A 457,298-nucleotide genomic window follows, 5' to 3' on the forward strand; every position below is an offset into this window, starting at 1 on the left:
CACGCTGCAGTTCCCCTGATGGCAACGCTGGAAGAGTTCAAGGCAATGCGTGATGCGGTGCCGATGAGTGTGCAAGGGGAGCTATTCAAGCTGATGACTGCAGACCCTGATGCCTCGATCCAGCGCATGGTGGAGATCGCAGCAGAGAAAGGAATGACGGTGACCTCAGAAGAGGTGCGTGGCTTCCTCAGGCAGATGGATGAGGACGATGAGTTTGATGATTTCGAGCTGGATGCGGTTGCCCTTGCTGCCATTGCTGGTGGTGCCTCGTTTAAGGAACCTGGTTGCTGAGCCATGGGGTCGTTGCCCTGGCATGCGACCCATGCGCAAGTGGCTCTTTGGTGGCTCATCGATGACCGTTTGAGTCGTTGAAGCCGATCGTGACTATCAAAAAGCTGTAGCTCCACGCACTCTCATGTCAGAAGAGAAGGAAAGTATCAACGAAAACATTTCTGATGAGGAACTGGAAAGTGCCACTGGTGGTAGTAACAGAGGTGACCTCAAGCGAGAAGTGCAGGAAAGAAATAGGGCATGAGAACGAAGGTTTAGATTAAGAAGGAATTCAAGAGATGATTAAGAAGGGCCTTTTGCTACGGTTTCAGCAACCCTCCAAGCACCGCCATGGAAGACCCTAAGAACATCAAGGACGACATTTCCGATGAAGAAATGGAAAACGCGACGGGTGGAAGTGGCGAGACAAATCGAGAGCGTCGTCGAAGAGAAAGGATGGATAGAAGGCCAACAACTGAACCCGGGGAGTTCAAAAGGCGTAAGGCGTTTTAGGAATTCTCCTATCAACCTTATGGAAGACCCTAAGAACACCAAAGACGAAAAGAAACTGGAGGAGTCACCAGAACTCAAGGAAGAGACAACTGAGGCAGAGCAGGTGAAGGAAAAGTTGTCAGATGGCGACCTTGAAGGTCTGAATGGTGGTGTCAATTTCAGATATTTTAAAACTTCTTACAATGATATAATTGAGGCTGTAGAAACTTCGGAGTAATTCTCATGTCAGAAGAGCAACTAAAAGCGTTCCTGGAAAAGGTTCAAGGCGACACCAGTCTTCAGGAAAAGCTCAATGCAGCAAACACACCTGAAGCTGCTATTGCAATCGCTAAAGAAGCTGGGTTCGCAATCACCGCAGAAGATATTCAATCAATGCAATCGACAACGGCAGAAGTGTCAGATGAAGAGCTAGAAGATGCAGCTGGCGGTAATCGGCGACGAGGGAGCTGGAGGTGCAAGAGGTAACGATAGGAGCGTGAGGGTGTAATGCAATGAGCTGGTGAGGATCCTTTAGTTAATGGATCCTAAAGCGCTCCCAAAGCCCCTGCATTGACAGGGGTTTTTTATTGCTTCAATCGTCTGACTAACCCCATCAATCAGCCTTCAATACCTGGCATAGATAAGGGCAGTTGAGTCAAAGTAGATAAAACGCGTTCGCTAAAATTAGGGTGTCAATTAGGGACATTGCAGCCCGTAAATCATGACACCAAATCAGATTCAACTATTGAATCATGCTTGCAAGATGGCAGGCGTTGATTCAAGCAAGATCAGTCCATCAAATCCGTTTGAGAAGTCAGGAATGACAGCGGGTTTGTTGCAGGCGGCGATTGCTGAACTTGATCCCGCACAGGCAGCACGCACAGCGTGGCGATCAGGTATTTCATTTGTCTTCGAAGAATTCAGGGCACATGCGTCGTGCCTGGTATTCAGTGGCCTTGCTCAATGCACGACCGTTAATAATGCATTCATTCCACCGCCACCAGTGGCGACGTGGATCTGACGCATTGCATTGTTTGCTTTTTTGCGATTGCCTGTCTCTTCCATGGTCATGCACCAAGCGGCAGCAGCACCGATCGAGTCAGTGGCTTGAGCTGGTGCAGCGATCAAGGTGAGGGCTGCGAGTGCGGTGATGAATTTCATTGCTCAATCCCTCAGCTTGTTGACGATGGCTTCTTCTAACTGTGCGCCGATGTGAAAGTGCTGCGAATCCCAGTCAGCCGCGGCATAGCTGATGCCAAGGGTCCCCATGGCTGCATCCAGTGCATCCATGGCAACGTCAGCGAAATACTGCTCATGCCCTGTTAAAGGCGTGTCTGATTCAGGGTGAAAGGTGTGCATGGCTCAATACCCCAGCGAACGAGCGGCTTCTGTTTGGTTGTCAATGCATTAGCGAACCATTTCGTAGTCAGTGCCCCATTTGCGTTCACAGCGCTCACGGATGTTCTGGCTAACGCTTGATGAGTTAATGCGAATCACGCTGCCTGAAGGCTGCTCAGGCAAAGGTGCAATCCCCCAGTTCATGCCTGCGTGTTCGCACACTTTTCGTCCGTCTTTGTTTGCTGGTTCGTTAAGGCTCGCTGTGAGATCGTTCAGCCGAACAAGTACATTGCGCTGCTGTTGCGTGCCTGTGACTTCGCGAAACTCAGTGTGCCCACTGGTGATTCGGTAAATCACGTAGTCCCGATAGTTTGTGCAAGCAGTTGCAAAATCTCTGGACTTAACAGCTTCTGTGGCTTGTTTAACTAAAGAAAGCATCTTGTCGTTTTGAGCGTCGGTGAAGGCTTGAGCTGGTGCAGCGATCAAGGTGAGAGCTGCGATTGCAGGAATGAATTTCATTAGTTGTTTGCCAACACATGCACCATCACTGAAAAGGTGGTGAAGGCGCATCCCTCATCCGAGTGATTGTTCTGGGGGCTTTATCCCCCCATCTGGTTAGAGGCTCACTCCCCAGTTCCAGCCCATCATCCGATCCGCCTCCTCTTCGCTCAGTAATTGCACCAGGAAGTCACGCGTCAGCACATCCACCACGTTCAGCCCCAGCTCATCAAGACCCATGTCAAGCAGCGTCCTGATACCGTTCGGGTCATTGGCTCGCAATGCAAGCAGCAGTTCCGTTAGCAGCGTGACAGTCGTCAGTGTTTCCAGCGTCATCGTTTCGATGCAACTGCTGTGAGTGTTCCCCGCTGGCTCCGATTTACGGAATCTCGGCTCTGTCAATGCAAGCCGCGAACTCGTTCCAGCAGCCCTTGTGGGCTGGGGGTCGATCGACTGGATCGATCTTTACGACCAGAAAAAGGTCGGCACACTGATCTGGTGACGCACATCCTGCCGAGGGCTCCAGGGCAATGAAAAACCCCGCACTTGGCGGGGCGTGATTGTTAGGACTTGTTTTATCGGGGGTTGCATCAGGAACCACACGTCCCGCCCTGCTTTTCCTTAACCAGGTCTTGTATGGCTTTCAGTTCATAAGGTGAACATCAGGCTCCCCGAAAAGTCGATCACATTCCAGGCTCAGCCCAAAAATTGTCGTTTGTGTTGGCCTGCACCAGCCCCGCAATCGCACTCAGGTCGCCATTGTTTTCAGCGACCCAAACACCGTTGTCGTCGTAGCCGAGGGTCGTACCGTTCTGAGCCGCAAAAGAAAACAGGATTTCGTCACCAGCTTTTGCAACAACATGGCTAGCAGTGCCACTTGAATCAATCACTTCGAAACCAACACCATTCGCAAGAACAGCTTCTTTGATTTCGCCTCCAAATTTGATGCGATCAAACTGATCCTTCATATCAGTGACATGCTGAAAAGCAGTCCGCTGTCCAGTCCCATCAAAGCTTTGATTGAGCTTGAAGATGTCGATACCGTCACCTCCCTTCAAGAGATCTGATCCATAACCGGCGTCTAGGAAGTCATTGCCAGTTCCTCCAAACAGTCGGTCATTGCCAAATCCACCCGTCAACACATCATCGCCGCTACAGCCGTAAAGGACATCATCACCAAAACCGCCTGCCAGGTTGTCATTATCAACGATCCATTGATCAAAAGCCTGTGAAAAGTCTGTGAAAGAATAAATATCATCGACGTAGGCTTGTGCATTACTTGCATAAGCGTTATTGCCGTAAATCACATTGTTCCGCGAATCACCTACGACGCGATCATTTCCGTAACCAGCGGTTGTAATCGTGGCGCCCAGACCAGCATCTACATGACCGAACTGACCTGAATGTATGGCTGCATCAGAAGTGAATATAAGATCATCTCCATCAGTTCCGAATTGCCACCAATCGCCCAAGATCTTAATTGCACTCTCGATATTTTTGATTGAATCAAAATCTTTTACGTCGACAACTTTATTCAGTTTGCCCTCATGCTTAGGAAAAAATTTCTGGAATTGATCGAAATCGAATTTGGACATTGGTTTGAAGTGGTGTGTGGTTTGTGTCTTCGGGGTGTCCCCCTCCGATGCACACACCATCTCTGGAATCAGCGTTTGACTCGATGATCCGCCTCACCCCGGACTGTGATCTTGCTCACAGCTCTGTATTCGCCTGCACTTCCAACACTGTTCAGGTCGTTTTCCAGGCGCTTCGTTCCTCCATTTGGCGCATCTGCTTCTGCCGTCGCCAGACTTGAAAAGCCCTAAATGATTGGTTGATGCAGCCCACTTCAAAGGACACACGACGGGCACTGCTTCAACTGCTGTCAGTTACGGGAGGCACTGCTTTGGGGTCGCTTGATGGGGAACTTACTGCTGGACAACAGATTGATCTCTGTATTGAACGCACAAAGGTTGAAGCTTCTGAAGGTGCTGCCCTAGTTGATGCCTGTGCACCACATGGGAGAGCAATGCTGACCCAGGCACAGAAACGTCTTGGGAACCTTCAGGCGTTGAAGGTTTTGGAGGCCATACCATCGGGAAGCTTTGGGTTGCTCTGGCGATTGGTCAGATCTGCTTGAGCAGCAGATCACAAAACTGCTGCCAATGAGATGCCACTCCGCATCGGAGGATCCTCCAGCACCAGCGTCAAGGGGCGAGGCTGAGCGGGCGCCCGACGATCACGCCGATGGGGGCATCGGCTTTCCTCTTGAACTCACGCCATAGGCAACGGTGTGGGATGCATTCGCCGATCAGGCGGATTGCATGAATCCCACCAGTGACTTCATCACTCAATTAGAAGAGACACCACGGTTGCGCAGCGCCGCATCACTCCGATCGCTGAGCCGTATACGCGAGGCATTGGAGGCAATGCCAGAGCAGTCAGCACTGGATGAGCCGGTGTGCATCTCGCTGCAGGATGCGCTTGTGGTGATGTCTCAGCTGATGGCGAGGTTGCGGTGATGGCAACCAAGCGTCGTCGACGCCCCTTGCCACCGAAGGCAAGGGCACAGGCTGAAACGGAAATCCTCGAACAGGGTCGTTGGAGTGGGTTAAAAGAGCAACAGGAGTTGGAGGCGCGCAACCATTCAGAACGAGAGAATTGTGACGCCCGACGCCGCTGCCGTGAGTTTCTGGAGGGAGGCTGGGGGTCGATCGACTGGATTGATCTTTACGACCAGAAATAGGTCGGCACACTGATCTGGTGCGCAACACCCTTGATGTGGGCTGATCACCTGTCGATTGCACGTTGCTGCGCCTGCATGGCTGAGCTCGATCTGAGCACTGCTATCTCAACGATGGGCGCAGGCCTCCATCTGCTCCAGCGGGATCTGATCCTGGAGTCCGTACGGACGGAGTTAGAGCAAAAACGATTTGCCAAAGCATCTTTGCTCTACTCGGGATGTCCCACTGGTTGAAAACCTAATGGAGCCAAGGAGACTCGAACTCCTGACCCCCTGCATGCCATGCAGGTGCTCTACCAGCTGAGCTATGGCCCCATGAACGCGGTTGAAGCATTTGGCTTCGCCGTCGTCATGTGGAAGCTTACAACGACGCTGTCCCATGGGCCCAGCAATCACATCTGCCGCCAAACGGCAGCCAGCTTGCCCTGCACCTGCACCTGATCAGCAGGCAGCTCAATCGGCTCATAAGCGGGGTTGGCGGCCTCCAAACGAACAGTCACACCATCACAGTGAAAATGCTTCAAGGTGGTGCCGCTCCCCGGGACCAGAGCACTCACAATTGTTCCCTGACGGAGGCGCCCGGCATCTGTCACCGGCTCCATCAACACCACATCCCCATCCGCGATGTGAGCATCCACCATGGAATCCCCATTCACGGTAAGGGCAAAGAGCCCGCGGGTTTCGAGCACCGGTCCAAGGTCAAGACGCTCTTGAACATCGTCAAAAGCCTCAACAAGTCCACCTGCGGCAACGGCCCCAAGCACGGGGATCCCTGACGTGATGCCGCCAAGAAGCTGAAGGGTGCGGGCCTGACCTTCCTGCCAAGTGATCCAGCCCTTCTGCTGAAGGTGACGCAAACGACTTTGCACCGGCGCAGGGGAACGAAGCCCCATGGCCTGCATCATCTGGCGAATGGAGGGGCTGTGGTGATGACTGCCGATGTAATCAGCAAGCCAGTCGTAAAGCTCTTGCTGAGCAGTCGTGAGGGGCTCGGGAGATCCAGAAGGCACCGGCAATGCATTTGTTCTTCAATACATATGTACCGATGTTTCTTCGCGATGGCAAGAGCCCAGCCCGCTCAGGGAACGTCACAAATCCAAGCCACCTTCAAGGCAGTGTCATCGCGACCGACGTAATCCAGCCACTGGTTGTCACTCGAGCGGCGCTGGAGCCTCTGCTGATTACATAGAGCCCGCATGGTCAGCTCCCGCACCTGCCAGTCTTCAGAGCCATTTCGGCGAAGCAACAAAGCGGCTTCGAACTCCACACCCGCAGTGGTACGGGTGCGATCACTGAGATATTCACCAGCCATCACCGCTGGGGTTTCCAGAGCTTCCATGAACTGCCAAGGACGATCCGTCATCGCTCCAGAGGCTTGAAGCTGCTGGCGGGTCTGCGACCAGAGGGCGGGTTCCGGACCTGGAGACCAGCCTTCAGCTGCGGCAGGAAGGGCGGCGAAACAACCGGCCAACGCCAACACAGTGGAGCGGACCGCTGCGCTCATTCTTCTGTCTCCGCTTGCGGGTTAGCGGAACGTTGCTTGATCAGCTCCGCCAGCATTTTTAACTTGGCATTTTCAGATTCTGATGCTCGGGTTGCCATCCAAGAGCTGGCCACTTTCATTTGACCCAGCTGTTGTAACAATGACAGGGCCGTCTCCCTGAGCGTTTCGATGTCGTCGCATTCACGGATGAAGCGCGACAATTTCTCCGCTTCAAATGATTGCTCCAGTCTTCGCTGGAGTGGATCAAGACTCATGATTTTGACTCCCACTCGAGCATGGGGTCAGGGTCTCCATTGCAGATGGCCCGAGCACGCACATAAAACGCACTCTCGGTATCGCCAGCAGCTTCAAGAGAGTCGAGCACTCTCTGCCAGTTGTCACGTTCCTGCTGGTCCATTCATCCATAACCGTTGGGGAAGACCTTAGAGGCGTTCCAAAAAGGTCAGCGTCTGATCGGCCACCAACCGCCATTGCGCATCAGCCGTAATCACATGACCGCTGTTCTCAAGCCAGTGAAGGTCAACACGCCTAGAACCCGTACGACGCTTGAGCCATTCCACCCCCCGCTCCGTGATCACGCGATCCTTGCGGCTGGCTACCACCAGCAGCGGTTGCTGCAATTCCGCCAGCTGACGTCGCGTCGCCCCGATCAATCCCAGCACACGCACGCTGCAACGACTGGGCCAGCGCCCATAGGTCCAGATGCGCTCAGCGGTCTCTGGATCCACAAAGTCTTCGGCCGGACGCGCCACCGAAGAAAACACCCGTGCCAACAGTGGCGCGATCAACGCTCGCGGATCGCCACTGATGATCGGAGGCGAATAAGCCATCACCGCTTCAACCTCAGGATGGCGCAGGCCTGCCTGTAGGGCCAGGATGGAGCCCAACGAAAGGCCAGCAACCACCACCCTTTGGCCCTGATTGCGCAGACGAAGCACCAGAGCATCAATCTGCTCCAACCATTGGCGGGGTTCGATCTCCATCAAGTCTTCAAGCCGGGTGCCATGGCCGGCCAACAAGGGCGCTTCCACCCCAAACCCCCCAGCATTCAGCGCTCGAGCGAGCAAGCGCAGTTCAGCAGGCGACCCAGTGAATCCGTGCAACAAAACCACGGTCACTGGACCTCCTGACAAAGCGAAAGGATCCGGAGAAGCGGGGCTCTTCACGACTGAGGGGTCGGGCCTGAGCTCAAAACAGCAGATGCATCCCGACCGCTCAAGACTCAGTTGTTGAGGATGTGGTTGTCATAGCGAAGAACAACGTGCCATTCCCATCGAACAGATTGGCATTGCGAAAGGGAGGCATGGCTCACCAAACGTTGGCGATCGGCAACAGCGCAATGGCCAAACCCGCTTCTGCAGACGTCGACAGTGCCAACAACAACGCAGCCATGAGGGCTCTCCATCGCATGACTGGCCTCAGAAGTTCTGTAATTCTTCGAGGCCGCGAGCTGTTGTGCCGTTGTTGATCAGCTCGCATCCAACTGAGTTCAAGGATTGACTCGAGCACAAGAATTCATCAGTATTGGCATCAAAAGAAAGGTCGCGATGAAGCGTATTTTCCTGTTGTGCTCACTCATCGCCTTGGGATCAAGTCCTGCACTGGCACGCCCATGGTTGTATCTCTCATCGTTTTCCCACGGCGGCACTGGTGAAGCATGCCTAAGGGATGCACGCATCGCTCTTGCAGACTTTGGATTCACACGTGATGTGGAGACAAGCCGCTTTGACAGCCAGGAAGGTGGACATGTTGAAGCTCTGCTCTCCAATGCCCCAGTGCGAGCCAAGATCGAATGTGATCCAAAGCTTGGCGTCACCAGTCTTGCTGTGACAGGTCTGAATAACGACCTCACCTATGACAAATATTCCGATCTTTTCGATGCTGAATGGTGATCGCAGGCATCCACCGACGCCTTCGACGCGAATCACAATCGCGACGACGATCGATACGTTCGCATTTCCACTGACAAGCTCTTGATCAACACAACGTTTCGGATCGGCCCTTGCCAGGCTTCTGAGTCCGGCCTGATCTCAAGTTTGTTTTTAGTGCGTACGAATGCTTAAGGCAGCGCTTTGGTAGTAGCTGCCACATCACACATGCGGTGACCCAAGCCAGACCAAAGATCTTGGCTGTTGGAACCGATGGACTCGTTAACTGCCTTTGCTGCAATCGGCTTCGCCGCCGTGTCCTGGGATGGGCACTTCACCAAAGCGGGAACGCGAGCGTTCAGACATGCACTCGACTACCGCGAGCCGTTCTGCCAAATGCCTGATGCAGAGATGATCGGGTTGCTCGATGAACTCCTGGAACTGCGTCGGGAGGTGGGCTCCCACGACATGATGTTGCGCGCAGCGCAATGCCTGACCCCTGCGCAACGGATGACGGCCTACGCCATGGCCTCTGAAATCATGCGATCCGATGGGCCGTTCCAACGCCAGGAGCGTGCCTTTCTCGATCACCTGGCGTTGATGCTGGAAATCTCAGGCTTTGAAGCACAGCGCATTGATGCAGTGTTTGAGATCTTTCATGCCCGGCTCACCTTGAGCAGCAGGCTGACCATGCCGGTTCTCGATGAAACCATGGAGCTGGGCGTGGAGACACAACCGGATCCGTCGGTCGTGCACTGAACGACCTGACAGAACCAACATTCACTCAAACCAAACTCACCACTACCAACATCCAATTGACAATCCGCTGGAGCGGACGTGGCATTCAGTGCCATCCAAGGCAAAGTGCAAAGGCTTTGGGTATTTGCGCAGGTCATGTATCCCGATGATGAAATTGTTCCTGTTGTCTTAGTCGCGGTGAGCGTGGTGGTGGTGCTGGTGATCCTGGCGTTCAACGACCCTGGCACCTTCGAATGCGTGGGTGCTTGCGGGTGAGGCCTCTGAATGTTGCTTGCCGGGCTCGCCGTGGTCGTGATCACCTCCTGTTACGACGGCGACACCTGTCGAACCAGCACTGGAGAGCGGATCCGTCTGGCATGCATCGACACACCAGAACTGAATGGATCACGGGCCAAACCACACCAAGCCAAAGCAGCACGCAACTACCTGCGCCAACTCGTGGTGGGACGCGGCGTTGCCATCAAGCGGATCACAACCGACCGCTATGGCCGCAGCGTGGCTGAACTGTTCGTGAATGGGACCAACGTGCAGCAACAGCTGGTGAGCGCACGCCATGCAGTGGTTCTCAAGCAGTATGCCCATCAGTGCCCCTGGGCTCTCAAAGCCTGTGAGCAAGATCACAGCTGCCGATGATTGAGGTCATCCCCTGCTTCTCGTGAGTGGATTGCTACAAGCAAGGTGACCAACGCGGCATTGGCCCATGCCAGAAGAGCAGCTCAAAGCATTCCTCGAGGCCGTCAAGGCTGATACGAGCCTTCAAGAGAAACTCAAAAGCTCAGACAATGCGGACGCTGTCGTTGTAATTGCCAAGGAGTCAGGATTCAGCGTCTCCACGGACGATTTCAGCAAAGCGCAGTCAGCGCTGACAGACGAGGAACTTGAAAATCTCGCTGGTGGGATCTGGTCGTCCTGCATTTGTTACGACACCGCGTGAGCGAAGTTCCCAGCACCAAGCCAGGAACTACAAACCACCGAGCAAAGCAGCGAGCAAAGCCTGCTGGGCATGCAGCCGGTTCTCGGCTTGATCGAAGATGCGGCTGGCAGGCCCTTCCATCACACCTGCACTGATCTCTTCGCCGCGGTGGGCCGGAAGGCAGTGGAGAACGATGGCCCGTGAATCGGCTTCTGCCAACAGCTCTTCATTGAGGCAGAACCCCTGGAACGCCCGTTCCCGTTCGGCCTGCTCCTGCTCCTGGCCCATCGAGGCCCAGACATCGGTGTAGAGAGCCTGAGCACCGCGTGCAGCCTCCGCTGGATCACTGGTGACCGTGATCTGTGCACCGCCAACCGCCAGGGAGCGAGCTTGCTCGAGCACACCTGGTAACGGCTCGAACCCTTCCGGACAGCCAATGCGCACATTCACACCGAGCAAAGCGCCACAGAGCATCAGCGAATGGGCCACGTTGTTGCCATCACCCACATAGGTGAGCGTCTGACCTCGCAAATCTCCGAAGGCTTCCCGCATGGTGAGGAAGTCCGCCAGGGCCTGGCAGGGATGCTCAAGGTCGGTGAGGGCATTGATCACCGGAATCGTGGCCCAGTACGCGTAATCCGCCAGCTCCTGCTGAGCGAAGGTGCGAACGGCGAGCACGTCACAAAAACGGCTGAGAACCCGGGCGGTGTCTTCCAATGGCTCACCGCGTCCCAGCTGGGTGACTTGGGGGTTGAGATCCACGGTCTGGCCGCCCAGCCTGGCCATCGCCACCTGGAAACTTACCCGCGTGCGGGTGGAGGCCTTGGTGAAGATCAGGCCAAGCACCCTATTGCCTAAATCGATGCGTCGATCACCCGACTTGAGCTGACCTGCCAGCTCCAACAGCGCAGCGGTCTGCCCAGCAGAGGCATCCGCTGAGGACAGAAAGTCGCGACCGCTCAGAGTGGAGAGGTCGGCAGCAACGCTGGTGGTGGCGGACGCCATAACCGGACTTCAAAGGAGTGTTATCGGAGACAGACAGCGAATTCGTCAAGCCTCAAGCCGCAACGGCTTCAGGCAAAACGCTGGCATTGAGCATGTCCTTGAGCTCATCACCCTCGATCACCTCTTTCTCGAGGATCTTCTGAGCGATGGTTTCCAGCAGGGCCATGTTTTGGCGAAGGATTGCTAGGGCCTGCTCGTGAGCGTTGTCAACGAGCGCGCGAACCTCCTTGTCGATGGCCTGGGCCGTGGCATCACTCACGGTACGCCGAGGGTTGTTGCCACCACCCAGGAACTGGCCACCACCCTGCTTGTCGTAGGCGAGGGGTCCCAGGGTGTCGCTCATGCCGTAAGTGCCCACCATCTGCTCGGCGATGTCGGTGGCGCGCTGCAAGTCGTTGGAAGCCCCGGTTGTGATCTTGCCGAACACAATCTCCTCCGCAGATCGACCTCCCAGCAACGTGGCGATCTGACCCTGCAGGTCTTCACGTGAATTGAGGAAGCGCTCTTCCGTGGGCAATTGGAGGGTGTAGCCGAGGGCACTCATGCCTCGGGGCACGATCGAAATCTTGGCCACCTTGCTGCCTCCGGGCATCAAGTGACCCACGATGGCGTGTCCCACCTCGTGATAAGCCACCACCTTTTTCTCGTCGTCCTGCAACACGCGGCTCTTCTTCTCAAGACCCGCAACCACACGTTCAATCGCTTCGCCGAGGTCTTCCTGCTCCACTTTGGTGCGCTTGGCACGGGCGGCGAGCAGTGCCGCCTCATTCACCAGATTGGCCAGATCGGCACCGGCAAAACCACTGGTGGCCTGGGCGATGCGATCAAGATCCACTCCTTCGGCGAGCTTCACCTTTTTGGCATAAATCCCGAGGATGGTTTTACGGCCCGACAGGTCCGGGCGGTCCACCAACACTTGACGGTCAAAACGGCCGGGGCGCAGTAGTGCTGCATCCAGCACTTCAGGCTGGTTGGTGGCCGCCAGCACGATCACAGGCTTGTCTTTGGAGGCGAAGCCGTCCATCTCGGTGAGCAGCTGATTCAGCGTCTGCTCACGCTCATCGTTACCACCGACCACACCCATCGAACCCGAACGGCTCTTGCCGATCGCATCGAGTTCGTCGATGAAGATGATGCAAGGCGCATTTTTCTTGGCTTGCTCGAACAGATCTCGCACCCGAGCAGCACCGGCACCCACGAACAGCTCGACGAATTCCGAGCCGCTGATGATGAAGAAGGGAACACCCGCTTCGCCTGCCACCGCTTTGGAGAGAAGGGTCTTACCTGTGCCAGGAGGGCCTACCAGCAACACACCTTTGGGAATACGCGCACCAATTTCGGTATAACGCTCTGACGACTTAAGGAAGTCGACGATCTCGGTGAGTTCGTCTTTGGCCTCGTCGACACCAGCCACATCGGCAAAGGTGACCCGCGACTGCTCATCGGGCACGTACACCTTGGCTTTGCTCTTGGTGAAATTCAGAGCGCCCTGAGCGCCCCCGGCACCCATGGAACGCCGCGCAAAGAATTGCAGCACCAGGATGAAGATCAGGGGCGGCACCACCCAGCTGAGGATGGTCGTGAAGATGTTGGGCTTCTTGGGAGGAGCCGCAGCGAACTCAACGCCTTTGGTCTCCAGGCGCTGCGGCAGATCCATGTCGAAGATCGGCGTGGTGGCCAACACCGAAGGAGCCCCTTCTTCTGGATCTGACAGCTCGTAGCGGATCTGATCCTGGGTGATGTAAGCGCGCTTCACAGCGCCATCGTTCACCTGATCGATGAACAGGGAGTAGGGCACCCGTGGCACCTGCTGCATGCCCTGATTGGGAAGGAAACTGCTGAGCAGCAGCAGCACACCGAAGCCGATCAACACCAGGTTGATAATCCCAAAGCGGCGATTGGGGCGGTTGTCGTCCTCGCGGATCGGCATAAATCACGTCCAGTCCTTCGCTCAGGCTAAGGCGGAGATTCGTGTCTCGGCTGCCACGCGATGGCGGAGAACCGAACGGAGCTGCCGCAACACAAAGCTCGCCAGAGCACGCAAAGCCCGCCATCCTCAGCTCGATGGGAGCAGACGCAATGCGATCGGATCAGCGACAGCAGCCAGGAAGCCACAAGCTCTACGCCTGGCTGCTGTCGCTGTGCTTGCTGGTGATGATCAGCTTTGCGTTCCCGAAAATCACCTGGTTGGGCGGTTTGGGCTACGCGCTGATCGCCCTGCTACTCACCCAGCTGGTCATGATTCGCAAACGGGTGATCACCCTGCACGACCGCCTGTATCAAGGGCTGGGTGTCTTAGCCCTCGTAACTCAACTGTTGTGGCTGTTCACCCCTTTGCGTTGGCACAACAGCGGCATTCCCCTAGTGGTGAGCTGGAGTGTGCTGGTGGGTTGGAGCGTGGTGCGTCTGGTGCAACGCCTGGCCAGGGAAACCAAGGTGACGGCAAGCGTGCTGATGGGAGCAGCTGCGGGGTATCTGTTGCTGGGTCTCACCGCTGGGCTGGTGATGATGGGCCTGGAGACCATCCAGCCAGGGAGTTTTGAGCCGATCGAACTGGCCGCTACCGCCTACGCCGTTGATGCCAGCGTGCTGACGTCTGTGGCAGTGTTCTCTCAGCTCAATTACTTCGCCTTTATCTGTCTCACCACAGTGGGGTTTGGCGACATCGAGCCAATGCTGCCCATGGCCCGGATGCTGTCGGTCAGCACCGGCATTGCAGGTCCGATCTACCTGGCCGTGGTGATGGGAGTGCTGATCGGTCGTTACGCCGCAACGGTGGAACGCCAAGAGGACGATCCCACCCGCAGGGATCTGAGCCGTTGAGACAGATCAAGTCAGCTGGGCTCGCATTAGCAGATCATCACCCAGCCGCATGACGTCTTGATCACGCAGCTGTAGCACTTGATCCATGGCAGTAAAACCAAAGTCGGCCAGTGGCGTCCGCGCCAGTTCACCGCCAAGCAGCTTGGGTGCGATCACCGCCTCGATTTCCTGCACACAACCCTGCTGGATGGCAGCGGCCGCCAGACCCGGACCACACTCCCAGAGCACGCGGTTGCAGCCGCGCTTGGACAAGGCTGTCAGCAACAGCTCCGGTTCCGAGGCATCGAGCGCCTCCATCGCCACCCCTTGCGCCTGCACCACAGCACGCAAGTCGGCGGACAGAGCAGACTCGGCCTGAATCGGATAGCCCAGCAGGGTGCTGGCCAGCTGCTGATCCCAGATCTGAGCGCCAGCAGGCAAATCAAGACTGCGGCTAAACACCACACGCAACGGTTCGGGGGATCGCCGCCCCCGACTGGTGAGCAACGGGTCATCAGCGCGAACAGTGCCACCGCCAACAATCACCGCGTCGCACTGGGCCCGCATGCCATGCACCCAGGAGCGAGCCGACGGTCCGCTGATCCACTGACTCTCACCATTGGGAAGCGCGGTGCGGCCATCCAGGCTCATGGCCCACTTGAGCACCCCCCAGGGCCGGCCCGTGCGCACCCGATGGAGAAAGGCGCGGTTTTGATGGGCGGCTTCAGCGGCCAGCACGCCGCTGATCACCTCCAATCCTGCATCCCGCAACCGCTGCAATCCACCGCCGGCAACGCGGGGGTCAGGGTCGGTGAGCGCCACCACCACCCGTCGCACTCCAGCCGCGAGGATTGCTTCGGTGCAAGGGGGCGTGCGGCCCTGGTGGCAGCAGGGCTCCAGGGTGACGATGATTGTGCCGCCACGGGCGGCGTCACCGGCCTGGTCTAGGGCAACAGGCTCAGCGTGGGGCTCACCGGCACGGGCATGGAATCCCTCACCGACCAGGCGTCCTTCGGCGTCAAGCACCACCGCACCCACCAGGGGATTAGGACTGGTGTGGCCTTCAGCGAGGGAGGCGAGCTGGAGCGCTCGGCGCATCCAGGCCAGCCAGTTTTGATGCGAGCCGCCGACGGACTCCATCAGCTCAGGGGCTGGGTCTGAACGTCACGCCACTCCGCCACCACATAGGGAGGAACGGGCATCTCGTTGAACACCCCCGGCATGAACAGGCGCAGCGGACGGTTGTTGCTCAGATCATTGAGCAGAGGATCAAGCGCAAACTCCGCCGCCGCCTCACGGCCATCAGTGGCTAATACCGGATTATCGAGGGTGATGTCGTCGAGCTGCCACTCCTTCACACCAGCTTGCACAAGCAGCGGCGCGGGGTGTTCCAAGCGCAGCTTGCCCGGGTAGCCCACGATGCGCAGAACCACGGGATTGCCGGGCTTGCCAGTGCGGTAGGCCACCGCCTGCCAGCTCTGGTAATCGAGATCGCGCAGGCTCTCGAGGCTGCGCAGCATCGGTGCCCCGTTTTCATCCTGGTGCTCGTGCACCTGCGCGCTCACCGCCATCGGCGTTAGTAGCAACAGCGTTACGGCAACCAGCAGCATGCCAAGCAAACGACGCAACGCGAGCATGAATCAAGCGCAAACAGTGTTCCCATGATCGAGCATCAGCCCCTGAAAGCGGGGTCCCTGCTGGACGCACGTCTCGAGGCGTGCGGCACGGCCCTACGCGAGGTGGACGACATGACACCGCCCGGGGAGCAGGACGCGGAGCTGAGCTTCGGGCCCGGGAGGCTGCGTTACTACGTGATGCGCATCCCGCGACGGCCGCTGAAGGTGACAGCGATGACACGCCATGTGAACGCCACCCAATGCCTGAGTTCCGCGGAAGGTCGCCCCTTCTGGCTGCTGCTGGCTCCACCCGACACTGAAGGGCCTGTGCTCGATGCATCCAAGGCCTGGCTGCTGCGCATTGAAGCCGGGGAAGGCATCAAATTGCATCTGGGCACCTGGCATGCGGGGCCTCTGTTTGACGCCGACTCCGCCTCTTTTTTCAATCTGGAACTGAGCGACACCAATCAGAACGATCACGAAACCCTGAAGCTCAGTCGCAGCATCAACCTTGAACTGAAGAGGCGTTAGAACGTTGAGCTAACACCTGAAGACAACGTTGCTCTTGAATTCTTGCTGCGAGGACCAACTGAGATTGTCTCAGCCGGACTCTCTCGTTGGCAAGAACCACCCGCAGACCCAATGCAGCGTTAAAGGTCAAAATCATCAAATGCTTCAAAAAGCTCCTTTTCATTGCCTCTCTGACCAATGAACATTGGGCCAACACTTGGCGCAATCAACCACTGAGCGAGTTCAATGAATGCGCTTTTTAATCTGAGAAATCAAAAGCCGAAAACCATAAAAAAAGTGAAGGAAGGAATCAGCATTGGGTCATTTCGTTTCCACATCACAACTAAGCATTGAGCGTTGCTTGAAATCCTCGGCAATTCCTTGATCTGCCTCAAAAAAACATCTGAGCCAGCACCATATGAGTCTCCACAATTGACCTCCAGACCACAACAGTTGCTCCAAAGAAAAGCTTTCCAGACATTCTCAACCAATCAGGTCATCAAGCGCACTGACTTCTTTCGGCGCCTGGTATGACCGCCCAATCGGTGTGCGTCGCCCAGAGACCCCAGATCGCCATCGCCCGCAGGTAGTGGCAAGCCCGGAAGGTGTTCACCGCCGTGATTGCCTCCGGCGTGCGGAATTGCAAACCACCGCTATATACCTGCTCCACCACAGCTGAGCAGATCGCTTCAGCGGTTTGGCCTTCGCCCATCAGGCGGTAGTAGCTAGCGATGCCGAAGTTGATGCCTGTCCACACCTCCAAGGGATGGGTGCCATTGGGATCCAAAGGTGTGCCATCGCGGCGCAACCCATTGGCGACACCAAGCTTGCCGCCATCAAAGGCTTCAAAGCAGGCTTCCTTCACGGCTTTAAGCGTGCTGCGGCTGTTGGCTTCACTCACCACCGGCTCCAGCCCCAGCAGGCGGGCATAGAAGTCCCCGCACAGCTGATCGGCCATCACCACTGGCGTGCCACTTTCAGCATCGATGTCGTAGTACTCGCCGTTCCACAGCAACGTGTCGAAATTGCTGCGCGATTGCTCCAGCCAACCGCTGAATTGCCGCTGTTCAGCCGAGGTGTCGAGCCCGGTTTTGAGCTGCAGCGTCTGCCCGATCGCTAAGGCCGCTTCCAACGCGGCGATCCACAACGCACCGCAGTAAGCACTCACTCCCTTTAATGGCCAGTCATCAAAGGTCTGATCCGGCGCACCGCCGTTATCGGGCAGGCCGTCATCGTTCACATCGAAGGTTTTGAGGTAACGCAAGGCCTCCACTGCGGAGGGCCAACACTCCGAGAGGAAACGCAGGTCTTGCCCACTGGGCGAGAGCTTGTAGGTGCGCCACACCTGAAGCACGTAATCGCTGCCCAGATCTTTCCAGAGATTGCAATCCTGATAAGCCGTGTAATTGGTGGCATCCCAGGGCACTTCATTGGGAGCGCCCAGATCATGAGGCGTAGCGCCCTTCACCTTGCGGTCCGCTTCCACCCGGCCCTTTCCCTGGGTGAAATACCAGCCGATCGGACGCTGCGTGGCATCGGCAGCGGGAATCGCACGGGCAAAGCTGCGCAGCACGGCCTTGTCGAGCTCTGGCCACAGCTGCAGCAGGGCCAGGGAGCCATACAGGCGCACATCTAAACTTTCATACCAGGCGTAGTCGAGGCACTCGAGCACGCCGAAACGGCCGTGGGGATCCTCAGGCGACGCCGCACTCCACAGGCTGCCGCCGCTGCATAAGTCGTAGAGCTCGTTGAACAGCGCCATACGCAACGGCTCCGGCAGCTCCGTGCGCTGCAGCACCGGCTGCTGCCAAGCTTCGATCTGCTCACGCCACCTCTTCCAATCGCGCAGGGCTTCAGCGGCAATCGCCGCGGCCTGATCACCGCCGGTGCCGAAGAAATCGGTATAGCGGCGCAGGGCCTGACTGCCGGTGGCAAAAGCCGTCACCGGCAGATCCCAGCTGATCACGACAGGGATCTCGATGCTCTGGCCCGGCTCGAGATGGCATTGCACTGTCAGCGCCGCACTGAGCGGATCATCGGCCCCACTCCGCCGATCGTTGTTGCTCTCTGGAATCGAGCCATCGGCGCTGAAGCTGCTCCAGAGCTCACTGCCATCGCCGGCGGGATTCCAACGGCTGCAGCGCTGAATGGTCATGCCTGGCTGATCGTTGGTGGCAATGCACCACTGGCCTTCACCCTCAGCGACAGGATTGGAGACAGGACCCTCCAAGACGACACCTTTGAGGTTGCCATCGTCAATCCAGCGGTTGCGTTGCCCGTTGGTTTTGCCAATCGCCGGGGCGTAGTTGTGCTCTGGGCTGCCGTCGTCACGGAAGTGCACCTCGGCGGAGGAATCGGTGTTGGTGAACCAGCCGGTGGTGTTGCGCCAGCTGAGCAGCAGCGACAGATCCAGGGGCTTGGTGGTGGGGTTGCGCAGGGTCCACACGAACACCGCTACCGGATAGCTGGTGCGCTGGTAATCGCCCGGCAGAATCGGACTGAAGGCCTCGCAACGCACCTCGGCGTCATACACGCCCTCATAGTTCGTCCAGCTCAGCGGATAACGGGCGGCATAAGTGCCGGTGCTCTGCTCCGACGTACTGGCGGGATACCAGTCCCAGGCCTGGAGTGGTTCACCGCTCTTAGGGCGTGAGGCATCCCCATCAGGCTTCACCGCCAAGGCATGGGCGCGCTTGCTGCTGCCGTTGCTCTCAAACAGAGCAAACTGACAGTCGGGCAACACCCCGAACCAGTGCTCGCCGCCATCCAAGTGCCAGAGGTTGACGTTGCCATCCGGCGCCCGACCGATGCAGCCTGCTCCGAAGCCCCCCAAGGGCATGCCGTGATTGGGGCCATCGTCGAGATTGCTGGCATAGCGCACCGTATAGGGCTGCTCCCAGCCCAATCCGAAGGGCTGGCTCCAGCTGGCCTGCGGGGGCTGCCACGCCGTTGTCTTGCCTTGACGACCGAGCAAAGACGTCAGAGCGGAGAAACCGAGCGGAGCCATGCCCAAGGCCGAAAGTCGCCCCACACTGGCAGACCTGGCGGGACTGGCCAGGGGCCGTCTACCAGCCGTTCAGCAGACCCCCGCAGTCATCTGGATGCCACCCATCCAGCTCACACCTCATGCAAGCCGCCAGCTTCGCTGTCGAGCAATGCATCGAGGGTGACGGCGGTGCGCACCATCGCCTGATAGCGGTGCAGCACGCGCCGATTCCGATCCAGCCAGCGCGCAGCGTCAGCGGGGCCTTCATTGGAGGCTGCACCGGTCAAACCGACGGGGCCCTCGGCATCCATCAACTCCAGATCGTCCTCCCGGGCGATCAAGGCCAGCAACAGCTCATGCAGCCGTTGACGGCGCACCGCCGATGACTCAGTCCCAGGCATTGCCGCATTTGTTGCGTACGTAATCTTCCCGCAGCTCACGGAAATCGCGCGACTGTCGCGACAGCTGAGCGCTAGCAGCATCTGCTTGTTCCCGGTTCTCGCCCGTTTCCTGCGATGCCGCAATGAACATCCGATTGCGGGCCATCGAGGCGCCGATGGAGTTCATCATTCGTGTGATCAGGCTGCAGTCCTCGAAAGCCTCCACTGAGGGCGAGGCCCCCACCAACAGCAGCAACACAGCGAGGCAAGAGCGAACCACAGCAGCCATCCGGAGTGCAGCGTCAACGTACTGCCCGTGCTGGCCACTAAATCCATTCAGGCAGAGATGCGGTCAAAACGCGCATTGATGGGCATGGTGACGCAATGGAGCCACAGCACTTTGGCTTTCGCAGCCGAGGCCACTTCGCCAAGGCCAATCAACAGCTGTTCGCTGAAAGCCCCAGTACGACGCTGAGCCAAGCCTTGAGCCAACGCGCTCTGCGACAAAAGCGCACGCAACACAGGCCCGATTGATGTCGACCTTGATTTCGGTGGCCCTCTTTCTTGTCATGGTGGCGTTGGGGCTGCATCCACCGGCCATGCCGTTCGGTCGGATGAAGCACAGACCCGCTTGGCTGCTTCAGGTGTTGCTCACCACCTGTTTTGGCATCCCCGTTGCAGCCCTGCTGTTGCTGCGCTCACCGCTCGGCCAGGGCCTCTCGCCTGCCATGGCGACGGCCTTGATGGTGATGGCAATTTGCCCCAGTGCTCCGCTGATTAGCTTGAAAAGTCGCCAGGTGATTGGGAATCCGGCGTTGGCCACCAGGCTTCAGTTGTGCTCATCGTGCGCCGCAATCCTCAGCGTGCCGATCTGGATCCACCAGCTGCCGATCGACGCAGCCGAGACCGTCTGGAGCATCTCCGCCAAAGACGTAGCCGCCCAGGTCTTCAGCGCTCAAGTAGTTCCGTTGCTGGTGGGGATGAGCTTGCGCCAATGGTGCAGCGATTGGGCCGAACGCTGGAATCCCATCGTGCAGAAAACCGCTTCCACCCTGCTGCTGTTGCTGTTAGCCGTGGTGTTGATTGCAGCGTTGCCCAAGGTGTCGCTGACACTCATTGCCGACCTGCGCGGAGCCTTTCTGATGCTGCTGCTCACGTTGATTGCTCTACTCCTTGGCTTTGCAGTCGCCGGCATAGACCGAGCGGAACGAAGCACGATTCCGCTCGTGATGGCCATGCGCAATCCAGGGTTAGCGCTGCTCTTGGTGCAACGGATGGCACCAGAAGCAAGCGAACTCAAGGCGGCCATAGTGGGCTACGTCTTAATGACGGCGATCGGCATGACTCCCTTCCTCCACTGGCGCAAGCGCCTGGCCGGTCCAGTCCATGACGTCAGCCAGTGAAAGCCAACCAACAAAAAGGGGATGACTCCATCCTGGAGTCATCCCGCTGGAGGGAGTCAATCACTCCGAGCCATCACTGCTGAGCGACATCGGTGGCTTTGGGATAAATCTGAATTGTCACCTTGTCGATCTGACCGCCATAGGCGCTGTAACGGCGAGGGCCAATGGTTCTCACCGTGACCGCCGAGCCACGATCAAGGCCAACATCAGCACCTTCATCAATGGAGAAACGCGAAGCAATCGTGTTCTCCATACGGCCTTCAGCGACCACCTCACCATTCAATTTCAGCCGAACGTCAGCGCCCTTGCCGACGCCACCGCCGTCGTAGTCGAGCTCAAAGCGAATCTCGGATTTGCCAGCAGGCAACGGCTGGTTGCTGGTGAATGTGAACAGCTCTCCCATGTAGTTGTAAGTGTAGGAGGGCTTGTTGTTTTCAACATAAAGCGACCAACCACCAAATCGACCGCCCTGAGAGAAGATCACACCATCTTCTTCGCCCCCTTTCACATCCACATAGGCCGTCACACTGTTCGAGACGTTCTTTACATTGATGATCGAATCTTCGACCATATTCCAGGCGTAGGGATACAAATCCATGGACGTCCGATCCCCCAGCAGGGTCGGTCGACCAGCGACGGATGGCACCAGCCGCTCAAGCAAACGATCATCCAGGGGCAACACCTGATTTTCAATCGCCTCTTCCATGAACTTCGCCTTCATGGCCTCCAAGCGATCGGGATATTGAGCCGCTAAATCGTTGGAGAGGCTGAAATCAACTGTGGTGTCATACAGCTGCCAACCATCATCGGCCTCGACCGTATTCATTCGGTTGGGTGCTTCCCATGGGTACATCACCGTGGTGCGCGCCATCCAACCGTCGTGATAGATGCCGCGGTTGCCAATGATCTCGAAATACTGCGTGCTGTGCCGTTCTTCAGCGCCTGGGTTATCGAATGTGTAAATCAGGCTGGTTCCCTGCATGGGAATCTGCGGGATGCCATTGATCATGGTGGGCATCGGTAGATTGGCCGCCTCAAGAATCGTGGGGGCCACATCATTCACATGCGAGAACTGTGAACGAATACCGCCACCTTGCCTGATGCGCTCAGGCCAGTGAATCACTGTTCCATTGCGTGTTCCACCGAAATCACCGGCCACCTGTTTGGAGAGAGCAAACGGTGAATTGAAGGCGATCGCCCAGCCGAGGTGATACATGGGATAGGTGGTCGGCCCACCCCATTCATCCAACTTTGCCTCCTGTTCATCCGGCGTTTCTTCAACACCATTGAGGTAATGATTCCAATTCCAATGGCCGCTCATGTCGCCCTCAACACTGGCACCGTTGTCACCTGTGACATAAATCACCAAGGTGTTATCCAGCTCACCGAGATCATCGATGGCTTGGATTAATCGACCTGCTTGGTGATCGGAGTGCTCGGTAAAGGCTGCAAACACTTCTGCCTGACGGGCATAGATTCGCTGTTGCTGCGGCGTCAGACTGTCCCATTTGGGAACACTCGCGGGCGCTTGCGCCATCTGAGTGCCCGGAGGAACAACTCCTGCCTTGATCTGGTTCTCAAGATTACGTGCCCGCAGAACATCCCAGCCCTCATCAAACTTACCTCGGTATTTAGCAATCCATTCTTGACCCACATGGTGCGGAGAATGGGCACCGGCTGAGGAGTAATAGATGAAAAAGGGCTTATCTGGCTTGATGGCCTTTTGTTGACGAACCCAGCCGATCGCCTGATCGGTCATGTCTTCAGTGAAGTGATACCGATCTTTCTGCGGTGCATCCACAACGGTGACACCATCATGGATTGTGGGCTCCCACATGTTGTCTTCCGCACCCACGAATCCGTAGAACTTCTCGAATCCCTGGCGCGTTGGCCAACGGGTCTGAGGGCCAGCAGCCGTGGTTTCACGACCCGGGGTTTCGTGCCACTTGCCAAAGGCCGCTGTGTTGTAGCCGTTGAGTCTGAGGATTTCCGCAACCGGCACGGCGTAATCCGGCACAACGGTGGAATTGCCCGCATAACCAGTGGCAATCTCTGGAATTGAACCGGTGTTGACCTTGTGATGATTCCGTCCGGACTTCAACGCTGCTCGCGTGGGCGCACAAAGAGCCGTAGTGTGGAAACGGTTGTAGCGCAGGCCATTCTGGGCGAGCTTTTCAGCGGTAGGCATGTTCACCACCCCGCCAAAAGCGGATGGTGCTGCATAGCCGACGTCATCGAGAAGAATGATCACCACGTTGGGAGCACCAGCGGGTGCCGTTACCTCCCACTGCGGGGGCATCGGCACCTCGGAGGGGAGCACCTTGGTGACCTTTTCAGGCCTTGGCTCTGCAATGGGAAGTGTCGTCCGGTCAAATTCACGTGCCTGGGCTTGACCTTGCGTCATGTCGACGATCGACACACTGGTCGCCAGCAACAAGCCACCACCCACGACCATCCGGCGGAGCAGGTGAGACGTTTTGATCAGACTCGACATGGCAGACGTTGGAGAGGCAACGAGGCCTTGGAACTTCTCCTTGCATAGCCATGGGTTGACGTTAATGGAGTGAACATCAACAAATAACGCACCATTCGGATCAGCACCAATAGTTCTTGTCGATCAATCACACACCAGCACCACAAAGAAGCCGTGTCCACGATCCACGCAACGGGGAGTGTTCATACATCAAGATTTCTCATCTGTGCCTCTGCTCGCTCGAAGAGCTAGGGCGGTTTGTGTTGGCCTAGTGGCGTGGACTGCCTCAGACCTCCAACTTGCGCTGAACGTATTGACGATGGTTTGATCAACGACAACCGCAATCACACTGAATCCGATACACAGCGAAATCCCATGTGGCAGGTGGCGGTGTCCGTCGTCTGTCCCATCAGTGCAGCTGGTCGGAAGCGGTGGCAGTAGTTGTCCGCACACAGGAATGACCCGCCCTTGATAATCCGTCGTTCCTGTTCACCTTTGGGAACCGGGAACAGCGTCGACGTCCATTCCCAGACGTTTCCACACATGTCGACCAAGCCGTAGCCATTGGCAGGGAAACTGCCGACAGGCGAGGTCCATAACCAGCCATCGATCTGCTCATTCCTCCAAGGGAATGGCCCTTGCCAGACATTGGCCATCCACTGGCCATCTGGTGTCATTTCAGAACCCCAGGCGTAGTCTTGCTCCACCAAACCACCACGGGCTGCCACTTCCCATTCATCAGCCATTGGCAGACGTTTCCCCGCCCACTCGGCATAGGCCACAGCATCCTCATAGGCAAGATGCACCACCGGATGCTCCATGCGGTCGTCGATGCTGGTGGACGGTCCCTGGGGATGACGCCAATCCGCTCCTTCCACCAAGGCCCACCACGACAATGGCTGGCTGCGATCCACGTTGGCCGGCGGTGGAATGAACACCGCCGACTCAGGGCATTGCTCTTCGGGGGGCAGGTTGGGATACAACACAGGATCAGGTGGCTTTTCAGACACCGTCAAGTAGCCGGTGTCTGAAACGAAGCGGGCGAATTCGGCATTGGTGACCGGTGCCACATCGATCGCAAACGCCTCCACATGAATGGTGCGCACAGGCGATTCTTCGGGATAGAACGACTCCGAACCGACGCGATAGTCGCCAGCAGGAATCACCACCATCGGAGCACGTTGATCACTCATAGCCGACCCAGGATGAAGCAGAGATGATGATCGAAAAACGTCGACCGCATTGACCGGTTCAAGGGTTGAACGCCATCAAACAGCGAGTTAATGCAATCAGCGAAGCAGCATCAGCTGCCCGTGGGGAACAGGAACTGAACCTGTGCGCGGAAAGTCCAATCGCCGATGAGCGTCTGACCCAGCACTTCAGGTTTCACAGCGTTGTAATAGGCACTAAGAGACGCATTAACGGGCTGCGTCCCCAACTTGAACACACGACCCACACCGAGGCCAATCGGAACCGTCCAGCCCTTGCTGTCTTCTGAGGTCCAGTCCGCCGTAATGATCGGGGAACTGGTGAGATACCAACCCTTGGGCAGGTTGTAGTTGAGGAATGGCTGAATCAACATCTTGTTGACATCACGCTTGCCTTCACCGGCAAACGACCAGATGTTGTTAATCAGACCTCCCGCAACGATCGGGCCCTTGGTGTAAACCAGAACACCGGCGGGGCCGGCACTCCAACGTTGGGAACTTAGGCGGCTATCGGTTGCGGTTGGCATCACCAGGGTGGGGCCAACACCCACGGTGAAATTGCCCTTCAAAGTGGGCACGAAGAACACCGAGGGATTGATATCACCAATCGCCTGAATCGAGGTTCCACGTGCCCAAGGCTGGGAGATGAAGGGAACGATCGTGCGAGTTACTAAGGTGAGGCCATCATTCACCTTGAAGGGGACCACCGGCTGAACGTTCACCACGTTCTGGGTTTGATTCGCCTTGAAGTTGGTGGAGATTGGTGGATCGTTTGGATTCGGCGACGGAAGGGTGACGTTCGGTGCCCATTGGGTGTTAGGCGTCGAATTCCACTGAATCGGAACACTGATCAGGCTGGCTATCGGATTCTGGGCCGCCTGCGCCAGAGAATCGTTCTCCTGCGCAGGGGATTCGTCAGGGGCAGCGGCGACGGGTGGATTGCCTGTGCCTGAAGGCTGCTCAACATCCGGGGCCTGAGCCAGCTTTAGCTCAGCAAGCTCCAGGGGAGTGAAATCAAAATCAGCCGGGTTGGCGACCAGAGTTTGGGGTTGGCCCTGCGCTGCGACTGAGGTGGGAACCAACAGGGCAGCAAGACCGAAAAGCCAGGAGACGTTGCGAGTCATGCGCAGACGGAACAGCATCAATCAAGCTTCAGCAATGGGCGTTGTCTAAAGGTTGATTTACCAGGGACCAATGCTTGCCGCAACAATTCCGTACGGTCGGGACAAGCTTGAAAAGCAGAGATTCCCTGCCGCCCCTACGGTTCGCGCAATGGATTGATGAGTGCGATGCGAGCGCTGTCTCTGGCTCTTCTGGCATCCCTGAGCACCTTGAGTTTGGGGGTTTCTGCCAAGCCCCTCGAAACCCTCACTGCTGGCGAGACGAGTGCCGCAGTCTTCACGACTCCGCTGGTGCTCAGCCAAGCCGAAGACCTTGCGCCTGAGGTGGCACCAAGAGAAGACGAAGACGATTCCTGGCGGGTGTATCTCGATCTCTATGCCTTTTTAGTGCCCACCACCTTCTCGACCACAGAAATCAACGGCAACCAATCCAAGGCGGCGCTGTCTCTCTCCGATGTGATCGACACCCTCGATGAGGCACTCACCCTCAAAGCACAGGTGGAATATGGCCGCTTTGGCTTCATGGCCGGTGTGTATCACGGCAGCCTGTCCGACAGCCAATCGGCATCCTTCTACACGGAAACCAACAACCCTTTGCGGAATCAGCTCGGCGTCCCTGGCTATCTGCGCGAGCGCACCGTGCGTGTCAAAGGTGATCTGGATCTTGACGTCGACGCCAACCAAACGGTCGTCGATCTCGCCTTCCGCTACCGGGGGGGAGCCATCCAGAAACCACGCATGGAGAAAGGCAGCAGCAGCTTCTTTGGCCTGGTCGGAGCCCGCATCATCGATGCCAACATCCACACCAGCTGGACACTGGACAGCGAAGCCTCACTCACTGTTGAAGGACGACGCGTCAGCAAGGAGTACACCCGTGAGCTGCAGAAATCTTCAGACGAAAGCTACGGCAACACCTGGGTTCAACCCCTGATCGGTGTGTTTGGCACCTACGCCATTAGTGAAGACTGGCAAGCCTTTGCTTACCTTGATGTAGGTGGATTTGGACTGAGCGGAGAGCAAGATTTGAGTGGAACCGCCCAGGCAGGCATTGCCTATGCCCTGGGGAACTCAGCTCAAGTCTCCCTCTCCTACAAATATTTCGGTCTTGATTACGCCGGAGGAGGTGGCAACGCTTACAGCGTGGATCAAAGCGGCGTGAACCTAGGCCTGCGCTGGCTGTTTGACTAATTCCACCGTCTCATCCATTCGGGAGTCTCTGGGAATGGCTCCTTTATGAAACCGCGCCAGCCCTGGGCATAGCGTCTGTGAAGAGCCATGCCTGCAACGCTCAAATTTGTTCAATCGCTCCCAACGTCCAGGTGCGGTCAAACCACTCCTGGCCTGGGCCATACAGACGGAAGATGCCAAACCAACCCTTGCCAGGGACTGTTTTCACCCAATTGGTCTCCAAGCCATCCGGCGCTTCCGGTCCAAAATAGAGCGTGACGCTGCCATCGGCGTTCTCGACCATGTCGGTGTTGCGCTTGTTGTTCTTGCTGGGGTAGGGCATTGCCTCGCTCTGCAGCATCGAGCGAGTTTGTGGGTCGTAAACTACAAACGACCAAAACCGTTCAGCCGGAGGATTCGCGGGGATGGTGAGTTTGTAGCTGTTGCCGCCGTCGAGATAGGCACCGCTGCTGTCTCTGGAAACGAAGGCGTATTGCGAACCGACGCCCGGAAGTTCCAGAGCCATTGCCGGGGTATTCACCGTGGCGAGATAGAAGAACAGCGTGCGTCCATCCATATCGCGTCCACCATTGCCACCATTCACGAGATATTCGTGACTTCCCCCAGGGAATCCGGTCTGCCAGTAACCAGCCTTGTCCGGATAGATATAGGCCTTGGGGTCCTGGGGAGCAAACAGGATCGAACGTGCGGTGGCGTTGCCAATGGCAACCGCTTCGGTGAGCAAGGCCTTCTGCGCAGGCGATGGAGCAAAAGGCTTGCCTTTCTGAATGCCAATGGCCGAGGCCATCCCCAGCAATTCAGGTGAGAACACCTCTGACGGTTCACGCTGAATCACATCATCCAGCTCCTCGTAAAACTTGAAGTCGTTGGCATGAATGGTGTTCACATTCAAACCGGTGAGGTTCTTGAACGTATTGGGGGCGGGATTCATCCGCTGGGCATACGGATAGATCTTCAGATCGTTCTGAAATGCATTTTTGGCCGTCTCCGTGCTGCCTTCAGCATCCAAGAAACCACGCAGAATCACCCAGTTGATCAGACTCGGCGTGTTAGCCACGTAATAATCATCGGCATCAGCAGGAGCCGACTGACCAGGCCCAAGGATCAGATACTTGCCGCCACGGCCCTTGTCTGGACCGGGACCGCCCATGTCGATCACGAAGCGGAAAAAGGCATCATTCACCGTGCCCGGGCCCGTTCCGGCGGGCACTTCAACCACCATCGGGCCGTCGCTTAGGTCAATGAAGGCGGAGGCGTACACCGTGTCGGTGTTGCCTGTAAGCCAAAGAGAGTCTGAACTCATGAGATCTTCAAACACACCGATATCACGGTTCGTCTGAAGGCCATAGCCATCACGATGGCCCACATGCAGCATCTCAAGCGAAGCTGCAGGCATGAAGTTCAGAAAGGTCTGCACACCGCGGCCCAAGTCCACCTGAAGGCGGGCCTTGCGCATGGTTTCATCGTCCGGGAAACCATCGAAATAATTGAACGTGCCGATTCGGGTGGTCACCGAATCCGGCGTCAACACATCCACAGGGATTGGTGTGTTGTAGCCCTTGGGCACGACATCAGCAGCTTGGAGCGCAGAACCACTGCATGCCAAAAACAAGGCGGAAAGGACAGTGGAAGGGAGGTGCTTGAAACGAGTCATGGTTGAGGTTGGAAAGTGAAATCGATCGATTTAAATCTCAACCGAGAGGCTGAATATCATTGAGCTGCCAGGTCTTATCGAACCACGGCTGCAGAGGGCCATAAAGCCGGAAAACAGCGAACCAACCCTTACCAGGAACAGTCTGAATCCAGTTCGATTCCTTGCCTTCTGGCGCTGTTGGGCCGAAATACAAATCAATGGTGCCGTCTGCATTCACGACCATGTCTTGGTTGCGCATGCTGTTCTTACTCGGAAGCGGCTGATCGGTCTGTAGCTCAGAACGGGTCTGAGGGTCATAGACCACCATCGACCAGAAATCCTTGGCGGGGACGTCAGCATCAACCGTGAATTTGTAGGTCTTGCTGCCATCGAGATAGGCACCCGTGGCATCCGTGGCCACCACCCCGTATTGAGAACCAACGCCCACCATCTTCAACACCATGGCCGGCGTATTAACGGTGTAGCCCCAAAAGAAATTGTTGCGAGCATCGAGATTCCGACCACCCTTACCGCCATCAATCAGCCATTCATGGCTCCCACCACCAAATGGCGTAAACCATTGCTTCCCCTCATAAAAATAGACATCGGGATTGCGTGGCTTGCCCATATCAGCACGCACATACGCAACACCAACCTGCACTGCCTCCTCCAGCACAGCGCGATCCTGCGCACTGGGTGCAAATGGCTTTCCTTTTTCCAGACCAATCGCGGAAGCTAAACCCCTTAATTCAGGATCGAGCAGGCTGATCGGCTCTCTCTGAATCACCACATCAAGCTCTTCATAGAAATGGAAATTATTGGCATGCACTGTATTAAAAATCGCTTCTCCTCCCTGGATAAAGATCATTTCCGGAGGGTTGTCTTTGCGCGAGAGAGGGTAGAGCCTGAGGCCCTCTTGATAGTTCGAAACAGCCTTGTCAGGCTTCCCCTCATCATCAAGGAAAGCTCTCAAAATCAACCAGTTGGAGTAACTGGGAGAGCGAAACACAAAGTAGCCATCGGTATTCGCCGGCTCCGCATCATCCGGGCCCAGAATCAAATAGTTGCCACCCTTGCCCCGGTCTGGACCCGGTGCACCGGTATCCGCAACGAAACGGAAAAAAGCATCGTTGATGGTGCCAGGGCCTAAACCTGCTGGGATTTCGATCACCATCGGCCCTGTCTCCTTCAAATTGAAAAAGGCGGAGCCATACACCGTGTCAGTGTTGCCAGTTAAAAAAAGCGGATTTGACGTAAGCGGCGCCATCAACATCACTTTGTTGTAGGCATCCACCCCCATCTCAGCATGGCCTGCACGAAGCATTTCAATGCTGGCAGCAGGCATCAATGTGAGAAAGGTTTCATAAGCACGGATGAACTTGAGATTGTCAAAACTAGTGTCAACCGTGGCAGCATCGGGCATGCCATCGAAAAAACGGAAGGTGCCCACGCTGGTGTTCACCTGGTCAGGCGTAAACAGCTCTTCAGGGATCGGCGTGGTGTAGCCCTCAGGCACCTGCGCCTTCACGCCATGGCTGGATGCACCAACAGTGGCCAATGCCAATGCAGACAGGAGCAAGGCTGAGGAACGCCTGCGCCATTGGCGGGAAACACCTGACATACCCAAGTCATCGACAATTCTGTTCATTCTTTTTCTAGCCACAAGGCAAGAAATGAAAAACAAAATCAATCAAAAACTGCCCGATTGGGAGCAAGCATACAAAAGGCATTCAATAACGGAACGAAAGCTTCTTTACGTCGGCATAAAAACAATGATCCGGAGATTCGATAGGTCTATCTGGCAACTTGCATGACAAGGCCTCAGCACCTGTCAGCCAGAAGGCATCCTTCCTTCAGGTCCATGCAAAAGCCCGGGTGTGATTCCAGGCTTTCCAAGTATCGGAGTTCAAGTCCGACCTGATCTGAAGCTCGGGCCAGCCCCATGAACCGTCAAGATCATTGGGTGTCAGGGTGTCGATCCGCTGCGTGGCATTTCAACCCTGTTCAATCTCAATTGTGGTGTCTTCACTGCTATTTCCGCCCAGGCTGATCACCACATCACCATCAGGGTTGGTTTTGGCGAAGGTGCTGGAGAGGTTGTCGTTCTTGCTTACAGCAAAACCTTTCTTGTCTCAGACGGTGACCGACCAAACCGCCACACGCCACAGCGACGCCAACACAGCAGAGACATGACGCAACGGACGACGTGGCGCAGTCATGGCTGAAACAAGCGTTTGCCGACGTCTTAGCCACAACGACCTCTACCGTCAGGCCTCCGTGGGGGCGATTATCGACACTTCCCACCACTGGGATTAGCCAATGCAGCACAGGCCTGGAATAAAACCAGGGCCTGGGTCGTCAGCCCAGCACAATGGCTTGATGATCGATGTGATCGGCACCGACGCTGGCGCCCCAGGCACGCTCCCGCCTGCGGCTCAGCGTTTGGTGCAGCAGGCCCAGCTAGTGGCTGCACCGAAGCGGGTGCTGCCGGCGTTGCAGCAGTGGCCGGGATGCCCCCCCAACCTGCGCTGGATGGCTAGCGACGATCCGATTGCTCTCAGCGACATCTTGCTGAAGCTGGAGCCGGGTCAACAGGCTGTGGTGCTGGCGAGTGGTGATCCGCTCTGGTTCGGGATTGGCAGGATCCTGATCGAACGCTTGGGGCGCGACAACCTGCGCTTTCATCCAGGGCCGAGTTCACTGCAGCTGGCCTTCGCACGCCTGGGCCGGCCCTGGCAGAACGCTGAGTGGATCAGCCTGCACGGACGCGACCCAGCACCCTTGGCGCGCCGGCTGCAGCAACGCCCCAACGCCTTAGCGGTGCTCACCGATCCCAGCCGCGGTGGTGTGGCCGACGTGCGCAGCATTTTGCACACCAGCGGCCTGGAGGCCAGCTACGCCCTTTGGCTCTGCGAGGCCCTCGGCCATGGGGATGAACGGGTGCAACAACTGGCTCCCACCGATGCGATCCCCAGCGATCTCAACCCCCTACACCTGGTGGTGCTGCTGGCAGAGCCCGCGGCAGACCCAATCCCAGATCAGCTACCCCTCTTCGGCATCGAAGACGGCATTTACCTCCAGCACGACGACCGTCCCGGCCTGATGACCAAGCGGGAGGTGCGCATCCAGCTGCTGGCCGAGCTCGACTTGCCTCCCACGGGTGTGCTGTGGGACCTGGGGGCCGGCACCGGCAGCGTTGGGCTGGAAGCCCTACGTCTGCAACCGCAGCTGCAACTCATGGCGGTGGAGCGTCGCAGCGGCGGCGGCAGACTGATCCACGCCAATGCCCGGCGCCTGGGAGTGGAGCCGGCGGCGGTGATCGAAGGCGATGTGCTCTCCGTTTTGGAGCAGCTGCCCGATCCCGATCGGGTGCTGCTGGGCGGCGGCGGCCGTCAACGCCAAGCGCTGTTGCAGGCGGTGATCGCGCGCATGAGGCCTGGCGGGGTGGTGGTAATTCCCATGGCCACCCTGGAAGCCGTGGGGGAACTGCGGCCACTGCTGAGCGAAGCCGGCTGGAGCGTGCGCATGCACCAACATCAGAGTTGGCGCGGGATGCCTCTGGCAGAAGGGACGCGGTTGTCGCCGATGAACCCGGTTCTGGTGCTGCAGGGCCGCAAGCTCCGGCACGGCCCTCCAGAATCGACGATCACGCACCGCTAATCCATGCCGCTTCAGAAAGACAAGCAGGTCTCGCCGATGCGCATGAAGATCACCCTGCTGATCGCGGGTTTTGGCCCGCTGCTCGCCGTCGGCCTGTTTCTGCAGTCCAAAGGCTTCTTCGGCTAGCCATACAACCACAGAAAGCACGCCGACGTGACGCCTAAAACACGTTATTGCGTTAACGACGTGCCAAAAGGTGCGATTTGAACAGCATCACCCACGCGAATACCCAGCCGTGCCGCCTCACCGGCGCCGATTTCGATCACACCGTCAACGAAGTCTGCACGGGCGTTCTGGTCGGCATCCGCCCAATACGACGGGCATGGGAGTCCAGGGCAGACCGGCACCTGTGCAGCGATGTCCAGCACCTTGCCGTCGCGCACAAACACCATGTCGAGCGGAGCAAGGGTGTTGTGCATCCAAAAGCGCAGTGGCTGGGAGGGCTTCACCGGAAACCACATGCCACGCAGGGGTGGCAGAGCCGGCCGTTGCATCATTCCCAGCTGCTGCTCCCAAGCCGTGTCGGCCACTTCCAGGGCAATGCACAGCGACGGGCGTTGATCCAGACACCACTGCGCTTCGATCGGCAGAGTCTGCGGTGGCAGGGTCTGAGGCGGCAGGTCCATCAGCGCGGTTCCAGCTTGGGGAACCCATCACTGAGGCAGTAGCCGCGGCCACGGATGGTATGAATCAGGCGGGCTTCTCCGGATTCCTCCAGTTTCTGGCGCAGATAGCGCACATACACCTCGATCACATTGCTGGAGGATCCCTGCTCGTCATTCCAGACCTCGCGCAGAATCCGATCGCGACTAACTACCGTGCCGCGTTGCTCCAACAACAGCAGCAGCAGGGAGTATTCACGCGCCGTCAAAGCAACCGGACGACTGCCCCGACGCACCTGTCGGGACGCCAGATCGACACTCAGGTTGCCGATCTGCATCATGGGGCGCCGCTGCTGACTCTGAGCCTGAATCGCCAGATGCAGGCGCAAGCGCTGGAGCAGATCACTGGGTCCAACTGAGGGGAACCAGAAGTCATCCGCCCCGCAGGCGAACACGTGCTCCCGAGCTGCCACGCTGTCGTCCTGCACGCCAATCAGGATCGGCAACGCCCCGAACCGGCGCCGCAGATCGCTGACCCTGTCCGCTTGATCATCGGCAAGAATCGCCGCGACCGGATGGGATGGGCCTTCCGCGGACACTCCACTGGCGGCGCCACTGCCCCAGTCGAGCGGTTGGTAACCGGAGGCCTTCAAGCGGTCCGCCAAGGCCACCGCCTGGCCGCCCACCAACAGCACCAAATCCCCGCCGGTGTGAGCAATCGCGTTGGCATCGATGCGCGTCATGGGCGATCCGGCTTGGCCACGTGGGGAAGCCCCCAGCCCAACTTGTTGCGCAACACCTGAAAGAACTCGTGATCGGTGAGCCGCACGAAACGCACGGGATGGTCACTGCGACGGATCAGCACTCGGTCTTCCGGCCACACATAACAACCTGCGCTGCCATCCACCACCATCATCAGACGCTCGGGCGTGGCCGGAAACACGGTGACCGGCTCAGCGTCACTGAACACCAGGGCCCGTGAAGCCAGCGAATGGGGGGCGATCGGCGTGAGCTGCAGCACCGGGCAATCCGGCGTGATCACCGGACCGCCGGCGCTGAGGGCATAGGCGGTCGAGCCGGTGGGCGTCGACAGGATCACACCATCGGCAGAGATATCCACCGGCGCATGACGTCCGATCGCGATCTCGAAATGGCACATGCTGGTGAGCGGTTCCCGATGCAGGGCCATCTCATTCAGTGATAACGCCTCCCAGCGACGCTGATCCCCTCGCATCACACTCACCACCAGATTGGCGCGCTCTTCAATCGTCCACTGCTGGGTGAGCACCTGCTTCAGCGCCCGGTCCAGGTCATCGAGGTAGGCCTCGGCAAGAAAGCCGAGATGACCGGTGTTGATCGTGAGAATCGGCACACCAACCGGCGCCGTCTGACGCGCAGCCGACAGCACCGTGCCATCGCCCCCCAGCACGATCGCCAGCACCATCGACTGATCAAATCCCTCGGGCACGCAAGCTGCATAACCAAGCATGCGCAGGTGCTGATCGGGATTGGCAAAGCCGACCATCCCACCCGAGCTACTGGCGCGCACAACTTCATGGCCACCACGCTCAAGTTGCGACTGAATCGCAGTGGCTGTTTCGACAGCCAATGGCTTGCCATCATTGACGATCAGTCCTACCCGGGGCACCGATCGCAGCCAGCAACAGCCCGATCAGTTTATGAGAACACTTCGTCTCTCGACCACAGACTAAGGATTTGTGATTCAGCGCCAGCAGGAACGCAGCAGTGACGCAAGAGGCGCCCACTGAGGGCGCACCTCCGCCGAAGTGTCGACAGCGAGCCTCGTCCCATGGTGCACCCATCCGCCCGTGATTTCGATCGAAGTGTCGACCAACTCGTCATTTCATGTCTATGAAAGAAAAAGCACCGTCCTCGAAGCAGCGACCTCCATGCAAGCCCTTAAAACCCTTGGACGCGCCCTCGCCCTGAGTGCATTGGCTGTCGGGGCAGCAACAGGATCTGTCGAAGCCCTAGGGCATTCAACATTGAAAGGGCAGATCTCCCTGAAAGGTCAGCCGGTGAGCGGCTCATCCATCACCCTCTGGCAAACCCAGGCCGGCCAATCCCCCAAACAACTGAGCACCCATCGCTCGACCAAAAGCGGTGCGTTCAGTGTCAAGGTTCGAGCCACGCCAGGGGTCGTCCACTACCTCGTGGCCCAGGGGGGCGAGATCGGCGGATCCAGCGCCGACCAGCTCACCATGCTCACGGTGCTCGGAGGAGATGAGAATCAGCAGGTGGCCATCAACGAGCTCACCACCGTTGGATCCGTTTGGCCCAATGCGCAGTTGCTTAAAGGCACAGCGTTGGAGGGGAGCCAAAGCGCTTTAACGATCGGTTCGAGCCAAGTTGAGAACCTGGTGGATCAGAGCACAGGTCGCTTTGGTGCAACGTTGCTGAAAAGCACCAACCTGCTGAATTCCGAAACCGCGGCTCGGATGAATGTGCTCTCAGATCTGGTTGCTTTGTGCGGGCAACCGCAGCAATCGCAAGGGTGCTATCAGCTGCTAGCACTGACGAATTCAGAGAACACGCTCTCGGCAATGACATCCATTGCCCGTCAACCCTGGAAGAACACCAGCGCGCTCTATGAGCTGTTCCAAAGCTCCTACCCGATCAACCAAGCCACGCAGCTGCGCACAACAGCTACGGCTCCCTATCTGCTGTTTCAACCCAAAAGCTTTTCCCTTTCCCTGGTTTTCGACGGTGGCGGCGCTTTAGCCCTCGGGAAGTTGATGTTTGACGGAAAAGGAAGCATGTGGAGTGGAACCAACTGGATGCCAGGCTCTCAATCCGGCGTGGTGAACAACATCGGCGGCGGCATGACCCACTTCGGCCCCGGTGGCACTCCCCTCTCACCCGCCATTAGCGGCTACAACGGCCAAGGCATCAACGGTGTGGGCTGGGGGACTGGAGTCTCAGACAAATACGCCTGGGTTGGTGCGTTCAACAATAGGGTCGGGGTGTTTGATCTCAAAAACGGCAACGCCCTCGGACCAGCCACCATTGACGGGGAAGTGGGTCAACTTCAAGGCGTCGCCACGGCGCGCAATGGCGACGTTTGGATCGCCGACAACACGGGTAACCACATGATTCAGTTCCCCGGTGGTGATTACACCCAAGGGAAGCGCCACATCATTGATGGACTGCAAGCCCCCTTCGGTGTCGCCGTTGACGCTCGGAACAGAGTCTGGGTGAGCAGCAGTTACAACAACAAACTCACCGTGTTTCCAGGGGACGCTCCTGATCAGGCCAAAACAATCGAAGTGAACCTTGGGGCGCGTGGTGTGGCTATTGACTCAACAGGGCACGTTTGGATTGCCCAACAATCCAATTCACCTCAAGGAGCACTTCCTCCAGGCGGAAAAATGCCACCCAATATCCCCGCCAACGCACCACAACCCAAAACCATCATGCAAGAGTTTGAGGCGGGTGCTGAGTTCTATCTCTACAACCCCAACCTCACTCAGGCTGGGATGGTTGGTTTGATTGCACCCGATCTAACAGTGGTGAAGCAAAACATCGCCAAGGGCACCGCGTATGTTCCCTGGGGAGTGACAATTGACGGCAACGACAATGTCTGGGTCGGTAATTTGTATGGTCAAAGCTTGATTCACATCTGCGGCATCAATCCCGCCAATTGCCCTGAAGGAAAAACCACTGGCGATGTGATTCACAACTACCAGAGTGGTGTCATTCAAATCACCACCGATGTGATCATTGATGATGCTGGAAACCTTTGGAGTGCCAACAACTGGTTCGATGGTGATGTTGTCATCAACCCCACCTACACAGGCCGCACCTCCACATTTGGAGGGGGTCAAGGATTCGTTGTGACCTATGGCGTCGCTGGACCGGTTCAAAACCCCCTGATCGGGCCTGTACGCAGGCCCAATTTTTAAAGGATTGATTAGCCAACAGGGCTCAACGGTCTGTTGGGCCTGAGGTGACCAATCCAGCGGATCACCAGAAGAAGCACGGTGAATCCAAGGAAGGGAGCATAAAAATCAGTGGGGCCCTGCTTGATGTGGCTCACATAGGTGAGAAAAAATTGAGCCCAGAGCCAATAGGAGCCGATGACGTGCAGTCGCTTCCAGTGCTTCATCCCCATCCACCGCTGGGCGGCATTGGATGACGTCAGTGCCATCAGGGCAACAAAGAAATAGCCGACCCCTCCTAGCAGCCACTTGCCAGCCGACTGCTCACTGAGAAAGGGATCAGGGAAGTCAAACGACATTGTCACGATCAACGCCAGGTGAATCGCATGGGAGGACGCGAAACTCAACCCAATCCAACGCCGGTTTTGAAGCATCCATCGACTGGCAGTCGATGGCCAGAGGCGATGCACACTCGAAGCCACAAAAGCCATCGAAAACAGTGCCAGGGAACTTCGGCCAGTGGCATCAATTCCTGCCTTCACTGAGGTTGCCGTCCAACCAGAAACACCGAAATGCAAACCAAGCCCGGCTCCGATGACGAGGGTGGCCAAGGCCGTCAGCCGCCATCCAAGACGTGCCATTGAGATTCACACAAAGGTCATTTCTAGGTGAATCGCTCAGTAATGCCAATGGACGTCAACAGCGAACCTGAGACGCATAAATGAGATCGAAACGAACGATGAACGCCGCTTAAAACTGCTCAAGAAAGCGCAAATCACTGGTGTAAAGGCGGCGGATGTCATCAATGCCATGGCGCACCATGCAGAACCGCTCCACACCCAGGCCGGCCGCAAAACCGCTGTAACGCTCGGTATCCAGACCCAGACCCTCCAGCACAGCAGGATCGACCATGCCACAGCCCATCACTTCCAGCCAGCGGCCACGCCATTGCACATCCACCTCTGCGGAAGGCTCGGTGAAGGGGAAATAGCTGGCACGGAACCGCACCGGCAGATCACCGAAGAAGGCCTTGAGAAAGGCCATCACCGTGCCGCGCAGGTGGCTGAAATCCAAACCCTCATCGATCGCGAGCACCTCCACCTGGTGAAACACAGGGGAATGGGTGGCATCCACCGCATCACGGCGATACACGCGGCCGGGAGCCACGATCCTTACCGGTGGTGCGTTGTTCTCAAGATGGCGGATCTGCACCGGTGAGGTGTGGGTGCGCAGCAGCAGGTTGTCTTTCAAATAAAAGGTGTCCTGCATGTCCCGGGCCGGATGGTCCGGTGGAATGTTCAGCGCGGTGAAATTGTGATGGTCGGTTTCCACCTCTGGGCCTTCCTCCACCTGATATCCCAGTCCGCAGAACAGATCAACGATCTCCTCTGTGGTGGAGATCAGGGGGTGACGGTGCCCCATCGGTGTTCCCTGGGCGGTCGCTGTGACATCCAGGGTTTCGGCAGCGATGCGCGCCTCCATGGCGGCCTGTTTCACCGCCTGCAAACGATCACCCAGCAATGACTGCACTTGGGTCTTGAGCACGTTCGCCCGCTGCCCCACCAAAGGCCGTTCATTGCCAGGCAACTTGCCCATCGCACCAAGCACACCGGAGAGCCGGCCCTTCTTGCCGAGCAAGCCGACACGCAACTGCTCAAGCGCCTCGGCATCCGCAGCTGCTGCAATGGCTTCGGCGGCCTCAGCTTCCAGCGCATCGAGCTGATCGGTGAGCTGCTGCAGGGTGATGGTGGCGCTCACGGCTTTGGGAAGACGGCAGCTGACTGTAAGCAGTGGTCACGACTAGGTTCGCCCCACAGGCTCTTGCAACCCCGATGGCCCCGCTGAGGATCCTGATCAGCAATGACGACGGCGTGTTTGCCGACGGCATCAAAGCCCTGGCCTTAGCCGCCGCCGGCCGTGGCCACCAAGTGACAGTGGTCTGTCCTGACAAAGAGCGCTCCGCCACTGGCCACGGGCTCACCCTGCAGCAACCGATCCGAGCCGAGCGCGCTGACCAGTTGTTTGGCAACGGCATCACCGCCTGGGCCTGCAGCGGCACACCAGCTGATTGTGTGAAGTTGGCACTGTTCGAACTTTTGGATGCACCACCAGACCTGGTGCTTTCGGGCATCAACCACGGTCCCAATCTCGGCACCGACGTGTTCTGTTCCGGCACCGTGGCTGCTGCCATGGAGGGCACGCTCGAGCAGCGGCCCGCCATGGCTGTGAGCAGCGCCTGCTTCAAGTGGCGCGATTTCGAGGGGGCCGCACAGATTGCTGTTGACGCCGCCGAATCAGCACTCCGGGAAGGCTGGCCAGAGAACCTCCTGCTCAATCTCAACCTGCCGCCCTGCAGGGCGGAGACCATGGGACCGATGCGCTGGACTCGTCTGTCGATCCGTCGTTACGACGAACAGTTCAGCCCACGCAAAGACCCCCAGGGACGCACGTATTACTGGCTCGCCGGTGAAGTGGTGGAAGATCTGGAATCAGGCGGCGACGGCCCCCGTGATTGGCCCACGGATGTGGCTCAGATCGAAGCGAACGCCCCGTCACTCACCCCCATCCAGCCAGAGCTGTTCTGGCGCGGCTCCCTGGGCAGCCTTCCGCAACTGGAATTAGGAGGTCAGCGAGTGCGGTAAATCCGCTGCAGCAACCACAGCGAGAACAACAAGCCGATCAGGTGCGCGAACAACACCTGGGTGTTGCTCAACACCGAAAGCATCTCCAGCGAGGTGATTGCCAGGTTTTCAGCCACTCCCTGGCCACCAATGGCAATGCCGGGGGTCTGCTGGGACGCTTGAACAAACAAGGCACCCGCGAGCGACTGATACCCCACTGCCGCGAACACCAAGCCGAGCAGATCGGCCAAGATTCCGCGCTTGATCAACCGACTGGCTTCGCCCCGGCTGGGACGCGCCCCACTGTCGAGTGCGCGACCTAGGCGCACGATCAGCCATCCCTGCCAGAGGCTGAACAGCAGCACCAAAAACGACAGGGTGGTGAGCGACAGGCCAGGGCTCAGGCCCACAGCCCGATCGGCATTGCGGGAGAGGCTGCCGCCGATGTTGTTGAACATCAGCACCCCGACCACCACCACGCCGAGGGCGGTCTGAATCCAGAAGCGGATCCAAGCGGTGCGGCGCAGGCCGAGGGCCAGCAACTGGAAGTCGAGCCGATCAGCCATGCGGGCGTGGAGGTCTGTCGTCCAAACTTGCCATCAACCACCGCACCGTGCACGGCCCGTTGATCCCTCTCTGCTCGCCACAGCAGGCCTGCAAGTCCACCGCCCTTGCTCTGGGCAGCTTCGATGGCCTGCATGCCGGACACCGGCGGGTGATCGATGCCGTGTGCCGCGAGCCGGCCGGCGGCATCCCCACCGTGGTGAGCTTCTGGCCTCACCCCCGAGAGGTGCTGCATGGGGAGCCAAGACTGCGCCTCGACCTGCCTGAGGAAAAACTGGATCTTCTGGCCCCCCTGGGCATCCAGCAACTGGTGCTGGTGCCCTTCAACCGGGAGCTGGCGCAGCTGAGTGCCAGCCGCTTCGTGGAGGAGATGCTGATCGGAACTCTGCAGGCACGTCACATCGCTGTGGGGGCCAACTTCCGCTTTGGCCGCGGTCGCGAAGGCGGAGCCGAAACATTGAAGGCGCTGGCGGAAGCCGCCGGCGTGCGTGTGACCGTCGTGCCGATCCTGGAGGATCCAGGTGGCCGTATGAGCAGCAGCCGGATTCGCCAGGCCCTCAGCGAGGGTGACCTGATCACTGCGCGCGAGCTGCTCCAGCGGGCCTATCAATTTCAGGGAACCGTCGTTCAGGGCCGAGGCCTTGGCCATCAGCTCGGCTGGCCCACCGCCAATCTTCAGGTGGATGGGCGCAAGTTTTTACCGGGACTGGGGGTGTACGCGGCCTGGGCCTGGGTGGATGGTGAAAACGCTGCATTGCCCGCCGTAATGAACCTCGGACCGCAACCCACCGTCGACCCCGACTCGCCCTCCGCCGTGGAGGTGCATCTGCTCGACACAAGGCGGGACCTAGAGGGGCGCACCCTCAGGGTGGAGCCCGTGGAACGGCTGCGGGGCCAGTGCCGCTTTTCTGGCCTGGAGGAACTCAGTGCGCAGATCAGTCGCGATGCCCAGCAGGCACGAGAGCGACTTCAGGAAACGGCGGGGTAAGCGTTGGACAACCCCCAAACGATGAAGACGCCGATGCTGCCAAGCAGGATGATTCCCCAGACCAGCACGTGCATCGTGCTTTCAGATCCACCGTTCTCCATCGCCGCCCCAGGCATGAGATTCTGCCCAGAGTGCCATGGAACCGATGCCTGTCGCCCCCAGCACTGAGCCACGTGTTGCAAGGCTGATCGACGCCAACCTGGACAGGGCCCGTGAGGGACTGCGGGTGATCGAGGACTGGTGCCGCTTCGGGCTGGACCGCGAGGACCTTGTGGTGCCCCTGAAAGATTGGCGCCAGCAGCTCGGATTGCTGCATGCGGATTTGTATCGGCAGGCACGCTCCACCGCCACCGACACCGCTGCTGGCCTCAGCCACCCAGCGCAGCAGACACGCACGGACAGCAGCCAAGTGGTGAAGGCCAATGCCAGTCGTGTGCAGGAAGCCCTACGGGTGATCGAGGAGTTTGCCCGCACCACTGACGCCCCCCTGGCCGCCACAGCAGCCACGGTGCGTTACGCCCTCTATGACCTTGAAGTGCGCATCCTTGAGGCCTGCGCTTACAACCATCGACGCCAGCAGTTGGAGAAGGCCAAGCTCTGCTTGATCACCGACCCGGGTCTTGATGGCAACAGCAGCGCGATGCTGAAGCGGGTGGAGGCGGCTTTGAACGCTGGCATCACCCTGGTGCAATACCGGAGAAAGCAGGGCGACGATCGGTTGCGACTGCAGGAGGCCAGGCAACTCGCTGAGTTGTGCCGCCGTCACCGAGCCCTGTTCATCGTCAACGACCGCATCGATCTTGCACTCCTGGTGAATGCCGATGGCGTGCATCTCGGCCAAGACGACCTGCCCCATGCAGAAGCGCGTGAGCTGCTGGGTAGCGACAAGCTGATTGGTCGCAGCACCCACCGGCTTGAGCATCTGATGAAGGCCCAAGACGACGGTGCTGACTACGTCGGAGTTGGGCCTGTGTTTGCCACCCGCACCAAAGCCGGCCGGACCCCTGCAGGACTCGATTGGGTGCGCAATGCCCATGCGGCCGCCACGGTGCCCTGGTTCGCCATCGGTGGCATTGACACCAGCACGATTGCCGAAGTTCGTGCGGCCGGCGCCTCCCGCGTTGCCGTAGTGAGCGCGATCATGGCGGCTGATGACCCTGTAGAGGCCAGCCAGCAGCTGCTCCACCAGCTCGCCTGAGCTGGCCCTTCACGGCTGCATACCCCTTTTCCTGCTCCATCCTCCCTCAGGTCCGACCCATGCAGCTCAAGGTGAATGGTGAACAGCGCAATCTCGATGCAGGCCTGACACGCCTCAACCAAGTGATCGAAGCCCTCGGCCATCACCCCAAGTTGGTGGTGGTGGAATTCAACGGGTTGATCCTCACGCCGGATCTCTGGGCGCAGCAGACTGTAAAGGATGGTGACAGCCTCGAGATCGTCACCATCGTGGGCGGGGGTTCCTAGAGTCTTTAAAGCTCTTCCCGCTGTTTTGGCCGATTCGCCGAACCGCTCGACCCGTCGTCTGCTGCGCCGTTGGCTTTCGGGCCTGATGGTGCCTGTGCTCCTGATTGGACTGCTGGTGCTGATGCCACAGCCCAGCGAAGCAGCACGGGGTGGCCGCATCGGAGGTGGCAGCTTCCGCGCTCCCTCGATGCCGCGAAGCGGCGGCTACGGAGGTGGTGGCATGGGCGGTGGCTACAGCCGCGGTTACGGCGGCGGCGGCTTCGGTTTCCCTTTCATCATTCCGATCTTTGGCCTCGGTGGCGGCGGCCTGCTGCCCTTCTTGTTGCTAATGGGCATCGTGGGGGTTCTGGTGAATGCGGCGCGGGGTGCAGGATCCGGGAGCCGCGTCGCCGTCGGTGGCTATGACAATCCACGCGAAATCTCCGGTGGTCCGGTCTCGCTGCTGCAGCTCCAGATGGGCCTTCTGGCCAGTGCCAAGGATTTGCAAACCGACCTGCGACAGCTGGCGGCCAGTGCTGACACCAGCAGCTCCTCTGGACTGCAACGGGTCCTGCAGGACACCACCTTGGCCTTACTGCGGCAACCCGACCTCTGGGTTTACGCCAATGTGGAATCAGGCAGCGTTCCGTTCAATGCAGCGGAATCCACCTTCAACCGTCTGTCGATGACCGAGCGCAGCAAGTTGCGCGAAGAACTCACAACCAATGTTGGTGGTGTTCGCTCATCCGCAGCGACACTGAGCAGTCGCGGCGATGCCGATGCCACCAACGAATTCATCGTGGTGACCGTGCTGGTGGCCAGCCGTCAGGCGGTGAACCTGAAAAAAGCCGACACCAGCGAACAACTGCGCGAATCACTGCGCATCCTCGGCTCAACCGCCTCCAGTGACCTCATGGCTCTGGAAGTGATCTGGCAACCCGATGGCTCAGGAGATGTGCTCAGCGCCGAAGAACTCGTCACGGCCTATCCAAACCTTCAACACCTTTGAATCTCCCTTCAGAAAGCCTTCGGATTCCAAGGAATTTCTTTGCATTCACGACTGCAATCTGTCGATACGTTGAATCCGTTTCGACAGATTGATTGTGATTGCCGCGGCTTCACCCCCTGATCCCCGTGTGATGCAGTGGCAGTCCAACGGGGAACTCGACCGTCGTGATCTATTTGATTTGCTGCGCATCCTTCAGACCGTGGAGCCGCCGATTCACAGCGATGAGCTGTCACGGCTAGGTGCCAAATGCAGTGTCAGCAGCTGATCCGGAGAACTGACCCGACACTCTGATCCGGAACCTCGACCGTCCCCCCTTGCTGCCTTCGTGGCGCTCCCCCATCCTGCAGAGATCGCACGGATTGCATGGCCGCTCGATCTCCGCACTGGGTGAATTCAACGGTGCTGATGGAAGCCCTGCAGCGCTATGAGCAGAACACCCTTCCCAGGTCCATGCGCCTGTGGGTGGAAGCAACGCTGGAGCTGGATCCCACCCAGCCGAGCCAAGCGATGATGCCGGGCCAGGCTCACCCTCCTGCTCACTGAGCGCGACTCGCCTCATCGCCACTGCCTTGTAACCCACGGCCCAGGAGGATGCGCAATGCGGCCATGGCAGCGCCATAGCCATTGTCGATATTGACCACACTCAGGCCTGGAGCGCAGCTGGCCAGCATCCCGTCGAGAGCGGCACGACCACCAGCGCTGACGCCATAGCCCACCGACACCGGCACACCAATCACAGGCTGCGGCACCAAGCCGGCAAGCACCGTGGGCAGGGCACCCTCCATGCCTGCGCAGGCGATCAGCACCGGCACCGCTTCGAGATCGGGCAACACCGCCAGCAAGCGATGCAAACCCGCCACGCCCACATCGAGGAAGGGCACGCTGCTGACGCCATGCACTCGCAACGCCAGCGCAGCCTCCTCCGCCACGCGGCGATCACTGGTGCCGCCACTGAGCACCGCCACCAACGGCTTGCCATCGCCTGGCGGCAGCTTGCCCAGGGTGAGGCAAGAGGCAGCCGCATGCACCTGAACCTCGGGGCAGCGGGCCTGCACGTCCGCAGCCTTCACGGGATCCACACGCGTCACAAACGCCAGTTCACCAGCGTGGTGCATGGTCTTGAGGATGGTCGCAATCTGAGCGGCAGTTTTGTGCTCACCCCAGACGGCCTCCACCATGCCGAGCCGCCGGCGGCGTTGCAGGTCCAATCGCGCCTCAAGTGCACTCACGCCGGCAGCAACTCGCCTTCAAACACCAAAGGGAACGGATTGCCCTCGGATTGACCGGTGGCCTCACGGGCCAGGCTTTCAAAGCGCTGCTGAACCGCTTCCACCTCCTCAACGGGGATCGCTTTCCAGGCATCCCGGCTGCTCCAACGGATCAGCAAGGTGCCTTCCTCGCTGTTGGGATCCCAAAGCAGATCCCGACCCAGGAACCCTGGCTGTTGCGCAAGCCAGGGTTCCCAGCTGCCGCGCTCGGCGTCCAGCCAGGCCTGACGGTCCTGACGCGGAACCTGAATGCGCAGATGCTCGATCACAGCGACATCAATATGACCATCCGAACTGGACAACGCTTCAGCGCGACGATCGCCAAGACCTGAAAGCAGAACCAACACCGCCAGGCAGCACCCAACCACCGTAGAGAGACCTCTGCGCAGACGCGTCATGGCTTGCTCAGCAGAACCACAGCGTGGCAGGAGATGCCCTCCTCCCGTCCTTCAGGTCCCAGGGTCTCGTTGGTGGTGGCTTTGACCCCCACCTGATCGGGCGCGAGTCCCATGCTCTCAGCGATGGCGGTACGCATGGCCTCGATGTGGGGCTTGAGTTTGGGGCGTTCTGCGATTACGACGCTATCCACATTCACCACCTCCCAGCCACGGTCTTTCACAAGAGCCATCACCTGCTTCAGCAGCACCAAACTGTCGGCCCCTTTCCACTGGGGATCAGTCGGGGGGAAGTATTTGCCGATATCTCCTAGGGACAGCGCTCCCAGTAAGGCATCCATGACGGCATGCACGAGCACATCGGCATCACTGTGGCCGTCCAGACCAAGACCGTCGGGATGCGACAGGCACTGACCACCCAGGATCAGCGGACGCCCCTGAACGAGGCGGTGGATGTCATAGCCATTGCCAATGCGGAGATTCATGCGCGCGCTCGTTCAGGTCGTGGCTCCGGGGTCATTCTCGGCATCGGTGCGTTGCTTCCAGCGCTCCAGCAAATCCGGTCGGCGTTCAGCCGTGCGCTGCTCCCGTTGCTGCTGGCGCCAGCGGGCGATGGCGCCATGGTCGCCACTGCGCAGCACATCCGGCACGGTCATCCCCCGGAACTCAGCCGGGCGCGTGTAGTGAGGATGCTCCAGCAGCCAATCGCTGTGGCTTTCCTCCACCAGCGATGCCGCGGTGCCGACCGTGCCCGGCAGCAGACGCACCACACCGTTGATGATCGTCATCGCTGGCAGCTCACCACCGGTGAGCACGAAATCCCCTAGCGACACCTCTTCATCCGCCAGAGAACGGATGCGTTCGTCGAAGCCTTCGTAGTGGCCGCATAGCAGGACCAACTGGTCATGGTTCGCTGCCCAGCGCTGCAGGTCGGACTGGCGCAGCGGTCGGCCCTGAGGCGTCATCAGCAACACACGCCGCTTCGGATGCACGGGAATCGATTCGAAGGCGGCAAACACCGGTTCGGGCTTGAGCACCATGCCGGCGCCACCGCCGTAGGGCTCATCGTCGACCTTGCGGTAGCGATCGGTGGCGTGATCGCGGGGATTGTGCAGATAAAGCTCGGCGCGACTGGCGGCAAAGGCCCGACCGATCACCCCCAGCTCCTGCAAGGGAGCGAACGCCTGCGGAGCGAGGCTCACCACATCCAGGCGATACGCGCTCACCAGATCAGGCCTGGGGTGCTGAGACACGCCGGATCTCGGAGCAGAAGCGCGCCTGCAGCGGTGTGCCATCGGCGGCCAGTGCTGTGGTGCTGCGCAACCGCAGGTTCGGCTTGATGAACCAGATGCGCTCCAGCACCTTCGCCTCTGCCTGGCCATCGCCAAGCTCCAGCTCGACACTGGCATCGGGCCGGAACTGCCAGCGGCCGTCGCGAGACCCCTCTCCAGACGTCACGGCCAGAGCACCGTCCGGGGTGAACTGCAGCGCACTGCTCGGTCCTTCAGCCGGCTGCACCGCCAGCACCGAAGCACCGTCCTGATCACGGAAGGTCACCGTTACCTCGCCGCGATCACTGGCATGCCAGTCGTCGTCGGACCCCTTGAAATCAAAGCGACTGCGCAGGCTCATCCAACGGCCTTCGCACAGCTGCAGAAAAGCCTTGAGATCGGCTGGAGGGAAAGCGGTTTCATCCATGGACCCATCCTCGCAGGACACGGCGCAAGACACCGCAGCCCTTCAGAGCCTCTCCTCGGCGTAACCGAGTTCGGCCAGCCGCTGCGGCTTACTGCGCCAATCAGGCACCACTTTCACGAACAGCTCGAGATAGACCGGTCCATCGATCAATGTTTGCATCTGCAATCGGGCGCCCTGGCCAATGGTTTTGAGCATGGCACCGCCCTTCCCGATCAGAATCCCCTTCTGGCTTTTGCGCTCCACCAGAACAGTGGCCAGCACCGCCGTGCGCGCCTTGTTCTTGCCTCGCGCCGGCATCTCCTCCACCCGATCAATGCTCACCGCCACGCTGTGGGGCACCTCCTCGCGGGTGTGCATCAGCACTTGCTCGCGGATCAGTTCCGCCATCAGCAGCCGTTCGGGCTGATCACTCACCATCTCGGCGGGGTAAAGCCGAGGCCCCTCGGGCATCAACGCACTGATAGCCGACACCAGTTCGGGGCAGCCGGCACCATCCAGCGCTGAGCAGTGATGCACGGGCCATTCAGTGTCCGCCAACAACGCGCGATACGCCGCATCCGCATCCGGCTTGCGATCCACAGGCACCAGATCCCATTTGTTCAGCACCACCTGCACTGGAAGACGCTGCTGCCGCAGCAAGTTGACGATGAAGGCATCACCACGTCCCGGTGGCTGATGCCCCTCCAGCAGCAGCAGCACCTGATCCACCTCGCCGATGGCGGCGCGCGCGCTCTGCACCAGACGTTCCCCCAGCAAATGATGCGGCTTATGGATCCCCGGGGTATCCACGAGGATCAACTGGGCTGTAGGGGTGGTGAGGATGGCGCGCAGACGATTGCGCGTGGTCTGCGCGACAGGGGAAGTGATCGCCACCTTGTCTCCCACCAACTGGTTCACCAGGGTGGATTTGCCGACATTGGGGCGGCCAATCAGAGCGATGAAACCGGAGCGGTGATTCTCCGGGAGTGGCGATGACTGCATGGGATCAGTCTGCGCCGTCAGGGCGCGGCAGGCCTGGCATCGGCTCATAGCCTTGGGGGAGACGTTCTGCGCTGCCATGGCGGATCAGCAACCCACCTTCCAGCAGGCCATGGAAATCACAGCGACCTGGCTGCAGCAGTGGGACCAAGAGGAGATCAGCGACGAGGTGCTGGCAGACCGGATCGGTGAATTGGTGGCCAGTCGGGATGGAGCCCGCGGCTTTTTTGTGGTGAGCCTGGCCGGAGACAGCGTGCTCATGGATCGCCTGCCGGAAGCCCTGGTGCTCAAACTGCGTGAAGCCGGAGATGGGGTGGTGGATCTGACCGCCCGGAACCTGGCGATGAGCGCCGCCATGGTGGTGCATCACCGCACCAACAGCGACGACGAGCAAGCAGCCAGCTCCGAACGGGTGAATCAGCGCTGCACGGAACTGCTGCGCCACCTGGATTCGCAACGGGTGAAAGATCGGCTGGAGGTGCTGCTGGAGGCCGCAAGACAGAATCAAGGCGACGATCTGGCCTTTCTCGAACGCTGGGGCTACGACGACCGGCAGAAACAGGCCATCGGCGATGCCGTCATTGCTGTAGCCGAAGCTTGAACCAGCAGACACTAGACCTGGTGTTTCGCTTCATGAAGCGTTGGCTTGCAACACTATTAGGCCAATCTGAAGTTGAGACACCTTCTATTTCAACGCGCTTAGTCTTCCCGCACGGCCGGGTGATGGGGATCAACCGGCATTCACGCAACCTTGGAACCTTTCCGAGGTTTTTTGATGTCAATCGCTCTGAAACGAAGGCAGCAAAAAGCCCCGATTTGGCCGGGGCTTTGTTGTGTTTCGTGCAACCCTGCTCGTGACATTCAGTCGCGGCGACCACCGCCATTGAGGGCAATGATCAGACGCAAAACGAAGATGAACAGATTGATAAATGTGAGATACATGCTGAGGGCACCAGCCAGGTATTGATCGTCCCGGTAGGTGCGAGGCATCGTGTAAAAGTCCACGAAGGCCATGCCCACAAACAGCACTGTTCCAAAACCGGAGATCAGCAGGTTGGTGGATTCGTAGAGGCCAGGGATGAAGAAACTTCCGATCGCGATGCCAACCATCGCGATCAGAAGGCCCACCAAGCCGATGCCCACAACAGCGCTGAGAGCCTGACCGACACTCTCGCTCATGCGACTTCCGAAGAATGACGCAATCACGAAGGTGACGCCCGTGGCCAATGCCGCGATGCCGACGGCACCAACACCGGCGTAGGGATTGGCGGGGTTGGCAGAACCCACCACCTGAATGGCATAGCTCACCAGGCCGCTCAGGGTGAAACCACTGATGAGGCTGTAGAGCGACAACAACGGCAAAGCTGTGCCGTTGTCGCCCTTCATGGCGATGTTCTGCGCCACAAAGAACAAAACAAAGTTGCCGATGGCTGCGATCAAGAAGAGGGGCATGTAGAGCGCACTCCCCGATGCCAAAAGGGCCATCCCACCAAGAGCACCTCCGGCGGTCAGCACCATGCCGCCTCCCACGTAGGGGAGGGCTTTCTTCACCACATTGGGCCCGACGAGGGCGCTGGATTGCGCCTCGCGAATGGCGTTTTGAAAATTGCTGCTGGCTGGCATGTCGCCCCAGATCACTGGAGTCATCCTGCCAGCTCTGGCCGGGTTGTGGTCTTCAGCCTGGTGCGGATCTCCCCATCGAACGGCGATGGGGCGCACCATCCCGACGTGGATGCGTTTTGTCTCGGCGCGCATAGGCCTCCACGACGCGCTGCACCAGGGGATGACGCACCACATCCGCGGCCGTCAAGCGGCAGACCGCCACACCTTCCACCCCATCCAGCACCTCAGAGGCCTCCACCAGACCGCTCAACTGACCGGACGGGAGATCCACCTGGGTGACATCACCGGTTACCACCATGCGCGAACGCTCCCCGAGCCGGGTCAGCACCATGCGCATCTGGGCCGGCGTGGTGTTCTGGGCTTCATCGAGGATCACAAAGGATTCAGCCAGGGTGCGGCCACGCATGTAAGCCAGTGGCGCCACCTCGATCACCCCCTTCTCCAGCAGAGCGGCGGTTTTTTCTGCCCCGAGTAGCAGATGCAGAGCGTCATAAAGGGGCCGCAGATAGGGATCCACTTTCTGCTGAAGGTCGCCTGGAAGAAATCCCAGGCGCTCCCCCGCTTCAACGGCAGGCCGAGTCAGCACCAAACGCTCCACCTTGCGCTCGGTCAACATGCGCACGGCCAGCACCGTGGCCAGAAAGGTTTTACCGGTTCCGGCCGGCCCGAGCGCGAAGGTGAGATCGTTGCGCTCCATCGCCTCGACGTAGGCCTTCTGACGGAGGGTGCGGGGTCGTAACAGATTGCCGCGCTGATTCTTAGCCAGCACCTGCTGGCCCATGGCTTCATGCTCACGGTCGCGGCCCGTGTCGAGCGCCTGGAGGGCCGATTGCAAATCAACCGGTGAAATCGACTCGCCTGCTTCCCAGAGCTTGCGCAACAGCTCCACAACGGCAGCCGTGCGTTCGAGCTGATTGGGCCTGCCGCTGATCTCTAGCTGAAGACCCCGCATCACCAGGGAGGTTCCGGTGAGAGCCTCCAGTTGACGCAGGGTCTGAGAGGAGGGACCGCCTGCGAGAGCGAGGGCAGCCTCCGTGTGGGGAAGATCAAAGGTGAAGCGACCGATGGAGGTGGCTTCGGACATGCTGTTGATCAGCCTTCAGCAGCGGCTTCGTCGGCGGCGGGCTCTGCAGCAGCAGCCTTGGCTTCTGCTTCAGCAGCGGCTTTGGCTTCTGCAGCTTCTTTGGCGGCCTGCTTGGCATCAGCCTCACGCTTGGCAGCCTGCTTGGCCTTGCCGACGGTCTCAGCAGGACGGATGGTCTTCTCGAGCAGACCACCCTTCTCGAGCAGAGTGCGCACCACATCGGTGGGCTGAGCACCTTGACTGAGTCGCTCACGCAGGGCCTCAGCATCCAGACGCGTCTCCTTCGTGCGGGGGTTGTAATACCCGAGCTCCTGCAGGGGACGACCGTCGCGGCGCGAGGTGCTGTTGCAGGCCACGAGACGGAAGCTGGCTTCCCGCTTCTTACCGAACCGCTTCAGGCGGAGCTTGATCATCGTGGCGCTGGCTGGTGATTGGAACAGTTCGGCGCAGCTGACAGTCGCGCCAAACAACCAACTTACCTTGCCGCCGGATCAGAGATCTCCGAAGCCTTTCTTCTTCTTGACCGGGCGCTGACGCCGGGGCGCTCCGCCGCCACGTCCGCCACGACCTGCAGGCATGCCTCCTGGCATCCCACCAGGCATTCCAGGCATGCCTCCCATGCCCGGCATTCCACCCATGCCAGGGAAACCGCCCATACCCGGCATCCCGCCCATTCCGGGCATCCCGCCTTTGGTCATCTGCTGCATGAAGCCTCGCATCTTCTGAAAGTCGGCGAGCACCTTGTCGACATCCGCGGGCTGGTGGCCACTGCCTCTGGCAATGCGACGACGACGGGAGGGCTCACTCGCCAGCAGATCAGGATTTTCGCGCTCCTGCTGGGTCATTGAACCGATCATCGCTTCGATCTTCTTGAGCTGCTGCTCGCCCTGCTTGAGCATGCCGTCATCAATCTTGTTCATGCCCGGGATCATTTTCATGAGACCGCCGAGCGAGCCCATGCGCTTGATCAAGCGCATCTGCTGCACAAAATCGGAGAAATCAAACGTCGCCTCCTGCAGCTTCTTCTGCATCTTCTCGACGTCAGCGAGCTCCACCTCCTTCTGGGCCTTTTCCACCAGCGTGAGCACATCGCCCATGCCGAGAATGCGGCTGGCCATGCGTTCCGGGTGGAAGGGCTGCAACGCCTCCACCTTCTCGCCGGTTCCGATGAACTTGATCGGCTGACCGCTCACCTTGCGGATCGAGAGTGCTGCACCCCCGCGGGAGTCGCCGTCCAACTTCGTCAGCACAGCTCCAGTGATGCCCACCTGGTCGTGGAAGGCCCGGGTTAGCTCAGCCGCCTCCTGGCCGATCATTGAATCCACCACCAGCAACACCTCATCGGGTTGCACAGCCGTGCGGATCCGCACCATCTCCTCCATCATCTCGGTATCGATCTGGAGGCGACCGGCGGTGTCGACCAGCAGCGTGTCGAACCCTTCTGCCTTGGCCTTGGCCAGACCAGCCGCCGCAATGTCTTCTGGCTTGGCTTCAGCCCCAAGACTGAAGACTTCCACATCGATTTGCTCACCGAGGGTTTTCAACTGCTCAATGGCAGCAGGCCGGTAAACGTCCGCACCCACCATCAGGGCACGACGGCCCTGATCCTTCAGATGCAGGCCCAGTTTGGCTGTCGCGGTGGTTTTACCGGCACCCTGGAGGCCAGCCATCAACACAACGGTGGGCGCTTCGGCGGCCTTGGCCAGAGGCGCATTGTTGCCACCCATGACCTCCACCAGCTGTTCATGCACCACCTGGATGAACTTCTGGTCGGGGCTGACACCACGCACCACTTCGGAGCCAACGGCCTTCTCCCGGACCTCAGCCACGAACTCCTTCACCACAGGGAGGCTCACATCGGCTTCAAGCAGCGCTCGTCGAACGTCCTTCAGCGCACCCTCAACGTTGGTGTCGCTGATCTTGTCCTCACCTTTCAGGCCCTTGACGGCGTCTTCAAAGCGGGCTGACAGCTCGTCGAACATCGTCAGGGGATCGGTTTCAGATCACCGATCGTAAAAGTGGCCGGGCCGAGCAGGCTGAATCCAGCCACTGGCCACGCTCGCGCTTCTCAGCCGGGCCTGAAATCGAGCAAAAGCCACCGGCCATTGTCACGCCCGAGGATGTAGGTGCGTTTGAGCGATTGCTGTTTGGTGCGTTTCACCACGGCACCCGCTGCATTCAAGGTTTCATCGCGGTACTCGACATCAGCCCGCAGCTCAATGCGCTTTGGACTGCGACTAACAACGCGCATGAAGGCGATCGTCGCCTCCACGTTCTGGGTAACACCTGCCGCCTGGTCGGCGGCACGCTGACGCTTCACCTGGGTGATCAAGCCAGCCCGGGCAATCGGTTGTAGTAGCTCCTGTGCCGAATCAGCACCACGAAGCACTGTGGATTTGCGGTCCAACCAAGTCTGCAATAAGGCTTCGAGCTCCGCTTCGGAGGGCGTCTCCACCCGCAGGGAAGGATCCCCGGCTTGTTCAGGCGCAGCCGTGATCACTGGCTCTGGCTGGACCAATTCCTCCTGTTTCACATCTGCAGGGCCGTCATCATCCGGGGATGGTGTCACGACCTCATCCGGCGAAACGCTCAGCTCAGCATCACGACGCAGACCCACGAGACTGAGGCCACCGATCACCAGCAGCAGGGCCACAAACGCGCCAGACCCGATCCAAACCGCACGACCCCCCGGCCGCGGCAGCTCAGGCATGGATGCCTTTGGCCGGGATGATCGCCGGAAGAAAGGCCATTGGAAGACCTTCGACGCCTTGGTGGTCTCACCACCACGATCGGCTTCTTGCCCATCGGAGCTCAGCGGCGCGGATGGATCCGACGAGGACAGGGGCAGAGTTCCATCGGGATCGAGCGAAAGCGGCAACCCATCCCCCAGCAACCAGTTCTTGTCGTTCGTCTTGGTTGGGTTCTGACGGGTCTGCTGGCGCTCTAGCCGCTCCACAAAGGCCTGCACATCGCGATCAGCGAACCAGGTCTCCAGGTCGACCGCCTCGGCATCCACATCCCGATATCCGGGGAGCACATCCCGTGCCAGCCAGGTGCGGCAGTACTCGCAGAGCGACGCCAGGGTGTCGCCAGGGTGGTCCTTCATCCAGGCCTGCAATTCAGGATCGGTGCTGGCGGCGAAATGTCGCTCCGCCTGCTCCACATCACCAAGCAAAAGATCGAGGCAGCCCAACAGCGGCTTGGTGTCAAGGCCTTCGAGCACCAGCTCTTGTAGACGCTGACGCGCGTCCTGGATGCGTTCCGGCTTGCGCTGGGTGAAACCTGCAGCGGCCAAAGCCATCGCAGCGAGGAAGGACGCATCCAAGGAGCCGGCCAGCTGCAGCCTGCCGTAAAGATCCACTTGCTCTTGAACGGTCAAAAACCGGCGGATCTGCTGAAAAAACAGCTCGAAGGCTCCCTGATCCATGCCTGCGGGGAGGTCCGCTATCGCCAGGCCGTCCAGACCACTGCCCTCCAGTCCTCCTCGGACGCGGATGAACTCCTCCAGCATCGCCAGACCATCACGGCGAGCGGATTGTTCAGCCAGATCACGACTGAGTAAATCCAGGATCCTGAAGGGGAGGAGCTGAGAGAGATCGGTCTCCAGCAGAAGCCGCTGATCCGGCAGCTTGCCCATGCGCTGTAGCAGCTGCTCGCCGTCCTGCAGCAGGTTTGCAGCGGCCTCATAACGGCGTTGCTCCTGATCTTGACGGGCGGCATCACGACAAGCCAGAGCCGCCAGCAGTGACAGATCCGATTCACGACCGCTTCCCAGCGCGGGTGCCTGAGGGGGTTGCAGGGCCTGTCGGGCGAGCTGGAACGCTTCGTGGGGAGCATTGGCCTCCCACAACAGGATCAAGCCAGCAACCTCCCGGTTGAACGCCAGCTCGAGCCCAGCCGTCTCCCCGGGGTGATCCTGGCCCAACTCCATGAGCGCCCTTTCATAGTCACTCCGCCGAACCGCATCGGTGAGCAGATCTGCGGATAGGCGTAGAAGCTCAGCGCGCTGACTCAGGGCTTCGTGGGTGAACCCCTGGTCTGGACAACGATCCAACCGCAGTTGAAGCGTTCGAAGCACAGCCTCTGGCTCCGCAGCCGGACTGACTCCCAACAGGCGGAAATGATCGATGGGAAGGTCCACCAGCAGCGCAGCTCTTGGCAGCAGACTGTAGGCAGTGTCAGGGGTTTTGCCCATTCATCCGCCATCGACCCTTAAAGTTGGAGGCCAAACAGGTGGTGCCATGGGTCAGGACATCGCAATGGGCACGGATGCACACAGCGCTGCAACAGCAGGACCATCGCTGCTTGGAGCGCATGCAGAACGGCTCTCGACCCTGGTCACCTCCCAGCGGGCCAGCGTGGATCGGGACACGGGCCTAGCGCTTTATCGCGACATGACTCTGGGTCGGCGTTTCGAAGACAAGTGCGCGGAGATGTACTACCGCGGCAAGATGTTTGGTTTCGTGCACCTCTACAACGGCCAAGAAGCCGTGAGCACCGGCGTGATTGGTGCGATGAAACGCCAACACGACTGGTTCTGCAGCACGTATCGCGACCACGTGCACGCCTTGAGCGCTGGCGTGCCCGCGCGCGAGGTGATGAGTGAGCTGTTCGGCAAGGCGACAGGTTGCAGCAAAGGCCGCGGCGGCTCCATGCATCTGTTTTCCAAGGAGCATCACCTCCTGGGTGGATACGCCTTCATTGGCGAAGGAATTCCCGTTGCCCTCGGCTCAGCCTTCACCAGCCGCTACAGGCGTGACGCCCTGGGCGACTCCACTAGCAATGCGGTCACTGCGGCCTTCTTCGGGGATGGAACCTGCAACAACGGTCAGTTCTTCGAGTGCTTGAACATGGCGCAGCTCTGGAAGCTGCCGATCATCTTCGTCGTGGAAAACAACAAGTGGGCCATCGGCATGGCCCACGACCGAGCCACCAGTGACCCGGAGATCTGGCGCAAGGCCGGTGCCTTTGGTATGGCGGGGGAAGAAGTCGACGGCATGGATGTGCTGGCGGTTCGCGCTGCGGCGCAACGGGCGATCGAACGCGCACGCGCCGGCGAAGGCCCCACTGTTCTGGAGTGCCTCACCTATCGCTTCCGCGGCCACTCCCTGGCTGATCCGGACGAACTGCGTGCGGAGGAGGAGAAGCAATTCTGGGCCAAGCGCGACCCGCTTAAGGCACTAGAGCGCGATCTCGTGGGTGCTGGCCTGGTCAGTGCTGACGATCTGCGGGCAATCGAGAAGGAGATCGATGCCGAGGTGCAGGACTGCGTGGACTTCGCCCTGAGTGCACCTGAGCCCGATGGTTCTGAACTCACCAACTACATCTGGGCCGAGGACTGAGCTCAGGCGCGCCGCTCAGCCTGGGCGGCTGAGCTTCAACCCTCCAATCAAAGTCCACATCAGAGCCCGTGCAAACGGGCCTGATCGGATGCCGCTCGGAACACCAGGGCATGACGCTTCACCAGAGGGGTCATGGCGTCGTAGCCGCCACCAATCACAGTGGCAATCGGGATGCCTCGTCTCAGACAAGCATCCAGCACCAGATGATCGCGCTGCAACAGGCCCATATCGGTCAGGCAGAGGCGACCCAGTCGATCCTCCTGATGAGGATCCACACCAGCGTTGTAGAGCACTAATTGGGGCTGCAACCTCTCCAAAAGCGCTGGGAGGCACTCACCCACACGGGAGAGATAGTCCTGATCGCCCACTCCATCCTGGAAAGGCAGATCCAGATCACTGAGCTGCTTGCGAGCTGGAAAATTGGATGCTGCATGGGCGGAAAACGTAAACACTCGCGTTTCGCCTTGAAAAATCAGCGCAGTGGCATCGCCCTGATGAACATCAAGGTCGACCACCAACACACGCTGCAATCCCTCTTGCTCCAGCAACACCCGTGCCGTGATGGCCAGGTCGTTGAAAATGCAGAACCCACTGCCAAAGTCAGGAAAGGCGTGATGGGTGCCACCGGCCAGATGGCAAGCCACACCATGCCGGAGAGCCAGACGGGCTGTGAGCAGGGTCCCACCGACAGCGAGCCAAGTGCGTTGCACCAACGGCGTTGTGGCAGGCAAACCGATGCGTCGCTGCGCCCGACGATCGAGCTGGTCGCGAGCAAAGGCCTGGTGATACCCACGTGGATGCACCAGTTCCAGCCAACGGCGGGGCACGGGCAACGGTCGGTGCATCTGCCCATCACTGGCCAGTCCCATATCGCGCAGACAACCCTCCAGCCGTCTGAACTTGGCCATCGGAAAACGATGGGTACTGGGAAGCGGTGCGCTGTAGGCCTCGTGATAGACGAGAGGGGGCTTCAATGATTCATGTCAGCCCCGATGAGTCTGGAGGATCAGAAGCTCGGAGCGACGCGACGGGTGAGATTCCGCAGCTTTCGCAGCGCCTTCAGCTCAACCTGACGCACACGCTCACGAGACACTTCCAGCAAACGGCCGATCTCCGCCAGGGTGTGTCGCTCATGGCCATTGAGACCAAATCGCAGGGTGAGCACGTGCTGCTCCTGTTCGCTGAGATGACTCATCCAGCGGCCCAGCTGCTCGTGATGGATCCGCTGCTCCACCTTGTCGAGGGGTTCTCCGAGCGAGGAGTCGGCGATCAGATCACCAAGGAAACTGCGACCTTCCTCACCATTCACAGGTGCATCCAGGCTGCTGGTGGTCAGCGCTTGGCGCAGCAGGGAGTCGAGTTCTTCAACCGGCATGTCCATCGCTTCAGCGATCTCAATGCGGCTCGGCATGGCGCCGAGTTTGTGAGCCAAATCCAGGCTGACTTTACGAATGGTCGTGAGGCGCTCGCTCAAATGAACCGGCAAGCGAATCGTGCGTGACTGGCACGCAATTGCGCGCGTCATGCTCTGGCGAATCCACCAGAAGGCGTAAGTCGAAAATTTGTAACCGCGCGTTGGATCGAATTTCTCCACCGCACGTTCCAACCCAAGCGATCCCTCTTGAATGAGATCAAGCAATTCAAGACCTTTGCCTTGATATTTCTTGGCAACGCTGACCACAAGCCTGAGATTGGCTTTCATCATGCGCTGCTTAGCCCGCAAACCGACGCGAATCATGCGTCGTTGTGGACCCGTGAAAGTATCGCTATCCGAGGCAATCGTTCCATCTTCCGTGAGCTGCATCAACTTTTGAACCTGGTTGCCGAGCTCAATCTCCTCAGCGGGAGTCAGCAGAGGAATCCGACCGATCGTGGCGAGATACCAACTGATCGGATCACTACTTCGCCGTCTTTGGGTTTCAGAAACCCCTGCTGCCGCTGAGACCATGGGGATAGATAACTAAGTGAAGCGACTTTCCTATGAATTTCCCTCTCAGCGATGTGTTTTCAGCAACCCTTCAGATTCATGCGTTGAAAACGACACAAAACCCCAGAAATCACAGCAAAAATCTTGAAACATGAACATTGCTCTCGTTTTCTGTCAAAAACGCATCATTTTTCTCGTCATCGCAGCCAAATGGGGAACCACAGTTCCAGCACTGCTGCCCTGATCACAACGCTTGGCTGACTGGGCATGCATCAGCGCCGATGCCGCCAGATCAGCGGCATGCACGGAACCAGCCGCCGCCAGACAGCGTGCCCCCCACCCCGCGGCATGCCCCGCTAGCAGGTCGCCGAAACCGGTGCGCGCCACCGCTGGGTCTGTATCGGTCAGCTGCCACACCTCACCGGATGGAGCCGCCACAACACTGTGCGCGCCCTTCAACAACACCACAGCCCCTGACCGCGCCGCGGCCGCGGCAGCCTGCTCCGGCAGCGTGTCCCCGTGGCAGTCGGGAAATAAGCGAGCAAATTCACCGCCATGGGGAGTAATCCAGGTCGGGCCAGAACGCTTCAACAACCAGCGCCACCCCTCGCTCGACCTCGCCAGCTGATTGAGGCCATCCGCATCGATCACCAGCAATCCCTTCAAACCCAAGAGCGGTTCTGCCCAGGGGTCCCACGGGGCCTCGATTCGACCCCAACCGGGTCCGATCAGCAGCGCATCCAACCGTGACCAATCCCGCGCCTCCATGGCGGCACCCCAGACCAAGGCTCCAGCAGCATCAGAGCGAAGCGACCCATCCAGCACCACTTCCGGAGCCAGCTGCCAGAGCTGCTCGGCCACCGCAGCTGGAACGCAGGCCTCCACACTGCCGATGCCACTGGCCATGGCACCCTGCAGCGCGAGCAGGGCGGCGCCGCGATACCGATCACTTCCGGCAACGAGCAACAGCCTTCCCCGCTGGTATTTCATGGCCGTCGGCGACTGCTCAGGCCTCGGGAGCGTCGTGAGGTCACTGGGCATCAGGCGCCGCATCACTGGTGCCGGCAGCGCCGCACAGAGCCGCTCTGGCACACCGGGATCGATGCGATGCAACCCACCCACAAAGTCCAGCGCTGAATCCTGAACGAGTCCACGCTTGATCAAACCGACGCACAGCGTGTCGGAAGCCCTGGCAGCCACTCCCTCCACGGGACATCCGAAGTCAGAGTGCAGTCCGGCAGGAACATCGAGGCTGATCAGCCGGCCCGGAGCCTGCCGGTGGCGGCGCTGGAGAAGATCAGCCAGATCCGATGGCAAGGGCCGCTTCTGCCCGAGACCAAACAGGGCATCGATCCAAAGGGCTGGATCCCCTGGTGCAGGCGGAGCCGTCAGCGGCGACACTCCGAGCCAGAGAAGGTGGCGCCAGTGCTCCTGTGTAAGCGATTGACGCAGCGGCAATGGTGCCCAGACACGCACGGCCACGCCGGCCTCCCGCAGCTTGCGGCCCAGCACCAATCCATCCCCACCGTTGTGACCGGGCCCGACCAGCACCAACACACCGTGTTGCAACCGTTCCGGTCGTTGCAGGCACCACTCAGCCATGCCCTGACCAACGCTTTCCATCAAAGCGGCCACCGGGAGACCACTGGCCAGCCATTGCTGCTCCAGCGTGAGCATCTGGTCAGCAGTGACCAGGAGATGGTCGGCATCGGCGGGTGGCCAGAGCACTACCAGGTCCCATGGGACCTCACTATGGAAAGAGAATCCCGTTCACGCCCGTAGCTCCATGACGGCCGCGTCATCCAGCATTGCTGCCACACCTGCCGGAGCACAGGCCTTGGAACGCCTGCAGGCCTGGCCGGGTGAGCATCGGGTGGCTGTGGGCTTGTCAGGCGGTGTGGACAGCTCCCTGACGGCCGCGTTGCTCGTGGAGGCCGGCTGGGACGTGGAAGGGGTCACGCTTTGGTTGATGAGCGGCAAAGGTGCCTGCTGTGCGGAAGGGCTGGTGGATGCCGCAGGCATTTGTGAACAGCTGGGGGTTCCCCATCACGTCGTCGATTCACGCGACACCTTCGTCCGCGAGATCGTGGATGGCCTGATCGAGGGCTACCAGGCCGGCATCACCCCTCTGCCCTGCTCCCGTTGCAATCGGGCGGTGAAGTTTGGCCCCATGCTCGATTGGGCACGCCAGGAACGGGGGCTGGAGCGCGTAGCCACCGGCCACTACGCCCGGATCCGGCTGGATGCCACGAGTGGGCGTTGGAAGCTGCTGCGTGGCCTCGACAGCCGCAAAGACCAGAGCTACTTCCTCTATGACCTCAACCAGGACGTGCTCTCCCGCGTCGTGTTTCCCCTCGGGGAACTCACCAAGCCCGACACCCGCCTCGAAGCGGGCCGCCATGGTCTCCGCACTGCTGAAAAACCTGAAAGCCAGGACCTTTGCCTCGCCGATCACCATGGCTCGATGCGGGCCTTCCTGGATGCCTACCTCCCGCCACGCCAGGGGGAGATTGTGCTTCAGGACGGCACCGTCGTCGGTGAACACGATGGGATCGAACACTTCACCATCGGTCAGCGCAAAGGACTCGGCGTGGCCTGGAGCGAGCCGCTGCATGTCATCCGTCTGGATGCAGCCATGAATCGGGTGATCGTGGCGCCCCGCTCCGAAGCCGGTCGCAACGGCTGTGAGGTGGGTGCCGTCAACTGGATCTCCATGGCACCCCCAGAGCCAGGCCAAAGTCTTGAAGTGCAGGTGCAGGTGCGCTACCGCAGCGCCCCTGTGATGGCACAACTCACCAGCATCGAGCCCTCCGATACCGATCGCGCTGGAGGCCGTCCCCATCGCTGCCGCCTCACCTTTACGGATGCGCAGTTCTCGATCACGCCTGGTCAGGCGGCGGTGTTTTACGACGGCGAAGCAGTGCTGGGGGGAGGCCTAATCCAGAGCTCGTTTTAAACAGCGCCAGCACAGCAGCCAGAAGCGCCCACCAGAGCGGCCATTCCCGCCAGCGCACGTACAACGTGACGCCGTCGGTGGGTTGCAACACAGCCTGAAGCTGACCAGGACGCATCGAGGCCAGGGAGTCGGTGACCTGGCCGTGCGTCGTGATCATGGCCGTGGGCCCTGTGTTGGCAACGGAGGCCACCGGTCGTGCGGTTTCCAGACTGCGCAAACCAGCCAGGGCCAGAAACTGACGCTGTAGGAGCTGTGGATAGGGATCCAGATTGGCCGCAGCCAGAATCCACTGCCCCCCATCCGCCACGGCACGGGCTAGGGCTGTGCCATTGCTGATCTCGTAGCAGATGGCCACCGCTGCAGGAGGACCGCCCCATGGCCACAACCGCGAAGCGGGCCCAGCTTCCAGCCCACCCACAGCCGAGAGACCACTGAGCCCAGGCCATGCGGGAACCCATTCCCCCAAAGGGACCAACCGGTGCTTGTCAATCGCCTTGGGCGGACCCGAACTCTGGGGGTCGAGCAGGAGGAGTGCGCTGCGTTGCTGACCGGCCACCCAACGAAAGCCTCCACTCATCACGGGCAGCGCGTTGCCCTCGAACCGACGCCGATCCAGGGGCAGCATCCCTTCCGGCGCCAGCAACAGCTCCGCCCCATCACGCTGCGCGCGAGCCTCGACCGCGCGCAAACGCCCAGGAAGCTCGGCCTGGCGACGATCACTAAATTTCTCCCGCGTGGGAATCGCCGGCTGCCAAAGGGCCAAGGAGATGACATCACCCGAGGGCTGCCCAGCAGCTCCGGCGTAGAAAGCCAACGCCCCGATGGCGTGCACCACCGTCAGAGCCAGCGCCACCAGGCTCCACCAGCGCCACGACAAGCCGGCGTGCGACCTGGACCACAGCCAGAGCTTCCAGAGCCCCCATCCCAGGATCAATTGCACCGTTGCCAGGCCGCCGGCACCCATCCAGCGGGAGAGTCCAGCCAGCCAGGGATCTCCAGGCAACACGCTGCCGCCCACACCAATCCAGAAGAGCGGTGCTCGGGCCAGCAGCGTTTCCATCAGCCCCCAGATCAGCGCTAGCACCAGGGCATGCGGGAGGGTGCCTGGGGATGGCAAGCAACGGCCGACAACACTCCAGGCCCCGGTCAGCACAGCAGCAGCCAGCGCGCAGATCAGCCACACCGCTATCGCCAAAGGGAGGCTGAGCAGACCCGGCACCCCCAGCCAAGTGAGGGGGTGGAGCGCCAGCAGCCAGCTGTGGCTGATGGCGATGGCCACTGCACCCCAGAGCGCTGCCGCCCACGGAGAACGCGCCGATGACCACAGCAGTGCCAAAGCAGGCAGCATCCACCAGGGCCCAGACCAGCAGAGACCGAGGCCCGCCAGCACACCCCCGGCAAGCCCCTGCAGCAGCAGGGATCGGTCATTGCCCATGGTCAGCCCCATTGGATCCCGTCATCCTGAACTGAGACTGAACCGCGATGCGCGATGGAGACCGCCAATCCCTTGCAACAGCTGCTGCTCCGCGGCCTGGGAACCACCACGCTGGTGGCTGATCGCTTGCGCGATGTCACCCAGGAGTGGGTGCGCAGCGGACGCCTGGATGCCACCCATGCCTCCGCCCTCGTGGATGACGTCTTAAAGGCACTGCGCGGCGAAACCCCTGAGTTGGAGCAGCAGATGGGGCGCAACCTGGAGCGCAACCGCGACAATCTTCTTCAGGATCTCGGGCTGGCCAGCCAAAAGGAACTCGACGAACTGCGTGGCCGAATTGACAGGCTGGAGCAGCAACTGCGACAACGGGAGCGTCAGGAATGAACCTGCCAGAATTGCGCTGAACGAACCGACCTTCAGTGCGCGACATCCTGATCAGTTCCGCCGTCTGCATTGCCTGTTTGCTGGTGGCCCTGGTGAGCCAGATCGTGGCTCCCTCCACCGTGGTGGCCGCTGTGCCTGCACCCGCCGCGCAATCAGCAGCGGTTCAGACCGCCGATCTGACCGCCAACTCCAGCCCGATGGAGCTGGATCCTGAAGAGACCAATCCCACCCTTTTCGCCATGGCTCCTGACTCCAACCAGGCTGACGCCTCCGCGCTCGGCGGCCCCATGAGTGCTGAAAAGTCGCAACTCACCGCCAGCGGCCTGCGCATCACTGACATCGAAGTTGGCGACGGCGCTGAAGCCACCGCCGGTCAAACCGTGGTGGTGCACTACCGCGGCACCCTCGAAGACGGCACCCAATTCGATGCCAGCTACGACCGTGGCAAGCCCTTCAGCTTTCCCCTGGGGGCAGGCCGCGTGATCAAAGGCTGGGACGAAGGTGTCCAGGGCATGAAAGTGGGAGGCAAGCGCAAGCTGGTGATTCCCCCAGACCTCGGTTACGGCGCACGCGGTGCTGGTGGTGTGATTCCTCCCAACGCCACCTTGATCTTTGACGTCGAGCTCCTAGACATCAAGTCTTGAGCGCCAGTTAGGCTGTAGCAACGGCAGTTGATGACCCACCCGAATGTTCCGCACGGCACTTTCAGCCTTCTTCCAAGCCCTGCCTGCAGAGGCAGTGCAGGCCCACTGCGACGGCCCTTGCGGCGTCTATGACCCGGCCTCCGCTCGCGTTGCAGCGGAAGCCGTTCTCTCCATGACCAAGAAACTCAAGGGCATGGAGGCTCCTGCAGCTGGTGATGCTGCTGCATTGGCGACCTACAACAACACCTTTTCGCGTTATGTCGCGATCAAGGAAGAGGAAGCCGCCAAGGCCAAGAAGGAGCTGATGATCCTCTGGACCGACTACTTCAAGCCTGATCACCTCGCCACCTTCCCTGATCTCCACGACACCTTCTGGAAAGCAGCCAAACTCTGCAGTGCCTGCAAGGTGAACATCGATCAGGCCAAAGCTGAGGAATTGATGACTGCCGTTGAGAAAGTCCACGGCATGTTTTGGCAGTCCAAAGGGCGCAACGACGCCTGGGTGACGGCATCCTGACCACACCGTTCAAGCTGGCCCCATCTCTCCCAGCAGCAGGTCCTAAGGATCTGCTGCTGTTTTTTTTGGGACGACGACGCCTGTTCGAAGTGCAGGGACCCTCGATGTTGCCAGCGCTGAACCCAGGGCAGCGACTGCTGGTGAAGCCGCATCGACTGGGTCAAGCGCTGCCCCAGACCGGATCGATCGTGGTCTGCAGGCATCCCACCAAGCCTGATCTCATCATCACCAAACGCCTGTCTGGATGCACCGATCAGCAGCTGGACTTGCGCGGTGATAATTCACAGGCCAGCACCGACAGCCGGCACTTCGGCCCTGTGCCCGTGGAAAGCCTGATCGGCGTAGCCACGGCGATCGTGACCTGATCAAGCGCTGCCATACGATCGCCTCGTAGTGGAGACGGTAATGGAACTGTCACCCGTCGCTCCAATCGGAGCGGCACTGATCACCTGCCTGATTGGCCTGGGGGGCTTTGCGATGCGCCAGAGCCTGCTGTCCAAACTGTTTTCGATCGATGTGGCTGCAACCGGGGTGATCACCCTGTTCATCGTGGTGGCCTCACGCACCGGGCTGGTGCCGCCGATTATCAGCCTTCAAAACGAGGTCTCACCCTTCATCGCCGATCCCTTCCCCCAGGGGGTGATTCTCACGGCGATCGTGATCGGGTTCTCGGTGGAAGCCCTGGCGCTGGTGCTGCTCCGCCACATGGCACGAGAGCATCCACTGCTGCGCGTTGATGACTTTGATCGTGAAGTCACAGGGCCATGACAGCAGCCAGCCTGATCCTGGGATGGCTGTTGCTTCCAGCCATCGCGGCCTTTCTGGCCGCACTGCTACCCAAGCTCGGGCGTGGGTTGTTGTTCGCGATGCCAGGCCTAAGCCTGTTGGTCGCCGCTTGTTATCTGGGGCCTCAGGCATCCCTGCTGCCACTCACCATCAGCGTGAATCCGGCCGTCACCCTGCAGCTCGACACACCGCAACTGCCCTTTGTGCTGCTGAATGCGCTGGTGCTGTTGGCGATCGCTTTGCAGGAAACCCAGCAACACAGCCGTCACCTGCGCGTGGTGTTGCTGCTGGTGCTGCATGGGGCCCTCAACTCGATTTATCTGGCAGCCGATCTGGTCAGCATCTATGTGGCAATTGAGCTGATCTCGATCGTCAGTTTCCTGCTGATGGTGGATCTCAAGCATCGAGCCAGCCTCTGGGTCGCGTTTCGCTATCTGCTGCTTGGCGATCTGGCGATGCAACTCTTCCTCTTGGGAGTTCTGATCGTCTACGCCACCTCGGGATCCTTTGCCATCAACGCTGCCGCGGGCGCTCCTGGTGTCGCCATCGTCTTGATGGTGGTGGGTTTACTGATCAAATCCGAAGCCTTCCTGCCGGGGTTTTGGCTGCCAAAAACCCATGCGGCCATTTCAGCCGATATGTCAGCGCTGCTCTCTGGAAGTGTGGTGACCGCTGGCATCGCCCCCCTCAGCCAATTAGGCCTCATCAACGCGCAGGCGGCGCAACTGATGCTGATTTTTGGCCTGTTGAGCGTGGTGATTGGCGGGGTCGGGGCCTTGGTGCAAGACGACATCAAACGCCTGCTGGCCTGGAGCACGGTGTCGCAGATGGGTTTCGCGCTTCTGGTTCCTACGGCGGCCGGCCTGTATGCCCTGGCCCATGGTCTCGGGAAAGCCGCGCTGTTTCTTGGGGTCGGGGGACTGCCGACGCGCTCGATTCGATCCCTGCAACAACAGAACATCCCAGGCCGAATCGGTTGGCCGATGCTGCTGGCAGGCCTATCCCTGATCGGCCTGCCGATCAGTCTTGGCTACGGCGCCAAAGAGGCCCTGGTCCAAGCATTGCCGCCACCGGTGGCCGCTGTGGTGGGCTGGCTCGGACTGATCACAGCTTTGGTTCTGGTGAAACTGCTGCCGGATCGCTGGTCAAGCCAACCAGCACTCGCGGAAACCCGATCCCGTGACATCCCTGCCATCCCAGTCACCGGCATCTGGGTGCTGTGCGGAACCTTGTACGTCCTCACTGCCGTGCTGAATCAACCCCTCGGATTGAGTGGAACACCGTTGCTGAAAACTGCCCTGGTGCTTGGTCTGGCAGTGATCGGTGAACGCATGGTGCGTCCATCACTGCGCGGCTGGAGGCCTCCGGACCTGGAACGTTTCAGAGCCATCGTGGTGGCCACAGGACTCACCTTGCTGCTGGCAACGGTGATCAGCAACACCTTTTCAATGGGAGCCGCCCTGCCATGAAACGATCCGCCAGCCCCCTTCAGATCGCCGCAATCCTGGCGGCCTGGCTGCTGCTCAGTTCCAGCCTGAGCGTTCTCAATGTGTTGATTGGCCTGGGCGTTGCCCTGCTGATGCCGCCGTTGAACCAGCGCAAAACCAATCGCAGCAACCTGATCGCCATGCTCCGGATGATTCCGACAACAACGGTTCAAGGCCTCAAAGAAGGTCTCTTACTCCCATTCCAAGGTTTGCAGAGCCGGCCCGAGGTTCAGGACGACCCATGGCCTCCATGGGCCGGGCGCGATCCACTGCTGAGATTTAGCTGGCTTGTGATGGTCTGCTTCACGCCCACAACACTCGTTCTGAAAACCACCCGCGAGTCCGTGCGAACCCATCTGGAGCAACTGCCATGACCGCCGCAGAGCTCGCCCTCGACCTCATGGAAGTGGCAGCACTGCTGGCCACGCTGGCCCTGATCCAGACGGGTTGCCGCATGTCGCGGATCGCCTGCTTGGGAAGTCTGTCGGTGCGACTGCCAGTGATTCTTCTTGTGCTGTCCGTACTGCGCGACGACTGGATGCTGGGCCTAGTCGCTGTGGTGACCTTGATCAGTGGCGATGCTGGCCTTGTGCTCTTAGCGCGTTGGGCAGGAGACGCACCATGAACGCCCTGCTCTCAACCCCTGTCTTGCCGAGCTTGGCATGGGGCCTGATTGGCCTTGGCATCCTGCTGTGGTTCTGGGGAACGCTGCCGCTGCTGCTGCGGCGATCGATCTTTTTTCGACTGCACGCGCTCACGGTCGCCGACACGATCGGATCGCTGTCGATCGTGAGCGGACTGCTGCTGCTCAGAAGTCGCGAATGGCCGTTGCTGCTGCTCAGCCTGATCAGCCTGGTGCTCTGGAACTCCACCTTCAGCATTGTGCTCAGCCGACTGGCGGCAGACCAAGCCACGGATCCGCAAACCGGCGTTCTGCATGAGGAGGCGATCCGATGACTCCGACCTATGTCCTGCCCCCTTTGCTGGGCATCCCCCTGATTGGTCTGGCACTGGTGCGCTGTGATGACCCCTGGAAAGCCTTGGTGCTGCGTAGCGCTCTCGGGGGCTTTGCTTCCCTGTTGTTCGCCACCTACGGCGCCGTCGATGTGGCACTCACCGAAGCTCTCGTTGGCACCTTGTTGTCCACCCTCCTGTATTCGGTGGCGATCAAACACACCACCACATTCCGACTTCTGCAGGATCCACAGGCGCCGATGCCGCTGGAGCAGAAGGAACAACTCAAACGCTTGCTCACAACGGTGGGGCTGCAACTCGAGCTGGTCGACACAGCACCTGCCAAGGACAAGGGAGATTTGCATGCCACCTGGATTGGCGACGCAAACGAGCACCCCAGCGTTCGGATGCGACACCGATCCCTGCTTGACGCACTCATGACCCAAGACCCCGCCACGGCGAAGGCCATGAATCTTGTTTTGGATCCTTCTCTGACAAGCCAATGACGCGCTTTTTCTTGCCCTTGCTGGCGCTGATGGGCTTCGTGATCACGCTGGTCAACGCCGGATGCGGGCTGGTCGAAGGGATGAACCAGGTGGTCCCCGGTCCACTGTCAGCAACAGCGCTGGTGGATCAATTCGGTGTGCCCAACGTGGTGACACCGATTGTTCTCGATCTGAGGCTTTACGACACGGTGGGGGAAGTGATCGTGTTCACGCTGGCCTCAATGGGTGTTCACCAGCTGCTTCACGACGAAGTCGCCAGTGAACAACTGAAACCCGCCGATGATGAAGCAGTGGTGATGTTGTTTCGCATCGCCACCGTTCTCAATACGTTGATCGCCGTTGAACTGGCTGTGCGAGGACACCTGAGTCCGGGTGGTGGATTTGCAGCAGGGGTGGCCGGCGGAACAGCTCTGGCGCTGGTGCTTCTCTTCGGTGGCTCCGCAGAGGCGATGCGGGCTTATCGATCCATGCGGGCCGAAGTGCTTGAAGAGAGCGCTGTGCTGCTGTTCATCGTGCTCAGCTTGCTCCTTCTGGAGGGCATCAATCTGCCGACCGGCGATTACGGAGCTGTGCTTAGTGGAGGGTTGCTCCCCATCCTCAACATCCTCGTCGGGATGAAGGTGACCCTGGGGTCCTGGGGAATGATTCAGCGCTTTTTAAGCACCAATCAACTCCATTAACCCTGAACCAACTGGCGCAAACCCGCCTCAACATCCGGCTGACGCATCAGCGCCTCCCCCACCAGCACCGCTCCGGACCCGGCTTGCTGCACCCGATCCAGATCAGGTCGCGCAAACAGACCTGACTCGCTGACCAGCAGGGCACCTTGCTGACGCAGTCGCTCACCAAAACGCTCCATCAACCGCTCGGTGGTGGCCAGATCCGTCTCAAAACTGGTGAGATCCCGATTGTTGATACCAATCAGGGGGAATTCTCCGATGGTCAGCACCCGCTCCAGCTCCTGCTCGTCGTGCACTTCCACCAGCACCGTGAGACCGAGCGTCTTGGCCACTTTGCGCAGGTAAGCCAGATCCTGATCCGAGAGGATCGCCGCAATCAGCAGTGCAGCATCGGCGCCGGCGGCGCGGGCCTGATACAGCTGATGAGGGCTCAGGATGAAGTCTTTGCAGAGCAGGGGCAGATCGACGGCCTCACGCACAGCAATCAGCACATCAAACCCACCCTGGAAAAAGGTCTTGTCGGTGAGCACGGAAAGGCAGCTGGCACCACCAGCGGCATAGGCACGCGCAATCGCCACTGGGTCAAAATCCTCGCGGATGACCCCTTTGCTGGGACTGGCCTTTTTCACCTCGGCAATCACCGCCGGCATCACCGGCGCCGCACGTAAGGCCCCAAGAAAATCCCGCGGTGCAGGCAGCTTTGCGACCCGGGCCTTCAGCTGCGCCAGCGGCATGCGCTGACGGGCTGTCTCGATTTCCCGGTCTTTTTCCCAGACGATCTTTTCGAGGATGTTGCGCGGTTCGCTGTCCTCATGCGGGATCGCGTATTCGAGATGAGCCACCTGAACCTTGGGGTTGGGTGGGCGACGACGAATCTCCATGGCTGGTAGCAACGCGAATTGAACTCAGGCAGCGGCGAGAAGCGCAGCTGCAGCCTGCTTGTAGGCCACTTCAACGACTTCGCTGAGGGTGGGATGGGTGTGAACCTCCGTAGCCAGCTGACGCACGCTCTGACGGCGGGCCACAGCGTTGGACACCTCCTGGATCAGATCAGCGGCATGCAGCCCATAGATGTGCGCTCCCAGCACCTCACCAGTGACCTTGTTGAACAGCAGCTTCATCAACCCTTCGCTCTCCAGCTCGGCCAGAGCCTTGGAGTTGGCCTTGAAGTAGCTGCGGACAACACCCAACTCGAAGCCCTGATCGGCCGCTTCCTGCTTGGCATCCGCTTCACTCAGACCGACCGAGCTGATCTCGGGGTGGGTGAAGGTCGCCGCAGGGATGCTGCGGTAGTCGATCTCCCGGTTGTGGCCAAGGATGTTGTCGATGGCAACGGTGCCCTGAGCAGCAGCGGTGTGGGCCAGCATCAACTTGCCAGTGACATCACCGACCGCCCAAAGATGGTCCACGGGCTGATCGTTGGCCAGCACACGCATCCGGTCGTCAATGGGCACGAAACCCCGGTTGGTTTCAACGCCAAATGCCTCAAGGTTGAGATCCTTGCTGCTGGGAACACGGCCCGTCGCCACCAGTACCGCATCCACCTCCAAGGTTTCCACAGGGTTGCGGGTCTCCATGTCGACCAACTCGATCTGGACAGGAGCGCCAGGCTTGATCGACTTGGCCAACACGCCGGAACGGGCATCGATATCCCGCCCATCGATCAGCTTGCGAGCCGCCAGCTTGGCAATGTCTGGATCGAAGGTGGGCATTACCCGATCCAGGGCCTCGATCATGGTCACCTCGCAACCCAACGCGGTGTACACATCCGCGAATTCCAGACCGATATAACCGCTGCCAATGATGGCGATCCAGCGCGGCAGCCACTCAAGATTCACCGCCTCATCACTGGTGAACACACTGCGACCGTCGGTTTCAATCCCAGGGGGCACAAAGGGATCAGATCCCGTTGCCAGAATCACATCACGGGCTGTGAGCACCCGATCCACTCCACTGACCTCACGGACACCCACCTGTTGAGGGCCCGCCAGCCGTCCCTTGCCGCGAATGATGGTGACACCGGCCCGTTCGAGGGTCTTGGTGAGGTTGCTGCGGATCGTGGCCACCAGATCATTGGCATGGTCCGCGATCTTCTGGCGCTCAAACCGGACCGGCGCTGCATGAATACCGAAACCGGACAGATGCTCAGCATCGGCAAGCTCACGAACCCGGCCGGACGCCGCCAGCAACGCTTTGGAGGGAACACAGCCGCGATTGACGCAGGTCCCGCCCATGTCTCGGGATTCGATGATCGCAACTTTCAGACCATGTTCAGCGGCGTGTTTGGCCGCATCGAAACCGCCGTAGCCGGCACCGATCACGATCACATCGAAGTCGAAACTGGCGTCGCTCACCCGGAGTGTTGCGTGGAAGCGGTCATTGTCGCCCGTCGACGTTCCAGAAGGAGAGGAACCGCTGCAGCTGCCACATTCAACGACTCCAACCGAGGGCTATGGGGCAGGGTCACACCATGGCTGCAACAGGCTTGGAGCAATGGATGCAGGCCTGATCCTTCATTGCCGAGCACCAACACCGTGGGTTGGCACCAATCCAGCTCCCAATAAGGGATGACAGAACAACCGGCTGCAGCATCGGGCACCAGGGTGCCCACTACCTGAAGGCCTCGCTTTCGGGCCTGACGGAGTTGCAAGGCGAGTTGTTCCACGCCGACATCGTGGGTGGGCCCGAAGCGTCGGAAGGGCACACGCAGCACAGCGCCGACCGCTGAACGCAGCACTTTCGGAGCAAGCGGGTCAGCACCCGCCGCCAGCCACACCTGCTCCACATCAGCCCCAAGGGCAGTGCGCAGCAAAGTGCCCAGATTGCCGGGGTCCTGAACACGATCAAGCGCCAACACAAACGATGGTGTTGACCCAGGCGTTGGCAACCGCTCGAGAGGGAGAAGACAGGCCACACCGTCCGGATTCACCGTGGACAAGGCCGCCTTCAGGGCAACGTCCGACATCGGTTGCACACGAATAAAACCCGACAGTCGCTGCAGAAAGGCCGTATGGGCGTCGAGCCAATCCGTCGTAGCGAACACCTGAACTGGCTCTGGGAGCTGGTCCTTCAGAGCCATCAGTTCTTGGAGTTGGTGGGTGCCTTCGAGCAACAGATGACCGTCCTGCTGTCGGCCAGACGGCGAAGACAGCATTCGCAGACGCCGGATCAACGGATTGCGACGACTGGAGATCAGATCAGCCGCCTGTTCCGCCAAGGGGCTCACCTCAAAAGCTGGCGTGTTTCCGCACTTTCAACCCTTCATGAAGGCTCAGCTCTTTGCCTTCAATATCCATGCCGTTCACAGCAGCGATCTCGCCTTTAATTCCTTCGGCTGCGAGATTCTCAACCAACTTTTTGATCACCTGATCTTCAACAGCCGACTGGTCGATGTTGTCGGGCGTGAGAAATTCCAGAAACTTTCCGACCTTGGAAGCCACCACCTCCGATGAGTTGGAGATCTTCAAAACAATCATGGCCGGTTGTCGGAGATTGACTCCAACAAGATAGTGCGGATGGGGAGACTTGAACTCCCACGACATTGCTGCCACTAGTACCTGAAACTAGCGCGTCTACCAATTCCGCCACATCCGCTGGCGTGCGTCGACCAAGCGACCTGTGAAACATACGACATCGCCACGCTGCTCTGGCTCCAGCCCAAAAGCCACTTTGAGGGCCGGCCGTCTAGACGGTCTCAGACCTTCTGGCCAAGATGGGCGTTCCTCCAGAAATCCCAAGGAATGACAGTCGCGGCTCCCGCGTCTCAAGACATTCTCAAGCCGCACCTTGAGATCGATGGAGGGCACCGACTAGAGGGTGAATTGCGCGTCAGTGGAGCCAAGAATTCCGCCTTGGTGCTGATGACAGCGGCTCTGCTCACCGATGAGCCCCTGACGCTGCACAACGTGCCGCCGCTCACTGACATCGATGGGATGGCGAAAATCCTGATGTCGATGGGCGTGGCCGTCGAGCGCAGCCATGAAACGGTGCGACTTCACGCCGCCACCCTGACCAGTGCAGAGCCGCCCTACGAGCTGGTGAACGGCCTCCGTGCCAGCTTCTTCGCCATCGGCTCCATCTTGGCTCGCTTAGGCCACGCCAAGGTCCCCCTGCCAGGTGGCTGCCGCATCGGAGCGCGTCCTGTGGTGGAGCACATCCGAGGCCTCAAGGCACTCGGAGCCATGGTGACCGTTGAACATGGGGTGGTCACGGCCGCTGTTCCCGGTAAGAGCCAACGCTTAAAAGGCAATTCGATTGTTCTGGACTGCCCGAGCGTCGGCGCCACCGAAACCATCCTGATGGCCGCCACGCTGGCCGATGGCACCAGCGTGATCGAAAACGCCGCGCAGGAGCCTGAGGTTCAAGACCTAGCCAATCTGCTCAACGCCATGGGCGCCTGCATCAGCGGCGCCGGCGGTCCGACGATCACGATCCAAGGTGTCGAACGCTTGCAGGGTTGCGACTACACGGTGATTCCTGACCGAATCGAGGCCGGAACATTTCTATTGGCAGCAGCCATCACCCGCTCCGCCCTGCGGGTCGCGCCGGTGATTCCCGACCATCTCAGCGCTGTGCTGCAGAAGCTGAAAGATTGCGGTTGCAAGCTGGAGTTCGACGGCGACGGCATCGTGATCACTCCTGGTGAAATCCAGGGCATTGACATCACTACACAACCCTTCCCTGGCTTCCCTACCGATCTCCAGGCACCGTTCATGGCTCTGCTGGCCACCGCGAAAGGCACCAGCGTGATCACCGAAAAGATCTACGAAAACCGCATGCAGCATGTGGCGGAACTCCAGCGCATGGGCGCAGCGATCCGCGTTCAAGGCAACAGCGCCGTGGTGGAGGGTGTGCCCTGCCTAAGCGGAGCACCGGTGAAAGGAACCGACTTGAGAGCCTCAGCGGCAATGGTGCTGGCGGGCCTTGTGGCTCAGGGCAAAACACAAGTGAGCGGCCTCAATCACCTGGATCGGGGCTATGCCGGAATCGAGGCCAAGCTCAAAGGAAGCGGCGCACGACTTGAGCGCTGCTAATGCTGAGCCGGAAGGGTCGTCAATCGGCAAAAAGACAGGGTTGAAGATCGCATGAGCACCCGCTCAGGTTGCATCAGGATGGATCGATGCATCGACGGTGAGTTCTGCAATCGAAGTGAAGGAATTCGGCGGGCAAATGCCACGGAAGACACACCACTTGGCGAACAATCCGTGCCGTGTTGATGACGGGCTGCCAGCGTGTAGCATCCATCCAAACCACGTGCAGGCGTGGCGGAATTGGTAGACGCAGCGCACTCAAAATGCGCCGGGGCAACTCTTGTCGGTTCAAGTCCGACCGCCTGTATTGAAGCCACCATGCAGAGCTTGACTGATCAAGCTGTCGCGTGAATTCCTCAGCGTCAGCACTGGCGTGATGCGCAACACCCTCCAACGGGGATGGTGGTCAAGCAACGTTCAGCCAACGTCGCCGATCGATGGCTTGCCTTCAAGATCGAATGATCGTCCCAGCCATTGGCGGCAAAGGGCAAGAAGACTCGCAACAGCATCCATCTCCCAGAAGCTCAGGTCGAATGCTGAACAAACGGCGACGAACCGCCATGGCGCGAATCAGGCACCTGCAAACGGGAGGATGGTGTCATCCGTCACGGCAATCCTGAAGCTTGCCATGGTTTGGTGATCGAGTTACGACCGTAAAAGCATCAAGCGTTAAGCATCAATGCGAAGCCTTCGGAAAACATTCGATCACAGGTTAGAAAGCCTATTCACCACCAAAGAGAGTTAATTATATGAAGTGGTTGCTTTCGATCCTTGGAATAGCAAATAAAAAAAAGAGGTCGACCGATCCAAAAATCGGAGATAATTCGTTTTTTGCGACCAAACAAACATCTGGAGCCCTGCGCTGCCAGTGGCAGCTCAGATCAGAAACGAGAGCAATGATCGACCGAGAGTTTGGCTCCACACTCTTTATCAGAATTCGGGACATCTCAGGGGATCAGTCCATCGCCTCCAAAACAATCGAGGTGCGATCCAATCAGACGGAAGCCTCGATTAACCTCCCAGCGGAAACCGGCAAGATCCTGGTGGACCTTGGCTATCGGTTCGGCGCTGACTTCATCTCCCTTGAGTACCAAATCCTGAATTTTGGTAAAAAAGTGATCCAGATGCCGCGCTACACCGACTGGTTCACTCAGGAATCACCCAACATCCATCAAGAGATGTACGACTTAGCGTCCGCAAGTCGGTCCTTGGGAGGATCGGAGATGGTGCAAAAAGAGGCCTAGTGCGAGCTCAATAATCCACAGACGCGTCTCAGACGAGGCGTCGGCGTTGTCCAAGATGCGCTAGGCAGCCTCAGCGCCAGACTCTTCGTACAACGCTTTCAACTGATCCAATTCAGACATCAAGTAACGGATTTCAAGCCAATCCGTTGAGAGATCGATATCTGTCTCGAGTCGCTCAATCTGACGCTTAAGAAGCTCGGACATGCCAGCGCAGGCAACTGTATTGGTGCCATGAAACCGCGCCGAAGCTGCAATGCAAGCAATTGGTGAATTCCTGACAAGTCGAGGTGAAGCCGCACCTACGAACCAAGCGATGGTTGGGTTTCAATTTCAAGGTTGGATGACTGATTTCAAGGCATCCGGGAGGGTGCTACGGGAGAATGGCACCACGTTCGTTCCCCTCTGGGACCAGCCCTTACAGATCCATGGTGGATGCCTCGCCAGTGACTCCGTCAGCCGCGGTGATGGGCACATACAACCGCTTCCCGATCGCCTTGCTCCGGGGCAAAGGATGCTGGGTCTGGGATGACCAGAGCCGGCGCCATCTGGATGCTGTCGCCGGGATCGCCACCTGCACCCTGGGCCACAGCAACCGTGCGATACGCAAAGCCCTGACGGGTCAGTTGAGCAAGCTTCAGCACGTCTCGAACTTGTACCAAATTCCGGAACAAGAACAACTGGCAGCCTGGCTAGTGAAGAACAGCTGCGCCGACAGCGTCTTCTTCTGCAATTCCGGTGCTGAAGCCAATGAGGCCGCCATCAAGCTGGCCCGCAAGCACGGCCATCAGAAGCGAGGCATCGAGCGTCCGGTGATTATCACCGCGGCCGCCAGCTTCCACGGACGCACACTCGCCGCCGTCAGCGCCACAGGCCAACCTCGCTATCACCAGGGCTTCGAGCCCATGGTCGAAGGGTTCGAGTTCTTCACCTACAACGACCTCACAGAGTTCGAACAGTTGCTCGAACGTCTTGAACAGAACGGTCCACGCGTGGCTGCCGTGCTGATCGAACCTCTGCAGGGTGAGGGCGGCGTGAACCCGGGTGATCCTGACGTGATGAAGGCGATCCGCCGACACTGTGATGCCCGCAACATTCTGTTGATCTTTGATGAGGTGCAGGTGGGCATGGGTCGCACCGGCACGCTTTGGGGCTATGAACAGCTCGGTGTGGTCCCTGACGCGCTGACGCTGGCCAAAGGCCTAGGAGGTGGCCATGCCGTGGGAGCGCTCATGGTGCGGAGCAACGCGGATGTGTTCGAACCCGGGGACCATGCGAGCACTTTCGGAGGCAACCCCTTCGCCTGTCGTGCGGGGCTGACAGTGGCCAGCGAAATCGCACGACGCAATCTGCTCAGGAATGTGCGCCAACGCGGCGATCAATTGCGAGCCGGTCTGAACCGACTGGTCGAGCGTTATCCAGATCAGCTGGCTGGTAGCCGTGGCTGGGGCCTTCTGCAGGGACTCGTGCTGAAAGACGACTGCGGCATCCAGGCCGTTGATGTGGTGAAAGCAGCGCTGGAAGAACAGTTGCTGTTGGTGCCCGCTGGTGCCCAGGTGGTTCGGATGGTGCCGGCCTTGGTGATCAGCTCCCGCGAAGTGCAGATCCTGCTCACCAGGCTGGAACGAGCCCTGGTCCGCGTGACCTGAGTGGAGCGATCGTCGTCATCCCATCCGCAGGACTTGAGTGACCTGCTGCCGCGATTTGATCTGCGGGGCATGGATCTGTCCCTGGAGCGGATGCAGTTGGCACTGAAACATCTGCAGAGCCCTGCAGGATCGATCCCCGCCGTTCAGGTGGTGGGCACCAATGGCAAAGGATCGATCGCCTGTTTGATCCATCACGGCCTAATGGCGGCGGGCCTTCGTTCCGGCCTGACCACCTCACCCCATCTCGTGAGCTGGTGCGAACGCATCCGGGTCGATGACGCTCTCATCAGGATTGAAACGCTGCGCAAGATCCTGGAATCACTGCAGCCTGTGGTCGAAGAGCATCGTCTGACGCCCTTCGAACAACTGATCTGCGCCGCCCTCGTGCATTTCGATCAACAACAGCCCGACTGGCTGGTGCTGGAGGCTGGGCTGGGCGGTCGACTGGATGCCACCACCGCCCACCCACAACGGCCCTTGATCGCCGTGGGCTCCATTGGTCTCGACCATCGCGAGCATCTCGGACCCACCCTGCAGGCCATCGCTGCCGAGAAAGCCGCGGCCATCGGTCCTGGAGCTCACGTGGTGAGTGGTCCGCAAGAGGCCGCTGTACAGGAGGTGCTCGAACAGCGGGTGAAGGCCATGGCGGGAACCCTGGACTGGGTGGACCCGCTGGATGACACCTGGACTTTGGGGCTGCCAGGCCTCTGGCAACAAGGCAACGCAGCTGTGGCCGCCGCTGCCCTGCAATGGATGGGGAGGGACTCAGGCGCGATCCCCGATGCGGCAATCCGTGAGGGATTGGCAGCGGCCCGATGGCCAGGGAGGCTGCAGTGGATGCGCTGGCAAGGACTGCGCGTGCGCGTGGATGGTGCCCACAACCCACCAGCGGCCGTGCAACTCGACCAGGAACGCCGCCGCTGGTCAGCCGACAGAACGCCACAGAACTGGATCCTGGCGATTCAGGCACACAAACAAGCCCCAGAGATGCTCAACCAGCTTCTGCATCCCGGTGATCAGGCTTGGATCGTGCCGGTACCCGGTCACACGAGCTGGAGTGCAGAGCAACTGAAAGCGCACTGTCCGCATCAGGCCGAGCAGTTGAAATCAGCGGTGAATGCAGCGGAGGCCCTGCGGCAGCTGCAGGCTGAAGGATGGCCGCCCACCGCTCCCGTGATCGCCGGATCTCTTTATTTGATCGGTCAGCTCATGGAAACCGGCTTGGTGCAGGCAGAGTGAAGGCCATGCCGCTCCTCCATGCCATGCACGCGCTGCTGAAGGCCCTCGCCGCATTCGCTCTGATGCTCTGGTTGATGCCGGTGTCGGCCATCGCCCTCGACACCTCGGCAGGGGTGGGGCTGCAAGATCGAGCCCTGTTCCAGGAACGGGTCGACTACACCCTAACCAACCAAAGCGACGTGGACTTCCACGGACAGCAGCTCACCAATACCTCCTTCGCCGGTGCCGTCGGCCGTGGGGCTGATTTCAGCGACACCAACCTTTCGGGCGCAATTTTTACCCAAGGGGCCTTTGCGGATGCCAATTTTCATGGCGCCGACCTCAGTGATGCCCTGATGGATCGTGCCGACTTCACCGGGACGGATCTGCGCGATGCCCTGCTGGTGGGCGTGATTGCCTCCGGCAGCAGCTTCGCCGGAGCGCAAGTGGAAGGAGCTGATTTCAGTGATGCCCTCCTGGACCGCGATGATCAACGCCGCCTCTGTCAGGAAGCCGAAGGTATCAACCCGGTGACTGGGGTGTTGACCCGCGACAGCCTCAACTGCTGAACCCGCCAAGCTTGCCTGGATTCAGCAATCCGGCCGGATCGAAACGGTGCTTCGTGGCCACCTGATCGCCATCGATCACTCCGAGGCCACCGCCCTCCACCGTGAGCTCATGGGGGTTGAAGATCAGCGCGCCTTGATCGCGGCATTGCTGGATCAGGCGCTCCAGCGCTTCTGCCCCTCGCCAACGCACCAGAGGAAGGGCCGCTAACCGCTGGGCCCCCTGCTGACGCACACCTTCCAGATGCCAAAGCAGATCGTCTCCCCAGGACTGTTTCAAGCTGTCCAAAAAGGCGAGCTCAGGCTGGGGCAACAGCATCTGCAAGTAGGTCCAGGCGGAATCCCGTTGCCGGAGATGCAAGGTGGTGTGGTTCCAGGTGAGCTCCTTCAAACCATTGCCGTGCCGATCGGCCTCGGAGCCCAGGTGGGTGACGACGGCTCCTGCTGCTGTCGCCAATCGGTGCACAGTGCTGACCGCATCAGGCGCCACAAGCAGCAACAAACGATCTTTCGCTGACACCGGCAGATCCCACTGGGGCAGCTGCTCCACCACCGCTGCCTCCAACACCGTGCACAGGTGCAGGTCAATAGCCGCTGCACAGCAACGGCGCGCCAGCTCCACGGCCGTGGACCAATCAGGGCAGTCGACCACCAGTTCCTGCCAAGCAATGCTCGGAGCAGTGGCCAACGTGAGAGCCGTCAGGATGCCGTTGGTGCCGTAGGCATGGTTGAGAGCTTCAGCTTCGGAGGCCTCGAGTTGAAGCACCCGGGGCTCCCGCTCCAGGGTCACCACCTCCAGCCCGAGCAAGTGCCCGGGATCGCGGAGAAATCCCCAGCGAACAGAACCAATGCCACCGGAGCCGCCAGCGATGAATCCACCGATCGTGGCGCTGCGCCAAGTGCTCGGCATCAACCGCAGCTGACGCCCCTGGGCCACAAGCTCGCGGTTCAGATCCTTCAGCAGACAACCGCACTCCACCGTGACGTCGCCTGTGACCGGGTCGATGGCACGCACGGACCGGAGATGGCTCATCAGCATCACCACACCGGCCTCGAGCGGAACACACTGGCCGTAATTGCCAGTGCCCGAACCACGCAGCGTGAGCGGCACGCCATGGCGCCGGCAGAGCCCCGCGACCTGCACCACCGCATCGACGCTGTCAGGGCGCACCACTACATCGGCCCGACAATCCGCCAATCGCTCCCGCAGCACCGGCGAATAGTCGTAGGCATCGCGGGAATAACGCTCCAGGTCATCCGGCTCAGTCAGCACGCTCAGACCAGAGATGGCGGTCAGCTCGCTTCGCATGGCATTGGTCAGCATCAGGCTCCCCCCTCACGCACGGTCGATTGAATCTGAAACCGGCTGATCTTCAACCCACTGTTGTTTAATCCACTGCTGTTTCACCCACTGTCCCTGAACCTACGGTCCCTGAACCCACTCTCCCCCAGCCAGCACACCCCGCGCGCTGGGAATGGCCAGCAATTCCGGCCAGCCCCCTTGCTGGAGATGGATCAGATCCGCTGGAGCACCGATGCGCAGCACGCCATCCCAAGCGAGTCCCATCAGCTGAGCCGCATCGGTCGTGAAGGGCTTCAAACCATGGTGATCCCAGGGAGCCAGCTGCGCGAGGGGCAGGCTCATGGCCATCAACGCCAACGGATCAAGCTGCCCACCGGGGAACCAGGGATCCTGAACGTTGTCGCCACCGACCGCCACACGCAAACCAGCAGTCTGCAGCTGTCGGATCGGTGCCAACGGTCGACGCAGAGGGGTGTTGTCGCCTTGGCGACCGAGCAGCCAGCCATTGGTGAGCGGCAGGGCGACCACCTGCAGCTGCTGACGCGCCATCCGATCGCTCAGATGCCGCAGAGGGCCATCACGCAGAAGCGCCAGGCTGCTGGCATGGCTACAGGTCACCGGGACCGACACCTCCATGCTTTCCATCACCCGCAGAAGCTGACGCATTCCTGCAGCCGGATGTGAGGAGGCCTCATCGATATGAAGATCGACAGGGCACCCAAGCTGATTCGCCAGCTCCAGCAGCCGTCGCAGGCCACGTCGTTCTTGTCGACCTCGACAAGGAGGCTGGATAAAACCACCGAGGGCACCACCGGCCGCAGCAACCGTGGCCGCCAGCTGCTCACCATCGCGGGTCGACCAATGCTCCACCGGCACAAGTGCCACGAGTTGCAGCTCCAGACGATCAAGCCATTGCTGGCGCAGGGCGGTGAGCGCCTCCCAACTGCAGGCAGCACCGGGCCCGACACTGTCGATATGGCTACGAATGGCTCTCAGACCATGACGCCACGCCAACTGAAGCGCACGCTCGCCGCGGGCCTGCACCTGTTGGAGGGTGCGCGTCTGATGCTCTCGGTAGTTGGCCGCTAAAGCCGCCGCAAACGTGCCGTCGGGGTTGGGATGGTCCTTCCAGGAAAAGGCTTTATCCAGGTGAGCATGGGGCTCCACCAGCCGCGGCAGCACCAGGCCCTCGGCTTCCGGCACAGGCTCGACCGCATCGATCACCCCTTCTCGCCAACGGATCGAGACGGGAATCAGGCCATCTGATCCCGCGGCTGTCGGCACATCAACGGAGTTCCCGAGGGCGGTCTCAAGAAGCAACCGGGGGCAGCGAGCCTTCAGTGCACCGGAGCGAGATGTCTGCAGCATTGAACTCATTCGCGATCGCCATCCTTGGAGTAGGCATTCAGCATCAGAAACTGACCGGCAATGCCCAGAGTGGTGACGCGATAGCTCGGAAGGCGCAGGCTGGGGAGAAGATCCTGACCGCCAACCTCAGTCACATAAACACTGGCCAGTCCGAGATTCCAACGTCGGGTGAATTGATCGGCCAGAGTTGCCAAGACTGTTTGTTGATCAGCGATCAGACGCGGACAATCACTGATCCAGAGCTGAAGCACCAAGGGCAGCACTTGCCTCTGGCAGATTTCTTCGGTGGCCAGGCTGACCAACTGACGGCCGGCAAAAGCGCTGTAGTCCGATCGGCTCGGGTTGGAGAGGGCAAGCGCAGCTCCACTTCCGGCCAGCAGCAGCGCTGATGCAACGAGAGTTGCGGAAGGCCAGCGCCTGCGAGGCGAAGACATGCGCTTGGCCAGTGAAGATGAATTGGTAGATTCTTACCGACGCGGCGGGCGTCGCCAAGTGGTTAAGGCAGCGGCTTGTGGCGCCGCTATTCGGGGGTTCGAATCCCCTCGCTCGCCCTTTCACCTCATCACCTTGGGGTCATGGGGTCATCAAGGCTTCCAGTAGATCATCCGCTCCATGACGGATCGGATCTCTGCAGACCAATCCGAGTTGATCACTGAGCTGTTGACTGAGGACAGTGGCCTCGGATTCGTCCAAACGCGCGGTGTTAAGGGCCAGCGCCCGCACTTTCGGTGGGGGTTCACCGCCGACTGGACGGCCGATCGCAGCCAAGGACTCACAGAGCGCAATCAGCTCCTGCAGCGGTGGCAAGGGAATCTGCGGGACCCGTTCGATGCGCGTCTGCTGCGCCCGATGCACCATCAACAAGGCCGTCGGCTGGCTGCCTCGAAGCAACGGCAGGGTGGCCGTGGAGCCTGGATGGCAGAGGGACCCTTGCCCTTCCACGAGCACCAGCCCGGTGTCAGGCAGCGTCGACGCGGCAGCCGTCACCGCAGCTTCAACCGCCCCAGCGGCGTAATCCACGCGCACCGCATCCAAAGGAACGCCCGTCCCACTGATCAGGATCCCAGCCTGACCGGTGCCGACAAAGGCTGAGGGCACGCCGGCGCGAAGCGCCGCCTCATGCACAGCCAAACAGGCACTCATCTTGCCGACGGCCATGTCCGAACCAACGGCCAGTACGCGCTTGCAGGGCAGATCGGCAGCGCGCGCTTGCGCCACCTGAAGAACCGCGGGTTCCCGGCGCAGATCCCAGATCCAACGTCCAGGCTGCACCGCTGCATGCAGCACTGGGTCATCGTCTAGCCGGGTGTGAAGACCACTCGCGAGGGACAAGCCGGCCTCAAGGGCGGCCAGCACATCCGCACGCATCGCCTCTGGAAGCACCCCACCGGAGGGAGCCAAACCCACCACCGCAACGCGGGGGCCATAGGGCAGCGCAGCAGCCAAGTCCGCCACCACTGGCACGGACCGGGCAATGCCGGTGACGTCTTGAAGCCGTTCGCCGGCATGGGCGGGGTCGATGACCGCCACAATCGGTCCCTGCCGGTACCGCAGCATCGCCAACCCCGTTTTGCCGGTGAGGCTGTCGAGTCCACCGTGCTGAAGCAACACCACGGGATCCTGCGCCTTCAGCATCCCCGTCCCTCGTGAAGATCAATGCCGAGCCCAGGGGCGGCGGGAACCCTGAGCCGATCCTCATCGAGCTGAAGGCCCAAGTAAGGATCATCAACGAGATTCAGATGGCTGTCGAGATCAGGCCAGCGAATGAACGGCAGCAACTGGGCCGCTGCTCCATTCAGCAGCGAACTGTCGGAATAACAGCCCACCATCAGATCGAGCTTGAGCCGCTGGGCCACGCGGGCCATCAGCAAGGCTTCCGACAAACCTCCTGTTTTCAGCAGCTTGAGATTGACTCCATCGACATGGGGCGCGAGGCGCAGCAAATCCTCAAGCGACCAACAGCTTTCATCGGCCACCAGCGGCATGGGGCAATGCGGTTGCAGGGCCGCAAAACCCGCGGCATCACGTTCAGGGTCCCGTTGGGCAGCCAACGGCTGCTCAAGCAGCACCACATCGGCACGCATCAGATCAGTGACCATGGCTTTCGCTTGATCCAACGTCCAACCACCGTTGGCATCGACCTGAAGCTCCACAGCCCCACCGGTTGACTGCCGTCGGCTCTCCAGCGACTGGGCAACAGCGACCAGCAGAGCGCGATCGTGATCCAGCCCATCTGGACTGCCGAGCTTCAACTTGATGCGGGTGGCAGGCACTTGGTCCCACCAGCGCTGGAGGCGCTGCAGCACCGCCTCAACCGGTGCCAGCCCCAACGTGACGCTGGTGGCGACGGCCACCGATCCATCCAGGGCACAGAGCCGCCAGATCGGTTGCTGCAACGACTTGCCCCACCAGTCCCAGAGGGCCAGATCCACCGCACAGCATGCAGGCGGCGACAAGCCGCGCAAGCAGGCATCAAAGCCATGGCGATCGCGAGGGTTGAGCGCATTGAGCCTGGGCAACAAGGCCTGAAGCTCCGCTTCGATGCCCGCCAGCTGGTAAGTGCGGTGGCCGGTGTCGAGGCCACCTGTTTCACCCCGACCGATGACGCCGTCATGGTCGAGGCGCAGCTCCAGTCGTTCAACCGCTGCGGTGGTGCCCCGGCTGATGGCCAAAGGGACCGCTTTGGTGAGCGGAAACCGACGCAGTCTCCAAGCCATGGCGGGCTTGCACCAATCCTCAAGCTGGCATGCGCATGATGCAACCAGCAAATCAGTTACGGAAGAGACAGACCAGCCGCTTTTCCAGCAGTGAGATCAATCAACTTCCTTTTAAGCATCCCCCACATCCATGGGAAACCGCGTGGTGAACTCCTCGGCAATTCAGCAAATCATGGAGGATGTTCATGCACGCTTCAGAGATCTTCGCGACGGTCGGCCAGCTGACTACATCCCTGAATTAGCCAAGGCCAATCCCGACGATTTCGGCATCGTCATCGCCACCACCGATGGTCGCCTTTACGAAGTAGGAGATACAGCGAAGGACTTCACGATTCAGTCGATCTCCAAACCATTTGCGTTTGGGCTAGCCCTGAAGCTCCTCTCCTCAGAACACATGCTCGCGAAGGTGGGAGTTGAGCCTTCGGGAGATGCCTTCAACGCCATCAGCCTTCATCCGGTCACGGGGATTCCCCGCAACCCGATGATTAATGCCGGCGCCATTGCCACCACTGCCCTGATCTGGGCCCACGATCCCGAACGAGCGGAATCGCTCCTACTGGATTTCCTCTCCGATATGGCTGGTAACCGCCTCTCTGTTGACGAAGACGTATTCCGCTCCGAGCGAGACACCGGACACCGCAACCGGGCAATCGGGTACCTGCTGCGCAACTCCGATGTGATCACATCTTCACCAGAGCAAGCGCTGGAGCTGTATTTCCGACAGTGTGCAGTGTCGGTGAGCTGCCGCGATCTTGCTGTTATGGCGGCCACTCTTGCCTGTCAAGGGCGAAATCCCATCACGAACGTGGTGGGTCTTGATGCCATGTGCAACACCGATGTCCTCGCGGTGATGGGCAGCTGCGGCATGTACGACTACACAGGCCAGTGGCTCTACAACGTGGGCATGCCTGCGAAGAGTGGTGTCGGCGGTGGCGTGATGGCCGTCGTGCCTGGGCGCCTTGGCATTGCTGTCTACTCACCGCCCCTGGATACCTACGGCAACTCCTGCCGAGGCATCGCTGTTTGTGAGGAGCTGTCGAAACGACTCGAACTGCACCTCTTTAACCAGCCCAATCGCGCTGGAACGGTCATTCGTTCCTCCACCAATGGCCAAAAGCGCTATTCGCGGCGCTGGAGAAGCAAAGTCGATTTAGATCTCCTGAAAGAGCACGGCGAGAAGATCAAGGTGCTTCAGGTTCAAGGGGTTCTTGACTTTGCAGCCGTAGAAGAACTGCTGGCCCACCTCGAAGGCAGCACGACGAATGAGTCGTTCGTCGTGCTCGACCTGGCCCAAGTGTTGGCGTTACCGAAAGTCAGTATCCGATTACTTCGCGATGCCCTCAGCAACCTGCAAAAGCAAGGCATTTATTGCCTGGCATGTCGAGGCGAACACCTCAAAAATTTCTGGCCAACGAAGGAAAGCGAAGCCGAGGGCTGGTTCGAAAGCCTCGATAGGGCACTGGAAACGGTCGAGAACCGCCTCCTAGAGCAGCTGCACTCCACACAGGGTGGCGAACGACTCCCCAACAACTCCATCACCTTGTTGGCAGACCTCGGCGAGCAAACCAGGTCTCGTTTGATGGAGCTCCTGGAGCGACGCCATTACAGCCGCAACGATCTGCTGTGCCGCAAAGGTGATGCAGGGTCGGAACTCTTTTTAGTGGAGACGGGCCTTATCAGTGCAGGAATCAACAGTTCGAAAGCAAGCAAACGGATCCGCTTCGCCACATTCAGCTCAGGTGTGTGCATCGGTGAAATTGCCTTTCTCAACAACCTGCCCCGCACCGCCGACCTCGTGGCTGATGAGGACAGCACCTGCCTTGTGCTCCACCGCGACACCTTCGAGCAACTTCAGCACGAGGAGCCGGAAGTTGCGATCGACATGCTCTTGGCCCTCCACCGCGACTTAGCACGCAAGGTGGATCGCGCCAATCAACAGCTCAGCCTTCTGGAGCAGCGATGACCTTGGGCGGGCCAATGTCCGAGACTGGCACCATGACAGTTTCATCGTTAACGAAACCACTGGCTGGAGCCGCATCATCTCCCTCCAACCGAGGCAGCTACTGGATCACCACCTTCGGCTGCCAGATGAACAAGGCGGATTCCGAGCGGATGGCGGGGATTCTGCAATCCATGGGCTACCGGGAGGCGAGCGCCGAACTGGATGCCGATCTGGTGCTGTACAACACCTGCACGATTCGCGACAACGCCGAGCAGAAGGTCTACAGCTATCTGGGCCGTCAAGCGCAACGCAAACGGACGAACCCGAATCTCACCCTGGTGGTGGCCGGCTGTGTGGCACAGCAAGAGGGCGAATCCCTCCTCAGGCGAGTGCCAGAGCTGGATCTGGTGATGGGGCCGCAGCATGCCAACCGACTGGAGACCCTGCTGGAACAGGTGGACAGCGGCCAGCAGGTGGTCGCCACCGAAGAGCACCACATCCTTGAAGACATCACCACCGCCCGGCGCGACAGCAGCATCTGCGGCTGGGTGAACGTGATTTACGGCTGCAACGAGCGCTGCACCTACTGCGTCGTGCCCTCGGTCCGAGGCAAGGAGCAGTCACGACTTCCAGAGGCCATCAAGCTGGAGATGGAAGGACTCGCGGCCCAGGGCTACAAGGAAATCACCTTGCTAGGGCAGAACATCGATGCCTACGGGCGAGATCTGCCGGGCATCACCCCGGAAGGACGCCGGCAGCACACGCTCACCGATCTGCTCCATCACGTGCATGACGTGGAGGGGCTTGAACGCATCCGTTTTGCCACGAGCCACCCGCGCTATTTCACCAATCGCTTGATTGATGCCTGCGCCGAGCTCCCGAAGTTGTGCGAGCACTTCCACATCCCCTTCCAGAGCGGCGACAACGACGTGCTGCAGGCCATGGCTCGGGGCTACACGGTGGAACGCTATCGACGGATCATCGATTACATCCGCGAACGGATGCCCGATGCAGCATTGAGCGCCGATGTGATCGTGGCCTTCCCAGGTGAAACCGACGCGCAATACCGACGCACCCTGGATCTGATCGAGGCGATTGGCTTCGATCAGGTGAACACGGCTGCGTACTCCCCTCGCCCCAACACACCAGCAGCGAACTGGAACAACCAACTACCGGAAGAGGTGAAGGTGGCTCGGCTGAAGGAGATCAACGCCCTGGTGGAGCAGTGCGCCCGCAAGGCGAATGCCCGCTACCAGGGCCGCACCGAGGAAGTGCTGGCGGAAGGCATCAACCCGAAGGACCCCACCCAGCTCATGGGACGGACCCGCACCAACCGACTCACCTTTTTCAGTGCAACCGGAGCTGACGGCCAGCGTTACCAGGCCGGTGATCTGGTGAACGTGCACATCGATGCCGTGCGCTCCTTCTCCCTCAGTGGCACTCCCATGCACAGCTGATACCTTTCAGGTTCGCTTGTTGAGTCAACGGCCAGACCATGCCGACTTCCCTTCTCCGCGTTGGCGTGGTGTTCGGAGGGGCATCCGGTGAACATGACGTGTCGATCCGATCGGCAACAACCGTGATCCGGGGCCTGTCCGACCCGATCCATCAAGAGCGGTTCAAGGTGATCCCCATCTACATCGACCGCGAGGGTCGTTGGTGGCCTGAATCCGTGGCCCAACAGGTGCTGGACCAAGGGCGAGCGCTTGCGGCCGAGGAACTCCCCGAACCACTTCCCGCTCCTGGGCTGCGCCAGATTCCTGTGGATGCCAACAGCATCGACGTCTGGTATCCGGTGTTGCATGGGCCCAACGGTGAAGACGGCACGGTGCAGGGCCTCTTCACCCTGATGCAACAGCCGTTTGTCGGATCCGGCGTTCTGGGTTCCGCCGTTGGCATGGACAAACTGGCTATGAAAGCCGCCTTTGCCGCGGCTGGAATTCCCCAGGTTCCTTACCTGGGACTGAATGCTTCCGAATTGCAGGATCCCGAGCTTTTAGAGCGGCTACTGAACCGCCTGGAGAACGACCTGGGCTACCCCTGCTTCGTAAAGCCCGCCAATCTCGGTTCATCCGTCGGCATCAGCAAAGTGCGCAACCGCGATGAACTGCTGGAAGGCCTGCATCAGGCTGCAAGGCTCGATCCCCGTGTGGTGGTCGAGCAAGGCGTGAATGCACGGGAGCTTGAATGTGCCGTGCTTGGCCGCAGCACGCTCAAATCATCGGTGGTGGGTGAAGTGCGCTTCGACTCCGACTGGTACGACTACGAGACGAAATACACCGAAGGGCTCAGCCACACGCTGATCCCAGCGCCACTGCCAGCCTCGGTGACGCAACACATTCAGGCCATGGCCATCCGTGCCTGCCGGGCGGTCCATGCCTACGGCCAAGCCCGGGTTGATGTGTTCTACAACGAAGAGGAGGGCCACATCTGGCTCAATGAGATCAACACCCTTCCTGGGTTCACCTCTCAGAGCATGTACCCCACGTTGTGGGAAGCCTCTGGCATTGGTTTGCCACAGCTGGTGGCGGAGCTGGTGGAGTCAGCGCGAGAATGAGCCGACCGCCGCTGGTGCCGCCGCAATGATGCATGGCTTGCTCTGGATCCCGCTGCTGCTGGCGTTCGTGATGCTGGCCGCTCTGGGCTGGCTGGAACGTCGGCGCCAGAACCTCTTCCGGGTGTGGAGCGACTCCGCAGAACTGGCCAAGCTCGACGGCTGTGGCGCCGCCAAACTCAAGGATGGGGAATTGTGCTGGAGCAGTTTCCACGCAGGCAGTTTCAAAGAGGAAGGGCGCTTCGTCATCAACAGCTTGGAGGTGGTGGAGCTGATGTCGCTCGCCTCCGGCGAAGCCCCACTGGCGGATGAATCCCAAGGGCAATGCCGACTGCGCTTGATCGGCGAAAACCAGCAGATGGATGTTCCTTTCTCCGATGCGGACCGGGCTCGAGGCTGGATGAATCAATTAATGATGAAGGCTCGCTGCGATCTGTGATGGCGCGAACCAAGCCAGGAACGCGTGAGCCCCGAAGCACAGGTCCTATGCCTCCTGGCGTGGAGCGTCGCCGCCGGCTTCGCCAGGAACGACGACGCGACCGGCTGATTCAGATCTGGAGGATCACGGTGTTCAGTGGCAGCGCTGCGGCACTGGCATGGCTATTGGTTGGTGCCGGCTGGAGTTTGCGATCACCGAAGCAGATCTCCGTTCAGGGGAGCGCCCGCTTGGGCACTGATGCGGTCGTCCAGGCCGCCGGTTTGCGCTTTCCACGCCCACTGATCACGCTCGAACCCGCACGGTTGGAACAGCGGCTGATGGCGGAACTCCCCGTTCAATCAGTCTCCGTGCAACGTCGCCTGCTGCCTCCGGGCCTTGACATTGCCCTTGAAGACCGGCGCCCAATTGCCGCCGCCAGCCGAACCGGCGCTCGCGGCAGGGAACAAGGCATGGTGGATCAAGAGGGCAACTGGATGCCGCTCACGGTGGCGCGCCAGGGGGAAGCGCCTGCCACGGCGGTTCGCGTCGAGGGTTGGATTCCGAGTCGACGCGCTGTCATCGCGTTTGTGCTGGAGCGTCAAGATCAGCTGGGAAGTCCCCTGCTGTTGATTCAGATCGCCCCCGATGGGGACATCAGCCTGCGCACCAAAGCGCTGGGCCTGATCAAGCTCGGTTCCAATCAACAGCTGCTGGACCGGCAGCTGAATACCATCGCTCTACTGTCCAGCAGCCTGCCGGACAACCTGCGCGGTCAGACCAGTAATGCCATTGATCTTTCGGATCCCTCGAAGCCGGAACTGCAACTGAAACCGGAACCCAAGGCAGCAGCGGAAGCGAAAACGAGCAAACCCTGACCCCCGGTTGCAGATTTCAGAATCAGCAACGAGTGTGTTTTGAACTCGGCGATTGTCATCCGCAGGGACATAATGCACACGCACCTGAATGGTTCAAAGCCGACGATGGAGATGGTGAGCGGTCAGATGTCCTCTTCTCCTGAATCAGCGGGGATCAGTCCCAGCCAGTCAGCCCGAATCGAGGTGATCGGTGTTGGCGGTGGTGGCAGCAATGCCGTGAACCGAATGATTCAGAGCGACCTGGAGGGCGTGGCCTACCGGGTGCTCAACACGGATGCTCAGGCTCTGTTGCAGTCATCAGCGCAGAACCGCGTCCAGCTCGGCCAGACCTTGACCCGCGGCCTGGGTGCCGGCGGCAATCCCAGCATCGGTCAGAAAGCTGCGGAAGAGTCCCGTGCTGATCTTCAACAGGCGCTCCAGGGCGCAGACCTGGTGTTTATCGCAGCCGGCATGGGTGGCGGCACCGGCACCGGAGCAGCACCAGTGGTGGCCGAAGTCGCCAAGGAAAGCGGTGCGCTCACCGTCGGCATCGTCACAAAGCCCTTTGGATTCGAAGGACGCCGGCGCATGCGTCAGGCCGATGAAGGCATTGCCCGACTGGCCGAGCACGTGGACACGCTGATCGTGATCCCCAACGATCGACTCCGCGATGCCATCGGCAGCGCCCCTCTGCAGGAAGCCTTCCGCAGCGCGGACGATGTCCTGCGGATGGGTGTGAAAGGCATCACCGACATCATCACCTGCCCTGGCCTGGTGAATGTTGACTTCGCCGATGTGCGCTCGGTGATGACCGAAGCCGGCACAGCCCTTCTCGGCATCGGTGTGGGATCAGGCCGCTCCCGTGCCATCGAAGCGGCTCAGACCGCAATCAACAGTCCCTTGCTGGAGGCAGCCCGCATCGATGGCGCCAAGGGATGTGTGATCAACATCAGCGGCGGCCGAGACATGACCCTCGAGGACATGACCACCGCCTCGGAAGTGATCTACGACGTGGTCGATCCTGAAGCCAACATCATTGTTGGCGCGGTGGTGGATGAGAGCCTCGAGGGTGAGATTCACGTAACGGTGATCGCCACCGGGTTCGAGAACGGTCAGCCCTATCGCACAGATCGCAGCGTCGCCCGTTCAGCGGCATCGTCGTTCGCCGCATCCGATTCGCAAGATTCCGGCGCTCGCATTCCCGAATTTCTGCGGCAGCGTCAGCAACGGAACGATGCCGATCCGATCAAGTGATCGCGACCCAAATCAAACGAATCAGGCTCTGAACCCACCACCCGTTGGGTCAAGACTTTGAATGTGGTGACCCGGAGTCCACGCCTGTCCTGAGCATCCCGTGTGGCTGCTGCCTTCCGGTTCTGACCAGGTTTGGGCGTCCGAACCGCATGGGTCCGAGTCGTTTGCAATGCTAGCAATGGACGTCCGCTGGTTTGAACACTCGGTTGCGCGCCTCCGACCTGATCCGGTTCAAGCAGACCGGGCAAACGATCACCATTCTCACGGCCTGGGATGCCCTGAGCTCATCCCTTGTGGAGGCGGCCGGCGCTGATGTGGTGTTGGTGGGCGACTCCCTCGCCATGGTCAGCCTTGGTCACAGCACCACACTGCCGGTCACGCTCGAGCAGATGCTGCTACACACGCAGGCGGTCTGCCGGGGCTTTCGGAAAGCACTGGCGGATCAACCGCTCGTGATCACCGATCTGCCGTTCCTGAGCTATCAGTGCGGTCTTGATCGCGCTGTTGCTGCTGCAGGCAGCCTGCTGAAGCAGTCCGACGCTGCCGGTGTGAAGGTGGAAGGTGCCGAACCGGAGACTGTGGCCGTCATCGAACGGTTGGTCCGCACCGGTATCCCCGTGATGGGCCATCTGGGCCTCACACCTCAGGCCGTTCACCGTTTGGGTTACAGGCGACAAGCCCAGGATCCCCGCAGCCAAGACCGCCTCCTCCAGCAAGCCATGGAACTGGAATCAGCCGGGTGCTTCGCCTTGGTGCTGGAACACGTCCCAACGGAGCTTGCCGGCCGCGTCAGGCGTCAACTGAGCATCCCCGTGATCGGCATTGGCGCGGGGCCGGATTGTGATGGCCAGGTCTGCGTGACAGCAGATCTTCTTGGTCTCACAGCCTCGCAACCCCCCTTCAGCCAGGCACGGATGGATGGTCGTGGCCTTGGCATCAACGCCCTGCGGAGCTGGCTGGAGGAACAGCGTCAACAGACACCTCCTCCCACCACGCCACCAGCTCCACCAGCACCGCATTGCTGACGGCCATGCCCAAAGGATCGGTCAGACGCCACCTCGATCCATGGCATTGCATCAAGCCGGCCTGCCGAAATGGCTCCCATCGCTGCTCCAGTGAGGGCAACCAACGACGACAGTCCGCTGCGCTCCAACCGCAGCAGCTTGCCTGGCGGATGAGATCGACACCTTCATGCCGCCTCAGGCCCACCAGCAAACGATCCTCCAGAGACAACGGTGAGGCCGTGGCCTGCACCAATGAGCGATCTGGGCCTTGAAGGCGCTGCTCTTGCAGCCAGTCCCCATAGGCCTCACGCGTACGAGGACGGGCCAAGTGTTCTCCCCAAGGAGCACTGGTGGCCCCCAGCCCAAAAGCCCACCAACCGGCGCCGCTCCAATACACCCGGTTGTGACGGGAGGCGTGACCAGGCAAAGCAAAATTGGAAATTTCGTAGCGGCAATAGCCAGCCCGTGACAGCCGCTCGCTGGTGGCAGCAATGCGATCCGCCGCACCATCCTCATCGGGCATCTGCAGATCGCCGCGCTGTTCCAGACGGGAAAACACCGTGCCGGGCTCCAAGCTGAGGTCGTAAATCGAAAGATGTGGAGCCTTCGACGCCAGTGCCTGGTCCAACTGATCCGCCCAAGCAACATCGGTCTGATCAGGCAGGTTGCGGATCAGATCAAGACTCCAGCTAACGAGACGACCCTGAACCACCGCTGCTTGCAACCAACCGCAAGCCTCCAGCAGATCCGCACGGCGATGGCGACGCCCCAAAGAGGCGAGGACTTCATCGTCAAAGCTCTGTCCACCCAGGCTCACCCGATTGACCCCCTGCTGGGCGAGAGCGTTGAGATCCAGCCGTTCAAAACTGGCGGGGTCCATTTCCAGACTGATCTCCGCTCCGTTCTGCAGCCCAAAGCGCTGACGCAGGGCTTGGAGCACCTGACCCACCTGGTCGGGTGTAAGCAGCGATGGTGTACCGCCCCCGATGTACACCGTGGCCAGGGGTGGTCCTGCAGGCGATAGATCGATCTCCTCAAGCAACTGGTCGAGGTACAGCGCGATCGAACGACTGCCGGGCCCTCCAGCAGCGTCGGCCTGATCACCCAGCGGAACCACGGCGAAGTCGCAGTAAAAGCAGCGCCGATGGCAGAAGGGGATGTGGATGTAGGCGCTTCGAGGCGCGGGTGCGGTCATCATCCCGAGCCAATAGAGAGAAGATGGTGCATGCTGCCTGCAAGTCGACTGAGCAGCGAGAACCGACGGCCATGGTTGAAGCGCTCATCATCATTTTGTTTCTGATTTCCGGTGCAGCCACCGGATGGATGGGCGTGCACCTGCTCCCGCAGGAACTTTTGGATGACGTCAATCCTCAAGAGGTGCGTTTGGGCTTGAGCGCTGCCGGCGCCGTGGTGGGTCTAATCGCGGGTCGGGTGTTCCGCGGACTGCGCCAGCAACTGATGAATCAGGTGCGGACCATGCCCACCGATTTGCTCGTCAGCAGGGCCGTGGGTTTGATTCTCGGCCTACTTGTCGCCAATCTGCTGCTGGCGCCCATCCTGCTGCTGCCCCTCGCCGGCGCCAGTTCTCTGGTCAAACCGCTGGCCGCCATTCTGAGCAATGTGTTTTTCGGCGTGCTGGGTTACAACCTCGCTGAGGTGCATGGCCGCACCTTGCTGCGTCTGTTCAACCCCACCTCAACCGAAGCTCTGCTGGTGGCGGATGGAGTGCTGACGCCTGCCACGGCCAAGATCCTCGACACGAGTGTGATCATCGATGGCCGCATTCGCGGAATGATCGGTTGTGGCCTGCTGGAAGGAAAGGTGATCGTGGCGGAAACGGTCATCGACGAGATGCAACAGCTGGCCGACTCCAACAACCTGGAAAAACGCGGCAAAGGCCGACGCGGACTCAAGCTGCTCAATGAGCTGCGAGAGGCCTACGACAAACGCCTAGTGATCAACACCACCCGTTACGACGGCGCCGGCACCGACGACCGTCTGCTTCAGCTCACAGAAGACACCGGCGGCACCCTGGTCACCGCAGATTTCAACCTGGCCCAGGTGGCTCGCGTCAAAAAGCTCAAGGTGATGAATCTGAGCGAACTGGTTATCGCCCTGAGGCCCGAGGTGCAACCCGGCGATGAGCTGAATCTCAAGATCGTCAGGGAAGGCAAGGAAGACCATCAGGGGGTGGCTTACCTCGAAGACGGCACGATGGTGGTGGTGGAAAACGCCCGCGAGGCCATCGGAGAACGTCGCTCGGTGATCATTACCGGCGCCCTTCAGAACCCCAGTGGCCGCATGGTGTTCGGCCGTCTCGACCAGGAGGGAACACCGGTCAGCTCCGCCAAGGGGACAGCCACGGGAAAAACCGCCCGTAAAACCAAGCGCAATGAACGTCCAACCTCAGGATCCCGCTAGGCTCCATCGACCCAAGGCGGTGCCCTCGGATGACCACATCAGCTCCCTACTACGGCGATTCATCGGTGATGCGGACCCCGCCGCCAGACCTGCCGTCTCTGTTGCTGAAAGAGCGAATTGTGTATCTCGGTCTGCCGTTGTTCTCTGATGACAACACCAAGCGTCAGGTCGGTTTGGATGTCACTGAGCTGATCATTGCTCAGTTGCTGTATCTGGAATTCGACAATCCGGAAAAACCGATTTACTTCTATATCAACTCCACAGGCACCAGCTGGTACACCGGCGATGCCATCGGCTTCGAGACCGAAGCGTTCGCCATCTGCGACACCCTCCGCTACATCAAACCCCCCATTCACACCATTTGCATCGGTCAGGCCATGGGCACCGCTGCTGTGATCCTCTCCGCTGGAACCAAAGGTCAGCGTGCTGCGCTGCCTCACGCCTCCATTGTGTTGCACCAACCGCGCAGTGGTGCCCAGGGCCAAGCCACGGACATTCAGATCCGCGCCAAAGAAGTGCTCCACAACAAGCGGGCCATGCTGGAAATCCTGTCCGCCAACACTGGACGGAGCGTTGAGGAACTCTCCAAGGACTCCGACCGGATGAGCTATCTCACCCCCGAGCAGGCCAAGGACTACGGCCTCATTGATCGCGTGCTCAGCAGCCGCAAAGAGCTGCCGGCTCCGGTGCCTGCCGCCTGATCCGACGCCACCCCTGTTTCAGCTTCTCCCCGACCCACAGCACTCACACCAACAGCCATGCCCATCGGAACCCCCAGCGTCCCCTACCGACTTCCTGGTAGCCAGATGGAGCGCTGGGTCGACATCTACACACGTCTTGGCGTCGAACGCATCCTGTTCCTCGGATCGGAGGTCAACGATGCGATCGCCAACAGCCTCGTGGCCCAGATGCTCTACCTCGATTCAGAGGACAGCAGCAAGCCGATCTATCTCTACATCAATTCCCCCGGGGGTTCGGTGACGGCTGGTCTGGCCATCTACGACACCATGCAGTACGTCAAAAGTGACGTGGTCACCATCTGTGTGGGATTGGCTGCGTCGATGGGTGCCTTCCTGCTCGCTGCAGGCACCAAAGGCAAGCGCTTGGCTCTGCCCCACAGCCGCATCATGATTCACCAACCCCTGGGTGGCACTGCGCAGCGCCAGGCGAGTGACATCGAAATCGAAGCGCGCGAAATTCTGCGGATGAAGGAAATGCTCAACCGTTCGATGGCGGAAATGAGCGGGCAGAGCTTCGACAAGATCGAGAAAGACACTGACCGTGACTACTTTCTCAGCAGCGAGGAAGCCAAAGACTATGGACTGATCGATCGTGTGATCTCCCATCCCAACGAAGCTTGATCGAACAGGCGCTTGCGTAAGCTCGGTCGTTACCCAGCTCCACGTTCATCGCCCGGATGGCTCAGCTTTTCTACGACTCCGACGCCGATCTCTCGCTGCTTAACGGCAAGACGGTTGCCATCGTCGGTTACGGCTCCCAGGGTCATGCCCATGCCTTGAACCTCAAGGACAGCGGCGTGAACGTGGTGGTCGGTCTTTATGACGGCAGCCGCTCTGCGGAGAAAGCCAAAGCCGACGGCTTGGAAGTGCTGAGCGTGGCCGATGCATCCGCCAAGGCCGACTGGATCATGGTGCTCCTGCCCGATGAATTCCAGAAGGACGTCTACGAGACGGAAATCGCTCCCCATCTCAGCGCTGGCAAGGTGCTGAGCTTCGCGCACGGCTTCAACATCCGCTTCGAGCTGATCAAGCCTCCCGCTGATGTGGACGTGGTGATGATCGCCCCCAAGGGCCCTGGCCACACCGTGCGCTGGGAATACCAAAACGGTCAGGGCGTCCCTGCCCTGTTCGCCATCGAGCAGGATGCCTCAGGCCATGCCCGTGGCCTTGCTATGGCCTACGCCAAGGGCATCGGCGGCACTCGCGCCGGCATTCTGGAAACCAACTTCAAGGAAGAGACCGAAACCGATCTCTTCGGTGAGCAGGCCGTGCTCTGCGGTGGTCTCTCCGAGCTGGTGAAGGCCGGTTTCGAGACGCTGGTGGAAGCGGGCTATCAGCCTGAGCTGGCCTATTTCGAGTGTCTGCATGAGGTGAAGCTGATCGTGGATCTGATGGTCAAAGGCGGCCTGAGCTCCATGCGCGATTCCATCTCCAACACCGCTGAATACGGCGACTACGTCAGTGGCCCCCGACTGATCACCGCCGAAACCAAGGCGGAGATGAAGCGGATTCTTGGCGACATCCAAGACGGCACCTTTGCCAAGAACTTCGTGGCCGAATGCGATGCTGGCAAGCCTGAAATGAACAAGATCCGTGAGCGCGACCGCGGTCACAAGATCGAAGAGGTGGGCAAGGGCCTGCGCTCGATGTTCAGCTGGCTGAAGGCCGCCTGAGCCTGAGTCAACCCAGCGAAGCTGGCGCAAGATGCGCCAGCTTCGCAACGACCAAGACCACTCGCGGGGATCAGCACGCGGCAAGGTGATCGATGAGTGATGCTTCGGTCAAGTCGACGATGAACGCCAGGTTGCCTGCACCAACGCTGCGGCTCCCCATCGCTGTGCTGCTGTTTCTGAACGGGGAGATGCCAGCAGTCGACGATGCTGCCCGAGTGGAGTGGATGACACCACTGGGCGGTGAGCGTACGCGCTGGCAGGTGCTCGGCCTGTCGGGGGCCTTGCCACTGGTGTGCGCAGGGTTCATCGCTCTGAGCATCACGAAGGGCCAACGGGCAACACAGGCATGAGCGTGCAAGCGTCAACACTGGCGGCAGCAGGCATTGTTCTTGCGGCGTTGCTGGATCGCGGCATTGGCGATCCAGCCGGCTGGTTGCATCCCGTGGTGGTGATGGGGTGGGGCATCAAACAGATGCGTCTACGGGCCGAGAGTTGGGCGACGGACAGCCCTCTCAAGCTGTCGATCGCCGGTGTCTTGATCACCGTCACGCTGGTGCTGACCAGCGGGTTCTGTGGTTGGCTCTTGGAACAAATTGTGCTGAGACCACTGCTGCTGGGAGAGAGTGACGGCGGCCATGGCTGGATCAACAGCCCCGCCAGCGTGTGCTGGGTTCTGGGACTGGCCAGTGCACTGGCCGGAAAAAGCCTGGAAGACGGAGTTCGCGTTGTGCTCTTAGCGCTTCCTGACGACCCCAGTGAGGAGCCTCTCGAGGCCCGTCAACGCCTGAGCTGGATCGTGGGACGTGACACCACGGAGCTCAACGTGAATGAGATCCTGCGCGCCACGGCGGAAACGGCGAGTGAAAATGCCGTGGATGGTCTATTCGCCCCCATGTTCTGGATGCTCGTGGGGGCTGGCTTCTGGTCAGCAGGACTGATCAACGCGCCGGGGCCGCTCGCTCTGGCCTGGGCGTTCAAAGCATCCAGCACGTTGGATTCCATGTTGGGGTATCGCAAGGGACGCCTGCGCTGGCTGGGCACCGCAGGTGCACGTCTGGACGATTGCCTCACATGGATCCCCTGCCGACTGGTGATGCTGACGCTGCCGCTGGTGAGTCAGCCCATCGGTCGGTGGGCCTCACTCGTCATGGCTGCAGAACACGATGGTCAACATGACCCTTCTCCCAATGCCGGGCGCTCCGAAGCGATCTACGCCCACTGCGCAGAAGTGCAACTCGGAGGGCGAAACCGATACGGAGCGCGCTGGGTCGACAAACCATTGCTCGGTGGTAACCACCAGAGCCCCACTAAAGACAATGTGGAAGCCATCCTCAATCTCACCAGGAGATTGGAAGTGCTTTGGCTGCTGATGGCCGTGGGATGCAATCTCTGGATTTAAGGAGCCGATGTCAGGCCGAGAGATCGGGGGACACCATGCTGATCAGTAAGCACCTCGATCCATTGGGAGGAGCAACACGCCAAACGTGCGCAGGATGATGGCCAGGTCGAGCAAAACTGAACGACCACGGGCATAGGCCAGATCCAAGCGAACACGTTTTGGGTAGCTGAGGTTGTTGCGTCCACTCACCTGCCACAAGCCAGTCAACCCCGGTCGAACTGACAACACCTCATCCATGTATTCGCCATAACGCTCGATCTCTTTGGCAACAATCGGGCGGGGACCAACCACACTCATCTCACCGCGCAAAACATTCAGAAACTGAGGAAGCTCATCCAGGCTGGAGCGCCGCAGGAAACGACCGATCGGGGTTATTCGTGGGTCATCGCGCAGCTTGAAATCACGCTCAAATTCCTCGCGCATGGAGGGAGATCGCTCGAGCACTTGGGCTAGAACAGCGTCAGCATCAGGGCGCATGGTGCGGAACTTGATGCAACCGAAGCGGCGGTAACCCCGTCCGACACGCTTTTGCACGTAAAAAACAGGACCCGGAGAGCTGAGCTTGACCAGACCAACGAGGAGAAGAAAAAGGGGGGAGCCAATCCCGAGAACAGCCAAAGAGAACAACACATCTCCGGTTCGCTTCAGGGAACGACCCAGGCGACTTTGACGGCGCACCAGCGAAACAGCCGGAAGACTCGAAGGAGGCGCCGAGATCAACTGAAGATGACGTCTGGATGCCTGACGCTTCAGCTTGCTACGAGACGTCGGAAGACCATTACGACGCAAGGAACTCACCAAAAAACCGTCGCTCCCGTCTCACACCAATCAACTGCAACGGCGTCCATCCGTCAGCGGAGAAGGGTCAGAAACCGCAACGGCACAGGCGAAAAGCCAACCAAGACCAAGATCCAACAAGGTCTCAAAACGCGACCGCATAATCAAGAAGTTTCTCAGGCCGTTGCCGTCAGGCGCCCGGATCACGAAGCTTGGCGCATGGCTACTACCAGCAACTCCCTGAACGGGCTCCTCGACGAATCCCTCGCAGAACCCCCCATCGGAGAAACCGATCATTTCCACTGGCATGCCACTCCTGTAGGGATTGCTGCGCTGTGGCAAGGAGACCACGCTCCACCGACACCACCCTTCAATGAAGCATTGACGGAAGGCCTCAAAGTTGGCCTTGACCTCAGCCGCGAAGAAAGAGAATTTCATCAAGTGACAAAAGGGTTGGTCCTTCTCTTTCATTCCTAATCAACAGGCAACCATTCCTAATAAGCGAACAACAAGACCAAACCTCTCATTTGATCAAAACGAAAACACAAATAAATTAATTGGAAGAAAAGAATCATGAAGGTCAATCAATCAAGTTGCCATGGGGTCACAGCAAGCGCTTTGATGAGCACTGAAAGTGACGATGAAACCACACAAACCCAACAACCACCGCGGTCAGCAGAGACAAAGAAATTAGGCTGATCAGTGGCAACAGACAGACGAGTGAACGAAAGACCGCACAATAGTTGAAAACAGAAATTCAAAACCTAAGGCACTGAAAAGAAGCCAATGAATCAATCAAACAGATAATAATCCAAGCAAAAAGGAAAACAAAGGCTGTCAGCTCGAAAAAACAACTCGTGAGATCACAGATAAAATATTAGAAAAAATAAACGTCTCAATGGCAGAGCCAACTATCGCCTAGAGCCAAAGGAATACCCCAATCGCTGAAGAAGCAAAAGGGGCAGGCGAAACGGAAAACAAATGAAAAGGTAAAATAAGTCTTAAGCCAAAATCAAACAAAGAAATCACTTCTAAAATAAAAAAAAGAGCAGTGATCATGACAAAATTCGTTAACCTACTTAATGCGAAAACAATTGGAAGTGGCAACAATCAAGCATGGTCGAGACATGCACTCTCGGAATACCTGAAAAGGATCACTCCTCTGGATCCAGGGTGGAAAGAGTTAGACGATCTGCTGAGAAATAATTTCCAAAACAGTGACTACCTCAATGTGCTTCCACAGCATCTAGAGAAGATTCCAATCAACAGCGGTTGGCTTGATTGGCAGGCTGCGAACGCACAATATGAGCAAGGTCAATACAGCCAAACCAATCAAAGCGGAACCTTTTTTTCTAGCTGGGGTCCCAAGTACAATGAGGTCAATATTGATTTATCAATTGCAGGCCACGACAAAATAACAATTGACGGGTTCGGCGAGATCAGAACGCGCGATGAATTTTCAAGAAGCATCTATGACAACGAGTTCTGGCTGTACAACGAACAAACTCCAGGGCCAGTCATCGTTGCAGATCCAGGTGACACCATTCGAGTCAAACTGAAGAATAACTTAGATGTAGAGGCCCAAACAAAACAATGGAATCCCCAAGCTGATCGAACAAATCTCCATTTGCATGGCTCACACGTATCACCCAAGGGAAAGGGTGATAACGTAATGATTGCCGTGGAAAATGGTGATAGCCAAGAGTATATCTACCAAATCCCAGAAAATCATCCAAGCGGTTTGCTCTGGATGCATCCACATCTGCATGGCACAACATCATTATCGTTAGCAGGTGGAGCTGCATTACCGGTCTTTATCCTGCCGGACGAAAAAGATACCAACAATTTAAAAGACTATGATCCAACAACATCAAATATTCATCTTCTAAGCCTTCAGTCATGGGCTGTTGAACAAAAAATTAATCCCAATGTACAACCAGGAGAAAACAATTGGGAAAACACGAAACAAATGCCACCAAGGTTGTTCAAGGAAAACGGTAAAAGCTTTTATAAGTATGGGTCGGCCCCATTCAATGGAAACAATTATCAGCCGTTAGCATACTTTACGGATAATGACTATTGGGCACCCGGTGGTGCCACTTATGCAGATTACGTAGCCGCCAAAACAACAGAAAATCTCATCCACACCGTGAATGGGCAATATAATCCCACGATCAATGCAAAAACAAATGAGTGGGTCACCTTTGGTTTCCTGAATTTCTCACTCAATTCAAGCCATGTGATTCAGCTTGTTCATGCCGACGAGGAGGGTAACTTAAGCTTAGAGTCTCCCAACCTATTGGGAATCGATTCTGATATTTCGCGTTGGGCATCAGAGTATGACACGTCTGTATCGACTCTCCCAGGACTAGCGCCAGGTGGAAGGATAACAATCCAGCATTCATTTGATAAGCCAGGAAGTTATTATTTTATTAGTAATGCAAGCAAAGAAGTTCTCGGAGATTTAGCTCCAAACGAAACAAATAGACCAAAGAATTCAAGCGAAACATATCTTGGATACAACGACGGATTTCAGATCACGCCATCCCAGGTGTTGGCAACAGTGGATGTCTCGAGTGCAGCCATCAAAGAATCAAAACAACCGAACGCCTGGGACTATCTCGATGAACAGAGAGATCACGCACTAGGCCTCAAAGAAGAAGCAGCATCAAAAGGCGTGAATCGAACACGAGAATTTGTTTGGAACACAAACGCGCTCGAAATCGAAACTGAAAAAGAACGCAAAACGATGATAGGTCCGGATGGCGAAACTTACATTGATCCTGGATACAATGATCCAGAAGACTGGGAAGGTGTATGGACAATTAATCAACAATATTGGACGCACAAAGCGACACAAAGTCCAACCATCACCATTGCAATGTTGGACACATTGGAGAGATGGTCACTGGTCAACAGTTCGAAATCCTCCAAGCGGGATACATTCCCCAAAGAGAACCCCAGAACCGAAATCCAAATAGGGCAATCACATCCATTTCACCTCCACCAAAATGAATTCATTGTCGAATCGATCAACGGCTTAAAGGTAGGGGCAACGCCCAATCAAAATGAGGTTGGAGATGCCTACGTCGGTGACTCATTGGTCGATGTCTATCAAATGGGGCCAGCCTATGCAAAAGGAAGTGCAACACCAGACAACCCATTTGGAACACCAATGATACTGGACGAGGACGGAAATTATATCGACGGCAATGGAACAAATTGGGGAAATAAAGTGAGGCCGTACGGACAAGCTCCAGAGGGCTACTTAACGAATTCAAAAACAGACATCTTAATTCGCTTCGAAGATTTTACAGGCTTATTTGTCGATCACTGTCATTTATTATTCCATGAGGATGGGGGAATGATGGTACCAGTATTGACCATCCTCAATACCAACGACAGCTGGATTACGAGTGATTCGGAAAATAATAATAGCATTCAAATATCGCTTGGTTCAAATAGGGAAAATATAGTCAACTTTCAACCAATTAGCGAAACACAATCAACAGGTGTGAATGTCGCTAGTGGTGATATCAATGCCTTGAACTTTGTGCCTGGACCAAAGGCAAAAACAGTTCACGTCAGCGATAATATCGAAGATATTGCTGTGATTGAAGCCACATCGTCCACGACAGGAGAATTCAAATTAAATGTCTTCGACGGTCAGAGTGCAAAAGATTTCTATGCAGCCAAGCTGTTGAACAATAACGTCAATGTTGATTCGATTCAAAAGCTCAAAGAATTGAAAATCATTGCAAAGAATCCTCGCAACGGACAAAATCTTAAATCCTCGATTGCAGTAGGCGATATCAACGGAGATGGTTATGACGAAATTGTTGTTGGCATCTCGGGCAATGGATACGAGCCAGAAATACGTGTTTATAGTGGCGAAACCTTTAAAGAACTATATTGCCTAACGCCGTTCGATGGTGCAAACAGTAATGGCATTGACATAGAAATTGGAGATCTCAACGGAGACAACTATGGGGATATTATTGTCAGCCAATTAGAGGGTGGTCAAGGACTAGTCGATGGTTTCGACGGCAAGAAATTAACAGACAACATCGCAACTGGCATCAGTCCAAAGATGTTATCTGAAATGAGCAAACTCTGGAAAGAGTCATTTAATCCACATGGGAAAACAGAGAATGGAATACGCATAGCGGTTGGCTATTCACTCCCGGACGAACAACCAACAGCTTCTGACTATAAGTTCACGGCAAATATGCACAATCAAACTTTTTTAGCAAATTTAACTACATTAGAAGTCAAATCCGATGCACAAACAACTTTTAAAAATTGGCTATATGACTCAAAGGAAGGTGCGCACGCTGGTCATGGTGTCGAGGACAAACAATCAGCGCACAACATGATGAATGATGAGATCACAGACTATTTTGAAAGTCAACAACCCCACGAAATAATCAGTAACGGTATATTCAACCTCAGTGGAAGTTATAATAATCTTGAATTTCATTATTTCGATATTAACTCGAGTCAAAGAGGGGAGGGTGGCCTTCTGTTGACGCAAGCAAATGGAGGTCATGCACTGCTCCATCTCAAAACTGCAGAGATGAATAGTTCGGACGATTTTGATTTCGACGCCTTTACCTGGTCAGGCAAAGTTGTAGATTTTTAACCTCAGTACTCGCTGGGGAACTAAAAAGGTTCGTCTGCTGAAAGCACTAAATAGAAAACCCATTGTCAATCACACAAAAAGTGGCCTCCATGCCGAGGGTTTTCATTTCTGATTTCATCTTTAAAGTGTCATCGTCGTTGGCAACGATGACAAGATTTTCAAGCTCTAACATTGAAAAAAATTCATCTAAAACATCTTTTACTGTTTCCAGATGAGCATGAAAGGCGTCAAAGTTGATATAACTTTCTCTCAAAAATAAATGTGAATCATTATAAGCTGCAGTAAACAGAAGTGTCCCAGTTTCATGATGACCGCGATTAATAATTTCATCAGTGAGTTGCTTGACCGATGACATCATCCCTTCCTTAACACGGAAAAGTGGGTAGACGCTGATAAAGGTATCGGCTCGTTTCATGAATCAAAATCAATTCAATCACACTATAGACACAACAGGTTCAGGAGAACATTCATGAGGATTTCAAAACCCCACAAAAATTTATTTAGCGATATGAACAAAACAATTCATCGGATGGCAACTGAGAAGCAAAAGCCGGTTATTCTAATCAGCAATCTGCAAGCCTTCATAGAAGCACACCCATGAAGACATTGATCGATTTAATTGAAAATAGTTTACCGATAAAATCCTTGAAAAGAAGTCATTTTTACTGGAGATAGTGCGCTGAGTGCGCTCGACAACTCATCACTTGGAAACCCGTAAGCAACAACCTTAACGGGGGTCAACAGTCCCATGAAATCCGATCCGAACATATCGCCGAAGGCCTTCATATGGAGAAGAGCCTGAGCGGAGTTGGAGTAACGCTCGTAGACATGAACTTCGTCGTGGGCAGGACTAACACTGAATTCAAAATTAGTGGTATCAGGCTCATTGGACTGAAAATACTCAGTCATTTTTGCGGCAAGTGCTGTAATTTCTGAGAATGAATCAGGCTTGCAAGAGCAGGTGATCGTCCAAGACACCCAAGTGTTGGAATCAGAAGAGATGAGAGTCATTTGAAAGAAGAATTTTGGTGATGAAATTAAAAAAACTAGTGACCGGCCCTGATGAGATCAACAAGTCTTTCAGCGATGGCATAGCAAGTGAGCATTGGATTGCGAGAAACATGGTCTGGAATGATGGAGCAATCAACAACTCGCAAAGAGGTGCATTCGTGCACTTTTAAGTATTGATCAACGACAGCATGATTATCCGTAGCAGGCCCCATTTTGCATGTGCCAACGGCATGCCATATTGTGGCAGATCGATCAGTAATGTATTGCTCAATAAACTTAGTATCATTAACCATATCATCGGTTAAAACGGCTATTCCATCAGAAATATCTTTGAGTGCACCTGTGGTGAGTAACTCATAACCGCGTCGCACACCATCAACCATCTTGCGCATATCTTCTGCATGTGAATTCAAGCGATGGTCAATACGGGGTTGCTGATTGGGATCAGACGATTGCAATGTGACACGACCACGCGACTCAGGACGATTAATCACAATTCCAGTGCCAAACATTAGGCCACGCGTTGGATCAGCACCAGGAAAGCGTTCGGCACCCAATTTGCCAAGACAATAGATTTGCATGTCATTGATATGGCTGCTGCCGGGCGCCGTGTAATGAATCACCATTTGAACATCGTCATCGGTCTCATTCACGATCCCAGGCTTTGGATACGAAGCAACAACGGCAAGCGAGTGATCAATCAGATTGCTACCAACCCCTTGGAGATTATTAACACAGTCAATCTTCAGCCGATCCAGATCATCAACAGGACCAACACCTGAGCGAAGGAGAATGGAAGGAGAATTAATCGTACCAGCACTCAAGATCACTTCACCGCCAAAAATACTTTCCACCGAATTATCTGCATGAATCACCTCAACGCCGATGGCTTGCTTACCAGAGAAAAGAACCTTATTGACCATCGTTCGATCCTTGATCGTCAGATTCGGTCGTGATTGAGCATCCAAAAGATAAGCAATCGAGCTCGACACACGCAGTGAACCATCACCAGCTCGATTCATGGGAATAGGTCCTACACCGTCATAACCATTTGGATGATTATGATCTGGAACCCAAGCATATCCGTCAGCCATCGCAGACTCTTTAAATGAAGCGACGACAGGAGAATATTGATCTGGCTTAAAGCGCTGGATGGGAATCTTACCGGAACTCCCATGATAAGAAGCATATCCAAAATCGATATCATTTTCGATTCGTTTATACATGGGTAGGATATCTTCCCAGTCCCAACCAGTGTTACCAGCTGCGGCCCAAGCTCTGAAATCTTGCGGAAGGCCCCGAAGAGAAATCACACCATTAACAGCAGAGCAGCCACCACTGACTTTCCCTCGCGCATAGGGAAAGTCGCGTCCGGGAGTAACCTGCGTGATGTAGTGCCAATCATGGGCATCAACAGACACTGCCCGAGAATCCAAAAGGTCGCGAGGAGTGTCTTCAATGGAGGTGAAATGGGGGCCGGCCTCCAGAAGCAATACCTTGATATTCTCATCTTCTGTTAACCGAGAGGCAATAACAGCCCCAGCGGTTCCAGCGCCAACAATTATATAGTCGAACGTCTTCATGAAAAAAGAAAGCTCTATATTTGCACTTTAGTCATATCCATATAGGCAGCAAACGAGAATTCAAGATTTTTTTATAATGGGTCAAAAGAAGCCAGTATCTGAGATTGGGGATCCACTCAAAGATGTCAGAACATCGTCTCTATATTGAGCAAAGGTAGAATCAGCTTCCTCCCAATTACTGACTGATCCAGATTCAAGTATAAGATTCGATAGTTCGTTAAATGATGATTCTTTGCCAACAAAACCTTGACCAAAATTACCATCGACTACGGCATTCGTCCCCCATTGAATTTGGGACCACTTGCTTGCAGCTGATAGCAAAGCGATTCGATAAGTATCAAGACCATTAGTCGATCGTAAAATAGCCATTGGCAAATCAGTTTTCAACAATCCATTCTTCACCGCAGAGTTCCAAGTGGATACCTCAACGGAAGTAGGTTTTCTGTCATACAGTGTTTTGAATACTTTTTTTGTAATTGATTTAGAAGACATGTCATCAAGACTGTCTCCATAAAAAGATTCAACCTGAACAGAATAGTCATCGAGTATTCGATCAACAAGTACACGAGAGGATAACTCTGATCCATCATTGCCCACTGATAGTGTGGCCAAATCGCTTGGTTTGATCATCGTATTGGTATAAGCTTGATAAGCCAAGAGCGTGAGATTGATGCGTTGTTGAGCGTCGACAACAGGATCAGACACCACTGACCCAAACAATGGATAATTCTGCGTCGGCTGAGTGATGCCAATTAAGTCGTCTACATTCACAAGGTTGATACCCTGAAGATTTAAATACAAATCTTGCGTACTATTCGCCATATTCATAGAGCTGGATGGATTACCAATAAAATATTCTCCATCAGATACACCTTGACTAATGACCAAATGATCTTCAATGATCAACGCACCGTTGGCAAGTGCACCTGCAAACGTAGGCGTTGCAGACGTCATACCTGATTCGATCGATTGATGATTCGTCAAGCTCAACATAAATGCACCCCCAACTTGATTGACACCCTCTAAAGAAGCTGACGACATCTGATGAGCACTATGGTCATCTTCAGAATGCATTGAAGCGCCAGCCATATCATCTTCTCCACTCATCTTGGCCTCGTCGGATTGAGTTGAACCTGTAGCAATGAAGTGTCCCGAATTAAGTTGAAAGGTGAGTACTTCACTTTGGCCTGATTTTGATTCAGCCGTAACAATGAGGTTTTCAATTGCGGATTGAGAATAACTATTGAAGCCTGAGCTGATGGAAAGTGACTTGAGATCGTCGAAACAGCATGTTGATGTGGGTGTATATTCAATATCCGACAAAATATCAGTATCGGGTAAATATCCACCTTCAAATTGACCAGTTTGGTTGAGTAGAGAAACTGATGCTCCGTCAAGAATGCGGATTCTCAGAACACTCTGATCAACGTAAGCGAACGCATAATCATCAAAATTATCTAAATTATAGTCTCCAACACCCACAGCAGTTGAAGCACTGGAAAGCTTGATAGAACTGGCATTAGAAACATTTTCCCAAGGGCAATAACTATAAAGATTTGTCCACTCGTAGCTATCATCTTTAGCTTGCCAGCCCACCAATTCCAGGTCAGAAAGTTTTACTTGGTAATCTTTATCTGGTGACTTGACAAATCCAGCAGTAACCAAATCTCGCTTGCCGTCACCAGTAAAGTCACTGTTAAAAGCCCAAGGAGACAACGTTGAATCCTCATAAGGTCTAAAGGAAGACAGCAAATTAGATCGTTGGCCATTCTTCAATGAAGATCCATCATAGATACGCACTTGGCCCGAAGAATTATCATCTCCGCTAAATGACAAGATAATATCCTGAACAAAATCATTAGAAATATCTCCTACCTGAGCTCGCTTGAGCTTATTCTTCAGTTCTAACTTTAAATCAAGAGTCACTTGATCAAGAGAATCAGCCTCACGTAAAACAAGACCCTTCTCATTCAAGCGAAATGATTCAGCAGGAATTATCCAGCTAGAATCAGTGTTCTCAATAATAGAAACAACTTGCATCATTCCAGCATCTTCATGCTCAAGCAAGTGACAATGATGAACGTAAGTGCCAAGAAAATCTTGGAATAACATTCTAATTATTGTCTCATTATAGCCCGTTGTATATAGATTATCCGATGAATCAGGATTCAGAGACTCTTCAATCGGAACAAATTCGCCGACAAGTGGATCGAGCTTATGGTGAACTCCTGCGCTATCAACAAAATTAAATCCTGACGAATTAAGCTGAGTGACGTCCTCTAAATTACGCTTATTAGGCAATTCATTATCACTTTGTTTCACTTGATAATCATTAACATGGATATGAAAGGGGTGAGATGTAAAGAAGCCACCATTCGGAGCACTCTTACCTCCCCAATTCCAATTGCGCAGCGACCACTCTTCCATTGTTCCAAGCTGAGCAATCACCAATGGCCCTTGAGGAAAAACATGGTCATTAATGAGGTCAGGGCTGACATAACCAAGCCAAGGATTATCAATAGACGTTTTAATGATTTCATTCTTATTGACAGCCAAACCAGTATTCGCACGCTCAGCAACTGCCTTTTGAGTGGGGATATCCCGTTGGTCTTCAGGTCCCACTAATTGCAAAATTTGCCAATTGAACTGGCGTTGACGTGTCGGCTTCCAATCTTTTTCAAATAAGTCAACGCTGGGAATCGCATCCGCTGAATAGTCTTCACTGCGCGTTTGTGGGGTTATCTTCTGAACATCAATTTGCTGGTTAGCCTCATTGATAAAGGCATCCAAAGCTGGAGTATTGATTAATGGAGAATCATCGTTAACTTGAAAAGTTGCTATCGCACCAGGTCCAGAATTCGGGTTAGAAAAATCCGTGTTTTCGGATGAAAGTTCGGCATATTTATCAGACTGCCAACGCAAGTTGTTGATATCAAACTTTTGACCGTTCTTTCCCTCAAAACTATAGGTACTGATTAATTCTGATTTGCCAGCCGGCAGATTTACGAGCAAATCAATTCTTTTCCCAGAGGGCAAAGAAATCAGATCCGATGCCTGTTCATATGAGATTGCTTGCTGAGCATTTTGAGCTTGTTGATAACCTAAGACACCCTTGGTCACAGGACGGATCTGAGGATAAGTATGTCCATCTTCACCATAAATGTAGAGTGGCAGCTGAACCCAAGAGCCGTCACTTTGCTGATGTCGTATTGCTAAATTCATATAGTAATTATTGTCTTGATTACTTAAACTAAATGACTGCCAACCTCCAGAATTCATATTAACTTCTGGTTGGTACTCACCATTGATCGTAAACATACTGGCCCGATTAGCAGCCAGTCCTTCTGTGCCAAGGATATTGCCATTCACTGCAGCGAGTTGATAGTCGCCTGATGTTTGATCGATGCCAACCTGCATCGTCTTGATCACACCTAAGTTTCTAGGTACGTCTTTAAACGCAGGGATTAAACTTAAGGGATCCCCAACCTGCATAAATCCTGAAAGACCGCCATACACTTGTGTATTAACAGCAGGGTGGAAATGGGGGTGATACCAGTAAGAACCCCTCCCATGATCTTCGGGGATATTAATGATTGTTGTCCAATCTTGACCCGTTGTATATCGACCAACCACATTATCTCCAAATCCAGTGGGCGTTACATGGCCACCATGCATATGAAAATTGGTGCTGTCCATGGCACCAGCCATCGAGCCACCATTCAACCCATACGAATTATTCTCAACCAAGGACGCCATTTGAGCTTGCATCCCAGTCAAGCCTGCAATATTGATGTTGTTATCGAATTCCAGTTCTAAAGTCTCACCAGGCTTAATCATTAAGACTGGGCCTGGATAAGATGTTCCCTTGCCCTTTAAACCATAGGTATAGAGCATTGATGGATACCAAAGAGGAGGTGTTTCCTCAGAGGCTCCGCTCAATACCGCCAGATTTTTGAGGAGTGAGTTACTATCAAAATCAGATAGAATCTTATCAATCTCTTTATCGTTACTCCATAGCTCTTCAGGATAATAATTTTCCTTCTTTAATACCTCTGTATAAAGCGTACTAGTTGTCGACGAGGTATCGGCCCAGAATCCAGTTGGATTGGCTGCTTGATCGTAACCAAATCCTTTGTATCCAATATATGTCAGTGCTTCTAGGAGCTCATTGTTGGTGTAAACACCCCATCCACCCGATGGGGGAGTGCTTGTTATCGATTTCAGATATTGATTGAAAATGCTATTTTCATCGTCCTTGTTCGTCAACTGAGGAATCAGCCAGTCTTTAACAAATTTGCTTACATTTTTAATACCAACCGGATCTGTCGTGATTTCAAGCGATGCCGCAAGAGAACCATTGGAGGTGCCATTATCACTGACATAAAATCCGTTACTATCCTGTCCCAGGGTAAACCCTGATGACAAAAGTACATTTGGCATCCCATCTTGGTCGACGGGATAAAGGGAGCCGATACGATACTGACTCACAACTGGAAATCACAGTGAATAACTCAACCGTAGCCAGCATGAATCTTTAATCACATGATTTAATCATGACTTAAGAAAATAACGAAGTTAGTTCAAAGGCTCTTTTCTTTGAGAACTAGAGACTTTGTTTCTTGAACGAGTACGCAGTGATTGACATGAGAACAAGATTGATCACAACCAGTGCAAGACCTACATAAAAAATCATTGGCACTGAGAAAGTTGATATGTATCCAGCTATGAATGTCATTGATACAAATCCAATGCTCAACAAAAAGCTGAATAAAGCCCATGCAGGTCGGACGACATGAGGACCAACAACTTCCGTGAGTCGAGCAACAATTAAGCCAATATATGCTCCGTTCCAAAAAGCAAAGAGAAAAGCTCCAAAATTAACAATCGATAAGACTGGTGTAAAAACGAATAGACAAGTTCCAAACGTTCCAATTGCAACAGACGTGAGAAGAACTGAGTCTGTTGGGATTTTCTTTGGCACTAATCCCGCGATGATCGCGCCTAAGGTATACCCAAATCCCACTAATGCAAATGAGTTGCTTGCAACTTCACTTGACACTTTAAAAACCGAAGTAACGTACAGTGGCTGGTACGTCAAAATTGAAACCTGAGAAGCTCCATAGAGAAGCGTTGTTAATGCAAAAATCTTTAAAGCGGGCGACCAATCGATTCCTCGCGAAACACTTTTACCATCATTCGTATTGCTCTGACTCGTTGGCGAAGGCGAATTGGTCGCTGCTTGATGTGAAAGTTTTTCGTCTCTCTCCTCAATCAATCCTCTTGAGATCAACATCCAAATTGGAATTGCAAAAAGGATGGAAAATAAGCCCGTAAAGTTCCAAGCTGCAACTGGGGAATTTTTGACAAAAAATGGGAGCAAAACTGAATCTAGAAGTGGTGCGATTCCTGCCCCTGCAAAAATGATCCCCATGGCTAACCGTTTTTGATCAGGATGCAACTTTCGAGTACCAAAGCCGGGCAAGCCTGTCACGAGGTGAGCGCAACCCCAGCCAGAAATTAAACGCCAAATCGTATTCCATCCCATCGAAGGAAATAGTGGTTCAATAAAAAATATTGCAACACAAACGATCAAAGCGATTCGAATCATCCTTAGGGACTGATCCTCTCTTTTGATTCTCGTCTGATGGACGCAACCAGCAAGATACCCGGCTAGATTTAATCCTACAAGTTGACCAATATTATCTGAATTGATCCATTTGGCTTCAACCATCATATTGCCCAGAACAGCTAATTCTGTTCTCTGTAGTCCAACTCCAATCGCGAGCGCAGACGAAGCTGCTATCACTCCTAAATAGTCGTAAGACGACTCTTTCATTTTAGTCAGATGAGCCATCTCAACAGAATCGATTCGACGATCAGGGGGATTGGTCGCGATTGAGAGGGAGCAATCGGGTTTGACTTGATTGCTCCATTTATCATTCACCTTATAAACTTATACAGATGAAAATAACTGTCAAACCAATTCTTGAAAGATTTAATCAATCTGTTGCGTTAGATCACACAGCCTGCCACAGGCCTGAGCAACAACAGGATACAGACATCCACAATGACAGCAATCCGAAGGCTTCGAATTGTATAAATTGCAGCGATTGATGAACGCCACAGAAGAGTCGTTGTGTTGGCACAAACAGCACTGACGCGATTGATGTCCATTCAGCCAAACATTTTAGATCAACACATTTGAGAATTGGAACAGCAATGATTACAACCATTCGGCACATTGTTCATCTCTCATTTCACAGTCAAACTCTGACCCAAACACATCAGAACGAAGAGGCAGACCGCTTCGCTTGAGATCTTCTTCAAAACAGTTGATCAAGGTAATGGAAACCTCCCTTGATCAGTTACTCAAAACGGAGAGGGTGGGATTCGAACCCACGAGGGTGTGACCCCTACACGATTTCGAGTCGTGCGCAATCAACCGGACTCTGCCACCTCTCCCTGCGCATTAAACGCATACTCATTGTAGATGCACGACCCCATCTGTTCCTGACGATGACACGTGAACGGGTCGCAAATCCAATCGACGCAAGACCTTTATCCGCTGCCCAACCCGCACCCTCAAGATGCGCCCCGTTGGATCTGCAAGGGCGAGGCTCAGGCCATCACTCTGCAGGCGCTGACCATGCACTAAGGGCAGTCGGCCCTGTTGTTCCGCCTGGAGAGTGTGAGTGATGGTGCTCCAACAGACACGTTGATCCGTCCCCACGGGATCCAGCACGGCCACCCAATCCAATCGCTGGTGCCCCATCCCCTGACTGAGTCGTTCCGCCTGATGGCAACTCAGGGCATCACCATGGGTCGCCACCAGCGCAGCCCTGCCGCGATGGCGCAGCAACAGCCACTGACGCCCCCACTGCTCCACATGGATCCAACGATCCTGCAATCGCTCACCCGCTTGTACGCCCACCACGATCAGAAACAACGGTGCCAAGCGCCAACGCCAACGCCGCAGGGCCGGCAACACCCAAGGCAGGCAGGCCGGGAGCAACAACATCAGCAACCATGGCGACATCCGGCCGACGAGCAGCTGGGCCCAGGGCCAGTGACGAATCCACAGCACCAACGCGATCAGGACTCCCGCCAGCTGCTGCACAGGCCAAATCAACACGGGCAGCAGCAGTGATGTGATCGATGCCGGCATGAGCAGCACCATCAGGGCCATCACCATCGATGCAAGCGTGAGTGGTGACAGCAGAGGTGCCGCCAGCAGATTGCTCAAAACGGCATAGAGAGGAATAGCTCCGAAATGGAACAACTGCAGCGGCAAAGTCCAAAGCAGTGCCGCCATCGGCACGGACAGGAGGGGTACCAGAGGCGCGATGGACGGCGGGCACCAGCCGCACAACTGCTGCTCAATGGGGCCAGCGGAGATCACCAGCCCGGCAGTGGCGGCGGCACTGAGTTGAAACCCGATCGAGCGTGCCCAGGGCGGATGCACCAGCAGCATCACCACCAGGGTGATCAGCAACACACCCAGGGGTCGGCTGCGATGGCCACCCTCTCGGATCAGCAACGCCGCAGCACCCATCAGCACCGCTCGCACCACCGAAGCTTGGGCACCGGCCAACGCCAGAAAGAAAACCATGGCTGCCACGCCAGCTCCCAATCGACACGCCACTGGCCAACGACGCGTGCAAACCACTGTGGTGCCCAGCAACACCGACAGGTGAAAGCCTGACGCCGCCAAGGCATGGGACAACCCAGCGACTCTGAACCCGTCACGCAAGCGCTCAGGCAGAGACACCTGAGCACTACCGAGAACCAGCGCCGCCAGCAAACTGCCTCGCTCTTCACCGGCGCTTTCAATGAACCAGAGGGCAATGCGCCGTCGCGCATCGGCTAAGGGAGTCGCGTCCTGATGCAACAACCGGATGGCATCGGTTCGCAAGCGACTCCAACAGCCCTGAGCGGCCAGTCGTTGAGAAACATCCGAGAGCAAGGGATGGGCAGATGGCTGCGGCCTGGTTAAGGGTCCGCGAACTTCGATCCAGGCCCCCTCCAGCAAAGGCTGTTCACAGTCTTCAAGTGTGAGTTCAGAGCGGCCATGACGGACCACGCCATCGATGCGGCTGACCTCCAGCAAGGCTCTGCAGCGTTGATCCCGAATAGGCGCATCAGCTCGAATGCGACCGATCAGCTGCACCACAGGCGCAGGACCATCCACGGGAATCAGCTGAGCCGGATCGCTGCTGTGAGGACGAGGCACCGAGGCCATCCCGCATCGGCTGCCGGCCAGACCGAGCACCAATGCGAAAGCCAACAGCTGCTGAGGCGTTCGCCGCCAGCGGCGCGCCCATCCGGCCAACCCCAACATCAGAAGGATGGCCAGCGCGATGCCCTGGGCCGGGAATCGCACCTGAGCCGCCCCCATGCAGGCGAGAAGTAACAGAAGGGCGCCAGAGACAGCCGGATTCATGCATCACCCACGCAAGGTGATGCCAGGGTTCCCCGTGGATCAGGCCACCGTCGCTGCTTCCCGCTTCAGCAGCGGGAATCCCAAGGCTTCCCGTTCCGCCAACCAAGCTTCCGCCACCTTGCGAGCCAGGTTGCGGATGCGACCAATGGTGGCCGTGCGCTCGGTCACCGAGATCACGCCTCGGGCCTCCAGCAGGTTGAAGGTGTGGCTGCACTTGAGGACGAAGTCCAACGCTGGTGCCGGCAGGTTCTTGTTGATGAGATCTGCCGCTTCCGCTTCATAAATGGCGAACAACTGTTTGAGACGCTCCGGATTGGAGGCCTCGAAATTGAAATGGCACTGACCCTTCTCAAAAGGCAGCCAGATGTCGCCATAACTGCGCTCAGCGTTCCAGCTGAGATCCCAGATGCTCTCGACATCTTGGAGGTACATCGCCAGGCGCTCAAGGCCGTAGGTGATCTCAATCGACACCGGCTTGCAGTCCAGACCACCGCACTGCTGGAAATAGGTGAACTGGGTGACCTCCATGCCATCCAGCCACACCTCCCAGCCCACACCCCAGGCGCCAAGCGTGGGGGACTCCCAGTTGTCTTCAACAAAACGGATGTCGTGATCCGCTGCCCGAATGCCTAAAGCCTCAAGAGAGGCGAGGTAGGTCTCCTGAATTCCATCGGGCGATGGCTTGATCAGCACCTGATATTGGAAATAGTGCTGCGCCCGGTTGGGGTTGTCGCCGTAACGACCATCCGTGGGACGACGACAGGGCTCTGGGTAGGCCACTGCCCAAGGTTCAGGACCAATGGCTCGCAACACCGTATGAGGGCTCATGGTTCCGGCCCCTTTCTCGGTGTCATAGGGCTGCAACAACAGGCACCCCTGTTCAGACCAGAAACGGTTGAGGGTGCTGATGATGTCCTGGAAATGCATCCGAGCGTTGGAGCCAATCTCCAGCATTCTCTCGTTCAGCCTCCCCCTTCAGCTCAAGGAGAGGCAACGGTGCAAGTGGGCAATAGCGTGGTGCCGGTGCGGGTGACTGCGGCCCGGCCCCATCGTTCCCAGCCAAAAGCTGCCATCCCCCTGAAACACCAGCACAGGCTTGCAGGCCCCCTTGCCATGGGTCTCCAACAAGGACATGCACAGCTTTTCAGCCACCTCGGCCCCTCTGGGGCGCGATCGCAGGCGACGCAAGACCGGATCCACCTGAGAGAAGGACACGAATGTGGCTTTCTGCGAGTCAGTCACCAGGATCATCCCGTCGAGCCACTGGACTTCGTCGAGCAGATCCTCAATGGAAGGCAGCAGAGACGGCAGCGGAAAGGCCAAGTGACTCCCCCTGTTTCTTAATCATTTCTTTCTAGTTCATCGGTCTCACTTGTCGCAAGCAAGACCACGTGAGCCACTAAACTCTCACGCCTTGACGATCAGCAGCCCCATCAGGCCACCAGCAACCGGCCGATGGCGTGCCTGCTGGAAGCCGGCCTGCAGGGCGAGAGCTTCCTGTTCCGATCCGTTGGGGAAGCGCGCAAGGCTGGCCTCCAGGTAGGCGTAATGCTCTTCCAGACCCGCGCGAGCCGCGACTGGCACCACCACGCGCCGCAGATAAGTGCGCTGAAATGCTGCAGCCGTCGACCCTGGCGGCAATCGGTTGAAATCCAACAGACCGGCTCGGCCATCGGCACGCAAGACCCGGCGCAACTCCTTCAGACCCGCAGCAGGATCGGACAGGTTGCGCAAGCCATAGGCCATCACCGCGCCGTCAGCACTGGCATCTGGCAGGTCAAGCGCCAGGGCATCACCCTGCCTCCACACAACAGGCAACCAGGGTTCCCGGGCAGAACGACCGGCGGCAACCGCAAGAGGTGCTGCTGCTGCATCCACACCGATCACCTCACCACCCGGCCGCAGACGCCGGCCCAGCGCCAAAGCCAGATCCCCCGTGCCACAACAAAGATCCAACCAGCGCTCTCCAGGCTGCGGAGACAACTGCAACACCATCTGGCGCTTCCACTGCCGATGCAATCCAAAACTCAACCAGTCATTGAGACGGTCGTATGTGGGCGCAGCGTCATTGAAGAGCTGTTCGACAGCCTCCGCATCACCAGGTTTCACAACGTCAAACCGTTGAGTGCCATCACCATCACCGTGGCCAGCCCCACAGCCGCTGAACACACCAAACAGCCCGCCAACATCAGCGAGAACTCGCGTTGATCCACCGCGGACTGCATGAGCTGAAGAGCCCATGCCACCAAAGCGATCACCACCAGCACCAACAGCACACCGAGAGGAAGTGTCCAGCTGGAGGGAATCAAAGGCTGCGCCGCAGGCAGCCCAACCTCCTCGAAAGTGGTTGACGCGACAAGCACCGTATAAACGAGGTCAGACTGCGTTATTCGCTACAGATTAAGGAGAAAGTTCAAGGTTCCAGCGGTCGCACGGTCAACCCGCGACGAAGCAGATCCGATTTGATTTGTTCCACGGTGAGCACGCCATCGTGAAGAAGGGAAGCCAACAGCGCTGCAGAAGCCTGACCACCCGCAGGACCCGGGTCAAGAGCTTGCGCAATGTGATCCAGACACCCTGCACCGCCAGATGCGATCACAGGCACAGGCACCGCCTGCGCCACCGCACGGGTGAGCGCCAAGTCGTATCCGGCTTGGGTGCCATCCCCATCCATCGACGTGAGCAGAATCTCCCCCGCCCCGAGATCAGCCGCACGGCGCGCCCACTCGACCACATCCAGACCGGTGTTCTCACGCCCACCTTTGACGTAGACATCCCACCCGCCCGCGTCGCGGCGACGTGCATCGATCGCCACCACAATGCATTGGCAGCCGAAGCGATCCGCGCCTTCCTGCACCAGCTCAGGACGTCGCACCGCTGACGAATTCAGACTGACTTTGTCGGCACCGGCACGTAGCAGCTCCGTGATGCCCTCAACCGATCCGATGCCGCCTCCGACCGTGAAGGGAATCGTGACCTGCTCCGATGTGCGTCGCACCAGGTCCACCAGGGTGGCCCGACCTTCATGGCTGGCGGCGATATCGAGAAACACCAACTCATCCGCACCAGCCTGGCTGTAGCGGCAGGCGAGTTCGACCGGGTCGCCTGCATCGCGAAGGCCGACAAAATTGACGCCCTTCACCACCCGTCCTTCGGCGACATCCAGGCAGGGGATTAGGCGGAGAGCGACCATAGCGTTTGAGATATGGCTGTTAGGGTGCAGCCTCTCTCCAAGCCTCGCAGGCCATGCTGGGAAGTCTGATCAAGCGGTTCACCGGATCGGAGCCTCTGCCGACCCCACAGCTCGACTCCATCGAGGTGGGCAGCAAGGTCCGCGTCACCCGCGTGCGTGACCGGATTCCCCAGGGCATGGTTGACCTGCTGAAGACTGATGCCTTCGGCACCGTGACCGAATTCCGCACAGTTGACGGCAAAGGGATCGGCGTCGTCGTCGAGCTCAGCGACGGCTCCAGCTCCTGGTTTTTCGAAGACGAAATCGTCGCAGCCTGAGGTTCGAATCTGTGAGTGACGCGCGTCAGCTGCTCGGCATGAAGGGTGCCAGCGGCACCACCAATCTTTGGAAGCTGCGCTTGCAGCTGATGAAACCGGTCACCTGGATTCCTCTGATCTGGGGCGTGGTGTGTGGAGCAGCGGCGAGTGGGCATTACGAATGGCGCCTCGACCACGTCTTGGCTGCGGTGGCCTGCATGGTGATGAGTGGTCCCCTGTTGGCCGGCTACACGCAAACCATCAACGACTATTACGACCGCGAGATCGACGCGATCAACGAGCCCTACCGACCAATTCCGTCCGGAGCGATTCCCCTCGGTCAGGTCAAATTGCAGATCTGGGCTCTGCTACTGGCTGGCCTAGCTGTGGCCTGGAGCCTTGATGTTTGGGCACAGCACACCACGCCGGTGCTGTTCTTGCTGGCTCTCGGCGGTTCGTTTGTGAGCTACATCTACTCAGCTCCGCCGCTCAAGCTCAAGCAGAACGGATGGCTGGGTAACTACGCCCTCGGAGCGAGCTACATCGCACTGCCCTGGTGGGCCGGACAAGCGTTGTTCGGTCAACTCACCTGGACGACAGCGATCCTCACGCTTGCTTACAGCTTGGCGGGTCTCGGCATCGCGGTTGTCAATGACTTCAAAAGCGTTGAGGGTGACCGTGAACTGGGCCTGCAGTCGCTTCCTGTTGCATTCGGAATTCAGCGCGCAAGCTGGATCAGCGCTGGAATGATCGACCTTTTTCAGCTGTTGATGGTTGCGGTGCTGATCGCCATCGGTCAGCATTTCGCTGCCGTTCTTCTCGTGCTGCTGATCGTGCCCCAGATCACCTTTCAGGACATCTGGCTGCTGCGTGATCCCGTGGCCTACGACGTGAAATACCAGGCCAGTGCACAACCTTTCCTGGTGCTCGGCATGCTCGTCACCGCATTGGCGGTTGGGCACAGCCCTCTCACACAAGGCATGTGAATCGAACCCGTCTTCACTGGTTGCTGATCGGCGGCTCTGCCGTCGTTATCGGCAGTGGTGTGGCCTTGGCGCAAGCGGCTGTGGTGCGAGCTGTGGATGCCACCTTGCCTGATGCCCGTGCCGTCAGCCGTTTCAGCCGACCCGGCACCATCACGCTGCTCGCCAGCAATGGCGCTGTGATCCAGAAGCTGGGACCGGCGACACGCGAAAAAATCGAACCCGGCCAGATGCCGCTGCTCGTGAAGCAAGCCTTCATCGCAGCGGAGGATCGTCGCTTTTATGACCATAACGGTGTTGATCTCTGGGGCATCGGGCGCGCCCTGGTGAGAAATGTCCGTCAGGGTGCCGTGCGTGAGGGCGCTAGCACGATCACCCAGCAGCTGGCCCGCACGGTGTTTCTCAGCCAAGACCGCACCCTCACCCGCAAGCTCAAGGAGGCGGCGCTGGCCTTCAAGCTCGAACGCCAGTTGAGCAAGGAGCAGATCCTCGAGCAATACCTCAACTACGTGTATCTCGGCTCAAGCGCTTACGGCCTGTCCGATGCCGCGTGGGTGTACTTCTCCAAGACCCCCGACCAACTCAACTTGCAGGAGGCCGCCCTGATCGCCGGTTTGCCTCCAGCTCCCTCGGTGTATTCACCCCTGGTCAACCCTGAATTAGCCCTTGAGCGGCGGGGAATCGTGCTCGATCGGATGCAACAGGCCGGTTTCATCACCAAGGACGAGAGAGATCAAGCCAAAAACAGCCCTCTCGATCTCAAACCGGCAATCCCCAAATACTTCAACAGTGCAGCCCCCTTCTTCACCAGTTGGGTGGCGCAACAGTTACCGCAGCTGCTGACACCCGAACAACTCGAGGTGGGTGGACTGAAAATCCGCACCAGTCTCAACCTCGATTGGCAGAAGAAAGCGCAGGAGGTCGTGCGCCAATACGCCCCGTTCAACACCGAAGGCGCGATCGTGTCGATCGAACCAGGCACCGGTCTGGTGCGGGTGATGGTGGGCGGAAAGAGCTTCAGCAGCAGTCAATTCAACCGTGCCACCCAAGCGCTGCGCTCTCCAGGTTCCACCTTCAAGCTCTTTCCTTATGCCGCTGCTATCGCGGCCGGCGTGAAGCCAGATGACACCTTCATGGATGCCCCCCGCTGCTGGTCGGGCTACTGCCCCAAGAATTTCGGCAACAAATACTTCGGCAAGATCTCATTGGCTGAAGCACTCAAGAATTCCTTGAACACAGTGGCGGTTCAGCTCCAAGACAAGGTGGGCTTCGACGCCATCATCGCCACGGCCAATCAGCTGGGAATCGGCAATCAGCGTCCCCTCGGCAAGTACTACCCGATGGCGATCGGGGCCTACGAGCAGACCGTTCTGGACATGACCACCGCCTATGCCGCGGTCGCCAATCGGGGCGTTTACATCAAACCGATGGCACTGGAGGAAATCCGCGGACCAGAAGGCAATGTGCTGTGGAGTCGACGCGTGGATGGAGAGAAAGGCCGTCGAGCCATAGACAGTGACGTCGCGGATGCCATGAATTGGATGCTGCAGCGCGTGGTGACAGGCGGAACAGGTGTTGCAGCACGGCTGGATGACCGCCCCGTGGCTGGCAAAACAGGCACCTCGGAAGGGGCGCGTGACCTCTGGTTCATCGGATCCATTCCGCAGCTCACCACGGCCGTTTGGTTCGGCTACGACAACAATGCCGAGACCAAAAGCACAAGCGGAGAAGCGGCCTGGGCCTGGAAACAATTCATGAATGAGGTGAAGGGCAGCTACGCCATTCAGAACTTCCCACCCAAACCAGTGCTCACCCGCAGCTTCGAAGACCGGCGCCGTCAAGGGAGCCAACGCGTCGCCGATGGCGAGCAGGATGGCGAGGAGACCGACACCGATCCCGATGTGTTCAGCAGCGGCGAGGAGCCGCCCGAGGGCACAACCCCCCCGCGTTACGTGGCTCCAGCTGGCGGGCCTCCGGTGGACGAATTCTTCAGGCCTCTGCCGGTGCAGTAATGACGGCAGCGTAAAAGCCATCACCGCCTGAGGGATCCGGCCAGCGTTGCTGCTCGGACTCGAGGCTGAGCTCAGGATGGCGCTGCAACCAGCCGTGAATCTGCCGGGTGTTTTCATCCGGGTGAATGGTGCAGGTGGCGTAAACAAAACGTCCACCGGGAGCGAGCAAGGGCAACAAGCCATCCAGCAACCCTGCTTGCAAGGGCAGCAACTCCGCCACCGATTCGGCCGTGACACGCCAGCGCGCATCGGGATGACGGGACAGCGTGCCCAATCCAGAACAGGGAGCATCCAGCAGGATGCGCTCGAACATGCCTTCCCATTGCGGGCGCTCCTTGAGGAGAGACGCAGCGTCCGCCGCGAGGGCGTGGATGCTGCTGCAACCAAGGCGAGCCGCATTGGCGGCCACCCGCTGCAGGCGACCAGGAGAGCGATCCACGGCCCAGATTTCACCGTGATCACCCATCAACTCAGCCAGGTGTGTGGCCTTACCACCTGGAGCAGCACAAGCGTCCAGCACCCGCTGCCCGGGCAGTGCAGCCAGAAGTGGTGCCACCCACTGCGCCGCCCGATCCTGAACACACCAGTGCCCCTTGTCGTAGCCAGGCCATTGACGCAGATCGCCGGAGGGCTGTAACACCCGCAGTCCATGGGAACAGCCTTCAATCGCCGCCGTAGCGATGCCGTTTGCGGCCAGCGAGGCAGACACCTGCTCAGGAGTGGAACGCAGACGATTGACCCGCAGATCGAGCGGAGGCACTTGATTGCAGGCCCGCGCCACCTGCTGCGCCTGCTCAGGGCCACACCACTGCAGCAGCTCTCGACTGAACCACCGGGGCAGTGATTGGTCTTGAGCTAGACGATCCGCTGGTGTCTCCGGCACCGGCAGGCCCGTACCAGCCTCATGGGCTCGCAGTGCTGCCCGAAGCAGCCCATTCACCACAGGCGCAAGGCGCGCCAGCTTGGTGGTCTTGGCCAATTCCACGCTGGTGTTCACCGCAGCGGCCGCTGGGATGCGCTCCATCCGCAGCAGCTGATACAGGCCGATGTGGAGCAACCAACGCAGCCGTGGGGGCTGCTTACGAGCCGGCACTTTGCCGAGCTTGTCAATCCAGGCATCCAGCCACTGACGCCAACGAATGGCGCCGTAGGCCAGTTCGGTGGCCAGACCGCGGTCCGCAGCACCAAGCGGACGATGCCGCAAGGCACGCTCGAGCGCCACATCGGCATAGGCCCCAGCGGCCACAGCCTCCAAAACGTCCCAAGCCAAACGCCTGGAGGCGAGGCCGGGAGCATCAGATCGAGACGGCGACTCACTCACGCGTCGGAGACGGCACAACCTCCAGACCTAGCGCCTCGGCAATTTGATCGGGATCTGGGGCCCACAGACATTGCTTCAGGGGCAAACGGCCGTCCTCATCCACAGGAATCCCTTCGGCCAACAACAGATCACGCTGCATCCAGTCAGATCCTTCCCGGCTCAGACTCATGGAGATGCGCCCTTGGGCATTCACCACACGCTGCCAGGGAATCGAAGAAGGCAAGCTGAGCCGACGCAAGGCCCAGCCCACCTGCCGCGCACAGCCGTAGGCGCCAATCCAGTCAGCCACTTGTCCATAGGTCGCCAATCGACCAGGAGGGATCAGTGCCACAGCTGCCAGCACGCGGCTGTCAAAAGTCGACGGTCGAGCCGGGACGTCAGCCGCCATCCACCTGACAACCGATCAGGGCACCGGCTGCACCACCCACGGGGACGCCGATCCACCGGCCATCGCCCCGGGAGAGTGCCGCACCCAGGCCAGCTCCCAGCAAGCCGCCGATCACGCTTCCCTCCAGACAGCTGTTGGTGTCTGCATTGGGAGTCACAAGCAACGTCTGTCGATTTCGACCGTAGCTCTGGTCGTAGTCATCCACCTGCATTGGTTGCACGTTGGCCCAGCGCGGCGTCGCGGTGGCAGGAAGGCCCGCTGTCACTGACAGTGCTGTCGCAAAGCTGGCGAAGACAATCCGTTTCATCAAGGCACCGTTCAACGTCCTCTCCATCTTTCTGAGGGAATCTGCCGCCAGGTGACTAAACCTCAACGCGCTTGCATCCACATGTGACCGATCGGAGATTGCATAGCCTCAGAGCAGAGTCTCGACGGATCCAATCGGCTGATGCCTCTGCTTCCCCGACGCTTTGAGCGGTTGCGCTCCGTGCTCAATCAACGGATGGCCGACCTCACTGTGCTGGTGGAACACGTGGAGAAGCCCCACAACCTTTCCGCGATCTTGCGCAGCTGTGATGCGGTCGGCGTTTTAGAAGCGCACGCCGTCAGCTTTAGTGGTCGCCCGCGCACGTTCAACAGCACTGCCCAGGGAAGCCAGCGCTGGGTGCCGCTGCATGACCATGCCGACATCGGCAGCGCCATCAGCCACCTCAAACAGCGAGGCTTTCGGTTATTCGGGACCAACCTGAGCGTGGATGCCCGCGACTATCGCGACTGCGATTTCACCGGCCCCTGCGCCTTCGTGCTCGGTGCCGAGAAATGGGGTCTGACCGAGGAGGCCACCGCTCTGATGGACCAGGCGGTGTACATCCCGATGCGTGGCATGGTGCAGTCGCTGAACGTCTCCGTGGCCACAGCCACCCTGCTGTTCGAAGCGCTGCGACAACGACAGGTGGCGGGTCTGGCCCCGCAGAACGGAGAAGGCATCCCCGCTGGTGATTACGACACGCTGCTGTTCGAATGGTGTTATCCCGAGGTGGCCATCTGGTGCCGCGAGCAGGGTCGCCCCTACCCCGCGTTGGGGGATGAGGGCGAGATTCTTGAAGAGCTGCCTCGCACCACCAAATTGCGCTGCTAAGCGAAACTGCCCTCAGAAGGGCATCAAGACATCCTTGCTGCCCTGGGTGCGCTCCATCACAGGGTGATTGCGTCGGGCTGCCGGAAGGCGGAGCGCAAACACCAAGGCCAGGATTTCCAGGGGCAAGCTGCGGCCGATGAACAGCACCACCAAACCAAGGGCAATCGCCAGCATCTGCTCCAGCAGACCGATCACGTCATCGGGATTGCTGCGGCCCGACATCCAAAGTGTCGACATCAGAAGCAGCAACACAACGGTGGCCCAGAACGGCATGGCCCAACTGATTCCTTTCCTTATTTTGCAGCGTCTCGGCCGGTGCTGCTAACCCAAGCTTCCAGACCCTCACCCAGGAACGACAGCCCCAGCACCAAAACGAACATCGCCAATCCGGGATAGAGGGCTGTCCACCAGATTCCGGTGGGCACGGCTGCCAGCGCCAGGTTGAGGTCACTGCCCCATTCCGGCACCGTTTCAGGCAATCCCAGACCAAGGAAACCGAGGCCTCCCAGCACCAGCACCGCATCGGCGGCATTGAGGGTGAGCAACACCGGAACCGAGGTGATCACATTGCGCAGCAGATAACGGCGCAAGATCCAAACCGGTCCAGCCCCAAGGGTGCGTGCTGCTTCAACGAACAACTCCGCTTTCACCTGGGCGGTCTGGTTGCGCACCACACGGAAGTACTGCGGGATATACACCACACACAGCGCTGCAGCCGCATTGGGGATGCCGCGGCCCAGCAAAAAAGCCAGCACCACCGACAGCAACAGCACCGGCAAGGTGTAAAGGGTGTCCATCAACAGCACCAGAACCCGGTCCACCACGCCGCCGAGATAGCCGCTCACCATCCCCAAGGGCACACCGATCACCAAGGCAAACGCCACCGCCAGCAGCACCACCTGCAGGGCGACGCCACTGCCCTGAAGCGTGCGCACACACACATCACGTCCGAGTCGATCGGTGCCGCACCAGTGCTGGGGCGATGGTGCGGCGTAGATGGGGTTGTCGAGGCCGGCATTGGGATCCGGCAGCCAACCGGCCGACAGCATGAGGGGGGTGATGACAGCCACGAGGACATAGATCGCCACGATCACCAAACCCCAGCGCGCCATGCGGGCCGAGAGGCTGGGACGGACAAGGCCAAGGGGTGACGAGGCGAAGCTCAAGAACGCAGCCAATCTGCTGCGCGCATTCTTGCCCGGCTTGGCATTCTTGATCAGGATTGGGCGATGAAGCAGTCCAGCCGGTGGCGCTCACGTTTGACGGGCTCCATGCTCGGCCAATTGCAGCTTGCGACTTATGCCGCCGTGCTGCTGGGGTTCACGGGTGCCACCACCACCGGGTTGTGGTTGAGCGAACGCAACCAAAAGCGACTGGGGGAGGCCGAATTGCTGGCAGCAGCGAATGCCCTAACGCGCTCGTGGTCATCCGAGGACCTGGGCGATGTCGCCACGATGCAGGCCATGCTCAAGCATCACTCCAGCCGGCGAACCCATCTCTGGCTGGAGCAATCCAGCGGCATGTTGATCACGCCGCCTCAGGGAGACACCCCCATCCCCGTGGAACTGTTGCCGGCCGCCATGGCCGCGAACCCACAGCGCCGCAGCGGCCAGGTGGACGTGATCACCGTGAATGGGCGCGAATACCTCACCCTGCTCACGCGGCACGTGACCGACGGGCCCTGGCTCTGGAGCAGCACCGAAATCACCAGTGTGGGCACGGCCCAGAGCGAATATCTGGCCTGGATGATCGTGATCTGGGGCGGATCCTTAGGGGCCTCCTTGCTGCTAGTGAGCGTTTTGGTGAAGCGGATCACGCGCCCCCTTCAGGAGCTCAGCGCTCGCAGTGCAGAGCTGACCGCCGATGCACTCAACCATGCTGGTCTGCCGGTTCCCAAGGGCCCTGCGGAACTCACCCAGCTCACCCTGACCTACAACGCGCTGACGCAACGACTGGCGCAGTCATGGAGCCAGCAACGCCAGTTCGTCAGTGCCGTAAGCCACGAATTGCAAACCCCACTGACCCTGGTGTCGGGCTCCATCAGGCGGGTGATACGCAAGGCGCCGAACCTGGAGCCACCACTGGCCCAACGGCTCCGGGATGCAGAGGACGAGACCCGCGGCATGCAGCAGCTGCTCAACGACCTACTGGATCTCTCCCGCAGTGATTCAGGACGCTTGCAGGTGAAACAGGAGCCGGTGGCCTTGCGGCCTTTGCTGGACACGGTGGTACGCGTCCAGGCCCAGACCCTGGATCGCACGATTCAACTCGAGCTACCGACTCACAACAACGATGCATCCGAGCCGTCGGAACGCGCCTTAGGGGATGAGGCTCGACTGCATCAGGTGCTGCTCAATCTGATTCAGAACGCGCACAAATATTCCCCACCCGAACTGCCCATCCAGTTGCGCCTGCTGAAGCACCACCACGCCGTCATTCTTGAGGTGGAAGACCTCGGCATCGGCATTCCGCACGAGGATCAAGCGCAGATCTTCGATCGCTTCCACCGCGGGTCGAACACGGCTGGCCAGACTGGAAGCGGCATCGGATTGTCCGTGGTGCAACTGCTGGTGAACGCCATGGGTGGAAGCATTTCAGTGACAAGCGAGCCAGGCATGGGCAGCTGCTTCCGGATCCAACTGCAGGAGGCACCGTGATTCCCTATCTGATCGTGGTGTCGCTGCTGGTGCCAGCGAACCTGTGGGCCGCGATCACACCTCACCTCCACAGTGATCTGAGCATGCGACTGCTGCATGGCATCAGCACTGCCGTGCTGTTGCCACCGCTCTGGAGCCTTTGGCGGCAACGTCAGCGCGTGCAGAAGCTACCGGCCGTGTTGCTGGCAAGCTTCGCGGTGGTGCTGGTGGTGGTGAACTGCCAAATCACGGTGAAGGGCATGGGCGTGCAATACGGCTGGGTCGACCACCTCTTCCTGGCCATGGCCTGCGTCGCCGTGCTGGGGTTTTACCTGCTCAGCGAGCCGGACTCACCGCAGCAGAGGGGGCAGCGCACTCCTTAAGAGCGAGCACGAACACAGCTCCACCGCCCTCCGCATCCTCCACACCCACACTGCCGCCCATCTGCTCGACCAGGGTCTTCACTACCGCCAGGCCGATGCCTGTGCCTGGGATGTCCGCTTTGTTGCGGCCACGCCGGAAGCGCTCAAACACCTGATCCCGCTCATCGCTGGGCACGCCAGGTCCATGATCGCGAACGCTCAGCAATACCACCGACTGCTGGCACCGACAGCCGATCTCAACTGGTGACTCGGGAGGGCTGTATTTGCAGGCGTTTTCCATGAGATTCACCAGACACTGCACCACCCGGTCGCGATCGGCGAGAGCGTGGATCGTGTCGGGATCGAGGTTTTCCGGAAGACAAAGCTTGAAGCGATGTTCGCCGGATCCTTCGCAGAGGGCGATGGCCTGGTGCACGGCATCGCCGATGCACAGCGGCTGCAAATCCATCTGCAGATGGCCCATCTCCGCGCGGGTCAGGGCCAGCAGGTCCGTCACTAGGCGCCCCAGCCGGCGACTTTCCTCTTCAACTATGGCGAGCTGGTGGCGCTGATCGTCGCTGAGATTGTCGGCTCGGCGCAACAGACGTCGGCTGTAACCGGCAATCAAGGTGATGGGATTGCGCAATTCATGGCTCACCGTGCTGGCGAATTGCTTCTGTCGATCGAACGATTCCGCCAGACGATCCAGCAGGTTGTTGAAGGCCATCGCCAAGGGCTGAAGCTCGTCCGGTTGCTGCTCAGGTTGGAAGCGCTGCTGCTGCAAAGAATTTGAACGCACCGATGCCAGCGATTCGCCGAAGCGCTTGAGCGGATCCAAGCCGCGCCGGATGCCGCCTCGGTTGATCAGGATCGACACCAACGAGGCCAACACCGCTGCCAGCAACAACAACCCGTTGAGTTGCCGTTGAAACGCGACCGCATCGCTCACATCGCGGAGCAGATGAAACCGCCACGGCGTACCGCCCCAGTTGATCTCCTCGCTGCTGAGCATGTAGCTGCGATCGTCATACTCAAACAGCTGAGGAGCCATGCTCTGGACTGATCGCGACTCAGCCTGGAGCAACAACCCTGGGCTCGACGCCAACCGATCGTTGTGACTGGACTGCGGCATCACCAGGCTGGTAGGAAAGCCATCGGGATGCCCCCAAAGCACCAGGTCGAACGAGGAGAAATCGCTGAGGATCCGTCTAAGCGCTTGAGAATCCTGTTGATCCTCACTGCTGCGCAGCAGTCGTTCTGCCCTGCGCATGGTCTGCAGTTGGCGTTGATAGCGCTGCTCTCGGAACAGTTGCAGATTCACCGCCAGCAGCAGGCCATACCCCAACAACAGCGCCATCACCCCGGTGCGCTCCAGTCGGCGTTGGATCGAACGCGTCGAGGTGATCGCCGCTGATCGGCGCCAAGGCATGAACCCAAAGGAGCAACGCTCCCTCAGTCCAGCGATCAAGCGCATGGTTGTCCTCCCCCATTCAGGGGATGCGCAGCCCCTATCCATTCCAGCTCAGGCCGCAAGGCGGCGACGCAAAATGCGGCTTCCCCCAGACGCTGCCGGCAGCTCCTGTTGGATCTCCAATTCCAGAACGGGAAGAAACGGGTGCTGGTGCACCTGGAAACCAACGCCGGAGTCTTGGGGAAGTGCATCCAGCAGAACTCGGTTCTGGAAGGCTCCCTGAAGAGTAGGCACGCCTTCGAGGCTGTAACCAGGGCCGCAGCGCATCAGCACCTGACCGCGCCAGATACGGTCGGGAGCCGGTCCAACGGCATAGACGATCACCCGATCGCCGCGGGCCTGAGGATCGTGAGCTTGGGTGGCAATGGCGAGCACGGGTCGTCGTCCCGCCATGGGGCAGGGCCACCGCATCGAAAGCGGCGGATCCACCATCCAGCCGTGGGCCAAGGCCAGTTCCGCGCGGATCAGCTCGAGGCTGCGTTGCTGCCGGCTCGTTTCGCGCAAGCGCTGGGCCATGGCCTGCCCAAAGCGCAGGTCTGCACCAATGAGCCGGAGCATCAGCGCAAAAAGCAGGCTGCCCAGGCTGAGGGCCAGCATCAGCTCCAGCAGGGTGAATCCCTTCGCCTGGTTCAGCGGCAATCGCCATCGCATCAGCTCAAGCCTCCTGCGGATCGGGCAGACAGCGCCGACTGCTGAGACGTTGCCCTTGCGCTGGCGGGCCTCCTTGGTAGCGGCCGAGCCTGCTCACCCCCAGGGGAAGACTCACCACCAAACAACGGCTGTGATCCAGGCGCCCGTGGCTGAGCACGGTGGTGCCGCCATCCAGCAGCAGTCCGTTGGCCGACACGCGCATGACGGCAGGCAAGTTGGTATGCAGCTGGATCGGTCCCTGGTGGAGGACCTCCTGCAACGCCACAGACACCCCAGGACAGGGGGGCAACTCGCCCGGCAACGCCTCCTGCTCTGGGGCATTCCAAGCATCACGATTCAACGCAATGCCGCAGGCCATCTGCTCCCGTCGCGCCACGGAGCGGGCCCGCTCCAGACCGAGCAACAGACGACGGGCAGCGGCATCCAGCTGCAAGCGATCATGGTCGCTTCCGCTGGTGACCAAGGGAAGCGACGCCATGAGACCCAACAAGGCCACCACGCAGATCAGCTCGAACAATGTGAAGCCGGCTTGAGAACGGGTCATGGCCGGCACAGTCCAAAGGCAGCAGGGCTGAGCAGCTGACGGCGCTGCATCAGCACGGACCCGTTGTCATCCACCAGCGCAAGCTCCTGCCAGAGGCCGCGCAATTGGCCATCCTGCGTCCATTGCCGTGTGATTCCCTCGGGCAAGGGCAACGCGGCATCGGCTGCGGCAGCAACGGCAACCGCATCCCACTGGCAGGGCGCCACTGCCGTCATGAGCTGCTTGGTGTTTGCCGCGTGTCGCGCGAGCCAGCGGTGACTAGCGAGTCGCACCATCTCCAGATCAGCCGCCTTGCGCTCCATCGATGCGGTGTCGTGCACCAACGCCGCCGCTTGGTTCCACACACCCAGTGCAGCTGTGCTGCTGATGCCAACCAGCACGGATGACACCATCACTTCCACCAAGCTCATGACGCACCCCCTGCTTGCGCGCGGCCTATCAGCTGGGGTTGCGACACGGCCACCACTGCAGGGCTGGCTGAATCCAACTGCAGGTAAAACCGGGCAGCGCGACCATCAGCCAGGCTCAGATCCAATTGACCGCGGTCGTGATCTGCACGCCAGGCCAGCAGCTGCCAACGCTGATCATTCACCCATCCCTGGCGCAGACGATCCGGATCGGCATGGACGCAATCACTGCCGGGCTGATGCCATTGATCGGAGGATTGCAACAGCAGGCAGGCCTCCGCAGCGCGGGCATCGGCGACAAAGGCCTGGGCCGCGGACTGAAGCTGATCCAGCGCCTGCAGCCTGCGCAGGCTGGCCTGATGGCGCCAATGGCCTTGCAGGGAGAGCGTGTGAATCGAGGCACTCCCGAGCAGCAACACCGCAGATGCCGTCATTGCCAGTGGCATCACGAAGCCACTGCGCCGTTGCAACACCAACCGCTCTTTTGATCGGGGGATCATCAACACCACAACGCGAAAACGCGACTGGCGGAAGCATTCCCCGCCAACCGCCCATAAGGTGCAAACAACCACGCGCAGGCCATGGCTGATGCTCCCGCGAGCCGGCTGCTGATCGTCGATGACGATCCCGAATTGCTGCAGCTGCTGCGCGACGAGCTCAGCGAAAGCGGGTGGGACTGCCATGTCGCCAACTGCGGTGGTGATGCGCTGCTGCAGCTCCGGCAAGAGCGCTTCGATCTGGTGGTGCTGGATTGGACCCTGCCCGATTTCGAAGGCATCGAGATCTGCCGGCGCCTGCGCAGCAGCGGCGACACCACCCCCGTGCTGATGCTCACGGCTCACGACGATGTGGATGAACGGGTACAGGCTTTGGACCTGGGGGTCGACGACTACCTCACCAAACCGTTCGAGCTGAAGGAATTGCAGGCCCGCGTGCGCGCGCAGTTGCGGCGCAATAGCTACAGCTCCAGCGAGCCGGCGACGGAAAGCCTCAGCCTGGGGGACCTGCGCATCGATCTGCTCTCACGGGAGGTGCGCCGAGGTGAGAAGCAGCTGAAGCTGTCGCAGCGGGAATTCGATCTGCTGGCCTATCTCGTGCAACACCACGATCAGGTGCAACCCCGGCAGACCATCCTGGAGAACGTGTGGGGAGCACCGTTCGTGGGCGATCCCAACACCTTGGATGTCTACATGGGCTATCTGCGCCGCAAGGTGGAGAGTTCTGGCCAGCCAACGCTGCTGCACACCATTCGCGGTGTGGGCTTCATGGCCCGGGTGGAGCCAACCTGAAGCGCAACTGCAGATCAGCACCACCGCCGGGAGCCTCGGCAATCACCAAAGCACCATCCATGGTCCGCATCCATGCATCCACCAAGGCCAGGCCAATCCCTGTGCCACGGGTGCCGGCGGCAGTGCTGCCGCGCCTGAACCGCTGCAGCACCAACGCCCGCTCGATTTCAGGAATACCGGGCCCTTGATCCAGCACATGCATCACGAGCTGATCGCCGTCGTGCTGCGCCTGCAGCTGAATCGATCCGGAGGCGTAGGCCAGTGCATTGCCGACCAGCTCCTGAAGGCATTGCTGTAGGCGATCGGCATCCGCCCACAACGCGGGCAATGGCGCCTGCGCCGGTTGGGGCAATTGGAGACGTCCAGGCGCAGATGTCGACAACGTTTCGTAGATCTGCAGCAACTGCGCTTCTGGATCCAGAGCACTGGCGTGCAACTGCACGCGCCCGGCATCGATCAGGGCCAGATCCCGCAACACCCGTAGCAGCCGGGTCATGCGCAGGGCTTCCGCGCTGACTCGATCAGCAGAGCGCTGAGCAGACTCCGGCAAGGAATGACGCTGCAGGCGCTGGGCATGGCCCGAGATCACCGTGATCGGAGTGCGCAGCTCATGGGCGACACCATCCACGAACGCACGCTCCCGCTTCCAGGCAGCGGCCAACCGTTGCTGCAGGTTGTTGAACGCGATGGCCATCGAGCGCAATTCCTCAGGCTGAGCTGAAGGATCAAGCAAGTGTTCTCCGAGGTTGTCGGCCTCCAGCCGCTGCAGCTGCTGATCCAACTGATCGAGAGGGACCACAAGGCCACGACGCAGCACGGGACGCAACAACAACGACGTAAACAGGATCGACACCCCCGCTGCCGCTACCAGCAGCAGCTGGGTGGTGCGCTCCTGCTCCAGTGATGCGGTTACGTTCTGACGCAGCTCCAGCCAACGTTGTTCACCGCTGGGCAACTGCACCGCCCGCCGGCTCACCAGCCATTGCTCTCCAGAGGAAGCAGGCTGAATGCGGGGCTGCTGGTCAGCGCCCTGGGCAAGCAGCGACACCTCCAGCCCAACCCCCTCAAAGGGCTCGGGGACGGGTTGACCAGCAGACGCCTGTTGAACGAGAACTTGAACCAAATCACGATGCTGCTGACGCCGTTGCAGATCCGAGAGCGCACCGTTGAGACCCAGCAACAGGGTGTAGCCGGCAATCACCGTGAGCACGGCCGTGGACTGAAGCCATCCTCTTAATGACCGCAACGGCTGGTGTGTCAACGGCTGAGACGAACCCTAAGAACCTTCTTAGGAAGCTTTAGCCGTTCATTCCTGTACGGACCATGAGAAAGGGAGATGGTGAATCTGTGAGCACCACAGGTGCCAAAACCATTCACTCAATCCACTGACCAGCCATGACCACTCTCAACAGCCGGCTCCAGCTGGCCATGCTCAACCGCAAGAAAGGACGCAATCTGCTCGAAAAAGGCTTCACCCTCGTGGAGCTGATGATCGTGATTGTGATTGTTGGAATTCTTTCATCAGTTGCGCTACCAAACTTCTTAAGTCAACAAGACAAGGCAAAGGCGACAGAGGGAACAACAACACTATCCTCGATCCTTAAAACAGCCTATGCAGATTATCAAGCTGATAATTCGGCCACAGATGCGTCAACAGCTGCCACAGTCGCAATAGCCGGAGCCAATAAAGTCAATTTTGACTACGCGCACTCCCCTGTAACAACAGGCGACACGATCAGAGTGTTAGCCACAGGCAAAGCTGGATTAGAAGACAAAGGCAATCTTGGTGGTTGCGTCAAACTTACCACAGGGGAAATAAAAATTAGCAAGTCTCTTGACACGGCTTTGACAGAAGCCAAAATTTCCTGCCCAGAAACACAAAATGGTGGCTGATTAGAAGCCAACAACAAAACCAATCCTGATCTTTCAAAACTAGTGTGGCCTAGACAGGCCACACTGATTTCCTGACATGAAATCCTCAACGATCAAGAAAAGCGGATTTAGCCTTACAGAGGTTCTTATCACTGTAAGCATCGTATCGATCTTATCCTCAATAGCACTACCCAACTACACGCGAAGCATCTGCAAATCAGACCAAGCAGAGGCAGTCAGCGAACTCACGATGCTGCAGACAGCTGCAATGAGTTATACGGATGAATATGGCACAACCCCAACCACCTGGGATCAAATCGGGACCATCATGCCCATCCAAACAATATCTGATAGTGGCACTAAAACCACAGCATCTGGAAGCCTAAATAGTACCCATATCTTGAGGAGCGAAAAATATGAACTCAGCGGGGAATCGAATACCAACATCACCACATTCAGTGTGAAGTCAATCGGAGGCTGCAGTAATTACGACGCCAAAGCCTGCGTAAATACGCAAACCGGACAATCCGACATCGCCAAAAAGGATGGCAACAATGCGATCCTTACGACCACTTGTGCCTAGGACATCAACAATGGCCAACCCACTCACATCCCATTCCCAAACAGAAAGAAGTTGCCTCAAACCTGGCAATAAAATAAAAACAGAAGAGCAGGGCATTGCTCTGGTGATGGCACTACTGATGGGAATGGTCCTTATGGGTGGAGCCAGTGCACTGATGATCAGAATGATTGGATCCAGAAAACTGAGCGCGTCAGAAAGCTACCAACAACTAGCGGAAGCAGCGGCTGTGAATGGCTTCAATCGAATCCTGGCAACACTCAACAGCCCCAAAAAAGATGATTACCGAGGCTATCTCTATCTCATCAACAATACCGAAGCTGATGACGGAAGTTTTGGCTGGGACACTCTTCCAGAGACAGAAGAGCCATGCGCAAGCAAACTCACTACAGTGCCGGACTGGCACAGCACAGAAATACCGCTCCAAGAGAATGGGACGACATTGCGAAATGATGGAAGTGGAAATCTACGTACGTACTATCGCTTAAGACGCTACGTCGGTCCAAGCCAAACAAGTTCAGCACAATTTGAGATTGAAGGGATTGTCAGGCGTGAGGGCTCACAAAAAGACTACGAAGCCCGATCACTTCTAAAACGATCGCTCTTCGTCAACTCGCGTGTACCGACCCATAAAGACTGGGCTGTTCTTGCAGGACGCGACCTTGAGCTTGATGGCTTAACCCGAATGGACTCTAATAGCGATGCTGCAGGAGGGTTAATCATCAATCTATTGACCGGCACAAGCAACTTTGACAACAGCAATCCCGACTCCTGCAATGCAAGCAATCTGCTCGCGCTAGCAGGGATACAAAGCACCGGCAGCGGCTTCACCGATCCTGACAGCGATGATCCCGCGCAAAACTCGTCACTAGCCAACTCAATTTGGCCTGTCAAAAACATCAATAGCAATGCATGGGATATTCCGAATCCTGAATACTTCAATGCAGACAACACCAATGACACAGTCCAATCAGGGACAGCAATTCGAATCTGGTCATTCAGCGACAATCTCAATGGAAATGCTCTAGACGGAAACTATGGCCTCCAATGTGATCAAGGCTTTAGCCCAGTCTGCAGTCGGCCAACGAGCAATGATCCAGACTCTCAGCATTCCATCCCTATTGAGACATCACAAATCGCAAGCACATTTCAGACCAAAATAGTTAACGGAACAGCCTGCGTCAACAAAAGAACCTGGGGGAAAAACGATCAATACAAAGCGGATGAAATCTATCAAAACCCAGACAAATGCGACTCAACCGAAGACAAGTGGAAAAGTCGAGTTGAGTGGCGCATCATCACAGGACAAGTGAATGAGCCAACTTACACAATTACCCTAAAAGATAGCGATCTATGCTCAACAGATAGCATCACTCTAGAAGGAGATGTTTGTCATATCTACATCGAACAAATCAATTTAGAGCGCAGCACCCTCCTGATTGAAAACAGCGAGCAAAGACCGGTCGTCATTCATTTAGAAACACCATCCGGAGCAGCAAGACGAGCCGACATTCAAGGCATCCAAAACTCTGAGTATCTCTACAACCTCAGCGGAACAAGCAAGCTATGCGGTGTCGATGCATTGTCTACCGACACAGGGAACACACAACGTGACTGCAACCTCCATGCTGAAAGGTTCATCCTTGTGTCAAGCGACGGGGATCCAACAGCTGAATGCTACGCAAACAACAAACCAGCAACACTTAGGTTCGGAAGCACAAATTTACCGGCAGCGATGATTGCCATGCCGAACGGCAATGTGGAGTTGAATGCAAACAACACAGCAACCAAAGCAGTCATCTGGGCCAATGCTATTTGCACTGGCAGCAATCAGACCTTAGAACTCAGCACAACGAGTTCTGATGGCTCACGTCCAATCATCAGCAAAGCACAAGAGCTATGGGAGTGGGCTGAAGAGAGAAGCTACGGGCGCACTGTTGCACGAGGAATTCGAGGGACAGGATTCGACACCTTTAGCCGCTGGTAAGTGGACCTCAAGCAAAACTCAAGCAATCACAGGAACCTCTCACTCAACACACCAGCTTCACTTCAAACAAAAACAATCAGAGATGCCAAACTAAGAATGAACAGAACTACGAGTACACATCTTTTAGTTTGACAATCACTTATACGAGAGTCATCTCGTGCTTACAAGCCCATCCCACAGAAAGCATAAGAGCAGACGGAGCACAGAAGCCTTTACTCTCGTAGAGGTCCTCATCGCCGGTGTTTTATTAACAGCCGTACTGATCGCAGTTGCACGCTTCTCGAGCCAGGCAATGGCTAGCAGCAACCATCAAAAAGATCGCCAAGCTATCGAAGCAAGCATCAATGACAATATTCAGTTGATTCAACAAGCAGACTCACAAATTACCGCAACACGACTAGCAAAAACGGATGATGGTTTTTTTGATGAAGTCAATCTAGAGCAAGCCTGTGGATCAGGAACAATATCAAGTAATGCCGCTACTTTTCTAATGAGTCAAATCAGCAACAGCGCAATCAGCGTTCCTGGGCCAGAACCAGGAATCAGACAAACAGACTACTCACTTCAACGTGAACTCAGCATTCTCGATCTCGGAACTAGTTACATGCTCAAAATCGTTTATAGCTTTGAAGCGCCAGAAGAAAATGTCAACACAGAGTATAGGTCCATTGAGATTAGCCCTAGCTTTGAGGCAAACTGCTACCAATGAGAACCCCCTTAGATACCAATAGAGATGGAGGTGCTCCCAGGAACGGGTTTACTCTTTTAGAGCTCTTGGTAGCCGTCATTATCCTCACAAGTGCAACGGCATGGGCATTACCTCGCCTCAATCACAAAATACAGCAAGGTCAAGTCGATACATACACCCAGAACCTAGAAACAGGCTTATTCAACTTGACGGCGAGGGTAAGACGCACCGCTAAATATTGCACACTCTTCAAATCAAATCCTGCAAAGAATGACTATACCGAGCCACAAAATGTAATTGAGATTGGCCAAATGAGTGCCAATAATCGGAATCAATTGATTGACTGCCCATGCCCTTCAGGGAGTAGCAATTGCGACACACAATTCCGCTTTTTACACAAAGAACAAACACGTGAGGCCAATCTCATCGCAGTTAAAGTTTCTGAAACAAATTATGGTTTATCTCCCCAAGGAACAAATCCAGAGGGCAGAGATTTAATCTTTCGAATCCGATCATTAAACTGGGGAAAAAATCAGCAAGTCTTCACCCGCTGCCTGATTATCTCAGGGAATGGGCATTTATTCAAAGGCACATGGGATTACAGCCACCAGGGACTAGGAGCTTCAGCATGCAAACGATTCTGCCCGGTAGATGGAAACTGCAATTCCGAATGAAATCGAAAGAACTCTCATTCTCTTCTCATACTCATAACAGCAATCACTCATTACAATTGGCTTTAATTCATACACAATAAGAGAACAGAGTTTTACGACGGAATGCCATGAATCGCCATTCCTTAATTCCGAGACCACATCTCCAAAAAGATCAAAGAAACAACTTGGGCTTCAGTATGACGGAAATGCTGGTCGCCGTTAGTGCAGGCGTGTTGATTATGGGAGCCGGTTCGATGGCTTTAAGATCAACGGGTGGTCTCATCAGCGATTCAAAGCAGCGTGCTGTGCTGAGGCAAAACACCAACAACGGCATGCGCTTGCTGCGGTCCGAAGTTGAGCGCAGCCTTCATTTGATCGTTAATAGCAACGCACAAAGCACACCAGAAGGTGATGCGTTCCATTTGGGGTCCAAACGCTATGAAGATCTTCTAAGTCACTGTCGGCAAAACGCACCACAATCACTATTCGTGCCAGCCTTTGGCATCAAAATGGCTTCAACTGAGCTGATTGAACCAGTGCTCTATGGTTTTAGCGTCAGTCCGATGAGCAGCGGGTACAGCCTGATGCGCTGTGGCGCACCAATGGATGATAACGGTGCTTATATTCAAAGCACGAGCACCGACAAAACCGATCGAAAGGAATTTCTTGGGGTTGTTATCGACAACATTGCACAGATGGACTGTGCGAAAACTACTGATGACAAAGGGAATACCATATTTCTAGATACAACCTGCGATGGGGCTGGCAATGATGATCTTGAGACAACAACGAGCCAAGTAGACATTCTCCAGGCGATGCAAAATAAAACCGGGGATGGACAAGGTCTTCTCTTCAGTACCAACACTGAAGGGGAAATTGTCACTCCAGAAGTCAGCTTCAGACAACCTGCACTGAGAATTCAAACTGACAGCACCTTAAAGCTTCTGAAATTCATCGACCCAAATCCGCAAGACCAGGGACGAACCTATAGCTATCTAGCTCTCGAGAATTCCGGCAAAACAACCACAACCCAACCTCTTTATCTTGCAGCCTATGCACGCGCCGATAAACGACTGGGGCAATATGGCTCAGATGAAGGGCTTCAAAACATCACAATCTTCCAAGACATCACCAGCGACCATATCCGATTCGTTCTGGATGGCTCAGGATCCATGAGTGCATGTATCATCTGGGATGACAAACAGAGCACAACAGGCAGCAGAAAATTTTGGAATGGCAATGGTTACATCTGGACCAATCAAGTTTGTAGTTTGACGAGGATGGAAACACTGATTGACGAACTTTATGCACTGGTCAGCGCTCTCAAAGATGACACCAAAATTGGCCTAGAAATGTTCAGCTCAAGCAGCGGAGAAAACCACAACAGGGAATGGTCATTATCAAGAAATAATCTCGCACGCCTCGGTGATAGTGGTGTCCGTGAGTCCGCTCAGCAATGGGTAATTAGCCTAGATGACGTGGAAAATGTGGGTAATTGGGGAGGCACCATTCCATGGCCTGCCTTGAAACGTGCTTTCGCTGATGAAGAGGCGGATACGGTTTACTTCCTCTCTGATGGAATCCCCAATTCCTTCAGCAACAATGGATTACCAAGCAACGTCAGTGGTTCTGATGAAGTTGTGAATTACTTCAGCTCGCTCAACACACGACGCGACGAAGACAACCATCCGAAACTAACCGTGAACACAATTGCACTAGGACTAACATCCGATTGGATGAAATCATTTTCAGAACAAAACAATGGCAAATACATGCAATATGACAGCGAAAGCTTGAGCGAAGTCGACAACTAAAGACGGAGGATCAACAACATTAAGGACTCTGATTCAACTTCAGCACCGCCATGAAGGCCTCCTGCGGCACATCCACCTTGCCCATGGCCTTCATGCGCTTCTTGCCCTTGGCCTGTTTCTTCAACAGTTTCTTCTTCCGGGAGATGTCACCGCCGTAGCACTTCGCCAACACGTCTTTGCGCATAGCACTGATGCTGGTGGAAGCAATGATGCGGCTGCCGATGGAAGCCTGCAAAGGAATCTTGAACTGCTGGCGGGGAATCAGCTCCTTGAGCTTTTCCACCAGGCCCTTACCCACGTTGTAGGCCTTGTCGCGGTGCACGATCGTGGTGAGGGGATCCGCCCGCTCGCCGTTGATCAACACATCCAGGCGCACCAGTTCGTTCTTGCGGTAACCAATCAGGTGGTATTCCATCGAGGCATAGCCCTGGGTGCGTGTCTTCATCTGATCGAAGAAGTCGGTCACCACTTCCGCCAGCGGTAATTCGTAAATCAGCGTCACCCGATCGGTAGTGATGTATTTCATGTCGACGTACTCACCGCGCCGCTCCTGGCAGAGCCCCATCAGCGCGCCGTTGTAGTCGTTCGGCGCATAGATCTCCATGCGCACGTAGGGCTCTTCGATCGATTCACGCTGCTGCGGATCCGGAAGCGTGGCCGGGTTGTCGATCATCACCTCCGAACCATCGACCATGTTCACCTTGTAGATCACCGACGGCGCGGTGACGATCAGATCCAGGTCGTATTCGCGTTCCAGCCGCTCCTGCACAATCTCCATGTGCAGCAGGCCGAGGAAGCCGCAGCGGAAGCCGAAACCCATGGCACTGCTGGTTTCAGGCTCGAACTGCAAGGCCGCATCTGAGAGCTGCAGCTTGTCGAGCGCTTCGCGCAGATCCGGGTACTGGTCGGCCTCTGTGGGAAACAGGCCGCAGAACACCATCGGCTTGGCCTCGGTGTAACCGGGCAACGGCTCATCGGCCGGGGCATTCACCAAGGTGATCGTGTCGCCCACACGCGCATCAGCCACTGCCTTGATCGACGCCGCCAGGTAGCCCACCTCACCAGCGTGCAGCTCATCCACCTTCCGCTGATCAGGCGCCATGATCCCGATCTCATCGAGTTCATAGGTTTTCTTGCTCGCCATCAACAGCACCTTGTCTTTGCAGTTGATGCTTCCGCTCATCACGCGGAAATACACAATCACGCCCCGATAGGGGTCGTAATAGGAATCAAAGATCAGCGCCTTGGTGGGCTCCTCCACCGTGTCGGCCGGTGGGGGCACCTTGTCGACCACGGCCTGCAAAATCTCAGGCACACCAAGGCCGGTCTTGGCCGAACAGGGAATGGCGTTGCTGCAATCCAGACCGATGATCGCCTCGATCTCCTCTTTGATGCGGTCAGGTTCCGCCCCGGGTAGATCAATCTTGTTGAGCACCGGAATGATCTCCAGATCGTTCTCCAGGGCCAGGTACACATTGGCCAAGGTCTGCGCCTCCACGCCCTGACTGGAATCCACCACCAGCAACGCGCCCTCACAGGCCTGGAGGCTGCGGCTCACCTCATAAGAAAAATCGACGTGCCCAGGGGTGTCGATCAAGTTGAGGGTGTAAGTCTCCCCATCAGCGGCGGTGTAGTTCATCCGCGCCGCCTGGAGCTTGATCGTGATGCCGCGCTCCCGCTCCAGATCCATGTTGTCCAGGAACTGGTCCTGCATGTCGCGGTTGGCCACCGTGCCGGTGTCTTGCAGGAGCCGGTCCGCCAGCGTCGACTTGCCGTGGTCGATGTGGGCGATGATGCAGAAATTGCGGATCCTTGAGACGGGAGCGTCGGTCATGCGATTGGCGGGATCCCGGCTCGGGCTAATCAATTCGTTGAGTCGATCCTAGGGAGCAACCCGCAGGTCCCACGGGCGAAGCCTGCAGCCGCTCATCAAGGCCTGAACAGACCACCACCAGCCTCTTCAATGATGTGAGGAAGACCCGTTCGTGATGCCCTCCCCCTGGCTGCTGCTGTTGCTAGCGATCAGTGCCGAAGTGGTGGGCACCTCCTGCCTGAAGCTCTCGGAGGGGTTCAGCCGACCAGGGCCAACCATTGTTGTGCTGGCGGCCTATGGCGTCTCGATGACCTTGATGTCGCGGGTGGTGCAGGTGCTGCCGATCGGCCTCACCTACGCCCTCTGGAGTGGGATCGGCATCGTGGCCATCGTGTTGATTGGGATGCTGGCCTACAACCAGATGCCCAGCCCAGCGCAATTGATCGGCATGGGGCTGATCACCGCCGGGGTGATGATCGTCAATCTGTCGGGTTCGATGAAGAACGGCTGAACCAGACCCCCCTTCCATGGGAGCCTCAGCAACAGTTTTGAGGTGACATCCCCATGCAGCGTTGGCGTCGTTGGCTGCTGATTGCGGTCGTGGTGGCTGGCCTCGCCGTGTTGTTCCACCTCATCCATGTGCATGGGTTGGAACCCATCCGCGCCCAGGTAGAGCAACTGGGGGTGTGGGCTCCGCTGGGGATCGTGGTGCTGCGCGGCATCAGCATCCTGTTGCCCGCCCTACCGAGCACGGCCTACTCGCTGCTGGCCGGAGCGTTGCTGGGTTTCCAGTCGGGCTTCATCACGATCGTGCTTTGCGACCTGATCTTCTGCCAGGCGGCATTCCTGCTCGCACAGGTGTACGGCCGGGGACCGGTGCGGCGCCTCGTGGGCGAGAAAGCGATGACGACCATCGAAAACTTCGGACGCAACCAGCTGGAGGGCAATCCCTTCCTGCTAACGGGAATGCTGATGACCGGGTTCTTTGATTTCGTGAGCTACGCCGCTGGCCTCAGCGGAACCCGCTGGCGTGGCTTTGCCCTCCCACTGCTGTTCAGCGTGCTGTTGAGCACGGCCCCGATCGTTGCCCTGGGCGCCAGCATCTTCCAGGACGGCCAGAAACTGCTGATCGGAGGCGTGCTGGGGGTGTTTGCCCTGGCCTTGGTGGCGGGCCTGGTCAAGCGTCGCACCCGCAACAATGCGAAATCAGGTGTTTAGCCCCAGCAGGGCATCGCTGCGCTGACGCGTGTTGACCAGCAATTGAGCGTCAGCGTTGAGGTCTTGTCCATAACTGGGGATCAGGGCGTTGAGGCGCTGCTGCCAGCCATCGCTGGCCAATTGAGAGGCAAAACAGCGTTCCAGCACCTCCAGCATGATTCGCACCGAGGTGCTGGCCCCCGGTGATGCCCCCAACAGGGCCGCCAACGAGCCATCGGCAGCCGTGACCACTTCAGTGCCCATCTGCAGCTTTCCGCCGTCTTGCGTGCGCTTGATGATCTGCACCCGCTGGCCGGCCACGGACAGGCTCCAATCCGCATCGCGGGCTTCCGGCAGGAAGGCACGCAAGGCCTCCATCCGGTCTGTCTCGCTCTGGCGCAGTTGGTTGATCAAATACTTCACCAGCGACAGGTTGTTGACCCCCACCTGCAGCATCGGCAGCAGGTTGGTGGCACGCACCGAGAGCGGCAGATCGAGCAGCGAACCGGTCTTCAGGAATTTGCTGCTGAATCCTGCGTACGGCCCAAACAGCAGCGAGCGCTGACCATCGATCCAGCGGGTGTCGAGATGGGGCACCGACATCGGCGGCGCACCCACCTTCGCTTTGCCATAAACCTTGGCGTGATGTCGGTCCACCAATGCCGATTTGCCACACACCAACCACTGACCACTCACCGGGAAACCGGCATAGTCAGCCGCCTCCGGGATGCCGCTGCTCTGCAGCAGCGGCAAGGCCCCACCGCCTGCACCGAGAAACACAAAGGGGGCTTGAACGGAGCGGCGACCGGAGGGACCTTTGAGCTCCACCTGCCAATCGCCGGAGGTCATCGCTGGGGTGCGCAGCCGATTCAGCCCCTGCACGCCGGTGCCGAAGCACACCTCCAGCGCACCAGCAGTCTGCAGGGGCTGCAACAACGCCCGGGTGAGCGAGCCGAAATCCAAATCAACTCCCCGTTCAATCCGCGTTGCCGCCAAAGGCTGATCGCGCCGGCGACCCTCCATCACCAGAGGCATCCAATCGGCGATTTCAGAGGCATCCACACTCCACTGCATGGCGGAGAAGGCAGGGAGCTGACTGAGCTGTTGATGCCGCTGCTGCAGGAAAGCCACATCGTCGTGCCCCCACACCAGGCTCAGATGCGGCACCTGGTGAAGAAAGCTGGCTGGGTCCAGCAGCCCCTTTGCGGCAAGCGATGCCCAAAACTCCAAGCTGCGCTCAAAAGCAGCATTGATGGAGAGCGCTTTAGCCGTGGCCACTGATCCGTCGGGCTGTTGCGGCGTGTAATTGAGTTCACAGTTGGCCGCATGACCGGTGCCGGCGTTGTTCACCGCTGCACTGCTTTCCAAGGCAGGGCCCTCGAGACGCTCCACCAGCAGCAGGCGCAGCCCTGGGTCGAGTGCATGCAGTAGCGACGCCAGGGTGGAACTCATGATTCCCGCGCCCACGAGCACAGCGTCGTAACGGTCCATGGCAGCGGCGGGTCCTAAGTCCTAAGGCTATGAATCCGCCAGGACGCACGGCTGCCTACGCTGAATTCAGATTCGAGTCCGTCATGAGCACCGAAACGATGCCTCTCACCAGCGAGAACGTGGAGAAGGTGCTCGATGAGCTGCGTCCATTCCTGATGGCCGATGGCGGCAATGTGGAGGTGGTGGAGATCGACGGTCCTGTGGTGAAAGTGCGCCTGCAGGGTGCCTGCGGCAGCTGCCCCAGCAGTACGATGACGCTGAAGATGGGCATCGAGCGCAAAATGCGTGAAGCGATCCCCGAAGTGAGTGAAGTGGTGCAGGTGCTTTGAGCCCTGGACCGACTCTTTGTCTATGGAAGCCTCAAAGCGGGAGGTGAAGCGCATCACCTGCTCGATGGCTGCACAAGAGAAGCCGACGGATTGCTGAGCCAGGCCAGGTTGATCGTCCAGAACGGTTACCCAATGCTCATCCCTGGCACTGGATCAGTGCATGGCCAGGTGTATCGGATCCCACCAGAGCGATGGCCGGGCTTGCACGCCTGGGAAGGAGTCCCCACCGACTACGCCTGTGGGCGCCGCCAGTTGGACGACGGTCGCTGGGTGTGGGTGTATCAGCAGCCCAATCATTAACGCCAGCGGTCAAGCGATCATGGGGACTGGATCGCACATCCAACTTTGAGAGACCTCTGCCCTGCCCTGGCAAACAAGACCTATTTCAATTACGGCGGTCAAGGTCCTCTACCGACACCTTCGCTCGACGCGATCACAACCAGCTGGACACGCATCCAGGAACTAGGACCCTTCACAGCAGAGATCTGGCCTTACATCAGCAAAGAGGTCAACAGCACGCGCGGCCAGCTCGCCCGAATCTGCGGGGTCCCGCCTCATCGACTTGCCCTCAGCGAAAACGTCACCACCGGATGCGTTTTGCCGCTCTGGGGATTGCCTCTCAAACAGGGTGATCAAATCCTGATCAGCGACTGTGAGCATCCAGGAGTGGTGAGCGCCTGCCATGAATTCGCCCGGCGTCTCCAACTCACGATCGCAACCCTGCCGGTGAAACATCTGCGCGGTGGTCGCGACGGGCAACAGCAAACCGATGAGGCCCTGCTCAGCGGCCTAGAGGAACACCTCAGCCCGAAGACTCGGCTGGTGGTGCTGTCTCATCTGCTCTGGAACACCGGGCAAGTGATGCCGATTCGAGCCGTGGCCGAACGACTGGAGCAACACCCTGCTCACCCCTACCTGCTGGTGGATGCCGCCCAGAGCGTGGGTCAAATTCCCGTGTCTAACGCCGCATCAGCCGCAGACATCTATGCCTTCACCGGTCACAAGTGGGCCTGCGGGCCTGAGGGTCTTGGCGGCTTGGCCCTGTCTGAGCGCATGCTGACCGAAGCCAACCCCACGATCATTGGCTGGCGCAGCCTTCAAGACGAGAGCCGCGCCATTGCCGGTGACCCGGATCCGTTCCATCACGACAGCCGCCGTTTTGAGGTGGCCACCAGCTGCGTTCCCCTGATGGCCGGGCTGCGCCGTTCCCTGGAGGTGCTCGATCAGGAGGGATCTGCTGAGGAGCGCCTGCAACGCATCACGTCGCTCAGCGCCACGCTCTGGAACGCGCTCGATGCCATCCCAGGGGTGACACCGGTCCTGGATGGACCACCGCCCGCTGGCCTGGTGAGCTTTCAGATCAGCCAGGGAGCAACTCAGATCGATCCCGCCGCGGTAGTGCAACGCCTCGGCGCAGATCAGCTGTGGATTCGCGATCTGGCGGATCCCTCCTGCTTACGCGCCTGCACGCACATCTGCACCACGGTCGAAGAGCTCGAACGTCTCACCAACGCAGTGAGCAAGGAAGCCACCCCCTGCTGATCAGCCCCAGCAGCGAAGGGCTTTTTCCGCCTCTTCTCGATCGTCAAAATGCACCTTTTCGGTGCCCAGGATCTGATAATCCTCGTGCCCCTTCCCGGCAATCAACACCAGATCGCCAGGTCCTGATGCCGCGATCGCCTGGGCAATCGCCACGGCGCGATCAACTTCCACCACGCGATCAGCATCCAACGGCAGACCCTGCACCACATCCATGAGGATCTGTTGCGGATCCTCTGTCCGAGGATTGTCCGAGGTCACCACCACTGCATCGGCCAACTCCGCTGCGATCGCTGCCATTTGAGGTCGTTTGCCCCGGTCGCGATCGCCTCCGCATCCGAACACACAGATCAAGCGTCGTTCGGCAAAGGGGCGGCAGGCCTCAAGAGCGCTGCGCAAGCCATCGGGCGTGTGGGCGTAATCCACCAGCACAGAGGGTCGTTGCTCGGCTGTGGGGGCTGCGGGCAACACGCGCTCCATACGACCTGGAACCCCGCGGAACTTGGGCAAGGCCTGGAGGAGCAGCGAGAGTGGCAACCCCTGCTGAAGCAGCGCGCCCAGGGCCTGCATCGCATTCATCAGGTTGAAACGTCCCACTAACGGGGAATGGAACCGCGCGTCTCCCTTGGGGGTGATCAACAAGCCCTGCACCCCCGCGGAGGTCATCTTCAGGTCGCGCATGAACAGATCAGCCTCCTGCTCAAGGCTGCAACGCCATGCGCGTTCGCCCAACCGTTCCGCCAGTCGATGTCCCCAGGGATCATCCACATTCACCACGGCAGCTGGACCTTCCCCCACCAGAAAGGGCTCCGCGAACAGACGCGCTTTGGCGTCGAAGTAGTCCTCCATCGACGCGTGATAGTCGAGGTGGTCCTGGGTGAGATTGGTGAACACCGCGCCGGCAAACCGGCATCCCGCCACCCGTCGCTGATCCAGGGCGTGGGAGCTCACCTCCATGGCCGCCACCTGAGTTCCTCCAGCGAGAGCTTCCGCCAACTGCGCCTGCAGCCGATCCGCTACTGCCGTGGTGTGAGTGGAGGTGATGCTGTGGCCAGGCCAGCGATTCACCAAGGTGCCGAAGAGTGCAGCGGGTCGACCGCACTCCGCACTCAGGTGCTCGATTAGGTGCGTTGTGGTGGTTTTGCCGTTGGTGCCGGTCACACCAATGAGATGCAACCGCGATGAGGGTTGTTGCCAGAACGCCGCGGCCAACTCACCAGCCCAATGAGCAACAGGGGCCGGAAGCACCAACACCGGATCCTCACTGGTGGGCGGATGGGATTCGGCGGCCTCGGCGCCGATCAACGCTGCCGCCGCACCGGCCTCCAATGCCTTGCGCCAGAACTGACCACCATCCACCCGCTCACCGGGAAGTCCCACAAACAGACAACCGGAACCGACACTGCGGGAATCGCAGGTGATGGCCTCAATCCCCGGGTTTGGGAAGCCTTCCGGCACCGGTAGAGCAGCCGTTTTGAGAAGGGAATGAAGCGTCTGCGTCACCAACAACCCCCTTGAATCCAGCTTTTCTAGTTCGATCCTGCGCTGGTGGGAGATAGCCGTTGCAACCAACCAAACAGTCCCTCTGCACTGAGCCGCGGCGAGACCCGCGGTAAAGGAACGTCCTGGAGGTGCAGAACTGGCACCTCCAGGTCGTAGCGAGCGCGTAGTTCAGGTTCGACGCCTGGGGCGTCAATGTCGATCACCGTGAGCTGGAGAGGAGGGCGTAACTGGCTGAGATCCAGCTGCCGCAGACGCTGCTCCAAGCCCTCACAGAGGCAGCAACCCTGGCGACTGAACAAGGTGAGCTGCAACGGATCAGTCGGGGACGGGGTCACAGCCGCAAGGGGTGAAGGGATGGCACCGGCTGATCCGGCGCAGGGTGAGCCAGCCACCACGCCATGGACCGTGTCGCTGAATCGCTTCCACTCCGTAGGCGCTGCACGTGGGAATGAACCGACAGCGGGGACCCAGCAACGGCGAGATCCAGCGGCGATAAAAGCCGATGAGCGCCAACATCAACTGCGCCAGCGCCTGGTTGAGGGATTGCGCCAAGGAGTGTGATTTGTCGCCGGATAGAGTGTTCGATTCGCACATGTGAAACCGCGATGTGGACCCTGCGTCCAGCATGACGGTTGAGCGGTGCGGATGCTCCAACACCTTCCTTACTTATGTCTCGTTACCGCGGCCCTCGCCTGAGGATCACGCGGCGCTTGGGAGACCTCCCCGGTCTCACCCGGAAGGCCGCCAAACGGTCCTATCCCCCCGGTCAGCACGGCCAAGCCCGTCGCAAGCGCTCTGAATATGCGATCCGTCTCGAAGAGAAGCAGAAGCTTCGCTTCAACTACGGCGTGTCTGAACGCCAACTCGTGCGCTACGTGAAGAAAGCGCGCGCCCAGGACGGTTCCACCGGAACCAACCTGCTCAAGCTGCTCGAGAACCGTCTCGACAACGTCTGCTTCCGTCTCGGTTTCGGGCCGACCGTGCCTGGCGCCCGCCAGCTGGTGAACCACGGACACGTCACCGTGAACGGCCGCGTGACTGACATCGCCAGCTACCAATGCAAGGCCGGTGATGTGATCGCGATCCGCGAACGCAAAGGCAGCAAGAAGCTGGCTGAGGGCAACCTCGAATTCCCCGGTTTGGCCAACGTGCCTCCGCACCTGGAGCTCGACAAGTCGAAGCTCAGCGCCAAGGTCGTGAGCAAGTGCGAACGCGAATGGGTCGCACTGGAAATCAACGAACTGCTGGTGGTGGAGTACTACTCCCGCAAGGTCTGACACCTGCCCTGCTCATTCGTGGTCATCGTCCCCGCCCGGCAACACCGCGGCGGGGATTTTTTTGGCACCTGCACTGATCAGCGCATTAACGGATGAGGTTGGCCTTGAAAAAACCCAGTCCAAGGCCAAAGCCTTTGGGTTTGTCTTCCAGAAACGTGATGGCCAGTTCAAAATCCATCAACCCCGCCTCCTCGATCAGCTGACGAGACAGCTGGCCCTCACGCTGTTCCAAGTAGCGGGCATGAATTTGCTCTTTGTTCTCACTCAGAAACGTGACGATCTCGCTGAGCACGTGATCCCGCCATTCATCTTTGTCAAGCTGCTGCAGAGCGCTCTCAGCCACGGCCGGAAGGTTTGGATCTGGACCGACGCTAGCGGCGGTCAGCAGGCCGTTTCCTAGCCTTGCCACTTGATCGCAGCCACGCCTTGCAGCGTCCAGCAAAAGCACCGGCCGACAGCACCCGAGCCATCCATCACGGCGAGAGCTTTGCAGAGGGCACGGGCACGGTGATGCCCCCGATCTACGCCACCTCCACCTTTGCCCACGGCAACTCCGAGGGTTTCGACTACACCCGCTCCGGCAACCCCAACTTCCGGATCCTGGAGGGTGTCCTGGCGTCTGTGGAGCACTGTGAACACGCCACGGTGTTCGGCTCCGGCGTGAGCGCGATTACCGCCATTGCCTCAGGACTGCGTCAGGGCGATCTGGTTCTGTGCGAAGAAAATCTCTACGGCTGCACCGTCCGTTTGTTCGAGCAGGTGTTCGCCAAGTTCGGCGTGCGCACGCAATGGGTGGACTTCACCGCGCCTTCTGCGGTTGATGCGATTGCTTCGAGCCAGCCAGCCATGGTCTGGTTGGAAAGCCCCACCAATCCCCTCCTGAAGGTGATTGATCTGAAGGCGGTGTGTGCCGCAGCCAAGGCCGCCAATGTTCCCGTTGTGGTGGACAACACCTTTGCCACAGCCCTCGTGCAACGACCGCTCGAACTGGGAGCCACCCTGTCACTCACCAGCACCACCAAATACATCAACGGCCATTCCGATGCCCTGGGTGGGGCGGTGTGCACGGACGATTCCAACTGGCACCAGAAGATGGTGTTCGCGCAGAAGGCCCTGGGCTTGCAGCCCTCACCCTTCGACTGCTGGTTGATCACCCGCGGCATCAAAACCCTGCCCCTGCGTCTGAAACAGCAGATGGCCAACGCGGCCACGCTGGCGGATCACCTGGCGAATCACCCCCGGGTGAGCTGGGTGCGTTACCCCCACCGTTCAGACCATCCCCAGCAGGACGTTGCTCTTCAGCAGATGCGCGGTGGGGGAGCCATAGTCACCATCGGCATCAATGCCAGCCGTGACCAGGCCTATGCGGTCTGCAAGGCACTGCGCTGGTTCACGATGGCTGAAAGCCTCGGTGGCGTGGAGAGCCTGATCTGCCATCCCGCCACCATGACCCACGCCGCCGTTGCCGCCGAGGTGAAGCAAAAACTGGGCATCAGCGATGGCCTGATCCGGCTGTCCGTGGGGTGTGAGGATGTTTTGGATTTGATCAACGATCTCGACCAGGCGTTGAACCAGCTGCGATGAGTGCTCGCGATTTACGGCGCGATCCCTGCTGGCAGGCCGGCGATTTGGGCCATCCGCTGCCCGATTCCCCACACGCCGTCTCGGTGGCCCTACCCACCTGGCGTGATGTGATCGCTTACGAGGAGAACGATCCGAACTGCCGCGGCGCCCTGCGAACGGTCTACCCACGCTTCGGTTTGCATCCACTGGTGGCCGCACTGGCCAGCCAAGCGCTGCAGCAGACCAACACATCCTTCCCCCAGGGTTCGAGCAGCTGGCCTTATCCCAACCGAGCTGCAGCAACCGCGGCTCAGATGCACTGCCGGCGGCAACGATCCAACGGAACTACGCATCTCGAAACCATCCATGGACTGACCTGCCTGGTCGCCGATGCCATTTGCACACCAGCAGCCAAAGCCTTCTGGCAGCACACAGGGCTCGGTGCTTCCTCAAGGCTTGCCGCTGTGGCCCTCGGACATGACACCGCTCCAGATCCCGAGGACGGTGCATCAGCACGGTGCAGCGTGGTTCGGCGTCTGGCCGCGATCTACGACTGTGAACCCGAGGCGATCAGCCTGCATCCCTCGGGAATGGCCGCCCTGCACCGGGCGCTTGAACTGGTGTGTGATGCCGACCCAACACGGCCGGTGCTGCAGATCGGGTTTCCTTACGTCGATGTGCTGAAACTTCCGCAGATGGTCTTCGCTGGAGCTGAGCTCCTGCTGGATGACCGTGCAGCCAGCGTGCAATCCGCGCTCGACTCCCTGCGACCTGCTGCAGTGGTGGTGGAAGTACCCAGCAATCCCCTGCTGCGCTGTATCGACCTTGCCGTCATCGCCAAGCTCGCGCATCAACGCAACATTCCTGTGATCGCCGACGACACCATTGGCTCCGGCCTGAATGTCGATGCCTTGCCGCACGTCGACCTGGTGTTTAGTTCCCTCACCAAAAGTTTTGCCGGTCGAGGTGATGTACTTGCAGGCAGCCTTGTCTTAAGCCCCCACTCCCGTTGGCACGCACAGCTCATCGACGCGGCACGACAACGCCCGCCCCTGGCCCCACTGGCCGACGGCGATGCCACGGTCTTGGAGCAAGGAAGCCGTGATGTCGCCGATCGCATCCCCCGTTTGAATGCCAACACCCTGTTGTTGGCTGCACGTCTCCGTCAGCACCCTGCTGTGGCGCGGGTGTTTCATCCTGCTGACTGTGAGAACTTTCGGCAGCTCCAACGACCGGGCGGAGGCCATGGTTGCTTGCTTTCCTTTGAACTGAAGGGCGGCAGCGAACAAGCCCAACGGGTGTATGACGCCCTCGCGGTTTGCAAAGGTCCCAGCCTTGGCACCGCTTTCACGCTGGTGTGCCCCTATGTGCTTCTTGCCCACTACAAGGAGCTGCCCTGGGCAGCCCGTTGTGGTGTGCCATCCCATCTCCTGAGAGTGTCGGTGGGTCTTGAGGAACCCGAGGAACTCTGGCGGCGCTTTCAACAAGCCCTGGATGCTTAGGACGCCTTGGGCATGGGCACCTTTAAGGGCGTATGACGGTCGCCACAGCGCGCCGTTCCCAGGAGCCATAGCAACACCAAAGAGGGGTTGATTTATCAGAGTTTGAACAAGGCCTTAAGAGACAAGCACGTCGTCGAGTGCTCTATCTACATTGCTGAAATTGGCTAGTTCCCGACTTCCCATGCCTCGCGTTTACGCCGATAACAGCCAGGCCATTGGCAACACCCCCCTGGTTCGCCTCAACCATGTCACCAAGGGCTGCAAAGCCACCGTTCTCGCCAAGGTCGAAGGTCGCAACCCTGCTTACAGCGTGAAGTGCCGGATCGGCGCAAACATGATCTGGGATGCCGAGAAGCGTGGCGAGCTCACCGAAGGCAAGGTGATTGTCGAGCCCACCTCCGGCAACACCGGCATTGCCCTGGCCTTCACCGCAGCAGCCCGCGGTTACAAACTCGTGCTCACCATGCCCGAGTCAATGTCGATCGAACGTCGCCGTGTGATGGCCGTTCTTGGTGCTGAAATCGTGCTCACCGAAGCGGCCAAGGGCATGCCCGGCGCGATTGCGAAGGCCAAGGAGATCGCTGCCACCGATCCTGGCAAGTACTTCATGCCTGGGCAGTTCGACAACCCGGCCAACCCCGAAATTCACGAGAAGACCACCGGTCCTGAGATCTGGAACGACTGCGATGGCGCCATCGACGTGCTCGTCGCTGGTGTTGGAACCGGTGGAACCATCACCGGTGTGTCGCGCTACATCAAGAATGAAGCCGGCAAGGCAATTGAATCCGTCGCCGTGGAACCCACCCACAGTCCGGTGATCACCCAGACCATGAACGGCGAGGAGGTGAAGCCTGGCCCCCACAAGATTCAGGGCATTGGCGCTGGCTTCATTCCCAAGAATCTTGACCTCTCCGTGGTCGACAAGGTGGAGCAGGTGACGAACGACGAATCCGTCGCGATGGCTCAGCGCCTGGCCAAAGAAGAAGGGCTTCTGGTGGGCATCTCCTGCGGTGCTGCAGCCGCAGCCGCCATTCGCCTGGCCCAACAGGACGCTTACGCCGGTAAGACCATCGTCGTGGTGCTGCCCGACCTGGCGGAGCGCTATCTCTCCTCGGTGATGTTTGCCGATGTGCCCACCGGCATCATCGAGCAGCCCGTCGCAGTCTGAGCCCCTCAGGTCTTTTCTGAACGCAATCCGAGCCCTGCTGCATAGCGGGGCTTTTTTGATGTCGACTTTCAGGCAGTAAACAGACTGGCAATCGCTGAAATTGCCGTTGTTGCGAAGAGAAATGCCAGCATCGCCTGCACCAGGACGACCTTCCGAATCTCGGTTGATTGCGCACCAACGTCGGTCATCCCAAAGGTCACCCCAATGGCATAGGCGACATACAGAAAATCAAACAAAACTGGACGCTTATCATCCGGAAAAGAAAACACTTTTGTGGCTGATTCAGAATTCTCTGCATCATCCCTATCAGCATTCACATGAAAGAAAATCTTGGCGTAATGCATGGCATAACCATGATGCAAGCAGATCCAAATCAGCAAGATCGAAACAAAATAAATAAAAATACGCAGATCCTCTGGCAGCACTGGCTGTTTGGAGCCCAGATCACTGACGCAAAGGCTCATCACACCCAGGCCAAGAAAATTGATCGCCACCGTGCTTTTAATCAAAAGACCGGGACGCAATCGTTCATGATCAAACAGTGCCTTGGTCTGCTCATAATCCATTGACCATGCAGTTTTAAAGAAGAGCACCACATCCACCACCAAGGCTGACAACATGCCGATGGACAGCGCTTCCTTACCCGTGAACGGGACATAGAACACCAACGTCAAAATCGTGCCGATAGTCAGGCTGCGACGCAATCGATAACGATTCAAAAAAATGTGGCGCTGTCGAGGAAGCATTAAGTGTGAACGTCTGATTGCGGTGGTGTCGCTTGGGGATCTGAACCGAAAGCACTGGAGCCACATCGAGCCTCAGGGAGCACCGCTTCTGGAGCAATCCACATCGCATCACCGTAGGAATAGAAGCGATAGGCCTCGTCAATGGCGACCTGATAGAGATCCAGCAGTCGTTGACGCCCGATCAATGCACTGACCAACAGCAGCAAAGAACTCTTGGGCAGATGGAAATTGGTTAACAACCCCTGCACCACCGCAAAGCGGAAACCAGGCTGAATCACCAAATCCACCGGCCCTTTCAAGGGTTGCAGCGTTCCTCCTGATGCTGCCGCAGCGCCTTCGAGGGCCCTCACGCTGGTGGTTCCCACGGCAATCACACGGCCTCCCCGACGGCGGCAGGCCTCCACCTGAGCCACCAGATCTGGAGTGACCTCCACCCACTCGCTGTGGAGGCTGAGGTCACGAAGATCCTCCGTTTCCACCGGGCGGAAGGTGCCCAGCCCCACATGCAGGGTGACGGTTGCCATCTGCACGCCCCGGTCCTTGATTGCCTGAAGCAACTCATCGCTGAGATGTAAACCGGCCGTAGGAGCCGCCACCGCACCCGGGCGAGAGGCGTAGCGCGTCTGGTAGCGCTCCTGGTCAGAGTCGTCATGACGGGTGATATAAGGCGGCAGCGGCACCTCGCCATAGCGCTCCAGCAGGCCCTCAATCGCGACCGCATCGGCATAACCCTGGGGGAACTGGATGATGCGACCACCACTGGATCCATCGGTGGCCAGAACCTGCAAGGGGATGGGCTCCTGCTCCAGGGCCTCGAGCCACACCTGGTCACCAGGCTTCAGCTTCTTGCCTGGTCGCGCCAGACAAAGCCAGCGCCCCTCACCCTGTGGTTCCAGCACCAGCAATTCCGCAAGACCACCCCCTGATCGGCGTACCCGAAGCCGTGCTCGCAGCACACGCGTGTCATTCACCACGAGCAGATCGCCGTCGTGAAGCTGCTCTTGCCAATCCCACACCTGTTGGTGCCGCGTCCGCTCGAGCGATGCCTCCAGTTCCGGCACGCACAACAACCTTGCGCCATGGCGAGGCTCCACTGGCGACTGTGCGATGCGCTCCTCAGGCAAGTGGTAGTCGTAGGAGCTGAGCTGGAGATCCCGAGGGTCAGCCACAGAGCGTGATCATGATCAGTCCATGCTGCCTGAGGGCCGAGAGCCGGCTTGGTGGCGACCGTTTGGCACGTAGTAGCGCACGATCGAGAACACGCGGCTTTGATCATCGGAGAGCGCCTCGAACAGGGCACGGGCCCGCTGATTGAGCAACGCAACATCGAGACGATCCCTCGGGATCGCCACCGGCATCACCACCGTGGTGGTGCGCTCAGGGTGTCGCCTCTCCTCCGCTGTCACAAAGTCACAGAACGGATCCAGCAGAGAGCTAAACGGGCTATCCAGCAGCACCAACTCAAGTGCACCGGTGTTGGTTCCCACGTAACGATCCCACAGCTGACTGAGAGATCCGGCGTCTTGATCGTTCTGCACCACCACCACTGCAGTGACCGAATCGGCAAAGGAACAGGCGTAACGCACCGCCTCGAAAGCGGGTCGCATCATGCTCGGAATCCAGACAATGGCGTGATGCCCGGTCGGTGGATCTCGGGGAACCACTTGCAGTGGAGCCGCCTCAGGATCGGGAGCCAACGCTGCGAAGATCTGGCGATAACGGAGGCGGATCACAGCCAATCCCCAAACCAACAGCGGGATGGCGATCACAACCGTCCAAGCCCCTTCATCAAACTTGCTCACCACGATCACCACCAACACCACAAAGGTGGTGATCGACCCGAGCGCATTCATGAACATGCGGCCGCGCCAGCCAGAGCCCCGTTGCGTTCGCCAGCGATTCACCAGACCCAGTTGCGAGAGGGTGAAGGCGGTGAACACCCCCAGGGCGTAGAGATTCACCGCCACGGTGGTCTCCCCACGGCAGATCACGATGATCAACGCCGTGATGCCCAGCAACACACCGATGCCGTTCTGGTACACCAGTCGGTCTCCCAGAAGATTCATCTGCACTGGCAGGCAGCGGTCCTCCGCGAGCATCGCCGCCAACCTGGGGAAGCCGGAGAACGCCGTGTTGGCGGCCAGCACCAGGATGAGGAGGGTGGTGATCTGCAAAGTCCAATACAGAACGCTGCCGTTGCCGAAAACGCGCTGTCCGATCTGGGCCAGCACGGTGATGTCGGGATTCGGCGCAATCCCGTACATGAACCCCATGCCGCTGACGGCAAAGACCATCGCCGACAGCAGGATGGCCATCACCAAGAGTGTCTTGCGTGCATTGACCGGCGCTGGCTCACGAAACACCTTCACACCATTGGCGATCGCTTCAATGCCCGTCATCGCCGAGCAACCGGAACTGAATGCCCGCAGGATCAGGAACAACCCGATCGGCTCCAAGGCCGCGGTCAACGGCGGTGGATCGGGATGCCAACCGTGATGAAAGGTCAGATCCTTGAGCCCCGCCACCGTCAGCAGCGCGATCATCAACACGAAGGCGTAAGTGGGAATCGCGAACACTCGCCCCGCTTCCTTCACCCCACGCAGATTGGCCCAACCCACCAGCACCAGCAGCACGAGGGCGATGGGCACCTCGTAGGGCAAAAGCGTGGGGTCAAGTGACGACAGCGCCTGGGTGCCCGCCATCAGGCTGACCGCTGCCGTCAACGTGTAGTCAATCAACAGCGCCGCAGCGGCCACCAGCCCGACATTGCGTCCGAGATTGTCGCGGGCCACCACATAGGAGCCGCCGCCATTGGGGTAAGCCGCAATCGCCTGCCGGTACGACAGCACAACGATCACAATTAAAACGATGATCGCGAGAGTGATGGGCAGCGACAGCTTCAAGGCTGCGCTTCCACCCAGAATCAAGATGCCGAGCGCCGCCTCCGTGGCATAGGCAACGGATGACAACGCATCCGACGACAAAATCGGCAGCGCCTGAATGTTGGGAAGTCGCTCATCCCCTGCACTGGAGCGCGGCAACGGACGCCCCAGCAGACGGGAGAACCATCGAACGGACACAGCAGCCATTGACCATTGCCGCCCCAAGAGTGGCAATGATTGACGAACTCAGCAGGTGCACGGGGCGGACCGATGAGCGCAAAGGCCGATCAGATCAAAGGGCCAGACTTTCAGGCCGAGTCTCAATCAGTTCAGCCAGATCCTTAAGGAAGGCCGCGCCGTCAGCGCCATAAATCACACGGTGGTCAGCGGTGAGGTTGACCTGCATTTGCCGCTTCACAGCGATTGATCCATCCTTGCCTGCCACGACTGTGGGGCGGGAGGCCGCCACGGCAAGAATCGCACCGGTGCCAGGCGGGAGGATGGCATCAAAGCGATCCACACCAAACATGCCCAGGTTGGAGAGGGTGAACGTGCCGGTGCTGTATTCCTCAGGCTGCAGTTGCTTGCTGCGTGAGCGGGTCACGAGATCTTTCCACTGACGGGACATTTCATAGAGGTCGGTGCGATCGGCCTGTCGAAGCACTGGCGTGATCAGACCACCGTCTTCCATGGCCACAGCGACAGCCACATTCACCTCAGCCGGGTAGGCCATGCCGGCAGCAGTGGTAGAGGCATTGACCTGAGGATGACGCGCCAGGGTGACGGCAACGGCCTTCGCCAGCAAAGCCGTCATGGTGACGCCCTTCGACTTCACCTGTTTGTAGAAGGCATCAAGCTTGTCGGTAGTGATGGTGTAGCCGACGCGGAAGCAGGGAACAGCAAGGCTGGCCTCCATGTTGCGGTTGACCGCTCCCTGGAGGGTGTTGAACGCAACCGTCTCACCAGGCCGACCGAAGCTGTTGCCGGCAGGAGCGCTCGGTGCGGGTGCTGAAGCAGCGACACCGGCCACAACGGCAGCCGCGGAGCCCTCACCCACACGAGGCACGCTCACAGGGCGACCAGCCGCACGCTCAACGTCCTCAGCCTGGATGCGACCATTCGGGCCACTACCGCGCAACGTCGACAGCTCAATGCCCATCTGGGAGGCCAGCTTCTTGGCCCGAGGGCTGGCGATCACACGTCCATTGGCAACAGGCGCAGCTACTGGTGCCGGTGCCGGGGGAACCGCGGGAGCTGGAGCAGGTGCCGGAGGAGCAGGGGTCACCGCTGGCGCAGAGGGAGTAGGAGCAGGGTCTGCAGCTGCTGGTGCTGGGGCTGGAGCAGCAGGGGCGGGAGCCGCAGCATCACCACCCGAAGATGACTTGGCCTGAGCTTCAGCAACCTCAGCCTCAGTTTCAACAATCAGCCCAATCGTTTCGCCCACTGGAGCGGTGCTTCCAGCAGGCATCAGCACGGCAGCCAAGTAGCCCTCGTTGAAGGACTCCACATCCATATCAGCCTTGTCGGATTCGACCACGAGCACCGACTCGCCGCGGCCGACCTTGTCGCCAGGCTTTTTGAGCCATTCGACGATCTTCCCCTCCGTCATCGTGGAGCTGAGGGCAGGCATGAAGATGTCGTGGGTCGCCAAAACCGTCTCCAGAGGGGCTATGTAGGGGCGATTTTACGGGCCGACAGGGCGGCCCTTCGCAGGGGTCAGCCCTGCTGGATCGACTCGATCACCCCGTCACGGACCACAACGGCCACCTGCATCTTGCTCACCAGGTTGTCGCCCACCTGAATGTCGCAGAAACTCTCCAGCTGGCCCTGCTCCACGATCTGTTCCATCTCCAGCTCACGCACTTGAGCCTGCTGCTGCAGAAGGTTGCGCTTCTGCTCCTCTAGTTCAGCCCGCTTGGCAGCCACCTGCTGCTGCACCTGCCCCACTTGCTCCTGAACGCGGGGGTCCAGAGGGTTCGCACTTTGACGGCGTACCTCATCCACCACCTGTTGACCCTCCTGTTCAAGCTGGGCCAGCTGCTGATCGGTGGTAGAGATGGCGCCACTGAGCTCACGTTCGGCTTCCTCCTTCCACGCAGGAGTCACCACCGCGCGAATCGTGATGGAGCGCTTGATCGACAAGGTGGTGCCGTCGGACATGAGGGCCTAGAAACAGCGCCAAGCGTCTCAGTCTCGCGGCAGATGGTCAAGCCAGCGCAGTCGGCACGGCATCAACGGCCGTAAAGGCTCTCGATCATGGGGCGATCGCGGTCCGTGATGCGATCGCGGCGCTGCTTGAGCGTCTGCGTCAGTAAGCCGTTCTCAATGGAAAACGGCTCAACGAGCGCCACACCGCACAGACGTTCATCCGCCCTCGACCCGACGCGGGCGCCAAGCAACCGATTGAGCTCCCCGCGCAGCAACCGCAGCAAAGCTGGATCCCCGGGGCGACCGCCGAGATCCGGGCCTGGATCGCAGCCCTGTTCCAAGGCCCAGGCTTGAAGTGACTCTTGCTTCGGGACGACCAAAGCCGCCAGCTGGCGCTCGTCTTGACCCACCAGCATCACCTGCTCCACCAATGGAGATGACACGAGCGCTTCCTCCAAGGGACCCGGCTCGAGGTTCTCGCCGCTGCTGAGCACGATGGTGTCCTTGGCTCGGCCGGTGAGCACCACGGAGCCATCAGGCAGAAGCATGCCCAGATCACCGGTGTCGAACCACCCATCGGCATCCAACACCTTGGCGGTGGCCTCCGGCTTGTCCAGGTAGCCCCCCATGACCTGAGGTCCACGCACCAGCACCACTCCGCGTTGCCGATACGCCAGCGGAGCTCGGGTCTCCGCATCAACAACGCGGAACTCCGTCTCCGGCATTGGCAATCCGGAACTGCCACGGATGTTGCGCCAGGGCCGGCGACAACTCACCACAGGACTGGTCTCGGTGAGGCCATAGCCCACGAGAAGTTCAATGCCCACCGCTTCAAAAAACGCATCCACGTGAGGAGCGATGGCACCACCACCATTGATCGGATACAGCAAGGCACCACCGCTGAGCTGTTGGCGCAACTTCGGCCAAATCAATTGGGATGCCAGGGCATGGGCCGGCCATCGCCGTGTTGCCTCCGCCAGGGCTCGCAAACGGTCGCGCTTGCGCAGCGGCTCGATCAACAAATCCAGGCTGCGGCGACGGGCCAGCCTGTAGGCCTTGCTGTTGGCCAAGGCCGACCGGAGCAGACGCTGACGTGCAGGTGGCAGGGTCTTCACCACATCTTCAAAGCCTGCTTGCACCGCCTCCCAAAGCCTGGGGACGGTGGCCATGATCACCGGCTTCACCCGCGGCAGATCCCTCTTCAGCTGCTTGATCGTGGTGTAGCTCTGCGAGCACCCGCAGGAAAAGAAGTAATACTCCGCACTGCGCTCGTAGGAGTGCCAGATCGGCAGCACACTCAACACCGGTGCTCCGGCATCCGGGCGGGTGACGGTGGCCAGACTGCGCATCTGGTGCAGAAGATTGGCGTGGGTGAGTGGCACCCCTTTGGGCCGACCGGTGGTGCCGCTGGTGTAGAGGATTGTGGCAATGGTGTGAACGGCGGAGGCTTGCTCGCGATTCGCCATGGGATCGGGGGGCTGATGCCCATCGGCACGGCTCAAAAAGGTGTCGAAATCCAGGGCCCCTGGGGGTGCCTCACCCTCCAACACCAAGACGAAGCGCAGTTGGGCTTGAAGATCTGCAGACAGCTGCAGACGCTCCAACAAATCACCGGTTTGCACCACCAGGGCCACGGCCTTGGAGTCTTCAAGGATGTAACGGAGCTCCTCCACCGGCGCGGCCGCCCCACGCACCGCATCCACCACACCGGCACGCATTAACCCCTGGTCAGCCACCAACCATCGGGGGCTGTTCTCGGCAAAGAGACCGACCACATCGCCAACCCTGAGCCCGAGCTGCTGGAAAGCCGCAGCAGCGCGTTCAATGCGTTCGGCCAGCTGTTGGTAATTGAATCGCTCGGGATGGGCCGCATGGGGCGCATCGACAGCCATCACCTCGCCATGCTGAGCTGCTAGCCAGGGCCAGACCTGATCGACACGCCCAAGGGCCTGCACGTGGGACTGACGGGCAAGTGCCTCCTGCTCACGGGGAGTGGGTTGCCAGGAAGCTTGAGCAGCGGTCACAGGAGCGGGGCGCGGTCGCCCAGGCCTATCACCTCGACGATGCATCGGCAATCGCCATCCCCTCACCGACCGACTGCCAGCGGAGCCCGAATCGCTGGGCAAGGGCATCCCGTAGCAAGGGGCGCACCTCCTCCAAGGACAATCCCGGGACCCAATCGCTGAGACGCCCGACCTTCCGTCCTGTCAAGCCGCACGGCACCACAGCCTCAAATCCGGCCAGATCACAGGTCACGTTCAAAGCCAGACCGTGCTGAGTGATCCAGCGCCGACAGCCGACCCCAATGGCCGCCACTTTGCGCTGATCCAGCCAAACCCCTGTGAGCCCATCGATCCGCTCACCTTGCAGATCAAGGGCTTGCATCACATCCAGCACCACCTGCTCGAGCTGACGCAAGTACCAATGCAGGTCGGGTTGATGACGACGGAGATCCAGCACGGGGTAAGCCACCAGCTGACCAGGGGCGTGATGGGTCACCTCGCCGCCACGATCAATGCGGTGGAGCGGTGCCGGAGGCTGAAGCGGATCAAAGCGGAGATGGGCTTCGCTGGCGCCACGTCCGAGCGTGTAGCAACTGGGGTGTTGCAGCAACCAGACGGCTTCGGCACCGCCGGCAGCAGCTGGCTCCGCCAGCAAGCCTTCCTGCCAACGCCGTTGCCGCTCCCAGGCTTGCTCGAAAGGAACGAGTTGCTGCGGCTGAAAAAGAAATGCCGAAGACCCACTTCCGGAATCAGGCGGCGTTACTAAGTTGCCGATAGGAGCAGGCACCGGAGGGATGCATGAAGCTGTTGATCCATGGTCGCAACTTGGATGTGACGCCCGCATTGCGGGATTACACCGAAACCAAGCTTGACCGGGCTATTCATCACTTCAACGATCTTGTCCAAGAAGCGGATGTTCACCTATCGGTGGCCCGCAACCCCAGAGTTCCGCAACAAACAGCCGAGGTCACGGTGTTCGCGAATGGAACCGTGATCCGAGCCCAGGAACGCAGCGAAAACCTTTACGCCAGCATTGATCTGGTGGCCAGCAAACTGGCCCGTCAGCTGCGTCGATTCAAGGACCGCACCAGCGATCACCATCACAGCCACGGCCATCGCGCCACGGAAACCCCGGCCACCGAGGCGGTTCTCAACGACAGTCCTGTAGAGGAATCGCTGCTGGATGGCAAAGAAGCACAGCTGCCGAACCCCGGCGTGCGGCGCAAATATTTCGCCATGCCGCCCATGAGTGTCGACGAGGCCCGCCATCAGCTCGACCTCATCGATCACGATTTTTATTTGTTCCGCGACCGTGCCAGTGATGAATTGCAAGTGATCTACCGACGCAATCACGGTGGATACGGCGTGATCCAAGCTCGCAACTGAACTTTTCGCGACGGTTCTTCCGTCTGTTTCCCCAGCGATGACCATGTCACCGCGGCGGCAGGACCTGCCAGACCTTCCCCCGCTGATCCACCAGGCTTTGCTCAACCCAATGCTCCAGGAGGAGGAGCTTCACACCCTCTGCGATGCCTCAAGGCAGCTTGGTTTCGGTGGCGTCTGCGTCAGCCTGAGCCACCTCCAGGCAGTGCGTCAGCGGCTCGGGGGACGCGGACCGGTACAACTGGCCGCCACAGTGGGGTTTCCATTCGGCGCTCTGCCGGCCGAACTGAAGCAAGCGCAGGCGGAGTGGGCCGCCGCCCATGGCGCTGACGCCCTGGATGTGACCCCCGATTGGTCCGCACTTGTGAATGGCCGGGCCAACACCTTCGCCGAGGAATTGGCTGCGATTGCCGCGCTGGATCTGCCCATGACGGTGGTTCTCGACGTCAATCAGCTCCAGGACGAACAGCTCGCTTTGGCGGCGGAAGCTGCCATGGATGCGGGCGCCGCGGCACTACAAGCCGGCAACGGCTTCGGGCCCGCTGTCACACCGGAACAGATCAAAACCCTGAGACAACACACGCGCGGACGCTGTGCCATCAAGGCCGCAGGTGGAATCCGGGAGCTCGAGCACGCACTGGATCTGGTGGAAGCCGGTGCAAGGGGCCTAGGCACCGGCCATGGTCCGTCGCTGGTGCAAGCCCTGCGCCAGCAGCGATGAGCGGCGACAGACGCCTGCAGGGCCTCGCCCTCAAAGTAGGGCCACTGGGTGAGCACGATCGGCTGCTGACACTTTTGAGCGACGAAGCCGGGGTGGTGAGATTGGCCGTGCCTGGCGCTCGCCGCCCCAAAAGCAGCCTTGCTGCAGCCGTTCCCCTCACCCTTTTGGATCTGCAGGTGGTGGGGCGCCGCGGCCTCCAACGCGTGCGGCAGCTGCAGGTGCGTCACAACTTCAGCGGCGTGGGGCAGCATCTGGAAACCCTGGCGGCCGCCCAAGCCCTAGCAGAGCTCTCGATCGCACTGGTGAGCGATGACGACCCCATTCAAGGCTTACTGGAGACGGTGCTGATTCACCTAGAGCGACTGGAGGCCCTGAGCCGCTCCCCACAACCCAACCCGGACCTCAGTTTGGCGATGCTGGTTCAAGCGGGCGTGCACCTGCTAGCGCTCGGCGGCTATGGCCTACCGCTTCAGATCTGCTGCCAGAGCGGTGCTGAGCTGATTCCGCCGATCGGTCAGTGGGAATGGCGCTGCAGCCTGCTGCCCGAGCAAGGCCTCGCGCTTGGGAGCCTTCCTGGCGCCAGGCTGCAGCTCAACCCCTCCGAACTGGCCCTGCTGCAACGGCTGCCCCGGCCGGATCTTCCCAGGCGCCCGAATGGAGAACTAATGGGACCACGTTCGGTTTGGCTCAAACTCCTGGCTCTGATCGACTGCTGGTGCCGGGTGCATCTACCCCGCCCCGTGCGCTCTCTGAAGATGGTGAGCGACTATTTGCCTGCGCCGTAAGCGATCATGACCCGGACATTGCAGGCACCGTGAGCGGATCTTCCCTGAACAGTCCGGAGCCCGCGCTCCCCACCGGTGGAAACCCGGAGGGTCCTCGGGGCCTGCAGACGGTGGTGCGCTTCGACGGCTTTCGCCGTCTCTGGATTGGCCAGATCTTTTCGCAACTGGCGGACAAGTTCTACATCGTTTTGATGGTGTACCTGATCGCCCAGTACTGGGTGACCAGCACACCGCAGGAAAATGGCGCCCTCGCGGAAATTGCATCAGCGATCCGCATGGACTTCGAGACCCGTGCGCAACGGATCACACTGCTGGCAACAGGGGTTTACGTCGCCAACACGATCCCAGCCATGGTGTTGGGTTCGGTCGCGGGAGTCTGGGTCGACCGATGGCCCAAACGGCGGGTGATGGTCGCTTCAAACGGATTACGCGCTCTGCTCGTGGTGTTGACCCCGTTTTTCTTGCTGCCAGGGCCCCATTGGCTCGGCCTCAGCTGGGGGTACTGGGCCCTGCTGGTCATGACCTTTCTGGAATCGGTGCTCACCCAGTTCTTCGCACCGGCAGAGCAGGCTGCCATTCCGCTGTTGGTGCCGAAGGAGCACCTCTTGGCAGCCAATTCGCTTTACCAAGCCACCAGCATGGGAGCCACGATTGTTGGCTTCGCTCTAGGAGATCCGATCCTGCGGGGACTGGACAGCCTCTTCCAAGGCATTGGCCTCAAGGGTGGTGAATTTCTGCTTCTGCCGTTTTGCTATGGCATTGCGGCCATCTCGCTGAGCACGATCCGGATGCGTGAACAGCCCCGAGCCCATCAAGGGGAATCGGTCTGGAAAGAAATCGTGGCGGGGCTTCAGGTCCTGCGTGAACGCGCCTCGGTGCGGACGGCCATGGTGCATTTGGTGCTGCTCTACAGCCTCCTGGCCGCGCTCTACGTCCTGGCCATCAGCTTGGCGTCCGCCATTCAGGGTCTTGGCCCCACCGGCTTCGGAAGCCTGCTAGCCATGAGCGGGCTCGGGATGGCCATCGGGGCCGTCGTGGTGGCACAGGTGGGCCATGGATTCAGCCGCCGCCGTCTGGCAGCCGCGGGACTGGGCGCGATCACTTGGAGCCTCGTGCTGCTTGGGCAACTGCGCGGCAATCTCACTTACACCCTCGGGCTCTGCACACTGCTCGGCATCGGTGCCGCTCTGGTGGCCATCCCCGCGCAAACCACGATCCAGGAGGACACGCCTGAATCACAGCGCGGCCGCGTGTTCGGGCTGCAGAACAATCTGATCAACATTGCCCTCAGCCTTCCTCTTGTGTTGGCAGGCGCTTTGGTGAGCAGTGTGGGGCTGCTGCCGGTGTTATGGATCCTGGCGGGCCTGGCGCTGGTGGCCGCCTTGATCGAGCGCCCCTGGCAGCGCTGCTAGCGTTTGCGGAGCCCGTCCCTCAGTGGCTTTGACGCATATTGCCTGGCTGGGCAAAAAAACTCCGTTCTGCGGCAATGTCACCTACGGGCTGAGCACAACGGAAGCCCTGAAGGCCCGTGGTCATCAGACCAGCTTCATTCATTTCGACAATCCAAAAGCCCCAGGCAGCAGTACCTCCCTCCTGGCCAACGATCCGGATGTAAGCCTGCCCTACCTCGTGAAATCGCAGGTTTATACGATCCCTTCTCCTGGAGCACAGCGCGAGCTACGGGATTCGCTTGATCGCCTCCAGCCAGATCTGGTGCATGCCAGCCTCACCCTCTCGCCGCTGGATTTCCGACTTCCCGAGCTCTGCCAGCAGCTGCAGGTTCCCTTGGTGGCCACCTTCCACCCTCCCTTCGATGCCGGCCTGCGCAACCTCACAGCAGGAACACAGCAGCTCACGTACCAGCTGTATGCCCCTGCTCTAGCCCGTTATGACCGGGTGATTGTGTTCTCTGAGCTGCAAGCCGATGTGCTTGCACGCCTGGGAGTCCGCGAGGATCGCCTGGCGGTGATCCCCAACGGAGTCGACATAGCTCAGTGGAGACCGGCCGATGCCATGCCCTCTGCGATTGGAAGTCAGCTGCAGAGGGTGCGCTCACGCCTCGGAACGGAGCGCGTTTTCCTCTACATGGGACGGATCTCCACTGAAAAGAACGTGGAAGCGCTGTTGCAGGCTTGGCGACTTGTGGACACGCCAGGCTGTCGTCTGGTCATCGTTGGCGATGGTCCGCTGCGCAGCACGTTGCAGAACAGCTACGGCCAGATGGACAACGTGCTGTGGTGGGGCTACGAGCCAGACCTCGCCACGCGCGTGGCACTGTTGCAATCCGCCGAAGTCTTCCTGCTGCCATCGTTAGTAGAAGGCTTATCGCTGGCATTGCTAGAGGCCATGGCCAGCGGATGCGCCTGCGTGGCCACGGATGCTGGGGCCGACGGTGAGGTGCTCGCCGGAGGAGCCGGCATTGTGATGAACACCCTGGGAGTCACCAGTCAGCTGCGCACGCTGCTCCCCGTGCTTCGGGATCAACCGGTGCTCACCCAAGCACTGGGGAGACAGGCGCGCCAGCGGGTCATGGAGCGCTACACGATGGCTCGCAACATCGATGCGCTTGAACGCCTCTACGGCGAACTCACACGCACCGCACCTCTAGCGGCTTAGCGCAGGGAGCTGCCATGTTCTGTGGCAGCCAGAACCGCTTCGATGAGCGCCGACCGCAGACCGGCTTGCTCCAACTTGCGCACGGCAGCCATGGTGGTGCCCCCCGGTGAGCCGACCATGTCTTTCAGCTGGGCGGGATGCAGCTTCTGTTGTTGCAGCAGTGCCGCCGTCCCGCCAAGAGTGCGCTGCGCCAGGTGATGCGCCTGGTCACGGGGAAGCCCCGCCGCTACGGCACCATCGGCAAGGGCTTCAGCGATCAAAGCCACGTAGGCAGGACCTGAGGAGGTCAGAGCCAAGAAGGCATCCAGCCTCGATTCCGGCAATTCCAACACCTCGCTGACCGGAGCAAAGACATCCCGCACCCACCGCTGTTGCTCGGGAGTCACACCCTGGCCCCAAGCCAGTCCACACAGACCCTCACCTACGAGGCAGGGAGTATTGGGAACCGCTCGAACACACACACGGCCTGGAAACGTGTGCTGCAGTCGTTCCAGAGTGATTCCCGCCAACACCGAAATCACCAGTGACGACGTCGAGTCCGCGGGTGGCAACACACCAGCGGCCACAGCGTCGAGTTGTTGGGGCTTGACCGCCAGCAACTGCACCGGAGCCATCCAGGCTTGCGCGGCCTGGGGGTCTGAAGCCGAAACCACCGTGAAGCCCGCTGGCAATTCAGTGCGCAGACGTTGCGCGCTGTCCTCACGCGCCACAACTCCAATGCAATCGGAGGCCGCAAAAATGCCACGCTCAACCAGCGGTCGCACCAAGGCCTGAGCCATTCGGCCCAGACCGATTACACCGACGGAAGCAGTCACCGAAGCAGACGCGCTGGTCAGAGGGCTGTGGCGTCAGACGCCGCCCAGGCCGGAGCCGGAGCAACGCTGGCGTCAGAAGACGCCTGTTCCACATCCTTGGTCACCACCGTGGGCGTGGTGCTCTCTTCCTGACTGGCATTGGTAACCGTGACACAGCTGGGGGCAAACAAGAAAATGCTTTCGCCAACTCGCTCCTGATGGCCATCGATGGCAAAAGTGCCACCAGCCACAAAATCCACGGCACGTTGAGCCTGATCAGGCTCCATCATCGTGAGATTGAGGATGACGGTCTTGCGCTCGCGCAGGGCCTGAATGGCACGGGGCATCTCGTCGAAGCTACGAGGCTCCATCAGTGACACTTCAGCAGCACTGGAGCTGATGCCTGGCATACCGATCACATTGGTGCCTGAAAAACTTTGATCCATCTCAAACGGATTGGATGCATCGAGTGGAGCCAGAGCACTGCTGTTCGCAGAGGTCATGCCCGACACAGCATCATCGTGCTCACCCGTGTCGTAATCGAGCTCGTCATAGTCGCCGTCCAGGTAATCATCCCCTGCAACGACCGCACGAAGGCGAGAAATCAGCGACACCGGAAATCTGCGGAACCTTGTCCCTGAATAGCGCTCCGCGGAGTTGTGAGCAAGCGTGTCCGCATGGATTGATGTCCATTCCGGACAGTGGACGTGATCCGCCGCTCTCAGGGCCCTCACTGGGGGCGAGCACCAAACAGCGCTGATCCAACCCGCACCCAGGTGGCACCGGCAGCTGCGGCCTCAGGCCAATCGCCGCTCATGCCCATCGAGCACTGCGGCAGATCCATGGCATTGGCGAGCTGTCGGCAATCCTGAAACAGACCGCGACGATCAGCTTCTGAGAACCCCAGCGGGGCCATGGTCATCAACCCGCAAGGATTGAGACCCTGCAACTGACGCAAGCCAGGCCAGGCCTGCTTCAGCTCGATGGGGTCCCAGCCCGTCTTGTCAGGATCAGGCCGAAGCTTGACCTGAAACAACACCGAAGGACGCCGGTTCTCCTCTAACGCAATGCGAGAGACACGCTGCGCGAGAGACAGCGAATCGATGGAATGAACCCAATCGAAGGCCTTCACCACCGGTCGCACCTTGTTGGCCTGCAACCGTCCGACGAAATGCCAGCGCAGACCCGCCAGATCCGACAGCTCCTGCTGCTTCGGCAGCGCCTCCTGAACACGGCTTTCTCCGAAGTCGGACTGGCCGCAACACGCCAGCTCACGCACCGCCGAGGCAGGCTGGCGCTTGCTGACAGCCAGCAAATGGACGCCATGGGGAAGCCTGTCGCGCAACTGCTCCCAGCGGCTCTGAAGCTCCGTCATCCGCGCTGCCCCACGTGCATGGCTCAGATGAAGGTCTGATCAAACAGCTGCTTCCAGCTCTCGTGCTCTTCCGGTGAATCCCGACGGCTCCGGGCCAAGTTCAGTTCAGCATGATGCCGAGCATCGAGATAAGGAATGACCTCAAACTGAGCCCCACGTGGCTGCAGTGTCACCAGGAAAAACATGCGCTGGGCGTACAACGTGGCGTAGACATCCCGTCCCTCGCCAGCTGGCGCCACTTTGTAAAGCATGCCAAAGGTGGGGTGATTGAGATAACCCTCAGCGCTCACAGATCCACGAATAGTGATTACAGGGCACCGTACCTGCCGCGCAGGACAAGCACCAAGACCAGGCCAACAGCAGCCAGCCCATTGAGAAGCCGTTGGGCACCGATCTGTGACGAGGGTTCGGGGCGAAAGGCTTCGGCGGGCAACCAAGTTCCACCGCGAGCCATCAAGGCTTCAGCCCCCTGTTCAGCTCGAAGCAGGATGTTGGCCAACAGACGTTCACCCACCGACAACACCAGTCCAAACGAGGCCTTAAAGCCAAGCCGGCGCAGATTGACGGCTCGACTGGCCAGGGAACGCAGCAGGTTTTGAAGCTCTTCCTGCACCAGGGGAAGAAAACGCAGCGCAAGCAACAATTGAAAACTGAGCCGATCCACGGGCACGCCGAGTTTGGCAAGCGGAGCCAGCCACCAGCTGAGCGCCCACATCAACTCCTCACTGGGCGTGGAGAGCAGCATCAGATTGACGCTGTGCACCACCGTCACGATCAGCGTGGCGCTGTTGAGGCCCAGTTCAGCCGAACGTCTGTCGACTACGAGCGGGCCTAGCTGGAACGAACCGAGCTGAAGAGGGCCGAGGCGCACCAACTCCCAGGAGGGCGATGTCAACAGGAGACCCGGGACCTCTTCAGTGGGGCGGAGGTTCAAGCTGGCGCCAGGCTCACCGGTGGGCAGCAGCATGGCGAGCAGACCGATGCCACAGCCCAAAAGAACAACGAGCAGCAGGGAGCGCCACCACAAACGTGGCGGTAAGCCACTGACCGCGGTGATGAGAACAAGCGCCAGCACAAGCGCCAACCGCCAAATCGGCCCCGCAAGCACGGGTGTGAGCAGAAACATCAGCACCCACGACAGCTTGAGGCGCGGGTCGAGCTGACGCAGCCACCCCGCGGCACCATCCACGTACTGCCCAATCGGGATCTGCCTCAGCCAATCCATTGCGATCAGCCCTATCGGTTCTGCTGCCTGGCGAGATCCCGTTCGGCATCACGCTGCTGCTTGCCCCGCCAGAACAACTTCAGCGGTGATCCATCAAAGCCAAGTCCCTCTCGAATCTGGCGCTCCACGTAGCGGCGATAGGTGTCACCAAACAACTTGGGATCATTCACAAACAGCGTGAAGCTCGGCGGACGACTGGCCACCTGCGTGCCGTAATACAAACGCCCTTGCCGGCCGCCACGGGTGGTAGGCGGACTTCTCCAACTCAGAGCTTCCTTCAGCACCTCATTGACCACAGAGGTGCTCACCCGACGGCGATGTTGCTCAACTGCGAGAGCAGCCAGAGCAAAGATGCTGTCCACCCGCTGCCCCGTCAGTGCCGACGTGAACAGCATCGGAGCCCAGTCGAGGAAGTAGAGCTTGGCGCGCAGCTCCTTTTCCATGGCGGTCATCGTGTGGCTGTCTTTCTCGACGGCATCCCATTTGTTCACAACCACCACACAGGCCCGGCCATCTTCCTCAATCCGGCCCGCCAGGCGCTGATCCTGCTCGGTGACGCCATCCAGCGCATCAATCACCAGAACACAGACATCACTGCGTTCAATCGCCTTGAAACTGCGGTTGATCCCGAAGAACTCAGGGCCGTAGTTGACACTGCGGCGACGACGGATTCCTGCCGTGTCCACCAGACGCCAAGGCCTGTTTTCCCGCACGATGCTGGTGTCAATCGTGTCGCGGGTCGTGCCGCGAATCGGACTGACAATGGCGCGCTGTTCACCGCAAATCGCATTGAGCAGGCTGGATTTCCCCACATTGGGCCGGCCGATGATGGCCATCTGGATGGGTTCTTCCTCATCACCCTCCTGATCCTTGGGAGGGAAGAACTTGAGCGCCTGGTCCAGCACCTCGGCCGTGCCAGCACCGTGGATGGCCGACACCGGATAGGGCTCGCCGAGACCAAGGCTCCAGAATTCAGCCGCCATGGCCAGACCCTGCTCGGCCGACTCGCACTTGTTGACAGCGAGCAGAATCGGACAGGGCTGGCCGCGCAGAAATTCAGCGATGGACTCGTCGGCAGCCGTCAGCCCCTGCTGCCCATCCACAATCACCAAGGCAACGCTGGCTTCCTCGAGAGCCAGAGCCGCCTGCTCTCGGATTTCCGGCAAAAACTCACTGTCATCGTCGAACACCAACCCACCGGTGTCCACAACCTTGAACTCGCGATCTCCCCAGTAACCGTCTTGATACGTGCGGTCACGGGTCACCCCTGGCTCATCGTGAACGATGGCTTCTCTGCTGCGGCAAAGGCGATTCACCAGCGTGGACTTGCCAACGTTGGGGCGCCCGATGATCGCGACGACGGGACGCGCCAAGTGGGTCTCAAGCGGGGACTGACTTGACAGTACAGAGGCGCCTGCGTGACAGCCCCTCACGATCTCTTGGCGCGAACGAATAGGAATTCTTTTGGGGCGAGACTCGTGAGACCAAAGCGAGACAGCTAAGTAGTGCAGTGCGGCCGCTGTCACAACATCATGCTTGAACTGATCGCCACTCTTGTGGTTGACCTCTCCGACCAGAAGTTGACCGTTTACGACGCCAATCAGGAGATCGTGCGGGTGATTCCCGTGAGCACCGGTAAGGCGTCAACGCCGACGCCCACAGGAGAAGCCCAGGTGCTCACCAAATACCGATCCGTGACCATGAGCGGTCGTGGATATGTGGCACCAGGCGTGCCCTATGCCATGTGCATCACCTCCAACGAAATGATCTGCATGCATGGAGCTCCCTGGCAGGAGGAGGCTGGTCAGGCCTTTGGCGTTCCTCGCAGCCGTGGATGCGTTCGCATGCCAACCCACCAGGCGCAATGGCTGTTCGAGAACACGCCCAAAGGCACCAAGGTGGTGATCCAAGCTTGAAGCCCACTTAGCCCACTAGTTAGCCCACTGGCGGGTCGCCAGGATGCCCCTGCACCGGATCGGCCGGCGCTTCCAACAGCGGCGGCAGCGCCCCCTCTTCAAGCAGCGGCTTCCCCTCAAGCGCCAAGGAAGCCAGCAACCAGTTGACCACCGTGGCCCGGCGGGTTCGGCGTGGATAGAGCTCACCGATGCGATAGCCCGTGAAGTGGAGCTGCTCCTTCAAAAGCTGCTTGTAGGGCTTCGGAATCGAACGCGTGAGACGCACGGAAGCCGGCCGCATGGCGATCACCTGAGGGGCCTCAGGGAAAGCTTCTCCCCAGTCGGAGGGTGTCTGCGGACCGGCTCGCCAGAGACCGTCGACGGCGCTGGAGGGGCGGTAGCCCAAACGCTCCCACACCAGCTGGGCGACAAACTGATCGCTCAAACGGTCCTCAAGAATCGCCATCAGCAGAGGCCGGGTCAGACTCCAGCTGGGAAACGTCATCAGCAGCATGCAGATCTGACCATGCTTCGGCGCTGAGGGCCCCCTGGCAACCCTCTAAGCAGCACCTTTACCGACCGCTTCATGTACGTGTTTGACACCACACTCGAGCCGGAGACGTCTTTGGTGGCAAACCAGGCCTACCAGCGGCTGGTCTTTCGGCTGCCTGAGGAAGTCATGACGGCAGTGAAGCGCGACCAGCGCCGCATGCTGAAACGGCTGTCGACTGGGAAGGCTGCGCCCCCTTGGCATGGCGACGGCAGGGTGTGCTTCATCTACAGCACGTCCACAAGCAGCAGCACTCCGGTGTTTGTGGACCGTCGCGACTCTCCCCTGGGAGACCAAGGGCTTCAACGGGTGCGGCCAGGCTGCAAGGTGCGACTGACCCTGCGTCAGGTCTGGCGTCGCCAGCAGAAGCCAGGCACCAAACTGCAGGTATTGAAAGCGCAGATCCTCCATCTGGACGCACCGCATCAGGGGGGACTTGCTAGCCCGCACAGCATCCAGGAGGTGAGCCTTGCGCTCCCCCTTGACCTCCTACAAGACGTTGAGCGACTGGCGCTCCACGAAGATTGGTCGACGCAGGCCTGGCTGCGCAATGCCATCGAAACGCAGGTGCACCGGACCCGCCACCAACTCGGCTTGGATGAATCCATGGCTTGATTCGCCAAAACTGGCCACTGGCCACTGGCCACTGGCGACAATGGCGTGATGGCATCCCCATTGATCACCAGGGAACTGAGACTGCATGGCAGCCGCGTTGAGCGCACCTTGCGCTGCCGCGTTCTGCAATCACCGCTTGCAGGCGTCAGCGATCGGATCTTCCGCTCCCTGGTGCGGCGTTGGTCGTCCGACGCCCTGTTATTCACCGAAATGGTGAATGCCACCAGCCTCGAACTCGGCCATGGCCGAGCCAAGGTGGAAGAACTCAGCGGAGAACTTGGACCAATCGGCGTCCAATTGTTCGACCACCGACCTGCAGCCATGGCAGATGCCGCTCGTCGGGCTGAAGACGCCGGCGCCTTTTTGGTGGACATCAACATGGGTTGCCCGGTGCGCAAGATTGCACGCAAAGGCGGTGGGAGCGGCCTGATCCGCGATCCTGAGCTGGCCTGCCAGATCGTCGACGCCGTGGCTGCCGCCGTTGGCGTGCCAGTGACCGTCAAAACTCGACTCGGCTGGTGCGGCGGAACGGAGCAGCCGTCAACGCAGGCTGATGCTGTGGCCTGGGGTCGCCGGCTCCAGGACGCCGGGGCTCAGCTCTTAACCCTGCATGGCCGCACCCGCGAACAACGCTTCAGCGGCAACGCGAACTGGGCCGCGATCGCGGCCGTCAAACAAAGCCTCCACATCCCCGTGATCGCTAATGGCGACGTCAATAGCCCAGACGACGCTTTGCGCTGCCTGAAGGTCACCGGTGCTGATGGCGTAATGGTGGGACGTGGAACGATGGGCGCCCCTTGGCTTGTGGGTCAAATCGATGCCGCACTGAATGGACGGCCCATCCCACCAACACCAGACCCACGGGAACGCCTGATGCTGGCGGCTGAACAATTGCAGGCCCTGGTGGAAGCACGAGGCGATCACGGCCTGCTGATCGCGCGAAAACACATGAGTTGGACATGCACTGGCTTCCCTGGTGCCTCGCAATTCCGCCAGCAACTGATGCGGGCCTCCACGCCAAATCTCGCCCTGGAGTTGTTGAAGCACCAGCAGGACCAGTTGGCGTCAGAGGCCAAGGCTGCCTAGCCCAGCAGAAGGTCACGGGTACCCGTAATCGCTTGGGTCGCCAGCAACAGTGCCACCAACACATTCAGGGACACATGCAATCGGCGCATCCACAGCCTGCTGGCGATCTCCCGCTGCACAGCAATCGTGAACAGGAGCAAAGCGAGAAGCGCGAGGCCACCCCAGGTGTGGGATTCCCAGATCGCTAGAGCCAGGAGAGACCGTTCCGCCATCAACAAAGGCTGCAGGCTGATCAGCAGCAGAAACAGCCAGCAGCTCCATGCGAACAGCAAACGGAACATCAAACGCCGCGTGCGAAGGAGCGCCACGAAAGCTGCGGCAGCAGCCGCAGCCTGCAGAGAAACCACAAGCCAGGTCGCCAAACCAGCGCCAGCACCCGCTAATCCATGACCCAAAGCAATGAGCACGGCCAACAGCAGAGCACCTGTGGCCCAGCGGCCATGATCCACATGCTCCACAGGAACCGTGGGAGCAATCGGATTGAGCTGCAACCGCCGCTCCCTGGCCAGGATCCCCAACCTGATCGTTGCTCCGATCACGGGATAGACAAACAGAATGATCAGCACTGGATGCACCAACGCCAACCATTGGCTCACGGCAAGCGATGGAAAGGCAGCAATCAAGGCAACACCTCAGGCCAGAGCTGACGGATCAGCAGAAGTGAGAAATAGGGTCTCGCATCGGGGGGCACTTGAGAGGCGGAAGCCACCCACTGATCAGACCAACCCACCCGTTGCGCGAACAGAGCCTGATCCAGCAGCCCCATCTCCGTCAGAGCCGCACACACCCAGGGCCAACGGTGGCCCACTTTGATCAACCCGAGCACAGTCGACGCATAGCGTGCGCTCTGCAGGAGTTTGCGAAAGTCCGAAGCCGTCTCCGGACATGGACGGATCAGCAGTCCTTCTTGCTGGAGTGCCAAGGGAAGATCGACCGCCACGCCTGCTGCTGCGGCAGCAGCAGCACAAACCGAAGGGATCCCAGGAATCAGCGCAAAGGAAAGGTCGGGATGACGCCGACGCAGAGCCAGCTGCACGTAACTACCCGTTGCAAAGAGGGACACATCCCCCTCACAGAGCAACACCACCCTGCGACCTGTCCTCACATGGCGGGCGAGTGCGTCGGCAGCCTCGTGCCAGGCGGAAATTCTCGGCTCTGCCTCCGCCACCATCGGGAACGCGAGGGGCAGAAGTAGTTGTTGCGGCTGCAACCACGGCAAAGCAATGGCCAATGCCATCCCCGACTCTCCTTCACGGGCCACAGGATGAGCCACCACGTCGGCCTGCTCCAAGGCCTTCACCGCAGCGACCGTAAGCAATTCTGGATCACCAGGACCAACTCCTACCAGCGTCAACCGATCAGGAGCAAACTTGGGTGCCAAGGACAACGGCGCGGGGGACGGATCAACCATCCAGCATGCTGAATGGGTTGGTCAGGGGCTGTTTCCACGGCCATTTGCAGCATGAGTGAGCTGACGCTGTTTTCGGATCGCTCCAGCGACGTGCTTCTGCACACCCAAGACAGAGCTCTGATCGAAAGGGAGCTCAAGCGACGCGGAATTGGCTTTGAACGCTGGCTAACACAGACGCGGCTTGACCAAAGCGCTGGCCAGGAGGAGATCCTGGCTGCCTACAAGCACGACATCCAACGAACCCAGGCGCGCGGGAACTATCCCACCGTTGATGCCATTCGCATCCAGCCGGACCATCCCGAACGAGCCACCCTGCGCCAGACATTCCTGAATGAACACACCCACAGCGAAGACGAAGTTCGCTTTTTCGTGGAGGGCCATGGCCTGTTCTGCCTTCACCTTGGGGACGAGGTGATCCAGGTGTTGTGCAAAGCCTCGGATTGGATCAGCGTTCCTGCAGGAACGCGTCACTGGTTTGATATGGGGCCGGAGCCGGAGTTCTGCGCCATTCGCTTTTTTTGCAATCCCAGCGGATGGGTGGCTGACTTCACAGGGGATTCCATTGCCAGCCGCTATCCCCTACTCACAACCCCCGCAAGCCCGCTGTAGCCGGTTGGTTGCAGTTGCACCGTCAAGCCGCGAGGAGCAGCCGGGAATCCACAGATGACTTGAAGGAAGCGGATTTGCCAGTTGCCACCTTCACCGACCCTTCATCAGCGAGCAACAAAGCTGCTTCAAGGTCGGCACAACGGCCAATGAGATCACGAAGGAGTGGATCGGCTTTGAGGCCATTCCACTGCTCGTCGGTGGTGCCATTCCGCAGAGCCTGCAGGGAGTCAGCAACAGCGGTCACAGGGTCAATCATTCGACACGCGACATCACTGGGCCAATCCTAGAAGCGGCCCAAACAACATTGCGCGCCTCGTCAGACCTCTTGCGATCCAAAGTCACGAAAGTCTGACCTTGATGCCTTGCGACGATCTCAACCAAACCTGACGCAACAAACAAGCTGGGCACTGATCAACTCCTTCAGATCGAAATCGCGAAAAGGCCGAAGCATCCCTCAAAAACAGACACCTCAACCCGGAGCGATACCGGCCAAGCAGCCAGTCCTCGCTCATTCAGAGTTCAGCCATACATTGCATTGTCGGGAATGGCGTGTGCAAACCATGCAATGTTCGCTGAAGCATGATCAGCGGGGTCCACGCTGAGTGGATCTACATACCAACGGAACACACGCGCCTGATCATCAAATGTTCGGTAAACAGGAATGAGGTTCTGAGCATCGTCAATCTCATCAAAAACGCGGAAATCCTCAGCAATGTATTCATACCGAAAACTTTGCGACCAAATAAATCGCTCCGTGGGGTCTGCCGTCCAGACCGTTTGGCCAGTGATCTGATCACGGAAACGCGATGTCGATACAGAATCGCTGAGGTCTGCAGTACTGAGGAACAAAGGATCAGGTTCTTCAGCGCCCGAACTCTCGCTTAGTAGCAGAGTCCACTCTTGAGGTACCGACGATAAGTATTGATTTCTGGTCGATGAAGCATCAAAGGAATACACAGGCAAACCCTGCTCTTCGGTCGCGATCTGACTGACAAGATCCGCATTCAAACTGGTGAACCACATTGATCCATCAGGCCCCTGTCCGATCCGGTGCATCACACGGTTACGGGAACCGATGTCAGGCAATGGGAAAACCGTTTGATCTCGGCGTCCTGATTCATCAACATCCAAGCGAACTAGGTCATTTTCTTGGTATTGGAACCAGACAGAATCCGGCTTCACACCCACTACACCGCCTGCACCTTTGGAAAGAGTCTGGGGATAAGCCGTGAAAGTTTCAGAGGCAGGATCGAAGCGGGCAATACCACCCAAGCTTTGCTGCGAACCAACCAATTCAGGGCTGTTATCGCCTTCAATTGTGACCCAGATAAAGCCTTCGGGTCCTTGATAAATATTGATCGGACGTGTGTTATCAGTCCCGAAACCTTCGATCTCGAAAAGGCTCAACTTATCGTTTAAATCAATCCTTCCAATCTGATTGGTCTGCAGGTTTACAAACCATGCGTTTCCCACCTGATCAAACTCGATGTTGATTGGAGCACTGGCTGCCGGCTTGATGGCGTCATGATTGAAATTGGGAGCGATGGCAGCTCGAGTCGGTAGTTCAAAACGACGATGTTCTCCCGTCGCAGGATCAACCCAACCCAGCACATCAGAGGTGCGGCCGGTGTACCAAAGTTTGCCTTGGGGATCGATGGCGAAACCGTGCGGTCCCACAACACCCTCTGTCTGAGGATTATCGAACGCAACGCTATAAGTCGTGATGATAGAACCATCACGTTTGCTGAGTTCAACGATTTGATCAAAATCCTCAAGAGTTACATACAAACGACCGTCTTCACTAAACCGGATTCCATGGGGGTAAGACCCTTTTGGAAGTTCAAAAAGCTCAACACGTCCATCAAGCGTGAGACGTCCAACACGGTCATGCATGCTCTGGGTGAAATACACCATCCCATCTGGGCCGGCATAGATTTCATGAGTGTTATAAACATCTTTATCAGAGTCCAGATGAACATTGTAATCAATAACATTACCCAGTTCACGCTCAACAACCGATGTAAAAAAGTCTTGAAAAGCTGCTTCTGACCACAATTCACCACGTCCAATCGGACGAGGCTGAGTCACATTATTAACACTTTGGACATCAAGCTGGGAATGGCCGCTACCACTCATTGAATCATTGCAGATTCTTTGATCCTAAAAGAATGCCTGGACGCATCAGGCATCGACACCAACGGAATGCATCCGCACATCATCGGGATGCACCAGTTCTCCACACAAGGCCTCAACTTCGGCCTGAGCCAACTGCTGCAAACGAGGCACGATCACATCTCTTGAATACCGTTGCTCGCAAAGAACCCAATACACACCGAAGTGACGAGCTTCACTTTGAAGCAAGCTGCCATAAAGAGTCCGTAACGCCTGGTCAGGACTGTGTTCTGCAAGCAGAGCCATGCGTTCATGACTGCGCGCTTCAATCAGGCCCGCAACGAGGAAAGAATCCAGCATCCGATCAGGCTCCCCCCGTCGCACCTGCTTAGCAAGATCCGCTCCGTAACCTGATGAGCGCAACGGCTCAAGGTAACGACCACGCGATTTGAGCAGATCCAACACCTGCTCAAAATGCGCAAGCTCTTCACGCGCCAGCGGGCTCAACACCTCACCGAGGCCAGGTTCACACAGATAGCGAAACATCAGCTGAACAGCTGAGCCAGCCGCTTTGCGCTCGCAATGGGCATGGTCGATGAGAACCTGCATCGGCTTAGCGATCGCCTGCTCCACCCAGAGACGACTAGTCGGAGCAGCAAGCCAACGAATGCTGCTTACGGTGGATGTAAGAGAGGCCTCTTTGAACTCAACAGGGGTTGTGGATGCAGCGATGGTCATGCTTCCACCTGACGCAGGTAATTCAGCAACCCATCAAGAGCGAGGTCGTAGCTGAAAGGCCCAAAGCCGCTCACCACACCAACCGCGCGATCAGCCAGATAGGACTGATGACGAAACGACTCACGCGCTTGGGTGTTACTCAGGTGGAGCTCCACATAAGGAATGGCCACGCCTAGCAAAGCGTCGCGTAACGCGATGGATGTGTGGGTGAAGGCACCGGCATTGATCAAGATGCCGTTGACCGTCCCCATCGCCTGGTGAACCCGCTCTACGAGGGCACCTTCAAAATTGCTCTGGTAAGAATCCAGTCGCACCCCAGCAGCAGCAGCACGCTCTTTGAGTTGTTGCTCGATCACATCCAGTGTCTGGTGACCGTAAAGGCCAGGCTCCCGCTGACCGAGCAAATTGAGATTGGGCCCATTGAGCAGCAGCAGTTGCATCGCCCGTGCCAGCGGTGTCACCCGATCGTATCCAGCAGGGTGGTCCTCGTTGACTGGTAAATTATCGCGGTGTGTCGGGTCGGTGCCCGAGTGGTTAATGGGGGCGGACTGTAAATCCGCTGGCTCTGCCTACGTTGGTTCAAATCCAACCCGGCCCATCCACACATGCCCTTGTAGCTCAGCGGTAGAGCACTCCCTTGGTAAGGGAGAGGTCTCGAGTTCAAGTCTCGACAAGGGCTTTCCCAACACCCAGGCACCGGGTGTTGATCCAAGTCGCAGGCCTGGATTGATTCCAAGTTGACAGCCAAGTGCAGGCCGCGGTGAATACAGCTCCGCACGCCGCAAGCGAATCAGAACCTTGCTCGCGGTTGTTCAAAACTCCAGACAGCCTCTCAGAAAATGGAGATGACGAAAACTGAACCAATCTGACGTCTGCAAAACGGAATCAATGACTCGCAAAGTTCATCAATCTGCCCATTTCCTGCAACAAGTACCGCTCAGATTAGACGTCAGTTTTGTCTTGATGACACCTTGGTTTCACTTTCACCCAGTGGCTGGGTGATTGGATCCAGCAAAAACCTTGGGATGCAGCATTCGCTGTATCGACTCAGGACCAACATCGTGAATGCCTAGTGTTGCCCACTGCATGAATCCCCCAGTCGAAGAGCGAAGCTCACGATCTTTTCCCTAGACCAATTGCCCATGCAATTGCTGGTCTTCCCAGACCATCCATTGCTGAAAAGCGTTGAGATCATGCTTGATCAGATTATGAAATACCCACTTGAGCACAGACCCCCCACGGTCTATCTAGGTGCGGAAAGCCTGCTAGTGCAGGCTGTCGATTTCTTCTCCGCTGCGACAGACAAAAAACAGACGGTGCCGGCAGGAAGCCGGCAGCAGGGGAACGCAGACACTGTGGATTGAGACACTGTGGATTGAGACACTGTGGATTGAGGCACTGTGGATTGAGACACCGTGCTGCAACACGATCAAGACAAACCAAAGTTCTTCCTTTAACGCTCAATCTGAATCTGAGCACTGGTGTTGTTCTGGTTACAAGATGAGAGCACCGCAACACAACAGTCCTTCGCGATCTCAGACCATATCTTGAACAGGGATTGAAAGTCTTCCAACTGATGCATCCTCAAATCCAGAGGATTGGATTAATAACCAACCGCCTTAGTACTGCAAGAGAGGAATAAACAACTTCAAGGGTGACTGGTTTCCAGGCAGAACAGACAACACCTGAGCAAACACTTCATTGTTCCTCACGCTCCTTTGCAGGACCTTCTCCCCCCAGCTAGCACGTGGGAAACAATTCCCGCATGGCTGCACCGCCACTCCTGCTGGCACTGGATCAAGGCACCAGTAGCTCCCGGGCCGCGCTCTACGACGACCGTGGGTGTCCGATCGCCAGTGCCACTGCTCCTCTAGCGATCCAATACCCCGCTGATGGCTGGGTGGAACAAGACCCCATGGCCATCTGGGAGAGCCAGCGTCTGGCGATGAGCCGTCTGGAGCAATCCCTGACTCCAGAACAACGCAGTGCTGTCGTCGCCTGCGGCATCACCAATCAACGCGAGACCACCATTCTTTGGCGCCGCAGCGATGGGCAGCCCTGCGGCCCAGCTCTGGTCTGGCAAGACGGCCGCACAGCTGATCTCTGCGAGCGATGGAAGCAGGAAGGTCTGGAAAAGGAGTGGAGAGTGCGTACGGGGCTTCTTCTGGATCCCTACTTCAGCGCCAGCAAAATCCACTGGTTGATCCAGAACGAGGGGGCAGCCCGCCGAGCTGCCAACCAAGAGGATCTCTGCTTTGGAACAGTGGAGAGCTGGCTGCTGTGGCATCTGAGCGGGGCCACTCGGCATTGCTCCGATATGAGCAACGCCAGCCGCACGCTGTTGATGGACCTCAAGCGCCGGGAATGGGTGGAACCGTTCTGCGCGCAGGCCCTGCTTCCGACCAGTGCCCTGCCGACACTGGTGCCTTGCCGAGGTGATTTCGGCGCAATCGCGCCAGGGCTGCCGTTCGCGGGCGTGCCCATCCGCGCGCTTCTGGGTGATCAACAGGCCGCCACTCTCGGGCAGTTATGCCTTGAGCCTGGCGAAGCCAAATGCACCTACGGCACCGGTGCCTTCCTGGTGGTGAACACGGGCAGAACGATCCGCCGCAGTGATGCGGGACTGCTCAGCACGCTGGGCTGGACGGATGAAGAGGGTGAACCGACGTATTGCCTTGAAGGCAGCTTGTTCAACGCAGGCACCGTTGTTCAGTGGCTGAGGGATGGGCTCGGCATCATCGAAACCGCCGATGAGATCAACCGGCTCGCCAATGGGGTGGAGAACTCGGGAGGCGTGATGCTCGTCCCGGCGTTCACCGGCTGGGGAACCCCCCATTGGGATCCAGGCGCCCGTGGGCTGCTGATCGGGTTAACCCGGGACAGCGGTCGTGCCCAGATTGCCCGTGCAGCACTCGACGGCATCGCCCTTTCGGTGGCTGGCCTGGTGCAGCTTGCAGAGCAGTCGATTGGCCACAGCCTGGGCGAGCTCGCGGTCGACGGTGGAGCAGCAGCCTCGAATCCCCTTTTGCAGGCGCAGGCCGACAGCACAGGTCTGCGCGTGCGACGTCCAGCCCACCTGGAAAGCACCGCGCGGGGAGTGGCATTGCTGGCAGGCGTGCAATCGGGAGTGATTGCCGATCTCAGTGATCTGGTCTCTGCGCAAGAGCAGCAGACCGAGAGCTTCAACCCCTCGATGGGAACGGAAGAACGACAAGCCTGGCTTAAGCGCTGGAACGATGCTGTCGCAAGGAGTCTTCACTGGCATGGATGACACCGCTTACGACCTTCTGATCATCGGTGGCGGAGCCAGCGGTGCTTGCGTCGCCTATGAAGCCGTCCGCCGCGGCCTGCGGGTTGCGCTGCTCGAAGCGAATGACTTCGCCAGTGGCACCAGCTCCCGTAGCACCAAATTGCTGCATGGCGGTGTCCGCTATCTCGAGCTGGCTTTCAAAACCGCTGACCGAGCGCAGCTGCGCCTTGTGAGGGAAGCCCTGCTGGAACGCGGACACTGGTTGCAGCAAGCTCCATTTCTGGCCCATCGCCTGGAGCTCGCGCTACCGACCGACTGCGTGATCGGGCAGCTCTACTACCGCCTTGGGCTCGGTCTCTATGACGCCCTGTCTGGCCAGGCAGGAATCGGCAACAGCAGACTGTTAACGAAGCAGCAGCTGCAGGTTGCCCTGCCCCAGCTTCGTGACGACATTCGCAGGGGAGTGGCCTACAGCGATGGACAATTCGACGATGCTCGCCTGAATCTGCTGCTGGCCCTGACCGCCGAGCAGGCCGGTGCTGTCGTGAGGAACCGCATGCCAGTGGTCGCACTGGAGAAAAAAAGCGACGGGCAGGTGTGTGGCGCCATCAGCGAAAACGCACGCGGGGAACGTCAGCGCTGGCGTGCACGCACGGTGGTCAATGCCACCGGACTGCATGCCGATGCGGTGCGACGCATGGCAGAGGGGGACTGCCGTGAACGCATGCTCACGAGCCGCGGTGTTCACATCGTGCTCAAGCAGAACCTCTGTCCTGAACGGATGGGACTGCTGCTGCCCTCCACCGATGACGGACGGGTTCTGTTCATGTTGCCGTTCTTCGGGGCCACGCTGGTGGGCACCACTGATACTGCCTGCCCTCAGGAGCAGGCGGCACAGCCGTCCGATCAGGAGCAGACCTACCTGATCGACTATGTGAAACGATGGTTCCCTGACATGGGTGACCCCGAGATCGGCAGCTGCTGGGCGGGCGGCCGACCGCTCCTCAAACCCGCCGATGCTGATCTGAACAGCAGCCGTGTCGTGCGGGAGCACGAGGTGGAGACCCTGCCGAGTGGATTGGTGAGTGTGATGGGCGGTAAATGGACCACCTGCCGTCCAATGGCAATCGACACGCTGGATGCCGTTGCCAAGCAACTGGACAGGCCCCTGCCACCTGCCAAAAGGCTGCCTTTATTGGGATCCGACGTCGATCCATCCAAGACCTCAGAACGACTGATACAACAACGTCAGCAACTGAGCGATCTGCTTCCTGACTCCCCCTGGCTTCAGAACCAGATCGAGCACCTGGAGGGCAATCACGGGCTGGCTGCAGCCGAGCTGGTGAACGGATGGACGGTCTCACAACGGGAACCACTGAGCGACGTGATTCCAATCTGTGAGGGAGAGCTTCGCCACGCCGTCAACGCAGAACATGCTCATAGCGTCACCGATCTGCTGGCACGACGGAATCGTCTGGCCATGGTGAACTGTGGCGAAGCGAACCGCCTCACACCAGCGGTGAGGGCGATTCTTGAAGAGTGCGGCAGGGATGAGAGCTCAGCGCTTGCTTTAGATGCTTGAAGGCTGGGCTGGCTGCGTTCAAAGGGGTTGCGGGGCGTGCTCGGCCTCCGGCACATCCTCCACTTCAATAACGTCTTCCACCTCACCAATCAGCCACCAGCTGTATCCATGGGCAGGCAGATACACAAACCACGCCTCTGATGCAGGCGGGTATTCACAGCCCCAGAGCACCTCACGGGTTCGCTCACCGCGCCAGCGGCTGAGGTCGAGCCGCAGAGAGGCCCCCGCCGCAGACAGGTTGGCAGCCACCAGCACCGTCATCCCGCCATCACAGCGCACATAGCTGATCACACTCGGATGGGTGCAGTGCAACAGTTCAAAGTCACCATGGCGAAGGGCAGGTAGCAGCCGCCGACAGGTGAGCATGCGCCGATGCCAGTTCAGCAGTGAGGCAGGGAACTGCTTCTGAACCTCCACATTCACCACGCGGTAGTCGTAGCCCGGAGAGGTGATCGGTGGGAGCACCAGCAGGGGATCGGGTGCTGTCGAGAACCCGCCGTTTCGTGCTGGAGTCCACGCCATGGGAGTGCGGTTGGGATCGCGATCTCGCAGTCCAGGCCAGTCCCCCATGCCCAACTCATCGCCGTAGTAGAGGCAAGGCATTCCGGGAAGGCTGTAGAGCAAAGCATGCAGAACCCGGTTGGAACCTGAATCGCCATTGAGGAGAGGGGCTAAACGACGATTAATGCCCCAGTTGAGCCAGTGCCCCTGACCTTGATGAAGACCAGCGCGAATGGTCTGAATCACCTGTTCGGGGACCAGGTGGCCATCGCCCAGCCAAAGCTCGTCGTGATTGCGCAATGGCAGAGCCCACCGGCATCCACGCACGGTCTGCTGCGCCTCTTTCAGACAGGAGCACAAGTCTTTGACTGCACCACTGGCAATGGCAGCGAACAAATGGGCGGTTAAGACGAAGTTGAACGCTCCATGCAGCTCATCTGACATCAGATAAGGAGCGATCTCATCCAGGGGCTGAATGGCTTCCCCGAGCAGGAGCACATCACGGCCATGGGAATTGACCCGTTCTCGCAAACGCTTCAGAAACGCGTGCGTTTCAGGCAAACCTTCACAGCGGGTGCCTTCGGCCTCAAAAAGAAACGGCACAGCATCCAGCCGAAAGCCGTCCACACCTCGCTCGATCCAAAAATCCACCACATCCAGCATCGCCTCCTGGACGAATGGGTTGTCGTAGTTCAGGTCGGGCTGATGACGCAAAAACCGGTGCAGGTAGTACTGGCCAGCCACCTCGTCCCACTCCCAGTTGGACGACTCGAAATGACGGAACAGCACCGGAGCATCCGCATAACGATGGGGGTCATCGCTCCAGACATAGATGTCTCGTTCAGGACTGCCCTTTGGAGCCCAACGAGCTCGCTGGAACCAGGGATGCAGGGTGCTGGTGTGGTTCATGACCAGGTCCATCACCACTTTGATGCCCTGCCCATGCGCTGCAGTCAGCACCCGATGAAACGCAGAGAGATCTCCGAGGTCGGGATGAATCGCCTTGAAATCGGTGATGTCATACCCACCGTCCTGCAACGGTGACGGATAGATGGGCGTCAGCCAGATCGCTTCGACGCCGAGCCAGCGCAGATAAGGGAGACGGTTGGCCAACCCCTGCAAGTCACCAATTCCGTCGCCATTGCCATCGGCATAGCTGCGCACAATCAACTGATAGATGACGGCTCCGTTCCACCACGGCAGCTTCTGACTCATCAAGCCGATCACTCTCTCTTCGTAGTAAGCGCAATCGGCTTTGGCGTCATCCCCCCCTTGGCAACGGTTGATGGGATGGAATTGCGAGCATGACGTTCAGTAAGCGCCTGTTTCTGACGTCATGGCTCAAGCCGGCACAGCCACCGCGTTCAGCGATACCGATCTGCAACGGATGCGCGAACCCGTCCTGCAAGGCGTCACGCATCCGGAACGCTGGCGGCGAGAGCAACTGCGGCGCCTACGAAATCTCGTCACCGAGCACGAGTCGGCGATTCTCGAGGCACTCCATCAAGACCTCGCCAAACCTCCCCTGGAAGCCATGGCCGAGGTGGTGGCCCTGCTTCAAGAGCTCAATCTTGCTGAACGGCGTTTGCGCTCTTGGATGCGACCACATCGCGTTCGCGTCCCGATCGTGCAAAAGCCTGGTCGCGCCGAACTGATCCGGGAGCCCCTGGGGTGTGTTCTGCTGATCGGCCCTTGGAACCTGCCATTCAGTCTCACCCTGTGGCCCCTCGTGAGTGCACTGGCGGCCGGGAACACCGCCGTGATCAAACCGTCAGAACATGCTCCGGCCACTGCAGAGCTGATTGAACGGGTGATCCCCATGCACTTTCCACAGGACGTGGTCACCGTGGTCAATGGAGATGGAGACGTGGCCGCGAACCTGGTGCGTCAGCGCTTTGATCACATTTTCTTCACCGGTGGCGGACGGATCGGCGCGAAGGTTTTGGAGGGCGCTGCCGCCAACCTCACACCAGTGACGTTGGAATTGGGAGGGAAAAACCCGGCGATCGTCCTCAACGATGCCGATCTCGACGTGACGGCGCGGCGGCTGGTGTGGGGCAAGGGTTTCAATGCTGGACAAGCCTGCATCGCGCCGGATCACCTGTTCGTTCAGGAAAGTGTGCGCGAACCCCTGCTGAATGCAATCGCTCGGGAGAGGCTCAGGCTCTATGGCGAACAACCGCTTGATTCAGAGGATTTGTGCTGCCTTATCCACGACAGGCACTACAGCAGGCTGGAAACGCTGTTGCGGGGTGCAGAAGCAGAAGGACGGGTGCTGCTGGGCGGCGAATTCGATCCTGAACGACGCCGAATCGCGCCCAGCCTGATCGCTGTGCACGACGACCATGACCCCTTGATGACCGATGAGCTGTTCGGCCCCCTTCTGCCCGTGCTCACCATCCCGAATCTGGATGCGGCCATCGAACACATCCAGAAACAAGACAAGCCCCTCGCCCTCTACCTGTTTGGCGGTGACACCAACCATCAGAAGCAGCTGCTGCGCCAAACCAGTTCAGGTGGAGTGTGTTTTAACGATGTGGTGATGCAGGCAGGTGTTCCTGATCTGCCATTCGGGGGGGTGGGCGCCAGCGGCATGGGTGCCCACCACGGCGAAGCTGGATTCCGCACCTTTTCCCATGAACGCTCCGTGCTGCGTCGCCCGTTCTGGCTCGATCTCCCCCAGCGCTATCCCCCGTACACGCTGAGCCCAGACACATTTCGTCGTCTGCTGAGCTGAGCATCCTGAGGCCATCGCCGGACAGAGACTGGCATCAAGCCAGAGGCACCTTATGGTTCGCCCAGCCACCGGAGACGCATGCGCCGCACCCTCCTCACCATCTTGACCGTGATGGCCCTTTCGCCCCTGGCAGGCCATGCGGCGTCTGTCACTGTCAAACCAGGTGAGACTCTGTCCGACATTGCGGCTCGCTACGGCGTCTCCATCAACAGCCTGATGCGCTTGAACGGACTGCGAGACCCGAATTTCGTGCAGGTCGGCCAGCGGCTGCAAATTCCCGGAGCGGTCAGTGCTGGCTCTGGCCGCCACACTGTGCGATCCGGCGACACCCTCAGCCAAATCGCTGTTCAGTATCGCGTCACGGAACGTCAGCTGATTGTGCTGAACGGCTTGGCGAGTGCCGATCACGTGGAAATCGGCCAAACCCTAAAACTGCCGAGCAATGCAGTGCTTCCACAACCCGCACCTCAGGCAACTGCGCGCGTTCAACCCGTCCCGATCAAGGCCAATCCCAACGCCACCTCCCACACGGTGGCGCGTGGTCAGACGCTCACGCAGATCGCCAAGGCTTACAACATCCCGATGGCGTCCTTGATCAGCATCAATGCCATTGCCAATCCGAATCAGGTGAAAGTGGGCACCCAATTGATGCTGCGCTCGAGCCAACCCGAGGTGGACACCACATCGGCCGCCGGAGATTCCGTGCCAGCCGCGCAAGCATCTGAGAGTTCACAGGACACGGTTTCCAACACGACATCTCAGAGCCAGCCTGACTCTGAGCCCCAGGCCAACCAACCTGTGGTGGAGGAGACGGTGACGACAGACACCGTGATCACAGAAACCATCGAGAAAGAACCGGTGGCGACCGCTGCTGCCAGCCAGACTGGAAGCACCAGCGCCCAGCCGAAGCAGGCCGCTTGGAGAACCTATGGCCCCCTCCAAGTCGACTGGGGCAACTGGCAGTCAATGGCTGGCAGCGAAGTGGCACCCACCCTCAATGGCGAGGGACAGTCCTTTTATGTTGCCGTGAATTGTTCAGCGAAAAAAATCAACGTTACGGGCGCCAACGGCATGTGGAAGAACTGGATCGCACCACAGACTGAGTTTGAACGCGCCCTTGTGAAGGATCGCTGCGCTGCCATCAAGAGCTGATCAGCACTCACGCTGCCCAATGCAAAGGCCAGGGCTGACGCAGAAAGCGTCGGCCACTGTCCTTGAGATACAGCCTCTGACTGCCGTCGTTGCTTTCGTGGATGAGTTCTTCCTGCACCAATCGTCGGGTTAACCAACCCCAGTGGGGTGCACGACCTTCCTCCAGGTTGAGACGCTCGCTCAAGCTGCGTGCATCCGTTCCGTGCTCTTGAGCGAGGCATTCGAGCACCGCTTTGGCTTCATCCGACCAATCCAAGCGTGGAGCCTGAGAAAGACATCGATCACAGCGGCCGCAGGGAGGCACCAACTCGCCAACTGACAGCAGAAGCGATTGCTCGCGGCAATACTCGCCTTCGGCCACAGCTTCCATGCGACGCAACTGCTGTTGCGCCAGTTCAATCCGCCGCGCTTCTTCAACGGCATCCGTCCCTGAGGTGCGCCTCAGAGCACTCTGCATCGCCCAGCCAAGGCTGGTGCGGTCCCGGGGTGAGAAAAGAACCAGGCAATGGGCTGGGAGGCCATCACGCCCGGCACGCCCGGATTCCTGCAGATAGCCCTCAGGAGTGCTGGGCAAATCAAGATGCAACACCAGGCCGACATCAGCTCGGTCCACACCCATCCCAAACGCCACGGTGGCCACCAAGACAGGGGCCTCGGCCTCGAGAAAATGCGCTAAGGCGCGATGTCTCACATCTGGCTCAAGACCAGCGTGGTAAGCGATGGCCTGAACACCACTGGCACAAAGGCGTTCCGTCCATTGCTCCACAGACCGTCGCGTGCGCGCATAAATCAGACAGGCGCCCCGAGCCTGCTGAAGGGCCTCCAGAACATCGGGCAACGGATCCTTTGCCCGACGACGCATGGCGTAGTGCAGATTCTCGCGGCGAGCGGAACCGACCTGAATCAGAGGACGCCTCAGATGCAGAAGGCGCAGGATGTCGGCCCTGACGCGAGGTGCGGCGGTGGCACTGAGAGCCACCATCGGCACCCCCGGGCACAAATCTCTGAGTTGACCCAGACGGCGATAGTCGGGCCTGAAGTCGTGCCCCCAGGCGCTGATGCAATGGGCTTCATCCACTGCAAAAGCAACCAACTGACCCGTTGCGGCGTGCTCCTGAAGGATGGATCGCGTCGCTTCTCCATGCAGTCGCTCGGGGGCGAGATACAGCAGTCGGAGATCACCATCGGAAAGCTGGCACAAGATCTCACGGCGGCGGTCGGGCTCGATGCCACCGTGGAGACACGCCGCCGCAATGTCACGACGATGCAGCTGCAGCACCTGGTCCTCCATCAGGGCGACCAAGGGCGAAATCACCACCACAAGCCCTGAGCGCACTAGGGCGGGCAATTGATAACAAAGAGATTTACCTCCGCCGGTCGGGAGCACTGCGAGACAGTCCTGGCCTCGCAACAAACACTCGACCACGGGACGCTGCCCAGGGCGGAAATCCTCCCAGCCGTAATAACGTTCCAACGCATCCAGCAGTAGATCCAAGACACACCACGGATGGCGTCCTCAGCTTACTGAGCACTAGATCTAGTGAATCGGTGGGGGATCCAGCTGGTCAGCCGATTCCTCCACCAACTGCAGCCGAACGCGCTTCCCTCCCGCCAGCTCACCCAGCGAAACGCGGAGCGTGGCTCCACTCAAGCTTTGCAGCGCAGAGAGAACATCCCGTAGATAAGGCGTGCTGCTGCCGCTCTCGACCCAAAGACGCTCTTGCAGGCCTCCCAATCGGCGCCAAGACGTATGCAGTTTGAGAACTGCCGATTCCAGAGCCTGGGCCTGACCGACGGCATCGGCGAGGAGGCCGAGGGCATCCAGACGCTGCGCTTCCTGCATGGCCTTTTCCAGATCGAGCTCACCCTGCTGGAAGGCACGCACCGCCTCACCGGATTCGGTCGCCTTGGTGATCCACCGCGCTGTGTGCGTCACATCTTTGATGCGATCAAGCTCCGGTTCATCGCGAAGCACCTTGCGCAGTTCGTCTTGCTGTGGCTCAGGCAATTTCGCCAGCTCACGGACCAGGGGCGCCACAACCTTCGGTGGAAGGAGATTCTCCTGGGTGCGCTGACGAATTTCCTCAGGAAGCAGGGGACTGGTGGCTGCGGTGAACTCATCCGTGAGACGTCGCACCTGTTTGCGGGTGATCTCCTGGCCCTCATTGGCTGCTTCCGTGATCATCAATTGCACTTCGGGAGCCGCCTGAGCAGTTTCCATGAAGGCCCGCTTGGAGAACTGATTAACGCTGCTCTCTTCCAACATGCCGTCACCCAACATGTCCTGGGCGGACTCCGCCAGCTGAATCAAGCCGTAGGCACGGGTCTTGCTGATCTCTCGCTCGCGCAACCACTGCAGGAACCCGGCACCACGACCCTCTCCGCCACGCTTTTCGCGATCGCGCACAGCCTTGAGGATGCGTCCGCGCCAGATTTCCGTTTGCAGATCGAACTTGTCACAGACCGCCCAGGCCTGTTCAAGCCGAGCCAGAAACTCCATGGTGCTGATGTCGTCCTGGTCTGGATCGGGAAGATCCAGCTCCAGCACAGGAGGCTCAGGTTGTGTGGGTAGCAAGGTCAGCAACGCACCGAAGGCTGGATGCTGCCATGGCACACCACAAGGTCTTCAATTGCTGGACGACATTGTGTGTCACTCAATCCCTGAAGGGGAGACACGGCGATACGCTCTGCATGCAGCCGAGTTCCAGCGCAGCGATGGCGATCTCCCGCGGTGACATGGTGCGCATCAAGCGCCCTGAGTCTTACTGGTTCAACGAAGTGGGCAAGGTGGCGTCCATTGACACCTCCGGAATCCGCTACCCCGTTGTGGTCCGTTTTGAACAGGTCAACTACAACGGCCTGCAGGGCACAGACGGTGGCATCAACACCAATAACTTTGCGATGTCCGAACTCGAGCCCGCTTGAGTCTTGCCGGAACTTCCGGAAGTTGAGACGGTTCGCCGGGGACTGGCGAGCCATCTCAACTCATTCGTGATTCAACAGGTTGAGATCCTCCGTGAACGGGCCGTGGCCAGCCCGGGAGGAGTGAACGCGTTTTGTAATGGCCTCCGAGGCCAAAGCGTCGGCGAATGGACGCGTCGAGGCAAGTATTTGATGGCCTCTCTCCATCAACAAGGGACGCATCGAACCAGCGGCGTCTGGGGGGTTCATCTCCGCATGACCGGCCAGTTCCAGTGGCATGACGAGCCCAGTGATCCCTGCAAACACACCCGTGCCCGTTTCTGGAACGAGCAAGGTCAGGAACTGCGTTTCGTCGACATGCGCAGCTTCGGCGAAATGTGGTGGGTGCCCAGTGGCACCCCCATCGACTCCGTGATCACTGGCCTGAAACGACTGGGTCCAGAACCATTCAGTGATGCCTTCAGCGCCAGCTACCTTCAACGCGAATTGAAAGGATCCACACGGTCCATCAAAGCGGCGCTCCTGGATCAATCCCTGGTGGCAGGCACTGGCAACATCTATGCCGACGAGAGCTTGTTCGTCGCCGGGATCGCACCACACACACCCGCTGGTCGTCTCAGTCGCCAACAACTGGAGAAACTCCGCGACAGCCTGGTTCATGTGCTGGAGATCAGCATTGGCGTGGGCGGAACCACCTTCAGCGACTTCCGTGATCTGGAAGGCGTCAATGGAAACTACGGAGGCCAAGCCGCTGTCTACCGTCGAACCGGCAAAGACTGCCTGACCTGCGGAACACCTATTGAACGGATGAAACTGGCGGGGCGCAGCACCCATTGGTGCCCAACATGTCAGAGCTAGGCAACGCATGCGATAGGACATGAATGGATTGCCAAGCCCTCGGTCAATGTCTGCTGATCACCAGGCGAGTGCACTGATCACCACCATGCGAGCCCTGCACCGGAGAGGCTGGTGCGACGGAACAGGCGGAAATTTCAGTGTTGTGACCGAGCGGGAACCGCTGCAGCTGCTGATGGCGCCCAGTGGCGTCGACAAAGGCGCTGTCACCGACAGTGATCTAATCGTTGTGAACGCCGCAGGGGACGTGGTGAACGGCAACGGACGCGCCAGTGCCGAAACGCTGTTGCATCTGCGCATTGTTGATCAATGCAATGCATGCGCCGTTCTCCATACCCATTCGATCAATGCCACATGGCTCTCCAGACGATTTCTAGATCAAGGATGTCTTGTGTTAGAGGGCTGGGAAATGTTGAAAGGACTGGAGGGAGTCAACACGCACGCCACCAGCATTGAGCTTCCCATCATCAACAATGATCAGGATCTAACAACCCTGAGTGAAACAGCAGGTCAACGGTTGGAGCAGGCACCTTATGGCTTGCTGGTTTCGGGTCACGGCCTCTATGCCTGGGGATCTGATCTTCAGCAGGCACGACGCCATACTGAAATCCTTGAGTTCCTACTGGAACTCGTATGGAGACAAACACTCGTCACCAACAACTCGTGATTCAAGTCATCCTGCTCGATATCGAAGGAACCACATGCCCAGTGGATTTCGTTGCAAAAACACTCTTTCCCTATGCACAAGCGCACTTAATGCAAACCCTTGAAAGGGGAACAAACGAGCCAAGAATTGCCAACATCATCCAAGAAGCCATCGACGAATGGCATCAAGATTTAGATCCAAGCTGTCAGCAGATGCTGAGTAAAGCGGATCAAGGGTTGCCGTCGAATGCACAACTTGCCGAATACCTTAATCATCTCATCAAATCAGACAGAAAATCTTCTGCCCTGAAAGAACTTCAGGGAATCATCTGGAAACAAGGCTATGAATCCAGCGAACTGAAAACACCCTTGTTCGATGATGTTCTGCCAAGCCTCGATGCATGGATTCAGAAGGGAATAACACTAACTGTCTATTCATCAGGCAGCGTCCAAGCACAGAAATTGCTCTACATGCACACAAAACAGGGAAATATTAGCGACCGATTTAGCCATTGGTTTGACACACGTACGGGTCAAAAATTAAAAGCCAAAAGCTATCGAAAGATCTGTCAAAGTCTCAACACAACAGAAAAGTCTGTGCTGTTCATCAGTGATCATCCCGGGGAGTGCGATGCAGCTCACTCCGCAGGACTACGCACCAACTTCTGCTATCGACCCGGCAACCCCCATCAGAACCCGGGCCAGCATCGTTTGATTCAAAGCTTCCGCGAGCTGATGCCATAACCCTGGCCTTCGATTCAGATCAACCCCCAGCAATGGGCACAAAAAAAGCCACCCCACAGCGGGATGGCTTTCTTTGGATCACGTCCGTGATCAGAATGTTTTACCTGGCATCGAGCTATTTTCTCAGGGGGCTACCCCCCAAATATCGTCGCCGCTGCTGCGTTTCACAACCGAGTTCGAGATGGATCGGAGTGGGACCACAGCGCCATGGACACCAGGATAGAAAACATTCCCAAGGTTGAACCCTGAGAACTGCATAGGTCATCACCCTCCACTTTCGCTTCAGATGATGGTCTCGATTGAATAAAACTTGCCTCAGACAAGAGCCAAATGAATGGTCAAGCCCTCGGTCTATTAGTACTCCTCCGCTGCATCCATTGCTGGACTTCCACGTAGAGCCTATCAACGGGTGTTCTTCCCGTGACCTTACTGGGTTACCCCATGGGAATACTCATCTTGAGGTGGGCTTCCCACTTAGATGCTTTCAGCGGTTATCCACTCCGCACATGGCTACCCAGCGTTTACCGTTGGCACGATAACTGGTACACCAGAGGTGCGTTCCTCCCGGTCCTCTCGTACTAGGGAGAAATCCTCTCAATATTCCTACGCATACACCGGATATGGACCGAACTGTCTCACGACGTTCTGAACCCAGCTCGCGTACCGCTTTAATGGGCGAACAGCCCAACCCTTGGGACCGACTTCAGCCCCAGGTTGCGATGAGCCGACATCGAGGTGCCAAACCTCCCCGTCGATGTGAACTCTTGGGGGAGATCAGCCTGTTATCCCTAGAGTAACTTTTATCCGTTGAGCGACGGCCCTTCCACTCAGAACCGTCGGATCACTAAAGCCGACTTTCGTCCCTGTTCGACTTGTAGGTCTCACAGTCAAGCTTCCTTCTGCTTTTGCACTCGTCGGCTGATTTCCAACCAGCCTGAGGAAACCTTTGCGCGCCTCCGTTACCTTTTAGGAGGCGACCGCCCCAGTCAAACTGCCCACCTGATACTGTCCGCTCCCCGGATAACGGGTGAACGTTAGAACCCTAGCTCTGAAAGAGTGGTATCTCACCATTGACTCCCTCGTACCCACAAGCACGAGATCAACGTCTCCCACCTATCCTGCGCATTCAGAGCCCGGGCACAATACCAAGCTACAGTAAAGCTTCATAGGGTCTTTCTGTCCGGGTGTATGTAGTCCGCATCTTCACAGACAATTCTATTTCGCCGAGCCTCTCTCCGAGACAGCGCCCTGATCGTTACGCCTTTCGTGCGGGTCGGAACTTACCCGACAAGGAATTTCGCTACCTTAGGACCGTTATAGTTACGGCCGCCGTTCACCGGGGCTTCAGTCGCCAGCTTCGCTTACGCTGACCGGCTTCCTTAACCTTCCGGCACTGGGCAGGCGTCAGCCCCCATACATCGTCTTGCGACTTAGCGGAGACCTGTGTTTTTGGTAAACAGTCGCCAGGGCCTCTTCACTGCGACCACCTTGCGGTGGCACCCCTTCTCCCGAAGTTACGGGGCCATTTTGCCGAGTTCCTTAGAGAGAGTTACCTCGCGCACCTCGGTATTCTCTACCACCCCACCTGTGTCGGTTTCGGGTACTGGCAGTTATGCCTTAACGGGTATAGAGCTTTTCTTGGAAGCTTGACATCACCAACTTCGCTGCCGTAGCAGCTCGTACTCACGCCTCAGCTCGGAACGTTTTCGCCGCTCCTCAACGCCTTGAACGCTTGAACCAGTAACCAACATCTGGCTTGGCTAGCCTTCTCCGTCCCTCTTCCCAAAACATAACCGGTACAGGAATGTTGACCTGTTATCCATCGACTACGCCTTTCGGCCTCGCCTTAGGTCCAGACTAACCCTCCGCGGACGAGCCTGCCGGAGGAACCCTTAGGGTTTCGGTGCATGGGATTCTCACCCATGTTTTCGCTACTCAAGCCGACATTCTCACTTCTATGCAGTCCACGCCCGCTCACGCTAACGCTTCGCCCCACATAGAACGCTCCCCTACCATAAATCCGCAGCTTCGGTACAACACTTAGCCCCGTTCATTTTCGGCGCAGGATCGCTCGACCAGTGAGCTATTACGCACTCCTTTGAGGATGGCTGCTTCTAGGCAAACCTCCTGGTTGTCTGGGCAATCCCACCTCCTTTATCACTTAGTGTTGATTTGGGGACCTTAGCTGGCGGTCTGGGCTGTTTCCCTCTCGACCATGGAGCTTATCCCCCACAGTCTGACTGCCTCGCTACACACAGGGTATTCAGAGTTCATCTCGATTTGGTACCGCTCTCGCAGCCCGCACCGAAATGGTGGCTTTACCCCCCTGCTGGAGCACGAGACGCTACGCCTCAACGTATTTCGGGGAGAACCAGCTAGCTCCGGGTTCGATTGGCATTTCACCCCTAACCACAGCTCATCCGCTGATTTTTCAACATCAGTCGGTTCGGACCTCCACTTGGTATCACCCAAGCTTCATCCTGGCCATGGTTAGATCACCCGGGTTCGGGTCTATAAACACTGACAAACGCCCTATTCAGACTCGCTTTCGCTATGGCTCCACCATTTCCGGTTTAACCCGCCAGTGCCTATAAGTCGCCGGCTCATTCTTCAACAGGCACACGGTCACCCTATGAGTAGGGCTCCCATTGCTTGTAAGCTCACGGTTTCATGTTCTATTTCACTCCCCTCCCGGGGTTCTTTTCACCTTTCCCTCGCGGTACTGTTTCGCTATCGGTCACACAGGAGTACTTAGCCTTACGAGGTGGTCCTCGCAGATTCACACGGAATTTCACGTGCTCCGTGCTACTCGGGATACAGCTAGGTCAGTTCAGTTTTCGTGTACGGGGCTTTCACCCTCTGTGGCGTGTCTTTCAAACACTTCCACTAACATTCCTTTTCCACATTGCTGTCCCACAACCCCGATAGTCGAAACTATCGGTTTAGGCTCTTCCCCGTTCGCTCGCCGCTACTTAGGGAGTCGTTTTTACTTTCCTTTCCTCCAGCTACTAAGATGTTTCAGTTCGCTGGGTTGGCTCGCACCAGCCTATGGATTCAGCTGGCCGTATTAAGGGTTGCCCCATTCGGAAATTCCCGGATCAAAGCGTGTTTCCAGCTCCCCGAGACTTATCGCAGGTAACCACGTCCTTCATCGCCTCTGTGTGCCAAGGTATCCACCGTGAGCCCTTTGTAGCTTGACCATATAATCTCCAACACGCTTGCCGTCGTTGAAACGGATTCTCACTGATTTATTACTAAATCAATAATCAAACTCCTGATTGCTCGACACAATCAGAAGAACGTGATGGAGTCTCGGCTCTTGCTCAAGAATTGACATCATTCATCAAAGAATGATGCATCCATGAGAGATGCTTTATTCTTTCCAGACTCACCTATGCAGTTGTCAAGGTTCTGCTAGACATCAAACTGATCGCTCAGTTCGAGCCCAGCATCTTATCAACCAAATTCAGAGCAAACACTCATCATTTGGAATGACAGGAAGCTGAGTTCATGCCAGCGGACACATCTAAATCACACACCTACGAGTTCACCTTCCACTGTTCAGAAGATGGAGATTAAGTTCGGTCAGTGGAGGTTAGGAGACTCGAACTCCTGACATCCTGCTTGCAAAGCAGGCGCTCTACCAACTGAGCTAAACCCCCAACACCGAATGGGCCATCCTGGACTTGAACCAGGGACCTCACCCTTATCAGGGGTGCGCTCTAACCACCTGAGCTAATGGCCCAGGAAGACTCAACCCTTGTGGGGTGTGACCTAGACAAAGTTTAGGAACTGAACATTTCCTTCAGTCTCTTGATGATTGCTCATCAATTACTGCTCTTAATGCTGAGGTACCGATCGACCTAAGGTGACAGGATTTCGGCCTAAGAATAAAAATACTCAGGCATCAAAATCATTGTGTTGTCTCCCTGTTAGGAGGTGATCCAGCCGCACCTTCCGGTACGGCTACCTTGTTACGACTTCACCCCAGTCATCAGCCCCACCTTCGACGTCCTCCTCCACAAGGGTTGGAGTAACGGCTTCGGGCGTGGCCAACTTCCATGGTGTGACGGGCGGTGTGTACAAGGCCCGGGAACGTATTCACCGCAGTATGCTGACCTGCGATTACTAGCGATTCCTCCTTCACGTAGGCGAGTTGCAGCCTACGATCTGAACTGAGCCACGGTTTATGAGATTTGCTTGTCCTCGCGAACTTGCTGCTCTTTGTCCGTAGCATTGTAGTACGTGTGTAGCCCAGGATGTAAGGGGCATGATGACTTGACGTCATCCACACCTTCCTCCGGTTTATCACCGGCGGTCTCTCTAGAGTGCCCAACTAAATGCTGGCAACTAAAGACGTGGGTTGCGCTCGTTGCGGGACTTAACCCAACATCTCACGACACGAGCTGACGACAGCCATGCACCACCTGTCACTGCGTTCCCGAAGGCACTCTCTCGTTTCCAAAAGATTCGCAGGATGTCAAACCCTGGTAAGGTTCTTCGCGTTGCATCGAATTAAACCACATACTCCACCGCTTGTGCGGGCCCCCGTCAATTCCTTTGAGTTTCACACTTGCGTGCGTACTCCCCAGGCGGAACACTTAACGCGTTGGCTACGACACCGAGGGGGTCGATTCCCCCGACACCTAGTGTTCATCGTTTACGGCCAGGACTACAGGGGTATCTAATCCCTTTCGCTCCCCTGGCTTTCGTCCATGAGCGTCAGTTATGGCCCAGCAGAGCGCCTTCGCCACTGGTGTTCTTCCCGATATCTACGCATTTCACCGCTACACCGGGAATTCCCTCTGCCCCTACCACACTCAAGCCCAACAGTTTCCACTGCCATGATGGAGTTAAGCTCCACGTTTTAACAGCAGACTTGAAGGGCCGCCTGCGGACGCTTTACGCCCAATAATTCCGGATAACGCTTGCCACTCCCGTATTACCGCGGCTGCTGGCACGGAATTAGCCGTGGCTTATTCCTCAAGTACCGTCAGATCTTCTTCCTTGAGAAAAGAGGTTTACAGCCCAGAGGCCTTCATCCCTCACGCGGCGTTGCTCCGTCAGGCTTTCGCCCATTGCGGAAAATTCCCCACTGCTGCCTCCCGTAGGAGTCTGGGCCGTGTCTCAGTCCCAGTGTGGCTGATCATCCTCTCAGACCAGCTACTGATCGATGCCTTGGTGAGCTCTTACCTCACCAACTAGCTAATCAGACGCGGGCTCATCCTCAGGCGAAATTCATTTCACCTCTCGGCATATGGGGTATTAGCGGCCGTTTCCAGCCGTTATCCCCCTCCTGAGGGCAGATTCCCACGCGTTACTCACCCGTCCGCCACTAACCCGAAGGTTCGTTCGACTTGCATGTGTTAAGCACGCCGCCAGCGTTCATCCTGAGCCAGGATCAAACTCTCCGTTGTAGATCATTTCCTCTTAGAAGCTTTCACTTCCTCAAAATGATTTGCGTCACCCATTGCTCAGTTTTCACTGGCAACAGTTGAGGCCTCCTTCCCGCTGACACAGAAAGGGTTCTTAAGAGTGCATCTCTAGATTTCTCTTTCAATGACTTTCCAGGATCTCAGATCCGGTTGTTGCTCCACATCGCGCACACCGACAACTTCAAAGCTCGTGAAAACTTTCAAGCTGCAAGCACGATGCTTCTCTGCAACGAATAATTGTTGACGGGACCTCACACCTTCATCGCTCATTCATCAAAACTGCAACACACATCTCGCGATGCATCTCGCAAACTTTGACGCGATGAAAGCGTCAGTTCCTAAACTTTTCGATTGTCCAGGTTCTGCCTTCGCGCCCCCTCTCAGGAGCGGTTGGCGGTGCGGCCTCCCGGCCGCTTGTAGAACTTACAACACCGTGGGATCGCTCCCTCTTGGCCTCGTAAGCACTTCTAAACACTACAAGCTCGCGCTCTTCACGTTCAGAAGCTGCGCTTCAGGCTTTGGCCTCCCGCGCAGTCCAAAACCATAACCCAACTGCTCCCCCACTCGCAACCCCCTCCCCTTTCTCAAGGGAGAAGCAGCGACTCTCCCCATGGCTTGAGGCGGTCCAACTCAGCCTGAGATGCCGCCACGAGCACCGGATAACTGACATTGGACAGGTCACGACCCGGCGTCAGTGCAGCGGGGTCTTCATCAAGCCAGAGAACAGGACAATGCAGTTCGCTGAGCACCAGCCACGCCGCAGCCAGATCCCAGATCTTGGGGGTCGCCTCTAGGGCGGCAACGGTTTGTCCCATGGCAACGCTGACCATGTTGAGACTGGCGACACCTAACAAACGGATCTTGGCGGGAAAAGGCTCTTGATGGCGGCGCTGCAACACACGAATCGCACGACTGCAGAGCGAAACGCAAGTGCTGCCCGAGAACTGGCGGGTCTCAACCGCAATCGGTTTTCCATTACGCCATGCTCCTCGGCCGCGAATCGCAACGATGCGCTGTCGCAACGAAGGAACCTCGAGAAATGCTTCCGTGGGTTGGCCATCCACGAAGCGAGCCACAGAGATCGCCCAGTAAGGAATGCCTGCAGCGAAGTTGGTCGTGCCATCCAGAGGATCAACCACCCAGAAAGCAGATGAAGACGGGCAGAGCTTCTCGCCCTCTTCACTCAGGGTGAATTCACCGGGGGCCAGCGCACCCAGGCCGTCCACCAACATCCTGTCGCTCCAACGGTCACAAGCCGTGATCAAGCTGCCGTCAGGCTTCACATCGGAAACAATGTGTCCAAAATCTTGACGCTGGCGATCCGCCACCCGGTCAAGCAGCTGATGGACTGCGAGCAATTGCTGGGGAGAAAGGAGGCTGGAAGTCAACGTCTCAGCTTTGCCTTAGACGCCGATTTGCGAGGCTTCGCAGCTCGGAAGAGAAGGCATCGGTTCAATCGGGACCTGCTCAACACCAAGGCCTTCAGGCTTCTCTGCAGGAAGATCGACGACTGGGCAAGCCTGAACTTGATCCAACCCAGTCCGACGCCGCAACTGAGCCATGCTTCCGTTGTAGTTGAGAACAGCATCGGCGTAGCGCACCTGCGCATTGGTGAGGTCGCGCTGGGTGTCCACGACTTCACGCTGCGTGGTCACACCAGCCTGGAAACGCAACCTGGCCAAGCGAAGAGACTCGGTCGCTGAAAGCACTTCCCGGGATGTGGTGCGGATGACTTGCTGGCTTGCGCGGAGTTCGTAGAAACTCTCCTCTACTTCGCGCCGAATCGTGTTGCGCTGGGTGGCGAAGTTAAAGCGGCTTTCTTCAGCACGAAGCTTGTTTTGGCGGTATTGAGCGCGTGCTCGACCACCGTCAAAAATATTCCAGCTTGCCGATAGACCAACCGCGTTGTCGAAACTCCAGCCATAGACCTGATCTTCTGGCGGGGTAACCACATTGGCTTCACCCTGGAAACGCTGAGTGGAGAAGTTGTTGAAAATGCTCAAAACGGGCTGCACTGCAGACAGCGACAAATTGGCGTTGCTGTTGTTGATGGAGATATCGAGGAGGAGCTGATCCAGCTCTTCGCGGAACGCATAAGCAGCAACGATGCTCTCCTGCAATGAGGGAATCCAAGTTCCCATCACCCTCGCTGGAGCAGCGGCTGTTGGCGTCACATCCTGAGGGAGATCAAGGATTGCCGAGAGGGATCGACGCAGTGAAGCTTGATCACCAATGGCATTGGTCAACAGCTGCTGATCACGGGCGAGCTGCGTAATGGCCTCCAAGACTTCCAGCTTGGTCGCCACACCCGCTTGATAGCGGGCTCGTGCATCCCGCAAACTCACGATGGAAGCTCGAACGGATTGCTGTCCGATCCGCACTTGCTCGTCTCGCCGCTGCAACGTGAAATAGTCAATTGCAACTCGGAGTCGCAGTTCACGCAGGGCGATCAGATAAGCCTCACGGCTGCGCTCATAGGTGTCTCGAGCGGCAGCAATCTCTGGAACGCGGCCGGGATCAATCAGATTCCAATTCAAGCGAGCGCCAAAATTGGCTGTCCAGCGCGATGTGGTAGTGCGGACGCCGGCAGGAACACCGGTCGGGGTGGTCTCGCCAGTAACGGGATTGACGTTTCGTGTGCGGCGTTGATCGAAGTTTTGCTGTTCACCACCCAGGTATTGGGGCAATCCGTTGGCACTGAGATCAAGCGTTGGGTACCAGCGGGCAAGCGCAGCCCTTAAACCTGATTTGGCTTGCTGAACTTGACTGGCGACCGCTTTAAGACCAGGGTTGTTGACTTCTGCTAGCCGCTCAACTTCAGCCAGAGTGAGGGGTCTGAGCTCACGAATACGCACCTGATCGGTTTGATCAGGCAAGGCAAGGCTTGGAGGTGCCTGAAGCGACTCCATGGATTGAGGCAACGTTGTTGCCGCAGGGGGCAACACAGAAGGGTCAGCCTGTGGGCGAGCGCCCTTCAAGTCGACAGCGGAGGGAAGCGTGGTCTGATCGATCAACGCCGATCCATCATCCGAAGCTGGTTCAGCATTGCTTTGGGCGCGGGCGACATCGGCAAAGCATGCGGGGAATACACCAGCGATCAGCAAAAGACCCGCAGCAGTCCGAAGCACAACAACACCTGAGCTTGGCGGAGCTTAGGTGGTTTCCGGCAGTTCACCGAGCACGGCAGCCACGATGTCAGCTGCTCCATGCACGATCCGAATCGGGACCGGCAACGCGGCCTGAACCTGCTCCAGCGTCATGTCATCGAGAAAAACAGGCTGCCCCTGCCGCAGCATCACGGAGGGAAGCAGAAGCTGGTCGCCAAGCGGCAGGTCCTTCAGGCCTTCAAGCAGGTCTTGGCCGGTCAGCAACCCGGTCACCACTTGATCTTGCCCCCAATACGGACTGGGAAGACCATGCAGATTCAAGGTCACACCATCAATGCCATTGAGGCGGTCGGTGACAGATTCCAGAGCTTGGTCCACCAGACGCCCGACCACCCAACTGCTGCGCAGAGGACTTCTAATGCTGTCGGGCAACGACGCTGTGGCGGCGTCCAAATCCTCTAGGAAGGCTCGGATCGTGCCCACGCCATTTTCCTGCTGAGGAAGATCCTCGTAGCTGTCGCGCGGAGGTAATGGCCGACCTGCAATCAGATACCACTCATCAGACAGCCAAGCGAAACGGCTGCCGAGCTGCTCCCGGAACTGCTGCTGCAGTGGTTCCACGGCATCAATCACCTGCTCAGCATCTTCAGGTGTCACAGCACGCAAGCCATCTCCTGGAGGCCGGAAACGGGTCAATCCAACGGGGACTACAGCTGCAGACAGCACAGCAGGCCATTCACCACCGGCAAAACGAGCCAGATCCGTCAACGACTGCAGCAAGGCCTTCCCGTCGTTCAGGCCCGGACAGACGACCACCTGGGCATGGATTTGGAGATCACGTTCACCAAACCACTCCAATTGCTGAAGCAGTCGGCCTGCGCGGGGATTCTCAAGAAGGGCGGAACGCAAGTCGGGGTCCGTGGCATGCACGGACACAAACAAAGGCGTTAGACGTTGCTGCTCAATCCTGCTCCAATCGGCCTCCGACAGGTTGGTGAGCGTGAGGTAAGACCCATAAAGGAAACTGAGTCGATAATCGTCATCTTTGAGATAGAGGCTGTTTCGATGCCCCGGAGGCTGCTGATCGATGAAGCAGAACGGACAGCGGTTGTTGCATTGCCGCAAACCATCGAACAACGCCTCAGTGAAGGCCAAACCGAGACCATCATCGGCATCTTTTTCGAATTCAACCCGATGCACTTCCCCTGAGCTGTCAAGGACCTCGAGTGTCAGCTCTTCCTCAACGATGAGATAGCGGTAATCGATGAGGTCTCGGGGTCGCACCCCGTTGATGCTGAGGAGCTGGTCACCGGGCTCGAATCCAAGCTCCTCACCAATCGAGCCAACCTCCACGGTGGCAACCACCGCTGGATCTGGATTGCGGGCAGATCCGCCGGGGTTGAGAGCCGTGACGGCAACCCCTGCGGAGGGTTCATTCCACACAGCGTCTCGGCAACTGCTCTCAGTTTGAGCCCGTAACCGACCACCAGGCCAGAAGAAGAACACCAAATAGCAGTCGATAGATCACAAAAATCCAGGTGCTATGGCGCTGGAGGTATTTCAGAAGCCAGTCGATGGCCAGCCATGACACAACCGCTGCAGAAAGGATGCCCACCATCAGTGGAAGAACACCGGCCAAGCTGAAATCCGCGAAGGCATCTTTCAACTCAACGACTCCCGCCAGCGAGATCGCAGGAATGCCCAGAAGGAACGAAAAGCGTGCCGCATCAGGACGCTTCCAGCTATCGAACAGTGAGGCCGTCAATGTGCTCCCCGAACGCGAAACACCGGGAATCAACGCGAGCGCCTGAGCCAGCCCCACCACGAGGCCATCACGCCCCTGAACCTGAACAAGACCCTTGCTTCGAGGACCGAGCTTTTCGGCTAGGGCCAAGAAGGCGGCCATGACGATCGACACGATGGCGATGGCCGGAACACTGCGCAACGGCGAGGTTTCATATCCCGGCCAACGGAGCTTGATGACCAATCCAGCGATCAAGATCGGCACGGTGCCGACAACCATCGCAATGCCGAGGCGGGCATCGGGCTCGCGCCACTGTCCGCGGCGCATCGCACCGCTGATGCCATGCAAGACCGACCGCAGGTCGCCACGGAAATAGCCAATCACTGCTGCGATGCTGCCCAGCTGGATCACGGCGGTGGCCGACACCCCTGGATCCCCCCAGCCGATGAGAACCGGCACAACTTTGAGATGGGCCGTGCTGCTGATCGGCAGAAACTCCGTGAGTCCCTGCACCACCCCGAGCACGAAGTTTCTCCAGATGGCCTCAAGCAGACCGGAATCCGACACCGCTGGGTTCCTGACTTCAAACGCTGGGACGCTATGCCCAACCCGTCACCGACGCCAGTGGCGGGGAACACTCCGACGTGATCGCCGCTCAGATCTTCTAAGGTTTCGACTCTTTCTTCACATCCGTACGGAGGCGAGTCGTTGTTCAGCGGGCTAATGCGCAACCAGAGCCTGGCTGAGCCGGTCCAAGCAACGTCACTCGGTTTCGCCGGGACTCCTTTCTGGGCCTCCTGCTTGGTGGTCCTCCCCGTGTTCGCTCAGGCACCTTGGGTTCGTTCCCAGCCCTTCACCGCTGCAATCTTCGGTTTCGTGCTGCTGACCGCAGGTTTGCTCAGTTCCTGGCTTGCGCCGTCGAAGAGGAAAGAACTTGGCGCGCTGCTCGTGGGCTTTAGTGGCAGCTGGCTGGCGGGGAGTCTGTTCTGGGGGTGGCTGTCCAGCCACCCCGTGCTGCATCTACCAGTGGAAGCCTTTGCATTGCCACTGGCCCTCACAGGTCTCAAGACACGCTGGCGGCTGGGCTGTGCGTTCTACCTCGCCTCCCTACTGGGAACAGGATTCACAGATCTGGCCATGGCCTTCACCAACGTGATGCCTCTCTGGCCACTGGTCGTCACGGCCACACCCTCTGAGGCGGGTTTGCTGCTTCAAGAAGCGGCAACACGTGTGATGCGGCCTGAATCTTTCCTGGTCATCACTGCCGCTGGGTTAGTGATCCTCCGTCTCGTGCGTGCCTGCCGAGTCCGAAGTTTGAAGCCATCACCCTCGTCAAGCAGTTGGGCCGTTGCAGCATCGGTGCTGGCGACGACCCTGCTGATTGACGGTCTCTTCCTCACCTTGTCCCTGTTATGGCCAGAACTCAGTGGACTGATCTGAAACGAACTGCAAAAACTGCAGCAATGAATCATGGCTGGGGCTGAGGGCACTTGTAAGGTTTGCAAGCCGGCCCTGTCGGCATCCATCCCGTTCCGATCTCAAAGACGGAGACTTCCATGAAGCGTCTGCTGTGCTGGCTCACCGGCATTGCTGTGATGGCAGGCCTGCTGATGAGCCTGGCCCTTCCCGCGAGTGTTCAGGCCGCAGAGATCCGCAATGTGGCCGACGACAAGATCGCTGAGCGCGGCGACAAGGTGGACCTCAACAATTCATCCGTTCGTCGTTTCCAGCAGTTTCCAGGCATGTACCCGACTCTCGCCGGCAAAATCGTGCTGGGTGGTCCCTACGAAACTGTCGAAGACGTGCTGTCCCTTGATTTGACAGACCGTCAGAAGGAGTTGTTTGAAAAGTATCGCGAGAACTTCACCGTCACAGCTCCTTCGATTGCCCTGAACGAAGGCTTCGACCGCATCAACGACGGCCAGTACCGCTGAGCGTTTTCTGAACAAGCCGATCTCCATCCATTGGATTGCGTTAAAACCGCCGGACTCCACGGCGGTTTTTTGATTCACCCATGACAGCGCGTCGCCAAGGAATGGAACCGATCCCCGCCGGTCCTTGGGATGTCGTTGTGGTCGGGGCCGGTGCCGCAGGCCTGATGACCTGTCTCGAGCTGCCTGATGGACTGCGAGTTCTGCTCGTCAATCGCAACACCAGCCGTCGATCTTCCAGCCTTTGGGCACAAGGGGGCATCGCCTCCGTCACACGACCTGACGACAGCAGCAGTAGCCACGCCGCGGACACCATGCATGCCGGCGCAGGACTCTGCGACGGGGATTCCGTTCGTCTGTTGGTGGATCAGGCACCGCAATGTGTGGATCGGCTCCTGCAATTAGGCATGGAGTTTGATCGCAACCGCGATGGCAGCCTCGCCACCACACTGGAGGCGGCCCACAGTCATCACCGAGTGCTGCATGTGCAAGATCGCACCGGACATGCACTTGTCGATGTGCTGCGAGAACGGGCCGAGCAACGTCCGGGTCTTCTGCATCGTCGTGGCGTACGGGTTAGCCAACTCTGGGTCGAACACGGGCGATGCTGCGGCGTTCAGGTGGTGGATGGTTCCAGGCTGCAGTGGATCCGCTCAAGAGCCGTGGTCCTGGCGACCGGTGGCGGAGGCCATCTCTACACCAACACCACCAATCCGGCTCAGGCGGCAGGCGAGGGTGTGGCACTGGCCTGGAGCGCTGGCGCAGCCATCGAGGATCTGGAGTTTGTGCAGTTCCATCCCACAGCTCTCAAACTCCCGGATGCGCCTTGCTTTTTGATCTCAGAAGCCGTTCGTGGGGAGGGAGCTCGCCTGGTGGATGCCTCAGGGCAGAGCCCTGTTGCAGATCTGCACGGAGCCGATCTGGCTCCACGCGATCAAGTCAGCCGCGCCCTGCTCAGGTGCATGCGGGAGCAACACACGGACCACATCGGACTGGACTGGTCAGGGATCCCCCGTGAACAGGCCGAGCGCCGATTCCCGACCATTCTCGAACGCTGTCGACAACACAACCTGAATCCCCTGGAGCAACCAATTCCCGTGGCACCAGCAGCCCACTACTGGATGGGGGGAGTCGCCACGGACCTGAGGGCCGCCACATCACTGCCGGGTCTCTATGCCGTTGGCGAAGTGGCCTGCACCGGTCTGCATGGTGCCAACCGACTGGCCAGTAACTCGCTGATGGAATGCCTCGTCTTTGCCCGACAGCTTGGCGAGATCGACCTTCCCCTAGCAAGCGAAACTGACCGAAGCCACTGGAATCCTTCTCAAGGTGGAAGTCAGATCACCGCGGACCGTGCCCGTAGCGAGGCCAGCATCGGTCACTTAATGCGAGAGATCGAACGGCTCAGCAAACAGTGCTGGGATGTGGCCGGCGTGGATCGTTCCGTCAATGGGATGCGGCGCCTGTTGCAAACCACCGATCAGGCGAGTTTGCAAATGCAACAAGAACAACTGCTGCAGCTGGTCAAGGCACAACCTCAGGACCAGCCGCTCCAACTGGAAGAACCAAGTCGCCAGGAACTCAATCTATTGCTGGATCTTCTGCATCGCCAACGCACCAGCATCCTGTTGCTCAAGGCCTGCCTGTTCCGAACCGAAAGCCGAGGGGGGCACTACCGCAGTGATGCTCCTGCCCCTCTTCCCCAGTGGCGCCGACACAGCCGTCAGGTGAGAGGGATGCCGATTCACACGCGCCAGGTCAGTGAATAACGCGGCGAAGCTTGAGGCTCAGAAATTGGTATCACCCTTGAATCCCGACAGCCTGGCCAGTGTCTTCAAGGGTTTCACACCAGAATCAAGCCTGCCGTTGATCTCCCAAGTGGGATAACCCTCAATATTTTTGCTTTCGCAAAGCGCTCGCTGGTTGTTCTGGCCGTCTGCAGCGCACTCAATGATGGTGAGTTTCTTGGCCGCTTCTTCACCGAAATCCTCCTTCTGCTCATGGCAGTGCGGACACCAATAAGCGCTGTACATCACCGCTCCGGTCGCTGTGAGGTGCTCAGCAAGCGCCACCTTGGCAGGGGTGCTTTCGGTGGTGACCAACGGCGGCGCACCAGGTCCGGTCAGTGCGGCATCGGGACGATCTGGATCCACAACTGACGACCAGATCAGGCTGCCGATGAGCACAGCCAGCGCCAGGAGAATGCCGCGGAACACCACCTGCCCGAAATCGTCCCAACCTCCACCGATCACCGCAAGAACCATCAGCAGCACCGACAGCGCCGCAGAGAGAGCGCAGAAGAAACAAAACGCCTGGATCTTGAAGACCATCAGCCCCACCAACACGAGGCTGAAGACGGCCATGCCGAGAGAGACGGTGAGCAGTCCCCACCAGGTGCGACGCGATAAATCCCCTCGGTTCTCCGCCAACCCTGGCAACAGAGGCACCAGCGCCATCACCACCACCGCCAGGTAAGCGACCAGCCCAACAAAAGACAGCGGAATGCTGAAGGTCTCGGTTTGGAGCAGCGTGCCCCAAGCACTGTTGAGCACCTTGTCGCACCCATCAGCCCCCAGCGGACAGGTGAGATCGCCGATCACCCCCCAGCGCTTCAGCGTGATCGACCCTGTGTCGATCACGCCGACGGTTGCCAGGACCGCCATGGCGATGCGCGCCCATTTGAAACCTTGATCCTGACGACGGCGGCTGGTGAGTCGGGTGGTGCCCATGTGCACTGCACTTTGCCTTCGAATTCTGGCAGGCGTCAGCGCGAGATTTATGTTGATTGATTGATCCGTCGTGCCCATGTCCCCGGACCAGCCCCCAGGCCGCGACGGAATTTGCACCAAGCCCACGGTGGCATTTGCCCATTTGGGCTGCGAGAAGAACCGTGTTGATACCGAGCACATGCTCGGCCTTCTATCGCAAGCCGGTTATGGCGTGAGCAGCGATGAAAGCGACGCCAATGTCGTGGTGGTCAACACTTGCAGCTTCATCCAGGACGCCCGCGAAGAATCGGTTCGCACGCTGGTCGGCCTGGCCGAGCAGGGCAAGGAACTGATCATTGCCGGGTGCCTGGCTCAGCATTTTCAAGAGGAGCTGCTCGACTCACTGCCCGAAGCCAAAGCGATTGTCGGCACCGGGGATTACCAACACATCGTGGAGGTGTTGCAGCGCGTCGAAGCAGGTGAACGGGTCAACCGAGTCAGCCAGACACCAACGTTTGTGGGCGATGAGAACCTGCCGCGGTACCGAACGACAGGAGAAGCGGTGGCTTATCTAAAAGTGGCCGAAGGCTGCGATTACCGCTGCGCGTTCTGCATCATTCCCCACCTGCGTGGCGATCAGCGATCGCGCACGATCGAGTCCATCGTGGCGGAAGCCCATCAACTGGCTGAGCAGGGGGTGCAAGAGCTGGTGCTAATCAGCCAGATCACCACCAATTACGGCCTCGACCTCTACGGACGACCACGGCTGGCAGATCTGCTACGAGCCCTGGGAGAGGTTGAGATCCCCTGGATACGCGTGCACTACGCCTACCCAACGGGCCTCACACCTGATGTAATCGCGGCGTATCGAGACGTGCCGAACGTGCTGCCCTATCTCGATTTGCCCCTTCAGCACAGCCACCCCCAGGTTCTGCGAGCGATGAATCGCCCCTGGCAGGCGGATGTGAATGAACGACTGATGGATCAGCTGCGGGAACAACTTCCCGATGCCGTGCTCCGGACCACTCTGATCGTGGGGTTCCCCGGTGAAACCGAAGAACAGTTCGAACATCTGGCGGGATTCCTGGAGCGCCAGCGCTTCGACCACGTGGGAGTGTTCACTTATTCCTTAGAGGAAGGAACTGCCGCGGCCACGCTTCCGAATCCGGTCCCAGCAGAGATTGCCATCGCCCGCAAGGATCGCTTGATGACCCTCCAGCAACCAATCTCTGCAGAAGCCAACAGCCGCTGGGTCGGACGCACCGTGGATGTGTTGATCGAACAGCACAACCCCAGCACCGGAGCCATGATCGGCCGATGCGCTCGCTTTGCTCCCGAGGTGGATGGCGAAGTGCAGGTGCAACCGCGGGCAGATGGTCTTCAAGCCGCACCGGGAACCATGGTCCCGGTGCGAATCACCGGCGCTGATATCTATGACCTAACCGGCGAGATCGTCGGTGCAACTGAAATGGTTGCTTCAGCCCGGACGACTTCGTGAGCGGATCTGGATCGCACAACGGTCAACGCATCCTCTTTTTGATCGCTTCTGGCATGAGCACCGCAGGATCCTTTGCGGGGCTCACTGCCAAAGGCTGGATCCTGATGGAACAAACGGCAGATCCGATGGTGCTGGCGCTGCATTTTGCTGCGCTGTCACTTCCCACGATGCTGGTGAGTGGGCCGGCAGGCGTTCGCACGGATCGCGTGGGATGTGAACGCGTGCTGATTCAGGCGCAATGGGCGCTGCTCGGGGCCGGTCTTCTGGCCGCTCTAGCGATCCCCATGCTGGAGGGTCAGACCCAGGTGCTGATGCTGTTAACCAGCACACTGCTGGCGGGCGTCGCGGGCGCTTACGAACTCACGGCCAGAAACAAATACTGCGCGCTGCTCGTTGATGACACCCGCCAGCTGGCGCCCTATCTGACGAGCTTCTCCGTGGTGTTCAACGTGGGCAAGCTGGTGGGACCCCTTCTAGGCGGCTGGTTGGTCACCCTCACGGGACCAGCTCAGGCACTCACACTGGATGCCGCCACGTATCTTTTGCCTATCGCCAGTGTGATCTGGCTGCTGAAACCACGGCTGGAGCTGGAGCAGCGGAGCACGCCCGGCAAGACAGCCTCCCTGAGTGTGGCCTGGCGAGATTGTGGAAGCACCCTGCGCAACGTGCTGACGTTCACAGCACTGATGTGCGTTGTGGGCTTTTTTCATCCTGGACTCGGACCCTTGATCGCGGCGCGAGAACTGGGAACCGCCCCGATGGACTTGGCCCTGTTCACCAGTGTTCTGGCGCTGGGGAGCATTGCGGGAGGGATTGTGCTGCAGCGAAACAGCCATCGCTTCTGCAGCAGACCCTCATTGACGCTGGCAGGCTTCGGTCTCATCACAGCTTTGGCACAGCTGGGCATGGCGCGCGGTGGCAGCACGATCTTCGTGCTGGCCATGACGTTGCTGATCGGAGCCGGCACCGCTGGGTTACTGAGCAGCAGCAACCTCATCACGCAGGTGGGTGCGCCTCAGATTTTGCGAGGAAGGATGGCTGGCTTAAGCCAGATTGCCTTCCTGGGTGGCGGCGGTTTGAGCGGTCTCATCGCAGCACAGCTGACAATCTCCCTCGGACTACCAACGACCTTTGCCATCACAGGATGGATCGGAGTTGTCTTGGCGTTGTGGGAAATCTGGCGTCGTGGCGGGACGATGCTGACCGAGGTCAGATCAGCTTGATGCCGCGCAACACAAAACTGATGACGGCAGCGGTGACAAGGCCGGCACCGACAAGACCCAGATAGATGACGACGCCCATGGCTGTCACAAATGGCTGCAACCATTAGATCAGAAACCGAAGCTCAGATAGCCAGATCCGCTTTAAGATTCCGCACAACGAAATCAAATGGGATCGGACGGTTCTCTCCCAAGGGTCGACCGCAGGCAACAGACACTCACCTCCACGCCACGGATCATGCGCACCCTTTTCATCTATCCCCTGTTCCCGAAAACCTTCTGGAGCTACGAAAAAATTCTGGAGCTGGTGAACCGCAAGGTTCTGCTTCCTCCTTTAGGTCTCGTCACTGTGGCGGCACTGCTTCCTCAGGAATGGGACATGAAGCTGGTCGACCGCAATGTCCGTGAGATCACCGAGGCCGAGTGGGATTGGGCGGAACTGGTGGTGATTTCCGGAATGATCGTTCAGAAGGACGACATGCAGGCGCAAATTGCTGAAGCCAAGCAGCGGGGCTTGCCGGTGGCCGTGGGTGGCCCTTACGCCAGTTCCACCCCTGATGCCCCTGAAATCGCCCAAGCCGACTTCAAAGTGCTGGACGAAGGCGAGATCACTCTTCCTCAATTCGTCGAAGCCATCCAGCGTGGTGACACCAGTGGACGCTTCAGCGCCGAAGGTGACAAACCCGATGTCACCGCAACCCCGATTCCACGCTTCGATTTGCTTGAACTGGATGCCTACGACTCAATGAGCGTGCAGTTTTCACGGGGCTGTCCTTTCAACTGCGAGTTCTGCGACATCATCGTTCTCTATGGACGCAAGCCACGCACCAAACATCCCGAACAGCTGATCGCCGAGCTGCAATACCTCCACGACCTGGGATGGAGACGCTCCATCTTTTTGGTGGACGACAACTTCATCGGCAACAAGCGCAACGCCAAGCTGCTGCTTCCGCAGATCAAAACCTGGCAAGAGGAGCGGGGTTACCCCTTCAGCTTCGCCACCGAGGCATCCGTCGACCTTGCTGACGACGATGAAATGATGCGGATGATGCACGAAGCACGCTTCGAAAGTGTGTTTCTTGGCATCGAAACACCGGATGAAGCCAGCCTGGAAACCTCACGCAAAATTCAAAACACCCGCAACCCACTGGATGCGGCGGTCGACCGGATCACCGCCAACGGTATCCGTGTGATGGCTGGATTCATCATCGGTTTCGACGGTGAAAAAGAGGGCGCAGGCCGTCGCATCGTCGAGTTCGTCACACGCACTGGCATCCCCGCCGCGATGATGGGAATGCTGCAAGCGCTTCCCAATACAGCGCTTTGGCATCGTCTTGAGAAAGAGGGCCGACTGATTCAAGACAAGGACGCCGCCAAAGGCGTTAATCAGACCAACCTGTTGAACTTCAAGCCGACGCGACCGATCCGCGACATTGCCAACGAATACGTGGAGGCGTTCTGTGAGCTCTATGAACCCAATGCCTACATGGATCGGGTGTATTCCTACTATTTGAAAATGGGAGCCCCGCGTTGGAAAGGGAGCGCATCCCTACCCACCTGGACCGACATCCGAGCTCTCTCCATCGTGGTGTGGCGCCAGGGAATGAAACGCAGCACCCGCAGCCGCTTCTGGCGCTACATGCTGAGCATGGCCCGGCGCAACCCGGCCATGCTTGAGCAATTCCTGGTGGTGCTGGCCCACAACGAGCATTTCCTCGAGTACCGCGCGATCGTTCAGCAAGAAATCCGCGAACAACTGGAATCCCTTCCGCCTGAGGAGCCCAGCGCACCCAGGGAATTGCAACCGGCCTGAGTTTCGCCTCAGTCCTGCACGTAGGGTTTGTCGTTGTTCAGGCAACCCTCGGCCTTCTGCAGCTCTCGCCCCAGATAAAGGGCATGGTCAAGGCGACTGAGGGGATGAGGCCCATCACCTTCGGTGAGAGCAATCCCGAGCTCCTTGGCCGTGCGGCCGCGAAAGCTGCGGCTGGCTTGTCTCGGGCCACCACCGCGGCAGGCCAGCACTTCACCAGTCTCCGGATCTGTCGCTCGACCTTTGTCGTCCACATCATTGCTGTAATGCTCGACCACCAGTTCAGCGGCATCAGCATCCACCTTGATCAGGAAATAACCGCAGGGATCGAGGTCGATAAAGCGTTGCGACAGCTGGTCGTCAAGCGATGAAGGGACGGTTTTCATCCAATCACCCTACAAATCGAAGTCTCAAATCCCCAACGCTGGGGGATCGGATCGGAAGGGGAGCTCAGCGTTGATCGCCTCGATCTCCTCCTGCATCAGGCCGTTGGCCCGAGGCAACCAGGAGCGAATGAGAGCCTCCATGCGTGGTTCGTACCAGCGATGCAGGCTGGTGTGGGGTCTGGCCACAAAACCACGGCGGCGTTTGTGGCTGCCACCGGCCCCAGGATCGAAGCTCATGAGCCCTTGCTGCAGAGCCCACTCGATGGGGGAGTAATAACAGACCTCGAAATGAAGACAGTCAATCTCCTCGTCGCTTCCCCAGTAGCGCCCCCAGAGATGTCGCGCATCCTGCACGCAGAGCGACATGGCTACGGGGTCAAAGGGGTCACCTCGATGGGCACTAAACAGCACGACATGGTGAGCGAGAGCAGGCTCGATCAATTGATCGAAAAACGAGGCCTGTAGATATTTGCTTCCCCAGACCCCCCAACGCGAACAATGCTGTTCGTAGAAACCATGCATGCGCGATAGCAAGGCCGGAGTGAGAGCCTCACCAGTAATGGGAGTCACGCTGAGCCCAGCCTTGTGCACAGCTTTGCGCTCTCGCTTGATGTTGCGCCGCTGATTGGCGTTAAAACCAGCGAGATAATCGCTGAAATCAGTCTGTCCATCAGCGGTCCATAGGCTCTGCTGGTTCACCCAAGCCGCACAGCCAGCCGCCTCAGCGAGTGGCTTCCAGGTGGGATCCACATAGAGAAAATTGCAACTGAGGATCTCGTTCCGGGCAGCAAACTCATCGATCAGGCGAAGCATCACGGCCGTGAGCTCCTGGGGATCCTCCTGTGGGTGGAGATGAAAGCGGTACCCCTGGATTGGACTGACAGGGCTCATGCCGATCAGCTTGGGGTAATAGCGAAGGCCAAGATCGCCAGCCAGACGCGCGAACGACTGATCAAAAACAAATTCGCCGTAACTGTGGCCCTTGAGATAGAGAGGGGCAAACGCAACAAGTTGCTCCTCTCTCCACACCGAAAGGTGGAGAGGCTGCCAGCCCTGATCCGGCGCCACACTTCCGGAATGTTCAAGCGCCGCTAGCCAGCTCCATCGGTAAAAGGGACTGACGTGTTCATCCAGCAAGTTGTCCACCTGCTGCCGCGGGATCTCACGGATGCTGCGATGCCAACGAGCCGTAAGCGATGCCATCCGGGGCCAGGGTCAACGACTCAGGCTCGACCCTAACCAGCAACTTTGAAACGAGCGGCGATGGCAAGGACCGAGCTATCAGACCAAGGATGTCGTCTTGGACGATTAACTCTGTCGTCATCGTCCTACTGGACGTCTTCCCATAGTGCTGCTCGTTGTGTTTGGGACACTCCACAGCACCAACCTGCGCACCCAGGCGGGAGTGCTGAAACCGTTTCTGCAGCTGCTGCAGCCCACCGTCGACAACCACTGACGGATCAATGCTGAAGCCTGGCGGCGCGGGCGATCGACAGGGAGTGAGCCTCTGAAACATGGGTGCGCCAGGCCGCGGAATAGCCCTACCGATCACTGGCCCATCCCGGTTTAGGAACGCGTCAACCGATTGCGGCGGTAGTGCACCAACACTTCGTTTGCACCCAGATCTCGAAGTTCATGCAGATGCCAGGCTCCTGCTTCCATCAAAGAATCTGGCAGCAAAGAGCCGTTGGCTGGCAGCCAGCTGAAGGGCCCTCCGAGCACACGGGGGCAAAGGGTCAACTGAAGTTCATCGACCACGTCCTGCGCCAAGAGGGATTGACACAGTTGGGACCCTCCCAGCAGCAGCAACTGGGTCCAGCCTTGGGCGCCCAAACGGTTCAAGGTGTCTTGCCAAGAGGGGGTCAAGCGATGGCCCGCCTGAAAACCGGGTGCGACCAGCCCCATGGGTGTCAGCAAATGCCGTTCAAAGGGTTGCTGAAAGAACGGCCACTCCAGAGGGAACTCTCCCGTGCGACTGACCACCACAGCCACCGGCTGAGGGCAACGGGTCGCCGTGATGCGTTGCTGCAGAAGATCGGTCGCACGGATCAAACAACTGCAGCGATGGGCACGCAAGGTGCCGGCACCGACCAAGACAGCATCACTCCAGGCCAGGGCCTCTTCCAAAACACGTCGATCGCCAGATCCGCCCAGCTGGGCCGCACCACCGGATGGTGGTGCTAGGCGCCCATCAAGACTGATCGCCAGCACGAGGCGAACGGTGATGGGCTCAGCTGGCAAGGTCCTGATCAGACCGGAGCCACCGCTTCAAGCGACGCTGGCGTCATCTCCAACAGCGGTGTTTCGGCGTACACCTCTGCTGCATTGTTGGGACTCTCCTGTAGACGGATCTTGTGCAGATGAGCACCGATGGCCTTGATGGGAGCCGACAGACGATCGGCGATGTGAAGAGCGATGTTCTCAGCGGTGGGGACGCACTCCTCAAAGAAAGGAACATCTTTATTCAAAAAGGTGTGATCGAAAGGCTCCACCACGAGGTCATCGACCAGACGCTGCAGCGCCGAAAGGTCGCAGACCATTCCGGTGCGAGGGTCAATAGCTCCACGGACTGTCACATCCACCAGGTAGTTGTGGCCATGACCGTGCGGGCGGGCACATTTGCCGTAGATGCGCTCGTTCTCTTCCTGGCTCAACTCCGGGCGCGCCAGTCGGTGAGCAGCTGCGAAATGGGTGCGGATGGTGAGAAAGGCGTCCATGGGATGTCCGAGGTAGTCGGCCCAGAGGCCCGGTTGTTCGTAAAGGCGTAGGGCCGTGATCGGCAGATGCGGACTCAACCGCGTCCAGATCTGACGGACCAGTGCTTCGGTGGTGGGAAGGCATCCATCTGGACGGGATACGTCGAACTCGGGCCATGCCTCGTTCAAGAAACGGAAGTCCAGTTGTCCAGTGACCTCATTGCGGATGGCGTGCTTGACCTCAGAGAGGTTGAGCACCATGCCGTCTTCATCGAGGCCTCCGGCCATGGACACGATCAATTCGTAGTTATGACCATGTCCTGGTGCCAGAGCACAGGGGCCGAACTGTGCAGCATTGTCGTCAGCGGAGAGTTCCGGCAGCCAATAACGGTGGCTGGCACTGAAGCAAGCCCGACGTGTGATGACACAACCGCGGCCACGGCCATGCCGTGCAGTCGACTTCGTTTCAGTCATGTGACGGTTCGGCCAGAAGGCATCCTAATGAGCTAACGGCGAATTCGAGTCATGGCCGAGATCATTCCAACCCTGCGACAACGCCTGGGGGGAAGAAGCCTTTATCTCGTGGGAATGATGGGAAGCGGGAAAAGCAGCACGGGCAGGCCCCTGGCGGAAAAGCTCGGATATGGCTTTGTGGACTCGGATTCGGTGATTGCGCAGCTGGCGGGTTGCTCCATTCCTGAGATCTTTCAGCGGGATGGGGAAGCGGGGTTCCGAAAACTGGAGACCCAGGTTCTGAGCGCCATCAGCGAACATCACTCTCTGGTGGTGGCAACGGGAGGCGGCGTGGTCACCCGCTCGGAAAACTGGGGGGTCATGCATCAAGGCATCGTGATCTGGCTTGATGTGGAACGCGAGCAACTGCTGAAGCGGCTTGAAGCTGACAGCACCCCACGACCACTGCTCCAAGAAGCCGATCCCGCTCAGGCTCTCGACAGGATTCTCAACGCGAGACGTCCGCAGTACGGCGAAGCCGATCTAACCGTGGTGATCGAGGAAGAAACACCGGACGTCGTGGCTGATGGCATCCTGCAGCTGCTGCCAAACCTGATCAAAGACCCGCCCAAACAACGGCCGGAATGAAGCTCAAGCGCTCGGCGGTTCCAGTCGGACCGCGTACCACTGCAGGGAAAAACCTGGCGAGACCTCCAGTTCACAGGCTGTGTCGAGAAGACGGGAGGCCGCCTGCTCCGGACTCGCGCACGCCTTCAGATCCGCTGGCCAAGGGTCCAGTCCGCGCAGACGCTGCGCCAGCCATGCCAGGGTGTCGACTGCACTGAGAAGCTGTTCCGGTTCTCCGGGCACCAGCACCACGTAGTGATCAAGCGATCGGATCAGAGGATCAGACATGGTGAAACCGCTGTTGGCACTGTTACTCACCATGGTGCTGCAGCTTGCGCACGTCGACTCCGCAGCCGCCGACGATCGCGACCAGGTGTTTCTGGAGCAACGATTCAGCGACTGGCCCGAATGGACTTTGCCGGCTCCGTTGCCGAGACCCCGTGGCCGCCAGGATCTGATCTATCCCAAGTGGTTTGACGGCACCTGGAAAGTGCGAAGCGAACAGCTCGATGACCGAGGTCATCCCCAAAGTGGAGATGATCCGCTGAGCCATCACGCCCGCTTCCGGCTCAACCAACGTGGTGATCTGGTGGGCGACCGGGTGTTCAATGCCCATTCCGTTGGTAAAGCACTGCTAGGCACTCAGTTGCTCAGCGTTGAACAGGATCCTGATCAGGTGAACCGTCAGCTGGCCCGGCTGAAGGGAGATCTGATGCTGGAGACGACCGTGATCGGTCGCAGAGAAAGCAACCCCAGAGAGAGTGCAGTCTTCTTCAGCGATGAGCTGGCACTGCAGGTGCTTCACGGCCCCGCAGCGCCTCGGATCAGCCGCATCGAAACGCTCACCCGCTACGAACGGTGTGGTGCTGCGATTTGCGCCGATCAACGCCAGGTCAGCCATGCGGGTCCAGGCCTTGAGAGCGATTCAACGCTTGAGGGGCGCAGCAGCCGATTTCAGCTCACCCTCACACCGTTGTCGCTGGATCCTGCTGGAGTAAGCGCTCCTCCAGCTGATCTCGCCAGTGGAACAACGACTGCAGTCTCGGGTGATCGCTGATCCCAGGAACGCCGCGGCCAGCCAGCGCAGAGCCTGCAGATGATGGGAAACGCAGAAGCGACAACTGCGCCGCCACCGACAGATCAGCGAGGCTCAAAGCATCGCCCACCAGTACTCCAGCGGCATCGATGGCATCAGCCATGGTGCAAAGGCTGCTGAGCATGGAGGCCCGCTGCTCCTGACCGAGCAAATCGCCAACACCACTTAGCCAACCACCGGGCAGCCCTGACATCACCTGACGAACAGGTGACGGCACATCGTCTGGAAGCAGCGCATCTCGAAGCAGTGGGTCATCCACTGCGGCCTGCAACAAGGCTGCACGAGCTGCTGCTGCCAGGGTCGTATCAGCCCAGTCCTCCATCAGTTCCACCTGGGCACGCAGACGGGGCTCATCAGGAATCAGAGCAGGCACTGGCTCAAGCGTCTCGAGATAACGGCAAATGGCACTGGAATCGGCCACCACGTGATCACCGTCCACCAACACAGGCACCTGACGTTGCCCCGACAACCTGAACACTGCGATCTGACCGATGCCGGGAGTGACCTCCACCTCTCTAAAACTGAGTCCTTTCGACTGCAGCGCCATCCGCACCTTCAGACAGAAAGCCGAATGACGGAACTGATGAAGCTCCAGCATGTCCACGCCGGGTCAAGAGCCGGCAGAGTAGCCATCAAGTCCTGCCTCTCGCCATCGCCATGCGCGATTTTTTCCTCAACGTGACGCGATACCCGCGCTATCTGATCACCTTTGGCCTCGGTGTCATCACTTCCGTCGCAGAGCCGCTGGCACGACGACGCAGCAATCCGATCACTGCCGTCGCTTTGATCGGGGCGCTGATCAGCGGCTTCCTCAGCGTGAGTTTCGTGCTGCGTGCCATGGTGTCTTCAGCACCACAACTCTGAAATGGCCCCCGGACGTCGGGTTGAACGCGTGGCCGCCCTGATCCGTCGGGAGACCAGCGAACTGCTGATTAACGGCATCCGGGACGAGCGGGTGCACCAGGGCATGGTGAGCATCACCAACGTGGAGGTGAGCGGCGACCTTCAGCACTGCAAGATCTTCGTCAGTGTTTTGGCTGATGGAGAAGCCCGCAGCCAAGTGATGGACGGACTTGAGGCCGCCAGTGGTTATTTGCGCGGCGAGCTTGGCCGTCGACTACAGATGCGTCGCGCCCCCGAAGTGGTGTTTCAACTCGACCGTGGTCTTGAAAAAGGCACCTCCGTGTTGAGCCTTCTCGGTGAACTGGAGCGTGAGAGACAGATCCGAGGAGAGATTCCCGTCGGCAGTGATGACAATTCCGGACAAACCGGAAATGAACACAGCTGAACGCCGCCGGGCTGTCGCCCAGCTGCTGGTGGTTCGAGCCAGTGGCCATGCGAGTGACAGGCAACGGCGCTACCCCCGCTGGGAACTCAACAACGCTGCCCTGCAAGAGCTGCTGGAAGCTGGTGTGGGGGGAGTGATCCTCCTGGGGGGAAGCGCCACGGATCTTCAGCAGCGTTGCCGAAGTTTGCGCCACTGGGCTGGTCACTCCGACCTGCTGCTGTGCGCCGATGTCGAGGAAGGCGTGGGCCAGCGGTTTGAAGGCGCTTCCTGGCTTGTGCCGCCCATGGCGCTGGGACGGCTGCAGACGAAAGAGCCCGACAAAGCCGTGGATTTGGCCGAACGCTATGGACGCATCACGGGAGAGCAGGCCAAACGCTGCGGGCTGAACTGGGTACTGGGCCCGGTCTGCGACGTCAACAGCAACCCGGCCAACCCTGTGATCAATGTGCGGGCCTGGGGGCAGAACGCACACGGGGTCGCCGATCTAGCGGAGGCGTTTCAACGGGGCCTGCGCAGCAGCGGGGTTCTGGGATGTGCAAAACATTTCCCCGGACACGGTGACACCGCACAGGACTCACATCTGGAGCTGCCGGTGATCTGCCACTCCCGCGAGCGCTTGAAACAGCTGGAGCTGATTCCCTTTCAACGACTGATCGCCGCTGAGGTCGCCTCCGTGATGACGGCCCATCTGCTGGTGCCGTCCTTGGATGACCAACAACCTGCCACGCTCTCCAAGCCAGTCCTGACCGATCTGTTGCGGCAGGACCTGGGCTTCCAGGGGCTTGTGGTGACCGATGCCTTAGTCATGGAAGCCATCAGCCGACATGTGGGACCTGGAGAAGCGGCGGTGCAGGCCTTTGAAGCAGGTTCCGATCTGATCCTGATGCCTGCGGATGCCCATGCGGCGATCGATGCCATCTGTGCCGCCCTCGACAGCGGAAGGATTCCCGAATCACGCCTGCACGAATCGATGCAGAGGCGTCAGGAGGCTCTCAAGAGCTGTTCAAAGCTGGAGCCTGGAACGCCTGGCCATGCAATCGAAACCGAAGCCGACCATGCCTTGGCAATGGAGTTGGTGGAACGCTCCCTGGAAACCCAAGGTCCTTCACTTTCACCCACAGCACAGCAGGCAGGCATGAACCTCATCCGGGTGGATGGCGTGCTGCCCTGCCCGGTGCTGCGGGCTGATTCAGCAGCGGTCACAGCGCCGGAGAGCCTTGGCTACGAAACTCGGATCTGCCACGACAAGGGACTGTCGCCATGGGCAGATCACGGTGATCCAAACGAACCCCTGGACCTGGTGGCACTGGGAGATGGAGTGGTCTTTCTGCAGTTGTTCCTGCGCGGCAATCCCTTCCGGGGCGCTCAGGAACGCAGCGAGCCTTGGGCGGAAGCCATTGAGCAACTCCTCCGGCATGAACGCCTGGCAGGACTGATCGTTTACGGGTGTCCCTACCGCTGGGATGCACTGCGAAGCCTTTTACCAGCGTCCACTCCCGCTGGTTATAGCCCCGGGCAAATGCCCGAAGCTCAGGAATGCCTGCTCACCAAGATGATGGGCACGACACCTGCACAGACTGGAATCAGGGACTTCACCGACTGAACGCCGCACGACGAGTCTGTGGCAGAACGACGGGAGGAATATCCCCTTAATCTCAGCGCCAGTGTTCAGGGCCGCCATGCTCAGCCTCTCGATGATCGTGCGCGATGAAGCGACGCGGATCGAGGCCTGCCTGCGCTCCGTGCAGGACTTTGTCGATGAGATGGTCGTCGTCGACACCGGGTCCACGGACGAGACGGTGGCATTGGCGCAAGCCTGCGGAGCCCGCGTGGAGCACCTGACATGGCCGGGTGACTTTGCACCCGCACGGAATGCAGCACTGGAACATGTGAAGGGGGATTGGGTGCTGGTGCTCGATGCCGACGAGCAGCTCCGCACAGAAGCGATTCCCAAGTTGAAAGCCCTGATGGCCCAGCCGGATGTGCTGGTGATCAATCTGCTCAGGCATGAGCTGGGTGCGGCGATGGCGCCTTACTCCAATGTGAGCCGCCTGTTCCGAAGACATCCCCGCATTCAATGGAGCAGGCCTTATCACTCCATGATCGATGAGAGCGTCGCAGCTCTGATGAGCGACGAGCCCCAGTGGCGCATTGCCAATTGCGCCGAACCGGCACTCCTCCATGACGGCTATCGCCCCGAGCTCCTCTCGGGCACCGACAAGGCTGAGCGTCTGCGTCAATCGATGGAACGGTGGCTGGAGGACCAACCCAGTGATCCCTATGCCTGCGCCAAACTCGGCGCCTTAGAAGTGAGTGAAGGGAATCGCGATCGAGGCATCACGCTGCTGCGCCAAGGCTTGAAGACGCTGCCAGGAGGCGAGGCCTTCATTGCCGAGCGCTATGAACTGCTCCTCAACCTGGGCATCGCCTTGGCAGCCGACGACCGCGATGCCGCCGTGGGCTGTTACCGAGAGGCTTTGGACTTGCCTTTGGACACGCGGCTCAGCCTTGGTGCCCGCTTGAATCTGGCAGCCCTGCTGATGCAGCAGAACGAACTGGAGGAAGCCATCCAGCTCACGACCACCGCCTGCCAGCGCGCTCCCGAAGTCGCACTGGCCTGGTACAACCTTGGCTTGATGGAACGGCATCGCGGCGATCTGTTGGCCGCGATCAAGGCCTACGAGCATTCGATCAACCTTGACCCTTCCCATGCTGAAAGCCATCAGAACCTGGCCGTGGCCCGTCTGATGGGTGGAGATATCGACGGTGCTCGATCCGGATTCAGTCAAGCCATTGCCATTCTGAATGCGCAGCAGCGCCAGCAGGAAGCTGCAGCCCTGAAGGCGCAGGTCAGTGGCCTGGTGAAACTGGACGACACTCCAGGCGCATGACTTCCGTGCAACAGCAGCCACTGCAGGGAAGCACGGTGGTGATCACCCGTGCCCAGGAGCAGCAAAGTGAGGGACGGCGGATGCTGGAGTCTCTTGGCGCCAGGGTTCTTGAGCTGCCAGCCCTAGAGATCGGACCTCCAGACACCTGGGCCCCCCTCGACGATGCACTCGCCGATCTGGAAAACTTTCACTGGATGATCCTGTCCAGCGCCAATGGCGTGGATGCAGTGGAAGCACGGCTCCAGATGACAGGTCGGTGTTTAGCCAGATGCCCTGAGAACCTCAAGATCGCAGCCGTAGGTCGCAAGACGGCCCAGCGCCTGGAAGACCTCGGCGTTCCTGCCGACTTCGTCCCACCCACGTTCGTAGCCGACAGCCTGATCGAGCATTTCCCCGTGTCGGGTTGGGGGCTGCGCATCCTCTTGCCAAGGGTTCAGAGCGGCGGGCGAACGCTGCTCGCGGAGGCCTTCGGCGAGGCCGGCTCAAGAGTGGTGGAAGTCGCGGCCTATGAATCGCGCTGCCCTGACACGATTCCAAGCGAGACACTCCAAGCCCTCGAAGCCAGGGAGGTGGATGCCATCAGTTTCAGCAGTGGGAAAACCGTAAACCACACCGTTGCTCTCCTGACCAAGGCCATCGGTGACCAACGGATGGCCTTGGTGTTTCAAAATCCTGCCGTGGTGTCAATCGGTCCCCAGACCAGCCAGCGCTGCATGGAGCTGCTGGGTCGTGTCGACGCAGAAGCCTCCCCCCATGACCTCGATGGGCTGGTCGAGGCGTGCGTTCAAGCCATACAGCGACGCTGAGCCTGACCCGAGACCATCACCTCGAGACATCCTCGGCGTAGATCAATGCCTTGAACACTCCAACCCGAGGGCAGAAGAGCTGCTGCATCCCCCGGGCAACGGCCACGCGGTCCAATACACACCGTCCCAGCACCCGAGGCTGTTTGAACCAGAGCGCGGAGCTCACCACCCACTTGCAACACGCCCTGAACCCTCACATCCGGTGCGGAGGTTGCATCAGCGTCAGTGGAACTCATGCTGGCTTGGCTCGATTCCAACACCCCTGCACGCGGCACCACAGGTGCAAAGGGATCCGATCGCCCTTCCGGCACGGATGCCAGAACCTGGTCCCGACTAGGAAGAGGGGTCAATCCTGATGCTGATTCCAAGCCAGGGGATACTTCAGGTGGCACGTCGGCTGCCACAACCGGAGCTGCAGCAGGGGACGGGGACTGGGAGAGATCAGGCGCAGTCGCACGACCACAAGCTGAAAGCCCCATTAGCACAAGGGGAAGGCAACGCTTCAACACGGGGAGTACCGGCGAACAGGGCACAGCAATTCAGGCGTGAGCGGCTCCGCCCTGTTCCACCAAGTCTCGGAAGCGATCAAGGTTGGCCTGCAGTTCTTTCGTCACAATCCCTCCAAGGATGGTCGGTTCCATCAACGGTGCCAAGACCCCTGGGAGCTCGTAGGTCACCGTGAGCTTCACCGCTGTGCGATCAGGTTGTTCGACATAGAAGCGGACCCCTCCTTTGGTCGGAAGGCCTCCAACCGATTCCCAATGAAGCTGCTGAGCTTCCACACGCTGTGTGATTCGCGCTTTCCAGTGAAAACGGAATCCCTGCGCCGCCAGGGTCCAATCTGTGAGGTCGGGATCATCGAGAGTTTTCACCGACTCAATCCAGCGCATCCATTTGGGCATGGCTTCCAGGTCGCTCCAGACCGCCCAGACCCGATCCACCGGTGCTTTGACCTCCGTGGTCACCGAATGTTCAAGCCAACGTCCCATCAGGCCACCGCCGCATTCGTGGCCAGCTGCACTGGTCGTTTGAGAATTTCCGCAGCTGCGAGATGTCCACTCATCGTGGCTCCTTCCATGGAGTCGATGTAATCCTGACGTGTGTAACTGCCCGCCAAGAAAAAGTTTCGAACCGGTGTGCGCTGCTCGGGTCGATAGGGCTCCATGCCCGGTGCCTCGCGGTAGAGCGATTGAGCCAGTTTCACCACATTGCTCCAGGTGAGAGTGAGATGACGGGCCGAGGGGAACAGCTCACGGACCTGACGGTCGGTATGGGCAACGATCTCGTCGACAGACTTGGGAATCCAGGGGTCCCCTGGTGTGAGGACACACTGCAGCAACGACCCCTCACCAGGCTTGCGGTAGTCCTCCGGACTGGCCAAGGCCAGATCGGCGAAGCAGCTGAAATCAGCGTCAGCGGTGTAAAGGAGGTTATTAAGCCCTGCGGGCTGATCCACATCCCGACGGCGGTGCTCCTGATCGTCTCCAAGTTCCGTCACCCAACCGTCATAGCGAAGTTGAACCGTTGCCACAGGAACAGCTTCCAGCTTGTGAATTGCCGCGAACTGAGGAAAACGCTTCCATTCCTCAGGAAGGAGTCTCTGAATGCCGGGAACATCACAAGCGGCGAGATAGGCATCCGCTTCAACACGGACATCACCATCAGGCGTCGTCAACTGAAGCGCCTTGACCTCGGGTTGGTCACCAGCACTGAACTCCACTTGCTTGACGCGGTGGCGAAGGTGGAGCTTTCCACCTCGCGCCTGGATGTAATCCAGGATCGGTCCAGTGAGCCAACGATGGGGGGACCCTTTGAGCAGGTTGAGTTTTGAAGCTTCGGTTTTGGCAGCAAACATCATGAAGATGGTCAGCATGCACCGGGCCGAGATCGCTTCGCAATCGATGAACCCGAGCGCGTAGGCAATCGGATTCCACATGCGCCGGATGCTTTCCATGCTGCCGCCATGGCCCACAAACCAATCCTGGAAACTGACGGAATCCAGAGCGCGGATCGTGCGCATCGCCCCTTCGTAGTCCACCAGGCCCCGAACAATGGGGCTCGTGCCCAGCGCCAGAGCATTGCGCAGTTTGTCGATCCAGGTGAGCTGAGGCGTGGTGAAGAAGGCCTTCAAGCCGTTAAACGGAGCACCGATCGGAAAACGGAAATCGAGCTCACGCAGATCACCGCCTTTGTTGCAAAACAGATGGGTGTGATTCTTGGGAAGAAGATTTTCGAAAGCGCCCACCTTGCGCATCAGAGCGAAGAGATTGGCGTAGTTAAAGAAAAACACGTGCAACCCCATCTCGATGTGATTGCCTTCGGGATCCACCCAACTGCCCACTTTTCCGCCCATGAACGGGCGGGCCTCGTAAAGGTTCACCTCATGGCCGGCATCCACCAAATCCACCGCAGCAGACAGGCCTGCCAGACCGGAACCAACAATCGCGACCCGCACTATCTGGCGTGCAACTCAACCGACTCTATGAAGAGACCTGTCAGCACTGCTTTAGGCGACAGGCCTGAGGCATTCATAAAATGGCAGTGGATCTCGTGCCAGAGCCTGCAATGTCCAGCTCCGAAGCCACCGCTGAAACCGCAGCAACTGCAGTGCCAGTGACGGCCCAATCCCACACCTCACGGGACGGCAAAGGCATCCTGATCACCGAACCAGCCATGCAGCAACTGGCCAAGTTGTGCGCGGATCAGGGAGAGAACAAGGTGCTTCGCGTAGGCGTGCGCTCCGGTGGCTGCAGCGGCATGAGCTACACGATGGATTTTGTGCCGGCATCCGAAACGCTTGAAGATGACGAGAGCTATGACTACGAGGCTCCTGATGGCGCCAGTTTCACGGTGATCTGCGATCCCAAGAGCCTGCTTTACATCTACGGGATGCAGCTCGACTTCAGCACAGCACTGATCGGTGGTGGTTTCAATTTCACCAATCCGAACGCAACGCAAACCTGTGGCTGCGGAAGCTCTTTCGCTGTCTGAGTGCGTCTCCGAACCCGCTAGGGCTTTTGTGGGAATCTGAAGGGATTGCTTGAAGGATCAACACTTCATGGAGTCCAGCCAGGAAAGTCTGTTTCAGCAGGCGATGAGCCGCTATCAGCAAGGTGCTCCGGCCCAGGATCTGTTGGCAGATTTTGAAGCGATCACCGCATCAGCACCGCGTCAATCGGCGGGATGGACTTGCCTGGCCTGGCTGCAGCTGCTCTGCGACCAATCCGATGCCGCTCTGCGATCAGCCAGGATGGCCGTGAAGCTCAATGGACAGGACCCTCAGGCCCGCATCAATCTCTGTTTGGCGATGCTGGAAACGAAGGCCAAGGGCGTGAGAGATCACATTGAAGTGGTTCAGCAGGTGCTGGCGCTGGCTCCCGATGTAGGTGCAGAACTGAAGGAATCCATCGACGACGGGCTCAAGCGGCGGCCTGAATGGCCGGCTCTTCTCAAAGTGAAGGCCTGGCTGGAGCTATGACGTGGGCAGGCTGCTGTTGCTGAGCAATGGTCATGGAGAGGATCTCTCCGGTGCCTTGCTGGGCCGCGCGCTACAGACTGAGGGACACGACGTTGAAGCACTTCCGCTGGTGGGGAAAGGCCAGCCCTACCGCGATGCAGGCATTGGCCTGATCGGGGGGACGCAGGAGTTCAGCACCGGCGGGCTTGGTTACACAAGCCTGCGAGGGCGCCTGACCGAATTGGTGCAAGGACAGGTGATCTATCTGCTCAGACGGCTGATCCGCCTGCTGCGCATTGCCAAGCGTTACGACCTAGTGGTGGTGATCGGTGATGTGATTCCAGTGATGGCGGCCTGGCTGAGCAGACGTCCTGTGGCCACTTACCTGGTGGCCTATTCCAGTCACTACGAAGGGCGCCTACGCCTGCCATGGCCTTGCAGTGACTGTCTGCGCAGTCCGCGTTTCAAAGCGATCTTCAGCCGAGACCAACTGAGTGCCGACGATCTCAGCATCCAATTGCAACGGCACGTCAATTTTCTCGGCAACCCTTTCATGGATCCTGTGCTGAGCGACGCCCAGCGGCTGCCACCGGCCCATCGCCGGCTAGGGCTATTGCCGGGCAGCCGCCGCCCGGAACTGGAACAGAACCTGCTGCTGTTGCTGCGGGTGATCGATCAGTTGCCGGAGGCTTGGCGCGACAACGGTGAGCTTCAGCTAGAGCTGGCGCTGGTGTCGTCTCTCCAAGATGTGGAGCTCTCTGCATTGGTCGCACAAGGCCAGTGGCATTTGGAGGCTGGGTCGGACAACAAACCTTCGGCCTTGCGTCGAGGCGGCTGCCGCATTTGGATCCGACGCGGCAACTTCGGCGCAGTACTGCATAGTTCCGACCTACTGCTTTGCATGGCCGGAACAGCCGCGGAACAGGCCGTGGGATTGGCACGACCCGTGCTGCAACTGGTGGGACAGGGCCCGCAGTTCACAGAAGGCTTTGCTGAAGCCCAACGACGCCTGCTGGGACCCACCGTGTTTTGTGCCCCTGGCGAGGCTGGTGATCCAGTCACGCTCGCACGCACAGCTCAGATGGTGTTGGACCTCGTCGAGCGAATCCACCAGGACGCCGATCTGAAATCCGTCTGTGACAGAGAGGCTGTGAACCGTCTCGGCCCAGCGGGTGGTGGGGGCAGGATGGCGGCGAGCATCTCCCGACTGCTGACGTTGCCCCGATGAGCGCCCCGACGCGTCAACCGATCTGGAAGATTTGGCTGGATCGCCTGCTGGTGGTCAATGTCTTTCTTGTGATGGGAGGCGCTGGCTGGTTTGGACTGGCCGTGGTGAGCAGCAGCCAGGGGCTAGAAGCACCGATGCGTCAGTTCATGCGGCTTTGGGAGCCGCTGTTCACCCCTGCCATTGGGGTCTTGATGGGCGCAGCTCTGGTCAACGGCGTCTGGAGCTGGTGGCAACGTCAAGTGCAACGGGCAAAGTCGGACAGCGGAAGCTGAAGCCCACTGACTCAAGACGGGTGGAGCTGACATGCTGCCCCTCAAGAACAACCTTGGCGCCGTCCCCGAGCAACAGCTGCAGCATTGGCCCAGGAACGGGCAGCAGACTGGGCCGACCAAGACAACGTCCCAGACTGCTGGCAAAGGTTGCCATGGAGACGGGTTGAGGCGCGACGGCGTTGAACGCCCCGGACCAAGAGTCCGATTCCAGTGCCGTCTGAATCATCGTGCAGAGATCACTGCGCTCGATCCAGCTCATCCACTGACGCCCCGAGCCGATCGGACCACCGAAACCGGCACGGAACACCGGAAGCATCTTGGCCAGTGCGCCACCGTCGGCCGACAGCACAATGCCGATGCGCAGCTGCACCAGACGCGTGGACGCTGGCTTAGCGGCGGCGGCCTGTTCCCAGCCTTGACAAAGCTGTGCCAAGAAATCGGCGCCGGCAGCACTGGCTTCATCGAAGCGAGCCTCTGCGCTTGTGCCGTAAAAACCCACAGCCGAGGCATTGACCAAAACCGAAGGTGGATGATCCAGCGTGGCCATGGCAGCAACCAGATAGCGAGTCGTGTCCAGGCGACTGCTTTCGAGCAACAAACGATGCTGGGCTGTCCAGCGCTGTTCCGCGATCGGTTCACCAGCCAGATTCACAACGCCATCACATAACTTCAGCGCCTCATGCAGGGGCGTGGATGGCTCCCAACTGGCCGCCGTTGCAGGGTCGAGTTGGATCCAATCGAGCTGCGCAGCCTGAGCTGACGCCAATCCCGCTGGTGATGGCCGGCGACTCACCACAGTGAGTTGATGGCCTGCCGCTTGAAGCTGAGGAACCAGACCACGGCCCACCAGACCGGTGCAACCAATCAGCAGGAGGCGCATGGGGGATGGCGTTAAAGACAGTTGACGTTAAGCAGCGAGCGTCGAATCGGGGGCCGCCGATGCACGTGATGCCGCCAACGAAGCATCGTCACGATGGGATGGACATCTCAGAAGCGTCGTCCGGCAGGGTGAGATTCAACTTGCGCGCTAATGGCACCAGCGCAAAGCCCTGAATGAACAGTCCGTAGAGAACCACGGCAAGTGCAATCGGAGGCATGGAGGCGCCCCAGCTCACCCCAGAGGACCAAGCCGTGATGGCCATGGCGATGGGCACTGCACCACGGAGGCCGGCCCAGCACACAAAGATTCGCTCCCCAGCGCTGAAAGGAGTCCGCCACAGGAAGAGATGCACCATCAGCAAGCGCACCAGCTGCATCACGAGGAACAACAACAACGCAAGCGCTGCTGAATGGACGACGTCCTGGGGGTTCACCACCAGGCCCATGCAGAGGAACAGAAGCAACTCAGCCATTTTCGCGTAGCTGGAATGGGCCTCGGCAAGACGATCTTGATCAAGATTCTTGCTGTTGCCGAGCACCAACCCAGCCACATAAGCAGCCAGCAAGGGGCTTCCGCCCAGCAGCGATGTGCCTCCACTGAGCACCATCAGCAACGCCAGGCTGACCACGGGCAACATCGCTGATTGGTTGAGCCCCATCCGTGTCCCCAGCAGCTGGACGGTCAAGCTGCCGCCGAAAAAACCGATCAGGATGCCGAGCAGGAACTGACGCACGAGGTCCGTCACAAGCGATCCAGCTTCCATGCCGGAACCACCGGCCAGGGCTAACGCAAGACCAGCCAAGACAACAGCCATTGGGTCGTTGAAGCCCGACTCACACTCGATCAGATCAATCAAGGGCTTGGGCAAGCGTCCCTGCAAAGGCCTCAGCAAGGCGAGGACCGCCGAGGCGTCAGTGCTCGCCACCATGGCTCCAACAAACAGACATTTCGGCAACAGTGCCGCCATCGACCTCTCGCCCTGGGCCAGGCCAAGCCCAAGGGCCACCAGCGTGATCAGCGCCGCGGTCATCAGCACGCCAATCGTGGCCAATCGACCCGCTGGTTTAATCACGCCACGCACGGATTGCCAATTGGTGGTGAGCCCGCCGAAGAACAGCACCAGCACGAGGGCCGCTTCCGTGATCTGCTGCGCTTGATCGAGATTCAGCAGGGTGATCTGCTTGGTGCCGACCACATCCACATGGTTGTCAATCAGCAAGCCGAGCAAGAGCACCATGAGGATGCCCGGCACACGAACCCGTGCCGCCAGATCATCGAGGAGCACCGCCACGAGCAGCAATCCCCCGAAAGCCACCAGATAGAGCGACAGGCCATTGTCCAAGTGGAGTGCAGTTGCGGTTTGAAAGGGTTCTAGCCTGTCGCAAATACAACGTCCTGTGATGGCCGAGACACCGTCGAGCCCTGCACCAGCTGCCAAGGCCAAACCGGCCCTAAAGAAGGGTGCTCTGGTGCGGGTGAACCAATCCGCCTATGCGGGCAGCCTCGAAGCAGGAGCCAGTGATCCCCAACCTCCTGCCTACATCTTGGAAGGGCCGGGTGAAGTGCTGGTTGTGAAAGGTGACTACGCCCAAGTGCGTTGGCGTCGCCCGGTTCCTGACGTTTGGCTGCGGATGGATCAGCTGGAACCGTTCTCCTGAGGGTTGAGAGCGTCTTCAACGCTGGACACGGCTGCCGGCACCGACTGAATCGCTTCAGGCAGTCTCCAGAGCGCTCCGCCAAGAACAGCCGACAACGATTCCAGGCTGTCGAGAATCGGTTCAGAACCGTGGCGCACCCTGGCCTGAGCCGCTGTTGAAGCAGCTAGCCAGGGGTTCCATCCCGCCAACAGCACAACACTGCGGTAAGCACTGGGCCATGGATTCTCGGGTAGTAAGGCTTCCAGTGCTTCAAATTGCCGAGCAGCCTCCTCAGGACGATTCCCAAGGACGGCGAGCAAAGCCAAATTCCAGCGTGCCTGAACATCGGATGAATTTTGCGCCAGGCGATCCATCGACTCCGCTTGCACCACTTGCCGATAGTTGAAATGGCCGTCAAGCATGTGCTCAGTGGCCACACTGCTGAACACGGGATCAAGACCTTGGGGCCCAGCTGCCATCCCTGATGCGAGCTCAGGGAAACGGTGTTCGAAACCGACCGGTGCAGGCGCACTCGCACGGCGACGCCACAACGAATAACTGCCACCTTCCGGCCGGGGAAACACCTCCACCTGCTGAAAGACCCCGCTGTCGCGGATGGCCTGATCAAAGGCTCGGGCAGCTTTGCGAACCGAACCTTGGTTGCCCTCCGCCAGTAACACCCAGGTGGCGTGACGCAAAGCCGGCTGAATGTGATCAGGACTGCCACCGAGCTGGCGGCCGACCAGCTGCCCGCCGTTGCGGCGACCGTAATAACTCACATTGTGTTGATTGAGGTCAGGCGTGCTGGGCACCACGATCAGGGTTGCCGGTTCGGCAGTGGGATCGGCTCCACCGGCCCGAGCAACGATGGCCTCGAGGGGTTGCGCGTTGGTGAGGCGAAGACGAGCGCTTTGGGTCAGCCAAGACGATGCCAGCACCGCCAAACCACCTGCGGCCAAGGCAACGCCAGGAAGCCAGTGCGACCGGGAAGGCCAGCGCTGACGGATCGACTCCCCCCACTGCCACCAACCACGCGTGAGCAAGAGCAGCAAGGACGGCAACAGCGGTGCGATGTAACGCGCATCCTTGTTGGGACTGAGGTTCGTGACCAGCCACCCCAACAGCAACGTTCCGATCAACCAGCACCAGGCATCACGGCAATCCGTTCCCAGGGTCACAGAGGAAGCCCCTCTGAGACGCTGCTTCCAAATCCACACCAGCACCCCAGCGATCCCTAAGCAGAGCACCACCCAACCGATCTGACCGGGCAGCACACGTAAGTACCACAACCAGCCCTCAAGACTGAACACAGCAGGATCTCCCTCACGGGCCGCTGACTCGATCACTGCGCGGTTGGTGCCGCCAAGAGTGGTAATCCAGTTGTGACGCAGCCATGGGAGCACAGCCAGCAGCACCAAGCCGAAACCAGCCATTGCCTGCAGTCGTCGGCCCTTGCCGATGCGCTGCGCCGTCAACAGACACCACCCCAGAGCGGGCAGAAGCACCAGCAGGGAGCTCTGTTTGACCAGAAGCGCTGCGGCCACAGCCGCGGCGGCCAACCCGGCTTGCCACCAGCGGCCACCACCCTGGGGAGCCCACCAGGCACCCAGCCGCCAAAGCGCCAGCGTGACCATGGCCATCAATGGCAGTTCAAGGACGTAATCGGTCCGCAACTCCAACAGCATCGGAGCCAGCACCACTGCCGAAACAGCCAGCAAGGCGAATGCCCTTGCCTTCCGCATCGGTCGCAGTAACTGGAGGGCCCAACCCGCTGTTGCGACGAGGAGCAACGCATTCCAGAGACTCAAACTCCAGGCGGCCTGCGAGGGTGAATCTCCCGCCAAGGCCATCACGGAGCCGTTCACCAGCGAGGCCAACGGCGGAATCTTCGGCGATAGATCCAGCAAAGCGTTCCAACCCTGCCAATCACCCCCTGCCAGAACACCCAAAGCACGACCATGATCCAGCGCGCTGTTGAGGTAGTCGGCCTGGTCCCAGGAGGGAAGAGCCGTGTGTTGACTCCACCAAAGCCGATCCGCCGCTGTCGCCATCAGCCAGAGCAGCAGCAGCCCTAAGCGAAACCCAACCAACCCCATCAGACGATCTCCAGGCGACGGCGTTCGTCTTGCAGCCGTTTGCGACGCTGCCGCGCTTCCCGCAGCATCTCCCGGCCATCGTGAAGGTAGTTGTCGACATACCCCATCGTGTACCGCTCAAGCTCCGCAATGGCGTCTTCCACCTGAGAGAGACAGTGATAGACGCTCAAACCGAAACCGTTCGCAGAGGGTGGTGTGGGAAGCGACTGAAAAAGCGTCTTGACTTTGTCGAGACGGATACGGCTCTGTTCGAGATAGTTGCAAAACGCTTCCATCAGCGCATCGTCATAGGGGTCAGCCGACAGGGCGCGGAGTTCCCCGGCAAACGGATTGATCACCTGACCGAGCAACCGGTCAATAGGGACATAGACCTTCTGAAGCCAGGTGGCCAGCTCCTGATCAGCACTGGCACCCTGTCCTGAAGCGCGTCGCGCCGCCTGACTGGCGCGCGCGTTGCGCGCCCCGCGGGCACGGGCTTCGTCACGGGCCACACCACTCTGCCGATCGAAAGCACGACGGCTCTGCGGATCTCCGAGCTGCTCCCAAGCAGCATTAAGAGCAAGGATGGTTTCCTCATCGCCACCCGCATCGGGATGGTGCTGTTTCACCAAGCGGCGATACGCTGCTTTCAACTCCTCCTGCGTGGCACTCGACGCCACCTGGAGCACGGCATAAGGGTCAGTAGATGGGTCGTGGCCCGCAGCGTTGAAGCTCAAAGCTGACCATCCCGCCGGGCCGGCAGGACCGAGGCAGCACTGAACATCGGTGTCGAGAGATAGCGCTCTCCAAAGCTGGCAAGAATCACCACGATGCGACGACCCTCCATCGAAGGTCGCTGGCCTAGACGCAGTGCGGCGGCCACAGCGGCACCACTGCTCACACCGGACAGCAATCCTTCTTCTCTGGCCAGACGACGACCAATGTCCATGGCTTGGTCATCGGAAATGGTCATCACCTCATCAATCAGATCAGGATCAAGCACGGGAGGAACAAATCCAGCCCCAATGCCCTGGATGCGATGGGGACCGGCGGATCCACCCGACAGAACCGGACTGGCTGCGGGCTCAACTGCAACAACCTGCAGATTCGGCTGACGCTCCCGCAGCACCCTTGCACAACCGGTGATGGTGCCACCGGTTCCAACACCGGCGACGAAGGCATCGAGAGAACCACCAGTGTCGCTCCAGATCTCTTCAGCGGTGGACTGCGCATGCACGGCTGGATTCGCCGGATTGTCGAACTGCTGCAGCAGATACGCACCTGGGATTTCGTTCACCAACTCACGGGCCAACGTGATGGCACCCTGCATGCCCTCACTGCCTGGGGTGAGCTGAAGCTCGGCGCCGTAGGCGCGAAGCATCGATCGCCGCTCCGTGCTCATCGTGTCGGGCATCGTGAGGATGAGCCGGTAACCACGGGCTGCAGCCACCATGGCTAACGCGATGCCCGTGTTGCCACTGGTGGGCTCCACCAACACGGTTTGCCCGGGTTCGATGGTGCCGTCACGCTCGGCAGCCTCCACCATGGCGCCAGCAATTCGATCCTTTACCGAGGCCGTCGGATTAAAGCTTTCGAGCTTCGCGAGAATCTCAGCCTTGCAATCAAAGGCCTGAGGCAGACGGTTCAGCCTCACCAGAGGGGTGCGTCCCACAAGCGCGGTGATGTCAGGAGCGATGGGCATGCGGGTCGGGTGACTGAGGCTCCTTGACATCCACTCATGATCGAGGCAACAGCTCACGGATCCAGGTGGAGATGTCAACAGCGATCTGAATCGTCAGCGTAAGCAATGACGACAGGCATGAAGCGAACGGCCTGATCCAGGAGGCCGTCCGCTCTTGAGCCCAAAGGCCAAAAAAAAGCCCCCTCGTTGAGGGGGCCGATCAAGCTGATCAGGAGGTGATCAGAACTTGAAGGTGGTCTTGATGAGACCGCCGAAGTTGGAGAAGGTGTTGTCGTTGTCGCCGACGGGCTCACCGTCAGGTCCGAGGCCACCGCCGCCAAGGCCAGCAGTTCCTTGTCCGAGAGGACGGCTCAGGTAGAAGAGCGCAGGAGTCACAGAGATGTTGTCGGTGACTTGGAACATGTACCACCATTCCCAGGCGTAGTTGCCATCGCCGATGAACTCGCTGCCTTCGTAGTCGGAGTCGAAGTCGACGCCGGTGATGAAGGTGGACTGGCCGACGGCCATACCAGCGGCATTGCCTTTCAGGAAGACATCAGACCACTGCAGACCCACGTACCAAGACTGGGAAGTGGCGCTGTCAGCGAAGGTGCTGGAGTCGTTATCGATGTTGGTGGTATTGATACCCCAACCGGTGCTGATGCTCGGGAACCAGCTGGCTGATTCAGGAGACCAGTAAGCACTCAGGCCGAAGGAATTGGTGACTCCAAGGCCAGCGAAAGAAACGGCTGCAGGAGTGCCGTTGCCGCTGTAGATGCCAATTCCGTTATCGCCGGAAGCGTAGTTGTACGCAGCAGCGATACCCCAGTTGTCATCGGTGTAAGCGATCTGCACGGTGCCGTTAGAGGCAGCGCAATCGGTACCGATACCACCACAGTTGTCGGTGAAGTCTTCGCCGATGAAGTCTTCGTCATCGCTGACGAACAGACCGGGATTGGGGTCGGAAACGAAGCCGTTAGCGCTGACGTAGTTAGCGCTGATGCTGAAACCATCTTTCGCCCAGCTCAGGCCACCACCTTGACCCAGGGCCAAGTTGTAGGCACCAGGTGCACCGGCGTAGGTGAAGAAGTCGAGAACGGTGTCAGCGGGGTATGCGCTGGGCCAAACAGCCAGCATGTCGTCCTGACGAACCAAGCCACCAACAGTTGCGGTGAAGTTCTCACCGATGGGGAACTGGTACCAGACGCGGTTGATGGTCACGCTGTTAGGACCGGAGGGCTCTTCGAAAGCCGTCTCCATGGTGGTCATGCCGTTGCCGAACACGGAAGAACCGAAGTTGCCGGCACGCAGCATGGTGCGCAGCAGGTCCTTACCCGTGAAGCTGGTGTCCAGGAACAGACGGGTGTCGTAGTTGAAGGTGGTGGCGCCCTGAGTGGCAGCGTAGAAATCGGCAGCGCCGTCCACGTTGCTGGACGCAGTGGAAGCACCGATCACGAAGGTGGTTTGACCCTTCAGCTTGGTGGTGGTGGAGAACTGAGTGGCTTCCAGTTCGCCCACGCGAGCTTCCAGACCGTCAACACGGCCCTTGAGAATTGCGAGCTCTTTCTCGAACTCCATCACAAGGCGCTTCACCTCGTCGGTCACTTCGGTGACGCGGTCGAGACAAGCGTTCAGGAGTGCGGCCGCTTCGAAGCGGGTCATCGCACGGTTACCGCGGTAGGAACCGTCGGGGTAGCCAGCGACGCAGCCGTAGCGCTCGATCAGGTTGCTCAGAGCCTGATAAGCCCAGTCCGTCGGGTAGACGTCAGAGAACTGATCGATGCTGGTGACCTGCTCGCCAGTAGAGGCGTAGTCGGCGACACCAGCAACATTGACTTCAGTTGCACCGACAGCGACAGGAGCCAGCAGGCCCAGGGCAGCAGGAGCAACCAGCAGTTGCTTGAAAAGTTTCATAGGAAAAAGGGTCCTCACACAGACCGACGCATAGCGTCAGCTGCACCCTGATTGGGCCCCGACCTCGAATCCATTGGTCGTGTGACACAAGCAACCCTGGCCTGTATCAAACGATACACTACAAAAAAGTTCAGCTCGATACCAAACTAACTCTATCGTCGAGCTCTGCACCAAGTGGCCGCGATCAAGCATAGATACAGAGGGCAGGCAAAGATGCTCCATCAAAACGATGCCCCCGGCCGAAGTACGGTCGGGGGCTCTCGCCGGGTCCGCTCTGGCGCGGAACCGATTGATCAGTCAGAAAATGGTGCCGTCAGCCGGCGTTCTCCGCGATCAGCAGACCCTGCATCAAAGAACTGGAACTCATGGACACCTCCTCCTGAAGGATTGTGAATGCCGGCAACGCCTTCGAAATCAACCTCACTCCGAAGAGTGAAGCCCGATCTCACGCCACTGCATCCCGTACAGACCAACCCTACCTAGATCCAACGGGACTGTGGACCCTCTGTACGCTCCGAGGCCATGGCCCACACGTTCCCCTGGCGCCTGCTGCTGATTCTTTGGGTCACAGCAGCACTGCTTTCCTGCATTGGCCTTGGCAACCTGCCGCTGAAAGATTTCGATGAAGCCACCGTCGCCCGTGTGGCGCTGGAGTTTCATCAGGGCACAGGCGAAGCCCCACTGCTTCCAGTTCTCTGGAATGAGCCGTATCTCAACAAGGCACCCGGCCTGCACCTGATCATCGCAACGCTGATCGGCATGACGAACTCACAGGGTCTTCCCTCGGAATGGGTGATCCGCATCGCGCCAGCTTTGCTTTCAAGCTTGATCGTGCCGCTGGGCGGATTGCTGCAGTGGCAGCTGCGCCCCGGCGATCGCGACAGCTGCCTTGGCACCAGCGCAATTTTGCTGTCACTCCTGCCGATCGCCCGCCATGGACGACTGGCGATGCTGGACGGCACCCAACTCACCGTGATGGCTGTGTTGTGGATCGGCTTGCTTCGCCTGCATCGGACACGCCATCCCGCGGGAATCAGCTTGTTGACTGGGCTTGCAGCCAGCGGAATGCTCCTGCTGAAGGCCCCATTGCTGTTACCGGCCGCTGCCGCCGGCCTGGCTGCCGTAGGGCTGGGCCAGGAATGGCGGCATTGGCGATTGACCACCGCAGCCCCAACCCTGCTGATCGGCGTCCTTCCCGGCATCGCTTGGCATCTTTGGCATGCCTGGCACCGGGGCGCCTCTGCGCTTTGGCTTTGGGGAGGCGATGGCGCCGGCCGTGTCCTGCTAGAAGCAGGTGAAGGGAGTGACCTCGGCTGGCGGGTGCCCTTGATCGAGCTCTTGGAGGGGGGATGGCCCTGGCTCCTGCTCTTCCCGATCGCCCTCTTTGGGGCCTGGCATGCACGCCAATCACGCTGGGGCTATTGGAGCCTGAGCACCCTGGCGGTTCTTGCTGCAGCAATCCTGCCACTACGCACCCAGTTGCCCTGGTACAGCCATCCCCTCTGGCTTCCATTCGCACTGCTGTGCGCACCACTACTGGCATGGATGGTCAACCGAATGCCCTGGCCATCAGGCGCAGTGCCGATGCGCAGGATCCTGGCTGTGATCCCAGCACTGTGGGCAGGCCTTGGAGGACTTCTCTTGATTGCGGGAGTGGCCAGCCTGACGCCGGCCGCTCAAGCCCTCATCGATTACCGGTCACCTGCTTTGGCAATTGGGGCTGGCTGGTGCACCGGCGGAATCTTGCTGATGCAGAACACACAGAACAGACGACAACTGGGTGCCTTGAGCTTGGTGATCGGCAACGTGACCGCTCTCGCGATCGTCTTTAACTCTCCTCTCTGGCTGTGGGAACTCAACGAAAGCTGGCCCGTCAGGCCCGTAGCCGGGATCACAGCGAGCACAAGCCTGTCTCCGATCCGCCTCAAGGGCTTCGATGAACGCCCAAGCCTGAACTGGTACGCCGAACAAAGGATTCGCCGCGAGCAATCGAACGACGGCAAAAACCTTCGACTCAGTGATCAGCCACAACCCAACTGCAAAATCCTTGCCAACACAGGCGACTGGACCTTGTCTGACTGCGATAACATGAGCATGAAGAACGAATAACGTGTCTTACAGCGCAACAGACCATGCCGATAAGAATCAAGGACTTTCAATTATCCTGCCCACATTTAATGAGTCAGGATCAATCAAGGGGGTCATTACCTCTCTCTTGAATCACACCAAGAGTCATGCTGTTGAACTCCTGATTGTCGACGACGATTCGGCTGATGGCACAGCAGACATCGTTCGAACGCTCGCCAGGCAGGATTCAAGAATTCGCATCATTCAACGGGTCGGCCGCTCAGGCCTTGCCAGCGCCATCAAAGAGGGGCTGATCGCAGCCGTTCATCCGATCGCCATCGTCATGGATAGCGATGGCCAGCACGAACCTTCATCTGTGCAGATGGCCTTCGAAGCGTTAAGCGCGAACAATGACCTGGTCGTGGGCAGTCGCTTTCTGGACCAGTCAGAAATCCGTGGACTGAGCAGCCGTCGCACCGATGGCTCAACCATGGCCAACCGCGTGGCACGGTGGAGTCTTCCCAAGAGCTATGCACACCTCACGGATTACATGAGTGGTTTCATCGCGCTCAAGGTTGAGCGCTGTCTTCCATTCATACGCAAGGTCGATGTCAATGGTTTCAAGTTTCTCTATGAATTACTGGCCATCAGCAAAGGTCAGCTTTCTATCGTTGAAATCCCCCTACATTTTCAGCCACGACTGTATGGAAGTTCAAAGCTTGACTATGCCGTGCTTTGGGACTTCGTGATCTCTTTAATCCACACATCGACGTTTCGGATTTTGCCGAGACGTGCTATCAGCTTTGGCCTCGTCGGCGCATCAGGCGTGGTGATTCAATTGCTGAGCACGTTCATCCTGATGACGATCGGGTTGAGTTTTCCGCAATCTCTTCCCCTTGCCGTCATCACGGCGGCAAGCTCCAATTATCTCATCAACAACATCCTTACCTTTGGAGATCGACGCCAGAAAGGGCGTCAACTGATTAAAGGTCTGTTGAAATTTTTGCTGGTTGCCTCACTGCCTTCTCTGGCCAATGTGGGCTTGGCAACAGGGTTTTACAACATGATTCAATCCCATGCTGTTCTGGCGCAGCTAGCGGGAATCATTGTGGTTTACATCTGGAATTACGCCGCGTCCTCCCGCTTTGTGTGGAACACACCCTGAATCGCGACCTGGATGACCTCGAGTGACGGGACACAGACCAGATCGAGCCAGGCACCAGCTGGCATCTGGGCGCCGGTGCTGCTGGGGGTGGTTCTGCGTTTGGTGCACATCTGGATGCCCGTGGTGGGCATCCACAGCTGGCGGCAAGCGGACACTGCTGCCATGGCCAGGCACTTTGCTGGATTTGACACGCCGATCTGGTTGCCACAGATCGATTGGGGAGGAGCGTCACCCGGGTACGTGGAATCGGAATTTCCGCTGTTCCCCTTCCTGACGGGTCAGATCTATCAACTGTTCGGGGTGCACGAATGGATTGGCCGTGGCCTCTCGGTGCTGTTCAGTGCGCTCACCATTTGGCTCGTAATCCGACTGGGTCGACGTTGGTTCAATCCAGCGGCCGGGTGGTGGGGTGGCATGGCTCTGGCGGTGGCCCCGCTCGGTGTTTACTACGGCCGCGCCTTTCAAGCGGAGGCTCTGCTGCTGTTCTGTGCAGCAGGAGCGTTGGAAGCCCACAGCCTCTGGGTGGAACGGCGGGCCCCGTGGGCACTCGCTTTGAGCTGGTTGTGCTTCACAGGAGCTGCCTTGATCAAAGTGATTCCCATGCTTTGGCTTGGCCTTCCCCTACTGCTTCTCCATCTCACCCCATCCCCTCAAGCGGCGGCAGAACCCCCTCAACAGACGCTGCAACGACTGCTGCGTTTGCTGCTTAATCCTTGGTTCTGGGTTTACACAACCACCGCTCTAGCGGTGACTTCAGCCTGGTATTTGCATGCCTACCAATTGGGCGAGAGCAGCGGTCTGACCTTTGGCTTTTGGGGAGAGGACAGCGATCGCAGCAACATTCAACTGGTGCTGAATGGGTCGAGCTGGTTAAACCTCGCCATCCGTGTCGGGCTTCGAGCACTGCTCGTGGTGGGGATTCCCTTCCTGATGATCGGCGCCATTCGCGGCTGGAGCGTTGGTGGTGGGCGCATCGCCCTCGGAGGTGGAATCGGACTTTTGTTGTGCACCGTGGCGACCATGCGATCCAGCACGGTGCATGAGTACTACCAGTTCCCGTTGTTGCTGTTCAGCTCGCCCCTTGTGGGACTGGGATGGCAAACCTGGCACTCCCATCAGCGTCGCTGGTTGGTCCGAACGTTGCTCTGCATCACCTTGCTCATCAGTGTGATGGTGCTGTCGCTCGACTACTGGGCGGTGGAAGCGAGGCAACGCAGGATCTGGATGCCGCTCGCTGAGACCATTCGACGCGAGCTCCCCGCAGACGCTCGCGTTGTGAGTGTCACCGGACCGGATCCAACTCTGCTCAACCTGGCACGTCGCCAAGGTTGGCTGATCGCCAGCCAAAAGCTCACCCCAGAGCGCATCCAGAAGTGGAGAGATGCCGGAGCCAGCCATCTGGCAGGCAGTTTCCTGTGGCAGGAGACCTACAGCCCACTGACTGACAAACAACGAGCCAGGCTGGAACAGCTGGCCGTTTCCAGCACAGCCCCTTGGATCGGCCCACAGAAGCAGACTTATTTGCTTCCGATCGAGGATCTACCAGGCGACTTCTGATCCCAGCGCCGTTCAGGATGATCAGGCAATCGTTCAGTTCAACGATGAACAGGAGCGAGGCTCAATTGCCATCTCAGCTGAGGCTGCAATCTCGGCAGACGCACGCTGCAAGACCACCGTGCCTGCACGACAGTGCACCAATCGGTAGTCCCCGGATTCAACAAGGCGCGTGAGCTTGCGCCGGATCAAGCGTTGCTGATTGCGCTCAAGCTCAAACACAGGCGCCAACGGCCCATAGTGACCAGGAAATGCCACCACCCAATCGACCGACTGAGGCTCATCGGAACGATCGAGATACTGGATGGACTTGGGGAAACGGATCAGCACCTCCCGCTGCGCCAGCGAAGGTAAAACAGGCGTATCAGCCGACACACTGGCCTGGTCAGGAATCAAGGCAACAGCTTCCCGCAGCGCAGCACGGCGTTCGAGCATCGCAGCTGGGGAGACATGAACCCAGGGTGAAAAGCTGTCGGGCACAAGCGCCGAGAGGCTGCGATGGGGATTCGCCAACAGGGTCAGAGTGAGACCGAGTCCCAGAGCACCCACCCAGCAGCGACGGATCCAACGCTTCGACCAGAGCGAGAGGTGGCGCTGCCACCACAGAACAGAACCTAGGTAGAGACCGGGCACCAGAGCCAGCACGTAGCGGAGCGTGACGGACAGTGCCGAGCGACCTTGCGACACCAGTGCAATCAGGAGGGGGGCCGCCACCAGCAAGGCTGAATCCACCGACAGCAATGGAATCAGCAGCAGAGGCAGACTGAGCGCCAAGAGGAAACCCAAAGTGGCAGCAGGGGGAGACACAATCGCCTGCAGCAGCGCCAGAGGATGCCGCAGCATGGCGAGCAGCACCGACAGGGTGCCTCCCGACACGTCATCCACGAGATGGCCGAACTTTTCCTGAAGAAAACGGTCGGACAGAGAGGAATCAACGGCCGGTTGGATCCAGCCGGTAACCAGTAGCACCCACAGAAAAGACGCTGCCATCAGACCGACTCCGCTCCAGCGTGCACCGGGCTGACGCACCAGGGCCCAAAGGCCCAACGAGAACAAGACAAGACCGCTGTCTTCCCGCACCAGCAGAAGCATCACGGCGACAAGCACCAGCTGACGCCGGCGCTGCTCCAAGAGTGCTTCCACCACAAGGAATCCGAGCAAAGGAAGCCAGATCAGATCATGAAAGTTTTCAAGAGCCGGGCCGATCACGGCACCACTGAGGTAGTAGGCAGCGGTCAGCCGGATCGCCAGTGACGCCGGGAGTCTCCGGACGGCAATCCTCCAAAGCACCAGGCCTGCGGCCGTCAACACGACCACCTGGACCAGGGGAAGCGCCCAGCTACCGATCAGAGCCACCAGTGGAGCGATGAGCAACGTGAGGAAATTGGCGTGTTGGCCGAGATGCAGATAAGCCACCGACGGCAGTTCACCGCCCACTTTCACAGCCGCAGACAAAACCGATGACAGGCTGCTTTCAAACGGACGCCCCTGAGCCGTTGACCAGAGTTCTTGCAGAAAGAGCGCCTGGTCATAGGTGGCACTGAGACTCTCCAGCCGCCAGATCTGAATCGCCAAACACACCAGAAAGAAACCTGCCGCCAGAGCCTTCACCCCTCCTGGCATCGGACCTTGTGATGGAACCGCAGATGCGGTGGATTCACTCATGCAAGCCTGACGTCCAATGGGAGCAGATTAAGGAGCCTCTGCCTCGCTCCCAGGTGCATGCCATTCAGCCGTTCCCAACAGAACCCGCGTGCGCAGAAGCAGAAGCAAGGCCGATCCATAAAGCACAAGCTCGCCCCACTCCTGATCACGGTTATGGAGCAGTTCAGAAAAGGATTGCGTCGCAACGCAGTAAGCAATCACGGCCACGAATAGAAACAGGGGCCAGCTGTACGAGGCTGGCAACAGAGCCAAAACAAGCGAGCGTTGCTCGGGAGACTGATGGCGAAGCAATCTCCGGGCGACCTGCGGAGCCAGCACCACAGTCAGCAACACAACCAGCATCGCCAAAAACGTGAAGCCATCCAGACGATCCTGAAACCAGCCGATGTTGTGCAGGGTTGTTTCCTGCTGAGCATTGATCGTTCGGATCGCTTCTGGGGTCTGCCAGCTAAAGATCACCTGCCCCCAGGCCAGTTCCTCCAGAAGCAACAGCCCCAGAAGAGCAACAAAGCCTCTGGCCAGCCAACCAGGGCGCGCATCATCGAGCCGGCGGAACAGGTCATCGCCAATCAGCCAGCTCACACGGATTGCCGCGACGAGGAGCAGCACTTGCCCCCACTCGACCAGACCACCTTCGCCGAAGACCAGGCGCTTATAAGCATCGAGGTCTGGGGAACTGAGCTTCAGCCCCATGATCAACAGCACCATCGCGACAACCAGAAGCCACACCGCGACTTGCCGTGCGCGATTCGCCCCAGGATCGTCATCGGCAAAAAGGCGAACCAACACGCCCGACGCGCGTCCCCAGACGCCGAAAGCAAGCAGCACCAGAGCAAGAACCCCCCAGCCTGAATCAGCTGCTGTGCCCCTGATGATCCACAACACCAGCTGAATGAAGGCCACAAGACCACACACACCGCCAATACCGAGAAGGCCGTTCAGGAACCAGCTCTTCAAACGGACTCCCCTGACGTAGCGAAGCGACACGCAATAGCTCTCACGATGAAGTGGAAGTTAAGCGCCGAAGCCAACAAAAAAGGGGCCCCAAGGGGCCCCAAATCGAGAGGATTCGTCCGATCAGAGGGCGTTGCCGCGGGGCAGAACCTCTTCAGGGAAGACGAAGTTTTCGTGCGGCTGGTCAGCCGGTGCCATCCAGGCACGCAGACCTTCATTCAGAAGGATGTTCTTGGTGTAGAAGGTCTCGAATTCGGGATCTTCTGCAGCGCGGATTTCCTGGGACACGAAGTCATAGGCGCGCAGGTTGAGAGCCAGACCGATGATGCCGATGGAGCTGGTCCACAGGCCCATCACAGGCACGAACAACATGAAGAAGTGCAGCCAGCGCTTGTTGGAGAAGGCGATCCCGAAGATCTGGCTCCAGAAGCGGTTGGCGGTGACCATGGAATAGGTCTCTTCTTCCTGGGTGGGCTCGAACGCCTTGAAGGTGTTGGCCTGCTCGCCATCCTCAAACAAGGTGTTTTCCACGGTGGCGCCGTGGATGGCGCAGAGCAGTGCACCGCCGAGAATGCCAGCGACGCCCATCATGTGGAAAGGATTCAGGGTCCAGTTGTGGAAGCCCTGAAGGAAGAGGAGGAAGCGGAAGATCGCGGCCACACCAAAGGAGGGTGCGAAGAACCAGCTGCTCTGGCCGAGGGGATACATCAGGAAGACACTCACGAACACCGCAATCGGACCGGAGAAGGCGATGGCGTTGTAAGGACGAATGCCGACCAGACGTGCGATTTCGAACTGACGCAGCATGAAGCCGATCAGAGCGAAGGCACCGTGCAGCGCCACGAAGGCCCAGAGGCCGCCGAGCTGACACCAGCGCACGAAATCGCCTTGGGCCTCAGGGCCCCAAAGCAGCAGGAGGCTGTGACCCATCGCATCAGCGGGGGTTGAAACAGCAGCAGTCAGGAAGTTGCAACCTTCCAGGTACGACGAGGCGATGCCGTGGGTGTACCAGGAGGTGACAAAGGTGGTGCCTGTCAGCCAGCCACCAATGGCCAGATAGGCCGTCGGGAAGAGAAGGATGCCGGACCAGCCGACAAAAACGAAGCGGTCGCGCTTGAGCCAGTCATCGAGGACGTCAAACCATCCCCGCTGTGGCGCGCGTCCTACAGCGATCGTCATGAGAAGAGCTTCATGAAGCTTTACGCGCCGAGCCTAGTTGGCGCCAGAGATTCTGTGGGCACCAGACGTGGAATTAAAGGCAGACATGAGTAGAAATGCTCACGACTTCAGGAGCAGCTTCCATCCGCGAAGATGGCGAGAGAAATAAGGATGCCTCTGTGTACGTGATTGAGCTGGCTCTTCGCATGAGCCCCATGCCGGTGTCCGTGCAACGCAAGGAAAGCGAGGCCGCTGAAGCCCTCTATCAGCAGGTGCGCACTGCACTTGAGCAGGGACAGCCTCGCCTGCTTGAACTCACCTGTGAAAAGGTTGAAGGCAAACGCCTCAGCGTGCTCACCAGCGATCTGCTGGCTGTTCAGATCTACGAAAAGACAGCCGCTACCGGTGGCACCAAACGTCCAGGGTTTTCATTCGAAGCCTGAATGCCTGTGCAACATGGAGCCGGGCAAGCGGGACTGCGGTTTGAGCGGGTCAGCTACAGCTGGCCCTGCGGCACCCGTGCGCTTGATCGCTGCAGCTTTCAGATTTCCGGTCCAGGCCTCTGGATGCTGGTGGGCAGCAATGGCAGCGGCAAAAGCACGTTATTTCGGATTTTGAGTGGTCTGATCAAGCCCCAATCGGGGCACATTGATTGCAAGCTTCGCCCGGCACTGGTGTTCCAGAACCCGGACCACCAACTTTTGCTTCCCAGTTGCGGCAGCGAAGTGCTGCTGAACTTGCCCCCTGGGCTCGATCAAACGATGCAGCGACGCAAGATCAAACATCTCTTGGAACAAGTGGGGATGGCGGGCATGGCATCACGCCCTATTCACACACTCAGCGGAGGACAAAAACAACGGCTTGCCATCGCTAGCGCCCTAGCCAGTGACGCCAACCTGCTGCTGCTTGACGAGCCCACTGCGCTGCTCGACCCCACCAGCCAGACCGCGATCCTCACCACCGTCCAACAGCTTTGCCACCGATCCAGCAATCCCTTAACAGCACTTTGGATCACCCATCGACTCGGCGAACTTGACCATGCCGACGGAGCCGCCCAAATGGAACGGGGTCGCATCGGTCACTGGCAGAACGGCCCGGCTCTGCGTCGCCGCCTTGAACCCCTTGCCGGACGGCAGGGCTGAGGGGTAAGTTCTTCCCGTTACATTCCTCGGTAGCTCAGCGGTAGAGCGGTCGACTGTTAATCGATTGGTCGCAGGTTCGAATCCCGCCCGGGGAGTTTCATGGTCAACAGGCCGCGTCTGAAGACCTCAGACGCGGTTTTTTATTTGTGAAATCAAATCCATCCATCGGGATGACGCCGACGCGCCAGACGCAGCACGCGTGCGCATTGGCTCAAAAAAGCCTCGAGCAATGGATTTTCTGTCACAAAGCCCCATGGAAAGCGAAGACTTTCTATAGAGGCCGACCTAAGCATCGATGGCCACAGAAGGCCAAATCGCTTTCAGCGCAAGGGATCAGCAGCGATTTCACCCACCCCTTCCCGATTACCCGATCAATGCAGGAGGTATGGAACCTTGAGAGAATCTGTCAAGCCATGACGCGGCCTAACCACGTCCACCACGTTCTCTTACCGGCAAGTCGATGAAGCCCTGCATTTTGCTAATCGAAGATGACAGGGACATGCGCGAGTTGGTGGGTGGTCACCTGGAGCACAGCGGCTTTGATGTGCAAAGCGCTGACGACGGCATCAAAGGGCAAGCATTAGCTCTTCAATACAGCCCCGACCTAATCCTGTTGGATCTAATGCTGCCCAAGGTCGACGGTCTCACGCTTTGTCAGCGCCTGAGACGCGACGACCGCACTGCCGCGATCCCGATCCTGATGCTGACGGCCCTGGGTGGCACCAAAGACAAAGTCAGCGGTTTCAATTCAGGCGCTGATGATTACCTCACCAAACCGTTCGATCTCGAAGAGCTCCAAGTTCGCATCAAAGCACTGCTTCGCCGCAGCGATCGGGCTCCGGTTGGCACCAGCGGCAACCACCACGAAATTCTCAGTTACGGCCCGCTCACGCTCGTTCCGGAGCGCTTTGAAGCCATTTGGTTTGACAAGCCGGTGAGGCTCACCCACCTGGAGTTTGAACTGCTGCACTGTCTGTTGCAGCGGCATGGCCAGACCGTGGCTCCTTCGCTGATTCTGAAAGAGGTCTGGGGCTATGAACCAGACGACGACATTGAAACGATCCGCGTGCACGTGCGTCACCTGCGCACCAAGCTCGAGCCTGATCCCCGCAAGCCCCGCTTCATCAAGACGGTGTACGGAGCTGGTTATTGCCTTGAGCTCCCAACAGGTGCTCAGCTTGAAGGTCTTCAAGACGTGCTAGCCCAGGCGCGCCAAGATCGGGACCAGAAAGATCAGGACAGTCGCGCCAGCGCTTGATCTCTCCGACGTTGTCAGGCCTGACTGAGATTGAGCAAGGCCACCTCCCAGGCAAGTCTGGGTTGAACAAAGGACAGCAGGTGTTGCCGAAGACGGTCAAGCCTGACGAGGAGCTCTTCCCGACCATGAGAGCGCCAAAGATGTTGCTGCCACCAGCCAATCAGCCACAGTTGCTGTTCGCCCTCCAGTTGATCGCTGAGGTCTCGGGCTAGCGCCATCGCCTCAACCGGCGTTAGCGGAAGGGTCTGAAGCCGTTGCTTGAGATCGTCGGGAATGGACCTCCAGATCCGCACATGTTCCAGAAGCGCCCCTGGAGAACCCGCAGCCAGGGCAATTAATTCAGGCTGACTGGAGGCCAGAGTCAAAGCCTGATCACCCTCGTTGTTGGGAAGACTGTCCAGCACCGAAGCCATGCAGGCTTCGGTGAGCCGGGTGAAACGGATCTGCTGACAACGCGAGCGAATGGTTGTGAGCAACCGTTCAGGCGCAGCGCTGAGCAGGATCAGCAGTCCATGACCCGGTTCCTCCAGCGTTTTCAACAAAGCATTGGCCGCACCTTCCGCCATGGCCTCCGGCTGCTCAAGGATCACCAAGCCTCGGGGGGATTCGAGGGGCTGCCGTGCCAGGAACTGACTCAACCCACGAATCTGCTCCAGCCGCACTTGCGGTGGTGTGCGACGACTCACGCCGGCCGCTTCCGCCTCTGATCGAGGGATCAGGCGTCCCTGATGGCTATAGGTGGGCTCCACCCACAACAAGTCAGGGTGGTTGCGTTCTTCCAAGCGGCGACGCTCGCGGGCGTCCGATCCGCCCCCACTCAGTAACCCCTCCAGGAAACGCTGTGCCGCAAGGCGGCGTCCGACCCCATCCGGACCACTGAACAGATAGGCCGGAGCGAGTCGCTGCTGATCCAAGGCAGCCTCAAGAAGCTGTTGTGCCAATGGCTGCCCCTGCAGATCTGCGAACAACCCCCGCATCAGATCCAACCTTGTGCCGCTTTGGCCTCAACCTGCGCTCGGATACTTCGCTGCACCTGCTCTGGCGTGCGATCAGCCGCCACTGCAGCCCAACCGCGTTCGCCGGCCAGGCTCCGGAAACCTTCAGCGACCCGGGCCAGAAATGCGGTTCCTTCCGCCTCAATCCGATCAGCCATCTGCTCCTGGCGACGACGAAGACTGACGGCAATGGGAAGGTCCAGCCAAAGGGTGAGATCCGGTATCACTCCGGCCGTCGCAATCCGTTCTAAATCGCGAATTGTGGACGCATCCAAACCACGACCATCGCCCTGATACGCCAGGGTTGAACCACTGAATCGGTCGCTGAGAACCCAGTCGCCCCTATCCAAAGCGGGCCGAATCAAGTGCTCCACATGCTGAGCGCGGTCAGCCGCGTACATCAGCAGTTCGGCAGTGGGCGAAGGCGCCGAATCTTGGGGGGGATGGAGCAACAACTCCCGCAAGGCCTTCCCCAGAGGGGTCCCCCCTGGTTCCCGGGTAAGAAGCAAGGTTGCTCCTGCAGGCATGAGGCCACTGCCGGGCAACCATTGCGAGAGCAGCTTCAGTTGCGTGGTTTTACCGCAACCATCAATGCCCTCAAGCACCAGAAAACGTCCGGCCATGGTTAACGCAGGCGAAGGCTCAGAGCATTCAGCACCACGGTCACAGAACTGAGGGCCATCAGCAACGCGGCCAGAGGTGGGGAGAGCAGCAGGTTGAAACCCGGTAGCAATACACCTGCCGCCACAGGGAGGGCGATGAGGTTGTAACCAAAGGCCCAGAAGAGGTTCTGACGGATCTTGGCCATGGTGCGGCGGGCCAGGGTCAAAGCCTCCGGCAGCGCTTCGAGACGATCTCCCAGCAACACCAGATCCGCTGTGTCTTGCGCGATCTGCGTGCCAGTTCCCACAGCGATGCCGAGATCAGCAGCAGCGAGAGCCGGGGCATCATTAATGCCATCGCCGACCATGCCCACGGCTTCCTTGGCTTTCCAGCGCTCGAGACGCTCGAGCTTCTGCGCCGGGAGCAACTGCCAGGCCAGTTCATCATCCGTGAAACCAAGGGCCTGGCCAACCTGCTCAACAGCACGACGACGGTCTCCACTCAACATGGCCAGCGAGAGACCCTGAGTGCGCAGACGTTGCAAAGCAACAACAGCATCCGGACGCAGGCCGTCATCAATGGCGACCAGACCCAGCGGCTCGTGATCCACAGCAACCGCCACCAACGTCTGACCACGCTTGAGGGCGGCCTGCACAACCAACTGCTGCGCAGACGACCAGGCCACGCCTTCGGCTTGCATCCATTCTGGAGAGCCGACCCTGACCTCGCCCTGAAGAGTGTCCAAGGTGCCCTGCATGCCAGCCCCAGGGAACGTTCGACTGGCCTGCACGGGAAGAAGCGGGATGTTGCGCCGCTGCGCTTCCTGCATCAAGGCATGAGCCAGGGGATGACGACTGGTCTGTTCCAGACTCGCTCCAAACTGAATGACTCGTGCCGCATCCTCCGTGGCCAATACGTCATCCACCAAGGGACGTCCCAGGGTGAGGGTGCCGGTTTTGTCAAACACCATGCGTTCGACAGAGGCGGCCTGCTCGATCACATCACCACCCCTGAACAACCAGCCCTGGCGAGCGGCCAGTCCCGAGGAGACGGTAATCACCGTGGGGGTGGCCAGACCCAGGGCACAGGGACAAGCCACCACAAGCACAGCGATCGCAAGCTGCAATCCCAGACCGAAAGGCGTCTGAGCGCCAGCCCCAAGCCCACCATGCAAGCCATGGCCTGAACCGTGGTCCATCATCACCACAGGCACCTCCAGCACCTGGGGCCAGAGACGACTTCCCAGCTGCCACCAAAACAGGAACGTCACCACCGCCAGACTGACCACGCCGTAGCAAAAGCGGCCCGCCACACGGTCCGCGAGGCCCTGGATCGGTGCTCGCCTTGCTTGGGCTTGCTCCACCAGAGCAATGATCCGAGCCAGAGCGGTATCGCTACCGACCCGCTGCACCTCCAGCTCCAAGGTGCCCTCGAGATTCAGGCACCCGGAACTGAGCTCGGTACCCGGCTCAGCATCCAGGGGGAGAGGTTCCCCAGTGAGGCTGGACAAATCGACCGCTGATCGCCCCTCACACACCACACCGTCGACCGGAATCCGATCGCCTGCCAAGAGCTGAATGCGTTCACCAGGGCGCAACAAAGACACGGGCACCTCACGCACAGTGGCATCCGCCATTAGCAAACGTGCCGTGTTGGGCTGCAGCGCTGCGAGCTCCTGCAGGGCCCGGCCGGTGCGCCTGCGCGCACGCTCTTCCAGGAAGCGCCCCAACAGAACGAAACCCAGCAGCATCACGGGTTCATTGAAGAAACAGGGCCAGCCCACTCGCGGCCAGATGAGCGCGACGATGCTGGCCAAATAAGCGCTGCCGACACCAAGGCTCACCAGGGTGTCCATGCTCGGAACACCGCTACGGAGGGCCTTCCATCCACCGCTCAAAATCGGACGCCCAGGGCCGAACAACGCCACGGTCGCCAGTCCGGCATGAAACGGAAGACTGCCAATCAACGGCAGCGACAGTGTCCCTCCCTCGGCCAAATGGCCAAGACCGGAGAGAAGCAGCAGCACCAAGGCCACCATCAGCTGACGCCACTGACGCCACCACCCCCAGGCCTGTTCCGGCGTATCGGTCTGACCAACGACACCGCTCGGGCGCAATTTGGCGGGAAAACCCCTGTTTTGGAGCGCTTCCAGAACACCCTCGAGAGACTGAGGTGACTCCGGAGGGGGTTCACCCTCCAGGCGAAGCCATGCGCTGCGAGTGACCAGATTGACGCTGGCATCCGCCACTCCAGGCTGATCCAGCAAAGTGCGTTCCACCGCGCGCACACAGCCACCACATTTCATCCCGTCGATGTCGAGAAGCACCGCGTGGGAAGGGGCGGATGAAGCAGATGAGTGGGGTGCGGAAGCAGACACATCAACGGTTCACACCACACCACGCTAAGCAGTGCCCATTGGGTTCAGGATGGGGACAACCGTCCGGCTCTCCGTGCCCCGCAGCAATCGCAACGACAACTTCATCGACAAAAGCTTCACGGTGATGGCCGATCTGATCGTGAAGCTGCTGCCGATCAACCCCAGAGCCAAAGAGGCTTATGTGTATTACCGCGATGGCTTATCCGCCCAAAACGATGGTGACTACGCCGAAGCCCTTGAAAACTACGAAGAAAGCCTGAAGCTCGAGGAGAACCCGATCGACCGTGGTGAAACCCTCAAAAACATGGCGATCATCTACATGAGCAATGGCGAAGAAGATCGAGCAATCGAGACTTATCTCAAGGCTCTCGAAGAGAATCCGAAGCAGCCGTCATGCCTCAAAAACATGGGGCTCATCTACGAAAAACGTGGTCGGATGGCTGAAGAGGAGGGCCGACGCGATGAGGCCGACGGCTGGCTCGACAAGGCCGCCGAGGCATGGACTCAGGCTGTGCGTCTGAATCCCGGTGGTTACCTGGACATCGAAAACTGGCTCAAGTCCAGTGGTCGCAGCAATGTTGACGTGTATTTCTGACGCGTTCAGAGGCTGTCGTCATCAGGTCCGACCCCAAGCCCCAGCACAAGAGCTTCGGTGATCGAACCAGCCTCGAGCAGCGCAAGATCAAGCCTTGCGGCCACCGGAGCGAGACCGCTGCCCCGCGGCACCACAGCACGACGAAAACCCAGTCGCACAGCCTCTTGCAAACGCAGCTCCAGCTGCCCGACCGGTCGGAGCTGTCCGCCCAAGCCCAGTTCACCAAGGAGCACAGTGCCGGCTGGAAGCGTGAGGTCGCGATAGCTGGCGACTACAGCCGCGGCCACGCCGAGATCCGCAGCAGGCTCTTCCACATCCAACCCTCCAGCCACTGCCAGATAACAGTCAAAACGCGACAGCGGCAGACCCATGTGCTTTTCCAGCACCGCCAAGATCTGATGGAGTCGATTCACAGCAATGCCCGTGGCCGTGCGACGCGGACTGGCATAGCTGGTGGTGCTGACCAGTGCTTGCAAATCCACCACCAGTGGGCGCGTGCCTTCGCAAGCCACGATCGTGGCCACGCCGCTGGCCCGCTCGCCGCTGAGAAACAGCTCACTGGGATTGCCAACCTCCGCCAGCCCCTGGCCCCGCATCTCGAACACGCCCAATTCGTGGGTGGCGCCAAAGCGATTCTTCACTGCGCGAAGCAGGCGATGACTGGCGAATCGATCGCCTTCGAAGGTCAACACCGCATCCACCAGGTGTTCCAACACTTTCGGGCCAGCCAGAACGCCTTCTTTGGTGACATGGCCAACCAGCAAGAGAGCCGTGTTCTGACGCTTGGCCAGACGCTGTAGAGCAGCGGCACATTCCCGGACCTGAGCCACAGACCCTGGAGCACTCGAAAGATCGGCGTCATGAAGCGCCTGGATGCTGTCGATCACTGCCACATCGGGCTGCAGTGCTTCCAGTTCCTCAAGAACCAACTCCAGATCGGTCTCCGCCAGAAGCTGGAGGTCACTGCGTTCCGCCGTCAGGCGTTGCCAGCGCAGCTTCACCTGCTGAGCTGACTCCTCGGCACTCACGTACAGAACAGAGCGGTCGCGGGCCATAGACGACGCACTCTGTAAAAGCAGCGTGCTTTTGCCGATGCCAGGGTCTCCCCCCACCAGCACCAAGGACCCAGGCACGAGTCCTCCGCCAAGCACGCGATCAAGCTCGTCATAGCCACTGGGAAGCCGCTGCAGAGGTTGATCCCCAAGCGAGGCCATCGCCGTGGAGCGGCGAGGCTTCGGAGCGACTGCAGGATCAGCGGCTGCCCGCCGCCGCCGACCATCATCTTTTGGTGCTGTCTGTTCAACGAGCGAATTCCAACTTCCGCAGCTGTTGCATCGCCCAAAGAACTGGCGCGTCTGGGCACCGCAGCTCTGGCAGACGTAGAGAGTGACAGATCGGGGCACGTCGAATAATGAAGAAAGTTGGCTGAGCGTGAACGAATGAACCTGTCAATCACCTATTTGTGATCACGAGTAACGCTTTTTGCCGGCGCCATGACGGCCTCAGCACCTTCCAAAGAAACCATTCTCGTGGTGGATGACGAGGCCAGCATCCGCAGGATCCTCGAGACCCGCCTCTCGATGATCGGCTACAACGTGGTCACCGCCAGCGACGGGACGGAAGCTCTCGAGAAATTTCCAAACTGCAACCCTGACCTCGTCGTCCTCGACGTGATGATGCCGAAACTGGATGGCTATGGGGTCTGCCAGGAACTACGCAAGGAATCAGACGTCCCGATCGTGATGCTCACGGCCCTTGGTGACGTGGCTGACCGCATCACAGGCCTGGAACTTGGCGCCGATGACTACGTGATCAAACCCTTCAGCCCCAAGGAGTTGGAGGCCAGGATCCGCTGCGTTCTCCGCCGCGTGGAAAAAGAGCAGGCGGCAGGGATCCCTAACTCAGGTGTCATCCAGGTGTCGGACCTGCGCATCGACACCAACAAACGTCAGGTCTTCCGCAACGACGAACGCATTCGCCTGACCGGAATGGAGTTCAGCCTCCTCGAGCTGCTGGTCAGCCGTTCAGGAGAACCCTTCAGCCGTGGAGAAATCCTCAAGGAAGTTTGGGGCTACACCCCCGAGCGTCATGTAGACACCCGCGTGGTGGATGTTCATATTTCCCGGCTTCGTTCCAAACTGGAAGATGACCCGGCCAACCCCGAGCTGATTCTCACGGCTCGCGGCACCGGCTACCTGTTCCAGCGCATCGTCGATTCCGTTGCCTCCGAAGGACCCTGACCACTCCCCGGACGTTGCGCCGAGGATCAAAGCCCGCCGATCAAAAGCGGTTCGGCGCCTGGTGATTTGGTACCGGCGCAATGCTGCCGTGACCAGTCTGGTGGACACGGCCACAACCTCGGCAAGCGCCGCAGGCAACGTTGCCGGTTCCGTGACCTCCATGGCCGGCACGGTTGTGAACAGTGCTGGGAATATGGCGGGATCCGTGCTGCAGCCAGTAATGGATCCCTTGCGACGTTTGCAAGGCGGGGTTCCTGGCTTCGAGGAGCCCATTAACGACGACGACCGCGTTTGGGTGGCCGTCGATGGCATGGGCGGCGACCATGCTCCAGGACCGATTCTGGAGGGATGCCTACAGGCGATTGAACGCCTGGCGGTGAAGATCCGTTTTGTGGGCGAGACCGATCGGGTGCTCGAAGCAGCTGCGGCAACGGGCTTATCGCAAGCACTCAACACCGTCATTGATGCCGGTCATCTTGAGCTGATCACCAGCGGGCCATCTGTCCAGATGCATGAGGAGGCCACGGTGGTGCGCCGCAAACGCGACGCGAGCATCAACGTGGCTATGGACCTCGTCAAACGCGGCGAAGCCCAGGCGGTGTATTCGGCTGGAAACTCCGGTGCCGTGATGGCCTCAGCGATCTTCCGTCTCGGTCGTCTGGCCGGGATTGACCGGCCGGCCATTGGAGCCCTCTTCCCCACCAAGGATCCTGGACAGCCGGTGCTGGTGCTCGATGTAGGCGCCAACATGGATTGCAAACCCTCCTATCTGCACCAATTCGCTCTGCTGGGAAACATCTACAGCCGTGATGTGTTGCAGGTCAGCCAGCCCCGAATCGGCCTTCTCAACATTGGAGAAGAGGAATGCAAAGGCAATGATCTTGCTGTTCGCACCCATGCGCTCCTCCGCGACGAATCACGCTTCCACTTCGCGGGAAATTGTGAAGGCAGGGATGTGCTGTCGGGCGAGTTCGACGTGGTGGTTTGCGATGGTTTCACGGGCAACGTCCTGCTCAAATTTCTGGAATCAGTCGGCAGTGTCTTGCTGGGGGTCTTGAGGGCCGAATTGCCGCGTGGACGCCGAGGCAAGGTGGGTTCCGCGTTTCTGCGTAGCAACCTGAAGCGCATCAAGAAACGATTGGACCACGCCGAACATGGCGGTGCACTTCTGCTTGGCGTCAATGGCATCTGCGTGATCGGCCACGGCAGCAGCAAAGCCCTCTCGGTGGTGAGCGCTCTACGCCTGGCCCACTCCGCTGCCAGTCACGGCGTCATGGACGATCTCGCTCAGCTGGGAGCGCAAGTGGTCTCGAAGGCCTGAGCGTCGCCACCAATCCAAAGATTGCGCTGCAGGACTGTGATTGACTGACGCCACCGCTTGGATCTTCTCTTGGCTGGAGCATCACCGCACTCCCGTGGCGTCGCCCTAATCGGCTGCGGTAGCGCTCAGGCTGAACAGGTGATCAGCAACGACCAGCTGGGTCTGCGTGTGGAGACCAGTGATGAATGGATCCGGACCCGAACAGGAATCGGCAGTCGGCGGGTCAGCAGCCCACAGGAAAGCCTCACCGACTTGGCGACCAAGGCGGGGAATTCGGCCCTGGAGATGGCCGGCTGGTCGGCAGACACCCTTGACCTGGTGCTGCTCGCCACCTCCACCCCCGACGATCTCTTCGGCTCTGCACCTCGCGTCCAAGCCGCCCTCGGTGCCAGCCATGCCGTCGCTTTTGATCTGACAGCGGCCTGCAGTGGCTTTCTGTTCGCACTGGTCACTGCGTCCCAGTACCTGCGCACCGGTGCCATGCGCAGGGTTCTGGTGATTGGAGCCGACCAGTTGAGTCGATTTGTCGACTGGGACGACCGGCGCAGCTGTGTACTGTTCGGCGATGGTGCAGGGGCCCTGGCCCTAGAAGCCAGCGACGGCGATGGGCTCCATGGCTTCCTGCTGCACAGCGATGGCACCCGTGGAGGCGTGCTCAATCTCCCCGCTCTTGACACTGCGGCTCCGCTGGCTGGCCAAGCGAAGCACCGCCAGGGTGGCTATCGGCCGATTGCAATGAACGGCCAAGAGGTCTACAAATTCGCTGTTCGCGAAGTCCCCGCCATCCTGCAGTCGCTACTGGACCAATGCGATATCGGCCCTAACGAGATCGACTGGCTGCTGCTGCACCAGGCCAACCAACGCATTCTGGATGCCGTGGCCGATCGCTTCTCGATTCCCCACGAGAAGGTGCTCAGCAACCTGGCCCATTACGGCAACACATCGGCAGCCACGATTCCTTTAGTGCTCGATGAAGCTGTGCGCGACGGACGCATCCGCCGGGGCCACCTGCTGGCCAGCAGTGGATTCGGCGCAGGGTTGAGTTGGGGAGCAGCGCTGTTGCGGTGGCAGGGTCCCGCGTAGGCTCCCGGAACCATTGCGGCGGAGTGCATGTCGATAGCCTGGGTGTTTCCTGGTCAGGGGTCTCAGAAAATCGGCATGGCCGATTCGATCCTGAGCCTTCCCGGGGCCGAAGAGCGCTTCGATCTGGCATCCCAGCGTCTGGGAAGGGATCTCCTCGCCATCTGCAAAGGAGAAGCCGGTGAGAGCGTTACACCTGCGGATCTAAACGACACCCGCAACACCCAGCCAGCGTTGTTTGTCGTCGAATCCCTGATCGTCGATGAGCTACTGCGCCAGGGCCGTGAGCCCTCTTTGGTGGCAGGTCACAGTTTGGGCGAACTGGTGGCGCTGTATGCCGCGGGCGTTTTCGATGCCGCCACGGGCTTAGAGCTGATGCAGCGCCGCTCCGAACTCATGTCCACTGCAGGTGGAGGTGCCATGACGGCGGTCATCGGATTTGACCGCGATCAACTGAATGCGCTTGTAGCCGACACAGCGGATGTGGTGATTGCCAACGACAACAGCGAAGCCCAGGTGGTTCTATCCGGCAGTCCTGAGGCTGTCGGCAGTGTCAGCGAGGCACTCACCTGCAAACGGGCCATCCCCCTTGCGGTGTCAGGCGCCTTCCACTCACCCTTCATGGCTGATGCGGCTGAGGCCTTCTCAGCGCATCTCGACACGCTCACGTTTGCCGATGCGCGCATGCCGGTGCTGAGCAACACCGACCCCACGCCCAGCAGCGATGGCAGCGAACTCAAACAACGACTGCGCCAGCAGATGACCACCGGTGTGCGCTGGAGAGAAACGATGGAAGCCCTTGCAGCCGCAGGTGTCGACACCCTGGTGGAGATTGGCCCAGGCAACGTGCTCAGTGGCCTCGCAAAGCGTTCAATGCGCGGCGTCACCAGCCATCAGCTGGCCAATGCCGGCGATCTCGGCCTTTGAGCGTGCGCACTTCCAAGATCACGACCGCCAACACGGCTGCCCTCGAGGGGCTGCCAGCGCCGTCTCCAAGTGTTGTCTACCGGCTGGTGAGCGCCTTGCTGGTGTTTCCCCTCTTCCGTTTGGTGTTCCGGGGAAGGACCACTGGCAACACGCGCGTGCCAATGCACGGTCCGCTCGTGGTGGTGGCGAACCATGGCTCCCACCTAGACCCACCCTTGCTGGGTCATGGCCTCGGACGACCAGTGGCCTTCATGGCCAAGGCCGAACTGTTTCGGATTCCATTATTGGGTCGACTGATCCGGGCCTGTGGTGCTTACCCCGTCAACCGAGGGGCAAGCGATCGCGAGGCGATCCGCACCGCGACCGCCAAGCTGCAGGAAGACTGGGCGATTGGCGTGTTTCTTGACGGCACACGTCAGCCCGATGGCCGGGTCAACAACCCCATGCCAGGCGCGGCTCTGCTGGCGGCGCGGTCCGGCGCACCTCTCCTGCCCGTTGCCATCTTGAACAGCCATCGTGCCCTCGGTAGCGGGCAAACCCTTCCTCGGCTGGTGCCGCTGTTTCTGCGCATCGGGGAACCCGTGCCGCCTCCTGCGAGCCGACGTAAACCCGACCTCGAAGCCACCACACGCGAACTGCAGCGTCGCATCAACGCGATGCTCGATCAGGGTTCCGTAAACACCTGAGGCCAGTGAAGGCGCGCCCAAGGTTTGAGATCTTTGCCAGTTGCGACCCAAGCCACCGCTCGTAAACCATCGCCAACGCGCTTGCCCAGGCCTTCTTCGCGACAGTGGTCCGCACAGCTCACAGGGATCCCGGTCAAACGGATCCCACGGCTCCCGGCGACGATGCCACCGACGGTCATGGCACGAGGCAGGTGATCTGCACTGGTCACCAGCAGCAGATGACGGACACCCTCACGGTGAAGTTCGTCGACGAGCGACGTGAAATTGCCGAGGGTGTCCTGCGCGCGGTAATCGAGACGAACACGGTCTGGCTCAAGTCCAGCATCCTGCATCAACCACTGGGCGTACTCGGGATTGGTCCCACCGCTCACCACCAGTGGGAGGTTCATGCGGCGGGCAAGATTCAAGCCAACGCGCTCTCGATCGGCATCACCTCCTAACACCAGGATGCGCTGGGGCTCATGGTTGGTTAGCGCAGCCTCCAGGAAAGGGCGCAACGGACCTGCCACGCCTGCAGCCAGTAGAAAAGCCGAGCACAACAACAACGAGCGGCCGCCCAGAGCCATCAAACCGTGCCCACTGGGGACGTGGGATAGATCGGGAGCACTGGATCCCAGGGACCGGCACGCTGCGCGTCATGGAAAAAACGGCAACAGCGCAGTAGCTGCAACACATCAGCCGGTACATCCACCGTCATGGATACAGCAGGAGAAGGCTGCTCATCAGGACCGAGCAATCGCGGCACCTCAAGTTCATCTGCCATCCCATCAACGATGCGATAGCGGCCTGCCACCTGCCCCCGCCGGGGCAACGTCTGAATGATAGAGAATGGACTGCTTCGCTCAGACTCTGGCAGCACTCGGCACAGTCGCGGGGCCATCAACGCAAAGCTGCTGATGCCATGCAGTGGAACATTGAGTTGCTGGGCCAAGGTCCGCGCCAGCACCACGGTCAGACGGGTGCCTGTGAAACCTCCGGGTCCGGTAGCGACAGCCAATCTGGTGATTTGCGACCACTGATGCGTTGGCAGCAGGTCCTGAACAGAGCACACCAGTTCATTGGTGAGGGCGCGCCCCAAGGAGCGGCATTGCACCTGGGCATGATCGATGGACAAACGCGCATCCACAAGAGCCATCCCGAGAGTTTCCGTGGAGCTGTGCAGGGCTAGCAACCACTCGCTCATCGCGGCAACTCCTGTCCTGGCCTGAGCCGAAGCCAGCGGCCGGCATCACGCTCAAACGAGCCACAGGCGCGCACATCCCACTCAACGCCGACCTGTGCATCAGGGAGATCCATCACACTGATGTGAATCCTGGGATCAACGGGTTTCAGATCCGGGGTCTCCGCCAGGTGAGGGGCACCATGCTGCCTCTCCACCGCGTGATAGGCCTGGCATCGGTCCACCCAGCGGCAGTCCACGCAAATGCACATGCCTCCCCGTTCCGGATCGGCACCCATTCTGACGGGGGACCTCACCCAGATGGCTTCTCAGCTCTGGAGCAGTCTCCAACCAGAACGCTGGCCGCTGGGTATCGACCAGCTTCCAACCGGCGCTGTACTGGTGGGAGGCGCGGTGCGCGACGGGCTGCTCGGCAGGCTGCCCGACACTCCAGATCTTGATTTCATCGTTCCCGAAAAGGCTCTCGCCAGTGCGCGCCGGTTGGCTGAGGAGCATGGAGGAGCCTGCATCGTGCTGGATGCCGGACGAGACATGGCTCGCGTCGCCCTGAAGGGATGGACCATCGACCTGGCCAGACAAGACGGTGCAACGCTGAACGAGGATCTGAACCGACGCGATTTCCGCCTCAACGCCATCGGTCTCAAGCTGGACGACGCGATCCCTCGTCTGCAAGATCCCACGGGAGGACTGAAGGATCTGCGGGAGGGCAGGATCGTCGCCGTTCAGGAGAAAAACCTTCAAGACGACCCCCTGAGACTGCTCAGAGGGATTCGGCTGATGGCGGAACTCGACATGACGATGGACTCACGGACGCTGGAAATGATTCAGCGCAACCGAGAGTTGCTCAAAGATGCAGCCCCCGAAAGGATTCAGGCCGAAGTGCTCCGACTGGTCGCGGCACCCGCCGCAGATTGCGCGATTCGAACCGCAAGGGAGATAGACCTCTTGCACCCCTGGAGCACAAGGGACGCCATGGCGTTCTCCCAGGGTTCAGAAGCGGTCAGCGCTGGCTCTGCACTGCTGACAGCCAACGAACGCGATCAAGCACTTCCCTTGGCTCGACTCACGGCCCTGCTAACAGACGCTGGACTTAAGCAGCTCCGCTGCAGCCGTCAACAAATGCATCGATGTGAGCGGCTTCGCCATTGGTGGGCGCAGACGCTGGGACAAGAGCCCTGCGTCCATCCCGATCAGCTGTCGGAACAGGATCGACTCAAGCTTCATCAAGATCTTGAAAACGATCTCCCAGCCTTCATTCTCACCCTGCCGGGACCTGAGCAACAGCACTGGCTAAGGCGTTGGAGAAATCCTGAGGACCCGCTATTCCATCCACGACCACCGATCGATGGCAACAGCCTCCAGCAAGACCTTAAAGTGACTCCAGGGCCGATCTTGGGCGCGCTGATCAGACACCTGACCCTAGAGCGCGCGTATGGTCGTCTCACTAACCGCGAGCAGGCGCTCAGCGCAGCGCGATCCTGGCTTTCCCATCACTCGGTTTCAACCGCTACGAATGGGTCCTGTGATTAACTGCCCTTGCAGCGACGACAACGATCGGCCTGACACGCAGTTTTTCTTTCCCCTTCCCCGTTTCATGAGCGTGCGTCTTTACATCGGCAATCTGCCGCAGAATTTTGAGAGCAAAGAGCTTGAAGCTCAGCTCGCCAACGTCGGGGAGGGGATTCGCTTCAAGGCCGTTCTCGACCGCGAAACCGGCGCTTGTCGCGGGTTTGGTTTCGCGAACATCGACGACGAGAAGGTCGCTGATGCCGTGATTGAACAGTTCAACGGCAAGGAGTTCGGAGGCAATGCTCTTCGCGTCGAGCGTTCTGAGCGGCGCGACAACAACGCTGGCGGCGGTCGCCGGGGTCAGAACAACGGCCACGCACCGGGCTCCGCGCGCAAAGCCGTGAACAAGGTTGTTCACAGTGATGCCAAAGCTGAGGAAGCCCCTGACCCACGCTGGGCTGGCGAACTTTCAAAGCTCAAAGATCTTCTGGCCAATCAGAAAACCGCTGTCTGACGAGCGAGACGAGTGAACCGCTCCATCAAAAAGCAGGTCATCACTGACCTGCTTTTTTTATGGGATTTTTTGGGGAGCTCAAGGAAGCAAGGCGGCGATTCCGATCACACCAACAAAAATCCCAAGAAACAGAAAACCCATTTTGGTCATCTTGGATTCATGGTCATCGACACCTTCCTCGACTGCCTCTTGCAGGTCGGCGCGAAACTCATCAATGGCTTTCGACTTTTCGGCATCGCTGGGGATCTGACGAGGCATCGTTTCGCTGACAAGGGACAAATGGTGAGCCGACTAGGCGCGATGGAAGAACCAGTAAGACGCGCCAGCTAAGAGCACCAGCAGAATAATCGGCACGGCGATGGCAGCCATACCGTTGTGGCTTTTCACCACGCGAGATTCGTGGGCCACGACGGCATCACGAATGCTGACGTGCATCTCCTCGCGAAGACGTTCGAGGTCAGAATCGAGAGAGGCATCGTCATACAGCGCCTTGAGGTGCTCGAACGTTGATTTCCCAAGCATCAAGCTTTTCTCTGGCTTGACGTAGAGAATTTCCATGAGCTCCTCTCTGGGAATCTCGATGAGCTGACAGGCTTTAGCAGCGCGGGCGCTGGCGATTCGAGGACGGCTATCAATAATTTCAACTTCTCCGAACACATGCCCGGGGCCATGGGTTGAATCGACACCTTCGCCCGTCTCGGGGTATTGCGTCGTCATCTCAATCATGCCCGCTTTCACGAGATAGATGGCACTGCTGGCATCTTCCGAGTGGTAGATGTAGTCGCCTTTATCGACAGCGAACTTGCGCATTTTCGAGGACCAAAGCGGCGCCCATCTTATCCAGACATAGCTTAAAGTGCTGCGCCGAACCTGACGTAGGACCGACGATGGCGAGCCAGCCCAACAATCGCCACGCACTCCGAAAAGGTCTCATCATTGCTGGGGTTGTCGCTGCTGGTGCCATCGGCTGGAGCGTTCTCAAGCCAAAGCCCAGCCCTCCTCCGGTTGTCAGCCAACCCAAAGAAGTCACAGCGCTCGGCCGTCTGACACCTGAGGGAAGCCTTGTTCCTCTTTCCATTCCGGCAGGAACCGCTGGTGGGAATGAGATCGTTAAGCGTTGGTTTGTCGGCGAGGGCGACACGATCACCAAGGGGCAAGTGCTCGTCAGACTCAGCAGTTACGACGAATTGCAATCGGCACTGGCACAAGCTGAATCCAAATTGAAGTCGACAGGTGCGCTGTTGCCCTTTTTGAAGGTCAGCCAAAACCGCGGCAAAGAACTTTTCCAGGACGGTGCCATTTCTGAGGAAGAACTGGCCAAAACCACCGCCAGCATCCTGGAACGGCAAGCTGACGTCGCTGCCGCTAAGGCGTCCGTCGAGCAGGCCCGTAGCCAATTGGCGTCAGCGGAGGTTCGCTCTCCGCTCGACGGTCAGCTGATCAGGATCTACAGCTGGCCAGGAATGAAGCAGACCGATGAAGGATTAGCAGTCATCGGCCGCACCGATTCGATGCAAGTTTGGGCGCAGGTTTTTCAGACCGACGTCAATCGATTGCGCATTGGCCAATTAGCAACCGTCAAAGCCGAAACCGGAGGTTTTGAAGGTGAAGTGCAGGCCACGCTGAAATCGATTATCGGCAAAGTATCCCAGAGAGACTTATTTGCAGTAGCAGCCAACAACGATGTCAATGCTCGCGTCATTCTTGTGAAACTTGACATCGCCCCTGAATTCCAACAGCAGCTGTCCAATCTGAGCGGCTTGAACGTCATCGTTCGCTTCAAGCCATGAGCCAAATCACATCTTGGTTTCAGAGGTTAAATCTCAACGACCTACCTCTAGCTTGGCTGCAACTCAAACGACAACCAGTGCGCTACTTGGTTGCCGTCACGGGAATCGGATTTGCCGCTTTGTTGATGTACATGCAGCTTGGCTTTCAATCCGGCCTTCTGAAAAGCGCCACCAAGTTCTACAACGCACTTGAAACAGATCTCGTGCTGATTAGCCCTGCGACAGTGAATAGCGGCAGTTTTCAGCAGTTTCCTCAATCACAGCTTTTTCAAGCACTGGGCATCGAAGGCATTCGCGAAACCATTCCACTTTATATCGCCAACATCAATGCACAACAACTCGACGGGATCAAGCCAACATCCCTTCGGATGATTGGATACGACCCTGATCTCCAGGTTCTGAATGTTCAAGCCATTAATGACCAAAGCGGCAAACTGAAGACTCCTGGTTTTGTTCTGTTCGACACCCTTGGATCACGAATTAAGACAGGTCCAGTTGGGAAAACTTTTGAAGCTGACGGGCCTCTCGACATGATCTCATCAGACTTTGAAAAGACGTTCAGAATCAAAGGCTTATTCTCACTTGGCTCAACCTTCGTCGCCGACAGCAATCTGATTGGCAGCGAAGCAACAGCGCTACAGCTTGCATCAAGACAAATCAATCTTGGCGAAATTTCCCTAGGTCTGATTCGAGTCGACAAACCCACTGATGTTCCGAGAGTTCAGGCCGATCTTCGCGCGCTCTACGGCGATGAAATCCAAGTTTTGACGAAGCCGCAGCTCATTAAGCAAGAAAGAGACTACTGGAACAATGTTTCATCTTTCGGCGTCATCTTTGGTTTCGGAACTATTATGGGTTTACTGGTAGGTGGTGTCGTTGTTTACCAGGTTCTCTACACCGATGTCAGCGACCACCTCAAGGAATACGCAACCTTGAAGGCGATGGGCTTTTCAAGCCAATTCATCCTCATCGTGGTGATTCAAGAAGCCATTCTCTTGGGCGTGTCAGCATTCATCCCTGCGACCATTGTGAGTGCAGCTCTTTACGCAGGCTTGAGTGCTGTGTCAGGCATTGAACTGCAAATGACGCCTGACAAATCTCTACTGGTTGGCGCTTTAACCATAAGCACCTGCGCCATTGCCTCTGCAATCGCGATCCGCAAGCTCAGTGATGCCGACCCCGCATCCGTCTTCTAACGCCACATGCACGACGACATCACGATGAAACCCGTCATCAGCACTCAAAATCTCTGCCACAGCTATGGGAAAGGCGAGCTGAGAACAGAAATTCTGCACAACTTAAATTTTGATGTTTACAGCGGTGAAATCACACTGCTTGTGGGGCCCTCAGGCAGTGGGAAGAGCACGCTTTTGACGCTGCTTGGAGCCTTGCGATCCGTCGAAGAAGGGTCCATTCAAGTTCTCAACCAAGAATTGAACGGAGCCAGTGAAGACGTGCTAATGCAGACGCGACGTCGCATTGGTTTTATTTTTCAAAGCCACAACCTCGTCTCGTCACTGACGGTTCTGCAGAATGTGCAAATTCTGCTTCAGCTCACTGAAGCTAATCCGCAGAAACGTCGTGATAAAGCTTGTGAATTACTCGAAGCCGTCGGACTCAGCCATCGACTCAATCACTACCCAGAAGAGCTCTCCGGTGGTCAGCGTCAACGCGTTGCGATTGCACGGGCTTTAGCACCAGAGCCTGATCTCATCTTGGCTGATGAGCCAACAGCATCCTTGGACAGTCAGTCTGGTCAGGACGTGGTTGAACTGCTCGGCAAGCTTGCACGCGATCGAGGCAGTGCTGTGCTTCTCGTCACCCACGATCTGCGTCTACTGAAAGATGCTGATCGTATCTGGGCCATCGAAGACGGCCGCATCAATCCTTGGGATGAATCCAAAAACAGCTCAGCCCACTAACACAAGATCTCATGCCAGCTCAGGACACAACATCCCATTCAGCAGCATCCATTTATCCTCAAGAGTGGCTGGATGAGTGGAACTGGGGCGATCACAGGATCAGCTTCGTCAGAACGTCAAACACCACCAATGCCCAAACCGCTGTGCTGATCCATGGCTTTGGGGCTTGCAAGGAGCACTGGCGCCACAACGTCTCAGCACTGACAGAGCAGTTCAATGTGGCAGCGGTCGATCTTCTGGGATTTGGGTCAAGCGATAAGCCACAATCCCGACTTGCATCCGAGCCGGAAGTTGACGGCAGCACGCTCTATTGCATCGATTTATGGGCGCAGCAGGTGGTGAGCTTTCTCGACGCTTACAAACTTCAAAACGTGCAGCTTGTCGGCAACTCCATCGGTGGCGTCGTCGCACTGCGTGCAGCTGAAATGCTTGAGACCCAATCCACACCCGCAGAAGGTGTCGTTCTGATCGACTGCGCTCAACGCGCCATTGACGACAAACGTGTGGCAGAACAACCGCCATTCCGTGCACTGGGCAGACCGTTGCTCAAACAACTGGTGAGACAACGCTGGATCACCGGTCCCTTGTTTCGCAGCCTCGCGCGACCATCCATTATCCGCAAAGTTTTGGAACTGGCTTATCCCACCGGAGCAGGCGTCGATGACCAACTGGTGTCCGTTCTCCATCGGGCAACCACAGATTCGGGAGCGCTGGAATCATTCCGAGGCTTTATCAACTTGTTCCAGGATCACCTTGCACCTGAGCTTCTTGAGAGGCTCACAACGCCTGTGCGTGTGATCTGGGGAGAAGCTGATCCCTGGGAGCCGGTGGAACAGGCCCAACGATGGACGGCTTTTGAGAGTGTCTATGAACTGAAAACAGTCCCATGCCTGGGCCACTGCCCCCATGACGAAGCCCCTGACCAGATCAACCCGATCCTGATCAATATGCTCTGCACCGCAATCAGCAACACCACAGGAGAACCCGAATGAACAAGCGCGTCTTGATCATTCTCTGCTTGGTGGTGGCCGTCGACTCCGCCAGCTTTGGCCTGCTTCTCCCTGTTGTTCCGTTCTTTGTGGATCAGCTGACGGGATCCTTCAATGCAATCGCCGTCACCAGTGTGACAGCAACCTATTCCGGGCTTCAGTTCCTAGGGGCCCCCGTGATCGGCCGGCTCTCAGATCGCTGGGGTCGTCGTGGAATCCTCACCATCGCAGTCGGCATTAGTGCCCTTGCACTGATTGGCCAGGGGCTCTCCACTTCACTCACGATGTTGCTGCTGTTTTCAGCTCTGAACGGTGCTTCATCAGGCGTCTTTGCGGTTTCACAAGCAATGGTGGCCGACGCCGTTGAAGACCGAGACCAACGAACGGTGGGGTTCGGAGCCATCGGGGCTGCACTTGGGCTGGGATTCATCATTGGACCAGGGCTGGGAGGTGCTCTCGGGGCATTGAATCCGCGCTATCCGTTTGTGGTGGCGGCAACGTTCTGCATCATCAACGTGATCCTGATCCGCCTCCAACTTCCAGAATCACGTCAACGCAAATCTCCAACGGAGCTTGATCAACAGCGCCAACCCAACCCTCTGCTGACGAGCGGATCGGGCCGCCTGCGCAAACTGATCTCCATCTATTTCCTCTTCTATCTCGGCTTCAGCGCATTCTCGGGAATTTTCGTGCTCGCAGCAAAGGATCGCTTCAACTGGGGACCCCAACCCACGTCCCTGGTTTTGGTGTATGTCGGAGTCGTGGCTGTGATCGTTCAGGGAGCGCTGCTCCCTCGTCTGCTGAAGCGATTGCGACCTGATCGTCTGTCCATGATCGGCCTCACGCTGGTTGCCATCGCGATGTTTGGCGTTTCAGTGATCAAACAAGGCAGCAGTCTTTACATCACACAACTCCTGTTTGCTGGTGGTGTCGGTCTCAGCACACCTGGGCTTCGCTCGTCGATGTCACTGTGCGTTTCAGAAGATCAACAGGGTGTGCTTGGTGGGCTCTCCCAATCTGTGGTCAGCCTGACATCCCTCGTCGGACCTCTGCTCGCCGGACAGTTGTTCGAACGTGCTGGCTACAGCGCGACGTTTCAAGTTCAGGCTTACCTGGTGATTGGAGCCATTGCACTACTCATCTCGATGCCGAGGATCCCTTCACAAACTCACCCTCAAGAGGTGAAAACACCCTCGGCATAGCCAATCAATTCAATTTGATGCCCATCGGGATCTGAAATAAACAGGGCGCGACAACGAGGTCCATAATCAAACCCCGTCACTGCAAGACCTCGCTCTTCCAGTGATTGTTGAACCTTGGCCATCGATTCATAAGTCACGCGAAAGGCGACATGGCGCATGGCGACAGTGCTGTGATCCGGAACAGACTTCATCGGAACGGAATCAGAGGGAAACAAGTTCAAATAATTCCCTTCTGCCACACGAAGGAGGTAAGGAGGGCCTTGCTTAAGACCTTCCATCGATGCGGGCTTGAAACCAAGAATGTCCTGGTACCACTGCATCGAACGATCAGGATCACTGACCGTAAGCGCAACATGGTCGAGAGCTTCAATTGGAAGACGTTTGGTCATTGATTCGTGTTCGTTGATAGATCAGAAACCTGCAGAATTAAAATCAGATCAGCAGACCATCGTTACGCTTTTGGCGAAGCATGCGACGAAGAGCCAAGGTCGATACATCACTGGCCACCAAAAGATCCCCATGACCATCAAGATCAGGCATGGCTGGAGTCAGCGTTTCAACAGTGCGTTGATCTTCAGCCATGAACCGATCCACACGTCCTCGAGCATTGCCATCGGCAAGTGGGCTGCGGAGGAAAGAACGGAAGTGACGCCATAAATTTCGCGTGGTGCCATCACCCATGGGCACATGGGCGGTCATCAACGAAATCTGAAAATCACCAAAGACCACCCGAACCAAGGACACATTGGCCAACCAGAGCTGGATGTGCTGTTCACCAGCATCATCGGACTCCTGATCAACGCCCTTCTCATCCGCCTGGTTGAACCAGGCACGCAGACCACGCCCTTGGTCGGCACGGTAGTGACGATCGCGAGGTGCAATCACACGCTCGTAGACGCTGTCATCGCGACACCATTGATCCACTGGCATCAACTGATCAGGGGCCATCGCCCCGAAACTGCCGCTGTGAACAAATGGTGCATGGGTTAGATCCATGAATGCTTCCAGCACCCGCAACCAATGGGCTTGCCAGACCACGGTTCCTTCTAGAGAGCGCCAGCCACTGTCATCTGATTCTGGAATGGGGCCAACACCAGGCAAAGCTGGCAAGTCATCAGCCGCAGATTGCCCTGTGGGATCCCACCAGATCCAGATGTATCCATACCGCTCACGACAGGGCAACCCACCTAGTGTTGCGCGACGCGGAATTGGATTGTCATCGCCCTGAGCGGGAATTTTGGCGCAAGCCCCATCTGACTGGAAGCACCAACCGTGATAAGGGCATGACAGACCCTGTTCACCGACATTGCCCGCACTCAGGCTGGCTCCCTTGTGGGGACAGCGATCTGGAACAATCGAGACTTTGCCATCGAGGGATCTCCAGATCGCAAAAACCTCGCCATGGAAATGGAGTTTCTGGACGCTGCCTTCGGAGACTGCCGAAGAGAGCTCAACGGCATACCAAGCACGGATCAGCTGCATGAAAACGTTGATGGATCAGGGACCGAGATGCGTCTTCCAGAGGTCTGCGTCCTGAGACTGCATAAACCAACGACGCTCACGCAAGGCGCAGAGAAGTTCGGAAGCAGATTCGCTCTCTAGGTCGAAGCCCCAATCACTGTCAAGGCAAGTACGCAACCCATCGGTGCTGAGGCCCCGACGAAGACCTTTCTTCAGCAGGCGTCGGAGCGGAGCAGGCTCGAGCTCCACCATCAGCGCCATGGTGAGAGGCGTCCGTGGAAGGGCATCGTAATCAAGTTGATCCACAGTGATCAATCGCCGGGAGACTCGAGTAGAACGGTCGCCAGGTCACGGACAGCATCAGTCCAGGCGTGGTTGGGAAACTCAAGAACAGCCAAACCGCCACTTGCCAACGTCAGAAGATCCTCACTGAGAGGAAGAATTGACCCGATGGAAACCTCATAACTTTCCTGCATCCGCAGACGCACCTCATCACGACTGAATTGACTGGGGAGTTTATTCATCACAAGTTGAATATTCATCACATCAAGACGCTGAGCCACCTCAATCGCAACCGCGGTTCCCAAATAATCCTGACTGTCTGGACGCATCACCATGATCAAATGATCAGCAATAGCTGCAGAAAGCAGAGTCTCTTCATTAATCCCTGGGTGAGTATCAACAAGGACAAAATCAAGCTTTAAGTCATCAGCAATAGAGAACATTGCGTCATTCAGCTTTTCAACCTGATAGCCCTCGCGCAGAAGACGAGCAATTCGATCACTGTCAAGAGAAGCAGGCAAAAGGAAGATGCGACCCCTTGCTGACTTCACAGGGTCAGGTGTCACCTCATGCACACAATCACGGATTTGCACATCTTCCTGCAGGTAATCGTTCAGACATCGATCACCCTCAGAGAGAGAAAAATCAAACAGAACATGAATCCCTGGGGATGCCAGATCAGTATCTAAGATGGCAACGCGCTTGCCTTGAAGGGCCAACGCAGTTGAAAGGTTGGCCGTCAGGTTTGATTTACCAGTACCGCCTCGGAACGAATGAATTGCAATGATCTGCGTCATGATCAATCCGCCCTGAGGACGAAATGGGGTGTGAGTCGGACTTCAGATTACCTCGATATCAGCCCAGGAACCGTTTTGAACCTGGGTCTTAAAATTAGATTCAGTCGTCAGAGTCAGACTGGGCCCTCTGCAGCACGGAACTCAAACCAACTGCAGCGAGTGGATCACCAACCTGGGCGAGCAAGTCTGGGTCGTTTTGGTAGGACAAGCCACTAGCACGGGCCAGATTGACCAAGGCAAGGTTGTAATCAGCCAATTGCTCGATGTAGGAACTCACAGCTTCCGTGAGATCTTGCTGAGATTGAACAACATCTGTAATCGTGCCGTAACCAGCATTGAACCTCTGGGACTGCAACTTGAGAGCCGATGAAGCGGCTTGCACTCGCCCTGAGGCGACAAGAACGGCCTCGCGACCATCCGTGGACTGCGCAAAGTATTCGCGGACTTCCTCAATCACGGAATTGATCGACTGACGAGCCGCTAACTGTGCAGCAGCAGCCCGCTTTCTCGCCGCCGCTGCATCCATCCGAGCACGGCCACCATCAAAGCCAGTCAATGTAATCTGCAACACAGATTCTGAGTTCCAAAGATCACTACGGCCTGTATCAACGATGTATGGTTCACCGCTATTTGGATAGCCAAGATTCTTCGTCCAATACAAGGAATTCACAAGCTCAATCGTTGGCCTGTAAATTGCAAGATCAATCTCCGCTTGCAACTCATTCTGCTTCACACGAGAGAGATTTTTGACAATGACCTGCCGATATTCGAGTGCAGAGTCAATGGTTTCTTGCAATGAGGAAGCCCACGATCCCAAAGGACTCAACGCTTCACTGGGCTGAATCTCCATGGAACGTGGATCATTCAGAAGTTGAGCCAACTCCGCTTGCGCAACTAACGAATCACGCTTTGCGTTGACAAGGTTGACCTCGTCTGTGCGGAGCACAGTGATCTGTTTGGCGACATCAAGCTGTGAAGCAACACCAAGACGCTTTCTCGAATCTGCTAACTGCAGAAGCAGTCGATCATTGTCGACCAACTGACGACCCGTCACGATTGAAGCCAACGTGCGCTGCAGCTTCACGTACGCCTGGCGCGTCATCAAGGAATAATCTCGGCGCGAGATGATGTAATCACTACCCGCTTCCTTGACCAAGTATTTACCCTTCCAAATCTGAGGACCTCGAGCAGGATCGTAAAGCTTCCAATTAACGTCGAGCGTTTGAACACCTTGTAAATAGCTACTCGTGTAATCGCGAGCAAACAAATAGGAAGGCAAGTCACTCAATGACGTACTTCCGCCTGTGTAGTCGCTGTATATGGATGTATCGATACCACTGTTGGCACCAGCATAATTGTAATAAGAATTCTGGTTATAGTTGCCGAAGTTGAAATCAAAGCTGATTGTGGGCCACCATGTCGCAAAATCTGAACCAAGTTCATCTTGGCTCGCACGAAACGATTGATATTTTTCCTGGATGATTGGGTTACGTTCCTGAGCCAGCTGTACAGCGGTATCCATATCCAGGCGCTGCAGCGTCGCTGGCGGAATGGGTGGCACTAGAGGAGCATCTCCCACAGGCCATGTCGAAGAAACTGCCTCAATCTGCATCGCATCAGGCAGATCTGATTCTTCAGCAACGGCTGAAAGTGGAGCCAAAATTGCGAACGCTGAAATGAGCGAAAGTGCAAAAGCAGAGCGAGAGCAGTTCACAAAAAACAAAGCACTATTGAGATTGAGACAACAGGAAAGAAAATGGCAAGTCGATCAACTTCCTGTACTTCGGTACATAAGCACGATGGTTGAAGACGTCGTATTGATTTTGCTCAATCCTGGACAAAATACCGCGGTACAAGCGTAGAGACGTCCAGACAGGCCAGCGTGCGTCGGGAGCCAAGAAACGCACTCCCTCTTCAGATTGACGGAACCATTGTCGAGCCCGATCAATTTGAAACGCCATCAATTTTTTCCAAGAATCATTGACAACACCATTAAACAAGTCGTCTTCCGTATAACCGAATTGTTGAAGATCCTCTAATGGAAGATAAATACGACCGCGATGACGATCTTCACCAACATCCCTGAGGATATTGGTGAGCTGATTCGCGATACCCAAGGCAACAGCGGCTCCTGACGTATTGGCTCCTGTGCTCCATGGTGCAGAGGTATAGCCAGGATCAACACCCATCACACGTTCAGACATCAGACCAACCGTGCCTGCCACGCGATAGCAATACAACTTGAGCTCTTCAAATGTGGAATAACGCGTCCACTTGAGGTCCATTCGCATCCCTTCAATCATGTCGAGATAGGGCTGCAAAGGCTGATCAAAACGCTGGATCGTATCGACCATGACTTGATCGAGCCAATTCACTGCTTGACCATCAAAAACAGACCGCGTATGACGTTCCCACTGGTCCAGAAGACTGAGCAGTTCATCCCGAGGCTTGCTCATCGCTTCAGGACTATCCATGATTTCATCCGTTCGACGACACCAGACGTAAATTGCCCAAATAGCCCGCCGCTTGTCAGGTGGCATGAGCATGGTCCCGAGGTAAAAGGTCTTCGCCCATTCCTCGGTTTCGCAACGACAACGCTCGTAAGCCTCATCCAACGGGATAAGACCGTTTTCGGCCACCACCATTGAAACGGATGAAGCCGAGACCATGGTCAAGCTCCCCTCTGATGGCGACGCTGACGCATCAAGCGTGCTCGCTCTGAAAGCGTCTTAAAAGCAGGATCGTTAGTGATGGCTTTGACCTGTGTCGCAACGGATTGGCGGCTGATTTTAACCTCTAACTTCTTGATTGTCTCATGCAATGCAGAATCTTTCTCCAAAAGGAGCGAAGACATGGACGCGAAATGCTGACGGAGCCTTTCCAGTGTGACCTCATTATCATCAGAAGTCGACAGCTCTGAAGCAAGCTTCTGAGCTGCAATCAACTGCGCGCGAATAGTCGCTTGAGTGGCCTTTAAATGCTCATAAAGAGCAAGATCTTCGTCATATCTAAATTTTTTATCAAGCGAAGTTCCAACTCGGGCACGCAAAAGTGTGAGGTTACAAGGTTTCGGCAGGTAGTCTTCTGCACCATATTCAACACACTCCACAACAACATCAATATCTTCCAAACCAGAAATCATGATAACTGGAATCTGAGCAGTGGCAGAAGCTCCTTTAAGCAAACGCAGCACTTCACTACCGTCAATACCTGGCATTTGAATATCCAATAGCACCAGATCAAAAGGTTGATCTGTGGCTTTGTCGAGTGCAACTTCTCCACATTCTGCAGTCGACACGATGTGGCCATCTCTTGAGAGGGTTTGAACAAGCAAGTCGCGATTGTATGGGTCATCATCAACAACAAGAATTCGACCTTTTCGCAATTGATGGGTAGGCTTCCGTTCATCATGTTGACGACGCGATGATTCAGTTTTCAACTGAATGACTGATGTCGAAGAATCACGCTTGGCTTCATGACGCTCACTTTGCAATTCAGATTCCGTTAATCGACTACGAATCATCTCAAGCAAGACACGTGCAGATGTTCCGATCTTGGCCAGATCATCAGGATCGATCGATTCTCCTGCCTCGAGCTCCTCAGTCAACAGCTCGCTGTAGCCAACAATTTGATTAATCGGGTTATAGAGATCGTGACGAAGAAGCTTATATTCGACGTTCTCCTTAGCACTTGGATCAGCAGCCATCAGACATTACCTCCGAGAAGCGATTGGATTTTTTCAAGAAGTCGCGACAAATCAATCGGCTTCGTATCAAAATCATCACAGCCAGCATCAAGACATCGCTTCCGATCTTCTGCCATTGCATGGGCAGTTAAAGCAATCACAGGAATTGACTTGGTCGCATCGTCAGACTTGATCGCCCGCGTCGCATCATATCCATCAATCACGGGCAGGCCAATATCCATCAACACCAGATCAGGCATGAGCGCTTTGGCTTTGTCAACAGCTTCCTGACCATCCAATGCGAATTGCACTTCGAAGCCCTTCCGAGTGAGCCGCCGCGACAACATGTCGCGATTCAGTTCATTGTCCTCAACAAGAAGAATGGTCGTCATTGATCCTAGTCGTCCTCCAAAGAGAGTGCCATCAATTCTTCAATTGAGGAAAGCATTACATCAACGTTCGATCCACTGACAGTCAGCCAACGTGATCCAACTGCCTCAAGCCGCTGCAAGGTATCAGAGTCAAGAGGATTATCCGAGATTGCCACAAGAGGAAGGGCCTTGGGGTCAAATTTGACACGAATCGATTCAATGGCCTGCATCGACTTCGTTGCGTCACCAGAGAGGTCAACAATCAGTAAATGAGGGGTGTCGTCTGAGATTTCAGACAGCAAACGATCCTCGTGAGAATAAGAGCGAAGATTCCAATGATGCTCCTTCAACAATGCTTCAACCAATACTTTGAGACGGGGCGATCCATCCAGCAGAGCAACATCTGTCTGCATGTTGTGATCGCAACCTGAACGAATCCTTTCAAGGATGTGGGTTAGGCGGGACCAATCAATGGGATGCTGTAGCGCTCCGGCTGCACCGAGCATCACCGAAAGCTCTTTGGCATCATCGCGGCTCACAACAATAACCGGCAATGTCTTCAGTTTTTCATCAGCGCGAATCTTGGCCAGCATGTCCCAACCGCTGAGCTGAGAAGCATGAATATCAACAATCAAAATATCCGGGTCGCATGACCTTGCTTGTTCAAGACCGGCCTCACTATTAGGAGCGCTCAAAACATCAAATGAAGCTTTAAGAAGAAAATGCTTGATCATCTCCAAGGATTGATCATCATCATCGACCACTAAGACTCGCCCACGGCGATCCACGACTTGCATATCCACCCCCTCATTGTCAGGGTCATCTAGTTCAAGCTGCGCCGGTGATTCGGCCGCTGGGTAACGGGGGATTGTCATCGTGAACGTGCTCCCCTTGCCCAGAGCACTTTCAACCGTGATGTCTCCACCCATCAAACGACTCAACCTGCGGCTGAGCGACAGACCAAGACCAGTACCCCCGTAACGACGCGTTGTACTGGCATCAGCTTGACTAAAGTCTTTAAAAAGCTTTTCAAGTTGTTCTTCGGACATTCCGATCCCGGTATCAGAAACCCGGAAATGGACCCAAGGCACATCGTGCTGGTCACGCTCAACCTGAGCAGAGAGCCTGACAGTTCCATTCTCCGTAAACTTACAGGCATTGCCGATCAAGTTAATCAAAGCCTGCCTAATTTTTGTCGTATCTGACCGAACAAGATCATCTGAATAGGACGGAGCTTCGCAAATAAATTGATTATTATTTTTTTGCGCTAGTGGCGCAGCTGTAGCGCTCACCTCCTCGAAAAGGTCTCTGAGCGAAACATTTTCAATGTAGAGGGTCATTTTCCCAGCCTCAATCTTGGAAAGATCAAGCACACCATTAATCAAACCAAGCAAATGCTTGCCGGAAGAAAGAATCTTCTCAAGATCAACGACAAAATCTTCCGGCTCTAGATCCTCAGAATCTTCAATCAACATCTCGCTGTATCCAATAATGGCATTCATCGGAGTTCGGAGTTCATGACTCATATTGGCGAGAAATTCGCTTTTCGCCTGGCTGGCAAGGAAAGCAGCCTTTTTTGCTTTGTGAGCGCGTTCACTTTGTTCTTCTGCTGACATCCGAAGCTTTTCGGCGTCGAGCAATGCGCTTTTCAACAAGCGCTCCAACGAAATCGTTAGAACCATGACCGAGAGCAAAACAAGCACAATCGGCAGCATTGATTCAGTGACCACGCGAGCGGTTAGGGTATTGATCTCAGAAACGCTGGAGGCGACGTAGATTTTATATTTCCAGGGTTTAAAAAGAAAGGAACTAACTCTATAATCATCAACTTTAACGTCTTGAATAATCGACTGTCCTGAGGAAGCAAACGTGTCGATGATCCTTTGGGATTTCTCAATCGATCGCCCCTCTGTTACATAGAGAATTTTCCCTTTGCTATCAGCAAGCGCAAGAAATCCGAAATTACCAATCTTCGAAGATTGGATGATCCTACCAACTTCACTCAATTGGCGAACAGGATAACCAACTGAAATTGCACCAACAATTTGCCCATCAAACTTCTTAACCGGAACCGCTTTGGCGATGTAAAGCTCACCAAGAAAATCCCCAGCACCAAAAAATTGTTCCCCTTCAAGTAGTTTCTTGGAGACTTCACCTTGAGGATCAAGCAATGATCCTTCCATGGAACCACCCGAATCCGTTTGCAATGTCGTTGCGACACGAACAAAGCCTGATTCATCCAACGCAAAGAGCGTAGCTTCGGCGCCCATATCTTTCTTCAGAATATCCAGAAAGACATCGATTTTTTTACGGCTATTGACGTCAAGCTCGCCAAAAAACCGGAGCATCGATTTTTTCTCTTCAACGCTTAATCGGCTCGATGAAGCTGTATCTCCAGAAATAGCCAGAAAAGCAAGATTCAAATCAGCAGACGTTTGCCTTTGATAGTCACTATCGATCAAATCCAGTTGAGCATCGATGGCACTGACCAACTGCTCAGTACGCTCATCGAAATATTCAGCGATACGAGCTCTTAATCGCACAAATGTGAAAGCAACTGATCCTGCAATTAGTGACGACACCACCAACAACCACGCCCGCGAGAGGCGGCGAACACGATCCGAACGAGATTCAGCCGGGCCAAGCAAACGTTGTTGAAGTTGCCTCAGCATCAACTCAGGCCGTGACAGCTTGAGGCCGATCAGCCTTGGCACTGCTTTCAGCCAGCGGTGATGTTTCAACAGCCTTGGCGCAGAGCTTGCCGCTCAGAACAGCGCCCTCCATTGAAGCGAGATAGCGCTGCATCGTGTAATCGCCTGCCAGGAAGAAGTTCTTAATCGGAGTGGCTTGATCCGGGCGCAGCTCTTGGCAGCCAGGAGTTGTCTTGTAGACAGACAACGGCGTCTTCACAACCTTGTATTTGCGCAGGGTGGCAGGGTTGTCGCCACTGAAGTGCATTGGGAACAATTTCTTGAGCTCACCCATGGTGGCCTCGATGATTTCTTCATCGGGACGACCGATCCAGTCTTTGGCAGGAGCAAAGACCAACTCGAGCATTGACTTGTCGGGGTCTTCGTACTCCTTGCAGGTGATGCTCATGTCGGCGTAGACGCTCAGCAGGGGCGACCGGCTGAACAACAGATGGTCGATGTCGGTGAGCTTGCGATCAAACCAAAGGTGCAGGTTGATCACAGGCACACCCCGAAGCCCGTCCAACTTTTGGAAGACCTCCATCTGCTTCCAGGGCTCAGGCAGCAACAGCTTGAAAGGATCCACCGGCAAGGCACTGACGTAGGCGTCAGCGGTGAGATCGAAGCTGTCTTTGCCCTTCACACCACCGATGTGGAAGGCCGACACCGAACCGTCGGCATTGAGCTTGATCTCACGGAGGGGGCTGTTGAGGTGCACTTCACCACCCAGTGACTCGATGTGCTCAACCACCGGCTGGCAGAGGCGCTCCGGTGGAGCACCGTCGAGGAAGGCCATCTGCGAGCCGTTCTTCTCCTGGAGGAAACGATTCAAGGCTGTGAGCACCACGGTGGCGGAGATCTCATCGGGATCGATGAAATTCAGCGCCTTGCTCATGGCGATGAACACCTCGTCGTTGACGCGCTCCGGAATGTTGTGAATCTGCAGCCACTCCGTCCAGGAGTATTTGTCGCACTCTTCGACATAGCCCTGGCCCCGGAGCATGGCGGGGACCAGTCCCAGGCCGAAACTGATCTTCTCCGGCCAGGTGAGCATGTCGTTATTACCCAGGATCGCCGCCACACCATTGACTGGTGCAGGCAGATCGGGGAAATCGAAACGGCTGTAGGTGCCGGGCTCCTCAGGCTGATTGAAAATCATCGAGTGGCTCTTCCACTGCAGCCGGTCTTCGATGTTCAGCTCCTTGAACAGCTGCAGCATGTTCGGGTAAGCCCCGAAGAAGATGTGCAAGCCGGTTTCATACCAGTCACCGTCTTCGTCTTTCCAAGCCGCCACCTTCCCGCCGAGTACATCACGGGCTTCCACCACGATGGGGGTGTGACCAGCATCAGCCAGGTACTTGGCGCAGGACAGACCTGCCAGACCGGCTCCCGCGATGGCGACGCGCATGCTTCTGATTACAAGTTGAAAACAACCTTAAAAGGAGGACTCTCCTCTTCGCTTCCTAAAGTCGCTACCAACCCGCCTGCGCGGTGCCATCACCGCTCCATTTGATCCATGGCCGAGACCCTGCTGAAAAGCACAACCCGACACGTGCGTTTGTTCACAGCTCGCGTTGAAGCCGGAGATCTGGTGGCCGATCCCAGCCAGTTGACCCTTGACCTGGATCCGGACAACGAGTTCCTGTGGCCCGACAGCAGTGTCGAAAGCGTGCAACAGCGCTTTCGGGATCTTGTGAAGAGCTACGACGGTCAGCCCCTCAGTGACTACAACCTCCGACGGATCGGAACAGAACTCGAAGGATTCATCCGCGAACTGCTTCAGGCTGGGCAGCTCAGTTACAACCCTGATAGTCGGGTTCTCAACTACTCCATGGGTTTACCCCGCACCCCCGAACTGCTGTGAGCCGATCCCCCTACGACCGACCTCGTCCCGGTTACGACCGACGCATGGATGACCGTCGTCGCGACCGCGACGAATCGCGTCGTAATGAACGCCGAGATCGAGGTGGTTACGGGGGCCCACCACCGCCGAAAAACGGCGGACTCAGCCTTAACACCGGCACCATCGCGGTTCTAGCGGGGGTGTTGATCGTTGGGATTGGCATCGGCAGCGCAGTCACTAGCACCACTCAGGGCGATCAGGGCAACATCGCCAGCGCCCAGCAGCTGGACATGGCCGTGCCGGATCCAGAGTTTTGCCAGCAGTGGGGAGCGAGTGCCTTTGTGATGGACATCGAGATGTACACCACGCTGAATCCTTCCACCAGCTTCGTCACCCAACCAACTCTGCAACCAGGCTGTGTGATCCGCCGCGAGAACTGGGCGGTGCTTCGTAAGGAAGGGGCCATCACCTCCGCACAGGAGCGTGATTGCAAACAACGGATGAACACCTTTGCCTACATCGGTTCCGTGCGCGACAAACCTGTAGTGCGCTGCGTTTATCAGACCGATATCAGTCAGAACAAGTTCCTCACCCGCGGCGTTGCCGATGACACGGTGGGCATCACACCGGAAGCCGATCAGTTCTGATTCTGGATCAATTCCTCCTCAGGCTCCTCCTGAGGCGCGATGGCCGAGCGGCCTTGTCGAATCGGGCTGTCAGCACTGGCAAAAACGGGGAGCACATCCCTTCGGAAGGCTTCGGCAGCACGGGAGCAGTATCGAGAAGGATTGGTGATCAGCTTGAGCTGACGGCGCACCTGCAGATCCACCACATTGGGACGATGCAGTGTGCCGGCGGTGAGCTCGCGCTCGATGGACACCACAGGCAAAAAGGCTGCGCCCAGACCAGCCTGGACAGCATTCTTGATCGCCTCAAAGGAATTGAGCTCCATCTCGACGCGAAGACGCTGGACATCGAGACCGGATCGCCCGAGCAACTGGTCGACCATCTTTCGGGTTGTGGATTGAGCATCCAGACTCACAAACCCCAGTCGATAGAGGTCGTCCTTGCTGAGCTCCACCAGACGGGCGAGAGGATGTTTGATGGGGAGCACGAGTGCCAGCTCATCGCTGGCATAGGGCAAGACCTGGAGCAGTTCGTTGAGCTCAGCCGGCAACTCACCGCCGATAATCGCCAAATCAATTTGTCCGTTGGCCACGCTCCAGCCGGTACGACGTGTGCTGTGCACGTGCAGTTGCACCGCCACATCTGGATATTTCTGTCGGAAAAGGCCGATCATCCGCGGCATGAGATACGTGCCCGTGGTCTGACTGGCGCCGACCAGAAGGGAACCGCCTTTGAGGTCGTGAAGATCATCCAACGCCCGACAGGCTTCATGGCACTGGCTGAGGATGCGATCGCAGTAACTCAGAAGCAGATGACCGGCTTCAGTGAGCTGAGCTTTGCGTCCACCCCGGTCGAAAAGCGCCACCTCAAGCTGCTTCTCGAGGTTTTGAATCTGCAAACTCACCGCCGGCTGAGTGACGTAAAGGCTGTCAGCAGCTTTCTTGAAACTGCCCTCACTGACAATGGCCCTGAGGATGCGCAGCTGATCCAGAGTGAAAGGCAGATCGGCCATGGAGAGCTGCCTGGCAAAGAGCAGATGATCAAAAACTGTAAGGGGCACCCCGCCCGTCAAACGCCAGAATCACGGCTCCCGCAGCATCTCGTTGGCTGACGCAACGGCAGGTCTTCACCACAGCAGCCTGGTGATGTTCACGCTTCTGCTGATCTTTGCTGTGATTCACAGCGGAGGTGCTGCGCTACGCAGTCGCGCGGAGGCGCGCATCGGCGCCAGGGCATGGCGACTGGTGTTTGCAGCGCTCAGCATTCCCTCCGCGGTTGTGGTGATTGGGTATTTCCTGGCCCACCGCTACGACGGTATCCGCCTCTGGAACCTTCAGGGCCTCCCCGGCATGGTGCCGTTGGTTTGGATCGTGACAGCCATCAGCTTCCTGTTTTTGTACCCAGCCACTTACAACCTGCTGGAGATTCCGGCGGTGCTCAAGCCTCAGGTGCGCCTTTATGCCACTGGGATCATCCGAATCAGTCGTCACCCACAGGCCGTCGGGCAGATCCTGTGGTGCCTGAGCCATGCCCTATGGATCGGCAGCAGTTTCATGCTGGTGACCTGCGCTGGCCTGATCGGTCATCATCTTTTTGCTGTGTGGCATGGCGATCGCAGGCTGAAGCAGCGTTTCGGCGATGCCTTCGACAAACTCAGGGACGAAACTTCTGTAGTCCCTCTCGCTGCCGTCATTGAGGGTCGACAGACGATCATCTGGACCGAGCTGGTGCGCCCGGCCCAATTGGGCATCGCTATCGCTGTGGGGGTGTTCTGGTGGGCCCACCGCTACATCCCCATCGGTGGAATGGCGTTTCTTCACTCCAGGCTCGGAGAGCTGTTGAGCTGAGCTGCCTACACTCGACACAACCTGATTTGTCTGGATGCCCTCGGCCGCCGACTCCGCCTGGTTGATTCCAGTTCTGCCTTTGTTCGGAGCCTTGATCTCTGGCCTAGGCCTGATCAGCTTCAACCGAACCATCAACCGATTGCGCAAACCGGTTGCGCTGCTGCTGATCAGCTGCGTGGGGGCCGCTGCAGTGATTAGTTACGCCGTTCTGTTGGAACAGCTGGGAGGGGCACCTCCCGTTGAGCACTTATTCGTGTGGGCCAGTGCTGGAGACTTCACCCTGCCGATGGGGTATGTGGTCGACCCCCTTGCCGCCGTCATGCTGGCTCTGGTCACCACCGTGGCGCTGTTGGTGATGATCTACTCCCACGGCTACATGGCGCACGACAAGAGCTACGTGCGCTTTTTCACCTATCTGGCCATTTTCAGCAGCTCGATGCTCGGACTCGTGGTGAGTCCGAACCTGCTCGAGATCTATGTGTTCTGGGAGCTGGTCGGCATGTCGTCGTACCTGCTCGTGGGCTTCTGGTACGACCGGGACGGAGCGGCCCATGCCGCCCAGAAAGCCTTCGTGGTGAACCGTGTGGGCGATTTCGGTTTGCTTTTGGGAATCCTGGGTCTGTTTTGGGCGACCGGCAGTTTCGGATTCCAGGGCATCGCCGACGGTCTTTCGGCCGCTGTGAGCAGCGGTGTGGTGCCGGGTTGGGCAGCGCTGGCGCTCTGCCTGTTCGTGTTCATGGGCCCGATGGCGAAGTCCGCGCAGTTCCCGCTGCACGTGTGGCTGCCGGACGCGATGGAAGGTCCCACACCAATTTCAGCCCTGATCCATGCGGCCACCATGGTGGCCGCCGGTGTCTTCCTCGTCGCTCGCCTGGAACCCCTCTACAGCCAGTTCCCCAGTGTTGGCGTGTTCATTGCCGTCACCGGGACGATCACCTGCTTTTTAGGGGCCTCCATCGCCCTCACCCAGATGGATCTCAAAAAGGGGCTGGCTTACAGCACCGTCTCTCAGCTGGGCTACATGATGTTGGCCATGGGCTGCGGAGCTCCGGTCGCTGGCATGTTCCACCTGGTGACCCATGCCTTCTTCAAGGCCATGCTCTTCCTTGGATCGGGTTCCGTGATCCATGCCATGGAGGATGTGGTGGGTCATGAACCTGTGCTGGCGCAGGACATGCGCCTGATGGGCGGTTTACGCAAGAAAATGCCGATCACCGCGATCACATTTCTGATCGGTTGCATTGCCATCAGTGGGATCCCTCCCCTAGCTGGCTTCTGGAGCAAGGATGAAATTCTCGGGCAAGCCTTCGAAACATTCCCACTGCTCTGGGTTGTTGGCTTCCTGACGGCCGGCATGACGGCCTTCTACATGTTTCGGCTGTATTTCCTCACCTTCGAGGGCGACTTCCGTGGCAACGATGAGGCCATGCAAGCCAAGCTGATGGCCGCCGCCGGCAAGACTGTTGATCAAGAGCATTCGCACCATGCCGGAAGCCTGCACGAATCGCCTTGGTCGATGACGCTGCCTCTGGTGGTGCTAGCTGTTCCATCGGTTCTGATCGGCCTTCTGGGAACACCCTGGAACAGCCGTTTTGCCGGGTTGCTCAACCCCGAGGAAGCCATGGAAATGGCGGAACACTTCAGCTGGGGTGAATTTCTGCCTCTGGCCGGTGCCTCCGTCGCCATTTCGGCAGCTGGGATCTCCGTGGCCGTGCTGGCCTATGCCGTCCATCGCATCGACTTGGGCGAGTTGGTGGCTGCCCGGTTCCCCAGCATGAATGCCTTCTTGGCGAACAAGTGGTATCTCGATTCCATCAACGAGAAGTTGTTTGTTCGCGGCAGCCGCAAGATTGCTCGCGAAGTGCTGGAAGTGGATGCCAAGGTCGTGGATGGCGTGGTCAATCTCACCGGCCTGCTCACCCTTGGTAGTGGTGAAGGACTCAAGTATTTCGAAACCGGTCGCGCGCAGTTCTACGCCCTGATCGTGTTCGGCGGTGTGATCGGTTTGGTGGTGCTGTTTGGTGTCTTGGGCGGTCCGATCAATTAGATCGGACTGGTTTTGGCTGTCGCTGTGTGTGTCAACGCCTATCGACTGGATGTCACCACAGCCAAGATTTCTACACTCAAGCCAGTGGTGAAAGGCCTCATCTTTGCTGGAATTCGCTGTCAGCGCACCCTTTGATCCAGCCGTTGATATTGCGGCTGGCATTATTCCGGCCCAGTTTCCCTGGCTGAGCTTGTCCATTCTCTTCCCCATCGTGGGGGCATTGATGGTGCCGTTCATTCCCGATGAGGGTGAGGGCCGTCAGGTTCGCTGGTTCGCGCTTGGTATTGCGCTGACCACCTTTCTGATCACAGCCGGTGCGTATCTGACTGGTTACGACCCCAGCTTCAGTGGCCTGCAACTCTCCGAACGGGTGAGCTGGCTTCCCAATCTCGGCTTGACATGGGCCGTTGGAGCCGACGGCCTGTCCATGCCATTGATCCTGCTGACGAGCTTCATCACAGCCCTCGCCGTGCTCGCGGCCTGGCCTGTGACGTTCAAACCCAAGCTGTTTTTCTTTCTAATTCTGGCCATGGATGGTGGCCAGATCGCTGTGTTCGCCGTCCAGGACATGTTGCTGTTCTTCCTGGCCTGGGAGCTGGAACTGTTACCCGTCTATCTGCTGCTGGCGATCTGGGGTGGAAAGAAACGCCAGTACGCCGCAACCAAATTCATCCTTTACACCGCAGGCAGCTCACTGTTCATCCTGCTTGCGGCCCTCGCCATGGGCTTCATGGGAGGCGGCACCCCCAACTTTGAATACACCGTTCTGGCCCAAAAAGGCTTCAGCACAGGGTTCCAGTTGCTCTGTTACGCCGGACTGCTGATCGCATTCGGCGTCAAACTCCCCATTGTTCCGCTGCACACGTGGCTGCCGGATGCCCATGGTGAAGCCACCGCCCCGGTGCACATGCTGCTCGCCGGGATCCTTCTCAAGATGGGGGGATATGCCTTGATGCGTTTCAACGCTGAAATGCTGCCAGAGGCCCACGCACAGTTCGCGCCGCTGCTGGTGGTGCTTGGTGTCGTGAACATCATTTATGCCGCACTCACCTCGTTTGCTCAGCGCAATCTCAAACGCAAGATCGCGTACAGCTCGATCAGCCACATGGGCTTTGTGTTGATCGGGATTGGCAGTTTCAGCGCCTTGGGCACCAGTGGAGCGATGCTCCAGATGATTAGCCATGGCTTGATCGGAGCCAGCCTGTTTTTCCTTGTCGGTGCCACCTACGACCGCACCCACACGCTTCAACTCGATGAAATGGGCGGCGTCGGTCAAAAGATGCGCGTGATGTTCGCGCTCTGGACCGTGTGTTCGCTCGCGTCTCTTGCCCTGCCGGGGATGAGTGGATTTGTCAGCGAACTGATGGTCTTCACGGGCTTCGCGACCGATGAGGCTTACACCCTGAGCTTCCGGATCGTGATCGACGGACTGGCCGCAATCGGTGTGATCCTCACACCGATCTATCTCCTCTCCATGCTGCGGGAGATTTTCTTCGGAAAAGAGAACGCCCAGCTCACCACCAACACCAACCTGGTGGACGCCGAACCTCGTGAGGTTTACATCATCGGCTGCCTGCTCGTTCCCATCATCGGCATCGGCCTTTATCCACGCCTGATGACCGACAGCTATCGATCGGCGATCGAAGCCCTGGTGGATCGCAACCTGGCCGCCATGGAAGTGATCAGTCGCCCGACGGCACCTTTAATCCGCAGTGGCAGCCTGGCGCCAGCCATGTTGCGGGCACCCAGTTTGCCCAACAGCACTAACGGAGCGTAACGATCTTCGTCCTTTCCCATCTCTGTCCAGACGCTGCTGCAGGAACTCCGTACGTTTGATTCACTGCTCCTGCATCGCCTGCGGACATGCGCCAGATCAATTTCAGCCTGATTTTCTTCTTCGGACTGAGCACCGTGTTCTTCACCCTGGAGAACACGGAAGCCACAACGGTGAGGGTGCTGCCAGGGCTGCAATACACCCTCCCCCTGGCGGCCCTTCTGCTGGTGGCGTCTGGCGTGGGTGCAGCCGCTGCTTGGTTATTTGCCACCTGGAGCGGCATGCTGAACAACGTGGAACGCTTCAGCAACGCCTCGGAATTTGAGGCCCAGCAAGTGCGCATTCAAGAACTGGAAGTTGATCTCAACCGCTATAGGGCCACAGTCCAGACGCAGCTTGGACTGCTGCCATCAGCCGAAACCGCAGACAGCAGCCTCGACAGCCCATCGATCGAGGTGAGCTGAAGGGGCTGGCCGGAAGCGTTCAGGACCGGTACTTTTGCTGAAGATGGTCGGTTGCGGTGCCGGAAGCCGGGCTGAATCAAGGCGCTGATGCGGGTGCCAGGCTTGCGATCCGTTTGCTCCAAGATGCCGCGCAACGGGGCGATCTGGATCCCTGGGATGTGGACGTCATCGCCGTCGTGGACGGATTTCTCGATCAGCTCAAACAACGCATCGAAGTGCCGCGGAAGGTGGCAGAAGCGCTTCAACAGCGAGGTGGAAGTTACGAACGTGACTTGGCAGACAGCAGTGAAGCGTTTCTTGCCGCATCGGTGCTTGTGGGACTGAAGGCGGAAGTGCTCGAAGCCAGCACCTTCCCTCCAGAACCCGAGCTCGAGGAAGCGTTTGATGCCGATTACGGCGATCAAGGCTGGCTGGATCCCAGTTTTGATCTGCCCCGACATCCAGAACGCCATCTTCAACGTCGCCCGGTGGCTCCTCCTCCCTTGCGACGCCCCGTCACCTTGGGGGAACTGATTGAGCAACTGGAGTCGATCGCCGAACAGCTGGAGTCCGACGAGCTCGAGATGCGGAGGCGGCAGAGGCAAAAGCGCTACTCCAACAAAGAAGCGATCGCGCAGGTGGCTGCTCTTGCCCACCGAGAAAAGCTACCGGAGACCACCGCAGCCATGGGCGTGTTCCTCAATGGCTGGGAAACCGCACTGCAGTGGGTGGATTTCGAGAGTTTGGTGCTGCGCTGGAGTGCGGAGGCTGCCAAGGATCTCGACACCGACAGGGTCGGCGTGTTCTGGGCCCTCTTGTTTCTCTCCTCTCAAGGTCAGGTGGAACTCGAGCAAATGGGGTCACTGCACGGTCCGATCCGACTGCGGCGGCTTCTTGCTCCTGGATCCATGGCGCAGATGCCTCTGGCCAAACTGGACGTGCCAGATGCAGCGCCGGCCGTGGGGGCAATGGCTGCCTGAACACCCATTTATGTTGGCTTATTCGAAGTAAGCCTGTAACGCCGATGAAGGCGATGATCCTGGCCGCGGGCAAGGGGACAAGAGTTCAACCGATCACGCACGTGATCCCAAAACCCATGATTCCCATCCTGCAAAAACCAGTGATGGAGTTTTTGCTTGAGCTGCTCAAAGAGCACGGCTTCGCCGAGGTGATGGTGAATGTGTCGCACTTGGCGGAGGAAATCGAGAACTACTTCCGTGATGGCCAGCGATTCGGGGTTGAGATTGCCTACAGCTTCGAGGGACGCATCGAAGACGGAGAACTGATTGGTGACGCCCTCGGTTCAGCCGGTGGACTGAAAAAAATCCAAGACTTCCAGAATTTCTTCGACGACACCTTCGTGGTGCTCTGCGGGGATGCCTTGATTGATCTAGATCTCACCGAAGCCGTGAAGCGTCATCGCGAGAAGGGAGCACTCGCAAGCCTGGTCACCAAACGGGTCCCTAAGGATCAAGTCAGCAGCTACGGAGTTGTCGTCAGCGACGACGAAGGTCGCATCCAAGCGTTCCAAGAGAAGCCGACCGTCGATGAGGCGCTGAGCGACACCATCAACACAGGCATCTATTTGTTCGAGCCTGAGATCTTCGAGCACATTCCCTCCGGTGAGTCCTTTGACATCGGATCCGACCTCTTCCCCAAACTGGTGGAGCTCGGAGCCCCCTTTTATGCCCTTCCCATGGAATTTGAATGGGTGGACATCGGCAAGGTTCCCGATTACTGGCAGGCCATCCGCAGCGTGCTGCAGGGCGATGTTCGCCAGGTCGGCATCCCGGGCAAGGAAGTGCGTCCAGGGGTCTATGCCGGGTTGAATGTGGCCGCCAACTGGGATCGCATCGATGTGCAGGGTCCTGTTTATGTCGGCGGCATGACCAAAATCGAAGATGGCGCCACGCTGGTCGGACCCACCATGATCGGACCGAGCTGCCACATCTGCGAAGGCGCCACGATCGATAACTCAATCATTTTTGACTACTCCCGCATCGGTGCCGGAGTTCAGCTCGTTGAGAAGCTGGTGTTTGGCCGCTACTGCGTCGACAAGAACGGAGACCACTTCGACCTCCAAGAAGCAGCCCTCGACTGGCTGATCACGGATGCGCGACGGGCCGACCTGATCGAGCCTTCCCCACAGCAAAAAGCCATGGCTGAACTGTTAGGAACAGATCTCACAGCGGCTGCGAGCTGAGGCCGGCCTTTTTTAGAACCTCCGGAATCCGTTCCTCAGCCCTGACCGCCATCACGTGCACACCCTGAGCAATTCCCAGGTATCGGTGCACCTGCTCGGCAGCAATGGCGATGCCTTCCGAAGCAGGATCATCTGCTGCCGCTAAGCGGGCAATCAGGTCGTCTGGAATGCAGGCTCCAGGAACCATCCGGTTGATAAACGCTGCATTTTTTGCTGACTTGAGCAGGAACACCCCTGCCAGAACCGGTAGCTCCATTGGCGTGGCAAGCTCCCGGCAGAAGCGCTCGAGCACTCGCGGATCCATCACCATTTGGGTTTGCAGAAAGCGGGCTCCCGCCTCACGCTTGCGCTCCAGGCGACGGGTCAGACCTGACCAACTGGGGCAGTGCGGATCCGCCGCTGCACCCGCGAAGAGATCGGTGGGACCATCAGGCAGGTTGTTCTTAACCGGGTCCTCACCCCGATTAAAAGCGCTGACTTGCTTTAACAGACGGATGGATTCCAACTCGTGCACAGGCCGGGCATGGGGCTGATCTCCTGCCTGGACAGGATCACCGGTGAGGCAAAGGAGATTGCGAATACCGAGCGCATGGGCACCGAGCAGATCCGCTTGCAGCGCGATGCGATTGCGATCCCGCCCAGCCATCTGCAGCACCGGCTCGAGTCCTGCATCCAGGAGAAGCCGGCAGACCGCCACACTGTTCATCCGCATCACCGCACGGCTTCCATCGGTGACGTTGATGGCCTGCACCCAACCACGCATGCCCTCAGCCATGGCAAGCGCATGGCTGGGATCACCACCCCGTGGCGGCATCACTTCGGCAGTGACCGTGACGGAACCAGCCTCAAGACTGCGCTGCAGCGCGGAACCCAAACCCTTCAAACGCTTCTTCCAGTCACTATGGGAGATCGCCTGTCAGATACGAGTGCTTAGGATGATTGAATGAACAGTGGTCGGTAGTCCGCATGGCCAGTGGCGATGGACCTGATGCCTCGAACGTTTCGCTCTCCACGCGGGAGATCGAGATCATCGAGCTGGTGGCTGAAGGCCTCACCAACCAGGAAATTGCCGAACGACTCACCATCAGTAAACGCACTGTCGACAATCACGTCAGCAATGTCTTCACCAAGACAGGCTCCAAGAATCGCGTTGCGCTGCTGAATTGGGCCATGGACCACGGCAAGATCTGCCGTGATGGATTCAACTGTTGCTTGCTTCCGGGAGCACCCGACGACGCGGCCTGACGGACAAGGGGAGCGGCACCGGCAAGTCCATCAACGAACAACGCGCCAGGGACAGGTCGAACAGTTCGGCATAGGCAACACAAGCCTCACGATCGAGACCAATGAATCTCAGGATGCCGTCATCGTCGTAAAGCCCGTGCACGCGTCATTTGAATGATCCCAAACAAAATCTAAAGGAAAGTGGAAGACTCTTGCAAGCGTGAAAATGCGGGTCAGCTCATGCCGGATCCCATCCATACCGCGAGCGTGTGGCCGGTGCCCACCGACTGATCGGATTGCAAGCCAAGGCCGCATTGCTCCAGCGGCCGTCACCGGTGACCTCTTCAGCACACCAGTCAGGCAGAACCAGTGGAGCCGCAGCATCGGGCAACTCCACCTCCGCCAACACCAGGGGGGCATTCTCACCCTCAAAACAATCCAAAACCCAGTCGCCTCCAGGAAGAGCCAAGGCGTAGCGGGTTTTGGCCAAGCGATGGGGCGCCAGAGCCCACAAGGCCTCAGCATCAGCAGACGGAAGGTCGTACTCAAATTCATGGCGAGCGATCCCATCGGCCGGAGCTTTTAGCGTGAGCCATGCCCGGCCGTCAGCGCGCAGGCGCATGCGCACGGTGAAGCCTTGTTCACTCGATGCCAGATAGCCCTGACGTAGCGGCTGAGGCTCAGCGGCGTGCACACGCCAGCCGGAACCACTGACCAGAAAACGACGTTCAATCTCAAGAGGCATCGCAGTGTCTTCAGTTGGGTGAAGGCATGCTGTCCACGAGGCTGCCGGCCCAGTGCAGTTTGCGCGCCAGGGTTCGGTAGTACGAGGGGGCTTGCTCCAACTGAACCATCAGCGCGTGATGGGGAGCCCGCTGAATGACACAGCATTCACCAGGCGATAAGACAGGACCGCTAGCTCCATCCTTCCAAAGCTTCACCTCGCGATACCCGTCTCCAAGAGGCCAGATCACCAGGCGAGCCCGCGGGGGAAGCACCACAGGCCTGCTGGACAGGCTCATTGGACAGATCGGACTGACGATGATGGCATCGATGCCTGGGTGGAGAATCGGCCCACCGGCGGCAACGGCATATCCCGTGGAGCCCGTTGGCGTGGCCAGGATTAGACCGTCACCGCGGACTTGATCCACCACTTCACCATCAATTTCCAGCTCAAGCGTGCAGGTGGGCGCGAGATCCTCCTGATAAGGCCTCAGATAGAAGTCATTCAGGGCCCAGTGCCGCTCCGGCCCACCCTCGGCATGGTCAGGCAGTCCAGAAACCGGGCAGTGCAAATCATCACCACGATGCACAACCGCCTGAAGCATCATGCGGCGCTCCATGGCGAAGTGGTCATCCAACAGACGTTGCCAGAGCCCTTCGCGACGCAGCTGACCCGGCTCATGGGTCAGGAAGCCGAGATGCCCGCCAACGTTGAAACAGAGGATGGGCACGTCATGCACGGCCAGATGGCGAGCTGCACCGAGCACGGTGCCGTCACCACCCAAGACGACTGCCAGGTCTGGCAACTCAGGCTCTGATGCCAGCAGACCCGGGTAGGGGTCGGCAGTGAGACCACTCATGGCGACGGCGACCGTCACGCCGAGCTGTTCAAGCGCCGCAGCACAGGAGCGCGCTTCCTTTTGTGCCAAAGGACTTTCAGCCCTGTAGATCAGCCAGACCCGTTGCAGACGCATGGCAGGGGCGCCGGCCCTACCAGCGCAGAAGGTTGAAGCGTTCCATGTCCACTGTGACGCGGTTGCGGTAGAGCGACAAAAGAATGGCCAAACCAACAGCGGCCTCGGCCGCAGCCACTGTGATCACAAACACCGAAAACACCTGGCCTCGGATCAGCTGGCCATCCACATAGGAGGAGAACGCCATCAGATTGATGTTGACGGCATTGAGCATTAGTTCAATGCTCATCAACACTCTCACGGCATTCCTGCTGTTGATCAAGCCCCAGACACCTGTGCAGAACAGCACGGCTGCCACCAGAAGGTAGGCCTCAAGAGGAACAGAACCGGACAGCAGCTCAGAGAGCATGAGAAGGAGGAGGAATAAAGGATCAGGAAGGGGGTTGGTCCACCAGGAGTGGCGTCCGGGCTTTCTCGATCAGACCCTGATCAACCGTTTCACCGGTGCCGGGATCAACCGATTGCACGTCACGACGGGCCAGAACGATCGCACCGATCATGGCCATGAGCAACAGCACGGACGCCACCTCGAACGGGAGCAAGTAATCGGTAAACAGGTGCTCACCGATGCGGATGGTGGCGCCTTCTCCAATGGGCTCCGGCCCTTGGGTCCAAGGCGTCGTAACCACAACGCGGGTTAAGAGAGCGAACAGACCTGCGCACACACCACCAGACAGCAGGCGCCGGGTCGATAAGCCGGGAATCGGTGCCAGGTCTTCGCGTTTGTTCACCAGCATGATGGCGAACAAAATTAGGACGTTGACAGCGCCCACATAAACCAAGACCTGCGCGGCTGCGACGAAGCTGGCGTTAAGGAGCAGATAGAGCCCTGCAACAGCCAGGAATACACCCCCCAGCAGGAAAGCTGAGTAAACAATGTTGCTGAGCAGGACCACACCTAAGGCGCCCAGCACGACCACAGCACTGAGGACCAAAAAACAGATCAGCTGCGTTGAGGCTGCGATCGTCATTCGGCACTCTCCTTGCGAGCGGTGGATGCTGCAGAGGATTCTCCATCCGCGGCAGAGCCGGTGGTGGACTTCAACGAAGCCAGAACCTGATCAGGTCGCTGACCGGCACGAGGACGCTCGGGATCCACACCATGAGGGTCCATTTCCCCCGCCGGAAGGTAAGCAAGTTCCCGCAATGGTTGCACGGAAGGATCTGTGGTGACGCTCGTAGGAAGGCGGCCGAGGGCGACGTTGTCGTAGTTGAGGCTATGACGATCAAAGGCCGCCAATTCGTATTCCTCGGTCATCGACAGACAGTTGGTGGGGCAGTACTCCACACAATTCCCACAGAAAATGCAGACCCCGAAATCGATGGAGTAGTTGCGAAGCTCCTTCTTCTTGGTGGCCTTGTTCATCACCCAGTCAACAACCGGCAGGTTGATGGGACACACCCGCACGCACACCTCACAGGCGATGCACTTGTCAAATTCGTAGTGGATCCGGCCTCGATAGCGCTCGGATGGGATGAGCTTTTCGTAGGGGTATTGCACCGTCACTGGACGACGCTTCATGTGATCGAAGGTGACCGCAAGACCCTGGGTGAGATTGCGCGCCGCATCGACCGCATCTCGGGTGTAGTCACCGACCTGTTTGAGGAAACCGAACATGGCCTGAGGGAGAGAAAACGGAGATGCCCTGGGGCACTGAGCCTAAGTACTAAAACCTAACCGCCGAACGCAACGGGGAAGGCCAGCTTGAGAGCGGCTGTGACGAGCAGATTGACCAGCGCCAGAGGGAGTAGAAATTTCCAACCGAGATCCAAGAGCTGGTCGATGCGGACCCGAGGAGTGCTCCAACGCAGGAGAATCGCCACGAACACCAGCAGGTAGGCCTTCAGCACGGTCATCACGATCCCGGTGGTGCCGGTAATCACCTGCACCAATGGAGCATCAACAGACTGCCCCAGCCATCCGGCCAGCCATTCGACCGGAACGGGGAAGCCCCAACCGCCCAGGTACAGCACCGAAACCAAGAGCGCTGAGAGCACCAAATTGATGTAGCTGCCCAAGTAGAAGAGGGCAAACTTCATGCCGGCATATTCGGTCTGGTAACCAGCCACCAATTCCTCCTCCGCCTCGGGGAGGTCAAAGGGAAGACGTTCACATTCCGCCAACGCACAGATCCAAAAGATCAGGAAGCCGACTGGCTGACGCCAGATGTTCCAACTGAGGATGCCAGCGCCAGTCTGCTGTCCAACGATATCGACCGTGCTGAGGGAATTGCTCATCATCACCACGGCCAGCACAGCCAAGGCAAGAGGAATTTCATAGCTGATGGATTGCGCTGCAGCTCTGAGTCCACCAAGCAAGGAATATTTGTTGTTAGAGGCATAACCGCTCATCAGCAGGCCAATGGGTTGCACGCTGCTGAGCGAGATCCAAAGGAAAATGCCCACCCCAACGTTGCTGATCAGCAGGTTTTGGCCAAAAGGAACGATCAGCCACGACAGGATCACCGGGATGACCACGAGCACGGGGCCAAGGGTGAATAACAAGCTGTCGGCACGGGCCGGGATGATGTCTTCTTTGACCAGAAGCTTGAGGCCATCAGCAAGGGGCTGAAGCACGCCGAGGGCACCGGCATATTCAGGCCCAATGCGCTGCTGAACGGCCGCAGAGATCTTGCGCTCCAACCAGACCGTGACAAGCACGCCGACGACTGCCGCCACGAGCACAAGCAGCATGGGAAGGGGCAGCCAGATCAGGCGAGCCGCCTGTTCAGAGAGCCCAAAGCCTTCGAGGGCCTGGCTAAAGCTCCGTTCAAGATCGAGGCCTGGACTGACCAGTGCCGGTGCGCTGGTGGCGAAGAAGGTCACCATGTGCAGAGATTTGATGGGTGTAACTTAAGGGCTGGTGGTTGAAACGCGGTCGTCTGGAGGCGTCCATCGACGCAATTGGCTCCCCGTGTAGATCTGCGAAGGCCTGAAGATTCGATTAGCTCCGAGTTGTTCCCGCCAGTGCGCCAGCCAGCCGGCCACCCTGGCAATGGCGAAGACCGGAGTAAATAAATCCCTTGGGATTCCCAGCTTCCGGTACACAAGTCCGGAATAGAAATCCACATTGGGATAGATCCCCTTCGGACCAAGACGTGTCTCCGCGGCTGCCTCCAGCGCCCGGGCGACGTCGTACATCTCATCGTGGCCAAAGCGCTCAAACATCTCCTCAGCCAGAGACTGAAGAATGACGGCCCTGGGATCCTTCACGCGGTATTCGCGATGACCGAATCCCATCACCTTGCGCTTGCTCGTCCTGGCCTCATCGAGGTATTCGGCAGCGCGATCGGGAGTGCCGATCTCTTCAAGCATGACGAGTACATCTTCATTCGCCCCGCCATGGAGGGGACCCGCCAGGGTTCCCACGGCGGAAGCCACCACGGCATAGGGATCCGTGAGCGTGCTGGCCGTGACGCGGGCACTAAATGTGCTGGCATTGAGACTGTGCTCAGCGTGCAGGATCAAGCACTGATCGAAGATCTTCGACGCCAGAGGATCCGGCTCACGCTCCATGAGCATGTAGAGGAAATTCGCTGAATAGGCCAGATCATCCCGAGGCTGAATCGGGTCTTGACCTTTGCGGATCAGCTGAAACGCCGCCACCATCGTTGGGATTTTGGCGATGAGGCGCACCACAGCGTCGTAGATGTACTGGGGGTCGTCGATGGCACGACGGGAATAGAAGAGCCCCAGGGATGCTGCACTGGATTGCAACGCATCCATCGGATGCCCATACGACGGAAAGCACTTCATCATGTCGCGCACACGGAAGCTCACCCGTCGGTGCATCTGCACTTCATGCTCGAAATCGCGCAGTTGCTGTGGTGTCGGCAGCTGCCCCCAAATCAGGAGATAGGTGGTTTCCAGAAAACTGCAGTGGGCTGCCAAGTCATCGACGGGATAACCGCGATAGGACAAACACCCTTTTTGGCCATCGATGTCACAGATCGAGGACTGGGTTGCAGGAACCCCCTCCAGTCCAGGACGAAACACAAGACCCGTGCGCTCATGGCGGATTTCGGCACCAGCGTTTTGATTCACCAACCCCCGCTTCTGCTGAAAAGCAACTTAGACGGAGCGGGGAAACAGAAACCGTGGCCTGAGCAACACCTCCAGATCCGCCATCCCGCGCGGATCGTTGAGATCAGCGCGCCAACACAGATGACAGAACCCCGCTTTGCGCAAGCGCACCCCCCCTGGCCGAGCGCCGATCAGCGCTGACGCGAGGTCACCCAGGTCGGGCTCATGACCGACCAGCAGACAGCTGCCTTTCAACCCCCGCAGAACCGGCCACGGATCACCACCTGGCGCCAAGGGCTCGGCGATCTGAAACGAAGGCGCTAACCCAGCCCGGACAGCCTCCTCGGCCGTTTCCAGAGCTCGCCGGTAGGGACTGCTGAGCAGCACATCTGCCTCAATCCCCAGCTGTCGCAACTGACGCACCACGATGCGTGTGCGCAGGCGACCTCGATCAGTCAACGCACGATCGGGGTGATCAAGTCCGTTGACACGCCGTTCTGCGATGCCATGACGCAGAAGTAGAAGATCAACCGAGTTGGAGTCGGGCACGCAGTCGCAGGCTGCTCACCTTTTCATCCTGGACAGGCTGATCCTCCTGGTCAGCTCCCCCCGCAATCGCCAACCCCTGGACAGCGGGAAGGAGAGACCGACCGGCCACCCCTTGCACCAACTCCCAGGGCCGCCACTCACTCAGATGGTCTCGACTGGGAGCAGCGGCCATTGCCAGCTGCTGCTCCCAGGGAGCCTGAGCGCCGCCTTGAAGTTGTTGCAACTGAAGAATCCGCTGGTTGAGGGTGCCCCCATCAGCGCGATGACGCAGGCCATCAAGCGTCTCTCCCCACCACGACACACCAGATTGACGTTCCAGCGCCACGGCCAGTTCTGCCTGGAGGGTCTCTTCACCATGACGACGCTGTCGGGCCAGACGGGTCCAGACCTGCAAAGGTTGTCCGTCACTAGCCAGGGTCGACGCTGAAAGTCCAAGCTCCTGAAGGCGTTCATCCACCCGATTGGGCTCAGGACGATTGGGGCGCGTGCCGAGGATCCAGCCCTCATCCCCCTGTTGCCACAGAAGCGGACCGTCATCCAGACCGATCACTGCAGCAGCGGCACCGCTGTCAGAGGAGGCCAGCGATTGCTGGATGATCGGAGCGATCCACTGCGCTATCGGATCCTCGCTTCCTGCAGCGATCACGGCAGCTGGATCCGCCAGCATGGCCAAGGCATCGGCATCGCCGCCGGCAGAACGCAGCAAGGCATCGGCCTCAGATCCTTTGGCTGCACGAGGAATCACCGATTGGCGGAATCGCACCACGGCATCCAGACCCAGATCAGAGCTTTGAGGAGACAGCACAGCCACCATTCCCTCCAGATCCGGCCGGGAGGTGATGGAGCTCGGCACGCCGAGCCATCGATCCATGGCAGCAGGCTTGGCGGTGAGGATCGCTGCCCCTCGCCCGAAGCGTTGCAGATCTGACGCAAGTTCGGGATCACCAAGCTGGTGCTGACTGTCCAGCTGGGAGACATCCAGCGCCTGTTCAAGCGCACCGCGTCCAGACGCCAATAACAACAGATCGTCGTCGATCAAAGCCGTGGCGATCGGCTGTGGCTCACGGCCAAGCAGGGCACCACGACCACTGATCAGGCCCATGCCGCGATAGCGGGAAATCTGGAGATCGGTGCCAGCAAGGCTGCGGGTTTGCCAGAAGCGCTGAAGAAACCGTTTGGCCCCGTCTTCATCACGGCTCGACAGCGCCAACACCCAACCATCGGTGGGGGGAGCACCGGGTTGAGGAGAGGGTGCCTGCAACACGGACAAGCTGACCTCAGGGCCAATCCAACCGGACAATTCGCTGCTGAAATCAAGCCCCGCCAGAGCAAACGCTCCATCGCGCAGCTGACGCGTGCTCTCATTCACCAAACGGCGTTGTTGCACGGGAGCGACGGCCTGGGCGTAGGCCGGGACCTGCCGCGAATCCACAAGCCAGTGAAGCGTCAGCGCAGCGTCCCGAGGCATGAAGCGTGCGGCCCGCGGCAACGCAAGGGGTTGGTCAACGATGCGAAGCGGGCTTTGACGCGCCATGGCCCACCACACCCCAAGCGCAAGGGTGAGCAGCACCATCGCCGTAGCGGCCAGGGCCAGCAGGAACGAGCGTCCCTTCATGAACGGGCGGCGATGCAGATGAGTTCATCTTCTTCCATCCGCGGGGGACCGCCAGTCCAAGGCCAAACTGATCCCATGCAAGGACCCACCCCCAAGCCTCTGAAAGCGACTGATTTGGACGCCTGGCTGAACAACAGCCCTGAACTGACGCTGGTCGACGTGCGCGAAGACCAAGAACTGGCCATCGCGCCGTTTCCCCACACCGTGACGCACCTGCCCCTAAGCCAAGCGGAGGACTGGATGGGCGACGTCAACAGCAAGCTGTCTGGGGATGGGCCCGTTGTGGTGATTTGCCACGCGGGAGTGCGCAGCTGGAATTTCGGCTGCTGGCTGCTTCAGCAGCAGCCCTCAAGGGAGGTTTGGAATCTGGAGGGCGGAATTGACGCCTGGAGCGTGATGATCGATCCGTCCGTGCCCAGGTATTGAGGCCCGTGCGAAGGTTTTGAAGACCACATCTTGGTCATTGAAGGAGCCTTAACCAGGAAATCCTCCGTACGATCACCGCCAACTAAGTGACTGCTGTGGAGCTGCTGCCCCGTCGTCAACAGGAGGTTTTGCAGGCCACGGTGCACCATTACGTTGACACCGGCGAGCCGGTGGGGAGCCGCACGCTCGTGCAGCGTTTCGGCATCAACGCCAGTTCGGCCACCGTGCGCTCCGCCATGGGCGCTCTGGAACAACGAGGCCTGCTCACCCAGCCCCACACCTCAGCCGGACGCGTTCCTAGTCCCCAGGGTTATCGGCACTATGTCGACTGCTTATTACCGGAGCCTGGTGCTGGGGCCCAGCACCTCGAGCGGGAACTCACACAGATCAGCCTGCGCTGGGCGGCCCTTGACGATCTGCTGCTGCAACTGGCCAGGCGCCTCAGCGACTTCACAGGCCTGATGAGCCTGATCACGCCACCGCAACGCTCCGAAAGCCAACTCCGAGCCATCCGTCTGGTGCCCAGTGAAGACCGTCTGCTGGTGATGGTGGTGGCGGACTGCAGCCAGGCCCATCACCTCAATCTGCGACTGCCCCACGGCAGTGCCCATCAGGTGGAAGCCCTGGAGCGATGGACTGACGCCCAATTGAAGGGAGGTGGCCAGCTCGACTGGAACTGCCTGCCTCAGCAGCTGCAATCCTGCGGCCAGGCCCTCCACGATGCGCTTCAGAGCCGGGATCCCTTGCTCAGCACCGGCGATCAAGGGGCCCTGGTGCATGGCGTGTCGCGCTTAGTGGCCGAACCGGAATTCAGTGACAGCGACCGGGTCAGACCACTCCTGGAGTTGATGGATAGCAACCCCGCGGCCTTCGCTCCCAGCGATCAAGGCTTGGGCGGCCGTGTCTGGATTGGGGGAGAGCACCCCCAAACGGCCTTACAGCACTGCTCGGTGGTGCAGGCGAGTTACAGAAGCGGCGACGGCAGCACCGGCCAGGTGGCTCTGATCGGGCCGATGCGCATGGCTTATGCAACGGCTCGTGCGGCTGTCCAATGTGTCGCGAGAACTCTCAACCACCTACTGAGCTAGTTGCCGCGTTTCTCAATGCCGCGCCCTGAGCGATGCAAGATTCTCAGAGAGGCAACACCACGACGATTGATTGATGTCGTGACCACTGACCCGAGGCGTGAAACACCTGAACCGCTGGGGCCAACGGCACAAGATTCACACCATCAAGGCATTCGATCGATTTTTGTGAAGTGAGTGGCCATCGTGCATCCCTCCAGACTTCAGATTTCAAAGAGCATCGCCGAGACGCTCTGCAACGGCATTGACATCCTTATCGCCGCGTCCGGAGCAATTGATCACAAGTTCTGTGCCCTCGGCCAGGGTGGGACAGAGGGTGTCCAGCCAAGCAAAAGCGTGAGCAGTCTCTAACGCTGGAATGATCCCCTCCAGACGACTGACCAGCTGCAGGGCCTCCAACGCTTGCGTATCGGTGACGGCGCCATATTCAGCCCGACCGATCTCGCGCAGGTAACTGTGTTCGGGGCCGACCCCCGGATAGTCCAGTCCGGCACTGATCGAATGGGCTTCCTGAACCTGACCATCCTCATCCTGGAGCAGCAGACTCATGGCGCCGTGGAGAACGCCGACGCGGCCTTCGGTCATGGTGGCGGCATGACGCCCTGTGGCCACGCCATCTCCAGCCGCTTCGACGCCGATCAGACGCACATCACGGCATTCAACGAATGGGTGAAAAAGACCCATGGCGTTCGAACCACCACCGACACAGGCCATTAGCACATCAGGCAGGCGGCCGAAAGCTTCACGGCATTGCGTCCGGGTTTCTTCGCCGATCACGGCATGAAAATCGCGAACCAACATTGGATAGGGGTGTGGCCCAGCCACAGAACCCAGGATGTAATGGGTGGTTTCCACATTGGTCACCCAATCGCGGATGGCCTCGCTGGTGGCATCCTTCAAGGTTGCGGTCCCTGCCGTCACCGGCTGAACCGTGGCACCGAGAAGACGCATGCGGAACACGTTGAGCGCCTGACGGCGCATGTCTTCAGCACCCATGTAGACGACGCACTCCAGCCCGAAACGAGCACAAACCGTGGCGGTGGCCACACCATGCTGCCCAGCACCGGTTTCGGCGATGATCCGCTTCTTGCCCATCCGCAACGCCAGTAACGCTTGACCCAATGCGTTGTTGATCTTGTGCGCACCGGTGTGATTCAGGTCCTCACGCTTCAGCCAGATGCGTGGGCCGCCATCCGCTCTGCGGTAGTGGGCCGTCAGACGCTCCGCTTCGTAGAGCGGGGTGGCACGACCCACGTAGGTCTTGAGCAGCCTGTTCAGTTCCGTGGTGAATGCCGGATCCCTCCAGGCCTCTGCCGCGGCCATTTCCAGCTCGGCAAGCGCTGGCATCAGCGTTTCGGGCACATACTGTCCACCGAAGCGACCGAAGCGACCGGAGGGCGCTGGCCGGGAAGTCACGGCCAAATCCTGGGCAGTGGGCTGAGGAGGCAGAGTGCTGGTCACGGGTGCAGCTGACCGCGTTAACGGCCGATGAAGCGTACGGTCAGCGTAAGCAGGCGATCACGCGATGCCGCGGATCACAGGCGCTGATCTGCAGATCGTGAAAGCCAGCCGCCTTCAGTGCCGCTTCCATATCCAGGTTGAAGTACTGCTCGATGTAAGGCTCAGTGCTCTTCAAAAGCGTGGCCACGGCGGCGGGTAGACGCTGCAGCACGGACGACGCAGGGTCCTGATCAACCATCACCAACGCACCACCCGGACGCAACAGACGTGCGGCCTCAGCCAAGACCGCATGGGTGGCCTCCTGCGGCAGTTCATGGCAGACGAACTGCAGGCTGATCAGATCCAAACAGTCCGTAGGCAGACCTGTGTCCTCCGCTGCCGCATGCAACCAGCCATCGACGACACCCTGCGGATCCCGCACGCGGGCGACGGCCAGCATGTCTGGTGACAGGTCCAGTCCCTGAACGCGCGGACGGGGCTCCTGGCGCTCGTCCGCTCTTTGGTGCAGCCAGCTCGCCAGGTGCTGCGTGCTTACTCCAACGGAACAGCCCAAATCCAGCACCTGCGCAATGGATCCACCAAGCAGGGGAGCTACGGCCCTATGAATCGCACCCCGCAAGCGCGTTTGCGCCAAATCAGGCGAGAGCGCCTCGTCGGGCCAGATGCGCAACGCCATTGCGTCCGTGGCCTGCTCGGCTTCGGCAGCAGCCTGCCAACAGAGGTTCCCCTGCTCATAGGCATGGAAGCGAGCCAAGTAGTAAGGAGGCGGTAAGAGCCCCGGTGTCACGATGCGGGAGCGCCATGACGCAGCCGCCTCATGCAGCTCACGGCGACGGGCGCGCCAGGGAATGCCATTGCGTTCCGCCGTCCGGATGATCAGCTGACGGGCCTGAAAGAAGAGCGGACGCCTTAACAAGGCAATGCTGATCAGGCGTTCGATCCAGCGACCGAGACCCCGACTGGAATCAGCCCATTGGGGAGAAGGTGCGGAGTCGGTCATCACAGGGACGGCAGGATGGAGGACGGATGGATCAAAGCGATGCCTAAAGGAGGCTGGCAGGAATTCAGCAGCGCCGACAGTCTGAAGCGACCGACCAACCCAGCGGCCAACTCCATACCGAAGGCGCAGCAGACGGTGCGCGTTCAGCCCACGCGAGGCGGCAAGGGCGGTAAAACCGTCACCGTGATCCGGGGACTGGAATTGGATGCAGCCGGCTTCAAGAGCCTGCTCAAAAGGCTGAAAACACGAATCGGCAGCGGTGGTACGGCCAAGGATGGCGTGATCGAACTGCAGGGCGATCAGGTAGACCTCGCCATTGAACTGCTCACCAATGAGGGTTACCGACCGAAGCGCGCCGGTGGTTGATGGACAATGGCGGATCGAGATGGCGGACCGAAACCGCCGCAACCCATGACCGCTTCCTCCAGTTACGGCAAGCTCACCAACCAGGGCGCGTCAACCAACATCGCATGGCACCAAGCCTCCGTTGACCGGCTGGCCCGTGCTGGCCAGCGGGGACACCGCAGCGCGATTCTCTGGTTCACCGGTCTGAGCGGTGCCGGCAAAAGCACCCTGGCCAATGCGGTCAACCAGGCGCTGTTCGAGCGAGGGCTGGCGACCTACGTGCTCGATGGCGACAACATCCGCCACGGACTGTGCAAAGACCTGGGCTTTTCCGATGCGGATCGAGAAGAGAACATCCGCCGCATTGGCGAGGTTTCGAAGCTGTTTCTGGATGCCGGAACGATTGTTCTGACCGCCTTTGTGTCGCCATTCCGGGCTGACCGCGACAAGGCCAGGGCCCTGGTAGCTGATGGAGATTTCATTGAAATCTTTTGTTCAGCCGACCTGAGCGTCTGCGAAGAACGCGACACCAAGGGGCTCTACGCCAAAGCCCGCGCCGGTGAAATCAAGGAATTCACCGGGATCTCCAGCCCTTATGAGGCGCCCGAAACACCGGAACTCTCAGTCGACACCGGTGCCGCGGATCTGAAGGACTGTGTAGAGCAGGTGGTGAACGCTCTGATCTCCAGGGGCATCATTCCGACCCAGAGCTGAACTCCCCTGACGCCAGGGGAATCCCCTGGCGCGCGGCCCAGGCATCCACAAGCGTCTTGAAGCTGCTGGCGACAGGCACCGCCAGCAGCAAGCCAAGCAAATCGCCGAATCCATAGAGATCTCCAGCCTTGGCGCCCAAAGGCAGCGCAATCAGCAGCCAAGCCGGCTGCAACCCCACGATGCTTCCCATCAATCGGGGCTGGATCACCTGATCGACAACCTGACCCACCAGGATGGCGGCCACCAGAATTTCAAGTCCTGTGCCCAGGTCTTGGAAGGCCAGCAGACCGCTGACCGCAACGATGGTGAAGGCGCTGGCATAGGGGATCAGCGTCGTGAAGCCGATCAGCACCGCAAACAGAACGCCGTAGGGAATCTGCAGAGCGGTGAAGACGACGATCTGACCCAGGGCCAGGATCACGGCCAACAACACCTGACCGGCGAAATAACCACGGAACGTGCGCACCATGGTGCGCACCACCAACTCACGCCATTCCTGCGGCAACCAGCGGGCAAGACCTGCCGTGATTGCCTCACCACCGAGTAGAAAAAACACCGCCAGCACCAGAACGATCACGGTGTTGATCGTGGTTCCGAGGGTGGCCCCGAGAATGCCCAGCAACCTCTGGCTCAACTGACTGGCCAGACTGCTCAGGCGGGTGAGCAGGTCACTGCTGAGATCACCGAATTCACTGGGCAAACCACGCTCGGCGGCCCAATCCTGCAAACGATTGACAAGAGCCTCCGACGACGCCAAAAACCCGGGTAAGGCATTGATCAGCTGGCCGAGCTGATCGATCAGCAGCGGCACGAGCGTGACACCGGCGAGGGCCAACGCACCGATGGTGAACAAGGTCACCATCACGATCGCGAGCCAGCGGGGCAGCCCTCGCCCCGTGAGCCAGCGGCAGGGGATGTCGAGCAGGAAGGCGATCAGTGCCGCAGTGAGGAACAAACCCGGGAACGGCGCCAGCGGCACCAGCAGCTGACGAAGCACATAGAGGTTGAGGGTGAGCAACGGCAGAGCCAGCCCCCACCGCATCCAGGCCGGCCAGGTGGTCATTGCTGCACTGCGGCGACGTTCAAGAGGGGCTGAGCTTGGAAGAGGCGTTCACGTAATGGCACCAGAAAGCGAGCCAGGCTGCAATGCCCAGAAATTTCGCCCCCTCCTCGAACAGCTGAACCGTTTCGTAGGACGCCGGAAACACCCCCTGGAACGCATCAATCAGCACTGAGGAACCCAGCAGGATCACTGCGAGAACAAATGAATCGCCTCCAAACCGTCGCAAGGCTCCGCGAAAGCGAACCAGCAACAAAACGCTGAACACCGCATAGGTGACATAGAGGAATGACTCGCCCAGATAACGGTCATGGACCAGGAACATGTCATCGAGGCAGAGCCAGAGCGAGAAGCCACCGCCACAGAATGCGAACTGTCGATTCACCAGAGGCCCCTTGATCTGACCGGTAAACGCAGCGAACAGGGCGATCGCCGCTGCGGCCATCCAAAGCAGGTAGCCGACGCTTGAGAGAAATCCCTGGCCAAGAGGCGCACCGCAATCCTGAGCCAGATCACGCAGCACCTTGGTGGAACTGATGCCTTCCGCCGCGCTCCAGCTGAGTGCCACCACGTAGATCACAGCCGCTGGCAGGAGTGCCTTCAGCAGCGAGGGTCGCAAAGTGGATGCTTGCGACGTCGCATCAGCTCATCTGGTCGAGATAGTCCTGACTGCCCAACTGCATAAGGCGTGAGTCCTTGGTTACCACCATGTCGTGAAGCGACTGGCGATAGGTCTCCAGCCGATCAGCCAACGCCCCACCCTCCACCGCAAGAATCTGGGCAGCCAGCAATCCTGCATTCAACCCGCCGCCGATCGCCACCGTCGCTACAGGGATGCCCCCCGGCATCTGCACGATGGAGTGAAGGGAATCAACGCCAGAGAGCGCACGGCTTTGCACTGGCACGCCGATCACCGGCAAGGTGGTCAGAGAGGCAACCATCCCAGGCAGATGGGCGGCGCCTCCAGCACCGGCCACGATCACCTTGAAACCACGCTCTCGGGCCTGCTGCGCGAAGGCCACCATTTCCAAGGGTGTGCGGTGGGCCGAGAGAACCCGCACCTCGACGGTAATCCCGAGCTGCTGCAGGATCTCAACCGCTGGATGCAGGCTAGGCAGATCGGAATCACTGCCCATGATCACGGCGACCTGTGGCGTGACTTCTGAATCGGAGGAGACGGAGGACGACACGGGAACGAGCAAGAACCGGGTGGACAGCAAGACTGCCATCGTCCCGCACCGGCATCAGCCGGCCCACCTGCATGCGTCGGATCACTGATGTGCGGCTGCCGCAACGTCCGGGACACCGTGACGACACTGGCCTGCACTGGCTCAGCGTCGATGACCAAGAACACATCGCAGCCACGGGTCCCATGCCGTCCGGTCGCGCGATGGCAGGCGAAAGCTGGGCAGGAGATCGCCTCAGTCCCCGGGGCATCGACCTGCAGATCAACGGGGGACTCGGACTGGCATTCCCCGAACTAAACGAACGCGATGTGCCAAAGCTGGAACAGCTCTTGGAGCTGCTGTGGCGCGATGGCGTGGAGGCGATTGCGCCCACGCTGGTGACCTGTGCTGTGGAGCCTCTGCGCCATGCCTTGATGGTGCTGCGTCAAGTACGCGACAGGCACCAACCCGGACGATGCCGTCTACTGGGGGCACATCTGGAAGGCCCTTTTCTGGCGCATGCACGGCGTGGAGCTCACCCCGCCGAACACATCGCGGCCCCAAGCCTGCAGGCCTTGGAGGAACGCATTGGTGGTTTCGAAACAGACATCGCCCTGATCACCTTGGCGCCGGAACAAACCGGCAGTCAGCAGCTGGTGCAACGCCTCGGCGCCCTGGGAATTATCACGGCACTGGGGCACAGCACGGCCGATGCCGACCAGGCTGCGCAGGCCTTTGATCAAGGCGTGCGCATGCTCACCCACAGTCTCAACGCCATGCCGGGGCTGCACCACAGAGCTCCAGGGCCGGTAGGAGAAGCCTGCAGGCGAGGCGATGTTGCCCTGGGCCTGATCGCAGATGGCGTGCATGTTCACCCCACCATGGCGGTGCTGCTGCAACGACTTGCAGCGGATCAACTGGTGCTGGTGAGCGATGCGCTGGCGCCCTATGGACTCGATGATGGCGTCCACCGCTGGGATGAACGGGTGCTGCTGGTGCGCAACGGCACCTGCCGGCTCGAGGACGGCACGCTTGCGGGCGTGACGCTTCCGCTGTTGGAAGGGAGCTGCCGTTTAGCCCAATGGAGCGGTGATGCGGATGGGGCGATCTGGGCCGCCACCATGGCGCCACGATTCGTTCTTGATCCAACAGCCGCTGAACCAAAGCTCATCGGCACAGCCTTGAACAACCTGCTCCGCTGGCATTGGAACGAGCAGGACCAACAACTGAGCTGGCAGGAGGCTGCTTAGGGCAGGAGGCTGTTCAAAGCAGAACGCGGCTGAGAAACGACAAGCTGCGTAGGATCCCGCCGACGCAAACCCTTCCGCTATGGCCCCCGATCAACTGCTGGAGCAGAAACAGGCCGAGAAGCGAGAGGTGAAGGGCTACTTCGAAACCACGGGTTTCGATCGCTGGAACCGCATTTACAGCGACAGCGATGACGTGAACAAGGTGCAGCGCAACATCCGCATCGGTCACCAAAAAACCGTGGATGAAGTGCTGGCCTGGATTAAGGAAAGCGGTGAACTCAACGACGTGAGTTTCTGTGATGCTGGCTGCGGCGTTGGCAGCCTCAGCCTGCCGCTGGCATCCATGGGTGCCGGCTCGATTAACGCCAGTGACATTTCCGAAGCCATGGCCCAGGAAGCGGAGCGCCGAGCCCGCGAAGCTGGCCTGGACATGGCCAAGCTCAACTTCTTCGCTAGCGACCTCGAAAGCCTGAGTGGCTCCTTTCACACGGTCTGCTGCCTGGATGTGTTCATTCATTACCCCCAAGAGCCCGCGGAGGAGATGGTGAAGCATCTCTGCGGCCTCACGGAGCAGCGGCTGATCGTGAGCTTTGCGCCTTACACGCCCCTGCTGGCACTGCTGAAGGGGATCGGCCAGCTGTTCCCAGGCCCCAGCAAAACCACCCGCGCCTACACCCTCAAGGAAGACGGCATCGTCAAAGCCGCGGAAGCCTGTGGCTTCAAGTTGGTGCGCCGAAGCCTGAACAAAGCCCCCTTTTACTTCTCCCGCCTGATCGAGTTCCGCAAGGCTTGAGGTCTCGCTCGAGGGCGCAGTTCATCCAAAGGACTCTCCAGGTTCGCAGCACAAAGCCAAACCACCCAGAGACAAGCGCCAGGCATGGAGCCGGTAACCACCGTCTCCCGGCGTGGCCTGCCCGTTGACTTGTTGGTTTTTGAGATAAAGCGGATCGCCGAGAAGAGGTGATCCCAGTTGCGCAAGGTGGATCCGAATCTGATGCGGACGTCCTGTGGTGATGGCCACTTGGAGGCGATCACCGTCGGAACTCCGCTCCAGAAGGCTGACTTCGCTATGAGCTGGAAGACGACGGCGAACGGTCACGTCGGCTGGAGGCTCCGGCCCCCACACCCAGCCGAGGAGCGGGTGAGGCCTTTCAATCACATCGGTATCCACACGCAACGCCGCCCCAGGTTCCAAGTCCTTCACCCGGTGCGCCCAGGCCTGATACAGCTTGCAGCTGCCACCATCCGGCCGCAACGCACGCGACAGCTTGGCGCGGGTCTCGCCACGACGGGCGCACACCTGAAGACCAGAGGTGAAGCGTCCCAGCCGATGCACAGGTTTGGGCACCTGCTCCTCACCAGCATCACGGCAGCGCTGAGCCAGCAACCGCTCCAAGGTGTGGTTCAGAAAGCCACCCCCTGGTATCACCGGCAAACCGGAGGGCTTGTGGATCACCAGCACATCACCGTCATCGTGAATCACAGTCCAGGCGTCGGGGATGGCCGGCTCCACCCATGGGGGTCGTGACCAGAGCAACTCAGCCGCAGCGGGCAGTGGCTGGTCACAGACCAGAAGTGCGCCATTGAGGCGAAGTTCACCGCGTTGAATCCTCAGTTTCCAGTCTTCAGCCGACGAATGACGATGACGGTGCGCTAGCAGGGCAGAGACCATGCGTCCCTGGTCGCGCTGACCGGTGCGGTCGCTGTAGGTCCAGCCCTGATTGAGCGCCGCTGGACGCCATCCCGCAGCGGACGCGACCTGCGAGGAGATCACTCCACGAGCCGATGCTGCAACGCGTAGCGCACCAGCTCAGTACGACTGGAGGTGCCGGTCTTGATGAAGAGCCGACTCACGTATTTCTCCACGTTGCGAATCGATGTTTCCAACTGACGCGCAATCTCTTTGTTCATGAGGCCTTCAGCCACAAGTTGGAGAACACTCGCCTCTCTGGGCGTGAAATTGTGCTGCACAGGTTCAGTGGAAGGCAGCGCTTCCGCCTGCGCCAGCAACGATCGAATCTCGGTGATCTGTTTGGCCATCTGCCCCATATCAGCGTCGGCAAAACGCGCAGCCTCCTGAAGCAAGCGTTGCTGCCGTTGGGCCACGTTGCTGACGCGAGCCACCAACTCATCCGGGTCGAAGGGCTTGGGGATGTAGTCATCCACGCCGGCGAGATAGCCCTGAGTGCGATCCGCGGTCATGCCCTTGGCGGTCAGAAAGATCACCGGGGTGCCGCCGAGACGTTCATCAGCCCTCAGCTTGTTGAGCAGTCCGTAGCCATCCAGCCGCGGCATCATCACATCACTGATCACCACATCCGGAAGCATTTGCTGAGCTTTGGTGAACCCGTCTTCTCCATCGACGGCCGTGGTGACATCAAAGCCCTCGTCTTCGAGGTAGGCCTGCACAGCAGAACGCAGACCTGGTTCATCATCCACCAGCAACAGTCGCACCGAAGGCTGCTCGGACTGGGATGTGGTCATGGCCAGACCTCGTCTTGGCGGAATCTAAGGGCGTCAGGGTGCTGGCAACCGCAACACTTCCTCAGATTCAATCAGCTGGGTGGAATAACCCAGTCCTCTGGCCTGCTCTCCCAGGGTTTCTGGTTCCTTGCCGGCCAAGGTGGGGTGGCAGGCCGCCCACCACACCAGATGATCCTCACGGGTTGAAAGGCGCAGCGGCCCACCGGGATTGAGTTTCCTGATGTAGATCGCGTCGTTGTCACGGGTCATCCGCAACGGCTCCTCGCGACTGCAGCTCACCGATTCGGAAGGAACCACCAGATCATCGGCGTATTCCTGCCACAACTTGAATCGCCTGAGCTCCGGATCCGTCGGATCCTTGCTGATGGCAAAGATTCCAAGGGTGTACGCATTGGCACCATCACGTTGATCCAGCACCACGAGGTCCACAGGACGCATGGCCTTCATCTGCTCCAGCAACGACTCACGATCAACCGGAACAGCCTGAACGGCAGCAGAACCCATCAGCAGGCTCAGACTGGAGATCCAATAAACGGCACGCATCACGACAGTCAGTGAGTCATCCCATGCTGCCAACCCCTGCCGAAGGATCGCTCAACACCGGTGTGATCAACCTCGACCACCAAGCCACCACCCCCTGCCATCCTGCCGTGATCGAGGCGATGGAGCCCTGGTGGCGAGAGCAATGGGGCAATGCCTCAAGCCGCCAGCATCGCCTTGGGCTGACGGCAGCCGCAGCCGTCAGCTCCGCCAGGAAAGTCCTGGCCGACAGCCTCGGAGTCGAAAGCGACGAGGTGATCTTCACCAGTGGCGCCACCGAAGCCAACAACCTGGCACTGCTCGGCCATGCCCGGTTTCGCGCCCGTGCCGAAGGAGGCCCTGGGCACTTGATCAGCGTGGCCAGCGAGCATCATGCGGTGCTCGATCCTCTGCAGCAACTCAGGCAGGAAGGCTTCGAACTGACGCTGCTCACGCCCAGGCCCAATGGCCTAATTGAGCCGACGCAGCTGGAACAGGCGATCCAAGCGAATACGCAGCTGGTGAGCGTGATGGTGGCCAACAACGAAATCGGTGTGATCCAACCCGTGCAGGAGCTGAGCACGATCTGCCACAACCATGGGATCACCATGCACACGGATGCGGCGCAGGCCTACGGACACCTGGCGCTGAACATGCAACGCCTGGGTTGCTCGCTGCTCAGTGTCAGCGCCCACAAATTCAACGGTCCCAAGGGGATCGGGGCTCTAGTGGCGCGGAAAGGGACCGGTCTTGACCCCCTGCTCTGGGGCGGTGGTCAAGAGCAGGGGCTACGGCCAGGGACCCTGCCGGTGCCGTTGATCATGGGACTGGCTGCCGCCGCAACCCTGGCCACGGCTGATCGGGCGGCGCGGCAGACGCGGCTCGGCGTGCTGCGTGATCAGTTGTGGCATGACCTGAAACAGCGCAACCCTGATCTCCTGCTGAACGGGGCGCTGCACCCACGCCTAGCCCACAACCTCAACATCACTGTGCCCGGGATCTCAGGGAGCCGCCTGCAGCGCGCGCTGAAATCCAAATTGGCCTGCAGCAGTGGCTCAGCCTGCAGCCGCGGGGCGCCCTCCCATGTCCTGCGTGCGATCGGGCGCAATCGCAGCGAAGCGGAAGCCTCGCTGCGCCTGAGCCTTGGCCGCGACACCACAGCCACTGACATCGAAAGCGCTGTGACCATGGTCACAGAGGCGATTCAGGCGGGTGCGATGGGCTGACCTTGAAGCCACCTTCGATCCAAAGTCGGAAAAGCTGCCAAAGCGGCGACGTTCCGCTCAGGATCGAGCGTTCCCCAGGACCGAGACCCTGGCTGGCAAACGACTTGATGTGCTGAAAGCTGTGGAGGATGGCTGGACCGCCTTCTGACAGTCAGCTTGGCCTTTCGTGCTGTTCGCGCTGCTGTACGGAGTGTTGGCAACGCTGTTCCAGCAACTGCCCGAGTTTCTGCTCAAACGCACGAGCAATCCCTCACCCAGCGCTGCGGTGGTCAGCCTGATTGTCTCCATGGTGGGCAGCATCCTGATCAGCCTTTGGGGGGCCATGGGTTTGATCCGAGACGCCTGGAAAGCGCTGGACGGCCAAAAGCCTGCCTTTTCAGACATGACGCGTTGGGACGGCGATGCCGCAGGACGCCTCTTCATCAATCAGATCGTTCCGATCATCCTGGGCCTGATCATCGGCGGGATCTGCACCGCCTTGATGGTGGGCTTATCGCAGGAGAATGGGGTTGTCGGCTTGATCCCTTTCATCAGGCAGCCGTGGTGTCCATCTACCTCATGGTGAACCAAACCTTCCTGCCGATCCTCGTCCTGCTCCCGGATGAATCACCCATGAACAACCTCGGACGAGGCAGGGAGTTGGTGAATCCGTCCAAGGGGTTGGTGCTGCTGTTGCTGATCGTGGAGATGGCGATTCTGTTGCTCGGCGCGGTGTTGTGCGGTGTGGGCCCGCTCGCTGCGTTCCCGGTGACGCTGTGCGTGTCCACGACGGCTTACAGGCAACTCTTTGGCGACACCGACAACACCGCCTTCCTGGGCTAGCAACCGCCTGCTTCAGTCTGGGTGTCGACGCCTGGCCAGTCGCAGCTTGGCGCTGCGACTGCGGGCATTCCGCTCTTGTTCAGCGTCGTTGGCGATCAGGGGCTTGCGTGTGATGCGCTGCAGGCGTTCATCGGAAAGAAAGGCCGTCTTGACGCGCCTGTCTTCCAAGGAATGAAAGCTGATGATCGCCATCAGCCCTCCCGGCTGAAGCCAGCCAGGAGCCTTCTCAAGCAGCTGATCGAGGACCCCGAGCTCATCGTTAACGGCGATGCGCAGGGCTTGGAAGGTCCGAGTCGCCGGATGAATGCGCCCGCGGCGCGCCTTGGGTGGGTAGCAACCCGCGACGGCGTAGGCCAAAGCGGCTGTGCCGGAATAGGCGCCACGATCGTTCAGATCCGCCTTGATGCGACGGGCAATCCGCCTGGACAGTCGCTCTTCGCCGTAGCGATAGATCAGATCAGCCAGGTCTGATTCCTCCAATCGTGAGATCAGATCAGCCGCCGTTTCGCCACCACCTCCAGGGTTCATGCGCATGTCAAGGGGGCCATCCAGGCGGAAACTGAATCCCCGTTCCGCTACATCCAGCTGCGGACTGCTGACCCCAAGATCCGCCAGCAACAGTGCGACCGGTTCGGAAGGGGCGTAATCCGCGAAATTGGTGGCCACGATTGTGACCCGATCGGCAAAGGACTCCAGACGTTGGGCTGCTGCGGCCCTGGCCGTGGCGTCCTGGTCGAGCCCCACCAAATGCAGCGCTGGATAACGATCCAGCAGCAATTGGCTGTGCCCCCCACCGCCGAGCGTGGCATCCACAAACAAACCGCTCTGCCAGTGATCACTAGGGTCTTGAGCCAGCGCTTGGAGAAGCGGTTCCGCCAGAACTGGCACATGGGTGAAGGTCTGATCGGACCTGGAAGGCAGATCGGGCATGGGTCCTTCCTAAGATCTCGTCAACAACGTTGTTCCTCGGCCCCATGACGCAGCTGGAAACGCGCACGGAGCCGATGGTGGTCAACTTCGGCCCGCACCATCCGTCCATGCATGGGGTGCTGAGGCTGGTGGTGACGCTCGACGGCGAAGACGTGGTGGATTGCGAGCCGGTGATCGGCTACCTACACCGCGGCATGGAGAAGATTGCCGAGAACCGCACCAACGTGATGTTCGTGCCCTACGTGAGCCGCATGGACTATGCGGCGGGCATGTTCTACGAAGCGGTCGTGGTGAACGCGCCCGAGAAATTGGCCGACATTCCCGTTCCCAAGCGCGCCAGCTACATCCGCGTGTTGATGCTGGAACTGAACCGCATTGCCAATCACTTGCTTTGGCTTGGCCCCTTCCTCGCCGACGTCGGTGCTCAGACACCCTTCTTCTACATCTTCCGGGAGCGGGAGATGATCTACGACCTCTGGGAAGCCGCCACCGGTCAACGCCTGATCAACAACAACTACTTCCGGATTGGTGGTGTGGCCGCCGATCTCCCCTGGGGGTGGCTTGAGAAATGCCGCGATTTCTGTGATTGGTTTGGCCCGAAGATTGACGAATACGAAAAACTGATCACCAACAATCCGATCTTCCGACGGCGAATTGAAGGCCTGGGCGTCATCGGCAAAGAGGATGCAATCAACTGGAGCTTGTCGGGGCCGATGCTGCGGGCTTCCGGGGTGCCGTGGGACCTGCGCAGGGTGGATCATTACGAGTGCTACGACGATTTCGACTGGGACGTGGCCTGGGAGAAGGAGGGTGACTGTTTCGCGCGCTATCGGGTGCGGATCGAAGAGATGCGCCAATCCCTCAAGATCCTCCGCCAGGCCTGCGAGATGATTCCGGGCGGCCCGACCGAAAACCTGGAAGCCAAGCGCATGGCGGAAGGCAAGGACAGCGAATTCGCTGGCTTTGACTATCAGTACGTAGCCAAAAAAGTGGCTCCCACCTTCAAGATCCCCAACGGCGAGCTCTACACCCGTCTGGAATCAGGCAAAGGCGAGATCGGCATATTCCTGCAGGGGAATAATGACGTCACACCCTGGCGCTTCAAGATCCGTGCTGCTGACTCCAACAACCTGCAGATCCTTCCTCACATCCTCAAGGGACACAAGGTGGCAGACATCATGGCGATTTTGGGGTCGATCGATGTGATCATGGGATCGGTGGATCGCTGATTTGCTGACCCAGTCATCGTTGCCGCTCTCGACCAGTCCCTGCCGTGAGCCAACGAACCCTGGCCAAATCGTCTCGCCCAGAACATCGGGGTTCAGCCGAGAGACAGGGAAAAAAGAAGCAAAAAATAAGGCGGAATTGGCCAATACCGCTTCGACAAGAATGCCGGTATTCGCCTGATCCAAACCATTCACTATGAAGTGCTCAATGTGCCCTTCGGTGTGGCAACTACAACGGACGGGGTTGGCCTGGCGGACCCCGTCGTGACGCCACTCATTGGTCCCGTGGACCTTCTGTTTTGAGCGTTCCTGATCAGGTCAGGCGAGATCAGATCAGCCGCCGGCGCTCATGCCGGCTGAGCCACAACAGCACCACCACCAGCACCGGCGTCTACACCCCTGGGTCTTGCAGCAAAAAGCGCACCAGCCCTGCCATTCGCTTTGTGAAGCACTAATGCCAAGGTGACAGTGCGCTGCCGTAAGAACAACAGCCGTGATGACGTCACCCGCCTGGTTACGACTGCGCCGTGTGGTGCGCTTCGGAGACACCGACGCGGCCGGCGTGATGCATTTCCATCAACTGCTGCGCTGGTGCCATGAAGCCTGGGAAGAAAGCCTTGAGGCCCAGGGCATTGCCACCGAATCGGTGTTCCCCGGCTGCCGCGGCCAGGAACGCAGGCCTGACGTGGCGTTGCCGGTGGTGCACTGCCAAGCGGACTTTCTCAGACCCGTGCATGGCGGTGATCAACTCAGCGTGCACCTGAGCCCACAACGGCTGGATCCCAGCAGCTTTGAGGTGCAGTATCGATTTCTGCTGAGGGATCAGGATGTGGCCCGGGGATGCATCCGCCACGTGGCCATCAGCACCGAGACCCGCCGGCGTTGCGCTCTGCCCGACACGGTTGAACGCTGGCTAGAAGCGGCCCAGATCGGACGGATCAGCGAACTTTGAGGCGTTGATCGCCAGCCCCTCGACGAGACGAGCGGCCCAAAGCCCACACCAGAGAGGTGATCTGCACGGGCAACATGGCCAGCGCCAGCATCAGAGGATGGAAGCCGGTGTGACCCAGCTGCGACCACAGCGCGCCACTGACGCCCGCCGCCACAACGAGCCACTGGGTTGGAAGTGCAGGGGACAAGCGCTTCGTTGGCATGGTCAGCTCAGAACCATTCCTGCTGGTGATCGAGGTAGATCTCCCGAAATTCGTCGGGAGTTTTGGTGAGGTAGATGACCCCCTCAATCAATCCGATCAGCGACATCAGACCGGCGGCAATTCCGCAGGTGATGGCACCACCGGCCACCCCAACGATCAGCATGATGATGCCGGCGTTGTTGTAACCCAGCACAAACTTGTGCACGCCCAGTGCACCGAAAAAGATGGCCAAAAGTCCTGCAGCAAGCTTCTTGTTGCTGACTTCAGTGTCAGACAACGTCGTCATCCTGTCCCTGCTGCTGATCTGATTGTTGCGAGACCAACCAGGTCTGCCAACGCTGACGATCCCACTTCCCTGCCCGCGAAGGCTCCAGGTCCGGACATGACACCCAGCGCCGCGGTCGTTCCGCTGCAGGCCAGTCAGACACCAATGCCCTGAGCGCATCCATCCGGGCTGGATCTCGATCCGACGTCGACCAGCGCACCAGGGCCACCAATCGCGCCCCCCACTCCGGATCGGGCAGCCCAAGGATCAGCACGGCTGAGAGGGGCAGTTCAACCTGATCCACCAGGCCCAGCAGGCGATCCTCCAACTGCTCAGGAAAGACCGTGACTCCACCGGACTGCAAGGCACCATCGCGGCGACCCACAATCTGCAAGTCAGGAACGACCTGAGCGTCGCCCAGTGTCGCCAGATCACCGCTACGCCACCACCCCTCCTTATCCACGAGAGGCTGGAGTCCACCCGATGGATCAAGCCTGGCCGCAGCTAGACGGTCACAGTGCACGGCCAGTGCTCCATCGGGATCCAGCCGCAGACGCACACCCTCGAGAGGTTGGCCGCAGCTGCGATGGCCGGCCAGGAAAGCCTGGGGCGTCTGAACCGTCACCATCGCCGCGGTTTCCGTGGCGCCATAACAAGGGGCCAAGCGCAAGCCTGCCTGGCGAGAGAGCGCCGCGAGGTCCAACGGCAAAGCGGCTCCTCCCACCCAAATGACGTCCATGGCCTGAAGCCAGTTGCAGCCATCGGGGTGGGCCAGCAAGCGCCGCAATTGCGTGGGCACCAGCGACAGCAGCATCGGGCGCTGCCGCCAGCCGGGGTGCTGACGGCACTGCGCCAGCAAAACCGAGGGCTGCTTCATCAATTCAGACGCCAACCATCCATGGCGCGACCCCCACTGACGCGCGCGCCACCAGGGCATCAGTCCGCTCACATGCTGAAAGGGCAGAGGATTCCAGACGAGACACGCCTCGGGATCCAGCCCGAGCCGTTGCAGCCATCGGCCACACACTTCAGCCGAGCGTTCGAAGTTGGCGAGCGGGTGCAGACAAAGCGACCGGCCACCGCTGCTGCCACCGGTTGACAGCACCAGACCGGGTCCTTCAGGCCAAAGCGCCGACGGCTGCTGAAGCCCGAGCACATCCGCCCCCTCTTGAGGCCCCACCAACCGCACCCAGCTCCGGCTCTGCAACAGCTTCAGCAACGCGGTGGCCGTGCTCTCCGGTGCCGCAGGATCGCAGGGCAAGGCCACCAAGTCGTGCATCAACACGCTCCTCCAGCGGCCGCCCAGACCTGAACAGGATCCGCACTGAAGAGGGGACCTTCAGGACACCAGCCTGGTGCCAGTCCAGGCGCTGCGGGTGTTGGCCCCTGCCATTGAAGGCGCGACAGCAGGGCCAGCCAACGAAAACCGATGCCCGTCTCAAAGGCAGTGCTCACCATCAGCCGAGGCCGACCCTGCTGCAACTGCCGCAACAGGGGTCGGGGATCCCCTTCCAGCAGGGGGCGTCGCACTTGCCATCCCTGCCACTGCTCACGCCATACAGGGTGGGCCTGCAAAGACTCATCCAGTGCCACGGGAAGGCGTTCAGCCAGCCTGGTTAGACCATCCAGATCATCCACTGCGAGGGGCTGCTCCAACCATTCCAAGCGCGGATCAGCGGCCAGCACCTCCACCCAGCGGTTCGCCTCCGCCCGGTCCCAGCCGGCATTGGCATCCAGGCGAAGACGCGCCGTTGCAGGAAGACGTTCCAGCAGCTGGTAGAGCAGCAACCATTCGAGCTCTGGATCCGCCGCAGCCACTTTCCATTTGACAGTGATCCCCGGTGACGTCACCGCTGAGGCCAGGACGCGTTCGAGCTCCGGCAGCATCAACGATCCAGCGGGCAACAGATGCGCCGCAGGAGGGGCCGGATGCCATGGGCCCAGATCAGCTTCTAGTTCGGCCAAGGCAGCACCGACCGCAAACGCTACGGCTGGCGGCAGCTGCGGCAGCACTACCTCCAACTGATCGCGGCTGACGACAACCTCGGCTGTCGTCAGCCAATCAGCCAGGGCTTGCTCACAAGCCTGGCGCTCCTGTGGCTGCAATGGAGCCACCTCTCCCCAGCCCTCACGGCCTGTGTTTGGACAGACGATGCGCAGCAGCCAGCCGTCTCGCTGTTGCCAAGAGCCACTGGCGGTCGTCAGCGGACGAGACAGAGCAAAGCCATAAGGACGCAGCGCCAAAGAGAGCCTCATGCGCTCAGACGCTCCCGGCCATGGAGGCACCAAACCAGGGCCCCATCGCCAAACCGACACTCAAGCCAAGTCCATTGAGGCCCTGAAAACGCAAGGCGAGAAACTTGCTGCCCTGAATGCGTTCTGGCTCAGCGTGATGGCTGCGCAGCAAACGAATCAGCGCTGCCGCCGCAGGCAAGCCCAAGGCTCCGAGCAACGCAGTCGGAGGCCAATCGCCATGGAAAACGGGTGTCCACTCCAGCGCCAGGGTTCCTGCGACAAACCAGGGGACTAGGGCCGACGCCCGTGCGGTGCCCAGACGCACCACAGGGGACTGCTTGCCGTGGGCCGCATCCTCATCGACCTGATGGAAGTGCGAACAGAACAGCACCAGGGACGTGGCCAGAGCGGGACCTGACCCCAGCAGAAAAGCCACATCCCATGGCACCACTGCCCAAGCACCGGCCTTTGCTGCAGGAGCCACCACCAACAGCGCAGCTGCTGTGGCGAAGGGACCAAAGGCCAGCCAGCAAAGCGGTTCGCCCAAACCGAGATAGCCAAGGCGGAACGGCGGGCCTTGGTAGAGATAGCCAATGCCGCAGCTCACCAGCACCAGCGCCAGCACCGAAACACTGCTCTGAAGAGCCATCAGCGACATCAGCAGCAATCCAGCCAAGAGCACCAGGGTTGACAGACGACGGACCGGACGGCGACGACCAATCAGGGCCACCACGGAATGAGGCTTCGCTGTGCTGTCGATCCCGGTGTCGGCATCAAACAGGTCGTTGCTGAGGTTCTCCCAGAGCAGCAACAGAACTGCTGCCAGCAGAAATCCAAGCGCCTGGCCCCACCGCACCGGAAGCCCCGCCCCGACGCGCCAGCCAATCGCAAGAAGCAATGGCATCACCGCGACGGAGTACATCGGCCACTTGATTGCGGCTTTCCAAAGACGCCGCCGCTCAGTGCGCGGTGAGTGAAGGGTTGCAACAGCCTGGCGATCTTGCATGGACTGGGCGCACTCAGCCCGCTTCAAGACCCATACATTTGAGCAGTCCCCCGCCTGATCTGCTGTCCGGATGTCGGTCGCACCCCACGACAGCTGCTCTGCGGTGTCCTTCAGCGACTTGCTGGAGCGAGCGCAACACGCCTGGGCTCAGCGATCCCTCGAGGATGGAGTGCTGAGCCTGGCGCTGCCAGTGCAAGGCCTCGACCCCCTGCACCAGCTCGTGGATCTGGAAGCTCACGACCCCTTCCGTTTTCTTTGGGACAGCGCACCGGGCCTTTGCTTAGCGGCAGCAGGACGCTGCCATCACCTGGAACTGTCCAGTGCCAAACGCTTCGAACTGGCGCAGCGATTCAGTGACGTGACCCTGGGACGGATCCTGGATGGCACGCCGGACGCACCAGCTCAGGCACGCTCTCGCATTCTTCTCGCATTTTCCTTCTTTGAACAGACCAGCGAGCAGCAACCCCAAGGAGGCATGCCCTCGGTGCAAGCGGTTCTTCCTCGCTGGCAGCTCAGTCGGCATGGGCGCCAGGGGTGGCTGCGCGTGCATGGAGTGGTGCAACAGGCCAGCGATGTCCGCACGCTCACGGAATCGCTGTGGGTGATGGCAGAACAGTTGCGCTCCCGGCAGCACGCCTGGAGTCCATCCATGGACACCGTGAGCGGCAGCATCACCCCTGGAGCCTGGGAGCAGAACTACACACCTGCCCTGGAACGCGGCCTGGAATTGGTCAACAGCGGTGAACTGCACAAACTGGTCCTGGCGGTGCGCCAGACGGTGAGCCTCACGGAACCCCTCGATCCGCAACCGCTGTTGCAACGGCTCCGTCATCAGCAAGCCGGCAGCTGCCGCTTCCTGTGGCAAAAAGACGCTCAAGACAGTTTCTTCGGCGCCTCGCCAGAGCGACTGCTAAGCCTTCGCAACGGACAACTGCGCTGCGATGCGCTCGCTGGCACCGCAGGCCAGAACGACCAGGCGGCCTCGTTGCTTAGTTCAGACAAAGATCGTCGGGAGCACGAACTGGTGGTGCAAGCGATCACCGACCACCTCATCGATCGCGGGCTGCAGCCACGACGCCCACGGCGCCCGCAACTGGCTCGCCATGGGCAACTGGTGCATTTGCATACGCCCATCACCACCTCAGCCCCGGGACAATCCCCGCTCCCCCTGGCCGGCGTGCTGCACCCGACGCCGGCGGTTGCAGGTCTGCCACGGCGTGACGCCATGCGTTGGTTGCGCAGCCTCGAACCATTCGACCGGCAGGGCTACGCCGCACCGATCGGCTGGATCGATAGTGCGGGGGATGCGGAATTACGCGTTGCGATCCGCTGCGGACATGCCCATGGCACACAACTCGATCTCACCGCAGGTGCCGGGCTGGTGCGCGGCTCCGTGGCTGACCGTGAACTTCAAGAGGTGGGACTGAAACTCACGGTGCTGGCAGGTCAACTGGATCTGATGTCAGGGAATCGGCAGGGAGCGCAATCGCCATTGCATCGATGACTGGTTCAGGGTCGTTCCAAACGGTTCAGCCCTGCCACCGAGATGTTCACTGAGGAAGGCCTCTTGGAGCGCTGTCATCGCCAGCGCATTGCGCGGGTTAGCGAATCCGTGACCTTCATCGGGAAACACCACGAAATCAATCGGCAGATTCCGTTTCGCCATTGCGGCCGCGATTGCCTCACTCTCACTGAGCTTGACCCTGGGGTCATTGGCGCCATGCCCCAGCAGCAGCGGTCGCTGAATCCGTTCCACATGCTGAAGCGGCGAAATGGCATCCAGATCCACCGTCCCCACCCCGATCATCCGCTCGAAATTGATCCGGAGAGATTCCCAGTAAGGAGGGATCGAATCAATCAGGGTGCGCAGATTGGACGGACCCACCTCAGCGATGGCGGCGGCGAACAGCTCAGGATCGCGGGTGAGACCAGCCAGCGCGGCATAGCCCCCGTAGGACGCGCCCATGATCGCGATGCGATCAGGGTCGGCGATCCCCTCATCGATCGCCCAGCGGACGGCATCCACCAGATCGTCCTGCATCGCGGCGTACCACTCGCCTTCGCCTGCCAGGAGATGCTCCTTCCCGAAGCCGGTGGAGCCGCGGTAATTCACGCTAAGGGCGTGATACCCACGATTCGCCAGCAACTGATGGGTGGAGCTGAAACCCCAGAAATCCCGGGCCTGAGGCCCCCCATGCACGAGCAATACCAAGGGCTGGGGCTCCGTTCCTGAAGCCAGCGGTGTGCGGGTCAGATAAGCCGGCAGCCGCCGACCATCTCTGGCCAGCAGGTCCAGGCTTTCCATTGGGGCCAGCACGTAGTCATCGAGCTTGGGCTGAACGGAGAACAACTTGCGGATCTCATCCTGCTCTCGTTCCCAGAGCCAGTACTGAGGCCCCTGACGATCGGAGCCAATGGCCACCAACCAACGACGGCCCTCCAGGTCTTGATCGACCACCGCAAAGTCGTTGGCCCCTGCCAACTGCCTCAGCCGGGCCAGGTCCGTTTCAACGGAGGGATCTAACACCACCAGGCGAGAGCGAAGATCCACTTCCTTCAGGGCGGTGGGAACTCCCGTATCGAGATCACTGAGCGCCACGCCCAGGGCACCGGCTGATGAACGATGCACCACTTCGGGGGTGCAATCGCTGCCGCAGGTCTCCAGCTGCTCGCGGCTCCAGCGCACCAGGCGCGGCAGATCATCACCGGTGCTGAGAACGCCGTAAAGCCATTGGCCATCACGGCTGAACCCTCCAGGGCCCGAGCCGGTGATCGTGTCCTCGAAGTTGAACTGCAGAAAAGAGCGCCACTCCGACTCACCGGGCAAGCGCAACTCATGGGCACTACCACCATCGGGCAGCAGCTGCGAGCGAATGACGGGGTTCCAGGCGCCATCGATCCACAGGATCGAAACGTCGCGACCATCGTCGGTGGATTGGTAGAGGAGGCGACGCTCGCCAGTCTCCACATCAATCACATAGGTGTCGTGATAGCGGGGATCACGATCGTTCAAGGCCACGAGCAGCTCGTTGGGGGCTTCCCGATCGGCCCCAATCCAAACGGCCTTCACCCCCTGGGGTGGCGTGAGGTCCTTGCTCTCACCGGTGCGAGGGTCGATCCGCACCAGAACGGTGTTCTCATCTCCATCGCCATCCCGCGATGAAATCAGGAAGCGGCCGTCGGCCGTCCAGTACCCCGGCATCTGAGGACGATCACGCTGCTGGGTGAGCACGCGAGCTGGGGCTTGGCCATCCAGATCGCGGACCCAGAGATTCAGCACGCCCTGATCCGGGGCCAGATACGCGATCCAGCTCCCATCAGGACTGAGATTGACGCTCATGATTTCCGGGTTGCCAAACAGCACCTCCCGGGGAATGAGCGGTGGCAACGCACGGGAGCGGACTGCAGAGCCAGCGCTCCAAGCGTTTCCAGCGAAGCCGACCAGAAACGCCGCACCCCAGCACAGTCCTCGTTTCAGCACAGCGTCTTTGTCCGGTCAGCCCTTCATTGTGATCACTCAGATCAGATCACGCAGACGCTCGAGCACCTGATCTGCCAAGGGCTGATTCATCAACCGCTCCACCTCGCGAATACCCGTCGGACTGGTGACATTGATCTCGCTCAGCATCCCGCCGATCACATCAATTCCAACGAAGAACAGGCCTTCGGCACGAAGTGCAGGAGCCAGTGCAGCACAGATCTGATGCTCTCGTGCCGTCAGTTCCGTGGCTTCGGCCTGTCCACCCACGGCCAGGTTGCTGCGGAATTCACCGGCGGCCGGCCGGCGGTTGATCGCACCCAGCGGCTCTCCATCCACCAGCAGGATGCGCTTGTCTCCCTCGCTGACGGACGGGAGGAAGCACTGCGCCATCACCGGAAGGCGCTCCTGCTCGGTGACCAATTCCAGGAGAGCTTTTAGCCCCGGGGCCTGCGCCGACACGCGGATCACACCCAGTCCGGCACGACCGCCCAGGGGCTTCAGCACGATTTCGTTGTGCGTTTCAGCAAAGGCACTGAGCTCTTGGACGCGACCCGAAACCAACGTGGGAGCCATCCAGCGGCTGAAGCGAAGGGCGCCGAGCTTTTCGTTCCAACTGCGCAAGGAATCGGGGCGATTGAGAACACGCACCCCGGCACGCTCAGCCACATCCAGCAGATGGGTGGCGTAGAGATATGCCTCATCCACGGGCGGGTCTTTGCGCATCCAGATCACCTGGAAGGTGGCCAGGGGAAGACGCTCGCGCTCACCAATGCTGATCCATGGGTCCGGTTGAACCGGTGACGCCATGGCCAGCGGTTCATCACCCAGAGCAATCAAATCCGCTGGCGTGCAGGCCCAAACCTCCAGAGCGGCACGACTCGCGGCCTGCATCAGGGCAGCCGTGGAGTCCTTGAGCGGATTGATGCGATCCAAGGGATCCAGCACGAACAGGTGACGCATGAGCAACGGTCGTTCAGTGGGATCGAAGAGGGAACTCAGGAGAGAAGCGGATCGAGCTCACCGGCTCGCTCCAGGGCATGCAGATCATCACAACCACCGATGTGGCGGTCATCGATGAAGATCTGCGGAACACTGCGACGGCCATCGCCCCGGGCAGCCATGGCATCACGACCTGGCTCATCACCATCCACGGAATGCTCGGTGTAGGCAACACCTTTGCGATCCAGCAGCTGTTTGGCGCGCACGCAGAAGGGGCAGGTGCGCCATGTGTAGATCTCGACGCTCGGCATAGGGCCTTCAACGGGGGACCTGAATCCTATGCAGCACCGGTGGTCAACTCGGAACGCTGCATTCCGCACTGATAACGTCGCGAGATCCGTCCAACGCACTCCGTTGCTCGACCTCACCGACTTCAAGCGCGACCTCTCCGAGCTCACTGACCGCCTGGGCAACGCCCAGGACTGTCTTTGACGTTCCTGCACTGAACGCACGCCAACAGGACCTCGAACAGCTCGCCGCACAACCGGATTTCTGGGACGACCAGCAGAACGCCCAGAAGCAAATGCGTCGCCTCGATGAGGTGAAGGCTCAACTTCAACAGCTCACGTCCTGGCAGGGCGCTGTCGGCGATGCCCAGGCCACGCTCGAGCTTTACGACCTGGAGCCTGACGACGACATGCTCGCCGAAGCCCAGGGCGGTTTAGATCAGCTGCGCAGGGAGCTGGATCGCTGGGAGCTGGAACGACTGCTCAGCGGCGACTATGACAAAGAGGGAGCCGTGCTCTCGATTAACGCCGGAGCCGGTGGCACAGATGCTCAGGACTGGGCTCAGATGCTGCTGCGCATGTACACACGCTGGGCTGAGGACCAGGGCATGAAAGTGTCCGTGGACGAACTCAGCGAGGGGGAGGAAGCGGGAATCAAGAGCGCCACGATTGAAATCGAGGGTCGCTACGCCTATGGCTATCTGCGAAATGAGAAAGGCACCCATCGTCTGGTGCGCATCTCTCCGTTCAACGCCAACGACAAGCGTCAAACCAGCTTCGCTGGCGTTGAAGTGATGCCCAAGTTGGAAGAGGAAGTCGACATCGACATCCCCGAGAAGGATCTGGAAGTCACCACCAGCCGCTCCGGTGGTGCTGGAGGTCAGAACGTAAACAAGGTGGAAACCGCCGTTCGCATCCTGCACATCCCCACAGGACTTGCGGTGCGCTGCACCCAAGAACGCTCTCAACTGCAGAACAAAGAGAAGGCGATGGCCTTGCTGAAAGCCAAGCTGTTGGTGATCGCCCAGGAACAGCGGGCGGCTGAAATCGCCGACATCCGCGGCGACATTGTGGAAGCGGCCTGGGGCAACCAGATCCGCAATTACGTGTTCCACCCGTATCAGATGGTCAAGGATCTGCGCACCCAGGAAGAGACCAACGATGTGCAGGCCGTGATGAATGGTGAGCTGGATCCCTTCATCCAGGCGCTGCTGCGCCAGGGTGTGGACAGTCCAGGACACGACGACGAGAGCTGACCATGAGCGACAAGCCTGAAGCGATCGCCACCCCGCCCGATGCCCCAGCGGCCACCACGCCCCCGCCCAGCTTCGTCAAGCAGGCGATGCGCAACATGGTGCGCAAGGGCAGCAAGAGCCTGTTTCACTTCGGACTAACCGCAGCCGGGTTCATCGGCTTCATCCTGGTGGTGGCCTGGCTTGGCAGGCCCACCCTGCCCCAGTGACATCAGCCTTGACATCAGCACCGCTGCCATCAGCCGATGCCCCCAGATTTGCTCTGGATCTGGCCTTCACACCAGCCGACGCAAGCCTGGTGAAGACGACCGGTGGCAGCGCCGCCCATCAACGACTCTGCTGTCGCGAGGTTTGGGACTCCACCCTGCAATTGTGGCTGGGCCACCTTGCCGAGACCGGTGGCCACTCCGTTCCCAAGCCACTGCTGGACTGCGAAGAGGTGTGCCTTGGCCTGCAGTTCGTCAATGACGAACAGATCGCCGAACTAAATCAACGCTGGCGCAACAAAGCCAGTGCCACCGATGTTCTCTCTTTTTCGGCGCTGGAAGCCGAGATGCCCCTGGAGGCCGATCTCAGCGTGGAACTCGGGGACATCATCGTGTCGGTGCCCACTGCGGAACGTCAGGCACTCGAGCAGAACCACAGCCTGGAGCGAGAGCTCTGCTGGCTGGTGAGCCATGGGCTGCTGCATCTGCTGGGATGGGACCACCCCGACGACGCCTCATTGATGACCATGCTGCAGTGCCAGGAGCAGCTGCTTGCCATGGCCGGTATGGTTCTTTCCCATGGTGAGATCGACTGTGAATCAGCAGATGAAATCACTGCTGGACCCTGAAGACGAAACATCGGTGACTGAGGAGATCACCCAACGCGGCACCCGTCGTGCCCATCACGCCGCCCATCGCGGAGCCTGGAAGATCGCCGGTGACCTGCCCTCCAGCTTCCGCTACGCCGCCCAGGGCCTGGTCTATGGCTTCGTCAGCCAACGCAACTTCCGTATCCATGTCTGCATCGGCAGCGTGGTGTTTGGACTGGCGCTTTGGCTAGGGCTGCCCTCCATTCAACTGGCGGTGCTGGTGCTCACGGTGGCCGCCGTGCTGGTGCTCGAACTGCTGAACACCGCCATCGAGTCAGTGGTGGATCTGGCCATCGGCCGACGGTTCCACCCCCTGGCGAGAATCGCCAAAGATTGTGCCGCCGGCGCGGTTCTGGTGGCCGCGATCAGCTCCCTGGTGATCGCGCTGCTGCTGCTGCTCCCTCCCCTGCTCACCCGTCTCGGCCTCTAAGCGATGCTCCTGGTCATCGACAACTACGACAGCTTCACCTTCAACTTGGTGCAGTACTTCGGTGAGCTGGCGGCGCAGCATCCCCTGGCTGCAGAACTGCGGGTGGAGCGCAACGATGCCCTCTCGGTGGCTGAGATTCGAGACCTGAAGCCAGACGCCATCCTGCTTTCACCAGGCCCCGGCGATCCCGATCAAGCCGGCATCTGCCTGCAGGTGCTGAAGGAACTCTCTCCAGAGATCCCCACCCTGGGCGTTTGCCTGGGCCATCAGGCCCTCGCCCAGGCCTACGGCGGTCGGGTGGTGCGCGCAACCGAGTTGATGCATGGCAAAACCTCACCGGTGATGCACGGAGGCGAAGGCGTGTTCGCCGGATTGCCGCAACCACTCACGGCCACCCGCTACCACAGTCTGATCGCCGAACGGGAGACCCTCCCGGCCTGCCTGGAAGTCACCGCATGGCTTGAGGACAACACGGTGATGGGACTGCGCCACCGGCAGTACCCCCATCTGCAGGGGGTGCAATTCCATCCCGAAAGCGTGCTCACTGAAGCGGGGCACAAGCTGCTGGCCAACTTCTTGCGTCAGGCCGAAGCCCGAGTTCAACACTGCTAACTTCCTGGGCCAACGGCCTCTCCTCCATGACTCTCCTTCCGCAGCGCCAGGGGCATGGACGCACCGCAAGCGCTCTCGCCGCCGGATTGGCACTGGGCGCACTGGTGGGAGTCCCCAGTCACGCCGCTGGGGTGTCCATCACCAGCTACGGCCACAGCGCCCTGTTGATTCGTGGAGGCGGCCAGTCGGTGCTGGTCAATCCCTTCCGGGCTGTGGGTTGCGCCAAAGGCCTGGCCGAGCCGCGCGTCAGTGCCTCGGTCACGCTGGTCAGTTCAGAACTACCCGATGAGGGAGCCCGCCTCGGAGGTGGCATTTACTTGTCACAGCCAGGCTCCTATCGCGTGGGCGGCCTGGATCTGGAAGGTTTCGCCGCTCCCCATGATCGCGTGGGCGGACGCCGCTTCGGAGATGCCACCATCTGGCGCTGGCAACAAGGCGGCCTGAACTTCGCCCACCTAGGCGGAACAGCAGCTCCCTTGAGTGGAGAAGACAAGGTGCTGATCGGCCGGCCGGATGTGTTGATCCTCGGCGTGGGAGGCGGCGGCAAGGTTTACAACGGCGAAGAGGCCGCTGAGGTGGTGCGTCAACTCAACCCCCGGCGAGTGATTCCTGTTCAGTACGTCAGCGGCGACGCCCCAGCGGGATGCGACCAGGGTGGCGTTCAGCCGTTTCTGGATGCAGTGCGTGGCGCCGAAGTCCGCCGCGTAGGACCGAGCCTGACCCTTCCTGGCACTCTGGGAGACGGCACGATCATTGACGTAATGCGCTGAGCGTCACTCAACCCTCGAGCTGCGCGTAGATCGCCCAGAAACGCTGCATCTGCTCGAGGGTGCCGATGCTCACTCGCAACGCACCATCAATCTGCGGCTTGCCGGCCATGGAACGCACCAGGATTCCGGCACTGCGCAGCTGCTGCTCCACCTCTTCGGCCGATCGCCGCGGCCAGACCAGCAAGTAGTTACCACCATCGCAATGGAAGACGGCACCAAATTGCGTTAGTTGCGTTACGAGATAATCACGTGCTCGTACCACTTCGGCCACATAGTGGTCGGTGTAGACCTGATCGCCCAGAGCCGCGAACGCCGCCGTCACCGCCAGGCTGTTCACGTCATAGGGACCGGTGACACGGCTGATCCGATCGATCACCTCCGCGGAACCGATAGCAAATCCCATGCGCAGGCCTGCCAGCCCGGCGGTCTTAGCCAAGGAGCGCAGCACCAGCAGATTGGCGTGGACGGTGAAGTCCACATGGGGCAGCACACTGTCACCCGTGAACGCCTCATAGAGCTCATCCACCACCACCAAGGTTCCTGGCGCCGCCGTGGCCAACTCCAGCACCTGTTCCGCTGGAATACGCGTGCCCGTGGGGTTGTTGGGGTTGCAGAGCATCAAGATCTTTGGCCTGCGCTGTAAAGCTGATCGCATCGCCTCCAGCGGAAAACGGAACCCCGGAAGTTCATGGGGCAGGGCCTCGATGGCCATCCCCTGCATGCCCGCACACGGGGCGTAGTACCCAAACGTGGGACTGGTGGTAAGCAGGGTGTCACCCGCCGCTCCATAGGCATGGATCACTGCATGAATCGCAGCATCCACACCGTTGAAGAGCCCCACCTGGTCGATGACCAGAGGATGAGCGAGGCCGGCCGGAGAGGCCTGCAGGTTGGCAATCAAGGCCTCACGCAATCCGTCGTATTCCGGATAGACCGCAACCTGATCAGCTGGGTAAGAGCGAATCGCCTCGGTGACCGCCGGACTGGGACCAATGGTGTTCTCGTTGAAGTCGAGTCGCAGCAGACCCCGCCGCCCCTCCAGAGGGGCGCTGTAACCCCGAAGCCGTTCCACATCGGGACGGGCCTCGGGCGCGGGGATCGGGTCAGGCATGGCCATCAGCGATGAATCGGATCTCCTGGAGGGTGGGACTGAGGCAAGGAGGTGGGATGATCCATCCCAAGCTATTCACAGCCGCCCAACTGGGCGCCGCATCGGCCTCTACCCACCGATGATGCAAACACTGCAGCCAATGGCCGGATGACCGCCAGCTCCAGCGCATCGACGCCAGCCACCACCTCCAGCTTCGCTGACTTCGCCCAGCAGGTCGATTACTCGCTGATGCAGCACCTTCGGCCCGATCCGGAATCCACACCCGATGGACAGGATCACCGCGCAAGGCAAGTGCGTTCTGGCCACTACGTGCCAGTGACGCCGACGCCGCTTCCCAATCCCGAGTACGTCGCCCACAGCCCAGAACTGTTCGCTGCGCTGGGCCTGGACGAAGCACTGGTTCACGATGGTGACTTCCGCAGCGTCTTCTCTGGCGACCTCAGCAACGTGAGCGAGCCAATGCGTCCCCATGGCTGGGCCACCGGCTACGCCTTGTCGATCTACGGCACGGAATACAACCAGCAATGTCCGTTCGGCAATGGCAACGGCTACGGCGATGGGCGAGCCATCTCCGTGGTTGAAGGGGTGTTTGAAGGTCAGCGCTGGGAGATGCAGCTGAAGGGCGGTGGACCGACGCCCTATTGCCGTGGTGCTGATGGTCGAGCCGTGCTGCGGTCCAGCGTGCGCGAATTCCTGGCCCAGGAGTTCATGCATGCCCTGGGCATTCCCACATCCCGCTCCCTAACGCTGTACGTCTCCCACGACGAGACCGTGCGTCGCCCCTGGTATTCGGGCGCCTCGCCCTCCATGGATCCCGACATCCTGGTCGACAACTCAGCGGCGATCACCACACGTGTGGCGCCATCCTTTCTTCGGGTAGGCCAACTGGAGCTGTTCGCACGACGCGCCCGTCGCGAAGCGCATCCTGAGGCCCAGCAGGAGTTGCAAATGATCGTGCAGCATCTGATCGAGCGGAACTACCGGGAAGACATTGATCACTCCTTGCCGTTCCCGGCGCAGGTGGTGCAGCTGGCGCGGTTGTTCCGGGAACGCCTCATCAGCCTGGTGTGCCACTGGATGCGCGTGGGCTATTGCCAGGGCAACTTCAATAGCGACAACTGCGCCGCCGGCGGTTTCACCCTTGATTACGGACCCTTCGGCTTCTGCGAACTTTTCGACCCCCGCTTTCAGCCCTGGACCGGCGGCGGCATTCATTTCTCCTTTTTCAACCAACCGAAAGCGGCTGAAACCAACTATCGGATGTTCTGGTCAGCGCTCAAAACGCTGTTAAGGGATCACCCCGCCAAAACAGCCGAACTCGACGCGCTGCATGCAACCTTCAGCGAAGCCATGAAGGCCGGACTGGATGCCATGTGGGCTCGCAAGGTGGGACTGGCCAACGTAGCTCCGGAGCTGATCGGCGATCTGCTGCAGCTGATGGTGGCTTCGAAGGCGGACTACACGATTGTTTTCCGTGACTTGGCATCACTGCCAAACGAGGTCACGCCGCTGAAACGGGGCTTCTATGTGCCCAGCGATGCAGAGCTCGAGGCGCAATGGAATGCCTGGCTGGCGCGCTGGCACCAGCAGCTCAGCGGCTGTGGAGAGCCTGAAGAGATCACCGCTTCGATGCAACGCACCAATCCCGCCATCACCTGGCGCGAATGGCTGATCGCCCCGGCCTATGAGCAGGCGGCTCGCGGTGACTACAGCCTGGTGCACGAACTGCAAACGGTGTTCCGCAACCCCTACGCACCGCTCTCAGCCAAACTCGCTGGTCGCTACGACCAACTGCGACCACGGGAGTTCTTCGGCGCCGGAGGCATCTCCCACTACAGCTGCTCGTCGTAAGCCAAGACGACGCAGATGGACATCAAAAGCCGAAAGCTAATGCCGTGGCAGCTGCCATGAACCTCCACGCAATGATCTAAACGAAGATGCAGACCTTGCTTGCAGCATCCCCTGGAGATCAACCACAAGCAGTCTCAAAGAGCAATTCCCGAAAACACAATTCCAATAAAGTTAAGCAAGGTTGCTATTGCAAAGCAATTCGACGACAATTCAACAAACAGACCGAACCTCAATGCCTTTATCAACCAACCCAAAAGTATCCAAAACGTTAATGCAGCTCACATGGATTGTTGGCGGCATTGGATTCTGGAATGCTTTCAACTCCATTGGCTCCGGAGATGTTGAGTCTGCCACGCAATGGATATCCGCTTGGGCTGTGGGCGGCGTAGGGCTATTGTCTTTTGTTCGCCATGCAGTTTTTCATCGAAGCGATGCGAAGCGCATGGGTTGGGACTATGGAGCACGAAACGACTTTCAGCTCGAAGTTGGCTTCGCCAATCTTGCATGGGGCGCTGTAGCCATCGCTGGCATTTACCAAGGATGGGATACGCAAACACTTGGGTGCTTAGTATTAGTTGTCGGTATCTATATGTTGCAAGCGGCAGTTTTACACCTTCTAGAACTCAAGGAGGCCAAAAACCCTCGATATGGCAGCAAAATTGCAAGTACAGCCTATGCAGTTTGCCTCTTTTGGTTTGGCATCAAAGCCTTCTCCGGATGAATCCCATCAATTCGCTGACAATTTCAATCTGACCAATTCAAAGCAAGAGTCTGCTGGCAACACGAAGCCGCGTGGGCGCTTGTGAAAGCAAAACCCGACTCGTGCACAACGAGCACACCGTCGGCAGACTGCCTGAAATTCCGATGTGGCATGCAGCGCTCCATCAACTTGTCGCTTTCGCTTGGTGGTGCCGCTGCACTGGTTCTCTCCAATGCCCCTCTCTTACAGGCTGCTGCTCAAGACGCAGACACCGCTGAGGATCTCGGTGGTGTGATGAGCATCAGCCTTAAAGATGTGGTCAAACCCAACATCGGCTTTCAAGGTGCTCTGCAAGGGGCTGGCACTCCCAACCAGGCCGGTATCGGCGGGTTCCTGCCACTCTCGGTTGGCGAGAACAGCGTCTGGTTCCTTGATGCCCTGGTCAACGTCAATTTCGCTGATCGCGATGGTGAAAGCAGCATCATTAACACCGATGTGGATGGTGGCTTCTCCACCTCCACACGCCTGGGGTACCGCTGGCTGAACGGTGATCGCTCTTGGATGTACGGGCTGAATGCTGGCTACGACACCCGCACCATCAAATCGGGCGACGCCGATACCAACATCCCGGTCTTTGATAAGCAAACGATCTTTTTCAACCAGGTCGCCGTTAACGCAGAAGCGGTCTCCAACAGCTGGACCTTCAATGGCTATGGGCTGATCCCCTTCGGGGATGTTGAGCAGAGACTCAACAGCGTTTATGACGCTGGTGCACTCAACACCTATGGCCTGGATGTTGGTTATTTCATGACCCCACAACTTCATGCCTCCGCTGGTTACTACTACCAACACCGTGATCAAGAAGATGTGGATGGTTCAGGTGTGCGCGGTCGCCTCGCTTATGACATCACTCAAGGCTTAACCACAGGCATCAACATCTCCTATGACGAGGCCTATGAAACCCGTGTTTCGGCTGATCTCAGCGTTCGTTTTGGCGGCCCAAGCACAACAGCAGCCAAGAAGAAAAAGTGGGAAAATCCAACAATTCAGGCCCTAACCGCATCACCCAAAAACAGGGATGTGCGAGTACACGATAGAAATTGGTGTACGACAGGCACCACCCCACGGGGTGGAGCGTCGATGAGTATAGAAACTGATGGCCCAAGCCGCCTCCACTTCAAGGGCGTTAATGAGGGTGAAGTAGAACATTGTCCGCCTCACACCGCCAAGGCAGTTATTTATGAACCGCCTCCTCCTTAGAGGGGTAGGGTCAACCTAGCCACCCAAAGCCCCTACAAGTGCAGAGGTTTTTTATTTCTTCATTGACGCCAACAAGCCTGCTAATCAGCCGCTAATACCTGGCACCTTTGCCATCAACGCAGCCTGGCAACAGACCCAACGAGGCACTAAGTGCACAACCGAAAAAGACCAGGACACACCAAATCAATACTCAATATTTCTCTCCTTACTTCTACTCATATTTCCTCAAAATAATTGCCAGATACTCCGCTCCCTATCGCCATCACGGATGCCATTGGCTCTTCTAAATCTCACTGCCACTTGATGCCACTCTTCAGGGATTTGGTTGAGCCGAACATCCAATGCTAATGGGAGTTGCTGCTGTCCTGGTGATATTCGATTTCTCTTACTTCTGCTGCTCCTATTGCTCTGAACCAATCGCTTCAGCATCCTTGAGCCCCAATGGCACTTAGCTCCTCCCTTGGCATGATGGCGATACTTCTGGCAAAACCGCTCATATCGCCTGGAGCATCCCTTCAGGCTTGATGCCAGTTGCAGAAAGCTGGGGTGCCATTCGCTGATGCCATCACCCTCCAACCTGCCGTAGTGCCCGTCGTTGGAATAGGGGTCATAAAACCCCTGTCGCACTCCAGCCGCTTTCGGGTTGGCGTGGATGTAGCGCAAGGTATTCAGCACTCGTCTGTGGTCTTTCGGTGCGATGGCAGTGGCGTAATACCGTGCCTCCCAGAAGTGCCCGCAACGTCCACTCAGGCGGTTGAGTGCCATCGCTGAAAACCAGCCAAACCAATGCATCAGCTTTGGCAATTCACTTGCATCATCCGGACGCAGAAGCAAATGAAGGTGATTGGCCATAAAACACACCGCATACAACCGATGCGGCACCTTGGCTTGTGCCTTAGCAAGCACCGCCAGCAGCACATCTCGCCTCAATCCCTTGGCAATCAAAAACTGACGGCTGTTACACCGCAGCGTGATGTGAAAGGAATAGCCTGATGGCAAAGAACGTGGTTGACGTGCCATATCCTTACCAAGGTTCTATGCCATTATTAACAAGACACTATTGATGCGTTTAAAATTCTAGATGTTAAGCAGAGCCAGTCGCTTCAAGCAGCACTATCAAGCTGTCTGCACCGAACTCGATGGCGAAGTCGCTTTATTTCAAAGCGACACCTGCGACTATCTAGTTCTCAACGAAACAGGCTCGGCCATTTGGAATGCACTCAAGACTCAGCCATCACTGGCTGAAATCTGCTCTCATCTACAAGAGGAATACGATGTTGATCCAGACGAGTGCCAGGCCTCTGTGGAAGCTTGGCTGGAAGCTGCCTTGGAGAAGAAAGTCGTTTCTACAATCAACCGTTAGATCATTAGAAACAAAAGCGCGTCTCAAGTTTTTTGCTCCACACCTCACCCCCGAGCCGGTTGCCGCCGAGCATCTGAAAGCCGAGACGAGAAAAATAACGCCTCATCGATGCTATCTGCAGGCCAGGATTAATATTTTCAGCGAGCAAGACTTTGGCTCGATGATCACGCTGCTCTACTGCACGATCAAACCCTTGAAGGAACACCCTAAAAAGCTTGTTCGTCAAAGCGAAATGCCTGGACTCTTGGTCTATGTACATGCGTTGAAAATAAGCATGGCTTCCTAGTTCTAGTGAAGCCTCTAGCTCTCTTAATACAACAAATACTATGCCATTAATCGCGCCTAATTGATCACGTGAAATTGCGGCCGGCTGACGCAATATGGGCTTTTTAAGCAGATCCATTTGCTCGACTACGCCATGGCCATTACTTGATGCACTTCTGAAAGACCTGAGTTCCTCTTGATATGCCTTTCCATGCTGCTTCCAGAAAACCTTCAATTCGCCCTTGAGCTGGTCATTCACCTGACCAAACACGAATTCGATGTGCGATTCAGTCAAGTTCCGGGCCATCATACTGAAAGCGTTTCATCACCTCAGACAATCCCTTAGCGAGTCGTTGTCGCTGCTCAATCGTCAGTTGTTCTGCACCCTCACCTGTGCGCCCTGAGCGAAAGAACCGCTCACAACCGGCAGGTTTTTCTACAAATCCATCCACATCCTCCTCCAGCTTTTTAAGTCGATCGATGGAGGTGTTGTCTAAAGCCTGTTGAATGAGCTCAGCCTCACCAGGAAGCCCCAAGAAGCTGACTAATTTTGTAAAGGTCTCCAATCCGTTTGCCAACATGTCTTCATAGCGCATGATCAAGACTGGCAGTTGAGTTTGATCAGCCCAGGAGCGCACATGCTGATCCCAGCGGCCCATGTGTTGCCGCACCTGATGCCCGCCAAAACATTCCCCTGGCACCAGTGCTGCATTGGGATCAAGTAAGTGATCCACACAACGCTCCAATGGCCATGAAAAGAAATGACTGAGTGATGCGGCCACATCTTCTGGGTGGCGGAGGATATAAACAACACCGGAGCAACCAGCAGTGCTCACCACCGGACGACCACGGGAATCAGGCGACTGGAATGCATCATGCACTTTGTGAAAACGCTCGCCTTCTGCAAAAAGCCATGCACTGGCACCAGCACGACCGCGCAAGGGATCAAGCTCACTAAAACTCAGATCACAACTGTTCACCCCCAATTGGTCGTCCAACCAAAGCCTGGATGAGGCAATCGCACCCGTTTCAATATCTTGGTTGAGGTTGAGTTCTTCCCCAGGATTATCTCCCGCTAATCTCATCAATTCAGTAATAAAAACCCGGCACCAGGTGTTGCCTGATTTGGGATATGAGGCCAGATACCAATAGCTGTGGTCATCAGTCATTAATGGCATCCTCAGCTGTATTCTCTCTGCGCTGTTGCATCGATTCGGGCTGCATCAGGTCCAGCTCTTTGAGGCTTTCGGCCATTACCTTGATTCCATTGGGAACCACTAAGGCATGCAACGGAACCGTTCGAGCCAGTGCAGCTGCCTGCATAAACAGTTGCGCTTCTGCATCCATACCTCGATACATCCTGGCCTGAAAGGCCTGGTTACGCAGGCGCATTAAGGCATTTGTTTGTGAGACATTAGGTGAAGCCCTGATAGATACTTTTTCCACTTCAACGCCCTCTTCAGGGTCATCTTCCTTACCTGATTCCTCTTTGGCGCGATTCAACGCATAAATCAGCCGCAATGGTGTTGGCTGGCTCATGCAATCCAAATCGTGCGCGAGTAGTGCATAGCGCTTCAATCCCTTCCGTACTGGTGGCAACTGCGCCCAATTCAGATCCAAAGCCATAGCGGCGTCATGCCAAAGCTTGAGTTGATGCATCCCTGGCTGAACCAACCCATCAGGGCTCAGGGCAACGAGCTCACTGCTGAGCAGGCGCCAACCGTCTTGCAGCAAACACCAGGCCAGGGTGGACTTTCCAGCCGCTGGATGGCCCAACAGAAGGATGGCCTCACCATCGCGCTCCAGCGCTGTGCCATGCAATACCAGTGCACCACGCTGGATCGCCAACGCCCCGAGCCCACTGGTGACTGCAAACGTGCGGATATCGCGGTCGCTGACGCTGTCGTCCCAGCGCTGCCATTCCAAACGCTCACCACCAATGGCACGGAACCAGCCAATGCCTTCCAGTTCCAGACGCCATTGCTGCGGCGCCAACTGCAACGTTGGCGTGCTGTGGGGGCTGGCCTGCAGTTCTGGCCACTGCTGGTGATCAGCTTCCACCAGCTGCACCAACGGTTCACTACCGGTGAGGGGAACTGCATCGGCTGGCATCAACTCCGGCAATGCCAACGATGACGACAGCAGCATGCCGAAAGCCTGATAAGTGCCAGGAGACACTGCAGACATCAGCTCACGTGGTCGAGTTGAGAGATCCATGCTCCCAGCTCTGCGCGATCGAATCCTGCAATCGACGCCAACAACAACAACACCCGCGCTTTCTGGGGATTGAGGCTGCCTGCCGGCAACAGCCCAAGCCGTTCATCCTCGGGATGGTGGTGCACCGGTCCAGACCCGCAGCGGTTGGCCCGCAGCATCAAGGGTCGTGGGCCAGCCCACGCCTCCAACACACGGCATTCGCCAGCCGACAGTTGTCCAGCGCCTGTTCCCGTGAAAACCAATCCGACAACACCGGCGTTCAGACAGGCGCTGAGCAGGAGCGGATCGGGCTCCACACAGCCATAGAGGATCGGCACCTGGGGCCATTGTTCCGGTAGCGCGAGTCCAGCGAAGCGCACCTGCCGAGATCCGCTCGCCGTCGGCAGATGAACGCCAACGTCGTCCACCCATCCCAAGAATCCGCTACCAGGACTGGCAAAGGCCCCCACCCCCTGGGTGGCCACCTTGGTGACAGCGCGGGCGCCATGGATCTGGCCATCCATCACCACCAGCACGCCGTGGCCGCGTGCCTCCGGGCTGACTGCGACCTGCACAGCCTGGAACAGATTCAATGGCCCATCGGCACTGAGGGCCGTGGCCGGCCGCATCGCTCCCACCAGCACCACCGGCCGGGGATCGTCGATCAACAACTGCAGCAACCAGGCGGTTTCCTCCAGGGTGTTAGTGCCATGGGTGATCACCACCCCGGCTAGCTCCGGGTCCGTCGCGAAGGCAGCGCGAATGCGCCCCACCAAGGCATGCCAGTGCGCAAACAGCAGGTCGGCGCTGTCGACATTGGCGATCTGCTCCACCTCAATCTCAGCGAGCTGCTGCAGCTGGGGAACGGTCTGCAACAACTCCCCTGCACCAATGGCACCCGCTAAGTAGTGGTTCAACTGAGTGGACGCAGGCGCAGTCCCAGCGATGGTGCCACCGGTGCCGATCAATAGGATCCGAGGACAATGCATGGCCTGATCAATCAGGTCGAGATGGGAACACAGGAGGGCGACTGAGCAAGGTATTTGGGGAAGGCTCGCCGTTGAGGAGTGGAGCATCCAGCAACGCGCATTGGGCGTAGGGGGATCGCGGGAACCACTGATCGTCGCGCTGCACCGGCACACGGTCCTCGGCACCCCTGCGATAACCAGCAAGATCGGAAAAAAAAGACTCCAGCAGCAGCCGTCTGGCGGTCACGGGTCTGAACTGCGCCGAAGGACCCAGGAGCAACACCATCGCCAATGCCGATCCGGCCATCAACACAGTGCAATGGGTCACGCGTTGCTCGCTGAGCGTAAGAGCTGCCGAGACCTCTGGGATGAGGCGTTCGAGAGTCTGCGCCATGCAGAGCAACAGGAACGGCAGCAGAACCATTCCGGCGTACACATGGAACACAAACAGATTTTTCATCACCACCACCCAGAGGGCGGCAGTCCCACCGGTACTCCAGAGCATCTGGCGCCGGTATTTCAGAGCCTGATCCGGCACAGCAGCGGTGATCGAGCCAACCGCTGAGGAGGAACGTCTTCGCCGGATGATGAGGCGCGTCAGCACAAACACCGCCGCGACCAGCAGCAGCGGCAGCATGAACTCCGTGATGTAGTCGATCAGTTTGGGCAGCGCCCCCCCCAACCAACGGGTGCGCTCCAGATTCCGCTCACTAAAACCATCTCCACTGAGGCCAAGTCTGCGCATGGCTGACTGCACCACCGAGGTGTTGGTCCAGGCGACGGCATTGAGGTGGGCTTCCCAGGCGATGTTGTAGCTGGTGGCCAGCCCTACGGTACCGAAAGCGATCGGCACACCCAGCCACAAGCGCCCGCGAGGACCATCCAGACCTCGTTGCAACGGCAAGACCAAGGAAAAGATCAGCACCACCGAGGAACGACCACTCAAGGCAGCCAGGCACAAAGCCCACCAGTACCAGCGCAGGTCAGGCTGCGCTGGGAGAAGCTTGCGTACGACAACAAGCAGCAACAGCGTGTAGGCCAGCAACGCAGGCTGATCGAAGTGGAACATGTTGCGGTACTGCAGCACCACCGGCGCTGAGAGCGTGAACAACACGGAGGCCATCGCCACCAGCCGAGAGAAACGCAGCGCGCGAAGCCACCACCAGAGCGCCAGGGCTGTGGCGACGAAAATCACATTCATCCATTGCCGAGCGGCATAAAGCCAGGCCACCCCATCACCGGCCCAGGGTGAAAGCAGCCAACGACTCACAACCGCGAAGACGATCGGATAGCGATTGAAATATTCAAGGTGGGTAGCTCCATCTGGATGAAGCCACTCACAGGAATAACCGACGCCTCCGTTGGCAAGGCTGCTGTGACGAGCGATGGCCAAGGAGTGAAGCGACACCCAGTTGAAATGGCCTTTCTGAAAAAAATCGACGATTGCCGGCTCTAAGACAAAGAGCATCACCACCAGCAGAACAGCAAGGGCTGTCGGCCAGTACCGGGTTCGGAGGCTATTCAGCCATTGATCCATTACATCCGCTCCAGGGTGGCGATGCCGAGCAGACCAAGACCGGCCTTGAGGGTGTCGGCGGTCAGACGGCACAAGGCCAGGCGTGAAGGCAGCGCATCCGCGTCGGCCTTGAGCACCGGCACCTGGTCGTAGAAGCGGTTGAACACCTGGCTGAGCTCGAACAGATAGCTGCAGAGCCGGTTGGGCAACAACTCCTCCTCCACCTCCGCGATCACGGCATCGAACTTGAGCAGCTCCCGCACCAGGGCCCACTCCTGGGGTTCGCTGAATTGCAGCTGGTCGGCCGCCACATCCAGATCACCACCCTTGCGAGCGATCCCGGCAATGCGCACCACCGCATACAGCAGATAAGGGGCCGTGTTGCCCTGCAGGGCCAGCATGCGATCGAAGGAGAACTGGTAATTCGTGATTCGGTTCTGGCTGAGGTCGGCGTATTTCACCGCCGCCAGACCCACGGTGCCGGCCACGTGGTTGATGAACGCCTCCGGCTCACTGCGTTCCTCCTCCTTGAGGCGCGAGCGCAGATCCGCCTTCGCACGTTCCACGGCCTCATCGAGCAAATCCCGCAGACGCACCGTGTCGCCGGCCCGGGTCTTGAGCTTTTTGCCGTCTTCTCCTTGCACCAACCCAAAGGGCACGTGCTCCAGGCGAGCACCGTCAGGAATCCAGCCGGCCCGTGCGGCCACCTGGAACACCCCCGCAAAATGATTGGCCTGGCCGGAATCGGTCACGTAAATCACCCGACGGGCCGCATCGCCATCAGGGGCCTCGGCGAACCGGTAGCGAATCGCAGCCAGATCGGTGGTGGCGTAATTGAAGCCGCCATCGCTCTTTTGCACGATCACCGGCAGGGGTTTGCCGTCCTTGCCGCTGACCCCCTCCAGGAAAACGCACTCTGCTCCGTCGTCGGTGACCAGCAGACCCGTCTGCTTCAGCCCATCGACCACCGCCGGCAGGAAGGGGTTGTAGAACGACTCGCCGCGTTCACTGAGACGGATGTCGAGCCGGTCGTAGATCTTCTGGAACTCACGCCGCGATTGGTCGCAGAGCAGACCCCAGGCCTTCAACGACAGCGGATCACCGCCCTGCAGCTTCACCACCTCTTCGCGGGATGTGGTCTGGAACGACTCGTCATCATCGAAGCGCTTCTTCGCTTCGCGATAGAAAGCCACCAGATCACCAAGGTCGATGGCATCCGCGGTGTCGAGCGCTTTGGGAGCGACCTGCTTGAGATGGGTGATCAGCATCCCGAACTGGGTGCCCCAGTCGCCCACATGGTTCAGCCGCAGGACCGGATGACCGCGGAACTCCAGCACCCGCGCCAGGGAGTCGCCAATGATCGTGGAGCGCAAATGCCCCACATGCATCTCCTTGGCGATGTTGGGACTGGAGAAGTCCACCACCACCGGCGCCGCGTTGCTGACCGCCGGCACGCCGAGCCGCTCGTCCCCCAGCCGTGCCAACACCTCCGCCGCCAGCCGCTCCGGACGGATCGTGAGGTTGATGAAACCAGGCCCGGCGATCTGGGGCTCCAAGCACAGATCGGTGAAGGCCGCATCCGCTTGCAGTTGCTCCACGATGGCCGTGGCGATCTGACGCGGGGCCTGCTTCAACGGCTTGGCCAGGGGCAGTGCACCATTGGCCTGGAAATCGCCGAATTCCGGCTTGCTCGCTGGCGCCAACTGGGGATCCAAACCAGCCTCCACCGCCTCAGCCCAAGCCTCGGGAAACGCCCGTTGCAAGGCATCGCGCAACTGGGTTTCGAGGGCGTCGGCGATGCGCAGCATGGACAGCAGCGAGAAATGCAATCCGCCTGATCATCCCCCGGCACGGGACCACCACTCAGCACTGACGAAAAGCCTTCAACCCAGCCGGAAGGCGATGCAACAGTCGCTGAGCGACGCGGAACCGGCTGCAAGAGAAAGACTGACCTTGCTCAGTGAATCGTTGCTCACCACCTTTGCGATCGAAAGCAACACAGGGAGGAAGGAATCAACCAGATGATTCAGGTGATCACCAACACGGACCATGACGGGAAATATTTTGATCACCGTGATCTCTGTGTGGATCCCGTGTGGGTTGGTGAGTTACTTCATTGCTCGATCTAAACGCCAACAAGGCTGGATATGGCTGATCGCGGGGTTGTTGTTCGGCCCCATTGGCCTAGCTGGCGCCGCACTGTCCAAAGACAAGCAGACCACAGGAGCCACAGCGCAGACCAGCACGTCATGACCAGAAACAGTTCGTTCAACCAACCCAACCCACGCCTTGATCGTTGGTGGAAAGAGCGAGTTAGCTTGCTAACCCATCAAAACTTGGCATTAGAGGCAAGAGCTCTTTACCTCGAATTTCAAGACGACGAGGACATTAGAAGCCTGCGATAAATCAATTATCAAAGAAAAGGCCGATTTGAACAACGAGCTCACCAAAAGCAAGAAGAGCCGTAGCAGCTGCGTGTCGACGTCGTATCAAATTTTCCAAGGAGAGACCAATCGAACTGAATGATGCTCAAAACTCGACGCATTATGGCCCTCACAAACTTTGAAATTGCCATTGGAGGCATCTCCTCCATTCCAACAACCGCAGGGCTCGTGTTCCTTGCCTATAAAACGTGGGGTGAAAAACGGCTCGACACCTCAAAGCTCAAACCGAAGAAACCAGCATCCAACAGCAGCAAGACAACCACGGCGAAAAGCGAGCCGGCAACAAAGTCTGCAGCCCAAAACAGCCAAGACAAACCTTCGGAAAACCAGCAGAAGCAAGCAAAAAATCCAACGAGAACTCCTGAGCAAGCTCGCGATGGCGCGAACTCAAAAGGCACCGCCCAAAAGCCCGCAAGCTCCTCGTAGCCAATGCGGAACTTATCGCTTGATCCAACAAGACAAAAGTTTCGGCCACGATATAAATATGTCACCCTCATCACGAACATTCCAAACCCGGCAGGAAGCAGATTGAGAGCACCCATCAAAAGCAACATGCACGTGTCAAATAAGACAGATCCGCAAAAAGCTGTGTAAACGCCCGAAAAAGAATCGACAGCGCCATTCGTACGGTTTCCACGTCGATTCTTTTTTGACAATGCAGTCTTATGGCAATCCATCAGTCAGCTATGACTGGTGGGCCGGCAATGCAGGCGTTGCAAAACGCTCAGGCTCATTCATCGCAGCACATGCTGCCCACGCCGGTTTAATCATGTTCTGGGCCGGTGCATTCACCCTTTTTGAATTAGCCCGATACAACAGCTCCATCCCCATGGGTGAGCAGGGCTTAATTGTGCTTCCCCACCTTGCCGGCCTCGGCCTCGGGGTAAGCGATGGCGGCGTGATCACAAACACAGAGCCCTACATCGCAATCGCCGCATTCCATCTGGTCTCATCCGCCGTGCTGGGAGCAGCCGGGATCTGGCACACACTTCGAGCGCCCAAAGACCTTTCCGAAGCCGAAGGTCGAGCCAAGAATTTTGATTTCCAATGGAATGACCCCAAGAAGCTGACATTCATCCTTGGCCACCATTTGATTTTTCTAGGCCTCGGCGTGATCGCCTTTGTGGAGTGGGCAAAGCACCACGGGATCTATGACACAGCCATCGGCGCGGTGCGCACCGTTGAACCCAATATTGATTTCGGCATGGTCTGGGGCTATCAGACCAGCTTCCTGAACATCAGCAGCCTTGAAGACGTGATGGGCGGACACGCCGTACTGGCGTTCATCTTGACCATTGGCGGTGTCTGGCACATCATCAGCAGCCCCTTTGGCCCGTTCAAAAAAGTACTCATTTACAACGGAGAATCCATCCTCTCCTACTCACTGGCAGGGGTGGCACTGATGGGCTTCGTGACCAGCATCTGGTGCGCTCAGAACACCACGATCTATCCCACAGAGCTGTATGGCGAAGCCTTGAAATTGAACTTCGCATTTTCACCCTATTTTAGCGATACCGTCGCCCTGAGTGATAGCAGCTATTCATCGAGAGCCTGGCTGGCAAACACTCACTTTTACCTGGCTTTCTTCTTTCTCCAAGGCCATCTCTGGCATGCCCTGCGCGGAATGGGGTTCAACTTTAAGAGTGTAAGCAAAGCATTTGAATCGATGGATACTGCAAAGATCAGCTAGGCCGAACCTGAATCGAGCCCCATTCTTCATTCAAGAAGAAACCGCCCCTCCCATAATGGAGGGGCTTTTTATGGTTACTCGGCTGAATGTTCAGCCAAATCAAAACCAGCGAAACATGCTGACGAAGACGTTCCTAGCTCTCCCAGATCAGACAATTTCAGCGAAGAAAGACTCTTCAATCCATCAAACCAGTCATCCCATGTGCTGAGTTCATCGCAAAACACCAATTCCATAACAAGAGATAAAAATTTAATCCGACACTTCATCTCCAAGCAACAGATTACACGAGGCACCAAAACCCGTTCAATTTGTCGCCAAACAAATCACAAGGCATGCACTGCAGGCGCATCATTAGGCACACACAAGGCTCAAAATGAAGCTGACCTCAGGCACTTATCAGAGTCATGGAGTAACAGATCGATCTCCCAGAGAACACATTCATCACCTACGAGTCCCAGCAGAGAATGCAACATCAATGGGTCGCTCTTGGACGGGGTCGACAGGTCACCAATATGCCCATCTCCCGCATTGAGCCCGTGGGAGGTGGGCCTGACCTCAACTGAAGCGCATGCTCAGATCAAGCCAAGCGCTTCGCGTGACAGGAGCACTGGTGGAAATCAGATCGATACCGGTGGCCGCATAAGCCTGCAACTCAGAAGGCTGAACGCCCGAGGCCTCGAGTACCACCGCACCCCCCTGAGACCGCTGCATTGCGAGCTGACGCAAGCGGGGAACCAGGTCGCTCAGCGCCTCTGGACGGAACTCATCGAGCAACACACCATTGGCGCCTGCGGCCACCGCCGCGATCGCATCCGCCTCTGTTTCCGCCTCAACAATCACCTGAGCCGGCCAGGGGGATGCAGCACGCACCGCCTTGATCGCCGCCTCCACACCCCCGGACCAAGCGAGGTGGTTTTCCTTGAGCATCGCCGCATCGTCAAGCCCCAGACGGTGATTCACCCCACCGCCACAGCGCACGGCGTACTTCTCCAGCACCCGCAAGCCTGGGGTGGTCTTCCGGGTGTCGGCCAGTTGGACCCCACTCCCCTCCAGGTCAGCCACCAGCCGGGCCGTTGCCGAGGCGATTCCAGATAGACGCATCACCAGATTCAGAGCCGTGCGCTCTGCAGCCACCAATGCCGCGGCCTCCGCCTCCAGGTTCAACAGGCGTTGCCCAGGGCTCACCTGCTCACCATCGGCGACCAACAGCTGCACGCTGGCGGCAGGATCGAGCACACGAAACAGAAAATCCAGCAACGACCCGCCACAAAACACCCCTGACGCCTTGCTGATCCAGTGCGCCCGGCAGCGACCGGGGGGCAGGGCAGGAGCACTGAGATCACCGCGACCGAGATCTTCTTGCAGCCAGTCACGCAGTTGGTGCTGAAGAGCTGGCGTCAAGGGCAGCGATGCGTCGCTCATTCTGAATTCAGCGTGATGGACCCATCAGCAGCTTGGCCCAGCTCATTGCGGTCATTGGTGCTCCAAGCCGCGAGGGCCCACGTTGAAGCGTTCACACACCTGCCTGACCAACTTCGAGGGAGACATCATCGAAAGCGACATCAGAGGCACCAACTTCAACGCCACATCGGGGCGAATCCAGTGATCGCGACTCCTCATGTGCGATCGCCCGCAGCACTGCCAATCCAACGTTCGCGATGGCCTGGCGCTGCTCAGTGGCATTCCATGCTGAGCGGTGCAAGTGGCCCTGTCAGCCCTACTTGCCGATGCAAAAGCGGGAAAAGATCCGATCGAGCACCGATTCAGTGAGCTCCTCGCCCGTGATTTCACCAAGGCTCTGGATCGCCTGGCGCAGGTCAATCGTCCAGAAATCCCAGGGCAAACCATCGGCCGCCACCTGCTGACTGCGCTGCAATGCGTCGGCAGCCGCGGCCGCCAGATCACCCTGGCGCTGATTGAGCGCCAACAGCAACGCGCCATCCGTGAGGGCACCGCAGCGTTCCAACAGGCCCTGCACCAGCTCTGCCTCGCCAACACCGGTGGCAGCACTGAAGCGCACATCGGCCTCCAGTTCGTCCGCGGTCGCTGCGGCAGCAGCACCCGTCCCCTCCACTAGATCAGCCTTGTTACCAACCCGCAACCAGGGGACCCCTTCAGGAATCAACTGGCGCAAGCTTTCATCGTCAGCCGTCCATCCATCACTCAGATCGAAGAGCAGCACCACCAGATCGGCGCTGACCAAGGCATCGTGGCTGCGAGCAATGCCGATCTGCTCCACCGCATCCTGCGTGGCACGGATACCAGCGGTGTCGAGCAACGTGATCGGCACGCCCTCCAACACGATCTCGCTTTCCAGCAAATCGCGAGTCGTGCCGGGGAGATCCGTCACGATCGCCCGTTCACGCCGACTGAGGCGATTGAGCAAGGAACTCTTGCCCACATTGGGGCGACCAACCAGTGCGACCCGCAACCCCTGGCGCAAAGCGGCACTGCGTTGTCCGTCTTCCACGAGCTGCAGTAACGCGCGGCGCACATCCAGTAGCTCCTCCAACAACGCCTCACCATCGAGAGGCGGGAGGTCTTCCTCGAAATCCACCCTGGCCTCCAGTTCACTGAGCTGGTCGAGCAGCCGTTGGCGCAGCATTTCGATCCGTTGCTGCACACCACCATCCACACCCGCCATCGCCAGCTGAGCGGCGCGCTGACTGCGCGCGGCCACCAGATCGCTGATGGCCTCGGCGCGGGTGAGATCGAGGCGGCCATTCAGCACCGCCCTCTGGCTGAACTCTCCGGGCTGAGCGCGACGAACACCGGGCTGGGCCAACACCCGTTCCAGCACGCGCTGAACGGCCATCACACCGCCATGGCAGTGGATCTCCACCACGTCTTCACCGGTGAAGCTGCGCGGCGCCAGCATCAACACCACCAGCACCTCATCGATCCGCTCAACCCCGCCCTTGGCGAGCACATGGCCGTACAGCACCCGATGGCTCGCCCAGGGCTGATCCCCAGGAATGCAGGTCACCGCGCGAACCGCATCCTGGGCCTGAGGACCCGACAGACGAATGACCGCAATGCCGCCCTGACCAGGCGCCACAGCCGTTGCCACGGCGGCAATCGTCAGGTGCTCCCCATTGATCTCCTGCATTGCAGCGGCGCAGCGACCCCGTCTCCCTCCTTCCTACGATCACATCCCATTTCTCGAGGCCAAGACCACTGAGCACTCCTTGGGGCCGGATGCTGCGTCGAACGCAGAAGCGCTTGCAACAAGGGCTGCAGTGGCTTTGGGAGCAGGAAGGCACACCAGGCCAGAGAGCCCGGGGGCTTGCGGCCGGAATCTTCTGTGGCTGCTTTCCGATCTTTGGTCTGCAAACCCTTGCTGGCATCACACTGGCCAGCGTGGTGCGCGGCAATCACCTCCTGGCTGCAGCCGGCACCTGGATTAGCAATCCGTTCACTTATGTGCCGCTGTATTGGTTCAACTACCGAATCGGAGCCCTAGTCCTAGGCCCTGGTAGTCAATGGACGGGCCTGGACAGCCTGCGCCAGGAGGGCTTCGGTGCAACGGGATGGAGCGTGCTCAGCCGATTGCTGCTGGGATCCAGCATCACTGGGGCCATCTGCGCAGCTCTGGGCTGGTGGCTGAGCCTGCGATGGCTGCGTCAACAACGACGCAGCTCTTGATCGACAACGCTGTGGCGATCAGTTGCCACAGTTGCGCGCGATCTCAATCACATCAGCCATCGAACGGATCTGATGCATCGTGCGCTGCAGTTGATCGGCACTGGCGAGCTCGAGGCGGAGATCAATGCGAGCCGGCCGGCCATAACTGGTCTTCACCCGAGCATCACTGACGTTGATGCGGCCATCAGACAACCGCATCAAGATGTCTTTGAGAATTCCCACCCTGTCGATCACTTCGATGCGGAGCTGTGCTGGAAAGCGCTGCCCTTGAGAGGCGACATCGGGATTCCAGCGCACAGGTAATCGCCGTTCGGTCGGAATCACCTCCACGTTGGAGCAATCCTGGCGGTGCACGGTGATGCCGTGGTTGCCCAGAGCGACGGTGCCGACGATTGCCTCGCCCGGCAAAGGGCTGCAACAGCCGCCAAGGCGGTAGTCAAGGCCTTCCACACCGAGGATCGGTTCTTCCTGTTCGGCGCTGGATCGGGGAGTGCCAGTCTCGGCCTGCTCAACCAGTTGACGGGCTACATCTTCGTTGGATAACGGCTCCTGATCAGCAGCCGTTTGCAGACGAATCTCCTCGCGCAAACGGTTGAGCACTTGATGGAGCGTCACGGCACCGAAACCGAGCGCTGCAAGCAGGTCCTCCGTGCACTGCAGGTTGCAACGTTCAGCGACACGCGTCATCGCCTCACTGTTCAGCAGAGAATCGAACCCACTGCGTCCTAGCTCCCGCTCCAGCAGATCCTTGCCCCGCTGAATCGTTTCATCCCGATGGCTGCGCTTGTACCACTGACGAATGCGATTGCGCGCCGTGGGGGTGCCCACAAAGTTGAGCCAATCGAGGCTGGGATGTGCCGTTTTGCTGGTGAGGATGTTGACGAAGTCGCCGTTCTGCAGGGGGGTTGAAAGGGGCGACAGGCGATCGTTAATTCGCACGCCATGGCAGTGATTGCCCACTTCTGAGTGAATCCGGTAGGCAAAGTCCACTGCCGTTGACCCCTTTCGCAGACCAACCACTTCCCCTTTGGGGGTGAATACAAACACCTCCTCGTCGAAGAGGTCTTCCTTGATGGAGGCCAGGTAGTCGTTGTGATCGTCAGCACCACCTTCCTGTTGCCAATCCACCAGCTGGCGGAGCCAGTTGAACCGCTCGGTGTCTCCCCCCGCAGCCGGTGAACCGCCTTCTTTGTATTTCCAGTGGGCTGCAATGCCGAATTCCGCCACGCGGTGCATATCGAGCGTGCGGATCTGCACTTCGATCGGGCGATGACGGCCAATCACGGCTGTGTGTAATGACTGATATCCATTGGGCTTCGGCAGACCGATGTAGTCCTTGAAACGCCCAGGGATGGGACGGAAGGTGTCATGCACCACCGCAAGAGCCCGATAACAGGCCTCGACGCTTGGCGTCAGGATGCGCAGAGCGGCCACGTCGTAGATCTCGTGGAACGCCTTCTGCTGACGCTCCATTTTGGTCCAGATGCCGTACAGGTGCTTCGGCCGGCCACTGACCTCGCAGTTCTCCAAACCGACGGCTGAGAGGCGATCACTGAGCAGCTGCACGGTGACGCCCAGGCGCTGCTCCCGCTCACTGCGTTTGGTCGCCACCTCTTGCTGAATCTCGCGGAACGCCTCCGGCTCGAGCAGTTTGAAAGAAAGATCTTCGAGTTCCCACTTGAAACGACCGATGCCGAGACGGTTGGCAAGGGGGGCATAGATCTCACGGGTTTCGCGCGCGATGCGCTGACGTTTTTCCTCCTGCAGCGCTCCCAGCGTTCGCATGTTGTGCAGCCGATCGGCGAGTTTGACCAACACCACGCGGATGTCACTGGCCATCGCCAGGAACATCTTGCGCAAGTTCTCCGCCTGGGCCTCCGTACGGGTGGTGAAGTGAATTCCACCGAGCTTGGTCACCCCCTCCACGAGCTCACGCACCTCAGGGCCGAAGTGGCTCTCCAGCTGCTCCGGCGTGACATCGGTGTCCTCCACCACATCGTGAAGGAAGCCCGCTGCAATCACACTGGCGCTGGCTCCGATATCGCGCAGCAAGTCGGCCACCGCCACCGGGTGGACGATGTAGGGATCACCGCTGGCGCGGAACTGCCCCTCATGCAGCTGGAACGCGAAATCAAAAGCCGCCGCCAACAGCGACTCTGCATCCGTGGGGCAACTATGACCAATTCCAGGGGGAACATGGTCGATGCACTCCCGCAACCAGGGAGGCAGCTCAATGCCGTAATCATCTGCGGACCGGATCGGACGGTCCCTCAACGCCACTAGACCGCAGGCGGGGGGGGCGGATCCCTCCGGAATCTGCGATGCAGCCGTCGCGGAGGTGGCGTTCAGCATCCAGCCAGGCAAGTGAATCCATGGTATGTAGCCGTGAGCCCCTGTGCTTCTCCTGCGATGAGTCCCGCACCAGACGTCGTGCTGGAGATGAACCACGTCCGCCTGCGTTACCCGGGCAGCCAGAGCTGGACGCTGGATGGCCTCGACCTGCGCCTGCAGGCTGGAGAACGCTTGGCACTGGTCGGACCCTCAGGCTGCGGCAAGAGCACCATCGCCCGTGCTGCCCTTCAGCTGCTGCCTTCTGGCAGCCACTGTTCAGGAGGCCTAAGCCTGATGGGACGCGATCCACGCAAACTCGCACTGCCGGCGCTTCGATCCCTGCGAGGCGAGTCCGTTGGCCTGGTGTTCCAGGACCCGATGACACGACTCAATCCGCTGATGACGGTGGGGGACCACCTCTTGGACACCCTGCAGGCGCACCGGCCGGACATGGATCCATCGGAACGTCGCCATCGTGCGCAAACACTGCTGGAACAGGTGGGCATCGGCGCCGGCCGCTTCCGCGCTTATCCCCATGAGTTCAGTGGTGGCATGCGCCAACGTCTGGCCATTGCGCTGGCCATTGCCCTGCGCCCTCCGCTGGTGATTGCGGATGAACCCACCACGAGTCTCGATGTGGCCGTGGCCGGCCAGGTGATGGCCGTGCTGCGTGACCTCTGCGATGACCTGGGCAGTGCGCTGCTACTGATCAGTCATGACCTGGCCATGGCGAACCGCTGGTGTGAACGGATGGCGGTGATGGACGGCGGCAAAGTCGCCGAGATCAACCGCAGCGATGTGGTTCTCACCTACCCCTGCTCCAGGGTTGGCCAACGTCTGCTCTCGGCCGCACGCGCACGAGAAGGCAGCAACACACCCTCGGCCCCTGAAGCCGACATGGTGCTGGATGTGCAGGAACTGCGCTGCTGGCACAACCTGGGGGGTCTGCCCTGGAGGCCCAACTGGCTCAGAGCCGTCGACGGCATCAGCTTTCAGCTTCAGGCGGGCGAAACCCTTGGTGTTGTAGGGGGCTCCGGTTGCGGCAAGAGCACCCTCTGCCGAGCGCTCATGGGGCTGACACCCATCCGTGGCGGTCAGGTCAACCTGCTGGGGCAACCGCTGCTGCGCCTCCAAGGAACCGCAGCACGGCAGGCACGACGAACCATCCAGATGGTGTTTCAAGACCCACTGGCCTGCCTCAACCCTGCGATGACCGTGGCAGAAGCGATTGTTGATCCGCTGCTGATTCATGGGCTGGCCTCGCCAGCCGAAGCACGCCGTCAGGCTCGGGATCTGCTGGATCGCGTGGGGCTAACGCCAGCAGAGCGGTTCCAAAACCGATTGCCACGGCAGCTGTCAGGAGGGCAGCAGCAGCGCGTGGCAATTGCTCGAGCCCTTGCCCTGGGACCGAAGGTGCTGATCTGCGATGAGAGCGTGAGCATGCTGGACGCCGAAATCCAGACCGAAGTGTTGGCACTATTGCGCCAACTGCAACAGGAGCTCGGGTTGGCCATGATCTTCGTGACCCATGACCTTTCCGTCGCCAGCGGTTTCTGTCACCGACTGCTGGTGCTGGATCAGGGGCATGTGGTGGAGGAAGGACCGGGAGACCGTTTGCTACATCAGCCGCAGGCACCCATCACCCAGACCCTGGTCGAAGCCTGTCCGCGTTTGCCCGAAGCCTGACAGTCACCCTCGGTCACATCACCCACCACAGGGAGTCACGCGTGAGTCATAAGCCTCGGTTGAACTGAAGGCTGACTGGATTTCTGTGACATGGACAACGTCCACCACGAGCACGCGTCGGCCGGCCATCCACACGACGGCACCGCCGACTCCGGTTTTATCGACATCACTGACTGGGGAAGCTTTCACGGCTCGAATCACAACTCCGAACACAACGAATTGGTCGGCGGCCGGACACCCATCACCACGGAAGCGCTCGTGGCGTACAACGGCCTGCGCGCCTTTGCGGGTCTCGAGGCGGTCGCTCTAGAGGATGTCGGCCGATGGGCCTTTGCCGAAGGACTCACGAACAATTCGCAGGCCTGGGGGAACGATTTACTCGGCGTCGGACTCTGGTACGCCATGCAGGGCGCCAAGGTCGGCTGGATCGCAGACAGCACCTATCAACCCCAGCTGCTTGCCGATCTGCAACGCACCGCACGCCTCGGCAGCAGCGAGGCGGTGATGACCATGGTGCGGGAGGTCAGCCACGACGGTTTCGCCGATTTTCTGATCAGCCAAGGCCTGCAGGAAGCCTTCATCAACACGCTCAAGATGGAGCCCCACTACGGCGGATGGATGCATGGCCGCACCCACGGCTTCCTCCCGATCGAAAGCGGTGCCATCGCCCATGACATCAATCACCTGACCGTTCTCGGCTGGGATCAAAACCAGCCATTCATGAACGACACCTTCGATTGGCCGCAGTGGCCGGCACTGGAAGTGAGCGACAACACGGTGATCAATTACTTCCAGAGCATGGTTGCCCTGGGAGCCCCGCTCGAAAGCAACCTCGATGATCTGGGCACCGGCGCACCTACACCACCAACCCAACCTGAACCTGACAGCCCCCCACCAATCGAGGACAGCGACAGCGAGGTCAGCGAGGACGAGCCCTGGGAGGACAGCAATCCTGAATCCACAACCAATCCAGACCCAGTCACTGGGGTGGATGTGCAAGTGGGAGGTCAACTGTGGTGGGGAGGACTGACCGCATCCCTGGTCGTGACCAACACCAGCGATCAAACCGTGGAGAATTGGGGGGTGCAGTTCAACAGTGACCATCGCTTCAGTGGCGAAGCCTGGGGTGTGAGCGTGGACACTCAAGCCTTGGACGGTGGCGGATACCGCTACGAAATCTCAGGCCTTGACTGGGGACAGACCCTGGCGGCTGGCCAGACGATTCATGTGGGATTCAACGCGCTGACGGGGATCACCGACAACGTCAACATCCCCCTCACCGAAGCCCTGTTGGTCGCCGACGGCAGTGCCGTGATGTTGGTCTGAGGTCTTCACAGTCGTCCGTTGCATGCCGGGAACTGGACTGAGTGACCAGCCGGGGATCCAGCATGCAACCGCTGACCCCGTGGATGCAATCTGATTTGCCAACCCGCCCGACGCCTTGAATCGCAAAGGCGTTCAGTCAGCACCTGAGAGTCAGCCTCACGCAGCGCGACGCCTGAGCACTGAGAGGAGTTTCTCCATCACCGGCGGGACTGGAGCTTCGAACAGCATCCGTTCGCGCGTGATCGGGTGATCCAGCCCCAGCTGAAACGCATGGAGGGCCTGCCCAGGCAGCTCGATGGGCAATTTGCGGCAACGGCTGTAGGTGGGATCCCCCACCACCGGATGGTTCATGTGCGCGCAATGCACGCGGATCTGATGGGTGCGGCCGGTGTCGAGCTTGAAACGCAGCAGGGAGTAATCGCCGAGTCGCTCCTGCAACCTCCAATGCGTGCAGGCATGACGCCCGTTCTCACCACTGACGACCGCATATTTTTTGCGATCAGCAGGGTGGCGACCGATCGCACCCACGATCGTGCCGCTGTCTCCTGCGGGCACCCCATGCACCACCGCCAGATAGTCACGGGAAGCGATGCGCTTCTGAATCTGCACCTGCAGCCTCACCAGCGCTTCCTGAGACTTCGCGATCACGATGCAGCCCGTGGTGTCTTTATCCAGACGGTGCACAATCCCCGGCCGGAGCTTGCCGCTGATCCCGGGTAGGTCCGGGCAGTGATGCAACAGACCGTTCACCAGGGTGCCGTCCTTGTTGCCAGGCGCTGGATGCACCGTGAGACCTGCCGGCTTGTTGATCACGATGAGGTGCTCATCCTCAAAGAGCACATCCAGCTCCATCGGCTCTGGTTTCAGATAAGGCAGCGGCTCCGGTGGAGGCATCCACAGCTGCACTTCATCACCGGTGCGCAGTGGCGTCTTGGCCTTGCCGGTCTTGCCGTTCACCCGCACGTAACCGGCATCGATGAATTTCTGGATCCGAGCACGACTCTGCTCCGAGCGCTGACTGACAAGCCATCGGTCCAATCGCATCGGCAGGGGCTTGGGGTACGTGAGGCTCACAAGCTCGCCGTCTCCCTCCCCGAATCCATCGGTGAATGATTCCTCAGGCAGAGGCGGCCGTCGCCAGGCCGGGCTCATGCCGGCAACTCCAGGGCAATGCTGCCCAGAGCCGATTTGCGGAAGTCATCCAGCAGCCGCTGCGCCATCCGCGCCGTATCGGAAGAGGTGTGGCGCTCCGCCACAGCCTCGAGCCAGAGGGCCGGATCATCTGTCGCTCCGGCCAGAGCTGTGCCGTAGCGGCTTTCGAGCACCGAGAGGGCCACTCCAGATGCACCCGCCGGCTCCAGCGCTCTGAGTTGACGCAGAAAAGCCTGCGCCACCAGCTCACCGTCATAGGCCGCCTGACCGATGTCATCGCACAGGGCGAGATGAAGTGCCGCCTGCTGATCATCCAGACGCGGAGGCAACACACCCGGTGCATCCAGCAGGTCGAGATCTTGGCCAAGACGCACCCAGCGCAGCGTGCGCGTCACCCCGGCGCGTCGAGCACTAGCCACCACCTTCTGCTTCACCAACCGATTGATCAAGGCCGACTTGCCCACATTGGGAAATCCCAGGGTGAGCGCCCGCACCGGCCTAGGGCGCATGCCGCGGTTGCGCCGCCGTTCGTTGAGTTGGTCACCGGCGCGGATCGCGGCTTGCTGCACCTGCTTGACTCCCGTTCCGGCTTTGGCATCGCACCACACCGTGCGTTGCCCCTTGGCCTTGAACCAGGCCTCCCAAGCCAGGCGAGCATCAGCGGTCACCATGTCACGACGGTTAATCACCAGCAGGTGCTGCTTGCCCTTGATCCAACGACTGAGGTGGGGGTGTCCGGTGGCCAGAGGGATGCGCGCATCCCTCACCTCGATCACCAAATCCACCTTGTCGAGATTGCGGCGCAACTGCTGTTCCGCCTTGGCGATGTGGCCCGGATACCACTGAATCGGCGGAGAACTCACGGCACCACCAACACGGGGCAGGGCGCAAGCTGAATCACCCGCGCTGCAGTGCTGCCGGCTTCGGCTTCAAGCTTCACGCCACGCGTCCCCATCACGATCACATCCACATTCAACTCATCGGCCACATCGCAGATCACAAAGGCTGGCTTGCCCTCACGCTCCACCTCGTCGCAAGCCACTCCTGCCTGTTCAAAACGCTCTCGCGTCTGCGACAACAACGCCGCCACTGCCTCGTGGTCGTGCATCTCAGGACGTTCGGGCTGCACCACCGAAAGCAGCACCAGCCGGCTGCTGTGACTGCGAGCCAGCTCCAACGCCTTGCCTGCTGTCTCCAGAGCCTGACGGCTCTGGTCAATGGGAAACAAAACAGTCTCGAACATGTGCAAGTCCTACGGCCAACGCCCCTGCTGTCAGTCCTAGCTCCGGGACTGCAGAACTCGTATTAATCTCTCCCCGTTTTCTTACCGCACGACACAACCCTATGGCGAAGCGTTCCCTGGCCAGCCTCTCCGGCGCCGACCTCAGCGGAAAGCGTGTTCTCGTGCGGGTTGACTTCAACGTGCCCCTGAATGACGCCGGTGCGATCACGGACGACACTCGTATCCGTGCCGCCCTTCCCACCATCAATGACCTGATTGGCAAGGGTGCCAAGGTGATCCTCTCAGCCCACTTCGGCCGCCCCAAGGGCCAGGTGAACGACGCCATGCGCCTCACCCCCGTGGCCGCTCGTCTGAGCGAACTGCTGGGCAAGCCCGTAGCCAAAACCGAGAGCTGCATCGGCCCCGACGCCGAAGCCAAGGTCGGCGCCATGGCCAACGGCGACGTGGTGCTGCTGGAGAACGTGCGCTTTTTCGCCGAAGAGGAGAAGAACGAAGCCGGTTTCGCTGAAAAATTGGCAGGCCTTGCTGAGGTGTATGTGAACGACGCCTTCGGCGCCGCCCACCGCGCCCACGCCTCCACAGAGGGGGTGACCAAGTTTCTCAAGCCCTCCGTCGGCGGTTTCCTGATGGAGAAAGAGCTTCAGTATCTACAGGGAGCCATCGACGCTCCCAAGCGCCCTCTGGCCGCCATCGTGGGCGGCTCCAAGGTGAGCTCCAAGATCGGCGTGCTCGAAGCGCTGATGGACAAGTGCGACAAGATCCTTGTCGGCGGCGGCATGATCTTCACCTTCTACAAGGCCCGCGGCCTGGCGGTCGGCAAGAGTCTGGTGGAAGAGGACAAGCTGGAGCTGGCCAAGGAGCTGGAGGCCAAGGCCAAAGCCAAAGGTGTGGAACTGCTGCTGCCCACCGATGTGGTGCTCGCCGATAACTTCGCGCCCGATGCCAATAGCCAGACTGCGCCTGTGACGGCCATTCCCGACGGCTGGATGGGACTCGACATCGGCCCCGATTCGATCAAGGTGTTCCAGGACGCCCTGGCCGACTGTCAGACCGTGATCTGGAACGGCCCCATGGGTGTGTTCGAATTCGACAAATTCGCCGCCGGCACCAACGCCATCGCCACCACCCTGGCCGATCTGGGCGCGAAGGGCTGCTGCACAATCATCGGTGGTGGTGACTCCGTCGCAGCTGTCGAGAAGGCTGGCCTAGCCGAGAAGATGTCGCACATCTCCACTGGCGGTGGCGCCAGTCTCGAGCTGCTGGAAGGCAAGGTGCTGCCCGGTGTGGCCGCCCTCGACGCCGCCTGATCCCAAGCCAAAACGCGGTTTTAAACCGCCCGCATCCTGCACCAATTCAGCCGCTCCTTTCGGGGCGGCTTTTTGTTGAGCGATCTCGCGTTGGTCAAGCCTTGAACAACAGGCCGAAAACACCTCCCGCAGCTCACAGCGGAGTCACCCAACGACCGTTGAACTGGCCAGCTGATCGCCCCCGAGCGATCCCTGAGAACGGCGTGATCGACGTTCCGGCAACAACGGCAGACCCAGACGACGGCGTTCAGCATTCACCACCTGCTGTCCCTCTTGGAACAGGCGGCGCAAGGCTTGCCGTTGCTCCTGCTTGCAAGCCCGGAAGGCATCTGTCGAACGCGCACGCTCCGTGCAATCCCGTCCCGTATTGAGCAAAGCCAAGCGTCGGTCATAGCTGTCAAGCTCCCACCGTCGACGGGCCTCAAACAACTGCTGCTTCTGCGCGTCGGTGATCGTCTCTTCGCGTTGCCCGGCCACCGAATCGGCAGGCCCCATGCCCTGATGCAGCGTGGCCGCCGCGAACGCCACACAAGGAATCAGCAGCGCCTTACGCCAGCGATGGGTGAGCACCATGAAAAGCCCATGACAAGAACACCCTCAGATTGCTGCTGTCAACCAGCTCAGATCTGACTGATCCGCACGCGAGATGTGACGGAATCCGACCCACAGACCGCCAGGATCAATCGCAGATGGCCTTGACCCATGCCCGCCTCTGACCTGACGCCACCGGCCTCCCTGGCCTGCATCGGCCTGGGGGCGCTGGGACTGCCCATAACGGCAAACCTGCAGGCCGCCGGCTACACCCTGCGCGTTCACACCCGCAGCCGTACTGCCGAAACTGATTCATCCCTGGTTGGCGCCACACGTGCCTGCACCCCCGCTGCAGCCGTGCTCGGCTGCAAAGCGCTGTTGCTCTGCGTCAGTGACGACGCCGCAGTTGAGTCGGTGCTGTGGGGTGAACAGGGCGCGGGGCCGGCACTAACGCCCGGGAGCCTCGTGATCGACTGCTCGACCATCAGCCCTGCCACCGCCCGAGCGATGGCTGATCGACTCGCCAAGCAGGGTGTTCAGTTCATCGATGCCCCGGTGACCGGCGGAACCGAAGGAGCGCATGCTGGCCAGCTCACCGTTCTGTGCGGCGGCGACGTCAGCGATCTGGAGCGCGCCCGGCCGGTGCTGGAGGTGATCGGGGGGTCTATCCACCATTTCGGAGCGGTGGGCAGCGGACAGCAGGTGAAGGCCATCAACCAAGTGCTGGTGGCTGGCAGCTATGCGGCTGTGGCGGAAGCGATCGCTTTGGGGCAGCACCTGCAACTGCCAATGCCCGCCGTCGTTGAGGCCCTCCGCCATGGGGCCGCAGGCTCCTGGGCCCTTGAGCATCGCTCGAGCGCGATGCTCAACGACCACTACCCGCTGGGCTTCAAGTTGGCACTGCACCACAAGGATCTGAGCATTGCCCTGGAGGAGGCAGAGCAAGCCGGGCTGCATTTACCGATCACCCAAGCCGTGCAAGAACAGGAGCAAGCGTTGATGCAGGCCGGTTTCAAAGAGGCGGATGTGTCGGTGCTGCGCCGCAGCCTGCCTGAGGTGTGAGCCAACGCGCCAACGGCTGCACTTCAACGAGCCATCACAGAACGCGTGGGTTACTGGCGATCGTCGACCACTTGAACCTGTTTGCTCACGGTGATCACGCCATCGGGATGCACGAGCAGGGCAGCCCAGGTTTGAACGCCAGGTTGAAACGGAGCCTGCACCGACTTGAACAGGCCACCACCACCCAAGGGAGCCAACTGGATGATCGGGCTCTTCTGCGCGAGCACCTGCTCCGGACTCACCGCCGTGAGGCCCCCAGCCAGGAGAGCCTTGCCGAGGGGCTGATCAAGCACCACATCGACGTCGTAACGCGAGCCGGTCAGCACCGTGTCGGGAATCATCAACGAGATCGGCAGCGGCTTCTCGGCGCTGGTCAGCACCGATTGGTCACTCAACACCTCCTGCCCCGTGATCAGCCCGGCAGCGGTGGAGAACGCCAGGCGCTGATGGGCGCTGAAGGAGTAGCTGAGTCCATCCTGTTGACGCGTGCCCGTGACCGCCAGCTTCACGGTGGGTCTTCCATCCGCCGTGGCATCCCCTGGCCTGACCCGCCATCGGGTGACCGGGAACCGGCTGCTGAAACGCTGGAAGCTGTCGAGCAGCGTCGCCGCCTGCTCCGGATCCATCAATACCGACAACGCTTCGACGTTGTCATCGGCATTAAGAGCCTGCTGCAGTTGCGTGCTGAGCGCTGCCGCATCGGAAGTTGCCGACCGGGCGGGCTGGCCGAGCAGCAGGGATGCACCGGCCAGCACCGCAGCCCTCGAAATCCAGGACGCCAGTGAGGCTCGCGAACGCGGAACCATGGAACAGCCTCTGCAGTCGAACTAAGTTAGGCGGCGCTTCCAAGGTCCGCCGCCATGCCCCGGCTTCTGATCGCCGCCAGTGGCACCGGCGGACACCTGTTTCCCGCCCTGTCCGTGGCCGAAGCCCTACCCAGCCCATGGAGCGTGCGCTGGCTGGGTGTTCCGGATCGGCTGGAAACAGAACTCGTGCCTGATCGCTACGACCTGGTGACCGTGAAAGCCGGCGGGCTCCAGGGTCGGGGCTTGCGCAAGTTGCTTCAACTGATTCGGCTGCTGGCAGCTAGCCGCGATGTGCGTCGCTTGATTCGCCGCGAACACATTGATGTGGTGTTCACCACTGGGGGTTACATCGCCGCGCCCGCGATCCTCGGGGCGCGCTGGTGCGGTGTGCCCGTGGTGCTGCATGAATCCAATGCCATTCCGGGCCGAGTGACCCGCTTGCTGGGACGCCACAGCACCCGAGTCGCCGTCGGGCTCGAGGGGGCCGTTCAACGAATCCCAGGCTGCACAGCCGTGGTCACGGGCACTCCGGTGCGGGAGAGTTTTCTGCATCCCCAGCCCTTGCCGGACTGGGTGCCAAAGGGAGACGGGCCCCTGTTGGTGGTGATGGGCGGCAGCCAAGGGGCTCTCGGCCTCAATCGCATGGTGCGGGTGCTGCTGCCGGAGCTGCTCAGCCAGGGCTGCCGAGTGGTGCATCTCACGGGCAGCAACGACCCGGATGTGAACAGCATCGAGCATCCCGGCCTGGCAGAACACCCCTTCAGCGATGCGATCCCGGCATTGCTGCAACACGCGGATCTTGCCATCAGTCGTGCCGGTGCCGGCAGCCTGAGCGAACTGGCAGTGAGCGGAACCCCCACAATTTTGGTGCCCTTCCCCCAGGCCGCCGATCGCCATCAGGATGCCAACGCCGCCTGCGCGGCTGCACTCGGCGCAGCTGTGATCGTGCACCAACACGACCCCGACCACCCCGCGCTGCGCGCAACCTTGCGACGCCTCCTCCGCTCAAGGTTGCGTGACGCTGCAGCCGTTGCGGATCCAGCACCAACCATGGACCCCCTCCCGGCCATGGCCTCCGCCATGCGGGCCTTGGCGGTGAAGGATGCCGATCACCAACTGGCGGATCTGCTGCAAACCCTGGCGGCCTGAAACCAGGCCTCAACTGAGCTCCGCCGCCAAAGCCCGAAGAATGCGCCGGTTGCCGCGGCGATTTTGCAGACCAATACGCAGCCATCGCTCCCCGAGTCCTTCAAAGGATCGGCAGTCGCGCAAGAGCACTCCACGACGGGCAACACGCTCCCGCAGCTTCACCAATGAGGCATCACTACGGATCAAGAAAAAGTTGGTGCTGGAGGGCATCGGGGTGATTTCTGACAACTGCATCAGTTGCTGCTGCAACCAAGCGCCTTCGTCCGCAACCCAGGTTTCCACACGCCGCGTCCAGCGACTCAGCCCCACCCGATCGGCGATGACGGCCTGCCCAGCAGCCAACGCCAGGCCATTCACTGGCCATGGATCGCGCCAGCGCTGCCAGCGCTGCACACGATCCGCAGCAGCCACGGCATAACCGAGCCGCAAGCCAGCCACGGCCAACAACTTCGTGAGACTTCGGATCACCACCAGATTGGGATGAGTGGCCACCAAGGGCAGCAGCGATTGCCGCTCGCCACCAGGGACCAGAGGGAGGAAGGCTTCATCGCAGATCACCAGCGGATAGCGATCCAGCAAGCACTCCAACGACGACCGGCTCCAGAGCTGCCCCGTGGGGTTGTGAGGATTGGTGAGCCAGAGCGTGCCCACACGGCTTTCAAGATCCAACGGGGTAGGGAAGGCCTCGGGTCCAGAGCCCGCCCAGTCGAGAGGGAGGGGCAAGGAGCAAACCCCTGCGTCCCAGCAGGACAGAGCACGGCGGTAATCGGCAAATCCCGGTTGGGGGAGACCGCTGAGCCCATGCGCCGCTGCATCCCTTGCGGCCCACGTGAACAGCTCCGCTGCTCCATTGCCCGGCAACACGCACGCGTCATCCACGCCATGCCAATCAGCGATGGCCTGACGCAACGCAATCTGACTGCGGTCGGGGTAGTCACGCAATGCAGTGCCGGCGATCGCGCGCCGCAATGCCGCGCGCATCACACGAGGCGGCTGAAAAGGCACTAACGATGCACTGGCATCCAGCAGCTGATCCGATCGAATGCCCAGGCGTTTGGCCTCCTGAGTGAGGTTGCCCCCATGCGGTGGAAAGCCGCTGCCCAAGATCAATCCAGCCGACAGGTCTCCATCCTGCCCAGCGACGCTCGACGCAAGCCGCAGGGACCGTTACAACCCAAGGGATCACTGAGCTGCTGTTGATGCCAGCCCAGCACGAGACGCCGCTCCGGATCAAAACCATCCGGGTCAAGACTTTCCGGATCAAGACCATGGGGGCATCGCTGTTGCTTGGCGGACTGCTCGGTTTTGGAGCAGGGGCCGCTCATGCCAATGAAGCGCTGCTTCAACTCCTGCAGGAACGACGCTGTCAGGGATGCCGGCTCGCCGATGTGGACCTCGTTCACGCCGACTTGCGCGATGCCGATCTGGGCGAAGCCCGGCTGATGCGCGCCAACCTCAGCCAGGCCCAGCTGGACGGCGCTGATCTCAATGGCGCTGACCTCAGCTTCACCAGCCTGCGCGGTGCATCACTGCGCGGAGCGGATTTGAGAGGGAGCAAGCTCTTCGGCACGGATCTGAGAGACGCCGATCTCAGCGGTGCCCAGCTCGACCCGGACGCCCTGGAGCAGGCGCATTGGCAAGGAGCCCAGGGGATTGCAGCAGGAAGCCGCAGCCATGCGGCGTTGCACAACGCAGGCGTGGAAGCGTTTTTAACCGGAAACTGGTCATCGGCAGAAACGTTGTTCAGCGATGCCATCCGCAGCCAACCGCAAGAACCTTTGAGCTGGGTGGCCCGTGGCATCAGCCGCAGCGAACAGGCCAAAGACGACCTGGCCGCCGCCGATTTCAACTACGCCGCTGCGCTGTATCAACAACAGGGAAGCGCAGCCTGGGCTGATCAGCTCAAGGCGGCAGCTGATGCCATCAGCGAGCGCCGATACGAGAACAACGCAACGGAGGAAGGAAGCGGCGTCGGCAGTCAACTGCTGGGAGGCGCTATCTCAGGGCTTCGCATGATCGCGCCGCTTGCCGCCAAAGCCTTCATGCCATTCGGATTAGGGCTTTAACCGACAGAACCGGTCAGTAGCCACTCATTACCTGGCGAGTCGCTGGAAGCGTTGGTCTGTAGCCATAGCCATAGGTTCCACCCTGGGTGTCGTCGATGATGCGTGGTGTCACCAGAATCACCAACTCCCGCTTGGCTCGGCTTCCCTGGGAAGAACGGAAAAATTGGCCGATGAAAGGGAGATCTCCGAGGATGGGCCATTTGGTCACAGCCTGCACATCTGCGTCCGAAATTACACCCGTTAAAATTAACGTTTGCCCATCGCGTACACGTATTTTTCCGGTGTCAAGAGAGCGACTGCTAATTATATTGATATTTCCACATCGCTCAACAAAATCCACATCAATAGCAGCCGATATCTGTGGCGACAGAGAGAAAGTCACGAAGCCATTATCATCAATTTTATCAACTCTGGCACCAAAAGTGAGGCCTGCGTTCGTTAATTCAGGCTCGCAAAAAATACTGCCATTTTCGCCCTCTCTGACATTATATGATGTCACAAGACGCTCTCCGACAGAGACCAACGCTTCATTCACCCGTTCTCGGCCAACCAATCCATCCGAGCCAATTGCCGTTCCATCAGAGCCGCGCATATCACCTTCACCTTCTTGAATGATCAATGTGGGGCTTGCGAGAATTTTGGTCGAGCTCGACTCAATCTGTGCACTCAAAAAGTCAAAGAACTGATTAACAGGGTATTGGAAGCGCGAAGGAGCCTGATAGGTAACCCTTCCCTCTTCGTCAATTTCAGTGATTCCCGGCTGCAAGGGATTGTCGTACGTTCCAAAATCAGGCCGAGCTCCCTCAGACCCCGGCAGTGGATAGGCAGAACTGGGGCTATCAAGAAACACACCACTGCCATCGGTCACGCCCGTCCCTGGAATAGGAGTCGTACCCTCCTGCGCGGAATACCTGCCAGGGAGTCCACCCTCCGAGCTACCTGGAGGCTTGTAGGCACCAAAATTAGCGAGCAGACTTCCATTATCACTGACGATGAATGCATTGCCTGAGCGGAAGGCAAAGCTATTGCTTATTTGAGAGTCATTATCCAGTAGAACATCAAGAACGCGTACACTCAAGGCCACCTGACGTTGACGCAGATCAATCTGCTTGAGGTAACTCTCAGCAACAGCCACCAACTGCGAATCACCCACGATCGTGAGTGTTTGCAGACGTGAATCTGTTGTCACCACAAGCCCACGAAGAGGGCCCGTAGAAGCTCCAAAACTCTCGCTGTAAGGGGTCTGTGACGATTGCTGCGATGTGGCATCACTGAGCTGTGTGGTGCCGATGGACGCCGCCTCACCTGTTGTGGTGGTGATGGTATTCGTCAGGTTGAAAGTAGCCCCAAGATTGCCGAGGTATTCAGCGGCCGCTCTCGCAGTCACTTGATTCAACCGAATCACCTTCGACATCTGAGGCCCAAACGTTTTGGAGGCTGCAGCAGGGCCCACCAGCAACGTGCGTCCATCGAGCTTGCCCTGCAGACCCGAGGCCAAAAGCACACCATTTAGCGCGCGAGCGTAGCTTTCATCCTGAAATGCCATCGACACCAAAGCGCCCTGATCGCTTTGACCTGAACCCGCTGAACTCTGGGTGGGATCCGCCACAAATACAAAGCCATACCCCCCCAAACGCGCCAAGGCCATCAAGGCGTCCTTGGCCGGAGCATTATTCAGTGTGAGGGTCACAGGGGGACCACTGACATTCACAAAGCTGCGGTTCTGCAACACCATCGAACCGACGGCCATATCACCCAGGGGCGGCGCGACAGCCCTGGGTTGGAGCGGTGGGGCATAGCTGCTCTGAGGAACGGTGCCCGGCGCCGACAAGTCGAGTCTTCCGGTCTGCAGCAACGCGGGCGCTGCTAAGCCAGAAAACTGCAACACCAAAGCGCGACCGTCAGCGCTCACCACAGGCTCCCTGAGGCTTTGACCAGCGGCAGGCACTACTTCGATGCGATACAAGCTGCCGGAACCACTGATGGCAACGCGTTGCAGACCCGACGCAGGATCCGACAGCTGCTGACGACCATTGGGCAATCCAGGAGTTCCCTGAAGTTGCAATTGCCCTTCCCAAACCTGGCCGTTGAGACGCTGCTGCAGCACCGGCTGCGCACCGACACCATCGATGACCACCTCAACGGCCTCCTGCGTGCGACGAATCCGCAAGGCCAGCGTCCCCTGAGCCAACGCGACGGCGGAGCCACCACCGATCAGGGAGTGCAGCAAGCCCACATCACCAACACCGAGGCCAGCCACCAGCATCAATGCGCTCAGCCGGGAAAGGTTGCAAGACATACCCGGGGCTGAACGCCATGCTGCTTGGCGGATGGTATCGATCGCCATCGTGGAGAGCCAGCCCTGACGGAAGAGCTGACATCCAGCCGTCAGAAAGGATCCTCTGCTTGAGCCGCTGCATTGGCTCCTGATGGAGGCTGATCAGCATCAACAACCCCGTCAGCAACAACAGCCTTGTCGAAGAAGTTCAGAGTGAGCTTCAAGCGGGTGCGCGGAGGGGTGATGGGCGCAGCCTGCTCATCACTGGCTCGCTCCTGTTGTTCCAACGCCACGAGCTCCAGATCACCGGGCTGCACCAAGAGCTCTAGTTGTTCCATACGCCTCAGAAACTGGAGCAGGCCCACATAGGGCCCATCCACCTGCAGCAACACCGAACTTTTGTCATAGCCACGCGCCTGCAATGGTCCCGCAGATCCACCGGAGGCTGACTCATCCTGCGCATCTGGACCCGACGGAGACTGGGTGCCTGAGCCTTGGGACTCAGCCATCGACACAGGCACCGGTTCATAGAGCTTGATCAGCACATCCGTGGCGGCGGCTTCACGGCTGAGTTGCGCCAGGAAGGTCTCGATGGAGCCGCGACCAGCGACCAGATCCACCAGCAGGGCCTGCTGTTGTTTGAGCTCGGCAAGGTTCGCTTGGGTGGACTTGAGCTGCCCCTGGAGCGAGGGCAGCGAGTTCCCCTTGCTCTCAAGATCCACAAGGCGCTGCTTCTGCACCTGAATCCGGCCCAACATCGGTAGGCCGATCAACAGGATGACCCCGCCCGCGAGTGCACAACCGATCAAGGCTGGAACCAGCAGCAGCACGCGCTCCCGGGTGATCTGGGCTCGCCAGGCTGGCCGATCAGGACTGAGGTTGGTCATGGCGCCACTCCCTGCCGTTCCAGCAAGCGATAGCGCTGAACCAAGCCCGAAGCCCCCAACTGCTGCAGTTGCTGGATTGAAGGTCTGCGTTGAGCATCCAGAGCCCAGTCGAGACTGAAGCTGACCGACGGCTGCTCATCATCCCGGGTTACTTTCACCACCTCTACCCCGCCGGGTTGAGAGATCGGCAAGGCTTCCAGATTGAGCACCAGAGCATTGATCCGCTCCAGCGGTCCCGGGGCGCCGCCGGCGACCGCCGTTCCTGAAACCTGGATGCGATCACCCAGCACGGAGACGTCCTTGAGCTGGACGCCCACCGGTGTGACTCGGCGCAGTTGCTCCAACAGAGGCGACCCAGACGGGACAGCGACCAAGGTCTCGGCAATCTTGAGATTGTCCTTGCGAAGCGAATCCGCGCGACGTCGGTCTGCGCTGAGACGTGCCTCTAACGCTTGCAGCTGCTGCTCCACTGGCTCCAACGCCCGCAGCTGCCGCAACTGGCTTGATTCAGACCAATGAAGCAGCACTAGCGACACCAGTGCGATCAGCAGTCCCCCCGCTCCGATCAGCGAACCACGCAGTAAGAGGAAACGGCTGGAACGCCATGGCGGAACCTCAGCCGGCAGACCCAGCTCCTGGCGACGCTCCCGCAACAGATTTGGCAACGACTGCTGTTCAGGCTTGGCACTCATGCCGCTACCTCTTGAGGGGCCGTCAACGCCAGATCCAGGAGCGACATCTCGGCATCCGAGTGCAGTCGTCCTAGCTGAGGGTCGTGCTCAGGCGCCCACCGCCCCTGCCATTGCGGGGACGCGGTCACCCACCAGCCCACCCGCTCCTGTGGCTCACACCAGGCCTGGACCAGCGCCTGGACCTCCTTTCGCAGTGCTGACAGTTCGACGGCTTCAAGCGCGAGATCCACATCCGGACAGCCACCGTGCAGCAATAGCAGCCGCCAGCGACTGCCTTGCTCCACCAGCCAGACCAGTCGCTCCTCGCGATTCCCCCAGGCCGTGGACAGACCACGGAATGCAGCTGACAGCAACCATTCAGCACGACGCACGGAGAGATCAGCATTTGCCAAGGTCTCAATCCATGACTGCAGCAACAGGCGATCGGTGCCCATGACGAGCGTTCGGTCGGCGCGGGGCAGGGGTAGTAGGTCGAGATAGCTCTCTTGAAGGGAGAGCGACCAGCCGAGATCAGGCTGCAACGCCCTCAGAGCGTCGACATCCAGAGCTTGGCCAGGTTCGGCACCCTGAACCACCCGCCACTGACAGCTGGAGAGCGGCAAGAGCAAGTCCACGCTGACCCTGGCAGGAATCAGCCCCCGTTCCAGCAGCAGATCTGCAATCGTTTCCCCTAGCGCCAGATGGTCGAGAGGCTGTCCCATGCGACAGAGGTCCGGAGGCAAGGCCAGCGAAGCGATCTGCCGCTCCCCCTGTGAGCACAAGGCGAGATGCAAGCAGTCATCCTCCGGAGCCAGCACAACACGGCTTGGCTCCAGGAGCCCCTGAAACTGCACCAACCAGCCGTCAAGGGCGGGGAAACGATCACGCAGGTCAGCCAGCACCACCATGCAACTCCGAGCCGGTGAATCCATGACTTGGTCGCAGAGTATCGATTACTGCCAGGGCGCGCCGCTTCCGACCGCCTCACGAATGTTGCGGAAGCTGTGACGGTCCAGCTGATCCAGCAGTCCCTCCAACACCCGCGGCACCAAATCCGGACCTTCAAAGATCCATCCGGTGTAGAGCTGCACCAAGGACGCTCCAGCGGCGATCCGCTCCCAGGCGGCCTCAGGTGTGCTGATGCCTCCAACACCGACCAGGGGCAAGGCAGGCCCAGCGGTGGCACGCAGACGCCGCAACACCTCAAGGGCTCGTGTCCTGAGTGGATCACCGCTGAGACCACCTGCCTCCTCTTGCAGGGTTCGCCCGGTCTGGCTGATCACCCGACGCTCTAGTCCAAGGCGGTCAAGGCTGGTGTTGACGGCGATCACGCCGGCCAGGCCTTCCTCGTAGGCCAGGCGCGCGATGCCATCGATCGCGTCATCCTCGAGATCCGGTGCAATTTTCACCAGTAAAGGAGGACACCCCGGCAGCCGGCGCAACCGTTCCACCAAGCGGCGCAGCTGCGTCGCGTCCTGCAGATCCCGAAGCCCCGGTGTGTTCGGTGAACTGACATTGATGACCGCATAGTCGGCCAGAGGAGCCAGCAGCTCCAGCGACGAGGCGTAATCATCGGGCGCCAACTCCAGGGGCGTGACCTTGGATTTGCCCAAATTGATGCCAAGCACAGCTGGCCGCTGGCCACGAGGCGGCAGCACCTGTCGCTCCAGCGTGCGACGCATCCCTTCTGCACCATTGTTGTTGAAGCCCATCCGGTTGAGCGCCGCCCGCTCGTCAGCCAGACGGAACAGCCGCGGCCGCGGATTACCGGGCTGGGCATGCCAGGTGACGGTGCCCACCTCAGCAAAACCGAATCCGAAACGATCCCAGACCCCCGCAGCAATACCGTTCTTGTCAAAACCAGCAGCCAGACCGACGGGATTGCTGAAGCGGCAGCCGAACAGCACCTGCTCAAGACGCAGATCACGACGCTGGAGCTCCGCGCCTACACCGTCCAAAACACCCGACAGTCCAGGCCACTGCCTGCGAAGACTGAGCTGACCGAGTGCCTGCAACGCTGCGCGGCTGAGCTGCTCGGCATCCACGCCTTCATCCTTGGCCAGCACAGGACCAAGCCAGCGCCGATAAAAACCTGCGGTGCTCATCACCGCGGAGGCTGACGGCTCAGCCATCGGGATTCCTCGACTGTCTTGATCCTGCCTCGGCGCGGCGCAACCGCCAGCGATCCCCATCCGTTGGCTCCACCAGCCAATCGCGCCAGCGCCAGCTGTCCTGACGCTCTGCCAGACGCGTGAGTGGTTGCTCCACCAGCTGAGCCAACTCCACAGTCGACAGAGCAAAACCTCCCTCCGCGAGACGGTCTGCCAATTCCAAGCGCGTCAGCAACTGCTGCAACGCTGCTGGTGCCGGCGCATTGGCAGAAGTCGGGTCGTCAGCAGTCGGATCAACAGCTTTTACTGGCGTGGATTGACTCCCCCGCTTGAGGCGCGGCGCAGTTCCCTTGGAGTAGGCCACAGCGATCTGATCCACACGATCGTTATCGGGATCACCGCTGTGGCCTTTCACGTAACGCAGCGGCACGTCAGCCAGGCGCGCCTGATCAAGAGCCTGCCAGAGATCCTGGTTGAGCACCGGTTTTCCAGCGGCCGTTTTCCATCCCTTGCGCTTCCACCCGGGCATCCAAGAGCTGAGGCCATCAATCAGATATTTGCTGTCGGTGCGCAGCACCAAATCGGGGTGACGCGGAAGCTCCGCCAACCGCTCCAGCATCTCCAGTGCCGCCTGAAGCTCCATACGGTTGTTGGTGGTAGCCGGATCGGCACCGCCGAACTCCTCCACACTGCCGTCTTCGAAGCGAATCAAGGCTCCCCAACCCCCGGGACCGGGATTGCCGCTGCAGGCTCCATCGGTGGCTGCAGCCACGACACGACCTCTGCCATCGGCCTTAGCCATTGATCACGCCACCCCTTCTCGGTACAACTCGGTTCTTCGACACCCAGGAGGTCTGGGCCATGGGCCGAACCTACTTCCGCAGAGCTGCGCTGGGTGCTGCAGCGCTGGGATTGGCGGTGGCGGCCGGCAGTTTTCCCGGCTGGACCCGTGCCCTCTTCGATAGCCGTCCTCTTGAGGAAGAACGCTTCGCGATCCTGGCTCAACCCGTCGGACAGGACCGCTGGAAGCTCTTGGTGCTGGAGCAGATCAAGGCGCGACCTCTCTGCTGGGAGGAGCGCCGCGACGGCTTGATGAATCCTTCTTTGAATTCCTTTGATTTCACCGGGGTCTGCAGCCGCTATCTCGATAGCAATGGCTACTCCCTGCGCACCTCAGGAACAGACGTTGATCGACGCTTCCGCCTGCGCTTAAACCAGAGCCGCGATGGGCTGATCCTCCAGGCCACCAATCCCGACCGAGGCAGCGCTTTCACCGTGGCTCGAGCTAACAACGTGCGTCGCGACAAAAATGCGTTCGTCAAGCTGACACTGGAGCCTGGCTGGTCGCTCGAGCGTCGGGTGTACCAGGGACGCACCCTCAGTCACGTCTACTTCGCCAATGCCCAGCCGCTCACAACGTTGATCGCCGCGAATCAGACCTCAGAACGCAGAGCGAGAGCCTTCACCGCTGGCCTTCCTCCCATGCCGTCGCAGCCCATGCAATCCAATCAAGGACTGCAACGGGGACCCATTCGCCTGGAAGTCATCCCCTACCGCCCCTGACCAGGGACAGTTGATAATTCGCCCAGCTCCAGACACAACTCGGTAGGTCTTTTTTTATTTTGTGAATGTGTGAGGAGTGATGAGCGCCTCACCAGGGTCGAAACAAGGACAGACTCCTGAAATGCGCTTCACCTCAGAGCTCTGCCTTCGGCGGAGCTTTTTTAATGCGCCAATAAAAAAGCCGACCCGAAGGTCGGCAGAGTCAATGGACAGTGGACAACAGACGGTGCTGCTGTCCTGAGGTGATCACTTGAGGGTGACCTTGCCGCCTGCCTCTTCGATTGACTTCTTGAGGGCCTCGGCATCGTCCTTGGACGCGCCTTCCTTGATGGTTTTGGGAGCAGCCTCGACCATGGCCTTGGCATCGCCCAGGCCCAGACCGGTGGCTTCGCGCACGGCTTTGAGGACCTTGATCTTGGAGGAAGCTTCGAAGCTCTCCAACACAACATCAAATTCGGTCTTCTCTTCAGCGGCTTCACCACCACCGGCACCAGCAGCGCCGGGAGCAGCCATCACCACACCAGCGGAAGCGGCAGCAGACACACCGAAAGCTTCTTCGATCTGCTTAACAAGCTCGGAAGCTTCAAGCAGAGAAAGAGACTTCAGCGATTCGAGAATTTCGTCGGTTTTTGCAGACATGGTTGGGAATCAGCAACAGATCAGATAGACAGTCAGGTCGAAGGCGTTCAGCTTTCGCCGGATTCGGCGTGCTGCTTGAGCGCTCGAGCAAGACCGGAGGGAACCTCGTTGATGCCCACAGCCACCTTGGTGGCGACGGCATTGATGGAACCAGCGATTTGGGCCATGAGCACTTCCTTGGTGGGAAGGTCGCCGATGGCTTTGATCTCATCCTGAGACAGGAGCTTGCCTTCAAAGAGGCCGCCCTTGGTTTCGGACTTTTTGGTTTCCTTCTGGAAGGCCTGAACAGCCTTCACGGCGCCGCCGACATCGCCCTTAACCAGAACGAAGGCGTTGGTTCCGCTGAGAAGAGAATCGAGGTTGGACCAAGCACTGTCACCATCGATGGCACGACGCATCAAGGTGTTTTTGGTCACCTTGCAAACGCCGCTGCTGGCCTGCAGACGAGTCCGCAGATCAGACATTTCCTTGATGGAAAGACCCTGGTAATCCAGGACCAGTGCCATTTCGGCCTCACCGAGGAGCTGCTTGAGCTCTTCGACGATCTGTTGCTTGCTCTCCAGAGTGCGGCCCATAGGAATTGGATCGGATCGGGGGAACAAGCTGGACACACGGCCGATCAGTGCTCCCGAAAGAGACGAGGCCGCGTGTCGATCCAATCCCATAAGGGAAAACATCGTCGCGTCTGCCTCGGCAGGATTTATGACTTGAATCAACTCAAGGAATTGATTAAGACAACCCGCTGTCTTAGGCCGGGCGCGTGCCCGTTGTCTGGCTTTCGCCAGCTCTTAAACATACAACAGAGCCATCACTTGAGTGAGGGCTCTGAAGTGTGATGCACAGTTGAATCATCCACGGTGGTCGTGAATCAACCGTCCTGATTGATGTCCTGCAGAGCAGCGAAATCAACTTCAACCGAAGGGCCCATGGTGGATGTCACATACAGGCTCTTCCAGTAACGACCTTTGGCACCGCTGGGCTTGTTGCGATCGATCGTTTCCTGAAGGGTCTTCAGATTGTCGAGCAGCTTGGCCGCGTCAAAGCTGGCTTTGCCGAAACGCACGTGGACAATGCCGGTGCGATCAGCACGGAATTCAAGCTTGCCGGCTTTGAATTCATTAATGGCGGAAGCCAAATCGGTGGTAACGGTGCCGGCCTTGGGGTTCGGCATCAGACCACGAGGACCGAGTACGCGTCCCAGCTTGGCCACCTTGGGCATCATGTCCGGGGTTGCGATCAGCAGGTCGAAATCCATTTCGCCTTTGCTGATGGCCTCAACCAGATCTTCATCACCGGCGAGCTCGGCACCCGCGGCTTTGGCTTCAGCCACCTTTTCACCGCGGGTGACCACAGCGATACGAACGGTCTGACCGGTGCCATGGGGCAGCGCAACGGTGGTGCGCAGCTGCTGGTCGGTGTATTTGGGGTCGATCCCCAGGCGCACGTGCGCCTCCATGGTTTCGTCGAACTTGGCGTTGGCGTTGTCCTTCACCAGCTGAATGGCTTCGAGCGGCTCGTAGGCGCGCTCTTCAACCTTGGTGACGAGGCTGGCCAGGCGTTTTGAGAGTTTGGGCATGGCTTGGATGGGGTTCAGACGACCGCGAGGTCTCCCCCGAAAAGGAATCAGAGTTGAATGAGAACTGGCGCACGTGGCGTCAGTCGCTGACGGCAACGCCCATGTTGCGAGCGGTGCCTTCGATGATGCGCATGGCCGACTCAACGCTGGTGCAGTTGAGATCGGGGAGCTTGGTCTTGGCGATCTCCTCGAGTTGGGAGCGGTTGATGGAGCCAACACTTCCCTTGGCGGACTCACCGGAACCCTTAGCGATTCCGGCAGCCTTGGTGATCAGCACCGACGCGGGAGGCGTCTTGGTGATGAAGGTGAAGCTGCGGTCTTCGAAGACCGAGATCTCCACCGGGATCACGAACCCAGCCTTGTCCTGGGTGCGAGCGTTGTACTCCTTGCAGAACGCCATGATGTTGACACCGTGCTGACCGAGGGCAGGGCCCACGGGCGGTGCAGGGTTGGCTTTGCCGGCCTGAAGGGCCAGCTTGATCACAGCTACGACTTTCTTGGCCATCGGCGGACGGAGTTGAACATCTGCGGATCACCTGACCCTCGGGGCAGGTGCGGCGGGATGGTGAACCATCCCATAGGCCGCCCTCCGCAGGGAGACGGCCGCCGCCAGCATTAGTTCTGCTTGCTCACTTGAGAAAACTCGAGTTCCACAGGCGTCTCGCGGCCGAAGATCGACAGCAGTGCCTTGAGCTTGCTGCGCTCACCGGATACCTCGATCACTTCGCCCTGGAAATCCTTGAAGGGTCCAGCCGTCACAAGGATCTGATCACCTTCGGTGAGATCCACCTTGACGACGGTCTTCTTCTCAGCAGCACGCTTAAAGATGCGATCCACTTCCTGGCGGCTGAGCGGACGGGGTTTGATGTGACCGCGCGCTTTACCCGTGGCGCGGCGATCCTCAGCACCCACGAAGTTGATGACGTTTGGCGTGCTGCGCACCGCCATCATCGTGTCTTCGTCCAGCACCATGCGCACCAGCACATAGCCAGGGAAGACCTTTTCTTCAGTGGATTGGCGGCTGCCGTCCTTCTTGACCTTCACGGCGGGGGTCTCTGGGATCTCGATCTCCAGGATGCGATTGCTCACACCCAGGGTCACCGCCCGTTGCTCCAACGTGGCTTTCACCTTTTTTTCACAGCTGGATGCCACTTGAATGGCATACCAACGGGCGACACCGGTGCGGACTGCAGGCGTCTCCAGCGTGCCGTCCTCGCCGTCGTTCGGCGCAGGCAGATCCAGCACCTCGCTGGTATCCGGCTGGCTTTGATCGAGATCAGACACAGGTCAGGACAAAAAAGGACGAACGAAGCAGGTCACGGCGTCGGCAGGCGAAAACGCTGTCAACGGAAGACCTGAGATGCAGCCCAGCCGTAGAAACGGCTCAGGGCAGCGATGGCAGCAGCAGAGAGGCTGACCATCAGGATCACCGCGATCGATTCACTGAACAGCTGCTGCCGGCTGGGCCAAACGACAAGCTTCAATTCCTCGAAAGTGGCCTGCAGAAATCCGCCCTTTTTCCCAGGCTGTTCAGGGCCGGATGAAGGCGGCGGCGTTACTGCTGCGGTGTCCTCGGAAGTGGGGCTGGTCACGGATGACGGATCACAAACTCGTCTGGGCCGGTGCTGACGCCGGCTCAGATGGCACGTGACAGCAAACGACAATCGTACCGGACGCCTTCAGAGGGTTATTCCGGCTCGAAGCGGAACGGCTCAGACGGATCGCTTCCGGCCAGGACCCGCACCGCTTGCGCACCGCTGAAGCGTTCCTCCAGCAGCTCGGTGGCCAGCGGGTTTTCCAAACGACGACGCAGCACCCGGCGTAGTGGCCTGGCGCCGAACTCCGGTTCATGCCCCTGGGAAACCAGCGCCTCAATCACACTGTCTTCAACGCGCAGTTCTAAGCCCTGCTCGCAAAGCAGCTTGGAGAGATCGGCCAACTGCAGACGCACGATCCGGCCCAAGTCCTGAAGACCCAGCGGCTTGAAGCGGATCACTTCGTCGATCCGATTGAGGAATTCCGGTCGGAAATGACGCCCCAAGGCCTCATCCACGGCAGCCTCGAGGGCTGTGTCGTCGGCCGAAGCCTCGCCCGCCTGTGCCCGACGGGCTGAATCAAGAATGGCGCGGCTGGCCAGATTGCTCGTCATGACCACGACGGTGTGACGGAAATCAACGGTGCGCCCTTGTGAGTCGCTGAGCCGCCCGTCATCGAGCACTTGCAACAACACATTGAACACATCGGGGTGGGCTTTCTCCACCTCATCCAGAAGCAGCAAGGCGTAAGGCCGGCGACGCACCGCTTCAGTGAGCTGACCGCCTTCCTCGTATCCCACATACCCCGGAGGCGCTCCGAGCAGGCGCGCCACCGCGTTGCGCTCCATGAACTCGCTCATGTCGAGGCGCACCATCGCCTCGTCTTCATCGAACAACTGATCGGCAAGAGCTTTGGCCAGCTCCGTTTTGCCAACGCCAGTGGGGCCAAGAAACAAGAACGAACCCACAGGCCGACGGGGGTCCTTCATGCCGGCGCGGGCACGCCGGATGGCCGCTGCCACCGCCTGCACCGCATCCGGTTGACCGATCACACGCTCACCGAGCCGTTGATCCAGTTCCAGCAGTTTCTGACGTTCTCCGGCGAGCAGTCGCTGGATCGGGATTCCGGTCCAGCGGGCGACCACATCGGCGATGTCTTCCGCTTCCACCTGCTCACGCAGGAGGGAGGTGCCATTGGCCTGATCCTGCGCTAGGGCCGCCTCGAGATCACTGCGCCGCTGCTGAAGACGATGCAGCTGGTCGTACTGCAGACGGGCCGCCTCTTCCAGATCGCCCTGGCGCTCCGCCTCGGCAATGGCGTGGCGCAGATCTTCGTCCTCCTGGAGAAGCTGGCGTAACTCCTGAAGCTGTTCCCGCTCAGCCTGCCAGCGCTCACGCAGCTGAGTGAGCTGGGCCGAGGCTTCGAGTCGCTGCCGCTGCAGCTGCACGCGTTCGGCTTCCGGGGCCTGCTCAGCAGCCAGGACCGCCAGCTCCACCCGCCGCAGATCCATCTCAGCGTCCTCCACCACCTGCGGTTTGGAGGTCACGTCCATCTTGAGCTGCGCCGCCGCCTCATCAATCAAATCGATGGCCTTGTCAGGCAGGCAGCGGTCGCTGATGTAGCGATCAGCCAGGCGGGCCGCAGCCGTCACCGCAGCATCCGTGATCGTTACGCCGTGATGGAGCTCGTAGCGCTCCTTGACGCCGCGCAAGATCTCCACGCTGAGATCGATGGATGGCTCTGTGATCGGCACCTGCTGAAAGCGTCGGTTGAGGGCGGGGTCCTTCTCAACGGTGCGGCGGTAGTCCTCAGGGGTGGTGGCTGCAATGCAACGCAGGTCACCTTGAGCCAACGCAGGCTTCAACAGACTGCCGGCATCGGCACTGGAGCGGTCGCTGTTGACCACGGTGTGCAACTCATCGATGAACAACACCACACCCGCTTCGGGATCGCTCACCTCTTGCAACACTTCGCGAAGGCGTTCCTCGAACTGACCACGGAACTTGGCGCCAGCGATCAACGCGCCTGCATCCAGAGCCACCAAACGCAGACCCTGGAGTGATTCCGGCACTTCACCAGCAACGATCCGATGGGCCAACAGTTCTGCGATCGCGGTTTTGCCCACCCCCGGAGCACCGATCAGCACTGGATTGTTTTTGCCCCGACGCGACAAGACCTTGATCAAGCGACGGATCTCGGCATCGCGGCCGATCACCGGATCGAGCCGTCCCGCTGCCGCAGCGGCGGTGAGATCACGGCCATAACGATCCAAGGCCGTGGGTTCAGGCGCAGGAGCAGGCTCAAGCCCCACCTCATCGGCTGCTGTCAATCGCTCGCTCCCCCCTGGAGTCGCATCCAAAGAAGCGGAGATGGAAGGCGTCTCGACAGCTGGGGGGGCGGCCATCGAGGGGATAACCGAGGACGGCGCCGCGGCACGAGCCACAGGCTCAGGCTCAGGAACACGGGGGGGAGCGCTCGGCGTGGGGCGACGCAGTTCAGCCTCGAGACGATCGGCGGGCAAGCCATAACGCGCGAGCAGATCCGCACCAATGCGCGGATCACGTCCGATGGCAATCAGCAGATGCGACAACTCGATCAAGCGCGATCCCCAAAGACCGCGGACCCGGTCCGCCGCTTCCAGCAGTGTTTCGAGGTCTTCACCGACGAACAGCTCATCGGCTCGGGCCATGGGTTGTTCAGCCAGAAAGCCCTCGAGTTGATCGAGCAGTTGATCGCGTGGCAACGCCAGAGAATCCACCTCCACCTGAAAGCGTGGATCGGTAAACAGCGCCTGGATGAGGTGCTCCACGTCTAGATCGCCGTGACGCCAACGACGCGCAGAGTCCTGAGCGCAGAGCAGGAGTTCCCAGGCGTCATCGCTGAAGCGATCGGGCTCCACCGTGAGACTGGCAGGAGGCTGTGGCATCACGCCAAAGTCAGACGTCATCGCAGTCGGCCTCACTTAGGCGGAAGCAGAACGGGACGACTGCTCGATCAACTCGACCTTGTATCCATCCGGGTCTTCCACAAACGCGATCACCGTGCTGCCGTGCTTCATCGGCCCGGGCTCCCTCACCACCCGGCCCCCCTTGCCGGCGATTCCAGCGCAGGTGGCATAGATGTCTTGCACGCCAAGCGCAATGTGGCCATACCCATCACCGAGCTCATAACTCTGCGTGTCCCAGTTGTGGGTGAGCTCGAGAACGGTGTTGTCCTTTTCATCTCCGTAGCCGACGAACGCCAGGGTGAAACGACCTGATGGGAAGTCCTTGCGGCGCAACAACTGCATGCCCAGCACTTCTGTGTAGAAGGTCAACGAGCGCTCCAGATCACCCACCCGGAGCATGGTGTGGAGCATGCGCATGATCTGGACGTATCGCTGTTACCAGCATGGTGCATCCAGCCTGCTCATGCTCAACCAAAAGGGGACGGTTGGCATTGGTGCAGACCGACACAGTGCCAGGCGGCAGGGCGACTCATAGGATCGCCAGGTCTTCGATCCGCATCACGTGTTCGATTCCCTCGATCTCGTCATCGATACCATCGTGGCCCGTGAGGTGCTCGACTCCCGCGGCAATCCCACGGTGGAAGCTGAAGTGCTGCTCGAGGGTGGTGCCAGCGGACGCGCCATCGTCCCCAGTGGTGCCAGCACCGGAGCCCATGAGGCCCACGAGCTGCGAGACGGCGGTGATCGCTATTTGGGCAAAGGTGTGACCCAGGCGGTGAATCACATTGAAGAGCGCATCGCTCCGGCCCTGTGCGGCCTCTCCGCTCTGGATCAAGCCGCCGTGGATGCCGCCATGCTTGAACTGGATGGCAGCGACAACAAGTCCAACCTCGGAGCCAACGCCATCCTCGCGGTGAGCATGGCCAATGCACGCGCCGCCGCCAACGGCCTTGGCATTCCTCTCTACCGCTACTTGGGAGGACCGATGGCATCGCTGCTGCCGGTGCCACTGATGAATGTGATCAACGGTGGCGCCCATGCCGCCAACAGCCTGGACTTCCAGGAATTCATGCTGGTGCCTCACGGTGCGCCCAGCTTCCGCGAAGCCCTACGCATGGGGACCGAGGTGTTCCACACGCTGAAGAAACTGCTCAGCGACAAGGGCATGAGCACCGCGGTGGGTGACGAAGGGGGATTCGCCCCTGACCTTGGCAATGTGGAAGCCGGCGAAATTCTGGTGGAAGCGATCACGAAGGCGGGTTACAAGCCTGGCGAACAGATCTCTTTGGCCCTTGATGTCGCTAGCACTGAATTCTTCGAGAACGGCCGCTATGCCTTTGATGGCGGCAGCTACGACAGCGCCGAGATGGTCGGGCAGCTGGAGCAGCTGGTGGAGAAGTTTCCGATCGTGTCCATCGAAGATGGCCTCGCAGAGGACGACTGGGAGGGTTGGAAACTGCTGACCGAGCGCCTGGGCAGCAAGGTGCAACTGGTGGGTGATGATCTGTTCGTCACCAACACCAAACGCCTGCAGCAGGGAATCGACAGCGCCACCGCCAACTCAATCCTGATCAAGGTGAACCAGATCGGTTCGCTTACCGAAACCCTGGAGGCCATCGATCTGGCCGGCCGCTCCGGCTACACCAGCGTGATCAGCCACCGCAGTGGCGAAACGGAAGACACCACCATTGCTGACCTGTCGGTTGCCACCCGTGCCGGGCAGATCAAGACCGGCTCCCTGAGCCGCAGCGAGCGGGTTGCCAAATACAACCAGCTGCTGCGCATCGAGGACGAGCTGGGCAGCCAGGCGGTGTACGCCGGTGCTGTCGGTCAAGGCCCCCGCGGCAAGGCCTGAGCGGGCTCGCTTTCCATACCGTTCAATCCATCCACCCAGGCCTCAGCAACCACTGGGACATGGGTGGATTTTTGATTGCTGCAACTTCTACTGCCGTCAGCGTTGTTGGGATGACAGCGATTCCAGCCGAGAGTCCTTGCGAAGCTTGACCTGCAACTTCAGCCATCCCATGCCCACCGGGACCGCCGCACCTAAAGGCAGCAAAGCCCAGAGGGGTCGGGCACTGGCTCCCATCAAGGCTGCCGCCACAGCCAGTCCACCAAGCAACACGGACTGACCGATGGAGTGCTGCGCGGTGACCATCCGACGGAACTGACGATCGGATTCACCCATGCGGATCTGCAGTTGCAAATCGCCTTGCTCAAGACGTTCAAGACTTTCATCCAAACGGCGCGGGATCCCCACCGCCCGGGAACTCAAAGCACCGACCTGACGACCGAGTTCATTGAAAAGATCACTGGAGCCGGATCCACTGGACGTCATGAGAGGCAGCAGATAGGGCTTGGCGATCCCGACCAGCGTAAATCCAGGATCAAGGCTGCGACCGACGCCTTCAAAGGTGGAGAGGGCTCGCATCACAAAAATCAGCTCCACTGGCAAGCGGAAAGGCTGGCCATAAACGAGCTCATACAAATCGGCCGAGAGCTTGTCGATGACTGAGGCACTGAAGGGAGGCGTCAGCGCATCTCTGAGCATCAAGCGCACCAGCCGACGCACCGGGCCGGGGTCAACATCCCCAGCAATCACCCCGGCAGCCTGCATCTCCTCCACCAGCAGGGATGCATCGCGCGCGGCAGCTGCGCTCACCATGGAGCCAAGGCGGCGACGCAGGCGCTCGGATAACTGACCCATCATTCCGAAGTCGTAGTAAATGAGAGCACCATCGCTGGCCACCGCGAGATTGCCGGGGTGCGGGTCGGCGTGGAAAAAGCCATAGCGGACCAATTGCTGCAGATAACTGGCAGCACCGATCTCGGCCACTTCGGAGGGATCAATTCCCGCCTCCAGCAGCGCCGGGCGGTCGTTGATCTTGATCCCGGGCATGTAGTCGAGACACAACACACGACGGGTGCTGAGCTCCCAGATCACCCCGGGCACCCGGATGCGGGACTCATCCAGAAACTGCTGACGGAAGCGGGCGGCATGCTGCGCCTCAAGACGGAAATCAAGCTCGCGCAGCAACACCCGCCGACACTCCTGGGCAATAGCCACCCAGTCACGCCCTCGCCCCCACTGGGGATGGCGTTGCAGCACTGCCGCCACTTGTTGCATCACCTCCAGATCAAGGCGGAACAGACCCTCGAGCCCCGGGCGCTGGATTTTGAGCACCACCTGGCGTCCGCTGCGAAGGCTGGCGCGATGCACCTGCGCGAGTGAAGCCGCGCCGAGTGGTTGCTCGTCCAGATCGATGATTTCGGCGCAGCGGGCACCGAGCTCTTCTTCCAGCAAGGCCTGGGCCTGATCAAACGGGAAGGCGGGAACTTTGTCCTGCAGCTCAGCCAGTTCAGCGACCCAGCCAGCAGGCAGAACATCGGGCCGAGCGGACAACAGCTGCCCAAGCTTGATAAAAGCAGAACCCAGTTGCAGAAGCTCTGCCGTCAGCCAGCGAGCCCTGTGCTGCTGGCGGGTCTGACGCCGCTCCGGCGTCATGCCACCGGGATAGCTCCAGCTGCGACTGTCCCACCACAACAACACCAAAAGGATCAGCACGGAGCGCCAGATCCGTAACGCCCTCAGGCCCCTGCGCCAGGGGAGAGAGCGACCCCGCCAGCGGTTCAAGGTCGCTCCTCCAGCCGCATGCTGAGTTCAGCGACCTGCGCACGCAAGCGATCGATGCGTTGCTGAAGGGGCTCAGGAGACTCCGGATCGCTGGCCTGCGCTGAAGTGGACCCCGAAGCGGTTGTTTGTTGGAGGCGTTCTGCTTCAGCCTTGACTTCTTCCTGAAACAGATCCCATTCCTGACGGATGCGATCGGGAGCATCCTGAACTGCCACAGCAACACCTGCTGCCGCGTCGGCCACGCCCTCGCCGACGCGGGCAATGAGGCGATTCATGGCCGCTCTGATCAGGGCGTCCGGGGGAGTCATGGCCATTGATTCAGTGAAGAAACTGTGGCAGATCCCAGGGCGCTCACGCGACGGGCATCAAGGATTTGGTGGCGCCATCGGCGGCGTGAGGACGTTTTGCGGATCAAACGTGGGTTGCGGTGTGCGGAGGGGTTCTGACACGGGCAACACTTCCGGCGGCCCTGAGTCCGCTTGAACCGGGGCCTCCTGCGCAGGACCAGCCGGGAAGCCAGCATCTGGCTCCTGCACTCCAGGTTCGAGCGTTGGAGAGAGTGGGAGGCCTGGGTCGGGCGCGTTCGTTTCCTCCGCCGCTGGCAGCACAGGAGCCGGTTGGGGACTCAGATCACCCGCTGGCAAAGACGACGGCGGCTCACGCAGAGCCGCCTGCTGCTCTTCGCGTTGTTCAGCTTCAGCGGCAATCGCCTCGGCTTCATCAAGCATCTGGCGTTTCTCAGCATCACGAGCTTCCTTGGCCGTCACATCGCCCATCAAGGGCTGGTCAGCCCCATAAAAACTTCGCAGGGAATCGAGGGACTGACCGGGAAAACTGCTTTGTTGAAACGATGCCTGCTGCGGGTCTTGCTGACCTTGGCGCAGCATCACGACGCGCTGCGTGATGCCATAACCCAGAGCGAAACACGCACCAGCCACCAGAGGCCCCACCCAGAACCGAGGGCGCTTCGGCCGCTTCTTTTCAGAAGTGGTGGTGGTGGTCATCTCAGGACTCCGCTGAATCGACGCCGAACAATCGGTGGTGGCATCCTCGCGCCTGATCGCAGATGACGCACGAATCAGCGCACGGTTCAAGTGGTGTAATCGGCATTGATGCGCACGTATTGATCCGAAAGATCACAGCCCCAGCCGGATCCAGAGCCTGGCCCCGTGCCGACGTGCAGACGGATGAGGACGACGTCATCGTTCAGATAGCTCCCACAGGCCCGATCGCTCAGGTAGATGGAGGCCGCCGAGCGATCGAAGGCGAGGGGCTGGCCATCGGCCATTAGTTGGTGATCGCCGATCCAGAGGGCCACAGCATCAGGATCAAATGCCACACCGGAACGCCCCGCAGCCGCAACGATCCGCCCCCAGTTGGGGTCTCTGCCATGCACGGCGGTCTTGACCAGCGATGACCCGCAAATTGTGCGAGCCATACGCACAGCGTCCTGCTCGCACGGGGCGCCCTGCACCTGCACCTCGATCAGACAAGTGGCTCCCTCCCCATCGCGGGCAATGGCGCGCGCCAGATGTTGCGCCACCTGGGTCAGCCCCTCCTCTAACGCTGCATAAGCTGTGCCTGGAAGGGGCTCACCAGCGGCAAAGGCCAGCACCGTGTCGTTGGTGCTGGTGTCACCATCCACCGTGATGGCATTGAACGAGCGCTGAACAACACGCTGCACCATGGCCTGCCACACATCGGCCGGGACCCCCGCATCGCAGGTGAGATACCCGAGCATGGTGGCCATGTCGGGATGGATCATCCCCGATCCTTTGGCCATCCCCCCGAGCCGGACCCGGCGCCCAGCCAGGGTGGCTTCCAAGGCAATCTGCTTCTCCACCAGATCGGTGGTGAGGATGGCTCCAGCAGCAGCAGCTCCACCCTCGGCATCCAAGGCTTCCACGAGAGGGTTCAGGCCACCAAGCAACACCTCCATCGGAATCGGCACACCGATCACACCTGTGGAGCAGATCAGCACCTGATCAGCGTCCACACCCAAACGATCCGCCAGGGCCTGCGTGGCCCGCTGACTGTCGATCAAGCCACGATCGCCCGTGCAGGCATTGGCCTGACCCGAATTGATCAGCACTGCTCGGGCCTGGCCGCCATTGGAGACCAACCGTTCAGCGCAAAGATCCACGCAGGCGGCACGCACCACTGAGGTGGTGAACGTGCCGGCACAGGCGGCACCCTCCGGCGCCAGAACAAGCGCCAGATCCGGCTTGCCCGATGCCTTCAACCCTGCCGTGATTCCGGCAGCAAGAAAACCGGCAGGAGCAGTAACGCCTCCCTCCACCACAGTCCACTGAGAGGCAGCCCAGCTGTTGTCGGCAACCACGGATCCGCGCGAGACACTGGTGTCATCCTGCCGCCGCGCCATGCCTCGCCAACGCCGCATCGGCCTGACCGGTGGCATCGCCTCCGGCAAAAGCAGTGTGGGCCGCTGGCTGGCCCAGCAACATGTGCCTGTCTTGGACGCCGACCAGTACGCCCATGACGCCCTCGCCCCGGGGGAACCCGCCTGGCAGGCCGTGATCGATCGCTATGGCAGCGCAGTGTTGAAGCAAGGGTCTAACCCAACACAACCTGCGTTAAGCCGAGAGGCGCTCGGCAGCATCGTGTTTGCAGAGGCACCGGAACGGCGGTGGCTGGAACAGCAGGTGCACCCGCTGGTGCGCGCGCGTTTCCAAACCGAGCTGCAACGCCTCAACAGCGAGCCGATCACGGTGCTGATGATTCCACTTCTCTATGAAGCTGGGCTGGAAAGTCTTTGCACAGAAGTGTGGGTTGTGCACTGCACAGCCGCGCAGCAACGCGAACGGCTAATCGCCCGCAACACACTCAGTGCCGCAGCTGCTGAGCAGCGCATCCAGGCCCAATGGCCCTTGGAGCGGAAATGCCAACTGGCCGATCAAGTGATTGACAACAGCGGAGCTGCGAATGCCTGGAAGGACCAGGTCCGTGCACTCCTCATGGCTCGCACTTAATCGGCCACACCCAGCCAAAGCCAGGGAGAAGAGCTTTTTATTGACATCATTGCCGAAATCAACCTGTGACCAAGATCACAGCAACAGGCGATTCAGATCATCGACTGACAGCAAAGCCGCAGGGAACATTCATTCACAGGCCAAAACAATCCTTCGACCTGATTGCACGACTCACCACACAATCATCATGCAATTCGCCAAAGCTTCCCTTGCTCTAAGCCTGGTAGCCGCGAGCGGCTTGAGCGGCCTCAGCGCCATGAGCCCTGCGACGAGCGAAGCCTCCACCCGATGCACAGCTGGTACATATCTCGGCCGCTACACCCTCAAGTCAAACCTCACCAATCAATACATCCGCGCAGGAATCGGCTCAGGCGCCTACTTGGGCGCCAAATCAGACCGCGTCGGTGGGAACACCAGTTGGGAAACTTTTGACGTCTATGACCTGGGCAACCACAATGGCCTCAACGGTGGCACCTATGCCCTGCGCAGCACGCAGGACCCCAACCGCTGGGTCGGCGTCAACAACCAGAAAGCCCTGCAACTCCAGAGGGGTTGCACCACCAACAGCCGCAGCCGCCTGTTCCGCGCCAACAAGATCGGCCGAGTGCTGCAGCTGCAGTCACTGGCCAACGGCCAATGGGTGATTCAACGCTCCAACGGCATGCTCCATGCCAATGCCAATACCACCGGCGGCAATGTGCCGAAGGCACTGCAATTCCGCATGGGCCGGGTCAGCTCGCCCAGCCCAACACCAGCTCCGGAACCCAGCGCTAACAACCTCACTGGCACGTGGAGAGGGAACAACGCCGGCAGCTACACGATCCGGCAAACGGGTTCGATCGTCTCCTGGAACGGACGGGGCCGCAACTTCCGCAATGTGTTCATCGGCCAGCGCCAGGGCAACACCGTGAGCGGATACTGGCAAGACACAGCTGGCAGTCAGACCCAAAACGCAGGTCGACTCACCTTCAAGATCGTGAATGGCTCCGAACTCGTGCGCGTCAGCCACACGGGCGCTCTCGGCAACAGCAGCTGGAGCCGCTGACTTGTCCAACACAGCCCAACCTTCACGGATCAGACAACACTCCACACTTCAACTTGGAACTGAAGGTTGTTGAACCAGCCCAAGCCCGCACAGGCAAGGCAAGAACTAACCCTTCAACTTTTGGCTGAGGATCTGATTGGCCAACTTGGGATCAGCCTTACCGCCGGTCTTCTTCATGAGCTGACCGACAAAGAAGCCCTGGAGCTTGTTCTTCCCGCCGCGGAAGGCTTCCACCTCAGCGGGATGAGCAGCGAGCAACTCCTCAACGATCGCGGTGATCGCCGCAGGATCACTGATCATGCCGAGGCCTCGCTCATCCACGATCGCCTTCGGTGAACCTCCTTTCTCCAGCAGTTCCGGAAGAATGTCCTTGGCGATCTTGCCGCTGATCTTGCCGCCATCAATCAACTGCACCATCTCGGCCAATTGCTCAGGACGGAAGGGCAACTCGCCATAGGTCAGGCGATTGCTGTTCACATAGGCAGCGATGTCACCCGTGATCCAGTTGGATGCGAGCTTGGCGTCAGCCCCTGCAGCCACGGCGGCCTCGAAGTAATCCGCCATCGGGCGTTCATCGGTGAGCACCCGAGCGTCGTACTGGGACAGCCCCAAGTCATCGGCGTAGCGATGGCGCTTGGCCGCCGGCAGTTCCGGTAATTCCGAACGCCAACCCTCGCGCTGGTCGACACTCACCTCGATCGGTCCCAGATCTGGGTCGGGGAAATAGCGGTAATCGCTGGCGCCTTCCTTGCTGCGCATGCTCTTGGTGAGCTGCTTGCCCTCGTCCCAAAGACGGGTTTCCTGCACGATCGGCTCACCAGTTTCGTAAGCCTTGATCTGACGTTGGATCTCGTATTCACAGGCCTTCTGAATGGCCGAAAACGAGTTCATGTTCTTGATCTCTACCTTGGTGCCGAACGGGGCATCCGGTCCACGGCGGACGGAGATGTTGACGTCACAGCGCAGTGAACCCTCCTGCATGTTTCCGTCACTGACGCCGAGATAGCGCATGATGCGACGAATTTCCGAGGCATATTCCGCCGCCTCACGGCCCGTGCGCAGATCTGGCTTGCTGACAATCTCTGCCAGGGCAACCCCGGCGCGGTTGTAGTCCACCAAGGAGTGGGTGGAGCCGGCCAGGCGATCACTGCCGGCGTGCACGAGTTTCCCCGCGTCTTCTTCCATGTGAAGGCGCTCAATGCCGATTTTCTTTAAGTAAGTGTCTTTGCCCTTCTCGGCGACCTCCACTTCGATCCAACCGTCTTCGGCGATCGGTTCGTCGTATTGAGAGATCTGATAGTTCTTTGGCAGATCGGGATAGAAGTACTGCTTGCGGTCGAACTTGCTGTGTTCGGCAATGTTGAGATTCAAGGCCATCGCCGCCTTGACGGCGTACTCGAGCACCTTCTGGTTCAGCACCGGCAAGGTTCCCGGCAAGCCGCAGACCACCGGATCAATGTGGGTGTTGGGGTCATCCCCAAAGGTGGTTGAAGCCGCTGTGAAGATTTTGCTATCCGTGCCCAGCTGCACATGGGTCTCTAGACCGATCACGGCTTCCCAGGCGCTTTCCGCAGCCATCTCACTTCTCCATGCGTGGGCTGATCCTATGGAAGCGACGCACAATGCAGCTTCACCGGCCATCAGTCATGGGCAGTCTTCGCTGGCGACGGCTTCTGAGGAACATCCTGCTAGCGACCTTGATGGCCATCGCTCTGATCGCACATCCGGCCACATCCAGCCCGCAAGGCAATCTCGAAGCACTCCGCGTCCAATTGCGCTGGCTGCCGCAGGCGCAGTTCGCAGGGTTTTACGTGGCTCAGGACCACGAGCTGTTTCAAAAAAAAAGCCTCGACGTGACGCTCGAGCCTGGTGGACCCACCGTCAACGGTCTGCAGCGACTGCTTGATGGCGAGGTGGATGTGGCCGTCGCCTGGTCATCGGATGCGCTGGATCTGCGTCGCCGAGAGGGTGATGTGGTGAACATTGCCCAACTGCTGCAACGGCCTGGAACGATGCTGGTCTGCAATGCCGACTCCGGTGTCACCAGGGCCGATGATCTCGCTGGCAAGCGGGTGGGCACATGGAAAATCGGAGATCAGTTCGATGTTGGGTACTGGCTCAGACGACATGGACTTGACCTACAGGCCGTTGAACTGATCCAGCAACGTCCCGCCGCCCAAGACCTGCTCAATGGCAACGTCGATTGCGCCACCGCCATGAGCTACAACGAGTTTCAGACCATCCTCAACGAGGGAAAACTCAAAACAGATCTGTTCACTGTGCGTTTTGGGCAGGAAGGCAGCGGTTTTCTCGAAGACGGCCTGTACGTACGTGCCGAGGATCTGAACGATGCCCGCAAACGCGATCAGCTCGTGAGGTTGTTGCAGTGCCTGGCCGAGGGATGGCGATACGCCGCTCGCCATCCGGATGAAGCGGTGGCCATCACCGAGCGCTACATGGATGGCAGCGACACGGAACATCAACGGGCAATGCTCAAGGAGATCCTCCAATTAATGGATCTCGACCGGGGCTTTGGGTTGCTGGATCCAAGGACCTTCGCCCGCAGTGCGGAGATCGTCGGCGAAGGCAGCGGTCAGCCCGCGGCCATCACCCATGCAGCCAAGGACGCCTGGAGCCTCAGCATTTGGAGAGCTTCAGAACTCGGCGGCCCACAGCGAGGACCTCTCGGACCCGCAGGACGACAGACCTTCGCCACATTGGTGGCCTCTCCCTGGTTCTATGGCCTTGATCTGATTGGGACCGCAGCCTTTGCGCTCTCAGGCTTCATCCGAGCGCTGCAACGTCGCTATGACCTTTGGGGTTGTTTCATCCTCACGTTGCTTCCCGCTGTTGGGGGCGGCACGCTTCGCGACCTGTTGATCGGCGGGATGCGCTCGCCGCCGTTCATCTTGAAAGACAACAGCTACCTGCTCATGGTTGCAGTGGTCGTGGTGGCAGGGTCACTCGTGGCCAGCGTCTTGAGCTCAGGCGCCGCCGACAGCAAGGGGTTCAACCAGGTGCTGGGGTTGTGCGACAGCGTTGGTTTGGCCACGTTCACCATTATTGGAGCGCAAGTCGCCTTGGAAGCAGACTTGAACTGGTGGTGGATGGCCATCTGTGCTGCACTAACTTGCGCAGGTGGCGGCATGCTGCTGGATGTCGTGACAGGCCGCGAACCACGCACGTTTCAAGGCGAGCCTTATGAGGAAATTGCAGTGTTCGGCGCCTTGGTGCTGAGCCTGGGGCTTTTGATCGCAGATCGGTTCGAGACGCTGCAATGGCCAGTCCTCGCCGCCATGGTCGTGTGTTGGGGCACGGTCTTCTGCTGCCGTCAATTAGTGGTCCGCCACAATCTGCGCTCATGGCGTCCAGGCCTATGACGACCCCCCAACAACCGCGCGCAAACCTGCACCAATCGGCTCCGATCCTGATTCTCGGTGGAGGGCTGATGGGCCTGGCGATCGCTCATCAACTGGCGCGCCGCGGAGAAGCCGTCACCGTGATCAGCCGGCGACGCAGCGAAGCGGCAGGGTTTGTCGCCGCAGGCATGCTGGCCCCCCATGCCGAAGGCCTGAGCGGCGCCCTGCTGCAGCTCGGACAGCTCAGCCTGGGCCGGGTTCCCAGCTGGGTCGCCCAGATCGAAGCCGACAGCGGTCTGCCCTGTGGTCTGCGCTCCACTGGCATCGTGGTGCCCTTCCGGAGCTCTACGGAACGCGATCAGTACCCAACAGCCGCCTTTGGCGAGTCGCTGGATCGCGGACAACTGCATCAGGAAATCCCAGGCCTGGCCCCGGACTGGGCCGCGGGTTTGCTCTTCAGCCAAGACGGCCAAATTGACAACCGTCGCCAGTTGATGCGGGCTCTGGAAAGCGCCTGTGTGGATCGAGGCGTGCACTTCCAGGAGGGGGTGGAAGTGCTGGAGCTGCTGACCGAGAACCATCAACTCCAAGGGGTTCGCACTCGCAACTCCGAGGGAATGCTCAACACCTTGCGCTGTCGCAAGGCAGTGCTGTGCAGCGGAGCCTGGAGTGCCCAGTTGCTGCCGGAGCTGCCGGTGTTCCCCGTCAAGGGGCAAATGCTCTCCCTGCAGACTCCGCGGGGTGCCTTGAGACGAGTGGTGTTTGGCCCCGGCACCTACCTCGTGCCTCGCGAGGACGGGCTCGTCGTGGTCGGAGCCACCTCCGAACGCGATGCCGGATTCAGTGAAGGACTGACCCCCCAGGGACAGACCACCTTGAAAGACGGCATTTCCGGGCTGCTTCCCCAAGCCATTGATTGGCCTCCGATGGAGCGTTGGTGGGGCTTCCGTCCCTGCACACCGGACGAGGGCCCTCTGCTGGGCGACAGTTCGGTCTCGGGTCTTTTTCTGGCCTGCGGACACCATCGCAACGGTGTTCTGATGGCCAGTGCCACAGCCGAACTGATGGCGGATCTTTGTTCTGGCACGCCCATACGAGACGACTTGGCCGCTCTCTTACCGCACTTCCGCTGGAATCGATTCAAGCCAACAAAAACCCCCCAAGACCGTCTGGTCTCAGGGGTTGAGTGCTCATAAGCCTGAAGGAACGATCAGCCTTCGACGCGCCAGCCTTGATCGGAAGGCGTCCACTCGCTCAGCTCGGAGGACTGGAACCACAAACCAATCTCGAACTGGGCTGTTTCAGGAGCATCCGATCCATGGATCACATTGCGGCCGATGTTGACGGCCAGATCACCGCGGATCGTGCCGGGCTCAGCCTCGAGAGGTTTGGTCGCACCTATCAGCTTGCGGGCGCTGGCGATCACACCGTCGCCTTCCCACACCATGGCCACCACAGGGCCGGAGGTAATGAAGTCAACAAGACCAGCAAAGAACGGACGCTCCCGATGCACGCCGTAGTGCTGCTCAGCCAGCTCTCGGCTGGGGGTCAGTTGCTTGAGGCCAACCAACTTGAAACCCTTGCGCTCGAAACGCCCCAGGATCTCGCCCACAAGTCCACGCTGAACACCATCGGGCTTGATGGCGATAAAGGTGCGTTCGGCAGCCATAACATTGGATAAAACCGCCGCTATCGTCCGTGGCCGACGCCCCGATTGGCAAGCCACTTGGTGTCTGTGCACTGTTCGGAACGACAACCCTGCCTAGATTCCTGCTGCGAATGCTCCTGGAGCGCTGAGTGACGCTGATGGCCCGCTCCGGTACAGCCGACACCTGGACCATCCAGGACGGAGCAGATCTCTACGGTCTCGATCGATGGGGTGACACTTACTTCGCGGCCAATTCCCGCGGCCATGTGACGGTGCAGCCCCGCGGGGACCGCGGCGGCAGCATCGATCTGATCGAATTGGTGGAGGGCCTGCAGGCCAGGGATCTCGGCTTACCGCTGTTGATCCGCTTTGACGACATCCTGGAAGATCGTCTCGAGCGGCTGCATGCGGCCTTTGACCGGGCGATCGCGCACTACGGCTATGGCGGCCGATACCAGGGCGTGTTCCCGGTGAAATGCAACCAGCAGCGCCATGTGGTGGAACGACTGGTGGATGCTGGTCAACGCTGGCATTTCGGCCTTGAGGCCGGCAGCAAAGCTGAATTGCTAATTGCCCTGTCGTTGTTGAACGATCCAGAGGCCCTACTGATCTGCAATGGCTACAAGGATCAGCGCTACATCGAGACCGCCATCCTGGCGCGAAGACTCGGTCGACAGCCGGTGGTGGTAATCGAACAACCCGATGAAGTGGAGCGGATCATCGCCGCCAGCCAAGAACTGGGCGCCGCACCGATGATCGGAATCCGGGCTCGGCTCTCGACCCGCAGCACAGGCCGCTGGAGCAGCTCTGTAGGCGACCGGGCCAAATTCGGGCTCTCCATTCCGGAACTGCTCGAAACCACCGAACGGCTGAGCCGTGCCGGACTGCTTAACGATCTGAAGCTGCTGCACTTCCACATCGGCAGCCAGATCAACGACATCGCCGTTCTGAAGGATGCCCTGCAGGAAGCCGGGCAGATCTACGGAGAACTGCACCGCCTTGGTGCGCCGATGGGATACCTCGACGTTGGTGGCGGTCTTGGCATCGACTACGACGGCAGCCGCAGCGCGACCGCAGCCTCCACCAACTACTCCTTGCAGAACTACGCCAACGACGTCGTCGCGACGGTCAAGGAGTGCTGTGAACCCTGTGGCGTGCCGTTGCCCACCCTTGTGAGCGAAAGCGGACGGGCCCTCGCCAGTCACTTCAGTGTGCTGGTGTTCGACATCCTGGGTCTCGGTGGTGCCCCCGACGAGCGTCCGCAACGCAGAGACGACGACCCCCTGATCGTGCGCAATCTGCATGACACCCTCGACGGCATCACCGAAGCCAACTTGCAGGAGGCCTGGAATGACGCCATCAAGTTCAAGGAGGATGCACTGAGTGCCTTCCGACTCGGTTACCTAAGCCTCCCCGAGCGGGCACGGGCAGAGCAGCTGGCCTGGGCCTGCGCGCGGCGCATCGTCGAGCTGCTTCCCGCAGATGACAACAGCCCTGACGAGTTACGCCGTCTGCGCGCCAGCCTGGCCAGCACTTACTACGGCAACTTTTCCGTGTTTCGGTCCGCACCGGACACCTGGGCCATTGATCAACTGTTCCCAGTGATGCCCATTCATCGCTTGCATGAACAGCCAGAGCAACTGGGCAGCATTGCTGATCTCACCTGCGATTCCGATGGCAAATTGGCTCGCTTCATTCAAGGCGGGCAAAGCAAATCACTGCTGGAACTGCACACCCCAACTCCGGGACAGCCCTACCTCGTCGGCCTATTCCTGGCCGGCGCCTATCAAGAGGTGATGGGCAACCTCCACAACCTGTTCGGCAGCACCAATGCGGTGCACATCCGCTTAGCACCCGGTGGTGGTTACCAACTCGATCACGTGGTGCGGGGTGACACCAACGCCGATGTTCTCAAGGCCATGGAGCACGACCCCGACCAGATGCTGGAACGGCTGAGGCTTGCGAGCGAAGCGGCGATCCGAGACGGACGGTTGGCCGTGAGCGATGCACGACGGCTGATCAATCATGTGACCAGCAGCCTGCAGCAGATCACTTATCTGCAGGCCTGACGCCTCTAACCCGGCAACAGTCCGCGTTTGATCAGCGGCTGCAAATCAGCAATCCGGAGCTGTCCATTGGTTTCCAAAACAGTGCCGCGGTTGCGCAGCTTGCTGAGGGTGCGAGACGCTGTTTCCCTCGCCAGTCCAGCCAGCAAGGCAATCTCCCGTTGGGCCAGCAGCGGGATCTCCGCCTCAGGATTCTGATCGCGGGAACTTTTGCGGGCGAGATACGCCAAAGCGTCCAACAGGCGCGTGGTGGCATCAGCGCTCTGCAATGCGAAGCGTTGATTGAGATCACGCAGACGAGATGACATTAAGCGCGCCAGGGAAAGAGCAAACGCCGCCTCTTGGCCAAGCAGAGCAGCAAACGGCGTCGAGCGCATCTTGATGAGGTGCAATGGCGTAAGCGCCACCACATCGGCGGAACGTGACGCACCATCAAGAGCAGCCATCTCACCGAACACATCGCCCTGGCCGAGCAAGGACATGATCACTTCATCACCATCGGCGGTGTAAGTGCGCACCTTGGCCACCCCATCGCGGATGAGGAACAGCGACTCACCCCAGTCCTGCTCCATCACGATCACCTGGTCAACCTGGTGGCTTGTCTCTCGATGACGATCCAGCAGCAGGATGAGCTGTTGTTCCGCCAGCTCCGCGAACAGAGGCATAGCCCCGAGATCCTCAGGCGTGAGCGCAGACATGATTCAGATCAGAACGACCACAGTGGCCGAGACCAGCTTGCCTAAAAAATGCAGAACTGGGTCTATGTCGAGCTCACAACGAAGGCATGACTTCGACCAGTTGATGATGGCGTACAGAACAAACTCGGCCAGTTCCTGCAGGAACATGCCAATAAAAAAAGGCATCACATCAGCAATCAGATTCAGAACATGACGCTGCTGCAGGAGGCGATGCCTGATCCGGCAGAAGCGGCCAGCATGCATGCAGCGGCAATCCGCCACGCATGGAGGAGAACGAGAACCAACGACCCAACCAGATTCGCGATCGCATGCGAATGCTGCTCAGCACGCATCTCTCCACAGTGCGTCATCAAACGCAGATTGCCCCTCTCGGCAAGGTACTGATCCAACAGGACGCTCCTGCCGAACGGGTGCTGCTGGTGCAAACCGGTGAGTTGAAGGTCGAACGCTGCGAAGCGGGTGGCACCCCGCAGGTGATCGCACGGATTGGTCCCAATGAGTTGGTGGGAGAAATGGCCTTGATAGGCGATCAACACCACAGCGCGACCGTCACGGTGAGTCGCGGTCCAGCCGAAGTCCTGGTGATTGAAGCCAACGATCTGCTGCAGACTGCGATCTATGACAGTGATCTGGTGATGGAACTATTGGCTCTGAGCAGCCGTCGCTGCCGTCAAACCAATCGTCACCTAACCCTGATCCTGGAAGCCCTTGAGGCATTCGAGCAAGGACATCACCCCGCCCTAGAGCGGTGCTGCAACGCATTGGAACGCGGATCGGATCCAACCCTCTCCACCGCAGCCCGGCGGTTGAGGGGGCTGATGCAAGCATCGGAAACACCATGAAAGAGCGAACCGCGCTCCGCTGGATTCGCCGTCATGGCGCGATCCTGCTGCTGAGTGGTGCGGTTGCTGCTGCTGGCGGAATCGGTCGGGATTGGTTAGGGCGTATCGACCTGCGCTTTGCCGGTTGGGTCCAGGAGACGCGGGGCTCCAGGACGCCGCCTAATGATGTTGTGATTGTGGCCATCGACGACTTCAGCCTCCAGCAAGCGGCCAATGCAGACCTAAGCGACGACCCCTTGCTCCAAAGTCTGAGCCAATGGCCCTGGCCAAGACGCGTTCACCAGAGGGTGCTGAATCGTCTAATCGAAGCGGGCGCATCCACCGTTGGATTTGATCTGCTGTTCGAAGCCCCCAGTAGCTACGGGCCCGACGACGACATGGCCTTTGCAAGTGCCTTGAAACGCCATCACGACCAAGTGGCACTGGGGGTGCAAGTGCTAAACGGCCGCGGGCCGGTGGCCAGCATGGCGCTGCTGGATCTGACAGCCACGCTGCAGTCATCCAACAAACCGTTGAACCGCGGCCTCCTGAATGGCTCCCCCGATGAAGACGGCGTCATCCGTCAGCGTCCTGGTGACAGCGCCGTAGAGATTCGCCAACAGTTGAACTCCGCCGTACCCGATGGGTTGGCGGTGACCCTGCTCAAGCTTGGGAATGCCGACGCCGACCTCAGTACACGGTCATCCAATCTTTTGGACCCCTATGGACCCCCTGGAACGATTGCCACTCTCTCGATCTGGGAAATTCTCGACACCAGAGCCTTCACCTCCATCAAAAGCAGTGGTCTGCTCAGCAACGCCACCGTGCTCGTTGGGCCAACAGCGGCCGTGTTTCAAGACCTACATCCAGCGGTCTTCTCCGGTGCCCAGGGCATGCCAGGCGTTGAATTGCTTGCCACCGAATTGGCCAATCGCCTGGAAGATCGATCCCTGCACTGGGTGCCTGCTCCTGAAAGCTGGAATTTCCTGATGGCAGGGCTTGTTCTCGTCGCAGGCATCACGGCATCGAAGCAAGAGCGCCCATTGCCTCGTCTCAATGTGCTCCTCGCCTCCTCAGCAGTTCTCGTCGCGGCAGAAGCCGGACTGGTTGTGTGGGGAGGCCTCTTGGTCCCTCTACTTGGCCCAGCCGCCAGCTTGGCGCTGACAGGAATTGTCTCCAGCGCTGACGCCACGATTCGGCTGCAATGGCAACGACGACGACTACGCCGAACCCTGGGTCGCTACCTCTCCCCAGCAGTCGCCGCAGAGATCGCTGATCAACCCGAGGAAGCCGATGAATTGCTGGGTGGAAAAACGATGGACGTGGTGATCTTGATGAGCGATATCCGTGGCTTCACAGCGTTTACCCAGACCATGACCGAACAGGGCAGGGTGAAAGAACTGGTGGATCGCCTCAACGCCTACTTCAGTGAAGTGGTGGATGCGGTGCATGCCGAAGAAGGCACAGTCGACAAATTCATCGGCGATGCCGCCCTCGCCGTGTTTGGAGCCCCAATCGAAAAATCGAGCAGCACGAACGCGCTCGCTGCGGCGAGAACTGCAATCGAGCTGCAGCGACGCCTTGACGATCTCAATCACGCCTGGGCTGCTGAAGGGCATTCACCCTGGAAACAAGTGGTGATTCTTAGCTATGGCTCGGTGGTGAGCGGAAACATCGGTAGCACCAGTCGCATGGACTACACCGTGATTGGTGATGCGGTGAACATGGCCAGCCGCTTAGAGACAATTGCCAAGCAGTGCGATCAAGGAATTGTGATGAGCGCTGCGGTGGCAGAACATCTTCCTGGTGACTGGCCCCTGCTGGACTTGGGAACATTTCCGATCCGCGGCCAGGGTGAGCAACGAGTGTTCGCACTACAAACTGACACCAACAAGGACACCCACCCCGCCATAGATCAGTAACAACCGTCTGTGTCCGACGGTTGATGGCTGTGTTCAAGAAGCTGCTAGCCATCGCTTGTGCGGCAAGTCTGGTGCCTTCGGCAGCAACAGCAGCTCCGTTCAATAGCGCCACGATTCGACGAATCATCGATGGCCGCGAAGTGTTCATCGACCAGCAAGAGGCGTCGGTCGATGACACGGCGGATCGAGGACAAGAACTCAGAACCGGCAGCAGCCGCGCCGAAGTGCTCTTTGATCGGCGAGCACTCGGATTTCTTGGCAACAACAGCGTAATCCGCCTCGGAGAAGACTGTTTTCGCCTAGATCGCGGCCAGGTCTTGGTCAACGGTCCCCAAAACAGCTGCCTGGGCACCAAGGTGCTGGGGATCCGCGGCACCACGTATGTGTTGAGTGTGCGAGATGACGGGAACTACGAACTCGCCGTTCTAAGCGGTCAAGCCAGCGTAGGGAGTGGCGTTGAAGCGACCGATGACGAGAACAGCCCAGACATCCTCTCGATGTACCCCACGCTGAATCCGGTGATCGGCTTCGGATCAAGTGCCTGGGGCAGCAACAGTTCAGGCACAACCCTTGGCGAAGCCGCCGGACTGATCCTGGGCGATGCCTCCTTTTTCGTGCCTCTCAGCCAAAGCCTCGGCAGCAACCTTCTCTACAGCTACACAACCGCTAGCAGCAATTTCGATGGCGCCTGGGGAGCCAGCACCGAGCTGGGATACAAGTGGTTCAACCCCGATGACCGCAGCATCAGCTCCCTGTTAGTGGGCTACGACGGTTGGGACGGAACAGGCTGTTTCCACTCGCAACTCGCGGTAGGTGGCCTTTGGCAGAAAGAACGCTGGCAATTCGGCATCACCGGAGGCATTCCACTCGATCAATGTGATAACAACCTGGGATTTGCCATCGGTCAGGTGGGCATACCCGTGGCTGATGTGGGGGATCAATCCATCACCTTGTCACTCGCTCCCTACGTTCTCCACGGAATCGGAAATTCCTACGGCGGTGGCCGCGTTGGCCTGAATGTGCCCATCGGCGATCAGGTGACGGTCGCTGCCTATGGCCAATACGACGAACTGCTCGACACCGTCGTGGGGGGACAAATCAGTTACCGCTTCTCCACCAATGGCGGCTTTGTCAACGACCCGAATCTCCGGCCGAAGTCGCCTGGATCACCAATGCCATGGCAATCCGGCGAATTCAACACCGGAAGACCCATGCAGTTTGCCCTGAATCAGGGCAAGACATCTGAGCCTGCTCAACCAGCTCTGAAAGAAGCAAGTGTCGCCAGCACAACCGTGCATCAACTAGTCAGCGATGCAGACAGTGTTGTTCGCCTAAAGGCTGGGGAAGAAGCCACCTTCAGCCCAGACGGCGTGCTGTTGAGCCGCCAATTGATCAGCAAGGAACGTTTCTCACAACTGATCATCGAGACGATGAGTGGGCAGAACCTTCTGCCTGAAAGCCATGTGATCAATTTGATTTACCAGGAGCTGTATGGACTTCCCGACCGCACGTTGCTCTCCATCCTGGGCTCTGACTGGCTGATTGCAGCACGAACGCCCTATCCACGGCTGCGGGGCGCGAACAATCTGGTGGTGCCCGACAACAAACTTCCGAAGGAGGACGAAGAAGAAGACGACTTAGAACCAGAGAAAGAAGAAGAAGAGGAAGAAGAGGAAGAAGAGGAAAAAGAAGAAAAAGAAGACGACAACAACGACGCCGAAACAGAGCCTGAACCAGAGCCTGAACCAGAGCCTGAACCTGAACCTGAACCAGAGCCTGAACCTGAACCTGAACCAGAGCCATTGCCAGAGCCCATCGTCTTGACTTACGTCTGCCGCGCCTTAGGAGGTAACCCTGATTTCCCTTATTACACCGGTGGAATGATCGGAGGGCCCCTGAGTCAAGCGGTTCGCTTCCAAACAACCTCACGATCCGAAGCGTCTTGCAGCGGTAAAGGTGCTGGATCCAGCGGGATGGAACCGACCACTCCCCAGTTCCTTTGATGGATCCAGAGCGAATCACACCATCAGATTGAAGTCCTCCGCTCAAAGACCGTGCAGCTCAAACTTCAAGAACGCCTCCAAAGCCTGAGGTTGCTCGCCAGCCTCGCCACATTTTTGAAGAATCCGGGCTCGCTTGACAGCGTGTTTGCTGTCGCCAACAGCGTGAAGGACAGCCCTCTGGCTGAGCAGATGAAGCGGCACCTGCTCATACACCCCCAGTTCAGTGCACTGGTAAAAGAGGGTTGGCGACCAAAGGCAATCGACCTGACCGAGTTGCAAAAACTTCCAGACGGCACTCTCGGACGCTGCTACGCCGATCAACTGATCAGCCAAGGCATCACGCCGGACGCGCTGATCGACCCCTCACCAGTCAGCAATGACGCGGAATACATCACCCACAGGCTTCGGGAAACACACGACATCATCCATGTGCTCACGGGCTTCGGAATCGACGGCGATAGCGAGCTTGGCTTGCAAGGCTTCAACCTCGCTCAGACACGCTCCCCTTTAGCCGTCATGTTGATCTTTGGTGGGATGTTGGCGGCTCTTCAGGACGATGAGCCACTGGCTCCGATGCTGCGCGCAATGGCACGTGGATTTCAGTTGGGCCTCGATGCCGATCTGGTGATCGCGCACAAGCTTGAGGAAGGGTGGGACAGGCCCCTGCAGGACTGGCGTCAGGAGCTGAGACTTGCGGTGATTAGTGGCACGTAAACAAAACTTGGGGAAGTCAGCGACCCCACACCGGGAGGCTCACGGGACAACAACACTCGACCAATGTGGGCCGGTCAACCACAGTTGCAGGCACTGCGCAAACGTGCATCAGGGAAAGAAAGTACACACCCTTTCCGTGATGGGGGAGGGGTGAAAAAACTGCTGACCATCCCCGGAACAGAGCTGGTGCAACACATGCTGTTCGAGACGAATTCTGTAGCCGTGATGTTGGTGTTGATGAGTGAGCGGTGACGCCGGAGCAACCGTGCGATAAGCCTGCTGCCATGTGGCATTAGTGCCACCCATCATGACAAGGGGGAACGGCAGCATTACGGAAGCGAACAACTGAGCAGTCGGCACAGTTGCTAAACAGAAGCAAGTCGCCAGCAAAAGCGACTTCACCAGCAACAACGAATTCGATAAAAAAGAGACAACAGCGACTGCAGTCAAAACACAGCCCGATCCTCGCAATGCCCTTAATGTTTAGGAGAGCGCGGAGTGTCGATGGACCGGAACGATCTGATCACAACGCTTCAGAATGAAGCAAACCTGAAGCATTGCTTCAACAAGGAAGACATTGCCATCCTGGCGCAACACATGTCGGTCAAAACCTTTGACGATAATGCAATCTTGATGCGCAAAGACGAACCCGCCGACTGCATGGCTTTCTTAGTCAGTGGAAGGGTGCAAATCATCGAAGATGAAAGACAGATTGCACTCCTGACAACCGGTGACTGCTTCGGAGAAAGCATGTTTTCAGAAGAAGCCACGCGGGTAGCAAGCGTTCAAGCCCTTGAGACCACCAAAGTCGGCTGGTTCACCATCCACGACTTCCATGACTTGCTGGAAACCAAGCAAAGACTGGCACTGCAATTCAGAGAAGTCTTCAAGGCTGTCGGACGAGCACGCACTGAGCAGCACGCCGCTGAAACCTACACCGACAAGCGCAAATACTTAGCCCTCATTGCCCACAACAATATGAAAGAAAGCCTGATGGAATTCTGCAGAATTCACACCCACAAGCTGGAACAATTCCCTTTGATTGCAACAGGAACAACCGGCAGCATGTTATTCAAAAAAACAGGTATGTGCCTTAGCCGAAAAGTCGCTTCTGGACCACTGGGTGGAGACCAAGCTGTTGGCACCCTGATTTCGACACAGAACATCATCGGCGTCATCTTTTTCCGAGATCCACTCTCCTCACACCCTCATCACGCCGACATCGAAGCTCTTGGACGACTCTGCGACGTCTACCAAATCCCCTTAGCAACGAACCCTCAGAGCGGAGAGGCCATTCTTGATTATCTGCTCTCCGGAAAAGCTGATCATCAGCCCCTCCCGAATCGCGTATTGGAGTCCTACGTGAAAGGGCAAAAGAAGGTGGTCGAAGCAAGCTGAAAGTCGGACACAATCAGGTCTGTTGTCGTAGCTCAATCGTGCCAATGGAAAATTCAGCGCAGGCTGATCCTAGACACAATAGTCAATCTCCCAACAAGATTATTCCGATCAGCATCAAATACTTAGACCCCAGCTACCGCATTCGAAGCGTCGCAAAAAAGACCGCTGACGCAGTTTTATGCAATCTCCTAGCAGAATACGCCGTGCATGCAGGAATGAGCGGCAAAACCAACCACGTTGTTGGATACTGGATCAATCTCTTTAAAAATGTGTCAATCATACTTGCAACAGATGATAGAAGAATGGTCGACCTGGAGGGCGCGCTATGGAGAAGAATGATGAGCGCTACACGTCAAGACAACTGAGCAAAGCAGACGTCTGACAAAGATGATCGTTCGACAATTTGAAGACTTGAAAAACCGATAACACACACCAGAAACCAAAACCCATCTTCGGACGTCGGAAGCAATCGCGGATGGTAAAAGTCCAGAAATTGAATACAACTTTTTGCGCTAGAGAACTCAGATCACGAACGACGAGATAACGTCAGGCAATGAAGTCGCTAAGCAGCCCTTGTTGAGGTAACAAAAAGCTTTGCTATTCTTGGCCAGGCCGGTCACACAAGACCGAAGACAATCTGCAACGCCAGAAAGCAAGTAAATCCTCGTGTTTCCTCTCTTCGCCCAGCTGGTAGCTCCTCCAATCCAACCAGGGCCAGCAAGACTCCCTGAGAGGCAGAGCCCTGCGGCAAACGACGACGCGGTACAACTCGAGCTAGAGAATGAGGCAGGTGAACAAAATGAAGGTGAGTTCAATCTGCAAATAAATAGACAATCCATTGAGATCGAAGGTTCATCCCCGTACAACAGGAAAAGAACACAAGAAATCCTTCGAAACTGCGAATTATCAGTCGACTCGAGTCGCAAAAATAGCTGCGTCAATCAACTCAATGCTCAGCTACAAAAAGACGGATATATCAATACACGCGTCGTTGCCGAAGAACTGAATGGCCAAACCAAGTTAATTATCATCCCCGGCAGGTTGGTTGAGATCAATGTCACCTCAAAAAATAAGGGGCTCACCTCAGAGATCGAAAATGAATTAGCGCCGTTGCTTGATCAAACCTTTAACATTATCCAAATCAAAAATGCACTGCTGGACCTTGAACGGCAAGGAATCGCCAGCCGCATTTCAGGAAGTATTGGAAAGCTAGGAAGCAATCCAACCAAAGCGACACTCAACATCACAGCAGAAGTGATCCCCAAACCATGGAGAGGGTTAACATCTCTTCGAAATGATGGCAATGCGGGAAGCGGGGAATGGAGAGGAATTGCAATCCTACAAAAACCCGATTTGCTGACTCGAGGGGATCAATTTCAGTTATATGGGGAACTGAATGTTGATAACGATCCTGAACTTGGAGCAGGAATCGGGTCGATCAGTTACACCTACCCACTGACACGCACATGGAGTGTGACAGGATCGCTTGGAGCAAGCAGACGCTATTTGGTGGAATATCCAAAACCATTTCGTGATTTAAGTTTTAGGCAGTATCAAGGGCTAATCCAAACTGACTGGACATTTCTGCAGACAACGTCCACAAACACATATGCATTTTTTGGAGTCAGTTCCAACCACAATAATAGCTACTATAAGAATGAGCCTTTTCCCGTGATCGCTGGTGGTGGCATCGATGGAGACTTAACAAGCGGATATGCTCGATTCGGAATTGGACATCTTGGAGCAAAAAATTCTCTGTCATGGTCAGGTCAGATTTACGGACTACAAGGCATCAATTCCTTCAGTAGCCCTGATGAACTGAAAAACCTCAACGCGCTGGGAATCCATCCAAATAACGCAATGGCTATCGGCGTCTACACAACTGGGCTCTGGGCAATTAACAACACGTTGATCGCAAAAGCTGTGGCTGGCGGACAATATGCTTTCAATCCTTTAACAAGCAGCATGGGGTTTGGTGTTGGAAGCGACAATGGATTGAGAGGATTACCAGGGACATTAATTAGTGGTGATAACGGATGGCTTGGCAATTTAGAATTGGAGTGGTCGTTTCTCAAATTAAAGAACAACCAGTTCAAGCTTGTACCTTTCGGAGGCGCAGGTGGGATTACAACAACACGACTGGGCAGCACTTTCAACGACACCGTTGGGTCCTATGGGGTATTGATGAGATGGCAACATAGAAATCAACTAATCATAGATTTAGGCTGGACGAATCAATTCAATACAGACGACAATACAGGATTATGGAATGATTGGATTATTGGAAATGGTATTTATTCAAAAGTGACATTCCAATTTTAAGCAGTATTCTCATTACCAAGGAGTGCCAAGCAAAACAAAACCAGACCAAAAGAAAGGATGGCGAAAATCTTGTGGATAATTATATCTTTGTGCTGCAGAGAGTCCTGATAGCAAAACCTCACCGGATCCTAAGACAACATCAGAGCCTTGGATTTTGATCTTGCCGGAAGAAAAATCTCGCTGCGTTTGGGCCAAAGCCGTCGATTTGGCAACACCATCACTGAGATAGCGATAAAACTGAGAGAAAAATGCTGATGTAGCCACATCATCAACGTACCAGAGGGAACCAATGGCACTTTTAGAGCCAGCCTGAAGTGCTAAACCAGCAAGGCCCATTTCGCTATCACTATCTCCCAAAGCACTACGACAGGCGCTGAGAACAAACAAATTCATAGGATTCAATTCTCGATTACGCCGAATTGACTTGAACGATTCAAAAGAGATAGAGCCATCACTGGTGTAAATCATAGATTCATCAGGCCTACCACCCTTGAAGTCGGCATGAGTTGCCAAGTGGATGAGAGATTCATTCGAAGTGCGTAAGTCAGAGACGACGCGAGACGATGTAAATTGATCACCAATGATGGACTGACCACCATAATATTGAGCAATATTCTCAACTTCTTGATTCACGTATGGAAGTGGAGCCAGTCCTGAAAATTGGGTCGATCCCATAATTAAGATTTGATCAGTCTGAGGACTTGCAAGTGGTATCGACAAATCAGTCAGGGATAGCGAGGGCGTAAAAGAAAATGAAAGACTGTCCACAGCAAATTGACCTAGGCGAGCCAAGGCAGAGAACGGGATCGCTTGCAAACCACGATCTGCAGAAATCAACACAGTGGTTACTTCTTCAGTAGCCAATACATCCTGTATGGGCTCCAAAAAGAGTGAATACAACTTCGACGCCTCAGACGATGGAAGCGCTGGGTCCAAAGATCGCTGGCTTGTGATTTTGCCGTAAAAGCCACGGAGGAGGTCTGCAAATTCCGAAAGAGAAAGCTCAGTGCGACGTCCAATCACTGTGCCATCGGAGGTGATCAGGGTAAGATCAATAAAACCTTCAGACGAATCACCAACACCAAGATCAGAATTTTTAGTGAATGAAATATTGAGAAACGCTGGATTAAAAGAGAGATCGCTAAGTTTTGAATCAGTAAGTGAAACATCACTAGAGGGATCACTGGCAACGGTAGCGACTGAGTGATTCAGAGAAGACAAACTAAGTGACTGATATACCTGTCGCGCGTCATTCAAACTCTGCGAAATTCCTGCAGGAGTCAACTCGCTAGCAGGGGTAGGGGTGAGGTCGTCGAGGCCGAGAACAGAAAGAACCTCAGCAGTATTGGTATCGATTGAATCCCGTAAGTTCGACGTAACAACACCAGCGTCGAGCGTTGAAATCTGAAAGGAAGGGGTTGCTGCATCACCGGATTCGCTGGACGCCGTTGGTCCGGATTGTGAAACAGAAGTGTCATCATTGGAAGCAGTCGAGGAGGCGCTATCATTGCCACCCTCTTCTGAAGAAGTTTGAGACTCGGAAGCTGATTCTGAATCTGAATCTGATTCCGAGCTCGATTCTGATGTTGATTCTAAACTTGCAGAACTATCACCGCTAGATTCACCGTCTGAATCAGCAGAAGCATCGTTCACCACTGAAGTTGTCTCTTGACTCGTGCCTTGAGTCTCAGAGGAACCGGATGTCTGGGTTTGCTCAGAAGAATTTTGACCATTATTATTGACTGAATCAACAACCGAATTACTTTCAGACTCGGTGGTGGTATTGGATGCAATGGATAATCCGTTCCTGGCATCCATCGAAACATCATCGTTATCACTCATCGAGGATGCCTCAATCAACACTTCATTGCCCGCATCAACAACAAATGTATCCGTACCACTAATTGTTGAAGATTCGATCGAAGCATCACCACCTGCATCAACAACGAAAGTATCAGTTCCTCTAATTGTCGAAGAATCGATCAAAGCATCACCACCTGCATCAACAACGAAAGTATCAGTTCCTCTAATTGTCGTGGAATCAAAGAAAGCATCGCTACCAACATCAACCACAACAAACTCATTACCAGCCAAAGAAGAATCAGCAATCGAGACATCAAAATCTGAAACGAAAGCGACATCTTGATTGTTGAAAAACTCAGAATTCAAAACGTCAATATTGCCAGTCAGTGCTGCGGCTTCGAACACACTTTTGTCAACATTCGATCCAAAAACAACAACATCACCTTTAGCAGACACAGCGAAAACGTCACTATCAAACAGTTCCGAGTCAGCAATCGCTGCATCACCAGTGTCCGATGCAACATCAACCGTAGAATTCACAGCTGTTGAATCCACAATCACCGAATCACCATCTTTGGAGACGACAACAACATCCGTGTCGACAAGATCAGAATCAACAATGCCCGCATCACCCGACTCGGAGTCAACATCTAAAACATTGTTGTCCAAATCGGAGTCAATAATGACGGAGTCACCATCAACAGATGTGGCAACAATGACGTTATCGTTCAGACCTGAACTGGAAATCACTGCGTTCCCCTGCTCAGCACCAATCACAAGATCGTTGCCAACCACTGACGTGTCGAAAACATAGGCACTACCCATGGCATATGCATCGATGAACGCATTCCGTGAAAGTAATGAACTGGCAATCGTAATATCACCTGTGAGAGACTCCAAATAGGGATAAAGATTATCGAGAAAATCAGAATTGGTAATCAGAACATCAGACGTCGATGAAACCATCGTAAAGGGACCATTGAAATCAATGCTGGAGTCATCAATATCGATCTTGCCTGCGGCATCAATGGTGAAATAAGGCAGCGCACTAACAGTGTCAAAGTCTGATTGATACTGCGCAGATGTATAGGGCAAATTACGAAGAAGCTCGGAACTGAAAAAGACAAAGTCTTGACCAGCGTCAATAGTTATCATCTCATTATCATTAAGACTTGAGCGAAAATAACTAAAGTCACCAATGGTGGTAATTAACAGTGAAGTGTTTTGGTTAATCGAGACACCTGAGCTTGAGAGACCAGAAATACTATCTACGTTTAAAGCTCCACCGACCGTTATTGTGAGTGCAGTATTGCTATCAAGATTAGCGTTAGCAGCATTTAGGTTACCAACAGTATCGATCGTTACAGCAGTATTCTCGCTGATTGAAACACCCGTATCAGACGAATTGCTTGGATCTGAAATCCTAAGTATATTTCCTGCATCAATATCAACGGATGAATTACCATCAATCGTTGAATCGTAGATGGACAGGTTTCCTTCCGAGTACAACGAGACAGTAGAGTTATTATTAATGGTGGAATTCGACACTGTGAGGTCAGCACCGACATCAAGTGAAGTTGGCGCACTAATTGTGGAATTAGAAACACTAAGATTCGAATTTGCATGCACATACAACGCGCCGTCGACAGACAGTGTCACTCCGCTGATCGTGATTGGAGAGGCAGACGAAGAAAGACTGGTCGATGAACGATTGAGGAACGGGGTTCCGGTTAACAATTGAACTTCACTCAGGCTGGAATTAACTGAAAACTGCCCTGCACCAACCGGCAGTGTGGAGAGATTCGTTAAGGTAAGATCCGTAACATTGGAAAAAGAAGCACCCGTCGACAACGAGATACCATCCGGTGAGACGATGAATAAGTTACCCGATGAATCAAGGCTCAGCGGTACACTGAGGTTAAAACCATTGGATGATGAAGCGACACCAAGAATCACATTACTCTGAGCATCCGTTTCGATCGTCACTCCAGTAATCGAGGATTCAGCGGTCCGATTCGCATCAAACAAAGTAAAGCGATGAAATTTATTACTACCTGCATCCGTTCCACCGCTAATAGCACAAACACCTGATACGCAAGACTGCGTGCCTGAGCCACCATTAATGGATGTGCCCAGGCGGCCTGAAGTTTCAATCTGCGACCTTGCTGGCTGGACGGTGGAAGCGACAACAACACAAGGAAGTCCCAAAGACAGAATAATCTGCTTAACAGAAGAAACAGACATTTGTTTTCGAGCGAATGAGGGAACACCCTGAGAGGGCTATTGAGGGTAATTATACACCAATTGAACTAATTGATCATCAAGCGATCATCGATCGAAGTAATCACCCCAGAAAATAAACATCGGATCGTGAAATACTGAGAAAAAGTCACTCGGCAAAAAGATTCAACGGGAAGACCATCGATCAGCATCAGCTCAATCAATGATCTCAATACAAACAAACCAAAAAAATTGAAAAGGCATTGATCAATGATTCGAGGTAAAAAAATTATAAATAAAAATGCCTTTTATATAAACCATTCGATGGAAATTTTATAATCCTCAAGGATAAAATCGTCAACAGAGAGAAGGGGACAGACGATTGAGCAAGAAAAACCATCTTCATTCGTTGTCAAAAAGGTGGATGTGACTACAATTAAGACGGCAATAGAACCCGATCAAACGGTGTTTGACTTTACAAAAGAGGCAAGCGAGGATCTTCAGTTATGGGTTCGCACCAACGGAAGGATTGAGATCAAACAGAGCGGAACACAATTGATTGAAGAAGGCATCGTTAGCAACGATGTTGTGATACTGATGAAAGGTACAGTCGCTGTCAATACAACTGATCACAACGGAGATTCTCAACGTCTCGCCATTCTCAGCCAAGGAACGATCGTCGGTGAGATGAGTTGGCTAGAGAGACGCCCAGCAGTCGCAGAAATTGTGACAGAAACTGAAAGCAAAGTTCTGTTCCTAAGCATTGAACAACTGGATAAAATGCGAAGTGATGAACCTAAGCTGGCTGCTGAATGGCAGCAACTGATTGCTCGAAAACTAGCGTCTCAAATTAAAAATCAAAATGCCTGGATCCATCGCTATGAAGGTTCTGGTGCTGAAATAGAACCGTTGAGGAAAGTTCTGGTGATGTTTGCAGAACTCAACGACATTGATCTCGATCAGATCGCAACTATGGGATCACTACGTCGAGTTCCACCTGGTGGAATCCTGCTCAAGCAAGAAGAAGAAGTAGCATCCATCTTTTTGGTCCTTGCAGGGGAAGCTGAAATTCTGATCAATGTCGACGGGAGCACCAAAAAAGTTGGTACATCCCGACGCGGTGAATTACTTGGAGAACTCACCCTCTTAACATCAGAGTCTCAAGGGGCGAGTGCCACAGTGAAAAGCACTAATGGAATGGAACTGCTCGAGCTTGATAAGGTCAAGCTAAAAGAAGCGCTCAGCGACACACCCGAATTTGCAGATCGGTTTTTCCGCAGTCTGAACTGTATGTTGTCGCAGAGAAGCCGCGACCAGTTGCTGGCACGGCAACTTGCTGCTCGAAGTCGAACTGCAGAAGCTGAGGATGATGAAGACGCGCTTGATTTGACGCAACTCGGAAACATTAATCGAGCGGGCCAACGATTTCATGCCCTATGCCAAAAATTTCAAAATGGGGGAGTCGCAAGGCTGTGAAACTTAAGGCGGGAGAGCGGATCACATGGCCGATCACCAACTTCTTAACCACGCAGGATCACTTACTAGGGGCGATGCAGGGAATACCATTCATTCGCATTAAGGCAAATCTTGCCTTACCAGGTCTTCCAATTGAATGCATTCAAAAACTAAAACTTGAGTTAATTGCAACACAAGACAATGACTTTATTGAGCACGTCAATTCAACCACTCCCGATGGAATCCATTGGTTAAATAATGAGATACTTGTTCAATTGGGTCAAGTTATTAATTCACCAGTTGGTTCATCAATAGATGACATCTGTGCACTCCTGGAAGAGCTCTTCAATCACGAACAGTCAAAAAACCAGCAGAGGATCAAGACCCATCAATCGCTAGGATATCAAGGTGAAGTTGCACTCTTTAACGCAATTGAGGGCAACACGCAAATCGGCGCAGAGACACAAAGGCAAAACAATAATAGTGAACTCGCTGGCTTAATAGCGATGATCAAAGACATTGATGTCGAAGAAATTATCGATATCAAAATACAGCAATCAAATACGAGAGATCATCTTCAACAATTGCTTGAAAACAACGAATTAATTGGCCGAGAGGTACTTATTAGTGAAGAAAACCTAAGAAGTGATTGCGGAGATTTAATCGCATTCGCTGAAGAAGGAAGTCATTCACCCATCCTGCTAAAAAACACATCACGTGGATATGTGATGCTGGACCCGAAAAAAGGGAGTTCAGTCAAGGATATCAATCAATACCCTGAGGCTCTGAAAAATATTAGCCCGCGAATGATATCAGTAAACCGATCGCTAAGCAAAAAAGACTTAAGCACATTAGGCCTACTGCGATTTGCATTCGGTGAATCAAAAGATTCTACTCAATACGTAATCTCCGGATTGCTCATCGGATTGGCTGTCGGTTTTCTGCTGTCCATTGGACGAGATATTGGTGCTTCACGTTGGATATTCACACTTAGCGCCAGTGGGGTTGTTTTAGGTACTGCTTTGGGATTCGTCAGTCAAGGCTTTCGAAGTGGTATTGCCCTGATGTCGGTCGCGACAGGACTCGCCATGCTGACGCCGACATTCAACACGATCATTACTAACAACGCGCTTCCAGATCAGGATTTAGGGCTCTTACTTCAAATCAGCCTTGTAATGGTCGCAGCTGGCGTGACACGCGTAGCCTTGGAGTGGCTCCAAAGCCGAGATGTACTCCTCACCCAACACCAAGGCGCAGCAAAAGTGCAGCTCGCTGGGATGTACCGGCTTTTAAGCCTTCCAACGGAGTTTTTCCGAGTACGCAGTATTGGTGATTTACAACTGCGTTTTGGAGCTTTTGAAGATATCAGGCTTGAAATTCAAAGCCTGATAGAAGGGGGACTTATACGCCTACTTCTTATCAGCACATATGTGCTATTCATGCTCAAGATAAGCGTAAAACTTACGCTACTTGCCATCATTTTATCAGCATTCATTGCACTTCCAACGATTCTAATCGCCACTCAGTCAAGGAAACTAAAACGCCATCAGGAGGTCACCGAGTCAGAAGCACAGAGTCGTAATCTTGAGATAATCAATTCTGTTAGTAAACTACGAATCGCTGGAGCTGAAGCACAAGCAGCACGTTGGTGGGCAGAGCCATACAAGCAAGTAATTAGCTTAGAAAATAAAATTGATGCAAAAGAAGCAGCTGCGGAGCTTATTAAGAGCGTCATGCCCAATCTTGGGACTTTGATGATTTACATCATGATCACAAAATTAATCGCTGAAGCGACTTCATCGACCATAGTCAATGCTCCCAACATTGGCCAACAATTGGGATTCTTTGCTGCATTCAACACCTATATCGGGGGTATCGCGGGATTAGCCGGTCTCTTGACTGGAGCCTTTGATCTGCCGGTGTTGTACGAGCGAGCAAGACCAATCCTGGATGAAGCACCTGAAGCCAAAGACAACACCAAAGAATTCGGTGTCCTGCAAGGCGGTTTCCAATTGGATCGCGTGAGCTACCGCTACAAGCCTGAGATGCCCCTAGTTCTGGATGGAGTCAGCTTTGCAGCCAAGGCTGGTGAGTATGTAGCCATTGTTGGACCATCTGGATCCGGTAAATCAACGCTAGTGCGCCTTCTCTTGGGTTTTGCCCAACCAGAAAACGGAACGATCCTTCTCGATGGCAATCCACTATCAGGGCTTGATCCAAAAAGCGTGAGACGCCAAATTGGAACTGTCCTTCAAAGCAATTCTCTTTTCAGCTCCTCGATCATGGAAGCCATTGCTGGAGGAGCCGTGATCCAGGAAGATGAAGCTTGGCATGCTGCAGAGCTCGCCGGACTCGCCGACGACATCCATGCCATGCCCATGGGGATGCACACGATGATTCCTGACGGCGGAGGAACACTCTCAGGTGGTCAGAAACAACGAGTCGCCATTGCTCGAGCCCTGGTACGCAAACCACGATTGCTGATTTTTGATGAGGCCACCAGTGCTCTCGATAATCACAGCCAGGCTGTAGTGGCGCAGAGCTTAGACAAACTGTCCGTGACACGGATTGTGATCGCCCATCGGTTAAGCACGATCCGCCATGCAAACCAAATTATTGTGATGGAACGTGGGCAAGTGAAAGAGAAGGGAACATACGAGACACTCATGGACAAGGGAGGTCTCTTCAAACGATTAATGGAGCGGCAGGTTCAATGAGTCTTTTCAGAAAAACTGCTCTTGATGCACTCTCTACACCAGAACAGCTCAATCAGCCTCTCCAATTGCTGCGACCGTCCCAGTGGCTGCTTCTGATCTCGCTCGGGAGCTTTAGCCTAACGATCCTGCTGTGGTCAATCCTGGGAAAAATTCCAGTCAGAATCAGCGGTAAGGGCGTGCTTATTCGACCAAATAGTCTGTCTGTAGTGCAGAGCGAGACCAGCGGCCAAGTGCTTGACGTGCCAACACAAGTTGGCGATTGTCTGGAAGAAGGCGAGCAAATGGCACGAATTGATCCGGTGAGTCAAGATATCGAAATTAAGGCGGCAAAGACTCGGCTCTATCAAATGATCAGCCAAGACAGTGCTCAAGATGCCCTTGGAGAAAAACAATTGCAATTATTACAATCTGATGTTGAAAGGATCAGACATTTATCGGACATTGGAGCGATTTCAACTGACGAAATTAATCAACGCAATCGCAGACTGACCCAATTGCGATATGACATCAAAGCAGCTAACAATAGACGGGAACAGAACATCCAAGAGCAAAGAAATCAGATCAACTCCCGGCAAGAGGAAATTGAACGCCTAAGCATCATTCGTGCTCCAATCAGCGGATGTGTTGTCGATCGTGGGATCCACATTGGCGAGGTGGTGCAATCCGGAAGCACACTGTTCACCATTCAGAACCAAACTGACTCAAAAACTCTCGAGAGTCTGGTTTTTTTTCCAGCACGAGATGCCAAACGTCTACAGATCGGGCAACGCGTCAGGGTCAGCCCGACGACGACCAAGCAACAACGGCATGGCGGCATCGAAGGCGAGATCACAAGCATCAACGTTTTACCCATTCGTGATGATGCTGTGATCAAACGCTTGGGAGTGAGATCCCTACTGGAGTCCGTTCGGGGCCCACAAGCAGCTCCATTGATTGAAGTGGGCACAAGCCTTCAGCGCGACCCCAACACTGTCAGTGGATATGACTGGGGAGGCGGTGAAGGTCCAAACATTCAAATCACAACAGGAACAACAACCAATGTTCGCGTTCTGGTGGAAGAAAGGCGACCGATCAGTTATGTGATCCCAATCCTGCGCGATTTAACCGGAATTTATTAAAAACTTCCACCATGCTAATCACGACGCTCAAAACCATTCGAAACAGCCATGACGCCAAAACCCAGGGACGTTGGGTTCAGACACCAACGCGGCTGCAAATGGAAAGCACCGAATGTGGAGCCGCTGCCTTGGGTATCATCCTCCAGCATTACGGTCGCTACGTTCCCCTAACGCAACTCAGAGAGCGTTGTGGCGTCTCCAGGGATGGAAGCGATGCTGCAAATTTGATCTTGGCAGCTGAAAGCTACGGACTCAAAGGAAAGGGTTTTAAAAAAGGAATTAAAGCACTTCGAAAAATCAAACCACCTGCCATTGTCTTCTGGGAATTCAATCACTTTCTTGTTTTCGAAGGGTTTATTGGCGACAACATCGCTCTCAATGATCCCGCCCTTGGCCCAAGAATGGTCAGCTTTGAAGAGTTTGAAACCAGTTACACGGGGATTGTTCTCACTCTGGCCCCTAACGAAAGCTTTGTGCGCGAAGGCCAAGTGCCCACAGTGTGGCCGATTGTTTGGCGACGACTGCTGTCAGAACCTGGTGGAGCAACCTTCATCTTGATCTGTGGCTTGCTACTGATCCTGCCGCAATTAGTCATGCCGGTGTATGCACAGATCTACATCGATGAAGTGATTAACAATGGCATGCAGAGCTGGCTGAAACCGATGCTCTGGGCCATGGCCATCACCATCGGTCTGCAAACCGCGCTTCAGTATTTACAACTCCTGGGAACACGCACCTTGGAACGACGCCTGACACGTCGCTTCAGCGTGCGTTTTGAGCATCAGATGCTGTCTCTACCAGAGCGTTTCTACAGCCAACGCTATGCATCCGACATTGCCAGCCGTATGGATGCCAACGCGAGCATTGCTGCATTCATCGGCAGTCGCATGATTCCAATGGCAACGTCAGTGGTGTTGCTGATGTTTTACCTAATTCTCACCATTCTCTACAGCCCCTGGCTCGGTCTTTTGGTGATGACGACAACAGTAGTGAATGCAGCCGTTGTGAAAGCCAATCTTAGAATTCAAAAAGATTCCAATCTCACCTTACAAAAAGATAGCGCCAAAGCAATGGCAACCACAATTGCTGCCATCAGCAGCATTGAAACAGTCAAGGCTTCAGCACTTGAGAACGATATTTTTCGCCGTTACTCGGGCTATCAAAGCCGGCTATTGAACACCTTTCAGCGTTTGCAATTACGCAATGCTCAAATCCGAGTCATCCCCAATGCACTCACAACACTGAACGAGGTTGCAATTTTCATCCTTGGTTTCTTTCTGGTCATTCAAGGAGAACTCACACTTGGCATGCTGCTTGCTGCTCAAACCATCGCCCTGTCGCTAAAGACACAAATCGACAGTGTCATGACCTTCGTTCAGCAACTACCAACCTTTGAAGCCGAAGTACTGCGCTTAGAAGATGTACTTGAGCAGCCCCATGACCCACTGATCAGCCAAGAGCAAAGCCGCGAGTGGAACCAAAGCAGCAACCGATTGAGCGGAGAGATTGTTCTCAACAATGTGAGCTTCGGCTTTACCGCAATCAAAGAGCCCCTCATCCAAAATTTCAGTCTCACCATTCATCCAGGGCAACGCATTGCTTTGATTGGTGGTAGCGGAAGCGGGAAAAGCACATTAGCCAAGTTAATTGTTGGCCTTCATCAACCCTCAGACGGTGAAATTCTGTTTGACGGCGCATCACTCGTCAATATCCCGAGGGCCATCAGCACCACATCACTTGCGATGGTTCAACAAGACGTTCAACTGTATGGATGTTCGGTCCAGGACAATTTATCCCTTTGGAATCCTTCCATCAGTCGATCGGACCTCCAGAGGGCCTGTGAAGATGCAGAAATCGCTGAGGTGATTCAATCGCTGCCTGAAGGTCTCAATTCCGTGCTGAGTGAAGGAGGAAGCAACCTGTCAGGCGGGCAAAAGCAGCGACTTGAACTCGCCCGTGCCTTAGCTCAAGATCCGAGTGTTTTGGTACTGGATGAGGCCACATCGGCACTCGATGCTGAAACCGAGCACCACGTGATTGAAAATCTGAGGCGTCGTGGCTGCACCCAGATCATCGTGGCGCACCGGCTCAGCACGATCCGCGATGCCGATTTGATTCTCGTTTTAGATCGAGGTCAGGTGGTCCAACAAGGACAACACCACACCATGATTCAGGAACCTGACAGTCCCTATGCACGCCTTCTGCAGGAGAGCGCATGAATCGTCACGATGGAGAGATCAGGCTTCCAACGTTTCAGGTCAACGTCAGGGGGCCGTTCTGCAACACACATCAAACCAATCTGGGGCCCGTCAGGCTCATCCAGAGGTGAAACGGCGATGAAACACGTCCGCCATCTGATGCAATCCACCGGGCCCTACCTAGCGGCCTTAGGAATCCTGGTACTGCTGCGCAGCACCGGCCTTGCACAAACTCTTGATCTGGTGGTCTACGACCTGATCACCAGTCAACGATCCGAGGGATCTGGGCAAGACCAACCGATCACCCTGGTGGGCATTGATGAAAGCGACATCCAGCGCTTTGGATGGCCCATTGATGACGGCATCTTTTGTGATGCCTTCGATGAACTCAACGCCAAAGGCGTGACCGCTATTGGCTTCGACATCTATAGAGACCAAGGCGTAGGAGCCGAGCAGCAATGCCTGCGTGATCGCTTCCGTGGTCAGCCCACCTTGGTGTCCATTTTCAATGTGGCTGCAGGAATTGCAGCAGTACCGGGCACACCCATCGAACGTCAGTCGTACAACGACCTCAGCCTGGATGCTGATGGAGTTGTGCGTCGTGACCTGGTGCATGTCACCGGACAAGACGAAGCCACAGTGGCATTCCCCTTGCGCGTACTGGAAGTCGCCACCGGTGATCGATCCTTACGGGACGCCCTGGATGCGGGCACGAATCCAGGTCCATGGTTATCGGCGGATGGTGGGGGCTACCACAACGAAATCGATGCAGGACTCGGGCTGCAGCGGTTGCTGCGCTTTCGCGAACCGCGCAGTTACGCGACCTACACCCTCGCTGAAGTGGTCGATGGTGCCGTGCCCGAAGACGTCCTTCGAGATCGTGTCGTGTTGATCGGCAGCACAGCACCCTCCCTACGCGATCTTTTCGAGGTGCCTCACACGCGATTCGATCGTGGTGAAAGCCTGTTCACCATTTCGGGGGTGGAGGTGCATGCCAATCGGCTTGCCAGCCTGATGGATGAACGCAGCGGAAGCTTTCAACCAGGTTGGCTGATGCCTGGCTGGGGCAATCTGCTGATGGTGATTGGCTTCGCCGGCACAGGACTGCTATTCGGGGAGCGCATCCCCAAACAACGAATCAGCATCCTTGTTGTAGGCCTTGTGGCCACTGGAGCTGCTGCAGGGCTCGGAGCGCTGCTCTGGAACCACATCTGGATCGGTATGGCCATGCCGCTGACAGGGCTATTGAGTTTCAGCGGTGCGGCTTGGCTGCGCCGTGGGATGGAAAGCCAACAACACACCCAACAGATTCAACAACTACTCGGCCAGACCACCTCGCCAGCGGTGGCGCAACAACTGTGGGAACAACGCGACTCTTTACTCAGTGATGGGCGTTTCCAAGGGCAACAACTCCCGATTACCACGCTATTCACAGACACGGCCTCATTCACCAGCGTGTCGGAAGGCATGAGTCCACGGGAATTGATGAACTGGCTAAACCGCGGCATGGAGATCTGTGTGCCCGCAGTCACTGAACGAAATGGCATGGTGAACAAGTTCACCGGCGACGGAATGCTGGCCGTATTCGGTGTTCCATTGCTAGGAGATCCATCCGCAGAAGCCCAGGCAGCAGTTGAAGCTGCATTCCAAATCAAAGAGGGACTGGTGACACTCAACGAACAGCTCAAAATTGAAAGTAAACCCATCATGCGCGTGCGCATGGGCATTCACTCCGGCGAAGCACTGGTGGGTTCGATGGGCAGTGCAGAGCGGATTGAATATGCCGTGATCGGCGATGCTGTGAACTGCGCATCGCGCCTAGAGAGTTATGACAAGAATCGCCATGAAGGAGTGCTGAGAGTTCTGCTCTCAAGTACCACATTGAAACTCCTGCCAACAGAGTTCCGCGAATCGTTGAACTTGAACCACTGGGGACCGGTCCACGTGAAAGGTCGCGAAGAGCCACTGGATGTCAGTGAGTTGAAGTTTGACACCAAACAAAATGAAGGCATTTAAAAAGTGAGGATTGGCAAACCTTCAAACGTAGAATATGGCACTGAAGAATCCTGTAATCCTGGAGAAACTTGAGTAAAGACGGCAAAGCCAAAGTCATTAGATATCGATACTCGCCGGCAACATGAATAACATTCCCATTAATACAAGAGCCTCCGATGATTCTACACCGTTGAGTCCTCTGGCTGCTCTCAAGCGATGGCTGAACTCCAAAAGAAAAAAGGGGCGATAGGGATACTTCAATCAAGACTCAAGAGATTCGAAGAAGCTCAATTATCACACCTCAAAAATCATTATCCCTGACAAATCTAGAAGAGAACAAAAGCATAACTGAAGTTTTACAGCATAACGCTAAGCGAAGAGAGGACAATGCAATGATTCATACAATATTGACAAATAAGGTTTCACAACTTAGAGGCCAATATTACGGCGAATTAAATAAAGATGTTTCAACGTTCACGAGTCACAACGAATCGGTAGCGTCTTGGGCCAAGCCTCCGTGACCAAATCTGCAAATCCAAATTGAGCCATGGTCTCTGCAGTTGGCACATTGGATCCACACTTGGCGAGCAGGCCTCTTAACAGTGCTTGCAATGACTGATCGGTGGGCTCAGCATCCGACACCAACAAACTCAATGCCGGAGGGGAGGATGATTGGACAAAGGCCATGGGATCGGGACTATCTCCCTCGTCTCCAGACTCGCAATTGAAACTCGTTTCCCAAACAACAGGACGCGTCCCTTCCACATCAAACAGCACGACGCTTGCCGGACCTGCAGCAAGGGTGCGGGTGCTTTCGGCAGTGCCGTCCTCAGGCTTCAGGATGACCTGCAGGCTCACTGGACGATCAGATGGACCCTGCAGAATGCCCACAAGGCCCGACGCATCGGGTGCGTAGACACTGGTCTCAGGAACCAGATGAATCAGGGAACGAGCGCTGCACTCGCCACGGGTTCCTCCGCCCACACGCCGGCCAGGGAAGGTGCTGCGCGGATCGGGTTGAGCTTCCACCATCACTGCAAAGCCGCTACTGATCACCAAACCAGCAACAGCTGAGAGCAACATTGATTGGGCTGAAAAGCGGCCCATATGCCGAGGGGTGTCCACTATCTCTCCAGCCTGGCAACAATCCTGTCAACTGTCCAAAACGAAATCTGAAACACCAACGAAATTGATGTTGTGTCAGCTTGCTGAGAACAGTCGAGCAAAGGTCTTGCGCATGCGCTCAATCAAATCAAGCTCAAAGGTCTGGGTCTGGTCTAGCGAGAATTCGCGGCGGCGTGATTCACGATTCGCCATGACAGCTGCGAAAGCTTCCATGGCATCACCGTTTTTCAAAAACTGATCATTGATTGTGCGCTGACTAATTTTCTGAACCATCACATGCCCCTTAGCCAATACTGATGCCTTGCGAGGCTCATCAGTGAGAGCAGCCATTTCACCAAAAACAGCTCCCTGACACAATTCGGCTAGCTGTATCTGCCCCTGTTGGGCACCACTCGCCTTCACATGTACAGAACATGTCCCCTCGAGGACGACGTACATCGAACCACCCACATCGCCTTCACGAACAATCGTCTCAGCATCACCAAACGACAGAACTGGATCGTGTACGACAATGTCCCTGATTTGAGCATCGTTAAGCGACTCAAACAGCAGCTCACTCCGCAGAACAGCAAAACTCTCATCTTGCAATTGCTGTTCAAGCTCTCCCTCTCTCCGTTCGGTATCAGCAAACGTTCTGGTATCCTCAACCGGATATGGAAATGAGTAACCCGCACGATGCACAGCATACCAAGCGTCAGCAAAAAGACTTGACTTAATAACAGCCCTTTGCATGTAGTCTTCAATGAAAAACCATAATCGATAGTTAATCGATGAATCACTAAATTCTTCGACCAAAATGTACGAATCTTGCGCATCGACAACACTAGGGTGTTGATCTAAAACAGCCGATAAAATTGCAATAATCTTCCCAGGCGGCGCCTCATAGGGAAGGCCCATAACGATGTCTAGTTGATAACGACGTGCAGTGGGCCTGGAAAAATTAATCACTTTTCCAGTGTCAATCACAGAGTTCGGAAGAATGATCATCCGATCTCGCGCGTTGTCATAGAGGTAGGCACTGTTCCATGACACAGTCTCAACACGGCCAACACAACCATCAATCTCCACCCAATCGCCAACTGAAAATTGCCGTTCCACCTGAAATGTGAGAGCAGAAGAAATATTGCTGATCTGCGAGGCGGTGCCGGGACCCACAACAAAAGCCAGGCCTCCCAAAACTGCTGCTGAACCAAGGGTTGTCAACAATCCTTGGCTTTGAAGCTGAGCTGCTACCACCACCATTACCGCCCCAACAAGAAGCAGATCCTTCAAAATCCTTGGAGGCGCAACTTTGCGCCGACTGAATCTGGCGAGTACGATCCAACAAAAATCAAGGACAACCTCAACGAGGGCGACATAGAGCGCACCGATCTCAACCAATCGGAGCCAGATCAGTGCCTCACCCTGCTGCTCGAACAACAGCACCAAACGACTCAAGATTGCAGCCGTCAATGACACCCGAAAAAACAACATCCCGGGGATCCAACGTCCATACCGAAACGAATGCGATCGACGAGCACGACCCAACACAAAGGTCAGCAGCCATAGCAACACCAACAAAAACAAGGGCATCACAGCACTTCAGGCATCATCAACGTCTTACAGCCACTCTGTCAGAACCATGACCCAAAGCACCTTGCAGGCCCCATGCATCAGCTGATCAGCAGCAAGGGTGTATCGGAAACGACACTTGCCATAATCAATAACGGCATGGAAGAACATTTCCGCTAAGCCAAGAATCGGAACACCCGTCAGCAAAGCGACCACAAAACCGTGGGTTCCCGCGTGGGCAGACAACCACCAACGCCAATCCAAAACAACATCTTTCCCTGGACACTTTTCAACTGCCATCCGATCCCCTTGGAGGGGAAAGTCAGCAACAAAATGCCCAAGAATGAGCAAGATCAGCAGTTGAAAGGGTTGATCCGCAGGAAAGGCTATCTCAAGCATCTGCGGAAAGCGACCATCACCCTTTTATCGTGACTCATCCGCAAAAGATTTCAACAGAACAACGTGAGCCGTTACGTGCAAGAAGGAAAGGGCTGGCCTGGGGCAATCTGCAATCAACACGTCACAGCCATACTCTTGTGCAACAACGCCGTGCGATGGATTCCATTGCTCTCCAGCTGAACGAGCGCAAAAGCAAAGGGCCTGAAAACTCCGTCATCAACCCTGCAACGACGCTTCCTCTTAGACCTCAGGCGCCAGGTTCGGCCGACAACCACCATCCCACCGTTAACAAGCAGCTCAAAGTCGCCCAACGCAGAAGAAACCGACATCAGCAATGAACGATCCAACAGCACAGCGAAGCGCCTGATGAATGACCTCGAAGGCAGTCAGCGGCAGACCACCTACCTCGAAGACCAACGCCGCTGCTTAAAACGACCCACTCATCGGTGTTTCGTCTGATCGCTTCAGACGCTTGGCCAGTTGACGCAGCAAGCCGTGCGTGAAATGGCTCGAGCGCTGCATCAACTCATCAAAGGCGTGAACAGGAAACACAAAAACGGTAAGGCCATCGGAGCAAGCCTGAAGCTGGCTCATGGATGGCTCTCCGGTAATCACCTCCATTGCACCGATGACGGAGCCAACGCCATGCTGCAGGAGTTGGCCACCATCGGTTATTTCGGTTGCACCACCACGAAGAATCAACAGGATTAAATTCTTGAGGTTCACAGCATCACTGGCTGACCACGATTTCAACCAACCATTCTCAGCAACCCATAGCAATCCAGACGGCAACAAATCACCGAACAAGCTTGAATTTGCTAAGCAAGGAAATTCATCGAGATCACGATGCTTTTGCCCCTTGATCTGACTCTCCAAAAACATTGATGTCCCAAGCTCAAGTCGACCGGACTGCAATCTCAATGCAACAACCTCAGGCCGAATGAGTCGCTCGACCATCAAGACCCAACCAGCTGTATCGGGGTCAGGATCCATCCATAGCGTCTCAAGCGCTTGATCCAAAGAAGCGCTCTGGTCTGGTTGTTGCTGCAACTCCTTTTCCAACACATCAGGAGGAAAAACCTCGGCAATTCCATTCAAACGCTGCTCCATCGCTAACGCCAAAGGATGCAGCAACACCTGATCGGTTGCATGCTCTTGCAAAACCAACAAGTAGGCGCGCTCTTGCTTGAATTGCTGCAGGCGTGTCTGCATCCTCAACCGTGCCAAATCACCCGTGCTACTGAATCGGCCAAGCACGCGCTCAGCATCAGCATCCTCCAAACCTGAATCCAACTTCAACCGTTCCAGGCGAGACTGCAATTGCGCAGGGAGAGCAGCGACTTCAAGAGTCTGCAAGCTTGATATGACCAGAAAATCCTCAATGACTTCAGCAAAAGCTTCTTCACGTAATTGCTGAAGCTGCAGAGTTCGCTCATCCAGCTGCAACAACGACGGTTCCTCGACCGCTAAAACGCGGATGGCGGCATGGTGATCCTCTTCGGAAAGCTTCAAACTTTGACGCAACTCTTCTAAGTCCGCTAACGCAACGGCTCGATCAAGAGAGCCCTTACCAATCAAATCACGAATGACTCCTTGATAAATCTCACGGGCCTGTCCACGAACAGCAACAGGAAGTGCCTTGGCCAAAGTAAAAATCTCTTGGGCCGACAAGTCCTGCAATCTTCGTCCATCCAATGCGATATCGAGATCAGGAAGTTGCTTCAGTTGTCTTCTCAAACTATCGCTTGTGCTCTCACGACGATACGTGGATTGGTCACGCGACCAAGAACGGAATAAAACAATCGCCGAGACCGCTAATACCAACGAGCGCATCCATTGACCCCCATGGGGACCAAACGTGCCCTGACTGGGATCAACGAACCAGAAAAAAAAGTTAACTGAAAAAAAAGTGGCTAGTAAACGCGTCCGACTAACCGCTAACTCTGCAGCGGTAGGCAACCCTAGTTTTTCGTATCGATGCAAAAAGATGCGCTCCATGCCTTGAAAGACAGCAAAAGAGGCCCAGCCAGCTAAGGCCAAAAGCAGGGGGATTACCACAATCCTTGGAAACGGAAGCCATCCACCCAAAGGATCAAAAGCTCGCGTAGGTAATGTTGCATCAAAAGCCCAGTGGCCTTCGCGCAAATAAGTGAGTTCTGAATCTTTGGGTGCCACATGAGCCTCAATAGCCATCATCAACTCAAAGAACATCAGAATCAGACCTGGATAGGAATACCAGGCCCAAGCCAATCCACGCTTACCCCAGAGAGACTTCCAATAATGGCGTTCAGAATCAATATCAATGCAAGAGACTTGGCAAGCCACACAGGCACTTTTCTCCTGACCTGAATCAGCAATGGAGCGACACATCGACTGAGTGATCTTGGTTGTACTGCCGATATGAGCAGCTCCCCCAAGAGCACCGCGCTGACCCGTCAAAATCGTTTGAACTGGACCCATTGGACAGATATATTGACACCAGGCTTTTCCGGCATAGAACCAACCAGCGAATGCTGCTGCTGCCAGAGTAAAAATTATTAGCGATGCCAGGCCTATTGGACTGGAATTAACAACCAACAGACGAAGACAAAGTCCAGCAATCAGAAGCGTCCACTGCAATTGCACGTGATGACGCGCGAGCCATGAGTCTGGATTGACCTTAACGGGCTCAAGACGACCTCTTTTATTCTCAACTTTGCGCTGAATCCCAAGTGAGCGAGCAGCCTGAGAGACAAATGCCAATGGACAAATTCGGCGCCAAAATTCGTGGCTTCCAACAACCAAAATCAACAAACCAGATGGAACAACGACTCCCCAAAACAAACGATTCCCTGGCTGGCGATGCATCACGCACTCAATAGCGTTGGGTTCACAACCTGGAGCCAATGACGGTGGCAATGCCAACACTGGAATAAGCAGTGAGAGGATCAATAAACACCAACCAGTCAATAAAATCCAGCGCACTACCCGTGCCTGATGTTCTGGCCATTGGCTGAACCAACGCATGCTGAATCGCGCTCAAACATCACCTTAACCTGGCCAAAATGACCTTTGAACGTCAATCAGAAGGTTGCATCCCAGCGCCCAAGCCAAAGATGAAAAGCATCAGGGCCATGTGGGTCGAACACCACAACTGGAAGCCTTGCGCTAGTGGCTGAAAGTGCTGCTAGCGGCTCAAAAGCAAGATCTGAGCTCGCAGGAGATCACCGATGAAGCAGGCACGATGGTGTTCCGCCGACGGGAGCATCGCAAACCTTGAAGGTGCTGAAAACAGTGCTAAAGCCATCAATCTCCCCCAAGAGCCAGGATGCACACACTCGCCGAGATTGAGTCGGTGGCATCCAAATCCAAGTCTGCTTGGGAGAACCAATGACCAGCCCGTGGACGGCTGATTACCCCTGCAGCTCTTGCCGCAACGTGGTTATGGCCTGCTCCAAGGCACCATCCAGAGCAGCCCCATCACGCCCTCCAGCCTGAGCCAGGTTGGGCCGGCCACCGCCACCACCGCCACAGAGCTTGGCGATGCCAGCGATGAATTGGCCAGCCTGAAGCTTGGCAGCAATCACCGACGTGCCGAAGGCCGCCACCAGGATCACTTTGCCCTGATCGGCTGGGTCCGGCAGTCCACCGATCACGACCGCAGCACCATCCCCCAGCTGATCAGCCAGGTTCTGCGCGGCCCCCTGCAGACCCGCGCCATCCACGCCATCGAGTCGTTCCACCAGCAGCTGGAAGTCGCCCACCGCAACAGCCTTCAAGGCCAGCGCTGCTGACTTGGCCACCGCCAGTTCAGCCTGCGCCGCGGCCAGCGCCTTGCCAGTGGCTTTCAGCTCGTCTTGCAGGGCAATGACCCGGTCGACGATCTCCGCAGGCTGCGCCTTGAAGCGCTCACCCAGCCGCTTCACCACCGCATCCCGTTCATTGAGATAGGGCAGCACTGCTGCACCCGCGACGGCTTCGATGCGGCGAATGCCAGCAGCAACACCGCTCTCACTCACGATCTTGAACAGCCCGATTTCCGCCGTGTTGCCCACATGGGTGCCACCGCAGAGCTCCATCGATACGCCTGGCACATCCACCACACGCACCACATCGGCATATTTCTCACCGAACATCGCCACCGCTCCAGCGGCCTTGGCCTGCTCGATCGCCATCTCCTGCACCTCGAGCGCATGAGCATCGGCAATCCAACCATTGATCAAGCTCTCAATACGTTCCAGTTCCTCTGCGGTGACCGCCCGCGGGCAGTGGAAATCGAAACGCAGGCGATCAAAACTCACCAAGGAGCCGGCCTGACCGATACCGGAATCCACCACCTGTTTAAGCGCTGCTTGCAACAGGTGGGTAGCGGTGTGATTGGCCTGCGCACGACGACGGCAAGCACGATCCACCCGGCCGTACACCACATCACCCACCGACAGACCACCGCGCTCCACACGACCGCTGTGCACGAACACACTGCGATTGCGACTCACGGACTCGACGATCACGATCAGGCCATCACCGGCCTGGCCATCCGCCACCAGCGTGCCCCGATCACCGATCTGGCCGCCCCCTTCGCCATAGAACGGCGTGACATCCAGCACCACCTGAATGGCATCTCCAGCGACAGCGGTCTTCGCCGGCTCACCGTTCACCACCAGGGCCTGGATGCTGCTGCTTTGTTCCAGCTGCTCATAACCCCGAAACTCAGTGTCTTGCAGTCCTGCAGCCACCTGGTCGATCGCGTCTTGCAGCGTGAGGTCAATGCTCACTGCAGCTGCTTTCGCCCGCTGGCGCTGCTGCTCCATCGCCGTCTCAAAGCCGTCGACATCCACAGCAAGGCCGTGCTCCTCAGCGATCTCCTGGGTGAGCTCCAAGGGGAATCCATAGGTGTCATAGAGCTCAAAGGCCTGCTCACCATTGATCTGCGACGGCTTGGCCGCGAGCACATCAGCGAGCAACTTCTCGCCGCGTTCCAAGGTCTCCAGGAAGCGAGCTTCTTCCCGTTGCAGTTCCGCAAGGATCACCTCCCGCCGCTCTAGCAACTGCGGATGCACTGATTGCATCAGGGCGATGGAGGCCTCACCCATGGCCTGGAGAAACGGCTGATCGATGCCGAGAAGACGGCCATGGCGCACCACCCGGCGCAGCAGGCGCCGCAGGATGTAGCCGCGGCCGAGGTTGCTAGCGGTGACGCCATCGCTGATCAGCTGGGTGATCGCACGGCTGTGATCACCGATCACCTTGAGCGACGTTTGGCCCTTGTCATCGAGCTGGTGGTAGTCCACACCAGCCTGCTCAGCCGCCGCCTGAATCAGCGGAAAGATCAGATCGGTCTCGTAATTGTTGGGAACCTTCTGCAGAATCTGCGCCATTCGCTCCAGACCCATGCCGGTGTCAATGTTGCGGTTCGCGAGCGGCGTGAGCATTCCCTCCGCGTCGCGGTTCGACTGCATGAACACCAGGTTGTAGAACTCGATGAAGCGGTCGTCGTCGTCCAGATCGATGCCGTCATCGCCCAGTTCAGGCTTGAAGTCGTAGTAGATCTCCGAACAGGGCCCACACGGCCCAGTGGGACCAGAGGCCCAGAAGTTGTCGGCCTCATCCATACGGATGATCCGCTTGGGGTTCACCCCCACCACCTCACGCCAAATCTGCTCCGCTTCGTCGTCGTCACGGAAGACACTCACCACCAAATTTTTGGGATCCAGACCGAACACCTGCGTGCTTAGCTCCCAGGCCCACTCGATCGCCTGCCGCTTGAAGTAGTCCCCAAACGAAAAGTTGCCGAGCATCTCGAAAAATGTGTGGTGCCTAGCAGTCCGGCCCACGTTCTCAATGTCGTTGGTGCGGATGCACTTCTGGGAACTGGTGGCACAGGGGGCTGGACGCTCCTGCTGTCCAAGGAAAATCGGCTTGAACGGCAGCATCCCAGCAATGGTGAGCAACACCGTGGGGTCGTCAGGCACCAGGGAAGCGCTGGCCATGCGTTTGTGGCCGCGCTCCTCGAAAAAAGCCAGAAACGCTTCTCGGATCTCCGCACCCGTGCGGGGACGCGCTGCATCGGTTCGCGACGATCGTGCAACAGCCATGGCGAGTTCGAGCTCGAAAAGCGGGTCCAGCAGCCATGATCGCCTTTGAGCCGCCACCGACGTTGGCTGACAGCACTGCCGAGCCGAGCCGCGCGTCCCTCAGGCTGCGCTCCCTGAGCTGGGCCCTGATTGCCGGGGTCACTGCAGGGCTGATCAGCCTGCCCTTCGGGATCGACCAGGCTGTGAGATCCACCGGCTGCGGATTGTTTTACGGCCTGCTGGCATTCCATTTGGAACGCGTCGATCCTGAGGATTCCCATCTCCAAGCAGGACTGGTGGGGGCCATCTGCGGCGTACGCACTTTGGGAATGTCCCTGGCCTCCCCTTGGGATGGAGCAGACGCCCTGGCATCATTAGTGAAGGATTTCGTCATGGGGTGGCTGCCGTTGATCGGCAGTTCGCTCTTACTCCACGGGTTCCAACGCATGTTGTCTGCGTCGCGGCCATGAGCCTGCTGCACGCCACCTGGCTTCCGGCCATCCGTACTCCCAGCAGCTCCGGGCGAGCTGCATTGCTCGTGTGGGCTGACACCTGGAGGGTGGCCGAGCCCATGGGACCAGGCACGACACCAGCCATTCATCCATTCACGCTCAAGGCTGAAGACCTGCGCGCTCTGCTGAGCGAACGGGATCTACTCCCCAACGGCATCATTGACGCCACGGCCTGTCTCACCCTGCCGAGCCGCAGCGTGAAGCCGACGCGAAAGGCCAAGGCCGCTCAAGAGACTTCCAGCGACGACGCACCGCCCTGGTGCGGCCTGCCGCTGCAGGCGGGCGAGCCGATTCCCAGAACCACGGAATGGTGGCCCTGGCAGGTGCAGGGTCTTGCGATCGAACCGATGGCGGCCACCGAGTGGTTGGCGCGGCTGCCCCTATCCGGGCGTCATCCGGATCTGGCCGACGAGCTGCGCTGGTGGAGCCACATGCAGCGCTGGGCCCTCAGCTTGGTGGCGAGGGGTCGCTGGTTACCGCAGGTGGAACTGAGCAAGGGCGAGGGCTATCCGCATCGAGCCCGCTGGGTGCCGCTGCTCAACCGGGAAGAAGACCGCCGCCGCCTGGAGGACATGGCAGCACGGCTGCCCTTGGTAGCGACCTGTGCACTGCCCTGGCGTGAACCGACCGGCAAACGCAGCAATCGGATGACCCGACTGCGACCTGAAGCGATGCGGGCCGCCAATCCCGTGGCCTGCTGCCGACCCCGCAGCGGCCGCCTGCGGGTGGCCACTTTGCTGGAAGACCTGGTGGATGCCCAGCTGCGCAAAGGCTTCACACCGGATCAGGAAGGCCTAGACCCCTTGCTCTGCGCCTGGGAGGACGCGCTCAGCTCTGAAACCGGCGTGATCAACCTCAAGGATGAGGACGCTGAACGTCTGGCAACTGCCAGTCACCATTGGCGTGAGGGTGTGGCCGGCAATGTGGCCGCTGCGCGTGCCTGCCTGGAGCTTGAAACCCCAGCGGAAGGGGAGGACCTCTGGCCCCTGCGTTTCTTCTTACAAGCGGAAGCGGATCCCACCTTGAAACTGCCAGCCGGTGCAGCTTGGGCCGCCGGTCCAGACGGGTTGCAACTCGGAGAAATCCCTGTGGAGCGTCCCAGCGAAGTGCTGCTCGAAGGCATGGGCCGAGCAATCACCGTGTTTTCCCCCATCGAGCGCGGACTGGAGAGCGCAACACCAGAAGCGATGCAACTGACCCCGGCTGAAGCCTTCGTGCTGGTGCGCACTGCAGCGCGCCAGTTGCGAGATGTGGGGGTGGGCGTCGATCTGCCCCAAAGCCTCTCTGGCGGACTGGCCAGCCGACTGGGCCTGGCCATCAAGGCCGAACTTCCCCAACGATCGCGCGGCTTCACCTTGGGGGAAAGCCTGGATTGGAGCTGGGAGCTGATGATCGGTGGTGTCACTCTGACGCTGCGGGAGCTGGAGCGCCTCAGCGGCAAACGCAGTCCCCTGGTGCGCCACAAGGGCGCCTGGATCGAATTGCGGCCCAATGATCTCAAGAACGCTGAACGGTTTTGCAGCGCCAACCCGGAACTGAGCCTCGACGACGCGCTGCGCCTGACAGCCACAGAAGGCGACACGATGATGCGGTTGCCGGTGCATGCCTTCGATGCGGGGCCCCGGCTGCAAGCCGTTCTGGAGCAGTATCACCAGCAGAAATCACCGGATCCACTGCCGGCACCAGAGGGGTTCTGCGGACAGCTGCGGCCTTACCAAGAACGTGGACTGGGGTGGCTGGCCTTCCTGCATCGGTTTGATCAGGGTGCCTGCCTGGCCGATGACATGGGCCTCGGCAAAACAATCCAGCTGCTGGCGTTTCTCCAGCACCTGAAGATGGAGAAGGAGCTGAAACGACCCGTGCTGCTGGTGGCGCCCACTTCGGTGCTGACCAACTGGAAGCGGGAGGCCGCAGCGTTCACCCCTGAACTCAAGGTCCGAGAGCACTATGGGCCTAGACGCCCAACCACCCCAGCAGCCTTGAAAAAGGCCCTGAAGGATGTGGACCTGGTGCTCACCAGCTACGGGCTGTTGCAACGGGACAGCGAACTGCTGGAAAGCTTCGACTGGCAAGGCACGGTGATTGATGAAGCGCAAGCCATCAAGAACCCCTCGGCCAAACAGAGTCAGGCCGCCCGTGACCTGGCCCGAACACGCAAAGGCACCCGATTCCGCATCGCTCTCACTGGCACACCGGTCGAGAACCGCGTGAGTGAACTATGGGCGCTGATGGATTTCCTCAACCCCCGCGTGTTGGGGGAAGAGGAGTTCTTCCACCAGCGCTATCGGATGCCGATCGAACGCTATGGCGATATGTCATCGCTGCGGGATCTCAAATCCCGCGTGGGTCCCTTCATCCTGCGCCGGTTGAAAACCGACAAAGCGATCATCTCGGATCTGCCGGAGAAGGTAGAGCTGAGCGAGTGGGTGGGGTTGAGCAAAGAACAGAAATCGCTCTACGCCAAGACCGTCGAAGACACGCTCGATGCCATTGCCCAGGCCCCCCGCGGCAAACGGCACGGCCAGGTTCTGGCATTGCTCACCCGCTTGAAACAGATCTGCAATCACCCCGCCCTTGCCCTCAAGGAAGAGTCAGCGAGCAACGACTTCCTGAAACGCTCTGTGAAGCTGCAACGGCTCGAAGAGATTCTCGAAGAGGTAATCGAAGCCGGCGATCGGGCGCTGCTGTTCACGCAGTTCGCGGAGTGGGGCAATCTGCTGCAGGGCTATCTGCAACGCCGTTGGCGCAGCGAGGTGCCCTTCCTCAGCGGCAGCACCAGGAAAAGCGAACGCCAGGCGATGGTGGATCGCTTCCAGGAAGACCCGCGCGGGCCGCAGCTGTTCTTGCTGTCACTCAAAGCTGGCGGTGTGGGCCTCAATCTCACGCGCGCCAGTCATGTGTTCCACATCGACCGCTGGTGGAACCCCGCCGTTGAAAACCAGGCCACCGACCGCGCTTATCGCATCGGTCAGACCAACCGAGTGATGGTGCACAAATTCATCACCAGCGGATCGGTGGAAGAAAAGATTGACCGAATGATCCGGGAGAAGTCCAGACTGGCGGAAGACATCGTCGGTTCCGGCGAAGAATGGCTCGGAGGCCTCGACATGGGCCAGCTCAAGGAGCTGGTGAGCCTCGAGGACACCCCGTCTTGAAACCATGAGCATTACTCCCAACGGCATCAACACCTCCCTCGGCGATGAAGGGCTCGGCCAGCAGCCGTGGTGGGTGGAGCAGTGGATGGAATTGATCAACTCCTACCGCTTCAAGAAACGCCTGGAGCGCGCCTGGACCTACGCCCGAGAAGGGCACGTCACCTCGATCCGTTTTGAAGGCCGCCGCGTCCACGCCCGGGTGCAAGGCACCGGTGAAGACCCCTACAAGGTGAAACTCTGGCTGGATGTGCTGAATGACGAAGACTGGGGCTACGTGCTGGAGGCCCTCACCCAGAAAGCCCGCTGGTCAGCTCAGCTGCTGGCCGGAATCATGCCAGCCGACATCGAGCGGGCCTTCGCTGCTAGTGGCCGTCGCCTTTTTCCCTTCAAGCTCCAGGAGGTGCGCAGCGAATGCAGCTGCCCTGACAAAGCGAATCCTTGCAAGCACATCAGTGCGGTCTATTTCCTGATGGGGGAACGCTTCAGCGAAGATCCCTTCGTGCTGTTCCAGCTCAGAGGCCGCACCCGAGCCAAGCTGCTGGAAGACCTCGCCGAACACCGGCTCAAAGCCCTTCAGGCCAGGGTCGCCAAACAATCCGCCGCCACCGATGACTCTGCGGCGTCGGACGCTGGCGCTGAACCAGACATCCCTGGACCAGTGACGCCTCCCCATCCGGCGGTGCTGGACCCAACGCTGTGGTGGCGTTACGACGCCAGCCTGGACGGTGATCTGGTGGTTATCACACCCGCCATGGACGGAGACACGGGCCTGGACTCCGCAGGTGAACTGCCCCTGGCCGAGGAACCACGCTTTCCAGAAGCCAAGCCACGCTTCATTCAGCATCTACGCGATCAGGGACAGGCTCTGGCGCAGCGGGCCATGCTGGAAGCAATGGCCACCGGTGGCTGAGACAGCACCCTGGCTGACGCAGGAGAGTCAGGGGCTCACCTCCATTCTGCTGCGCTCGCATCAACGGGCCTTCGGAAGAGCGCTGCTCGCATGCGACCGTCCTGGCACCTCAAGACGACTGACCAACCAAGAGCTGTTCAGCAGCGCCGTTGCTGTTCTCGCCCACGACAACAGCAACGATCCGCGCTTGATCTATGCCAACGCCATGGCTTTGCGGCTCTGGCAACGCTCCTGGCCAGAGATGATCGGCATGCCATCGCGCTACACCGCTGAGGAAGGGGCACGACGGGAGCGCGCCTCTGCCCTTCAGCAGGCACAGCGCCAAGACGCGTTCGAGGGCTACCGAGGCATTCGCATCAGCGGAAATGGACGCCGATTCATGATCAACAACGCCAGGATTTGGACTCTTTGGGATGAAGAAAACCGCAGCTGTGGACAGGCAGCTGCTTTCTCCAACTGGTATTGGATTGAGCCCTGAGAGACAACGGTACGGCTCCCACGGCAATGCTGTCGCAACAACCGAACTAGGTGGTCTTGACCGAACCAAATCGGGCGGTTCTCCACCTCTTCAGATTCAATCAAACGGCGCAGATTGTTCTCGTGGGTGATGCCAACACCCCATCAACATCACTCCTGAGGAGTTCATCATGATCACCCTTCGCCAATCCCCTTTCGACCTGTTCGAGCGCCTCGACCAGCAGTTGTCCCAAGCAGAGCGCGTTCCTGCAGCCGAGATTTACGAAACCGCCGACCACTACACCGTGCGCCTGGAACTCCCGGGTGTCGCCCGTGACTCAATCGACGTGAAAGCCACCGACCGCAGCTTGAGCGTCACCGCCGAGCGGCAATCTCTGCAGCCTGAACCAACGAACGAAGCCGCTGACTCCGCCGAGACCGCCCTGCTGAGCGAATTCCGCTACGGCACCTGGAGCCGCAGCTTCCGCTTTGGCCAAGGCCTGAACCGAGAGGCCATCACCGCCAACTACCGAGACGGCGTGCTGGAAATCACGGCAGGGAAAACCCAGAGTCACACCAGCGTCACGGTGGCTGTGGACGCCTGAGCGTCAGCCTCCCCGTAACCATGACCCACAGTGAAGAGAACGCAATCTGGCCCTCGCCTCCCAGCGAGGGCTTTTTCATAGGGAGCGGCCCTCTGCGCATCAACGCGTCAGCGACCAGCCGATGAACAAGAGACTGACGCCCACCAAAAACACCAGACCGAACCAACTGAGCGCCCGCATGGCCAGGCCATCGCGATGCTGAGGCTCCACCAAGGGACTGTTCATGGTGTCCATCGCCATCCAGGCGAACACCGGCGCCGTCAGAAAACTGCCCGTCATGGCACCAAACACGAAATCCTTCACGGTGACGCCACCGCTGTAGGCCCAGAGCAGTGCCACCAGCGCCGCCAAAAGATGCAGCAGAATCCACAGCCCCAGTCGCCGCCGCTGGGGACCGGGCGCCGAGTCGCCGCGATCCACACCCTGGAGCAAACCCTGAATAGCGGAGATGCTGCGCGGATAAGCATCGAGGCAGGTCAGCGTGGTGCTGAACATGGCAGCAAAGGCCGCTGGAACGATGATCCAGGCCGCCCAGGTGCCCATCGCATCGGTGTAGATGCGGATGAGGTTCTGGGCAAAGGCGACGCCAGAGCCCTGCATCATCCCGTCGCCGGTGCCGTACATCGTGTAAGCACCAAGGATCACGAAGAACAGGGCGGTGACCACCGTGACGCCGTAACCGAGATTGAAATCGGTCTCGGCCTCCTTGAGCGATGCCGTGTGATCACTGTCGCGGGCACGGGAGAACATCCAAAGCGATGGCCACACGCACATCCCCACGGGCCCCGGCATCCAGCCCATCAACGGAATCAGAAAGCCAAGGTCGGCCAGCTGCCAGGGAGAGGGATCGGCCGCAAGCCACGTGGAGGCCACATCTCCGGCGGGACCACGAATCAGCAAGGACGCCGCAGCCACCCCGGTGAGCAAGGTGAGCAATGCCACCAGCAGCTTCGACAACCGATCCAGGGCTCGGTAGTGACCGAACAGAAGAATCAGACCACAGGCCGCCAGAACAGCGATCGACAGGCCAAAACGGTTGGTCTCAGCCAACAAAGGAATGTTCGTGAGCAACAGCCCAGCGACGAAGCTGACCGCCGCGATCGTGAACGTCCCGGTGAACAAACTGACCAGCAGGTAAAGAGGCAGATAGGTCTTGCTGCGCTTCTGAAAACCCTCCAGCAAGGACAGTCCTGTGGCGGCCGTGAAGCGGCTGCCCACTCGCAGAAAGGGGTATTTCACCAAGTTGGTGAGCAAGATCAGGCCCACCAGGGCAAACCCGAAACGGGCACCGGCCGTGGTGGACGACATCAGGTGGGAGCCACCGATGCAGGCACCGGCCAACAGGATGCCCGGCCCGAGGCTGCGTCGCACTCCTGAGATCGCCTTAACGGCGCTGGATGACATAACAGCTGATCGCACTGCAAGCCATCTTCCAACCCACTCTTCTTAAAGTTGATTTCCGTCGCATTTCCCGACATGGTCGTCGCCGCCCCGACCGTCACCGGACGTCTGAGTCTTCAGTGCGAGGCGATTGCGTCCGACAGCTGCACCATCCGTTCCCTCGACTGGGAGCGCAGCCGCTTCGACATTGAATTCGGACTGCGCAACGGAACCACCTACAACAGCTTTTTGGTGCGCGGGGAACGCACCGCTCTGATTGACACCAGCCACGCCAAGTTCCGTGACACTTGGATCCCGCTGCTGCAGGAGCAGATCGATCCACAAACGATCGATCTTCTGATCGTCAGTCACACCGAACCCGATCACTCCGGCCTGATCGGCGACCTCCTGGATCTGAATCCTGAGATCGAGATCGTGGGATCCAAGGTTGCGATTCAGTTCCTGGAGAACCAGGTGCATAGGCCGTTCAAATCTCGGGCGGTGAAAAGTGGCGACGAACTGGATCTCGGCACGAATCGCGACAGCGGCGTGAGCCATCGCTTTGAGTTCCTCAGCGCTCCCAACCTGCACTGGCCGGACACAATCTTTTCCTTCGATCACGGCACGGGCGTTCTCTACACCTGTGATGCCTTCGGATTGCACTACTGCTCCGACGACGTCTTCGATTGCGACCCGGGAGCGATCGCTCCCGATTTCCGCTTTTACTACGACTGCCTCATGGGCCCGAACGCCCGCAGCGTTCTGCAGGCGCTCAAACGCATGGATGCGCTGCCTGAGATCAACACCATTGCCGTGGGCCATGGACCCTTACTGCGTGAGCATCTGCAGCATTGGATCGATGATTACCGCACATGGAGCGGTCAGCGCAGCAAAGGCGAAAGCTACGCCGCTGTTTGCTATTTGAGCCAATACGGGTTTTCCGATCGCATCAGTCAGGCGATTGCCCATGGCATCGGCAAAGCGGAAGCCCAGGTGCAACTTGTGGACCTGCGCGCCACCGATCCGCAGGAACTGACGGCACTGATTGGCGATGCCAAGGCCGTGGTGGTGCCCACCTGGCCCGCGGAACCCGATAGCGATCTGCAGGCCGCCATTGGCACCCTTCTGGCCGCCCTCGGACCCAAACAAACAGTCGGGGTCTACGACGCCTTCGGCGGCAACGACGAACCCATCGATGCTGTCGCCAGCCAGTTGCGCAGCCAAGGACAGAAGGAAGCCTTCGCGCCGCTGCGCATCCGTCAGCTCCCCTCCGGTGCCGACTACCAGCGTTGCGAAGAAGCCGGAACGGACCTCGGTCAGCTGTTGACACGTGCCAAAACCATCGCCGCCATGAAGAGCCTCGATGGTGACCTCGACAAAGCACTCGGACGACTCAGCGGTGGCCTGTACGTGGTGACCGCCAGCCAGGGCGAAGGCGAAGCGCAACGGCGCAGTGCCATGGTGGCCAGCTGGGTCAGCCAGGCCAGCTTTGCCCCCCCGGGTCTCACGGTGGCCGTCGCCAAGGACCGCGCGATCGAAACACTGATGCAGGTGGGAGACCGGTTTGTGCTCAACGTGCTGCGAAACGACAACCATCAAGAGTTGATGCGTCACTTCCTCAAGCGCTTTCGTCCCGGTGCCGATCGCTTTGAAGGTGTGAACGTTCTAGAGGGCGTTGCTGACGGCGGTCCCGTGCTCGGAGATGCTCTGGCCTACCTCGGCTGCCGGGTGGAGCAGCGGATGGAAGGGCCTGATCACTGGATCATCTATGCCGTTGTGGAACAGGGCAACGTGGCCGATACCGAAGCCATGACCGCCGTGCATCACCGCAAAGTGGGGAATCACTACTAATGACTGTGACGTCACCCCCGACCGCACCCGCCAGCCAACGGGACGTGATCACACTGCCCATCAGCCCGGGGCTGGTGTGCCTGCGTGGCCTCAGCCCGCAGCGACTCCGCTTCGAGCTGGAATACGCACTGGAGCGCGGCAGCACCGCCAACAGTTTCCTGTTCGAGGCTGGCCTTGCGGTCGATGGCCTGCCCTGCCCAGCCCTGCTTGTGCACCCCCCCGGAGCGGCCTATGCAGAGGTGTTCTTGCCCGCCCTCGCGGCGGCTCTTCCCCACGGCTGTGATGAGCTGCTGGTGGTGGTGGGTCATGTGAATCCCAACCGGGTGGCTCTGTTGCGCTCCTTGGCGGAGATCTACCCCAAGATCACGCTGATCTGCTCCAACCCTGGGGCCAAATTGCTGCAGGAGCTCTGGATGCAGCGCAAGCCCTTGCCACCCGGAGAACCGGACAATCGACCGCCGCTGCCCTCCCTGCCAGAGCTGATGGTGATCCGCCAGGAGCAGAGCTTGCCCCTCAGCCATGGCCACACCCTGGAGCTTCTGCCGGCACCCACCCCGCGCTGGCCCGGCGGCCTGCTGGCGTTTGAAGACAGCGAAGGGCTGTTGATGAGTGACAAGCTCTTCTCTGCCCATGTCTGCACCCCTGACTGGGCCGAAAGCAACCGCACCGCCACCGAAGAGGAACGACGGCACTTCTACGACTCACTGATGGCGCCGATGGCCAGTCAAGTGGATGCCGTCGTTGGACGGCTCGAAGAACTCGACATCCGCACGATCGCGCCGGGTCATGGTCCCGCCATTGAAGCCAGCTGGCGCAGCCTGCTCAATGACTACCGGCGCTGGGGCGAAAGCCATCAAAACGCCACGCTGAATGTGGCCTTGCTGTTCGCCAGCGCCTACGGCAACACCGCCGCCATCGCTGATGCCTTGGCCCGCGGCGTTAGCCGCACGGGGGTCGCCGTGTGCAGCCTCAATTGCGAATTCACCCCCAGCGATGAACTGCTGAAAACGATCCGCGCCTCCGACGCCATCTTGATGGGCTCGCCAACGTTGGGTGGCCACGCGCCCACACCGATCGTTTCGGCTCTGGGAACCGTGCTGGCGGAAGGCGACCGCAGCAAACCCGTGGGGGTGTTCGGCAGCTTTGGCTGGAGCGGAGAAGCGGTGGATCTGCTGGAAAACAAGCTGCGGGATGGCGGCTTCAGCTTCGGCTTTGACCCGATCCGCATCAAGTTCAGCCCAGACCGCACCAAAGTGAAGGAACTGGAGGAAACCGGCACCCGCTTCGCCAGGCAACTGCTGCGCACGGAGCAGCGAGCGCAGAGACGTAGTGCCGGTAGCATGAGCGAAAGCCGCAGCGATCCCGCGGTGCTCGCACTGGGACGCGTGGTGGGATCCCTGTGCGTTCTCACCACGCGCAAGGCCGAGCTCAGTGGAGCGATGGTGGCCAGTTGGGTCAGCCAGGCCAGCTTTTCTCCTCCAGGGCTCACCATTGCCGTGGCCAAAGATCGCGCCGTGGAAGCGCTGCTGCATAAGGGCGATCGCTTTGCGCTCAACGTGCTGGCCGAAGGACGTGAAACCGCCCCGATGAAACAGTTTCTGCAACCCTTTGAGCCAGGGGCGGACCGCTTCGAGGGACTCGCGCTGGAGACCAGTCCTTCCGAGCAACCGCTGCTACCGGAGGCTCTGGCCTGGATGGAGTGCGAAGTGAAGCAGCGGATGGAATGCGGAGACCACTGGCTGATCTATGCCGAGGTGCTGCACGGTGGCCTCTTTGACACGGAGGGCAGCACAGCCGTGCATCAGCGCCGCAGCGGAGCGAACTATTAACAACCACTCCCCAATAGAGGAGCGCATCCAACCGACAACACGTCCACGCAACTCATAGTCGCTATGAGTTAGGGCTAATCTGGATGTCATTTGATACCGAGACATGGATCTCTCCAAACCCAATACACAAGCCAATCTCGAGGCCGCTTTTGGTGGTGAGAGCATGGCCAACCGCAAATATCTGTTCTTCGCTGATGTAGCCAAAGCACTGGGCCACAAAGAGCTCGCCAAGTTGTTCCGCGACACGGCTGCCCAGGAAACGGAACATGCCTTTGCCCATTTCCGCCTGCTGCATCCCGAGCTGGTGGTCGACGATCCAGCAACTCTGAGCGATGAGCAGAAACAGACCATGCTCACCCGTTGCCTCGAGCTCGCCATCGAGGGCGAGACCTACGAGTACACCACCATGTATCCGGAATTCACGGCCCAGGCACAGACAGACCGAGACGGCGGCGCAGCGGCGGAATTCGCCGAGCAAACCGAAGAATCAGCCACCCATGCCAACTGCTTCCGCACCGCAGCCAAGAACTTCGGACTGCTGACGCCGATTGAAAAGCATCACGCCGAAACCTATGGCGTCGCCCTTGAGGCACTGAAAGGCAAGGGAACGGCAGGTCAGGCAGAGCAACCCATCACGGGCCAATGGATCTGCAAGCAGTGCTCGATGATCTACGACCCAGTGGCCGGAGATCCGGATTCCGGCATTGCCCCAGGCACTCCGTTTGAAGCGATTCCGGACGACTGGGAATGCCCAATCTGCGGCGCCCACAAAGCCAGCTTCGTGCCCTACAGGGAAGCGGAATTGAAAGCAGCCTGAAGCGAGGAGCCATCACAATGAAGTGTCTGCCGTGGAAGGTGCGCCCATGAGCTCACCCATCAGTCCTGATGTGCTCGTCATCGCCGCAAGCAATGGCCAGAACCTGACCCTGGCGCAGCGGTTTGTGGACCAGGTGCGCAGCCTGGGCCAGCGCGCTGAGCTGCTGGATCTCACCAGCCTCGACCTGCCTTTGTTCACACCACAGGTGAAAGAGCAGGGCATGCCTGCTGGCGTGGGACCACTGCACAAACAACTGATGGCGGCTCCCCGCTGGGTGATCTGTGCACCGGAATACAACGGCTCCATCCCACCAGTGCTTACCAGTGCCATCGCCTGGCTATCGGTGCAGGGGGATGACTTCCGCGGGCTGTTCAACGGCCGACCTGTGGCGATGGCCACCGTCTCCGGAGGAGCTGGCATCGAACTGCTGACGGTGCTGCGCATCCAGTTGACCCATCTCGGCGCGCAGGTGGTGGGACGCACGCTGGCTGGGAATCAGGCACGGCCAGCCAAAGACAGCTCCATCCAAGAGCTGCTCAAGCGTCTGCTGCAGATGTCACCCCTAAGCCTTTGAGCCACCCCAGCGAGCCAATGCCTGACCTCTCCGCAGACGCCCACCAGCAGGAAGCTGTCATCCTGCGGCGCCCAGGCCCCGAGCGCTTTCACACCCAAACCGAGTGGCTTGACTCATTTCATAGCTTCTCCTTCGCAGGCCACTACTCCCCCGACTGGATGGGCTTCGGGCCCTTGCGAGTGATCAATGACGACGTCATTGCCGCAGGTCGCGGATTCGGGATGCACTCCCACCGCGACATGGAAATCATCACCGTGATGGTGGAAGGTGAACTCACCCATCGCGACTCGCTCGGGAACAGCGGCTTGCTGCAGGCCGGAGAAGTGCAGCGCATGAGCGCTGGCACAGGCATCGTGCACAGCGAGATGAATGAGGCAAACGAGCGCTGCAGGCTCTTGCAGATCTGGATTGAACCCAGCGAGGACGGTCTCACTCCCAGCTATGAACAGCGGGCGGTGCACCTCTACGCCAACACCTGGACACCGGTGCTTAATCCCATAGACCCCCATGCCATGGCCATCCAGCGCCCCGTTCACCTGTGGCGAGCCAACGTGGCCAAGGGGAAGACTCTGGACCTGCCGAGCATTGAGGCATCGCACCGCTGGCTTCAGGTCATTGATGGAGAAATCGAACTGAGCGGCCTTAGCGGCAGCAACACACTCCGGCGAGGCGATGGCCTGGGATTCCGCGGTCGTCCGACTGACTTAGAGACCCTCAAAAGCCATTGCGATCACAGCGATCTGCTCCTGTTCGCCTTGAACTAAACCGCAACCAGTGCGGAGTCACCCACATCAATCCCGAAGAGTTTCGGGATTTGCGCCACACACCACATCTGGCGCCCTGAAATGACAGTGTCACCACACAGCACCATTCAACGAATGGGTATCAATCCAGATCCTCAGTACGCGGTTCGCTATCGCGGTTTTGTTTTGCTGCAACAAAACAATCACAGCTGGCTGGTCAGGCCAGAGCGCAGTCCAATGACCTTGCTGCCGTTTCGCACGCCCACCTGCTCGCTGGCAGACGTGAAAGCATTAGTGGATTGGCGACTGGAACAGGAGCAAACTCTGCTGTCTGCCGCCAAGAGCCTGGCTCAGGCTGCTTGAGGAGGAGGAGTGGGTGATCCCTGGGACTGAATGGGGATCACCAGCGTGGCCCAGCGCTCAGGGCGCTCAGGGCGCTGGCGTCGGGCCTGGCGGACGCCAAAAGGAACACGAAGCACGTTGGTGCCTTCAATCGGCAAGGTGTGGCCACGGCCTAGAGCGGCTTGAAGACACTCAGGAATCTCAGGCAATTGCAGCGAATCGGCGCTCTGGGCCTTGGATTCGGAGGGGTGGTTCATGTCGCGACTCATTGATTCCCTCTTTGCGACTGGTGAATGCTGTGCAGTGTGGAGAACAAATTGTTCTCACGATGAAAAATCGAAGCTTAATTTTCGATTCTCGTGAAATTTATCGCACAGGTTGAACAGAAGCCAGCTCTTCCACACTCGGACAAGTGCAGACGAGGTTGCGGTCACCATGCGCGTTATCGATGCGCGCCACTGCCGGCCAAAACTTGCTGAATCGCTGATCCGGGAGGGGGAAGGCCGCCTGCTCACGGCTGTAGGGACGATCCCATCGATCTGCTGTCACCGCCGCCAAGGTGTGCGGCGCCCGGCGCAGCGGGTTGTTGTCAGGGTCACTGGCGCCTGCCTCGATCGCAGCCGCTTCAGCGCGGATCGCGATCATGGCGTCGCAGAAACGATCCAGCTCCTCAAGACTTTCACTCTCCGTGGGTTCCACCATCACCGTGCCCGCCACTGGCCAGCTCACCGTCGGAGCATGGAACCCGTAGTCCATCAATCGCTTGGCCAAGTCATCCACCTCAAGGCCAGCGCTGCGGCGGAGCCCGCGCAAATCAAGAATGCATTCATGGGCCACCAGGCCGCCTTCCCCCTTGAACAACACCGGGTAGTGGGGATCCAAACGCTGAGCCAGGTAGTTGGCCGACAGCAGTGCAACCGCCGTTGCCTGACGCAATCCCGCAGCCCCCATCAAGCGCAAGTACATCCAACTGATCGGAAGAATGCCGGCGCTTCCCAGGGGCGCCGCGGACACTGCGGAGATTGCTTGCGCACCGCTGCAGGCCATCAGGGGATGACCCGGCAGAAAAGGCAGTAGATGCTCGGCCACGCCGATGGGACCAACACCCGGGCCACCCCCGCCGTGGGGGATGCAGAACGTTTTGTGCAGATTGAGGTGACAAACGTCGGCGCCGAACGCGCCCGGGCGGCACAAGCCCACCTGGGCGTTGAGGTTGGCCCCATCGAGATACACCTGGCCGCCGTGGTCGTGGACCAGGTTGCAAATCTCCCGGATACGGGTCTCAAAGACCCCATGGGTTGAGGGGTAGGTGACCATCAGAGCCGCCAGGGACTCGGCGTGATCCTTGAGCTTTAGGCGCAGGTCATCCACATCCACATTGCCCTGTGCATCGCAAGCCACCGCCACCACGCGCATGCCGGCCATCACGGCACTGGCGGGGTTGGTGCCATGGGCACTGGTGGGGATCAAACACACATCGCGGTGTCCCTGGCCGCGGGCTTGATGCCAGGCACGGATCACCAACAGACCTGCAAACTCCCCTTGAGAACCTGCGTTTGGCTGCAGGGACACCCCTGCAAATCCAGTCAGTGACGCCAACCAGCGCTCCAAATCCCGCGCCATTCGCTCATTGCCCTGCAGCTGATCCGCTGGAGCGAACGGATGGATGGCGCCAAATTCCCGCCAACTGACCGGCGCCAGCTCTGCCGCAGCATTGAGCTTCATGGTGCAACTGCCCAGCGGGATCATGCCGTGCACCAGCGAGAGGTCTTTGCTGACCAGCCGTTGGATGTAGCGCAGCAGCTCTGTTTCGCTGCGATAGCGGTGAAACACCGGTTGCTGCAGCCAGGGAGCCGATCGCAACGGCACGCCAGACAACATTTGATCGGCAGCCCCAAGACCTACCTGTGCAGGCAGGTCAGCCTCCAGCGCCGCCGCCACGACCGTCAGCAGCCGCCGCACCTCGGCTTCATCGCTGTGCTCATCGAGACTGATGCCGAACCCTTCAGATGCCTCGATCGCAGCGCCATCGGGCAGACAGCGCAGGTTGAAGCCCTCCTGCAAGGCCAGGCGGTGAATCTCCGGAGCCTGAGGACAGACCACATCAACACTGTCGAAGCGGCAGCCATCGGGCAGGCTCAACCCCAACGCCTTCAGACCTTGCTCAAGCTGCGAACGCAGCGTCACCACACGACGCGCGATCCTGGCCAGTCCTTCGGGGCCGTGATGAATGGCGTAGAAGGACGCCATCACCGCCAACAGCACCTGCGCCGTACAGATGTTGCTGGTGGCCTTGTCGCGGCGAATGTGTTGCTCACGCGTCTGCAGCGCCAGCCTTAAAGCAGGACGCCCTTCAGCATCGCGGGACTGGCCGACGATGCGGCCTGGCAGCTGGCGCCGATAGGTCTCACGGGTTGCGAAAAAGGCAGCATGGGGACCTCCGCCGCCCATCGGCACACCGAAACGCTGGGAGCTGCCCACCGCGATGTCAGCCCCGAGGCTGCCCACAGGTTCCACCAGCACCTGAGCCAAGGGATCAATGGCCACGGTGACCAACGCACCCTGTTCATGGGCCTGCGCGATGCAAGCGCGCGGATCCCAGAGGATTCCGCTGCGCCCAGGCAGCTGCAGCAGCACTCCAAACACATCCGATCCCCACTGGAACCGCTCGGGGTCAGCCACATCAAGCTCAACCCCGAGGGGCTGAGCCCTGGTGCGCAGCACCGCCAGAGTTTGGGGCAACACCGCTGCATCCACCAGAAAACGCTGGGCGTCGGATCGCTTACAGACTCCAAAGCTCATGGACATCGCTTCCGCGGCGGCGGTGGCTTCATCCAAGAGCGAGGCATTGGCGATAGGCAGCCCGGTGAGCTCACTGATCAGCGTCTGGAAATTGAGCAAGGCCTCCAGCCGGCCCTGGGCAATCTCCGCCTGATACGGGGTGTAGGCGGTGTACCAAGCGGGGTTTTCCAGCACCTGACGCTGGATGAGAGCGGGCGTCACCGTGCCGTAGTAACCCAGGCCGATCAGGGAGCGCATCACGCGGTTGGACTGCGCTAGCTGCTGCAGTTCCACTAGTGCCTGGGCTTCGTCGGCGCCGGCGGGCAGCACCCCCCGCGGGGGCTCAGCATCCAGGATGTCCCGGGGCACGACAGCCCGTACGAAAGCCTCGAGGTCAGCAAAGCCAAGCTTGGCGAGCATGACCTGGATTGCCGTGTCGCTGGGTCCGATGTGGCGCTGAACAAACGGTGAACGACTGTCGTCGGAACCCGTCTCCACCATGCGCTGGTCCAGCAGGGTCATGGTGCGCGAGCGTTCTTAAAGATCGTAGGCAACCCGACGGAGCAGTCGCAGCAGGGTTATGCCGCTGCAACCTTGGTGGCATAGGTGGCCGCATCCATGAGCTGCTCGAATTGATCCGGATCGCTGGGCCGGATCACCAACAACCAGCCCTGGCCATGGGGATCGTTCTGGAGCTGCTCAGGGTCATCCAGAACCGCTTCATTCCGAGTGAGCACCTCACCGCTGAGAGGGGCATACATCTCCTCAACTGCTTTGACGGATTCCACAGTTCCGAACCCACCACCACGGTTGAGCTCCGTACCCACATCTGGAAGATCAACGAACACGATGTCGCCGAGCTGATCAACGGCATAGGCACTCAAGCCAATCCGCACTGACCCATCGTCCTGCCAGGCGTATTCATGGCTGTCGGCGTAGCGGTAGTTGGCAGGAAAGTCGAAAGCCATTGAGCCGGAGGTCGGCGGAGTTCACCCAGTCTGGGCCAGATCCAAGTGTCCTGCTGCTGCCAAGGCCGCCAGCGCCTTGATCAGCGCCAACTCCACATGGGCACGATGGGTTCCTCCCTGTACGTAGAGATTGAACGGCTCTCGCAACGGCGCATCGGCGGAGAACTCACTGGTGCTGCCATCAATGAAAGTGCCACCGGCCATGACCAGATCACTGGCATACCCCGGCATGGCGGCGGGCACCGGATCCAAATAAGAACCCACCGGTGAACAGGCCTGGAACGCTCTGCAGATCAACTTGAGAGGCTCAGGACGACCCAGCTGCACCGCCTGAATCAGATCACCACGCTGGGCACCGGCGACGGGCTGCACGGCATAGCCCAGTTCCGCGAACACACCGGCCACCAAATCCGCACCGATCAAGGCTTCCGTCACCATCTGTGGCGCTAGAAACAGCCCCTGCAGCAGCAAGCGGTGCAGGTCGAAGCCCGTGCCACCCTCACTGCCGATCCCCGGCGCGGTCAGCCGGCAGCAGGCCTGTTCCACCAGATCAGCCCGGCCGGCCACATAACCGCCGGCGGGCGCAATCGTGCCGCCGAGGTTCTTGATCAACGAACCGGCCACCAAATCCGCCCCAACATCACAAGGTTCCTGCGGCTCCACCAACTCGCCATAGCAGTTGTCCACGAAACACACACAGTCGGGCTGACGCGCATGAATGCGTGCACAGAGCTGCCCGATTACCTCCACGGTCAGAGAAGGACGCCAGCTGTAGCCACAGCTGCGTTGGATCAGGATCAGACGGCGCGGTTGCTCCAGAGCCTGATCGAGTGCCTGGAGATCCACGGCACCATCTTCGGTGAGCAGCAGTTCGTCGTAAGCGACGCCGAACTCCTTCAACGACCCCTGTCCCTCGCCGCGCAAACCGATCACTTCCTCCAGCGTGTCGTAGGGACGCCCGGTGATCGACAACATCCGATCACCGGGCCGCAGCACGCCAAACAATGCAGCGGCAATGGCATGGGTGCCACTGACGAATTGCAGCCGCACCGCTGCCGCTTCAGCCCCCAGGACGCGAGCGAACACACGGTCGATCACCTCACGCCCCTGGTCGCCGTGGCCATAACCACTCACGGAAGCAAAGTGCTGCGTGCCCACTCGCTCGGCAGCCAACGCATCCAGAATCTTCTGCAGACGCAGCGTCACCTCCGCCGTGCGCTCACGGGCCAGGGGCTCCAAACGGTCTCGTACCGCCAGCACATGACGCTGGGCAAATGCCTCTGCCTCGCTGGGATCCATCCGCATGGCAGCGGTGTTGACGCCCTGCCCTCCAGAAACCTGTGCCATCAAAAAGCCGCGATTTACCTGCTGCGTTCTCTTACATTCACATTTCCAACCGATTTGCCAAAGTCCCGGCTGTCGCCGTTCCGACCGCAGCAAAACCGGTTCAAGGAGAAACTTCTTGGTTATCAGCACTCCGGCAGACACAAGCTCCACCCGCGAATTGCGCATGCGCGCTGCGGTGATGGCGCCCCGTGAACGCCTTCCCCGCCGACAGCGCAAGTTCAAGGTCGGCACCACCTCCTTCATGGTGGTGATGCACGTGCTCGCAACCGTGGCTCTGCTGCCGCGCTTCTGGAGCTGGCAAGGGGTGATCGCCTTCGGCGTTCTTTACTGGGCGACCGTGCTGGGCGTCACCCTCGGCCTGCATCGCCTGGTGGCACACCGCAGTTTTGAGGTTCCCCGCTGGTTGGAACGCGTGCTGGTGGTGATGGGCACACTCGCCTGTCAGAGCGGACCGATCGATTGGGTGGCGCTGCATCGCCATCACCACAAATATTCAGATCAACCCAACGACCACCACGATGCTGGACGCGGTCTGTGGTGGAGCCACAGCGAATGGATGCTTCACGACATTCCCGCGTTGGAGCACAAGGAACGCTTTGGCGGCGATCTGATCAACGATCGCTTCTACGTGTGGCTGGATCGCTGGTTCTTGCTGTTGCAGATTCCCATCGGCCTGGCGCTCTATTGGTACGGCAATGCTGCGGGCGTTCACGGCGGTGGCCTCGGCCTGGTGCTTTGGGCCATCCCCCTGCGCCTGGTGGTCGTGTATCACGTCACCTGGTTGGTGAATTCCGCCACACACGCTTTCGGCTATCGCAATTTCGATTGCCCCGACCTGTCACGCAACTGCTGGTGGGTGGCGGTGCTGTCGTTTGGAGAGGGTTGGCACAACAACCATCACGCCTTCCCCGCCAGCGCACGTCACGGCCTGCGCCCGTTTGAGATCGACATCACCTGGTTGCACATCCGCCTGCTGCAGAAACTTGGCCTCACCCGTCGGGTGCGTCAGGCGCGCTACCCCGGCTGAGCCGCAGCCCGCAACTCTCCTAAAAATGCTTCGGCGGTCTGGCCCTTGTTCCCCTCCAGGGCCAGGTGCGTGGCATAGAGATCGAGGAATTCACCGTCGAGTTCTTCAGCGCTGTATTCCCTGAGGCCGGCCATCACCTCCGCAAAACGCTCGCGACGCTGGGGCTTGGTGACGGGATAGGCCTCCATCACCGCATCACGACACTGCCGCCAGGCCTGCCCGCGGCAAAGACTGTCGGCCATCGCAGCACTCAGTTGAGCCGCTTCACCAGCGTCGATGCGCCAGTCGAAACCGGGGGGCAGGGGTCCGAGGCCCACAAAGATTTCCAAAAAATCACCGGCACCCAGAGGCTCCCCATCGACCCCTAGCAAGGGAACTGCGCTGTCACTGAGCACCCGCAGCAGATCGGGATGGACTTCAGCCAGGTGGGCGTGGATCGGCTCAACCCCTTGATGTAGCACTGCATTGGCCTGCCCCAGAGCCAGGAAGAGTTCAGGGCCTGGAGATGAAAGCTTGCCGTTGCGCAGGTTGGAGATCTGGGAGTTATGCACCCGACCCAGGTCCAGCGCATCGGCTAAGGCTGGCAAAACCTTATGGGACCAACCATTGCGCTCGTGCCACACATGGATCAAGTGGGCCATGGCCTGACGCCCTTCCTCGAGGCGCTGCCGGTAACCCTTGGTCACATGATCAGAACCACTCACACTGCTCATTGCTTGATACGGATCCGTATCGGATGTAATGTTTGGGCATCTAACGGATCAGACCATGGTTTCCAGCGTGATTGACACGCCGTCACCGCCCAGTCGCCCTGCAGCCTCGCACCGTGCTCTGCAGCTGGCAACCCTGTTGCACCAACCACGCAAGGGCGAACAGCCCGTGCCCGCAGAGCGTGGCAAAAACTGGCTCACAATCGGATTCATGATCGTGATTCACGCCCTGAGCCTGTTGGCCCTGGCTCCCACCTTTTGGAGCTGGCAAGCCGTGGCCAGCCTGCTGATTCTCTACTGGGTGACCGCCTGCCTCGGCGTCACCATCGGCTATCACCGTCTGCTGTCCCACCGCTCCTTCCAGTTGCCGCAATGGCTGGAACGCTTCTTCGCCACCTGCGGTGCCCTGAGCTGCCAGCACGGCCCGATCGACTGGGTGGGGCTGCATCGCCATCACCACAAGTTCTCCGATACGGATGCGGATCACCACAACAGCCATCGCGGCTTCTGGTGGAGCCACATGGGCTGGATGTTCGAGGCGATCCCGGCCATGCAGGCCGTGCCCCGCATGACCGGTGACCTGGCCAAGGACCCGTACTACCGCTGGCTGAACAACTGGTTCCTGGCGCTTCAACTGCCCCTGGCTGGGCTGCTGTTCTGGATCGGCAGCACCACCGGCGCCGGCGGCTGGGGGCTGGTGCTCTGGGGCATCCCCCTACGCCTGGTGCTCGTTTATCACGTCACTTGGCTCGTAAACTCCGCCACCCACTGCTGGGGCACCGTGGCCCATGACAGCGGCGACGCCTCTCGCAATAACAAGTGGGTGGCAGCGCTGACCTTTGGCGAGGGCTGGCACAACAACCATCACGCCTTCCCCCACTCCGCACGTCACGGTCTTCAGCCGGGCCAAATCGACCTCACTTGGGAGCACATCCGTCTGATGCGCGCCCTTGGCCTGGCCAAGAAAGTACGCCTGCCGGCGGCGTCGTAAAGTTACCGACTGCTCATTCGACGTCGTCAGGATCGTTCTCCATGGCCAAGCGCGTACAAGTCGTCCTGAACGAGGACGTTCTCAGCCTCGGCCGTGACGGCGATCTGGTGGACGTTGCTCCCGGCTACGCCCGCAACTTCCTGCTGCCCTTCGGCAAAGCCGTTCCTGTCACTCCCGCAGTGATGAAGCAGGTGGAACACCGCCGCGCCAAGGAAGCCGAGCGTCAGGCCGCCTTGAAGCAGGAAGCGGTTGCCTTCCGCACCGCTCTCGACACCATCGGCCGCTTCACCGTCAAGAAGCAGACCGGTGATGACGACGTGCTGTTCGGCACCGTCACCAACGGCGATGTGGCCGAAGTGATCGAGGAGGCCACCAAGAAAGAAGTGGATCGTCGCGACATCACCGTTCCCGACATTCATCGCACCGGCAACTACAAGGTGCAAGTAAAGCTTCACAGCGAAGTGACCGCTGAGATCAACCTGGAAGTGGTCAGCTACTGATCGCGACCGCGCACACACTCTGACGTGACCGGTGAAGGTGCGTCAGAGTGTTGATCATCTTCGAGCAGCTGCCACCATGGTGAGCGTTCCCATGCCTGGTCCTGGCGGCGAGTCCGCCGAGGGGGGACGCCGCGGTTTCGGCAAGGGTCGCCAACGAGACGAGCCCAGCTTTGAAGCCCTGCCTGACTCGATTCCTCCCCAGAATCTGGAAGCCGAGGAAGCCGTTCTTGGCGGAATCCTGCTCGACCCCGATGCCATCGGCCGTGTGGCGGATGTGCTGCAGCCGGAAGCGTTCTATCTCAATGCCCACCGGGAGATTTTCCGCACGGCGGTGATGCTCCACAGCCAGGGCAAACCCACCGACCTCACGGCGATGACGGCCTGGCTGGCCGATACAGGTGCGCTCGAGAAAGTTGGCGGCAGCAGCCGGCTGGTGGAGCTGGTCGAACGCGTGGCCTCCACCGCGTCGATCGAGCAGGTGGCCCGACTGGTGATGGACAAGTTCCTGCGCCGCCAGCTGATCCGCTCCGGCAACGAGGTGATTCAACTGGGCTTTGATCAAAGCCTGCCGATGGAGCAGGTGCTCGACAAAGCCGAGCAGACGATCTTTGCCATCAGCCAGGAAAAACCATCGAAAGGTCTCACCCCCACGGCGGAGATTCTCACCAGCACCTTCAACGAAATCGAAAGCCGCTCCCTGGGCACCTCCGTGGCGGGCATCCCGGTGAACTTCTACGACCTGGATGCCATGACCCAGGGCCTGCAACGCAGTGACCTGATCATCGTGGCCGGACGTCCCGCCATGGGAAAAACCTCGATCGTGCTCAACCTGGCCAAGAACGTGGCGCAGCTGCATGACCTGCCGGTTTGCGTGTTCTCCCTGGAAATGAGCAAGGAGCAGCTCACTTACAGGCTGCTGTCGATGGAGGTGGGCATCGAAGCCGGTCGGCTGCGCACCGGTCGGCTGCAACAGGACGAGTGGCCGCTCCTGGGGCAAGGCATCAACACACTCGGCCAGCTGCCGATCTACATCGACGACAAACCGAATTCAGGCGTGCTGGAAATGCGCTCGCTCTGCCGCAGGCTGATGGCAGAACAGGGCAAGGAGCTAGGCCTGGTGGTGATCGACTACTTGCAGCTGATGGAAGGATCGAGCCCTGACAACCGCGTGCAGGAAATTTCGCGGATCACCCGTGCCCTCAAACAGATGGCCCGGGAGCTGAACGTGCCGGTGATCGCGCTCTCCCAGCTGAGCCGTGGCGTGGAGTCACGCACCAACAAACGACCGATGCTCAGCGACCTGAGGGAATCCGGCTCGATCGAGCAGGACGCCGACCTGGTGCTGATGATCTACCGCGACGAGTACTACAACCCGGAAACACCCGACCGCGGCATCACCGAAGTGATCGTGACCAAGCACCGCAACGGTCCGGTGGGCACCGTGAAGCTGTTGTTCGAGCCCCAGTTCACCCGCTTCCGCAACCTGGCGGCTTGAACCAAGAACCCGCGCATGTGGATCGGTCGGATTCTGCTCCTGGGTGTTGGCTCGTCCTACCTCGCGCGCTGGGTTCTCAGTCCACAGCGCCATCGCGACTATGTGGCCGGATGGTTGAAGGCCTTGCGCAACACCACCCGCTGGCTGCCGCGGGGGCGCCACAGGGTTCGCCGCTTCGGTCGACGCACCTTTATCGCGACCCTCAGTCGCTCGAACCGGCGCTGATGCGGCTCAGTTGGGAAAGAGGATCTGCCACTGGGTGCGGATCGTCCAGTCACCCAGCAACTCCTCACCCAACACCTGAGGCTTCACCGCGTTGTAGTAGCCCTCCACCGACACCTGCATGGGCTGACCGGCCAGCCGGAACGAGCGACCCACACCGCCGCCAACCGGCACGACCCAGCCTTTGCCATCCGGCTGGGTCCAATCGGCGGCAATGATCGGAGAGGAAATCAGATACCAGTCGGGATTCAATTGGTAGCGCAACAGTCCACGCACCACCATGCGGTTGACGTCGTCGCGATCGGACTGGCCACCCACCGACCACACATTGCGCATGCGCGCCCCCACGACCCAGGAGCCGCGATGAAAAAAGGCCAGAAGTGCAGGACCGACGGACAACTTGCCGCTGTCTATCGCGCCATCACCGACAGGCACCACCAGCGATGAGCCCAGGCCGATGGTTAAGTCAGGGCCGAGATCCGGAACCAGAAAGGCGGTGGGACTGATGTCGGCCAGGCCGGCCTGACTGCGCTGATCCCAGCCCAGCAGTGCGGGCCCACCTGCTGGCGACAGCCCTATCAGGGGATCCGCCGTGGGCAAGGAGATGAAGCGAAAGATCGTGCGCGTCAGCACGGTCCAGTCGTCGTTCAGTCGGAAAGGAACGACGGGCTGAAATTTGAAGATCTGGATCGAGCGATCGGGCTGCGCCGATGGATCGACAGCCTTGGGAGCCCATTGCGTGTTCGGGACCACATCCCACTCACCCCACAGTCGCGTGAAGGACGTGATCGGATTGCGCTGGGCGGCAACCGGCTCGGCAATCAACAAGCTCGCCGCAAGGCCAGCGAGCAGAGAACGAACCACCACTGACAACAACCAGCGCGCGAAAAACGACACCAGTGTCCGACCAAACCGTCAACAGCAGCCTCGACCACGCAGCCGCCATCCAGGAATGAACACAATCGCGTACGCATCGGCTCACCATCGCGAACGATCGGGCGCACGAACAGCAACAGTTCCAGTACGACTTCGGCCCGTCGGTGATTCAGTTCGACAGCACATTTTCCAGCTGCCAAGGCCTGCAGGAGCTCTTCAGTCCACTCTCACCTGATCTTGTAGCGCTGCAGATGAGCCGCGGGCCGCTCCAGGGCCGACTGCGCATCTTTCACCTCGGCGCGATTCGCTTCAATCTGCTGGAAACCAATCAAAGCCTTTTTCTCAGCGGAACCCGGCGGCCGAAACCATGCACTGTGGCCATCCCTCTGGAGGAGTCCAAGGCGTCATCGCCCTATCGGGCGCAAGGCATTCCCGTGGCATGGCCAGCCTTGATGGGATACAACCGTCACCTCACCGACTTCGACCTGAGGATCCCAGCTGGTGCCCGGCTGGCCACCATCGTGATTGGCAAAGAAATCCTGGTGGAGCAGCTGGACCGACGGGGAGGCAGCGAGCGCACCCTGGAACGCTGGGAGAGCACCAATCAACTGGAACTACAGCCTGAACTTCAGCAGACCTTGCGGGATCAGCTCAACAACCGAATTGCACGGGGTGAGCAGCGGTGGACCCCCGAAGAACCCGACCAGCTGCTGGACACCGTGATTCGCTGTTTTGAACAGCCCAAGGCACGCACCTCACTGGTGGCCAAGCGTGAAGCACGCCATGAAGCCGCCATCGACCTGCTGCATTGGTGCGCCAGGCGCCCGATGGCAATCGTCACCGCCGACGAACTCAGCGCCGAGCTGTTCCAATCGCGTACGTCGTTGTTCCGGGGATCCAGGGAACATTTCGAACGCACACCCCTGGAACTGCAACGCTCGATCCGCATGGATCGCGTCAGGCAACTGCTGCTAGACCCGGCCCGCCGAGCGAGCCAAGGCCTGACCGGTGTTGGCGACAGCGCAGCATCGATGGGCTTCACCAGCCGCAGCCACTTCGCCCGTCACTATCAAGAGCAGTACGGGGAGCAACCGCAGGAGACGCTCACCAACGGACTGCAAGCCACAAGCTGATCAGCCGACAACAAGCGCGTACGAACAGGCTCAGACCCCCCTTGGAGAAAAGTTCACCCTTCCCAAAAATTGGATGAGAGTTTCTTAAGATGTGTCGCGCATGCGCGTGATCACCAATCACTGGGTGACCCATCAAGGCGGATCGTTTCGCCTGGCTTGAGGCAGGGCGCGATGTCTGAGCTCAGTGAACAAGCAAGCAACGCACCTGCAGCAAGCTTCAGCGCACAGACAGCTGCTGCCGCTGAAGCAACACCGATTGAAGCAGCAGGCGCTTCGGTGTCCACGTCGGTGTCAGAACAGAGCAGCGCCATCAGCACCAGCGCACCTGAGACCGGCAGTGAACCAACCAGCCTGACCAGCGACGCCAGCAACGAGAGAACCGAGAGCACGTCTCCAGCATCGAGCGACGCAACGGAGCTCAACCCGCTCAATTCGAACGCAGCAGAGCCCAGCCCCACGCCAGCTGAACCGCCGATCACCCCAGAGTCATTGCAGCAGCTTTGGCATCCGCAGCTGCAGGAATGGGCGTCAGAGGGCGAGCTTCTGACGGCAGCCAGCACGGCGCTACATCTCGACTCCAACCACCCCCCAGAACAGCTCAAAACCCTAATTGCCAATCTGGCAGCGGGCGAAACCAGCGATATTCCCCCGATTGAGCTACTTCAGCAAGCCGCCATGTCGGGCGCCGCTGGCGCCTACGCCGAGAGTACTGGCACGATCTATCTCAATAAAAGCTGGCTCAGCAGAGCAACAAACAAGCAAACAATCAGCGTCCTAACAGAAGAGTTTGGCCACCACTTAGATCACATCATTAACAAGAGAGATACACCAGGCGACGAGGGCCTGACCTTCTCAAACCATCTCACCCAACAAACCGCAGAGATTGATACAAACGATCGACACATTTCGACGGGTCTAATTTTTGTCGACGGAACGTGGATTAAAGCGGAATTCAGCTTCACAGGGTTCACCGAGTTTGGCGGCAACCTCATACAGCCAAACCAAATCCAACTCACTGAAGACGCACTGATTCAATACAACACCCTGCTGTCGCAGGGTCAGGAGTTGACGTATAGCTACGGGGGGATTCCGCCCACGATTGGCATTCTCAGTGCTGAGGGCCAGTCAATTCTTGACAACTTAGGGACCAACTCGCTCGGCACAGCGGGTTACAACTTCGCCGAGACCTCCCCTTGGGACCTCCGCTACGTCAGCTTCGGCGGATGGATTGGTGGCACTGGCACCAAGCATGCCCTGGTTGGTTGGACGGACAACAGCAGCCAAACCGGCGCTGAGGGGACCCTTAAGGGTGGTGAGTTCCGGCTTAGCTACGGCACCGACGGCTACATCCGCCTCTATTACCAAGATGTGCTGAAGCTGACTTCGGCCTCGACGTTCACGGGCGATCAGACCCTCACTCTGGTGGGGTTCGACGACCAGCAGCAAACCAACGTCTACATCCCCAGCAACTGGACCCTTGCTCCCATCATCGCCCTGACAGCCGATGTCGCCTCCCTCAACGCTGGCGAAACCGCTTCCCTCTCCTTCTCACTCTCAGAAGCCTCCTCCGACTTCACTGTTGACGATGTCACCGTTTCTGGTGGCACCCTCTCCAACTTCTCCGGGTCCGGCACCTCCTATTCCGCAACATTCACGCCAACAGCAGACAGCACAACAGACGGTGTCATTTCTGTTGGATCTGGAGTCTTCTCCAATTCAAGCGGCGCCAACAATGCTGATGGCTCGGATGCCAACAATTCCGTCACCCTCTCCGTCGACACCGTCAGGCCAACCATTGCCGTCAGCTCTGATGTCTCGTCGCTAAGCGCTGGAGAAACGGCCACCCTCACCTTCACCCTCTCGGAATCATCCACGGATTTCGTTGAGGCCGATGTCTCCATAACCGGTGGCAACCTCTCCAACTTCTCCGGTTCCGGCAGCTCCTATTCCGCCACCTTCACACCAGACACCAGCAGCGACACCAATGAGGTGATCTCCATTGCCTCCGGCGTCTTCGCTGATGCAGCTGGCAACACCAACGCCGATGGCGGCGATAGCAATAACTCCGTCACCCTCACCGTCGACACGGTCTCAGCGCCACCATTCACCCGGCTCGGCAACGACATTGATGGAGAAGCCGCTGGTGATGAGAGCGGCTCCGTTGCTCTCTCCAGTGATGGAACCATTCTGGCCATCGGTGCGCACTACAACGACGGCGGTGGCAACAGGCGAGGCCGCACGCGCATCTATGCGTGGAATTCAGGCACCAGTCGCTGGGATCAACGCGGCGACAACATCAATGGAGAGTGGAATACGGACTACTCAGGCAGTGCCGTCTCCATTTCTGACGATGGATCCGTCGTTGCGATCGGGGCGATTAGCAACAATGGCGATGGCAATGGCAATGAATCAGGCCATACCCGCATCTACGCCTGGGATGGCAGCGCCTGGGTGCAGCGCGGCGGCGACATCAACGGCGAAGCATCGAATGACAACAGCGGTGGTGCTGTCTCCCTGTCGAGCGATGGCAGCGTTGTTGCCATCGGTGCCAAATACAACGACAACGCCTCCGGCGACAACGCCGGCCACACCCGCGTCTATGCCTGGAATGGCACAGCTTGGGTGCAACGCGGCACTGACATCGATGGAGAGACCGCTCAAGACCTCAGTGGCTGCGCAGTCACGCTCTCAGGCGATGGCAACACACTGGCGATTGGCGCGCAACAAAACAGCGGTGGCGGCAACAAGTCGGGCCACACCCGCATCTACACCTGGAATGGCACGGCTTGGGTCAAGCGCGGTGACGACATCGATGGCGAAAGCGGGGGCGATCAGAGCGGCCTCTCCGTTTCCCTCTCCACCGACGGCAACGTTGTCGCCATCGGCGGTAAATACAACGACGGCAACGGCAGCGACTCAGGCCACACCCGCATCTACGACTGGGATGGCACGGCTTGGGTCAAGCGCGGTGAGGACATCGATGGAGAGAGCGCTGGCGACCGCAGTGGCGCCATGGTTTCCCTTTCCGGTGATGGCAACGTCGTCGCCATCGGGGCACCGCAAAACGCTGCCAACGGCACGAATTCTGGCCACACCCGCATCTACCAGTGGGATGGCACGGCCTGGAATCACATCGGCAGCGACATCGATGGAGAAGCGGCCGATGACTACAGCGGAGGCCAGATCTCCCTATCGCGCGATGGCAGCACCGTTGCCATCGGCTCCATTTTTAACGACGACAACGGATCGAGTGCTGGGCATGTGCGCGTCTTCCGGCTGACGGACCTCACGGCGCCCACCATTGCCGTCACCGATGACGATGCTGATAACTCCCTGAGTTCTGGTGATACATCAACACTCACCTTCACCCTCTCAGAAGCTGCCACAGATTTCGTCGAATCCGATGTCGCCGTTTCCGGTGGATCCCTCTCCAATTGGACTGCTGTTTCCAGCACCGTTTACACCGCAACCTTTACACCCACATCTGACAGCACCACCGATGGTGTGATCTCAGTTGCCAGTTCGAAATTTTCTGATGCCGCCGGCAACACCAACAACGATGGGGCCGATGCCGACAACTCCGTCAACTTCTCAATCGATACGCGCAATCAATCATCAGGATCTTCAGCCGCTTTTGCCTCTTCACCACAAGAAAGTGAAAGTGTCGATCTCCCATCAAGACCGCCTCTTTCCGGCAGCCAACTCATCGTCGCGTCTAATAGGAAACAACTTCAAGTCACTGAAGGAGAAGGTCTTTGGATTCAACTCGAAGCGACAGGAGCAGTAACAGAACACCATAACGTGCTTGAAGTCACTGATAACAGAGGCAACACTCTAGGAAGCGTTGGAGCTACAAAGTGGTCGACCAATCTTGGCTGGCATGAGTTTTACGCCAGGGGAGGAACCACTTTTTCATTCCATAGCCACCAGAACCAAAACACCTTTTCTGAATTCCCGGAGATTAATTTTTTTCAGGAAAGCGACTCAATCAGTGCAAGACTAAATGACAATCCAAGCATCGACGAGGACAGTGACGACCTGCAATTACGCATTACCAGCTCCCAGGAAGCTTCAAGACCCGTAGCGGCATTACTGGCATCTCAACAAAAGAATGTCGAAGACACTATCTTAAACTTTACAGAGATTAAAGACAATTCGCAGATCAAACTTTCCATCAACAGCGAATGCGATGACACCAACCAATTCGCACTGATCAAAATAGACGATTTCAACGACAACGAAATCATCGTGAATGGCATTTCAAGCCAATCAAAAGAGGCCTTTCGAACCGCGATTGAAGACGAACTTATTCACCCAGACCAAGGCAAGCTTGTAACAAGCGGGTCAGGAACACAAACAGCGAGCTTGACACTTAACCAAAGCGATCAAGGCTTTTACGCACCCGTTTTCATCAACCAAACCACCAATCAACTGTTCACAGCAGGGTTTTCAAGCGCTTCGGAAAGCTGGACACAAGTTAGAACGCTGGGCAGAAACTTCTTCGGCTACGAGGACACCCACGACTCCAATCAGAGCGACTGGGACTTCAACGACATGACCGTGAATGTGGAGTTAATCACTTGAATGTAGCTTTTTTGCTCGCCACTGTTCAGAACAAGGCTGGGAACCACTGCTAAACACCCTCTCCAACAGAGCCCGAACCTGAAGCTGATCAAGCAGCGGCGGTCGCGTACTAACAGGCTCAGACCCTTGTTGCCACACGTTTTCTTTTCTCTAAGAATAGAATGAGAAATGTCTGAGTTGACCCGTGAATGCACGTGATCAGCAATGACTGGATCACACACCAAGTCAGGTCGTTTCGCCTGAGTTGAAGCAAGACGTGATGTCAGAACCTGGCGAACAGGCGACCCATGCAGCCGCTGAAAGCATCAGCGCACTGATAGCCCCTGCAGCAAAATCCACACCCATCGAAGCTGTAGACGCGTCGGTGTCGGATTCGGTCACCCAACAAAACAACAGGCGCACGGCCAGCGACATCAACAACGACAGCACGTCTCCAACACCAAGCACTTCGACAAACCTCAACTCACTCGATTCCAACGAAGCACAGCCCACTGACTGTTCAGCAGAAGAGCTCGATCATGCGACAGCAGAACCGCGGATCACCACAGAATCACTGCAGCAGCTTTGGCATCCCCAGCTGCAGGAGTGGGCGTCAGAGGGTGAGCTTCTGACGGCAGCCAACACAGCGCTGCACCTCGACTCCAACAACCCCCCAGAACTTCTTACCGGAATCGTGGAGCGCCTGAGCCAAGGTCTCTCCAGCGACATTCCCCCGATTGAATTCCTTCAGCAAGCCTCCATGGTGGGTGCCGCTGGAGCTTATGCAGCATCAGAGCAAACCATCTACCTCAACCATGACTGGGTCAAGGCCGCCAGCGAAACTGACACTATCAAGGTTCTCACCGAAGAGTATGGCCACCACCTTGATGCACTGATTCACACCACAGACACGCCTGGAGATGAGGGTCTATATTTTGCAGATTTACTGACTGAAAGCGGCAACATCGAGGATCCAAACCATTACCTTGAACTCAAGGATCTTGGGCACATTACCGTTAACAACGAACAAATTGACGCAGAGTTTTCACAACAAAATAACTCACTCGAATGGATACAAGTTGGCAATGAGATTAATGGCTCCTCAATTTCTGCAAAAGCCGGGTACGCAGTCAGTCTTTCACAAGATGGAACAATCCTTGCGGTTGGAGCACCTTTTGACGACGTCAACAGCAGCTTTACGCAAACAAACGAAGGCAGTGTCACCGTCTATCAAGACGTAAATGGCAGCTGGCAACAATTAGGCAGCGAAATCGAGGGTGCTAGCGCCGAAGAACAATTCGGATACTCGGTCAGCCTTTCAAATGATGGAACAAAGCTTGCTGTTGCTGCATTGTTTGCCAACACAGCGAATGGAACAAAGACCGGGAGAGTCAATGTTTACAGCTTTACTAATGGAGATTGGAGTGAGCTACAAACCGGCGGCATCGCGGGGCCTGTCGAGAAAGGACGCATCGAAAATGTTGCTCTCTCTGGAGATGGAAACTACGTCATTTTGGGCTCATCCAAAATGCAGACAGGCAGAGCCCAGATCTACCAATTTAGCAATAACCAATGGGCGCAAATTGGCACAACGCTCTCTGGAACAAAAAACAATGACCGATATGGATACGCGGTTGATATATCCGATGATGGCAGCATCATCGCAGTGGGCTCATTTGGAGCTGACGCAACCAACGCCAGCAATTCAGGCGCCGTTAATGTATACGAATTAATCGACAACCAATGGAATGAGATAACAGAAATCAAAGGTGAAAAACGTACTGACAACCTCGGCTATTCGGTTGCGCTCTCATCAGACGGTACTTATCTTGCCGTAGGAGCAAGAAATCACGATACCGGGGGCAACACATCATCCAACGAAGGCTACGCTCAGGTCTATAAAAGAAATGGCTCTTCTTACGCACAAATTGGACAGACACTAGTTGGCAATCAAGCCGGGGAAAAAGCAGGAACAAAGGTCAGCATTTCTGATGACGGATCTCGGTTAGCGATAGGATCGGGATTTTATAACTCTGATAAAAATAATGTTGGCCAAGCCAGACTTTATGAGCTTCAATCAGACACTTGGATCCAGATTGGATCAGACATTAATGGGCAAAACACAAACGACCTTGCCGCAAGATGGCACGGATTAAGTCTGAATGGAGGTGGAACAAGAGTCGCTGTTGGGGCCCATAACAATGACAACAACGCAAGAAATTCCGGCCAAGTTCGGATCTTTGACAGTTCTGGAATCACCATTGCTCAGACCAGCACTCCCCTGGTCACTACAGAAGGAGGCACGTCCGCCTCTTTCACCGTCGTCCTCGACGCCCAGCCCACAGACACCGTCACCGTCGCCATTTCCGGCGACGACAGCACAGAGCATGAGCTCAGCGCCTCATCGCTCACCTTCACCACCGCCAACTGGGACACACCCCAGACCATCACCGTCACCGGCGTTGACGACAGCCTCGTCGATGGCGATATCACCACCACAATCACCGCCACCGCTTCCAACACCGGCAGTTACGCAGGCACTGAAACGGCCACAGCAACGCTCCAAACCACCGACGACGACACCGACGATGGCAGCAACGGCGTCACCATCACCCAAGGCGCCAACAAAGAAGGCGCTGATCTGCTCACTTCAGAGGCCGGCATCACATCCACATTCACAGTCGTTCTCGATGCTCAGCCCACAGACACCGTCACCGTCTCCATCACAGGCATCGACGCCACTGAAAACTCACTGAGCGGCTCCACCCTCAGCATTTCAAACACTCTCACCTTCACAACCGCCAACTGGGACACAGCCCAGACCATCACGGTCACCGGTGTCGACGACAGTTTCGTCGATGGCGATATCACAACCACAATTACCGCCACCGCTTCCAACACCGGCGGTTACGCAGGCACTGAATCCGCCTCCACCACCATCAAGAACTCTGACGACGAGGTTGCCGGCATCACCATTGCCCAGGCCAGCACTCCCCTCGTCACCACAGAAGCCGGCTCCACCGCCACATTCACCGTCGTCCTCGATGCCCAGCCCACAGACACTGTCACCGTCGCCATTACAGGCAACGACACCAGTGAAAACTCACTGAGCGGCTCCACCCTCAGCTCTTCAAACACTCTCACCTTCACAACCTCCGATTGGAATACACCTCAAACCGTCACCATCGCCGGTGTCGACGATGGGCTCATTGACGGCGATATCACCACCACTCTCACTGCGACGGCATCCAATACCGGTGGGTACGCAGGAACCGAATCCGCAACAACAACAGTCAAAAACGACGACAACGACAATCCTCCTGCACTCTCAAATCAAAACATCTACGTCCTTGAGACCGTTGCCGATGGCAGTGAACTCATCGATCTAGCCGATAGCAATACAAGTAATGACACTGATCAGGATGATGATCCCATCAGATATTCCATTCTCGATGGAAACGACACAAAGCTCTTTACCATTGATTCAGAAACGGGAAAAATTTATCTCGCAACAAATAAAACACTGAATTACACAACAAGCGATCGTCATGAGTTGCAAATCAAAGCATCTTCAACAGGTGGAACATCAACAGCGACAATCACTATCTACGTACAAAATGTGAACAGTACCCCGGTCGCAGAGGACGACAGCGGTTCGCTCAACGAAAACGAAGCACTAAGCAAGACAGAGGTCGAAGGCCTGATCGCAAACGACTCTGATGAAGATGTGAATGACACTCTTTCGATTAGCAATTTTCACGCTGGTTTAAGTGATACAGATTCACCAAGAATCGGCCAGTTTAATACTGCACTCGATGGCATCTATGGCCAGCTCACACTCCAAACCAATGGATCTTATACATATACAGCCAACAAGACCAGCGCAGATGCACTCAACGCTGGTGAAACAGGGACAGACACGTTCAGCTACACACTGAGTGACAGCGAAGATACAGATCAAGCCGAACTTACAATTACAATCGCAGGCATTAATGACATTCCATTTCTTGTTGATGCAATCAAAACTAAGAAGTATATTGAGGGTCAAGGCAATGTCATTGTCATTGACGGAAGCCTTGATATCCGCGATGTCGACGACGAGAATATTGAAAGCGCAACAGTCTCAATCAGCAATGGCACATACGTCAGCACGGAAGATCAGCTGGCATTCAGCGATGCCTATGGAATCACGGGCAACTGGAATTCCAGCACAGGAGTATTAACTCTCAGCGGCACAACAACCAAGACTAATTACATAAGCGCACTACAAACTGTCACTTATACAAACACCAACAACGCCAATCCAGTCATCGGAACAAGAACCATTGATTGGCTAGTTAATGATGGAGATAGCAATTCAACAAGCATTCAATCAAGCATCATTGTGGGTGGGCGCAATGATGCACCTTTAGCAGTCAACGATTCAGCCAGTGTGGATGGGGGATCAACAGTCTCGACCAGCACAGCAGACAACCTTTTGGTCAATGATACGGACCCAGAAAGTCACTCGCTATCGATCAAATCTTTTCGCATAGGCAGTGAACAATCATCAAACCCTGAATTTCTTGCTGGGAATACCCTGACTGGGTCCTACGGTCAGATGACCATCGCTTCGGATGGGACATACAGTTATACAGCACAAGAAACTGCTAGTTATAAACTCCTGGAGGGAGAAACAGCAACCGAAACTTTTACGTACACAATCACAGACAATCAAACAACTGACGAAGGATTCGACACCGGTGAGATAACGATCACAATTAGTGGTGTTAACGACGCCCCAAACGCAATTGACGACTCAGTCGATGTCGACGAAGACAGCTCCAAACAATTTGCTGACTTTCTAGGCATCTTAAAAAACGATACTGATATTGATGGTGATCAGCTTTTCGTCAAAGGGGTCATCGCAGGAGCTTCAACAAGCAATTTTCAAGCAAGACGCCTGGAATCGAGCAGTCTCAGCACAGAGTTACAGGGAACTTACGGCGTCTTGATTGTCAATTCCAATGGATCTTTTCGCTACACAGCAAGCTTGGCTGATGCTCTTGATGCAGGCGACAAAGAAATGGATCGCTTTACCTATACCCTGACTGACCTCACGAATGATGACAGCGGAGTCATCGCAATCGAAGTCACCGGGATTAATGATACGCCTTTATTGTCAAGCATCACAACCGGAACAATTAGCGACCAAACCAATTCTTCCTCCCTGCAGACAAGCAACATTTCCGGTCAACTGTCAGCAACTGATGCTGATGCTTCCGCTGTGCTGACCTATGGCATCAGTGGAGCGAGCGGGTCCACAGCGTCAGGAACTTATGGCACTTTGGCACTAAACAGCACAACTGGGGCTTATCAGTACTCACCGAATAGCTCGGTCATTGAGGCACTTAATGCAGGAGAAAGCGTTTCTGATTCTTTTGAGATCTACGTCAGTGATGGCAGTCAGTCAACGGCCAAGACCTTTCAGATCAACATCACCGGTGCAAATGACGCCAGCACTACAGGATCAAACACCAGCAATAAGTCCACTGAAAGTCAAACCTACGGTCTAACCATTGTTGCCAGTGGAATCATCAATCGTGCTGGCCAACTCATCACAACCGAAGAAGGAACCTCTTCCTCCTTCAGCGTTGTCCTCAATCGACAACCCAGTGCTGATGTTGATGTGCTGATCTCTGGGCTGGATTCAACGGAAGGACGTCTCAACAAAAACATACTCAGATTCACACCCTCTAACTGGAACGTGCCACAGACCGTCACCGTGACGGGCATCAACGACAGGTTCACAGATGGCGATACCACCTACAACCTCACTGCAACTGCCAATGAGGCAGGCGGTTATTCCGGCAACGAAGCAGCGACCATCACAATCAAGAATGTTGATCATTCCAATCCGCAACCAAGTCAATTAGTGATGAACAGTGATGACGAAGGTTTGCGGACAACTGGCGACACTGGACTTTGGGTTCAACTTGAAGTTCTGCAGGCCAATGCTGATTTACACAACAGCCTACAAATCATTAACGATCAAGAAGAAGCCATCGGATCCATCGGGGCCACTCGCAACTCCACAAACATGGGAAAACAAGAATTCTTTCTTAGTGGTGGAAGAGAGTTGTTCTTTCATCAGTTGAGTCATGACTCGAAACTTGATAAATCACCAAGTCTTCGAATTAACTCATCAATTAATGATTTTATTCTTAACCTTGATGACAGCAAAGAAGGAGACAATGACCACGATGATCTATCAATCAAAATCACCACCTCTCAAAGCGCAAAAAATCCAACTGCTGCAATACTCGCTTCAGAACAAAAAAATATTTACGACTCAATCCTGAACCTTTCTGAGATCAACACTCCAACAGCAAAACTAAGGATCACCATTCAAAGTAATTGCGCTGATGTCAACAAGGTAGGCCTCGTGAAAATCATAAGCAATGAAAACAATGAATTTTCAGTCAATGGAGTTGCCTCGACAGCCGGGGAATCTTTTGATCAAGCGATTCGCGACAACCTGGTCAACCCCGACGGATCTGAGCTCTTGATCAATGGTCTAAGCACACGCCAAGTCGAATGGAACATCAATCAAGGTGAGGAAGGATTTTATGCACCTGTTTTTATTAATCAAAACACTAACGATCTCTTCACCTTTGGGGCCACAAGCGCAGCCGACAATCAAATCCACGTTAAAAACTTAGGCAGTAATTTCTTTGGCTATGAAGATACTCTTTCATCTCAAAATTCAGACTGGGACTTCAATGACATCACCATGTTGGTGGAAATGATCTGAGAGCTTTCGACAAACAAACCTGTGGCATTGGAGAATGAAGGCATGACCGCCTCCACAGCCCCCACGGAAGTTTTCGACGTGATCGTCGTCGGTGGCGGCCACGCGGGCTGTGAAGCCGCCATCACCAGTGCTCGCCTGGGGATGAACACCGCACTGTTCACACTCAACCTGGATCGCATCGCCTGGCAGCCCTGCAATCCAGCTGTGGGCGGCCCCGCCAAAAGCCAACTGGTGCATGAGGTCGATGCCCTTGGCGGCGTGATCGGGCGCCTCGCCGACGCCACCGCCATCCAGAAACGAATCCTCAATGCCAGCCGCGGCCCTGCGGTCTGGGCCCTGCGTGCACAGACCGATAAGCGGCAGTATTCACGCCAGATGTTGCAGCTGCTGCAGCACACCCCCAACCTGGCCCTGCGCGAGGCGATGGTCACAGGGCTGGAGATCGAAGGGGATCCCAGTGGCGGTGGAACCTCCTGGGACCCAAGCCAAGGTCCAGCCGCAAGCATCACCGGCGTGCGCACCTATTTCGGCAGCCTTTACGGAGCCAAAGCCGTCGTGCTCACCGCCGGCACCTTCCTCGGTGGGCGCATCTGGGTGGGCCACCAGTCGATGGCGGCAGGACGGGCCGGCGAGCAGGCCGCCGAAGGGCTTACGGAAGCCCTGCAACAGCTCGGGTTCCACACCGACCGACTGAAAACCGGCACCCCAGCGCGGGTGGATCGGCGCAGCATCACCCTCGATCAATTGGAGGAGCAACCCAGCGACGCGGCAGACCGGTTCTTCTCGTTTGACCCCGCCGCCTGGAGCAGCGGCGAACAGATGAGCTGCCACATCACCCGCACCACAGCAGCAACCCATCAACTGATCAAAGACAACCTGCATCTCACCGCGATCTATGGCGGCGTGATTGACAGCAAGGGGCCGCGCTACTGCCCCTCGATCGAAGACAAGATCGTGCGCTTTGCCGACAAGGACAGCCACCAAATCTTCCTGGAGCCCGAAGGGCGCGACACGCCGGAGATCTACGTGCAGGGCTTCTCCACCGGCCTGCCCGAACCGATCCAGTTGCAACTGCTGCGCAGCCTGCCTGGCCTGGAACAAGCTGTGATGCTGCGGCCGGCCTACTCCGTGGATTACGACTATCTGCCGGCCACACAACTGCTGCCATCGCTGGAAACCAAACGCGTGCAAGGGCTATTCAGCGCTGGTCAGCTGAACGGCACCACGGGCTACGAGGAAGCCGCGGCCCAGGGATTGGTTGCTGGACTGAATGCCGCAAGGCGCATCCGCGCTGAAGAGGCGGTGCACTTCCCTCGAGAAGGCAGCTACATCGGCACCATGATCGACGACCTGGTGAGCAAAGATCTGCGCGAGCCCTATCGGGTGCTCACCAGTCGTAGTGAATACCGGCTCGTGCTGCGCGGCGACAACGCTGACCGTCGCCTCACCCCCCTGGGCCGGGAACTCGGACTGATTGATGACCGTCGCTGGCAATTGTTTGAGCAGAAGCTCAAGGCCATGGACCAGGAAAAACAGCGGCTGGAACAGCAGCGACTGAAGGTGAGCGATCCCGCCGCCCCCGCTGTGGAGGAGGAGACCGGGGCCCCCATCAAAGGCTCCATCACCCTGGCCGACCTCTTGCGCAGACCAGGCATGCACGCCGCCGACCTGGTACGCCATGGCTTGGCTGATGGGGACCTGCCGCTACCGGTGCGCGAAGGCGCTGAAATCGACATCAAATACAGCGGTTATCTGGCCCGCCAACAGCAACAGATCGACCAGGTGAAACGTCAAGGTCAGCGCAAGCTGCCTGCGGAGATTGCCTACGCAAGCATTGGCACCCTCTCGCGGGAAGCCAGGGAAAAGCTGGCGGCCGTCCGCCCACTCACTCTTGGCCAAGCCAGCCAGATCCCTGGTGTCAGCCAGGCGGACCTCACTGCTCTGCTGATGTGGCTGGAGTTGCAGC

General features: G+C 58.4%; 451 protein-coding genes, 10 tRNA genes, 3 rRNA genes and 1 other RNA gene (1 of these 465 running past the window's edge). 227 read left to right on the forward strand and 238 right to left on the reverse strand.

From position 1 onward, the window contains the following. The first annotated feature begins 18 nt into the window (after positions 1-18). The 3 genes from SynA1560_RS10555 to SynA1560_RS10565 all read left to right on the forward strand — a co-directional run bounded on the left by SynA1560_RS10555 (position 19) and on the right by SynA1560_RS10565 (position 1,248). Positions 19-291, forward strand: a complete 273-nt coding sequence (locus SynA1560_RS10555) for a hypothetical protein (protein ID WP_186500469.1) — start codon at positions 19-21, stop codon at positions 289-291. A gap of 367 nt (positions 292-658) precedes the next feature. Continuing rightward, complete coding sequence (locus tag SynA1560_RS10560) at positions 659-1,000, forward strand: hypothetical protein (RefSeq protein WP_186500470.1); 342 nt, start codon at positions 659-661, stop codon at positions 998-1,000. A gap of 5 nt (positions 1,001-1,005) precedes the next feature. Beyond that, positions 1,006-1,248, forward strand: a complete 243-nt coding sequence (locus tag SynA1560_RS10565) for a Nif11-like leader peptide family natural product precursor (RefSeq protein ID WP_186500471.1) — start codon at positions 1,006-1,008, stop codon at positions 1,246-1,248. 474 nt (positions 1,249-1,722) lie between these two features. Here SynA1560_RS10565 and SynA1560_RS10570 read toward each other — a convergent pair whose 3' ends face one another. Genes SynA1560_RS10570 through SynA1560_RS10585 form a run of 4 tightly spaced genes read right to left on the reverse strand, consistent with a single transcriptional unit; the run spans position 1,723 to position 2,934 of the window. Continuing rightward, positions 1,723-1,923 (reverse strand): hypothetical protein, encoded by a 201-nt coding sequence (locus SynA1560_RS10570; RefSeq protein WP_186500472.1) that lies wholly within the window; start codon positions 1,921-1,923, stop codon positions 1,723-1,725. A 3-nt stretch (positions 1,924-1,926) separates the two neighbouring features. Continuing rightward, complete coding sequence (locus SynA1560_RS10575; protein WP_186500473.1) at positions 1,927-2,121, reverse strand: hypothetical protein; 195 nt, start codon at positions 2,119-2,121, stop codon at positions 1,927-1,929. 48 nt (positions 2,122-2,169) lie between these two features. Continuing rightward, positions 2,170-2,670, reverse strand: coding sequence for a hypothetical protein (locus SynA1560_RS10580; RefSeq protein WP_222930208.1), 501 nt, complete (start codon positions 2,668-2,670; stop codon positions 2,170-2,172). Positions 2,671-2,715: 45 nt separating this feature from the next. Beyond that, the gene (locus SynA1560_RS10585) at positions 2,716-2,934 is read right to left on the reverse strand and encodes a hypothetical protein (RefSeq protein ID WP_186500475.1); all 219 of its coding nucleotides are present in this window, start codon (positions 2,932-2,934) and stop codon (positions 2,716-2,718) included. 22 nt (positions 2,935-2,956) lie between these two features. Here SynA1560_RS10585 and SynA1560_RS10590 point away from each other — a divergent pair, with 22 nt between their 5' ends. Then, the gene (locus SynA1560_RS10590) at positions 2,957-3,100 is read left to right on the forward strand and encodes a hypothetical protein (protein WP_186500476.1); all 144 of its coding nucleotides are present in this window, start codon (positions 2,957-2,959) and stop codon (positions 3,098-3,100) included. 181 nt (positions 3,101-3,281) lie between these two features. Here the strand turns inward: SynA1560_RS10590 and SynA1560_RS10595 are convergent, their stop codons facing one another. Then, positions 3,282-4,193: a calcium-binding protein gene (locus SynA1560_RS10595; RefSeq protein WP_186500477.1), complete on the reverse strand. Its 912-nt coding sequence runs from the start codon at positions 4,191-4,193 to the stop codon at positions 3,282-3,284. Positions 4,194-4,919: 726 nt separating this feature from the next. On the opposite strand from SynA1560_RS10595, the gene SynA1560_RS10600 reads away from it, so the two are divergent. After that, positions 4,920-5,117 (forward strand): hypothetical protein, encoded by a 198-nt coding sequence (locus SynA1560_RS10600; protein WP_186500478.1) that lies wholly within the window; start codon positions 4,920-4,922, stop codon positions 5,115-5,117. Beyond that, the gene (locus SynA1560_RS10605; RefSeq protein WP_186500479.1) at positions 5,117-5,341 is read left to right on the forward strand and encodes a hypothetical protein; all 225 of its coding nucleotides are present in this window, start codon (positions 5,117-5,119) and stop codon (positions 5,339-5,341) included. Before SynA1560_RS10600 ends, SynA1560_RS10605 begins: the two co-directional genes overlap by 1 nt. Positions 5,342-5,580: 239 nt before the next feature. On the opposite strand, the gene SynA1560_RS10610 is transcribed toward SynA1560_RS10605, so the two are convergent. The 5 genes from SynA1560_RS10610 to SynA1560_RS10630 all read right to left on the reverse strand — a co-directional run bounded on the left by SynA1560_RS10610 (position 5,581) and on the right by SynA1560_RS10630 (position 8,008). After that, positions 5,581-5,653, reverse strand: a tRNA-Ala gene (locus tag SynA1560_RS10610). Positions 5,654-5,730: 77 nt separating this feature from the next. Continuing rightward, entirely contained in the window at positions 5,731-6,354 is a 624-nt protein-coding gene (gene lexA / locus SynA1560_RS10615; protein WP_186469236.1) for a transcriptional repressor LexA, read from the reverse strand. A 62-nt stretch (positions 6,355-6,416) separates the two neighbouring features. Next, positions 6,417-6,842 carry a hypothetical protein gene (locus SynA1560_RS10620; protein ID WP_186500480.1) on the reverse strand — a complete coding sequence of 142 codons (426 nt, stop codon included), beginning with the start codon at positions 6,840-6,842 and terminating at the stop codon, positions 6,417-6,419. After that, positions 6,839-7,096: a hypothetical protein gene (locus SynA1560_RS10625; protein ID WP_186500481.1), complete on the reverse strand. Its 258-nt coding sequence runs from the start codon at positions 7,094-7,096 to the stop codon at positions 6,839-6,841. Before SynA1560_RS10625 ends, SynA1560_RS10620 begins: the two co-directional genes overlap by 4 nt. A 168-nt stretch (positions 7,097-7,264) precedes the next feature. Then, entirely contained in the window at positions 7,265-8,008 is a 744-nt protein-coding gene (locus SynA1560_RS10630; RefSeq protein ID WP_255476931.1) for a carboxylesterase, read from the reverse strand. A gap of 381 nt (positions 8,009-8,389) precedes the next feature. Between SynA1560_RS10630 and SynA1560_RS10635 the strand changes: the two genes are divergently transcribed. The 5 genes from SynA1560_RS10635 (at position 8,390) to SynA1560_RS10655 (ending at position 10,403) form a co-directional block, all read left to right on the forward strand. Next, entirely contained in the window at positions 8,390-8,734 is a 345-nt protein-coding gene (locus tag SynA1560_RS10635) for a hypothetical protein (protein ID WP_186469241.1), read from the forward strand. 249 nt (positions 8,735-8,983) lie between these two features. Continuing rightward, positions 8,984-9,469, forward strand: a complete 486-nt coding sequence (locus SynA1560_RS10640) for a tellurite resistance TerB family protein (RefSeq protein ID WP_186469242.1) — start codon at positions 8,984-8,986, stop codon at positions 9,467-9,469. Between the two features lie 78 nt (positions 9,470-9,547). Further along, complete coding sequence (locus tag SynA1560_RS10645; RefSeq protein WP_186471247.1) at positions 9,548-9,724, forward strand: hypothetical protein; 177 nt, start codon at positions 9,548-9,550, stop codon at positions 9,722-9,724. A 9-nt stretch (positions 9,725-9,733) separates the two neighbouring features. Then, positions 9,734-10,102, forward strand: coding sequence for a thermonuclease family protein (locus tag SynA1560_RS10650; protein WP_186469243.1), 369 nt, complete (start codon positions 9,734-9,736; stop codon positions 10,100-10,102). 67 nt (positions 10,103-10,169) lie between these two features. Beyond that, on the forward strand, positions 10,170-10,403 hold the full coding sequence (locus SynA1560_RS10655) for a Nif11-like leader peptide family natural product precursor (RefSeq protein ID WP_186500482.1): 234 nt from the start codon (positions 10,170-10,172) through the stop codon (positions 10,401-10,403). A 27-nt stretch (positions 10,404-10,430) separates the two neighbouring features. Here SynA1560_RS10655 and argF read toward each other — a convergent pair whose 3' ends face one another. Together argF and ftsH are read right to left on the reverse strand one after the other, a co-directional pair. Continuing rightward, on the reverse strand, positions 10,431-11,387 hold the full coding sequence (argF, locus tag SynA1560_RS10660; protein ID WP_186469245.1) for an ornithine carbamoyltransferase: 957 nt from the start codon (positions 11,385-11,387) through the stop codon (positions 10,431-10,433). Positions 11,388-11,439: 52 nt separating this feature from the next. Next, positions 11,440-13,317, reverse strand: coding sequence for an ATP-dependent zinc metalloprotease FtsH (gene ftsH / locus SynA1560_RS10665; protein ID WP_186469246.1), 1,878 nt, complete (start codon positions 13,315-13,317; stop codon positions 11,440-11,442). Positions 13,318-13,451: 134 nt separating this feature from the next. On the opposite strand from ftsH, the gene SynA1560_RS10670 reads away from it, so the two are divergent. Then, a complete protein-coding gene (locus SynA1560_RS10670; protein WP_255476932.1) occupies positions 13,452-14,210 on the forward strand; it encodes a potassium channel family protein in 759 nt (252 codons plus the stop codon). A 6-nt stretch (positions 14,211-14,216) separates the two neighbouring features. On the opposite strand, the gene ribD is transcribed toward SynA1560_RS10670, so the two are convergent. Both ribD and SynA1560_RS10680 read right to left on the reverse strand, forming a co-directional pair. Next, on the reverse strand, positions 14,217-15,329 hold the full coding sequence (gene ribD / locus SynA1560_RS10675; RefSeq protein ID WP_186500483.1) for a bifunctional diaminohydroxyphosphoribosylaminopyrimidine deaminase/5-amino-6-(5-phosphoribosylamino)uracil reductase RibD: 1,113 nt from the start codon (positions 15,327-15,329) through the stop codon (positions 14,217-14,219). Further along, entirely contained in the window at positions 15,329-15,826 is a 498-nt protein-coding gene (locus SynA1560_RS10680) for a DUF3122 domain-containing protein (protein WP_186469248.1), read from the reverse strand. Before SynA1560_RS10680 ends, ribD begins: the two co-directional genes overlap by 1 nt. A gap of 24 nt (positions 15,827-15,850) precedes the next feature. On the opposite strand from SynA1560_RS10680, the gene SynA1560_RS10685 reads away from it, so the two are divergent. Then, the gene (locus tag SynA1560_RS10685; protein WP_186500484.1) at positions 15,851-16,336 is read left to right on the forward strand and encodes an ureidoglycolate lyase; all 486 of its coding nucleotides are present in this window, start codon (positions 15,851-15,853) and stop codon (positions 16,334-16,336) included. A gap of 478 nt (positions 16,337-16,814) precedes the next feature. Here the strand turns inward: SynA1560_RS10685 and SynA1560_RS10690 are convergent, their stop codons facing one another. The 4 genes from SynA1560_RS10690 to SynA1560_RS10705 form a co-directional block, all read right to left on the reverse strand. Further along, positions 16,815-19,322, reverse strand: a complete 2,508-nt coding sequence (locus SynA1560_RS10690; protein WP_186500485.1) for a GH116 family glycosyl hydrolase — start codon at positions 19,320-19,322, stop codon at positions 16,815-16,817. A 110-nt stretch (positions 19,323-19,432) separates the two neighbouring features. Further along, on the reverse strand, positions 19,433-19,702 hold the full coding sequence (locus tag SynA1560_RS10695) for a hypothetical protein (RefSeq protein WP_186469251.1): 270 nt from the start codon (positions 19,700-19,702) through the stop codon (positions 19,433-19,435). Beyond that, the gene (locus tag SynA1560_RS10700) at positions 19,689-19,970 is read right to left on the reverse strand and encodes a hypothetical protein (RefSeq protein WP_186469252.1); all 282 of its coding nucleotides are present in this window, start codon (positions 19,968-19,970) and stop codon (positions 19,689-19,691) included. Before SynA1560_RS10700 ends, SynA1560_RS10695 begins: the two co-directional genes overlap by 14 nt. Positions 19,971-20,017: 47 nt before the next feature. Further along, positions 20,018-20,161 (reverse strand): hypothetical protein, encoded by a 144-nt coding sequence (locus SynA1560_RS10705; RefSeq protein ID WP_186500486.1) that lies wholly within the window; start codon positions 20,159-20,161, stop codon positions 20,018-20,020. 53 nt (positions 20,162-20,214) lie between these two features. On the opposite strand from SynA1560_RS10705, the gene SynA1560_RS10710 reads away from it, so the two are divergent. Then, the gene (locus SynA1560_RS10710) at positions 20,215-21,084 is read left to right on the forward strand and encodes a bile acid:sodium symporter (protein ID WP_186500487.1); all 870 of its coding nucleotides are present in this window, start codon (positions 20,215-20,217) and stop codon (positions 21,082-21,084) included. A 73-nt stretch (positions 21,085-21,157) separates the two neighbouring features. Here the strand turns inward: SynA1560_RS10710 and SynA1560_RS10715 are convergent, their stop codons facing one another. From SynA1560_RS10715 to SynA1560_RS10725, 3 genes are all read right to left on the reverse strand, one after another. Continuing rightward, a complete protein-coding gene (locus tag SynA1560_RS10715; protein ID WP_186500488.1) occupies positions 21,158-23,578 on the reverse strand; it encodes an arylsulfatase in 2,421 nt (806 codons plus the stop codon). Positions 23,579-23,901: 323 nt separating this feature from the next. Continuing rightward, positions 23,902-24,750: a formylglycine-generating enzyme family protein gene (locus tag SynA1560_RS10720; RefSeq protein WP_186500489.1), complete on the reverse strand. Its 849-nt coding sequence runs from the start codon at positions 24,748-24,750 to the stop codon at positions 23,902-23,904. 110 nt (positions 24,751-24,860) lie between these two features. Then, complete coding sequence (locus tag SynA1560_RS10725; RefSeq protein WP_255476933.1) at positions 24,861-25,889, reverse strand: neuromedin U; 1,029 nt, start codon at positions 25,887-25,889, stop codon at positions 24,861-24,863. Positions 25,890-26,045: 156 nt separating this feature from the next. Here SynA1560_RS10725 and SynA1560_RS10730 point away from each other — a divergent pair, with 156 nt between their 5' ends. Continuing rightward, positions 26,046-27,074, forward strand: a complete 1,029-nt coding sequence (locus tag SynA1560_RS10730; protein ID WP_255476934.1) for a hypothetical protein — start codon at positions 26,046-26,048, stop codon at positions 27,072-27,074. Between the two features lie 100 nt (positions 27,075-27,174). On the opposite strand, the gene SynA1560_RS10735 is transcribed toward SynA1560_RS10730, so the two are convergent. Together SynA1560_RS10735 and SynA1560_RS10740 are read right to left on the reverse strand one after the other, a co-directional pair. Continuing rightward, positions 27,175-28,728 carry a DUF1254 domain-containing protein gene (locus tag SynA1560_RS10735; RefSeq protein ID WP_186500491.1) on the reverse strand — a complete coding sequence of 518 codons (1,554 nt, stop codon included), beginning with the start codon at positions 28,726-28,728 and terminating at the stop codon, positions 27,175-27,177. 37 nt (positions 28,729-28,765) lie between these two features. Next, a complete protein-coding gene (locus SynA1560_RS10740; RefSeq protein ID WP_186469260.1) occupies positions 28,766-30,328 on the reverse strand; it encodes a DUF1254 domain-containing protein in 1,563 nt (520 codons plus the stop codon). 758 nt (positions 30,329-31,086) lie between these two features. Between SynA1560_RS10740 and cbiE the strand changes: the two genes are divergently transcribed. Both cbiE and SynA1560_RS13855 read left to right on the forward strand, forming a co-directional pair. Beyond that, on the forward strand, positions 31,087-32,367 hold the full coding sequence (gene cbiE / locus SynA1560_RS10745; RefSeq protein WP_186500492.1) for a precorrin-6y C5,15-methyltransferase (decarboxylating) subunit CbiE: 1,281 nt from the start codon (positions 31,087-31,089) through the stop codon (positions 32,365-32,367). A gap of 3 nt (positions 32,368-32,370) precedes the next feature. Further along, positions 32,371-32,493, forward strand: a complete 123-nt coding sequence (locus SynA1560_RS13855; protein ID WP_255476935.1) for a hypothetical protein — start codon at positions 32,371-32,373, stop codon at positions 32,491-32,493. A 44-nt stretch (positions 32,494-32,537) separates the two neighbouring features. On the opposite strand, the gene SynA1560_RS10750 is transcribed toward SynA1560_RS13855, so the two are convergent. Genes SynA1560_RS10750 through SynA1560_RS10760 form a run of 3 tightly spaced genes read right to left on the reverse strand, consistent with a single transcriptional unit; the run spans position 32,538 to position 34,617 of the window. Further along, complete coding sequence (locus SynA1560_RS10750) at positions 32,538-32,993, reverse strand: DUF192 domain-containing protein (RefSeq protein WP_186469262.1); 456 nt, start codon at positions 32,991-32,993, stop codon at positions 32,538-32,540. Further along, complete coding sequence (locus SynA1560_RS10755; RefSeq protein WP_186500493.1) at positions 32,993-33,712, reverse strand: response regulator transcription factor; 720 nt, start codon at positions 33,710-33,712, stop codon at positions 32,993-32,995. The genes SynA1560_RS10750 and SynA1560_RS10755 overlap by 1 nt, the downstream gene beginning before the upstream one ends. Then, positions 33,709-34,617, reverse strand: a complete 909-nt coding sequence (locus tag SynA1560_RS10760) for an NAD(+) kinase (RefSeq protein WP_186469264.1) — start codon at positions 34,615-34,617, stop codon at positions 33,709-33,711. Before SynA1560_RS10760 ends, SynA1560_RS10755 begins: the two co-directional genes overlap by 4 nt. 262 nt (positions 34,618-34,879) lie before the next feature. Between SynA1560_RS10760 and SynA1560_RS10765 the strand changes: the two genes are divergently transcribed. Continuing rightward, positions 34,880-36,892, forward strand: a complete 2,013-nt coding sequence (locus tag SynA1560_RS10765; protein ID WP_186469265.1) for a hypothetical protein — start codon at positions 34,880-34,882, stop codon at positions 36,890-36,892. Between the two features lie 8 nt (positions 36,893-36,900). Here the strand turns inward: SynA1560_RS10765 and SynA1560_RS10770 are convergent, their stop codons facing one another. Beyond that, positions 36,901-37,479 (reverse strand): ferric reductase-like transmembrane domain-containing protein, encoded by a 579-nt coding sequence (locus tag SynA1560_RS10770; RefSeq protein ID WP_370523157.1) that lies wholly within the window; start codon positions 37,477-37,479, stop codon positions 36,901-36,903. A gap of 139 nt (positions 37,480-37,618) precedes the next feature. After that, positions 37,619-38,626 (reverse strand): phenylalanine--tRNA ligase subunit alpha, encoded by a 1,008-nt coding sequence (gene pheS, locus SynA1560_RS10775; RefSeq protein WP_186500494.1) that lies wholly within the window; start codon positions 38,624-38,626, stop codon positions 37,619-37,621. Between the two features lie 74 nt (positions 38,627-38,700). Between pheS and surE the strand changes: the two genes are divergently transcribed. After that, the gene (gene surE, locus SynA1560_RS10780; RefSeq protein ID WP_186469268.1) at positions 38,701-39,510 is read left to right on the forward strand and encodes a 5'/3'-nucleotidase SurE; all 810 of its coding nucleotides are present in this window, start codon (positions 38,701-38,703) and stop codon (positions 39,508-39,510) included. Here the strand turns inward: surE and SynA1560_RS10785 are convergent. After that, positions 39,495-40,055: a DUF3611 family protein gene (locus SynA1560_RS10785; protein WP_186469269.1), complete on the reverse strand. Its 561-nt coding sequence runs from the start codon at positions 40,053-40,055 to the stop codon at positions 39,495-39,497. The two genes, surE and SynA1560_RS10785, sit on opposite strands and share 16 nt — an antisense overlap. 59 nt (positions 40,056-40,114) lie before the next feature. Here SynA1560_RS10785 and SynA1560_RS10790 point away from each other — a divergent pair, with 59 nt between their 5' ends. From SynA1560_RS10790 to SynA1560_RS10815, 6 genes are all read left to right on the forward strand, one after another. Further along, the gene (locus SynA1560_RS10790; protein WP_186501660.1) at positions 40,115-41,041 is read left to right on the forward strand and encodes a bifunctional riboflavin kinase/FAD synthetase; all 927 of its coding nucleotides are present in this window, start codon (positions 40,115-40,117) and stop codon (positions 41,039-41,041) included. Between the two features lie 136 nt (positions 41,042-41,177). Beyond that, positions 41,178-42,239 carry a thiamine phosphate synthase gene (locus SynA1560_RS10795; protein ID WP_186500495.1) on the forward strand — a complete coding sequence of 354 codons (1,062 nt, stop codon included), beginning with the start codon at positions 41,178-41,180 and terminating at the stop codon, positions 42,237-42,239. A gap of 59 nt (positions 42,240-42,298) precedes the next feature. Beyond that, a complete protein-coding gene (gene thiS / locus SynA1560_RS10800) occupies positions 42,299-42,505 on the forward strand; it encodes a sulfur carrier protein ThiS (RefSeq protein ID WP_186500496.1) in 207 nt (68 codons plus the stop codon). A gap of 25 nt (positions 42,506-42,530) precedes the next feature. After that, entirely contained in the window at positions 42,531-43,493 is a 963-nt protein-coding gene (locus SynA1560_RS10805) for a DUF1517 domain-containing protein (RefSeq protein WP_255476936.1), read from the forward strand. Positions 43,494-43,587: 94 nt separating this feature from the next. Further along, entirely contained in the window at positions 43,588-43,758 is a 171-nt protein-coding gene (locus tag SynA1560_RS10810) for a hypothetical protein (RefSeq protein WP_186471248.1), read from the forward strand. Between the two features lie 98 nt (positions 43,759-43,856). Continuing rightward, complete coding sequence (locus SynA1560_RS10815; RefSeq protein WP_186469273.1) at positions 43,857-44,036, forward strand: hypothetical protein; 180 nt, start codon at positions 43,857-43,859, stop codon at positions 44,034-44,036. Here the strand turns inward: SynA1560_RS10815 and larB are convergent. The 6 genes from larB to era are packed head-to-tail and all read right to left on the reverse strand — an operon-like array spanning position 44,030 to position 47,835. Then, positions 44,030-44,722, reverse strand: a complete 693-nt coding sequence (gene larB, locus SynA1560_RS10820; protein ID WP_186500498.1) for a nickel pincer cofactor biosynthesis protein LarB — start codon at positions 44,720-44,722, stop codon at positions 44,030-44,032. The two genes, SynA1560_RS10815 and larB, sit on opposite strands and share 7 nt — an antisense overlap. Next, positions 44,719-45,159, reverse strand: coding sequence for a TIGR03792 family protein (locus SynA1560_RS10825; protein WP_186500499.1), 441 nt, complete (start codon positions 45,157-45,159; stop codon positions 44,719-44,721). Before SynA1560_RS10825 ends, larB begins: the two co-directional genes overlap by 4 nt. Continuing rightward, the gene (ispF, locus tag SynA1560_RS13860) at positions 45,156-45,641 is read right to left on the reverse strand and encodes a 2-C-methyl-D-erythritol 2,4-cyclodiphosphate synthase (protein ID WP_255476937.1); all 486 of its coding nucleotides are present in this window, start codon (positions 45,639-45,641) and stop codon (positions 45,156-45,158) included. The genes SynA1560_RS10825 and ispF overlap by 4 nt, the downstream gene beginning before the upstream one ends. A 12-nt stretch (positions 45,642-45,653) precedes the next feature. Further along, positions 45,654-46,382, reverse strand: coding sequence for a tRNA (guanosine(37)-N1)-methyltransferase TrmD (gene trmD / locus SynA1560_RS13865; RefSeq protein ID WP_255476938.1), 729 nt, complete (start codon positions 46,380-46,382; stop codon positions 45,654-45,656). Between the two features lie 4 nt (positions 46,383-46,386). Continuing rightward, complete coding sequence (locus tag SynA1560_RS10835) at positions 46,387-46,854, reverse strand: phycobiliprotein lyase (RefSeq protein ID WP_186469276.1); 468 nt, start codon at positions 46,852-46,854, stop codon at positions 46,387-46,389. A gap of 42 nt (positions 46,855-46,896) precedes the next feature. Beyond that, a complete protein-coding gene (era, locus tag SynA1560_RS10840; RefSeq protein ID WP_186501661.1) occupies positions 46,897-47,835 on the reverse strand; it encodes a GTPase Era in 939 nt (312 codons plus the stop codon). 76 nt (positions 47,836-47,911) lie between these two features. Between era and SynA1560_RS10845 the strand changes: the two genes are divergently transcribed. Together SynA1560_RS10845 and SynA1560_RS10850 are read left to right on the forward strand one after the other, a co-directional pair. Further along, a complete protein-coding gene (locus SynA1560_RS10845) occupies positions 47,912-48,433 on the forward strand; it encodes a hypothetical protein (RefSeq protein ID WP_186500500.1) in 522 nt (173 codons plus the stop codon). After that, positions 48,430-48,690 carry a hypothetical protein gene (locus tag SynA1560_RS10850; RefSeq protein ID WP_186500501.1) on the forward strand — a complete coding sequence of 87 codons (261 nt, stop codon included), beginning with the start codon at positions 48,430-48,432 and terminating at the stop codon, positions 48,688-48,690. Before SynA1560_RS10845 ends, SynA1560_RS10850 begins: the two co-directional genes overlap by 4 nt. A gap of 3 nt (positions 48,691-48,693) precedes the next feature. Here SynA1560_RS10850 and SynA1560_RS10855 read toward each other — a convergent pair whose 3' ends face one another. The 5 genes from SynA1560_RS10855 to SynA1560_RS10875 all read right to left on the reverse strand — a co-directional run bounded on the left by SynA1560_RS10855 (position 48,694) and on the right by SynA1560_RS10875 (position 54,734). Continuing rightward, positions 48,694-49,455, reverse strand: a complete 762-nt coding sequence (locus SynA1560_RS10855; protein ID WP_186469279.1) for a Bax inhibitor-1 family protein — start codon at positions 49,453-49,455, stop codon at positions 48,694-48,696. A 52-nt stretch (positions 49,456-49,507) separates the two neighbouring features. After that, complete coding sequence (locus SynA1560_RS10860; RefSeq protein WP_186469280.1) at positions 49,508-50,539, reverse strand: PhoH family protein; 1,032 nt, start codon at positions 50,537-50,539, stop codon at positions 49,508-49,510. Positions 50,540-50,547: 8 nt separating this feature from the next. After that, positions 50,548-50,952: a 30S ribosomal protein S16 gene (gene rpsP, locus SynA1560_RS10865; protein ID WP_186469281.1), complete on the reverse strand. Its 405-nt coding sequence runs from the start codon at positions 50,950-50,952 to the stop codon at positions 50,548-50,550. A 78-nt stretch (positions 50,953-51,030) separates the two neighbouring features. Further along, complete coding sequence (gene ffh, locus SynA1560_RS10870) at positions 51,031-52,521, reverse strand: signal recognition particle protein (RefSeq protein ID WP_186500502.1); 1,491 nt, start codon at positions 52,519-52,521, stop codon at positions 51,031-51,033. 86 nt (positions 52,522-52,607) lie between these two features. Next, entirely contained in the window at positions 52,608-54,734 is a 2,127-nt protein-coding gene (locus SynA1560_RS10875; protein ID WP_186500503.1) for an IMS domain-containing protein, read from the reverse strand. A 46-nt stretch (positions 54,735-54,780) separates the two neighbouring features. On the opposite strand from SynA1560_RS10875, the gene pdhA reads away from it, so the two are divergent. Continuing rightward, positions 54,781-55,881 (forward strand): pyruvate dehydrogenase (acetyl-transferring) E1 component subunit alpha, encoded by a 1,101-nt coding sequence (pdhA, locus tag SynA1560_RS10880; RefSeq protein ID WP_186500504.1) that lies wholly within the window; start codon positions 54,781-54,783, stop codon positions 55,879-55,881. 59 nt (positions 55,882-55,940) lie between these two features. Here pdhA and SynA1560_RS10885 read toward each other — a convergent pair whose 3' ends face one another. The 3 genes from SynA1560_RS10885 to SynA1560_RS10895 form a co-directional block, all read right to left on the reverse strand. Continuing rightward, positions 55,941-56,855 (reverse strand): histone deacetylase, encoded by a 915-nt coding sequence (locus SynA1560_RS10885; RefSeq protein WP_186500505.1) that lies wholly within the window; start codon positions 56,853-56,855, stop codon positions 55,941-55,943. 32 nt (positions 56,856-56,887) lie between these two features. After that, the gene (locus SynA1560_RS10890) at positions 56,888-57,829 is read right to left on the reverse strand and encodes an RpoD/SigA family RNA polymerase sigma factor (protein ID WP_186469286.1); all 942 of its coding nucleotides are present in this window, start codon (positions 57,827-57,829) and stop codon (positions 56,888-56,890) included. Between the two features lie 153 nt (positions 57,830-57,982). Then, positions 57,983-59,536 carry an NAD(P)H-hydrate dehydratase gene (locus tag SynA1560_RS10895; RefSeq protein WP_186500506.1) on the reverse strand — a complete coding sequence of 518 codons (1,554 nt, stop codon included), beginning with the start codon at positions 59,534-59,536 and terminating at the stop codon, positions 57,983-57,985. 58 nt (positions 59,537-59,594) lie between these two features. Here SynA1560_RS10895 and mnmA point away from each other — a divergent pair, with 58 nt between their 5' ends. Further along, entirely contained in the window at positions 59,595-60,764 is a 1,170-nt protein-coding gene (mnmA, locus tag SynA1560_RS10900) for a tRNA 2-thiouridine(34) synthase MnmA (protein WP_186500507.1), read from the forward strand. Here the strand turns inward: mnmA and SynA1560_RS10905 are convergent. After that, entirely contained in the window at positions 60,688-62,199 is a 1,512-nt protein-coding gene (locus tag SynA1560_RS10905) for an apolipoprotein N-acyltransferase (protein ID WP_186500508.1), read from the reverse strand. The two genes, mnmA and SynA1560_RS10905, sit on opposite strands and share 77 nt — an antisense overlap. Positions 62,200-62,253: 54 nt before the next feature. Between SynA1560_RS10905 and SynA1560_RS10910 the strand changes: the two genes are divergently transcribed. The 11 genes from SynA1560_RS10910 to SynA1560_RS10960 are packed head-to-tail and all read left to right on the forward strand — an operon-like array spanning position 62,254 to position 68,157. Next, positions 62,254-62,583, forward strand: coding sequence for a phasin family protein (locus tag SynA1560_RS10910; protein ID WP_186469290.1), 330 nt, complete (start codon positions 62,254-62,256; stop codon positions 62,581-62,583). A gap of 35 nt (positions 62,584-62,618) precedes the next feature. Further along, positions 62,619-63,227 (forward strand): FKBP-type peptidyl-prolyl cis-trans isomerase, encoded by a 609-nt coding sequence (locus SynA1560_RS10915; protein ID WP_186500509.1) that lies wholly within the window; start codon positions 62,619-62,621, stop codon positions 63,225-63,227. 43 nt (positions 63,228-63,270) lie between these two features. Next, positions 63,271-63,744, forward strand: coding sequence for a superoxide dismutase, Ni (gene sodN / locus SynA1560_RS10920; RefSeq protein ID WP_186500510.1), 474 nt, complete (start codon positions 63,271-63,273; stop codon positions 63,742-63,744). Beyond that, a complete protein-coding gene (gene sodX, locus SynA1560_RS10925; RefSeq protein WP_186500511.1) occupies positions 63,699-64,109 on the forward strand; it encodes a nickel-type superoxide dismutase maturation protease in 411 nt (136 codons plus the stop codon). Before sodN ends, sodX begins: the two co-directional genes overlap by 46 nt. Before the next feature lie 40 nt (positions 64,110-64,149). Next, positions 64,150-64,512 carry a cation:proton antiporter subunit C gene (locus SynA1560_RS10930; RefSeq protein WP_186469294.1) on the forward strand — a complete coding sequence of 121 codons (363 nt, stop codon included), beginning with the start codon at positions 64,150-64,152 and terminating at the stop codon, positions 64,510-64,512. After that, positions 64,509-65,999 carry a proton-conducting transporter membrane subunit gene (locus SynA1560_RS10935; protein ID WP_186500512.1) on the forward strand — a complete coding sequence of 497 codons (1,491 nt, stop codon included), beginning with the start codon at positions 64,509-64,511 and terminating at the stop codon, positions 65,997-65,999. The genes SynA1560_RS10930 and SynA1560_RS10935 overlap by 4 nt, the downstream gene beginning before the upstream one ends. Beyond that, on the forward strand, positions 65,996-66,391 hold the full coding sequence (locus SynA1560_RS10940) for a hypothetical protein (RefSeq protein WP_186469296.1): 396 nt from the start codon (positions 65,996-65,998) through the stop codon (positions 66,389-66,391). The genes SynA1560_RS10935 and SynA1560_RS10940 overlap by 4 nt, the downstream gene beginning before the upstream one ends. Beyond that, positions 66,388-66,642 (forward strand): hypothetical protein, encoded by a 255-nt coding sequence (locus tag SynA1560_RS10945; RefSeq protein ID WP_186469297.1) that lies wholly within the window; start codon positions 66,388-66,390, stop codon positions 66,640-66,642. The genes SynA1560_RS10940 and SynA1560_RS10945 overlap by 4 nt, the downstream gene beginning before the upstream one ends. Then, positions 66,639-66,974, forward strand: coding sequence for a monovalent cation/H(+) antiporter subunit G (locus SynA1560_RS10950; RefSeq protein WP_186469298.1), 336 nt, complete (start codon positions 66,639-66,641; stop codon positions 66,972-66,974). Before SynA1560_RS10945 ends, SynA1560_RS10950 begins: the two co-directional genes overlap by 4 nt. Then, the gene (locus SynA1560_RS10955) at positions 66,971-67,477 is read left to right on the forward strand and encodes a hydrogenase subunit MbhD domain-containing protein (RefSeq protein WP_186469299.1); all 507 of its coding nucleotides are present in this window, start codon (positions 66,971-66,973) and stop codon (positions 67,475-67,477) included. Before SynA1560_RS10950 ends, SynA1560_RS10955 begins: the two co-directional genes overlap by 4 nt. Continuing rightward, the gene (locus SynA1560_RS10960) at positions 67,474-68,157 is read left to right on the forward strand and encodes an MnhB domain-containing protein (protein ID WP_186469300.1); all 684 of its coding nucleotides are present in this window, start codon (positions 67,474-67,476) and stop codon (positions 68,155-68,157) included. The genes SynA1560_RS10955 and SynA1560_RS10960 overlap by 4 nt, the downstream gene beginning before the upstream one ends. Here the strand turns inward: SynA1560_RS10960 and trpC are convergent. The 5 genes from trpC to SynA1560_RS10985 form a co-directional block, all read right to left on the reverse strand. Beyond that, positions 68,154-69,038, reverse strand: coding sequence for an indole-3-glycerol phosphate synthase TrpC (trpC, locus tag SynA1560_RS10965; RefSeq protein ID WP_186469301.1), 885 nt, complete (start codon positions 69,036-69,038; stop codon positions 68,154-68,156). The two genes, SynA1560_RS10960 and trpC, sit on opposite strands and share 4 nt — an antisense overlap. Positions 69,039-69,062: 24 nt before the next feature. Beyond that, positions 69,063-70,511 (reverse strand): dihydrolipoyl dehydrogenase, encoded by a 1,449-nt coding sequence (gene lpdA / locus SynA1560_RS10970; protein WP_186500513.1) that lies wholly within the window; start codon positions 70,509-70,511, stop codon positions 69,063-69,065. Further along, a complete protein-coding gene (locus SynA1560_RS10975; RefSeq protein ID WP_370523241.1) occupies positions 70,508-71,353 on the reverse strand; it encodes a TrmH family RNA methyltransferase in 846 nt (281 codons plus the stop codon). The genes lpdA and SynA1560_RS10975 overlap by 4 nt, the downstream gene beginning before the upstream one ends. Before the next feature lie 31 nt (positions 71,354-71,384). After that, the gene (locus tag SynA1560_RS10980) at positions 71,385-71,633 is read right to left on the reverse strand and encodes a hypothetical protein (protein WP_186471177.1); all 249 of its coding nucleotides are present in this window, start codon (positions 71,631-71,633) and stop codon (positions 71,385-71,387) included. Between the two features lie 34 nt (positions 71,634-71,667). Then, positions 71,668-71,751 (reverse strand) — tRNA-Leu (locus SynA1560_RS10985). A 146-nt stretch (positions 71,752-71,897) separates the two neighbouring features. On the opposite strand from SynA1560_RS10985, the gene murA reads away from it, so the two are divergent. The 3 genes from murA (at position 71,898) to SynA1560_RS11000 (ending at position 74,431) form a co-directional block, all read left to right on the forward strand. Then, positions 71,898-73,190, forward strand: a complete 1,293-nt coding sequence (gene murA / locus SynA1560_RS10990) for a UDP-N-acetylglucosamine 1-carboxyvinyltransferase (protein WP_186469303.1) — start codon at positions 71,898-71,900, stop codon at positions 73,188-73,190. A 222-nt stretch (positions 73,191-73,412) separates the two neighbouring features. After that, positions 73,413-73,494 (forward strand) — tRNA-Leu (locus tag SynA1560_RS10995). A 451-nt stretch (positions 73,495-73,945) separates the two neighbouring features. After that, positions 73,946-74,431, forward strand: coding sequence for a hypothetical protein (locus SynA1560_RS11000; RefSeq protein WP_186500514.1), 486 nt, complete (start codon positions 73,946-73,948; stop codon positions 74,429-74,431). 60 nt (positions 74,432-74,491) lie between these two features. Here the strand turns inward: SynA1560_RS11000 and SynA1560_RS11005 are convergent, their stop codons facing one another. Next, entirely contained in the window at positions 74,492-74,635 is a 144-nt protein-coding gene (locus SynA1560_RS11005) for a hypothetical protein (protein ID WP_186469305.1), read from the reverse strand. A 221-nt stretch (positions 74,636-74,856) separates the two neighbouring features. Here SynA1560_RS11005 and SynA1560_RS11010 point away from each other — a divergent pair, with 221 nt between their 5' ends. From SynA1560_RS11010 to SynA1560_RS11020, 3 genes are all read left to right on the forward strand, one after another. Next, the gene (locus SynA1560_RS11010) at positions 74,857-76,077 is read left to right on the forward strand and encodes an aspartate aminotransferase family protein (protein WP_255476939.1); all 1,221 of its coding nucleotides are present in this window, start codon (positions 74,857-74,859) and stop codon (positions 76,075-76,077) included. A 69-nt stretch (positions 76,078-76,146) separates the two neighbouring features. After that, positions 76,147-77,316, forward strand: a complete 1,170-nt coding sequence (locus SynA1560_RS11015; protein WP_186501663.1) for a folylpolyglutamate synthase/dihydrofolate synthase family protein — start codon at positions 76,147-76,149, stop codon at positions 77,314-77,316. Positions 77,317-77,321: 5 nt separating this feature from the next. Beyond that, positions 77,322-77,864: a pentapeptide repeat-containing protein gene (locus tag SynA1560_RS11020; protein ID WP_255476940.1), complete on the forward strand. Its 543-nt coding sequence runs from the start codon at positions 77,322-77,324 to the stop codon at positions 77,862-77,864. Here SynA1560_RS11020 and SynA1560_RS11025 read toward each other — a convergent pair. The 3 genes from SynA1560_RS11025 to SynA1560_RS11035 form a co-directional block, all read right to left on the reverse strand. Next, complete coding sequence (locus SynA1560_RS11025) at positions 77,854-79,170, reverse strand: FAD-binding oxidoreductase (protein WP_255476941.1); 1,317 nt, start codon at positions 79,168-79,170, stop codon at positions 77,854-77,856. The genes SynA1560_RS11020 and SynA1560_RS11025 overlap by 11 nt on opposite strands. A 114-nt stretch (positions 79,171-79,284) precedes the next feature. Further along, entirely contained in the window at positions 79,285-80,532 is a 1,248-nt protein-coding gene (locus tag SynA1560_RS11030) for an amidohydrolase family protein (RefSeq protein ID WP_255476942.1), read from the reverse strand. 5 nt (positions 80,533-80,537) lie between these two features. Further along, a complete protein-coding gene (locus tag SynA1560_RS11035) occupies positions 80,538-80,966 on the reverse strand; it encodes a DUF4359 domain-containing protein (protein ID WP_186469308.1) in 429 nt (142 codons plus the stop codon). Between the two features lie 44 nt (positions 80,967-81,010). On the opposite strand from SynA1560_RS11035, the gene SynA1560_RS11040 reads away from it, so the two are divergent. Continuing rightward, positions 81,011-81,083, forward strand: a tRNA-His gene (locus SynA1560_RS11040). 22 nt (positions 81,084-81,105) lie between these two features. Here the strand turns inward: SynA1560_RS11040 and SynA1560_RS11045 are convergent. Beyond that, a complete protein-coding gene (locus SynA1560_RS11045) occupies positions 81,106-82,167 on the reverse strand; it encodes a DUF1611 domain-containing protein (RefSeq protein ID WP_186500517.1) in 1,062 nt (353 codons plus the stop codon). Beyond that, entirely contained in the window at positions 82,161-83,249 is a 1,089-nt protein-coding gene (locus SynA1560_RS11050) for an enolase C-terminal domain-like protein (protein WP_186500518.1), read from the reverse strand. The genes SynA1560_RS11045 and SynA1560_RS11050 overlap by 7 nt, the downstream gene beginning before the upstream one ends. Positions 83,250-83,421: 172 nt before the next feature. Here SynA1560_RS11050 and glsA point away from each other — a divergent pair, with 172 nt between their 5' ends. The 6 genes from glsA to ftsZ all read left to right on the forward strand — a co-directional run bounded on the left by glsA (position 83,422) and on the right by ftsZ (position 90,271). After that, a complete protein-coding gene (glsA, locus tag SynA1560_RS11055; RefSeq protein ID WP_186500519.1) occupies positions 83,422-85,212 on the forward strand; it encodes a glutaminase A in 1,791 nt (596 codons plus the stop codon). Between the two features lie 32 nt (positions 85,213-85,244). Then, positions 85,245-86,648, forward strand: a complete 1,404-nt coding sequence (miaB, locus tag SynA1560_RS11060; RefSeq protein WP_186500520.1) for a tRNA (N6-isopentenyl adenosine(37)-C2)-methylthiotransferase MiaB — start codon at positions 85,245-85,247, stop codon at positions 86,646-86,648. A 38-nt stretch (positions 86,649-86,686) separates the two neighbouring features. Then, entirely contained in the window at positions 86,687-87,748 is a 1,062-nt protein-coding gene (locus tag SynA1560_RS11065) for a D-alanine--D-alanine ligase family protein (RefSeq protein ID WP_186500521.1), read from the forward strand. Positions 87,749-87,773: 25 nt separating this feature from the next. Beyond that, a complete protein-coding gene (locus tag SynA1560_RS11070) occupies positions 87,774-88,184 on the forward strand; it encodes a hypothetical protein (RefSeq protein WP_186469314.1) in 411 nt (136 codons plus the stop codon). Next, entirely contained in the window at positions 88,184-89,038 is an 855-nt protein-coding gene (locus SynA1560_RS11075) for a cell division protein FtsQ/DivIB (RefSeq protein ID WP_186500522.1), read from the forward strand. Before SynA1560_RS11070 ends, SynA1560_RS11075 begins: the two co-directional genes overlap by 1 nt. Before the next feature lie 72 nt (positions 89,039-89,110). After that, the gene (ftsZ, locus tag SynA1560_RS11080) at positions 89,111-90,271 is read left to right on the forward strand and encodes a cell division protein FtsZ (RefSeq protein ID WP_186500523.1); all 1,161 of its coding nucleotides are present in this window, start codon (positions 89,111-89,113) and stop codon (positions 90,269-90,271) included. 65 nt (positions 90,272-90,336) lie between these two features. Here the strand turns inward: ftsZ and ffs are convergent. After that, an RNA gene (gene ffs / locus SynA1560_RS11085) (signal recognition particle sRNA small type) lies at positions 90,337-90,433 on the reverse strand. A 44-nt stretch (positions 90,434-90,477) separates the two neighbouring features. Between ffs and panB the strand changes: the two genes are divergently transcribed. Then, positions 90,478-91,296: a 3-methyl-2-oxobutanoate hydroxymethyltransferase gene (gene panB / locus SynA1560_RS11090; protein ID WP_186469317.1), complete on the forward strand. Its 819-nt coding sequence runs from the start codon at positions 90,478-90,480 to the stop codon at positions 91,294-91,296. On the opposite strand, the gene SynA1560_RS11095 is transcribed toward panB, so the two are convergent. After that, the gene (locus SynA1560_RS11095; RefSeq protein WP_186500524.1) at positions 91,208-92,470 is read right to left on the reverse strand and encodes a coproporphyrinogen-III oxidase family protein; all 1,263 of its coding nucleotides are present in this window, start codon (positions 92,468-92,470) and stop codon (positions 91,208-91,210) included. The two genes, panB and SynA1560_RS11095, sit on opposite strands and share 89 nt — an antisense overlap. A gap of 71 nt (positions 92,471-92,541) precedes the next feature. Here SynA1560_RS11095 and SynA1560_RS11100 point away from each other — a divergent pair, with 71 nt between their 5' ends. The 6 genes from SynA1560_RS11100 to cbiB all read left to right on the forward strand — a co-directional run bounded on the left by SynA1560_RS11100 (position 92,542) and on the right by cbiB (position 97,508). Then, on the forward strand, positions 92,542-93,696 hold the full coding sequence (locus tag SynA1560_RS11100; RefSeq protein WP_186469319.1) for a PIN/TRAM domain-containing protein: 1,155 nt from the start codon (positions 92,542-92,544) through the stop codon (positions 93,694-93,696). 29 nt (positions 93,697-93,725) lie between these two features. Then, positions 93,726-94,397 carry an ATP-dependent Clp protease proteolytic subunit gene (locus SynA1560_RS11105; protein WP_186469320.1) on the forward strand — a complete coding sequence of 224 codons (672 nt, stop codon included), beginning with the start codon at positions 93,726-93,728 and terminating at the stop codon, positions 94,395-94,397. A 57-nt stretch (positions 94,398-94,454) separates the two neighbouring features. Continuing rightward, on the forward strand, positions 94,455-95,057 hold the full coding sequence (locus SynA1560_RS11110) for an ATP-dependent Clp protease proteolytic subunit (protein ID WP_186469321.1): 603 nt from the start codon (positions 94,455-94,457) through the stop codon (positions 95,055-95,057). A 56-nt stretch (positions 95,058-95,113) separates the two neighbouring features. Then, the gene (gene ilvC, locus SynA1560_RS11115; RefSeq protein WP_186469322.1) at positions 95,114-96,109 is read left to right on the forward strand and encodes a ketol-acid reductoisomerase; all 996 of its coding nucleotides are present in this window, start codon (positions 95,114-95,116) and stop codon (positions 96,107-96,109) included. 92 nt (positions 96,110-96,201) lie between these two features. Further along, the gene (locus tag SynA1560_RS11120) at positions 96,202-96,459 is read left to right on the forward strand and encodes a hypothetical protein (protein ID WP_186500525.1); all 258 of its coding nucleotides are present in this window, start codon (positions 96,202-96,204) and stop codon (positions 96,457-96,459) included. After that, positions 96,456-97,508, forward strand: coding sequence for an adenosylcobinamide-phosphate synthase CbiB (cbiB, locus tag SynA1560_RS11125; protein WP_186500526.1), 1,053 nt, complete (start codon positions 96,456-96,458; stop codon positions 97,506-97,508). Before SynA1560_RS11120 ends, cbiB begins: the two co-directional genes overlap by 4 nt. A 42-nt stretch (positions 97,509-97,550) precedes the next feature. On the opposite strand, the gene SynA1560_RS11130 is transcribed toward cbiB, so the two are convergent. Continuing rightward, complete coding sequence (locus SynA1560_RS11130) at positions 97,551-98,309, reverse strand: sugar transferase (protein ID WP_186500527.1); 759 nt, start codon at positions 98,307-98,309, stop codon at positions 97,551-97,553. 195 nt (positions 98,310-98,504) lie between these two features. Between SynA1560_RS11130 and SynA1560_RS13870 the strand changes: the two genes are divergently transcribed. Together SynA1560_RS13870 and SynA1560_RS11140 are read left to right on the forward strand one after the other, a co-directional pair. Further along, the gene (locus tag SynA1560_RS13870; protein WP_255476943.1) at positions 98,505-98,762 is read left to right on the forward strand and encodes a hypothetical protein; all 258 of its coding nucleotides are present in this window, start codon (positions 98,505-98,507) and stop codon (positions 98,760-98,762) included. Positions 98,763-99,342: 580 nt separating this feature from the next. After that, a complete protein-coding gene (locus SynA1560_RS11140; protein ID WP_186500529.1) occupies positions 99,343-102,927 on the forward strand; it encodes a multicopper oxidase domain-containing protein in 3,585 nt (1,194 codons plus the stop codon). A gap of 46 nt (positions 102,928-102,973) precedes the next feature. On the opposite strand, the gene SynA1560_RS11145 is transcribed toward SynA1560_RS11140, so the two are convergent. From SynA1560_RS11145 to hisF, 12 genes are all read right to left on the reverse strand, one after another. After that, positions 102,974-103,342: a hypothetical protein gene (locus SynA1560_RS11145; protein WP_186500530.1), complete on the reverse strand. Its 369-nt coding sequence runs from the start codon at positions 103,340-103,342 to the stop codon at positions 102,974-102,976. 215 nt (positions 103,343-103,557) lie between these two features. After that, positions 103,558-103,938, reverse strand: a complete 381-nt coding sequence (locus SynA1560_RS11150; protein WP_222930210.1) for a hypothetical protein — start codon at positions 103,936-103,938, stop codon at positions 103,558-103,560. 35 nt (positions 103,939-103,973) lie between these two features. Then, the gene (locus SynA1560_RS11155) at positions 103,974-105,521 is read right to left on the reverse strand and encodes a GMC family oxidoreductase (protein ID WP_186469330.1); all 1,548 of its coding nucleotides are present in this window, start codon (positions 105,519-105,521) and stop codon (positions 103,974-103,976) included. Positions 105,522-105,602: 81 nt separating this feature from the next. Next, positions 105,603-110,009, reverse strand: coding sequence for a multicopper oxidase family protein (locus tag SynA1560_RS11160; RefSeq protein ID WP_186500532.1), 4,407 nt, complete (start codon positions 110,007-110,009; stop codon positions 105,603-105,605). Positions 110,010-110,124: 115 nt separating this feature from the next. After that, entirely contained in the window at positions 110,125-111,375 is a 1,251-nt protein-coding gene (locus SynA1560_RS11165; protein WP_186500533.1) for an MFS transporter, read from the reverse strand. Between the two features lie 521 nt (positions 111,376-111,896). Beyond that, a tRNA-Ser gene (locus SynA1560_RS11170) sits at positions 111,897-111,983 on the reverse strand. A gap of 19 nt (positions 111,984-112,002) precedes the next feature. After that, complete coding sequence (locus SynA1560_RS11175) at positions 112,003-113,961, reverse strand: ComEC/Rec2 family competence protein (RefSeq protein ID WP_186500534.1); 1,959 nt, start codon at positions 113,959-113,961, stop codon at positions 112,003-112,005. A 39-nt stretch (positions 113,962-114,000) separates the two neighbouring features. Beyond that, entirely contained in the window at positions 114,001-114,888 is an 888-nt protein-coding gene (gene glyQ / locus SynA1560_RS11180; RefSeq protein ID WP_186469334.1) for a glycine--tRNA ligase subunit alpha, read from the reverse strand. A gap of 48 nt (positions 114,889-114,936) precedes the next feature. Beyond that, entirely contained in the window at positions 114,937-115,284 is a 348-nt protein-coding gene (locus SynA1560_RS11185) for a hypothetical protein (RefSeq protein WP_186469341.1), read from the reverse strand. A gap of 84 nt (positions 115,285-115,368) precedes the next feature. Further along, complete coding sequence (ubiE, locus tag SynA1560_RS11190; protein WP_186500535.1) at positions 115,369-116,070, reverse strand: bifunctional demethylmenaquinone methyltransferase/2-methoxy-6-polyprenyl-1,4-benzoquinol methylase UbiE; 702 nt, start codon at positions 116,068-116,070, stop codon at positions 115,369-115,371. Continuing rightward, positions 116,067-116,324 carry a hypothetical protein gene (locus tag SynA1560_RS11195; protein WP_255476944.1) on the reverse strand — a complete coding sequence of 86 codons (258 nt, stop codon included), beginning with the start codon at positions 116,322-116,324 and terminating at the stop codon, positions 116,067-116,069. Before SynA1560_RS11195 ends, ubiE begins: the two co-directional genes overlap by 4 nt. 50 nt (positions 116,325-116,374) lie before the next feature. Then, positions 116,375-117,154 carry an imidazole glycerol phosphate synthase subunit HisF gene (gene hisF, locus SynA1560_RS11200; RefSeq protein WP_186469343.1) on the reverse strand — a complete coding sequence of 260 codons (780 nt, stop codon included), beginning with the start codon at positions 117,152-117,154 and terminating at the stop codon, positions 116,375-116,377. Positions 117,155-117,207: 53 nt separating this feature from the next. Between hisF and SynA1560_RS11205 the strand changes: the two genes are divergently transcribed. Genes SynA1560_RS11205 through SynA1560_RS11215 form a run of 3 tightly spaced genes read left to right on the forward strand, consistent with a single transcriptional unit; the run spans position 117,208 to position 120,445 of the window. Continuing rightward, positions 117,208-117,471, forward strand: a complete 264-nt coding sequence (locus SynA1560_RS11205; RefSeq protein WP_186469344.1) for a DUF2862 domain-containing protein — start codon at positions 117,208-117,210, stop codon at positions 117,469-117,471. An 11-nt stretch (positions 117,472-117,482) separates the two neighbouring features. Then, positions 117,483-118,436, forward strand: a complete 954-nt coding sequence (gene chlG, locus SynA1560_RS11210; protein WP_186500536.1) for a chlorophyll synthase ChlG — start codon at positions 117,483-117,485, stop codon at positions 118,434-118,436. Continuing rightward, positions 118,433-120,445, forward strand: a complete 2,013-nt coding sequence (locus tag SynA1560_RS11215) for a transglycosylase domain-containing protein (protein ID WP_186500537.1) — start codon at positions 118,433-118,435, stop codon at positions 120,443-120,445. Before chlG ends, SynA1560_RS11215 begins: the two co-directional genes overlap by 4 nt. On the opposite strand, the gene SynA1560_RS11220 is transcribed toward SynA1560_RS11215, so the two are convergent. From SynA1560_RS11220 to SynA1560_RS11230, 3 genes are read right to left on the reverse strand one after another with little or no spacing between them, the layout of a single operon-like run. Next, a complete protein-coding gene (locus SynA1560_RS11220; RefSeq protein ID WP_186500538.1) occupies positions 120,423-121,766 on the reverse strand; it encodes a 16S rRNA (cytosine(967)-C(5))-methyltransferase in 1,344 nt (447 codons plus the stop codon). The genes SynA1560_RS11215 and SynA1560_RS11220 overlap by 23 nt on opposite strands. Next, entirely contained in the window at positions 121,759-122,154 is a 396-nt protein-coding gene (locus tag SynA1560_RS11225; RefSeq protein ID WP_186469348.1) for an MGMT family protein, read from the reverse strand. The genes SynA1560_RS11220 and SynA1560_RS11225 overlap by 8 nt, the downstream gene beginning before the upstream one ends. After that, complete coding sequence (locus SynA1560_RS11230; protein WP_370523158.1) at positions 122,144-122,461, reverse strand: glycine zipper 2TM domain-containing protein; 318 nt, start codon at positions 122,459-122,461, stop codon at positions 122,144-122,146. The genes SynA1560_RS11225 and SynA1560_RS11230 overlap by 11 nt, the downstream gene beginning before the upstream one ends. Before the next feature lie 141 nt (positions 122,462-122,602). Here SynA1560_RS11230 and trmH point away from each other — a divergent pair, with 141 nt between their 5' ends. After that, positions 122,603-123,292, forward strand: a complete 690-nt coding sequence (trmH, locus tag SynA1560_RS11235; RefSeq protein WP_186469350.1) for a tRNA (guanosine(18)-2'-O)-methyltransferase TrmH — start codon at positions 122,603-122,605, stop codon at positions 123,290-123,292. Positions 123,293-123,304: 12 nt separating this feature from the next. Here the strand turns inward: trmH and SynA1560_RS11240 are convergent, their stop codons facing one another. Both SynA1560_RS11240 and SynA1560_RS11245 read right to left on the reverse strand, forming a co-directional pair. Beyond that, complete coding sequence (locus SynA1560_RS11240) at positions 123,305-123,565, reverse strand: hypothetical protein (protein WP_186469351.1); 261 nt, start codon at positions 123,563-123,565, stop codon at positions 123,305-123,307. Positions 123,566-123,585: 20 nt separating this feature from the next. Further along, the gene (locus tag SynA1560_RS11245) at positions 123,586-124,404 is read right to left on the reverse strand and encodes an ABC transporter permease (RefSeq protein WP_255477149.1); all 819 of its coding nucleotides are present in this window, start codon (positions 124,402-124,404) and stop codon (positions 123,586-123,588) included. 117 nt (positions 124,405-124,521) lie between these two features. Between SynA1560_RS11245 and SynA1560_RS11250 the strand changes: the two genes are divergently transcribed. Together SynA1560_RS11250 and SynA1560_RS11255 are read left to right on the forward strand one after the other, a co-directional pair. After that, on the forward strand, positions 124,522-125,949 hold the full coding sequence (locus tag SynA1560_RS11250) for a HAMP domain-containing sensor histidine kinase (protein ID WP_186500540.1): 1,428 nt from the start codon (positions 124,522-124,524) through the stop codon (positions 125,947-125,949). Further along, positions 125,946-126,311 carry a hypothetical protein gene (locus SynA1560_RS11255; protein ID WP_186500541.1) on the forward strand — a complete coding sequence of 122 codons (366 nt, stop codon included), beginning with the start codon at positions 125,946-125,948 and terminating at the stop codon, positions 126,309-126,311. Before SynA1560_RS11250 ends, SynA1560_RS11255 begins: the two co-directional genes overlap by 4 nt. Here SynA1560_RS11255 and SynA1560_RS11260 read toward each other — a convergent pair. From SynA1560_RS11260 to SynA1560_RS11280, 5 genes are read right to left on the reverse strand one after another with little or no spacing between them, the layout of a single operon-like run. Then, positions 126,265-127,764 carry a HAMP domain-containing sensor histidine kinase gene (locus SynA1560_RS11260; protein ID WP_255476945.1) on the reverse strand — a complete coding sequence of 500 codons (1,500 nt, stop codon included), beginning with the start codon at positions 127,762-127,764 and terminating at the stop codon, positions 126,265-126,267. The two genes, SynA1560_RS11255 and SynA1560_RS11260, sit on opposite strands and share 47 nt — an antisense overlap. A 48-nt stretch (positions 127,765-127,812) precedes the next feature. After that, positions 127,813-128,412, reverse strand: coding sequence for a prepilin-type N-terminal cleavage/methylation domain-containing protein (locus tag SynA1560_RS11265; protein ID WP_186500542.1), 600 nt, complete (start codon positions 128,410-128,412; stop codon positions 127,813-127,815). 4 nt (positions 128,413-128,416) lie between these two features. Further along, a complete protein-coding gene (locus SynA1560_RS11270; RefSeq protein ID WP_186500543.1) occupies positions 128,417-128,956 on the reverse strand; it encodes a prepilin-type N-terminal cleavage/methylation domain-containing protein in 540 nt (179 codons plus the stop codon). After that, the gene (locus tag SynA1560_RS11275) at positions 128,953-129,366 is read right to left on the reverse strand and encodes a hypothetical protein (protein WP_186500544.1); all 414 of its coding nucleotides are present in this window, start codon (positions 129,364-129,366) and stop codon (positions 128,953-128,955) included. The genes SynA1560_RS11270 and SynA1560_RS11275 overlap by 4 nt, the downstream gene beginning before the upstream one ends. Next, entirely contained in the window at positions 129,363-129,935 is a 573-nt protein-coding gene (locus SynA1560_RS11280; RefSeq protein WP_255476946.1) for a hypothetical protein, read from the reverse strand. The genes SynA1560_RS11275 and SynA1560_RS11280 overlap by 4 nt, the downstream gene beginning before the upstream one ends. Before the next feature lie 9 nt (positions 129,936-129,944). Here SynA1560_RS11280 and SynA1560_RS11285 point away from each other — a divergent pair, with 9 nt between their 5' ends. Next, positions 129,945-130,652, forward strand: a complete 708-nt coding sequence (locus tag SynA1560_RS11285; RefSeq protein ID WP_186500545.1) for a response regulator transcription factor — start codon at positions 129,945-129,947, stop codon at positions 130,650-130,652. Here the strand turns inward: SynA1560_RS11285 and SynA1560_RS11290 are convergent. Beyond that, positions 130,627-131,898: a sensor histidine kinase KdpD gene (locus SynA1560_RS11290; protein ID WP_186500546.1), complete on the reverse strand. Its 1,272-nt coding sequence runs from the start codon at positions 131,896-131,898 to the stop codon at positions 130,627-130,629. The genes SynA1560_RS11285 and SynA1560_RS11290 overlap by 26 nt on opposite strands. A gap of 149 nt (positions 131,899-132,047) precedes the next feature. Between SynA1560_RS11290 and SynA1560_RS11295 the strand changes: the two genes are divergently transcribed. From SynA1560_RS11295 to SynA1560_RS11320, 6 genes are all read left to right on the forward strand, one after another. Next, positions 132,048-132,545, forward strand: a complete 498-nt coding sequence (locus SynA1560_RS11295) for a type IV pilin protein (RefSeq protein ID WP_186500547.1) — start codon at positions 132,048-132,050, stop codon at positions 132,543-132,545. Between the two features lie 76 nt (positions 132,546-132,621). Beyond that, the gene (locus SynA1560_RS11300; protein WP_186500548.1) at positions 132,622-133,107 is read left to right on the forward strand and encodes a type IV pilin protein; all 486 of its coding nucleotides are present in this window, start codon (positions 132,622-132,624) and stop codon (positions 133,105-133,107) included. 10 nt (positions 133,108-133,117) lie between these two features. Then, positions 133,118-135,091 (forward strand): pilus assembly PilX N-terminal domain-containing protein, encoded by a 1,974-nt coding sequence (locus SynA1560_RS11305; RefSeq protein WP_186500549.1) that lies wholly within the window; start codon positions 133,118-133,120, stop codon positions 135,089-135,091. 292 nt (positions 135,092-135,383) lie between these two features. Then, entirely contained in the window at positions 135,384-135,800 is a 417-nt protein-coding gene (locus tag SynA1560_RS11310) for a hypothetical protein (RefSeq protein ID WP_186500550.1), read from the forward strand. Then, entirely contained in the window at positions 135,797-136,453 is a 657-nt protein-coding gene (locus tag SynA1560_RS11315; protein WP_255476947.1) for a Tfp pilus assembly protein FimT/FimU, read from the forward strand. The genes SynA1560_RS11310 and SynA1560_RS11315 overlap by 4 nt, the downstream gene beginning before the upstream one ends. A 176-nt stretch (positions 136,454-136,629) precedes the next feature. Then, complete coding sequence (locus tag SynA1560_RS11320) at positions 136,630-138,246, forward strand: hypothetical protein (protein ID WP_186500552.1); 1,617 nt, start codon at positions 136,630-136,632, stop codon at positions 138,244-138,246. A gap of 19 nt (positions 138,247-138,265) precedes the next feature. Here SynA1560_RS11320 and lepA read toward each other — a convergent pair whose 3' ends face one another. Continuing rightward, positions 138,266-140,080 (reverse strand): translation elongation factor 4, encoded by a 1,815-nt coding sequence (lepA, locus tag SynA1560_RS11325; RefSeq protein ID WP_186500553.1) that lies wholly within the window; start codon positions 140,078-140,080, stop codon positions 138,266-138,268. Between the two features lie 154 nt (positions 140,081-140,234). On the opposite strand from lepA, the gene SynA1560_RS11330 reads away from it, so the two are divergent. Beyond that, entirely contained in the window at positions 140,235-140,570 is a 336-nt protein-coding gene (locus tag SynA1560_RS11330; protein ID WP_186469365.1) for a multidrug efflux SMR transporter, read from the forward strand. Between the two features lie 53 nt (positions 140,571-140,623). Next, on the forward strand, positions 140,624-141,277 hold the full coding sequence (locus SynA1560_RS11335) for a TVP38/TMEM64 family protein (RefSeq protein ID WP_186500554.1): 654 nt from the start codon (positions 140,624-140,626) through the stop codon (positions 141,275-141,277). Here the strand turns inward: SynA1560_RS11335 and SynA1560_RS11340 are convergent. Beyond that, a complete protein-coding gene (locus SynA1560_RS11340) occupies positions 141,266-142,747 on the reverse strand; it encodes a malate:quinone oxidoreductase (RefSeq protein WP_186500555.1) in 1,482 nt (493 codons plus the stop codon). The genes SynA1560_RS11335 and SynA1560_RS11340 overlap by 12 nt on opposite strands. 83 nt (positions 142,748-142,830) lie before the next feature. Between SynA1560_RS11340 and SynA1560_RS11345 the strand changes: the two genes are divergently transcribed. From SynA1560_RS11345 to SynA1560_RS11355, 3 genes are read left to right on the forward strand one after another with little or no spacing between them, the layout of a single operon-like run. Beyond that, positions 142,831-143,076, forward strand: coding sequence for a NifU family protein (locus SynA1560_RS11345; RefSeq protein ID WP_186469368.1), 246 nt, complete (start codon positions 142,831-142,833; stop codon positions 143,074-143,076). A 3-nt stretch (positions 143,077-143,079) separates the two neighbouring features. Next, positions 143,080-143,376: a gamma-glutamylcyclotransferase gene (locus SynA1560_RS11350; RefSeq protein ID WP_186471187.1), complete on the forward strand. Its 297-nt coding sequence runs from the start codon at positions 143,080-143,082 to the stop codon at positions 143,374-143,376. 45 nt (positions 143,377-143,421) lie between these two features. After that, the gene (locus SynA1560_RS11355; protein WP_186500556.1) at positions 143,422-144,618 is read left to right on the forward strand and encodes an aminotransferase class V-fold PLP-dependent enzyme; all 1,197 of its coding nucleotides are present in this window, start codon (positions 143,422-143,424) and stop codon (positions 144,616-144,618) included. Here SynA1560_RS11355 and SynA1560_RS11360 read toward each other — a convergent pair whose 3' ends face one another. From SynA1560_RS11360 to yidD, 3 genes are read right to left on the reverse strand one after another with little or no spacing between them, the layout of a single operon-like run. Further along, the gene (locus tag SynA1560_RS11360; protein ID WP_186500557.1) at positions 144,619-146,118 is read right to left on the reverse strand and encodes a UDP-N-acetylmuramoyl-L-alanyl-D-glutamate--2,6-diaminopimelate ligase; all 1,500 of its coding nucleotides are present in this window, start codon (positions 146,116-146,118) and stop codon (positions 144,619-144,621) included. A 26-nt stretch (positions 146,119-146,144) separates the two neighbouring features. Further along, positions 146,145-146,429 carry a glutaredoxin family protein gene (locus tag SynA1560_RS11365; RefSeq protein WP_255476948.1) on the reverse strand — a complete coding sequence of 95 codons (285 nt, stop codon included), beginning with the start codon at positions 146,427-146,429 and terminating at the stop codon, positions 146,145-146,147. A gap of 4 nt (positions 146,430-146,433) precedes the next feature. Then, positions 146,434-146,712, reverse strand: coding sequence for a membrane protein insertion efficiency factor YidD (gene yidD / locus SynA1560_RS11370; protein ID WP_186500558.1), 279 nt, complete (start codon positions 146,710-146,712; stop codon positions 146,434-146,436). 74 nt (positions 146,713-146,786) lie between these two features. On the opposite strand from yidD, the gene rpsD reads away from it, so the two are divergent. After that, positions 146,787-147,395, forward strand: a complete 609-nt coding sequence (rpsD, locus tag SynA1560_RS11375) for a 30S ribosomal protein S4 (RefSeq protein WP_186469373.1) — start codon at positions 146,787-146,789, stop codon at positions 147,393-147,395. Positions 147,396-147,480: 85 nt separating this feature from the next. Here rpsD and SynA1560_RS11380 read toward each other — a convergent pair whose 3' ends face one another. Next, positions 147,481-147,738: a hypothetical protein gene (locus tag SynA1560_RS11380; protein ID WP_186500559.1), complete on the reverse strand. Its 258-nt coding sequence runs from the start codon at positions 147,736-147,738 to the stop codon at positions 147,481-147,483. Between the two features lie 83 nt (positions 147,739-147,821). Here SynA1560_RS11380 and SynA1560_RS11385 point away from each other — a divergent pair, with 83 nt between their 5' ends. The 3 genes from SynA1560_RS11385 to cysK (SynA1560_RS11395) all read left to right on the forward strand — a co-directional run bounded on the left by SynA1560_RS11385 (position 147,822) and on the right by cysK (SynA1560_RS11395) (position 151,628). Further along, positions 147,822-148,979 carry a PLP-dependent aspartate aminotransferase family protein gene (locus SynA1560_RS11385; RefSeq protein ID WP_186500560.1) on the forward strand — a complete coding sequence of 386 codons (1,158 nt, stop codon included), beginning with the start codon at positions 147,822-147,824 and terminating at the stop codon, positions 148,977-148,979. Continuing rightward, the gene (locus tag SynA1560_RS11390; RefSeq protein ID WP_186500561.1) at positions 148,976-150,460 is read left to right on the forward strand and encodes a PLP-dependent transferase; all 1,485 of its coding nucleotides are present in this window, start codon (positions 148,976-148,978) and stop codon (positions 150,458-150,460) included. The genes SynA1560_RS11385 and SynA1560_RS11390 overlap by 4 nt, the downstream gene beginning before the upstream one ends. A 181-nt stretch (positions 150,461-150,641) precedes the next feature. Continuing rightward, a complete protein-coding gene (gene cysK, locus SynA1560_RS11395) occupies positions 150,642-151,628 on the forward strand; it encodes a cysteine synthase A (protein WP_186469377.1) in 987 nt (328 codons plus the stop codon). Positions 151,629-151,696: 68 nt separating this feature from the next. Here the strand turns inward: cysK (SynA1560_RS11395) and SynA1560_RS11400 are convergent, their stop codons facing one another. The 7 genes from SynA1560_RS11400 to lipB form a co-directional block, all read right to left on the reverse strand. Continuing rightward, positions 151,697-152,332, reverse strand: coding sequence for a DUF1345 domain-containing protein (locus SynA1560_RS11400; protein ID WP_186500562.1), 636 nt, complete (start codon positions 152,330-152,332; stop codon positions 151,697-151,699). A gap of 41 nt (positions 152,333-152,373) precedes the next feature. After that, entirely contained in the window at positions 152,374-153,543 is a 1,170-nt protein-coding gene (queA, locus tag SynA1560_RS11405) for a tRNA preQ1(34) S-adenosylmethionine ribosyltransferase-isomerase QueA (RefSeq protein WP_186500563.1), read from the reverse strand. A gap of 15 nt (positions 153,544-153,558) precedes the next feature. Further along, positions 153,559-155,463 carry an APC family permease gene (locus SynA1560_RS11410; RefSeq protein ID WP_186500564.1) on the reverse strand — a complete coding sequence of 635 codons (1,905 nt, stop codon included), beginning with the start codon at positions 155,461-155,463 and terminating at the stop codon, positions 153,559-153,561. Between the two features lie 85 nt (positions 155,464-155,548). Continuing rightward, positions 155,549-156,907 carry a dihydrolipoamide acetyltransferase family protein gene (locus SynA1560_RS11415; RefSeq protein ID WP_186500565.1) on the reverse strand — a complete coding sequence of 453 codons (1,359 nt, stop codon included), beginning with the start codon at positions 156,905-156,907 and terminating at the stop codon, positions 155,549-155,551. Positions 156,908-156,972: 65 nt separating this feature from the next. Then, positions 156,973-157,416: a YlqD family protein gene (locus SynA1560_RS11420; protein ID WP_186500566.1), complete on the reverse strand. Its 444-nt coding sequence runs from the start codon at positions 157,414-157,416 to the stop codon at positions 156,973-156,975. Between the two features lie 71 nt (positions 157,417-157,487). Beyond that, complete coding sequence (locus SynA1560_RS11425; protein WP_186500567.1) at positions 157,488-159,473, reverse strand: AMP-binding protein; 1,986 nt, start codon at positions 159,471-159,473, stop codon at positions 157,488-157,490. After that, positions 159,457-160,194 (reverse strand): lipoyl(octanoyl) transferase LipB, encoded by a 738-nt coding sequence (gene lipB / locus SynA1560_RS11430; protein WP_186500568.1) that lies wholly within the window; start codon positions 160,192-160,194, stop codon positions 159,457-159,459. The genes SynA1560_RS11425 and lipB overlap by 17 nt, the downstream gene beginning before the upstream one ends. A gap of 11 nt (positions 160,195-160,205) precedes the next feature. On the opposite strand from lipB, the gene hpf reads away from it, so the two are divergent. From hpf to SynA1560_RS11455, 5 genes are read left to right on the forward strand one after another with little or no spacing between them, the layout of a single operon-like run. Then, positions 160,206-160,793, forward strand: a complete 588-nt coding sequence (hpf, locus tag SynA1560_RS11435) for a ribosome hibernation-promoting factor, HPF/YfiA family (protein ID WP_186469384.1) — start codon at positions 160,206-160,208, stop codon at positions 160,791-160,793. A 37-nt stretch (positions 160,794-160,830) separates the two neighbouring features. After that, entirely contained in the window at positions 160,831-161,511 is a 681-nt protein-coding gene (deoC, locus tag SynA1560_RS11440; RefSeq protein WP_186500569.1) for a deoxyribose-phosphate aldolase, read from the forward strand. Beyond that, positions 161,508-162,296: a DNA repair protein RecO gene (gene recO, locus SynA1560_RS11445; protein ID WP_186469386.1), complete on the forward strand. Its 789-nt coding sequence runs from the start codon at positions 161,508-161,510 to the stop codon at positions 162,294-162,296. Before deoC ends, recO begins: the two co-directional genes overlap by 4 nt. Positions 162,297-162,325: 29 nt before the next feature. Continuing rightward, positions 162,326-163,708 (forward strand): MFS transporter, encoded by a 1,383-nt coding sequence (locus tag SynA1560_RS11450; protein ID WP_186500570.1) that lies wholly within the window; start codon positions 162,326-162,328, stop codon positions 163,706-163,708. Between the two features lie 28 nt (positions 163,709-163,736). Continuing rightward, complete coding sequence (locus SynA1560_RS11455; RefSeq protein WP_186471189.1) at positions 163,737-164,912, forward strand: glycosyltransferase family 4 protein; 1,176 nt, start codon at positions 163,737-163,739, stop codon at positions 164,910-164,912. Here SynA1560_RS11455 and proC read toward each other — a convergent pair. The 6 genes from proC to der all read right to left on the reverse strand — a co-directional run bounded on the left by proC (position 164,909) and on the right by der (position 169,679). After that, a complete protein-coding gene (proC, locus tag SynA1560_RS11460) occupies positions 164,909-165,727 on the reverse strand; it encodes a pyrroline-5-carboxylate reductase (RefSeq protein WP_186500571.1) in 819 nt (272 codons plus the stop codon). The genes SynA1560_RS11455 and proC overlap by 4 nt on opposite strands. Before the next feature lie 17 nt (positions 165,728-165,744). Beyond that, a complete protein-coding gene (locus SynA1560_RS11465) occupies positions 165,745-166,320 on the reverse strand; it encodes a cell division protein SepF (RefSeq protein WP_186469389.1) in 576 nt (191 codons plus the stop codon). A 116-nt stretch (positions 166,321-166,436) separates the two neighbouring features. Beyond that, the gene (locus tag SynA1560_RS11470) at positions 166,437-167,081 is read right to left on the reverse strand and encodes a YggS family pyridoxal phosphate-dependent enzyme (protein WP_186469390.1); all 645 of its coding nucleotides are present in this window, start codon (positions 167,079-167,081) and stop codon (positions 166,437-166,439) included. Positions 167,082-167,104: 23 nt separating this feature from the next. Beyond that, positions 167,105-167,371: a PipX family protein gene (locus SynA1560_RS11475; RefSeq protein WP_186469391.1), complete on the reverse strand. Its 267-nt coding sequence runs from the start codon at positions 167,369-167,371 to the stop codon at positions 167,105-167,107. Between the two features lie 17 nt (positions 167,372-167,388). Continuing rightward, a complete protein-coding gene (locus SynA1560_RS11480; protein WP_186500572.1) occupies positions 167,389-168,306 on the reverse strand; it encodes a CbiQ family ECF transporter T component in 918 nt (305 codons plus the stop codon). 11 nt (positions 168,307-168,317) lie between these two features. Then, on the reverse strand, positions 168,318-169,679 hold the full coding sequence (gene der / locus SynA1560_RS11485) for a ribosome biogenesis GTPase Der (RefSeq protein ID WP_186469393.1): 1,362 nt from the start codon (positions 169,677-169,679) through the stop codon (positions 168,318-168,320). A 159-nt stretch (positions 169,680-169,838) separates the two neighbouring features. On the opposite strand from der, the gene SynA1560_RS11490 reads away from it, so the two are divergent. Then, positions 169,839-170,222 carry a L,D-transpeptidase gene (locus tag SynA1560_RS11490; protein ID WP_186469394.1) on the forward strand — a complete coding sequence of 128 codons (384 nt, stop codon included), beginning with the start codon at positions 169,839-169,841 and terminating at the stop codon, positions 170,220-170,222. 19 nt (positions 170,223-170,241) lie between these two features. Here the strand turns inward: SynA1560_RS11490 and SynA1560_RS11495 are convergent, their stop codons facing one another. Beyond that, on the reverse strand, positions 170,242-170,706 hold the full coding sequence (locus SynA1560_RS11495; RefSeq protein ID WP_186500573.1) for a DUF1823 family protein: 465 nt from the start codon (positions 170,704-170,706) through the stop codon (positions 170,242-170,244). Between the two features lie 81 nt (positions 170,707-170,787). On the opposite strand from SynA1560_RS11495, the gene SynA1560_RS11500 reads away from it, so the two are divergent. Then, positions 170,788-171,366 carry a hypothetical protein gene (locus SynA1560_RS11500; RefSeq protein ID WP_186500574.1) on the forward strand — a complete coding sequence of 193 codons (579 nt, stop codon included), beginning with the start codon at positions 170,788-170,790 and terminating at the stop codon, positions 171,364-171,366. Between the two features lie 48 nt (positions 171,367-171,414). Continuing rightward, complete coding sequence (gene dusB / locus SynA1560_RS11505) at positions 171,415-172,452, forward strand: tRNA dihydrouridine synthase DusB (RefSeq protein ID WP_186500575.1); 1,038 nt, start codon at positions 171,415-171,417, stop codon at positions 172,450-172,452. Here the strand turns inward: dusB and SynA1560_RS11510 are convergent. Beyond that, complete coding sequence (locus SynA1560_RS11510; RefSeq protein ID WP_370523159.1) at positions 172,449-173,075, reverse strand: DUF4079 family protein; 627 nt, start codon at positions 173,073-173,075, stop codon at positions 172,449-172,451. The two genes, dusB and SynA1560_RS11510, sit on opposite strands and share 4 nt — an antisense overlap. Next, positions 173,072-173,863: a precorrin-2 C(20)-methyltransferase gene (cobI, locus tag SynA1560_RS11515; RefSeq protein WP_186500576.1), complete on the reverse strand. Its 792-nt coding sequence runs from the start codon at positions 173,861-173,863 to the stop codon at positions 173,072-173,074. The genes SynA1560_RS11510 and cobI overlap by 4 nt, the downstream gene beginning before the upstream one ends. A gap of 51 nt (positions 173,864-173,914) precedes the next feature. On the opposite strand from cobI, the gene SynA1560_RS11520 reads away from it, so the two are divergent. Beyond that, entirely contained in the window at positions 173,915-174,472 is a 558-nt protein-coding gene (locus SynA1560_RS11520; RefSeq protein WP_186500577.1) for an acireductone dioxygenase, read from the forward strand. 22 nt (positions 174,473-174,494) lie between these two features. Here SynA1560_RS11520 and SynA1560_RS11525 read toward each other — a convergent pair whose 3' ends face one another. The 4 genes from SynA1560_RS11525 to aroQ form a co-directional block, all read right to left on the reverse strand. After that, complete coding sequence (locus tag SynA1560_RS11525) at positions 174,495-174,728, reverse strand: hypothetical protein (RefSeq protein ID WP_186500578.1); 234 nt, start codon at positions 174,726-174,728, stop codon at positions 174,495-174,497. A 263-nt stretch (positions 174,729-174,991) separates the two neighbouring features. After that, on the reverse strand, positions 174,992-176,608 hold the full coding sequence (locus SynA1560_RS11530) for a hypothetical protein (RefSeq protein ID WP_186500579.1): 1,617 nt from the start codon (positions 176,606-176,608) through the stop codon (positions 174,992-174,994). A gap of 45 nt (positions 176,609-176,653) precedes the next feature. Then, positions 176,654-177,322 carry a tRNA-(ms[2]io[6]A)-hydroxylase gene (locus SynA1560_RS11535; RefSeq protein ID WP_186469402.1) on the reverse strand — a complete coding sequence of 223 codons (669 nt, stop codon included), beginning with the start codon at positions 177,320-177,322 and terminating at the stop codon, positions 176,654-176,656. After that, the gene (aroQ, locus tag SynA1560_RS11540) at positions 177,319-177,762 is read right to left on the reverse strand and encodes a type II 3-dehydroquinate dehydratase (protein WP_186500580.1); all 444 of its coding nucleotides are present in this window, start codon (positions 177,760-177,762) and stop codon (positions 177,319-177,321) included. The genes SynA1560_RS11535 and aroQ overlap by 4 nt, the downstream gene beginning before the upstream one ends. Before the next feature lie 76 nt (positions 177,763-177,838). Between aroQ and SynA1560_RS11545 the strand changes: the two genes are divergently transcribed. The 5 genes from SynA1560_RS11545 to SynA1560_RS11565 all read left to right on the forward strand — a co-directional run bounded on the left by SynA1560_RS11545 (position 177,839) and on the right by SynA1560_RS11565 (position 182,154). After that, a tRNA-Tyr gene (locus tag SynA1560_RS11545) sits at positions 177,839-177,920 on the forward strand. Positions 177,921-177,929: 9 nt separating this feature from the next. Continuing rightward, positions 177,930-178,001: transfer RNA gene (locus SynA1560_RS11550), tRNA-Thr, on the forward strand. 463 nt (positions 178,002-178,464) lie between these two features. Next, positions 178,465-178,686, forward strand: coding sequence for a hypothetical protein (locus tag SynA1560_RS11555; protein ID WP_186500581.1), 222 nt, complete (start codon positions 178,465-178,467; stop codon positions 178,684-178,686). A 401-nt stretch (positions 178,687-179,087) separates the two neighbouring features. Beyond that, complete coding sequence (gene glpK / locus SynA1560_RS11560) at positions 179,088-180,593, forward strand: glycerol kinase GlpK (protein ID WP_186469404.1); 1,506 nt, start codon at positions 179,088-179,090, stop codon at positions 180,591-180,593. Next, the gene (locus SynA1560_RS11565) at positions 180,586-182,154 is read left to right on the forward strand and encodes a glycerol-3-phosphate dehydrogenase/oxidase (protein ID WP_186500582.1); all 1,569 of its coding nucleotides are present in this window, start codon (positions 180,586-180,588) and stop codon (positions 182,152-182,154) included. Before glpK ends, SynA1560_RS11565 begins: the two co-directional genes overlap by 8 nt. An 18-nt stretch (positions 182,155-182,172) precedes the next feature. Here the strand turns inward: SynA1560_RS11565 and SynA1560_RS11570 are convergent, their stop codons facing one another. Continuing rightward, the gene (locus SynA1560_RS11570; protein ID WP_186469406.1) at positions 182,173-183,870 is read right to left on the reverse strand and encodes an alpha-amylase family protein; all 1,698 of its coding nucleotides are present in this window, start codon (positions 183,868-183,870) and stop codon (positions 182,173-182,175) included. A 121-nt stretch (positions 183,871-183,991) separates the two neighbouring features. On the opposite strand from SynA1560_RS11570, the gene SynA1560_RS11575 reads away from it, so the two are divergent. Then, positions 183,992-185,392 carry an aldehyde dehydrogenase family protein gene (locus SynA1560_RS11575; protein ID WP_186500583.1) on the forward strand — a complete coding sequence of 467 codons (1,401 nt, stop codon included), beginning with the start codon at positions 183,992-183,994 and terminating at the stop codon, positions 185,390-185,392. Between the two features lie 78 nt (positions 185,393-185,470). Beyond that, complete coding sequence (locus SynA1560_RS11580; protein WP_186500584.1) at positions 185,471-186,544, forward strand: LysM peptidoglycan-binding domain-containing protein; 1,074 nt, start codon at positions 185,471-185,473, stop codon at positions 186,542-186,544. Positions 186,545-186,551: 7 nt separating this feature from the next. Here SynA1560_RS11580 and SynA1560_RS11585 read toward each other — a convergent pair whose 3' ends face one another. Further along, positions 186,552-188,039: an ATP-dependent DNA helicase RecQ gene (locus SynA1560_RS11585; RefSeq protein WP_186500585.1), complete on the reverse strand. Its 1,488-nt coding sequence runs from the start codon at positions 188,037-188,039 to the stop codon at positions 186,552-186,554. Positions 188,040-188,081: 42 nt separating this feature from the next. Further along, on the reverse strand, positions 188,082-189,158 hold the full coding sequence (locus SynA1560_RS11590) for a hypothetical protein (RefSeq protein ID WP_255476950.1): 1,077 nt from the start codon (positions 189,156-189,158) through the stop codon (positions 188,082-188,084). Positions 189,159-189,259: 101 nt separating this feature from the next. Here SynA1560_RS11590 and SynA1560_RS11595 point away from each other — a divergent pair, with 101 nt between their 5' ends. From SynA1560_RS11595 to mtnC, 4 genes are read left to right on the forward strand one after another with little or no spacing between them, the layout of a single operon-like run. Next, a complete protein-coding gene (locus SynA1560_RS11595; protein ID WP_186469410.1) occupies positions 189,260-189,469 on the forward strand; it encodes a photosystem I reaction center subunit IV in 210 nt (69 codons plus the stop codon). Positions 189,470-189,472: 3 nt separating this feature from the next. Beyond that, positions 189,473-190,324, forward strand: coding sequence for a DNA-formamidopyrimidine glycosylase (locus SynA1560_RS11600; protein ID WP_186500586.1), 852 nt, complete (start codon positions 189,473-189,475; stop codon positions 190,322-190,324). 46 nt (positions 190,325-190,370) lie between these two features. Then, entirely contained in the window at positions 190,371-190,988 is a 618-nt protein-coding gene (mtnB, locus tag SynA1560_RS11605) for a methylthioribulose 1-phosphate dehydratase (RefSeq protein ID WP_186500587.1), read from the forward strand. After that, positions 190,985-191,710 (forward strand): acireductone synthase, encoded by a 726-nt coding sequence (gene mtnC / locus SynA1560_RS11610; protein WP_186500588.1) that lies wholly within the window; start codon positions 190,985-190,987, stop codon positions 191,708-191,710. The genes mtnB and mtnC overlap by 4 nt, the downstream gene beginning before the upstream one ends. Before the next feature lie 102 nt (positions 191,711-191,812). On the opposite strand, the gene rrf is transcribed toward mtnC, so the two are convergent. From rrf to SynA1560_RS11655, 9 genes are all read right to left on the reverse strand, one after another. After that, positions 191,813-191,929 (reverse strand): 5S ribosomal RNA (rrf, locus tag SynA1560_RS11615). 115 nt (positions 191,930-192,044) lie between these two features. Beyond that, positions 192,045-194,910, reverse strand: a 23S ribosomal RNA gene (locus tag SynA1560_RS11620). A gap of 389 nt (positions 194,911-195,299) precedes the next feature. Then, positions 195,300-195,372 (reverse strand) — tRNA-Ala (locus tag SynA1560_RS11625). Positions 195,373-195,381: 9 nt separating this feature from the next. Continuing rightward, positions 195,382-195,455: transfer RNA gene (locus SynA1560_RS11630), tRNA-Ile, on the reverse strand. A 187-nt stretch (positions 195,456-195,642) separates the two neighbouring features. After that, positions 195,643-197,127 (reverse strand): 16S ribosomal RNA (locus tag SynA1560_RS11635). Together the 16S, 23S and 5S rRNA genes with 2 tRNA genes alongside form the textbook arrangement of a ribosomal RNA operon. Before the next feature lie 602 nt (positions 197,128-197,729). Beyond that, positions 197,730-198,533: an inositol monophosphatase family protein gene (locus SynA1560_RS11640; protein ID WP_186469414.1), complete on the reverse strand. Its 804-nt coding sequence runs from the start codon at positions 198,531-198,533 to the stop codon at positions 197,730-197,732. Positions 198,534-198,548: 15 nt separating this feature from the next. Further along, on the reverse strand, positions 198,549-200,273 hold the full coding sequence (locus SynA1560_RS11645) for a TolC family protein (RefSeq protein WP_186500589.1): 1,725 nt from the start codon (positions 200,271-200,273) through the stop codon (positions 198,549-198,551). Positions 200,274-200,297: 24 nt separating this feature from the next. After that, on the reverse strand, positions 200,298-201,695 hold the full coding sequence (locus SynA1560_RS11650; RefSeq protein ID WP_186469416.1) for a TIGR03279 family radical SAM protein: 1,398 nt from the start codon (positions 201,693-201,695) through the stop codon (positions 200,298-200,300). A 19-nt stretch (positions 201,696-201,714) separates the two neighbouring features. Beyond that, positions 201,715-202,563 carry an undecaprenyl-diphosphate phosphatase gene (locus SynA1560_RS11655; protein WP_186500590.1) on the reverse strand — a complete coding sequence of 283 codons (849 nt, stop codon included), beginning with the start codon at positions 202,561-202,563 and terminating at the stop codon, positions 201,715-201,717. A 141-nt stretch (positions 202,564-202,704) separates the two neighbouring features. Between SynA1560_RS11655 and SynA1560_RS11660 the strand changes: the two genes are divergently transcribed. The 3 genes from SynA1560_RS11660 to nadB all read left to right on the forward strand — a co-directional run bounded on the left by SynA1560_RS11660 (position 202,705) and on the right by nadB (position 205,696). Next, positions 202,705-203,436: a DUF3120 domain-containing protein gene (locus SynA1560_RS11660; protein ID WP_255476951.1), complete on the forward strand. Its 732-nt coding sequence runs from the start codon at positions 202,705-202,707 to the stop codon at positions 203,434-203,436. A gap of 116 nt (positions 203,437-203,552) precedes the next feature. Then, positions 203,553-203,930, forward strand: a complete 378-nt coding sequence (gene psbU / locus SynA1560_RS11665) for a photosystem II complex extrinsic protein PsbU (RefSeq protein WP_186469419.1) — start codon at positions 203,553-203,555, stop codon at positions 203,928-203,930. An 80-nt stretch (positions 203,931-204,010) separates the two neighbouring features. Beyond that, complete coding sequence (nadB, locus tag SynA1560_RS11670) at positions 204,011-205,696, forward strand: L-aspartate oxidase (protein ID WP_186500592.1); 1,686 nt, start codon at positions 204,011-204,013, stop codon at positions 205,694-205,696. An 18-nt stretch (positions 205,697-205,714) separates the two neighbouring features. Here the strand turns inward: nadB and SynA1560_RS11675 are convergent, their stop codons facing one another. After that, on the reverse strand, positions 205,715-206,656 hold the full coding sequence (locus SynA1560_RS11675) for a vitamin K epoxide reductase family protein (RefSeq protein ID WP_186500593.1): 942 nt from the start codon (positions 206,654-206,656) through the stop codon (positions 205,715-205,717). A 76-nt stretch (positions 206,657-206,732) separates the two neighbouring features. Here SynA1560_RS11675 and rimO point away from each other — a divergent pair, with 76 nt between their 5' ends. Together rimO and SynA1560_RS11685 are read left to right on the forward strand one after the other, a co-directional pair. Continuing rightward, the gene (gene rimO / locus SynA1560_RS11680; RefSeq protein ID WP_186469422.1) at positions 206,733-208,133 is read left to right on the forward strand and encodes a 30S ribosomal protein S12 methylthiotransferase RimO; all 1,401 of its coding nucleotides are present in this window, start codon (positions 206,733-206,735) and stop codon (positions 208,131-208,133) included. 53 nt (positions 208,134-208,186) lie between these two features. Next, entirely contained in the window at positions 208,187-209,356 is a 1,170-nt protein-coding gene (locus tag SynA1560_RS11685) for an MFS transporter (RefSeq protein WP_186500594.1), read from the forward strand. Here the strand turns inward: SynA1560_RS11685 and SynA1560_RS11690 are convergent. Then, entirely contained in the window at positions 209,343-209,435 is a 93-nt protein-coding gene (locus tag SynA1560_RS11690) for a cytochrome B6 (RefSeq protein WP_186500595.1), read from the reverse strand. The genes SynA1560_RS11685 and SynA1560_RS11690 overlap by 14 nt on opposite strands. Positions 209,436-209,591: 156 nt before the next feature. On the opposite strand from SynA1560_RS11690, the gene SynA1560_RS11695 reads away from it, so the two are divergent. Then, positions 209,592-211,166 carry a B12-binding domain-containing radical SAM protein gene (locus SynA1560_RS11695; protein ID WP_186469424.1) on the forward strand — a complete coding sequence of 525 codons (1,575 nt, stop codon included), beginning with the start codon at positions 209,592-209,594 and terminating at the stop codon, positions 211,164-211,166. An 8-nt stretch (positions 211,167-211,174) separates the two neighbouring features. On the opposite strand, the gene SynA1560_RS11700 is transcribed toward SynA1560_RS11695, so the two are convergent. From SynA1560_RS11700 to SynA1560_RS11715, 4 genes are all read right to left on the reverse strand, one after another. Next, positions 211,175-211,549, reverse strand: coding sequence for a DUF4346 domain-containing protein (locus tag SynA1560_RS11700; RefSeq protein ID WP_186500596.1), 375 nt, complete (start codon positions 211,547-211,549; stop codon positions 211,175-211,177). A gap of 24 nt (positions 211,550-211,573) precedes the next feature. Next, positions 211,574-212,752: a GNAT family N-acetyltransferase gene (locus tag SynA1560_RS11705; RefSeq protein ID WP_186500597.1), complete on the reverse strand. Its 1,179-nt coding sequence runs from the start codon at positions 212,750-212,752 to the stop codon at positions 211,574-211,576. Positions 212,753-213,115: 363 nt separating this feature from the next. Further along, a complete protein-coding gene (locus SynA1560_RS11710; protein WP_186500598.1) occupies positions 213,116-213,790 on the reverse strand; it encodes a dihydrofolate reductase family protein in 675 nt (224 codons plus the stop codon). Between the two features lie 8 nt (positions 213,791-213,798). Then, positions 213,799-214,719 carry a 6-carboxytetrahydropterin synthase gene (locus tag SynA1560_RS11715; RefSeq protein WP_186500599.1) on the reverse strand — a complete coding sequence of 307 codons (921 nt, stop codon included), beginning with the start codon at positions 214,717-214,719 and terminating at the stop codon, positions 213,799-213,801. A 51-nt stretch (positions 214,720-214,770) separates the two neighbouring features. Between SynA1560_RS11715 and SynA1560_RS11720 the strand changes: the two genes are divergently transcribed. Further along, positions 214,771-215,346: a shikimate kinase gene (locus SynA1560_RS11720; RefSeq protein ID WP_186500600.1), complete on the forward strand. Its 576-nt coding sequence runs from the start codon at positions 214,771-214,773 to the stop codon at positions 215,344-215,346. 3 nt (positions 215,347-215,349) lie between these two features. Here SynA1560_RS11720 and SynA1560_RS11725 read toward each other — a convergent pair whose 3' ends face one another. Continuing rightward, positions 215,350-215,613, reverse strand: coding sequence for a chlororespiratory reduction protein 7 (locus SynA1560_RS11725; protein WP_186469430.1), 264 nt, complete (start codon positions 215,611-215,613; stop codon positions 215,350-215,352). Between SynA1560_RS11725 and SynA1560_RS11730 the strand changes: the two genes are divergently transcribed. Next, positions 215,612-216,382, forward strand: coding sequence for a DUF6816 family protein (locus SynA1560_RS11730; RefSeq protein ID WP_186500601.1), 771 nt, complete (start codon positions 215,612-215,614; stop codon positions 216,380-216,382). The genes SynA1560_RS11725 and SynA1560_RS11730 overlap by 2 nt on opposite strands. On the opposite strand, the gene SynA1560_RS11735 is transcribed toward SynA1560_RS11730, so the two are convergent. Next, positions 216,291-217,019: a glutathione S-transferase family protein gene (locus SynA1560_RS11735; protein ID WP_186469432.1), complete on the reverse strand. Its 729-nt coding sequence runs from the start codon at positions 217,017-217,019 to the stop codon at positions 216,291-216,293. The two genes, SynA1560_RS11730 and SynA1560_RS11735, sit on opposite strands and share 92 nt — an antisense overlap. Before the next feature lie 59 nt (positions 217,020-217,078). Here SynA1560_RS11735 and SynA1560_RS11740 point away from each other — a divergent pair, with 59 nt between their 5' ends. The 5 genes from SynA1560_RS11740 (at position 217,079) to SynA1560_RS11760 (ending at position 221,406) form a co-directional block, all read left to right on the forward strand. After that, on the forward strand, positions 217,079-217,285 hold the full coding sequence (locus SynA1560_RS11740; RefSeq protein WP_186469433.1) for a DUF751 family protein: 207 nt from the start codon (positions 217,079-217,081) through the stop codon (positions 217,283-217,285). 1 nt (position 217,286) lies between these two features. After that, a complete protein-coding gene (gene rbfA, locus SynA1560_RS11745) occupies positions 217,287-217,709 on the forward strand; it encodes a 30S ribosome-binding factor RbfA (RefSeq protein ID WP_186469434.1) in 423 nt (140 codons plus the stop codon). Then, the gene (locus tag SynA1560_RS11750) at positions 217,672-219,312 is read left to right on the forward strand and encodes a glycoside hydrolase family 3 N-terminal domain-containing protein (RefSeq protein WP_255476953.1); all 1,641 of its coding nucleotides are present in this window, start codon (positions 217,672-217,674) and stop codon (positions 219,310-219,312) included. The genes rbfA and SynA1560_RS11750 overlap by 38 nt, the downstream gene beginning before the upstream one ends. A gap of 76 nt (positions 219,313-219,388) precedes the next feature. Next, positions 219,389-220,600: a glycosyltransferase gene (locus SynA1560_RS11755; protein WP_186500602.1), complete on the forward strand. Its 1,212-nt coding sequence runs from the start codon at positions 219,389-219,391 to the stop codon at positions 220,598-220,600. Further along, positions 220,597-221,406, forward strand: a complete 810-nt coding sequence (locus SynA1560_RS11760) for a uroporphyrinogen-III synthase (protein ID WP_186500603.1) — start codon at positions 220,597-220,599, stop codon at positions 221,404-221,406. Before SynA1560_RS11755 ends, SynA1560_RS11760 begins: the two co-directional genes overlap by 4 nt. Here SynA1560_RS11760 and SynA1560_RS11765 read toward each other — a convergent pair. The 3 genes from SynA1560_RS11765 to zds all read right to left on the reverse strand — a co-directional run bounded on the left by SynA1560_RS11765 (position 221,385) and on the right by zds (position 223,861). Further along, positions 221,385-221,756: a hypothetical protein gene (locus tag SynA1560_RS11765; RefSeq protein WP_186500604.1), complete on the reverse strand. Its 372-nt coding sequence runs from the start codon at positions 221,754-221,756 to the stop codon at positions 221,385-221,387. The genes SynA1560_RS11760 and SynA1560_RS11765 overlap by 22 nt on opposite strands. A 189-nt stretch (positions 221,757-221,945) precedes the next feature. Continuing rightward, on the reverse strand, positions 221,946-222,395 hold the full coding sequence (locus SynA1560_RS11770; protein ID WP_186469438.1) for an SRPBCC family protein: 450 nt from the start codon (positions 222,393-222,395) through the stop codon (positions 221,946-221,948). Then, positions 222,395-223,861: a 9,9'-di-cis-zeta-carotene desaturase gene (gene zds, locus SynA1560_RS11775; RefSeq protein ID WP_186469439.1), complete on the reverse strand. Its 1,467-nt coding sequence runs from the start codon at positions 223,859-223,861 to the stop codon at positions 222,395-222,397. Before zds ends, SynA1560_RS11770 begins: the two co-directional genes overlap by 1 nt. A gap of 110 nt (positions 223,862-223,971) precedes the next feature. Here zds and SynA1560_RS11780 point away from each other — a divergent pair, with 110 nt between their 5' ends. From SynA1560_RS11780 to SynA1560_RS11795, 4 genes are all read left to right on the forward strand, one after another. Beyond that, a complete protein-coding gene (locus SynA1560_RS11780) occupies positions 223,972-224,397 on the forward strand; it encodes an iron-sulfur cluster assembly accessory protein (RefSeq protein WP_186471195.1) in 426 nt (141 codons plus the stop codon). 67 nt (positions 224,398-224,464) lie between these two features. Then, positions 224,465-224,884 carry a hypothetical protein gene (locus SynA1560_RS11785; RefSeq protein ID WP_186469440.1) on the forward strand — a complete coding sequence of 140 codons (420 nt, stop codon included), beginning with the start codon at positions 224,465-224,467 and terminating at the stop codon, positions 224,882-224,884. 1 nt (position 224,885) lies between these two features. Further along, entirely contained in the window at positions 224,886-226,091 is a 1,206-nt protein-coding gene (locus SynA1560_RS11790; protein ID WP_186500605.1) for a lipid-A-disaccharide synthase-related protein, read from the forward strand. Next, positions 226,088-226,363, forward strand: coding sequence for a hypothetical protein (locus SynA1560_RS11795; protein ID WP_186469442.1), 276 nt, complete (start codon positions 226,088-226,090; stop codon positions 226,361-226,363). The genes SynA1560_RS11790 and SynA1560_RS11795 overlap by 4 nt, the downstream gene beginning before the upstream one ends. On the opposite strand, the gene SynA1560_RS11800 is transcribed toward SynA1560_RS11795, so the two are convergent. Next, complete coding sequence (locus SynA1560_RS11800) at positions 226,299-227,243, reverse strand: TIGR01777 family oxidoreductase (protein ID WP_186500606.1); 945 nt, start codon at positions 227,241-227,243, stop codon at positions 226,299-226,301. The two genes, SynA1560_RS11795 and SynA1560_RS11800, sit on opposite strands and share 65 nt — an antisense overlap. Positions 227,244-227,331: 88 nt before the next feature. Next, positions 227,332-228,585: a cation:proton antiporter gene (locus tag SynA1560_RS11805; protein WP_186500607.1), complete on the reverse strand. Its 1,254-nt coding sequence runs from the start codon at positions 228,583-228,585 to the stop codon at positions 227,332-227,334. Between the two features lie 58 nt (positions 228,586-228,643). Between SynA1560_RS11805 and ndhO the strand changes: the two genes are divergently transcribed. Further along, the gene (gene ndhO / locus SynA1560_RS11810) at positions 228,644-228,901 is read left to right on the forward strand and encodes an NAD(P)H-quinone oxidoreductase subunit O (protein ID WP_186469445.1); all 258 of its coding nucleotides are present in this window, start codon (positions 228,644-228,646) and stop codon (positions 228,899-228,901) included. Here ndhO and SynA1560_RS11815 read toward each other — a convergent pair. The 4 genes from SynA1560_RS11815 to SynA1560_RS11830 form a co-directional block, all read right to left on the reverse strand. Continuing rightward, positions 228,880-230,976, reverse strand: a complete 2,097-nt coding sequence (locus SynA1560_RS11815) for a phospholipid carrier-dependent glycosyltransferase (RefSeq protein ID WP_186500608.1) — start codon at positions 230,974-230,976, stop codon at positions 228,880-228,882. The genes ndhO and SynA1560_RS11815 overlap by 22 nt on opposite strands. Then, entirely contained in the window at positions 230,976-231,692 is a 717-nt protein-coding gene (locus SynA1560_RS11820) for a J domain-containing protein (RefSeq protein ID WP_186500609.1), read from the reverse strand. Before SynA1560_RS11820 ends, SynA1560_RS11815 begins: the two co-directional genes overlap by 1 nt. After that, entirely contained in the window at positions 231,689-232,657 is a 969-nt protein-coding gene (gene cysK, locus SynA1560_RS11825) for a cysteine synthase A (protein ID WP_186469448.1), read from the reverse strand. Before cysK (SynA1560_RS11825) ends, SynA1560_RS11820 begins: the two co-directional genes overlap by 4 nt. 219 nt (positions 232,658-232,876) lie before the next feature. Beyond that, the gene (locus tag SynA1560_RS11830) at positions 232,877-234,550 is read right to left on the reverse strand and encodes an iron uptake porin (RefSeq protein WP_186500610.1); all 1,674 of its coding nucleotides are present in this window, start codon (positions 234,548-234,550) and stop codon (positions 232,877-232,879) included. A 522-nt stretch (positions 234,551-235,072) separates the two neighbouring features. On the opposite strand from SynA1560_RS11830, the gene SynA1560_RS11835 reads away from it, so the two are divergent. From SynA1560_RS11835 to SynA1560_RS11845, 3 genes are read left to right on the forward strand one after another with little or no spacing between them, the layout of a single operon-like run. Beyond that, the gene (locus tag SynA1560_RS11835) at positions 235,073-236,659 is read left to right on the forward strand and encodes a glycosyltransferase family 39 protein (RefSeq protein ID WP_186500611.1); all 1,587 of its coding nucleotides are present in this window, start codon (positions 235,073-235,075) and stop codon (positions 236,657-236,659) included. 1 nt (position 236,660) lies between these two features. Further along, positions 236,661-237,782, forward strand: coding sequence for a glycosyltransferase family 2 protein (locus tag SynA1560_RS11840; protein WP_186500612.1), 1,122 nt, complete (start codon positions 236,661-236,663; stop codon positions 237,780-237,782). Positions 237,783-237,794: 12 nt separating this feature from the next. After that, positions 237,795-239,339 (forward strand): glycosyltransferase family 39 protein, encoded by a 1,545-nt coding sequence (locus SynA1560_RS11845; protein ID WP_255476955.1) that lies wholly within the window; start codon positions 237,795-237,797, stop codon positions 239,337-239,339. 33 nt (positions 239,340-239,372) lie between these two features. Here SynA1560_RS11845 and SynA1560_RS11850 read toward each other — a convergent pair whose 3' ends face one another. The 3 genes from SynA1560_RS11850 to psbD all read right to left on the reverse strand — a co-directional run bounded on the left by SynA1560_RS11850 (position 239,373) and on the right by psbD (position 243,134). Next, on the reverse strand, positions 239,373-241,001 hold the full coding sequence (locus SynA1560_RS11850) for a DUF2079 domain-containing protein (RefSeq protein WP_186500613.1): 1,629 nt from the start codon (positions 240,999-241,001) through the stop codon (positions 239,373-239,375). 27 nt (positions 241,002-241,028) lie between these two features. Continuing rightward, a complete protein-coding gene (locus tag SynA1560_RS11855; protein ID WP_186500614.1) occupies positions 241,029-241,988 on the reverse strand; it encodes a pectate lyase in 960 nt (319 codons plus the stop codon). A 90-nt stretch (positions 241,989-242,078) separates the two neighbouring features. Further along, positions 242,079-243,134, reverse strand: a complete 1,056-nt coding sequence (gene psbD / locus SynA1560_RS11860; protein ID WP_006041823.1) for a photosystem II D2 protein (photosystem q(a) protein) — start codon at positions 243,132-243,134, stop codon at positions 242,079-242,081. A 158-nt stretch (positions 243,135-243,292) separates the two neighbouring features. On the opposite strand from psbD, the gene SynA1560_RS11865 reads away from it, so the two are divergent. The 4 genes from SynA1560_RS11865 (at position 243,293) to SynA1560_RS11880 (ending at position 245,513) form a co-directional block, all read left to right on the forward strand. After that, on the forward strand, positions 243,293-243,556 hold the full coding sequence (locus SynA1560_RS11865) for a hypothetical protein (protein WP_186471197.1): 264 nt from the start codon (positions 243,293-243,295) through the stop codon (positions 243,554-243,556). Further along, entirely contained in the window at positions 243,557-244,255 is a 699-nt protein-coding gene (locus SynA1560_RS11870; RefSeq protein WP_186500615.1) for an ABC transporter ATP-binding protein, read from the forward strand. 23 nt (positions 244,256-244,278) lie between these two features. Then, positions 244,279-244,350: transfer RNA gene (locus SynA1560_RS11875), tRNA-Asn, on the forward strand. A 365-nt stretch (positions 244,351-244,715) separates the two neighbouring features. Continuing rightward, positions 244,716-245,513 carry a response regulator transcription factor gene (locus SynA1560_RS11880; RefSeq protein ID WP_186500616.1) on the forward strand — a complete coding sequence of 266 codons (798 nt, stop codon included), beginning with the start codon at positions 244,716-244,718 and terminating at the stop codon, positions 245,511-245,513. A gap of 14 nt (positions 245,514-245,527) precedes the next feature. Here SynA1560_RS11880 and SynA1560_RS11885 read toward each other — a convergent pair whose 3' ends face one another. Genes SynA1560_RS11885 through SynA1560_RS11895 form a run of 3 tightly spaced genes read right to left on the reverse strand, consistent with a single transcriptional unit; the run spans position 245,528 to position 249,488 of the window. Then, the gene (locus SynA1560_RS11885) at positions 245,528-246,490 is read right to left on the reverse strand and encodes a DNA polymerase III subunit delta' (RefSeq protein WP_186500617.1); all 963 of its coding nucleotides are present in this window, start codon (positions 246,488-246,490) and stop codon (positions 245,528-245,530) included. Continuing rightward, positions 246,490-247,131: a dTMP kinase gene (tmk, locus tag SynA1560_RS11890; protein WP_186500618.1), complete on the reverse strand. Its 642-nt coding sequence runs from the start codon at positions 247,129-247,131 to the stop codon at positions 246,490-246,492. The genes SynA1560_RS11885 and tmk overlap by 1 nt, the downstream gene beginning before the upstream one ends. A 2-nt stretch (positions 247,132-247,133) precedes the next feature. Next, positions 247,134-249,488: a cation-translocating P-type ATPase gene (locus tag SynA1560_RS11895; protein ID WP_255476956.1), complete on the reverse strand. Its 2,355-nt coding sequence runs from the start codon at positions 249,486-249,488 to the stop codon at positions 247,134-247,136. Between the two features lie 49 nt (positions 249,489-249,537). Between SynA1560_RS11895 and SynA1560_RS11900 the strand changes: the two genes are divergently transcribed. Next, positions 249,538-250,083, forward strand: coding sequence for a photosystem I assembly protein Ycf3 (locus tag SynA1560_RS11900; RefSeq protein WP_370523160.1), 546 nt, complete (start codon positions 249,538-249,540; stop codon positions 250,081-250,083). 5 nt (positions 250,084-250,088) lie between these two features. Here SynA1560_RS11900 and radA read toward each other — a convergent pair whose 3' ends face one another. Beyond that, positions 250,089-251,486 (reverse strand): DNA repair protein RadA, encoded by a 1,398-nt coding sequence (radA, locus tag SynA1560_RS11905; RefSeq protein WP_186500619.1) that lies wholly within the window; start codon positions 251,484-251,486, stop codon positions 250,089-250,091. Between the two features lie 90 nt (positions 251,487-251,576). On the opposite strand from radA, the gene rpaB reads away from it, so the two are divergent. From rpaB to SynA1560_RS11930, 5 genes are all read left to right on the forward strand, one after another. Then, positions 251,577-252,323 (forward strand): response regulator transcription factor RpaB, encoded by a 747-nt coding sequence (gene rpaB, locus SynA1560_RS11910; protein WP_186469460.1) that lies wholly within the window; start codon positions 251,577-251,579, stop codon positions 252,321-252,323. After that, complete coding sequence (gene plsX, locus SynA1560_RS11915) at positions 252,304-253,644, forward strand: phosphate acyltransferase PlsX (protein WP_186469461.1); 1,341 nt, start codon at positions 252,304-252,306, stop codon at positions 253,642-253,644. Before rpaB ends, plsX begins: the two co-directional genes overlap by 20 nt. 69 nt (positions 253,645-253,713) lie before the next feature. Continuing rightward, on the forward strand, positions 253,714-254,727 hold the full coding sequence (locus SynA1560_RS11920; RefSeq protein WP_186501672.1) for a beta-ketoacyl-ACP synthase III: 1,014 nt from the start codon (positions 253,714-253,716) through the stop codon (positions 254,725-254,727). A gap of 27 nt (positions 254,728-254,754) precedes the next feature. Next, on the forward strand, positions 254,755-255,651 hold the full coding sequence (fabD, locus tag SynA1560_RS11925; RefSeq protein WP_186500620.1) for an ACP S-malonyltransferase: 897 nt from the start codon (positions 254,755-254,757) through the stop codon (positions 255,649-255,651). Between the two features lie 2 nt (positions 255,652-255,653). Next, positions 255,654-256,337 carry a 1-acyl-sn-glycerol-3-phosphate acyltransferase gene (locus SynA1560_RS11930; protein ID WP_255476957.1) on the forward strand — a complete coding sequence of 228 codons (684 nt, stop codon included), beginning with the start codon at positions 255,654-255,656 and terminating at the stop codon, positions 256,335-256,337. Here the strand turns inward: SynA1560_RS11930 and SynA1560_RS11935 are convergent. From SynA1560_RS11935 to SynA1560_RS11945, 3 genes are read right to left on the reverse strand one after another with little or no spacing between them, the layout of a single operon-like run. After that, complete coding sequence (locus SynA1560_RS11935; RefSeq protein WP_186500621.1) at positions 256,316-256,903, reverse strand: YdcF family protein; 588 nt, start codon at positions 256,901-256,903, stop codon at positions 256,316-256,318. The genes SynA1560_RS11930 and SynA1560_RS11935 overlap by 22 nt on opposite strands. Next, positions 256,903-257,520 carry a tRNA (adenosine(37)-N6)-threonylcarbamoyltransferase complex dimerization subunit type 1 TsaB gene (gene tsaB / locus SynA1560_RS11940; protein ID WP_186500622.1) on the reverse strand — a complete coding sequence of 206 codons (618 nt, stop codon included), beginning with the start codon at positions 257,518-257,520 and terminating at the stop codon, positions 256,903-256,905. Before tsaB ends, SynA1560_RS11935 begins: the two co-directional genes overlap by 1 nt. Beyond that, on the reverse strand, positions 257,517-257,768 hold the full coding sequence (locus tag SynA1560_RS11945; RefSeq protein ID WP_186469466.1) for a Ycf34 family protein: 252 nt from the start codon (positions 257,766-257,768) through the stop codon (positions 257,517-257,519). Before SynA1560_RS11945 ends, tsaB begins: the two co-directional genes overlap by 4 nt. 49 nt (positions 257,769-257,817) lie before the next feature. Here SynA1560_RS11945 and SynA1560_RS11950 point away from each other — a divergent pair, with 49 nt between their 5' ends. From SynA1560_RS11950 to SynA1560_RS11960, 3 genes are all read left to right on the forward strand, one after another. Continuing rightward, on the forward strand, positions 257,818-259,047 hold the full coding sequence (locus tag SynA1560_RS11950; protein ID WP_255476958.1) for a CCA tRNA nucleotidyltransferase: 1,230 nt from the start codon (positions 257,818-257,820) through the stop codon (positions 259,045-259,047). A 64-nt stretch (positions 259,048-259,111) separates the two neighbouring features. Then, complete coding sequence (locus SynA1560_RS11955; protein WP_186471200.1) at positions 259,112-259,540, forward strand: RNA-binding protein; 429 nt, start codon at positions 259,112-259,114, stop codon at positions 259,538-259,540. A gap of 12 nt (positions 259,541-259,552) precedes the next feature. Next, a complete protein-coding gene (locus SynA1560_RS11960) occupies positions 259,553-259,870 on the forward strand; it encodes a hypothetical protein (protein ID WP_186500623.1) in 318 nt (105 codons plus the stop codon). Here the strand turns inward: SynA1560_RS11960 and SynA1560_RS11965 are convergent. Further along, positions 259,832-260,350 (reverse strand): cyclic nucleotide-binding domain-containing protein, encoded by a 519-nt coding sequence (locus tag SynA1560_RS11965; protein WP_186469469.1) that lies wholly within the window; start codon positions 260,348-260,350, stop codon positions 259,832-259,834. The genes SynA1560_RS11960 and SynA1560_RS11965 overlap by 39 nt on opposite strands. A 77-nt stretch (positions 260,351-260,427) precedes the next feature. Here SynA1560_RS11965 and SynA1560_RS11970 point away from each other — a divergent pair, with 77 nt between their 5' ends. Genes SynA1560_RS11970 through SynA1560_RS11990 form a run of 5 tightly spaced genes read left to right on the forward strand, consistent with a single transcriptional unit; the run spans position 260,428 to position 265,443 of the window. After that, entirely contained in the window at positions 260,428-261,330 is a 903-nt protein-coding gene (locus SynA1560_RS11970) for an HlyD family efflux transporter periplasmic adaptor subunit (RefSeq protein WP_186500624.1), read from the forward strand. Continuing rightward, positions 261,327-262,526, forward strand: coding sequence for an ABC transporter permease DevC (gene devC, locus SynA1560_RS11975; RefSeq protein ID WP_186469471.1), 1,200 nt, complete (start codon positions 261,327-261,329; stop codon positions 262,524-262,526). The genes SynA1560_RS11970 and devC overlap by 4 nt, the downstream gene beginning before the upstream one ends. A gap of 6 nt (positions 262,527-262,532) precedes the next feature. After that, a complete protein-coding gene (locus tag SynA1560_RS11980; protein WP_255476959.1) occupies positions 262,533-263,252 on the forward strand; it encodes an ATP-binding cassette domain-containing protein in 720 nt (239 codons plus the stop codon). Positions 263,253-263,263: 11 nt separating this feature from the next. After that, positions 263,264-264,244, forward strand: a complete 981-nt coding sequence (locus SynA1560_RS11985; protein ID WP_186500625.1) for an alpha/beta fold hydrolase — start codon at positions 263,264-263,266, stop codon at positions 264,242-264,244. Continuing rightward, positions 264,241-265,443, forward strand: a complete 1,203-nt coding sequence (locus SynA1560_RS11990) for an MFS transporter (protein WP_186500626.1) — start codon at positions 264,241-264,243, stop codon at positions 265,441-265,443. The genes SynA1560_RS11985 and SynA1560_RS11990 overlap by 4 nt, the downstream gene beginning before the upstream one ends. Here SynA1560_RS11990 and SynA1560_RS11995 read toward each other — a convergent pair. From SynA1560_RS11995 to pds, 10 genes are all read right to left on the reverse strand, one after another. Beyond that, a complete protein-coding gene (locus tag SynA1560_RS11995) occupies positions 265,416-265,832 on the reverse strand; it encodes a VOC family protein (RefSeq protein WP_186469474.1) in 417 nt (138 codons plus the stop codon). The two genes, SynA1560_RS11990 and SynA1560_RS11995, sit on opposite strands and share 28 nt — an antisense overlap. A gap of 43 nt (positions 265,833-265,875) precedes the next feature. Continuing rightward, a complete protein-coding gene (locus SynA1560_RS12000) occupies positions 265,876-266,925 on the reverse strand; it encodes an aromatic ring-hydroxylating dioxygenase subunit alpha (protein ID WP_186500627.1) in 1,050 nt (349 codons plus the stop codon). Between the two features lie 15 nt (positions 266,926-266,940). Next, positions 266,941-267,210 (reverse strand): hypothetical protein, encoded by a 270-nt coding sequence (locus SynA1560_RS12005; RefSeq protein ID WP_186469476.1) that lies wholly within the window; start codon positions 267,208-267,210, stop codon positions 266,941-266,943. Between the two features lie 5 nt (positions 267,211-267,215). Beyond that, entirely contained in the window at positions 267,216-267,983 is a 768-nt protein-coding gene (locus SynA1560_RS12010; protein ID WP_186469477.1) for a MinD/ParA family protein, read from the reverse strand. A gap of 100 nt (positions 267,984-268,083) precedes the next feature. Further along, entirely contained in the window at positions 268,084-269,643 is a 1,560-nt protein-coding gene (locus tag SynA1560_RS12015; protein ID WP_186500628.1) for a TolC family protein, read from the reverse strand. 67 nt (positions 269,644-269,710) lie between these two features. Then, entirely contained in the window at positions 269,711-270,652 is a 942-nt protein-coding gene (locus SynA1560_RS12020; RefSeq protein WP_186469479.1) for a phytoene synthase, read from the reverse strand. A gap of 2 nt (positions 270,653-270,654) precedes the next feature. Further along, entirely contained in the window at positions 270,655-271,689 is a 1,035-nt protein-coding gene (locus SynA1560_RS12025; RefSeq protein WP_186500629.1) for a response regulator, read from the reverse strand. Next, positions 271,689-272,060: a response regulator gene (locus SynA1560_RS12030; RefSeq protein WP_186469481.1), complete on the reverse strand. Its 372-nt coding sequence runs from the start codon at positions 272,058-272,060 to the stop codon at positions 271,689-271,691. The genes SynA1560_RS12025 and SynA1560_RS12030 overlap by 1 nt, the downstream gene beginning before the upstream one ends. 5 nt (positions 272,061-272,065) lie before the next feature. Further along, positions 272,066-274,780, reverse strand: a complete 2,715-nt coding sequence (locus SynA1560_RS12035; protein WP_186469482.1) for an ATP-binding protein — start codon at positions 274,778-274,780, stop codon at positions 272,066-272,068. Further along, the gene (gene pds / locus SynA1560_RS12040) at positions 274,716-276,137 is read right to left on the reverse strand and encodes a 15-cis-phytoene desaturase (RefSeq protein ID WP_186469483.1); all 1,422 of its coding nucleotides are present in this window, start codon (positions 276,135-276,137) and stop codon (positions 274,716-274,718) included. The genes SynA1560_RS12035 and pds overlap by 65 nt, the downstream gene beginning before the upstream one ends. Before the next feature lie 108 nt (positions 276,138-276,245). On the opposite strand from pds, the gene SynA1560_RS12045 reads away from it, so the two are divergent. Beyond that, positions 276,246-276,593 (forward strand): NAD(P)H-quinone oxidoreductase subunit M, encoded by a 348-nt coding sequence (locus SynA1560_RS12045; RefSeq protein WP_186469484.1) that lies wholly within the window; start codon positions 276,246-276,248, stop codon positions 276,591-276,593. Then, positions 276,590-277,219 (forward strand): DUF3172 domain-containing protein, encoded by a 630-nt coding sequence (locus SynA1560_RS12050; protein WP_186469485.1) that lies wholly within the window; start codon positions 276,590-276,592, stop codon positions 277,217-277,219. Before SynA1560_RS12045 ends, SynA1560_RS12050 begins: the two co-directional genes overlap by 4 nt. Here the strand turns inward: SynA1560_RS12050 and SynA1560_RS12055 are convergent. Further along, complete coding sequence (locus tag SynA1560_RS12055) at positions 277,210-278,211, reverse strand: LysR family transcriptional regulator (RefSeq protein ID WP_186469486.1); 1,002 nt, start codon at positions 278,209-278,211, stop codon at positions 277,210-277,212. The genes SynA1560_RS12050 and SynA1560_RS12055 overlap by 10 nt on opposite strands. Before the next feature lie 133 nt (positions 278,212-278,344). Here SynA1560_RS12055 and SynA1560_RS12060 point away from each other — a divergent pair, with 133 nt between their 5' ends. The 6 genes from SynA1560_RS12060 to SynA1560_RS12085 all read left to right on the forward strand — a co-directional run bounded on the left by SynA1560_RS12060 (position 278,345) and on the right by SynA1560_RS12085 (position 285,513). Beyond that, positions 278,345-279,046, forward strand: coding sequence for an NnrU family protein (locus SynA1560_RS12060; protein WP_186501674.1), 702 nt, complete (start codon positions 278,345-278,347; stop codon positions 279,044-279,046). Positions 279,047-279,080: 34 nt separating this feature from the next. After that, entirely contained in the window at positions 279,081-281,093 is a 2,013-nt protein-coding gene (locus tag SynA1560_RS12065) for an NAD(P)H-quinone oxidoreductase subunit 5 (protein ID WP_186500630.1), read from the forward strand. 103 nt (positions 281,094-281,196) lie between these two features. Beyond that, complete coding sequence (locus SynA1560_RS12070) at positions 281,197-282,870, forward strand: NAD(P)H-quinone oxidoreductase subunit 4 (RefSeq protein WP_186500631.1); 1,674 nt, start codon at positions 281,197-281,199, stop codon at positions 282,868-282,870. 86 nt (positions 282,871-282,956) lie between these two features. Continuing rightward, positions 282,957-283,331 (forward strand): lipopolysaccharide assembly protein LapA domain-containing protein, encoded by a 375-nt coding sequence (locus tag SynA1560_RS12075; RefSeq protein WP_186469489.1) that lies wholly within the window; start codon positions 282,957-282,959, stop codon positions 283,329-283,331. Positions 283,332-283,387: 56 nt separating this feature from the next. Beyond that, complete coding sequence (locus SynA1560_RS12080; RefSeq protein ID WP_186469490.1) at positions 283,388-284,290, forward strand: segregation/condensation protein A; 903 nt, start codon at positions 283,388-283,390, stop codon at positions 284,288-284,290. Between the two features lie 44 nt (positions 284,291-284,334). Continuing rightward, the gene (locus tag SynA1560_RS12085; protein WP_186469491.1) at positions 284,335-285,513 is read left to right on the forward strand and encodes an NDP-sugar synthase; all 1,179 of its coding nucleotides are present in this window, start codon (positions 284,335-284,337) and stop codon (positions 285,511-285,513) included. Here SynA1560_RS12085 and SynA1560_RS12090 read toward each other — a convergent pair. After that, on the reverse strand, positions 285,494-286,387 hold the full coding sequence (locus SynA1560_RS12090) for a methylenetetrahydrofolate reductase (protein ID WP_186469492.1): 894 nt from the start codon (positions 286,385-286,387) through the stop codon (positions 285,494-285,496). The genes SynA1560_RS12085 and SynA1560_RS12090 overlap by 20 nt on opposite strands. Positions 286,388-286,479: 92 nt before the next feature. On the opposite strand from SynA1560_RS12090, the gene SynA1560_RS12095 reads away from it, so the two are divergent. Then, positions 286,480-286,758, forward strand: a complete 279-nt coding sequence (locus tag SynA1560_RS12095; RefSeq protein WP_186500632.1) for a helix-turn-helix transcriptional regulator — start codon at positions 286,480-286,482, stop codon at positions 286,756-286,758. A 217-nt stretch (positions 286,759-286,975) separates the two neighbouring features. Here the strand turns inward: SynA1560_RS12095 and SynA1560_RS12100 are convergent, their stop codons facing one another. The 9 genes from SynA1560_RS12100 to SynA1560_RS12140 are packed head-to-tail and all read right to left on the reverse strand — an operon-like array spanning position 286,976 to position 294,621. Beyond that, on the reverse strand, positions 286,976-287,482 hold the full coding sequence (locus SynA1560_RS12100) for a CYTH domain-containing protein (RefSeq protein ID WP_186500633.1): 507 nt from the start codon (positions 287,480-287,482) through the stop codon (positions 286,976-286,978). 10 nt (positions 287,483-287,492) lie between these two features. Next, complete coding sequence (locus SynA1560_RS12105; RefSeq protein WP_186469495.1) at positions 287,493-288,434, reverse strand: NAD(+) kinase; 942 nt, start codon at positions 288,432-288,434, stop codon at positions 287,493-287,495. 16 nt (positions 288,435-288,450) lie between these two features. Beyond that, the gene (nuoK, locus tag SynA1560_RS12110; RefSeq protein WP_186469496.1) at positions 288,451-288,783 is read right to left on the reverse strand and encodes an NADH-quinone oxidoreductase subunit NuoK; all 333 of its coding nucleotides are present in this window, start codon (positions 288,781-288,783) and stop codon (positions 288,451-288,453) included. Between the two features lie 22 nt (positions 288,784-288,805). Then, entirely contained in the window at positions 288,806-289,405 is a 600-nt protein-coding gene (locus SynA1560_RS12115; protein WP_186469497.1) for an NADH-quinone oxidoreductase subunit J, read from the reverse strand. Beyond that, positions 289,402-290,052: an NAD(P)H-quinone oxidoreductase subunit I gene (gene ndhI / locus SynA1560_RS12120; protein ID WP_186500634.1), complete on the reverse strand. Its 651-nt coding sequence runs from the start codon at positions 290,050-290,052 to the stop codon at positions 289,402-289,404. Before ndhI ends, SynA1560_RS12115 begins: the two co-directional genes overlap by 4 nt. A gap of 56 nt (positions 290,053-290,108) precedes the next feature. Next, entirely contained in the window at positions 290,109-291,263 is a 1,155-nt protein-coding gene (nuoH, locus tag SynA1560_RS12125) for an NADH-quinone oxidoreductase subunit NuoH (RefSeq protein ID WP_186500635.1), read from the reverse strand. 24 nt (positions 291,264-291,287) lie between these two features. Next, positions 291,288-292,481 carry a citrate synthase gene (locus tag SynA1560_RS12130; RefSeq protein ID WP_370523161.1) on the reverse strand — a complete coding sequence of 398 codons (1,194 nt, stop codon included), beginning with the start codon at positions 292,479-292,481 and terminating at the stop codon, positions 291,288-291,290. A gap of 24 nt (positions 292,482-292,505) precedes the next feature. After that, positions 292,506-293,006 (reverse strand): histidine phosphatase family protein, encoded by a 501-nt coding sequence (locus SynA1560_RS12135; protein WP_186500637.1) that lies wholly within the window; start codon positions 293,004-293,006, stop codon positions 292,506-292,508. Then, a complete protein-coding gene (locus tag SynA1560_RS12140; RefSeq protein ID WP_186469501.1) occupies positions 292,984-294,621 on the reverse strand; it encodes a DUF3352 domain-containing protein in 1,638 nt (545 codons plus the stop codon). Before SynA1560_RS12140 ends, SynA1560_RS12135 begins: the two co-directional genes overlap by 23 nt. Positions 294,622-294,696: 75 nt before the next feature. Here SynA1560_RS12140 and SynA1560_RS12145 point away from each other — a divergent pair, with 75 nt between their 5' ends. Both SynA1560_RS12145 and hrcA read left to right on the forward strand, forming a co-directional pair. Beyond that, the gene (locus SynA1560_RS12145) at positions 294,697-295,047 is read left to right on the forward strand and encodes a rhodanese-like domain-containing protein (protein WP_186469502.1); all 351 of its coding nucleotides are present in this window, start codon (positions 294,697-294,699) and stop codon (positions 295,045-295,047) included. 95 nt (positions 295,048-295,142) lie between these two features. Next, positions 295,143-296,135, forward strand: a complete 993-nt coding sequence (gene hrcA / locus SynA1560_RS12150; RefSeq protein ID WP_186500638.1) for a heat-inducible transcriptional repressor HrcA — start codon at positions 295,143-295,145, stop codon at positions 296,133-296,135. A gap of 207 nt (positions 296,136-296,342) precedes the next feature. On the opposite strand, the gene trpB is transcribed toward hrcA, so the two are convergent. After that, positions 296,343-297,593 (reverse strand): tryptophan synthase subunit beta, encoded by a 1,251-nt coding sequence (gene trpB, locus SynA1560_RS12155; protein ID WP_186500639.1) that lies wholly within the window; start codon positions 297,591-297,593, stop codon positions 296,343-296,345. A gap of 40 nt (positions 297,594-297,633) precedes the next feature. Continuing rightward, positions 297,634-298,593, reverse strand: a complete 960-nt coding sequence (locus SynA1560_RS12160; protein ID WP_186500640.1) for a class I SAM-dependent methyltransferase — start codon at positions 298,591-298,593, stop codon at positions 297,634-297,636. 39 nt (positions 298,594-298,632) lie between these two features. On the opposite strand from SynA1560_RS12160, the gene SynA1560_RS12165 reads away from it, so the two are divergent. Both SynA1560_RS12165 and cysC read left to right on the forward strand, forming a co-directional pair. Continuing rightward, positions 298,633-298,959 carry a translation initiation factor gene (locus tag SynA1560_RS12165; protein ID WP_186500641.1) on the forward strand — a complete coding sequence of 109 codons (327 nt, stop codon included), beginning with the start codon at positions 298,633-298,635 and terminating at the stop codon, positions 298,957-298,959. Between the two features lie 45 nt (positions 298,960-299,004). Continuing rightward, entirely contained in the window at positions 299,005-299,652 is a 648-nt protein-coding gene (gene cysC, locus SynA1560_RS12170) for an adenylyl-sulfate kinase (RefSeq protein WP_186469507.1), read from the forward strand. Here cysC and SynA1560_RS12175 read toward each other — a convergent pair. Genes SynA1560_RS12175 through purE form a run of 3 tightly spaced genes read right to left on the reverse strand, consistent with a single transcriptional unit; the run spans position 299,633 to position 301,941 of the window. After that, positions 299,633-300,715 (reverse strand): AI-2E family transporter, encoded by a 1,083-nt coding sequence (locus SynA1560_RS12175; protein WP_186469508.1) that lies wholly within the window; start codon positions 300,713-300,715, stop codon positions 299,633-299,635. The two genes, cysC and SynA1560_RS12175, sit on opposite strands and share 20 nt — an antisense overlap. A gap of 19 nt (positions 300,716-300,734) precedes the next feature. After that, positions 300,735-301,331 carry an oxidoreductase gene (locus SynA1560_RS12180; protein ID WP_186500642.1) on the reverse strand — a complete coding sequence of 199 codons (597 nt, stop codon included), beginning with the start codon at positions 301,329-301,331 and terminating at the stop codon, positions 300,735-300,737. Positions 301,332-301,353: 22 nt separating this feature from the next. Beyond that, a complete protein-coding gene (purE, locus tag SynA1560_RS12185; RefSeq protein WP_255476960.1) occupies positions 301,354-301,941 on the reverse strand; it encodes a 5-(carboxyamino)imidazole ribonucleotide mutase in 588 nt (195 codons plus the stop codon). A 32-nt stretch (positions 301,942-301,973) separates the two neighbouring features. Between purE and SynA1560_RS12190 the strand changes: the two genes are divergently transcribed. Both SynA1560_RS12190 and bchM read left to right on the forward strand, forming a co-directional pair. Next, positions 301,974-303,128: an N-acetylglucosamine-6-phosphate deacetylase gene (locus SynA1560_RS12190; RefSeq protein WP_186500643.1), complete on the forward strand. Its 1,155-nt coding sequence runs from the start codon at positions 301,974-301,976 to the stop codon at positions 303,126-303,128. A gap of 79 nt (positions 303,129-303,207) precedes the next feature. Beyond that, the gene (bchM, locus tag SynA1560_RS12195; protein ID WP_186469511.1) at positions 303,208-303,921 is read left to right on the forward strand and encodes a magnesium protoporphyrin IX methyltransferase; all 714 of its coding nucleotides are present in this window, start codon (positions 303,208-303,210) and stop codon (positions 303,919-303,921) included. Between the two features lie 21 nt (positions 303,922-303,942). Here bchM and SynA1560_RS12200 read toward each other — a convergent pair whose 3' ends face one another. The 3 genes from SynA1560_RS12200 to SynA1560_RS12210 are packed head-to-tail and all read right to left on the reverse strand — an operon-like array spanning position 303,943 to position 306,155. Beyond that, a complete protein-coding gene (locus SynA1560_RS12200) occupies positions 303,943-304,902 on the reverse strand; it encodes an RNA pseudouridine synthase (RefSeq protein ID WP_255476961.1) in 960 nt (319 codons plus the stop codon). After that, the gene (locus SynA1560_RS12205) at positions 304,899-305,612 is read right to left on the reverse strand and encodes a response regulator transcription factor (protein ID WP_186500644.1); all 714 of its coding nucleotides are present in this window, start codon (positions 305,610-305,612) and stop codon (positions 304,899-304,901) included. Before SynA1560_RS12205 ends, SynA1560_RS12200 begins: the two co-directional genes overlap by 4 nt. A gap of 33 nt (positions 305,613-305,645) precedes the next feature. Next, positions 305,646-306,155, reverse strand: coding sequence for a hypothetical protein (locus SynA1560_RS12210; RefSeq protein WP_186469513.1), 510 nt, complete (start codon positions 306,153-306,155; stop codon positions 305,646-305,648). A 23-nt stretch (positions 306,156-306,178) separates the two neighbouring features. Between SynA1560_RS12210 and SynA1560_RS12215 the strand changes: the two genes are divergently transcribed. From SynA1560_RS12215 to SynA1560_RS13880, 3 genes are all read left to right on the forward strand, one after another. Next, on the forward strand, positions 306,179-307,357 hold the full coding sequence (locus tag SynA1560_RS12215) for a cysteine desulfurase family protein (RefSeq protein ID WP_186469514.1): 1,179 nt from the start codon (positions 306,179-306,181) through the stop codon (positions 307,355-307,357). Between the two features lie 166 nt (positions 307,358-307,523). After that, a complete protein-coding gene (locus SynA1560_RS13875) occupies positions 307,524-307,922 on the forward strand; it encodes a hypothetical protein (RefSeq protein ID WP_255476962.1) in 399 nt (132 codons plus the stop codon). Then, a complete protein-coding gene (locus tag SynA1560_RS13880; protein WP_255476963.1) occupies positions 307,901-308,179 on the forward strand; it encodes a hypothetical protein in 279 nt (92 codons plus the stop codon). The genes SynA1560_RS13875 and SynA1560_RS13880 overlap by 22 nt, the downstream gene beginning before the upstream one ends. 12 nt (positions 308,180-308,191) lie before the next feature. On the opposite strand, the gene rsmH is transcribed toward SynA1560_RS13880, so the two are convergent. Continuing rightward, the gene (rsmH, locus tag SynA1560_RS12225) at positions 308,192-309,109 is read right to left on the reverse strand and encodes a 16S rRNA (cytosine(1402)-N(4))-methyltransferase RsmH (RefSeq protein ID WP_186469515.1); all 918 of its coding nucleotides are present in this window, start codon (positions 309,107-309,109) and stop codon (positions 308,192-308,194) included. A 44-nt stretch (positions 309,110-309,153) separates the two neighbouring features. Between rsmH and SynA1560_RS12230 the strand changes: the two genes are divergently transcribed. The 3 genes from SynA1560_RS12230 (at position 309,154) to SynA1560_RS12240 (ending at position 311,287) form a co-directional block, all read left to right on the forward strand. Further along, positions 309,154-310,338, forward strand: coding sequence for an NAD(P)H-quinone oxidoreductase subunit H (locus SynA1560_RS12230; protein WP_186500645.1), 1,185 nt, complete (start codon positions 309,154-309,156; stop codon positions 310,336-310,338). A 296-nt stretch (positions 310,339-310,634) separates the two neighbouring features. After that, on the forward strand, positions 310,635-310,790 hold the full coding sequence (locus SynA1560_RS12235) for a hypothetical protein (RefSeq protein ID WP_186500646.1): 156 nt from the start codon (positions 310,635-310,637) through the stop codon (positions 310,788-310,790). 41 nt (positions 310,791-310,831) lie between these two features. Beyond that, on the forward strand, positions 310,832-311,287 hold the full coding sequence (locus SynA1560_RS12240) for a thioesterase family protein (protein ID WP_186500647.1): 456 nt from the start codon (positions 310,832-310,834) through the stop codon (positions 311,285-311,287). Here the strand turns inward: SynA1560_RS12240 and SynA1560_RS12245 are convergent. From SynA1560_RS12245 to menA, 5 genes are read right to left on the reverse strand one after another with little or no spacing between them, the layout of a single operon-like run. After that, positions 311,274-311,489 (reverse strand): hypothetical protein, encoded by a 216-nt coding sequence (locus tag SynA1560_RS12245; protein ID WP_186500648.1) that lies wholly within the window; start codon positions 311,487-311,489, stop codon positions 311,274-311,276. The genes SynA1560_RS12240 and SynA1560_RS12245 overlap by 14 nt on opposite strands. Positions 311,490-311,496: 7 nt before the next feature. Beyond that, positions 311,497-311,775, reverse strand: coding sequence for a TM2 domain-containing protein (locus SynA1560_RS12250; protein WP_186500650.1), 279 nt, complete (start codon positions 311,773-311,775; stop codon positions 311,497-311,499). After that, positions 311,759-313,033, reverse strand: a complete 1,275-nt coding sequence (locus tag SynA1560_RS12255; RefSeq protein WP_186469522.1) for an AMP-binding protein — start codon at positions 313,031-313,033, stop codon at positions 311,759-311,761. The genes SynA1560_RS12250 and SynA1560_RS12255 overlap by 17 nt, the downstream gene beginning before the upstream one ends. Beyond that, positions 313,033-314,010: an o-succinylbenzoate synthase gene (gene menC, locus SynA1560_RS12260; protein ID WP_186500653.1), complete on the reverse strand. Its 978-nt coding sequence runs from the start codon at positions 314,008-314,010 to the stop codon at positions 313,033-313,035. Before menC ends, SynA1560_RS12255 begins: the two co-directional genes overlap by 1 nt. 4 nt (positions 314,011-314,014) lie before the next feature. Further along, a complete protein-coding gene (gene menA / locus SynA1560_RS12265; protein ID WP_186500655.1) occupies positions 314,015-314,995 on the reverse strand; it encodes a 2-carboxy-1,4-naphthoquinone phytyltransferase in 981 nt (326 codons plus the stop codon). A 70-nt stretch (positions 314,996-315,065) separates the two neighbouring features. Here menA and SynA1560_RS12270 point away from each other — a divergent pair, with 70 nt between their 5' ends. Further along, the gene (locus SynA1560_RS12270; protein WP_186469525.1) at positions 315,066-316,499 is read left to right on the forward strand and encodes an isochorismate synthase MenF; all 1,434 of its coding nucleotides are present in this window, start codon (positions 315,066-315,068) and stop codon (positions 316,497-316,499) included. Here the strand turns inward: SynA1560_RS12270 and SynA1560_RS12275 are convergent. Genes SynA1560_RS12275 through grxC form a run of 3 tightly spaced genes read right to left on the reverse strand, consistent with a single transcriptional unit; the run spans position 316,458 to position 319,726 of the window. Further along, positions 316,458-318,476 (reverse strand): S9 family peptidase, encoded by a 2,019-nt coding sequence (locus tag SynA1560_RS12275; protein ID WP_255476964.1) that lies wholly within the window; start codon positions 318,474-318,476, stop codon positions 316,458-316,460. The two genes, SynA1560_RS12270 and SynA1560_RS12275, sit on opposite strands and share 42 nt — an antisense overlap. A 36-nt stretch (positions 318,477-318,512) precedes the next feature. Continuing rightward, on the reverse strand, positions 318,513-319,436 hold the full coding sequence (gshB, locus tag SynA1560_RS12280) for a glutathione synthase (RefSeq protein ID WP_186469526.1): 924 nt from the start codon (positions 319,434-319,436) through the stop codon (positions 318,513-318,515). A 35-nt stretch (positions 319,437-319,471) separates the two neighbouring features. Further along, positions 319,472-319,726, reverse strand: coding sequence for a glutaredoxin 3 (grxC, locus tag SynA1560_RS12285; RefSeq protein ID WP_186469527.1), 255 nt, complete (start codon positions 319,724-319,726; stop codon positions 319,472-319,474). Positions 319,727-319,829: 103 nt separating this feature from the next. On the opposite strand from grxC, the gene prfB reads away from it, so the two are divergent. The 6 genes from prfB to SynA1560_RS12315 all read left to right on the forward strand — a co-directional run bounded on the left by prfB (position 319,830) and on the right by SynA1560_RS12315 (position 323,623). Continuing rightward, positions 319,830-320,958 (forward strand): peptide chain release factor 2 gene (gene prfB, locus SynA1560_RS12290; protein ID WP_186469528.1). Its coding sequence is split into 2 segments (ribosomal slippage): positions 319,830-319,904 and positions 319,906-320,958, totalling 1,128 coding nucleotides; the frame shifts between segments, so codons are not numbered across the junction. 2 nt (positions 320,959-320,960) lie between these two features. After that, positions 320,961-321,164, forward strand: a complete 204-nt coding sequence (locus SynA1560_RS12295) for a DUF3285 domain-containing protein (RefSeq protein ID WP_186469529.1) — start codon at positions 320,961-320,963, stop codon at positions 321,162-321,164. Positions 321,165-321,172: 8 nt separating this feature from the next. Next, positions 321,173-321,790 (forward strand): rRNA maturation RNase YbeY, encoded by a 618-nt coding sequence (gene ybeY, locus SynA1560_RS12300; protein WP_255476965.1) that lies wholly within the window; start codon positions 321,173-321,175, stop codon positions 321,788-321,790. Further along, positions 321,768-322,241 (forward strand): diacylglycerol kinase family protein, encoded by a 474-nt coding sequence (locus SynA1560_RS12305; protein WP_186469530.1) that lies wholly within the window; start codon positions 321,768-321,770, stop codon positions 322,239-322,241. The genes ybeY and SynA1560_RS12305 overlap by 23 nt, the downstream gene beginning before the upstream one ends. A gap of 3 nt (positions 322,242-322,244) precedes the next feature. Beyond that, positions 322,245-322,853, forward strand: coding sequence for an aminodeoxychorismate/anthranilate synthase component II (locus SynA1560_RS12310; protein ID WP_186469531.1), 609 nt, complete (start codon positions 322,245-322,247; stop codon positions 322,851-322,853). A 26-nt stretch (positions 322,854-322,879) separates the two neighbouring features. Beyond that, positions 322,880-323,623 (forward strand): MBL fold metallo-hydrolase, encoded by a 744-nt coding sequence (locus tag SynA1560_RS12315; RefSeq protein ID WP_186469532.1) that lies wholly within the window; start codon positions 322,880-322,882, stop codon positions 323,621-323,623. Between the two features lie 7 nt (positions 323,624-323,630). Here the strand turns inward: SynA1560_RS12315 and SynA1560_RS12320 are convergent, their stop codons facing one another. After that, positions 323,631-324,740: a histidinol-phosphate transaminase gene (locus SynA1560_RS12320; RefSeq protein ID WP_186500656.1), complete on the reverse strand. Its 1,110-nt coding sequence runs from the start codon at positions 324,738-324,740 to the stop codon at positions 323,631-323,633. 141 nt (positions 324,741-324,881) lie between these two features. Here SynA1560_RS12320 and SynA1560_RS12325 point away from each other — a divergent pair, with 141 nt between their 5' ends. From SynA1560_RS12325 to SynA1560_RS12335, 3 genes are all read left to right on the forward strand, one after another. Then, positions 324,882-326,585 (forward strand): protein adenylyltransferase SelO family protein, encoded by a 1,704-nt coding sequence (locus SynA1560_RS12325; protein ID WP_186500658.1) that lies wholly within the window; start codon positions 324,882-324,884, stop codon positions 326,583-326,585. Between the two features lie 232 nt (positions 326,586-326,817). Then, positions 326,818-327,306 carry a DUF6790 family protein gene (locus SynA1560_RS12330; RefSeq protein WP_186500659.1) on the forward strand — a complete coding sequence of 163 codons (489 nt, stop codon included), beginning with the start codon at positions 326,818-326,820 and terminating at the stop codon, positions 327,304-327,306. 150 nt (positions 327,307-327,456) lie between these two features. After that, positions 327,457-328,545, forward strand: coding sequence for an inverse autotransporter beta domain-containing protein (locus SynA1560_RS12335; RefSeq protein ID WP_255476967.1), 1,089 nt, complete (start codon positions 327,457-327,459; stop codon positions 328,543-328,545). A gap of 225 nt (positions 328,546-328,770) precedes the next feature. On the opposite strand, the gene SynA1560_RS12340 is transcribed toward SynA1560_RS12335, so the two are convergent. Further along, positions 328,771-329,565: a transposase gene (locus SynA1560_RS12340; protein ID WP_186500664.1), complete on the reverse strand. Its 795-nt coding sequence runs from the start codon at positions 329,563-329,565 to the stop codon at positions 328,771-328,773. 61 nt (positions 329,566-329,626) lie between these two features. Here SynA1560_RS12340 and SynA1560_RS12345 point away from each other — a divergent pair, with 61 nt between their 5' ends. Continuing rightward, complete coding sequence (locus tag SynA1560_RS12345; RefSeq protein ID WP_186500666.1) at positions 329,627-329,908, forward strand: HPr-rel-A system PqqD family peptide chaperone; 282 nt, start codon at positions 329,627-329,629, stop codon at positions 329,906-329,908. 4 nt (positions 329,909-329,912) lie between these two features. On the opposite strand, the gene SynA1560_RS12350 is transcribed toward SynA1560_RS12345, so the two are convergent. Genes SynA1560_RS12350 through argS form a run of 6 tightly spaced genes read right to left on the reverse strand, consistent with a single transcriptional unit; the run spans position 329,913 to position 336,660 of the window. After that, positions 329,913-330,467, reverse strand: a complete 555-nt coding sequence (locus SynA1560_RS12350; RefSeq protein ID WP_255476968.1) for a hypothetical protein — start codon at positions 330,465-330,467, stop codon at positions 329,913-329,915. Further along, positions 330,460-331,350, reverse strand: a complete 891-nt coding sequence (locus SynA1560_RS12355) for a sulfotransferase domain-containing protein (RefSeq protein WP_255476969.1) — start codon at positions 331,348-331,350, stop codon at positions 330,460-330,462. Before SynA1560_RS12355 ends, SynA1560_RS12350 begins: the two co-directional genes overlap by 8 nt. Then, positions 331,334-332,359: a hypothetical protein gene (locus SynA1560_RS12360; RefSeq protein WP_186500669.1), complete on the reverse strand. Its 1,026-nt coding sequence runs from the start codon at positions 332,357-332,359 to the stop codon at positions 331,334-331,336. The genes SynA1560_RS12355 and SynA1560_RS12360 overlap by 17 nt, the downstream gene beginning before the upstream one ends. Next, entirely contained in the window at positions 332,359-333,357 is a 999-nt protein-coding gene (locus tag SynA1560_RS12365) for an asparaginase (protein WP_186500671.1), read from the reverse strand. The genes SynA1560_RS12360 and SynA1560_RS12365 overlap by 1 nt, the downstream gene beginning before the upstream one ends. A 7-nt stretch (positions 333,358-333,364) precedes the next feature. Then, positions 333,365-334,873 (reverse strand): hypothetical protein, encoded by a 1,509-nt coding sequence (locus tag SynA1560_RS12370; RefSeq protein WP_186500673.1) that lies wholly within the window; start codon positions 334,871-334,873, stop codon positions 333,365-333,367. Further along, positions 334,873-336,660 (reverse strand): arginine--tRNA ligase, encoded by a 1,788-nt coding sequence (gene argS / locus SynA1560_RS12375; RefSeq protein ID WP_186500674.1) that lies wholly within the window; start codon positions 336,658-336,660, stop codon positions 334,873-334,875. The genes SynA1560_RS12370 and argS overlap by 1 nt, the downstream gene beginning before the upstream one ends. A 241-nt stretch (positions 336,661-336,901) precedes the next feature. On the opposite strand from argS, the gene SynA1560_RS12380 reads away from it, so the two are divergent. The 3 genes from SynA1560_RS12380 (at position 336,902) to SynA1560_RS12390 (ending at position 338,986) form a co-directional block, all read left to right on the forward strand. Continuing rightward, entirely contained in the window at positions 336,902-337,105 is a 204-nt protein-coding gene (locus SynA1560_RS12380; protein ID WP_186469538.1) for a hypothetical protein, read from the forward strand. A 293-nt stretch (positions 337,106-337,398) separates the two neighbouring features. Then, positions 337,399-337,722: a hypothetical protein gene (locus tag SynA1560_RS12385; RefSeq protein ID WP_186500676.1), complete on the forward strand. Its 324-nt coding sequence runs from the start codon at positions 337,399-337,401 to the stop codon at positions 337,720-337,722. 229 nt (positions 337,723-337,951) lie between these two features. Then, positions 337,952-338,986, forward strand: coding sequence for a chlorophyll a/b binding light-harvesting protein (locus tag SynA1560_RS12390; RefSeq protein ID WP_186500683.1), 1,035 nt, complete (start codon positions 337,952-337,954; stop codon positions 338,984-338,986). Positions 338,987-339,541: 555 nt separating this feature from the next. On the opposite strand, the gene nadC is transcribed toward SynA1560_RS12390, so the two are convergent. From nadC to mnmE, 3 genes are all read right to left on the reverse strand, one after another. Beyond that, the gene (gene nadC, locus SynA1560_RS12395) at positions 339,542-340,408 is read right to left on the reverse strand and encodes a carboxylating nicotinate-nucleotide diphosphorylase (protein WP_186500685.1); all 867 of its coding nucleotides are present in this window, start codon (positions 340,406-340,408) and stop codon (positions 339,542-339,544) included. A gap of 51 nt (positions 340,409-340,459) precedes the next feature. Beyond that, a complete protein-coding gene (locus SynA1560_RS12400; protein ID WP_186500687.1) occupies positions 340,460-340,606 on the reverse strand; it encodes a hypothetical protein in 147 nt (48 codons plus the stop codon). A gap of 97 nt (positions 340,607-340,703) precedes the next feature. Further along, the gene (gene mnmE / locus SynA1560_RS12405) at positions 340,704-342,095 is read right to left on the reverse strand and encodes a tRNA uridine-5-carboxymethylaminomethyl(34) synthesis GTPase MnmE (protein WP_186500689.1); all 1,392 of its coding nucleotides are present in this window, start codon (positions 342,093-342,095) and stop codon (positions 340,704-340,706) included. An 89-nt stretch (positions 342,096-342,184) separates the two neighbouring features. Here mnmE and SynA1560_RS12410 point away from each other — a divergent pair, with 89 nt between their 5' ends. Beyond that, positions 342,185-342,631: a DUF2062 domain-containing protein gene (locus tag SynA1560_RS12410; protein WP_186469544.1), complete on the forward strand. Its 447-nt coding sequence runs from the start codon at positions 342,185-342,187 to the stop codon at positions 342,629-342,631. 18 nt (positions 342,632-342,649) lie between these two features. On the opposite strand, the gene SynA1560_RS12415 is transcribed toward SynA1560_RS12410, so the two are convergent. Then, positions 342,650-344,983: a bifunctional (p)ppGpp synthetase/guanosine-3',5'-bis(diphosphate) 3'-pyrophosphohydrolase gene (locus SynA1560_RS12415; protein ID WP_186469545.1), complete on the reverse strand. Its 2,334-nt coding sequence runs from the start codon at positions 344,981-344,983 to the stop codon at positions 342,650-342,652. A gap of 57 nt (positions 344,984-345,040) precedes the next feature. Here SynA1560_RS12415 and SynA1560_RS12420 point away from each other — a divergent pair, with 57 nt between their 5' ends. Together SynA1560_RS12420 and SynA1560_RS12425 are read left to right on the forward strand one after the other, a co-directional pair. Then, the gene (locus tag SynA1560_RS12420) at positions 345,041-346,648 is read left to right on the forward strand and encodes an ABC transporter ATP-binding protein (protein ID WP_186500691.1); all 1,608 of its coding nucleotides are present in this window, start codon (positions 345,041-345,043) and stop codon (positions 346,646-346,648) included. Between the two features lie 90 nt (positions 346,649-346,738). Then, complete coding sequence (locus SynA1560_RS12425; RefSeq protein ID WP_186469547.1) at positions 346,739-347,974, forward strand: cellulose binding domain-containing protein; 1,236 nt, start codon at positions 346,739-346,741, stop codon at positions 347,972-347,974. Between the two features lie 156 nt (positions 347,975-348,130). On the opposite strand, the gene SynA1560_RS12430 is transcribed toward SynA1560_RS12425, so the two are convergent. The 3 genes from SynA1560_RS12430 to SynA1560_RS12440 are packed head-to-tail and all read right to left on the reverse strand — an operon-like array spanning position 348,131 to position 350,369. Continuing rightward, complete coding sequence (locus tag SynA1560_RS12430) at positions 348,131-349,126, reverse strand: RluA family pseudouridine synthase (protein ID WP_186469548.1); 996 nt, start codon at positions 349,124-349,126, stop codon at positions 348,131-348,133. Next, entirely contained in the window at positions 349,123-349,989 is an 867-nt protein-coding gene (gene ylqF / locus SynA1560_RS12435; protein ID WP_186469549.1) for a ribosome biogenesis GTPase YlqF, read from the reverse strand. The genes SynA1560_RS12430 and ylqF overlap by 4 nt, the downstream gene beginning before the upstream one ends. After that, positions 349,986-350,369 (reverse strand): universal stress protein, encoded by a 384-nt coding sequence (locus SynA1560_RS12440; protein WP_186469550.1) that lies wholly within the window; start codon positions 350,367-350,369, stop codon positions 349,986-349,988. Before SynA1560_RS12440 ends, ylqF begins: the two co-directional genes overlap by 4 nt. A 101-nt stretch (positions 350,370-350,470) precedes the next feature. Here SynA1560_RS12440 and pgk point away from each other — a divergent pair, with 101 nt between their 5' ends. Beyond that, on the forward strand, positions 350,471-351,676 hold the full coding sequence (pgk, locus tag SynA1560_RS12445; RefSeq protein WP_186500693.1) for a phosphoglycerate kinase: 1,206 nt from the start codon (positions 350,471-350,473) through the stop codon (positions 351,674-351,676). A gap of 144 nt (positions 351,677-351,820) precedes the next feature. Here the strand turns inward: pgk and SynA1560_RS12450 are convergent, their stop codons facing one another. Beyond that, positions 351,821-352,249 carry a hypothetical protein gene (locus tag SynA1560_RS12450; protein ID WP_186500695.1) on the reverse strand — a complete coding sequence of 143 codons (429 nt, stop codon included), beginning with the start codon at positions 352,247-352,249 and terminating at the stop codon, positions 351,821-351,823. Between the two features lie 129 nt (positions 352,250-352,378). Between SynA1560_RS12450 and SynA1560_RS12455 the strand changes: the two genes are divergently transcribed. After that, positions 352,379-353,269, forward strand: a complete 891-nt coding sequence (locus SynA1560_RS12455; RefSeq protein ID WP_186500696.1) for an NAD(P)-dependent oxidoreductase — start codon at positions 352,379-352,381, stop codon at positions 353,267-353,269. A 50-nt stretch (positions 353,270-353,319) separates the two neighbouring features. On the opposite strand, the gene SynA1560_RS12460 is transcribed toward SynA1560_RS12455, so the two are convergent. Continuing rightward, positions 353,320-354,075: a hypothetical protein gene (locus SynA1560_RS12460; protein ID WP_186500697.1), complete on the reverse strand. Its 756-nt coding sequence runs from the start codon at positions 354,073-354,075 to the stop codon at positions 353,320-353,322. Positions 354,076-354,129: 54 nt separating this feature from the next. On the opposite strand from SynA1560_RS12460, the gene SynA1560_RS12465 reads away from it, so the two are divergent. Further along, positions 354,130-355,224, forward strand: coding sequence for a glycosyltransferase (locus SynA1560_RS12465; protein WP_186500698.1), 1,095 nt, complete (start codon positions 354,130-354,132; stop codon positions 355,222-355,224). Between the two features lie 9 nt (positions 355,225-355,233). On the opposite strand, the gene SynA1560_RS12470 is transcribed toward SynA1560_RS12465, so the two are convergent. Next, positions 355,234-356,328, reverse strand: coding sequence for a histidinol-phosphate transaminase (locus SynA1560_RS12470; protein WP_186500699.1), 1,095 nt, complete (start codon positions 356,326-356,328; stop codon positions 355,234-355,236). Between the two features lie 95 nt (positions 356,329-356,423). Between SynA1560_RS12470 and SynA1560_RS12475 the strand changes: the two genes are divergently transcribed. Continuing rightward, positions 356,424-357,290, forward strand: a complete 867-nt coding sequence (locus tag SynA1560_RS12475; protein WP_255476970.1) for a pentapeptide repeat-containing protein — start codon at positions 356,424-356,426, stop codon at positions 357,288-357,290. Positions 357,291-357,303: 13 nt separating this feature from the next. Here SynA1560_RS12475 and SynA1560_RS12480 read toward each other — a convergent pair whose 3' ends face one another. After that, positions 357,304-359,145, reverse strand: a complete 1,842-nt coding sequence (locus tag SynA1560_RS12480; protein WP_255476971.1) for a type II secretion system protein GspD — start codon at positions 359,143-359,145, stop codon at positions 357,304-357,306. Positions 359,146-359,220: 75 nt separating this feature from the next. Here SynA1560_RS12480 and SynA1560_RS13885 point away from each other — a divergent pair, with 75 nt between their 5' ends. Next, complete coding sequence (locus tag SynA1560_RS13885; protein ID WP_255476972.1) at positions 359,221-359,601, forward strand: hypothetical protein; 381 nt, start codon at positions 359,221-359,223, stop codon at positions 359,599-359,601. A gap of 77 nt (positions 359,602-359,678) precedes the next feature. Here SynA1560_RS13885 and SynA1560_RS12485 read toward each other — a convergent pair whose 3' ends face one another. Genes SynA1560_RS12485 through SynA1560_RS12505 form a run of 5 tightly spaced genes read right to left on the reverse strand, consistent with a single transcriptional unit; the run spans position 359,679 to position 364,039 of the window. After that, the gene (locus tag SynA1560_RS12485; RefSeq protein WP_186500700.1) at positions 359,679-360,455 is read right to left on the reverse strand and encodes a hypothetical protein; all 777 of its coding nucleotides are present in this window, start codon (positions 360,453-360,455) and stop codon (positions 359,679-359,681) included. Next, positions 360,452-361,147, reverse strand: coding sequence for a PilN domain-containing protein (locus tag SynA1560_RS12490; RefSeq protein ID WP_186500701.1), 696 nt, complete (start codon positions 361,145-361,147; stop codon positions 360,452-360,454). The genes SynA1560_RS12485 and SynA1560_RS12490 overlap by 4 nt, the downstream gene beginning before the upstream one ends. Next, the gene (locus SynA1560_RS12495; protein WP_255476973.1) at positions 361,144-362,058 is read right to left on the reverse strand and encodes a hypothetical protein; all 915 of its coding nucleotides are present in this window, start codon (positions 362,056-362,058) and stop codon (positions 361,144-361,146) included. The genes SynA1560_RS12490 and SynA1560_RS12495 overlap by 4 nt, the downstream gene beginning before the upstream one ends. Before the next feature lie 21 nt (positions 362,059-362,079). Beyond that, positions 362,080-363,258, reverse strand: a complete 1,179-nt coding sequence (locus SynA1560_RS12500) for a quinone-dependent dihydroorotate dehydrogenase (RefSeq protein WP_186500702.1) — start codon at positions 363,256-363,258, stop codon at positions 362,080-362,082. Beyond that, on the reverse strand, positions 363,251-364,039 hold the full coding sequence (locus SynA1560_RS12505; RefSeq protein WP_186500703.1) for a ribonuclease H: 789 nt from the start codon (positions 364,037-364,039) through the stop codon (positions 363,251-363,253). The genes SynA1560_RS12500 and SynA1560_RS12505 overlap by 8 nt, the downstream gene beginning before the upstream one ends. Positions 364,040-364,098: 59 nt before the next feature. On the opposite strand from SynA1560_RS12505, the gene SynA1560_RS12510 reads away from it, so the two are divergent. Further along, on the forward strand, positions 364,099-364,800 hold the full coding sequence (locus tag SynA1560_RS12510) for a DUF3747 domain-containing protein (RefSeq protein ID WP_186471211.1): 702 nt from the start codon (positions 364,099-364,101) through the stop codon (positions 364,798-364,800). 246 nt (positions 364,801-365,046) lie between these two features. On the opposite strand, the gene rplL is transcribed toward SynA1560_RS12510, so the two are convergent. The 8 genes from rplL to gloA all read right to left on the reverse strand — a co-directional run bounded on the left by rplL (position 365,047) and on the right by gloA (position 371,915). Further along, entirely contained in the window at positions 365,047-365,439 is a 393-nt protein-coding gene (gene rplL, locus SynA1560_RS12515; RefSeq protein WP_186469561.1) for a 50S ribosomal protein L7/L12, read from the reverse strand. A 47-nt stretch (positions 365,440-365,486) separates the two neighbouring features. Next, entirely contained in the window at positions 365,487-366,014 is a 528-nt protein-coding gene (gene rplJ, locus SynA1560_RS12520; protein WP_186469562.1) for a 50S ribosomal protein L10, read from the reverse strand. A 293-nt stretch (positions 366,015-366,307) separates the two neighbouring features. Next, positions 366,308-367,015, reverse strand: a complete 708-nt coding sequence (gene rplA / locus SynA1560_RS12525; protein ID WP_186469563.1) for a 50S ribosomal protein L1 — start codon at positions 367,013-367,015, stop codon at positions 366,308-366,310. A gap of 79 nt (positions 367,016-367,094) precedes the next feature. Then, entirely contained in the window at positions 367,095-367,520 is a 426-nt protein-coding gene (gene rplK / locus SynA1560_RS12530; RefSeq protein WP_186469564.1) for a 50S ribosomal protein L11, read from the reverse strand. A 110-nt stretch (positions 367,521-367,630) separates the two neighbouring features. Beyond that, the gene (nusG, locus tag SynA1560_RS12535; protein WP_186469565.1) at positions 367,631-368,299 is read right to left on the reverse strand and encodes a transcription termination/antitermination protein NusG; all 669 of its coding nucleotides are present in this window, start codon (positions 368,297-368,299) and stop codon (positions 367,631-367,633) included. 59 nt (positions 368,300-368,358) lie between these two features. Next, complete coding sequence (gene secE / locus SynA1560_RS12540) at positions 368,359-368,607, reverse strand: preprotein translocase subunit SecE (RefSeq protein ID WP_186469566.1); 249 nt, start codon at positions 368,605-368,607, stop codon at positions 368,359-368,361. A 95-nt stretch (positions 368,608-368,702) separates the two neighbouring features. Next, entirely contained in the window at positions 368,703-371,498 is a 2,796-nt protein-coding gene (locus tag SynA1560_RS12545) for an ATP-dependent Clp protease ATP-binding subunit (RefSeq protein ID WP_186500704.1), read from the reverse strand. Positions 371,499-371,513: 15 nt separating this feature from the next. Then, positions 371,514-371,915 (reverse strand): lactoylglutathione lyase, encoded by a 402-nt coding sequence (gene gloA, locus SynA1560_RS12550; RefSeq protein WP_186469568.1) that lies wholly within the window; start codon positions 371,913-371,915, stop codon positions 371,514-371,516. A 145-nt stretch (positions 371,916-372,060) separates the two neighbouring features. On the opposite strand from gloA, the gene eno reads away from it, so the two are divergent. Further along, on the forward strand, positions 372,061-373,353 hold the full coding sequence (gene eno / locus SynA1560_RS12555) for a phosphopyruvate hydratase (protein ID WP_186500705.1): 1,293 nt from the start codon (positions 372,061-372,063) through the stop codon (positions 373,351-373,353). Between the two features lie 96 nt (positions 373,354-373,449). Here the strand turns inward: eno and SynA1560_RS12560 are convergent, their stop codons facing one another. From SynA1560_RS12560 to argJ, 4 genes are read right to left on the reverse strand one after another with little or no spacing between them, the layout of a single operon-like run. Next, entirely contained in the window at positions 373,450-375,132 is a 1,683-nt protein-coding gene (locus tag SynA1560_RS12560) for an AarF/ABC1/UbiB kinase family protein (RefSeq protein ID WP_186500706.1), read from the reverse strand. Further along, positions 375,129-375,440, reverse strand: coding sequence for a hypothetical protein (locus SynA1560_RS12565; protein ID WP_186469571.1), 312 nt, complete (start codon positions 375,438-375,440; stop codon positions 375,129-375,131). The genes SynA1560_RS12560 and SynA1560_RS12565 overlap by 4 nt, the downstream gene beginning before the upstream one ends. Positions 375,441-375,497: 57 nt before the next feature. Further along, positions 375,498-376,226: a hypothetical protein gene (locus tag SynA1560_RS12570; protein WP_255476974.1), complete on the reverse strand. Its 729-nt coding sequence runs from the start codon at positions 376,224-376,226 to the stop codon at positions 375,498-375,500. After that, on the reverse strand, positions 376,223-377,515 hold the full coding sequence (gene argJ, locus SynA1560_RS12575) for a bifunctional glutamate N-acetyltransferase/amino-acid acetyltransferase ArgJ (RefSeq protein ID WP_186501681.1): 1,293 nt from the start codon (positions 377,513-377,515) through the stop codon (positions 376,223-376,225). Before argJ ends, SynA1560_RS12570 begins: the two co-directional genes overlap by 4 nt. On the opposite strand from argJ, the gene coaE reads away from it, so the two are divergent. Then, on the forward strand, positions 377,514-378,122 hold the full coding sequence (coaE, locus tag SynA1560_RS12580) for a dephospho-CoA kinase (RefSeq protein WP_186500708.1): 609 nt from the start codon (positions 377,514-377,516) through the stop codon (positions 378,120-378,122). The two genes, argJ and coaE, sit on opposite strands and share 2 nt — an antisense overlap. A gap of 187 nt (positions 378,123-378,309) precedes the next feature. Further along, positions 378,310-379,167 (forward strand): hypothetical protein, encoded by an 858-nt coding sequence (locus tag SynA1560_RS12585; RefSeq protein WP_186500709.1) that lies wholly within the window; start codon positions 378,310-378,312, stop codon positions 379,165-379,167. Between the two features lie 105 nt (positions 379,168-379,272). On the opposite strand, the gene gatB is transcribed toward SynA1560_RS12585, so the two are convergent. Continuing rightward, positions 379,273-380,745 carry an Asp-tRNA(Asn)/Glu-tRNA(Gln) amidotransferase subunit GatB gene (gene gatB / locus SynA1560_RS12590; protein ID WP_186500710.1) on the reverse strand — a complete coding sequence of 491 codons (1,473 nt, stop codon included), beginning with the start codon at positions 380,743-380,745 and terminating at the stop codon, positions 379,273-379,275. 68 nt (positions 380,746-380,813) lie between these two features. On the opposite strand from gatB, the gene SynA1560_RS12595 reads away from it, so the two are divergent. Continuing rightward, positions 380,814-382,547 carry a TRIC cation channel family protein gene (locus SynA1560_RS12595; RefSeq protein WP_186500711.1) on the forward strand — a complete coding sequence of 578 codons (1,734 nt, stop codon included), beginning with the start codon at positions 380,814-380,816 and terminating at the stop codon, positions 382,545-382,547. Then, the gene (gene thiO / locus SynA1560_RS12600; RefSeq protein ID WP_186501682.1) at positions 382,544-383,722 is read left to right on the forward strand and encodes a glycine oxidase ThiO; all 1,179 of its coding nucleotides are present in this window, start codon (positions 382,544-382,546) and stop codon (positions 383,720-383,722) included. Before SynA1560_RS12595 ends, thiO begins: the two co-directional genes overlap by 4 nt. A 14-nt stretch (positions 383,723-383,736) precedes the next feature. Here the strand turns inward: thiO and ndk are convergent, their stop codons facing one another. Continuing rightward, complete coding sequence (gene ndk / locus SynA1560_RS12605) at positions 383,737-384,195, reverse strand: nucleoside-diphosphate kinase (RefSeq protein ID WP_186469579.1); 459 nt, start codon at positions 384,193-384,195, stop codon at positions 383,737-383,739. A gap of 137 nt (positions 384,196-384,332) precedes the next feature. On the opposite strand from ndk, the gene speA reads away from it, so the two are divergent. Further along, a complete protein-coding gene (speA, locus tag SynA1560_RS12610; protein ID WP_186469580.1) occupies positions 384,333-386,243 on the forward strand; it encodes a biosynthetic arginine decarboxylase in 1,911 nt (636 codons plus the stop codon). A gap of 5 nt (positions 386,244-386,248) precedes the next feature. On the opposite strand, the gene SynA1560_RS12615 is transcribed toward speA, so the two are convergent. After that, a complete protein-coding gene (locus SynA1560_RS12615) occupies positions 386,249-386,938 on the reverse strand; it encodes a Crp/Fnr family transcriptional regulator (RefSeq protein ID WP_186500712.1) in 690 nt (229 codons plus the stop codon). A gap of 3 nt (positions 386,939-386,941) precedes the next feature. Next, complete coding sequence (locus tag SynA1560_RS12620; RefSeq protein WP_186500713.1) at positions 386,942-387,181, reverse strand: hypothetical protein; 240 nt, start codon at positions 387,179-387,181, stop codon at positions 386,942-386,944. A gap of 20 nt (positions 387,182-387,201) precedes the next feature. Here SynA1560_RS12620 and SynA1560_RS12625 point away from each other — a divergent pair, with 20 nt between their 5' ends. From SynA1560_RS12625 to SynA1560_RS12660, 8 genes are all read left to right on the forward strand, one after another. Beyond that, positions 387,202-387,780, forward strand: coding sequence for a Crp/Fnr family transcriptional regulator (locus tag SynA1560_RS12625; protein WP_186469582.1), 579 nt, complete (start codon positions 387,202-387,204; stop codon positions 387,778-387,780). Continuing rightward, positions 387,777-389,681, forward strand: a complete 1,905-nt coding sequence (locus SynA1560_RS12630; protein WP_186500714.1) for a CHASE2 domain-containing protein — start codon at positions 387,777-387,779, stop codon at positions 389,679-389,681. Before SynA1560_RS12625 ends, SynA1560_RS12630 begins: the two co-directional genes overlap by 4 nt. A 23-nt stretch (positions 389,682-389,704) precedes the next feature. Beyond that, entirely contained in the window at positions 389,705-391,684 is a 1,980-nt protein-coding gene (locus SynA1560_RS12635; RefSeq protein WP_186500715.1) for a hypothetical protein, read from the forward strand. 51 nt (positions 391,685-391,735) lie between these two features. Further along, positions 391,736-392,398 (forward strand): Coq4 family protein, encoded by a 663-nt coding sequence (locus tag SynA1560_RS12640; protein WP_186500716.1) that lies wholly within the window; start codon positions 391,736-391,738, stop codon positions 392,396-392,398. Positions 392,399-392,482: 84 nt separating this feature from the next. Next, the gene (locus SynA1560_RS12645) at positions 392,483-392,650 is read left to right on the forward strand and encodes a hypothetical protein (RefSeq protein ID WP_186500717.1); all 168 of its coding nucleotides are present in this window, start codon (positions 392,483-392,485) and stop codon (positions 392,648-392,650) included. A 252-nt stretch (positions 392,651-392,902) separates the two neighbouring features. Beyond that, positions 392,903-393,796, forward strand: a complete 894-nt coding sequence (locus tag SynA1560_RS12650) for a methylglyoxal synthase (protein WP_222930211.1) — start codon at positions 392,903-392,905, stop codon at positions 393,794-393,796. Between the two features lie 44 nt (positions 393,797-393,840). Further along, positions 393,841-394,161: a hypothetical protein gene (locus SynA1560_RS12655; RefSeq protein WP_186500718.1), complete on the forward strand. Its 321-nt coding sequence runs from the start codon at positions 393,841-393,843 to the stop codon at positions 394,159-394,161. 301 nt (positions 394,162-394,462) lie between these two features. Continuing rightward, on the forward strand, positions 394,463-396,118 hold the full coding sequence (locus tag SynA1560_RS12660; RefSeq protein WP_186500719.1) for a ShlB/FhaC/HecB family hemolysin secretion/activation protein: 1,656 nt from the start codon (positions 394,463-394,465) through the stop codon (positions 396,116-396,118). Between the two features lie 12 nt (positions 396,119-396,130). Here the strand turns inward: SynA1560_RS12660 and SynA1560_RS12665 are convergent, their stop codons facing one another. After that, positions 396,131-400,165: a CHAT domain-containing protein gene (locus SynA1560_RS12665; RefSeq protein WP_186500720.1), complete on the reverse strand. Its 4,035-nt coding sequence runs from the start codon at positions 400,163-400,165 to the stop codon at positions 396,131-396,133. A 396-nt stretch (positions 400,166-400,561) separates the two neighbouring features. On the opposite strand from SynA1560_RS12665, the gene SynA1560_RS12670 reads away from it, so the two are divergent. From SynA1560_RS12670 to SynA1560_RS12690, 5 genes are all read left to right on the forward strand, one after another. Then, positions 400,562-401,617: a cyclic nucleotide-binding domain-containing protein gene (locus SynA1560_RS12670; RefSeq protein WP_222930212.1), complete on the forward strand. Its 1,056-nt coding sequence runs from the start codon at positions 400,562-400,564 to the stop codon at positions 401,615-401,617. Further along, positions 401,578-404,313 carry an ATP-binding cassette domain-containing protein gene (locus SynA1560_RS12675; protein WP_255476975.1) on the forward strand — a complete coding sequence of 912 codons (2,736 nt, stop codon included), beginning with the start codon at positions 401,578-401,580 and terminating at the stop codon, positions 404,311-404,313. Before SynA1560_RS12670 ends, SynA1560_RS12675 begins: the two co-directional genes overlap by 40 nt. Beyond that, on the forward strand, positions 404,310-405,431 hold the full coding sequence (locus SynA1560_RS12680; protein WP_186469590.1) for an HlyD family efflux transporter periplasmic adaptor subunit: 1,122 nt from the start codon (positions 404,310-404,312) through the stop codon (positions 405,429-405,431). Before SynA1560_RS12675 ends, SynA1560_RS12680 begins: the two co-directional genes overlap by 4 nt. A 98-nt stretch (positions 405,432-405,529) precedes the next feature. Continuing rightward, positions 405,530-407,650, forward strand: a complete 2,121-nt coding sequence (locus SynA1560_RS12685) for an NHLP family bacteriocin export ABC transporter peptidase/permease/ATPase subunit (protein ID WP_370523162.1) — start codon at positions 405,530-405,532, stop codon at positions 407,648-407,650. A 117-nt stretch (positions 407,651-407,767) separates the two neighbouring features. Next, complete coding sequence (locus tag SynA1560_RS12690; protein ID WP_186500723.1) at positions 407,768-409,645, forward strand: CHASE2 domain-containing protein; 1,878 nt, start codon at positions 407,768-407,770, stop codon at positions 409,643-409,645. 453 nt (positions 409,646-410,098) lie between these two features. On the opposite strand, the gene SynA1560_RS12695 is transcribed toward SynA1560_RS12690, so the two are convergent. From SynA1560_RS12695 to SynA1560_RS12705, 3 genes are all read right to left on the reverse strand, one after another. Further along, complete coding sequence (locus tag SynA1560_RS12695) at positions 410,099-410,749, reverse strand: hypothetical protein (RefSeq protein ID WP_222930213.1); 651 nt, start codon at positions 410,747-410,749, stop codon at positions 410,099-410,101. A 75-nt stretch (positions 410,750-410,824) separates the two neighbouring features. Continuing rightward, positions 410,825-412,321, reverse strand: coding sequence for a mechanosensitive ion channel family protein (locus tag SynA1560_RS12700; RefSeq protein WP_222930214.1), 1,497 nt, complete (start codon positions 412,319-412,321; stop codon positions 410,825-410,827). A 27-nt stretch (positions 412,322-412,348) separates the two neighbouring features. After that, complete coding sequence (locus tag SynA1560_RS12705) at positions 412,349-412,699, reverse strand: DUF3307 domain-containing protein (RefSeq protein ID WP_186469595.1); 351 nt, start codon at positions 412,697-412,699, stop codon at positions 412,349-412,351. 29 nt (positions 412,700-412,728) lie between these two features. Between SynA1560_RS12705 and SynA1560_RS12710 the strand changes: the two genes are divergently transcribed. Then, entirely contained in the window at positions 412,729-413,037 is a 309-nt protein-coding gene (locus SynA1560_RS12710) for a hypothetical protein (protein WP_186500726.1), read from the forward strand. Positions 413,038-413,125: 88 nt separating this feature from the next. Here the strand turns inward: SynA1560_RS12710 and SynA1560_RS12715 are convergent, their stop codons facing one another. After that, positions 413,126-415,705: a 4Fe-4S binding protein gene (locus SynA1560_RS12715; protein ID WP_186500727.1), complete on the reverse strand. Its 2,580-nt coding sequence runs from the start codon at positions 415,703-415,705 to the stop codon at positions 413,126-413,128. A 386-nt stretch (positions 415,706-416,091) separates the two neighbouring features. Next, positions 416,092-418,773 carry an alanine--tRNA ligase gene (gene alaS / locus SynA1560_RS12720; protein ID WP_186500728.1) on the reverse strand — a complete coding sequence of 894 codons (2,682 nt, stop codon included), beginning with the start codon at positions 418,771-418,773 and terminating at the stop codon, positions 416,092-416,094. A gap of 35 nt (positions 418,774-418,808) precedes the next feature. Between alaS and SynA1560_RS12725 the strand changes: the two genes are divergently transcribed. The 5 genes from SynA1560_RS12725 to SynA1560_RS12745 all read left to right on the forward strand — a co-directional run bounded on the left by SynA1560_RS12725 (position 418,809) and on the right by SynA1560_RS12745 (position 424,390). Continuing rightward, complete coding sequence (locus SynA1560_RS12725; protein ID WP_186469599.1) at positions 418,809-419,222, forward strand: hypothetical protein; 414 nt, start codon at positions 418,809-418,811, stop codon at positions 419,220-419,222. Then, positions 419,219-422,419: a DEAD/DEAH box helicase gene (locus SynA1560_RS12730; protein ID WP_186500729.1), complete on the forward strand. Its 3,201-nt coding sequence runs from the start codon at positions 419,219-419,221 to the stop codon at positions 422,417-422,419. Before SynA1560_RS12725 ends, SynA1560_RS12730 begins: the two co-directional genes overlap by 4 nt. A 4-nt stretch (positions 422,420-422,423) precedes the next feature. After that, positions 422,424-423,329: an SWIM zinc finger family protein gene (locus tag SynA1560_RS12735; protein WP_186469601.1), complete on the forward strand. Its 906-nt coding sequence runs from the start codon at positions 422,424-422,426 to the stop codon at positions 423,327-423,329. Continuing rightward, positions 423,322-423,807, forward strand: a complete 486-nt coding sequence (locus tag SynA1560_RS12740; RefSeq protein ID WP_186469602.1) for an MEKHLA domain-containing protein — start codon at positions 423,322-423,324, stop codon at positions 423,805-423,807. The genes SynA1560_RS12735 and SynA1560_RS12740 overlap by 8 nt, the downstream gene beginning before the upstream one ends. 169 nt (positions 423,808-423,976) lie before the next feature. Continuing rightward, positions 423,977-424,390 carry an Hsp20/alpha crystallin family protein gene (locus SynA1560_RS12745; RefSeq protein ID WP_186469603.1) on the forward strand — a complete coding sequence of 138 codons (414 nt, stop codon included), beginning with the start codon at positions 423,977-423,979 and terminating at the stop codon, positions 424,388-424,390. A gap of 99 nt (positions 424,391-424,489) precedes the next feature. On the opposite strand, the gene SynA1560_RS12750 is transcribed toward SynA1560_RS12745, so the two are convergent. Then, a complete protein-coding gene (locus SynA1560_RS12750) occupies positions 424,490-425,794 on the reverse strand; it encodes an NRAMP family divalent metal transporter (protein ID WP_186500730.1) in 1,305 nt (434 codons plus the stop codon). Positions 425,795-425,866: 72 nt separating this feature from the next. Here SynA1560_RS12750 and SynA1560_RS12755 point away from each other — a divergent pair, with 72 nt between their 5' ends. The 6 genes from SynA1560_RS12755 to SynA1560_RS12780 all read left to right on the forward strand — a co-directional run bounded on the left by SynA1560_RS12755 (position 425,867) and on the right by SynA1560_RS12780 (position 431,947). Further along, the gene (locus tag SynA1560_RS12755; protein WP_186469605.1) at positions 425,867-427,621 is read left to right on the forward strand and encodes a diflavin flavoprotein; all 1,755 of its coding nucleotides are present in this window, start codon (positions 425,867-425,869) and stop codon (positions 427,619-427,621) included. Next, on the forward strand, positions 427,621-429,450 hold the full coding sequence (locus SynA1560_RS12760) for a diflavin flavoprotein (protein ID WP_186500731.1): 1,830 nt from the start codon (positions 427,621-427,623) through the stop codon (positions 429,448-429,450). Before SynA1560_RS12755 ends, SynA1560_RS12760 begins: the two co-directional genes overlap by 1 nt. Before the next feature lie 103 nt (positions 429,451-429,553). Then, positions 429,554-430,267: a rubrerythrin family protein gene (locus SynA1560_RS12765; protein ID WP_186500732.1), complete on the forward strand. Its 714-nt coding sequence runs from the start codon at positions 429,554-429,556 to the stop codon at positions 430,265-430,267. A gap of 46 nt (positions 430,268-430,313) precedes the next feature. Continuing rightward, positions 430,314-430,841, forward strand: coding sequence for an NADPH-dependent FMN reductase (locus SynA1560_RS12770; protein WP_186500733.1), 528 nt, complete (start codon positions 430,314-430,316; stop codon positions 430,839-430,841). A 17-nt stretch (positions 430,842-430,858) separates the two neighbouring features. Then, the gene (locus SynA1560_RS12775; RefSeq protein ID WP_186469609.1) at positions 430,859-431,605 is read left to right on the forward strand and encodes a pirin-like bicupin family protein; all 747 of its coding nucleotides are present in this window, start codon (positions 430,859-430,861) and stop codon (positions 431,603-431,605) included. Between the two features lie 114 nt (positions 431,606-431,719). Beyond that, positions 431,720-431,947, forward strand: coding sequence for a hypothetical protein (locus SynA1560_RS12780; protein ID WP_186471214.1), 228 nt, complete (start codon positions 431,720-431,722; stop codon positions 431,945-431,947). On the opposite strand, the gene SynA1560_RS12785 is transcribed toward SynA1560_RS12780, so the two are convergent. The 4 genes from SynA1560_RS12785 to SynA1560_RS12800 all read right to left on the reverse strand — a co-directional run bounded on the left by SynA1560_RS12785 (position 431,935) and on the right by SynA1560_RS12800 (position 436,974). Beyond that, positions 431,935-432,183, reverse strand: coding sequence for a hypothetical protein (locus tag SynA1560_RS12785; protein WP_186501685.1), 249 nt, complete (start codon positions 432,181-432,183; stop codon positions 431,935-431,937). The two genes, SynA1560_RS12780 and SynA1560_RS12785, sit on opposite strands and share 13 nt — an antisense overlap. A 109-nt stretch (positions 432,184-432,292) precedes the next feature. Then, positions 432,293-435,229, reverse strand: coding sequence for an aminomethyl-transferring glycine dehydrogenase (gene gcvP, locus SynA1560_RS12790; protein ID WP_186500734.1), 2,937 nt, complete (start codon positions 435,227-435,229; stop codon positions 432,293-432,295). Between the two features lie 56 nt (positions 435,230-435,285). Further along, positions 435,286-435,675 carry a glycine cleavage system protein GcvH gene (gene gcvH, locus SynA1560_RS12795; protein WP_186469612.1) on the reverse strand — a complete coding sequence of 130 codons (390 nt, stop codon included), beginning with the start codon at positions 435,673-435,675 and terminating at the stop codon, positions 435,286-435,288. Between the two features lie 21 nt (positions 435,676-435,696). Beyond that, on the reverse strand, positions 435,697-436,974 hold the full coding sequence (locus tag SynA1560_RS12800; protein WP_186471215.1) for a methionine gamma-lyase family protein: 1,278 nt from the start codon (positions 436,972-436,974) through the stop codon (positions 435,697-435,699). Positions 436,975-437,185: 211 nt separating this feature from the next. Here SynA1560_RS12800 and SynA1560_RS12805 point away from each other — a divergent pair, with 211 nt between their 5' ends. Continuing rightward, complete coding sequence (locus tag SynA1560_RS12805; protein WP_255476976.1) at positions 437,186-438,049, forward strand: fatty acid desaturase; 864 nt, start codon at positions 437,186-437,188, stop codon at positions 438,047-438,049. Here the strand turns inward: SynA1560_RS12805 and SynA1560_RS12810 are convergent. Beyond that, the gene (locus tag SynA1560_RS12810; protein WP_186469614.1) at positions 438,037-438,762 is read right to left on the reverse strand and encodes a hypothetical protein; all 726 of its coding nucleotides are present in this window, start codon (positions 438,760-438,762) and stop codon (positions 438,037-438,039) included. The genes SynA1560_RS12805 and SynA1560_RS12810 overlap by 13 nt on opposite strands. A 55-nt stretch (positions 438,763-438,817) precedes the next feature. On the opposite strand from SynA1560_RS12810, the gene SynA1560_RS12815 reads away from it, so the two are divergent. The 4 genes from SynA1560_RS12815 (at position 438,818) to SynA1560_RS12830 (ending at position 441,970) form a co-directional block, all read left to right on the forward strand. Beyond that, the gene (locus SynA1560_RS12815) at positions 438,818-439,750 is read left to right on the forward strand and encodes a fatty acid desaturase (protein ID WP_186500736.1); all 933 of its coding nucleotides are present in this window, start codon (positions 438,818-438,820) and stop codon (positions 439,748-439,750) included. A 41-nt stretch (positions 439,751-439,791) separates the two neighbouring features. Then, positions 439,792-440,250 carry a 50S ribosomal protein L9 gene (rplI, locus tag SynA1560_RS12820; protein WP_186469616.1) on the forward strand — a complete coding sequence of 153 codons (459 nt, stop codon included), beginning with the start codon at positions 439,792-439,794 and terminating at the stop codon, positions 440,248-440,250. A 76-nt stretch (positions 440,251-440,326) separates the two neighbouring features. Next, positions 440,327-441,745, forward strand: a complete 1,419-nt coding sequence (dnaB, locus tag SynA1560_RS12825) for a replicative DNA helicase (RefSeq protein ID WP_186469617.1) — start codon at positions 440,327-440,329, stop codon at positions 441,743-441,745. Between the two features lie 15 nt (positions 441,746-441,760). After that, positions 441,761-441,970, forward strand: coding sequence for a hypothetical protein (locus SynA1560_RS12830; protein ID WP_186471249.1), 210 nt, complete (start codon positions 441,761-441,763; stop codon positions 441,968-441,970). Between the two features lie 6 nt (positions 441,971-441,976). Here SynA1560_RS12830 and SynA1560_RS12835 read toward each other — a convergent pair whose 3' ends face one another. Continuing rightward, a complete protein-coding gene (locus SynA1560_RS12835; protein WP_186469618.1) occupies positions 441,977-442,864 on the reverse strand; it encodes a neuromedin U in 888 nt (295 codons plus the stop codon). Between the two features lie 230 nt (positions 442,865-443,094). On the opposite strand from SynA1560_RS12835, the gene SynA1560_RS12840 reads away from it, so the two are divergent. The 4 genes from SynA1560_RS12840 to mnmG form a co-directional block, all read left to right on the forward strand. Beyond that, positions 443,095-443,976 (forward strand): helix-turn-helix domain-containing protein, encoded by an 882-nt coding sequence (locus SynA1560_RS12840; RefSeq protein ID WP_255476977.1) that lies wholly within the window; start codon positions 443,095-443,097, stop codon positions 443,974-443,976. A gap of 171 nt (positions 443,977-444,147) precedes the next feature. Continuing rightward, entirely contained in the window at positions 444,148-448,560 is a 4,413-nt protein-coding gene (locus tag SynA1560_RS12845; RefSeq protein WP_186500738.1) for an Ig-like domain-containing protein, read from the forward strand. A gap of 259 nt (positions 448,561-448,819) precedes the next feature. Continuing rightward, the gene (locus SynA1560_RS12850; RefSeq protein WP_222930215.1) at positions 448,820-455,332 is read left to right on the forward strand and encodes an S-layer family protein; all 6,513 of its coding nucleotides are present in this window, start codon (positions 448,820-448,822) and stop codon (positions 455,330-455,332) included. Between the two features lie 42 nt (positions 455,333-455,374). Further along, positions 455,375-457,298 carry the 5' portion of a tRNA uridine-5-carboxymethylaminomethyl(34) synthesis enzyme MnmG gene (gene mnmG / locus SynA1560_RS12855; protein ID WP_186500740.1) on the forward strand. 53 nt of this gene lie beyond the right edge of the window, so the window shows 1,924 of its 1,977 coding nt (coding positions 1-1,924); the start codon lies at positions 455,375-455,377; the stop codon falls past the right edge of the window.

It is taken from the genome of Synechococcus sp. A15-60, from assembly GCF_014280095.1.
Classification (GTDB): Bacteria; Cyanobacteriota; Cyanobacteriia; order PCC-6307; family Cyanobiaceae; genus Synechococcus_C.

Bases quoted from the DNA above. Each gene is read 5' to 3' on its own strand.
- SynA1560_RS12335 (WP_255476967.1), top strand. From the start codon at position 327,457: ATGCAGCGCTCCATCAACTTGTCGCTTTCGCTTGGTGGTGCCGCTGCA.
- SynA1560_RS12165 (WP_186500641.1), top strand. From the start codon at position 298,633: ATGCCTAAAGGAGGCTGGCAGGAATTCAGCAGCGCCGACAGTCTGAAG.
- SynA1560_RS11490 (WP_186469394.1), top strand. From the start codon at position 169,839: ATGCTTGAACTGATCGCCACTCTTGTGGTTGACCTCTCCGACCAGAAG.
- SynA1560_RS10815 (WP_186469273.1), top strand. From the start codon at position 43,857: ATGGCCGCTCGATCTCCGCACTGGGTGAATTCAACGGTGCTGATGGAA.
- SynA1560_RS12815 (WP_186500736.1), top strand. From the start codon at position 438,818: ATGGTTTCCAGCGTGATTGACACGCCGTCACCGCCCAGTCGCCCTGCA.
- SynA1560_RS12330 (WP_186500659.1), top strand. From the start codon at position 326,818: ATGCCTTTATCAACCAACCCAAAAGTATCCAAAACGTTAATGCAGCTC.
- SynA1560_RS11110 (WP_186469321.1), top strand. From the start codon at position 94,455: ATGCCCATCGGAACCCCCAGCGTCCCCTACCGACTTCCTGGTAGCCAG.
- SynA1560_RS12075 (WP_186469489.1), top strand. From the start codon at position 282,957: ATGCGCCAGATCAATTTCAGCCTGATTTTCTTCTTCGGACTGAGCACC.
- SynA1560_RS12000 (WP_186500627.1), bottom strand. From the start codon at position 266,925: ATGCAGCTGATCCGTGCTTGGTATGCCGTTGAGCTCTCTTCGGCAGTC.
- thiS (WP_186500496.1), top strand. From the start codon at position 42,299: ATGCAGCTCAAGGTGAATGGTGAACAGCGCAATCTCGATGCAGGCCTG.
- SynA1560_RS11390 (WP_186500561.1), top strand. From the start codon at position 148,976: ATGAGTGCTCGCGATTTACGGCGCGATCCCTGCTGGCAGGCCGGCGAT.
- SynA1560_RS12205 (WP_186500644.1), bottom strand. From the start codon at position 305,612: ATGACCACATCCCAGTCCGAGCAGCCTTCGGTGCGACTGTTGCTGGTG.
- SynA1560_RS11555 (WP_186500581.1), top strand. From the start codon at position 178,465: ATGCAATTGCTGGTCTTCCCAGACCATCCATTGCTGAAAAGCGTTGAG.
- hpf (WP_186469384.1), top strand. From the start codon at position 160,206: ATGAAGCTGTTGATCCATGGTCGCAACTTGGATGTGACGCCCGCATTG.
- SynA1560_RS12845 (WP_186500738.1), top strand. From the start codon at position 444,148: ATGTCTGAGCTCAGTGAACAAGCAAGCAACGCACCTGCAGCAAGCTTC.
- SynA1560_RS12370 (WP_186500673.1), bottom strand. From the start codon at position 334,873: ATGGATCAATGGCTGAATAGCCTCCGAACCCGGTACTGGCCGACAGCC.
- argF (WP_186469245.1), bottom strand. From the start codon at position 11,387: ATGGCGTCCGCCACCACCAGCGTTGCTGCCGACCTCTCCACTCTGAGC.
- rsmH (WP_186469515.1), bottom strand. From the start codon at position 309,109: ATGCCCGATCTGCCTTCCAGGTCCGATCAGACCTTCACCCATGTGCCA.
- SynA1560_RS12765 (WP_186500732.1), top strand. From the start codon at position 429,554: ATGGATCTCTCCAAACCCAATACACAAGCCAATCTCGAGGCCGCTTTT.
- SynA1560_RS11305 (WP_186500549.1), top strand. From the start codon at position 133,118: ATGGCCAACCCACTCACATCCCATTCCCAAACAGAAAGAAGTTGCCTC.
- tsaB (WP_186500622.1), bottom strand. From the start codon at position 257,520: ATGAGCGAGTGGTTGCTAGCCCTGCACAGCTCCACGGAAACTCTCGGG.
- SynA1560_RS12565 (WP_186469571.1), bottom strand. From the start codon at position 375,440: ATGACTCCCCCGGACGCCCTGATCAGAGCGGCCATGAATCGCCTCATT.
- SynA1560_RS11240 (WP_186469351.1), bottom strand. From the start codon at position 123,565: ATGCCGTTCTGGGCCACCGTTGTGTTGCTGCTTCTGATGTCGACACTT.
- SynA1560_RS10650 (WP_186469243.1), top strand. From the start codon at position 9,734: ATGTTGCTTGCCGGGCTCGCCGTGGTCGTGATCACCTCCTGTTACGAC.
- ndhO (WP_186469445.1), top strand. From the start codon at position 228,644: ATGGCCGAGACACCGTCGAGCCCTGCACCAGCTGCCAAGGCCAAACCG.
- SynA1560_RS10945 (WP_186469297.1), top strand. From the start codon at position 66,388: ATGACCGCCGCAGAGCTCGCCCTCGACCTCATGGAAGTGGCAGCACTG.
- nuoK (WP_186469496.1), bottom strand. From the start codon at position 288,783: ATGCTCTCTGAGCTGCTGTCCGGTTCTGTTCCTCTTGAGGCCTACCTT.
- SynA1560_RS12655 (WP_186500718.1), top strand. From the start codon at position 393,841: ATGGAAAATTCAGCGCAGGCTGATCCTAGACACAATAGTCAATCTCCC.
- SynA1560_RS11720 (WP_186500600.1), top strand. From the start codon at position 214,771: ATGGCCGAGATCATTCCAACCCTGCGACAACGCCTGGGGGGAAGAAGC.
- SynA1560_RS11420 (WP_186500566.1), bottom strand. From the start codon at position 157,416: ATGTCCGACGGCACCACCTTGTCGATCAAGCGCTCCATCACGATTCGC.
- SynA1560_RS10700 (WP_186469252.1), bottom strand. From the start codon at position 19,970: ATGGCTGCTGTGGTTCGCTCTTGCCTCGCTGTGTTGCTGCTGTTGGTG.
- SynA1560_RS11995 (WP_186469474.1), bottom strand. From the start codon at position 265,832: ATGACCAAACGTCTTCCAATTGAAGCTCTCGACCATGTTGCGCTTACG.
- SynA1560_RS12025 (WP_186500629.1), bottom strand. From the start codon at position 271,689: ATGGCTGCTGATCCAAGTGCTAAGGAGAACGTCGAATATAAGCTTCTT.
- SynA1560_RS12105 (WP_186469495.1), bottom strand. From the start codon at position 288,434: ATGCGTCTGCAACGGGTCTGGCTGATCTACAGGGCTGAAAGTCCTTTG.
- deoC (WP_186500569.1), top strand. From the start codon at position 160,831: ATGACCATGTCACCGCGGCGGCAGGACCTGCCAGACCTTCCCCCGCTG.
- SynA1560_RS11735 (WP_186469432.1), bottom strand. From the start codon at position 217,019: ATGCTGGAGCTTCATCAGTTCCGTCATTCGGCTTTCTGTCTGAAGGTG.
- SynA1560_RS12230 (WP_186500645.1), top strand. From the start codon at position 309,154: ATGACGCAGCTGGAAACGCGCACGGAGCCGATGGTGGTCAACTTCGGC.
- SynA1560_RS11795 (WP_186469442.1), top strand. From the start codon at position 226,088: ATGAGCGCCCCGACGCGTCAACCGATCTGGAAGATTTGGCTGGATCGC.
- SynA1560_RS11295 (WP_186500547.1), top strand. From the start codon at position 132,048: ATGACCACTCTCAACAGCCGGCTCCAGCTGGCCATGCTCAACCGCAAG.
- SynA1560_RS11205 (WP_186469344.1), top strand. From the start codon at position 117,208: ATGCTGGGAAGTCTGATCAAGCGGTTCACCGGATCGGAGCCTCTGCCG.
- SynA1560_RS11845 (WP_255476955.1), top strand. From the start codon at position 237,795: ATGACCTCGAGTGACGGGACACAGACCAGATCGAGCCAGGCACCAGCT.
- nadC (WP_186500685.1), bottom strand. From the start codon at position 340,408: ATGAGCGACGCATCGCTGCCCTTGACGCCAGCTCTTCAGCACCAACTG.
- psbU (WP_186469419.1), top strand. From the start codon at position 203,553: ATGAAGCGTCTGCTGTGCTGGCTCACCGGCATTGCTGTGATGGCAGGC.
- SynA1560_RS12365 (WP_186500671.1), bottom strand. From the start codon at position 333,357: ATGCATTGTCCTCGGATCCTATTGATCGGCACCGGTGGCACCATCGCT.
- purE (WP_255476960.1), bottom strand. From the start codon at position 301,941: ATGGCAGTCTTGCTGTCCACCCGGTTCTTGCTCGTTCCCGTGTCGTCC.
- SynA1560_RS10580 (WP_222930208.1), bottom strand. From the start codon at position 2,670: ATGCGCCTTCACCACCTTTTCAGTGATGGTGCATGTGTTGGCAAACAA.
- SynA1560_RS11335 (WP_186500554.1), top strand. From the start codon at position 140,624: ATGCAGCGTTGGCGTCGTTGGCTGCTGATTGCGGTCGTGGTGGCTGGC.
- grxC (WP_186469527.1), bottom strand. From the start codon at position 319,726: ATGCCGAGCGTCGAGATCTACACATGGCGCACCTGCCCCTTCTGCGTG.
- SynA1560_RS11955 (WP_186471200.1), top strand. From the start codon at position 259,112: ATGAGCGTGCGTCTTTACATCGGCAATCTGCCGCAGAATTTTGAGAGC.
- argJ (WP_186501681.1), bottom strand. From the start codon at position 377,515: ATGGCGCGGCGGCAGGATGACACCAGTGTCTCGCGCGGATCCGTGGTT.
- SynA1560_RS10680 (WP_186469248.1), bottom strand. From the start codon at position 15,826: ATGCTCGCGTTGCGTCGTTTGCTTGGCATGCTGCTGGTTGCCGTAACG.
- SynA1560_RS12320 (WP_186500656.1), bottom strand. From the start codon at position 324,740: ATGGCCATGCCTGACCCGATCCCCGCGCCCGAGGCCCGTCCCGATGTG.
- SynA1560_RS11015 (WP_186501663.1), top strand. From the start codon at position 76,147: ATGGATCTGTCCCTGGAGCGGATGCAGTTGGCACTGAAACATCTGCAG.
- rbfA (WP_186469434.1), top strand. From the start codon at position 217,287: ATGGCCCCCGGACGTCGGGTTGAACGCGTGGCCGCCCTGATCCGTCGG.
- SynA1560_RS11105 (WP_186469320.1), top strand. From the start codon at position 93,726: ATGACCACATCAGCTCCCTACTACGGCGATTCATCGGTGATGCGGACC.
- SynA1560_RS12810 (WP_186469614.1), bottom strand. From the start codon at position 438,762: ATGAGCAGTGTGAGTGGTTCTGATCATGTGACCAAGGGTTACCGGCAG.
- recO (WP_186469386.1), top strand. From the start codon at position 161,508: ATGAGCGGCGACAGACGCCTGCAGGGCCTCGCCCTCAAAGTAGGGCCA.
- devC (WP_186469471.1), top strand. From the start codon at position 261,327: ATGAGCCAAATCACATCTTGGTTTCAGAGGTTAAATCTCAACGACCTA.
- ffh (WP_186500502.1), bottom strand. From the start codon at position 52,521: ATGTTCGACGAGCTGTCAGCCCGCTTTGAAGACGCCGTCAAGGGCCTG.
- SynA1560_RS12780 (WP_186471214.1), top strand. From the start codon at position 431,720: ATGGGTATCAATCCAGATCCTCAGTACGCGGTTCGCTATCGCGGTTTT.
- SynA1560_RS11145 (WP_186500530.1), bottom strand. From the start codon at position 103,342: ATGAAACGAGCCGATACCTTTATCAGCGTCTACCCACTTTTCCGTGTT.
- menA (WP_186500655.1), bottom strand. From the start codon at position 314,995: ATGCAAGATCGCCAGGCTGTTGCAACCCTTCACTCACCGCGCACTGAG.
- SynA1560_RS12455 (WP_186500696.1), top strand. From the start codon at position 352,379: ATGCCCGCCTCTGACCTGACGCCACCGGCCTCCCTGGCCTGCATCGGC.
- SynA1560_RS11265 (WP_186500542.1), bottom strand. From the start codon at position 128,412: ATGCGATGGCGATTGCCGCTGAACCAGGCGAAGGGATTCACCCTGCTG.
- SynA1560_RS12145 (WP_186469502.1), top strand. From the start codon at position 294,697: ATGCAAGGACCCACCCCCAAGCCTCTGAAAGCGACTGATTTGGACGCC.
- SynA1560_RS11025 (WP_255476941.1), bottom strand. From the start codon at position 79,170: ATGCGAAGCGAGCTGACCGCCATCTCTGGTCTGAGCGTGCTGACTGAG.
- SynA1560_RS12270 (WP_186469525.1), top strand. From the start codon at position 315,066: ATGTCGGTCGCACCCCACGACAGCTGCTCTGCGGTGTCCTTCAGCGAC.
- SynA1560_RS12745 (WP_186469603.1), top strand. From the start codon at position 423,977: ATGATCACCCTTCGCCAATCCCCTTTCGACCTGTTCGAGCGCCTCGAC.
- cobI (WP_186500576.1), bottom strand. From the start codon at position 173,863: ATGGTTGATCCGTCCCCCGCGCCGTTGTCCTTGGCACCCAAGTTTGCT.
- SynA1560_RS10935 (WP_186500512.1), top strand. From the start codon at position 64,509: ATGACAGCAGCCAGCCTGATCCTGGGATGGCTGTTGCTTCCAGCCATC.
- rplL (WP_186469561.1), bottom strand. From the start codon at position 365,439: ATGTCTGCAAAAACCGACGAAATTCTCGAATCGCTGAAGTCTCTTTCT.
- SynA1560_RS12490 (WP_186500701.1), bottom strand. From the start codon at position 361,147: ATGAGTGCCAAGCCTGAACAGCAGTCGTTGCCAAATCTGTTGCGGGAG.
- ribD (WP_186500483.1), bottom strand. From the start codon at position 15,329: ATGGAGTCCGTCGGCGGCTCGCATCAAAACTGGCTGGCCTGGATGCGC.
- SynA1560_RS11035 (WP_186469308.1), bottom strand. From the start codon at position 80,966: ATGTCTTCGCCTCGCAGGCGCTGGCCTTCCGCAACTCTCGTTGCATCA.
- rplK (WP_186469564.1), bottom strand. From the start codon at position 367,520: ATGGCCAAGAAAGTCGTAGCTGTGATCAAGCTGGCCCTTCAGGCCGGC.
- SynA1560_RS11815 (WP_186500608.1), bottom strand. From the start codon at position 230,976: ATGGGGTTGGTTGGGTTTCGCTTAGGGCTGCTGCTGCTCTGGCTGATG.
- SynA1560_RS12240 (WP_186500647.1), top strand. From the start codon at position 310,832: ATGACGTCACCCGCCTGGTTACGACTGCGCCGTGTGGTGCGCTTCGGA.
- SynA1560_RS12545 (WP_186500704.1), bottom strand. From the start codon at position 371,498: ATGACGTCTGACTTTGGCGTGATGCCACAGCCTCCTGCCAGTCTCACG.
- SynA1560_RS11470 (WP_186469390.1), bottom strand. From the start codon at position 167,081: ATGACGGAGCTTCAGAGCCGCTGGGAGCAGTTGCGCGACAGGCTTCCC.
- SynA1560_RS12635 (WP_186500715.1), top strand. From the start codon at position 389,705: ATGGCTGTGTTCAAGAAGCTGCTAGCCATCGCTTGTGCGGCAAGTCTG.
- SynA1560_RS11740 (WP_186469433.1), top strand. From the start codon at position 217,079: ATGCGCGATTTTTTCCTCAACGTGACGCGATACCCGCGCTATCTGATC.
- trpC (WP_186469301.1), bottom strand. From the start codon at position 69,038: ATGGAGATTCGTCGTCGCCCACCCAACCCCAAGGTTCAGGTGGCTCAT.
- SynA1560_RS11480 (WP_186500572.1), bottom strand. From the start codon at position 168,306: ATGGATTGGCTGAGGCAGATCCCGATTGGGCAGTACGTGGATGGTGCC.
- SynA1560_RS12615 (WP_186500712.1), bottom strand. From the start codon at position 386,938: ATGTCTGCGCTCACGCCTGAGGATCTCGGGGCTATGCCTCTGTTCGCG.
- SynA1560_RS12750 (WP_186500730.1), bottom strand. From the start codon at position 425,794: ATGTCATCCAGCGCCGTTAAGGCGATCTCAGGAGTGCGACGCAGCCTC.
- SynA1560_RS11175 (WP_186500534.1), bottom strand. From the start codon at position 113,961: ATGAATCCGGCTGTCTCTGGCGCCCTTCTGTTACTTCTCGCCTGCATG.
- SynA1560_RS12485 (WP_186500700.1), bottom strand. From the start codon at position 360,455: ATGACCAACCTCAGTCCTGATCGGCCAGCCTGGCGAGCCCAGATCACC.
- SynA1560_RS10845 (WP_186500500.1), top strand. From the start codon at position 47,912: ATGGCGGATCAGCAACCCACCTTCCAGCAGGCCATGGAAATCACAGCG.
- SynA1560_RS12595 (WP_186500711.1), top strand. From the start codon at position 380,814: ATGGGCAGTCTTCGCTGGCGACGGCTTCTGAGGAACATCCTGCTAGCG.
- cysK (WP_186469377.1), top strand. From the start codon at position 150,642: ATGCCTCGCGTTTACGCCGATAACAGCCAGGCCATTGGCAACACCCCC.
- speA (WP_186469580.1), top strand. From the start codon at position 384,333: ATGGCCCGCTCCGGTACAGCCGACACCTGGACCATCCAGGACGGAGCA.
- SynA1560_RS11005 (WP_186469305.1), bottom strand. From the start codon at position 74,635: ATGTCCGAGCTTCTTAAGCGTCAGATTGAGCGACTCGAGACAGATATC.
- SynA1560_RS12705 (WP_186469595.1), bottom strand. From the start codon at position 412,699: ATGCTTGAGATAGCCTTTCCTGCGGATCAACCCTTTCAACTGCTGATC.
- SynA1560_RS12495 (WP_255476973.1), bottom strand. From the start codon at position 362,058: ATGGATTCACCGGCTCGGAGTTGCATGGTGGTGCTGGCTGACCTGCGT.
- SynA1560_RS11675 (WP_186500593.1), bottom strand. From the start codon at position 206,656: ATGGGCACCACCCGACTCACCAGCCGCCGTCGTCAGGATCAAGGTTTC.
- SynA1560_RS11500 (WP_186500574.1), top strand. From the start codon at position 170,788: ATGTACGTGTTTGACACCACACTCGAGCCGGAGACGTCTTTGGTGGCA.
- sodN (WP_186500510.1), top strand. From the start codon at position 63,271: ATGTTCCGCACGGCACTTTCAGCCTTCTTCCAAGCCCTGCCTGCAGAG.
- SynA1560_RS10940 (WP_186469296.1), top strand. From the start codon at position 65,996: ATGAAACGATCCGCCAGCCCCCTTCAGATCGCCGCAATCCTGGCGGCC.
- SynA1560_RS10875 (WP_186500503.1), bottom strand. From the start codon at position 54,734: ATGGGCAAAACCCCTGACACTGCCTACAGTCTGCTGCCAAGAGCTGCG.
- SynA1560_RS11520 (WP_186500577.1), top strand. From the start codon at position 173,915: ATGAGTGAGCTGACGCTGTTTTCGGATCGCTCCAGCGACGTGCTTCTG.
- era (WP_186501661.1), bottom strand. From the start codon at position 47,835: ATGCAGTCATCGCCACTCCCGGAGAATCACCGCTCCGGTTTCATCGCT.
- SynA1560_RS11340 (WP_186500555.1), bottom strand. From the start codon at position 142,747: ATGGACCGTTACGACGCTGTGCTCGTGGGCGCGGGAATCATGAGTTCC.
- yidD (WP_186500558.1), bottom strand. From the start codon at position 146,712: ATGTGCGAATCGAACACTCTATCCGGCGACAAATCACACTCCTTGGCG.
- coaE (WP_186500708.1), top strand. From the start codon at position 377,514: ATGCCTCGCCAACGCCGCATCGGCCTGACCGGTGGCATCGCCTCCGGC.
- SynA1560_RS11410 (WP_186500564.1), bottom strand. From the start codon at position 155,463: ATGGCTGCTGTGTCCGTTCGATGGTTCTCCCGTCTGCTGGGGCGTCCG.
- SynA1560_RS11695 (WP_186469424.1), top strand. From the start codon at position 209,592: ATGCGCACCCTTTTCATCTATCCCCTGTTCCCGAAAACCTTCTGGAGC.
- SynA1560_RS10715 (WP_186500488.1), bottom strand. From the start codon at position 23,578: ATGTCGAGTCTGATCAAAACGTCTCACCTGCTCCGCCGGATGGTCGTG.
- SynA1560_RS11140 (WP_186500529.1), top strand. From the start codon at position 99,343: ATGACAAAATTCGTTAACCTACTTAATGCGAAAACAATTGGAAGTGGC.
- SynA1560_RS12690 (WP_186500723.1), top strand. From the start codon at position 407,768: ATGAAACACGTCCGCCATCTGATGCAATCCACCGGGCCCTACCTAGCG.
- SynA1560_RS12840 (WP_255476977.1), top strand. From the start codon at position 443,095: ATGAGCCGCGGGCCGCTCCAGGGCCGACTGCGCATCTTTCACCTCGGC.
- SynA1560_RS11030 (WP_255476942.1), bottom strand. From the start codon at position 80,532: ATGCTGCAGACATCTCGCTCCGGTGCACTGAAGGCTCGCTGCCCCCGG.
- SynA1560_RS11770 (WP_186469438.1), bottom strand. From the start codon at position 222,395: ATGGGACGTTGGCTTGAACATTCGGTGACCACGGAGGTCAAAGCACCG.
- SynA1560_RS10620 (WP_186500480.1), bottom strand. From the start codon at position 6,842: ATGAGCGCAGCGGTCCGCTCCACTGTGTTGGCGTTGGCCGGTTGTTTC.
- SynA1560_RS12510 (WP_186471211.1), top strand. From the start codon at position 364,099: ATGGGCCGAACCTACTTCCGCAGAGCTGCGCTGGGTGCTGCAGCGCTG.
- SynA1560_RS12800 (WP_186471215.1), bottom strand. From the start codon at position 436,974: ATGGATCCCAGCGAGGCAGAGGCATTTGCCCAGCGTCATGTGCTGGCG.
- SynA1560_RS12785 (WP_186501685.1), bottom strand. From the start codon at position 432,183: ATGAACCACCCCTCCGAATCCAAGGCCCAGAGCGCCGATTCGCTGCAA.
- pgk (WP_186500693.1), top strand. From the start codon at position 350,471: ATGGCGAAGCGTTCCCTGGCCAGCCTCTCCGGCGCCGACCTCAGCGGA.
- SynA1560_RS10555 (WP_186500469.1), top strand. From the start codon at position 19: ATGGCAACGCTGGAAGAGTTCAAGGCAATGCGTGATGCGGTGCCGATG.
- SynA1560_RS12420 (WP_186500691.1), top strand. From the start codon at position 345,041: ATGAGTCCCGCACCAGACGTCGTGCTGGAGATGAACCACGTCCGCCTG.
- SynA1560_RS12340 (WP_186500664.1), bottom strand. From the start codon at position 329,565: ATGGCACGTCAACCACGTTCTTTGCCATCAGGCTATTCCTTTCACATC.
- aroQ (WP_186500580.1), bottom strand. From the start codon at position 177,762: ATGCAACTGCTGCTGCTCAATGGGCCCAATCTCAATTTGCTCGGTCAG.
- SynA1560_RS12055 (WP_186469486.1), bottom strand. From the start codon at position 278,211: ATGGCCGATCTGCCTTTCACTCTGGATCAGCTGCGCATCCTCAGGGCC.
- SynA1560_RS11260 (WP_255476945.1), bottom strand. From the start codon at position 127,764: ATGCGCTTGATCGCTGGACTGAGGGAGCGTTGCTCCTTTGGGTTCATG.
- SynA1560_RS10910 (WP_186469290.1), top strand. From the start codon at position 62,254: ATGGAGACCGCCAATCCCTTGCAACAGCTGCTGCTCCGCGGCCTGGGA.
- SynA1560_RS12215 (WP_186469514.1), top strand. From the start codon at position 306,179: ATGCTGCCAACCCCTGCCGAAGGATCGCTCAACACCGGTGTGATCAAC.
- SynA1560_RS12115 (WP_186469497.1), bottom strand. From the start codon at position 289,405: ATGACGATCGCAGCCTCAACGCAGCTGATCTGTTTTTTGGTCCTCAGT.
- SynA1560_RS11785 (WP_186469440.1), top strand. From the start codon at position 224,465: ATGGAGTCCAGCCAGGAAAGTCTGTTTCAGCAGGCGATGAGCCGCTAT.
- SynA1560_RS10595 (WP_186500477.1), bottom strand. From the start codon at position 4,193: ATGTCCAAATTCGATTTCGATCAATTCCAGAAATTTTTTCCTAAGCAT.
- SynA1560_RS11950 (WP_255476958.1), top strand. From the start codon at position 257,818: ATGGCTTCTCAGCTCTGGAGCAGTCTCCAACCAGAACGCTGGCCGCTG.
- SynA1560_RS11065 (WP_186500521.1), top strand. From the start codon at position 86,687: ATGCCGACTTCCCTTCTCCGCGTTGGCGTGGTGTTCGGAGGGGCATCC.
- lepA (WP_186500553.1), bottom strand. From the start codon at position 140,080: ATGACCGACGCTCCCGTCTCAAGGATCCGCAATTTCTGCATCATCGCC.
- SynA1560_RS12775 (WP_186469609.1), top strand. From the start codon at position 430,859: ATGCCTGACCTCTCCGCAGACGCCCACCAGCAGGAAGCTGTCATCCTG.
- rimO (WP_186469422.1), top strand. From the start codon at position 206,733: ATGTCCCCGGACCAGCCCCCAGGCCGCGACGGAATTTGCACCAAGCCC.
- SynA1560_RS11850 (WP_186500613.1), bottom strand. From the start codon at position 241,001: ATGAGTGAATCCACCGCATCTGCGGTTCCATCACAAGGTCCGATGCCA.
- SynA1560_RS12325 (WP_186500658.1), top strand. From the start codon at position 324,882: ATGACCGCCAGCTCCAGCGCATCGACGCCAGCCACCACCTCCAGCTTC.
- SynA1560_RS11310 (WP_186500550.1), top strand. From the start codon at position 135,384: ATGGCTAGCAGCAACCATCAAAAAGATCGCCAAGCTATCGAAGCAAGC.
- SynA1560_RS11165 (WP_186500533.1), bottom strand. From the start codon at position 111,375: ATGGCTCATCTGACTAAAATGAAAGAGTCGTCTTACGACTATTTAGGA.
- SynA1560_RS10740 (WP_186469260.1), bottom strand. From the start codon at position 30,328: ATGTCAGGTGTTTCCCGCCAATGGCGCAGGCGTTCCTCAGCCTTGCTC.
- SynA1560_RS12190 (WP_186500643.1), top strand. From the start codon at position 301,974: ATGCGTCGGATCACTGATGTGCGGCTGCCGCAACGTCCGGGACACCGT.
- SynA1560_RS11900 (WP_370523160.1), top strand. From the start codon at position 249,538: ATGGGGACAACCGTCCGGCTCTCCGTGCCCCGCAGCAATCGCAACGAC.
- SynA1560_RS11045 (WP_186500517.1), bottom strand. From the start codon at position 82,167: ATGCTGAAGGCGCAGGATCCCGTGGTGTTGCTTCAGCACGGTGGACTC.
- trmH (WP_186469350.1), top strand. From the start codon at position 122,603: ATGCCTCTGCTTCCCCGACGCTTTGAGCGGTTGCGCTCCGTGCTCAAT.
- cysC (WP_186469507.1), top strand. From the start codon at position 299,005: ATGACCGCTTCCTCCAGTTACGGCAAGCTCACCAACCAGGGCGCGTCA.
- cbiE (WP_186500492.1), top strand. From the start codon at position 31,087: ATGATCGATGTGATCGGCACCGACGCTGGCGCCCCAGGCACGCTCCCG.
- bchM (WP_186469511.1), top strand. From the start codon at position 303,208: ATGGCCCCCGATCAACTGCTGGAGCAGAAACAGGCCGAGAAGCGAGAG.
- argS (WP_186500674.1), bottom strand. From the start codon at position 336,660: ATGCTGCGCATCGCCGACGCCCTCGAAACCCAGTTGCGCGATGCCTTG.
- SynA1560_RS11835 (WP_186500611.1), top strand. From the start codon at position 235,073: ATGGCCCACACGTTCCCCTGGCGCCTGCTGCTGATTCTTTGGGTCACA.
- SynA1560_RS11230 (WP_370523158.1), bottom strand. From the start codon at position 122,461: ATGAAACGGATTGTCTTCGCCAGCTTTGCGACAGCACTGTCAGTGACA.
- gcvP (WP_186500734.1), bottom strand. From the start codon at position 435,229: ATGACCCTGCTGGACCAGCGCATGGTGGAGACGGGTTCCGACGACAGT.
- SynA1560_RS12675 (WP_255476975.1), top strand. From the start codon at position 401,578: ATGCCAAAAATTTCAAAATGGGGGAGTCGCAAGGCTGTGAAACTTAAG.
- SynA1560_RS12805 (WP_255476976.1), top strand. From the start codon at position 437,186: ATGCGCGCTGCGGTGATGGCGCCCCGTGAACGCCTTCCCCGCCGACAG.
- SynA1560_RS12830 (WP_186471249.1), top strand. From the start codon at position 441,761: ATGTGGATCGGTCGGATTCTGCTCCTGGGTGTTGGCTCGTCCTACCTC.
- SynA1560_RS11580 (WP_186500584.1), top strand. From the start codon at position 185,471: ATGCGCCGCACCCTCCTCACCATCTTGACCGTGATGGCCCTTTCGCCC.
- SynA1560_RS11270 (WP_186500543.1), bottom strand. From the start codon at position 128,956: ATGACCCGTTCTCAAGCCGGCTTCACATTGTTCGAGCTGATCTGCGTG.
- SynA1560_RS10625 (WP_186500481.1), bottom strand. From the start codon at position 7,096: ATGAGTCTTGATCCACTCCAGCGAAGACTGGAGCAATCATTTGAAGCG.
- SynA1560_RS12295 (WP_186469529.1), top strand. From the start codon at position 320,961: ATGAGCGACAAGCCTGAAGCGATCGCCACCCCGCCCGATGCCCCAGCG.
- SynA1560_RS10785 (WP_186469269.1), bottom strand. From the start codon at position 40,055: ATGGCTGATCGGCTCGACTTCCAGTTGCTGGCCCTCGGCCTGCGCCGC.
- SynA1560_RS10570 (WP_186500472.1), bottom strand. From the start codon at position 1,923: ATGAAATTCATCACCGCACTCGCAGCCCTCACCTTGATCGCTGCACCA.
- SynA1560_RS12255 (WP_186469522.1), bottom strand. From the start codon at position 313,033: ATGCACGACTTGGTGGCCTTGCCCTGCGATCCTGCGGCACCGGAGAGC.
- SynA1560_RS10605 (WP_186500479.1), top strand. From the start codon at position 5,117: ATGGCAACCAAGCGTCGTCGACGCCCCTTGCCACCGAAGGCAAGGGCA.
- SynA1560_RS10890 (WP_186469286.1), bottom strand. From the start codon at position 57,829: ATGGTCTCAGCGGCAGCAGGGGTTTCTGAAACCCAAAGACGGCGAAGT.
- SynA1560_RS10860 (WP_186469280.1), bottom strand. From the start codon at position 50,539: ATGTCCGAAGCCACCTCCATCGGTCGCTTCACCTTTGATCTTCCCCAC.
- SynA1560_RS10735 (WP_186500491.1), bottom strand. From the start codon at position 28,728: ATGACTCGTTTCAAGCACCTCCCTTCCACTGTCCTTTCCGCCTTGTTT.
- SynA1560_RS11155 (WP_186469330.1), bottom strand. From the start codon at position 105,521: ATGAAGACGTTCGACTATATAATTGTTGGCGCTGGAACCGCTGGGGCT.
- SynA1560_RS12345 (WP_186500666.1), top strand. From the start codon at position 329,627: ATGTTAAGCAGAGCCAGTCGCTTCAAGCAGCACTATCAAGCTGTCTGC.
- SynA1560_RS10725 (WP_255476933.1), bottom strand. From the start codon at position 25,889: ATGACTCGCAACGTCTCCTGGCTTTTCGGTCTTGCTGCCCTGTTGGTT.
- SynA1560_RS11755 (WP_186500602.1), top strand. From the start codon at position 219,389: ATGCTCAGCCTCTCGATGATCGTGCGCGATGAAGCGACGCGGATCGAG.
- SynA1560_RS12625 (WP_186469582.1), top strand. From the start codon at position 387,202: ATGGAGGAGAACGAGAACCAACGACCCAACCAGATTCGCGATCGCATG.
- SynA1560_RS12160 (WP_186500640.1), bottom strand. From the start codon at position 298,593: ATGACCGACTCCGCACCTTCTCCCCAATGGGCTGATTCCAGTCGGGGT.
- pds (WP_186469483.1), bottom strand. From the start codon at position 276,137: ATGCGCGTCGCCATCGCGGGAGCCGGTCTGGCAGGTCTGTCCTGCGCC.
- SynA1560_RS10960 (WP_186469300.1), top strand. From the start codon at position 67,474: ATGACGCGCTTTTTCTTGCCCTTGCTGGCGCTGATGGGCTTCGTGATC.
- SynA1560_RS11870 (WP_186500615.1), top strand. From the start codon at position 243,557: ATGCCTGTGCAACATGGAGCCGGGCAAGCGGGACTGCGGTTTGAGCGG.
- SynA1560_RS10695 (WP_186469251.1), bottom strand. From the start codon at position 19,702: ATGCCTGGGACTGAGTCATCGGCGGTGCGCCGTCAACGGCTGCATGAG.
- SynA1560_RS11250 (WP_186500540.1), top strand. From the start codon at position 124,522: ATGAAGCAGTCCAGCCGGTGGCGCTCACGTTTGACGGGCTCCATGCTC.
- SynA1560_RS12425 (WP_186469547.1), top strand. From the start codon at position 346,739: ATGGACAACGTCCACCACGAGCACGCGTCGGCCGGCCATCCACACGAC.
- SynA1560_RS11525 (WP_186500578.1), bottom strand. From the start codon at position 174,728: ATGATTGACCCTGTGACCGCTGTTGCTGACTCCCTGCAGGCTCTGCGG.
- SynA1560_RS12460 (WP_186500697.1), bottom strand. From the start codon at position 354,075: ATGGTTCCGCGTTCGCGAGCCTCACTGGCGTCCTGGATTTCGAGGGCT.
- ndhI (WP_186500634.1), bottom strand. From the start codon at position 290,052: ATGTTCGGTTTCCTCAAACAGGTCGGTGACTACACCCGAGATGCGGTC.
- SynA1560_RS12140 (WP_186469501.1), bottom strand. From the start codon at position 294,621: ATGAAGGGACGCTCGTTCCTGCTGGCCCTGGCCGCTACGGCGATGGTG.
- SynA1560_RS11700 (WP_186500596.1), bottom strand. From the start codon at position 211,549: ATGAAAACCGTCCCTTCATCGCTTGACGACCAGCTGTCGCAACGCTTT.
- SynA1560_RS12250 (WP_186500650.1), bottom strand. From the start codon at position 311,775: ATGACGACGTTGTCTGACACTGAAGTCAGCAACAAGAAGCTTGCTGCA.
- SynA1560_RS12095 (WP_186500632.1), top strand. From the start codon at position 286,480: ATGGCCAGTGGCGATGGACCTGATGCCTCGAACGTTTCGCTCTCCACG.
- ilvC (WP_186469322.1), top strand. From the start codon at position 95,114: ATGGCTCAGCTTTTCTACGACTCCGACGCCGATCTCTCGCTGCTTAAC.
- SynA1560_RS10560 (WP_186500470.1), top strand. From the start codon at position 659: ATGAAGAAATGGAAAACGCGACGGGTGGAAGTGGCGAGACAAATCGAG.
- rpsP (WP_186469281.1), bottom strand. From the start codon at position 50,952: ATGATCAAGCTCCGCCTGAAGCGGTTCGGTAAGAAGCGGGAAGCCAGC.
- nadB (WP_186500592.1), top strand. From the start codon at position 204,011: ATGACAGCGCGTCGCCAAGGAATGGAACCGATCCCCGCCGGTCCTTGG.
- gshB (WP_186469526.1), bottom strand. From the start codon at position 319,436: ATGCGTCACCTGTTCGTGCTGGATCCCTTGGATCGCATCAATCCGCTC.
- SynA1560_RS11705 (WP_186500597.1), bottom strand. From the start codon at position 212,752: ATGGCATCGCTTACGGCTCGTTGGCATCGCAGCATCCGTGAGATCCCG.
- ispF (WP_255476937.1), bottom strand. From the start codon at position 45,641: ATGAATCTCCGCATTGGCAATGGCTATGACATCCACCGCCTCGTTCAG.
- SynA1560_RS11330 (WP_186469365.1), top strand. From the start codon at position 140,235: ATGCCCTCCCCCTGGCTGCTGCTGTTGCTAGCGATCAGTGCCGAAGTG.
- SynA1560_RS12715 (WP_186500727.1), bottom strand. From the start codon at position 415,705: ATGCGTTGGTTCAGCCAATGGCCAGAACATCAGGCACGGGTAGTGCGC.
- SynA1560_RS10640 (WP_186469242.1), top strand. From the start codon at position 8,984: ATGGACTCGTTAACTGCCTTTGCTGCAATCGGCTTCGCCGCCGTGTCC.
- SynA1560_RS11965 (WP_186469469.1), bottom strand. From the start codon at position 260,350: ATGCGCAAGTTCGCTGTCGATAAAGGCGACTACATCTACCACTCGGAA.
- glpK (WP_186469404.1), top strand. From the start codon at position 179,088: ATGGCTGCACCGCCACTCCTGCTGGCACTGGATCAAGGCACCAGTAGC.
- ftsH (WP_186469246.1), bottom strand. From the start codon at position 13,317: ATGCCGATCCGCGAGGACGACAACCGCCCCAATCGCCGCTTTGGGATT.
- SynA1560_RS10835 (WP_186469276.1), bottom strand. From the start codon at position 46,854: ATGGATGAAACCGCTTTCCCTCCAGCCGATCTCAAGGCTTTTCTGCAG.
- SynA1560_RS12760 (WP_186500731.1), top strand. From the start codon at position 427,621: ATGACTGTGACGTCACCCCCGACCGCACCCGCCAGCCAACGGGACGTG.
- SynA1560_RS11245 (WP_255477149.1), bottom strand. From the start codon at position 124,404: ATGGCGCGCTGGGGTTTGGTGATCGTGGCGATCTATGTCCTCGTGGCT.
- SynA1560_RS11830 (WP_186500610.1), bottom strand. From the start codon at position 234,550: ATGAAACTTTTCAAGCAACTGCTGGTTGCTCCTGCTGCCCTGGGCCTG.
- tmk (WP_186500618.1), bottom strand. From the start codon at position 247,131: ATGGCCGGACGTTTTCTGGTGCTTGAGGGCATTGATGGTTGCGGTAAA.
- SynA1560_RS11945 (WP_186469466.1), bottom strand. From the start codon at position 257,768: ATGTGCATTTGCGTGGACTGCCGCTGGGTGGACCGATGCCAGGCCTAT.
- SynA1560_RS11345 (WP_186469368.1), top strand. From the start codon at position 142,831: ATGAGCACCGAAACGATGCCTCTCACCAGCGAGAACGTGGAGAAGGTG.
- SynA1560_RS11800 (WP_186500606.1), bottom strand. From the start codon at position 227,243: ATGCGCCTCCTGCTGATTGGTTGCACCGGTCTGGTGGGCCGTGGTCTG.
- SynA1560_RS10685 (WP_186500484.1), top strand. From the start codon at position 15,851: ATGATCGAGCATCAGCCCCTGAAAGCGGGGTCCCTGCTGGACGCACGT.
- rpaB (WP_186469460.1), top strand. From the start codon at position 251,577: ATGACGGCCTCAGCACCTTCCAAAGAAACCATTCTCGTGGTGGATGAC.
- SynA1560_RS11225 (WP_186469348.1), bottom strand. From the start codon at position 122,154: ATGGCGGCTGACGTCCCGGCTCGACCGTCGACTTTTGACAGCCGCGTG.
- SynA1560_RS11285 (WP_186500545.1), top strand. From the start codon at position 129,945: ATGGCTGATGCTCCCGCGAGCCGGCTGCTGATCGTCGATGACGATCCC.
- SynA1560_RS10690 (WP_186500485.1), bottom strand. From the start codon at position 19,322: ATGGCTCCGCTCGGTTTCTCCGCTCTGACGTCTTTGCTCGGTCGTCAA.
- SynA1560_RS11425 (WP_186500567.1), bottom strand. From the start codon at position 159,473: ATGCATCGTCGAGGTGATAGGCCTGGGCGACCGCGCCCCGCTCCTGTG.
- SynA1560_RS10950 (WP_186469298.1), top strand. From the start codon at position 66,639: ATGAACGCCCTGCTCTCAACCCCTGTCTTGCCGAGCTTGGCATGGGGC.
- SynA1560_RS11300 (WP_186500548.1), top strand. From the start codon at position 132,622: ATGAAATCCTCAACGATCAAGAAAAGCGGATTTAGCCTTACAGAGGTT.
- SynA1560_RS12360 (WP_186500669.1), bottom strand. From the start codon at position 332,359: ATGTCTGCAGTGTCTCCTGGCACTTATCAGGCTTTCGGCATGCTGCTG.
- gatB (WP_186500710.1), bottom strand. From the start codon at position 380,745: ATGGCTGCGGAAAGCGCCTGGGAAGCCGTGATCGGTCTAGAGACCCAT.
- rplA (WP_186469563.1), bottom strand. From the start codon at position 367,015: ATGCCCAAACTCTCAAAACGCCTGGCCAGCCTCGTCACCAAGGTTGAA.
- SynA1560_RS10750 (WP_186469262.1), bottom strand. From the start codon at position 32,993: ATGGACCTGCCGCCTCAGACCCTGCCACCGCAGACTCTGCCGATCGAA.
- SynA1560_RS11320 (WP_186500552.1), top strand. From the start codon at position 136,630: ATGACGGAAATGCTGGTCGCCGTTAGTGCAGGCGTGTTGATTATGGGA.
- SynA1560_RS10670 (WP_255476932.1), top strand. From the start codon at position 13,452: ATGGGAGCAGACGCAATGCGATCGGATCAGCGACAGCAGCCAGGAAGC.
- SynA1560_RS12730 (WP_186500729.1), top strand. From the start codon at position 419,219: ATGAGCCTGCTGCACGCCACCTGGCTTCCGGCCATCCGTACTCCCAGC.
- mtnB (WP_186500587.1), top strand. From the start codon at position 190,371: ATGTCTGCTGATCACCAGGCGAGTGCACTGATCACCACCATGCGAGCC.
- SynA1560_RS10655 (WP_186500482.1), top strand. From the start codon at position 10,170: ATGCCAGAAGAGCAGCTCAAAGCATTCCTCGAGGCCGTCAAGGCTGAT.
- SynA1560_RS12100 (WP_186500633.1), bottom strand. From the start codon at position 287,482: ATGCCTCTTGAGATTGAACGTCGTTTTCTGGTCAGTGGTTCCGGCTGG.
- SynA1560_RS12410 (WP_186469544.1), top strand. From the start codon at position 342,185: ATGCTGCGTCGAACGCAGAAGCGCTTGCAACAAGGGCTGCAGTGGCTT.
- SynA1560_RS12415 (WP_186469545.1), bottom strand. From the start codon at position 344,983: ATGCTGAACGCCACCTCCGCGACGGCTGCATCGCAGATTCCGGAGGGA.
- SynA1560_RS10930 (WP_186469294.1), top strand. From the start codon at position 64,150: ATGGAACTGTCACCCGTCGCTCCAATCGGAGCGGCACTGATCACCTGC.
- SynA1560_RS11275 (WP_186500544.1), bottom strand. From the start codon at position 129,366: ATGAGCTTGGTGGAAGTGATGGTGTCATCCGTGCTGGTTGGCATCAGC.
- SynA1560_RS11985 (WP_186500625.1), top strand. From the start codon at position 263,264: ATGCCAGCTCAGGACACAACATCCCATTCAGCAGCATCCATTTATCCT.
- SynA1560_RS11730 (WP_186500601.1), top strand. From the start codon at position 215,612: ATGGTGAAACCGCTGTTGGCACTGTTACTCACCATGGTGCTGCAGCTT.
- SynA1560_RS12450 (WP_186500695.1), bottom strand. From the start codon at position 352,249: ATGGTGCTCACCCATCGCTGGCGTAAGGCGCTGCTGATTCCTTGTGTG.
- SynA1560_RS13870 (WP_255476943.1), top strand. From the start codon at position 98,505: ATGGCTACTACCAGCAACTCCCTGAACGGGCTCCTCGACGAATCCCTC.
- rplJ (WP_186469562.1), bottom strand. From the start codon at position 366,014: ATGGGCCGCACTCTGGAGAGCAAGCAACAGATCGTCGAAGAGCTCAAG.
- SynA1560_RS10585 (WP_186500475.1), bottom strand. From the start codon at position 2,934: ATGACGCTGGAAACACTGACGACTGTCACGCTGCTAACGGAACTGCTG.
- SynA1560_RS12725 (WP_186469599.1), top strand. From the start codon at position 418,809: ATGATCGCCTTTGAGCCGCCACCGACGTTGGCTGACAGCACTGCCGAG.
- surE (WP_186469268.1), top strand. From the start codon at position 38,701: ATGGCCCCGCTGAGGATCCTGATCAGCAATGACGACGGCGTGTTTGCC.
- SynA1560_RS12400 (WP_186500687.1), bottom strand. From the start codon at position 340,606: ATGAGGAGTCGCGATCACTGGATTCGCCCCGATGTGGCGTTGAAGTTG.
- rpsD (WP_186469373.1), top strand. From the start codon at position 146,787: ATGTCTCGTTACCGCGGCCCTCGCCTGAGGATCACGCGGCGCTTGGGA.
- gcvH (WP_186469612.1), bottom strand. From the start codon at position 435,675: ATGGCTTTCGACTTTCCTGCCAACTACCGCTACGCCGACAGCCATGAA.
- SynA1560_RS10635 (WP_186469241.1), top strand. From the start codon at position 8,390: ATGAAGCGTATTTTCCTGTTGTGCTCACTCATCGCCTTGGGATCAAGT.
- SynA1560_RS12065 (WP_186500630.1), top strand. From the start codon at position 279,081: ATGCCCTCGGCCGCCGACTCCGCCTGGTTGATTCCAGTTCTGCCTTTG.
- SynA1560_RS11100 (WP_186469319.1), top strand. From the start codon at position 92,542: ATGGTTGAAGCGCTCATCATCATTTTGTTTCTGATTTCCGGTGCAGCC.
- SynA1560_RS10795 (WP_186500495.1), top strand. From the start codon at position 41,178: ATGGAACCGATGCCTGTCGCCCCCAGCACTGAGCCACGTGTTGCAAGG.
- SynA1560_RS12700 (WP_222930214.1), bottom strand. From the start codon at position 412,321: ATGCCCTTGTTTTTGTTGGTGTTGCTATGGCTGCTGACCTTTGTGTTG.
- SynA1560_RS13855 (WP_255476935.1), top strand. From the start codon at position 32,371: ATGCCGCTTCAGAAAGACAAGCAGGTCTCGCCGATGCGCATGAAGATC.
- dnaB (WP_186469617.1), top strand. From the start codon at position 440,327: ATGGTGAGCGTTCCCATGCCTGGTCCTGGCGGCGAGTCCGCCGAGGGG.
- dusB (WP_186500575.1), top strand. From the start codon at position 171,415: ATGGCATCCCCATTGATCACCAGGGAACTGAGACTGCATGGCAGCCGC.
- gloA (WP_186469568.1), bottom strand. From the start codon at position 371,915: ATGCGCATGCTCCACACCATGCTCCGGGTGGGTGATCTGGAGCGCTCG.
- hisF (WP_186469343.1), bottom strand. From the start codon at position 117,154: ATGGTCGCTCTCCGCCTAATCCCCTGCCTGGATGTCGCCGAAGGACGG.
- SynA1560_RS11530 (WP_186500579.1), bottom strand. From the start codon at position 176,608: ATGAGTGGTAGCGGCCATTCCCAGCTTGATGTCCAAAGTGTTAATAAT.
- SynA1560_RS11565 (WP_186500582.1), top strand. From the start codon at position 180,586: ATGGATGACACCGCTTACGACCTTCTGATCATCGGTGGCGGAGCCAGC.
- SynA1560_RS11685 (WP_186500594.1), top strand. From the start codon at position 208,187: ATGAGCACCGCAGGATCCTTTGCGGGGCTCACTGCCAAAGGCTGGATC.
- SynA1560_RS12620 (WP_186500713.1), bottom strand. From the start codon at position 387,181: ATGCATGCTGGCCGCTTCTGCCGGATCAGGCATCGCCTCCTGCAGCAG.
- SynA1560_RS12045 (WP_186469484.1), top strand. From the start codon at position 276,246: ATGGCCGAGACCCTGCTGAAAAGCACAACCCGACACGTGCGTTTGTTC.
- SynA1560_RS12440 (WP_186469550.1), bottom strand. From the start codon at position 350,369: ATGTTCGAGACTGTTTTGTTTCCCATTGACCAGAGCCGTCAGGCTCTG.
- SynA1560_RS12060 (WP_186501674.1), top strand. From the start codon at position 278,345: ATGTTCACGCTTCTGCTGATCTTTGCTGTGATTCACAGCGGAGGTGCT.
- SynA1560_RS12735 (WP_186469601.1), top strand. From the start codon at position 422,424: ATGAGCATTACTCCCAACGGCATCAACACCTCCCTCGGCGATGAAGGG.
- glyQ (WP_186469334.1), bottom strand. From the start codon at position 114,888: ATGCATTTCCAGGACATCATCAGCACCCTCAACCGTTTCTGGTCTGAA.
- SynA1560_RS12380 (WP_186469538.1), top strand. From the start codon at position 336,902: ATGACGGGAAATATTTTGATCACCGTGATCTCTGTGTGGATCCCGTGT.
- SynA1560_RS10905 (WP_186500508.1), bottom strand. From the start codon at position 62,199: ATGGGCAATGACCGATCCCTGCTGCTGCAGGGGCTTGCCGGGGGTGTG.
- SynA1560_RS11535 (WP_186469402.1), bottom strand. From the start codon at position 177,322: ATGACCATCGCTGCATCCACAACCCCTGTTGAGTTCAAAGAGGCCTCT.
- SynA1560_RS11715 (WP_186500599.1), bottom strand. From the start codon at position 214,719: ATGACTGAAACGAAGTCGACTGCACGGCATGGCCGTGGCCGCGGTTGT.
- cysK (WP_186469448.1), bottom strand. From the start codon at position 232,657: ATGCCCATCGCTCCTGACATCACCGCGCTTGTGGGACGCACCCCTCTG.
- SynA1560_RS11020 (WP_255476940.1), top strand. From the start codon at position 77,322: ATGCCGCTCCTCCATGCCATGCACGCGCTGCTGAAGGCCCTCGCCGCA.
- mnmE (WP_186500689.1), bottom strand. From the start codon at position 342,095: ATGCAGGAGATCAATGGGGAGCACCTGACGATTGCCGCCGTGGCAACG.
- SynA1560_RS10825 (WP_186500499.1), bottom strand. From the start codon at position 45,159: ATGACGCGTCTGCGCAGAGGTCTCTCTACGGTGGTTGGGTGCTGCCTG.
- SynA1560_RS11570 (WP_186469406.1), bottom strand. From the start codon at position 183,870: ATGAGTCAGAAGCTGCCGTGGTGGAACGGAGCCGTCATCTATCAGTTG.
- SynA1560_RS12850 (WP_222930215.1), top strand. From the start codon at position 448,820: ATGTCAGAACCTGGCGAACAGGCGACCCATGCAGCCGCTGAAAGCATC.
- SynA1560_RS12030 (WP_186469481.1), bottom strand. From the start codon at position 272,060: ATGACGACCATTCTTCTTGTTGAGGACAATGAACTGAATCGCGACATG.
- SynA1560_RS11880 (WP_186500616.1), top strand. From the start codon at position 244,716: ATGAAGCCCTGCATTTTGCTAATCGAAGATGACAGGGACATGCGCGAG.
- SynA1560_RS12245 (WP_186500648.1), bottom strand. From the start codon at position 311,489: ATGCCAACGAAGCGCTTGTCCCCTGCACTTCCAACCCAGTGGCTCGTT.
- SynA1560_RS12305 (WP_186469530.1), top strand. From the start codon at position 321,768: ATGAAATCACTGCTGGACCCTGAAGACGAAACATCGGTGACTGAGGAG.
- SynA1560_RS11010 (WP_255476939.1), top strand. From the start codon at position 74,857: ATGGTGGATGCCTCGCCAGTGACTCCGTCAGCCGCGGTGATGGGCACA.
- SynA1560_RS12505 (WP_186500703.1), bottom strand. From the start codon at position 364,039: ATGGCTAAGGCCGATGGCAGAGGTCGTGTCGTGGCTGCAGCCACCGAT.
- SynA1560_RS11050 (WP_186500518.1), bottom strand. From the start codon at position 83,249: ATGGCTTGGAGACTGCGTCGGTTTCCGCTCACCAAAGCGGTCCCTTTG.
- SynA1560_RS12210 (WP_186469513.1), bottom strand. From the start codon at position 306,155: ATGCGTGCCGTTTATTGGATCTCCAGTCTGAGCCTGCTGATGGGTTCT.
- SynA1560_RS12630 (WP_186500714.1), top strand. From the start codon at position 387,777: ATGAAAGAGCGAACCGCGCTCCGCTGGATTCGCCGTCATGGCGCGATC.
- SynA1560_RS11725 (WP_186469430.1), bottom strand. From the start codon at position 215,613: ATGTCTGATCCTCTGATCCGATCGCTTGATCACTACGTGGTGCTGGTG.
- alaS (WP_186500728.1), bottom strand. From the start codon at position 418,773: ATGGCTGTTGCACGATCGTCGCGAACCGATGCAGCGCGTCCCCGCACG.
- pdhA (WP_186500504.1), top strand. From the start codon at position 54,781: ATGGGTCAGGACATCGCAATGGGCACGGATGCACACAGCGCTGCAACA.
- SynA1560_RS11095 (WP_186500524.1), bottom strand. From the start codon at position 92,470: ATGACCGCACCCGCGCCTCGAAGCGCCTACATCCACATCCCCTTCTGC.
- SynA1560_RS11750 (WP_255476953.1), top strand. From the start codon at position 217,672: ATGACAATTCCGGACAAACCGGAAATGAACACAGCTGAACGCCGCCGG.
- SynA1560_RS11980 (WP_255476959.1), top strand. From the start codon at position 262,533: ATGCACGACGACATCACGATGAAACCCGTCATCAGCACTCAAAATCTC.
- miaB (WP_186500520.1), top strand. From the start codon at position 85,245: ATGACAGTTTCATCGTTAACGAAACCACTGGCTGGAGCCGCATCATCT.
- SynA1560_RS10710 (WP_186500487.1), top strand. From the start codon at position 20,215: ATGTCGACCTTGATTTCGGTGGCCCTCTTTCTTGTCATGGTGGCGTTG.
- SynA1560_RS12465 (WP_186500698.1), top strand. From the start codon at position 354,130: ATGCCCCGGCTTCTGATCGCCGCCAGTGGCACCGGCGGACACCTGTTT.
- SynA1560_RS12650 (WP_222930211.1), top strand. From the start codon at position 392,903: ATGGACCGGAACGATCTGATCACAACGCTTCAGAATGAAGCAAACCTG.
- SynA1560_RS12770 (WP_186500733.1), top strand. From the start codon at position 430,314: ATGAGCTCACCCATCAGTCCTGATGTGCTCGTCATCGCCGCAAGCAAT.
- SynA1560_RS12500 (WP_186500702.1), bottom strand. From the start codon at position 363,258: ATGGCTGAGCCGTCAGCCTCCGCGGTGATGAGCACCGCAGGTTTTTAT.
- SynA1560_RS12385 (WP_186500676.1), top strand. From the start codon at position 337,399: ATGGCCCTCACAAACTTTGAAATTGCCATTGGAGGCATCTCCTCCATT.
- SynA1560_RS11760 (WP_186500603.1), top strand. From the start codon at position 220,597: ATGACTTCCGTGCAACAGCAGCCACTGCAGGGAAGCACGGTGGTGATC.
- SynA1560_RS11120 (WP_186500525.1), top strand. From the start codon at position 96,202: ATGAGTGATGCTTCGGTCAAGTCGACGATGAACGCCAGGTTGCCTGCA.
- ndk (WP_186469579.1), bottom strand. From the start codon at position 384,195: ATGGCTGCCGAACGCACCTTTATCGCCATCAAGCCCGATGGTGTTCAG.
- SynA1560_RS12680 (WP_186469590.1), top strand. From the start codon at position 404,310: ATGAGTCTTTTCAGAAAAACTGCTCTTGATGCACTCTCTACACCAGAA.
- SynA1560_RS11075 (WP_186500522.1), top strand. From the start codon at position 88,184: ATGGCGCGAACCAAGCCAGGAACGCGTGAGCCCCGAAGCACAGGTCCT.
- psbD (WP_006041823.1), bottom strand. From the start codon at position 243,134: ATGACGATCGCTGTAGGACGCGCGCCACAGCGGGGATGGTTTGACGTC.
- fabD (WP_186500620.1), top strand. From the start codon at position 254,755: ATGTCGATAGCCTGGGTGTTTCCTGGTCAGGGGTCTCAGAAAATCGGC.
- cbiB (WP_186500526.1), top strand. From the start codon at position 96,456: ATGAGCGTGCAAGCGTCAACACTGGCGGCAGCAGGCATTGTTCTTGCG.
- SynA1560_RS12355 (WP_255476969.1), bottom strand. From the start codon at position 331,350: ATGCCATTAATGACTGATGACCACAGCTATTGGTATCTGGCCTCATAT.
- SynA1560_RS10720 (WP_186500489.1), bottom strand. From the start codon at position 24,750: ATGAGTGATCAACGTGCTCCGATGGTGGTGATTCCTGCTGGCGACTAT.
- SynA1560_RS11780 (WP_186471195.1), top strand. From the start codon at position 223,972: ATGTCCAGCTCCGAAGCCACCGCTGAAACCGCAGCAACTGCAGTGCCA.
- SynA1560_RS12010 (WP_186469477.1), bottom strand. From the start codon at position 267,983: ATGACGCAGATCATTGCAATTCATTCGTTCCGAGGCGGTACTGGTAAA.
- SynA1560_RS11070 (WP_186469314.1), top strand. From the start codon at position 87,774: ATGATGCATGGCTTGCTCTGGATCCCGCTGCTGCTGGCGTTCGTGATG.
- SynA1560_RS10980 (WP_186471177.1), bottom strand. From the start codon at position 71,633: ATGATTGTTTTGAAGATCTCCAACTCATCGGAGGTGGTGGCTTCCAAG.
- menC (WP_186500653.1), bottom strand. From the start codon at position 314,010: ATGAGGCTCTCTTTGGCGCTGCGTCCTTATGGCTTTGCTCTGTCTCGT.
- SynA1560_RS11970 (WP_186500624.1), top strand. From the start codon at position 260,428: ATGGCGAGCCAGCCCAACAATCGCCACGCACTCCGAAAAGGTCTCATC.
- SynA1560_RS11495 (WP_186500573.1), bottom strand. From the start codon at position 170,706: ATGACGTTTCCCAGCTGGAGTCTGACCCGGCCTCTGCTGATGGCGATT.
- glsA (WP_186500519.1), top strand. From the start codon at position 83,422: ATGGAGGATGTTCATGCACGCTTCAGAGATCTTCGCGACGGTCGGCCA.
- SynA1560_RS12475 (WP_255476970.1), top strand. From the start codon at position 356,424: ATGCCAGCCCAGCACGAGACGCCGCTCCGGATCAAAACCATCCGGGTC.
- SynA1560_RS10755 (WP_186500493.1), bottom strand. From the start codon at position 33,712: ATGACGCGCATCGATGCCAACGCGATTGCTCACACCGGCGGGGATTTG.
- SynA1560_RS12585 (WP_186500709.1), top strand. From the start codon at position 378,310: ATGCAATTCGCCAAAGCTTCCCTTGCTCTAAGCCTGGTAGCCGCGAGC.
- SynA1560_RS12685 (WP_370523162.1), top strand. From the start codon at position 405,530: ATGGAAAGCACCGAATGTGGAGCCGCTGCCTTGGGTATCATCCTCCAG.
- SynA1560_RS10600 (WP_186500478.1), top strand. From the start codon at position 4,920: ATGAATCCCACCAGTGACTTCATCACTCAATTAGAAGAGACACCACGG.
- SynA1560_RS12085 (WP_186469491.1), top strand. From the start codon at position 284,335: ATGAAGGCGATGATCCTGGCCGCGGGCAAGGGGACAAGAGTTCAACCG.
- SynA1560_RS11690 (WP_186500595.1), bottom strand. From the start codon at position 209,435: ATGGGCGTCGTCATCTATCTGGGTCTTGTCGGTGCCGGCCTTGTCACC.
- thiO (WP_186501682.1), top strand. From the start codon at position 382,544: ATGACGACCCCCCAACAACCGCGCGCAAACCTGCACCAATCGGCTCCG.
- SynA1560_RS12175 (WP_186469508.1), bottom strand. From the start codon at position 300,715: ATGACCACCTGGCCGGCCTGGATGCGGTGGGGGCTGGCTCTGCCGTTG.
- SynA1560_RS12430 (WP_186469548.1), bottom strand. From the start codon at position 349,126: ATGAGCCCGGCCTGGCGACGGCCGCCTCTGCCTGAGGAATCATTCACC.
- SynA1560_RS12665 (WP_186500720.1), bottom strand. From the start codon at position 400,165: ATGTCTGTTTCTTCTGTTAAGCAGATTATTCTGTCTTTGGGACTTCCT.
- SynA1560_RS10855 (WP_186469279.1), bottom strand. From the start codon at position 49,455: ATGCCAGCCAGCAGCAATTTTCAAAACGCCATTCGCGAGGCGCAATCC.
- SynA1560_RS12390 (WP_186500683.1), top strand. From the start codon at position 337,952: ATGCAGTCTTATGGCAATCCATCAGTCAGCTATGACTGGTGGGCCGGC.
- SynA1560_RS11315 (WP_255476947.1), top strand. From the start codon at position 135,797: ATGAGAACCCCCTTAGATACCAATAGAGATGGAGGTGCTCCCAGGAAC.
- SynA1560_RS10565 (WP_186500471.1), top strand. From the start codon at position 1,006: ATGTCAGAAGAGCAACTAAAAGCGTTCCTGGAAAAGGTTCAAGGCGAC.
- SynA1560_RS11885 (WP_186500617.1), bottom strand. From the start codon at position 246,490: ATGCGGGGGTTGTTCGCAGATCTGCAGGGGCAGCCATTGGCACAACAG.
- SynA1560_RS12310 (WP_186469531.1), top strand. From the start codon at position 322,245: ATGCTCCTGGTCATCGACAACTACGACAGCTTCACCTTCAACTTGGTG.
- SynA1560_RS12020 (WP_186469479.1), bottom strand. From the start codon at position 270,652: ATGGTCTCGGCTTCATCCGTTTCAATGGTGGTGGCCGAAAACGGTCTT.
- murA (WP_186469303.1), top strand. From the start codon at position 71,898: ATGACAGTCGCGGCTCCCGCGTCTCAAGACATTCTCAAGCCGCACCTT.
- SynA1560_RS10730 (WP_255476934.1), top strand. From the start codon at position 26,046: ATGAGTGCGATGCGAGCGCTGTCTCTGGCTCTTCTGGCATCCCTGAGC.
- SynA1560_RS10765 (WP_186469265.1), top strand. From the start codon at position 34,880: ATGCAAGCCCTTAAAACCCTTGGACGCGCCCTCGCCCTGAGTGCATTG.
- SynA1560_RS11990 (WP_186500626.1), top strand. From the start codon at position 264,241: ATGAACAAGCGCGTCTTGATCATTCTCTGCTTGGTGGTGGCCGTCGAC.
- SynA1560_RS10955 (WP_186469299.1), top strand. From the start codon at position 66,971: ATGACTCCGACCTATGTCCTGCCCCCTTTGCTGGGCATCCCCCTGATT.
- mnmA (WP_186500507.1), top strand. From the start codon at position 59,595: ATGACGGCCGCGTCATCCAGCATTGCTGCCACACCTGCCGGAGCACAG.
- SynA1560_RS12315 (WP_186469532.1), top strand. From the start codon at position 322,880: ATGACTCTCCTTCCGCAGCGCCAGGGGCATGGACGCACCGCAAGCGCT.
- SynA1560_RS11575 (WP_186500583.1), top strand. From the start codon at position 183,992: ATGGCTCAAGCCGGCACAGCCACCGCGTTCAGCGATACCGATCTGCAA.
- ftsZ (WP_186500523.1), top strand. From the start codon at position 89,111: ATGCACACGCACCTGAATGGTTCAAAGCCGACGATGGAGATGGTGAGC.
- SynA1560_RS11595 (WP_186469410.1), top strand. From the start codon at position 189,260: ATGGCGATCTCCCGCGGTGACATGGTGCGCATCAAGCGCCCTGAGTCT.
- nuoH (WP_186500635.1), bottom strand. From the start codon at position 291,263: ATGGTGACCTTCTTCGCCACCAGCGCACCGGCACTGGTCAGTCCAGGC.
- SynA1560_RS11150 (WP_222930210.1), bottom strand. From the start codon at position 103,938: ATGACTCTCATCTCTTCTGATTCCAACACTTGGGTGTCTTGGACGATC.
- SynA1560_RS12755 (WP_186469605.1), top strand. From the start codon at position 425,867: ATGGTCGTCGCCGCCCCGACCGTCACCGGACGTCTGAGTCTTCAGTGC.
- rplI (WP_186469616.1), top strand. From the start codon at position 439,792: ATGGCCAAGCGCGTACAAGTCGTCCTGAACGAGGACGTTCTCAGCCTC.
- SynA1560_RS11935 (WP_186500621.1), bottom strand. From the start codon at position 256,903: ATGGCTCTGGGCGGCCGCTCGTTGTTGTTGTGCTCGGCTTTTCTACTG.
- SynA1560_RS10575 (WP_186500473.1), bottom strand. From the start codon at position 2,121: ATGCACACCTTTCACCCTGAATCAGACACGCCTTTAACAGGGCATGAG.